We start from the raw sequence: 457,924 nt of genomic DNA on the forward strand, positions 1-457,924 counted from the left end.
TGTTCTCGTCGCCGATCAGTGCGACCCTGCTCAGCCCGTGCGCCCGACAGTAGCGGAGGAGTTGCTCGGCGACGGCACTCGCGGTCGGCGGGGTCATGAACGCATAGGGGCGGACCGGGTCCACCTGACTGTCGGCGGCTCCGGTTGACACGTAAGGCACTCTGGCGTCCTCGGCGACCGGAATGATCGCCAGGCTCGCGTTGGAGAACGACGTGCCCACCACGCCCGCCACCGGCGCGCGCAGCAGCTCGGCGAAAGCGGTCACCGCGTGCGCCGGACTGGTCCGGTCGTCGGCGACCACGAGTTCGACCGGCTGCCCGAGCAGGCCCCCGGCGGCGTTCAGCTCGTCGACGGCCAGGCGCGCGCCCCGCTCGTTGTCCTGCCCGCCCGGGTTGTCGCCGGTGCGCGAGACGACCTGGCCGAGTACCACCGGCATCCGCGATCTCCCTCACGTCATCGAGTACTTCATCAGTTGGTCTGACCAAGTTACCATAGGGTGAGGCATCCTGGAACGGCGACGAAGAGGTGGGCCGATGACTTCCCTGCTTGACGTGAACTACAGCGACTTGCTGGTCGAGGCGCTGACGCGGTATCCGGACCGGACCGCGTTCGTGGCGGGCGACCGGCGCGTGAGCTACGCCGCGGCCTCGGACGGGGTCGGCCGGATCATGCGGATCTTCGCCGAGCGCGGCCTGACCGCGGGCGACGGGATTGCCGTGCTCAGCGGCAACACTCCCGAGGTCTGGCTGGTCCAGGCGGCCGCGACGCTGCTCGGCGTGCACTACAGCGGCCTGCACCCGCTCGGCTCGGCCGAAGATCACGCGTACGTGTGTGACGACGCCGGTGCCGACCTGCTCATCGTCGATCCCGCGCACGCCGAAGCCGGCGCCGCGATCGCCGAGCGGTCCTCGCGGATCAAGCACACCCTGGTTCTCGGCGAATCGGACCTTGCCGAGAACCTGTTGGCATTGCTCGAAACGACGCCGGGCAGCGCCTTGACACGCCTTGCTGCCGGACCGGAGCACGTGCCCTGGATCGCGTACACCGGCGGGACGACGGGACGGCCGAAAGGCGTGAAGCTCCCCGATCGCGCGCTCGTGCACACGGTGTCCACGATCATCGCGTCGCTCGACCTCCCGAGCGCGCCGCGGTATCTGACGGTCGCGCCGCTGTCGCACGCCGGCGTGCTGCCGATCCTGCCGACGCTGCTGCGCGGCGGGACCGTGATCGTGCACCGCGGCTTCGACCCCGAGCACTGGCTGCGCACGGTGCAGGAGGAACGCGTCAACTGGAGTTTCTGCGTGCCGACGATGCTGTACAAGCTGCTGGATTCCGGGCTCGCCGCGAAGTTCGACGTCAGCTCGCTCGATACCTTGATGTACGGCGCGTCCCCGATGTCGCCGTCGCGGATCGCCGAGGCGCACGACGTGCTCGGACCGGTGCTGCTGCAGGCGTACGGGCAGACCGAATGCGTGTCGTGGGCGACGGTGCTGCGCAAGGACGAGCACGTGCCCGAACTGCTCGATTCCTGCGGGCGCGCGGTGCTGGGCCAGCGCGTGGTGCTGCTCGACGAAGACGATCAGGCGGTCTCCCCCGGCGAAGTCGGCGAGATCTGCGTGCGCGGTCGGGGAATCATGAGCGGCTACCACAACCGGCCGGAGGAGACCGAAGCCGCGTTGCGCAACGACTGGCTGCACACCGGCGATCTGGCCGTCCAGGACGAACGCGGGTTCTTCCGGATCGTGGAGCGCAAGAAGGACATGATCATCTCGGGCGGGTTCAACGTGTACTCCCGCGAGATCGAGGACGTCATCGCCGAGGACCTGGCCGTCGCCGCCGTCGCGGTCATCGGGGTGCCGCACGAGCGGTGGGGCGAGGCGGTCACCGCGGTGGTCGTGCCCCGCCCGGGATCCACAGTGGACAGTGCGGCGCTGGTCGAGAAGGTCCGGCTGCGCAAAGGGAAGCACCAGGCTCCGAAGACGGTCGACATCGTCGCCGAGCTGCCGGTGACGGCCATCGGGAAGGTCGACAAGAAGAAGCTGCGGGAGCGTTACTGGGGCGGGACTGCCCGGCAGGTGCACTGACACCCTCGCGGGCGGCGGGATTGTCCCGCCGCCCGCGAGGATTCATTCAGCGAGATTCTCCAGCACTTCGCCGCGCGTTTCCCGGCCGAACAGGAGCACGACGGCGGCTGCGGCGAGGAAACACAGCGACAGCACCAGGAAAGTTCCGGTGAAGCCCCACGCGGCGAGCACCGCGGGCACGGCGAGCGGGCCCACCACGGAGCCGATCCGCCCTGCGGCGGACGCGGTGCCGGCTCCGGTGGCGCGAGCACCGGTCGAGAACAGTTCGGGCGTGTAGGCGTTGATCCCTGCGGTCATGGCGGCGAGGAAGACGTTCATCACGCAGCCGGCGACGAGCGCCCACGTCGAACTGGAAGCCAGCCCGTACCAGAGCGCGGCCGCCGACGTCAGCACGGCACTGCCCGCGTAGACCGGTCGTCTGCCGAGCCGTTCGAGCAGATAGCACGCGACCAGCGTGCCGGGAATGCCCCACGCCAGCATGAACATCGTGGTGCCGATCGATTTCGCGATGCTGGCGCCGTGGTCGACGAGGAGCTTGGCGATCCAGATGTTGATGCCGTACTGCGCCAGCAGCTGAAAGAACCACATCGCCCACGCGGTAGCCGTTCGCCTGCGCTGCGCGCCGGTGAACAGGTCGCGCAGCGGCCCGCGGGAGACGGGAGCCTTGAGCGGGACTGTCGCCGCCGGCGTCCCCGCCGGGGCGAGAGCTTCGAACCGCGCCAGGGTCGCCCGAGCGTCGTCGATGCGGCCGCGCGCGACTTGCCAGCGGACGGATTCCGGCACGCCGCGCCGGACGACGAACGCGAACATCGACAGCACGAACATCAGCACGAAGGCCAACCGCCAGTCGAGCAGCAGCGTCGCGCCGCCGGCGATCAGGAACGAGAGCACCACGAGGATCTGCGCCGAACCGAGATACGCGCCGCGCCGCCGTGCGGGCAGGTACTCCGAGATCAGCGCCACGGCGCACGGCAGTTCGGCCCCCATGCCTATCCCGGTCAGAAACCGGCACGCCAGGAGGGATTCGTAGTTGAAGGCGAACGCGGTGAGCAGGCTTGCCAACCCCCACAACAGCATGCTCATCGTGAAGATCGGCCGCCGTCCGAAACGGTCGGACAGCCAGCCCGCGCCGGCGGAGCCGAGGGCCATGCCGACGAACGCGAGGCTGGCGACGCTGCCGGATTGCAGTGCGGTCAGGCGGAATTCGGAGCTGATCGGCGCGAGCACGAAGGTCAGGATCGCCACGTCGGCGGCGTCGACCAGGTAAGCGGTGGCCACGATGGCCACGATTCGCTTGTGCAGCTTGGTGAACGGCAGTCCTTCGAGGCGGGCGAGCAGTGCCGCGCCATCGGTTCTACCAGTGGTGGACGGGTGCATGGCGGGCTCCTTAGTTCGCGGCGAGAAGTGCGTCCATGCGGTCATAGGAGGCGCGCAGCCGCCCCATGCCTTCCTCGGCGACGTGATCGCGCAACTCGCGCGAGGCGAACTCGCACCGGAGCGTGACCGAGGTGCCCGCCCCCTGCTCGTCGAACTGGATCGTGATCAGACTGTCCCCGCCGGCCCATTCCTTGGTGTAGCTGAACTTCCACGGCGGCTCTATCTCGCGGTACTCGCCGCCGAAAACGACCTCCCCGCCGTCTGGCCCGCGCTGCCCGAAGCGCCACCTCCCGCCGGGCCGCAGATCGATTTCGGTGATGTGGTTGTCGTGCCCCTCGATCCCCCACCACCGGCGCACCTGCTCCGGGTCGTGGTGAGCCGCCCACACCGCGTCCCGCGGCGCGTCGACCTCCCGCGTGACGACGATCGTCGTCTCCCCGCGCTTGCTGATGACAGCGTCGCCCATGCTGGCTCCTTTGTCAGCTGGTCACTTGGTTTGACCAAGTATCCATCTCGCGGCTAGCGTGTCAACGACTCGTCGAAGGGAGATCGACCCATGTCGGCCTATTGGGTGGCCCGTGCCACCGTCCGCGACCCCGAACCCATGGCGGAGTACTCGGCGATCGTCGCCCGGCTCCGCGACCGCTACGGCTTCGAGCCCCTGTCCCGGGGCGTACGGGTGGAGCAACTCGAGGGCGAGCGGCAGTTCAGAGAGCACTTCCTGCACCGGTTCCCGTCGATGGACGCGGCGCTGGCGATGTACCACTCGCCGGACTACCAGCGGGCGGCCGAGCTTCGCCGCGCCGGCTGCGACGGGTGCGAGCTGGTCCTGCTCGACGGCGGAGATTCCGTCGCCGGCTAGCGGACGCTGCCGCACCTCAAACGGGCGGGGTGCGTCCGAGTCATGCTCGGAGGCACCCCGCCCGGAACAACGCCGTGCGACGTCGGCATCGCCCAGATTCCATCGCTCGCTGCCAGGGCTCGCCGGGATACGGAAGAAACCTGCCAAGTGAGCGCGTAGTGCCTGGTCAGCCGTCGCTGCGGCGATGGTTCTGGACCATGCGCAGGAGCTTCCCGGTCCACAGTTCCTGACCTGAAAAGCGGCGCTTGCGGTACTGCTCGGCCAATCCGTCGAGATGCTGCTCGGAGCAGCTGACCAGCCGTTTCCGCCCATCGCTGAGGAACCGGACACGAAGGCATACAGCGCGGTCGGGGCGAGCCGGAACATCAGCCCCGTGCGAGGCGGGCGCTGCGGGTGTCGGATTCGGTGCGCTGCGTTCCCTTGTCACTGGTCCGGGGTGCTGGGTGGCGTCGATCGACCGGACCGCGGTTCAAGCGGGTGGTGTCGGCCCGCGAGCTGGCGGAGGCGTTCACGCCGACGCGGACGAGGCGGGAATTGGGCTCGGGGACGCAGTCAGGCCTGGCCACGGCGTCGTTGTGGCGCTGTGCCGGAGGACCGGGTCGACGCCCGGCCCTCCGACACAGCGTCAACGTTGGTCGATTTGGAAGTCGTTCTGCGCGACCCGGGCGGGAGCGCACTCGCCGTAGACAAACCACGGATTCTCCCGAGCACCGATCCAGCCACCGACGCGGGAGGTACGGTCATCGCAGGTGGTAATCGTGCGGATTTCGCCTGAATACACGTAGCAGCCACCCTCCCAACGATGGTTGTCGTTGACCTTGTGGAAGCCGTAGCAGTCGTAACTCGCCGTGGGACTCGCCGACACGACCTTTACCCCGGCCGGCGCGACTGATGCCAGAGCTGGCGTGATTCCGGCACCAAGCATCACGGCGACGGAACCTGCAGTCAAACCAATTCTCCTGAATGTATTCATGCCATGTTCCCTTCATCTATGAATCTCGATTTATTCGCCGATCCTGAATTGGGGTCCGTAAAGGGGGCAATTTTCTCGGCCGTTACTGCTGAGACGAGCAGGTTGTGGAGCTTGGAGCAACAGTCACGGGGAACCTGTGATCCGGCGGCGAAGAACAGGCCGGCTATGGGGAGCTACCCACCTGCGCCGTCACATACATAGCCGTTCAGGGCGACGGTCTCGTCGTCGGTGATCTTGTACCAGCCCGGGTCGAACCAGGTGATCCAGCGGTTGGTCGTCGCTTTGCAGCCGGGTCCGACGGAGAAGAAGTCCACGTCGATTCCGTCGTTCCAGCGGCCGCCCTTCTTCGTGCCTGGCGCGACCCAGGCGTAGGTGTAGCCCGAACCGTCGTCGGACCACGCCACGTACACCGGGCGGCTGGTGCGGTTGTCCAGCGCTCCGCAGACCAGTCCGAGAAAGCAGCCGCCGTACACGCCTGCCTTCCCCGCCCCGGGTTCGGCGGTGACGGCGGATGCGGAACCCGCGCCCGCCAGGACCATCGCGGTGGTCACGACGAGCGTCTTGGCCAGGAACCTCATGTCTCCCCCTGCGGTGTGTCTCGTGCGCTCGAGCGCACGAGGAGTCGGCGGTCCTTCGCCCCGGTGCTTCTCCGAACCGCGGGCCTGAGTGAGCGATCGCTCGCATCGAGGTGCGGAACCCAGGTTTAGCGCCGCCGGGTTCTTCACGGTCGGCGGACGAGCGGTTAACAAAGACCGGTGAAGAATCGGAAGACCCAGGCGAAAGACGGCCCGGAGGTCCGTCGGGACTGCTGAGAAGGCGTGTCGTGCCTGGGCTGGGGCATCATCGGCACGGCGCGGGCGCGTCGGCGTCGGGGAAGTAGGAGCCGAGCTGGTCGGTCGTGATGGGCGGATGGGCGAGGGCGCATGCCTCGGCCTCCGCGTCGTCCGGGTTGATCCGCCAGAGCAGACCGGCTCCGTCGCGCCCGCCGGTGAGCAGGTTGCGGCCGTCCGGGAAGAAGGCCGCCGTGTGCACTTCGTCGGTGTGGCCGGACAGGGTCGCCCATAGTGTGGGGATGCGGGGGTCGTGCACGTCCCACAGCCGGGCGGTGTGGTCGTACCCGGCGGTGACGATGCGGGAACCGTCGGGCGAATAGGCCACCGCGGGCACCGCACCCTGGTGTCCGGTCAGCGTGGAGACCGGCGAAGGCGTGCGCGGGTCCTGCACGTCCCAGATGCGTGCGGTGCGGTCGAGGCCGGCGGAGACCAGATGCCGGCCGTCGGGGGCGAAGTCCAGCGCGAGCACGCGGTCGGTGTGGCCCTGCAGCGTCGCGACCAGCCGGGGCCTGGCAAGGTTCGACACGTCGGTCAGGCGCACGGTGTTCGACATGGCGGCGGCGAGCAGGCCGCCGCGAGAGGAGAACGCGAGGGCCGGCGCGAAGTCGGTGGCGCCCGTGACTTCCCCGGCGAGGACCGGCGTGGCCGGGTCGTGCAGCGACCACAGCCGGATCACGTGTTCGGGATCGTCGCCGCCGACGGCGAGCAGCGCGCCGTCCGGGCTGAACCTCATCGCCCGGGCGGTGCCCGGATGTTTGATCGTCCGCGGCAGCGGGCGTGCGCGGGCAGGGTCGGAGATGTCCCACAACCGGACCAGCCCGTCGGTGTCCCCGGCTGCCAGCACGTTCCGGTTCAGGGCGAGGGACCGGACCTGGTTCATCGTCGAGGCCGGCAGCGGCAGCCGACGCGGCCGGTCGGGGTCGTGCACGTCCCACAGCCGCACGGTGCCGTCGCGGGAGCCGGTCGCGGCGGTGCGCCCGTCGGCGGAGACGACCGAGGCGCGGACGGTGTCGGTGTGCCCGCCCAGCACCCTGCCGGGCACGTCGACGAGCCGGACCGTGCCGTCGTTGCCTCCGGTGGCGGCCACCCGGCCGTCGGGGCTGAAGTCGGCGGCCCACACGACGTTGGTGTGGCCGGCGATGGTGCCGAGCACGGTGGGTGCGGCCGGGGCCGACACATCCCACAACAGCGCGGTGTAGTCCCATCCGGTCGTGACGACGGTCTTGCCGTCCGGCGAGAACCGCGCCGCTTGCACCGAGTCCCGGTGCTGGCCCAGGCGGCTCACTTCCCGAGGCCCGCCTTCGGCGCGCAGGTCCCACAAGCGGGCGCTGGCGTCGAACCCGGCGGTGAGCAGCAGCGTGCCGTCCGGGCTGAACACCGCGGACGTGACCATGGGCGAGTGTGCCGGGAACCGGGCCGTGCGGGTGGGGTGGGCAAGATCGGCGACGTCCCACAGTCCTACGGTGCCGTCGTCGGACGCGGTGACCGCGCGGCGTCCGCCGGGGTCGAACTCGGCCCACGCCACCGAGTCGCTGTGACCGGTCAGCGTCGAGACGCGGGTGGGCGTGCTCGGGTCCCGGACGTTCCACACCGCGGCGGTGCCGTCGTTGCTCGCGGTGATCAGCGCGGTGCCGCCGGGACTGAAGGCGACGTGGTACACCGCTTCGCTGTGGGCCTGCACCGCGGCGAGCGAGCGGGGCGCGGCGGGGTTCTCCACATTCCACAGTGACACCACGCCGTCGTGCCCGGCGGCAGCCAGCCGCGCCCCGTCAGGGCTGAAGGCCAGCGACTCCACTCGCTCAGACCTGCTCGTGATCTCCGCGGCGGACTCGGGAGCATGGGGCGAACGCAGCCGCCACAACCGCACCGTGCGGCTGTCCCCGGCACTGGCCAGCAGCGTGCCGCCCTGCCCGAACGCCACCGCGCGCCGGGCCGAATTTTCGGTCAAGACCGTGGTGCGAGGCCCGCGCACGGTGCTGAGCAGGCTGCCGCGGGTGTCGGCGGTCGGATCGAGGCGGAAGGCCGCGACGGCGAGTTGTCCCGCCAGCGCCGGGTCGGCGGTGCGCAGCGCCGGCGCCTGCGCGGCCACCTTCTGCGCGAGCGCGGAGTTGCGCTGCGCCGCGGTGATCTGCGCGGCGCGCACGGCGTACCAGGTGGCCCCCACCGCGATCAGCAGCAGAGCGCTCAACAACGCCACCAGCACACGCAGCTGGGACGCCCGCCGCCGTTCGGCTGCCTCGACGCGCGTGTCCTCGGCCATCGAGGCCGCCAGGAAGTCCCGCTCGGACTGGCTCATCGCCCAGCCGTGGCGCTCGGCCCACGACCGGGCCAGCACCAGCCGCACACCCCGGTACAGCGCGCCCGGGTCCTCGTCCAGTGCGCGCCAGGCGGCTGCGGCGTCGGTGAGGTCGCGGTGCACCCGAAGCCCCTCGCGGTCCTCGGCGAGCCATCCGCGCAGGCGCGGCCACGAGCGGATGAGGGCCTCGTGCGCGATCTCCACGCTGTCCTCGCCCAGCACCACCAGCCGCGCGGCCGCCAGGTGTTCCAGCACCGACCGGACATCGCCGCCGAGTTGGTCCAGCTCGTCCCGGCTTGCTCGCCGCTTGGTGTCCTTGATCCCCTCGCCGAGTGCGCACAGCCGCAGGAAGACCTGCCGGGCGGTGCGCTGATGATCGGAGGACAGCGCGGTGAATGCGACCTCGGCGGTGTGCGCGACAGCGTGCTCGATCCCGCCCGCGGCCTCGTAACCCTTCAACGTCAACGTCGTGCCGCGCCGACGCCGCCAGGTCTCCATCAACACGTGGGAAACCAACGGGAGCACACCGTGCTGCCCGGCGGCGTCGGCGACGATCCGGGCCACCAGCGCGGTCTCCACCACACAGCCCTCCCGCGCGGCGGGCCCGACAACGGCCCGGCGCAGCTCGTCGGCCGTCATCGGCTCCACCGTCACCTGCCCTTCGCGCAAGGCCTGTGACAGCGCGGGATGTCCGACGCAGTCCCCGTAGAAGTCCGCGCGCACGCTCAGCAGCACTCGGCAGCCGCTGCGGTCGGCGATGGCCGCCGTGAGCAACTGGTCGATGAACCGGGCCCGCTCGGCGTGGTCGGTGCAGAGCGTGAACAACTCTTCGAACTGGTCGACGACCAACACCAGCTCGCGCCCATCAGGCGCAGCCCGCCGGACGGCATGGTGCAGTCCCCTCGCATCGTCGGTCGGCCGCGCCACGGGCGTGCCCGCCAGGCCCGCCAACCGGATCAGGCACTCCTCCAGCGGGTGCGCACCCGGCGTCAGCACCACAGTCGGGCTGGCCAGCCTCGGCGCCACCCCCGCCCGGAGCAACGACGTCTTGCCGGTGCCGGAAGCGCCGACGACCACCACCACCCGCTGGTCGGCCAGCCGGGCGAGCACCTCATCCACCAGCGTTTCCCGCCCGAAGAACCGCGCCGCGTCCTCAACCCGCAACGGCGCGAGCCCCGCGTAGGGCGACTCCTCCAGGTCCGGCGGATCGGGCGGCCGCAGCGCCACCGATACCTCGCGCCATCGGCTGTCCCACGCTCCGGCGTCCCCGCCGCACGCCCGCACATACGCCAGCGTCACGTCCAGGCTGGGCAGCTTCCGCCCCGCCGCAGCCTGCGACAACGCCGCCTCCGAGTAGTGCGCCCGCGCACTCAGCACCCGATAAGGAGGCTTGCCCGCCTTCTCCCGCAGCAACCGCAAATCGCGTGCGAACTCCACCAGCGGCCCGTCCCCAGCGGCCAACGGGCTTTCTTCACGCGGCATCCAGGCCACCCCCGCCTCACATCGCCCACCATCCCGAACACTCCACACAGGTGCATCGCGATCTCCAGGTGCGGTATGACACCCCAGGCGAGACGGGACGGGCACCCGGGGCGACGCGGAGGGAAAGAGGCAGGTCGGCCGCGCTGGTCCAGCAGAGCCGGCGTCCATGGAACCGCCGGATTGTCGGGCAACGGATCGAGCCGATCCGGCAAGTGCGCCCGCATGGTGTCCCGCATCCGGCACGGTCGTCTCCCGTGGAAGACCGCCCGCAGTCCGGCGAACATCAGACGAAGCCGACATCGCCCCGGCAGCACACCGATCCCGCCGCCTCCCCGGCCGCCGCGCCTTGCCCCGAACAGCCGAAGCGCTTGACCTAGCACCTGGCAGGTTTCCCCTCGCCTGATTCCGATCGGCGCCCCAAGCCCCGTTCCTTGCGGAGAGCGAGCAGGGCTCAGCTGCGGTCGCTCTCGTCCAGCCGCGCCGCCAGCCCGGCCGGATCGTCCGCCAGGACAGTCGCGTCGCCGAGGAACAGCCCGACACAGCGCTCGCTGGACGTAGACCTGGTCGACGGCGTGGCACCGGCCCTCTTCCGCAACGTCCTCGCACCGCTCGATCCTCACTCCGGGAACAACGGCGTTCCGGGGCTGCGCGTCGAGCACCGGAAAGACCGGCTCATGCGCCGATTGCTCGACCACAGCGGAGCTTTGACCGATGCCCAGGTCAGGATCAACGGCGTCGACGAAACGCACTGGAACTCGATCTTGACGCAGATCCGGAACGACGCCTACGACGAGGAGCGGGCCAACCCGTCCCTGAAGCTCGCGCCGGAACTGAGCCCGAGCGAACTGCACGGCATCAGCGTGCACCGACGGGGATGCGGCCCCGCAGGCCTGGGCAACGCGATGCTCCGACGCGTCGGACTGTTCACCGGCGCGGATTCGGTCGAGGCGTGGCCGATGCTGCCAGCCTGCGAGATCCATGTCGAGATGGACGGCGGGCCCTCGGTCCGCGACGTCGCCAACGCCCTCGCGTACCCGATCGTCGGTATCGTCCACGGCGAGACTGCGGTGCGCCGGCTGGACGACTCCGCTGCGGAAATCGTCGACCGCACCGGCGTCGCCATCCATGGAGGCGAGGCTCCCGGAACGCCCGCGTTCGTGATACGCCGCTCCCCCACATCGCATGCCGGACGGCTCCTCGGCGGGGCCTCCGTCAACCTCACCGACCTGCCCGCCGTCTCACTGCCGGTCGGCGTCCAGCTCGTCGACGGCTGATAGGCCGACCACAACCTTCTCGCGCTGGCTGACCGGCTAGAGCCGATCAGCCCGGTCCGCGATCGTCGCCCCAGCCCCCGCTCACCGGAAGTCGGGAGCCAGCACTCGCCACCAGTTCCTCACTAACGCAGGATGTCGCTCATCGCCGATACGACGGTGCTGCCGTCCATGTCGCGCAGGGAAAGGCCGACCGACGCGGCCGCGGCCTCGGAGGTCTGCCACCGGAATCGGGGCGTGTCGCTGGTGGCGGCTTCGACGACGACGGCCGCCGCATCCTCAGGTGATTGCGGTGTCCCGAAACCTTCGGCGACGAAGCGGAGGAACTTCTCGGTCAACGGGCCATATTGCCCGTCCGGATCCGTGCTGAGGCAGCGCATGTCGGTGTTCTGCACGATATTGGTCTGGACCGCGGCGGGCTCGACCACGCTCACCGCGATCCCGAATTGCGCGGCGACGGGCGCCAAGGACTGCATCAAGCCCTCGACGGCGAACTTCGAGGCGCAGTAGGCGTCCAGGAAAGGTTCACCGATGACGCCGCCATTGCTGGTGACGGTGACGATCCGGCCGGAACCGGCTCGCCGCATGGGTCCGAGCGCCTGCCGGGTGAGCGCTGCCACGCCGAGGAAGTTGACCTCGAACTGGGTTCGCAGCGCCGCGTCGTCGAGTTGTTCCAGGCTGCCCGCGACGCTGATCCCGGCGTTGTTGACGAGAATGTCGATCGTCCCGAACTCCGCGACGACCTCGTCGAGGCACCGCAGCCGGGCATCGCGATCGGTCACGTCCAGTTCGCGCACTGCCAGTTCGACGCCGTCCTTCGCAGCGGTGTCGAGCAGTTGCCCTCTCTCCCGGTGTCCCGCATGGTGGCCACTACGCGGATGTCCCGCCGCGCCAGGCCGATGGCCGTGTGCAGGCCGATCCCGCTCGACGTGCCGGTGACGACCGCGACTTTCCGATCAGACAAGGAACTTATCTCCTCACAAGGTGAACTGCATTGACGACTGCGTGAGCGCGATGGGAGCGAAGCCCCGGCGGCGCATGATGTGCGGCATTAGCAACACCACCCGCACATGAGCATCCGCACGTGAATGATTGCTCCGCGTTCACCGTGATTCCGATGACCCCGCGCGGCGACAGGCTGGCACCGCCCACTCACGCTATTCCGGGTGCGATGCGACAGTGTCCGTCGTCGACGCCGTCCAGCTGGCGAGCAGGTTCATGGCTCGCCGGGACGACGATCCTTCCTGGGTCGTGTAGACGAACAGGGTGGTGTCCGGGTCGCCGGGCAGGGTGAGGGTCTCGTATTCGACGGTCAGGTCCCCGACGAGGGGTGGCGCAGCCGTTTCGATCCGTGCGTGCGCTGGTGCACTCGATGCTGCTCCCACCACTCGCCGAATTCACGGCTGTGTGCGCGGAGTTCGGCGACCAGCTCGGCGGTGGCCCGGTCGTCGGGGTCGCGCCCGACTTCGAACCGCAGGTTCTCGACGGCGGCCCTGGCTTGGTCCGGCCAGTCCACGAACAGCGATCGGGCGTCCTCGTCGAGGAACATCCAGCGGGCGTAGTTGCGGTGGGCGGCCGGAAACTGGTCGAAGTCGGCGAACAGTGCCTTGGCCATCCGGTTGGCGGCCAGGATGTCCGCGCGACGGCCGAGGACAAGCGCGGGCTCGCCGTCGAGGGCGTCGAGGAGCTGGTAGAGACCGGGACGGATGCGTTGCGCGCTCCGAGCTTGTCGGCGAGCCGGCGCCGTGGCGTGTCCGATGAGGTCCTCGAGGTGGGCGCGTCCGGCAGCGTCGAGTTCGAGCGCGCGGCCGATCGCCGCTACGACTGCCGCGGACGGGGTGATGCGACGTCCCTGTTCGAGACGGGCGTAGTAGTCGGTCGACACGCCGGCCAGCCGGGCGACTTCCTCGCGGCGCAGGCCCGGCACGCGACGGACGCGTCCGTCCGGCGGCAGCCCGGCCCGCGCGGGGTCGGCCTGGGCACGGGCGCGCCGCAGGAAATCGGCGAGTTCGCGGTTGGTGTCGGCCATGCGGTCCAGTGTCCCCGACGTTGCCGACCGGTGCCTGGACCTGTGCGTCCTAGGTTGCCGGGTCCGAGGTCGCACAGGGCGCGAGATGAGCCGCTGACCAGGGTTTCTGTCCGGCACGCTTGAGCCGTGCCGGAAACGGCGCCGCGGGACGGCAGGTCCCGAGAACCCTCAGCAAAGGATTCCCTTCGTGAGCAAGATCCTCATCGTCATGTCCGCCGCGAGCACCTGGGTGCGCACCGACGGCTCGTCCTATCCGACCGGCTACTGGGCCGAGGAACTCGCGGCACCACACGAGAAGTTCGTCGAAGCCGGATACTCGGTCGACTTCGCCTCTCCTGGCGGGGTGTTGCAGCCGCTCGACCAGCACAGCGCCGATCCGGAGGTCGCCGGCGCGAATTGCGCCGAATACGTGGCGCACGCGGAGAAGGCGCTGCGGGAGTTCGGCCCGCTGCTCACCCTCAGCGAGGTCGACATCGACGACTACGTCGCGGTCGTGCTGCCCGGCGGACACGGCCCGGTGGTGGACCTGTACCAGGACTCCGACCTCGGCCGCCTGCTCGCCCGGGCGGACGCTGCCGGGAAGCTGATCGGCGCCGTCTGCCACGGCCCCGCCGCCCTGCTGTCCGCTGTGGACGAAGAAGGCAAGTGGCTGTTCGCCGGGCGGGAAATGACGGCGTTCACCGACGAGGAGGAGCAGCTGTTCGGCACCGCCGACGGAGCGCCGTGGCTGCTCGCCAGCCGGTTGCGCGAGCAGGGAGCGAAGCACGTCGGCGGACCTGCCTATCAGGCGTTCACCACTCGTGATCGGAATCTGTTCACCGGCCAGAATCCGGCGTCGAGCGCCCCGATGGCCGAGGCCATGATCGCCGCCCTCCGCTAGCGGCGCGTTCGGCGGCACGTCCCGAAAACCCATCGCCATGATCAACCCAGGAAGAACGGTGAATCCCGTGGTCGCCTTCGCTCCCGAACCCGATGTCGTCGGCCGGGTCGAGAAACGTCTGTTCATCGACGGCCAGTGGCGGCAGGCGTCAGGAGGGGGAACCTTCGCGGTCGAGGATCCGGCCACCGGCCGGGCGCTGTGCGAGGTTTCCGACGGGACGCCCGCCGACGCGATGGCCGCCCTCGACGCCGCCGACCGGGCACGAGCGAAGTGGGCGGACGTGCCGCCGCGCCGGCGGGGCGAGATCTTGCGTCGTGCCCACGACTTGCTGATCGCGCGTCAGGACGAGTTCGCGCTGCTGATCACTTCGGAGATGGGCAAGTCGCTCAGCGAGTCGCGGGCCGAGGTCGCCTACGGAGCGAACTACCTGCGGTGGTTCGGCGAGGAAGCCGTCCGGATCGAGGGCAGCTGGAAGGTCAGCGAGGACGGCACGGCCCGAGTTCTGGTCATGCGGCAGCCGGTCGGGCCGTGCCTGTTGATCACACCGTGGAACGCGCCGCTGGCCATGCCCGCCCGCAAGATCGCCCCTGCCGTCGCGGCGGGCTGCACGATGATCGTCAAACCGGCGCCCCAAGCGCCGCTGACGACCGCCGCGCTGGCCGGGGTGCTGGCCGAAGCGGGCCTGCCCGAGGGAGTGCTCAACGTCGTCCCCACCACGAACGCGGCCGCGGTCACTGAGCCGCTGCTGCGGGACGGACGACTGCGCAAGCTGTCCTTCACCGGCTCCACCCCTGTCGGGCGTCTCCTGCTGGGCCAAGCGGCTGGCACCGTCCTGCGCGTTTCGATGGAACTCGGCGGGAACGCCCCCTTCATCGTCTGCCAGGACGCCGACCTCGACGCCGCGGTGGACGGCGCGATGACCGCCAAGCTCCGCAACATCGGCGAGGCGTGCATCGCCGCCAACCGCTTCCTCGTCCACGCCGCCGTCGCCGAGGAGTTCAGCAAGAAACTCGCCGCTCGCATGAACAAGGTCGCCCTCGGGCCGGGGACCGACCCGGCCGCCGATCTCGGCCCCCTCATCGACGAACGCCAACGCCGGAAAGTCGCTGAACTGGTCGACGACGCCGTCGCGGCCGGGGCCCGGGTGCGCACCGGCGGGGTCGTGCCGGCGGGAGCGGGGTACTTCTACCCGCCGACCGTGCTCACCGACGTGCCCGCCGGCTCTCGCATCACCCGGGAAGAGATCTTCGGCCCCGTGGCAGCGATCCAGACGTTCACCACCGAGGCCGAGGTCCTCCGCGCCGCGAACGACACCGAGTTCGGCCTCGTGAGCTACCTCTACACCCGCGACCTGAGCCAGGCACTGCGCATGAGCGAACAACTGGAGACCGGCATGGTCGGCCTCAACCGCGGCTACGTCTCCGACGCCAGCGCCCCCTTCGGCGGTATGAAGCAATCAGGTATCGGCCGCGAGGGCGGCAACACCGGCATCGACGAATACCTCGAGCAGAAGTACGTCGCCATCGACGCGGCGCCAAGCGGTGCGGGGGAATCCCGTTGAGCAGCACGGTGTTCGACTCCTTCCTGTTCCGCGACCTGTTCGGAACGCCCGAGATGCGCGCGATCTTCAACGACGACGCCTACCTGAACACCGTCGTCCGCGTCGAAGTCGAATTGGCCAGGGCACAAGCACGGGTCGGCGTCATCCCCGCCTGGGCCGCTGATGCCATCGCCGCGTCCTGCGCTCATGCCCGCCTCGACCGCGAGCGGCTCCGCCGCGACACCGACAACGTGGGCTACCCGATACTGCCGATCGTCACGCAACTCGCCGAGCAATGCGGCGACGCGGGCGGCTACCTCCACTGGGGCGCCACGACCCAGGACATCATGGACACGGCGACGGTGCTCCAGTGCGCCGAGGCCCTGGCGCTGATTTCCGACGCACTCGACCAGCTGCGGGAACACCTGCGGCAGCTGGCGCGGACCCACATCGGCACGGTCACCGCCGGGCGAACCCACCTCCAGCACGCCCTGCCCGTCACCTTCGGCTACCGGGCGGCCGTCTGGCTGTCGGCGCTGGACCGCCACGCCGACCGGCTGGCCGCGGCCCGGCAGCGGGACCTGATGGTCCAGTTCGGAGGCGCCGCGGGAACCCTCGCCTCCCTCGGGCCCGGCCCGGACGGCCTCCGGGCACGAGCGGCGCTCGCCGAACAACTCGGTCTGCGGGACCCCGAGATCACCTGGCACGTCGCCCGCGACGGTTTCGCCGAGATCGTCGGCCTGCTCGCCGCGATCGGCGCGTCGATCGGCAAGATCGGCGCCGATGTCGCCCTCCTGTGCTCCACCGAGTTCGGAGAACTGGCCGAGCCCTTCGTGACCGGGCGCGGAGCCAGCTCCACCATGCCCCAGAAACGCAACCCCGTCTCCAGCGAACTCATGATCGCCGCGGCCAAACTGCTGCGGGACAAGGCTTCGGCCATGCTGGACGCGATGGTGCAGGACTTCGAACGCGCCACCGGGCCGTGGCAAGTCGAATGGGCCGTCCTCCCCGAAGCGTTCCTCCTGCTGTCCTCCTCGCTCGCCCAGGCCGTACACACGATCGGCGGTCTCCACGTCGACGCGGAGCGGATGCGCGCCAATCTCGGACTCACCAACGGACTCATCGCCGCGGAGGCGGTCATGATGGCCCTCGCCCCCGTCCTCGGCCGCCACCGTGCCCATGAACTCGTCTACGCCGCGTGCGCTGAAGTCATCAACTCCGGCGGCGACCTTGCCACCGAACTGAGCAGGCACCCCGAAGTCACGGCGAGTCTCGACGCGGGTCAGCTCCTTCAGCTCTGCGATCCCGCGGGCTATCTGGGAAGCGCGCAAGCCATGACGCGAGCTGTCGCGCAACGGCGACCTGAGCACGATCGGCCCGCAGAGTGACTATCGGCCGCCGTCCGGACGGCCGGTGCGGTTCGCGAGCATGATGGTGCCGCTGGCCAGGAGCGCGGCGAGGATCGCGCCGACGGTGTTCATCTCCCAATCGTTGGTGTCGCAGGCGCGTCCGATGGCGGGGACCAGGGCCTGAACAGCCTCGATCCCGGCGGACAGGCCCGCACCGGCCGCGAGCATCAGCAACGGTCGCCGCGTGACCAGCGCGGCGAAAAAGACCGGCGGGAAAAACAATGCCACGTTGGCCAACGACTCCACGCTGGTCAACGTAGGCACGGAGAACTGCACCGCGCAGGCGATGTAGTCCACCCGGCTCGAGGTCGGAACAAGGGTCAGAACAACGACCGGCACCACGGACAGCATCACGAGCGTCCAGAGGATCAGGTGCCTGTGCTTGCTGCTCCGGATGCGCAGCAGCAAGTAGCCGGCGCCGACACAGACGACGGCGATCAGGAGCAACACCACCGGCACCAGCGCCGAGTTGTCCAGCAGGAAGTTGGTGATCATCAGGGAGCCGATCGTACGGCCGGCGACACCGGGGCCGCCGTCGCGCCCGCAGTAATGCCAGGAACTTGAGGCGGCGTTACGGGTGCCGTTGAGGAACCTTCACGGACTCTGATTCCCTCGCAGACCTTCAGAGGCAGCCAGGCGAGCACCACTCGGACGATTCGGCGACCCTGGCGTCCTTTGTGGACATTCAGCAGCCTGAGGTCGCCCGGCTTGCGTCCGCGGCATTGCAGGCCGACAGAGCCGCAGGCATCCGTTCTTGCCATCGTATGCAAAGCGGCGCTACCCTCCTTGCACACGATGGCAAAGTGGCCCATCGCGGCACCTGAGTCGTGCCGCCGCGCACTTCGCGCGATCAGGCTCTGTGCCTGGCCGCGCCGAGCCGTCCGCGGGCCATCGCGCCTTCCCGTCCGAGGAGTGAGGTCCATGGCCCCTTTTCGTCACCGCTTCCGTTTCAGACGCAGCGCGCTGGTCGCCGCGACAGTGCTCGGCGCGGCCGTGGTCGCCGCCGCGCCCGGGCAGGCCGCGACCACGTCCGGCGGAGTGCTTTACCGGCCCAGCACCGCGGCCGGTTCCACTGAGGACGCGAGTTATCCGCGGGTCGTCCGCCTCGCGCACAACGGCGCGGCGAACGGCACGCTGCTGGCGACCTTCTCCCACTCCGGCACGGGCGTCGGGAAGGCGAACTTCCCGATCTACCGCTCGACCGACAACGGCGTGACCTGGACGTCCGCGCCGATCAGCACGGTCACCGACACCCAGCACGTCTGGGACCTCGACGGCCCGACGCTCTACGAACTGCCGCGCGCCGAAGGTTCGCTTCCGGCCGGGACGCTGCTCGCCGCGGGCACCGCTTGGAACCACGGCGACTACACGCAGCAGGCAGTCGAGGTTTTCGCGTCCACCGACCAGGGCGCGAGCTGGACCTACCGCAGTTCGTGCGCGGCCGAATCGGGCATGGCCAACACGATCGGCCACGGCATCTGGGAACCGGAGTTCGCGGTCACCGACCACGGGCTCATCTGCTACTTCTCCGACGAGCGCCCGTCGTCGAACGGCTACGCCCAGGTCCTCGCGCACACGGTCTCCACCGACGGCGGCCTGACCTGGGGCAGCGAAATCTACGACGTCGCGCTGCGGAACGGGATCGACCGGCCGGGGATGGCGACCGTCGTCCCGTTGCCCAACGGCTCCTACGCGATGACCTACGAGGACTGCAAGGCCGGTGCCGACCCGGACCAGGCCTGCGACGTCTACTTCAAAACCTCCCCGGACGCCGAATCGTGGAATCCCGGGAGCCTCGGCACGCGGATCGAAACCGCCGATCACCGGTTCCTGCTGCACACGCCGTACCTGACGTGGTCGCCGGCGGGCGGGGCGAACGGGACGCTCGTCGCTTCCGGGCAGCGGGTCGTCGCGGGCACCGACGGGTCGCTGGCGATCCAGCCGGAGGACGGGCACGTGCTGTTCGTGAACCGGAACCTCGGATCCGGGCCGTGGCAGGAGATCACCACGCCGGTGACCACCGCGCCCACCGGCGGTTACAACGCGGGCGAAACGGCCTGCGCCGGATACAGCTCGCCGTTGCTCGGCGCGCCGTCCGGCAACACGTTCCTGATGCTCGCGGGCACTCATCTGTCGACCGGCAAATGCGAGACGGACTTCGGCACCGCGACGCTGCCCAACGCGCAGGGCCAGATCACCGGCCCCGGCACCACCGGCAAATGCGTCGACGTGAACACCAATACGTCGGTCAACGGCAACGCGGTCCAGCTCTACACCTGCGGCATCGCGACCGGCCAGCAGTGGTCGCTGGAAACCGACGGAACCATCCGGGCCTTCGACAAGTGCCTGAATGTCGTCGGCGGAGCGACCGCGAACTCGTCCAAAGTGGAGCTTCGCGACTGTCTCGGCACGCCCGCACAGCAGTGGCAGGCGCGGGCGGACGGATCGATCTACCACCCGCAGTCGGGTCGGTGCCTCGACGACCCGGCGGCCCAGACCGCGGACGGCACGCAGTTGCAGATCTACGACTGCAACGGCCTGTTCACCCAGGTCTGGCACGTTCCGGCCTGACCCGGAAGGGCGGCCAGCCCACCGGCTGGCCGCCCTCGCGCGGGTCAATCCCGCGCGCCGCGCCGGTTCAGTTCCTCCACGACCGCCGCGTCCACGAAAGTCCGCGCAGTCGGCTCGCCGTCCGTTTCCAGCCACAGGTGCAACCGCGCCGGCCCGCCCGGGGCCGGGACCGTCAGCGGGAACGCTTCGCTAAGCCGGAACGGTTTCGCCTGCGCAGCAAGAGAAACCGACACCGGAGGCAGCTCGCGCGAACTCGGCGCGCAGCGTTCCCTCGATCGGTGCCCGGCCGGTGTGCGAAATGTGCACGTCCAGGGTCAGCGGTCCGGCCGGGACCGGCAGGTCGGCACCCGCGTGCGCACGTTCCGGCCTGAACGGAAAGGGCGGCCAGCCCACCGGCTGGCCGCCCTCGCGCGGGTCAATCCCGCGCGCCGCGCCGGTTCAGTTCCTCCACGACCGCCGCGTCCACAAAGGTCCGCGCAGTCGGCTCGCCGTCCGTTTCCAGCCACAGGTGCAGCCGCGCCGGGCCGCCCGGGGCCGGGACCGTCAGCGGGAACGCTTCGCTAAGCCGGAACGGCTTCGCCTGCGCAGCAAGAGAAACCGACACCGGAGGCAGCTCGCGCGAACTCGGCGCGCAGCGTTCCCTCGATCGGTGCCCGGCCGGTGTGCGAAATGTGCACGTCCAGGGTCAGCGGTCCGGCCGGGACCGGCAGGTCGGCACCCGCGTGCGCTCGTTCCGGCCTGACCAGGAAAGGGCGGCCAGCTCACCGGCTGGCCGCCCTCGCGCGGGTCAATCCCGCGCGCCGCGCCGGTTCAGTTCCTCCACGACCGCCGCGTCCACAAAGGTCCGCGCAGTCGGCTCGCCGTCCGTTTCCAGCCACAGGTGCAACCGCGCCGGCCCGCCCGGGGCCGGGACGGTCAGCGGGAACGCTTCGCTAAGCCGGAACGGTTTCGCCTGCGCAGCAAGAGAAACCGCCACCGAAGGCAGCTCGCGCGAACCCGGCGCACCCCACCCGGCGCGCAGCGTTCCCTCGATCGGTGCCCGGCCGGTGTGCGAGATGTGCACATCCAGGGTCAGCGGTCCGGCCGGAACCGGCAGGTCGGCACCCGCGTGCGCCGGCACCAGGTCGACCACGAGCGTCGTCTCGGCGAAGGCGTCGGCCGGGTCGAGGCCGCCCCAGTCCTTCGGCCGCCGGTGCGCGTCCAGCAGGCCCGCCATCTCGTGTTCCACGTCGGTCAGTTCGGTGTAGACGTAGCCGCAGAACCGGTCGTGCCTGCGGATCTCCTGGGTCTGCCAGCGCACGTGCCACGCCCGCTCCAGGCTGGTGAACCCGGCCCCGTACTCGCTGTTCAGCACCGGGACGCCGGAGCGCGGGAAGGAGGCGGAACCGTAGAAGGATTTGTCCACGAGGAAGTCCGGCCGGAGCCGGACCTCGAAGGACTCCCGTTCGCCGGACGCGAGCGCGGCGACGGTTTCCGCCCAGCGGCGCGGGCTTTCGTCGTAGTAGTGCCAGTCGACGAGGTCCGTTTTCACGTGCGCCCAGCCGGAGTTCTCCACGATCGGCCGGGTGTCGTCGAGCGCGCGCAGGAGGTCGTAGGCGCGCGTGGCCGCGGCGGCCCGCTCGGCGCTGCCGGGGATGTCCCAGTCCAGGCCCCATTCCTCGTTGTACAGCCCCCAGATCACGATCGACGGATGGTTGCCGTCCCGCCGCACGAGGCCGGGCAGCTGCGCCTCGAACGCGGCGGCCGCCGCCGGGCTGAACCGGCTCGGGCCCGGCGGTTCGGCCCAGACCAGCATCCCGATCCGGTCCGCGTGGTCGAGCCATCGCGGCTCCTCGGCCTTGAGATGCTTGCGCACCAGGGAGAACCCGAGTTCTCGCGCCAGGTCGAGGTCGCGGACCAGCGCCGCGTCATCCGGTGCGGTGAGCCCGCTCTCCGGCCAGTAGCCCTGGTCCAGCACGCCCCGCACGTACAGCCGTTCCCCGTTGAGATACAGCGCTTCGCCGCGCGTTTCGATCCGGCGCAGCCCGCCGGTCACGGTCAGCCGGTCGGCGTAGTCCCCTCCCCCACGCGCAGCGCGATGGCGTAGAGGTGCGGCGATTCCGGGCTCCACAGCCGCGGCGACGGAACCTCCAGCCGGCCAGAGAATCGTCCGTCCCGTACCGGAAGGACCGTCTCGCGGCCTTCGAGCGTCGCCACCACGACGGCGGTGTCCGGAGCGTCTCCGGCGAGTTCGCCCGCGATGTCGAAGCCAGTCAGCGAATCACCGCGTACGGAGACCTCGGCGGCGTACGTGCGCCCGCGTGCCTCCAGCCAGACGCTCTGCCAGATCCCGGACGTCGGCGTGAACGAGACGCCGTCGTAGTCGTCGCGCGGGATCGAACGCTGTTTGCCGTGCGGGATTTCGCGTTTGTCCGCCGGAGCTTCGACCTCGACGGTCAGCTCGCCGGATCGGCCCGGCGCCAGCACGTCGGTGACATCGAACTCGAACGAACTGTGCCCGCCGACATGCGAACCGACACGCGTCCCGTCGATCGAGACGACCGCCCGGTGATGCACCGCGCCGAAGCACAGCACCACCCGGTGCCCGGCCCACTCCGCCGGAACCGTGACCGTCCGCGCGTACACCCCGTGCTCCAACCAGGTGCGGTGTACGCCGGAAGCCGCGGTCTCCCAAGCGAACGGGACGGTGATCGACTCGGGCGCACCGTCGTCCGCGGCGAACCGCCAGGGGCCGTTGAGGCTCAGCCAGCGCGCGGACCGGTCCCGGTCGGGACGCGGATAGCCGGGCCGGGGAACCGCCTCCGCGGCGATCGGATCGGCGGCGTTCTCGGCAATCGTCATGTGTGTCAGCCCTTTACGCTTCCGGCGAGGATGCCGTTGATGAAATGCTTCTGCAGCACGATGAACAGGATCAGGAGCGGGACGAGCGCGAGCGACGCGGCGGCGAGCAGCTCGCCGGTGACCGTCGCGTAGTCGGCGTCCACGCGGTTGCCCGAGATGTTCTGGGCGAGCGTCGAAAGGACCACCTGGAGGGTGGCCATCCGGCTGGAGCTGGCCGCGACGACCGGCCACACGAAATCGTTGTAGATGTTCATGATCGTCAGCACGCCGAGCCCGGCGAGGCCCGGCCGGATCGCGGGCACGACCACCCGCCGGAAGATGCCGAACTCGCCGCAGCCGTCGACGCGGGCGGCGTCGAGCAGCTCGTCCGGGACCGCCGCGATCACCTGGCGCATCCAGAAGATCGCGAACGCGTCGACCGAACCCGGCAGGACCAGCGCCTGGTAGGTGTTGACCCAGCCGAGTTCCTTCATTTCCAGCAGCAGCGGGATGATCAGCACGATCGTCGGCAGCATCAGCGTGAGCAGCACCGCGCCGAAGATCAGGTTCCGGCCCGCGAACCGGTACTTCGCGAACGCGTACGCCGCGAGCGGGGCGCAGCACATCGTGATCGCGCCCTTCGCCACGAGCACGACGCCGGTGTTGAGGAATCCGCTGCCGACCGGGACGTCCTGGAACATCCCGCGGAAGTTGGCGAGGGTGAACGTCGCCGGGTCGAAGCCGAGCGGGTCGCGGATGATCTCGCCCGCCGGTTTGAACGACGACAGGATCGCCCACGCCACCGGCGCGAGCAGGGCGACGGTCAGCACGATCAGGAACGCGTGCGAGCCGAGCAGCGGCCGTGGCTTGGGCCGTTGCTCGCGGGCACCGAGGGTGGTCATGTCAGTCCTCCGCTCGCAGCAGCCGCACGAACAGCAGCGACACCGCCATCACCAGGATGACCAGGAGGAACGAGTTCGCCGCCCCGGTCCCGAGATCCGCGCGGGTGATGTGGTTGTACAGGTAGAGCCCGGCAGTGGTGGTCGAGGTGTAGGGCCCGCCTTTGGTCACCACGTACGGCTCGGCGAACATCTGGAACACCGCCAGCGTCTGCAGGACGACGCTGAACATCAGCGACCGGCGCAGCAGCGGAACGGTGATCGACCACAGCTGCCGCACCCGGCCCGCCCCGTCGAGCGAGGCCGCCTCGTACAGGCCGCGGTCGATCTGCTGGAGTCCGGAAAGGACGATCAGCACCACGAACCCGGTGGTCTTCCAGAGAAACAGCAGCGCGAGCGTCGGCTTCGCCCATCCGCTCGTGACGAGCCAGCCGACCGGGGGCAGGCCGACCGTGCCGAGCAGCGCGTTCACCGCGCCGTTGTCCTGGTCGAACAGCACGATCCAGATCTGCGCGACCGCGACCAGCGGCGTCACGAACGGCACGACGAACGCCACCCGGTAGAACCCGCGCAGCCGCTTGATCGCGTTGAGCAGCACCGCCACCAGCACCGCCAGCACGAGCTGCACCGGGACGATGAGCAGCCACAGCACCCCGGAGTTGCCCAGCGACGACCAGAAGCCGGTGTTGGTCAGCAGATAGCGGTAGTTGTCGAGGCCGACCCAGTGCGCGGCGCCGGATCCGTGCCAGTCGGTGAAGCTCAGGCGCAGCGTGAAGAACAGCGGGTAGACGCTGAACGCCAGGAACACCAGCACGAACGGCAGCACGAAGACGTACGGCGCGAAGCGGCGGCGCCAGGGCAGGCTGCTCCCCCGCCGACGGGGCACCCGGGCTCGGGGTGCGGCGGGCGGCTCCCGGAACACCTTCGTCGCGGCGGCAACGGAACGAGTCGTCATTTGCGGTCGATCAGGTTGGTCTGGATGTCCTTGCCCGCCTTGTCGATCACCTGGTCCGGGGTGAGCGCGCCGTCCAGCATCTTCTGCAGGCCGGTGCCGAGGTAGTCGACCGCGCCGGACCACCAGGCCGGGATCGGCGCGCCGCCGGGGATTTCCCGGCTCGCTTCGACCGCGGTCTTCCACAGGTCCTGCCCGCCCATCGCGTCGATCGGGCGGAACAGCGGCTTCGCCGGATCGGCGGCGGGCCGGTAGGCCGGGATCGACGTGTTCAGGCCGCCCGGGTAGACCGCGTTCGGGCCGTAGACGCCGCTGTAGCCCGCCGCTTCGAAGGTCAGGAAGCGGTACAGCTGCCAGGCCAGCTTCGGGTTCTTGGCGTCCTTCGGGATGACGAACGAGGAGCCGCCCATCGCGCCGCTGCGCGCGCCGCCGGCGGACCACGCGGGCAGCGGCATCGCCCGCCAGTCGCCCTTCGTGGCGGTCAGCTGCTGCTGCGGGGCGAAATCGAACCAGATCGCCCAGGGGTAGAACACCTCGTTGCCGGAGTCCAGGGCGGCGACGTCGCTGGGTTTGAGGTACTCGGCGCGGGTGCCGAGCCCGTCCTTGCGCACGGTGTCGAGCCAGGTCAGGATCTGGCGGTACTGCGGGGAGTCCAGCCGCAGCGCGCCGTCCGGGCCGGCGAGGCTGGTGCCGAGCTGGCTGGCGAACATCTCGAGCTGGAGCTGGCTGTTGAACGCGTTCTGCTCCAGGTGGATCGGCTTCGCTCCCGGCTTGTACTGCTGGTATTTCTTCGCCGCGGCGAGCAGATCGTCGTAGGTCTTGATGCCGTTCGGGTCGATCCCGGCCGCGCTCAGCGCCTTCGCGTTGTAGAACAGCAGCCCGGGGTCGAGGTCGAAGGGCACGCCGTAGATCCCGCCCTTGACCGTGTTGACGTCGACCTTCTGCTTGGCGATGTCCTTGGTGTAGGGCGCGAGCACGTCCTTGAGGTTCCACAGGTGGCTGACGTAGCCGCCGACCTTCGCGTCGTCGAGGAAGACGCCGTCGGGCACGTCGGTGCCGGTGATCAGCGTGTTCTGCAGTTTGGAATCGATGTCGACGGCTTCGTGCTTGACCGTGACGCCGGGGTATTTCGCGGTGAACTTCTTGATCGCGGCGTCGAAGACCTTGTACAGGTCGCCGGAGCGGTCCCAGATCGTGATCTCGCCCTTCGGCGCTTCGTCGGCCGGCGCCTGCAGGACGGCGTTGTCCGCCGCGGAGTCGCCGGAGCCGATGTCCGGGCCGCAGCCGGTCAGCCCGGCGACGAGCAGGACCGCCGCCGCGGCCGTTCCGCCGCGGCGCGCGAGGAGGCGGGCGGGCCGGCCGCTCCGTCCGAGAGTGGATTTCATGGCACTCCTTTGTGCGGGACGGTGGCAAGGGGGCGCGCGGAGGGGGACGCGCCGCTGCGTTTGCCATCGTAGGCAAACTGTACGACATGCTTGCACACGTTGCAAAAGGTAGGGTGGGCTTCCCGGCGGAAGGAGTTTCATGGCGGCGACGTTGCGGGACGTGGCGGACCGAGCGCAGGTTTCCGTGCGCACGGTGTCGAACGTCGTCAGCGGCTACGAGCACGTGAGCGACAAGATGCGCCAGCGCGTGCTGCGCGCCATCGACGAACTCGGCTACATCCCGAACCCGGTCGCGCGCACGCTGCGCACCGGCAAGACCGGCCTGCTCTCGCTGGTGGTGCCGGAGATCGACGTGCCGTACTTCAGCCAGCTCGCCCGGGAGGTCATCGACGCGGCCGCGGGCCTCGGCTTCCAGGTGATGATCGACCAGACCGGCCACGACCACGAGCGGGAACGCCAGCTGCTGCGCGGCGGCGGCAGGCGCAACCTGTTCGACGGCATGCTGTTCGCGCCGCTCGCCACGACCGAGGAGCTGCGCGACGTCGACCCGGCTCGTTCGTCGCCGCTGATCCTGCTCGGCGAGCACGTCTTCGACCACCGCTTCGACCACGTGGCGATCGACAACGTCCTCGCGGCCCACGACGCGACGAAGCACCTGCTCGACCGCGGCCGCACCCGCATCGCGGCGATCGGAGCCCAGCCGAAGCAGACCTATTCCACCCCGCTGCAACGCACCGAAGGCTTCCGGAAAGCACTGGAGGAACGCGGGCTGAAACCGGCGAACGCGTTACAGCGCACGGCCGCCCACTACGGCCGCGCCGACGGTTACGCCGCCGCGACGTCCCTGCTGCGCCAGTCACCGCGTCCGGACGCGATCTTCTGCTACTCCGACCTCCTCGCGATGGGCGCGATGCGCGCGGTGTTCGACGCCGGGCTGCGCGTCCCGGAGGACGTGGCGATCATCGGGATCGACGACATCGAGGAAGGGCGGTACTCGCGCCCTTCGCTGAGCACGGTTTCCCTCGACACGCCGTTCATCGCCAGAACGGCCGTGGCCCGGCTCGCCGCGCGGATCGAGGATCCCGGGCTGCCGGCGGAGGAATTCATCGCGCCGCACACGCTGCTGGCCCGGGAAAGCACCGAAGGCGGCTGAACCGCAGTGCCCTCGGTAGCGCACCCCAGCAAAGCGCACTGCGGGCCAGCGTTCAGACGCGGGCCGTCCGCCCGGCTCGGCGCGCCCGATAAACCGTGACCGCGACCAGAACGAGCACTGCGGTTTCCGCCAGCACGCTCAGCAAAGCCTCCGGCGCAGGCTGGAAACCCCGTTCGGAAAAGCCAAACAACCCGGTCGTCCGCGAAAGCACGAAACCCGCCAAGGCACCCGCTGCGAGCGCGGCCGCTGCGAATCGCAGCAGGAAAGGACCGCCCAGAGCCACCAGTACGGCCACCGCGAACGCCGCGGACGCCTGGACGAGGAACGACGGCCCGATCACCGGGATCACGCGATAGCCGCCGATGTACAGCTGCGCGTGGAGATAGCCGCTCCCCGCGAGGCATATCGCCGTCGCGAGGCGGAGGACGGTGTTCATGCCAGCTTCACGTCCTTCACCGCCAGGCCCGGCCCGCCCGGGCGGTAGGACACCTCGCGGATGCCGAGCGCGTCCTTGAGCTTGCCCGCGGGCAGTGTCACCGGCGTCGGCGCCGGCCGGGATCCCGGCTGGGGCAACGGGTACGCGGTCGTCGTCGCGCTGTGGAAGGTGATGTTTCCTTCCGTCTTCGTGAAAAGCTGGTGCACGTGCCCGTTGAGGCAGGTCACCGACGAGAACCGGCGCAGGTACGAGAGCGCCTGGGCCGCGTCGTCGGTCCCCCAGCCCCACGCCGGGTACATCGCGAACAGCGGGATGTGGCTGAACACCACGATCGGCGTGTCCGAACCGAGTTTCGCGACGTCCTTGCGCACGAACTCCAGCTGGTCCGGGCCCAAGTGGCCGAGTTTCTCCAGGCTCAGCGTGTTGACCAGCGCGATGAAGTGGACGCCCTTGACGTCGAAGCTGTACCAGCCGTCGCCCGCCGTGCCCGCGCCGAACGCCTTGCGGTACTTCTGGCCGGCGTCGTCGATCGAGTCGTGCTCGCCAGGCACCGTCGACACGTGCCCGGTGTCGAGGGCGCTCATCATCTGTTTGACCTGGTCGAACTGGGCGGCCGTCGAAAGGTGCGTCAGGTCGCCGGTGTGCATGACGAAGTCCGGGCGGCGGCCGAGCGCGTTGATCTGCGTGATGGCCTCGGAAAACGATGCCTCGACGGCGGTGTTCGCGGGTCCGGTGAAGCCGAGGTGGCTGTCGCTGATCTGGACGAACCGCAGCGCGTTCGGGTCGCCGTCGGCGACCGCGTCGTCCGGCGCGGCGATCCGGCTGATGACTTCGCCGCCAGTGACGGTCAGGACCACCGCGGCGCCGAACCATGCCGTGTGGCGCAGAAGCTGGCGCCGGGTCATGCCCTCGGGGCCGTGGTCGTCTTCGGTCACGGGGTCACCGTCACGGTCGCCGTCATGAACGGATGGATGGTGCACAGGTACTCGAAGGTGCCGGGCGTGCCGAAGGTGTACTGATAGGACTGTCCAGTTTGGAGGGTCGGCGACCGCAGCGGGCCACCGGATCCCGTGCTGGTGACCGTGTGCGCGTCCTGGTCCTGGTTGGTCCAGGTGACGGTGGTGCCCTTCTTCACCGTCGTCGCGGCGGGTGCGAACGCGAAGTCCTTGATGGCCACGGCATTTGCCGTCGAGCTGGCGGCCACAGTCGACGACGGCGGCATCCCGGGCATCGACGCCATCAGCGCGGCGGGAGGCGACGCGGTGCAGGCTGTCAACGCCAGCGCGGCCGCGGTGATGAGCAAGAAGTGTTTCACCCCAACGGATTTCCTCATACCAGGAATACGTGCGGGGGTTACGCTCCCTCCGCAGGCACCAGGACCTCGACGACGCCGCCGGACTCGCGCACCACCAGGTGCGGCAGCGGCGGCGGGGTCACCGGCAGCTGATGCGTGAGGACCGCGCCGTCGACGGCGAACGACGTCCGGTGGCACGGGCAGTTCAGCCGCCGGGCCGGCGCGTCCAGGTTCAGCCGGCAGCCGAGGTGCGTGCACGTCGCCGAAACCGCGCGCACCTGCCCGCCGGAGCGCTGCACGAACCCGGCGACGGCCCCGAGGTCGAACGGCAGCACGCTGCCTTCGGGCAGGTCGCGGGCCGCGGCAACAGCTCGCCACTGGCCGTTCTCCGGCCGCAGGGTCTTCTCTTCCGGCGGTGCGGCGGCCGGTTCGGCCCCGGACGTCACCAGGTACTCGACGCCCGCGCCCGCCGCGGCCGCCACCGCGGCAGCCGAGGACACCTGGATGAACCGGCGCCGGTTGCCGCCCCGCACGGGCTCGGGTTCGCGCAGTTCCTGGGCGAGCCGGCGGTGCAGCGCGGCGACGAACTCCTCGCTCGCCGCCGCACCGCCGGGCCGGGCAGCGCGCAGCAGCACCGCGGTCCGCAGCTCAGCCTCGTCGCCGGGACCGGCCTCGAACGGGCGCGGGCGGCGCCGGCGCAGGAGGTCCTTGACGAACCGGCGGACGCCTCGAGTGCTCACGTGTCCATCCCTTCCGCCAGCTGGGCCGCCTGGCGCAACGCACGGTGCTGCAACACCTTCGCGTTGCCGACGGTGGTGCCCAGCTCGGCCGCTGCCTCCTTCAACGAGCAGGCCTGCAGGAACCGCAGGCGCAGGATCCGGCCGTAACGCTCGGGCAGCTGCGCGAGGATCGCCTCGGCGCGGGCGAGCACGCCCGGGTCCACGGTGTCCGCTTCGAACGCGGCGATGTCGCGTTCCTCGTCCAGTGCGGTGATCTCCCGGCCGAGCGTGCGCCGCCAATGCCCGGCCAGCACCGTCCGCGCGGTGGCCAGCAGGTACGCCCGGACCTCGCCCACGCTCGCGGAGACCCGCAGCGGCCGCAACGCCGTCAGGAAGACCTCCGTGGTGAGGTCCTCCGCGTCGGGCCGGTTGCCGACCTTCGAGAACATCAGCCGGAACACGCGGTCGACGTTGTCGCGGTAGACCGCCTCCCAGTCCGGATAGACGTCCGCGCCGACCGCGTGCAGCCGCGCGCGGGGTGCAGCGCCCGCTTCGTCCTGTTCGGCGCGTCTGCGCCGGAACCGCTGTGCCACCGGCACCGCCCGCCTTCTCCCCCACCGGTTTCTTCCCGCCACCAGAGGGATACGGACCGGGGTTACGCCGTAACCGGGAACCGTATCTGTCAGCGGAGTTTCCGACGACCCTGGGAGCGAAATGACCACCTCGATGTCACGCCGGCAACTGCTCGTCACCAGCGGGGCGGCCGCCGCTGTGCTCGCCACCACCGGACTGCCGGGGCCCGCCGCCGCGGCGACGCCGATCCGGCCGGGCGGCGCGGACGTCGTCCTCGCCTGGAACCGCGAACTGCTGGCGATCGTGCGCACGCCCGGCCTCCAGCCTGCGACCGTGCACCCGACGCGCAGCTTCGCGCTGCTGCACGCGGCAATGCACGACGCCGTCGTCGCCACGACCGGCAACGGGCATCCGTACCTGTTCACACTCGATGTCCGGGGCCTCGCGGCACCGGAAGCGGCGGCGGCGCAAGCCGCGCACGACGTTCTGGCCGCCCTCTACCCCACCCGGTCCGCGGAACTCGCGAGCCTGCTGACCGGGCAGCTGACCGGCCTGCCGCCAGCCGCGCGCGACCGCGGCGTGCGAGCCGGGCGGCTGGTGGCCCGGTTGCTGCTCGGCCTGCGCGCGGACGACGGCTCCGCGGCCGTCCCGCCGGTGCTGACGCCGGGCACGGCCCCCGGGCAGTACCGGCCGACGCCGCCCGCGTTCGCGCCCGCAGTGTTCACCCACTGGCCCGCCGTGACGCCGTTCGTGCTCGACCGGGCAGGGCAGTTCCGGCCCGATCCATACCCCGCGCTGGACAGCGCCCGGTACGCGAGAGCGCTGAACGAGGTCGCCGCGACGGGCCGGGACACGAGCACTACCCGCACCGCGGACCAGACCGTGCAGGCGCGGTTCTGGGCGGCCCCGATCTGGAACTACTGGAACGAGATCGCACAGTCGGTCGTCCGCGGTTCGCGCAGCAATCTGCTCGTCGCGGCCCGGGTCTTCGCACGACTGAACCTGACCTTCGCCGACGCCGTGATCGCCTTCTACGAAGCGAAGTACCACTACCGGATCTGGCGGCCGATCACCGCGGTCCGCCTCGCCGACGGAGACGGAAACCCGGCGACGAACGCGATCCCGGACTGGTCGAGCCTCGCCACCACCCCGGCGGATCCGGCGTACCCCGGCGCGCACAGCGTCATCGCACAGGCGGGCGCACTGGTCCTGCGCCAGGAGTACGGTCCGCGATGGGCGCTGGAGGTCACGTCCGAGGCGCTGCCGAACGTGGTCCGGCGGTTCAGCACGTTCCAGGATGCCGCCGACGAAGCGGGGTTGAGCCGCATCGTCGCGGGCGTGCACACCCGGCTCGACCACGACGCCGGCCGCCAGCTCGGCCACGACGTCGCCGCGTTCGTCCTGCGCTGCTGAACGCGGTGGAGCGGGGCCACACAGGCGGCGACGCTCACGTCCGGCGCTGGTACACCTGTATCCGGGCACCGGAGTTGGTGGTCGTGCCGAGGACGGCCACGTTTCCGCCGACGTAGTCAGGCAGTTGAACATCGGGCGAAGGGCTGACCTGCCCGGTGCGCAGTGAGACGCTGGCATGCTCGCCTCGGACTGTGCCGTAGGCGGTCCCGGACGTGTCGACAGCGGCAAGGTCGGCCTCGCCGGGCGAAGCGGGGTCCGCGAAGCAAAAACCGCGACGAGCCAGCAAATCGAAACCCGCCCCCGCGGAGACGACGTACCTGCCGTCCGAGGAAGCCGAGTAGTCGAGCGTACCGTCGCCGTCCGTCTTCGGCGGCCGGCAGGTCGCGCTTGCCTGGACCTGACCGGTGCGCCCGTCGAGAAGCGTCCATTGCGCGCTGGCGGAACCGGCCGCCGACGACGCCGCCAGCACTTGGCCAGTCGGCAGGCCGGTCACGGCGAGGTCCGCGTCCGCGCCGGCGAACCAGGCCCCCGGAACCCAGAACGCGCGAGTGCCTTTGACCAGCGGCCCGCTCGCCGTCATGCCAACTGCCCGGTCCTGGTCCGCGCACCCGCCACACGGCCGCGGCGGCCGCAAGCCGGCGCTCTGGTCGGGATAGGTCGTGCTCTGTCCGGTGGTCACGTCCACCACCGTGGTGGCCTTGTCCTGCCTTCCGACAAGCAGGCCGTCACGGTGCCCGGAGGAGACGTGCTGTGCTCCGGAAACGACGATCTCCCGAGCGGGCGCCACCCGGTCGCCCCGGCTCGCGGCGTCGTACACGTACAGCCGGGTCTGAGCGGTCTTCGGGTCCGCGACGCTCAGGCCGGTGTACTCCTTGCCGTCCTTTTCGGTGAACAAGGCCGACCGGCGGGTGAACGCGCCCGAGGGATAGGGAATCGGAGCAGTCTTCCAGCGGACCGCGCCGGTCTTCTCGTCCCGCGCGACGAGATACGAGTTGGAACCTTGGAGAGCGAGAGCGTGGAACACCACGACCCCCGCACGCGGAGCAGCCACCGAACCCATCACCCCCGCACGACCGGAGGAGTCCTGAAGCGCCCACCCCGCACTGCCGTCGAACTCGGCCGGCACCGACGCCCGCCCCGCCGGAACCGGCCCCGCCGACAACGCCTCCTCGACGGAGGGCGACGGGTCCGACTCCCACAGACGCCTTACCCCTGGCAGGAACGCCAGCGCCAGCGCCACAATCCCCAACCCCGCCACCGCTGTCTTCGCCTTCATCGACCCACCCAGTCCCCGAAACCTCGCCGACACGCTCGGGACCGTACCAATCGCCTCGCCCGGCCACCGGCTGGCTGGCCCCTTGCGGCGACGTCGGCGGCCCGGTCCGCGCCTGAATCCTTACTGAGCACGGTTGAAAGAACTCCCGCCGCTGCCGTGGGAAATGCCGGTGCTGCAGGCTTGACCGGAACAAATCAAGCGCGCAGGCGATTTAACTCGCCTCACCGCACATAAATATGCGGCGCCGATACGTGGATCGTCGCGCATCGGCTATTCTCTTCGCGTCCGCGCGCATGTGCTCGATTCCTTGAGCAACGGGGAGAATCACCACCGTCGCAGCGCTTAGGCGTCGCCCCGACGTCGGCTTTCCATTGGGACGGCCGGAATCTGCGCATCGGCACGAGCCCGCCGCGCGCCCGGACGCCGCCGCCTGCCGGTTCGGATTCGAGCCCAAGCGCCCATGCCCGGCCCCAGGCTGCGGAATCTACGGCGCCGCGGTGACCAAGCCGACCACCTCCAACGCGTCCCCTACGGCAGCCCGGACCACACAACCCATGGCAAAGAAAAGACCGGGCCCGCGAAGACCCGGCCTGGCCCGGCAAACCCGGCGCCGGCCTCGCACCGTAGGCCTACTACCGCGAAGACCGCATCCTCTTCTACGATCTCGACTTCTTCTACGTCCAGATCCACGACCGCTGACCCGAGGAACCGCCGACGACGATGACAGCCAAGGCACACCGGACCGGCACCGTGCACGCCGACGTCATCCCCGACCACACCCTGATCACCATCCTGGGCACCGGGTTCGACACCGTCGTGCAGCCCGACTTCCGCGGACACCCGTTGTGCCACGGCGTCACCGACCTGCTGTACCTGATCAGTTCCTCCAGCAGCATGCACTACACCACCGTCACCCTCGAAGCCTGGACCGGCGAACCCGCGCCAAGCGACGGCTGGGACGAACACGACGAGACCCGGCTGCGGCTCACCCGCGGCCGGGTCTACGTCTCCGCCATGTTCGAAGGCCCGCTCAGCCCCGAACTCGACCTCGGCGGCCCCGGCGACTACCACGTGCGCGTACACGCCACCGGCCGCGAACGCCTGCTGCAACTCGAACGCGACGGCGACACCGACCCCGAGGACATGCACTGCGGCGTCGAACGCTTCACCGCCCAGATCTGGCCTGCGGCAAACGGTTGAGCCGCGGACTGCGCGTCCGTGGCTCGTGATCGCGGTCGGGCTCGGGGTGATGCCCGATCGGGCGTCAGGACCTGACCGACCGGTCCACGGATGCCGAAGGCAACACACGCGAACTCACCGAACAAGACATCCGCGAGGCGTACACCGCAAAACACTGCCCCCAGCGAAAGAACGTCGACGGGACACCAGCAGCAGACGACGAGAGGGCAGCAGCCCGGCCGTACGCATCCCTCGGAGACGCAGGACCCGCCCCGTTGAGTAGCACCTCGGCCTCAGAAGGCAGTCCCTGTCGGACACATCGGACGTACTGCCGCGATAACGTCGGCCGTGCCGCTTCGCCAGGACTGCCGGACGGATTCTGTCAGCACCCGCCGGATCCCCTCGCCTGGGCGGGCTTACGCCGTCATCGGCCGCGGCGGGGAAACCGAGCGGGTGCGGCTCGGTTCCCCCGTCGCTTCAGACCCGGCCGCACATTTCCGAGCCACCCGGCGGAGCCCGGCCAACGGCTCCGCCCGGGCCGCCGATCAGCTGTGCAGGTAGTGCGCGTCCCAGCCCTGCAGTGGCGCGAGGTTGTTGCACTGGGCGACAAACGTGTAGACGCCCTTCTTGTTGACCTGGTCCAAACCGAACTGGATACAGGTGCCCAGCAGGCGGTTGCGGATCGTGCCGTCGTCGTAGAAGACCCACTGCTGTTCGGCTCGGCCGTTGCAGCCCCACGCTTCCAGGCGCGGAGCGGGGTCGCCCAGGCCGGTCGCGGAGGGAGACAGGCAGCGTCCGTCGTTGGTGCTGTGGATGGAACCGTCGGGGGCGATGGCCCACTGCTGGTTGTAGCTGCCGTTGCAGTTGTAGGTCCAGACCTTGCGGCCGTCGCCTCTGCTGTCGTCGGAGTCTTCGTCGATGCACTTCGTGCCGTTGAAGTAGTACGACCCGAAGGCGTAGTAGCCGACCGGCTGCACCGGCTTGGGCGCGGTGGCGGGCGCCGCGTCCGCGGGGGCCGCGGTGAACATCGCGCCGGCGAGCGCGAGTGCGCCTGCCGCGCCGGCGAGGAACTTCCGCTTCGTCATGTCTTCTCCTTGGTTCGGGGTGACAGCTGACATGAGTGCTAGTTATCCGTTCATTCATCTCAGCTGATAGCCGATCCTGGATGACGAGACGGCCGCTGTCAACTAAGATGAATCCAGAAGCCGGACATGTTCACGCCAGCAGAGGAAGACTGACGATGGCCTCGCTCGCCGAGAAGATCGAGAAGCTGTTCGACGTCGTGCGCAAGCCGGGCCGCGATCAGTACTCCAACGAGGAGGTCGCCAGCGCGTGCCGGGAGGCGACGGGCGAGACCTTCTCGGCCACCTACCTGTGGCAGCTGCGCACGGGCCGCCGGGACAATCCCACCAAACGGCACCTCGAGGCGCTGGCCGGGTTTTTCCAGGTCCCGCCCGCGTATTTCTTCGACGACGAGCAGAGCGCCAAGATCGCCGAGGAACTGGAACTGCTCGGCGCGCTGCGCGACGCGGGGGTACGGGACGTGGCGCTGCGCGCGGTGAACCTGTCCAGGGCCGGGCTGGGCACCATCAGCGACATGATCGATGCGATCGCGCGAAGAGAAGCAGGCGAGTAGGGCGGGACTGGGGGGTCGGTTCGTGGATCGCAAGCTGTGGCGAAGATGCAGAAAACTGGCCGACGACCTGGAGCTGCCAGAGCCTTTCGACCCGGCCGAGTTCGTGCGCGGAGTCGCCGCGGCCCGGGGCCGGCCGATCGAGCTGCTGCCGGCCAGGACGATCGCCGGCGGGCCGTGCGGACTGGTGATGTCCACCGCCCGCGCCGACTACATCCTGTTGCCCGCCAACACTTCCGCGCTGCACCGCCAGCACATCCTGCTGCACGAAATCGGGCACCTCGTGTGCGGGCATTCCGGGGGCGGAGCCGTGGACGTCGGCGCGCTGCTGCCGACCCTCTCCCCGAACTGGTCCAGCGGGTGCTCGGCCGCTCGGCGTACACCGAGGTGCAGGAGCAGGAGGCGGAATTGCTGGCCACCCTGGTCGCGCACCGCGCGGCCCGCGGGCACGACCCGGCGCCGCCCGCCGGGGACGCGCTCGTCTCGCGCGGGCTCGCTTTGGTGGAGCGGTGGTTCGGGTGATCGAGGCGATCGGGTACTCCGGCTGCCTGTGCGCACTGCTCGCGGTGGCCGCGAAGGTGGAGTCCCGCCGCCCGGCTCCGCCGCCCGGGATCAGGTACCTGTGCATGTTCATCGGCTGCCTGGCCGCCGGGATGACCCTGCTCGCCGTCCGGGGCGGCAATGCGGCGGGATTGCTCGGCGACGAGCTGAAGCTCGCGTCGCTCGCGTTCCTCGTCCTGTTCGCGCGATCGCTGTCGCCGGGGGAACCGACGCGGAGACAGGTCCGTTGCTCCCTGCTCGTGACCGGCGAGGTGCTCGCGGTCAACGCTGTTCTGTTCGCCGCCGCCGACGCCCGCGAGGCCGACGGGAACACCGTGGTGGACGGAGCCGGTGTCGTGCCGCTGCTGATCTACTACGTGATCTACACCCTGGCCGCCGCGTCGGCGTTGTCGCTGTTCATCGTCCTGATCTGGAGGTATGCCAGGCGCACGGCCCCAGGTTCGCTGCGGCGCGGGCTCCAGCTGATCATCGCTGGGGCCTCGGCCGGCCTGTTGTGGACCGGGTGGGCCGTCGACGACATGTACAGCCTGCTGGCCGCCGGCCGGGTCAGTGCCGCCGAGGACACCCCGTCGGTGCTGCTCGGCGCGGTGGCCGTGACCCTCGCCGCCGCCGGCGCGACGCTCTCCGCGTGGGGACCGCGGCTGAGCGCGCCCGTGCGGTGGCTGCGAGCCTACCTGGGGTACCGACGGCTCGGTCCTCTGTGGACGGTGATGCGGAAGGCGGTGCCGGGCATCGTCCTGAACACCGGCGGCGGGGTGCACCTTGCCCTCTACCGCCGGATCATCGAGATCCGCGACGGGCACCTGGCGCTGCGGGAGCACTTCGATCCCGCGGTGGCCGTCCGGGCCGCGTCGGCCGCCCGGCGCGCGGGCATCGCCCCGGAGCGGATACCCGCCGCGATCGAAGCCGCCTCGATCGTCGCCGCGCTGGCCGCCCACCGCGAAGGCCGCCGCTTCCGCGCCGCGGCGGACTACCGGCCGCCCGGCCTCGCCCCGACCATCGCGGCCGAGACCGCTTGGCTGACCGCGGTCTCCCGGGAACTCCGCCGGCCGCAAGCGGGCCCGTTCTGCCGCCAGGGACTGAAAGCCGCTCAACGCCAGCAGTAATCCCGGACGAGACAGCCGCGAAATGCCGCTCAGCCGCGTCGTGGTGTCCGCTTGAGGCGCAGGAGCAGCGAAGGAATATTCCCGCTGTCCTCCCGCAAACCCTAAATGCCGCTCAAGTGCGCCTAAATAATCCTCAAGTTTCCCCGCCGGCCGGCCCGCATCGTCCTAGTGTGGCGAGACGCACACGAGGAAGAACAGCTGACCGTCAGGGGGAGTCATGGTGGAGGCATTGGTCATTTTGGGTGGGGCCGTCATCGTTCTGCTCGCGGTGGGACTGATCGTGGCCTCGAAGGACGTCGGCCGCAAAGGGCAGCCGGACGGTTTCGGCCGGGCCAAGCAGGACGCGCGCCGCCCAAGGCAGCAAGCCGGCTACTTGTTCATCAGCCAGCCGTGGAGCTGACGGCGTAACGCAGAGCCGGTCCGGACGCGTGGTGCCGCGCGCGTTCGACCAGCCCGGGCCGGCTCAGTCCCTCCCGGCGTGGACGAGTTTTTCGGCGAGCAGCCGGGGATTGGTGAAGAGGACCTCGTGGCTGCCGGGCAACTGCACCAGCCGGTGCAGGCCGAGCCGTCCCGACATCCGCGGGTGCCAACCCCATTCGCCGGGCGGGAGCGCGGTGTCGTCGGTGCCGTTCAGGTAGCTCTTGGCGATCTCCAGCCGGAAGAACCTCGAGAGGTCGAGCCGGTCCAGGAAGGGCTGATAGGGCGTCGGCGACAACCGCTGGTAGGCGGCCGTCGCGTGGTCGAGGTCGGCGTCCTGGATGAACGCCTCCCGCCAGATCGGGAAGGGCAACGTCACCGTGTTGTCGGCCGATTCGCCGGCCAGCTGCGCGAACAGGTCGCGGTAGCTGGGCGGGAAATCGTCCTCGACGCTCGTGCCCGGCCGCGGCACGAACGCGTTCCAGAACACCAGCCGACGCAGCCGCGCCGGGATCTCCTCGGCGACCCGTGCGATCACCGACCCGGCGAAGCTGTGGCCGACCAGCACCACGTCCGTGAGGGCATTGCCCACGATGTACCGCTGGATCGACCGCACGCAGTCGTCATGGCTGACGGCTTTGTCCGCGCCCTTGCCGTGGCCGGCCAACGTCGGGCTGTGGGTGACGTGACCGAGTTCGCGCAACCGGGGAACGACTGCGTCCCAGGCCGAACCGTCGTGCCAGGAACCGTGCACGAGAACGAACGTGATCATGATCGTGCCTCCGCTTGTCGGTGTTCCCGAGACTCGCGCGGCGAGGGTACGACCGGCTCCCGGGGAGCGGTCCCGATTGCCGGGAGCCGGTCCTCCCCCGCTACAGCCACTCGAATAGGCGAGTGCCTGTGCGAAGGGAAAGACGTCGCTAAGGTTGACCCATGACGCAGCGAACGCTCGAGCAACGGCAACAGGACGCGCGCCACAAACTCGAAACCGAAGACGATGTCTGGCTGGCTTCCGCCGATTCCGACGGAAATCCCGCACTGGTGCCGTTTTCCCTGGCCTGGGACGGCGAGCGCATCATTCTCGCCACGGACGGGAAGAACACGACGGCCAAGAATCTCACCGGCAATCCGAAGGCGAAACTCTTTGTCGGCGACAGTCGTGACGTCGTCCTCGTCTCCGCCACCGCGCAGGTGTTCGCACAGGCGGAGGCTCCGGCCGGCGCGCTGGACCTGTTCGCCGAACGAACGGGCTGGGATCCGAGGGGCTCGGCGAGAGCTGGGTGGTGATGGTGCTGACCCCGGATCGCGTCCAGGTCTGGCGCGGGCCCGACGAGATCAAGGGGCGGACGGTCATGCGCGACGGGAAGTGGCTCGAAAGCGCGTGATCGGCGGGTCCGGCGAGGGAAGCCGTCCCGATTCCCCAGCTCTCGCCGGATCAACCGCGACGCGCTCGGACAGTCCACAGTGGATTGTCCGGCGAGCGGTTCACGCTGTCGGGCTCACCAAGCGACCCGGCCTTCGTCGTCGAAGAAGCCGCCGGTTTCGGCGTCCTCCCCCACCGTCGCCCAGTGGACGGATGCTCGTGCTCCTTCCTCAGTGGTGCGGACACCGTTGAAGTTGTTGAGATCCGTCGCGACATAGCCGGGCGTCACGGCGTTGATCTTGATGTGCGCGAGTTCGGGGTCGTCGAGGAATGCGTTGGCGTACTTGACCGTGAGCAGGTTCACCGCGGCCTTCGATGCGGAGTACACAAAGGACTCGTGCGACCGGGCGAACATCGAGCCCTGCTCGGTGGTCTTGGCGAACATCGCTGAATCGCTCGCGACGTTCACGATCCGCGCCGAACGGGAGCGCCGGAGCAGGGGCAGCATCGCGTGGATCACCCGCACCAGCCCGAAAACGTTCGTTTCGAACTCTGGCCGCATGTCGTCGGCCGTCACCTCCACCGCTGGCTTGCGGATCAGCATTCCGGCGTTGTTGACCAGTACGTCCAGACGGCCGTAGTCCTGCTCCACCACAGCGGCGGCGGCGTTCACCGACGCATCGTCGGCGATGTCGATGCGCAGGGGGCGCACGGTCAGCCCGGCCGAGGCCAGTTCCTTCGCCGCGCTCGTCCCCTTTTCGAGGTCGCGGGCGCCTAGCAGCACCGTCAGGCCGCGTTCGGCCAGCTGGCGGGCCGTGGCGAGGCCGACTCCCTTGTTCGCGCCGGTGACCAGCGCGATGGTTTCCGCGGACATGTTCTCCGCCCTTCCGTGCCCTAGGCACGTACGATGAGAAGTGAAAGTACCCCTACACTTTAACCGTAGGGCTCCTACGGTTGTCAACGAAGGAGGCGGGATGGAGCTGCCGAGCCGGCGGCCCAAGCGCGCGGACGCCCGGCGCAACTTCGACGCGCTGGTCAGCGCCGCCAGGGAAGCCTTCGAGGAACAGCGGGCGCAGACCTCGCTGGAAGACGTCGCGCGCCGGGCCGGGGTGAGCATCGCCACGCTCTACCGCAACTTCCCCACTCGCGAGGATCTGGTCGAGGAGGTCAATCGCGAGGCGGTCGAGGCGTTGTGCCGCGCGGCGGAGGAGGTCGCGAGCCTGGAGCCGTGGGAGGCGCTCGCAGCCTGGCTTGGGCGCTTTGTCGAGTACATCGGCACAAAGCTGGCTTTCGCCGAGTCGCTGAACCGCACGACCGACGGGTTTCAGGCTTGCCGGCGCGCGATGCGCGAGGCGGGCGGGCCGTTGCTGGTTCGCGCGCAGGAGGCTGGTGTCGCGCGGCCGGAATCGTCGATCGACGACGTTCTGCGCATGATTTCCGGGATCGCGGCGGTCGAGTACGTCGACGAGGCGCAGCGGGAGCGGGTGTTCCAGTTCGCGCTTGCCGGGCTGCGCAAAACTTAGCCGGCGGACCGGGAAACCCGGCCCGCCGGCTCGGCTCAGAACGGTTTGGTCGGCAGGTATTTGCCGTCCAGGGTGATGACGGCGCGCTCGCCGCCCTCGGGGTCGGGGACCTTCTTCACGTCGAGCTTGAAGTTGATCGCCGAGATGATGCCGTCGCCGAACTGTTCGTGGATCAGGGCTTTCAGGGTCGTTCCGTACACCTGGAGGATCTCGTAGAAGCGGTAGATCGTCGGATCGGTCGGCACCCGGTCCGGGATCGAACCGCGCATCGGGACGGTCTGCAGCTGCAGTGCCGCGTCGTCGCCGAGGTCCAGCAGCGCGGCCACCGCCTTGGCGGATTCGGCGGGCAGCGGGTGCTGGCCGAGGACGGCGGCGGTGGTGAACACCGTCGACAGGCCGGCGGCTTCGGCGATCTCCTCCCAGGTGAGGTTCTTGCGGATTTTGGCCTCCACGGCTCTCGCGGCGAGCGCCGCGCGGGCGGCCGGGTCGAACTGGGCGTGCACCATGCTCAGTGAGTCCTTTCCTCGAAAGGGCTTGGCTGTAATGGATCCCGCGAGATCCACCATGCCCGAACCCGCCGCGCTGTCCAAGCCCCGGGACCTCAGCCGGACAGCACGCGCCCGTGGAGGTGTTTCACCGCCAGCCGCGCGGACTCGAACGCGCCGGCCTGCCAGGCGGTCAGGTGACTGAGCCAATCGCCCGCGAAATACACCCGTCCGGCCGGTTTGCCGAGCAGCTGATAGGCCGGAGTGCCCAGCGGCGGAATCGCCCACGCGCCCTCGATGTGCGGCATGAGGTGCCAGGCGACCGAGAACGCGTTCGCCAGCTCGGTGCGGTGTTTCTCGCCGTGGATCTTCACGCCCTGCGCCACCGCCCGCTCCACCCGCGGGCCCGGGCGCAGTTCCCCGTAGCTCTTGGCGTGCTCGCCGTAGCAGTAGTTCACCAGCAAGCCGCGCGGTCCGTGAAAACCGTGCGACGGGTACCAGATCCGCTCGATGTCCAGGTCGGTGTTGGTGATCCCGCCGTAGATCCGGTAGTCGGTCTCCCACCACCGGCTGCGGTATTCCAGGCCGATCTTCGCGGCCGTGCCCACCTGCCACGCGCCCAGCGCGGCTTGCACGTCCGCGCCGAGGTTGTGCGGAATCCGGGCCAGGATGTTCGGCGGGAGCGCGGCGACGCAGAAATCGGCGGTGAGGCGGCCGGGTTTGCCGGTGCGGTCGAGGAAGTCGACGGTGACGTCGTTCGGCCCGTTGGCGATTCCGGTGACCGCGGTGCGCAGCCGGACGCGGTGCGGGCCGAGCGCGGCGGCCAGCGCGGCCGGGATCAGGTCCATGCCGCCGACCGGCTGGAACATCAGCATCGCCTGGTCGTAGGTGAAATCGAAGGAGAAGTACCGGCCGGTGCCGTCGGCGAACGTCTGCGCCAGCGAGGGCACCGGGCCGAGCGGCACGCCCGCCTGGTCGCCCGCGCCCGGGTCGACCGAGTACCCGCGCCGAGGGGTGCCGATGTAGCGCCTCCCCGCCGCCTTGTCCCCGATCGCGCCCCAGTCCCGCAGGAAATCCAGCAGGCGTTCCTTGTCCGTCGCGGTGAGTTCGCCGTCCAGCGCGCCGCGGTCGGTCGCTTTGGCGAGCAGTTCGCTCACGTATCCGTACATGTCGGCCTTGGCGGTCCGGACGCGCACCGGATTCCGCATTCCCGCCGCTTCGTTGTAGATGAAAGCGCTCGCATTGACATTGGTGAATACCTCGATCGGCACCCCGAGTTCGCGGCAGTAATCGAGGGTGACCATCCATTGCGCGATCCGCGCCGGGCCGGTGTTCAGATAAACGCCGTCGCTGAAAACGGCGGTCTGCGTATCGCCGCGCAGGTCGGTGTGCACGGTGCCGGCGCGCGCGGTGAAGTTGCGCCCGCCCGGCCGGTCCGCCGCCTCGAGCACGGTGCAGTCGTAGCCTCCTTTCGCCAGCTCGTACGCCGCGGCGAGACCGGCGATGCCGCCGCCCAGAACCACCACCTTCGCCGCCGCGCGCCCGGTCAGCGCGAAGTCCGAGCGCCGCGGCGGCTCGTAGCGCGGCGACGAACGGGCGGTCGGCGCGAGCCCGAGCGCCCCCATCGTCGCGAACATCGCGCCCGCTCCGCCCGCGGCCCCGACCGCCGAAAGAAACCGCCGTCTGCTCAATCCCGGCGGCACGGAAAAACCAGCCATCGGATATCTTCCCCTTCCCCTTGGAAGCGCGAACTGATCTGCCCGATACAGAAGACAAGAAGTTCCCCCGAAGAACGCTTCGACGGAGCCTACTGCAGTTTGCGACACGTGCTCAATACAACGTTCCGGGCAACCGTCCTCGGCCGAATCGGGTTATGGCTTTCCTCGCCTTACGAAATCGAAACCTCGGCGGTACCGAATCCGAAAACAGCGGACTCCCCTGCTTTTCCGCACGGAACCGCAGCAGGATAAAGTTCAGCCGGAGCGAGGGAGGGTGATGACGGCAGGCCAGCAGCAGGTGCGATCCGCTGTCCTCGCCCGGGCCTGGCAGCGGATTCCGGGGGTCGAGGTCCTTTCGGCGGGCGACGGCGGGCCGCTGACCCGCACCGTCAAGAAGATCATCGATCCGCTGGTGATCCGCACCGCGGCGCGGCCGAGGCTGGGCCGTCCGCTGCTGGACGCGGCCGCCGCCGCGGAGGTGACCGAGCTGCTCCTGGCCGACGCGGCCCGGCTGCGCGCCACGGCGGCGTGGTTCACCCACTTGAAGCGGCAGCGGCGCGCCCTGCGCATCACGGCGGGCAACGTCCAGGACGTCTGCTTTCCCCTCGCCTACGAACTCGCGACCGGCTTCGGTCTCCCCGACGCCGCCGCGCCGGAGCGGGCCGCGGCGACGCTACGCGAGTGGCACGGCGAAGAAGGCGTGGCCGGGGTCGATCAGTTGAGCGGCTACTTGGCCGACCCTCGCACCATCGCCGACCTGACCGCCGAATTGCGCCGCCGCTGGCACTCCACGCCACATAGCCCGGTGGCAGACGACTTCGTCGCGCTGCTCGCCACGGTCGTCCACGGCTTCACCGACGAGGCTTGGCAAGCGCTCGCCGACACCCCCGCCGGACACGCGTTCGGCCTCGCGCTGCGCCAACCGGGCGGCACCGGCTTGCTCGCCCGGGCCGTCGGCGAGGTTTCCGGCCTGCCCGCCCCGGATCTCGGCCTTCAGCGCGGCGAACGCACCGCTGTGCCGCCGCTGCACCAGCGCGACGAAACCGGCACCGAACTTCTCGAACGCAGCATCGAACGACGCGTACGAGCGACGCTGCGCCGCGCCGGACCGGGCGTCATCGCCGACCTCGTCGACGAGGAACTCAGCCGGACGGCCGCCGGATTCGGACTCGGATCGCCTGTGCTGGCAACGTGTTTCGTGCTCGGTGTCGTCCTGTCCCCCGCGCTTCGCCCGCTAGACGGGCCGGACTCCGGCGACCTTCCGGAGTTCGCGCGGCGGCTCAACTCCCAGGTCTCGCGGGAGGGCTACGTGCTGTACGCACGCCGCGCGCTGGCCGGTTCGACACCGCTCACCGCGCATCCGGACGACGAAATCCTGCGGGAGCTGCGCGAGTTCGCGAAGCGGTTCCTCGCCCGGCTGTGGGTGCGGCTGCACGGCTTCGACGTCAGCGGCGAAGTCCCGTCCGCCGCAGCCGACATCCGGGATCTCCTCACCGGGGTCGTCCGGTCGACCTCGCTGGACCTGCGGACGAAAGTGCGGCGCGCGCTCGTCGCCAGCCAGCCCCGATTGGAGGCCGCCTCGTGACGCATCCGGTGCACACCCCGGCCATCGCCGCGGACGGCGGCCTGATCCGCTTCGCCTTGGCCGACCTGCTCACCGGCTCGCCCCGGTCGATGCGGGTCGAACTCACCGACGCCGGCGCGGCTGAACCGTGGCTGACCAGGTTGGTCGGTACCGAGGCCAGCTTGACCGCGCTCCAGGCGGGGCGCGTCGACGTCGCCGCCCGGCCGGAACTGGCCAGGCTCGCTCTCCTGCTGTGGGCCCGGCGCTGGTGGCCCGCCAGCCCGACGCTCGGCATCCCGGCACTCGACCCGGCACTGCTGGATTTCGAAGCGGCCGTCGCGACAACGGCGGTCGAGGACCTCGCCGAGGGCCTGCTGGACGGCTTCGAGGCCAGCCCGGCGGAGCTGTTCGACCAGGCCGACGCCTCCGGACTGTTCGCGGCCGCGCAGCCGGTAGCCGAGGAGACCCGGCGGCTGTGCGCGCAGCTTTCGGCCTGGTTCGACGGCCAAGACGATCCCGTCCACGCCGAAGCCGCGGCGGAGCTGGCGACGCGCTTGGAGTCCGTCGCGCCTGGTCAGCGTGCGTACGCCTTGGCCGCGGGCTCCGGTCCTGCCGGGTCCAGCGAGGGCGTGCTGGCCGAGGGACGCGCGAGTGTCGACTGGGCCCGGGTGCCGCCGGGCATCCTGGACGCCGCCGAGGACACCGTGACCTGGCGGATCGTCGCGACCCGGACCGCCGCCCGGCTTGAGGTCGAGGTCGCCGGAGCGCTCAACGACGCGTCCCTCACCGCCGCCGCGACACACGACGGCGAGCCGTTCGCCGAGGTCGCCCTGCAGCTTGGCAGCGAGGGCTTCGCCGGGACCGCTGACCTGGACGACGCTGGGGTCCGGCTGGCGACGACCTCCGCGAGCCTCGGCCTCGTCGTCGGGGTGGCCGGACCGGACGTCGGGGGGACCACGCCGGAGGACCGCGCCGAGGTGGTCTCGCTGGTGCGCGCGACGCGGGAAGCCCGGACTCTCGCGGAGCGAGTCGCGGCCAGAGACGCCGACGAGGAGTTCTGACGTGCTCGTCGGCCTGCCGCCGCCCATCGAGCCGCCGGACCGGCCGCTCCCTCCGGAGATGGCCGACGCCGTTTCGCACGGCTACAACTGTCGTTGCGTCGCAACGCATTTCGGCCTCGACCCGGCCGCTTACCAGGTACTGCCCGCGTGCACCCTGACTGAAGCCGAGTACGACGGCCTGCTCTCCGAAGCCGTCGCCGTCCAAACCGAGGCGAAGCGGCTTGCCGCAGCACGGGACGTCGCCGGTGCGCAGCGCGCTTACGCCCGGATGCGGCAGCTCGCGCAGCAACTCGACCGCACGAGCGTCGAACTCGCCGCCGTCAGCGATCTCGCCACCGTCTGCTACTCCGCGGGCGATCTCCGCAATGCCCGCCAGTGCGCGGAAGCCGTGCTTCAGGTCTTCCAGGTGAGCACCGCCGCCATCGTCCACTTCGGACAGTATGCTGAGCTGCGGATGATCGAGGGCTCGCGTGAAGTAGCGGAACGCGTCCTCATTTCACTGTCCACTGAGGAGGGTGACCTCGGCCGGGCGCGCCAACTCCTCGCTGATCAGCGGCGGCGCGCGGCGTTCCGGAAGGCCGCCGAGCCCGGCCAGTTCCCGCGCGAGCAGCTCGACCCGCATGGTGCCGACGAACTGGAGCTGCGCATCCTCGAAGTGCGCGTACAGGTGGCTGCCGGGGATCCGGCCGGTGCGCGCGACGCGATCGACGAGATCCTGACCGACCTGGCCGGGATCGCGGACGTCGACGAGGTCCGCGCCCAGGTGGCGTCGCTGCAGGCGATGGCGCGGGCCGAACGCGCCCGGATCCGCCAGGCGGGCGGCGAAGAGGCCGACGCGACGGCCGACCTGCTGCGGCTCAACGTCGGCCGCGAGGGACCGACAGCGGCGAAATTCGCCATCACGCTCGCGGAAACCCGGGCGCTCGACGGTGATCTGCCCGGCGCGGTCGCGGCGATCGTCACGGCCAGGGACGAACTCGCCGCCGCAGGAGTGACCGGCGATGTGGCGGAGGCGAGCTACGCGCTGGGCACGTTGCTGCTGTTCGCGGGCGACGTCCGGCAGGCGCGGGATCAGTTCGAGCACGCCGGAAAGCTCTGGGCGGCGAACGGCGACGCTCCGGGCGCGCGCCGGCTGGAAGCGGCGCTCGTCCACTGCGCGGCGGGCGAGGAAGACTGGACGTCCGCGGAGGAGCACGCGGCCCGGCTCCGAACGGCCGCCCGCGAGTCGGGCGAATGGCTGGAATGCCTGCGCGCCGACTACCTCTCGGCGACGCTCCGCCACGCCCGCGGCGACAATCCGCTGGACCTGCTGCTGCCGGTCGTCCTCGCGGCGCAGGAGTACCGGTTCGCGTTCGCGTCGGCCCAGGCGCGCGTCGCGTGGGCGAACAGCGTCGCGGGCCCGGCCACGGAGCTGCTGATGTTCCTGCTGGCTCAGCGCGGGGAAACGCGGCTGCTGGCGGAGCTGATCGAGCGTGCATGCGCGGTCGGCGCGTACCCGGAGGACCGCTCGCTCGACCTGGCCGGTGCGCTCCCCGCGTTGCCGCCGCCGGCCGAGGACGATCAGCTTCCCTTGGCGGCATTGGGTTCGGTCACCGCGTCGCTGCCGCTCCGGCTCGCCCCGCCGCCCGGGCTGCGCTGGTCGCCGTCCTCGCCGATGGAGCTGGACGGCTGGTCTCGGCTGGCCGCCGAACGGTACCGGATGCCGTTGCCGGAGAACGGCATCGTCGAGACCTGGCCCGCCGCCGAACCCGGGCGCGAGACCTTCGTCCTCCGCTACGCCGACGCCGGGCACACCTACCTCAGCTGGCGCACCACCAGCGACCTCGACACGGTGCACACGCACCCGATCGACGCCGACCTCGTCGCCACGGCTCGCGGGCTCCTCGCCGAAGCTTCCCCGACGCCGCAAGAAGGCGAGCGAGTCGCCGACGCCGTCCGTCGTTCGCTCGACGCCTTCGGCAGTTTCGCCGCGGAACAACACCTCGCGCGCGTCCTCGCGCTCAACCTCCTGCCCGCCGACCTCGTCGCCCACCTCCGGCGCGCGGCAGCCGACGGACCGCGTCCGCTGCTGCGCATCCAGCCGTCCCCGTCGCTCGCCGCGGTTCCGTGGGGGTTGCTCGCCCTGCCCGACCGCCGCCCAGACCAGACCCACGGACCCGACAGCTGCTTCGACAGCGATACCCGGATCCTCGACCTCGCCGACGTCTCGCTCCTCGCCCCCGTCGGCATCCCGCGCCGCTCCCCGTCCCCGCCCGGGCCGCCGGTCTACCTGCTCGACCCGCGCATCCCCGGTCAGAGCGCGTTCGGCGAGCTGGGTTCCGTGCTCGGCAAGCAGGACGCGGGCTCCCCGCTGATCCGCCACCTCGACGCGCGCCTCGCCGCCGGTCCCGTCCGGCCCGCCGCGTCCCGGGGCCTGGACCTGGTCCGCCGCACCGACACCGACCGGCGGCTGCTCGCCGAACTGCTGGCCGGACCGTGTTCGCGGCTGGTGTTCGCGGGCCACGTCAGCCGCATCCAGGACCAGCACGGCGCGCAGACCGCGCTGCATCTGTCGTGTGCGGCGGAGCTGCCCGGCACCGCCGCGCCGATCGGGGCGCACCGGCCGTTCACCGCGGCGGACCTGGCACTGTCCGAAGTGGACGCCATGCCGGCGCGGGTCGCGCTGATCGGCTGCGCCAGCGCGAGCGACTTCGGCCTGCCCGAACCGTTCGGCGTGCTGCTCGCCGCCGTGGCGGCCGGGGCGGGGCTGGTCGCCGCGACAGTGTGGGCGCTGCCGACCTCGGCGGCGGTGCCCGGGGCGGATCCGATGGCGGAGCTGATCATCGCCGTCGACACCGCACTCGCCGGGGCGGACCCGGTCACGGAGCTGTGCGCGTGGCAGCGGGACCGCCTCGCGCGCTGGCGCGAACGACCGGAGCCGGCCGGCTCCCCGGTCTTCTGGGCGGCTCTGACCTGCCTCGATGCCACCGACGACGGCAAAACCTGGGTTCGGTAGCAGCCCGCGCCGCCGAAGCTGTGTGCAGCACACCAGCACAGCGAAAGGCGGCACCCGATGTTCAAGAAGATCCGGGACAGGATCACCGAAGCGACCCAGCAGGGCACGCAGGACTTCCAGCAGCACGCCGAGCAGTTCCGGCAGGCGGCCGCGGCGCAGGGGCACGACATCACCCCGCAGCTGCCGACTCCGCAGCTGGCCGCGCAGGCGTTCCGCAACGTCGCGGCCGACCCGGACATGGCGGCGTTCCTCGCGCTGCCGATGCAGGAGCAGTTGCGCCAGCAGCAGGAACTGCAGGCCTACGGCACCGAGCTGCGCCGGCTCTACGACACCGGCGAGAAGGCCACCCTGGTGATCCACGCGCTGGAGCCGACCGGCCGGACGGTCGCCGGGCAGGCGCAGTACACCGCGACGCTGAACGTCACCCGCGCCGACGGCATGATGTACCAGACGGTCCGGCCGCTGATCGCCCCGCAGGCGACGATCCAGCAGTACGCGCCCGGCACCCGGCACGAGGCCCGGCTCGATCCCGCCGACCCGGCCAAGGTCGCCGTGTTCGGCCCGGTCGGCTAGGCGGCCGCGGTGTTCAGTTCATTCGCGTTCGGCCTGCCGGACGAGCCCCGGCAGGTGCGCGGGGCGAACCGGCGGCTGTGGCTCTTCGGGATCCCCACGACGCTCGCCTGGGCGGTGGCCGGCTGGTCCGGCGCGCTCGGGCTGCTGGACAACTTCCGGCTGATGTCGCTGAACCGCGTCGGCGCGTGGGGGCCGACGCGGGACCGACGGCTTCGCTCGTGCTGTTCTTCAGCTTTTCGGTGACCGTAGCGTCGTCGCTGGGCTTCGCGATGCTGTGGGGCGGCGGGGTTTCGTTGCGCCGCATGGGGATCGGCTTCCAAGCCAGCTCGCTCGCCGCAGCGCTCGGGGTGTTGCTCGGCAGCGGCGTCGCGGCCCCGTCGTGGACGCCGCCGGAGTCGGTGGGCGAACGGCTGCCCTCCCCCGGCGGCGGCAAGGCCGAGCCGTGGTCCGAGGTGGACTGGGTGGTCTACTACGAACCGTATCTGGTGCCCGCGGTCGCCGGGCTGATCGCGATGGTCCTGATCGTGGTGCTGCTGCGGGCTTTCCTGCGCGCGGCCGAGGAGGACGACCGCGAGCAGGGGCTGCTCCACTGCGGTCTCCAGGCGACCGGGCTAGTCACCCGGGTGGAGTTCACGAACGTCTGGGTGATGGGGAACCCGCGGTTCACCGTCCACGTGCGGTTCGCCACCGCGACCGGCGAGCGCGAGGTCGTCACGACGATGATCACCTCGCTGTTCCAGGCCCCTTCGGAGGGCACTGAAGTACGCGTCCGCTACGACCCACAGGACCCGAAAGCCGTTCTGGTGGAACCGATTTGACCGTCGAAAGGAATACCGCCATGCGCCTCGTCTTCGGTTTTCTGACCGGCATCGTCATCGGGGCGACCCTGTGCTCGCTCGTCGTCGGGGTGATCGTCGAGAGTGTCCCGTTGTTCGTGGCCGGGCTGGGGATTCCGCTCGGCTACGGCATTCTCGTTTACCTCGGCCGTCTTCCGCGCCGCACCCAGGAAGCGGCGGTCGTGGCGGTCGCCAGGATCGAAAGCCTCCGCGCCGGCGGTACCGAAACCGGCGATCTCCCGCTCGACCTCGTCCTCACGGTGGCACCGGACGGGGCGCCGTCGCATCGCGTGGCGGCGACCCACACCGTCAACCTGGTCGATCTCCCGAGTTACCGCAAGGGGGACGTCCTGGTGGTCTCCTACCCGCCGGACCGGCCGTGGAAGGTCGAGATCCTGTCCGACCCCACGCCGGAATGGCAGCGCCGGGCGGCGAATGCGGTCATCGAACCCGCTCACGAGTCCACTTTGGTCCATCCGCCGCCGGAGGGCTGCGCTACCGGTGTCCTCACGCTGATCGGGCTTCTGCTCGGCGCGGGTGCCGTCCTCGGGCTCTTCCGCGCCGAACTGTTCGCGCCGGAACCCAGGGTGCCGGAACCGCCTGCGTCGTCCACGGTGACCTCCTCCGGCTCCGCGACTGTCGACGTCGATCAATCGTTGCTGGACAACGGAGAGCTGCGCCGAGTCGTCGACACCCTGGCCCAGAGTGCGGACGTCTCGCGAACGCTCACCGCGGTCATCCAGGAACACCGGCTGGCGGTCGTCTTCGCGCCCACCGACGTCCAAGTCCCCCGGTTCGATCTCCGTGCCCTGCCAGTCGACACCATCCCCGGTTTGGTGCGGAAAGCCTTGCGAACACTCGATGTCGGCACCCCGCAGACCTGGCAGGTCACCGTCGTCCAGCTGCCGTCGGGGCTGGCCGTCCGCGTCACCGTGACCGGCCCCAAGGGCAGTGCTTCACTCGCCGGATGATCACCCGGCCAAGCCCAGCGAAGCCCCCAGCAGCAAAAGCCCTTTCGCCGTCCGCGGATCCGCGCCGGTCAGGGCCGCTACGCGGGACAGGCGGTTGTCCACCGTATTCGGGTGCACATGTAGTTTCCGCGCGGTCTCGCGGCGGTTAAAGTCGGTGTCGAAGTACGTCCGGAGCGTCGTCGTCAGGTCCGGCTCGCCGTTCAGCCGCGCCGCGAGCGCACGCAGTTGCGGGGTCGCCGCGCTGTCGTGGTTCAGCTGGTATTCGAAGAGGTGGTCCGAGAGCACCGCGACGGTGCCGGGCACCGAGTTCAGCCGCAGCAGCCGCTCCGCTTCCGCCACTGCCGCCGGGATTCCGCCCAGCGAGGCCGCGTGCGCGAACGCGCCGGTGATCTCCACGCCCGTCGTCTGGCTCGCGCGCGGAACAGCCTGCCGGGCACCGGTCAGCGCTTCCGGATTGTCCGAAGTGGACGGTATCAGCAGGAGGCCGCCGTCTGGATCCAACGCGGCCAGTACGTCTCCGGACAGCTCCCGGCGCAGGTGCTGCAGCAGCAACCGCGCCTTCCGCTGCCCGGCCAGATGGCGCCCGACCGCGTCGCCGATCGAATCAGCCGGGTCCGCGGCGAACCGCAGGGCCAGCACGCCGTACGCGGGGGCGAGGCGGACGTCGGCCGGTTCCGGGATCGGCTCCCCCGCCGCCAGCCGACGGACCAGCGCCCGGGCCGCTTCGCGTTGTTCCTGGTCGGCGGTCTGGAATTCCTTCTGATGCGCCTGCACGGCCGCGTTCAGCACCCGGTGCAGGCAGTTCAGCAGCACCGCGGTCGTCTCGCCGGGCGGCGCGCCTCCGGACAGCTCCTGGATCTCCGCCCACATCTCCTCGGCCGCCAGCAGGTACGCATGCACGAAGTCGCTGACCGGCAGCCCCTCCGCACCCCGTTCCCGGCCCCGCTGGCGGAACAGCTCCAGCTCGTCCTCGCGCGGCTCGCTGTGTTCCCGCACCGCACGCGCGAGCATCCGGCCGAACTCGCGGACCGTGTGCCCCATGTGCAAGTGCAGGTGTGCGGGCACCTGGCCCCGGTAGTGCGTGGACGTTTCGACGTACCGGCGGATCGTCCGCTCGCCCACCTTCGGCAGCCGGTGCTCGAAGCTGCGCCACGACAGTTGTGACATGTCACAGCACAGTAGCCGAAAGCCTGGGCAATGTGCGCTACCACCTGGGCTGACCAGCGGCGACAGTTGGGGTTGTGTCCATGACCGCGATCACAGGAGGCCTGCCGATGCGCTGCGAGCCGCTGTTCCGCCCGAAGTCGGCCGCCGTGGTCGGCGTCTCCGCGACCACGGCGCTGTCCTGGGGACGGATCGCCCTGGAGCGGCTGCTGCGCGGCGGTTACGGCGGCGAGGTGTTCGCGGTCTCGCGCGGTCCGCTCGAACTGCCCGGCGTGCGCACGGTCGGCTCGCTCGCGGAGATCGGGTACGGGCCCGATCTCGTCGTCCTCGCGACCCCGGCGGAAACGGTTCCGACGCTGGTCCGGCAGGCGCGCGAACTCGGTTCCGGCGCGGTCGTCGTCTTCGCGGCGGGCTTCGCCGAAGGCGGCAACACCGCGTTGGAGGACGAACTGCGCGAGGCCGCGGGCGAGCTGCCGGTGCTCGGGCCGAACTGCCTGGGCGTGGTGAGCCACCCGGCCGGCGTGCAGCTGTCGACGACCGTCTTCCTCGACCGCGAACGCGTGCCACCCGGCCCGGTCGCGATCGTCACGCAGAGCGGCGCGATGGGTTTCGTGCTCGCGGACCTGCTCGAACAGGCCGGGATCGGCTACTCCTACTACGCGAGCGTCGGGAACGAAGCCTGCTTGTCCAGCAACGAAATCGGCGGCTATCTGCTCGAGCAGCCCGACGTCGAGGTGCTCGTGCTCTACCTCGAAGGCGTGCGCGACGCGGACGGCCTCCGCGCGCTCGGCCGTCAGGCGCGGGCGGCGGGCAAGACCGTGGTGGCTCTCGCGGTCGGCAGCAGCGCCGCCGGACGGCAGGCCGCGCTGTCGCACACCGCGGCCGTCGCCGGTGATCACTTCCTGCTCGCCGCGTTGTGCCGCCAGGAAGGCATCCACCTGGTCACCGACGACGACCAGCTCGTGGACGCCGTGCTCTGCGCCCGCAAAGGCACGACGCTGCCCCCGGCGCCCCGGCTGGCCGTGCTCACCATGTCCGGCGGCGCGGGCGGCATCCTCGCCGACAACCTGACCGCGCTCGGCGTCCGGATCCCGCCGTTGTCCGCCGCGACGCGCGCGAAGCTCGCCGAGATCGGCGGCGTCGAGGCGGCGGACGAGAACCCCGTTGATCTCGGCGGCAACATCGACCGCTGGATGGACCGGGTCGGCGATCTCCTCGGCGCGCTCGACGAGGATCCGGAGCTGGACGGGGTCGTGCTGTATCTGACGTTCGGCGATCGATTCCCGGAGGCGTACCACCGGCTGGCCGCGGCCGCCGCCGAGATGCGGACCCCGACGTGGTTCGTCTGGGCCTGCGCGCCGCCGGGCGAGCTGGCGAGAGCCGGGCGGCCGGACACCGTGCTGCCCAGCATCGGCGCGCTCGTGCGCCGCCTTCGGGTGCTGGTCCCGGACCGGGTCCCGGAAACCACGCAGCGCCCCGCCGCCGATGACCGTCCAGTGTGGACAGAGCTGCGAGCCATCCCGCTGCTGGAGGACGCTGGCATTCAGCATGTCGACACCGTCGCCGGGGTCGATCTTGCCGAGGCAGTACGGGACTGGCCGGAACCGTATGTGGTCAAGGGCGACGCCGCCGACGTGCCGCACCGGGCACGCGCCGGGCTTGTCCGGGTCGGCGTCACTGCGGCCGAACTCCCTGCCGTGCTGGACACGCTTCAGGCCCGGCTGGACGAGGTGTCCACCGACCCGGACCGCACCCTCGTCGTGCAACCACTCCTGCCGCACACCGCCGAACTCGCCCTGGGTGCGACAAGGGATCCGTTGTACGGCACTGCCATCGTCCTCGGCGCGGGCGGCGACCGCGCGGAAGACCCCACCGCACCACGCCGCGCGCTGCTCCTCCCGGCAACCGCGGCGCAGCGGGCCGAACTGGCCGCCTGGGCCGGAGACGTCCTCGCCGCCCCGGTCCCCGCCGTCGCCGCCGCGATCGACGGGCTCATCCGCATCCTCGAAGACCATCCGGAATTCGCCGAAGCCGACCTCAATCCGCTCTGCGTCACCGGCGACGACCTGGTCGCCGTCGACGCACTGTTCACCGCTCAGGAGGCACCCCGTGACTGACCTGCTCGACTACGCCGACAAAGTCTGGCGAGGCGAGGCCGACACCCGCGTCTACCACACCGGCGTGCTGCGCAAGGACGGTCTGCACGAACTGGCCGAGGGCGTGTGGATGTGGCCGGCGTTCGGCAACGTCTTCCTCTTTCCCACCGACGACGGCCTGTTCTGCTTCGACACCGGCGAACGCCGCACCGCGAAGGACCTCTTCGGCGCGACCCGCGCGCGCACCGACGCCCCGCTGCACACCGCCGTCTACTCGCACGGCCACATCGACCACGTCTTCGGCGTCGGCCCGTTCGATCTCGAAGCCGAGGAGCGCGGCTGGCGGCGCCCGTCCGTGCTGGCCCACGAGAACACCCCGCCCCGGTTCGCGCGGTACGAGCGCACGCGCGGCTACAACACCGTGATCAACCAGCGGCAGTTCCAGTCGCCCGGCTTCCGCTGGCCGGACCGGTACCGGCACCCCGACGTCACCTACCGCGACACCACGACACTGCGGATCGGCGACCTCGATGTCCGGCTCAAGCACGGCCGGGGCGAGACCGACGACGCGACGATCGCGTGGCTGCCCGACCGGAAAATCCTGTGCTGCGGCGACTTTTTCATCTGGTCCTCCCCCAATCCGGGCAACCCGCAGAAGGTCCAGCGCTACGCCGCGGAGTGGGCGCAGGCGCTGCGCTGGATGGCCGGGCTCGGCGCGGAACTGCTGCTGCCCGGCCACGGCGTGCCGATCGCCGGGGCCGACCGGATCCGGACCGCGCTGTCCGACACCGCCGAGTTCCTCGAGACCCTGCACGACCAGACCGTGGACGCGATGAACGCCGGAGCCACGCTCGACGAGGTCGTGCACGGGGTCACCGCCCCGGCGGAACTGCTGGCCAAGCCGTATCTGAAACCGTCTTACGACGAGCCGGAATTCGTCGTCCGCAACGTCTGGCGGCTCTACGGCGGCTGGTACGACGGCAATCCGGCCAACCTCAAACCCGCCCGCCGCGCCGACCTGTCCCGCGAACTCGCCGACCTCTCCGGCGGCGCCGACCGGCTCGCCGCCCGGGCGAAGGAACTGCTCGCGGCGGGCGAACACCGGCTGGCCGGGCACTTCGCCCAGCTCGCCGTGGACGCGGCCCCCGACGACGAGACCGCGCACACCGCCCGCGCGGAAGTGTTCACCGCACTGGAAAAAGCCGCGACCTCGACGATGGCCAAGGGCGTTTACGCCTGGGCCGCCGCCGAATCCCAGGCCGTGCTCGACGGCACCGACCGCGCCGAACAACTGCGCGCCCGCACCGCAGGCCGCACCCGCTGGGCCTTCTGAAGTTCTGAGCCCGTCGCACCACCCCGTCCGACAACGACGTTGAAATGGGGACCCACGATGAACGCTCCCGCCATCCCCGCCGAGGCCACCGCCGGCCGGCGCAGCCGCGGCACCAGCGCCCGCGGCTGGGTCGTCACCGGGCTGCTGCTGGTGTTCATGCTGATCAACTTCGCGGACAAGGCCGTGCTCGGCCTCGCCGCGAAACCGCTGATGCACGATCTGGGCCTGTCGCCCGAGGCGTACGGCCTGATCAGCAGCGGGTTTTACTTCCTGTTCAGCATCTCGGCGATCGTGGTCGGCTTCGTGTCGAACCGGGTGCCGACGAAGTGGATCCTGCTGGCGCTGGGCCTGATCTGGGCGCTGACGCAGGCGCCGATGCTCGGCACCGTCGGGTTCGGCGCGGTGCTGGTCAGCCGGATCGTGCTCGGCGCGGCCGAGGGCCCGGCGAACCCGCTGGCCATGCACGCGGCGTACAAATGGTTCCCCAACGAGAAACGCGGACTGCCCAGCGCGCTGCTGAACGCGGGTTCCGGCATCGGCGTGGCACTGGCGTCTCCGCTGCTCACCGCGCTGATCGTCGGCTACGGGTGGCGGTGGGCGTTCTTCGCGCTGCTCGTCGTCGGGCTGGTGTGGTCGCTGCTGTGGGCGATCTTCGGGCGGGAGGGCAAGGTCGCCGGCACCGCCTCCGTGCACGCGGCCGAGGCCAAGTCCGCGGCCGACGAACCGCGGGTGCCCTACCGGCGGATCCTGCTGAACGGCACGTGGCTGGGCGGATTCCTGGCCGGGTTCGCCGCGTACTGGGCGCTGGCCGTGCTGGTCGCGTGGGTGCCGCATTACCTGGAGACGGCGTTGCACTACAGCACGGTGACCACCGGGACGCTGGTCGCGCTGCCGTGGATCGCGTCGGTGGTGTTCAACCTCGCCCAGGGCACGGTCAGCGACTGGCTGATGCGACGCGGAGTGTCAAGCCGGGTCGCGCGGGGCGTGCTCGGCGGCATCGCGGTGCTGCTGTCGGGTCTCGCGATGCTGGTGTTCCCGCACGTCGGACGGGGCTGGTTCCAGATCGCGCTGCTGACCGTCGCGTTCAGCCTCGGCGGGGTGGTGTTCGCGCTCGGCGTCACGATGAACGCCGAGATCAGCCCGACCCGGCAGCGCGGCGCGGTCCTGTCGATCACCGTCGGCCTGGTCACCACCGCCGGACTGCTCGCCCCGTACCTCACCGGACGGCTCATCCAGGCCGCGTCGTCGCCGGGCAGCGGCTTCACGCTCGCCTTCACGATCAGCGGCCTGCTGTCCATTGTGGGCGGTCTGCTCGCCGTCGTGTTCGTCAACCCGGACCGCACCGCACGGCGGCTCGGACTCCGCACCGAGGTGGTCCGCTGATGCCCTTCCAGGACGGCAAAAACCCGCTCCACGGCACCGGCGAAATCACCGAGGTCGCGCCCGGCGTCCGTTCGATCGGCCTGCAGGGCAACAGTCTCGCCGTGGAAACCCCGTCGGGCCTCGTGGTGGTCGACACCGGCCCGAATCCGGACCTCGTCGCCCCGGTGCTGGACCAGCTTCGCGAACCGGTGCGCTGGATCGTCTACAGCCACGGACATCTCGGCTACAACTACGGCGTCCCCGGCTTCTTCGACTACGCCGCGGCACACGGCCAGCGCCGCCCGACCGTGGTGGCGCACGAGAACGTCATCCGGCGCTACCAGCGCTACCTGGAGACGGCCGGGCTGCAGAACCACATCAACACCCGGCAGTTCCGCCGCCCGATGCCGGACATGACGGCCCCGCCGCCGATCACCTTCCCCGACCAGACGTACCGGGAAGCGATGACCCTGGCTCCCGACGTCCGGCTGCTGTGGGCCCCGTCCGAAACGGACGACGTGACCGCCGTGTGGCTGCCGTCGAAGCGCGTGCTGTACGGCAGCGCCGCGGTGATCAACGGCATCCCCAACATCGGCACGCCCATGCGCACGATGCGCGACACCGTCCGGTGGGCGGACACCCTGGACCGTCTCGCCGTGCTGAACCCGGCCGTGCTGGTACCGGAATTCGGCCCAGTGGTCCGGGAAGACCCGGTCCGGCAGCTCACCATGACCGCCGCCGCCCTCCGCTGGCTGCGCGGCGCGGTCGTGGACCAGCTCAACGAGGGCAAGCGCGCAGACGACATCGTGCACGACCTCCGCTACCCCGCCGAACTGTTCGACGTGCCGTGGATGCGCGAGCACTACGGCCACCGCGAGTACATCGTGCGCGACATCGTCCGCTCGGAAACCGGGTGGTGGGACGGGAATCCGACCACGCTGCACCCGTCCCGCCCATCCGTGGCCGCCGCTGTCCGGGCCGAGGCGATCACGGACAAACAGGCGGTGCTGGACCACGCGGAACGGCTGCGGTCGGATGGGCGGGTGCAGGAGGCGTTGCACGTGATCGACCTGCTGGCCCTCGCACCCGGGGACGACCCGCTGGTCAAGCAGGCACGGGCGGTCAAGGAGGAGTTGTGCGCGGCTCGCGGGGCGGAGGCCAGCAGTTATGTGTCACGGAGTTTCTACCGCAGCGGCTGGTGATCCACCGGCTCTTGCTCCGGCCTCGGGACCCGCTCAACCGCCCGGCCCGGGCGTGAACTCCCGTGCCGCCGCTTGCTTTGGCGCACAGTCAGGTTCGCGCTGCTAGCCCCAGCACGACCTCTTGGCGTCCAGCCAGCCTCGCGCTGCTAGGCCAGCGCGACCTCCCGGCGTCCAGCCCGCCTCGCGCCGCCAACCCACACAACCTCCCGGCCCCGGTCGGCCGGGAATCCGCCGATCGCATCGCCCTCCTCCGCGAGCAACCGCCGGTTCTCGTCCTCCCGCCGATGATTCTCCTTTCCCGTGCCCAAAAAGCTTCCCTTCACCACCTCCGTTCCCTAGGCCAGCGGCACCTCCGTCACCGCCGCCGCTGGTCGGCGCAGCGCCGCGAGTTGCAAGCCGAGCACCACGCCCACGCCGATCGCCGCCGTGGACAGGAGTGCTTCGGCGACCGCGTCCCATGAACCGGGGACACGGGCGAAAACCTGCGACAGGCTCAAATACATCGCCGGTCCCGGGAGCACGGCCCCGGTCAGACCGGGAATCGTGACCGCCGCGGTGGGCACCGCGAGCATCCGCGCCGCCGCGCCGGCCAGGAGGCCCAGCACTGTGGTCGCCAGGAAGATCGACACCGGGGCGGACAAGCCGAGCACCGTCCGGCCCGCCCAGTTCACCAGGGACGTCACCACTCCGGCCCCGCAGGCGACCGCCCACCATCGCACCGGGGTGCCCATCAGGATCGCGTTGCCCAGCGAACCGACCAGCGCCGTCACCGGCACCAGCGCGAGCGGCAGCGCGGCGAGCTGGACCCGGCTGGCCTCGCCGAGGATGTCGAGGTCGTTCGCCACCGACACCACGACCATCACCCCGGTCGCGATCGCCCCGGTCAGCAGCAGCACGGTGACGATCCGCGCGGCCGCCATCAGATGGAAGTCGCCGACCGCGTCCTCGACCAGCGACACCAGTGACAGAATCGGCAGCAGCAGCACGAGGTTCGCCGCCGAAAGGCTCGCCGCTTCGTGCCCGGTGAGCAAACCGAGCGACAGCAACGAGATCGCGACGACCAGCACCGTGCTCGCCTTCGCCGCCACCTGGAAGAACTCCGCGATGCCGACCGTGCTCAGCGCCCAGCCGACCCGGTTGGCGAACACGAACAGCCCGGCGGACACCAGCGCGGCGAGCACCGTCCCGTTCGCCTGCAAGCAGATCATCGCGGCGAGCAGGCTGCCGCCGGGCACGCTGACGTACCACGGCCACGTCGGACCCGCTTTGCTGAGGATTCCGGCTTCCCGCTCCGCATCGACGGGGGAAATCGCACCGGTGCCCGCCCGGACGGCGAGCGCCTCCAACTCCCCGATCCGGCCGATGTCGCGGGCGTCGTTCGCCCGCACGCTGCCGAACAGCACCACCGGCTCGGCAGCAGCACCGTCACCGCCCGGACAGTATTGAAGGTGAATCGCCCGTACTCCCACCGAAATCCGCAGTTCCTCGATACCGCCCGCCCGCGCCAGCGCCCGAACGGTGCGCACGACGACCGCGGTTTCGATGCCCTGCTTGAACATCTGCATCGCCACGTCGAGCGCGAAGCTCAGCACCCGGCGCGCCCGCGCCCGCTCCTCCTCCGCCATGCCCCGCACTTTAAGCAGCAGCCCCGACAAGAACGCGGCCGCGAGCGCGCCGGCCGTTCCGCTTCGCCCGATCGTGGCACGCCACCGGAAAACAACCGGACGGCCGCTTGCGCCGCCAGCCCGCGCGGTCACACTTTGGAGTGAACCGCCGCCATTGCTGTGACGGGGCCCACGTCTGAACCGATACACCTTCTGCCGTGCCTCGCACCGCACCGCGAGCCGAAGAGCAGGACCTTGGGGGAACCGCCCGTGATCACCGCCGCAGAACTGTTTGTCCGGCAAGCATTCTGGCGTCCGGTGGAAGGAACGACGGTACCGGAGCCGGTGGTCGCGCTGCTCGGTCCGAAGGGCTCCGGCAAAAGCACCGCGCTCACCGCGATCGCCGGCGCCTGCGGCGGCACGCTGGTCCACGCCAGGCTGGATTTCCGGGACGCGAAGGTCGCCGACCCGATCCCCGCAGTCGCCTGCGTCGCGTTCATGCTGACCCGGCATTGGGACAACCTGCCGCGCGATCCGACGTTCCACCGCGTCGGGCTTTCCTTGCTGGCGTTGAACGAAACCCTGCCGCAGGACCGGGAATCAGCCCGCGCGCACGTGCTCAAGCTGATCGAAAGCTATCTGCACCGCGACGACGAGCGGGTCGCGGACGTGGCCGGCGCCGCGGCCCAGTTCGCACTGGCGCTATCCGGCATCGGAGCGCAAGTCCCTGGGCCCGCCGTGCAAGTCGTGGTGAGCAGCGGGATCAGCGCGCTGCTGCGGCTCGCCAACCGGCGGCGGCGAAGCGTGCGGCAGGCGCTCAAGTGGTTCAGCGGCCTGCTGGCCGGAGCGGGCACGATCGACTCGCTCATCGAATTGAGCCAGCGCACCGCCGATCCGCTCCCCCACCTGATGAACGCGTTCCTCACCGATCTTTCCCTGAGCGCCGACCAGTGGACGACGCCGGTGCGGCGCTGCCAGTGCCTGCCGCCGAACCGGCAGGAAGGCCCGCACGAGCACGCGTGGGCGCTGCTGGTCGACAATGTGGACGCGACCCCCGCCGGCCGCGAATTCCTCTCCGCACTGGTCCGCGCACGGCAGAAACGGTTGCCCGAGCGCGATCCGCTGCTGGTCGTCGCGGCGATGGACCGCTGGTCGTCCGCGTGGGGAACCTGGTGGCGGGAACCGTGGCGGACGAAGGCGGACAGCCCGAAACGACGGCCGGTCCCGCTGCTGTCCCAAGCCGATTTCAAGCAGTGGACCCAGCACGTCGCCGCCACCGCCGACGCGGGACCCACCCCGACCCGGGCCTGGTATCCGGTCTGGCTCGATCCGCCGGACCCCGCCGTGTTCCGCGAACTCGCCCCCACCACGCCGGACGGCTGGGAGCCCGCCGACTTCGACGCGTTCGTCCGCACGCTGTCGGGCGGGCTGCCGGCGGCCGCGCAGGAGATCGCCCGGCGGGTCGGGGAACTGCCGTCGGACGCGCAACTGCATCCGCAGTCGTTGCTGTTGTTCCAGCCGCCCAACGGAATCGCACTCTGGGAACGCGCGCTGGCGCACTTCCTGCCGAAGTCGCTGCGGGCGGATTCGCTGCGGACCGTCGTCCCGCAGGCGGTCGCCGTGGCGGTCCGGCTCCGCCAGCCCGGGCACGCGGCGGCCGATCTGAATCCGGTCGTCTTCCCCGACGCGAAGGCCATTCTGAGCGCGTTGCGCGAGAACCTGTGGATCAGCACTTTCGCCGCCCGTCCCTCACAGCTGTGGCCGGTCGCCTCTCCCCAGGAGGAGCATCCGGCGGTCCTGCACCCGTGGCTGCTCGCCTCGCTGATGGCGGGCCTGCACGCGCAAAGCGCCGCCACCGACCGGAATCCGGTGACGCTGACCTGGGCCGAGGTGTTCAGCCGGATGGCCGACACCTGCGCCAAGCCGAGCGGCGAGGCGGACCTGGCCCGCCGGCTGTACTACGACCTCGCCTGCGACAAGTTCGAGCAGGTGGTCGCCGAACTGGTGCGGGAGTTCGCCTCGGCCGAGCATCCGGACTGGGTCCGGCTGCTGGACCAGGTCACGGCGGCGCCGTGCCGGTGGCCCGCCGTGGAACCGACCGACGCGATCGCCGCGCGGCTCGCGCCCGACGCCCAGCCCGGGCGCGAATCGGCCACCGCCGCGATCGCCAGCATCACGGCCCTGCTCTGGCTCTGCCACGACGCCCACACCGTGCCGAACCCGTTGCGGGACCAGCGGATCCGCAAGAACTTCACGCGGCTGGCCAACAACGATTCGTCCCATGTGGACACCGATGCCCTCACCGACGCCGCCGCGCGGTTCGGCGACCAGTGAACCACTTCTTCCCGACAGGAGCGTGATGACCTTCCTTCGCCGGACCCCGCACTGGTTCACCCACCGCTTCCCGCGCCTGGTCAACTGGGTGCTGCGGCATCCGGTACTGGCCAGCGGCCTCGCCACGCTGCTGGTGATCGCCGTCGTCGCCGCGGGCGTCCTCGTTCCGGCGCTGTTCGCCCGCTGCGGGGCGGGCATGTCCGCCGACGCCCACGACGCGTGCGTCGGCATCAACCTCGACAGCGCGCCGTTCCGGGCGGACGAACCGGACCGGATGCGGGCGCTGGAAGCCGCGGTCCGGGCGAACAACGACGCGATCACCGACAATTACGTCTCGGTGGTGCTGTTCCAGGACATGTCGCCGGACGAGGGCGTGGACACCCGGACCTACACCGACCTCTACCCGGACATCGAGGGCGCGCTCGCCGGGGTGTGGCGGGCCAACCACACCGCCGCGTTCCAGGGCGGCCAGCCGAAGGTGAAACTGTTCCTGGCCAACATGGGCAGCCAGTACGCGAGCTGGTCCGAGGCGGCGGACCGGATCGCCGAGCACGCGGCCGACCACCACGTCGTCTCGGTCCTCGGGCTCGGCCAGAGCTTCGACAGCACCCGCGCGGCGGCGGCGAAGCTGACCGGCCAGGCCCAGCTGCCGGTGATCGGCGCGACGGTCACCGGCGACACGATGAACCTCACCCCCGACGGCAAGCTCAACACCGGATTCTTCCGCACTTCGCCCACCAACAGCCACTCCGTGCTGACCGCCGCGCAGTACATCAAGAGCATCGAACCGGACATGTCGCGGGTCGCGATCGTGCAGGACAGCATCCCCGGCGACGACTACACCCAGACCCTCGGCGCGACGGCCGTCAAGGAGATGCCCGCCGCGCACCGGTTCCCGTTCACCTCGCCGGACGCGCTGCCCTCCGGCCGCTCCCGCAAGGACCCGCTGCTCACCCAATTCGCCTACCTGAACCAGAACCTCTGCTCCGTCGCGCCGACGGTCGTCTACTTCACCGGCCGCGGCACCGATCTCGGCCCGTTCGTGCAATCGTGGACACAGGGCAATACCCCTTGCGCGAACGGAAAACTGACCGTCGTGACCGGAGACGACGGCGGGGCCGGCATCAACGAGGCCAACCTCCGCGACGCCGTCCGCGGCGGCCACGTCCGGGTCTTGTTCACGTCGCTGGCCAGCCCCGACGAATGGGGACCGTGCGACGGCTCCGCGGAACAGGCCGCCTACAACACTTTCCAGGCAGTCTTCACCGGCCAGCCCGGCGTGTGCAGCGGCCAGCCCGTCCGCGCGGACGACGGCGCCGCACCGCTGTCGTTCTCCGTCGCCGACCTGGGCAGCGGGGAAGGCATCCTCACCCACGACGCCGTGATGGTCGCCGTCACCGCCGCCCGCCGCGCCGCCATCAACGGCCAAGCCGACACGGTCGTGCAAACGCCGATGTCGCAGATCGGCATCATCCAGCAAATGCGGTGCCAGAGCGCCATCCCGGGCGCGAGCGGGACCATCCAGTTCAGCCCGGACCCGGCCCAGCACGGCAATCCGGTGGAGAAACCGTTCCCGGTCGTGGAGATCCGGGCCGACGGATCCACCGCGACGGTGTGGAACAAGGCGGTCACGACTGCGGCGAAACCGCCCTGCTGACCTCCGGCGTGGTGCCGCGGTCCTTCAACCACCCGCGATAACCGCGCAACGCGCGCCGCTGCTGAACCGTCTCCATCGCCAACGCCAGCTTGGCATTCGTCCGCAACCTCGGCGAACGCCCCGCCCCGATCCGGCGCAGCTGACGACGCACCCGGGCCATCCCCGCCGCCGACGCCAGTGCCTTGTCCTTGATCGCCACCGGTTCCACTTCCACCGCAGCATCCTCGCCACGCCGCCACTTGTCCGGCAGCTCCGGGTCCATCGCGAGTGCGGTGCCCATGCCGACCAGGTCGATCCCGCCGGCCAGGACCTGTTCCGCGACCGAGCGCCGGACGATGCCGCCGGTCAGCATCAGCGGCAGCGGGCTCGTCCGGGCGAGTTCCTCGGCCAGGGTCAGGAAGTACGCCTCCCTCGCCACCGTGCGCTCGTCGGCGGAGCGGCCGGACATGGCCGGGCTTTCGTAGCTCCCGCCGGACAGTTCGACGACATCGACGCCGAGCGGGGCCAGCATTTCGATCACACGCCGGGCGTCGTCAGCGTCGAATCCGCCACGCTGGAAGTCGGCCGAATTCAGTTTCACCGCGACCGAGAACGACGGCGACACCGCGTCGCGCACGGCTCGCACGATCTCAAGCAGCAGCCGGGCGCGGTTCTCCAAACTGCCGCCCCACTGATCTTCCCGCTGGTTGACCAGCGGCGAAAGGAACTGCGACAGCAGGTACCCATGGGCCGCGTGGATCTCGACCCCGTCGAAACCGGCTTCCTCGGCGCGGCGCGCGGTTTCGGCGAACCGGGCCACGGTCTGCTCGATCTGCTCGGCGGTCATCTCGGTCGGCTGGGCGAGCCGCTTGCTTTGCTTGCCGACGTCCACCTTGATCGCCGACGGACCCCACGCGACGCCGGGCAGGTTCGCCATCACCTGGCGGCCGGGGTGGTTGATCTGCATCCACACCCGCGCCCCGCCGCTCTTCGCGTCGGCCGCCCACGCGCGGAACGGCTCCAGCGGCGAGAACCGGTCCAGGACGATGCCCGCCGGACCGGTCATCGCCTCCGCGTGCACCATCACGTTGCCGGTGACGAGCAGCCCGGCCCCGCCTTCGCTCCAGCGGCGGTACAGGCGGCGGATCCGCTCGTCGGGCACCTGCCCGCGGCCGGCCATGTTCTCCTCCATGGCCGCCTTGACGAGCCGGTTGGCCAGCGCCGGGCCGCGAGCGGGCGCGAACGGCGCGAACAGGGGCGAGTTCTTCATGATTCCTTCGATCCGTGCGGTATGTTTGCAGTGCTCACATGAGAGTAGGAGGCAATGTAAGCGATGTCAACATCGGCGAAGGACGGCTACCACCACGGCGACCTCAGGGCCGCCCTGCTGACGGCCGCGATGCAGATGCTCGAGCAGGGCGAGCAGTTCTCCCTGCGGGCCGTCGCCCGGAAAGCGGGCGTCTCCCCCACTGCGCCATACCGGCATTTCGCCGACCGCGACGCACTGGAATCCGCCCTTGCCGCTCAAGGCCTGCGAGACCTGAAGGCCGACCTGGCGAAGGATGACGCCCTGCCGACAACCGTGGCCGAACTCGCCGAACTGGGCGTCGCGTACGTCGACTTCGCGCTGCGCCGCCCGGCACTGTTCCGGCTCATGTTCGGCAGCGCCTGCGACGACACGAACGACGACCGGGTCCGCGCCGCAGCCGAGGTGCACGAGGTGCTCGCGCACGCCGTCGCCACCGTGTTCCCCGACGCCGACCTCGCCGCCCTCACCACCGCCGGCTGGGGATTGGTGCACGGGCTGGCCAGCCTGCACCTCGACGGCAAGCTCGCCAGCGCCTCCGCCAAGGACGTCGCGAACCAGGTCCGCGCGTCGTTCACGGCGGTTTTCGCCGCCCGCCCGAAGGAGTGACCGGCTCGGTGTTGACAGTGCTCACATCCGCGCTTACCGTGATGTAAGCACTGCACACATCACGCGATCGGAGCACCCCCATGGCAGCGACGACGACCGGGAAGGTGGAGGTCGACCTCGGCGGCCGCCTCGTCACCGTGCCCGAGGGCGGCCTGTACGACCGCTACCGGATGGACACCGACCTCGACGAGGTCGCCCGCGATCCGCGCGTCAGCGGCGTCGAGTTCTTCCGCGCGCTGCCCAAGACGAGGGCCGACTCGCTGATCGGCCCGACGCTGACGCCGAACTTCTACTACCGCATGTCCTCGGCCCGCCTCACCATGCTCGCCCGCACCCGCGCGATCCGCGCCCGGCTGCCCCGGGAGCTGGCCCCGCTGGAGGTCGCGCCCGGCCTCGGCCTGGTGTCGGTCATGTTCTTCCGCTACGACGTCTGCGACATCGACTTCTACACCGAGGCCGCGGTCGGCGTCGCGGTCCGGCCCGCGCGGCACGGGAAGCTCGGGTTCGTGGACCTGGTCGCCGCGCTGAAGAACGACCACCTCGACACCTACGTGCTGTCGCTCCCGGTCAACACCGACATCGCCCAGGTCCGCGGCCACGACGGCTACGGTTTTCCCAAGTGGGTCACCGAACTCGACGTCGAGATCGACGCCAGCCACACCGCCGCGCGGGTCGCCAACGACGCCGGTGAGACCGACCTGGCGCTGTCCGCCGCCACGCCCGCGCAGACCAGGCATCCCAGCGGCCAACGCGTCTCGGCGCTCACCTCGTACACGCAGATCAACGGCGCGTGGCACTCGACGCTGAGCCAGACCAACGCTCTCTCCTCCGGCAGCGCTTCCTTCCCGCGCGACGTCGACCTGCGGCTCGGCCAAGGACGGATGAGCGACGACCTGCGCTCGCTCAAGCCCACCCGGCCGGTCCGGTTCGACGTGCTCGCCGAAGGCCAGCTCGCCCTCCACCTGCCGGTCCCGTATTCGGTTGCGCCGCAAGGAGGTTCGCGATGAAGGTGTTGCAGGTGCTGTCGGCTGCCCGGGTCTGGACGCTGAAGGACGGCACGGAGCATCCGACCGGGTTCTGGGCCGAGGAGTTCGTCGTCCCCTACACACTGTTCACCGAAGCGGGCTGGGACGTCACCGTCGCCACGCCCGGCGGCAAACAGCCAATCGTGGACAACCTCAGCCTCGGCGTCAAAGGCGGCGTTCTCCCGCGCACCGCCAAGAAACTCAAGGCCGACCTCGACCGCCTCTCCCCCGTGCTCGCGCACCCGGCCGACCTGTCCGAAATGGACCCCTGCGAGTTCGACGTCGTCTTCTACTCCGGCGGTCACGGCCCGATGGAAGACCTCGCCGTCGACCCGGTTTCCGGCGCGCTGCTGACCGAACGGCTCGCCTCGGGCCGTCCGCTCGCGCTGCTGTGCCACGCGCCCGCGGCGGCGCTGGCGGCGAAGAACCCCGACGGCAGCTGGCCGTTCGCGGGCTACCGGATGACCGGGCTCTCCAACGTCGAGGAGCGGTTCAACCCGTTCGCGTGGAAAGCCAAGTGGCTCTTGGAAGACCGGCTCAAGGAGGCGGGCGCGGACTACACCGCCGGGTTGCCGCTGAAGTCGCATGTGGTCGTGGACCGCGCGCTGTACACCGGGCAGAACCCCGGTTCCTCGGCGACGCTCGCGCGGCGGATCATCGCCGACGCCTCGCGCGATTGACGGCGCGCCTTGCGTTGACGAACCGTCACTCCAGGGCGGCGAGAATCAGCGCGGCCATCGATCCCGGGTCGCCGTTTTCCGGCCGCAGCACCACATCCGGCGACACCGGCCGTTCGTACGGCGCGTCCACCCCGGTGAAGCCGGTGATCTCGCCCGACCGGGCCTTGGCGTACATGCCCTTCGGATCGCGGTCCTCGCACACCTCCAGCGAGGTGTCGACGAAAACCTCCGTGAACGGCAGACCCGCGGTTTCGTGCACTTGCCGGGCGAGTTCCCGATCGGCCTGGTACGGGCTGATCAACGACACCACCGCCACCACCCCGGCGTCGGCGAACAGCTTGGCGACCTCCGCGACGCGGCGGATGTTCTCCGCGCGGTCCGCCGGAGCGAACCCGAGGTCGCCGTTGAGGCCGTGCCGGAGGTTGTCGCCGTCCAGCAGGTAGGCGGGGCGGCCCGACGCGACCAGCCTGCGCTCCAGTTCCACCGCCACGCTCGACTTGCCCGAGGCGGACAGCCCGGTGAGCCAGACGGTGCGGCCGCGGGTCGCGCGTTCGTCCCTCGACACCGCCGCCGGATGCCAGACCACGTTCGGCGCGGTCGTGCTCGGGCCGGTGATCATGCCCGCCCCGACGGTGTCGCCGGAGTGTTCGTCGACCAGCAGGAACCCGCCGGTCGGCCGGTTGCGCAAGTACGGGTCGAACAGCAGCGGCTGCCGCGTCCGCAGCCGGATCCGGCCGATCTCGTTGAGCGACAACGACTCCGCGGTCTCGTCGCGGTGCAGGGTGGTGACGTCCAGCCGGTAGTCGAGCGCGCGGACCTCGGCCTTGGTCTCGCGGGTGGTGTGCCGGACGAGGTAGTTCGCGCCCGGGGCGAGCGCGGCCTGTTCGGAGAACCAGCACACCATGGCGTCGACGTCCTGGCCGACGTGCGGCCGGTTGCCCGGACGGCAGATCAGGTCGCCGCGGCTGAGGTCCAGCTCGTCGGCCAGCTCGATCGTGACGGCCAGCGAGGCGAACGCCTCGGTCACTGCGGTCCCGCCGGGGCCCCAGATGGCCCGTACAGTCGTGGTGAAGCCGGAGGGCAGCACGGTCACCTCGTCACCGGGCTTGAACACGCCGCCGGCCACCGTTCCGGCGTATCCCCGGAAATCGCGGCTGTGCTCGCGGATCACGTACTGCACCGGGAAACGCGCGTCGACCAGGTTGCGATCCGAAGCGACGTGCACCTGTTCCAGGTGGTGCAATAGCGAAGTTCCCTCGTACCACGGCATGCTCGCTCCGCGGTGCACCACGTTGTCGCCGTGCAGCGCGGACATCGGCACGAAGGTCAGATCCGGGGTGCGCAATTTCATCGCGAACCGGCTGAAGTCCTCGCGGATTTCCTCGAACCGCTCCTGCGACCAGCCGACGAGGTCCATTTTGTTCACGCACACCACCAGGTGGCGGATGCCGAGCAGGCTGGCGAGGAACGCGTGCCGGCGCGACTGTTCGAGCACGCCCTTGCGCGCGTCGACCAGTATCAGCGCGACGTCCGAAGTGGACGCTCCGGTGACCATGTTCCGGGTGTACTGCACGTGTCCCGGAGTGTCGGCGATGATGAACTTCCGTTTGGGCGTGGCGAAATACCGGTGCGCGACGTCGATCGTGATGCCCTGTTCGCGTTCCGCGCGCAGGCCGTCGGTGAGCAGGGCGAGGTCCGGGTACGCGTCGCCCCTGGCCTGGCTGGTGCGTTCGATCGCTTCGAGCTGGTCGGTGAAGACTGTCTTCGAATCGAACAGCAACCGGCCGATCAGGGTCGATTTGCCGTCGTCCACGCTGCCCGCGGTGGCGAGCCGCACCGTCGTGACCCGGTCCCCGGCGCTCATCAGAAGTAGCCTTCCTTCTTGCGGTCTTCCATTCCGGCCTCGGAAATCCGGTCGTCCGCCCGCGTCGCGCCGCGTTCGGTGACCCGGGTGGCGGCGACCTCGGCCACCACTTCCGCCGGCGTCGAGGCGGTCGATTCGACGCACCCGGTGCAGGTCGCGTCTCCGATCGTGCGGAAGCGAACCGTTGCCGGATAAGGAACTTCGCCCTCGGCGACGGTGAGGAACCGGGTCTCCGCGAGCAGCATCCCGTCCCGCTGGACGACCGGCCGCTGGTGCGCGTAGTACAGCGACGGCAGCGTCACGTCCTCCGCTTCCACGTACTGCCAGATGTCCAGTTCGGTCCAATTCGACAACGGGAACACCCGGATGTGCTCGCCCTTGCGATGCCTGCCGTTGTAGAGATTCCACAATTCCGGACGCTGCCGGCGGGGATCCCATTGCCCGAATTCGTCGCGGAAGCTGAATACGCGTTCCTTGGCCCGGGCTTTCTCCTCGTCGCGGCGCGCACCGCCGAACACGGCGTCGAAGCCGTTCTCGCGGATGCCGCGCAGCAAAGTGGCCGTCTGAAGCCGGTTCCGGCCCGCCTTCGGGTCCTCGACGCTCCGGCCCGCGTCGATGTCGTCCTGGACGCTCGCCACCACGAGCCGCAATCCGTACCGCGCCACGGTTTCGTCCCGGAATCGGATGACCTCGTCGAAATTGTGCCCGGTGTCGACGTGCATCACCGGGAACGGCAGCGGCGCCGGCCAAAACGCCTTCGCCGCGACGTGCAGCATCACCATCGAGTCTTTCCCGCCGGAGAACAGCAGCACCGGCCGCTCGAAGGTCGCCGCCACCTCGCGGAAGACGTGCACGGCTTCGGCTTCGAGCGCGCCGAGGTGGCTCAGTTCGTAGGCAGGGGGTGCCGGGGTCGCCATCGGATCCGCCCTTCCGGGGTTCGAGACCAGAAAAGTAGAACAGGTTCTTGCGCTGGGTCAAGCGCCGGAGGACGCTGGGCGCATGGACCTGGTCGCACTCGAAGAAATCCGCCGCGTGAAATTCCGCTACCTCCGGTGCCTCGACCTGAAGCTGTGGGACGAGATGGCCGAGACCCTCACCGAGGACGCCCGCGTGCACTACGGCACGCCCTCCTACGGCGAACCGCTGAACTTCGACGGCCGCGACGCGCTCATGGAATTCCTGCGCACCACCGTCGGCCCCGGGATCACGACGATGCACTTCGCCGGGCACCCGGAGATCGAGATCGACGGCGACACCGCGACCGGCCGGTGGATGTTCCAGGACAAGGTGATCGTCGCCGAGCACCGGGTGGTGATCGAGGGCGCGGCGTACTACGAGGACACCTACCGGCGCGAGAACGGGGTGTGGCGGATCAGCGGCACCGGGTACGAACGGCTGTACGAAACGCTGGTCACGCTGAAGGACCAGCCGGGCTGGAAGCTGACCGCGAACATGTGGGGCCAGCCCGCTTGACCGCGGCGGTCCGTGAAGGACTCCTTGGGGGAATCTAGGTCCCGCAAGGAGTCCTTCACGCCCAGTTCGGACGGATCCCGCCGGTTTCGGCGGTCACCGCGTCCGCGACCGCCGCCAAAGCCGCTCCCCGGCGCGCGATCTCCGCCCCCGTGATCGGCTCGCCGACGGACAACGTCAGCACCAGCTCCTGCCGCCCCGACGCGTCGAAAGTCGGCGCCGCCAGCAGGCTCACCGCGTGCTTCTTCCGCGGCTCGAGGTCCGCGCCGAGGTACACCCGCTCCCCCAGGCTCGACACCAGTTCGCCGACCAGCCCGCGCACCTCGGGCGGCAGATCGCCGGCCGCGACGCCCGCCATCAGCGTATAGAGCCGACGGCCCGCCGACGTCAGGCTTTCGACCAGATAGCCGTGTTCCCGGCATTCGGCGACCACTCGCCGCAGGTACGCCTCGTCCAGCCGCACCGGCACTGCGGGCGGGGTGGCCAGCCAGGCGTCGAAGGCGGATTCCGCGTCCCACAGCACGTACATTAGCCCGACCGGCGGCGCGAACGGATACGTTTCGCCGAGCCGCACCTTGCCCGGCCCGGCGCTCTGCAGCATCAGGATGCGCCCGTCGACCACCGCTGAGGCAGTGCAGGTCGCCTGGTACCGCGCGCTGAGTTCCTCCAGGTGCGTGCGGGCGATTTCGCTGGCCCCGAACCCTTCCCCGGCCGCGCGGCCGGCCGCGATCATCGCCGGGCCGAGGCGGTAGGTCGTCGACCGGGGATCGCGCACGACGTAGCCGCTCGCGGTCAGCTCGGTCAGGATGCCGAGGCAGGTCGGCTTGCTCAGGCCCAGTTCCCGCGCCAGCGCGGAAAGCCCGAAGCGCCGGCCCGGCCGGGCCGTGAAGTAGTCCAGCAGCCGCACGACCCGTTCGGTCGGCGGGGAGCGCCGAGCAACCGCCATTGACCCGTCCTTAGAACGCGTTCTAGTGTCAACCGACACCGAACGTACCACCCCGGTACAGAGTTGGACCAGCGTGAGGAGTCTCCGGTGCTGACCGAACCGCTCGCCGGCGCGATCGCCGAAGCCGAAAAGATCATCGCCGAGGCGTCGCACATCAAGACCGAACAGGACCTGATCGAGGGCTACGACTACCTCGCGGGCAGCATCCGCGCCTCGGTCCAGACGGCCTGGGCCTACGACCGGGACTTCCCGTACTTCACCCTCTCCACCGGCCCGTACACGAAAATGGGCCTGGACAACCCGGACACGCTGTACTTCAACGCGAACATCCGCGAGGACCGCGAGTACGTCGTCACCGGAACCCGCGGCACCACCGCCGACCTCAGCTTCCAGATCCTCAACGGGGACTACACCCCGGTCGAGGTGCCCGACAGCATGACCGCGTTCGACGACCGCGACATCCCGGTCGCCGCCGACGGCACGTTCGAAATCCGCTTCGGGCCGGCGAAACCCGATCCCGAACCGGGTTATTTCGTGCTCGGCCCGGGTTCGTCGATGCTGGTCGTGCGCGAGGTCTACAGCGACTGGGCGACCGAACGGCGCGGCACGATCCAGCTCCGCTGCGCCGACACCACCGGCCAGGCTCCCCCGCGCTCTCGCGCACCGCGATGGAGAAACGGTACGGCGTCACCGGAAAGATCCTGCTCAGCCGGATCCGGACGTTCCTCGCCTTCCCGAAGTGGTTCTACCTGAACCTGCCGGTGAACACGATGACCGAACCGCGCAGCACGCCCGGCGGCCTGCCCACCCAGTACTCCTCGGCCGGGCACTACGAACTCGCCGACGACGAGGTCATGATCGTCACCGTGCCCCGCTCCGACGCGCCGTACCAAGGCATCCAGCTCGGCAGCCCCTGGTACGTCTCGCTGGACTACGAGAACCACCAGACCAGCCTCACCGCCGACCAGGCGCGCGTCGACCCGGACGGCAAGATGCGGTTCGTGATCAGCGAACGCGATCCCGGCGTCGCGAACTGGCTCGAACGCACCGGGCACGACCGCGGCTACGTCCAGATCCGGTGGCAGCGGCTTTCCCGCGAACTGACCGAAAAGGACGGTCCGGAGGTCGAGGTCGTGCAGTTCGGCGACCTCGCCGACCGGCTGCCCTACCACTCCGAGGCCCGCGTGACCCCCGAGGAATGGGCACAGCGGATCGCCGCTCGACAGGCCGCGGTGGCGGCCAGGATGCTGGGCTGAACCCATGGATCTGTTGAAGGACAAGGTCGTCCTCGTCTCCGGAATCGGCCCCGGACTGGGCCGTTCGATCGCGCTGCGCTCCGCCGCGGCCGGTGCCGACGTGGTCCTCGCGGCCCGCACCGAATCGCGCCTGGCCGAGGTCGCCGCCGAAGTCGAAGCGCTCGGCCGGCGTGCTGTCTCGGTGCCCACCGACATCACCGACGAAGCCTCGGCGACCAAGCTCGTCGAGACCGCGCTGAGCGAGTTCGGCCGCTTGGACACGTTGGTGAACAACGCTTTCGCCGTCCCGCCGATCACCGATCTCGCCGACGTCGACCTCGACGCGGTCCGCGCCGGGTTCGAGACCAACGTGATCGCCGCGCTCCGGCTGACCCGCCTCTGCACCTCCGCGCTCGCCGACTCCACCGGTTCGGTCGTGATGATCAACTCGGCCGTGCTGCGCCATTCCCGGCGGACGTTCGGCGCGTACAAAATGGCGAAGACGAGCCTGCTCGCGCTCGCGCAAAGCCTCGCGTCGGAACTCGGCCCGCGCGGCATCCGGGTCAATACCGTTGCTCCGGGCTACATCTGGGCGGATTCCCTCAAGTGGTACTTCGCCTATCTGGCCAAGGAACGCGGCGTGCCCGCGGAGCAGGTGTACGCCGAAACGGCGGAGACGATCGACCTGCGACGGCTCCCGGAACCGGACGAGATCGCCGACACCGTGGTGTTCCTCGCGTCCGCGCTCGCCCGCTGCGTCACCGGGCAATGCCTCGACGTGAACGCCGGCGAATACCACCACTGAGGGGAACAGCATGCTGCCAGGACGGGACAGCGTCGGCACGGTCGAGGACCTGCACGTGTCCGCCACGAAACTCACCGGCCTCGACGACTTCGGCGGAGACGACCACCTCGAAGGCCTGCGCGTACTTCTCGATTCCTACGCCAACGAAGCGGGATTAACGCCGTACGGCAACAAAGTCCACCGCGCCTTCCTTCGCGGCGCACTGGTCGCGCGGTTGCTGAGCGAAGCTTCGTGGAAGCAGAATCCGCAGTACGCCGACGTGCCCATCGAACGGCCTATCTTCGTCACTGGCCTGCCGCGTACCGGAACCACCGCGCTGCACCGCCTGTTGACCGAAGATCCCGCACATCAGGGCCTCGAAGTGTGGCTGACCGAAATGCCGCAGCCGCGCCCGCCGCGCGAAACGTGGCCGGACAACCCGGTGTTCCAAGCGATCCAGGCCGGGTACGAACAGCACCACGTCGAACATCCCGAGTTCATGGGCCTGCACCACATGTCGGCCGACCAGGTCGAGGAATGCTGGCAGCTGCTGCGGCAATCGCTGAAATCCGTGTCCTACGAATGCCTCGCGCACGTGCCCGGCTACTCGCGCTGGCTCGACGGACAGGACTGGACCGACGCCTACCGCAGGCACCGGCGCAACCTTCAGCTCATCGGCCTCCCCGACGCGGGCCGGCGCTGGGTGCTCAAGAACCCGAGCCACCTGTTCGCCCTCGACGCGCTCCTGGAGGTCTACCCGGACGCGCTGGTCGTGCAGACCCACCGCGCGCCCAGCACGATCATCGCCTCGGTGTGCAGCCTGACCGAGCAGGCGTCGGAAGGCTGGTCGGACACCTTCCGCGGCGAGGTTGTCGGGCGCAGCCAGCTCGATCTGTGGGCGCGAGGCGCGGAACAGTTCGAAGCAGCGCGAGCCCGGCACAATCCCGCGCAGTTCTGCGACGTCCGGTACGAGGACTTCGTCGCTGACCCGATCGGCACCGTCGAAGGCGTCTACCAGCACTTCGGCCTCGACCTCGCCCCGCAGGCGCGCGACGCGATGACCACGCTGCACGAGCGGAGCCGGACCGGAGACGCGAAACCGAGGCACCGCTACGACCTCGCCGACTTCGGCCTGACTGCCGAGGAGGTCGACGAGCGGTTCTCCGGCTACCGCGCCGCACACCAGAGCTGAAGCCGTTTCGAGACCGTGCTTCGCGCCGAACCGCCCACGCTGGACCGGGCCGCCCCCTAGGATCTGCCTGACGTTCCTTGAGCGGAGAGCAGGTATGACGACCTTCACGTACACGATCCTCGAGATCATCCCGCGGGCATTGCTGTTGATCGTGGGGCTGATCGGCCTGATCCTCTCGGCCAGCAGGCGCTCGCGGGGCGGCTCCGGGATGGTGGTGGCCGCCTTCGCGGTCATGCTCGTCACCACGGCGCTGGGCATCGTCTGGCAGTTCATGCTGTCGGACGTGGGGTCCTGGATGGCCTCGGATCACTTGAGCAGCGACGAGATGCAGACGATCTTCATGGCCGTGAGCATCCCGCTCGGCCTTTTCGAGGTGCTGTCCTGGCTGCTGGTCGTGCTCGCGGTCGTGAAGGGCGCCCGGACGCCGCAGCCGGGCTTCTACCCGACCGGTGGGCAGCCGCAGGCGGGGTATGCCCAGCCTGGCTACGCACAGCCCGGGTATCCGCAGGCCGGGTATCCGCAGAGCGGTTACGCCCAGCCCGGTTACGCGCAGCCGGGACAGCCCGGTTACCCGCAGCCCGGTCAGCCGCAGGCCGCTTACCCCCAGCCCGAGCCGCCGCAGCCGGGCCAGCCGCAAGCCGGTTACCCCCAGCCCGAGCCGCCGCAGCCGGGCCAGCCCCAGGCCGGTCAACCGCAGCCCGGTCAGGCCCAGCCCGAGCCGCCGCATCCCAACCCGGGCGAAGGCCCTCAGCAGCCGCCGAACTGACGCCGGTCAGACCGCCGCTTCGGCTTCGGCCCTGGCGAGGATCTCCTCGACTGTCTCCTCCACGGTCAGCTCCGAGGTGTCCAGCCACAGCCCGAGGTGCGGGGTCTCCTCGCGGAGATACGCGTCCAGCCCGGCGATCCCGGTGTCGCCGGGCTGGTACGCGGTCTTCCCCCGCGCCGCCTCGCGCCGCGCCACCACTTCCGGGCTCGGCGCGAGAACCACGACGTAACACGGCCTCGTGCGCAGCGCATCAACCATCTCGGTGAGGTACTCGCCCAGCACGATGTCCTGCAGCACCACGTCGAACCCGGCGTCGGCGTACCCGTCGGCGACCTGGGCCGCGAGCGCGTAGCGGAGCCGCAGCTGGCGGATCGCCTCAGCGGGCGGGTCGGCCGGCCCCATCTCGACCCGGCCGTTGACCACCATCCGCCGGAACGCGTCGCCGCGCACGTGCGCGGATTTCGGCAGCCGTTCGGCGAGTGCCTGCGCCACGGTCGACTTGCCGGCCGCTTGGATGCCGGTCACCAGGAAGATCGTCACGCCGGGAACCCTGCCTTCTTCATGACCGGTTCCGCCAACGATTTTCAGCGCCGCTGCCTCCGCCGCCGTGCCGACACCAGCAGCGCGAAACCGCTGAGCAGGCTGAAAAGCGCGCCAAGCAAGAGTTCGCGGAACGGAGTGCCCGTCGTCGCCAGCGGCGGCGTGCCCGCCGGACCGGCAGGCGGTGTCCCCGGAGTCACCGGAGTGTCCGTGGCACAACCAGGTTCGGTGCCCGTGACACAGTTCGTGCCCGGATTCGGCGAGACCACGACATTGCGCAGATGCCGCCCCGCAGCAGCCTCGGGTTTGACGGTGATCGAGTAGGTGACCGTGACGGTCTGGCCGACCGCCAACGTCCCGTGCCAGGTCAGCCGCGAGCCGGTCTGGTCGACGGTGCCGCTGGTGGCTTGGGCGTCCTGGTTGTAGCTGGCGTCGTCCAGGACGTCGGCGAGGTCGTCGACGAACGCGGCGTCCGGGTAGGCGGCGGTGCCGGTGTTGACGAGGTCGACGGTGTAGGTGACCTTCTCCCCCGGTTTCGCTGTCGCCGCTCCGGCGCGCTTGGTGACAGTCATGGCGCGCACCGGGGTTTCGGTGCCGCAAGCCGGGTCTCGCGTCTCGCAATTCGTGCCGTCCGGGCTGGTGACGGCGTTGCGCAGGATCCGGTCCCCGCGCGGCGGATCCCCGACGGTCACCGAGTACTTGATGGTGACATCCGCACCCGCCGCGACCGCTCCGGTCCACTGTAGACGCGGTCGGGCAAAGTGGACGGTCCCGCTGCTCGCCGTGGCATCCTCGTTGTAGGTGGCGTCGTCCAGGACTCCGGACAGGTCGTCGGTGAACGACGCGTCCGGTTGCGCTGCCTCGCCGACGTTGCGCACGGTCACGGTGTAGGCCACCTTCCCGCCGGGCGTGGCGACCGCCGGATCCGCGGTTTTGGTGATCCGCAGGTGCGGTTTCGGCAGTACGACCCGGCAGTCCGGATCGGCCGAGCCCTCCGGGCAGTTCGACCCGGTTCCAGTGACGGTGTTGACGAGCCGGTGGTCGCCAGCGTTGGTGACGGTGACCGAATACGTGATGGTCGCGGTGGCGCCCTTGGGCAGGTTTCCGGTCCACGTCAGGTTCGGCGGCGCGACCGCGACAGTGCCGATGTCCGCCTTGGCGTCGCCGTTGTAAGTCGCGTCGTCGAGCACGCCCGCGAGGTTGTCGGCGAACGACGCGGACCGGTAGTCGGCCTCGCCGACGTTCTCGACGGTGATCGTGTAGCTGACCCGGTCGCCGGTTTTGATCTCCCCCGGGGTCGCGCTCTTCGTGATCTTCAGCGCGGGCAGCGGCGTGACCGTCCCGCAGTCCGGATCGTGGCCGCCGGGCGGGCAGTTGTCGCCGCCCGTGACCGCGTTGGCGAGCTTCTTGTCGCCGCGTGGCGGGTCGTGCACGGTGACGGTGTAGGTGATCGTCACCGTCGCGCCTGCTTCGACGTCTCCCGTCCAGGTCAGTTTTGGTGCTGCGTAAGCGATGGTGCCGGTGGTCGCGCGTGCGTCGTTGTGGTAGGTCGCGTCGTCGAGGACACCGGTCAGGTCGTCAGTGACGGTTGCGCCGCGGTAAGCGGCCTTGCCGTCGTTGGCCACCAGGACGGTGTAAGTGACGGTGTCGCCGGGGCGCGGGTCGGAGGGGGTCGCGGTCTTCTTGACGTGCAAGCGCGCAACCGGGGTCACCGGATTGCAGTCCGGTTCGGTGTTTCCGGGCGGGCAGCTGGAGTCGGGCGGTCCGGTGATCGCGTTGCGGAGTTCGCTGTCCCCGTTAGGCGCCGCGCTGACGGTGACCGAGTAGGTGATCGTCGCGGTCGCTCCCGCGGGCAGGTCGGCGGTCCAGGTCAGGGCGGGTTCGGCGTAGTTCACCGTGCCGGTGCTGGCGGTGGCATCGTGGTTGTAGGTCGCGTCGTCCAGGACCCGGCTCAGGTCGTCGGTGAAGCTCGCGCCTCGATAGGTTCCGCTACCCGGGTTTCGGGCGGTCACGGTGTAGGTGACCTTGTCGCCGGGCTTCGCGCTCGCAGGCGACGCGGTCTTCGACAGTTCGAGGGCGCCGATGCCGGTATCCGTGGTGCAGGTATCGCAGGTCGAACCGTCCGGTCCGGTGACGGCATTGCGCAGCCGGTGGTCGCCGGCGGGCGGGCTGCCGACGGTGACGGAGTAGCGAACCGTCACAGTCGCACCTGCCGAAACGTCTCCTTCCCAATGCAATCGCGGGGCGGCGAACGACACGGTGCCGGAGGTGGCGGTTGCGTCGTTGTTCCACGTCGCGTCGTCGAGGACGCCGGAAAGGTCGTCGGTGAACGTCGCGCCGGGATAGGCGGCCTCGCCGGTATTCCGCACAGTCACGGTGTAGCTGACTCGCTCGCCGGGCTTGGCGTCGGCCTTATCCACGGTTTTCTTGATTTCGAGCGCGCCGATCGGGGTTTCGGTGGCGCAGTCCGGGTCGGTGCTGTTCGGAGCACAGTTCGAGTCCGCCGGACCAGTGACCGCGTTGCGCAGTTTGCGGTCCCCGCGCGGCGGCGAGTGCACGGTGACGGTGTAGGTGATCGTCACCGTCGCGCCTGCTTCGAGGTCGCCCGTCCAGGTCAATTTCGCCGTGTCCGGGTCGTATACCGGTTGGGTGGACGCCGGGGTGGCCGTGGCATCGCCGTTGTAGGCGGCGTCATCGACCACGCCGGTCAGATCGTCGGACAGGCGGACCGCGGTCGCCGGCGCGCCGCCGATGTTCTGGGCGGTGATCGTGTACGTGACGGTGTCGCCCGGTTTCGCGGTGGCGGGCGAGGCGGATTTCCGGATCACCACACCGGAAATCGGCTCATCCGTGGTGCACTCCGGATCCTCGCCGCAGTTCGAACCGTCCGGGCCCGCTACCCGGTTGGTCAGGCGACGGTTTCCTTGCGGCGGGTCGCCCACCGTCACCGTGTACGTGATGGTGACGGTGGTGCCCGCCGCGACATCGCCGGCCCAGTGCAGCGCACGTCCTGCTTCGTCGTAGCGAACCGTGCCGGATCCCGTTGCCCGGGCGTCGTTGTTGTAGGCGGCGTCGTCGAGCACGTCGCTGAGGTCGTCCGTGACGCTCGCCCCGGCCCAGGCGGCCTGCCCGTCATTGGTCACCTTGACCGTGTAGGTGACGACGCTCCCCGGACTCGGGTCGGCGGGCGACGCGTGTTTGGCGATTTTCAGGGTGGCGATCGGCACCGCCGTCGAACACGCCGGATCCTGCGACGCTGCGGCGCAGTTGCTTTCCGGGACTGTCACGACGTTGGCCAGCTTTTGTCCCCACCAGGCGGTTTTCCCACGGTCACCGAATAAGTCATGGTGACCGTGTCGCCCGGTGCGATCGCACCCGTCCAGGTCAGCTTGCGGCCGTCGTAGGCCGGCTGGGTCGGCGTCGGCGTGCCACCGGTCGTGGTGGCCGCGTCGTTGTTGTATGTGGCGTCGTCGAGAACCGCGGACAGATCGTCGGACAGCTGAGCGGCCGGTGCCGGAGCGTCGCCCTCGTTCGCGACTGTCACGGTGTACCGCACGGTGTCCCCCGGCTTCGCCGTCTGCTCGCTCGCGGTCTTGCGCACGACGAGCTTCGACGTCAGGTTCGGCGCGATCGAGCAGCTGGCCAGGTCGGTGATCGGCCACGAGCCGCCGGATTCGGACGTGATCCGCCCGACCTGGTTGTCCTGCGCGTTGCCGCCAGGCACCAGCGTCGAGGTGCCGGTGCGCGGGTCCACTTTGTACAGTGCGCCGCCGTAGTAGCCGAGATAGATCGAGCCGTGGAAGTACGCCATTCCGTAGTTGTTGAACCCGTTGCCGCTGCCCGGCCCGGTGACCTCGACGGCCCGCGTCGTGGTGCCGGTCGCCGGATCGAGCCGGTACACGTACGTCGAACCGCCGTAGGAAATGCCGTAGTACGCGCCGCCCTCGTCGTCCACGAACAAGTCAGGCACCAGGGATCCGCCCCGGAAGACCGGATCGTCGGACGGCACCGGCGTCAGGTTCGAGCCCCTGGTCCAGACCGTCGTCGCACCGGTCGACAGGTTCATCCCGAACAGTTTCGGCGCACCGCCGTTCTGCGCGCCGAACAGCACCCCGGTGTTCGGATCCGCGGCGAGGCCGCCCCAGTTCACCCCGGCGGGCAGCTGCCGGGTCTCGCCGGCGGCGATCTGGTCGGTGACCTGGTCAGTGCCGGAAACGTGCTTGTACAGCGTGCGGTTCGCGCTCGTGTAACTGGAGTAGAACGCCGCCGGACGTCCGCTGTCGGGGTCCTTGCCGAGCGCCATATTGGTCGACCAGTAATCCGGCAGCCCGCTGCCCGCCCGTTTGCTGATCACCGTGTTCTGGATCTCGGCGTCCCCGGCGGCGTCGGCGCGAAACTGCATGCCCGAGCGGAAATTGCTGTAATAAAGATGGTCGCAGTCGAATGCGGACGGACTCTGCTCGCCTTCGACCGGCCACGTCTGCGCCGCCGCCGGAGCCGCCGTGCCCACCGCCACGCCGGACACCGCGAGCACCGTCACCAGGACCTGTACCGCGAAGCGCCGAACCGCCGACCGCACCATGATCGCATCGAATCAACGCGCCCCGCCGCGGACAACTCGAAAACGCGGCCAGCGCGGATATCTCACCCGCTTGAGTTCCCCGCGAAAAACATTCACCGCGCCGTTTTGCCGCGCTTTTTCCTCAGTTCCGCGCGACCGTCTCCTGGATCAGCTCTTCGGCCAGATCCAGCCGAACGCCGTCGGAGTTGGTGAGCCCCTTCTCCTCGTACCAAGAGGCATCGGCCTCCGGATGCGGCCCGCTGACCCCGACCCGGCCCTTCCCGTACGGCGCGACGACCACCGCTGGCACCCCGTTGGTGTAGGTCGCCAGGACCGTCGCGTCGGCCCCGTCGTCCAGCCGGAACGCGGGCCCGTCCTGGAAGTACATGTGCCTCGGTTTCCCGCGCCAACTGACCTCGATGACGGTGTCGCGCTCGTCCGGAACCGTGGAGCCGGGCGACCCCGCGTAGCCGTGAGTGTCGCCCGGCAGCAGCCCGAACCCGGGATCGCGACCCGCGAGATAGCCGCCGAAGCACAAGCCGAGGTAGCTGCCGCCGTTGCGGACCCAATCGCGGAGCGCGTCCGCGGAACCGCGCAAGTCCTGCCAGGTCCGGTCGAGGTCCTGGCCGCCACCCGGCTGGACGTACAACTGCGCTTCGGCCAGCGTGGCCGCCGTGAGCGGCTTCCCGGTGCCGGGGCCGACGTACTCGACCCGGTAATGCTGCGGTGCCCGCCGCAGCAACTCGGCCACCGCGGGCCCGCATTCGTCGCACCCTTGCGGCCCGTTGTACACCAACGCAAGCGGCGGCTCCGCAACGCGCGGCGGAGCTTCCGCGTCGGCTTTCGGCTGACCACAGCCCGCGGCCAGCAGTGCGGCGGCCGAGAGAAGACTGGCCAGCAACCGCCGCCTGACAACCGAAGGCCGACCGGGCATGGCTTCTCTCCTCTGATCGCCCACCGCACCGCTACCCGCCAAATTACCGTAACGGTTAGCTTTGCGGGGTCAGCCGGGTCACGAGAACCCGGGTCACAACGCCGCCAGCCAGTCGCTGACAACCGCGAAATCCTCCTCCGTCAGGCCGCGGCCCGGCTCGACACGGTGCAGCAGCGCGCATCCGGGATGCCGAGCCAGCACCCACTCCCGGTCGCCGTCGGCGATCTCGTCGTCCACCCAGGCGAACGGACGCCCGTCCGCCCAGGCGACCAAAGTCCGGGTCTTCCAGTGCACGCCGAACCACTGATCTTCGCGATCCTCCGCCAGGGCGGGCTCCGGCCACCGCACGACCAGCAGCGGCGGCAAACCGAGCCGCGGCGCGATCTCGGTGTTGGCTTCGTCTTCCCATGTCGTGGCCCACACCAGTTCGGCAGGCAGCGAGGCGAGCCGTACCCCCAGCCGGGAATCGAGCCGCTCCAGCGAAGAACTCGTCTCGCGCGGTTCGGCACCAGGCCCGAAAGGCAGCAGAGTTCCGTCCACGTCAAGGAAGAGCACCGGGCGGCGACCAAGGGAGGATTCCATTGTGCCGCCAGCTTATCGAGTTGAACAGGCACCACCGCGACAGCTACGTTCACCCGGCGAACGCCCGGAAGGATTCCCGTGCCCGTCATCGACAAAATCGCCTGGATCCGGCTCGACGCGGGCAGGATTCTCAGCACCCGCTCCCGGGGCAAGGACGTCTACTACCTCCCCGGCGGCAAACGCGAGCCCGGCGAGACCGACCTCGAAACCTTGGTCCGCGAAATCACCGAGGAACTCGACGTAGCCATCACGCCCGAGAGCGCGCAGCATTTCGGCACCTTCCAAGCCCAGGCTCACGGCCACGCGGCAGGCACCACCGTCCGGATGACCTGCTACACCGCCGACTACCGCGGCACCTTGACCCCCAGCAGCGAGATCGAGGAAATCGTCTGGCTGACCTACGCCGACCGGAGCCGGGTGTCCCCGGTCGACCAGGTCATCTTCGACCACCTGCGCGAGACCGGCCTGCTAGCTCCACATTAGACAGTCACCCCGCCTTACGCCGCCAGACGACCAGCGCCCACACCAGCAGCACCGCGCCTGCCGCCCCGAGCACCAGGTCCGCCCATTGCGGCACCCCCGCCCACCGCAGCAGGCCCGCCACTCCGAAGCTCGTTCCCCAGCCCGCTTCGGTGATCGCCGAGCCGAAGCCCTGCACGAACAGAATCACTCCCAGCAGCACCCGCGCGCCTTGCGCCTGCTTGACCGCCATCAGGAAAACCCCCGTTTCGATGCGCTTGCATCGGAACCCTAGCATCAATCCGATGCAGACGCATCGGTACCCTGGACCCCATGCCGAAACAGGTCGATCACGACAGCAGGCGACGACACCTCGCCGAAGCGGTGTGTTCGCTGGTCAGCGCGCGCGGGCTAGAGGGCGTGACGTTGCGCGAAGTGGCCACCGAAGCCGGGATGTCGATGGGGGCGGTGCAGCGCTGCTTCCGCACCAAAGCCGAGATGCTGCTGTTCGCGCAGGAGCACGTGAACCGGGAGGTCGCGGCCCGGGCACAGGCCCGGATCGGCGACGGGGCGGCGGCCGTCATGCTGGAACAGGCATTGACCGCGCTGCTCGCGGTGGACGACCCGGGACTCGTCAGCGCGCGGGTGTGGATCGCGTTCACCGCGCAGGCGGTGGTCGATCCAACCTTGGCGGCCGCGCAGGAGCAGCATTACGCCGGGCTGACCGAGATGCTCACCGTCCTGCTGGGGGCAGCTCAGGACAGCGGCGAGGTGCGGACCGGCCTCGATCTCCAGCAGGAGGTCGACGCGGTGCTGACGCTGGCAGACGGGTTGACGCTGCAGGTACTGCTGGGCAGGCACACGCCGGAGTCGGCTGTGGCGGAGCTGCGCAGGCAGACCGGGCATCTCTGGGCTTGAAACCCGGGCAATTACGCCGAAAACGGCTCAGCCCGGTTCCTGCCCCAGCCACCGGGAGACGGCCTGCGCGCGGTTGGCCGCCCCGAGCTTGTGGAAGATGTGCTTGAGGTGCGTTTTGACCGTGCCCTCGGAAACGTGCAGGACACGGGCGATCTCCGCGTTGGTCTGCCCTCGGGCGAGCAGTTCGAGGATTTCCCGTTCACGGTCGCTGACCAGCTGCCGCACCGCACCGGGCTCGAGCTGCTGCGGGGACGGCGGGACGAAGCCCTGGTCCAGCCGCAGCGAGATGCCGGTCAGATGGCGGCCGATGTCCTCGCGCAGCCGCGCGAACCGGCCCAGCATCCGCGCGCGTTCGAGCGCGTACCCGAACCCGGCGCCGAACAGGGCGATCAGTTCCGCGTCGAACTCGTCGACGTCCTCGACGTGGTAATCGCGGTCGGCGTGCAGGAAGCCCACCGGGGCGCCGCCGGCGAAAACCGGGGCGGCGACGAAACTGCGCGAGTGGAAGACCTCGATCACCTGCCGGGGAATCCGCGGATCGTCGGCGACTCCGGTGATCAGCATCCCGGTCCGCCGCCGGATCATGTCGGCCTCGGGATCGGCCGGGCCGACGCGGTGGATCTGGCCGCCGAGGAGCCGGTGGATCTCCGCGGCGAGTCCCGCGTCGCCCTCGACGTGCACGACCTCGCTCATGGTGAGCTGACCGGCGGTGTGCATGCCGGAATAGGACGTCCGGTCGAACCCGAGCGCGGCCAGCACCCGCGGCACCCGCGCGATGAGATCCGCCGCTGAAGCGATAGCGCCGAGCGCACGCAACTGCTCTCCGGCGGCGCGCAAGGTCGCCGAACGGTGTTGTTCGGCCGCGTCGCGCAAGACGTATTCGGCACGGCCGAGCCGAAGCAGCAGATCGGCGAGATCCCGCGCGGACACGAGATGTTCGCCGAGCGCCGGTTCCCCGGTGAGCGCGCGCCGGACCGTCTCCTCCACCATGCGCAGGGCAGTCGAGGTCGCGACGAAATCGTGCCCGCCGTCCAACTGCGGGATCGAGGCCCACGACAGCAGGCGTTCAGCCGCGACGAGCACCTCCGTGATCCCCGCGAGATCGCGTTCGCGCAGCACGGTCCGCATCCTCGACCGCGTCCGCAACGGCGGATCGTCCCTCACCACCGGTTTTCCTCCACTCCCGTCAGGACAAGACCGCGAAGGAGGCGCGGGACGGCTCCAAGAACCCTCCCGCGCCTCCCGGGCGCGCCGGCGCGGAGCTAGCGCTCCCCGCGCGTCTTGCGCCGGCGCGTGATCAGCAGAGCCGCGCCACCGCCGCCGAGCAGCAGCAGAGCGAGCCCGAGAATACTGCCGAGTTGGACGCCGGTGAAGGCAAGATCACCCGGGTCGCCGTTGTCTCCGTTGCCGCTCGGCGCGCCCGGTCCGGCGGGCTGCTTGAGCCCCGCGTCGACGGTCAGGTCGTTGCGGTTGCCCTTGCCCAGCCGGACGCAGCTGGTGGTCCCGTCTGACGCCGCGTCGGAGTCCTTCGCCGCGTCGCCGCCCGCACGCCGGGCGGTAAACGTCCAGTTCGCGAAGTCACCGTCCGCAGTGGACTTGTCGAACTTCACGCGGTAACCGCCGTCAGCGAGGCCGGTGAACCGGTAGCCGCCCTCGGCATCCGTCTTCACGACCGGGCCCAGCGCCTTGCCCGAGCAGTCGAGCAATCGCACGGTTACCCCTGCCACGCCGGATTCGCCCGCGTCCTGGACTCCGTTGCCGTCGGTGTCGGCCCACACGAGGTCGCCGAGCGAGTTCGTCGGCGAGACGAGACCGGCGTCGACCGTCAGGTCGGCCGCGTTGTCCGGGCCGAGCATGACCGGCTGGGAAATCCCGGTCGCCGGGTTCGCGTCCGAGTCCTTCCCTGGGTCGCCCGCGTGCTGGACGGTGAATTCCTTGCCGTCCGGCGCGGCGAACTCGACCTGGTAGCAGCCTTCGCCGAGACCGGCGAAGCGGTAATGACCGTCCGCGTCCGTGCTCGTGGTCAGCGGCTTGCCGTCCGGGCCCTTCACCGGATTGCCGGAGCAGTCCAGCAAGGACACCGGAACATTCGGCACCCCGGGTTCGCCCGCGTCCTGGAGCCCGTTGCCGTCGGTGTCGGACCAGACGGTGTCGCCCAGCGAGTAGGTGACCGGATTCGGCAGCACGAGACCGGCGTCGATCGTCAGGTCTTCACGATGGTTCGCGCCGAGAGTGACCTGCTGCGTGATCCCGGTCGCCGGGTTCGCGTCGGAATCCGCCGCGCTGTCGGTTCCGGCGTGCTGCTGGGTGAACTTCGTCCCGTCCGGAGCGGTGAATTTCACCTGGTAGCAACCGTCTTCGAGACTGTCGAACAGGTACTTGCCGTCCGCGCCGGTGGTGGTGGCCAGCGGCGTGCCGTTGCCCGAACAGTCCAGCAAGGACACTGGAACATTCGGCACGCCTGGCTCACCGTCGTCCTGGATGCCGTTGCCGTTGGTGTCCTGCCAGACGAAATCGCCGAGGCGGTTGAGCGGGGTGACCAGACCGGCGTCGATCGTCTCGTCCTTTGGGTTGTCCGGGCCGAGCACGACGTCACCGGACACGCCGGTGGCGATGTCCGCGTTGGAATCCTTGGCCCGGTCCGTTCCGGCGGACTGCTTGGTGAAGTTCTCGGCGGTGAACTTCACGCGATAGCAGCCCGCTTCCAGTCCGGCGAAGCGGTATTTACCGTCCGCGCCGGTCGTAGTGGCCAGCGGCGTGCTGTTGCCCGAACAGTCCAATAAGGACACTGGGACGTTCGCCACGCCCGGTTCGCCCGCGTCCTGGATTCCGTCGCGATTCGTGTCTTGCCAGACGAAATCGCCCAGCTCGTACGTCGGGTTCACCAGACCGGCGTCGATCGTCAGGTCCTGGCGGTGGTCCGGGCCCAGGGTCACCTGCTGCGTGATCCCGGTCGCCGGGTTCGCGTCGGAATCCTTCGCGGGGTCGCCGCCCGCATGCTGGACAGTGAGCTGCTTCCCCGCCGGAGCGACGAATTCGACCTCGTAGCAGCCGTCTTTGAGACCGTCGAACAGATACTTGCCGTCCGTGTCGGTCGTGGCCGCGTCCGGGGTGCCGTCGCCGTTGCCGTCCACCGGCTGGCCCTGGCAGTCGAGCAGAGTCACCGGCACGCCTGGCACCGGCGGCTCGCCCGCGTCCTGAATGCCGTTCCGATTCGTGTCCTGCCAGACGAAATCGCCGAGGCTGTTCGACGGCTTCTCGATCAGGCCCGCGTCGATCGTCAGGTCCTGACGGTGGTCCGGCCCCAGCGTCACCTGCTGTGTGGTCCCGGTCGCCGGGTTCGCGTCGGAATCCTTCGCAGTGTCGCCCGCGTGCTGTTTGGTGAACGTCGAGCCGTCGGGCGCGGTGAACTTGACCTCGTAGCAACCGTCCTTGAGCCCGTCGAACAGGTACTTGCCGTCCGCGTCGGTCGTGGTCACCTTTCCGTCCACCGGCTGACCGGTGCAATCAAGCAGCTCGGCCTTCACTCCCGCGACCCCTGGCTCGCCCGCGTCCTGCACGCCGTCGGCGTTGGTGTCCTTCCAGACGTAGTCGCCGAGGGAGTTCACTTCGGGCAGCCGCAACGAGATCCGGTGCAGGTCGCCGGTGTAGAGCGCGGTGTCGCCGCGCGGGAGCAGCGCCTTTTCGGTGTTGACGACGTTGAGGCCGTTGGTGCCGTCCGCGTACTGGGTGCCGTCGTTCTTGGTGAACAGCGTGCCGCCGCCCTGGTGCTTCGAGAACGGGCTGACCTCGGTGTCGAGCCGGAAGGTCACCGACGTGAACGTGCCCTTCAGCGTCGCCGAACCGCAGCCTGCCAGGTCTTGCACCGGGAGCTTCCGCAGTGCGATCGGGACCTCGCCCGCGCCGTCGGGCTGCGGGTGGTCGCAGAACGCGCTGGTGTTGTTGTCGACGACATTCAGCGTCGTCCCGCCGACCGCCAGGTTCGTCCGGCCCGCCGACGGGTTCGCGAACGTCGCGCCGGGCGAGGTGATCGTCCAGTGCGTGTTGTCGAACGAGCCGCGGCCGTAGTCGTCGGTGCCGGCCGAATTGGTCTCCGCGTTCATGGCGAGGCCGCCGATGCCGGAAATGTCCAGGATCGGGTCGGTCACTGCCTTGGAGAAGGTCAGGGTCAGCTCACCGGTCTCGTGACAGACGCCCTCGTAATTCTGGTGCGCCGCCGTGCCGAGACCGCCATCACAGGAGGACGCCGTGGTCACGACCCCCAGTGCGGGCAGCCGCGCCGGGTCCGGCGCACCGGTGAACGTCGCCGCCGTCGCGCCGTACGCGGCCTGGTTCGTGCCGTTGGTCAGCACGTTCGTGCCGGGCAGCTGGGCCGGTCCTGCGGTGAAGCTCGCGGTCACGTTCACCGCCCCGCTCGAGAGCGGGATCGACGTCGTCGCCTTGGTCGCCGCGCTCTGCGCGAACGAGCCGTCCGAGTACTGCGACGCGGCCGAGCCCGGGCTCTGCAACTGCCACGCGTCATTGAAGACGTACCCGTTCTGCGCCGTAGCCGAAGCCGGTGGAGCCGCCGCGGTCTGCACCGCGACCGTTCCGGCCATCACCAGCACCACCGACGCGAAAGACGCCAGCCGCGCTCTGGACATACGAATCATCCGAGGTCCTTCCGAATACGCAGGATCGAGCCAATCAGGAGAAGAGCGGGTCTGAGGATCGGCCTGCGCGAAAATTACTGTGCCGGGAAGCGAATCGCCAGATTCCTATCAACCCCGCGATTCCGCGCCGAATCCTGCCCCGCCTGAGGTACCCCGTGGTACCGCCCCGCCGGAACAGCTACGCACAGTGTCATTTTCGGCCTGGGAACCCGCCCGGAACTCCCTCTTCCCGGGTGCCGCCGCCCTCCCGGCGCGACTCAGGCCAGCTGTCGCCTCCCAGCCGGAAAGCCTTCCCGCGCCGGGGATAACCCGGGAGATTCTGAACGGGATAACCCGCGTGAGGGGTGCCGGAAAGAACTGCGTTCAACCATCCGAATCACCGCCGGATCCGGGCATTCCGGAATTCTTTTCCCGGCCGCCGCGCTCGGCTCGCGCGCGGGCGAGAATCCGGCGCAGCTCGCCCGGATCCGTTCCGGTGAGCGTGCCGAGCGCGGGCAAGGACCCGCCGCGCAATTCGCGATAGGGATTCACGTGCTGGTCCACCAGGACCGAAGCCCAGCGCCGCAGCGGTTCCGGCGCATCCGGGTCGCAGCGCACCCGGCGCAGGTCAACGAGCAGCGCCTCGTCGTCGTACGGTCCCCGCTCGCCGACCCGCGCGAGGATCTCGTGCGCGGTCGTGTCCAGCACCGCGCACAGCTGCACCAGGCGCAGCACGGAGCAATGCCGGATTCCGTTCTCGTAAGCGGCCACAGTGGACGGTGCCACGTCCCCGCCGAGCAGCGCCGACATCGCCGCCCGGGTCAGGCCTCTCCGGCGCCGCTGTTCCCGCAGCGCGTCGCCAAGCAGCCGCTGGATCTCGCCGAGATCGACCGGATGCTCGGCGGAAAAGTGCTCGATCTCCATGGCCGTGCAGACCGCTCGCCACTCCGCTCGTGACGGGTGCCACCAGGACCCAGCGAAAGTTTCGCCGTTCGGGATACCCCGTCCGTCGAGATCAGCGACTGGCGGTGCGGTCGATGATCTCCGCCAGCCTCCCGGCGGCCTCCTCGGGAATCCAATGGCTGACGCCCGGCAGGATCTCCAGCCGGTACTCGCCGTCGACGTACTGGCCGGCGAGTTCGGCGCTTCGCCGCGACAGCGCCTGGTCTCCGTCGCTCCACACGTGCGTCGTCGGCACCGGCACGCGGGCGCGCAGGCTCGCCGGGTTCACGAGGAACATCGCGCGGTACCAGTTCAGCCCGCCGGTCAGCGCGCCGCCGAGCACGATTTCCCGGTGTACCGCGACGATCTGGTCCGGGGTCATCCCGGTCGCGGCGAGGGTGCGGTCCAGCAGCCGCGGCCAGCGGCGGAGCACGAACTCGGGCAGCCACGGGAGGTGGAAGAAGAACATGTAGGACGACCGGACGAGCTGGTCGCTGGTCAGCATCGCGCGCGCGAACGCGCCGGAGTGCGGGACCGAGACGGTGGTCAACGACCTGATCAGCTCCGGATGCCGCGCCGCGGTCGCCCACGCGGCGTTGGCGCCCCAGTCGTGGCCGACCAGGTGGACCGGCCCGGCCCCGACCGCGCGGATCAGCGCGGCGGTGTCGGCGACGAGGCGGCTCGACCGGTATGCGAACCGTCCCTTCGGGCGCGCGCGGCGCGAGTAGCCCCGCTGGTCGGGCACGATCGTGCGGTAGCCGCGTTCGTTGAGCAGCGAAGCGGTCTCCGCCCACGAAGCACCGGTCTGCGGAAAACCGTGCAGGAGCACGACGACCGGGCCGTCCAGCGGGCCGGTGTCGCGCACGTCGAAGGTGAGCCCGTCGTGCGCGACCGAGCTGATGCGGCTGCCGGTGGACACAGTCGAGCCTCCTCGCGGGCCGGGACTGACCTCCAGTAAGTTACCGAAGAGTCATATCGCTGTCCAGCCGAACCCGGCCCGGAGGTACTCGAGCCGCTTCCGTTACGCGCCAGCGGCTTCCGGAGTCCCGTATCCCCCGCCGCCGCCGGATTCGCAGCGCAGCACGTCGCCGCGGTGCACGCGGAGGCTGTTCACCTTCAGCATCTCCCGCGCGTCCGGCGTGCCGGGGTTGAGCACCACGCGCGGCGGTGCCCCGGCCGAGCCGCCGAAGAGGCCCCACGCGGGGGTCACCGAGCGTTCCCACCACAGCGACAGGTCCTGGTCCGCTTCCATCACGTACTCGCGGACCACGCCGTCGCCGCCGCGCCAGCGCCCCTCGCCGCCCGAGCCGGTCCGGATGCGGTATTCGTTCACCCGCACCGGATACAGCGTTTCGACGACCTCGACCGGCAGGTCCCGCAGCGAGCCGTTGACGTTGTTGATCAGCGCCGTTTCGCCATCGCCGCCTTCCCAGGCGCCCCAGCCGCCGACTGTCGCTTCCAGGGTCACGAACGGCTCCCCCGTCCGCGGATGGTCCCCGGCGAACTGCACGATCATCGAATCGCCGTAGCTGGCCGCGGCGACGCGGTCCGGCATCGCGGGCGCGAGCGCGGCGACGACGAGGTCGATCAGCATGCCGAGGCTGGAGTAGTAGTACTGGCACGCGGCCGGTTCCCGCGCGCCGAGCATCGACCCGTCGCGCACCTGCACGTCCAGCGGCGCGAACGAACCGCCGTTGAGGCTCACCTGCGGCGAGATCAGCAGCTTGTAGCCGACCCGCGCCGCGGAAACCGCTTGGGAGCGGCCGCAATTCACCGGTCCGGTGGCCTGGTCGGCGCAGTCGGTGAGGTCGATCGTCATCGACTCCCCCTCGACGACGACCCGCACGCGCACCTTCAGCGGCGTATCCGGATCGATCGCGTCGTTGTCGAGGTAGCCGGTGGCCTCGTACTCGCCGTCCGGGATCGCCGCGATCCGCTCGCGTTCCAGCCGTTCGGTCTGGGCGAAGATCTGCTCGCGGGCGGCGTCGACGGTTTCCGCGCCGTAGCGGGCGAACAGCTCGCCGAGCCGCCGCACACCCATCCGGGCGCACGCGATCTGCGCGCGCATGTCGCCGAGGGTCACGTACGGGAACCGCACGTTCGTCTCGATCAGCCGCAGCACGTCGGCGCATTCGACCCCGCCGGCCACGATCCGCGTCGGCCCCATCCGGAGGCCCTCTTGGTAGATGTTCGTGGAATCCATCGAACCGCCGGGATCCTTGGAACCCATGTCGATCCAGTGCGCGCGCGAAGCCGCGAAGCCGACCAGTTCGTCGCTGACGAAGATCGGCGCGTACACCGTGCAGTCGTTGAGGTGCGTGCCGCCGATGTAGGAGTCGTTGAGCACCCACACGTCGCCGGGCTGCCACACGTCCGCGCCGAACCGGTCTTCGGTGTAGCTGGTGCAGATCTCCAGGTTTCCCAGGAAGATCGGCAGCCCGGACGACTGGCCGAGGACGCGGTGGTTCCGGTCCAGCAGCGCGACCGCGCAGTCCTTGCCCTCGTAGATCGTCGGCGTGTACGACGACCGGATCAGGGTCATGTTCATGTCCTCGGCCGCCTGGATCAGCGCCGAGCGGATGATTTCGGTGGTGACGGGGCTGATGCTCACGCGCGCTCCTCCTGCAGGTGTTCGGCGGCCGCGAGGGTGACGACCAGGAAGCCGTGGTCGTCGACGGCGAGTTCGGCGTCCGGCGGGACGACGGTGGTGGCGGTTTCCTCGTGCACGATCGCGGGTCCGGCCAGCCGGGTGCCGGGGGCGAGCGACGCGCGCGCCACGATCGCGGTGGGCACGGGCTGTCCGTCGAAGACGACGTCGCGGACCACCGGATCCGGTCGTTCGGCGATCGCTTCGGCCGCCGCCGCGGCACGGTCGACGACGCCGTGGCCGGTGGTGCGGAGCGCGACGAACTGCACCGGGGCACCGGGCGTCGCGTGGCCGTAGCGCTGGTGGTGGATCTCGGCGAAGCGGGCTTCGACGGCGGGCAGGAACTCCGGGCTCTCGACCGGATCGTCGTCCAGGATCGGCACGGTCAGGGTGTAGTCCTGGCTTTCGTACCGCATGTCGACGCCGTGCGTCACGGACCGGCGGTCCTCGGGGATTCCCTGTTCCCGCAACGCTTCCAGGGCCTGGTCCCGCAGCGAGTCGAGCGCCGTGCGCAGGGCGCGGGTGTCGAGTTCGGCTCCGTTGGCGAAGAACTGCATGGTGAAGTCCCGCCGCACATCCGCTTCGAGCATGCCCCACGCGGAGAACGCGCCCGGGAACCGCGGCACGATCACCTCGGTGATGCCGATTTCCCGCGCGATGAACGCCGCGTGCATCGGTCCCGCGCCACCGAACGCGAGCAGCGCGAACTGGCCCGGCTCGCGGCCGTGTTCGACGGTCAGGGTGCGGATCGCCTGCGCCATCTTGGCGTTGCCGACGTCGCAGATCCCCGACGCCAGTTCGACCGTGTCCAGGCCGAGTTTCCCGGCGAGCGTCGCGACGGCCGTATGCGCGGCGTCGAGATCGAGCGGCATTCCCCCGCCCGCGAACGATTCGGGATCGACCCGGCCGAGCACGCAGTTAGCGTCGGTGACCGTCGCCTGCGTGCCGCCGCGGCCGTAGCACGCCGGACCGGGCACCGCGCCCGCCGATTCGGGCCCGACGCGCAGCGCGTCGCCTTCGGCGTAGGCGAGCGAACCGCCGCCCGCGCCGACCGTGTGCAGATTGACCAGCGGCATCAGCAGCGGGAACCCCTCCGCCTCGCCGTCCGGCGAAACGTCGGCCGCGTAGTCCATCACCAGCGAGACGTCGAACGACGTGCCGCCCATGTCCACGCAGATCAGGTCGGGCCGGCCGAGCAGCTTCGCCGCCGCGACGCCGCCCATCGTGCCCCCGACCGGGCCGGACAGCAGGGTCTGCAACGGATGCCGCCGCGCGAAGCCGGCGTTGACCAGCCCACCGGAGGACTGCATGACGTGCACCGGGACGTGCAGGCCCTTCTCGGTGAACCGCCCCTCGATCCGGTCGAGGTAGCGATGCACCGACGGTCCGGTGTAGGCCTCGAGCACCGCGGTGGACGTGCGCTCGTACTCCCGCCATTCCGGCGCGACCTCGTGGGACAGCACGACCAGCGCGTCGTCGCCGAGTTCGGCGCGCAGGATCTCGCCGGCCCGGCGTTCGTGCCCGGAATCCAGGTAGGAGAACAGGAAACACACCGCGACCGCCTCGAAGCCCTCTTCGCGCACGCGTTTCGCGACCAGCCGCACGGCGTCCTCGTCGAGCGGCTCGAGTTCCGCGCCGGTCGCGTCGAGCCGTCCGGCGACCTCCGCGACCGCTTCCGGCCCGACGAGCGGCTCCGGCTTGCGGTAATGCAGGTCGAACAGCCGGTCCCGGTTGCCGCGCGCGATCCGGTAGACGTCGCCGATCCCCCGCGTGGTCAAGATCAGCACCTTCGCGCCGCGCCGTTCCAGCAGCGCGTTCAGCCCCTGCGTGGTGCCGTGCACGAAGAACTCGATGTCCGCGAACGGCAGGTCGAACCCTTCCAGCGCACCGAAAACGCCGCGCGCGAGGTCGTCGGGAGTGGTGAGCACCTTGCCCGCGCGCAGCCGCTGCGTCGCGCCGTCGTGGACGACCACGTCGGTGAAGGTGCCGCCGATGTCCATGGCGACCCGGTAGGTCATGAGAACTCCTTGTCCGGTAAGGGAAATCAGGTGAGGGCGTGGCCTTCGGTCTCGGGCAGCGGAAGAACGGCGAGAAGCGCGACGACGAGGAAGGCCACGATCGACGCGATGGTCAGCGAGGACGCCACGCCGTAGTCCATCATCGCGCCGATCACCGGCACCGAGACGGTGTTCGCCAGGAGGATCGCCGAGGTGGACCACGAGTAGCCGACGCCGCGCAGCCCGGTCGGCAGCACCTCGGCCGACCAGGTGTTCCAGATGCCCCACGCACCGAGCGAGAAGAACGCGAGGATCAGGTTGCCCGCGTACAGCTGCGCGGAACCGGTGGCGAGGCCGAACAGCACGCCGCCGAGCGCCGAGGCGAGCGCGAAGAGCAGGAAGATCCGCTTGCGGCCGTGGCGGCGGGTCAGCCACGCGGCGAGCAGGTAGCCGGGAACGGACACGACCTGGGTCACCGCGACGAACCACAGCGCCCCGGACACGCTCAGCCCGCGGTTCTGCAGCAGCACCGGCAGCCACGTCTGCAGCCCCCAGTAACCCCAGCTGAAGGTGAACGACGTGAGCAGCAGCGGCAGGAACCGCCGCCGCACCGGCGAACGGAACAGGTTGCGCACCGCACCGGCCTTGCGATCCGCGTCCTCGACGGTAAACGTTGTGCCAGCCGGGATATCCGCGCCGAGACCGCGCAGCACGGTGGCCGCTTCCGCGTGCCGCCCGCGCCGGGCGAGCCAGTACGGCGATTCGGGCACCCAGCGCCGCACGGCGAACGCCCACAGCCCGGCCAACGCGGCGACCACGGCGACGGCCCGCCAGCTGATCGTGCCGAGCGACTGGCTCACGCCGATGCACAAGAGCGTGCCGATGGGAAACCCGATGCTGAGCGCGACGGCCCCCTGGCCGCGCCGGGCAGTGGGCAGCAGTTCGAGGAAGTACGGGAACGTGACCGCGTAGACCCCGCCGAACGCGACGCCGGACAGAAAACGCAGCACCACGAACGGCCAGAACGCCGGGGAAAGCCCTGCGGCCAGCGCGAGCACCGCGTAAATGAGGAGGCTCGCGACCGTCACGCGACGGCGGCCGAGCCGGTCGATCAGCCCGCCCCACAGCAGCGCGCCAGGCACCATGCCGAACGCGACCGCGGACAGCGCCCAGCCCAGTTTCGTGTTGTCCACACCGAATTCGTCGGCGATCCCGTTCGAGACGTAGACCAGCCCGACCTGTTCCCACGCCTCGACGACGAAGGCGAAGAACAGCACCGAACCGGCGAGCCAATGCCGTCGGGTCAGCCGCATCCCGGTGCAGACGTCGCCGACCGTCGGCTCGGCTGCGGTGGGCGGGGCGGGCTCGTGCGGGGCGGCCATGGCGCCTCCTATCATCATCAAAACGTTTTGATGAGCTTTCGCGGCATCAAACCCGCGCGTCGGCGCGGTGTCAAGGCCTTGTCCGCCGGCCGGTGGGCGATACTGGGCCGTCCGGAGGCAGGGCGAAGGGGAACGACGGTGGGCAAACGGCCGGTGACGATCCGGGAGGTAGCCGAGCGCGCCGGGGTCTCGATCAGCACGGTCTCGCACGCGCTTTCCGGACGCAGGCCCATTTCGGCGGCGACGAAGGCGCGGGTGCGCGAGGCCGCCGCGGAACTGGGCTACGACCCGAACCCGAACGCTCGCTCCCTGCGGACCGGCCGGTCCGGACTCGTCGGGCTCATCCTGCGGCCGCGCTACGCGGTGGCCGGCACGCCCGACCGCGCCGAGACGTTCAACCGGCTCGTCGGTTCGATCGCGACGGAGATGCTGCGGCACAAGACCGGCCTCATCCACGTGCCCGACCTGCACGACCCGGCGGTGGCGAGCGTGCCGATGGACGGCTGCATCGTGGCCCACCCCTACGGCGGCGACACCGCGCTGGCCGAACTGCTCAGCCGCGGCCTGCCGGTGGTGACCGTCGAAGAGGACCCGGAGCAGCCGGACCTGCCGTGGGCCGTGCGGCTGGACTACCCGCCAGTGGTCGAGGCGCTGCTGGATCACCTGTACGACCAGGGCGCGCGCGACGTGCTGCTGCTGTCGGGCACCGAGGACAACGCCTGGAACCGGCGTCCGCGCGAAACCTATCTGGCGTGGTGCGAACGGCGCGGATTGCCACCCCGTACCGCGTTGCTCAGCGAAGGCCTGACCCCGCGGGACGTGCCGGAACTGGTGCAGCCGCTGCTGTCCGGCCCGGACCGGCCGGACGCGATCGTGGTGGCGACGAGCGATTTCGCCCCGCTGATCGCGGAAGCCGCCGCCGCGCAGGGCCTGCGCATCCCGGATGATCTGCTGCTGGCCGCGTTGACCGACAGCGAGCACGCCCGCACGAGCACCCCGCCGATCACCGCGATGGACCTGACCCACGAGGCGCTGGCGGAACGCGCGGTGGACCTGATGCTGGCCCGGCTGTCCGGCGCGGAAACGCCTGCGGGGCCGGTGTTCCTGGCACCGGAACTGCGGCTGCGGGGCTCGACTCAGCGCGGCTGACTTCCGGCCAGCCGAACCCGAGCGACATCCGTAGAGCTGCCTTCGCTGACCCAAGCACGCCTGCAGCCAGACCGTTCTCGCGCGTTGGCCGGTATGCCCACTCCCCGTCAAGCCAGTACTTGCCGCAGAGGAAAGTGATGCGGTACTTTCTCCTCAGGCAAGTACTTTCGCAAGGTCAAGGGAGGGCCATCATGGACGAGCGTCCGTCCGCGGAAGAGGCGGCTCGCGCGTTGCGGGAGGTCGACCGCCGCCGGGATCAGGCGCTGGGCGCCCTGCACGGGGCGAAGTGGGTGGACGTCGCCTTCGCGCTCGTCGTCTTCCTGTATCTGGCCTCGTCGGACTTCCTGCCCAGCGCCGCCGAGTGGAAGGGCCTGGTGCTGGCCGTGCTCGTCGTGGGCTACGTCCTGCTGCTGCGCACCCGCCGAGGCGCGGCGTGGCTGGGGCACCGCGTCCGGGCGGACAAGTCGGCGATCCAGCCGAGGTTCGCCCTCGGCGTCGGGCTCGTCTTCGTCCTGATGTGCGTGGCGGCGGCCGTCGCGCTCGCACTGTCGCACGTGCGGATCCCGTACGGGAACACGATCCTGGGCGCGGTGCTGGCGATCGTGCTGATCGCGTTCGGGCCGCACCTGCGGCGAGGCTTGGCCGCGCTGATCCGCCGTGGCCGCTCGGGAGGCGCGCCGCATGGCCACGCCTGACCTGGATCCGCTGCTGCTGGACCCGACCCGGCTGTCCATCGTGGCGTTGTTGTCCGGGACCGAGTGGGCGGAGTTCAGCTGGGTCCGCGATTCGGCCGGGCTGTCGGATTCCGCGCTGTCGAAGCAGATCACGAACCTGGCGAACTCCGGCTACGTGGAAGTCAAAAAGGGATACGTGGGGAAACGGCCGCGAACGTGGCTCAACCTCAGCGATTCCGGGCACCAAGCGCTGCGCGCCCACGTCGCGGCCCTGAACCAGATCGTGGAGCAGTCGCAACGGACGCGCCGCGCGGAGGAACCGAGCGACTGACCGCGGCCGGCCATGTCCACTGTGGACATGGCCGGCCGCCGGTGCACGCGGCTAGTCGACCGGCGTGACCTCGGCCATCTCCGACCAGGCCGCGCCGTCGAGGTTCTGGTAGTTGATCTGCGGCTTCTTCGCCACGACCGTCGACATGAACGGGAAGAACTCCTGCGCGTGCGCGGTGGCCACGTGCGCGTCCCCGGCGGCGCTGTCGGCGAAGACCTCCACCATGACGAACTCGTTCTCGTCGCCGCCGTTCTGGTAGTAGTCGAACGAGACGTTGCCCGGTTCGCTGCGCACGTTCGCGGTGTAGCGCTCGATGCCTTCCAGCCATTCGGCGCGCTTCTCGGGGCGGATCTGTGCTTTGAGGACGATCAAAATCATGCGCCGAGTATCGCAGCAACCACCGACGCTGGAATCGACCCGGGTGGCGCAGCCGCGGCCGCGCGGCTCAAGAAGCTCAAGAAGAAGGACCTCTCGTTCCGCCATCCGGCGGTTCGGCTGATCCGCCCTGCGTACGATACTGCGAATCTAGCTCGAACCAGGGGATGAACGACACCGCACTGCCCGGATTCGATTACCGGCCCCAGTCTCGGCCGCCTCCGGGCAGTCCGCGCGAAGCAGCACGAGGGGGGCGATTCCGGGCAACTGTTTCTCAAACCGACTACACGGAATATTCCACCCGCATCGGCGCGACAGCCGGAATGCGTGTTCCAGCCTGCCGTCGTCGTGCAGAAACGGATCCCGCGACATGAAGGAATGCACTATCGCACTGGCCGTCGGAGAAGGCACCGGACCGGAACTCGCCGACGCCTTCGAACTCACGGTAAACCGCTTCGGGGAAATCTACTCGGTGAAACCGCGGGTGAACCGCTCGCCCCGGGTGTATGGCACCTACTTTTCCGTACCCGACCGCAGCGACCGCGACCGGATCAGCCAGTTGACGCGCGAGGACGCCGCGCATTACGAGGACTTCTGCCGGGAGCAGCACCTCGCCGGAGTGTCCGCCGTCTTCCGCACCGCGATCAACGCGCAGTCCCTTTATCTCGTCCGGCAGCGCCTCCTTTCGGTCAAGATCGACCCGCTCGACAGCGAAAGCCTGTCGATCTTCCTGGTGCGCGACCAGATGCAAGGGTTCTACACCGGGGCCAACAGCCACAACGGGAACCTCGTCGAGCGCACCTTTCAGTTCAGCAAAGACCTTTTCGACCGGATTCTGTCGTTCGCGCTCGAGCGGGCCCGGACGCACTGGGGAAAAGACTGCCCCGACCAGGTGCTGCTCGTGTACAAGTTCCATCTCTTCGACGGGGTGCTGAGCGCGTGGGCCGACCAGCTGGCCGAGAAGCACCAGGTGGACCTCGTGCTGGTGCAGCCCGATACCGCGAACCGCAATCTGCTCGGCGGGAAACTTCCCGCGCGGAGCGTGATCGTCGGCAGCAACGAATGGGCGGACATCATGCACGCCGTTCTCCTCGACCGGCTCGGGCTCGGCCCGCAGGAAGGGCGGTTCAGCGAAAACGTCTATCTGCATCCCGACCTCCGCGGGCTGGCGGAGTACCAGACCGTGCACGGATCGGCCGACGACATCGGCGGGAAGAACCTGGTCAACCCCACCGCGACGGTGCGCGCGGCGGCCGCGATCATGCAGCGGCACGGCGGGTGCCCCGGCGCCGTCGCCTCGATGGAACGCGCGCTGGCGGATCTCGGCGAGCGGGGAATCGCCACCGCGGACCTGGGCGGCACGGCGTCGACGACCGAGGTCGTCGACACGCTGCTCGGGCTCCTCGACCGCGGAAGCGGCCGGCCGTGACCGGTTTGCGCCAGCCGGAGGTGCCCGCGGTGGCGGACGACGCCGCCCGGGCCGGCTCGGCGGGAAAACCGACCGCGCTGCTGGTCATGGACTTTCAGAACGACTTCTGCACCGAGAAGGGCATCGGAGCCGGGTATCGCGGCGACATGGCCAGGATGACGGCGCTCGCCGAGCACATCGGCCGCGTGGCCGGATTCGCCCGGTCCCGCGGCGTCGAGGTGATCTTCGTGCAATTCATCGGCGACGAGAAATACCAGAAGCCGAGCTGGCGCCACCGGGACCAGGCGCTCGGCAAACGCCCGAAATGCCGGTCGGGGACCTGGGGAGCGGAATTCTTCGAGGTCGCTCCCGTGCCGGGCGAACGAGTGTTCCGGAAATACGCGCACTTCGACGCCTTCCTGGCGGACGGATTCGACGACTACCTGGTCAGCCGCGGCATCGAGCACCTGGTGTTCACCGGTGTCTACAGCGATGTCTGCATCGACTCGACGGCGCGGACCGCGTTCCAGAAGGGCTACTTCGTCACCGTGCTCGCCGACTGCACCACCGGCCTGCACTTGCAGGACGCCGATATCATCTACCTCATGCGGCGGCTGTACGGCGCGTGGGTCGTCTCCCACGACACGTTCATCTCCGCCTATGCCTGAGGAAAAACCGGAGCCAGCGGCGCTGTTCACCCAGCTGTACGGGCACCGGCCGCCGAAGATGACCCGCGCGTCCTACGGGAGCAAAGAGACCGCCTGTCTCGAACTGGCCGACGAGGCCGCGGGTCACTTCCTGGCCGGTCATCTCACGGAATTCGACGCGCGGGTCGGCGACAAGAACTGCCACGTTCTCACCGAACTGCTCATCGAATGGTCCGGGCGCGCCGACCTGCGGGCCGGGGTCGAGCGGCTCGTCGAACAGGCGGGCCGCGCGCGCCGGGCGCTGCGGGCGTGGGACGGCCAGGCCAACCATTCCCTCCAAGACCTGGCTTCCGCCGCCGAGCAGGACCAGGCGCTGCTCGACGCCTCGCCCGAGCAGCGGTTGCTCATCAATGCCTTCGTGCTGAAGAAAATCGCCCGCGACGAGAACGAGCGCTACGCGGAACTCCTGCGCGCCATCGGCGGGCGGCGGGCCTACAAACGGGCCCGGATTTTCGTCAACCAGACCACCGACGCCCGGATCGGCGCGCTGGTCCGGGCGACGCGCTCTGGATGGGCCCGGCACGGCGCGCCCGAGCTGGCCGAGGACGTCACCGCGCTCGGCGCGACCCTGTCGCAGCCGTGGAAACTGGACTCGTTCCTGGTCCGGGTGCCCTACTCGAGCCTGGTCCTGCTGCTCGACCGGGCCTGGCAGCGCAACATCCGGATCGCGGTGCGCTCGCACGTCCTACTTCCCGGCGAGCAGCACCTCCTCACCGCGGTCTACGCCCCCGACCCCGGCCGCCCCGGCCGTTTCGTTCCGTTGCCCGCCGCGGACCGGGCCCGGCACTCGGACGAGGCCGCCGTGGTGGTTCTCGGGCTCAGCGACGTGACCGGAGCCTTCGCCGGGCTCGCCGTCGACGAGTTCTACCGCATCCGGCGCACCGCCCCCGTGCACGCCGCGTCCTGCCGATGCGAGGCGGCGGAGCTGATCGCCGAACGGATGTCCGCCCTCGAACTGGGCGATCTGGTGTCCTCCGGCGAGGCAACGCGGGCGGAGAGCGCGACCGCGGTACGCCGCGTGACCTCCGAAGTACCGGACCCGGCACGACGACGATTCGCCGCCACCTTCCAACGCCGCATCGAACTCGCGACGACCGTGGGCATGCACGCGGGCAACGCCGCCACCTACCGCCCCGTCCACGTCTACCCGGACTGGATACGGAACCTCTAGCGCGGTTCCCGGGAACGCTCGGCCCACCGGACCACCCCCGGCACCGCAAGCCCGGCGAGCGCGAACATCGCCCCGGCCGCCCACCAGCCGGGCACGCCCCAGCCGAGACACAGTGCGATCAGCAGTCCGGACCCGGCCATCGTGCCGAGCCCCATGCCCATTCCGAACAGGCCCTGGTACTGCCCCACCGCGTGCTCGGGCGCGAGCGCGAACGAAAGCTCGAACCCTCCGGCCGCCTGCCAGATCTCGCCGACCGTGTGCACCACGACAGCGGCGCCGAGCAAAACCGGCACCAGCCACGCCGGCGCCTCGGCAAGCAGGCTCAAGGCGAGACACGCGCCGAGGAAGGCAAGCCCGGCCCGCCGGAACGCGATCGCGCCAGCCTTCGGCGTGTCCACTCCACGACTAGCGCGGACCTGGAACAGCACGACGATCGCGGTGTTCGCCAGCACGACCGCCGACACCGTCCAGTGCGGCGCGGAGGTGCGCGCGACCAGCCACAGCGGCACGGCCACGGTGAGCACCCGGTACTGCACCGCCATCAGCCCGTCGAGCACGGTCAGCACGAGATAAGGCTTGTCCCGCAAAGCAATCCACCGTGGGCCGGGGCCGGACGCCCGCGGTGCCACCTCGGGCAAGAACAGCACCAGCACCGCACACGCCGCAGCCGACACCGCGCTGCCGGCGATGAGCAGCAGGTAAGCGCCACGCGTGTCCGCCGCGATGCCCCACCCGGCCAGCAGCGCTCCCCGGCGATGCCGAGATTGGTCACCGACCGCAGGTAGCCGCGGAATTCCGCGGGCCGGTCCCCGCCGTACGCGCGCACGAGCGGACTGCGCGCGGCCAGGCCGGCCGTCTGCGCGATCGCGCCGAGCGTCACGAACAGCAGGAAGGTCCAGAACCCGCCTGACAGCAGCAAACCCGCCATCGCGACCGCTGACAGCGCCAGGGTGAGCGCGTAGACCGGGCGCGCGCCGAACCGGTCGGCCAGGTGCCCGGCCGGGATGCCGACGGCCAGTGACACTCCCCCGGCGACGCTCATCCCCAGCCCGACCTGTCCGGCGGGCAGGTGCAGGCCGCGAGTGAAGAAGAGCGCCCCGGCGGTGAGGTAGACGCCGTAACCGGTCATGGCGACCAACGTCGCCGCAGCCAGCAGCCGCGGCGCGCCCTTCCGCGGCAGCAACCCCAAGACAGATCCCTCGACTACGGCAACAGCGCTCGCCCTGTCCGTGATCCTAGGCTGTCCGGCAGGCCCTACCCGGCGACCGCCGCGGCGCGAATCACCCGTGCCCCCGCCACCGCCGTCACCAGCAACGCCACCCCTCCCCCGAAAACCGCGCTTCCGACGAACGGCCAGACGCTGAACGCGGCCGCCGGGCCGCCCGTCTTGACGATCGAGAACGGCAGGACGCACAGCACCGAACCCGCCACCGCGACGACGATCGCCAGCAGCGTCGCGGCGGCGGTCTCGCGCAGGAGCATGCCGCGGACCTGCCGGACGGTCGAGCCGATCAGCGACAGCGTCGCGAACTCCGTGCGGCGGTCGCCGATCGCGGCGACCAGGTTGTTGGTCAGCGCGATCGCCATGAACAGCGAGATCAGGACGACCACCAGGTAGTTGATCGACGCGAGCACGTCCGCGGTGCTGCCGGGGACGCTGCGCTGGTTCTCGATTCCCTGCATCGCCAGCGTTCCCGCGGAGACGCCGACCAGCAGCGTCAGGAACGTGACGATCGGACGGGCGCGATCCGGGGCGGCCCGCAGGTTCACGCCCGCCAGATGGGCTTCCGCGTTCTTCGCCCCGCGCGAAAGGCGGCTGACGATCCGGTTGGCCGCGGAGATCAGTTCCGGAGCCAGGATGGCGAACCCGATCGAGCACAGCACCACGGCCGGTCCGGTCATGCCGGTCGTCGCGATGTTGTCGGCGGGCAGCGCGAGCACGGCGCTCGCCGAGCCGAAACCCGCTGCCAGCACCACGATCGCGGCGATCCGGCGCGGACGCGCGGACCTCGCCCGCCGCGGACCGAGCGACGCTTCGTCCACCGGACTGCGGCGAGCCGGGCCGCGGCTGCCGATCCACGCCGCGAGCACTCCGGCCAGCAGCACCACGGCGACGCCGATCAGCGGAAGGACGATGCCAGGCGCGAAGGAGGTGCTCGACGCGGTGAGCCCGGACGAACGCACGCCGCTCAGCAGCAGAAGCCCGAGCAGGTAGCCGAGCCCCAGACCGGGCAGCGCGGCCACGGCGGTGATCGCGAGCGTCTCCATCGAGACGAGCACCCGGATTTGCCGTGGCGCCGCACCGATCAGCCGCAGCCCGCCGATCTCGCCGGACCGCGCGGCGAGCGTGACGCCGATCGTCGACACCATCGCGAACACGACGATCGCCACGACCCAGCCGCCCAGGATGAGCGGGAACTGGGTCAGGAAGCCGCGGTCGGCCGGGGCGGTGTTTTCGGACAGGCCGGTGCCGAGCAACGCGGTCATCGCGACGACCAGCGCCATCCCGACGAGCGCCACCAAGCCGGTGGCCACGGCGGCGGCGCGGTGGTGGCCGAACAGCCGCAAAGCGAGTCTCAGCATGTCAATTCCCCTCGAATCTTGTTGTCGCCGACGGGTATTCGCTCCCGCTCGACCAGACATAGCCGCGCCGGTTCACCGGGCCCCCACCGCGTTCGCCGCCCGCTCGGCGGATTCGACGAGCACCGCCATCCGGTTCGCCACCGCGGCGGCGGTCGGCCGGGCCAGCTGATCGACCACCAGGCCGTCGGCGAGGAACAGCACCACGTCGGCATAGGACGCGGCGACCGGATCGTGCGTGACCATCACGATCGTCTGGCCGCGATCGGCCAGGCTCCGCAGCAGGCCGAGCACCTCCCGGGCGCTGCGGATGTCCAGCGCGCCGGTCGGTTCGTCCGCGAAGACCACCTCCGGATCCGTGACCAGCGCCCGGGCCACGGCCACTCGCTGCTGCTGCCCGCCGGAAAGCTGCGTCGGCCGATGTCCCCCGCGCTGCGCGAGGCCGACCTGCGCCAGCAGCGCCGCCGTACGGCCCCGGTCCGGGCCGCGCCCGTCCAAGCGCAACGGCAGCTCGATGTTCTCCTCGGCGGTCAGCGCGGGCAGCAGGTTGAACTGCTGGAACACGAACCCGATCCGGCGGCGCCGCAGCTCCGCGAGCCTCGGTTCGTCCAAAGTGGACAGGTCGGTGCCGTCCAGTTCCACGGTGCCCTCGGTCGGGACGCGCAGGCCGGCCGCGCAGTGCAGCAGCGTGGTTTTCCCCGAGCCGGATGGGCCCATGATCGCCGCGAAGGCGCCGCGCGGGACGTCCAGGTCCACTCCGCGCAGTGCGTCGACGGGGCCGCCTTCGCCTTCGAAACGGCAGCGCAGCCGTCTGGTGCGGATCGCGGGTGCGGTCATCTTCAAGTCCTCCCACAGTCATGAACGCTCGTTTAAAACGAACGTTTACATGATACGGTAGCACGCGTGGGACACCGCGAGAACCTGATCACCGCCGCCCGGGAATGCCTCCTCAAAGCCGGCTACGCGCGCACGACGGTGCGCGACCTCGTCGCCGCCTCCGGGGCGAACCAGGCGTCGATCAACTACCACTTCGGGTCCAAGGAACAGCTGCTCACGCAGGCGCTGTTCGACCTCAACGCGGAGTGGGGCGACCTGCTGTTCTCCGTTCTCACCGCCCCGGACGACGAGAAGGCCGGGCCGGAACGGCGCTGGGCGCGGATCATCGAGTCGATCCGCGAACACCGCGAGCTGTGGTTCGTGAACTTCGAGAGCGTCAGCTACCTGCAGCACGACGAGACGATCCGGAAGATCAACGCGCGCGGTCAGCAGCAGGCGCGCGTCGCGCTCGCGAACGCCTTCGGCGGACTGGGACCAGACGCCGATCCGAAGGACGTCCAGGCGGTCGGCGCGCACTACTACTCGCTCCTGGTCGGAACCGCGCTGCAGTGGCTGACCGATCCGGACCACGCGCCGTCGGCCGCGGAGGTCGTCCGCGCCGACCGTCAGCCCCGCTGAACGAGCGCAAGTCACGCTGACGTCACGGATCCTCTTCCCCCGCCGTCGATCCGTTGACACCTCAGCCATCCGGGTGACATGATCCGGCTACCGCTTGGAAACGTTTCCATCCGCTTAGGCCGTAGCTTGGAAACGTTTCCAACCGTGGTATCCGCACTGTTCTCCGACCGGGAGGGACGATGACGTCAACCCGAGCCACGCTGATCCAGGTGGCCGAGCGCGCCGGCGTGTCGCTGGCTTCGACCTCGCGCGCGCTGCACGGGACCGGCGCCAGCAAGGCGATGGTCGAACGGGTGCGGGCGGCCGCGGCGGAACTCGGGTACAGCGCGGACGCGATCGGGCGGTCGTTGCGGCTGAAGAAGACCTCGCAGATCGCGTTCGCGGTGGCCGACATCGGCAATCCGGTCTACGTCGAGATCATGCGCGGCATCCACGAGGTCCTCGCGCCGCACGGCTACCGGGTGGTGGTGATGTCCACCGGGGACACCGCGGCGTCGACCGCCGAGCTGATGCGCAGCCTGCACGGCGGGTTCGTGGACGGCATGATCGTGATCCCGCTGCGCACCGACGACGAGCTGATCGAGCAGATCGGCCGGGCCCCGGTGCCGGTCGTGGTGATCGGCCGCGCGATGAGCGATCGCGGGATCAGCTCGGTCTCCACCGATTCCGCCGCCGGGATCGGCGCGGCGGTGCAGCACGTGGTTTCCCTGGGCCGCCGCCGGATCGGCTTCCTCAACGGGCCGCTCGACACCACGCCGGGCTCCTCGCGGCAACGCGGGTTCGACGAGGCAGTGTCCGCGAAGGACTTTGCCGCCGAGCAGACGGACGTCGAGGTCGCCGCCGATTTCACCGTCGCGGCGGGCATCGAGGCCGCCCGGAAACTGCTGGACCGGCCCCAGCCGCCGGACGCCATCGTCGCCGCCAACGATCTTCTCGCCATCGGAGCCATCCGCGCCGCGCGGGAGCGCGGCCTCCGCGTCCCGCGCGACATCGCCGTGACCGGGATGGACGACACCGAACTCGGGCAGGTATTCCTGCCCCGCTTGACCAGCGTGTCCCTCGGCTCGGCCGAGCGCGGGCGCGCCGCCGCCCGGCTGATGCTCGGGCTCGCCGACGACGCGGACGCCCCGGCACAGCAGATCTCGGTCGGGACCGAGCTGTTCGTCCGGGAATCCACCAGGGACCAGACCGGAGAGACCGCGGAATGACCACTGCGACACAGCCGCGGGTAGCCGCCCCCGCTCCCCCGCCGCGCCCGAAGAAGACCACGCAGGCCCGCACGCGCCGGCGCGAGGCGATCGCGCTGGTGATGCCGTCGCTGATCCCGATCCTCGTGCTTTCGGTGGCCCCGCTGGTGATCGGCATCGTGCTGGCGTTCACCGACACCCGGCTGGTGCGGCATCCGGACTTCGGCTTCGCCGGGATCGACAACTTCGTCCGGCTCGGCGGGAACACGCTGTTCTGGGACTCGCTGCGGATCGGTCTCATTTGGACGGTCGGCGTGACGATCCTGCAGCTGGCCGCCGCCATGGGGCTCGCGCTGCTGCTCAACTCCGGGCTCCGGCTGCAGGGCCTCACCCGGGTGCTCGCGCTCATTCCGTGGGCGATGCCGCCGGTGGTCGTCGCGATTATGTGGCAAATGATCTACTCGGCCAACGGCGGGCCGCTCAACGCATTTCTCGGCAGCATCGGATTGCCGGACGGAATCAACTGGCTCGGCGATTTCAACACCGCTCTGCCCGCGGTGATCGTGGTCGGCGTGTGGGTCGGCATGCCGCAGACTACTGTTACGCTTCTCGCTGGCCTGCAGCAGATCCCGGCCGAACTGCACGAGGCGGCCGCGGTGGACGGAGCCGGGGCGTGGCGGCGGTTCACCGCGGTGACCTGGCCGAGCATGCGGCCGATCGTCAGCTCCATTACCTCCCTTAACTTTATTTGGAATTTCAATTCCTTCTCGCTCGTTTACGTATTGACCGCGGGCGGCCCGGGCGGAAAGACCATGGTTCCGGTGCTGTTCGTCTACCTCGAAGCGTTCAAGAACCGCGAGATCGGCTACGCCGCCGCGATGGGCCTGGTGCTCGTCGTCGTGGTCGTCGCGCTGCTCGCGCTCTATCTGCGGTCGCAGTTCCGCGGCGACCGCCCGGAAAAGGGGCGGTGACCCATGCGCCTGTCCGCGCGCCCCGCGCAGTACCTGGCCCTCGTGCTCTACCTGCTGTTCCTCGGTTTCCCGTTGCTGTGGCTGATTTCCGCGTCGGTGAAGTCGTCGGCGGAGCTGAACTCGCTGTCGGTCAACCTGATCCCGAGCGAATGGCATTGGGACAACTACGGCGAAGCGCTCTCCCGGCAAGGCCTGCTGCACTCGGCACTCAACAGCCTGCTGGTCGCGCTGGCCAGCACCGTGCTCGCGATCCTGATCTCGGTGCCCGCGGCCTACGTGCTGGCCCGGCTCAAGGGCAAGCTGCGCATCGCGGGCGTCACCTGGATCCTGGTCAGCCAGGTGTTCCCGGTGGTGCTGGTGATCCTGCCGCTGTTCCTCGTGCTGCGGACGCTCGGCCTCGCCGACAGCCTGGTCGGGCTGACGCTCGTGCACACCACCTACATCCTCCCGTTCGCGCTGTGGATGCTGCAGGGCTACGTCGCGGCGATCCCGGTGGAACTGGAGGAGGCCGGGGCGATGGACGGGGCGAACCGGTTCACCGTGCTGCGCACCATCGTGTTCCCGCTGCTGGCCCCCGGCGTGGTGGCGACCGCGATGTTCAGCTTCGTGTCGTCGTGGAACGAGTTCTTCTTCGCGCTGGTGCTGCTGCAGACGCCGGAGAACTACACGCTGCCGATCACGCTCACCATGTTCATCGGCGGCGAGGGCAAGGTCGCCCTCGGTCCGCTGGCCGCGGGCGCGGTGCTCGCGGCGATCCCGAGCATCGCCTTCTTCAGCCTGCTGCGGAAGCGGCTCACCGGCGGCCTCATGGCCGGGGCGGTGAAGGGATGAGCCCCAACCCCATCGGAAACAGTTCGAAAGGTCGGTCGATGAAGACACGACGCGCGGCGGTCGCCGCCAGCCTCGCCCTCACCAGCCTGCTCGCCGCCGCGTGCGGCAGCGGCGGGGACAGCGGGGACGGCGGACCGGTCACCCTCACCTTCCAGTCGCTGTCGGACCAGCCCGCCGCGATCGCCGCCACGAACAAGATCGTCGGGGCGTGGAACCAGGCGCATCCCGACACCCAGGTGAAGGTCGTCCAGGCCGGCTGGGACAGCGCCTACGACAAGCTGATCACCCAGTTCAACGCGGGCACCGCGCCGGACATCGTGCACTACGAGGCGGCTGGGATCGGGCCGTTCGCGACCGACGGCTACCTCGCCGACCTCTCCCCGCACCTGTCCGAGCAGAAGCGCGCGGACATCCCGAAGGGCGTGCTCGACTCGGTGACCGTGGACGGCAAGGTCGTCGCCTACCCGACCGAGCTGCAGTCCTATGTGGTCTTCGCGAACAAGAAGCTGCTGCAGCAGTCCGGCGCGCAACTCCCGACCGGCGAGACGATGACCTGGGACCAGCTGCGCCAGCTCGCCAAGACCGCCACGAAGGACGGCAAGTACGGCCTCGGCTGGGGCCTGTCGAGCCCGACCGCGACGTTCGTGGCGATGGCCCCGGCGTTCGGCGGCAAGTACTTCGAGGGCACCGGCGACCAGGCGCAGATCAGCGTCGGGCAGGGCGAAATGGCGCTGCCGCAGCTGGTGCGCGACATGAACGCGACCGACCACTCGATCCTGCCGGTGACGCTGACCCAGTCCGGCGGCAAGGCGCTGGCCCCGTTCTACGCGGGCCAGGTCGCGATGACCGTGCAGGGTTCCTACCAGGCGGCGAACATCGAGAAGGACGCGCCGAAGGATCTCGACTGGGTCGCGCTGCCGCCCATCGCGGGCCCGGCCGGACCGGCGCAGGCGGCGAACCCGCAGACGCTGTCGGTCAACAAGGATTCGAAGCACGTCGAGCAGGCCGCGAAGTTCCTGGACTACTTCACCAGCACCGAGAATCTCGCCGCGCTCAACGAGGCCGACACGCTGATCCCGGCCACCAACTCCGCTCGCGAGGCGCTGGACAAGAAGCTCGGCGGCAAGAACGGCTGGAGCACCATCCTGGCCTCGGGCAAGTACCTGACCTCGGCGCCGTATCTGTTCGCCGGGAAGTACGCGCAGTGGAAGGACACTGTCGCGACGCCCGCCTACCAGCGGTTCCTGGCGAACCAGATCGACGCGAACACGCTGGCGCAGCAGCTGAAGGACGGCTGGAAGAGCGTCGGCAAGTGACCGCCGCGCCGGGGCCCGATGCGGCCCCGGCGCGCACAACAGGCGCGGGCACTGCCCGCGCCGGGGAATGAAGGGACGCAAGCCGGTGACCTGGCTGGAGGACCGCGCGGTGGCAGTGATCACCGGCGCGGCAGTGGGGGACGCGCTCGGCGGCGCGACCGAAGGGTGGACGCCCGAGCAGATCGAGGAGCGCCACGGCGGCCGGGTGACCGGCATCGTTCCGCCCTGGTACCCGAACTGGCGGGACGCGCGCCCGATCGCGCCGTATCACAAGGGCGACGGGCACATCACCGACGACACGTTGATGACCAGGGCGATCGTGGAGGTGTACGCGAAGCGCCGCGCGCACCTCGACGCGTACTCGATGGCCGAGGACCTGGTGCCGCTGATGATCGGCGAACCGCGCTGGGTGCCGGAGCTGGAATCGACGGCGCTGCTGCTGCAGCGGGTGTTCCTCGCCGAGAAGTGGATCGTCGCGAAGCTGCACTACGGGCACGCGGACCCGCGCGAAGCCGGCGTCGGCAACATCGTGAACTGCGGTGCGGCGATGTACATCGCGCCGGTCGGAGTGGTGAACCCGGGCGATCCGCGGGCGGCGTACGCCGAGGCGATCGACCTGACCGCGCCGCATCAGTCGAGCTACGGCCGCGAGGCCGCCGGGGTGCTGGCCGCGATGGTCGCCGCTTCGGTCGCGCCGGGCGCCTCGGTCGACGACGTCGTGCGGGCCGGGCTCGACGTCGCGCATGACGGCACTTTGGCCGCGCTGCAGGCAGTTGTCGATGCCTTCCGGGGGTGGAACGCCGCGCCCAAGACCGATGACGAGGAGCGTGCGCTGGCGCGGAAGATCCGCGAGGTGGTCGCGCCGTTCGATTCGGTCGGGCCGGAGTACCGGCAGATGTCGATGGACGCGCGGCGGCCGTCGCGGACCAAGGCGATCGAGGAACTGCCCGCCGCGCTGGGCTTCGTGCTCGGTCATCAGGGCGACTACCGGGGCGCGGTGCTGGCTTCGGTGAACTACGGCCGGGACGCGGACTCGATCGCGTCGATGGCGGGCGCGCTCTGCGCCGGGCTCGGCGGGGCGGCGTGCGTGCCGGACGAGTGGATCGATCCGATCGGCGAGGCCAGCAAGATGGATCTGCGCGAGACCGGACGGCTGCTCGCAACCGCCGCCGCCGACATCGTCAAGGCCGACCGGGCGCGCACGCAGGCCCGGCTCGCCGCCCTCGACGCGCTGGACGCCGCATGAGGCTCACCTGGGCACAGCCCGAAGACCTGCTCGCGCACGAGTTCGTCCAGTCCACTGTGGAGGGCAAGGACGTCGCCTCGGTGTGGGAGCGCTGGATCGCCGCTGGCGGCGACCCGGCGCCCGCGGTGAGCGGGGCAGGACCGCGGCCGGCGCCCCCAGCGTTGCGGGCGCTGGCCCGGACGCTGCTGGACGAACTGGCCGCGCTCCCCGCCGCCCCGGCCCCCGCCGAACCGGACGACTGGGACGCGATCGCCGCGCTGCTTCCGTCCGCGCCGGTCCTCCCCCAGCCGTCCGGCGACCGCACGCTCGGCGCGTGGACCGGCCGCGCGGCGGGCTGCCTGCTCGGGAAGCCGGTGGAGAAGATCCCGCGCGAGGGCATCGAGGAGATCCTGCGCGCGACCGGACGCTGGCCGCTGGACAGGTGGTTCACCGCGGTCGGGCTGCCGGACGAGGTCGCCGCGCGGTGGCCGTGGAACCGGCGGTCGGCCCCGACTTCCTTGGCGGAGAACATCTCCGGGATGCCGGAGGACGACGACCTCAACTACCCGATCCTCGCGCTCACCCTGCTGGAACGGCACGGCCGCGAGTTCACCACCGACGATGTCGCGCAGCTCTGGCTGGAGCAGCTCCCGGCCGGCCGGGTGTTCACTGCCGAGCGCGCCGCGTACCGGAATCTCCTGGACGCGCGGCCGGTGCCGGAGACCGCGACGCACCTCAACCCGTTCCGCGAGTGGATCGGCGCGCTGATCCGGACCGACGTTTTCGGCTGGGCCTCCCCCGGCGACGTCCGGAGCGCCGCGCGGCTGGCGTGGGTCGACGCGCGGCTCAGCCACACCCACAACGGCATCTACGGCGCGATGTGGGCGGCGGCACTCGCGTCGGCGGCTATGGTGTGCGACTCCGTCCACAGTGTCCTCGACGCGGCGGAAACCGTTCTGCCGCCTTCGAGCCGGCTCGCTACGGCAGTGCGGTTCGGGCGGGAAGCCGCTGCTCACGGTTCCGTGCGGGACGGGCTGGACCGGTTGCATGCGGAATACGGCGACCTGCATTGGGTGCACGTGCTGAACAACGCGGCGGTGATCGCCTACGCGCTGACTCGCGGCGACGGCGACTTCGGGCAGAGCATCTCGCTCGCTGTCACGGCTGGCTGGGACACGGATTCGGCGGCGGCAACGGTCGGCGGGGTCGTCGGTGCGCTGCTGGGCGTGGACGGGATCGGCGAGCAGTGGACGAAGCCGCTCGACAACCGGATCGCGACGTCCTTGCCCGGCGGCGAACAGCGGATCACCGACCTCGCCGCACGCACCGCCGAGGTAACACGATGACCGGGCGGGTCGCCGTCGTCGGATCGGCGAACGTCGATCTGGTGGTCGACGTTCCCCGGCAGCCGGGCGGGGGCGAGACCGTGCTGGGCGGCGATCTCCGGCGCAGCCCCGGCGGCAAGGGAGCCAACCAGGCCGTCGCGGCAGCACTCGCGGGCGGCGCAGACACGACGTTCCTCGGCGCTTTCGGTACCGACGACGGTGCGGACTTTCTGTTGGCCTCGTTGACGAAGGCCGGAGTGCGTACCGATCTGGTGTCGTGTGTGGACAGTGCGACCGGGACCGCGTTCATCATGGTGTCTCCGGACGGCGAGAACTCCATTGTGGTCGCCCCCGGGGCCAACTCGCGGCTCCAGCTCGCCGACGCGCAACTGGAACGGATCGCCGAGGCGGACGTCGTGCTGGCGCAGCTGGAGGTCCCGCTTTCCGCGGTGCAGGCCGCCGCGCACGCTCGGCGGTCCGGCGCGCGGATGGTGCTGAACGCCGCTCCGTCCCGTCCCCTGCCCGACCTTGATCTCGACGTGCTCGTCGTCAACGAGCACGAGGCCGCCGACCTGGCCGGGACGTCGGGCACGCCGGAGGAACTGGCCCGGATCCTCCAGCGGCGCGCACCCGCGGTGGTGATCACGCTCGGCGCGGCCGGATGCGTCGTCGCCGAGCAGGAAACCGTACAGCTGCCCGGATTCCGAGTGTCACCAGTGGACACCACCGGAGCCGGAGACACCTTCTGCGGCGTCCTCGCGGCGGCACTGGCCGAAGACCGTCCGCTCCGCGAAGCCGCCGAACGCGCCGGAGCCGCCGCCGCGCTCGCCGTCACCCGGCCCGGCGCGCAGTCCGCCGTGCCCACCGCCGCAGAGGTCGCCGCGTTCGCGACCGGAGGAAACCCCCGATGACCTACGTGTTCGACCCGCTCGTCCCGCGCCCGATCGACCAGCCGACCGAGGTCCCGCTCGGCGCGCCGCTCTCCCCGAGCAGCTCGTCGCGCTGGACGAGGCCAAGATTTTCGTCGGCCCGGCCAACCCCGCCGACCGCGCGGAATGGCGCGCGCGGCTGGCGCACTGGCGCGCCGACGCCCACCAGCGGCACAGTTACCACGGCCGCGCCTACGACCGGCCGGAAGCCGAGTGGGCCGCCGGATGCCACACCGTCGCGCAGGTCTGGCTGTGGGACGAGCTGCTGTATTCGTTCGAGGACCACCGGTTCACGCCGGAGCGGTTCCTCGCCGACGCGCACCAGCGGTTCGGCGGCCTCGACGCGGTCGTGCTGTGGCACGCGTACCCGGTGATCGGCCTCGACGACCGCAACCAGTGGGATTTCTACCGCGACGTGCCCGGCCTCGGTGCGCTCGTCGACACGTTCCATTCGGCGGGCGTGCGGGTGTTCGTGGACTACAACCCGTGGGACGTCGGCACCCGCCGGGGCGAGGACGACGCGACGGAATTGTCCGCGGTGCTGGCCGATTTCGGCGCGGACGGGGTCTTCCTGGACACGTTGAAGAAGGCCGATCCGGCCCTGGTGGAGCAGCTCGAACGGGCACGGCCTGGGGTCGTGCTGGAGGGCGAGTCGAAGCTGCCGGTCGAGCGGATCGAGGACCATTCGGCGTCGTGGGCGCAGTTCTTCGCCGATTCGCCGGTGCCGGGCGTGCTGCGTTCGCACTGGTACGAGCGCCGGCACATGCAGCACCACGTCCGCCGGTGGCACCGCGATCACACCGAGGAGTTGCAGTCGGCGTGGCTGAACGGCGTCGGCGTGATGGTGTGGGAAGTCGTGTTCGGCGTGTGGGTCGGCTGGTCGCAGCGCGACGCGGCGACCGTGCGGCGGATGGTGACCGTGCAGCGCGCGGCCGGTGACCTGCTGCGCGAGGGCGAATGGACGCCGTTGGCCCCGCTCACGCCGGAAGCGGAGGCGGCCGGGGTTTACGCGTCGCGCTGGGAACTCGGCGACTGGACACTGTGGACAGTCGTCAACCGAGGCGCCGAGGACTACGCCGGTCCGGTCGTGGACGGTCCGGTGATCGATCTCTTCGCCGACGGACGCGTGCCCGCGCGCGGGATCTCGGCGTTGCTGCGGGTCGCGGACGGTGCGCCGGAGCCGTCGTGGCTGTCGCGGGTGGCGACCCTCCCCCACGATCCCGACGCCCGTTTCCCGCACCGGCTCGCCGTCCGACAGCGGCCGGAGCCGTCGCGTGGCCAGCCGGAGACCGATGCAGTCGTGGTGCCTGCCGGGCCGTATGTGCTGACGGTGCGGTACCGCGGCCGCGAGACCGGGATGTACCAGGGCGCGCCGTACGTGGACGAGTGGAAGCCGTTGCCGCCGCGGCTGCACGACGCCCGGACGCTGCAGCGGGACGGTTCGCTGGCGTCGCCGGTCGCGGTCGCGGCCACCGAGGTCACGAACGGCCAGTTCGCGGAATTCCTTGCCGCCACTGGATATCAGCCGGTCGAACCGCACCGTTTTCTCGCGCACTGGGCCGATGGCCGGGCCGACGACGAGCCGGTGACCTTCGTGGACCTCGACGACGCCCGCGCGTACTGCGCGTGGCGCGGCGGCCGGTTGCCGACCGAGGACGAATGGCAGCTCGCCGGCGAGACCGGCGGCCTGCGGCGCGGCACGCCCGCGGTGTGGAACTGGACCGAAAGCGAACACTCCGACGGGAGGACCCGGTTCGTGATGCTCAAGGGCGGCAGCGACTATCGCGCCGAAGGTTCCGAATGGTACGTCGAGGGCGGACGGCAGGCACCGGACTACAGCGTGAAGCTGCTGCTGCCGGGGCTTGGGCTAGCGCGCGCCGCGACCGTCGGATTCCGCTGCGCGTGGGACGTGACGCGATGACCGTGTCGAGGGAAGCGTCCGCCGGAGCGCTGGCCGGGCTGCGGGTGGTGGACGCGTCGACGTTGTTCGCCGGGCCGATGGCCGCGATGCACCTCGGCGACATGGGCGCCGAGGTGATCAAGGTCGAGCACCCGTCGCGGCCGGACCCGTCGCGGACGCACGGGGTGGCCAAGGGCGACGTCAACCTGTGGTGGAAGACGTTGGGGCGCAACAAGCGCACCGTCACCGCGAACCTGAGCAGCGACGGCGGACGCGAGGTGTTCCTGGCGCTCGCCGAGACCGCGGACGTCGTGATCGAGAACTTCCGGCCGGGCACGCTCGAACGCTGGGGCCTCGGTTACGAGGAGCTGTCCGCGCGGAACCCGGGGCTGGTGCTCGCCCGCGTGACCGGGTTCGGCCAGAGCGGGCCGTACTCCGCGCGACCGGGCTTCGGCACGCTCGCCGAGGCCATGAGCGGCTTCGCGGCCGCGACCGGCGAACCGGACGGACCGCCGACCCTGCCGCCGTTCGGCCTCGCCGACGGGGTGGCATCGCTGGCCACCGCGTACGCGATCATGGTCGCACTCACCGGGCGCACCGCCACCGGACGCGGCCAGGTCGTGGACGTCGCGATCATCGAGCCGATTCTCGCCATGCTCGGACCGCAGATCACGCGATGGGACCAGCTCGGCACCGTCCAGCCGCGCACCGGCAACCGCTCCACGAACAACGCGCCGCGCAACACCTACCGCACGAGCGACGGGCAGTGGGTGGCGGTGTCGACGTCCGCACAGTCGATCGCGGAACGCGTGGTGCGGCTGGTCGGCCGCCCCGAACTGGCCGACGAACCGTGGTTCGCGACCGGCGCGGACCGGGCGGCGCACGCCGACGAACTGGACGAGGCCGTCGGCGGCTGGATCGCCCGGCACACGCGCGAGGAGGTCGTGGCGGCGTTCGAGGAGGCGCAGGCCGCGGTCGCGCCGATCTACGACGCGGCCGACATCGTGGCCGACCCGCAGTTCCGCGCACTGGGCACGATCCACGAGATCGAGGACCCGGAACTCGGCCCGACCTTGATGCAGGGCCCGCTGTTCCGGCTGTCGGACAACGACGGCGTCATCGGTTTCACCGGACGGCCGCACGGCGCGGACACCGAGGAGGTGCTCGACTCGCTGGGCTTCTCCCCGCACGAATCGCCGAGCTTCGAGCGGAGGGAGCGGTATGACACCCGCGCTGACCCTGCTCTACGTCCCAGCGGACCGGCCCGACCGGGTGGCCAAAGCACTCGCCTCGGACGCCGACGTCGTGCTGGTCGACCTGGAAGACGCCGTCGCTCCCGCACAAAAGGACGCCGCGCGGGACAACGCGATCCGGCTGCTGTCCGAGGTGCCCGAGTCGCGTCCGGTGCAGGTGCGGATCAACCACCCCGACACGCCGTGGCACGCGGCGGACCTGGCCGCGGTCGCCGCGCTCCCGACGTGGGTGGGCGCGCGGCTGCCGAAGGTCGAAGGATCGCACGACATCCGGTCGCACGCCGATGCCTTGCCCGGACGGGAATTGCACCCGCTGATCGAGTCGGCGCTCGGGGTGGAACGCGCGCTGGAGATCGCGCTCGCCTCGCCGCAGACGGCGTCCCTTGGGCTGGGCGAGGCGGATTTGCGCTCTGACCTGCGGCTCGCCGACGAGGCCGGACTCACCTGGGCGCGCAGCCGGATCGTGAACGCCGCCCGCGCCGCCCGGCTGCCCCCGCCGGCGATGTCGGTGTACGCGAACGTCCGCGATCTGGAGGGATTGGCGGAAAGCTGCCGGGCCGGGCGCGCGCTCGGGTTCCGCGGCCGGACGGCGATCCACCCTGTGCAGCTGCCGACGATCCGCGCGGCGTTCCTGCCGACGCCGGACGAGGTCGCCCGCGCCCGGGAAATACTGTCCCGAATGGACGGTGCCACCGTGGCGGGCGTGGGCGCGATCGCGCTCGCCGACGGGACGTTCCTGGACGTCGCGATGCGCGACCAGGCCCTGGCGGTGCTGGCCCTCGTCGCCGATTAGGCCTTGTCGGCGGAAACCAGCCGCAGCAACGGATCGAACCGGACCGGCCCCTCGTCCGTCAGCTGCACCGGCCCGGCGACCGGCTGATATCCGGTCACGACAACGGTGTACTCGCCGGGGAATAGGTCGTCGACGGCGTAGCGGCCCGCCTCGTCCGTGACCGTCACCCGTTGGACCTGGCCCTCGGCGTCCAGCACCGCGACCTGCGCTCCCGGGAACGGCCCGCGGATCGCGTGCACCGTCCCGGTGAGCCGGACCGACCGCGCCAGCTCGACGTCCTCGCGCACCGGCTCGCCGCCCACCCGCACGTGCCGGGCCACCGGCTCCCGGCCGCCCGCCTGGACCAGCAGCAGATACGTGCCAGCCGGAGCGTCGAGGGCGAAAGCGCCGCCCGCGCCGGTGCTCGTGCGGCGGACTTCGTGGGTTTCCAAGGACGTCAGGCTCACCGACGCGGTTTCGGCGGGACCGAGCCCGCGTACTTCCCCGGAGACCGCGGCCGGTGGGGCGGGCCGCTTTCGGATCCGGGACAGCAGGATGTCGACGACCCCGAAGAGCAAGGCGAGCACGACCAGCGCGGTCGAGCCGATCAGCCCGAGCGCGGTCGCGGAGTGGTAATCCCCGTGCGAACGCCCGAGTTCCCCGAAGAACAGCGACCCGCCGAGCGCAGTGCCGACCGCCGACCCGATCCGCTGGCCGGTCTGCAGGACACCGGCCGCGGTGCCGCCCTCGGCGGGCGGAACCTCTTCCAACGCAAGCGTCGAGTTCGGCGAAATCACCAGCCCGCTGCCGAAACCGCCGACGAACAACGGCGCGGCCAGCACGAACGCGGTGTTCGCGCCGGAGTAGTCCCGGACCAGCCAGGCGGTCGCGGCGAGCCCGAGCGCCACGAGCAGCGTGCCGAGCACGACCATCGGCCGGCCGAACCGGTGCACGAGCCGCCCGCCGATCGTCGGCGAAATGGCGGAGCCGATCGCGAACGCGAGCATCGCCGCGCCCGCCTGCAGGGCCGTGTAGCCGAGACCCTGCTGGAAGAACAGCGTCAGCACCAGGAAAATCCCGGTGAATCCGGCGAAGTACACCATGCCGAGCGCGGAACCCATCGAGTAGCTGCGGACGGTCAGCAGCTTCAGGTTCACCAGCGGCTGCTTGCCACGATTGCCGAGCCAGCGCTCCCACAGGACGAAGAGCACCAGCAGCCCGGCCGCGACGCCCATCAGCCACCAACGCGGCGAGGTCGCCTGTTCCTCTTCCTCGATCAACGGCAGCATCACCAGCACGACCGCCACGCCGAGCAGCACCGACCCCAGCAGGTCCGGCGTCCGCTTCCGGCCGCTGCGCGCGTCCTTCGGCAGCAGCCGCAGCCCGAAGAGGATGGCGAGAATCCCGATCGGCAGGTTGACGTAAAACACCCACCGCCAGCCCTGATCGACGCCGATGCCCTGGATCAGCAACCCGCCCAGCACCGGCCCGACCGCGGTCGACAACCCGACCGTCGCCCCGAACGCGCCGAACGCCTTGCCTCGCTCGCGTCCGGAGAACAGCTGCTGCATCAGCCCGATGATCTGCGGATTCAGCAACCCGCCCGCGACACCCTGCCCCAGCCGCGCGACGACGAGCCAGGTCGCGTTCGGCGCCGCGCCGCACAGCACGCTGGTCGCCACGAACAACGCCAGCCCGAGCAGGAACATCCGACGCCGCCCGTAGTCGTCGCCGAGCCGCCCCGAGGGCACCAGCGCGAGCCCGAACGTGAGCGCGTAGCCGGACACGACCCACGAAACGTCCGCGGGCGTCGCGCCGATCCCGTGCTCCATCGAGGGCAGCGCGACGTTGACGATGCTGACGTCCAGCAGCGTCATGAACCCCGCGATGAGGCACACCCACAAGGCCCGCCACCGCTGCGGATCGGGCTCGGGCTGAGGAGAAGCTTGCACGAAACGTCCTGATTCGAGACCGGTAAGATAATTACTGGTGTTAGAATACTCGCCCATGCCAGCGGAGCGGGACCACGTCGACGGAGTCATGGCGCAGATCACCGGCGTGCGCGCGGAAGACCGGGTCAGCAAGGCGCTGAGCTTCCGATTGCTGCGCGCCGCCCGCCTGCTGGAAACCGAACTGCGCCGCGAGTTCGACGCCTTCGGGGTCGGCCTGTGGGAGGTCGAGCTGCTGGGCGCGCTCAAACGAGCGGGCCCGCCGTACCGCCTCTCGGCCGGTCAGTTGCTGGACAGCATGCGCCTGACGTCCGGCGGAGTGACCAAACGCGTCGCCGGCCTGGAACGCAAAGGCTGGGTCCGCCGCGACATCGACCCGGACGACCGGCGGCAGATCCTGGTCAGCCTCACCGAGGAGGGACTGGCCCGGGCACACGAGGTGTTCGGGATGAAGACCCAGACGGAAGCGCGGCTGCTGGGGGTTTTGTCGCACGCGGAGCAGGACCGGATGAACGACGACCTGCGGGAACTGCTGCTGGATTGGGAGGGACCGGACGGCCGCGCTTGATTGGCGGCGGGTTCTGCCGCTTGGACTCGACGCCTGCCGGGACGACTGGCCCCGGCGAGTGGCAGCGTCCGGGAGCGCATCCCGCGCAAGCGCCTGGCGGACAGTTGCTCGACCGTGGCCGCCTCGCCGCGACCTCCGGCACCGTGGCGGTGGCAGCATGCGGTTTCAGCCACAGCGATTCCCGCTCTGGGCCGGGCAGCCGCACGACGTCCGGTGGGCTCGCCCGACCACAGTCCGGCCCGCGCTCAACGCCCGACGTGCGGTGTTCGGCACCAGGCGTTTGGCACCCGGCATTCGGCGGACCCACACGACCACAGTCCGGCCTGCGTCGGCGTTCGGCGTTCGATTCCACTGCAGACCGCACCCAGCAACCAAGCCGCGCCCGCAAAGCAGCGACATCCACCGCCGCGCCCGCCACGCGACTCCAACGCAGAACCCACCCACTAGCCAGCATGCGCCCGGCGAGCAGCGGTGCCTGGTCCTGCCGTGGCCACCCCGCGACGGAAGCGGTCAGCCGCGCCGAATCACGGCGAACAGCGGCATCAACCCACGACAGAACCAAGCCACCGCCCCCACCCGGCGAACAGCGGCATCCACCCACGGCAGGACCAGCCCGCTGCCTCAATCCCCAGCGAACTCCCAGCACGTCGCGCCATGCGGCTCCCCCGTCGCCACCCCCACTGCCCGGCGCAAGGTGAGCCGGTACAGGTGCCACGGGGGCGGACCGGCGCTCGGGGCGCTGAACGGGGCCGTCAACGTGTCTCCCTCGGCGGTCGCTGGCCAGCCGCCGGAGCGGTAGACCTCGGCGAGACGGGACACCACCTCGGTGTCCGTGACTCGATGGGCCTCGCCCTCCAGCACCAAGTCGACACCGCGTAGCCGCACTGAAATGCTGCATGCCGGGTTCGCCGCGAGGTTCCGCGAGCGGCGCGTGCCCGGTCCTCCGACGAAGTACAGGACATCGTCTACCCAGACCGCGCCTACGCCCGCCGAGTGGGGGCGGCCGTCTGGGCGGACGGTGGACACGAAGAACGTCAGGTCGGCGGTCGGGGTGTCGGCGGTCAGGACATCGCGGGCGCGGCTCCACGGCAGGGGGCCGTTTCCGTAGCGGTCTAGGTTGCGGGTTGAAGTGGGTTCGTAGTTAGTCATGTCTCTGCGTCGAATGGGGCTCCTTCGGATCGACACGTCTCCCCAGAACGGTCAGGGAGAATCTGGGGTGTAGCGGAAACCGTCGCCGTCGCGGCTGATTCGGCCGACTGGGAAATGGGCGGGAAGCAGCAGCGCGTCCCGCTCGACGGCCAGTTCGCACAGGGTTCGCCGGGACTCAGCGGCGGCGGCTGGGTCGGCGTCGCCGCCTTGGGGCAGGGTCAGGTTCGCGAACTGGAACGGGTGGTGCAGCACGTCCCCGCTTGCCAGGGCGTGCTGGCCGCCTCCGTTGAGTTCGGCGATCAGGTGCGCTGCGGTATGGCCCGGGAAGGAACGCAGGGTGATGCCGTCGGCTACCTCGTACGGGAGGTCGATCAGCTCGACCAGGCCTGCTTCGACCACCGGCAGCACGCTGTCCTCGAACGTCCGGGCCAGGTCTCCCGCTACGCCGCCGTCGGGCGCCGACGCGTGCAGTTGTTGCAGCCAGTCGTATTCCTCGCTCGGGATCAGGTACCGGGCGCGCGGAAACGTCGGATCCCAGGAACCGTCGACCAGCGTGGTGAAGCCGCCGCAGTGGTCTGGGTGCAGGTGGGTGGCCACGACGACGTCGACGTCCTCCGGCGCGACGCCCGTCGCGGCCAGACGCTCGAGGTACGGGGTGTCGAACTGGTGGTGTGCCAGCAGGACCGGGCGTTCCTTGGCGTTGCCGTTCCCGGCGTCGAGGAGCACGGTCTGGTCCGGAGTGCGCACCAGGTACGTGGTGATCGACAAATCCAGGTCGCCGTGGTGCTCGCCGAGCTGTTCCGGGGTGACCTCGGGAAACAGGTCGGCCGGGGCGAAGCGCCAGTGGTCCAGTTCGGCCACCCGGTCGATGCGCAATGGTCCTAGTGTGATGGTCATCGGGGCACCGCCGCCATCGCCTCGATTTCCACGGCCAGCTCCGGTTTCGCGAGCGCCGACACGACGATCAGCGACTGCGTCGGCCAATCGCCTTCCGGGAACCACCGGCTGAACACGTCGCCGGTCGCCGCGCGGAAACCGGGCAGATGCTCGGCGCCGGCGACCATGCTGAACACCTTCACCAGATGCTCCGGCCCGGCTCCCGCGGCCGCGAGCACGCGTTCGATGTTCGCCAGCACCTCGCGCGTCTGCGCCTCCGCGTCCGGTCCGGCGAGCGTGCCGTCCGGCCGCGCGCCGATCTGCCCGGCCACCACGACCAGTTCGTGGCCGGCCGGAATCTGCGCGAGATGGCTGTAGCGGCCTACGGGCGCCGCGACGGTCTCGGGATTCCAGCGGTTGCTCATCGGGTGTTCCCCTCCCTCGGTTCGTACTGTGACCAGTTGATCACGAGGCACCGACAAAAACTCGCCGCCTGGGTCAGCCGACGGTCACGACCAGCTTGCCGAACTGGTCCCCGGACGCGAGTTCGGCCAGCGCACGAGGCCCGTCCGCCAGGTCGTAGACGTGGTGCACCACCGGCTGAACACGATGCTCCGCGACCAGCTCGACCATCCGCGAGAACTCCCGCGCGCTGCCCATCGACGTGCCCAGCAGGCTGATCTGCCGGAAGAACAGATTGCGCAGCGACAGCTCGACATCCGGGCCGGTGGTCGCGCCGAGCGTCACCATCCGGCCGCCGGAGCGGAGCACGGACAGGCAGGCGTCGAAGGTCGCCGAGCCGATGCTGTCCACCACCAGGTCGACCGGTGCGCCGAGTTCGGCCGCCCAGTCCCCGCTGCTGCTGATCGCGCGGTCCGCGCCCAATTCCCGGGCGCGGGCAAGCTTTTCGGCGCTGCGCGAAGTGACGCTGACGGTCGCGCCCACGGCCTTCGCCATCGAGAGCGCGAACGTCGCGACTCCGCTGCCGATGCCGGGCAGCAGCACGTGTTCCCCGGCGACCAGCCCGCCGCGGGTGAACAGCGCCCGGTACGCGGTGAGCGCGGCCAGCGGCAGCGCGGCGGCTTCGGTCCAGCTCAGATGCTCGGGTTTCGGCACGACATTGCCCGCCGGGACGACGACGTACTCGGCCAGTGTGCCGTTCGTCGGCACGCCCAGGATCGCGGGCACCTCCGGCACCGCGTCCGGCTCGGCCCAGTCCAGGGACGGGTTGATGACGACCTCGGCGCCAACCTCGGCAGCGCCCGCCACGACCACTCCGGCGCCGTCCGAGCCCAGCACGGTCGCCGGAGCGGCCGGATCGCGACTGTCCACGATGAACAGGTCGCGGTGGTTCAGCCCGGCCGCCTTCAGCCGGACCAGCACCTCGCCCGGTCCGGGGCGCGGCACCGGAACCTCCGCGACCCGCACCCCGCCGACTCCCGCCGCGCCTTCGTGAACCACTGCCCGCATCAGGTTTGTTGTCACGTCTACAAACCTAACACCCCGCACTTCGCCGTCGCCGACCCCGGACCATGCCGTTTCGGCACAGTTCATTTCGGGCATTCGGCACCGCATTCAAGGGCAATCCCCATTGCCGGAAATACCCGGCGCTGACACGGTGGGAAATGCGACACCGAAACCCGGGCGGACCTTTTCCGCCCCTATCCCAAGGAGTATTTCCGCATGACTCTTTCCCGCCGGATCGCCGCCGCCGCGCTCGCCGGGGCCGCCTCGGTCGCCATCGCCGTGTCGGCGGCCGGTCCCGCCGCCGCTTCCGGCCACGGCCTGCTGTTCCCAACCGCCGCCGGCTGCCAGGCGCACGGCAACAAGCTGGCGCAGCAGGGCAAAATCCACAACTTCTACTGCAGCAAGAACATCGAGGCGGGCACCGGCCGCGTTTCCTACGAACTGCACATCACCGGCTGACCGGCAAGCACCGGTTCAGGCCAGCGGAATAGCGTGGAAAACGCCGTCCGGATCGTACCGGTGCTTGATATCGCGGAGCCGGGAAGCATTATGGCCGAAAGCGTCCGTTGACTGTTCCGGCACATCCGTTCCGAGCAGATTCGCGTAGCCGCCGGGCAGCGCGTGCGCCGCCAGCGCCGCCGACGTCGCGTCTGCCCACACCCGGTCGTCGTTCCCCTCCCCCAGCCCGAGCACCTCGACCATCAGATGGTCCTCGCGCAGCGGGAACGGCGTGTCCGTCGGGGACACCCGCGCGGCCCGTCCGTGGAAGTGGTGGATCGACAGCCCGGACAACGGCGACGTGCGGGTTTCCGCCTGCGCCGCCAGCACCTCGACGACGGCCGGGGTGAACGCCGGGAGCGACCGCGTGCGGATGGTCACCGAGCGGCCGGCCGGGAACATCGCGTCCCGGCCGGCGATCTCCGCCGCGTACGACGAGACCGGCGCGATCTGCGCGGCCAGCGGCGTGCCGAGCCGCGCTAGGAAGCCGTCGGGGTCAGCCGCGCCGCACCAGGTCGGCCAGACCAGCACGCACAGCGCGCCGTCCGGCGTGGCGAGCACGCCGGTCTGCACGGTGAGTTCGTCCGGCGCGCTCGCCTGGATTTCGGCTACCTCGGCGAAAACCCGGGCGGCGTCGGCGATCGGGTACCAGACCGGGCCGGTCGTGATCTGCGGTGCCTCGTGCAATCGCAGCCCGAGCGACGTCACCACGCCGAAATTCCCGCCGCCGCCCCGCAGCGCCCACCACAGGTCCGGCAGCCGCGAAGCGTTGGCCAGCACCACCTCGCCGTCCGCCAGGACGATCTCGGCACCGAGCAGATTGTCCGCGGCCAGCCCGAATTTCCCGGCGAACGGACCGTATCCGCCGCCGAGCGAAAGCCCCGCGAACCCGACCGAGCCGATCGTGCCGGACGCGGCGATCAAGCCGTGCGGTTCAGCGGCAGCAAGCACGTCGTTCACCAGGGCACCGCCGCCGACGACCGCGGCCCGCCGCCCGGCATCGACCACCACCCGGTTCATCGGCCGCAGATCGAGCGTGATCCCGCCGTCCGCCACCGCCCGTCCGGCCCAGTCGTGGCCGCCGCTGCGCACGGACAACGGCAAGCCCAATTCGCGCGCGGCCCGGACCGCGGCCTGGACATCCGCCGTGCTCCGGCACTCCACCACCACGGCCGGACGCGCGGCGACGGCGCCGTTCCACACCGCCGCCGCCGAGTCGTAGCCGGGTCCGGACGTGTGCACTTGCCCGGCAGACAGTCGCGCCCGCAACACACGGGCGGCCTCCTCGGCAGTCATTCGCGGCTCCCCTCCTCGTCGGGTTCGACTCTAGGGCCGGACCGACCGCAAAGGACTGCTGCGAAAGCACCATTCAGGCGTGCGAAGGCAGGTTGCCGTCCTCATCGTGCACCGGCGAAGCCGCGCCGGACCTCAGTGGTTGACATACGCCGCCGACGCCTCGCCGAGCGCGTCCAGCGCCGCCCGGACCCCGCCGTGCGACTCCTCGCCGGACCGGCACGCGGCGATGATCGTGCGGTTCAGCACCGGCCGGGTGGCCAGCATCCGGACGCCGTCCGGCACCGGGCCGCGAGCCAGCCGCGGCACGAGCGCGGCCCCGACGTTGCCCGCGACGAGCGCCAGCTGCGTCACGTAACTCCCGATGGTGCAGCTGATCCGCGGCTCCAGATCCTGCGAGCGGAGCACGTGCACGAGCCATTCGTAGCAGCCGGACCGGCCGGTCCAGCTGATCCACGACACGTCGTCCACCTCGCCGAGATCGACCGTGCGCCGGTGCGCGAGCCGGTGCCCGGCGGGCAGCGCCAGATCGGCGACGTCGGAGAACAGCGTGACCTGCGTGATGCCCGGCGGCACCACCGTCGGCCGCGCCGCCCAGCTTTCGAACACCGCCAGATCGAGGTCGCCGGCGACCACCTTCGGCAGCGTCTGCTCGGCCTCGCCCTCGCCGAGCGTCACGTCCAGCCGCGGGTGCTGCTCGGTGAGCGTGGCCAGCGCGGGCGGCAGCAGGGCGTGCACACACGTCGCGATCGCCCCGATCCGCAACGGCCCGAACACGTCCTCGCGCAGCCGTTCGAGATCCGTGCGCGCCTCGGCCAGCTGAGCCAGCACTCGTTCGGCGTGCCCGACCAGCACCTGCCCGGCGCGCGTGAGCCGCACCGTCCGGCCGCGCGGCTCCAGCAGGGCCAAGCCCGCTTCCCGCTCGAGTTTCGCCAGCTGCTGCGACACCCCGGACGGCGTGACGTGCAGCGCGGCCGCCGCGCGGGCGACCGATCCGTGCTGCGCGACCGCGTGCAGGGCGCGCATCCGATCCACACTGAACACGGTAGTGATGCTACCGGATTTTCCGCAGGAACATTCACTTGTCCTTGATAGTTAGCGACCCCACCATAGAAGGCATGACCACCCCCTCCGCCCCGTTGCCGACCGCCGGTCCGATCGCCGCGCTCACCGGCCGCGCCGACCCTCGGCTGCTGGCCGCCGCCGGCTGCCTGTGCGTCGCGCTGACCTCGGTGCTCATCAAGGTTTCCGGGGCGAGCGGGGCGACCAGCGCGTTCTGGCGCTGCGCCCTCGCGCTGCCGCTGCTCGCGGTGCTGGCCGTCAGCGAGGCGCGGCGGACCGGCGTGCGCGCGAAGATCCTGCTGCCGCTGCTGGCCGGGCTCGGCCTCGGGCTCGACTTCGTCCTGTGGGGCGAGGCGATCCCGCGCGTCGGGGCCGGGGTCGCGACCATGCTGCTGTCGGTGCAGGTGGTGATCGTGCCGCTGCTGGCGTTCGTCTTCCTCAAGGAACGGCCCGACCCGCGGTTCAAGTTCGTCGCGCCGACGCTGATCGTCGGGATCGTGCTCGCCGGCGGCGTGTTCGGTTCGTCGATGACCGGCTCGGACCCGGTGCTGGGCCTGGTTTTCGCGCTCGCCGCCGGGGCGGGCTACTCGGGGTACCTGCTGCTGCTCCGGCTCAGCAGCAGCCCCGCGACCCAGGTTCGCTCGCTTTCGCTGGCCACCGTGTCGGCGGGCTTCGTGTCAGTCGTGCTCGGACTGCCCTTCGGCCGCCTCGATCTCGCGCCCAGCCTGCCGTCGCTCGGCTGGTTCGCGGCGCTGGCCATCATCGGCCAGGTCGTCGGATGGCTGCTGATCGCCGGAGCGCTGCCCCGGCTGGCGGCCTCGACCGGCGCGACGATGATGCTGCTGCAGCCGGTCGGCGCGGTCGCGTTCGGGTTCCTGCTGCTGAGCGAACGGCCGGGCGCGCTGCAGCTCGTCGGCTGCGTGATCGTGCTCGCCGCGGTCTGTTTCGCCGGTCGCGGCGCGGCGAAGAAGCCCGCGGTTCAGCCGTCGGCCAAGCTCAGCCCGACCGCGTCGAGCAGCCCGCGCGCCATGTCCCTGAACTCGTCGCGGCGGTGATCGACCAGGCCGTCCCCGCCGAGCAGTTCCGCCGCCAGCTCGTCGACCGGCCAGCAGACCAGCTTGCCGTGCCGCCCGAGCAGCAGCCCGACGTCGCGGATCCGGTACAGGTCGGCGACGTCGAGCCAGGCGTACAGCAGGATCTGCCACAGCCAGCGCCCGGCCCGGTCCGGATCGCCGACGGTCAGCACGGTCTTCACGTCCAGCAGCGTCCCCTCGTCGATCCCCGCTTCCGGATCGAGCCGACCGAGCAGGAGGTCGCCGTCCGCCCAGCCGGGCACGATGGTCGGACCGGCGATCCCGAGCGGATGTCCGTCCGGCGGCGCACCGGCGAGGCGGCGCAGTTCCCACAGGGCGCCGTTGTCGTGTAAGCGTTTCGCGAGGTCTGCCAGTTCGGCGACCTGTGCGTCCGTGGGCAGGGCGCGCAGGTCCGCGACCGTGCCGCCGCCGTCGACGACCCGGGCGAGCCGAGGGTCGATCCGGCCGGAGCGGTAGATGTCCTCGCACGCCGACAGCACCCAGTTCGTCCGCGCCAGCCCGGCTTCGGCGCCCGGTCCGCCGAGCGTGCCGGGCGGGGCGTGCTGCGCCTGGTAACGGCGGGCGCGTTCCAGCAGATCGCCCCACAGCTCCTGCGCGCCCGGCAGCGCGTCGCCGTCCGGCATTCCGTCGCCGAGATCGAGCCAGGTCACCGCCGCCGGACGGATGCCGAGCGCCCGCGCCCGGTACTCCGGCGGGAGTTCGTCGTGCGTCGGGTACTCGGCGGCTTGCGCGTGCGCCCACGGGCCGTTGCCCCATTGCGCGCGGACCATCCCGAGCAGCGCGTAGTACGGCGGCGCGGGCTGGACGAGGTCGGCGATCCGCTGGCCGAACGCGCCGCCGATCTCCGCCCAGTGCTGGCGCGGCGGACGGGCGAGCGCCGGCCGGATCGGACGGACGCCGTTCGTCGCCTCCTCGACTCGGCGCGCGGCCGCGGCCGTGCCGGTGAAGACCCGCGCGCACCAGCGCGCGAGTTTCCCTCCCGGGTCAGCCAGCTCGGACGTCAACGACACCCGGTCAGTATCTCCCGGGACAGGAACGGCAGCAGGAGATCGAGAAACTCGCGCGGACGGTCCAGCGGGATCAGGTGCCCGCAGTCCGGCAGCACGTGCCCGGTCAGGTCGTCGGCGATCGGGCTCAGCTGCTGCTCCAGCGCGTCTCCCAGCGGGTTCGCGCCGATCGCCATGGTCGGCACGGTGAGCCGCTTCTCCGCCGCTTCGGTCAGCTGGCGGGCGCTTTCCGGCAACGCCCGGTAGTACTCGAAGGCGCAGCGAAGCGCCTCAGTGCCGGTGTACGCCTCGGCAAAGGCCGCGTGGATCTCCGCCGGAACACCGCGGCCGAGCGTGCCCTGATCGAGGAACCAGCCGACGTACTCCGTCTCGTGTCCACTAAGGACAGTCTCGGCGAGGCCCGGCACCGCGTGGAAACCGAACCACCACGGCGGGCTGCCCGCGCGGAAACCCCAGGGCAGCCCCTCCATCAGCACGAGGCGGCGCACGCGCTCGGGCTGCCGCAACGCCAGCAGCAACGCACCCGCCACGGACAGGTCGGTAGCCACGACGTCGGCGTCCGGCTCCCCCAGCGCGTCGAGCAGGGCCGCGACATCAGCGGCGACTGCCTCCGCGTCGAAGCCGTTCTCCGGACGGCTGCTCCCGCCCAGCCCGCGCAGGTCCGGCGCGATCACCCGGTACCGCTCGGCGAGCGCCGGGATGACCTCACGCCACAGCTGCCAGGTGTGCGGGAACCCGTGCAGCAGCACCAGCGCCGGACCGCTGCCCTCGACCGCGACGTTCAGCCGCACCCCGTTCGCTTCGACCCGCATCCCGCCTCCTGTGGTTACCATTGGTTACCAGCACACGGTAGGTAACTCCAGCAGTGCCGCCAAGACGGCACTTTCCCGACAGGTGGTGAGCCCGAGGTGACCCCCTCCGCCCGTGGCGATCTGTTCGACCCGGCCTGCCCGACGCGGCGGCTGCTCGACCGGATCGGCACGAAGTGGACGTCGATGACGGTGAAGATCCTCGCCGAGGCCGCGCCGGACGAGGTGCGGTTCGCCGACCTCCGCCGGCGCATCCCCGGGGTGTCGCAGAAAATGCTCTCGGTGACCCTGCAAAGCCTCGTCCGCGACGGTCTCGTCTCGCGCCGGGTCGAAGCGACGGTGCCGCCGAAGGTGCATTACCGGCTCACCGGGCTGGGCGCGTCGCTGGAATCCGCGCTCGCGGTATTGCGGACGTGGGCGGAGGAACACATGGCCGAGGTCGACCGGGCCAATCAGGAATCCGGGCGATAAATTTCCGGACGCGGGCGAGTCGGTCGGCCACCTCGAAGCGAATACGGCACACACTCCGCGCTGTGGAGTCGCCAACCGAACCGGACCGCGAACCCGCCCGGCACGCGATCGGCCGGTTTTTCGCGCATCCGCTCGCCTCGTTCCGGATCATCGTCGCGATCTGGGCGCTGCTGACGCTGCTCGGCGCGGTGATGGCGCTGTCGTCGTCGGCCGCCGCGGCCAATCCCGCCGCCGGGACCGGGGTGTACCAAGACTTTCTCCGGCACCTGACCTTCGTCGCACTCGGAGCGGTCGCTTTCGCGCTCGGCCTGCGCATCCCGTTTTCCTTGCTGCGCAAGGCCGCCACCCCGGCGCTCGCCGCCGCGTTCGCACTGCTGCTTCTCGTGCTCACACCCTTGGGCTCCGACCACGGCGGCGCCCAGCGCTGGCTCGCCGCCGGGCCGATCACCTTGCAGCCAGTGGAGATCGCCAAGGTCGCGCTGGTGCTGTGGGGCGCGCATCTGCTGGTGTCGAAGCAGAAGGTGCTGCACCATTGGCGGCATCTGCTCGTGCCGCTGCTGCCGGTGACGCTCGCGTTGTGCGCGTTGCTGCTGGCCCAGCCGAATCTGAGCGGCACGGTCACGCTCGCGCTGATCACCATGGGATTGCTGTGGTTCGCCGGTGCGCCGAAGCGGTTGTTCGCCGCGATCCTCGCCGGCGGCGTCGCCGGAATCGTCGGGCTCGCCCTTTTCGCCAGTTATCGACTCGAACGCATCCTTTCTTTTCTTTCGCCGAATCCCGATTCGAGCGGCAACGGCTACCAAGCGCAGCAGGCGCAGTACGCCCTCGCCGACGGCGGCTGGTTCGGCGTCGGGTTCGGCCAGGGCGCGGCGAAGTGGAGCTACCTGCCGGACGTGCAGAACGATTTCGTCTTCGCGCTCGTCGGCGAGGAACTCGGCTTCGCCGGCTGCCTCGTGGTGCTGGGGCTCTTCGGCCTCCTCGCGGCGACCGGGCTGCGCACCGCGGCACGGGTCGCCGATCCGTGGGTGCGACTGGTCGCCGCGACCACCACGTTGCTGCTGGTCGCGCAGGCGCTCATCAACATCGGGTACGTCGCGGGCGCGCTGCCGGTGACCGGCGTGACGCTGCCGCTGGTGTCCGCGGGCGGGACGTCGCTCGTGGTCACGATGCTGCAGTTCGGGATCCTCGCCCGGGCCGCGCGGGAGGAACCGACCGCGCGGACGTTCCTCGCCGGGCTGCGGAACAGCGGCTCCGGTACAGTCCGAGCGTGATCAAGAAGGCACTCTCCGCTACTTTCGCGGCGGTCGCGCTCGCCGGACTCGCCGCGTGTTCCAATCCGACCGGCAAGTCGTGGGCGATCACCTACGAGGTCACCGCCGACCAGCAGACCACCGCCACCGGCGTCTCCTACGGCGAATCGGGCAACCGGTACGAGAACAAGGTCGCCCAGCACCAGCTCACCGGCCCGCTCGGGCTGCCGTGGAAGCAGGACGTCGTGGTCAGCGCCGGGCAGGACGCGTCGGTCACCGCGACGCCGTCCACCGCCGCGACGCTCAGCTGCCGGATCCTGCTAGACAAGAAGAAGGAACTCGCCAAGGCGAGCGCCCCCGGTCCCGGACAGCCGGTGACCTGCAAGCACACCACCGACTCCTGATCCGCTCCCTAGATCCACAAGGGGATCGCGGACCTCTCTCCGCTTCTCGGTACGCTGGTGACCTTCGGGTGAACGCGAGATGGCCGCCTGGCGAACCGGCGGACCGGAGAGGGGCGGTATGCCGAGCACGGACGGAGCTTCGGGCAGCGAGACGTACGACGCGATCACCCACTTCGGCCTCGCGATGCCCGGCTGGGTGCAGGCACTCGTGCTGGCGTACACGTCCTACGGCCTGGTCCTCGTCGCCCCGTTCTTCGCCTGGCTCTGGTGGCGGGCCCGCCAGACCGGCTCGGCCGAGCGGATGGCCGCCGCGCTGCTGGTCCCCACGGGCACGATAGCGGCGTACGTGCTGAGCGAGATCATCAAGGCCTTCGTCCACGAACAACGGCCGTGCCGGGGGCTTCCGCCGTCGGCGATCGTCGGCACGTGCCCGCCGGCGGGCGACTGGTCGTTTCCCAGCAACCACTCGACGATCGCGGCGGCCGTCGCGCTCGGCGGGGCTTTCGCCTGGCGCAAGGGCGCGCCGTGGCTCGCGGTGTTCGCCGCGTCGATGGGGTTCTCGCGGGTGTTCGTGGGGGCGCATTACCCGCACGACGTACTGATCGGGCTCGCGCTCGGCGCCGGGGTGGCGTTGGTGTTGCAGCGGTACGCGCTCGGTCTGGCGACCGGGGTCGTGCAGCGGTTCGCCGGGAAGGTGCCGTTCGGGTTGCTGGGTGTGGTGCCGGAGGAAGCCGCTCCGGCGGAGGAAGAGTCTCGTGTGGACGGTGCGCCGGGTCGAGTCGCCGGTACCCGGCCGCCGCAGGGTCCGCCGCCGCGGCGGCAGAATTCGCAGCCGATGCGCACCGCCAATGCCCCGCAGAAGTCGCAACCCACCCGCATTGCCGCCCCGCCGCAGAACCCGCAGCCCACGCGTACCGCCGCGCCTCAGCCGCGTTCCGCCCGGCCTCAGAACTCGCAGCCCCTGCGCGCCGCCGCACCCCAGCCGCGGTCAGCGGAAGCCCCGCCGCGTCCGCCCGCACCGCCTCAGGCCCGCGCGGCCAACCAGCCGCCGGCCCGCCCGGTCCGGCCGCAGCAGCCCCGTCCGGCGGGCCCGCCCCAGGCGCGCGCCGCGGGGTCGCCGCCGCCGCGTCCGTCGAATCAGGCTCCGGCCGGTCCGCCGCCGGAGGTCAGCCCGGGAGATCGCCCGTCGCGGCGAACTCCAGGCGCTTCGCGACCGACACCGCCTGGTCGGCGAAACGCTCGTAGAAACGGGTGAGCAGGGTCAGCCCGACCGCGATCCGCTGGTCGTGCGCCCATTCCGGCGAGGTGACCGTCGCCATCACCCGGGCGTGCAGCGCGTCCACGCGCTCGTCGGCGCGGCTCAGCTCGGCGTAGCCGCCGCGGGCCTCGCCGTGCACGAGGTCGGCGAGCCGGTCGGCCATCGCCGAGGTGACCTCGCCGAGTTCGGCGAACACCGGTTCCAGGTCGGCGGGCACGGCCGGTTCGGGGTGGCCGCGCCGGGCGGTGCCCGCGACGTGCGCCGCCAGGTCGCCCATCCGCTCCAGCTTCTCCGCGCAGTACACCGCGGCCAGCACCGCGCGCAGGTCGCCCGCCACCGGGGCCTGCAGGGCGAGCAGCGAGTACGCCTCGTCCTCGCAGGCGGCGCGCTGGTCGTCGAGGTCAGCGTCGCCGCTGAGCACCTGCTCGGCCAGCGGCAGGTCCATGGCCAGCAGCGCCCGGGTGGCCCGGCGCATCGCCTCCGCCGCCGCCTCGGCCATCGCCGCCAGACGCCCGTCGAGCTGTTTCAGGTCGTCCTGGAAGCCTTCGCGCATGTCGAGCGACTTTACCGGCGGCCGCCGGACAGGCCCGCGTCGGCCAGCGGCCAGGCCTCCTCGGGCTCGGCCAGCTCGTAGCTGTGGCTGCCCTCGTGCCCGCCGGGAACGCGGCAGAACACGCCTTCGTCGGACTCCGCGCCGCACGCCGCCCGGGTCTCCAGGACCCGGCGGCCGGGCCACCAGCGCAGCCACATCAGCGGCTCCTCGCCGCGTCCGCCGACGGGGGTCGCGTGCTCGTGGCCGTGCCCGGCCTCCAGCTCGCAGAACAGCTCGGGCTCCGTCCCGCGGACCGCGACGCTCCGCAGGACCGAGCGCTCGCGCCCGGTCAGCTCCACCGGTTCGCGGCACAGCGCACCTTCGGCCATGCGGCCAGCGTAAACGGCCGCCGCCGATTCCGCGCGCAGGGCCCGGCCGCGAGCGCGTCCCGCGAGCCAGGCCCTGGTCAGGCGCGGGTCAGCGCACCCGCTCGAGCAGCGCGAACAGGTTCTCCCAGTGCCGCTTCTCCCCTCTTCGTGGTACGCCGCCGTGTCCGACATCGTGAAGCCGTGCGACGCGCCCTCGTAGACCTCCGACCGGTAGGTCACCCCGGCCTCGTCGAGGGCGTTTTCCAGCGTCTTGATCTGCTCGGCGGTGGCCGACGGGTCCTGGTCGGCGTGCCCGAAGTACACCTCCCCGGTGATCGAGCCGACCCGCAGGTGCGGGCTGTCCGGCTGGTCGGTGGCGAGCCGTCCGCCGTGGAACGACGCGATCGCCTTGACCCGGTCCGGGAACGCCTCGATCACGCGCAGCGCGTTCGTGCCGCCCATGCAGTAGCCGGTGATCACGACCGGACCCTCGGCGACGCCGTCCTGCGCGGCGAACCAGTCGAGGTACTTCTCCGCGTCCCGGGTCATCGCCTCGGTGTCCAGGGCTTCGATCAGCGGCATCAGCTTGCCGAAGACCTCGCCGCGCCGCTCCGGGTCTTCCAGCGCGGCGAAGTCCACCAGCGGCGTCCGGCCGCCGCGGTAGAGCAGATTCGGGGCCAGCACGGCATAACCCGCCTCCGCGATGCGGTCGGCCATCTCCTCGATCCGCGGCCGCAGCCCGAACGCGTCCGGGAAGAGCAGCACCCCGGGATGCGGCCCGCCGTCCGGCACGACCAGGTACGCGTCCGCGGGCCCGTCGGCGGCGGGAACGTCCGGCTTTTCCTTGCGCATCCGCTTTGTCCTCCATTGCTTGCAGTCCGTACGCAATCAATCTATCCCCGTTCGCGATTCCGCCGCTGTCCCGTTTCCTGTCCCGTCAATGGACTGAACCACTGCGGTCGGCGGATTGACGGGTCCGGTTTGCCCGGTCAGGATCACGAGGCCCGATCCGGGCCGCCCTCCGCAGAACGGACTGTCGATGGCCAGACCTCCTCGCTCCCCGCGCGCCCGGAACCGGGTCGCCCTCGCCGCACTCGTCCTCCTTGGCGGGCTCGTTCCCGCGCAAACCGCGCAAGCCGCTCCCCCGGGCCAGCCGGAAATCGGCCGTCCCGCGCTCGACCGGAATGGCTGTGCCCGCATCGAAAACTCGCTGCCCACGCTGCCGGACTGGCCGAAGGTGCGCAGCGCGATGCCGAAGAACCCGGTCGACGAATGGCGGATCAAGCAGATCGTCTCCGGCATGTCGCTGGAGGAAAAAGTCGGGCAGATGACCCAGCCGGAGATCGCCGCGATCACCCCGGCCGAGGTGACCCAGTACGCGATCGGGTCCGTGCTCAACGGCGGCGGATCGTGGCCCGGCGGGAACAAGCACGCGAGCCGGCAGGACTGGCTGAAGCTCGCGGATTCCTATTGGGACGCGGCCAAGGCCACCCGGGCAAAGATCCCGGTAATTTGGGGCATAGATGCCGTGCACGGCAACAACAATGTGTACGGCTCCACCGTCTTCCCGCAGAACATCGCGCTCGGCGCGGCACACGACCCGTGCCTGGTGCGCGACGTCGAGAACTCCACCGCGCGGCAGATCCGGGCGACCGGCCAGGACTGGGCGTTCGCGCCGACGCTCGCCGTCGTCCAGGACGACCGCTGGGGCCGCACGTACGAAGGCTTCTCCGAGGATCCGCGCATCACGCGCGCCTACGGATACGAGGCCATGAACGGCCTGCAGGACGGCGCGCGGCTGCGCATCGGGCCGGGCGGCGTGATCGGCACCGCCAAGCACTTCATCGGCGACGGCGGCACCACCGGCGGCCAGGACCAGGGCGTCAACGCGTCGTCCGAAGCAGACATGATCAACCTCCACGGCCAGGGCTACTACGGCGCGCTCGCCGCGGGCGCGCAGACGGTCATGGCGTCGTTCAACAGCTGGACCAATCCCGACCTCGGCATCAACGAGGGCAAGATCCACGGCAGCGACAAGGTCCTCAACCAGATCCTCAAGGGCAAGATGGGCTTCGACGGCCTGGTCGTGTCCGACTGGAACGGCATCGGCCAGGTGTCCGGCTGCACCAACGCGAGCTGCCCGCGCGCGATCAACGCGGGCATCGACGTGGTGATGGTCCCGAACGACTGGAAGGCCTTCATCGCCAACACCGTCGCCCAGGTGCGCGGCGGCGAGATCCCGATGTCGCGCATCGACGACGCGGTCACCCGGATCCTGCGGGTCAAGATGCGCGCCGGGCTGTTCGAGGAGCGCAAGCCTTCTGCAGCGCTGGTACGCAGGTTCGGCGGACGCGCTCACGGACAAGGCGCTCGCCCGCGAAGCGGTGCGCAAGTCGCAGACGCTGCTGAAGAACAACGGCAACGTGCTTCCCTTGGCGCGCAACGCGAAGGTGCTCGTGGTCGGCAAGAGCGCGGACAGCATCCAGAACCAGACCGGCGGCTGGACGCTGACCTGGCAGGGCACCGGGAACACCAACGCGGACTTCCCCGGCGCCACCTCGATTCTCGCCGGGCTCAAGGAAGATCTCGCCAACGTCACCTTCGACCCGACAGGCACCGTCGATCCGAAGGGTTACGACGCCGTCATCGCCGTGATCGGCGAGACTCCGTACGCGGAAGGCGTCGGCGATCTGCAGCGCAAGAGCCTTGAAGCGGCGAAGCTGTATCCGGAAGACCTTGCGGTGCTGGACAAAGTCAGCGGCAAGGGCACTCCGGTGGTGACCGTGTACGTCAGCGGCCGTCCGCTGTACGTCAACAAGGAACTCAACCGTTCCGACGCGTTCGTCGCCGCTTGGCTGCCCGGCACCGAGGGCGGTGGCGTCGCGGACATGCTGGTGCGCGGCAAGGACCGCGGCGGATACCACGGCAAACTGCCTTACTCCTGGCCGAAGAGTGCGTGCCAGACGCCGCTCAACCCGTGGAGTCCCGGCTACGACCCGCTGTTCGCGCTCGGCTACGGCCTCATCTCGAACCAGCGGACCACCGTCGGCAAGCTCGACGAGACGGAAGGCCCGGTGCGCTGCGGATCGACCGGAGGCGGCGGCACCGCGACCGAGGACCTGCCGATCTACGACCGCACGGATGTCGCGCCGTACAAGAGTTTCATCGGTTCGGCGGCGAACTGGGGCGGCACCGAGATCGGCTCCGACGGCACCGCCGCGCATCCGGAGATCAGCGTGGCGCCGGCCGACGTCAACGTCCAGGGAGACGGCCTGAAAGCGACGTGGACCGGCACCGGCGCGGCACAGCTGTACTCGCAGCATCCCGGCGGCACCGACGACCTGCGCGGCTACCTCAACGCCGACGGCGCGCTCGAGTTCGACGTGATCGTGCATTCCCCGCCGGTGAACCGGACGGTCGTCAGCCTGCACTGCGTCTACCCGTGCTCGTCCGAGGTCAACGCCACGAAGCTGTTCGGCGATCTGCCCGCCGGGCAGAAGTCGACGGTGAAGATCCCGTTGTCCTGCTTCGCGAGCGGGCTGGACTTCGAGAGCGTCGACACGCCGTTCCTGGTCTACACCGACGGCGCGTTCTCCGCGTCGTTCGCGAACGTGCGGTGGTCGCCGGGCGGGGCGAAGGATCCGGACGCGCGGAAGTGCTCTGACCTCACCGGATGAGCCGTCGGGCGGTTTCGACGACCCGGGACCTGGCCGCCGTGCGCGACGCGGCGGCCAGGTCTTCGAGCCCGTCCAGCGCCGGGACGTCGCCGACACGGGTGAACTCCTGGGACGCGAACGTCAGCCGCTCGACGCCTTTGTCGCTGAGGTAGGCGCGCAGATACGACTCCTGGAACTCGAACCTCTCCCGTGGCGTGCCCGGGCCGTATCCGCCGCCGCGGGCGTTGACGATCACAAAGTCCTTGTCCGCCAGCAGTTTCCGGCCGGTCTCCGGGTCGGCGAACACGCCCGGGAAGCTGATCCGGTCGATCCACGCCTTGAGCGTCGCCGGGATACCGAAGTTGTACATCGGCACCCCGAGCAGCACAGCGCGGGCTTCGCGCACCTCGGTGACCAGCGGCAGCGTCAGATCCCATTCGCGCTGTTCGTCGGCGTCCGCGATCAGCGTCGCGATGTCTTCCAGCGACAGCACTCCCTTGCGTTCGACCCGGCGGCCGAGCCGCGCGTACGCCTCGCGCAGCGGCGGCACCGGTTCGGCGGAAACGTCGCGGTGGCGCACCGTCCCGCCGCCTCTCCGCCACTCGTCGGCGAACAGCGCGCCCAGCTGCCTGCTCACCGACGCCTCGCGGTCGGCGCTCGAATCCACGTGCAGCAGGGGCGCTAGCATGACGGTCATCCGGTTCCTCTTCCTCGTCCTTGGTCCTCGGGCCGGCACCCTCATGACGGATCGAGACGGGAAAAGGTGACCGATGGACGACGCACTGGCACGGCGCTTCGAAGACGAGCGCCCGCGGCTGCACGCGCTGGCCTACCGCATGCTGGGCTCCGCGGCCGAGGCCGAGGACGTCGTGCAGGAAGCGTGGCTGCGGCTGGGCCGCACGTCCGGCGTCGACAACCTCGGCGGCTGGCTGACGACCGTGGTGTCGCGGCTGTGCCTGGACGCACTGCGAGCCCGCCGGGAAACGCCGGTCTCTTCATTGCCTGATGCCGCCGGCGGCACGGTTCCCGAGGACGAGGTCGTGCTGGCCGGGGAGGTCGGCCGGGCGCTGCTGGTGGTCCTGGACCGGCTGGCCCCGCCGGAGCGGGTGGCGTTCGTGCTGCACGACCTGTTCGCGGTGCCGTTCGACGCGGTCGGCCCGATCCTCGACCGCACCCCGGCGACCGCGAAGAAACTCGCCAGCCGGGCGCGGTCGCGGGTGCGCGGGGAACCGGCGGTCCCGGCCGCGGAACTGGCTGAGCACCGGGAGGTCGTGACGGCGTTCCTGTCCGCGGCGCGGGGCGGGGACATCGCGACGCTGCTGACCGTGCTGGCCCCGGACGTCGTCCGGCACACCGATCCCGCGATGCTGCCGCCGGGCGCCGCCGCGGTGCTGCGCGGGGCGGACGAGGTCGCGCAGGGCACGAAGCTGTTCGCGGGCAACGCCCGGCTGGCCGAACTCGCCCTCGTCGACGGGGATGTCGGGCTGGTGCTCGCTCCGGCCGGCCAGCTGGTCGGGGTGCTCAAGATCGAGGTTTCGGGTGGTCTGCTCCAGGCGTATGAAGTGGTGGTGAGCCCCGAGCGGCTGGCGGCCATGGAGATCGCGACGGTTCCCTGCCCGGCCGTATAGGTCATTATACGGATTGAGGCCTGCCCCAGCCCAGGGGAGGTGGCGTGCCGCGCCAGGCTGGGGCAGGCATAACGGTGCGGTGAGCGATGGGCGGGACGCTCCTAACCGCACCGAGTCTTGCGAGGTTTCTCCCTTTTCCGGCAGTTCGGGAAGACGACGGTGTCCCCGTCGTCTTCCTCGTCCTCGATTTTCGGGATGATCTCGGTGTCCTCGGTGTCGCTCTTCGAGCGTTCGGCGGCGGCCTCCTCGGCCGTCCGGCGGAATTCGGCGAGCCGGGCCTCTTCGATCTCGGCCTGGACTTCGTAGTCCAGCCGCGCCTGGAGGTCGCGCACGGTCGGCCGTCCGCGCGGCGGCGGGATCGGCCGCCGGGCCCGCCAGAGCCAGATCGAGGCCAGGATCAGCAGCAGGAGCAGGCAACACACGACGATCACCGCGGGACGGCTGGTGCGGGCCGCTTCGTCGAGCGCCTCTGCTGCTTTCATGCGACGCACCCCTCGGCTTCGGAAGTGTCTTCGCTGTGCCCCACCACCATGGAGCCGGGCAATGGCCTGGACCAGCCAGCAAACCGGGCGAAAAGCGGGCGGCAACCGAGCGAATCGCCTTGCCCCGCGCACGGTGACCTGCGGTAATCTGACGACCCCGGGTTGTGGCGAAGGGGTGCCGAGCATGGCCGAACGCCGAGTGGGACTCGTCCGGGCGCGCAAGGCGGCGAACCTGACGCAGGAAAAGCTCGCCGCACTGCTCCCGGCCGACGCGAAAAGCGTCCGTGCCTGGGAATCCGGACGTTCCGAACCGCGCCCGCACCGGCGCGACCGGCTGGCCCGGCTCCTGCGCATCAGCCCCGCCCGGCTCGAGGAATTGCTCCGGGAAGGCACCGCGGCGGACCTCAGGAGACCGCCGGACGCGTCCAGCATCCTGCTGCCGGTCGTCGTGGACGGACGGCCGGTGGCGCTGCCGCTGGACGGGGCCACTGTCGCGGCCAGCGTCCTCGGCCGGATCGTGTCCGCGGCCAGCGAGGCGGCCCCGTCAGCGGTTCCGATCACAGAATGGGACGCCATGAGCCCGCTCAGCCGTCGCTCGCTGCTCAGGAACGGACTTCCGGTCGCGGCTCTGCCCGCACTGGGAATCGGTTCGGCCGAACACGTCGCCCGGGCACTGGAGAATCCCCGGCGATACATGGACAAATCCGTCACGCATTATTTCCGGCGGCAGCTCGACCAGTACAAATACGAGGACGGCGAAAGGGGGCCGGCCAAAACCCTTCCGATGACGCTCGGCGTCCTGGACATCATCACCCGGATCGCCCGCGAGGCGACCGCCGACGATCAGCGGGACCTGCTGCAAATCGGGTCGGAGGGCGCGGAGTTCGCCGGCTGGCTCTACCGGGACCGCCGGGAAAGCCAGGATTCGCTGTACTGGCACGACCGCGCGATGGAATGGGCGCAGGCAGCCGGCGACAGCACGATGCAGGGCTACATTCTGCTCAAGAAAGCCCAGGTCGCCTACGACGAACGCGATCCGCAGCGCATGCTCGTGCTCACCAAGGCGGTGCGCACCGGCCCCTGGTCGCTCCCGCAGCGGCTGCAAGCCGAAGCCGCGCAACAGGAAGCCCGCGCCGAGGCGATGCTCGGCGCGTCGGCGGACCAGGTGAACCGCAAACTCGACGTCGCGTGGAAACTGCTGAGCGACGCCGGTCCGGTCGAATCGCCGCTGGGCGCGCATTTCAACGCGACTCTCCTGAACATGCAGACCGCCATCTGCTACGCCGAAGCGGGCGAACCGCGCCGGTCGGTGGAACTGTACGAGAAAACGTTGAAGGAAACCCAGTTCTCCCGTCGCGACTACGGATTCTTCCTGTCTCTCATGGCAAACTCTCTAGCGCTTTCCGGAGAACCGGACCAGGCGGCGAGAACCGGCCTCGCCTCCGCCCACCGTGCGGCGGAAACGAACTCCCGCCGCACGAAAGAAGAACTCCGGCGGGTCGTCGGAGTGCTCAAGCCGTGGCACAACCGCCCGTATGTCCGGGAATTGCGCGAGGCACTGCATGCGTGAGCGCTAGCGGAGCCATTCCCGTACTTCGTGGATCACCTGACGCTGCCAGGCTTGCGTCTGCGGATCCGCGTACTTCGGATCGTCGTGCACCGCGAACCCGTGCTGCGCCCCTTCGAGCTGAACCAGCCGGTGTTCGCAGGTCAGCTCCCGATCCGCGGCCCGCGAAGACTCGATCGGCACGAAGGTGTCCTCGGTGCCGTGCACGATGAGCGTCGGGGCGGTGATGCGCGGCAGATTCTGGCGGGTCTCGAACCAGAACGCCTCGTTGAGCAAAGCGCGGCCGAGCCGGAAGCCGGGCCCGTGCCCGAGATAGCCCTGCTCGTTGAGGTTCGCGGCCCCGTTGGCATCGAGGTAACCGTCCGCCGACCACGCGGACTTCTCGTCGATGAACCGCCCGCGGTAATCGAGAAGCGGATTGAACAAAACCAGCCGCTCGACGTCGTTCGGCTGTTTCGCCGCGTAGTAGGCCGCGACACCGCCGGAAAAACTGGCTGCGGCGAGCGACGTCCCAACGCCCGGCACGGCGGTGGCCAGGTGCTCAATGCTGCCGCGAATCACGTTGAGCAGCGCGGAAAGCGAGAGATCCTCCTGGCGGCCTTCGCTCTCGCCGTGCCCGGGAAGATCGACTCTGAGCGACGCGACGTCCGCCTCCGCCAGCCCGGCGGCGAGGCGAGTGAAGAAGCCGCCTTCCTCCCGCGTGACGCTCGCCCCTTGCACGAGCAGCACAGCCCGCCGAGGTCTGCCGTCCGGCTCGGTGAGGGTCCCGGCCAGGTGGAGGCCGTCCGGTGTACGAACTGTCCGATAGCTGTCGCGCGACATGGACACTCCCGGAGTTGTCGTCAACTCCAGTGTGGCAGGTTCATGACGTTGGGGAGGCGGGAAATCGCTGGTGGAGTAACGCATGCCACAGTCGCCGAGCCGAGTACTACTTCATAGCCGACGACCGCTCAATCGCACGAGCCGATGCACGAGCAGCCTCGAACCTACTTCTTCAGCCTCCGGCTCCCGCCGTGCCAATCCTGTTCCCGCCCGGTCTCCCCCGCCGCCACCCCGAACGACGGCAGCTGCGGCATCTCCCGCAAACTCCGCTTCAGCTCGGCGAAACCCCCGAACGAAGCCAGTCCGACCACGTGATCCCACAGCTCCACCGCCTCCGCATCGGACGGCAACCGGCTGATCACCGGGCCGAAGAACGCCACCCCGGCGGGAGGCTGGAAGTGCAGGATCGGCGTCCCGACGTCTTTTCCGGTCAGCGAAAGGGCTTCGTCCGTCTCGCGCTGGATCTCCGCGTCCCAGCCAGAGTCGTCCACCGCGTCGGCAAGGTCCGTCGGCAAACCGGCACGCGACAAAGCCGACGAAGCCGCCTCACGAGTGCCGTGCGCGGCCCGGGCAGCGGCGGTGTCCTCGACCAGACCGCTCTCGAAGTTCTGCTCCCCCAGCGCTTCGTACAGCGGACCGACCGCCTCGCGACCATGTGCGGCGCGCACCGCGGCCGCCAAGCGGAGCAGGCGGAGGCCGGACGTGTGCGAAGCGTCGTACTCCGGCGGGAAGTGCGTCGCGTAGTCCAGGTGCGCGTTCAGCAGCCGCAGCGAGATGAACCGCCAGTCCACCGTGTACTCGCGCTGGCGGGCTACCTGCCGGACCCACTTGCTGGTCATCCATGCGAACGGGCACACCGGATCGAAATAGAAGTTCAGCTCGGCCATGGCCGCCAGCCTACGTCGCGAATGCTGGCATCGGCCCAGTCAGAGCCGCGGGTCAGGCGCCCTTGCTCCGTCGCCCGGTCCCGTCCGCCAGTTCCTGCCGGTGCTGCACGGCCAGCTGGACGATGTCCCGCACGTGCGGATCCTCCAGGACGTAGACCTGCCGCTTCCCCTCGCGGCGGGCGCGGACGAGGCCGGCGAGTTTCAGTTTGCCCAGGTGGTGGCTCGCGGTCGGCACGGTCTGGCCGGTCTCCTCGGCGAGCGTGCCGACGTCCCGTTCCCCGTGCGACAGCAGCCAGAGCAGGTGCAGCCGCACGGTCGCGGACAGCAGGCCGAACGTCGCGGCGGCGTCCTGCAGCAGGTCGGCGGGAAGCGGTTCCAGCGGGGCCTCGGATGGGGTGGGCACGGGGGACATCCTCTCGGGTGGGGTTCCAGGGTGACTTAGCCCCCATCAGTTGCACAAGTGTTTGACTGTTTCCGTGATCTGCGCTCTACTGGTCCCCGGGCCGGCGCGCACGCCGGCCGATGAGTCTTGCGGAGGAGGTGAGCCGGGTGACCGGCGAAGGAAGTAGTCGGCACGACCGTGCGGGAACCCGGCCAGTCGCCTAGGTCGGAACAACCCCGCGCGGTCCGCTGACGTCCAGCTGACCTCGAGGGGGACGACCCATGACCCGCTTTCCCGCCCTGCGCGCCCACGGCGACGCGCCGGTGCTCACTGTTTTCCGCAATCTCGACAGCTCGCCTAAAGGCCTCACTGAGGACGAAGCGGACGACCGCCTGCGTCGCTTCGGCGACAACCGCATCGACGGAACACCCCGCACCACCGCCCGCGTCTGGGACGCCGCGCGCAGCCCGTTCGTCGCGCTGCTGACCACGCTCGGGGTGGTGTTCGCGGGCGTCGGCGACATTCGCGGAGCGGTGACCGTCGGTGTGATGGTCGTGCTCAGCATCGGCCTCCGCTACTGGCAGCACGCGCGGTCCGAGCGCGCGATCAGCGCGGTTCGCGACCAGATCACCACCACCGTCACGGTGCGCCGGCGCGCGGCGGCAGATTTCCCCGCCACCGAGCGTGAAGTGCCGACTTCCGACCTCGTGCCCGGCGACGTCGTGCTGCTCGGGCCCGGCGACGTGATCCCGGCTGACGTTCGCATCGTCGCCGCCAAAGACTTCGTGGTCGACCAGTCGGCGTTGTCCGGAGAGGCGATGCCGGTCGCGAAGCGGGCGCCCCAGCTCGGGCAGCACGAGGAGCACGAGCTGGTCGAGACGCCCGCGCTCGCGTTCGCGGGGACGTCGGTGGTCGGCGGGACCGCCACCGCGGTCGTCGCCGCGACCGGCAGCGAGACCTACTTCGGCGAGCTGGCCCGGCAATCCGCTGAGCCGCGCGCGGAATCCAGCTTCGACGCCGGAGTGCGCCGCGTCGGCTGGACGCTCGTGCGGTTCATGCTCGTGATGGTGCCGATCGTGCTCGTCGTCAACGGCACGGTCACCGGGGACTGGGCGCAGGCCGGGATGTTCGCGGTCGCCGTCGCGGTCGGTCTCACGCCGGAGATGCTGCCGGTCATCGTCACGACGAACCTGGCTCGCGGCGCGGCGGCGCTGTCCCGGCGGCAGGTGATTGTCAAGCGGCTCAACGCGATTCAGGACCTCGCCGCGATGGACGTGCTCTGCGTCGACAAGACCGGCACGCTCACCGAGGACCGGATCGCCTACGCGCACAGCGTCGACTACTCCGGCAGCCCGGACGGCGAGGCCGCCGAGTACGCCGGTCTCGCGGTGCGGTTTCAGACCGACCGGCACGACCGGCTCGACGAAGCGATCGAGACCCTCTTCGACGGCGAAGACGACCTGGTCGCCGACGCGCTGTTCACCGGCGTCGCCGAGATCGGCTTCGACCACGCGCGCCGCCGGGCCAGCGTCGTGGTCCGGCGCGGCAGCGAGCACGTGCTGATCAGCAAAGGCGACCCGGACGAGATCCTGCCGCGCTGCAGCCACGCGCGCCGCGACGGTGTGGTCGCCGAATTCGACGACGCCGCCCGGATCGGCGCGGAAGAACTGGTGCGCGCGTACGCCGAGCACGGCATGCGGGTGCTCGCCGTCGCCGCTCGTGAAGTCAACGCCCGGCTCGACGGATTTGACGAAACTGACGAGAACGAGATGATCCTCGTCGGTTTCGTGGGATTCGTCGACCCGGTCCGCGACGGCGTCGTCAACGCGGTGAAAACCCTTGGCGAGCAAGGCGTCACGCTGAAAGTGCTGACTGGCGACAACCGGCACGTCGCCGCCCGTGTCGCGGAGTCGGCGGGTATCCCGGTCGGCGAAGTCGTGCTCGGCCAGCAGGTCGAAGCGGCGGGCGACGCTGAGTTGCGCGAGATTGTCAAGGACACCACCGTTTTCGCGAAGCTCACGCCGGCGCACAAGGCACGCGTCGTCACGGCGTTGCGGGAGAACGGCCGCGCGGTCGGCTTTGTCGGCGACGGCGTCAACGACGTCACTGCCCTGCGCACCGCCGACGTCGGGATCGCCCCGGACACCGCCACCGACGCGGCCAAGGACGCGGCGGATCTGGTGCTGCTGGAACGCGACCTCGGCGTGCTCGCCCGCGGCGTGGCCGAAGGACGGCGGACGCTCGGCAACACGCTGAAGTACGTCAACATCACCGCCGCGTCGAACTTCGGCAACGTGCTGTCGGTGCTCGCGGCCAGTGCGTTCCTGCCGTTCCTGCCCATCCTGCCGATCCAGCTCGTGGTGTCGAACCTGCTCTACGACCTGGCGCAGCTCGCGCTGGCCTGGGACCGGGTCGACGACGAGTACCTCGGCAAACCGCGCCGCTGGGACGCGCGCGGCCTGACCGGCTTCATGCTCGTGTTCGGACCGCTGTCGTCGCTGTTCGACCTCGCGACGTTCGCGGTGCTGTGGAACGTCTTCGGCGCGGGTGCCGACCCGTTGCTGTTCCAGACCGGCTGGTTCGTCGAGGGTTTGCTCTCGCAGCTGCTGGTGGTGCTCGTCCTGCGCGGGCGCGGCACTCCCCTGCGTGCCAGCCGCCCGGTCGTCCTGGCCGCGGCAGTTGCCGCGCTGGCCGGCCTGCTGCTGCCGCTGTCGCCGCTCGCCGGACCGTTGCGGATGCAGGCGCTGCCCGCCGGCTACCTGGTGTGGCTGGTGCTCGTGCTGGTCGCGTACGGGCTGGCCGCGCAAATCGCGAAACGCGGCTACGCCCGCCGCCGCACGTGGTGGTAACCGTCCTTTTTCGAGCCTTTCCAACCCTTTTCTGAACTTTTCGCGCCAAACACAGTGGGAGCACAGATGACGACTGTGGAGATGTTGCTGCGCCTTGGCACCGGAGTCGGCCTCGGCACCGTGATCGGATTTGAACGCCAATACCGCGCCCGGATGGCCGGATTGCGCACAAACGCCCTGGTCGCGGCCGGTGCGACGCTGTTCGTGCTGCTGTCCGCGCACGGATTTCACGGAGCGAGCGCCGACCCCACCCGGGTCGCCGCGCAAATCGTGTCCGGAATCGGTTTTCTCGGCGCGGGTGTGATTCTGCGCGAAGGATTGACCGTGCGCGGACTCAATACCGCGGCGACGCTGTGGTGTTCCGCCGCGGTCGGCGCGCTGGCCGGAGCCGGGCTGTACCCGGCCGCCTGCGCGGGCACCGCCGTGGTGATGGCGGTGAACATCGCGCTGCGCCCGCTCGGCCGCGTGGTCGACCGCCGTCCGGCAACCGGCCGCGAAACCCCGACGTCGTACACCTTCCTGGCGGTGACCAAGGACGATTCCGAGGCGCACGTCCGCGCGTTGCTCGTGCAAGCACTGGCCCGCACCGATTTCGCCCTGCAGTCGGTCACCAGCACCAATACCGAGACCGACGGACAGGTGCAGGTGCTCGCCGAACTGTCCGCCGACCAGCGCGACGACAAGCAGATGGAGTCGGCGGTGAGCCGGCTGTCCATGGAGCCTTCGGTGACCAGCGTGCGCTGGCAAGCCGAACTCACCTACTCCGAGCGAGACAGCGAGAACTAGACCATGCTGCGTACCTTCCCCACCCGCGGCGCGCTCGTCCGGCCCCGCCGCACGATCGCCGACGTGGCGGTGTTCCTCGGCGCCGCCGCGGCGCTGTGGCTGACCGTGCGGCTCGCGCACGGTGCCGCCGCCGCGTGGACTCCGGCGACCGCACCGTCCACAGTGTCCACTGACCCCGCCGAACTTCCTTACTACGCTGGACGTTCCCTGCTGCGGATGTTCGTCGCGCTCGGGTTGTCGGTCGGCTTCACCTTCGTCTACGCGACGGCCGCCGCGCGCTTGCGGCGTACCGAGAAGATCCTGTTGCCCGCGCTCGACATCCTCCAGTCCGTGCCGGTGCTCGGGTTCCTGTCGGTGACGATCACCGGGTTCATCGCGCTGTTCCCCGGTTCGCAGCTCGGCCTGGAATGCGCGTCGATCTTCGCGATCTTCACCTCGCAAGCCTGGAACATGACGTTCGCGTTCCACCACTCGCTGGTGTCGCAGCCGCGCGACCTCGACGAGGCGTCGCGGCTGCTGCGGCTGTCGCGCTGGCAGCGGTTCTGGCGCGTCGACGTGCCGAGCGGGATGATCCCGCTGGTCTGGAACGGGATGATGAGCTTCGGCGGCGGCTGGTTCTTCCTCACCGCGTCCGAGGCGCTGAGCGTGAACAACCAGAAGTTCGCCTTGCCCGGCATCGGCTCCTACGTCGCGACCGCCTCCGAAGCGGGCGATCTCGGCAAGGTGCTGCTGGCGGTCGCGGTGATGATCGTCCTGGTCGTCGGGGTGAACGTGCTGTTCTGGCGGCCGCTCACGGCGTGGTCGGAGCGGTTCCGGATCGAGAACTCCGAAGCCGCCGAAGCACCCCGCAGCCTGGTGCTCGACCTCCTGCGCCGTTCCCGGATCCCGGCGCTGCTCGGCCGGGTGCTCGGCAAGCTGGTGTTCCCGCTCGACCGCGCGCTGGCGGTCTTCGGGCTGGCCGAGTACCCGCTGCGGTTCTCCCCTGCCCGCAGGCGCGCCGCGGACATCGTGTTCAGCGTCGTGGTGTTCGGGCTGATCAGCTACGGTGCCGTGCGCGCGGTGCTGTTCATCGGCGAAACCACCGGCTACGGCGAGATCGGCCACGTGCTCTGGCTCGGGCTGATCACGTTCGCCCGGGTGGTGACGCTGGTGGTCGTCGGCACGCTGGTGTGGGTGCCGATCGGGGTGTGGATCGGGATGAACCCGCGGGTGTCGCGGCTGGCCCAGCCGGTCGTGCAGGTGCTCGCGTCGTTCCCGGCGAACTTCCTGTTCCCGCTGATCACCGCGGTGCTCGTGGCGACCGGGATTTCCCTTGACTGGGGCGGCATCCTGCTGATGAGCCTCGGCGCGCAGTGGTACATCCTGTTCAACGTCATCGCGGGTGCCTCGGCCATCCCGCACGACCTGCGCGAGGCCGCCGCGAACCTGCGGCTGCCGCGCGCGCTGTGGTGGCGGCGGCTCGTGCTGCCCGCGATCTTCCCGAGCTACGTCACCGGCGGGATCACCGCGGCGGGCGGCGCGTGGAACGCCTCCATCGTCGCGGAAATCGTGTCGTACAACGGGGTCACGCTCACCGCGACCGGCCTCGGCGCGTACATCGCCGACGCGACCGGCTCCGGCGACTCCGGGCGGATCCTGCTCGGCGTCGCGGTGATGAGCCTGTACGTCGTCGGCCTCAACCGGCTCTTCTGGCGGCGGCTGTACCGCCTCGCCGAACGCCGCTTCTCCCTGTCCTGAAAGGCATCCGCATGTCCGAAGTCCTCGTTTCCGTCGAGCACGTCAGCAAAAGCTTCCCCGGTTCGGCGGGGGACGAACTGCGTGTCCTCGACGACATCACCCTCGACCTGCGCGCGGGCGAGATCGTCGCGCTGCTGGGCCGTTCCGGTTCCGGGAAATCGACGCTGCTGCGCACGATCGCCGGTCTGATCGGCCCGACCCGCGGGACCGTGCGCTACCGCGGCAAAGAACTCGACGGAGCCAATCCGGGCACCGCGATGGTGTTCCAGACCTTCGCGCTGATGCCGTGGCTGACCGTCCAGGACAACGTCGAACTCGGCCTCGCCGCGCGCGGAATCCCGCCGAAGGCCCGCCGGGACCAGGCGTTGCAGGCGATCGACCTGATCGGCCTCGACGGCTTCGAATCCGCCTACCCCAAGGAACTTTCCGGCGGAATGCGGCAGCGCGTCGGGTTCGCCCGCGCGCTCGTGCTCGAACCGGACGTGCTGCTGATGGATGAACCGTTCTCCGCACTCGACGTGCTGACCGCGGAAAACCTCCGCACCGAGCTGATGAGCCTGTGGCAGCGCGACGATTTCCCTACCAAGGCAGTCTGCATCGTGACGCACAACATCGAGGAGGCCGTCCTGCTCGCCGACCGCGTGCTCGTCCTCGGCGCCAACCCGGGGAACCTGCGCGCGGAAGTCGAGATCGACCTCGCCCGGCCGCGCGACCGCAAATCCCCCGCGTTCGCCGCGCTGGTGGAGCGGCTCTACGACCTGCTGACCGGACGCGACCCGGCGGCCGTCGAACCCGCGCAGGCCACGCCGACCGCGCGGCCGCTGCCGCAGGCGTCGGTCGGCGGGCTCGCCGGTCTCGTGGAACTGGTGCACGCCCGCGGCGGGCACGCCGACCTGCCGGACCTCGCCGCCGAACTCACCTTCGAGGTCGACGACCTGCTGCCCCTCGTGGACGCCGCCGCCCTGCTCGACCTCCTCTTCGTGGCAGGCGGCGACCTGCACCTGACCCCGGTCGGCACGTCGTTCACCACCGCGGACATCCAGACCAGCAAGAAGATCTTCGCCGGTCAGGTCCGCGACCGGGCGCCGCTGGTGCGCACGATCGTCAACGCGCTGGCCGCCAGCTCGGACGGCACGCTGCGCGCGGAGTTCTTCCTCGACCTCCTCCGCCGCGGCTTCTCCGCCGCCGACGCCCGGCAGCAACTGGACACGGCGATCGACTGGGGCCGGTACGCGGAACTCTTCGACTACGACACCGACAGCGACCGGATCACCCTCGCCTCGTGAGCGTTCCCGCCGGTTCTCGGCTTGTCGTTGAACCCGTGCTCGCCGGTCGTGAGGACTCGTCCCGCCTCGTGGCGGATGGCCGGGCAGTCGTCCTGGGCCGGGACGGTTTCGGCGCGGCTGCTGGTGCCGATCACTGCGGCCCTTGCGCCCGGACTTCCTTCCGTGGCAGGAGAAATCATCGGCCACCGGCAGGTTCATGATCGAACGGGGCGAGCGTTCACCAGTCCGAGCCGGGGCCGCCAGGGTCAGGCCTGCCTGCCCATCCGGTCAGCGACCTCCGCCGACCTGCGCCGGAACTCGTCCACCAATGCTGCGGGGACCACCCGGAGGCGATCGGTGCGGCCGCGCAGGAAGGTCCGCATGCCGGCGGCGAGGACGTTCCGGACCTGAGCGGTGTCGTGCTCGGGATGTGCCGCCAGAAAGGCGAGGATGCGCTCGAACTGGTCGAACACCTCCAGGTGCCGCGGGCTCACCGCGCCGCTGATGCTGGTGGCCCGGCAGCGCCGGTAGCGCACGCCGACCCGCCTGGACACGGCGATCCTGCCCGCGGCGAGCACGGCGGGGATCGACCAGGCGAAGTCCTCGTAGTACCCGGGCGGGAACCACAGGCCGGCGGCAGCAACGAAGTCCCGGCGGCAGGCCTTGTTCCAACACACCCACGACGCGCGCAACACGCCGGGGTGCCCGGCAGCAGACACCGTGCGAGGCTCATCGGGCACAGTGCCGTGGTCCATGCCGATGCGCCGGGCCATCCCGCAAGGCCGCCGCTCCTCGTAGTCGAACAGCAGCACGTCGGGGTCGCCGGCGGCCGCCAGATCGGCGTCGAGGCCCGCGAGGACGTCGGCACCGCGATACGTGTCGTCGGCGTCCAGGAACAGGAGGTATTCGCCGCGCGCCAGGGCGATTCCCGCGTTGCGTGCGGGCCCGGTTCCGTGGGTGCGTGCCAGGTGCACGGCAGTGACACGGCCGTCCTCGCGGGCGTGCCGGTCGACGATCGCCCCGCACGCGTCCGAGGAGTTGTCGTCGACGGCGATGATCTCCAGGTCGGCGCCTGCCTGGCGCCGCACCGACCACAGGCATTCGTCGAGGAAGTCCTCGGCCGACCGGATCGGCACGATCACGCTGAACCGGGTCACGAGACCGGCTCGCGCAGGTCGTCATACCTGACCCCGAGCATGACGGACCCGCCGCGCAGCCCGATCAGCCGGTGATGGCGGCGAATCCACGGGTCATCGTCCCGTGCTCGCGCGCAAGCTCTTCGAACCAACCTAGGACAGCTCCTCTCCTTCAGTCCGAGGTTAAACCGGCCTCGCCGCTCACGACGTCCTTGGGAGCCGCCGCCGGAGCGTCCGGGGCCGGCTCCCGGTTCACCACCGCGATCGCGAGCGCGGCGATCACCGCTACCGCCGCGAACAGGTAGAAGCCCCACGGATACGCCAGCCCCGCCGACAGCAGCAGCCCGGTCACCAGCGGGCCGGAGATCGCGCCGAACCGGCCGATCCCGCTCGCCGCGCCGAGTCCGGTGCCGCGCGCGTCGGCGGGGTACACGCGGGCGACGTACACGTAGACCAGCACCTGAGAACTGAAGGTGAAGACCCCCGCCAGCAGCACCCCGACGTACACGCTCGCGCCGGGCAGCTTGATGCTCAGCAGCGCCAGGAACACCGCCGACGCGGCGAACCACACGATGGTGGACCGGCGATGGCCGATCCGGTCCGCCACCCGGCCGCCGATCAGCAGGCCGATGACCGCGCCGACGTTCAGCACCAGCAGCAGCGCGAGCGCCGCGCCGAGTTCGTAGCCCGCCGCGCGCATGATCTGCGGCAGCCAGGTGTTCAGGCCGTACACCAGCAGCAGCCCCATGAACGACGTCACCCAGAACGCGATCGTCGCGCGGCCGTAGCCGTGCCGGAACAGGACGCCGACCGGATTGCGGCTCGGCCGGGCCTCCTTCACCCGCTCCAGCACCTTCGATTCGGGCAGGAACTTCGCCATCAGCGGCACCAGGACCAGCGCGGGCGCGGCCCCGATCACGAACATCCACTGCCAGCCGAACCGTTGCAGCACCACGATTCCCAGCAGCGCGGTGAGCACCGCGCCGACGTGGTAGCCGGTCATCAGCACGGTGGTCGCGCTGCCGCCGCGGCCGACCCGCGCGTACTCGGTGATCAGCGCCAGCGCGGTCGGCAGCACGCCGCCGAGGCCGAGGCCGGCCAGGAACCGCAAGACCCCGAACAGCCACGGCCCGGTCGCGAACGCGCACAGCAGCGTGCAGACCGAGAAGCTGATCACGGTCAGCAGCATCATCTTGCGGCGGCCGAACAGGTCGCTGAGCGGACCGGTCGCGAACGCGCCGACGGCCACGCCGAGCAGCCCGACCGCCGAGATCAGCGACGCCGTGTTGGGGTCGAGCCCCCAGGATTTGTCCTTGAGCAGCGCGGGCAGCACGACGCCCAGCACCACCAGGTCGAACCCTTCCATCGCCACCGCCGTCCAGCACAGCGGGGCCACCCAGCGGGCGTGCCGGGCCCGGGGATCGGTCGAGACCGTCATGTCATCACCTGCGTCGTCGGAGGGGACCTGGTCGGGTACTGCGGTTAGAACGGGTACTGCTTAAAACGGGTACTGCGGGAGGTCGCCGCGCACGGTGACCCACTGCGTTTCGGTGAACGCCTCCAGGTTGGCCTGCGCGCCGCCGTGCCGGGAGCCGGTTCCCGAATCCCCCACCCCGCCGAACGGCGCGAGGGCCTCGTCGTTCACCGTCTGGTCGTTGACGTGCACCAGACCGGACGGGATCCGCTCGGCGAGCGCGAGTCCCCGTGCGGCGTCCCGCGTCAGGATGCCCAGCGAAAGGCCGTACTCGGTACCGCCGGCCAGACGCACTGCTTCGTCCACTGTGGAGAACGGCACGACCGGCGCGACCGGGCCGAACACCTCCTGGGCGTAGGCGGGCGCGGTGAGCGGGACGTCGGTGAGGACGGTCGGGCGGTAGAACAGGTCCTCGTAGGTGCCGCCGGTGGCGATCTTCGCGCCGGCCTCGGCGCTGCCGGTGACCACCGAGTGCACGCGGTCGCGCTGTCCCGCGTCGATCAGCGGACCGAGCGCGACGTCGCCGTCCGCCGGATTGCCGACGGTCAGCTTGGCCGCGTGCTCGGCGAGCGCGGCCGCGTAGTCGTCGGCGATTTCGGCGGCGACCAGATGCCGTCCGGTCGCCATGCAGATCTGCCCGGAGTGGTTGAACGACCCGAACGCGCCGACCGACGCGGCCTGCTCGACGTCCGCGTCCGCGAGCACGACCAGCGCCGAGTTGCCGCCGAGTTCGAGGTGCACGCGCTTGAGCCGCTCCCCGCCGCCGCGGCGATCCGGCGGCCCGCGTTCGTCGAACCGGTGAACGCGATCACGCGCACCAGCGGGTCTTCGACCAGCGCCGCCCCGACGTCCGCGCCGCCGGGCAGGAGGTGGAACAGCCCGTCGGGCAGCCCGGCCTCCTCGAAGATCCGGGCCAGCACGACCCCGCCGCACACCGCGGTGCGCGGATCCGGCTTCGCCAGCACCGCGTTGCCGAGCGCCAAGGCGGGCGCGATCGCGCGGATGGACAGGATCACCGGCGCGTTGAACGGCGAGATCACGCCGACCACGCCGGCCGGAACCCGGCGGGCCATCGACAGCCGAGGCTGGCTGGAACGCAACAGTTCCCCGTACGGATGCGCGGCGAGCGCAGCGGCTTCGTGGCATTCCTCCGCCGCGACCGCGCGGGTCTGGAACTGCGCGAACGCCCGCGTGGCCCCGGATTCCCGCACGAGCCATTCGTCGATCTCGTCGCCGTGGTCCTCGAAAAGCCGCGCCGCCCGGCGCAATACCCGCGCTCGCTGGTCGTACGGCCGCGCGGCCCACTCCCGCTGCGCTTCCCGCGCCGCCGCGGCGGCCTTGGCCACGTCCGCCGGAGCCGCCGCGCCGACCTTGGCCAGCGCGTTCCCGGTGGCGGGCTCGACCGCGTCGTATTCCCCGCCGGAGCCGGGGATCCAGCCGCCGGAGAAGATCCGGCCCTGCCATCCGGTGCCGAGCAACGTCATGCCGTCACCGCCACTTCCAGCACCAACGGCTCCGTGCGCGCGGCCAACGTTGGCAGCACCTCGTTCAACACCGACTCCAGTTCTTCGTAGGTTTCCGCCCGCCGCGCCGGGCAGCCGAGCGACTTCGCCAGACCGCTCACGCTGACCTCGTCAAAGCCGGGCCACGGCGCTTTCCCGCCGGCTGCCGTCCGCTCGCCGTGCCGGGCGGCGAGCTTGTCCATGATCGCGTAGCCGCCGTTGGCCAGCACGATCACGAGAACGCCGACGCCGTAATGCGCGGCGCTCCACAACGCCTGGATCGAGTACAGCGACGAGCCGTCCCCGATCACCGCCACCACCGGCCGCTTCAGCCCGCCCATCCGCAGCCCGATCCCCGCCGGCACGCCGAAGCCCAGACCGCCCATGGCCGCGCTGAGGAACCCGAGCGGCTCGCGCGCCGGGACGAGCGCGTGCAGCAGCGGACGGCTCGACGGCGATTCCTCAACCAGCACAGTGTCCTTCGGCAACTGACGCGCGAGCAGCCCGAACACGTACTCCGGCGCGAGCGGCGCGCCGGGCTCCGGTGTCCCCGGCAGTTCGACCGTCCGGCCGATCCGCTCCGAACCCGCCTCGCGCGCCGGAATCAGCTCAGCCAGCGGACCGCACACCACCGACGGCCGCGCGAGCACGGCGAGATCGACCGGGCTGCGGTGCGCTTCGTTCGGATCGTCAGTGACCACCGCGATCCGCGTGCCGGGCTCGGTCAACTGTCCCGGTTCCCGGGGATACTGGCGGAAAACCGGCGCGCCGACCGAGAGCACCGCGTCGTGCCCGGACAACGCTTTCCGCAGTTCTTCGCGCCCCGGCGGCAGATGTCCGGCGAACTGCGGGTGATCCTGCGGGAATCCCGCACGGGCCCCGAACGCCTCCTGCCACACCGGGCACGCGAGCCTCTCCGCGAGCGCGGTCAGCCCCCGCCACGATTCGGCGTCGTCCGCGCCCGCGCCCGCCACGAGCACCGGATTGCTCGCGGCACCAAGGAATTCCGCCAGTTCGGCCAGCACCGCGGACTCCGCGGCAGTCGCCCGGACCAGCCTGGCAGGCGCGGGCAGCGGCTCGTCCGTCGCGGCCGGCTCCGACCAGTCGTCCATCGGCACGATCACGAGCGCCGGTCCGCGATGCTCGCGCGCCTCGTGCCAAGCCCGGGCGAGCGCACCCGGAACATCCTGCGGACGCGGCGGTTCCGCGATCCACACCGGCGCAGGCCGCGCCAAGTCGTCCAGCCGATGACCGGTCAGAAACGGCTCCAGCGCAAGATGCCGACGGTCCTGTTGCCCGACCAGCACTACCAGCGGCGCCCGGTTCACCCGCGCCGTCGCCAACGCCCCCACGGCATTCCCCAGCCCCGCAGTCGTGTGCAAGATCGCCACCGCAGGCCGGTCGTTCGCCAGCGCCCACCCGGTCGCCATGCCGACCACCGACCCCTCGTGCAGCGCCAGCACGAACTCGAGGTCGTCCGGCAGGTCGGTGAGCAGCGCGATCTCGGTCGACCCGGGATTGGCGAACACCGTCGTGGCGCCGAACCGGCGGAGCACGTCGAACGCGGCGTCGCGGACGGTCGGGGCAGGGCTCACGGACTTCTCCTCGGGCAGTGCGAGCGGGTGGGTCCGGAGTGTCCCGGTCCCGTTCGCGGCCGCCCAGCCCTTCTTCCACTCAGCGGAAAAGTTCTTCAGCCCTGCAACGCCCTCGTGACCCCGAGCGCCGCCATCCGCACGACCGGCACGAGCGGCGACAAATTCGGCGTGCAACTGGGCACCACCACGGAAATCGCCGCCACGACCTGATCGCCGGGCCCGCGCACCGGAGCCGCGACCGACGACGCGCCCTCGGTCATCTCGTTGCGGGAGATGCAGAACCCCTGCAACCGGACCTCGGCGAGCACCTGCCGCAACCGCGCCGGATCGGTGATCGTCCCGCTGGCCCGCCGCTCCAGCCCCCGGGCGAGAATGCTGTCGAGACACTCCGGCGGCGCATGCGCGAGCAGCACCTTGCCGGGCCCCGCCGCGTGCAACGGAAGCCGCAGCCCGACCCGCGAGGTGACCACGACATCCGGATGCGCCTCGAGCTTTTCGAGATAAAGCGCCCGGTCCCCGTCGAGCACCACCAGGTGGACGACCTCGTGCGTCACCTGGAGGAGATCCTGGAGAAAGGGAAGCGCGACGTCCCGCAACTCCCGCCCGCCCGGCGCCTGCGCCCCGAGCTGCCACAACCGCAGCCCGATCCGGTACCGCCCGCGCCCGGTGCGCTCGAGCGCGCCCCAGCCGGTCAGCTCGGCCAGCAGCCGGTGCACAGTAGCGGGGGCGAGCCCGGTCGCCCGGGTAATCTCGCCATGAGTCTGCTCGGGTCGGCCGGACAAAAATGAATCCAGCACCGCGAACGCGCGGCTGAGAACCGTGCGCCCGGGTTCGGCGGCGTTGCCGGCGATCGGTGCCTCCGGGGCTGCGGTGGAACGGGACGGGGACTGGCCGCCCATCATCCGCCAGTCCCGCGAACACGGCAACCCGCCATGCGCCCGACTGTCCACACGGGACACCTGACGCCCGCCCTGTTCCTCGCGCCCTCTCTGCCGCTCCTGGTCCGTGAGGGGAACCCTCACCGCCCCAGATTCCCCCAGGGTTCCCCTCACGACCCACTGCCAACCAGCCCGCGAGGGCCCTCAAGCCCCCAGCCGGTCCGTGATGGGCCCCTTCACGGACCCAGATTCCCTCAAGGAGTCCTTCACGCCCCACCCCGCCCCCGCCCGCCAATGCGCCCCAATGTGGCATTGGGTGCGTCACATGCACCCAACGCCGCATTGGGGCGCAAGCCCCACCCCACCAAGAACCGCCACCGATGCACCCACCCATCGAGGCACCCAGCCCCTCCCCCGCACCCCGATACGAAGCCTCCCTGCGGTTCGGGGGTGCTTGTCAAGGCATCTTTCCCGCCTTGACAAGCACCCCCGAACCGTCAGCACACTTGGGCTTCGGGGTGCCCCACGCAACCAAAGCCAAGCAAACCCGCACCTCACCGCCCAAACGTACTAACCCCCGGCCACACCCCCAACGCCTCCCGATTAAACGTCACAGCCACCCCGTCCCCCCGCAACCGAGACCCCTCCTGATCAATCCTCCACCCATCCACCCGAACCCCAACCCCTCGCCGAACAAACTCCCGCCCCACCCGAACCCGAACAGAAACCGCCTCCCCACCCACCAAATTCAGATAATTATCACTAAAAACACCAGGCAAAACCCGCTCCCCAGTCCGAGGGTCATAAACCTGCAAATGCACCATCAACGCCACCACTCGCCCCACATTCCGAACCTCGACCACCACCTCCTCCCCCTCAACCCGCCCAGCCACCGAAACCGCCGCCCCAGCCATCCGATCCAGCCCGGCAAACCCCACCGCCCGAGCAGGGTTCTCCACCCAGTAAAAGTTCCGAACCACCCCACCAGTCCCCCGGAACACCAGCCGCACAAAGACAACCTCAGCCGACGCCCCCTTAACCAGCGAAGCAACACTCCCCACCACAGCCCGATCAGCCCCCGCCACCCCACTCACCGGCAACGAAGCACGAGCGAACTCCACCCCGTCCAGCCCATAAAGCCCGACCTCAACCACCCCGCGCACCACCGCCGCAGTGTGATTGGCCACCACAACATCCAACCGACGCCCGTCGAGAATCACATTAACCCGCCGACAAGCGTGCTGAACCGCATAAAACGAAGAATGCGCCTCAAGATCATGACTGTACATCTGCCAGACAAAACTAGGCTGCGCAGGATTAGTCATCCACATGATCACCCCGGTACGCGGATAAGGCCGAACACTCCCCATAAACGCAACCGGAGCCTCATAAATAGCCTTAATACACTCATAATTCATCATCTGCGACTTGCGCGCGAAGTCCGGAAGATTCCGGATCTCCCCATACCGCTCCGCAGTCAGCCGAAGATAGCCCGCCCCGCCCCCATTCCCGCCATTGCCGTTCACATCGCGGTCGGCCCAGAAATCATCCGGCCGCTCCCACGAGGACTCCGGCAGCATCTTCCGCATGAACTCCAGGGTCGGAATGGAATAAGACCCGACCTCATTGTGGAACGGCGGCCACTGCGTCCCGTCGCTCAACTCGAAGTGCCGGGCAGGCGGCACCCAGTGATACGGCCCGCCAGACCGATACCCGTCCACCGCATGCGGGCCGGTGTCCCCGGCCGAACTCGTCAGCACCACCCGCTGCGGATCCAGCTCCGCCACCAGCGCATCCAGCCCGTCCACCAGCGGCTGCGGCGGCGGCCCCTCGTTCCCGCCGCACCACAGCAAGATCGACGGATGATTGCGGAACCGCACGATGCAATCACGAATATTGGCGAGATCCCGGTCGACATTCTCCGCCGCGGGACCCTCCGTGGAACAAAAGAAGTCCTGCCACACCAAAATCCCGTACTCATCGCAAGCAGCGAAGAACTCCTCAGTGCTGCTCTGCCCATTCCAGTTCCGGATCAAGTTGAGATTCGCGTCCCGGTGCAACCGCACCTGCGCCCGCAACCGCTCCCGGGGAATCCGCTTGAGCGCCTCGTCCAGCCCCCAGTTGCCGCCCATCACCAGGATCGGCTGATTGTTCACCGTAATCGCCAGACAGTCGCTCACCTCCCCGGACGGCGACTGAATCGGCCGCGTGTACTCGATCCGCCGGACTCCGAACTCCACCGTCCGCTCGTCGTGCACCTGCCCACCGGACTCCACGCCGACGGTCAGCTGATACCGATAAGGCTCGCCGTACCCGTTGGGCCACCACAACTTCGGCCGATCCAGCCGCAAACAGCCGATCTCCTTCGAGGTCAGCACCACCGACGACGCACCGGCAGGCACCACGACCTCCCGATGAAACCCCCGTCCGTCAAGAGAGCCCTTCACCGTCACGGACTTCCCAGCCGCACTGTCCAGAGCAAGCTCGACCGCGACCTCCGCCGTCCGCAAGTCCGCTGACAGCGTCGAAGTGACGTGCACGTCGGCCAGCCGAACCGGTCCCGTGGTACGCCAGGTGACCGGCCGCCAGATGCCGAGGTCCCGGTCCGGGATAGTCGGCAGCCAGTCCCACCCAGCGGTGCAAAAGAACGTCGGGCCGTTCTTCAGCGTGATGCCGGTCGGTCCGCCGTTGCGCCCGCCTCGCGTCACCCCGCTGGCGTAACTCGGCAGCGCCGGCGGATCGGTGTAGTCGAGTTTCCCGACCAGCACCGCGAGCCACGCCACCCCGTCCGCCTTCGCGACGATGTCCGTGACCTCGAAGACCGCGCGCTTGAACGCCCCTTCGACCGTCCCCACCTCGACCCCGTTGAGCCAGACCGTCCCGAGGTAGTTGATCCCGTCGAACTGCAGCCAGAACCGCTGTCCCGGAACCAGCTTCGGCACGCGGAACGCGACGCGGTACCAGTAGCCGGTGTCCTTGAGCGTGTCCGGAACGGTGTCGGTCACGATGTGCCCGTACAGCGGATCGGGATACTCGCCGTTGGCGATCATGCTGGTGAGCGGCGTCCCCGGGACGACAGCAGGCTTCAGCCCGGCGACCTCCGCGGCGCTGGACAGCGTCTTCCCGGACATCGCCGTGCCGTCCGCCGCGACGAAGGTCCAGCCGCGGGAAATCTCCCCGCCGCCCGGACGCGCTTCCGACGCCGCCCCGGCGGTGCCGGACAATCCGAAAGCACCGAGCACACCACCGCCCGCGACAGCAATCCCGCCGGACAGGAAACGCCTGCGATTCACCTCGGTCACGTCGCTCCCCAAGCCTCTTCTGACATCGTTGTCAACTGTGCGCGAACTCCATTATTCGGCTGTGCGCAGCCTGGATGTCAAGCGGCATCAGGAGGTTTCCGCGCGCCCGCGGAAACCTGTCGGGCGGACAAGCGGCGCCGGACACCCGAGAGTAGTCGCCGCTGCGCCATAGGAAGGAACCTTTACGAATTCGGCGGGAAATCGGTCCGCGCCCCTGGCGACCGGCCGCCTTGCGCTTTTAGGGTGACGGCGTCCGAGGCGGGGCTCCCGCCCCGCGCACCGGTGCACCACCTGAAGGAAAGCGAGTTTCCTCATGCACGAACCCGTCGAGATGTGGACCGCGCCCGACTTCGTCGAGTACGAAACGCCCATGGAGGTCACCGCCTACGCGGCCCGCATGGAGGGCTGACCGCCGGGACGGGACCGGTCCGCCGCGGTCCCGTCCTTCCCGGAAAACCGTTCCGCTCAGCGAGAATCCCGGAGTACGCGAATGTCCACTGTGCACCCGATGAGTCCGGCGGAGTTCACCGGAGCCCTGCGCGCCCTCGACCGGCGTTACTGGGGCAGCCACCCGTTCCACCAGCGGATGCACGCCGGCGAACTGACCCAGCGCGAGCTGAAACTGTGGGCCGCCAACCGCTGGTACTACCAATGCGTGCTGCCGAGGAAAGACGCGGCGATCATCAGCAACTGCCCGATTCCGGAAATCCGGCGGACGTGGCTCGACCGGATCGTTTACCACGACGGAGCCGCCGAAGGAGAAGGCGGAGCCGAACGCTGGCTGCGGCTGTGCGCGGCGGTCGGCCTCGAGCGCGCCGAGGTTCTCGACGAGCGGCACGTCGCCCCGGGCGTCCGGTTCGCCGTCGACGCCTACGTCACTTTCGCGCGCACCAAACCGTGGGTCGAGGGCGTCGCCTCCGGGCTGACCGAGATGTTCGCCGGGCACCTGATGCAGCAGCGGGTGGCCGACGTACTGGCGAACTACTCGTGGATCTCCCGCGACGACCTGGCGTATTTCACGAATCGGATCGACAAGGTCTCCGGCGAGGGCAAGGACACTTTGGACATTGTCGTGCGGTACTGCGTCACCCGTGAGCAGCAAGAGAAAGCGGTGGCCGCGTTGTCGTTCAAGTGCGACGTCCTGTGGTCGATGCTCGACGCCATCGAACGCGCCGCGGCCGAGGAGTGAGCCGATGGACACCATCACCACCTCGTCGGTGCCGAAGCTGCGCGTCGGCGTGCGACTGACGTTCGATCACGTGCGCGGGGTGCACGTGCTGTTGTTCCCGGAAGGCGTGCTGGTGCCGAATTCCACTGCCACCGCGGTGCTGGAACTGTGCGACGGCGTCACCCCGGTCTCCGGCATCGTCACGAGCTTGAGCCACCGGTACCAAGGCGTGCGGGAGGACGACGTCCTGGCAGTGCTGGCCAGGTTCGGGCAACGGCGGGTGATCGAATGGACGTGACCGCGCCGCTTGGACTGCTCGCGGAACTGACACACCGGTGCCCCTTGCACTGTGCGTACTGCTCGAATCCCCTGGAACTCGTGACCCGGTCAGCGGAAATGTCCACCGCGGAATGGACGGACGCGCTGTCCCAGGCCCGCGACCTCGGCGTGCTGCAGGTCCATCTCTCCGGCGGCGAACCGCTGGCACGCCCGGATCTTCCGGAGCTGGTCACGCACGCGAGCGACCTCGGCTGCTACGTCAACCTCGTCACCTCCGGCCTGGGCCTCACCGAGCAGCGCCTGACGGACCTGGCCGAGCGGGGCCTGGCCCACGTCCAGCTCTCCGCACAGGCCGCCACTGCGGACCGCGCGAACCTGCTCGCCGGCGCGAAAGCCTTCGACCGCAAACTGGCCGCCGCCGAACTGGTGAAGGCTTCGGGCCTGCCACTGACCGTCAACGTCGTGCTGCACCGGCAAAATCACGACCAGCTAGCCGCGATCATCGACCTCGCCGAGCAGATGGGCGCGGACCGCCTGGAGCTGGCCAACACCCAGTACTACGGCTGGGCCCTGCGCAACCGCGACGCGCTGATGCCCACCCGCGCGCAGCTCGCCGCCGCAGAACCCGTGGTGCGCGCGGCCGTCGAACGCCTCCGCGGCACCATGGAGATCATCTACGTCGTCGCCGACTACTACGAGCCGTTCCCCAAACCGTGCATGCACGGCTGGGGCGCGCGCCAGCTCACCATCGCTCCCGACGGCACCGTCTTGCCCTGCCCCGCCGCGAGCGCGATCACCACGCTCACCCTCGACAACGTCCGCGATACCGCACTGGCCGACATCTGGTACCGCTCGGAGTCCTTCAACGCCTACCGCGGCGAAGACTGGATGAGCGAACCGTGCCGCACCTGCGACCGCCGCACCACCGACTTCGGCGGCTGCCGCTGCCAGGCCTTCCAGCTGACCGGCGACGCGACCAACGCCGATCCCGTGTGCTCCCGCTCCCCGCACCGCGGCACCGTCGACCTGATCCTCGCCGCACCGTCCACTTCGGACCTGGTGATGCGCGGTCCAGCCCGATGAAAGTCATCCTCCTAGGCACCGCAGCCGGCGGCGGTTTTCCTCAGTGGAACTGCGCCTGTGCCCAGTGCACCTCCACCGCTCCGCCGCGTACGCAGGACAGCGTCGCCTTCAGCGCCGACGGCCGCACCTGGCACCTGCTCAACGCCTCGCCCGACATCCGCGCCCAAATCCTGGCGACCCCGCCGTTGCGAGCCGGCCCCGGCCCACGCGAGACGCCACTGCGCAGCATCCTGCTGACCGACGCCGAACTCGACCACACCCTCGGCCTGCTGATGCTCCGCGAGGCGGCTGACCTCACCGTCCACGCACCCGCCGCCGCCCTGCACGCACTGACCGACCACTTCCCGGCCCGCACGATCATCGGCGACTACCACGACTGGACCTGGCTCCCCACCACGGAAACCACCCTCGACGGCTTGCACATCACCTCCCTTCCCATCAGCGACAAACAACCGAAATACGCCCGCACCTCCGCCCACCCCGGCCCGTGGGTGGTGGCGTACCGCATCCACGACCCATCCACCGGCGGCACCCTCGTCTACGCGCCGTGCCTACGCACCTGGCCACCCGGCTTCGACGCGTTCGCCGAAGGCGCGAGCCTGGTCCTCCTGGACGGCACCTTCCACAGCGGCACGGAGTTCACCCACGCCACCGAGAACGCCAACCCAGCCGTCCAGCAGGCAATGGGCCACCTGCCGATCACCACCACGCTAGCGACGATCACGAACCGGCCAGGCGCGACGCGGTGGGCCTACACCCACCTGAACAACACCAATCCGGTCGTCGCACCGACCAGCAGCGAGCACGCCGCGGTGCTGGACGCAGGTGCGGAACTGCCTTCGGACGGCACCGAGTTCGCCCTCTGAACGCACCCCGCCGATCTGAACAACACCAATCCGGCCGTCGCACCGACCAGCGGCGAACACGCCGCGGTGCTGGACACGGGCGCAGAACTCCCCTGGACAGCACCAAGGTCACCCTCCGAACGCGCCCTTCGACACGGGCTCGGCCGCGGCTCGTTCGGCGACGCCCGGTTCAGCAGACGTGGAACGGTGGTCTCGGCCATCACCGACTAAGGCTGCGATGTATTCCTGTCAACGGTTCCTCCTCCCTCAACACACTCCTCTTCACCCGATCAACTCAGCTGCCGCGCATCTCTGGCGTACGCCAGCCAGGTCCGGGGACCCCGGTCGGCGACGACCGCTCAACCACCTCCCGCGCAGACACCGCACCAACCCGACTGCGCCACTCCCAACAACCACCGCCAATCACGTTTCTCACTGGGACGTCCGAACAACGCCACCAGCTATGGACACCGGCCAGGCTCGAACAACCCACCGGCAGCACCTACCGGCCAAGTCCGGATATCTCCCGCCAGCGGGTGAACACCACCCAGGTCCGAACCACCCGCCAACGGCACCTACCGGCCAAATCCAGATACCCCACCGCCGGGGTAAACACCAGCCAGGCCCAAACCACCCGCCGACAGCACCCACCGGCCAAGTCCAGGTACACCATCGCCAGGTGAACACCAGCCAGGCCCGACCAACCCGCCAGCAGCAACCAGGCCCGACAACTCACCGGCTAAGTCCGGATATCTCCCACCAGCAACGGCCGCTCCAGCAACTCCGGCGTGAACACCACCCCGGTCATCCGTGCCGCCACCGCGAACGCCGCGGCGATCGGGTTCGGCGGCCGCTCCGACTCCTGGTCCGGATCCAGCCCCACCTCCCGCATCAACGGCGTCAGCCGCTCTGATTCACTGCCGTACCGCTGGCTCGGCAGCCTCGGCAGAAATCCCGCGACGACCGTGCCGTCTACCGCGTGGACGAAGTGCGCCTCGGCGTAGTCGTGCCGGTTTATGCCCACCACTTCGCTCGACTTCGACAGCCGGGCGATGACGTCCGGCAGGTTTCCCAGCCAGCCCCACGGCTCGACGGCCACGCTCCATTCGCCGCACGAGACCACGCCGACGTATCCGCCTCCACTTCCTCCTTGGGTCTGTGCAACGTATTCCGCGGTCAGGCTGTTCATCTCCTCGAACGTCATCCGCTCTCCTCCGGCCGCGCCGAACCGGCGCACCACCTCCGGCGGATCGAGCCCGCGCACGAACGACACACAGAAGATGTCGTTCAGCGGCCCGCGACTGTCCAGCCAAGCCAACTCCGTCAGGTACTCCGTCATCATTCCTCCCCTAGATCGACTCAGCCCATGATGGCAGCCACCACCGACAAAAACCGGGGCCCAGGACCAAGACACCGCCCCCATCGGGTGAAGACGGGGAGCTCACCACGAGCCACCGTGGAAGCTGCCGCCTGTCTCCGGAGGATTCGCATGGTGCGAGTGTCGTTCACCGATTTCCCGGCCCGCCGATCCGGCAAGACCCGAACCTCGAACCACCAGGCACACCACGCCTTTCGCAAGCTCGCCAACAGGATCAGAGCAAGCGCAAGCACGCACCAACCACCACTGCCGCCGGAAAGCGAAGCAAGCAACACCCCACTCCCCCGGGCCCTCATCGTGCTGCTGGGCGCTGCCGCAGCGACGGTCGTGCTCGCGGGCGTGCAAGCCATCGCCTGGTTCGCCGCACCGACGTTCCTCGCCTTCGTCGTCGTGCTCACCCTCGATCCAGTGCGGAGCTGGTTGCGGCGCAAGGGATTGCCGCGCTGGCTGACCATCGCCGTACTGACCGGAGCCGTCTACGCCGTGCTGCTGGTCTTCTTCCTCGTTGTCGTGGTGTCCGTCGCGCAACTGTCCGCAGTGGTCCCCCGGTACGCTGGACGGGTCGACGAGCTGCTGCACAACGGGCTGGCCGCGCTCGGGATCGGCGAACCGCAGGTGCGCGGCATGCTGTCCTCCGTCGACGCCCGGAAACTCGTGCAACTGGCCGGTTCTCTGCTCGCGAGCGTCGGCAAGCTGGTCACGAACCTCGCGTTCCTCTTCGGCCTTTTGCTGTTCCTCAGCGCCGAAACAGCCTGGGCGGGCCAGCGGCTCAGCCGGATCGCCCACGACCGGCCCTGGATTTCCGCCGCATTGCGCGGTTTCGTCTTGAACACCCGGCGGTACCTGCTCGTGACGACGGTGTTCGGCGGGCTTGTCGCGGCGCTCGACACCGCAGCGCTCGCGCTCCTCGGGGTTCCCGGGGTGGTACTGTGGGGGCTGCTTTCCTTCGTCACCAACTATATCCCCAACGTGGGCTTCGTCATCGGTGTCGCCCCGCCCGCGGTGATCGCGCTCCTCGACCACGGCTGGCGCGGTATGCTGGTGGTGCTCGTCGTCTACCTCCTGCTGAATTTCGTGGTGCAGTCGCTGATCCAGCCGCAGTTCGTGGCCGGATCGGTCGGACTGTCCACTGTGGTCACCGTGCTGGCGCTGGTGTTCTGGACCTGGCTGCTCGGCCCGCTCGGCGCGATCCTCGCCGTGCCGGCGACGCTGCTGGCCAAGGCGCTGCTGGTGGACGTCGACCCGCGCGCCCGCTGGGCCGACGCGCTGGTGTCCACCCCGAAGCGCGATGAAAGCGGCCTCAGGTAAAGGCGGGCGACCACGACCCCGGAGCACCGGGTGTCCACGCTCACGTAAGACCGTGCAGCCGGGCGACCACGACCGCCGAACACCGGTTCCCCACGCTCACGTAAGACCATGCTGGCAGGCGACCACGACCGCAGAACACCGGCTGTCCACGCTCAAGTAAGACCATGCTGCCGGGCGACCACCACAGCTGAGCGCCGGTTGTTCACGCCGAGCTTGCCGTAGATCGCCCGCACGTGTGTCTTGACCGTGTTGACCGAGACGGTGAGGTCGGACGCGATCTCGTCCAGCGAACGCTGGGAAGGCAGGCGCTGCAGCACCACCTGTTCGCGGTCGGTCAGGTCGCTGGGCGGGGCTTGCGGGACGAGCCTGCCGCGGACCGTCTGGGCGAACCGGTCGAGCGAGCCGAAGCCGCCGGAATGGCCGATCAGCAGGTGCCGGACCGCGGGCTCGGCGAGCGCGAACGGCCGCACCAGTCCGTTCGGCCGGGCGAGTGCGAGGGCCTGGTCGAGGGCCTGGAGTGCCTTTGTCCGGCGGTGCGAGCGCAGGCCGAGCGCGGTTTCGGCCAGGTACCGGTCGACCGGGGTGGCCGGCAGCAGCGCGGCCGCCGACGCTGTTTCCCGCAGCACGGCTTCGGCCTCGCCAGTCTCGTCGGCGGCGAGGTGGGCGCGGACCCGCAGGACAGTCAGCTCGCCGCTGCCGGGCAGCTGATCCTGGGCCCAGGCAAGGACTTCCGCGGCGTGCAACGCTTCGCCGAGGGCAAGCGCCGCGTGCTGCTCGGCGACCGCGCACACCCCGACGAGTTCGCGGGGCGGCTCCAAGCCCGCGAGCCCGCGTCTCCCCGCGCGCATCAGCTGGGAGCCCGCCGTCCGGTCGCCCTCGTCGAAGCGCACCATTCCCTCGAAGAACTCGCGCAGCGGCACCAGCAACGGCATTCCCCCAGGCACCTCGGCTGCGGCCGCCGCACCCAGTTCTCGCGCCGCCGCAGGCGGTTCGGCGCGCATCAGGTCGTCGTAGGCGAGCAGTAACCGGCATTCGGCCACCCCGGGGTTCGCCGCCAGCCGTGCCTGCGCGCGACCGCGAGCGCCCCGGTGCACGCGCGACGCATCGCCGGGTGCTTCCCGCCGACGGCGTTCGCGACCGCCAGCGTCAGCCTGCTGTGCAGCACGAGGTGGTCCAGCAACTCGCCGCTCGCCAGGCGCAGCGCCTCCTGTGCCTGCGCGCTCGCGTGCCTGCGGGCTCCTCGGTGCAGCGACCGCCAAGCGCGGTCGAGGTGGGCCCAGGCGTCGAACTCCGGATGCCGCGCGGTCGGCGGTTCCGCTCCGGCCAGGCGCTTTCCGGTCACCGCGGCCAGATGCCGGACGGCGAGCGGCCACCAGTCGCCAGCGCCCTCGGCACCGAGGTCGGACTCCGCTTCGGCAAGCCGGCCGCCTTGGATGTGCTCGAGCGCGGACGCCAACCTCAGCGGCGCGTTCGCGGCGACGGTCGCGCCGCCGAGGCACTCGAGCGCGGCGCGCACTGGCTCCCCGTCCCCGGCCAGCACCTCGCGCACGGCTCGATCCCGGGCCAGGGCCAAGACGTAATCCCGGTCGTGCGCGGCCACCGCGTGCCGGAGCGCTTCCCCGGACCGCCCTTCGCCAGCGTGCCACCGCGCGGCGATCCCGTGCAGCCGCGGCACGCGCTCCGGGTCCCGCCGGGCCAGTTCGGCACGCAGGAAACCGCGCAGCAGCGGGAAAAACCGGTAGTTTTCCGCCGGTGTGCGCGTGACCAGGCCTCTCGCGCGCTCGAGTTCGTCCAGCCGCGCGCCCGCGTCCCGGCGGCCGGACAAGCGGACCGCGAGTGTCGCCGAGACCGCGTCGCAGATGCTGAGGCACAACAACAGCTCCGTGGTGGCCGCAGGCAGGTGCGCGAGCACTTCGTCGGCGAAAAACCGCGCCACTGCACGGTCGTCGCCCGTCACCGAGGCGACGACCGCGTCCGCGTCCTCCGCTTCGCGTACCGAAACCGCCGTCCAGCCGAGTGCCGCGGCCCAGCCTGCGGTGCGCTCGGTCAGGTCCCGGACGCGCTCCTCCCCCACCGCGGCCCCAGCGGCCCGCAGCAGGTTCGCGGTTTCCTTCGCGGTGAACCGGAGTTCGGCCGCGTCCACCCGGGACAGCACGTCTTCGAACTGCAAGCGGGCCAGCCGCAGCGGCGGCTCGACCCGGGTGGCCAGCACCAGCCGCAGCCCCGGCGGCAGGTGCCGGGCCAGTGCCGCGAGCGCTTCCAGGGGTTCCGGGCGGCTGATCTCCTGCAGGTCGTCCAGGATCAGCCGCACCGGAGCGGCCTGGCAAGCGAGCGCGTCGTCGAGGTCGGCCAGGAACGCCCGCCGCCGTCCGGGCGGCGGCGGGCGCAACCGGTGCAGCACGCCGCCCTCCCCGGCGGTGCGCCGCAACGCCCCGAGAATCGCCTCCCACAAGCGGGTTTCGTCGTTGTCGTCCTCGTCGAGGGACACCCAGGCGACCGCGCGGCCGCCACGGGCCCACCCGGCCAGCGCCGTGGTCTTGCCCGCCCCGGCGGGCGCCCGGACCACGGTGACCGGGCGGGCGGCGGCGCGGTCGAACAGCGCGCGCAGCCGCGGACGGGGGACGAAAATCCCCGGCAGGCGCGGCACCGCGACCTTCGCGCCGGGGACCGGCCGGAACCGGGTCGTCGTTCGAGCGGGCACGGCAAACCTCTCGGCTGTCGGGAGATTTCGCCCCCGGCTCCCGCGGTCGACGCCGGGCGGAGGCCACGACTGTACTGAGCGCCGCCGGGTCACCAGATTTCGTAGGCGGCTTCGTCCCCGTGCACGATGACGGCCCAGATCACGAGGACGTCGAGAGCGATCACGATCGCGCCCCAGATCGGGTACGCGGACAGGAAGGCCAGCTGCGCCAAGGCGTTGAAGCCGGCGAGCGCGACCGTGCAGACGCGCGCCCACTGCGCGCCGGTGAACAGCGCGATCCCGGTCAGCACGGCGAGCACGCCCACGATCAGGTGGAGCCAGCCCCAGCCGGTCAGGGAGAAGACCAGCAGGCCGGACGGGCCGACGACGTAGTAGTGCCGGTCCACCAGCGCGACCAGGCCTTCGATCACGGTGAACAGTCCGGCGAGGACGGTGACGGCCCCGGCGAACCAGATCCAGCCGGTCCGGCGCGTCCTGGCGACAGGCCGCCGCGGCTGCTGGACGCCCGCCGTTCCGGGCCGGGGGTGCATGCGTTCGGTCATGGTCTCTCTTCCTCGTTCGTCGACGGGCTGCGGACCCGGGCGATCATGGTCGGGCTCCGGGCCGCCGGGCCTCGCCCGCCTCAGGTGAGATCAGGGACCGCGGCGGCGCGGGCTTTCACCCGGCGCGGGCGAAGCCGTGCTCGGCCGGACGGGAAACAGTGCGGCGGACCACCGATCCCGGACCGAGGAGAAGTCATGGCCACGTTGACCGTGTGGAGGTTCCCGACCGTCGACGGCGCGGAAAACGCACTGGATCTGCTGCAGCGGCTGCAGAAACAGCAGCTGATCTCGATCGCCGACGCGGCGCGCGTGAGCTGGCCGGAGGGCCGGAAGAAGCCGAAGACCAAGGAACTCGGCTCGCTGACCGGCGCCGGCGCGCTGGGCGGGACGTTCTGGGGCCTGCTGTTCGGGCTGATCTTCCTCGTGCCCCTGCTGGGCGCGGCCGTCGGCGCGGCGATCGGGGCGCTGACCGGATCGCTGCGGCACGTCGGAATCGACGAGGAGTTCATCGACACCGTCCGGACCCAGGTCACCCCCGGCACGTCCGCGCTGTTCGTCATGTCGGACAACGCCGTGCTGGACCGGGTCGCCGAACCGTTCAAGGAAACCGGCGCTTCGCTGCTGACCACCAACCTCTCCGCGGAGGAGGAAGCCCGGCTGCGCGCCGCCTTCGGCGAACCGGACCAGCTCTAGCACCCCTCGCCACCGGGCCCTCGCCGAATCGCTCGGCGAGGGCCCGTTCGCGGCGGCGCCCCCGAGCGTCGCCGCGACCACCCGCGAGTCCACCCTGCGCACTCGCCCGCGTTCCGTCGTCACCCGCCGCGGATGACCCCGCTTCACCCCCGGCGGGCGACGCCCCGGCCGGTTCCGCCGCCGACGATCCGTCCCATGCCCTTCACCGACAAGGACACCAGCCTCCGGACCGCCCGCGCCGCGCGCGCCGCCGTGCCCGCCGCCCGCCACGCGGAGTTCCCCAGCGCCGTCCAGCGCGCCGATCCCCTCTCCCTGCTGGCCCGCCAGGATTCCGGCCGGGTGCCCGAACTGCTGCCCCTGCGCTACACCCGGCTGGCCGCCTCGCCGCTGGCGTACTTCCGCGGCACTGCGCTGCCCGCCGCCGCAGACCTCGCCGCCACGCCGCGCACCGGATTCCCGGTCCAGGCCTGCGGAGACGCCCAGCTGGCCAACTTCGGCCTGTTCGCCGCGCCCGGCCGACGGCTGGTCTTCGACTTCGCCGACTTCGACGAAACCCTGCGCGCGCCCTGGGAATGGGATGTCAAACGCTTGGCCGCGAGCTTCGAGGTCACCAGCCGCGAGAGCGGGCACCCCACCGGGCAACGCCGACGCACGGTGCTCGCCGCAGTCGAGTCATACCGGCTGGCCATGCACGATTTCGCGCGCCGGACCCCGCTGGAGATCTTCTTCGCTCCTCCAGACGCCAGGACTTTGCGCACGGTCGCGGCGCACCGCCTCGGCCGCCGACGCACCGCGGAGGCGTTCCGGCACACCGAAATCCGCGACGGCCAGTTACAGCTGGCCGCACGCGCGCCGTGGGCCGTCGCGACCGGACGGCTCGGCGGGGACGGAGATCCGGCGACGCTCGCTGATCGCCTCGGCGCCGTGCTCAGGCGGTACCGGCGCTCGCTCGGCCCCGCGCGCCGGGCCGTGCTGGACCGCTACCGGCTGGCCGACGTCGCCCGCGCCGTGCCCGGGCCGACCGGATCGGGCGCCCGGTGCTGGGTCGCGCTGCTCGTCCGGACGGACACCGGCGACCCGCTTCTGCTGCAGGTGAAGGAAGCCCGGCCGTCAGTTCTGCAGGAGTGCACCGGCGCCTCCGCACTGGACAGCCCCGGCAGGCGAGTAGTCACCGGGCAACGGCTGATCCAGGCCGCGGGCGACGTCTTCCTCGGCTGGGCCCGCTCCCCCGGATTCGACGGCCCCGCCCGCGATTTCCACGTCCGCAGGCTGCGCGACGACCGGGGTTCCGCCGACGCCACGACGATGACCCCGGACGTCCTGCGCGCCAACGCCCGGCTGTGCGGATGGACTCTGGCCAAGGCGCACGCGCGCACCGGCGACGCCCTCGCGATCGCCGCGTACCTCGGCTCCGGGCCGGGTTTCGCCGAAGCCGTGCGGGAATTCGCGATGGCCTGCGCCGACCAGAACGAACGCGACTACGCCGCGCTGCGGCAGGCGATCCGGCTCGGCCGCGTCGCGGCGGCCGGTTCGTGACGGACCGCCCCGGCTTCACACGAGCGCGCGGTGCTCCGTCCGGGGGAGTTCGCGGACCCGGTGGACGGATTCGACGTGCATCCCGAGCGATTCGAGCCTGCCCAGGATTCGCGCGAGATCGCCGGGACCGGCCACCGCGGCGAACACAATCGTTTCCGGCGGAACGGGAACGACCAGCACGTCGCGGAAATCGGCGGCGCTTTCGGCAACCCCTCCCGGAATGGCGCCGCAGCCGCGGAAAACGTAATTCGCGCGGCCGCGCGGACCCAGGGTCATCGACGGCCCCCGTCCCGCCCCGCCGAGTACCAGGCGAAGCCCGCGACCGCCAGATCGAGCAGCACCACGAACGCCGACCAGCCGTGCGTCGGCAGCAGGACCAGCCGCGCGACCAGGTCCGCGGCGGCGCGGATGCCCATCCGGAGCCGGGCGGGCGAGGCCAGCCCGGCGAGCGCGACGGTCAGCCCGAGGATCGCCGCCCCGGCGCCGATCGAGCCCGTGCGCACCAGGTCGAGCACCACGATTTCGCCCGGCCCGAGCCAGCCGAACGGCGCGCGGGCGAATCGTCCGCGACCGCCCGCCGAGGAATTGCCGCGTATTTTCACCCGCCCCACGATTCCGCCGCCGGACGCGGTTTTCCTCGCCCGGAGCGGATGAGCCGCGCGCATTGCCTGGCAAGATCCGCCGGAATCGCCCCGAGCCGACCGCGAAGGAGAATTGCGCATGTGCCGACGCCGCGACATCTCGCTCCGGAGACAAGTGCCGAGAACGAAAATCGCCGTTCCCGGGCCGCCTGCGGATCTCGTGTCGCGGCCGCGGCTGCTCTCCGTCCTCGATCGCGCGCACGAGGCCGCCGTCGTGTTCGTCGGGGCCCCCGCCGGATTCGGCAAGACCGTGCTCCTCGCCGAATGGGCCCGCCGCCGCGGTGCGGTCGCCTGGCTGTCCGCGGACGCCGACGACAACGACGACCGGCTCTTCTGGTCCGCGGTCCTCGAAGCGCTCAGCCGCTGCGGCCGGTTCCCGGACGGCGATCCGGTGCGGTTCCTGGCCGTTCCCGACTCCCCGAGCACCGATCTCGCGTTCCTCGCCGAACTCGCCGACGCACTCGACGCGTTGCCGGAGCCCGTCGTGCTCGTGCTCGACAGCGCGCACGAGATCACCGCGCCGGAACCGTGGCACGGCTTGCGGGCGCTGGTGCGCCACCAGCCCGCGGGCCTGCGCCTCGCGGTCTCGAGCCGACGGGAACCGCCCTTGCCGCTGGGCCGGGCCCGGCTCGCGGGACGGCTCGTCGAAATCGGCGCCGAGCGGCTGCGGTTCACCGCGACGGAAGCGGAGGCCTTGTTCGCCGCGGCCGGACCGGCGATCCCGCCGGATCAGGTCGCGCCGCTGGTCGACCGGACCGGGGGCTGGCCAGCCGGGCTGCGCCTCGCCGCCGCGTCCGCGTCCCGGCACGGCAGCCTGTGGGACTTCGACACCGGACGCGACAGTGCTGTGCTCGCCTACCTGACCGACGAAGTCCTCGCCCCGCTCACACCGGCGCAGCGGGAACTGCTGCGCACGATCAGTGTCTGCGACGAGATCCCGGCCGGGCTCGCACCGGTGCTGAGCGGCCGGGCCGACGCGGAGGCGCTGCTGCACGAGCTGAGCGGGCCAGCCGTTCGCGCGGTCGGCCCTAGCGGCGTCACCCCTTTGCTGCGCACTTATCTGCGTGCGGAACTCCATCGCCGGGCACCGGACCGCGCGCGGACGCTGCACGCGACGGCCGCGCGCTGGTTCGCCGAGCAGGGCCAGTCCGCGCCGGCTTTGCTGCACAGCGTCCGCGCGGGCACTCCCGGCCGGGTGAGCGAACTGCTGCGCGCACATGCCGTTCCGCTGTTCCTCGCCGGCGAACACCGGATCCTCCGCTCGGCACTCGCCTCGATCGAAGACCGGCGGGTCGCGGCCGATCCGTTGGCAGCGTTGATCTCGGCCGCGCTGAGCCTGGAAGCCGCTGAAACCTCGGCGGCCTCCCTTCAACTCGCCTGGGCGGACGCTGCGTGGCCGGACCAGCCGACCGCTGAGCTGACCGTCCTGCAGCAGCTCGCACGCTCCCGGCTCGCCCAGCTCGACCGCACCCCGGCGCACGCCCGGCGAGCGGCTGAAGACGTCGACGAGAAACTCGCGGCCGAGACCGGTCTCGCCGGACTGGCGGCTCTGCACCGGGCCGAACTCCTCAGCGATCGCGAAGAAGCCCGGCGGACTCTGGAACGATGCCTCGCCACCGCAGAAGAACTCGGACAGCACTTCACCGTCGCCCGCTGCCTCGCCGCGCTCGCCGAGATCGCATGCCACGAAGGCGATTACCCGGCGATGGACCGGCTCGCCCGCCGCGGTCGGACGAACCCGTTCCAGAACGCACAGGCCGCGGCCCTGCTGGCGTACGGGGCGTTGATCCGCGGCGAGCCAGCCGACTGCGTCGACCACGCGAAACGGGTCGAGCAGCTGCTCCGCGACGCCCCCGCGCGAGCGGCCCGCACCCTGCGGCTGTTCGCGGAAACCCTGCGCGGGGCCGCCGAATTCGAACTCGGCGGCTGGCACGCCGCGCTCCGGCGGATGCGCCGGGCTCGCCGCCGCCTCGGGACCGGCCGGACCTGCCCTGCCGCGCACACCACCCTGTGCGCCGTGCTGGAACAGCGCGCGGCCCTGCGGCTGGGCGCGGCGGGCCAGGCCAAGGAAGCCGTTCGCTGGGCCGCGCCCGCGCTCGCCGGTTCGGGCGAGGAACTGCTCGTGCGCGCGAGGACCCAGCTGCGGCTCGGCCGCCACCACGCGGCCAGTTCCGTATTGCGGTCACTGGACGAAGTCCCGATGACGCTCCCCTGGGCCGCGGTCGAGGCAACGCTGGTCGGGGTGCAGGCCGCGCTGGCCGGCGGCGCGCGGGAACGGGCGGCCCGGCTGCTCGACGACGCCCTGCGCGCGGCCGGGCCCGCCGGGATCCGGTTCCCGTTCGTTTTCGCCCCGCCCGACCTCGTCCGGTTCCTGACCAGCCGGCTCGGCACGCTCGGCGCCGGCGAGCGGTTCGCCGGGGAAATCCTCGCGGTGCGGCGGCGGCTGCGCACCCCGCCGATGCCCGAGCCGCTGACCGAACGCGAACGCGGCGTCCTGCGGCTGCTGCCGACCCAGCGGTCCATCGACGAGATCGCCGAGGACCTGACCGTCTCGCCCAACACGGTCAAGACCCACGTCCGCGGGATCTACGCGAAGCTCGCCGTCCGCAGCCGCCGCGAGGCGGTCGCGGTCGCACGGGAGCGCGGGCTGCTCGAACACGAGATCCCGGACTTCACGGCTTGACCGCCCGCCTCTCCGCAGCGGTGGTCGTCTGTGAGGGGAACACCGAGGGAGTCTGATTCCCTCAGAAGGTGTTGTGGAACCTGGCTTTGGTGCGGTGACCGCGCCACCAGGCTCCCGCCTCGCCCCCGGCGGGCGAGGCGGGCGCGCCCGGGATCCGGTCGGGTGGGCCGGGAACGGGCCGGCGCTCGGCCGGCCCCGGACCCCGGCGAGGAGAGGTCATGACCCTGGCGAGCGCGGAGTACCCGTTCTTCGACGTGATGGCGACGATGCTGGTGTTCTTCTGCTGGGTCGCCTGGTTCGGCCTGCTGTTCGTGGCCGTCGGCGATCTTTTCCGCCGCCCCGGCGTCTCCGGCTGGGCCAAGGCGGGCTGGATCCTGCTGATGCTCGTGCTGCCGGTCCTCGGCGTCCTGCTCTACCTCGGCATCGAAGGCAGGCACATGCGCGAGCGGGAAGCCGCCGTGCAGCGCCGGTTCGACGACTACGTGCGTTCAGTGTCCACATCGGACACCACGAGCGCGGCCCAGATCGCCGAGGCCAGGCGACTGCTGGACGACGGCGTCATCAACGACGCCGAATACCAGACCCTGATGCGGAAGGCACTCGCGCCGTGACCCCGTCGCTGCGGTGGCGGTTCGTCCGTCTCGCGGTGCTCCGGCCGCTGCTCACCGTCACCGCGCTGGTCTGCGTCTACTACCTGCTCCCAGTCGGCCGGCCGCTGGGACCGTGGACGCTGGCCGTCCTCGTCGCCGGGCTCGCCGTCGTGGTGCTGCTGGTCGTCGGCGAGGTGCGGATGATCCTGCGCTCGCCGTTCCCGGCCGGACAGGGCGTCCAGGCGCTGGCGCTCGTCGTCCCGTTGTTCCTGCTGCTGTTCGCGAACGGCTACTACGTGCTCGGCCACGCCCGTCCCGGATCCTTCAGCACGGGCCTCACGCGCACCGACGCGCTGTACTTCACGGTCACGGTGTTCAGCTCGGTCGGTTTCGGGGACATCGCCCCGGTTTCCGCCTCCGCCCGGGTGCTCGTGCTGCTCCAGATGGTCGCGGACCTGGTCGTGCTGGGCGTGGTGCTGCGGGTCGTCGTGGCCGCGGTGCGCCGCCGCCGACCGTCTGCAAGGGACAGATCACTCCGGAGCGGGCAGCAGCAGGGCGGCGACGAGGCCGGCGGCCGCCGCGACAACCAACGTCGTGAGGGCGAGCGCGAAGGACCGGTCCCCGAGATGCGGCGTCCCCGCCAGGACGGACCCGGCCAGCGCGGTCCCGACCGACGAGCCGAGGTTGGACACACTGCGCGACACCCCCGAAATGTCGCCCTGCGCCGAATCCGGGAAGCGGGACTGCACCAGGTTCGCCGACGCCGTCAGCATGATCCCGACCCCGGCCCCGAGCAGGAACAGCCCGGGAACCAAGCTCGAATCGACGCGCACCAGCAGAAGCACGAGGACCAATCCGGCGACAGCGAGGACGAACCCGCCGCGGATCAGCCGCCGCTGGGAATGCCGTCGCGCCATCCGGCCCGCGGCGGCCGAAGCGGCGAGGATGCCGACCGTCGCGGGCGTCAGCAGCAACCCGGTCTCGATTGCGTTGAAGCCGCGAACCTCCTGCAGGAAGACCGCCACCACGAAGAACGCGCCCTGCAGGACGAGCCATTGCACGTGCTGAGTCGCCAAGCCGAGTCCCGTGATTCGGTCGCGGAACAGCCCCGGCGGTACCAACGGCTCCCGGCCAGCCCGTTCCCGCGCGCGGAGGTGGGCGAAGAACACCGCTAGCAGCGCGGCACCGAGCACGGCGAACAGCCATACCGGCGAGATGCTTCCGGCCGGAATCAGCACCACCCCGCCGACGGCGAAGTCCGCCCGGGAAACGAGCCAGCCGTATTCGCCGGATTGCAGGACCCCGAAGACGACGAAGAACAGGCCCGCCGCCGAAAGGATCGCCCCGCCGACGTCGAAACCCTTGCCGCGGGGCGGCGCGGGCGGTTCGGCGACCCGCAGTGCCAGCAGGACGATCAGGCCGACCAGCAGCACCTGCAGCAGGAACGACGCGCGCCAGCCGAGCCACGCCGTGACCAGGCCGCCGAGCAGCGGACCGGCCGCCGCACCGAGCGCGCCCGCCCCGCTGACCACGCCGAGAGCCCGCGCCCGAGCCGTCAGGTCCCTGCTGGTCACGGTGACCAGGATGTAGATCGGCGGGATCATCAGCGCCGAACCGATCCCCTCCAGCAGCGAGTAGCCCAGGATCAGCATCCCGGGCCCGCGCGCGAGCGAAGCCAGCAGCGCGCCGGTGCCGTAGACGGCCAGCCCGGCCAGGAAACATCGCTTGCGGCCCAGCACATCGCTCAGCTTGCTGCCCGGCACCATCAGCGACGCCATGGTCAGCGTGAACACGGTGATCGCCGTCTGCACGCCGAGCACGGTGGTGCCCAGATCCGCGGCGACGGCGCTGACCGCGACGGTCATGGTGGTCGCCGCGTAGCTCGCGACGAACTGGGCGAGGGCAAGGGGCAGCACGATCATCGGCGGGCCTTCCAGCTCGGGTCCCGCACACGGTGGCCGGACCGCGTCCCGGCCACCTCACCCCGCGCGGATGAGGCGGCCCCGGCCCGCTCCGGCGACGGTGCGGACAAGAAAACCCTTGCCGCTACGGAGGAATCATGACCGAGACCACGATCGCCGAGCACGCCCTGATCGGCGACCTGCAGACCGCCGCCCTGGTGACGACCGACGGTTCGATCGACTGGTTCTGCTCGCCGCGGTTCGATTCGGCGTCGGTCTTCGGCGCGCTGCTCGACGACGAGCGCGGCGGCCGGTTCCGCATCCGCCCGGCCGGGGCCTGCGCGAGTTCGCAGATGTACCACCCGGACACCGCGGTGCTGATCACCCGGTTCTCCGGCCCGGACGGGATCGGCGAGGTGGTCGACTTCATGCCGCCGTGCGACGAGGCACCGGCCCGGCGGCACCGGATCGCCCGGCTCGTGCGCTGCGTCCGCGGCCGGATGGCCTTCGACGTGGTGGTCGCGCCCCGCTTCGACTACGGCCGCCGTCCGCACCGGGCGATGCTGGTCAAGAACGGGGCCGTGTTCACCGCGCCCGGGATGTCGATGGTGCTGCACGCGGTCCGCGAGCCGGGCGACGAGCACCTCGCCGAGGCGCGCGTCGAAGGCGAGGACGTGCATCTGCGGCTCGAACTCGACGCGGGCGAGGTCCGCGGGGTCGTGCTGGAGACCGGGGCCGACGCGCCGCCGAGGGAGATCGGCGTCGGCGAGTTCACCGCGCTGTTCGAGTCCACTGTGGACTGGTGGCGCGGCTGGCTCGCCCGCTCCGCCTACCGCGGCCGCTGGCGCGAAATCGTGTCCCGTTCGGCGATCACCCTCAAACTGCTCACCTACGCGCCGACCGGCGGGCTGGTCGCCGCGCCCACCCTCGGGCTGCCCGAGCGGATCGGCGGGGAACGCAACTGGGACTACCGCTACACCTGGGTCCGCGACGCTTCGTTCTCCGTTTCCGCGCTGCTGGCGCTCGGCTTCGCCGAGGAGGCCGCCCGGTTCGGGAGCTGGCTCGGCGACCGCATCCGCGACGGCGACGGCGGGGCCAGCGGGCCGCTCGCCGTCCTGTACCGGGTCGACGGCACGTCGGACCTGCGGGAGGAACGCCTCGCGCACTGGTCAGGCCACCGCGGGTCGAGCCCGGTCCGGATCGGCAACGCCGCGGCCGGGCAGCTGCAGCTCGACATCTACGGCGAGGCCATCGACAGCGTCTTCGCCGCCGACCGCGCCGGATTCGAGCTGCCGCACCAGGGCTGGACCGCGCTCCGCGCCGCCCTCGACTGGCTCGGCGACCACTGGGACCAGCCCGAGGAGGGCATCTGGGAAACCCGCGGCGACCGGAAACGCTTCACCTACGGCCGCCTGATGAGCTGGGTCGCGTTCGACCGCGCCATCCGGCTGGCGGACGCGCACGGCCGTCCCGCACCGGTCGAGGACTGGACCTGGCAGCGCGACAGCATCCACAGCCAGATCCTCAGCCGCGGCTGGCACCGCACGCGCAACGCCTTCGTCCAGCACGACACCGGCGACGAACTGGACGCGGCCCTGCTTCGCATGCCCCGCACCGGTTTCCTCCCGGCCAAGGACCCGCTCTGGCTCTCGACGCTCGACGCGATCAAGGACGGCCTGGTGACCGACAGCCTCGTCTACCGCTACGACCCGGTCGCGTCCCCGGACGGGCTGGCCGGCGGCGAAGGCACGTTCTCGTTGTGCAGCTTCGACTACGTCGACGCGCTGACCCGCGCGGGCCGGCTGGACGAGGCCCGCACCGCGTTCGAGAAGATGCTGACCTACGCCAACCACGTCGGCCTGTACGCCGAAGAAATCGCGCCGACCGGCGAGCAGCTCGGCAACTTCCCGCAGGCCTTCACGCACCTGGCTCTCATCGACGCCGCGGTCACGCTCGACGCCGCGCTCGGCTGACGCGGGTCAACCCTGAGGAGGCTCCGCCTGCAACGTCCCGGCGGGCAGCCGGTCCGCTCCCCAGCTCCGCTCGAGATACCCGATGATCCGCGCGACGTCCTCGTCGGGCACCTTCTCCGGCTCCCCGTGCTCCCTCGGGTCGACGTGGAAGATGTAGAGCCGGGACGCGAACTGGTCGAACGGCAGCGAAGCCTCGCCGAACCGTTCGCCGTGGCCCGCAGTGGAGACCACGACGCCGTCGCCCCAGTCCTGCCCGCTGTCGTTGTTCGGGTTGTAGAAGTACACCCGCATGACGTCCTCGGGATCCGGGGCCGTGCGCAGGATCGTGATCGCGTGCCAGCCGACGTAGCGCGCCGCGCTGTCGGTGACCGCGATCCCGGCGGGCTGCGGGTGGATCAGCGGCTGGTCGCCGTTGTAGGACGGGTGGTAGCTCGCGTGGAACTGCCGCAGGAAATCGTCGGGGTCGACCAGCTTGCCGGTGGCGACGTCGACGTTGATCCGGAATCCCCGGGACGCCCACCAGCCGTGGAACTCCGGGTTGACCCAGCGGTGCGGATCGCCCGGCCGGTCGGCGCAGCGGCGGCCCATCTCGGCGTAGATCCGGTCCAGGTGCGGCACCACGAGCGACGACACCGGGTCCAGGTCGACCGGCAGCTCGGCCGAGAGCCCGGCGCCGGCTTCCTTCGACGAGACCGGCTGTCCCTCGAAGTGCATGACGACCTCGTCGTCGCGAGCCGCCCACACCACGACCTGCAGCAGGTAGTCCGGGTCGTTGTAGGCCCACATCGACAACGCGCGCGCCGACTGGCACGTCGGGTTGTCGCCCTGCCCGACGCCGAGCGGCTGGCCCAGCATCGACAGCACGCCCGCGAGCAGCCGCGCCTCAGGCCCCGGCTGGTCGCCGAACACCAGCGTCAGCCGTTCCCGCGCGGCGGCGGACAGCTCCAGCGCCAGCTGCCGCCACAGCGCGGGCACGACCGGCGGTTCGTAGAGGATGCCGCGGTCGAGCAGCAGCGCGAGCCCGTAGACGCACTGCGCGGTCTGCGGGTGCACGGCTTCCTCGATCAGCCGGTGGACCAGGTCGTGGTAACGCATGAGACAGTTCCGGCCCACGTCGGACAGGCCGAGCGCCTCGCCGAGCAGGTAGTCGCTTTCGTGCGCCAGGTACCGCAGCAGTTCGGCGTGGTACGGCGACACCAGCCCGGTGTCGTGCATCGCCCTGGCGAACCCGTTCGCCTCGTACTGCAGGGTGGTCGCGTCCATCGCCTCGAGCCGGGTGCGGAAGACGTCGACGCCCGGGTCCTCCCGGCACGCCTCGGTGGTCCCGAACAGGCTGGTGATGAGCCGGTCGAGCCCCTGCACCGACGAACCGCCCAGGTCGACGTCCGGGTCGCCGCGGTAGATCGAGATCCGGGTGATCAGCGATCTCACCTGGTCGACCTGGATCGGGCGCTGGCGCAGGATCCGCCAGATCTCCTCGACCACCTTGTCCAGGATGCTGTCGTAGCCGATCTGGTCGGCGAGATACCGCAGCAGGTCCCGGATCAGCTGCGCGGTCCGGCCCTGCCTCGTCCGCTCGGCCTCGCTGGGCGGGGTGAACAGCAGTTCGAGGTTCGCCCCGAGCACCTGCGACAGGAACACCCGGGCGTCCTCGGCGGGCAGCGTCGGATGCTCGTAGTCGCCGCACGCGACCGCGAGCATCCGCAGCTCGCTGGTCGCCTCGATCACCACGGTGTCGGAGTTCTCGCTGTGCAGGCCGGGGCCGACCAGCGCGGGGATGAGGATCTCCGGCGTGTCCCAGTCCGTGTCCTGGAAGACCCCCGCCTCCTCCAGCGCCCGCGCCCTGGCCCGGACCGCCGCCGCGCCGTCCGGCTGGAGCAGCACCCGGCGCAGCGCCTCCAGCACCCGCCGCAGCTTCGTGTGCTTGCCGAAGTCGCGGGTCGCGGCCATCGCCGCGACCGCGTCGTCGAGCGATGCCACGCGTTTGGCCAGCGTCGCAGTCGTGCCGGTGACGTCGGCGTTCGGCTTCAAAAGCGTCCTTCGGTCGGGGTGGCGGACTCGTCCGTGCTCAGACGTAGAAGTCCAGTTCTTCCTGCTCCTTCAGCAGGTCGCGCATCCGGTAGGGGTCGTCCCCGAAGAAGTACAGCAGACCCCAGTGCGTGCCGAACGCGGTCCTCTTCGTGACCGTCTCCTCCAGCGGCGCGGTCAGGTCGTGTGACTCGTAGTAGTCGTCGTCCTCGGTCTGCTGCGGGATCCGCAACTCGCTGACCACGCGGCGGCGCGGGTAAACGCCGAAGCAGCCGGCGACGCCGGTCGCGTCGACGACCTCCCTCGGGAAGAACGCGTCGATCTCCTCCTCGGTCGTCTTCGGGTCGAAGGACAGCACCAGCGCCTGGTAGGCGTTGAAGCCGTAGGCCCGTTCGAGCAGTTCGAAGACCTTGAACCCCGGCGGGCGGTAGGCGACCTCGCCGAAGTACATCTCGCCGTCGCTGGTGACGAAGTACTCCGGGTGCACGAAGCCGAACTCGATGTCGAAGGTCTTGACGAGCTTCTCGATCTGCGCGGTGATCTGCGGCCGGTACCGCTCCAGCTCCGGCGTCGCCGGGACGAACACCGAGTACCCGAGCGTGACGTACTCCGAGATGTTCAGGAACTTGACCTTGCCGTGGTGGATCCACGCCTCGACGGCGAACTCCCAGCCGTCCAGATGCGACTCCATCAGGACCGGGAACTCCTCCTCCGGGATCGAGTCGATCTCGTCCGGCGTGCGGATGACGCGGTGCCCGAGGCAGCCCGCCTTGTCGAACGCCTTGAGGTGGATGGGGTCGTTCGGATCGCCGTCGAGCTTGAGCAGCGTCTGGTTGACCCGCTTGAGGAACCGGACGACGTCTTCGCGGTCGTGCGCCTCCTCGAAGATGCCCACCCGGATGCCGCCGAGCTGCGCGCGCCGCTTCATCAGCGCTTTGTCCCGCAGCAGCATGGCCTGCCCGAACAGGCGCGGATTGTCCAGCAGCACGGAGTTGATCGCCCCGGCCCATTCGACGGTCTCCTCGAACAGCGGGATGGCGACGTCGACGCCTTCCTCGTGCAGGATCTCGGCGATCTCCATCGAACGGTCGTTGAGCCGCTCGAAATTCCAGGACAGATAAGGGATGTCGTGCTCGGCGCAGTACTTCTCCGCCCAGTCCGGGGCGACCACGACGTAGCGCCGGTCGAACCGGTCGAGCGCCTCGACCGCGTTGAGCGACCAGCCGAGCAGCGCTACGTATCCCTTGTCCGGGTCCTTCGCGATCGGCTCGGACTCCTGCATAAAGCGTTCCTCCGTTCAGCACGGGCGGCTCGCCACGGCGCGGCGGCCGCGGCCGTGCTGAAGGGAGGTACCCGAAACCCGCCAAATGAAACGGATCTTTCCCGCCCGGCCCGGGATCACGGGCGGGATCCGTTGCGCCATAACGGTTTACTCCGCCCCGGCGGCCCTGCCGAGCAGTGCGGACGCCGTCGCGAACGCACCGGCCAGATCGTGCCCCATCCCCGCCACGACGTCGTCCAGCCCGCGCAACTCAGCCCGTTCCAGCAGGGTCTTCTCGTTCGTCACCCACTCCCCTCGCGCGGCCAGCACCGCGTGCGCGGTCTGCATCGCCGCCACCCCGACCGAAGCCGCCGCCTCCGAAAGCCGCCCGTGCTTGACGTACGCGCTCTCGGCATACTGCAACGTCTGCGCCGCCGAAGCGCGCCAGAACTTGGGCGCGTTCTCCCGCAACAGCTCCGGGTACTCCGGCCGCGGCAGCTCCCCGCGCAGCACCCGGTTCAGCGCCAGCTCCGCCACCACCAGATAGCTCGGGATCCCGGCCAGGTGGAAGGCCAGCGGCTCCCAGTGGAACCGGCCCTTCTCCGCCTCGGCCAGCTCGTGCTCGACCACGTCCAGGTCGCGGTAGTGCACGTCCACCGGCCGTCCCTCGACGGTCAGCCAGGCCCCGCCGTTGAAGACCCCGCCGCCCCATTCGCCGAGGCCGGACACTTCGCCGGGCAGGTTGAGCGCGCGCAGGTCGTCCGGGTCGAACGCGCCGCGGTAGTACACCGCGTAGTCCCAGTCGCTGTCCGGGCGATGAGTTCCGCGCGCTCGCGAGCCGCCCAGCGCGACCGCCTCGGCTCCGGGCAAACCGGACAGCAGATCGGCCACGCGCCCGGCGAACGTTTCCTCGTCGTTTTCCTGCATCCTCCGAACATGCCATGAATCTCTGCCAAGATCGCTACGATTTTTCACCGGTTGTCCCGCAAGCCTGGGGGTCTGCATGCACCGTTTCCGCACAGCCGCGGTCGCCGCCGTCGCTGTCACCGCGCTCGGCACCGCTCCCGCGATCGCCGCGCAACCCTTCTCCAGCACCATCTTCGCCGCCACGCACAACAGCTACTCCGGCAACGTCGACGGCGCGAAGGGATCCATCTCCCACCAGCTCGACCAGGGCGTCCGGTTCGTCGAATTCGACGTCCACGACAACGGTTACGCCACCCGCCACGACTACGGCATCGGCCACAGCAGCCCGGGCGATCTGGTCGACCACGCGGGCAATCCGGCCTCGGACCGCCTCCGCGACTGGCTCGCCGTGGTGAACACCTGGTCCGCCGCGCATCCGGACGCCGCGCCGATCGTCGTCATGCTCGACCTGAAGGACGACCTCACCGACAACGAGTCGTTCGCCGCCGGAAACCTGGCCGCGGTCAACGCCGAGCTGAGCGCGGCCTTCGGGCCCCGGCTGCTCTCCCCCGCCGCTTACCGCACCGGCGCGACCACGGATTCCTTGCGCGGCAAGGTGCTCCCGCTGCTATCCGGAGACGGCGGCACCCGCGCCGCGTATCGCCGGGACGTCGGATATCACCCGGCGGTCGCGGTCAACAGCCGCGGCCAGGTCGTGGAAGTGCACGACTCCGGCGGCGGCGCACTGTGGTACTGGACCGGGCAACTCGGCGCCGACGGCCGCATCACCTGGCAGCGGCACGGCCGCTACGACAGCGGCCAGACCCCGGCGGTCGCCCTCGACGACTCCGGCCGGATCGTGGAGGTGCACCAGTCGCAGACCGCCGCCACGCTCTGGTACCACACCGGACAGCTCGGCGCGGACGGCGAAATCACCTGGTCGGCGAGCCGGCAGTACGACAACGGGGTGCTGCCGACGGTCGCGTTCACCGGCACCGGCGTCCGCGAAATCCACCGCAGCCAGGCAACCGACCAGAACTGGCAGTGGCGCGGCACGCTCTCCGGCAACACGGTGATCTGGACCGGCAACGCGAAAACGTCCGACCCGCGCTACGACAAGGCGAACGCGGGCCGGATCAGCGTGACCACGGGTGCCGACGGCTCCACGCCCGCGCAAACCCTGCGCTACACCACCGATCGCGTCACCGGCGGCCGCGTGCAGTACCAGCAGGTCGCGTTCGACGAATACCAGAAGGGCGATCCCGCCGAACTGCAGGACGGGCTGTTCTACGGAGCGCCGGCGAAGGAATCAGCGTTCCTGGTCGCCGCCCGCAAGAGCGGCCACGTGGTGCGCGGCTGGGACTTCGACAACGCCGGCCTCGCCACCGATCCGCTGGTCAACTACCCGGCCACCAACCACCCGTACGACGACTGGTACCGGCAGGTCACCAAGGACGCCGCGCGCTAGCGGACCGGCGGACGATCAGGACACGCGGCTTATCCGAATGCTCGCAGAATAGCCATTGCCTCCGCATCTCCGTCTCGGGCGTGATACTCAGCGCTTTCCACCACTTCGAGCAGATCGATTTCAACGCATAAATCCGATTCGGTCAGCCGGCCGTACTTGCGATGCGCGGCCTGGCGGCTGATCCCCAGTGACGCACCGACCGCCGCCCACGAGCACCCCCGCGCCGACGCCTCCGCCGCCAGCGTGTCCACTTCGCTGCGCAACGTAATTTCGGGTATTTCATAGTTGCCGGACAGGCTGAAAACAAGATCCAGAACTTCATCGCCGAACGGACCCGCCAGAAGGTCTTCAGCTTCTTTCCTGATGCGCGCCGGGGGCCGGTGGAAATGCTGGCGGACATCCTGCCGCCGCAGACTTTTCAGCCGGATCGGGGCGTCCGCGTACGTCAGCTCGCCGGCGATCCGCTCCCAGGACCGCCCCGATGCGCGCCGGCCAGCGATCTCGTTGTACCAGGCCAACCGGCTGGCCTGGAGGAGCAGGTCCATCTGGGTCAGCGCGTCGAGAACCGTCGCCGGCGCCGGCCCGGGATCGGCGCGCACGCGGTCAAGCACGAACTCTCTGATCCGACCATTCGTCGAGGCCCACGTCCACCCGGGGAGCGTCGGCGAGAGCCATCGCCATGCCGTCGGCCGCGCCGCGGGTCCGCTCATGTCAACAAACTATTTCACAAGTGTCCCTCTCACCTCTGTGCGGGGCCACTTTCAGCGCTCCGGCTGACCAGCAGGAGACATTCGTGATGAGCAAACCGCCCGCCTCGGGGCCGGGGCGGGCGCCTGAGCGGCAGTCGCTGTGCGCGCGCCTCGTGGGGACGGACGCCAGCACCGCGGCGGGCCTGCGGCGCCTGGTCGTCCTGATCCGATGCCTGGCCGTCTACGGGACAGTGTTGCTGACGGGAACGGTCGGCCTCGGGGTCGCCGCGGCGCTGGCGCTTGCCCACTTCGGCGGGGCGAAATCGGCGCTGGGGAACGTCCTCGCCGGTGCCGGGGCTTCCGCCGCGGTTTCTCTGGCCGCGCGCGGGCTCCGACGCCGGGCCGCCCGGAAAGACCAGTGATCGGATCCTTCAGCGCCGTTCCTGAAACGCAACGCGGCGGCCGGCGTGCCGGAGCCGTGACGCAGAGAAGAGGCCCGCACTTCCACCCCGACGGGAAGTGCGGGCCCTCGCCCACCGGCTGGAGGGTCGGTGTTCCTCCCAAGAACACCGGCCCCTCCGGCCCGCAGGCGCTCAGGCGGTCCGCTGCCTGAGCCGAGCCGCCCCGACGGCTACGACCGGCATCGACGCTTCCCGCAGCGCCGCCCGTTCGACCGGCCGCCGGACCGCCCCGCTCGGAGTCCGGACGCAATATCGCTCCACGGATTCCATCAGCACGGCGGCGACCATCACGACCACGGGCGTAGCCAGCGCGAACCACATGGTGCCTTTGGTACCCAAGCGGACGGCAGTCCAATCGCCCGATCCCCGACCGGGTGGCGATTAGACTGGCGGCGTGCGCACTCGACCGACGCTGACCTGGGCCGGACCTGGCGATCCGCTGCCGCGCACGGGCACGGTCGCCGACGTGGCGGAGATCGTCGCCGGGCGGCGGGTGCTCGTGCTGAGCGGCGCGGGCCTCTCCACCGAATCCGGCATTCCCGACTACCGCGGCGAAACCGGCAGTCTCCGCAGGCACACGCCCATGACGTACGGCGAATTCGTCGCCAGCGAAGCGGGCCGCCAGCGGTACTGGGCGCGCAGCCACCTCGGCTGGCGCACCATCGCGCGGGCCGCGCCGAACGACGGGCACCGGGCCGTTTCGGCGCTGCGGGCGGGCGGCTGGCTGTCGGGCGTCATCACGCAGAACGTCGACGGCCTGCACCGCGCGGCAGGCACGCCCGGCGTGGTCGAACTGCACGGCAACCTCGACCGCGTCGTGTGCCTCGGCTGCGGCCGCGTCACCGCCCGCGAGGATCTCGACGCCCGGCTTCGCGCGGCCAACCCGGAGTTCGGCGGCACGGCGACGCGGATCAACCCGGACGGCGACGTCGAGCTGGCCGAGGACGTCGTCCGCACCTTTCGCACGGTGCCCTGCACGAGCTGCTCCGGCGTGCTGAAACCGGACGTGGTGTTCTTCGGCGAGAACGTGCCGCGCGCCCGCGTCGAACGCTGCTATCGGCTGGTCGACGAGGCGTCCGCGGTGCTGGTGCTCGGCTCCTCGCTCACCGTCATGTCCGGGCTGCGGTTCGTCCGGCGCGCCGCGAAATCCGGCAAGCCCGTCGTGATCGTCAACCGCGGCCAGACGCGCGGCGACGAGCACGCCTCCGTCCGCGCCGACCTGCCGCTCGGCCCCGCGCTCACCGAACTGCTGGCGGTGCTGGAAACCTCGTTGCCCGACCCGGCGGCGGCTCGGTAGGCTGGCGGCACTCCGATGCGAACGGTCCCCGGAAACACGCCGCAGAGCGGACCGGCCAGCCTGAAGACATCCAGGTCCAGGAGCGGGCGGCAACCCCTGTAGTTGTCGACCCGTTTTACCGGAGGTTCCCCGATGTCCATCGGCATTGGCCTGCCCGTCAGCGACCCCGCCGCCCTGCTCGAATGGGCGCGGCGCGCGGACGCCGGCCCGTTCAGCACGCTCGGGCTGCTCGACCGGCTCGTGTACCACAACCCCGAACCGCTCGCCGCGCTCGCCGTGCTGGCCGGCGCGACCACCCGCGTCCGGCTGCAGACCGAGGTCCTGCTCGCTCCCCTGCGCGAAACCGCGCTGCTCGCCAAGCAGGCCGCCACGCTCGACCTGATGAGCGGCGGCCGGTTCGTGCTCGGCCTCGGCATCGGCGGCCGCGAGGACGACCACCACGCCGCGGGCACCCCGCTGCGCGACCGCGGCCGCCGCTTCGACCAGCAGCTCGCCGACCTGCGCTCGTTGTGGTCCGGCAAACCGCACAGCGCCGAAGCCGGTCCGATCGGCCCCGCGCCGTACCGCGAAGGCGGCCCGGAAGTCCTGATCGGCGCGTTCAAACCCAAGGCGCTGGCCCGCGTCGCCCGCTGGGGCGACGGGCTGCTCGCCGCCGCCCCGCCGTCGTGGGCGGGCGGCCTGTTCGAGACCGTGCGCCGCGATTGGCAGGAGCACGGCCGCGCGGGCCAGCCGCGGATCGTCGCGCAGGCGAACGTCGCGCTCGGCCCCGATTCCGTCGTGGACGACGCGAAAACGGCCATGCGGACGTACTACGCGTTCACCGAAATGGCGGATCAGATGGTGAGCGGAATGCTCACCACGGCCGCCGACATCCGCGCCACGATCCGCGCCTACCGCGATCTCGGCGCGGACGAGGTGATGCTGTACTGCTGGGGCCGCGATCCCGGCCAGGTCGACCGGCTCGCTGGCCTCTGCTGAACACCGGCGGTCGTAAGCTCGCGCCATGCGGGCATCGACGCTGACCGCCCTCCGGCGGGAATGACGAGCGAGCCTTCCGCGCGGGCCCACTGGCTCGCCGCGCACCCCCGGCGGACGTTCCTGCTGGGAGCGGGCGCGGCGATCGCCGGTTCGGGCGCGCTCGCGGCCGCGCTTTCCCGTCCCGCGCCCCCGGCGGCGCGGGACGGGTTCGGCGCGGACTGGCTTTTCGGGCGGTACACGGCGGGCAGCACCGATCCGGACTTCGACGACAGCGGGATGGCGCTCGTTTCGGTGCCGCACTGCGTCGTCCCGCTGTCCTGGCAGGACTGGGATCCCTCGGACTGGCAGCACGTCTGGGTGTACCGGCAGCACTTCCTCGCCGACGCACAACTGCGCCGCAACCGGGCGTTCCTGCAGTTCGACGGCGTGCTCAGCGCCGCGACCGTGTACCTCAACGGGCGCCTCGTCTCCGCGCGCAGCGGCGGTTACCTGCCGCTGCGCTGCGAGGTCACCGGTCTGCTGACGCCGAAGGACAACGTGCTCGCGGTCGTGGTCGACGGCCGCTGGCAGCAGAACACCCCGCCGGATCTGCCGGAATTCCCGCACCCCACGGCGATCGACTTCTACCAGCCCGCCGGGATGTACCGCGAAGTCCGGCTCACCGGGGCGCCGCAGACCTATCTGTCCGATGTGTACGCCCAGCAGGTCGCCGTGCTGACGCCGAACCGCGAGGTGCTGCTGCACTGCACGGTGGACTCGGCGAAGGCGGTGAAGGGCCCGATCCGGGTTACCGCCGCGCTCAGCCAGAAGGGCGCGGAGATCGCGTCGTCCTACACCGACCTCACCGGGCTGCCGAAGGGAAACACCCAGGTCTCGGTGTCCTTGCAGGGCCTCGAAGCGGTGCAGCTGTGGGATCTCGACGCCCCGGCGTTGTGCGACATCCTCGTCACGCTCTCGGTCGACGGCCGGAAAGTGCACACTTATCCGGTGCGCACCGGATTGCGCGACGCTCAGTTCACTGTGGACGGTTTCCGGCTGAACGGGAAGCCGCTCAAGCTGTTCGGGCTCAACCGGCATCAGTGGTACCCGTTCGTCGGCGGCGCGATGCCGGAGCGGGTGCAGCGCCGTGACGCACAGTTGCTGAAAGACGAGCTGAACTGCACGATGGTGCGCTGTTCGCATTACCCGCAGGCCACGGCGTTTCTCGATGCCTGCGACGAACTCGGCATCCTGGTGTGGGAGGAACTGCCCGGCTGGGACCACGTCGGCGACACCGCGTGGCAGGAGCTGGCGGTGCGCGACGTGCACGACATGATCGTGCGCGACCGCAACCATCCGTCGATCATCGTGTGGGGCACCCGGGTGAACGAAACGCTCGGCCAATACGCGCTGTACGGGCGGACCGACCAGCTCGCCGCGGAACTCGACCCGACGCGGCCGTGCACCGGTGCCGTCGCCGGCGAACGCGGCTACGTTTCGCCGCTGTACCCGGTGAAAGCGGGCGGCGGAGTGTTCTCGTTCAACGACTACAGCCGCCCGCATCCGCCGGGTTCGCCTCCCCCGCTGCGGCCGCCGCGACGCGGAGTTCCTTACCTGGTCAGCGAAGCCATCGGCACCCTGGTCGGCTCGCCGTACTTCCGGCGGACGGATTCGCCCGCGGTGCAACGGGAACAGAGCCTGCTGCACGCCTGGGTGCACGACCACGCCGCGGCCGATCCGCGCTACAGCGGCCTGATCGGCTGGTGCGGTTTCGACTATCCCTCCGGCTGGTACCACAATTATCGCGGCGTGAAGTACCCCGGCGTGATGGATTTCTTCCGCATCCCCAAACTCGGCGCGGGGTTCTACCGCGCCCAGCGCGATCCGTCGCGCGGCGCGGTGATCGAACCGGCTTTCTACTGGGACTTCGGCCCGGGCTCACCGCCGGGCGGGCCGGGCCGCGACGCAATCATCTGGTCGAACTGCGAGGTGCTGGTGGTGACTGTCGCGGGCAAGCGCCCGGTCACCGTGCGGCCGGATCGCGCGCGGTTCCCGCATCTGGCGTACCCGCCGTTCGTGGTCGATTTGCGCGTGAACGGCCGGTCGCGTCCCGAGCTGGCCATCGAGGGCCGGATCGGCGGGCACACCGTGCTGCGCAGGCGATTCAGCGCGGATCCGACGTACGACGTCATCTCGGTGACCGCCGACGACAGCCAGCTCATCGCCGACGGTGCGGACACGACACGAGTCGCGCTGCGCTCGCTCGACCGTTATGGCGCTCCGCGTCCGCGCGGCCGCGGGGTGCTGGCCGTCGCGGTGAACGGCCCTGGCGTGCTGATCGGCGATCCCTACCTGGATTTCGGCGCGCTCGGCGGTGCGGCCGCGGTGTGGGTGCGGTCGATGCGCGGCACTCCCGGCACGATCACCGTGAGCGCCACGCATCCGTTCGTTAACACCGGGACCGCGACCATCGCGTCAGTCTGACGTCACCACACGACCGGAACCTGCGAAACCCCGCCGGTCAACCGGTTCGACCGCACTTCCAGCTCGTCGGCGGGCACCGCCAGCCGCAGGTTCGGGAAGCGGCGGAACAACGTCGTGAACACCACGCGCAGCTCCGTACGCGCGAGGCTGGCCCCGATGCAGAAGTACCCGCCGTAGCCGAAAGCGATGTGGGAGTTGGGTTTCCGGTCCGCGTCGAACTCGTCCGCGTCCGCGAACACCGCCGGGTCGCGGTTGGCCGAGGCGGTCGAGATCATCACCGCGTCGCCGCGCGGGATGCGGACGCCGCCGATCTCCACGTCCTCGTGCGCGTACCGGAGCAGACCGAGCCCGCCCGGCGCGGACATCCGCAGGATCTCCTCGACGGTGGCGTGCACGCGCGCTTCGGGATCGGCGGCCAGCGCGTCGCGGCGGGCGAGGTCGGTGAGCAGGAACAGCACGCCGAGGTCGATCCGGTTCGACGTGGTCTCGTGGCCGGCGAACAGCAGCCCGGCGGCGAGCCGGCCGAGGTCGTCGTCGGTGAACGTCGGGTCGTCGGCCTGCGCGGCGACCAGGTCCGACACCACGTCCTGGCCCGGGTTCGCGCGTTTCGCGTCGGCGAGGCCGGACATGTAGGCGGTGAACTCGGTCATCGCGACCTCGGCGTCGCCGCCGCTGTCGAGCACGCCGATCCGGTCGGACAGGTCGCGGAACTTCTCGCGGTCGCCGTACGGAACGCCGAGGAGTTCGCAGATCACCAGCACCGGCAAGGGAAACGACAGATGCTCGTGCAGATTCGCCGGCGAACCGGCGGCCTCCATCCCGTCGAGGCACCGGTCGGCGAGTTCCTGGATCCGGCTGCCGAGCCTGCGCATCCGGTTCGCCGAGAAGGCCGGGACCAGCAGGCGGCGCAGCCGGGCGTGTTCCTCCTGCTCGGTCTCGAAATCGCCCTGCGGGCCGTTCAGCACCGCCGCGTCGGAGACCGTCGAGGCGTCCTCAGGATGCGGGTGCGACCGGCCGAACCGGTTGTCGGCGAACACTTCCCGCGCTTGGTCGTAGGCCGTGACGAGCCAGGCGGGGTCGCCGGCCGGGGTCGTCACCGGGACGATCGGGCCTTCGCGGCGCAATACTTCGTACAGCGGCGCGATGTCCAGCACGTTCGGCCGGGCGAACGGCAGCTGGGCGGTGGTCGGCATTCGGGGTCCTCCTCGGGTCAGCCCGCCCGCGTGCGCAACGACGCGAGCCAGTCCTGTTCGTTCTCGGCGCGCCGCTGGACCTCGGCCAGCACGAGGCGGCTCCACGGGTCGGTCTGCCCCGCGCCGAGCTTCGCCAGCCGGTCCCGCTGCGCCGAAACGGCGGCTTGGCGAGCGTCCAGCACGCGCAGCCGTTCCTCCGGGGCGAGCCTGCCGAACCCGGCCAGCCGCGCCAGGAACTCGGCCGGATCCCCGGCCAGCTCCGGCGGCAGCTCGGCGAGCAGATCGTGCAGCAGCTCCCGCCCGACGTCGGTGATCGTGTAAACATGCCGCGGCGGACGCCCCTCCTGCGGCTCGGCGGTCCGCGTCACCGCGCCCGCCTCGGCGAACCGGCGCAGCGCCGGGTAGAGCGAATTGTTCGACAGCGCCCGTCCGCTCGATTCCTCGACCTGCTTGCGCAGTTCGTACCCGTGCCACGGCCGCTCGGCGAGCTTCGCGAGCAGGAGCACGTCGATCCACATATAGGTCACCGTAACCTAGGGTCCAGTTACCCGGCAACGTCCGAACGGCGGAGGGCGGGAGAAGATCTCCGTTTTTTGTCGGTCCCTCCCGATACGGTTCTTTCGCACCGATCCAGAGGGGGATCTCCATGACCGACCACGTGCGCTACGGCCTCTACCTGCCGCCCTTCGGCCCTTTCGGCGACCCAGCAGACCTAGTCGACCTGGCCGTCCGAGCCGAAGCCGCCGGATGGGACGGCGTGTTCCTGTGGGACCACGTCGTGCCCGCGATGCCGCCCATCGCCGACACCTGGACCACCCTGGCCGCCATCGCCCAGGCCACCGAGCGGGTGGCGTTAGGCCCGATGGTCACCCCGCCGAGCCGCCGTCGCCCGTGGGTGCTGGCTCGCGAAGCCTCCACCGTCGCCCGCCTGTCCCGCGGCAGGCTGATCCTGGGCACCGGCATCGGCTCGGACGAAACCGGTGACTTCAGCCGCTTCGCCGACCCGTCCTCCCCCGCTGTCTTGTCGGCCCGCACCGACGAGGCTTTGGAGATCGTCCGCGCGATGTGGGCCGGAAAAGCCGTGCAGCACGAGGGCCCGCACTACCGCGTGACGCTCGACGCCACCGAACCAGAGCCCTACCCGATTCCCGTGTGGACGGCCAGCACCACCGCCCACGAGCAAGTCCTGCGCCGCGCGGCCAGCAGCGACGGCATCTTCCCGAACACCGGCCCGCAACCGCCGTCGCCCGAGGCACTGGCGAACCTGGTCGCCCAGGTCCGGCCGCCGGACCGCCCATACGCCGTCGCGGTCACCGGCAACGCCAGCCCAGCGTGGGAGGACCCAGTCACGGTGGACCTCGCCGCACTAGCCGAAGCGGGGATGACCTGGTGGATGGAATCGCTCATCCACTTCGACCCACTGGACCTCTCGCTGACCATCGTGGACGCCGGCCCGCCTCGGATCGGAGGCTGAGGGGACGGAATCCGGGCACGAGACAGGCACCCGAACCTGACCCGCGACGGCTTCTCCCTCGGCGCGTTCCCGCCCTTGCTCGACCCGACTGGGCCGGTCCTTCGACTCAGGCAGCGGTGAGCGGGAATTCCGCGGAAGCCCTCGCCGACTGCCGCAGAATCCGAACGAGAAACCCGAAACTGAGGCCCGCACCCATCGAACCCGATCGAGTCAGCCGCCCAACCCCATCAGGCGACCAGCCACCACACGACGAGCATTCCGGCTATCGGCAGCCTCCATCCCGCCGAAACACCTTGCCGCCCAACGACATCCTGACCGCCCGCCAATTCCCGCCATCTCGCCGGACCGCGCCACCCGCCCGCGAATCCGCCGCCGCCGCACCAAACCCGCCGCCCCGGCTGCTAATCCCCGTCACCGCACCAAACCCGACACCGGCCGCCGATCCCCGAGGCATCACCGATGCCGGGCCACTTGACCGCTAACCCCCTCGCATCATCAACTCCGCCGCTCGCCTGCCAATCCCCCGTCTCCTCGCCAGACCACGCCACCGACCCGCGAATCCCCCGCCTCTTTACCGAACCCGCCTGCCTCAACTGCCAGTTCCCCGCGACCTCGCCCAACCGCGAATTCGCCGCTGCACCAGGCCGCACCACCCGCCCGCCAATCCCGCGCCACCGCACCAAACCTCGCCACACCCCGCCGCCTCATCGAACCTCTCCACCCGCCTGCCAAACCCCGCAACCTCACCAACCCCGCCGCCCACCCGCCAATCCCGCGCCACCCCGCCAAAGCCCCAACACCCGTCCAGCGCCATCCCGCTCCCCACAGCACCGGGTCGCCAGCCGTCCCACCACCGCCCACGACCAGCCCCCGCTGGCTCCTTCTCCAGAACCGGAAACCGATTCAGAGCCGGATTCGTCCCCCTTCGGCGGGCTTCCCTGTGCGGCGCGGGAGGGTTACCGTGGAGGGTGGTTGAGCCTCCAGCCGCCGTGATCCGTTCCGCGCGCCGGTATGCCCGGTGCCCGGCTGGTCCGGTATTTCTCCGGCAGCCTGGTGCGCGACTCAGAGAAAGTGCCGTGATGATCACCGCACACAGCGCCCGATTGCCCGCTCCGCCGTGGCCGGACCCGACGGGGCTGCTTCGCTTGCGCGTCCGCCACCCCGCGCCGGGGACGGCCGTCGTCGAGGTCGCCGGGGAGGTCGACCTGGCCACCGCGCCGCGGCTGGCCGAGGTGGTCGAGTCCCGGCTGCGCAGCACGGTCAGCCTGGTGATCGTCGACCTGCGCCAGACGACCTTCCTCGGCGTCGCCGGGCTGCGCACCCTCATCCGGCTGAGCCTGCTGGCCGCCGGGGCGGACACGGACTTCTACGTCGACCCCGGCACCGCCCCCACGGTCCGGCGGCTGCTCGCGCTCTTCCCGCTGTCCTGCGCACGGCCCGGCGCCGCCGAGGGGCTCACCGAGATCCCGCTGCCCCGGCCCGCCGAACGGCCTTGACCGTCCATTAAGGACACTGAAGACACCGCGGAAACCGCGGACGCCGCTGCCGCTTCGTAAAGCAGCACGGCCCGGCGCGGGTTGGCTGCTGAGCGGCGCGGAGGCACGCTTTCCGGCGGCGCCTTCGGCCGGGGCGCCGTGCGGCGATGCCGAGGGCAAGTGGCGGAGCTGGGGTGTCACGCGGGCGGGCTGTGCGCGCTCCGCGCACAAGAGGCCTTCCCGGCGGCTTCGGCCGGGGCGCCGAGCGGCGATGCTGGGGGCGAGTGGCGGAGCTGGGGTGTCGTGCGGGCGGGCTGCTCCGCGCACAAGAGGACTTCCCGGCACCTTTGGCCGGATGTCGCACTCGACGAGTCGTGCGGCTCGATCAAACGGCGGGGTCAAACCACCAACCCGCGCCGACCCACACCGGACCAGCCAACCCCCTCAGGCGTCCGGATCGCGGAAGTCCTCCGGGCTCACGTCGTCGAGCAGATCCCGGAACCGCCGGATCTCGTCCTCCGCAGCCTCAGCCGGTTCCTCCAAATCCCCCGCCGCCTCGAGCGCGGACCCGAGAGACGCTTCATCACCCGCCGCCACCGTCACGTCCACCGCTGCCTCGTCCAGGACCGCCTCCGCGACTTCCAGCGGGGCGTGCGTCCGCAGGCCGATCGCGATCGCGTCGCTCGGGCGGGCCGATACCCGGAGCCCGCCGGACAGCACCAGGTCGGCGTGGAAAATGCTGTCCAGCAGCTGGGTGATCTCGATCCGCTCGACCTGCTGGCCCAGCGCCGCCAGCACCTCGATGATCAGCTCGACCGTCCCCGGCCGCGCGGACACGACGTGTTCCTGCGCGGCGGCCAGTTCCTGCGCTTCCGGCGCGCCGATGGTGATCGCGAGCCACCGGCGCGAGCCGGATTCCTCGCGCAGCAGCACGACCGGCGCCGACTCCTGCGCCACCACGGCCAGTCCCTGCACCCGCACCTGCACCATGGGGGTCACCCCGCTTCCGAAAAGGTTCTCCCCTGCTGACTACCCAACCTCCGGCGGTTTGTCACGCGAAATCGCCGCGCGCCTCACGCCGGATTCACCCGGCGGGCCGGCGAACCGTGAGCCGGCGCACGTGTCGATCGCGGCTCGCCTGGGTATGCGGCATCCATGAACGACGAGGGACCCGGCGGCCGCGCCAGCGGCGGCATGCCAGCCGTGGACCGGCTGCTCGACGAGGTGATCGAGCTGCGGCTGCCGGCTGAGACCTACCAGATCCCGCTTGTCCGCATGCTCGCCCAGGCCGTCGCGGCGCGGGCCGACTACGGGCTCGACGCGATCGCCGACGCGAAGATGGCCGTCGACGAGGCGTGCGCGCAGGTGGTGTCGACGGCCGCCCCCGGCGCGGCGATGACCTGCCGGTTCACCGTCTCGCCGGACGGGATCCGGTTCGGCGTCCAGACCCGCACCCAGCACGCGCAGCCGCCGAGCGAGCGCAGCTTCGGCTGGCACGTGCTCACCACGCTGGCCGCGAACGTGTCGGCGCGCTGCGTGCCGGACCCGGCGGAAGACGGGTACGCGCTCACGCTCGACCTCGACCTGCACCGGGAGGCGAGCGGGTGAACCAGCAGCCGGTCATCCGCCACCGGGACGAGTACGCACACACCGCGCCGTTGTTCGAGGAGCTGGCCGCCCTGCCCGAAGGGGACGAACGGCGCCCGCGGCTGCGCGAACGGCTCGTCACCGAATTCCTGCCGGTCGCCGAGCACATCGCGACCCGCTTCACCGGACGCGGCGAACCCCGCGAGGACCTGGTCCAGGTCGCCCGGATCGGGCTGATCAACGCGATCGACCGGTTCACCCCGGACCGCGGCCCGGACTTCCTGTCCTTCGCGGTGCCGACGATCATGGGCGAGATCCGCCGGTACTTCCGCGACACCGGCTGGTCGGTCCGCGTCCCGCGCCGGCTCAAGGAACTGCACCTCGCGCTCAGCCGCGGTTCGAGCACGCTGTCGCAGACGCTCGGCCGCGCGCCGACGCCCACCGAACTCGCCGAGCACCTCGGCCTCGAACTCTCCGAGGTGCACGAGGGGCTCGTCGCGGGCCACGCCTACCAGACGCTGTCGGTGGACAAGCCGGTGCACGACGACGCCGAGCCGCTCCTGCTCGCCGACACGCTCGGCAGCGACGACCCGGAGATCGAGCACATCGAGAACCACGAGGCCCTGCAGCCGCTGCTGCGCGAACTGCCCAAACGGGAACGCGCGATCCTCGTGATGCGGTTCTTCGGCGGCCTCACCCAGACGCAGATCGCCGAGCAGATCGGGATCTCCCAGATGCACGTGTCGCGGCTGCTTTCCCAGACGCTCGAACAGCTTCGCGACAAGCTCACCGGCGACCCCTGAGGACGCCGCGACCGGGGGTCGCCCGACCGGGCCTGATCCCGTTGTCGCACCCCGGCCGATCTGCGACGATGCGAGCCCGTCCATCAGCTGAGGAGGGCCCGATGGCCTCGAGACTCAACCCCTACATCAGCTTCGCGGGCAACGCGCGCGAAGCGATGGAGTACTACCACAGCGTGTTCGGCGGCGACCTCGCGCTGAACTCCTACGGCGATTCCGGCGCGCCCGCGGAAGCCGGCAACGCGGACAACATCATGCACGCGCTGTTGGAAGGCGACAACGGCTTCACGCTCATGGCGTCGGACGTGCCGCCCGGCATGGAGCACAATCCGGGCACGAACATCTCGGTCAGTCTCAGCGGCGACGACGGCGACCTCCTGCGCCGCTGCTGGGAAAAGCTGTCCGACGGCGGCACCGTCACGGTTCCGCTCGAAAAGCAGGTGTGGGGCGACGAATTCGGCGCCTGCATCGACCGGTTCGGCATCTCCTGGATGGTCAACATCGGCCAGCCGGGCTGACCCGGGAGTCCGCGGCCGGCCGGAGGTCAGCCGCGGACCTCCACCTCGGCCCCCACCGGCAGCCGGTCGAAGAACAGCGCGGAATCCTCCTCGGTCAGGTGGATGCAGCCGTGCGAGGGACGGTCGAGCGGCCCGGAAGGTTGCGGACGATGACGCGTCAACAACCGGGTATCGTCGGCGGGCAGCGAGGAGGTGACGGCGCATGGAACTCGGCGTCTACAGTTTCGGCGACCGGCCGGCCGATCCGGTGACCGGCGACCAGGTCCCGGTCGCGCAGCGGCTGGCCGAAACGCTCGAGCGGATCCGGCTCGCCGACGAACTCGGCCTCGGGTTCTACGGCCTCGGCGAGCACCACCTGGAGCAGTTCGCGATCTCGAACCCGGCGACCGTGCTGGCCGCCGCCGCGAGCGTCACCGAGCGGATCACGCTGTCCAGCGCGGTCACCGTGCTCTCCACAGAGGACCCGGTGCGGGTGTACCAGCAGTTCACGACGCTGGACCAGCTCAGCCGCGGCCGCGCGGAACTGCTCGCCGGACGGGGTTCGTTCACCGAATCGTTCCCGCTGTTCGGGGCCGATCTCGCCGAGTACGACGCGCTGTTCGAGGAGAAGCTCGCGCTGCTGCTGCGGCTCGACCGCGAGGACCCGATCACCTGGTCCGGCCGGTTCCGCCCGCCGCTGACCGACGCGCACGTCTACCCGCGCCCGTACGGCAGGCGGCTGCGGATCTCGATCGGCACCGGCGGGCATCCGGAGTCGTCGGTGCGCGCCGGACTGCTCGGCCTGCCCGTGGTGTACGCGGTGATCGGCGGCGAGCCGGAGCGGTTCGCGCCGCTGGTGGACCTCTACCGCCGGGCGGGCGAAGCGGGCGAGCACTCCCCGGCGACCTGCACGTCACGATGAGCGCGATCGGCCTCGTCGCGGAGAATTCGCAGGACGCCAAGGAGATTTTCTACCCGTACTGGCTGGAAACCATGAAGTACGGCGCGCGGGCCCGCGGCTGGCAGATCCCGACCCGCGCGGAGTACGACGAGTACACCCGCGACGCCGCGGCGCTGTTCGTCGGCAGCCCCGACGAGGTGGCCGACCGGCTGATCACCGTCGGGAAACTCACCGGGGCCGACCGCTACGCCATGCAGATGGACTGGTCCGGCGTGCCGCATCGCAAGGTCATGAAGGCGATCGAACTGCTCGGCACCGAGGTCCTGCCGCGGATCCGGAAGGAATTCGGCACCGACTCCTGACTGTCCATTCAGGACGCTTTACCGCCGAGAAGCTCGTGCAGCGCGGCACCGTCGGGCACGCCGAGCCCAGTGCACGCGTCCCATCCGGCGGCGGCCGAGTACGCGCCGTTGCTGCCTTCGGTGATGTCGCGGAACCCCGGCTGTGCCTTGCCGGCGCCCACCCCCGCGTACAGCTTGCTGTGCACCAGCCCGAATCCGTGCCCCGCCAGCTGCGCCAGCCTGGCCAGCAATGCCGACCACAACGGCGAAACCGCGCTCGTGCCGCCGACGACGATCTGCTGTCCGTCGACCAGCACCTGGTACCCGGTCGCCGGATCCGCGTTGCCTGCCACGTCCGGGACGCCGCGGCCGGGCTTCCCGTCGCCCGCTCGCGTCGGCACGCCCGCGGCCTGCTGGTAGTCCGGCACCGGGAACGCGTCGCTCACGCCGCCGCCGGTCGCCCCGCCGCCGGAGGTGCCCCACACCGTTTCGGAGTTCACTGTGGACGGTGGGGTGCCGTCGAGTTTCGTACCGCCGCAGGCGAGCGCGTGCGGGCTCGACGCGGGGAAGTCGACGTGCTGTGCCCCGTCGTTCTGGCCGTCGGTGCTGCCGTTGTCGCCGGACGCGCAGCACACCGTCACGCCGAGCGCGGCCGCGTCGGCGAACGCCTGGTCCATCGCGGAACGGGCCTGCGGCGTCCATTGGTCCTCGGATTGGCCCCAGCTGATGCTGACCGCGACCGGCGTCGGCGTCGCGTGCACCGCGGTGCTGACCGCGTCCAGGAAGCCCTGGTCGGTGTTCGGCGCGAAGTAGACGATTTGTGCGGCTCCGGGCGCGAGCGCGCCGATGACCTCGACGTCCAGCAGCACCTCGCCGTCCGCCGAGTTCGGGTCGCCGGTCGGTGCGTTCTTGCCGCCGTCGACTCCGGCCGCGGTCACCTTCGGTTCGGTGATCTTCAAGTCCGCGAAGTACTTCTTGAGGTCCTCGGGCTTGTAGCCGCCGCCGAGTTCGATCACCGCGACGGTCTGCCCGGCGCCGTCGGCGTCGGCCGGAAATCCGTACAGCTGCCCGACCTTGTCCGGCGAATAGCCCTGTGCGGCGGCTTCCTTGTGCAGCCGGAACTGTGCCCGTGCCTGCGGCCGTTCGTCGAGACCGAGCACGGCGACCACGACATCGCCGAGCGCGGCCGGCACTCCCAGTTCCCCGGTGCGCGCGGAGAATTCGCCGTGCTCGCCGTGGCGGACCAGGTTCAGTTCGGTCTGGAACGCGGCCGTCATCGCGCGGGCCGGGCCCCGGACCGCGACGCGGCGCGACCCGGGATGCTCTTCGGTGACGGTGAGCCCGGCGTCGGTGAGGACGGTCCGCACCAGGTCGAGATCGTCGGCGGTGGCCCCGTACTGCTCGGCGAACGCCCCCGGGGCGAGGGGCTCGCTCAGCGCGGCCACGTCCAGATCGGCGCGCCGCCGCAGCACGACGGTCGCGGTGACGGTGGCGTCCGCGTCGAGAGGACCGAGCACCTCGGCCTCGGCGAGCGCGGGACGCAGGCTTCCGGATAGCGATACCCACTGTGATTCTGTCATCACTCAATGGTGAACCTGTTCGCGCCGGTCCACCATCGTCGCATCCCCCGTCCGGCGGCAAAACCTGTCCGGTTTTCTGTCGACCCGATGACCGGGACCGCCGCTGCCGAGCAGCGCGGGCGCGCGCACAGTATTTCCATGAGACGGATCCTGACTCTGAGCACGGCCGCCGTGCTCACGCTGGGCGCGGTCACCGCGTCCGGCAGTGCCGAGGGCGATCTGGCCGCGCACGGCTGGGTCGGCACGTGGGCGGCGTCGCCCGCGGCCGCGGTGGCGAACACGCCGCAGGGGTATCCGAACTACTCGATCCGCAACGTCGTGCACACCAGCGCGGGCGGAAATCAGGCCAGGGTAAGGCTTTCCAACACCTTTGGCACCGCGCCGCTGACCTTCGGCCACGTGACCCTCGCCGTCGCCGCCGACGGCCCGCGCGCGGCCGGCGGCACCATGCGCACGCTGACGTTCGGCGGCCAGTCCACAGTGGTGGTGCCGCCGGGCGGCGAGGTGCTGAGCGACCCGGCGTGGCTGCGCGTTCCGGCCGACGCCGACCTCCTCGTGACCACCTACGTGCCCACGCCGTCCGGCCCGGTCACCTACCATCCGCTCGCGCAGCAGACGTCCTTCTTCACCCGCGCCGGCGATTTCGCGACCGAGGAATCCGGCTCCTCGTTCACCGAGCGAACCTCCGTGTGGCACTACGTCAGCGAGGTCGACGTCCGCGGCCCCGCGCACGGCACCGTCGTGACCCTCGGCGATTCGATCACCGACGGCGCGCTCTCCACGCCCGGCGCGAACCACCGCTGGCCGGACCGGTTGAGCGACCGCCTGCACGGACGGCTCGGCGTGCTCAACTCCGGCATCAGCGGCAACCGCCTGCTGCTCGACGGGGCCACCGCCGGCCGCAACGCACTCGCCCGGCTCGCCGACGACGTGCTGACCAGCGGCGACGTCCGCACGCTGATCGTGCTCGAAGGCATCAACGACATCCAGCAGAACCCGCACCAGACCGATCCGGCGATGATCGTCTCCGCACTGCGCCAGATCGTCGCGCAGGCCAAGGCGCAGGGCATCCGGGTCATCGGCGGCACGCTGACGCCGTTCAAGGGCTGGAAGATCTACGACCCGACGCTGGAAAAGACCCGCCAGTCGGTGAACACCTTCATCCGGACCAGCGGGATCTACGACGGCGTCGTCGACTTCGACGCCGCCATCCGCGATCCCGCCGACCCGCTCGCGATGCTGCCCGCCTACGACTCCGGCGACCACCTGCACCCGAACGACGCCGGATACCAGCGGATGGCCGACGCCGTGCCGCTCACTCTCCTGTGACCGGCACGAGCGGCTTGCGCGGGAACGCCAGCACCGCGAGCAGGCTGAGCACGCCGACCCCCACCATGTAGAGCGAGACGGACAACGACGTCCCGGTCGAACTCTGCAACGCGGTCGCGATCAACGGCGCGAACCCGCCGCCCAGCACCGCGCCCACCGCGTACGCGAACGACGATCCGCTGTAGCGGAACCGGGACTCGAACAGCTCCGAGAACAACGCCGACTGCGGCCCGTACGTCGCGCCGAGGCCCATGTTCAAAACGACCACGGCGACGATCAGCAACCACGGCTGCGCGGTGTCCACGAGCAGGAAGAACGGAATCGACCAGACCACCAGCAGCACGGAACCCGCGAGATAGACCGGTTTCCGCCCGACCGAATCCGACCAGATCGCCGCCGCGACGATGCTCGCCAGCCACACCACGCTGCCGACGATCACCACGACCAGCATCGTCGTGCTGGACAGCTTCAGCACCGCAGTGCCGTACGACAGCAGGTACGCGAAGAAGATGTACCCCATCGCGGTGTTCGCGATGAAGCTGACCGCCGCCGCCAGCACCTGCTTCGGCCGCGCGCGCAAGACTTCCACGATCGGCAGCTTGCTGCGCGCACCGGTGCTGCGCAGCTTCGCGAACACCGGGCTTTCCTCGACCCGCAACCGGATCACCAGCCCGACCGCCACCAGCACGAGACTGACCAGGAACGGGATCCGCCAGCCCCACGACCGGAACTGATCCGGCGACAGCGAACTGTTCACCACGAAGAACACCAGCTGCGCGAGGATCAGCCCCGCCGGGACCCCGATCTGGGAGAACGATCCGTATCGCCCGCGCTTGCCCTCCGGAGCGTGCTCGACCGCCATCAGGGCCGCGCCGCCCCACTCGCCGCCGGCCGAAATCCCTTGCAGCACCCGGAGAAAGACGAGCAGCACCGGCGCGATCACGCCCGCCTGATGAAAGGTCGGCAACACCCCGACCCCCGCGGTCGCGAGCCCCATCAGCACCAGCGAGGCGACCAGCATCGCCTTGCGCCCCACGCGATCGCCGAAGTGCCCCCAGACGATCCCGCCCAGCGGCCGCGCGACGAAGCCGACCCCAAGCGTCGCGAACGCGGCGAGCGTCCCGGACGCCGGGGACAGCGACGGGAAGAAGAGCTTGTTGAACACCAGCGCGGTCGCCGTGCTGTACGCGAAGTAGTCGTACCACTCGATGGTCGTCCCGATCGCGCTGGCGAGCGCCACCCGCCGGACCCGCCCCGCCGCGTTCACATCCTGCTCAAGCACCACTGCCGAGCCCCCTTCTCGTTCAGGCGCGTCATCTTGGCACGGCGGCTCCCCTCCGGTCGACCACCGGAAGGCGGGGGCACGGAAACCCGGTTCCCGCCGCGCCCGTCGGTGTGCCAGGGTCGGCCGGTGCCCGATTCCTTCCTCGAACTGCAGCGCTGGCAGTTCGACCTCACCTGGTCGCTGTTCGAGTACCACCTGGAGCGGCTGGAACCCGAGGACTTCCTCTGGGAGCCCGCCGCACTGCACTGGACGATGCACCAGGCCGAGGACGGGACCTGGACGCCGGACTGGGCCGAAAGCGAGCCCGATCCCGTTCCAGCGCCCACGGCCGCCTGGCTGAGCTGGCACCTCGGCTGGTGGTGGAGCGCCGCCCTCGACCAGGTCCGCGGCCGGGCGCCGCGGGAGCGGACCGCCGTCTCCTGGCCGGGCCCCGGCGAACCGGCCGTCGCCTGGCTCCGCGGCCTGCGCGCGGAGTGGCTCTCCGCACTGGACCAGCTCACCGACGCCGACCTGGCCGCCGCCGTCCCGTCCCTGCCCGACGGCGATCCCCGCCGCACCATCGGGCACCTGATCGCCTGGGCGAACGCCGAACTGATGAAGAACGTCGCGGAGATCGGCCAGCTCCGCCTGCAGCGAGCCGCCCGCTGAGCGCGCCTAACCCGCCTTGGCGATCAGCTCGTCCGCGACCCACCGCGCAACCCCGGCCGGATACGGCGCGGGCAGCCCGAGCACGACGTGGCCGAACCCGGCTTCCAGCGCTTCCCCGATCGCCGCCCGGGTGAGCGCGGGCTGGTCGTACGACACCGGCAGATGGATCGAGCGCACGATCTCCGCCGGGTCGCGGCCGATTTCCGCGCAGTACCCGTCCAGCATCGCACCGCGTTCGACGGCGTCCGCGATGTCCCCGCCGGGGATGTTCCAAACGTCGGCGTGCTCGGCGGCCGCGCGCAGCGTCGCACGGGCCCGGCCGCCGATCACGAACGGCGGATGCGGGCGCTGCACCGGCTTCGGATTGCCGAACGCGCCGCTGAGCTGAACGTGCTCGCCCGCGAAATCGAACGGCTTGTCCTCCGTCCACAGCTTGCGGATCACCGTGCACGCCTCGGCGAACCGGCCCACCGCGTCGGCGGTTTCCAGATACGGCAGGCCGTGCGCTTCGTACTCCCGGCGAGCCAGCGGGTGCCCCGGCCGGGAGCCGACGCCGAGGCCGAAGTCGAGCCGTCCGCCGGACACGACGTCGACGGTCGCGGCGATCTTCGCGAGCACCGCGGGCGGGCGGAACCGGTTGCTGGTCACCAAAAGCCCGAGCCGCAGCCGCTCGGTTTGCCCGGCAAGGGCCGAAAGCAGGGTCCAGCCCTCGAAGATCGGCCCGTCCGGTTCGCCCGCGATCGGCAGGAGATGGTCGAACAGCCAGGCGTGCTCGATGGCCGGGATTTCGTCCGCCTCAAGCCAGACCCGCCGCAGCGAGGCGTAATCCACCTGCATCGGCGCGGTCATGATCCCGAACCGCGGCTCACTCATGCGACTCGACCCGCCCGGCAAGACCGCCCTCGATCCCGGCCCAGCTCTCGTCCCCGGGCACCAGCACCTTGCGGAGATAAGCCGTGCTCACCCGCTGCTGCAAAGCGACCGCCTCCGGATTCTCGTCAGTGGTCTCCCGAGCCTCGTACCCCGGAATGCCTCCCAGCGAATGCTCCGCGCCGAACACCGTCAGCAGGCTCTTCTCCCCCGGACTGAGCCGGTACGCGTCGGTGAACCAGTCCGGCCCCCGCACCGACAGCATCGAATCGTCCCGATCCCCCGCGACAATCAGCGCGGGCGTCTTCATCTCCTCGAAACCAGGGCTCATGAACGGAAAATGCTCGGCGGCGAACGGAGACAGGTCCGCCCCGCCGGTCCCGGTGATCGCGAACAAAACCCCGGCGCTCACCCGGGAATCGGACCAATCCTCCTCGGCCCCGGCCACCCGGGCCCCCAGCAGCATGCTCGCCGACTGCGCTCCCCAGGAATGCCCGGCCACGGCGATCCGGCCGGGATCGACTCGCCCGCCCAACCCCGGCACCGCCCCCGCGACGGTGTCCAGCTGGTCGATAGCGTGCCGAAGGTCCTCGGCCCGCAACCGCCAGATGTCCGGCGTGCGCGGATCCTCCGCGGGCAACGCGCGAACCCGCGAATCGAGATGCGTCGGCTGCACGACGACAAACCCGTGCGCGGCCCAGTAATCGACCAGCGGCCCGTAACCGTCGGCCGACGAGCCGAACCCGTGCGAGAACACGATCACCGGAAGATCCCGCCCGGTCGCCGGAGCGGACACGCGCACCAGCAGGTCCTCGCCCCGCCCCGGCGCGTCGAGCCGCACCGGTTTGACGGAAACGACCGGAGCCGCGAACTGTACTGCGGACATAGGAGTACCTTCTTTCGCCGTCGGGCGCGAGGTGTGGTGGCCGGCGGCCCGATCTGGCATCATGAGCAAACGGAACGTTGCTCCGGTAACTATACGGAACACGGTTCCGATTGTCTACCGGCGGCACGCGGAGGGAGTGGCACGTGGGTGAGAACGCGGGGGCCCGCGCGAAACGGGCGGACGCCCGGCGCAACGAGAAGACCCTGCTCGACGCGGCGTCGGCGGTCTTCGTCGAGTCCGGAGTGGACGCCCCGGTCCGCGACATCGCGACCCGGGCGGGCGTCGGCGTGGGGACGATCTACCGGCACTTCCCGACCCGCGCCGACCTGATCATCGCGGTGTACCGGCACCAGGTCGAAGCGTGCGCCGACGCGGGCCCGAAACTGCTGGCGGACAACGCTTCCCCGCACGCCGCGCTCGCGCAGTGGATCGACCTGTTCGTCGACTTCCTCGTCACGAAGCACGGACTGGCCGGGATCATGCAGTCCGACCACAGCGGCTTCGAGGCACTGCACACGTACTTCCTCGACCGGCTCGTCCCGGTGTGCACCGAACTGCTCGACGCCGCCGCCAAGGCCGGGGAAATCCACACGGACCTGGAAGCGGTCCACCTGATGCGCGGGGTCGGAAACCTGTGCATCGGCGCGGAAGCCGACGACAGCTACGACGCACGCCGCCTCGCCGCGCTGCTGATCACCGGGTTGCGACAGAGCGGCTAACGCGCTCCGGCAATGCCCTTCACCGGGCAGCCGGAACCTCGACCTCGTCCGGACGCCGTTCCGGACGCAGCCCGCGCCAAGCGGTATGCCGCAGCCGCCCGTCGCCCGGGGTCAGCCGCCGGTACACGACCTCCCCCACCACCTCCGGCTTCAGCCAGTGCGCGCCGCGCGCCCGGTCCCGGGGCACCTCGTCGGCGAACGGGCTTGTCTTGCGCTCCAACGGAACCAGCTGAGCCAGCAGGTCCTGGAGCATCGCGTCGGTGAAGCCGGTGCCGACGTCGCCCAGGTACCGCAGCTGTCCCGAAACCGGGTCGTGCGCGCCTAGCAGCAGTGCGCCGATCGTGCCCTCCCGGCGGCCCTGGCCGGGACGCCAGCCGCCGAGCACCACCTCGGTCGTCTGCACCAGCGGGTGCTTGAGCCATTCCGGGCTGCGCCGTCCCGGGTGGTACCGCGACGCGCGGGCCTTCACCATCAGGCCCTCGAGCATCATTTTCCGCGCCACGTCGAGCAGTCCGGCCGGGGTCAGGCCGTCCTCGGCGAGGTCGCTGTGCCGGTACCAGGGCGTGATCGCGACCAGCTGGCGGTCCGGCGGTTCGATTCCGGCGAGGATCTCGCGGCGCTCCTCGTACGGCGCGTCGAGCAGGCTTTCGCCGGCCAGGCTCAGGATGTCGAAGGCGAAGTACGCGACCGCCTGCCAGGTGCGGTTCTGCAGGAGCCCGAAGTCGGGACGGCCGTGCTCGTCGAGTGCGACGATCTCGCCGTCGAGCACCGCCGGGCGGCCGCCCAGCGCGTCGCCGAGCGCGCCGGACAGTTGCGGGAACCTCGCGGTGAAGTCGTTGTCGTTGCGGCTGGTCAGCAACGTGGCACCGTCCGGAGCGACACGCATCGTCGCCCGGTAACCGTCCCATTTGAACTCGTAGGCGTACGCCGGGTCGTCGCGCAGCGTCCCGCCGTCGGGCGAGGCCAGCATCGGCTCGATCGCGGGCGGCATGCCGCGGGCGGGTTCGGACATTCGGGCACCTCCGGGCACCACCGTAAGGCGAACCCGCCGGATCCGCCGCCGTAAGATGGCCGGGTCCACGATGGAGGGGGCCAGGACCGGTGCCGAGCAAGGATTTCGAACGGATCGTCCGCAAGCTGCGGGAGGTCGAACGCGGCAGCGGCCGCGACTACACGTCGTTCAGCGTGCGCGGCAAGCGATTCGGCTACCACTGGCCGCGCACCGACACCGTCGGGCTCAAGCAGACCATCGCGGAGCAGCAGGCGCTAGTCTCCGAACGCCCGGACGTCTTCGAGGAGCAGTTCACGTCCGGCGGATTCGGCTGGGTGGTGGTCCAGCTGAGCGGCATCGAGGCCGACGAACTGGTCGAACTCGTGTACGAGGCGTGGCGGCTTTCCGCCCCCGAGGACCTCGCGGCCGAGGTTCCGCTGCCGCAGCTCTGACAATCCGGCATACCGGGTAACAACGCAGCGGGTCCTGGCGATCTTCTCCGTGTTTCCGGCGGAGGGGAATCTGCGGTGTCGCGGCGATCTGTACAGGTACTGGCGGCGTTCGGGGTGCTGGTCGTGGGGGTGTTCCTCGTGTACCACTCCCTCGGGACCGGCTCGTCCTGCGTCTCGCGCCTGGACACGCCCGGCTCATGCGGCCCGGCCTACGCCGACCCGGCGGAGTGGGGCGTGGCCCTCGTCTACGGCGCGCTCCTGGCGCTGATCTACCTGCGCTACCTCGCCGACCGCAAACCCGTCCACTGAGTCCACATCGGACCGTCCACACACGACAGTGCGCCCCGGCCGGAAAGCCGGGGCGCACCGAGGTTCACCAGGGGTTGTTGTCCTGCTCGTCCGGGTCGATCCCGCCCGGACGGCGGCCCTGCGGCGGCGCGGCGGGCCCGCCCGGCGCGGGCGGCGAAGCGGGCGGACGGGCCGCACCTCCGGCCGGGGGCGGCGTCGCCGGCGGCTCCGGCTGCTCCTCCGGGCCGTCCTGCTGGCCGTCCGGGTCCGGGTCGGGGTCCGGGAAGCGGTTGCGCAGCGAGTCGAGCATGACCGCGCGGGTGTCCGGGTCCTCGTCGCCGAGGCTGCGGCCCATGACCTCGGCCACGCGGTCGGTGATGCCCGACTGCGCCTTCCGCATGGTCTCGAGCACCATCCTGGAGAGTTCCTCCGGCGGGATGGTGCGCGTGCGGGAACTGAACACCAGGTCCGACACGACCCCGTCGGCCCCGACGGTGACCTTCACGGTCCCGTCCGGGCTCGTCGCGGTCAGCCGCAGCTGCTCGGTTTCCTGCTGGGCCGCCGCGTAGCGCTCCGCCTTGCGGGCGAACCCGGCCGCCCATTCGTCCATTCGCCGGATTGCGTCGTCGGGGTCCCTGATCAGGTCGCCCAGCCCACCCGCGCTGGTCATGCTTTTCGTTCTCCTCGAATCCCGTCGCCCGCGCCGCTGCGGGCGGGTCTGGTCCTGCCCGCGACGGGCACCGTCATTCCGCCGACGGTACCCGCCCGCCGCCGGGCCGCGCGGGTGCCACCTCGCTACGCCTCGTTGGGCGAAACGTCCCGGTCCGGGTTCGTCCGGACCTCCACCCGCTCCTTCGGCTGCAAGGGCGTTTCGCCGTCGTACCGGGCCTCGGCGGGCACGCCGTCCCTGGCGAGCGGGGCCTGCACCCCGCCGACCCGGAACCGGTCCTTCAGTTCCGCGGCGTTCTCCTTGCTGAGCGGCCCTTCGGTGGCCACCTTCTTGAACGGCTTCGACTGGCCCTCGTCGCCCTCCTGGTAGGACTTCGCGGCGGTCCGCACGTTGTCCGCGGTCGCCTGGACGCCCTCGATCGCGCCGCCGATCGCCTCCTTGGCCTTCTCGCCGGTCGGGTTGATGATCGGCGGGAGGAACGCGCACAGCAGCCCGTACGCGTCGTCGGACATCGCGTAGTCGGCCGCCTGCGACGCGGTGTTCAGCCGGTCCACCAGCCCGTCCAGGTGGCTCGCGTGCGCCACGAGGTCGTCCGGTTCGACGCGGAACCCTTGTGCTCCTCCGCTCATCGCGGCCTCACTTCCAGTCCTTGTTCTTCCAGTCGCCGATCACCGGCGGGGCGACGACCTCGTCCGGCGCGAAGAACGACGGATCGTCCGACTCGACGAAGCTCGCGACCTTGTGTTCCTTGTCCTCCGGGCCCTTGCCGCCCTTGCCGCCGCCCATCGCTCCCATGCCGGGAGCGCCGGCCGCGCCCTTGCCGCCCGCGCCGCCGGAGCCCGGTCCGCCGCGCCCGGCGACGCCTTCCTCGGCCGGGCCGGAACCGCCCGCGCCGCTGAACGCGCCCCCGCCGGAGCCGCCCTTGGCACCGCCGAGGCCGCCCGCACCGCCGCCGCCGAGCCTGCTGCTGATGCTCTCGCCGTTGACGCCGCCGACCTTGCCGATGCCGCCGAGCTTCTCCCCGCTCGGCCCGGTGCCGCCGCCTGGGAACAGCGGCTTGCCGTCCGGGCCGATCTTGCCGGGGTTGAACGGCTTCGGCTCGTACGGCTTGATCCCGCCGGGACCCTCGGGGATCGAGGGCTTGAACGGCTGCGGCTTGTACGGGTTCGACTTGATCGGGTCCCCGTCCTTGAACGTCGGCGGGGTGAACGTCGGCGGGTTGAAGCTCGGGTTGCCGCCGCCGGGGTTGCCGCCACCGGGGATCGGCGGGATGTTCGGGGGTTGAAGCCCGGATTCCCGCCACCAGGGTTGCCGCCGCCCGGGATGGGCGGGATGTTCGGCGGGGTGAAGCCCTGTGCCTTCGTCGAACCCGGGTCGGAGTCCGAACCCGGGACGGTCGGGAACGAGCCGCCGGGGCCTCCCCCGCCCGGACCGCCGCCGGGACCGCCCTCGGGGATCTTCAGCGACGCCGGGTCGAACCTGCGGTCGGGATTCTGTCCGCCGGGACCGCCGTTGCCGCCGCCGTACCCGCCGCCGCCCGGCCCGCCGAGCGGCTTGCCGTCGGGTCCGATCGGTTGCCCGTCCGGGCCCACCGTCGTCCCCGGCGGGCCGATCGGCTTGCCGTCGGGGCCCAGCGGTCGCCCGTCGGGTCCGATGGGCTGGCCGTTCGGGCCGAGCGTCGTCCCGGGCGGGCCGATCGGCTTGCCGTCCGGGCCGATCGGGCGGCCGTCGGGCCCGACCCGCAGCCCGCCCGGCGCGCCCGCGCCTCCGCCGCCCAGCGGGGTGCCCTGCTGCGTCGCCGAATACCGGGCGGTGGGCAGCTTCGGCGGCTCGGCGAACTTCGGCGTCGCCACCGCGCCGCCGATGGTCTGGTCGTAGCGCGTCATGATCTGCGCGGCCTGGTCCCGGGCGGCCTGCTGGTCGTTGAAGGTCTTCATCGCCGAGGAGTAGGCCACGACGTACGCGGCCGGATCCTTGATCGTCATCAGGACCTTGTTCGCGTCCTGCGCCGAGAACTTCACCGGCGGGTTGGCGTTCATCGCCTTCTGCGTCTCGTTGAGCGCCTGCGAGTGGATCTCCTGCTGGCGCCCGGTCAGCGACGCGCCCTGCGCGGTGGTGCCGAGCCACTTGCCGACGTTGGCGAGGTGCACGCGCGCCGCGTCGCCGCCCTCGCCCTTCCAGTCCGAGGTGCTCGCGTTGATCGCGTCGCCGAGATTCTTCTGGTGCGTCGCCAGCTCGTTGCCGATGCGCACCCACTCCTCCGACGACTCGGCCACCGCGGCCGGGTCCGCGTCCGAGGTGATGGCCTCGACCATCTGCTCGTGCGTCGCGTTCTTCCAGTCGGTGTGCGGAGCGGCGCCCGGATCGCGCATTTCCAGGTCTTTGCCGAGGTTCTTCTTCGACTCTTCCAGGTTCCGCTGGTACATCGCCTGGATCAGCTGGTCGCGCGCCTTCCCCTGGACGTTCGGGAGCAGCCAGCCGTTGAAGATGGAGTCGATCTTCGTCGTCGCGTCCTCGCGCAGCTTGTCGCCCGAGGCCACGTCGTCCGGCCGCACCGGGCCGATGTAGTACTTCGACGACGGGTCCAGCGTCGGGTTGTACAAGTCCTTGTTGCGCGGGTCGTAGTCCGTCGAGGACGGATCGGAGACGGACTCGGCGGTCGGTTGCTTCTTGTCGTCGGCCACTGGTCTCCCCTTCAGCCCTGCTCTTGCGCGGTGCGGTGGATGCGCTCGAAGGTCTCCCGCGAGCTGTGCTCCCGCTCCTTGTAGTTCTTCTTCGCGAGCTTGATCGCCTCGACGTAGGTCGGGAACTCGTCGCGCGCCGCCTGCAGTTGGGTGAGCAGGCCCTGCTGGTCGCGCGCGGTCTCGGTCATGTGCTTGCTGACGAACTGCCCGGCCGGGCTCTTCGACATCGCCGGCACCTCGCCGACCTTCTCCAGCGCGTTCCAGCGCGCCTGCAGGGCGTCGACCACGCCTTCGAGCGCGGCGATCATCTTGTCGCCGGTGCTGTCGTCCACCGCGAACGATCCGCGCTCGGCCAGCGTCTTCAGCTGGCGCGCGGGCAGCAGGTCCCTCGTGGCGGCCATGGGGGCCACCCTCGCCTGCATCGCCATCGGTGCCTCGTCGGTCATCGGGACCTCGTTCTCCTCGTGAACTGTCGCCGCTTGTCGGGGGAATGCTCAGTAAACGTCAGAAATCGCCTGCTGCACTGCGCGCTTCAGCTCGCGGGGCCCGGCGGGCAGGTACTCGGCGGTCAGGTCGCCCGCGTCGCTGACGGCCGACTTGATCAGGTAGCGGCCGTCGGCCGTGTCGAGCCAGCCGACCGGGGACCCGGCGCGCCGCTCGCCGTGGCGGCCCCAGCCGCTCGCGACGAGGTGCCCGCCGCCGAGCCGGGGCTGGGCCAGCACGCGTTCGAGGACCTCGGTCCCGCCGGGGGCGGCGCGGGAGACCCGCGGGTCCGGGCGGCGCGGCTGCACGCGCCCGCTGACCTCGATCATCCCGAACGCGTCGGTCTCTTCCTCGTCCTCGGCCGCCTCGGCCCGGCGGCGCGCGGTCATCGCGGACACCTCCTGCGAGGCCGCCTGGCGGATGGTGTGCGCCCCGGTGCTGGCCGGGCGGGCCCTCGGCAGCACGCCGGCGACGACGTCGACCAGTTCCTCGTCGTCGAAGAGCGAGAACAGCAGTTCGTCGGTCTTCGGGTCCTGGGTGATCCCGAGCGCCTGCCTGCCGTCGCTGAGCGCGACCACCGCGATGTCCGCGCCGAGCCCGTCGATCCCGCTGACCGCGACCGACACCCGCGGCTTCGCGAGCAGTTCGAAGGCGGTGCGCACGTACGGGCTCAGCTCGTCGCCGACCGACAGCCTGCGCTCCTCGATCGCGTCGTTCACGACCTTCGCGACCTGCACGTACCGGTCCGGCTCCGCGGGCACGGTGCCGATCCGGAGCGGGAACTGGCGGATGTTCCCGCCGGTCGCCTCCCCGACCACCAAAGCTTCGACGACGTCGAGAACGAACTCGAACCTGTCCGCCATCCCGAGTGCATCCTTCCCACAACCGGGTCATGCACGGCTGCCTCGGCCCCGTGTGAGTGACGCCGGATTGCGTTGCCGTACCAGGGATTCGCAATGGGGAAAGAGTATCAGTCCGGCGGGGGAAGGTGATCACCACGGGGACGGCTGCCCCAATGTACCCGTGGACGGTGTCCGAACAGACATGACCTGCGGTTTCGGCGCGCGCGTCCCTTGACGCGCGCCCGGGAAGCGACGGAAATTCCTGCTTGCCGGAAAGCGAACAAAGGCCGCCGCGAGATCGCGGCGGCCCTTGCCGTGCCCGGTTTTACCGAGTTGTTCGCCTGTCCTTCGCCCCCGTTTCGGCTGGTTGTCGCTCCACAATGGACCGGAGCGGTCAGCGGACCCCGCGCGCCCGTTCGATGTCCGGTGAGCGGTACATCCGCTCCGGGATCCGGGCCAGCGTCGACTCGTGCACCTGCGGCCCGAGCCCGTACAGCTTCTGGAAGCTCATGATCAGCGGCCGCCACGCGTCCGGGTCGACGCGGTCGTCGGTGCCGGGCAGCCGGATGTCGTCGTGCACGAACACCCGCTGCACCCGCACCTCCAGCCCGACGATGCCGCCGCGCTGCGCCTCGTCGTCCTCCGCGAAGGGATGCACGGACTCCAGCACCGCCTCCATCGCGACCGGGCATTCGGCGACCCGGGGCGGAGCCACCGTCTCCGACGGCACCGGCGTGAGCCCGGCGCGGCCGAATTTGTCCGCGACGTGGAAGTACCCGCGGTCCTCCTTGAACGGCGGCACCGGATCGGACCCGGTGGTCAGCGCGAGCCGGTCCACCGCGGCGGCCATCGCCGACGACGGCAGGTTCAGCACGCATTCTCGCGTGCGCAGCAGGTTGAGCGTGGTCTTCGAACGCGCGCCGAGGCCGAGCATCGCGCGCCAGCCGAGCCAGAACGCCGACGACATCGGGGCCAGGTTGGCCGAACCGTCCTCATTGGACGTGGAGACCAGCACCACCGGGGTGCCGAAGTACAGGATGCCGGGCTCGATCGCCGTGTGCGTGGGAAAAGTCGTGTTCACACCGCTCAGTCTGGCTACCGCCGCCGGTGTCCCGCTGGCGGAAATCAGCCGTCGCTTTCCCCGGGGCGGCAAGCCGTGAAGGCGCGCGCGGCTTTCGACCGTCCACAAAGGATGGCAGCAGGTCCGTGAAGGACTCCCTGGGGGAATCAGATTCCCTCAGGGAGTCCTTCACGGACAACTAGGCGATGCCCGCGGAAGCCAGCGCGCGGCCGGTGAGGACCCGGGCGAGGTGCTGGCGGTACTCGGCGGTGGCGTGCGGTTCTTCCGGCGGCGAAGTGTCCTCCGCGGCCAGTTTCGCCGCTTCCGCCGCGGTCGCCCCGTCCGCGAGTGCGCGTTCGGTGGCCGAAGCCCGCAGCGGCGTGCCGCCCATGTTGATCAGCCCGACCGAACGCCCGGTGACCGCGACGCCCACGATCGCCCAGTCGATGGCCCGGCGGGTGAACTTCTCGAAGCCCCAGCCGAGCCCCGCCTGGCTCGGCAGCCGGATCTCGGTGAGCAGTTCGTCCGGTTCCAGCGGCGTCGTGAACGGGCCGAGGAAGAACTCCGCGGCCGGGATCCGCCGCTCCCCTCGCGGCCCGCGCGCGACGAGCGTGCCGTCCGCCGCGAGCACGGCGGCGGGGAGGTCCGCGGCCGAGTCGGCGTGCACCAGCGAGCCGCCGATCGTGCCGCGGTGGCGCACCTGCGGGTCGCCGACCGAGCCGGACACGTGCGCGAGCAGCGGCGCGTGCTCGGCGAGCACCGGGTCGTGTTCGAGATCGTGGTACCGCGACAGCGCCCCGATCACCACCTCGTCGCCCTCGGTCCGGACGAACTTCAGCTCCCGCAACGGCGCGATGTCCACCACGACCTCGGGCGCGGCGAACCGGAGCTTCATCAGCGGCAGCAGCGAATGCCCGCCGGCGAGCAGCTTCGCGTCCTCCCCGTGCTCGGCGAGCAAGGCGAGCGCTTCGTCCACAGTGGACGCGCGCCGGTAGGAGAACTCGGCCGGGATCACTGCGCCACCTCCTGTCCGGACGCGTCGATGACAGCGCTGACGATGTTGTGGTAGCCGGTGCAGCGGCAGAGGTTGCCCTCCAGCGCCGCGCGGGCCTCGTCGCGGGTCGGCTTCGGGTTCTCCTTCAGCAGCGACACCGTCGCCATCATCATGCCGGGCGTGCAGAACCCGCACTGCAGGCCGTGCTGCTCGCGGAACGCACGCTGCACCGGGTGCAGGCCGTCTTCTGAGGCCAGACCCTCCACTGTGGTCACTTCGCGCCCGTCCGCCTGCGCGGCCAGCACCGTGCAGGACTTCACCGATTCGCCGTCGAGCAGCACCGTGCACGCCCCGCAGGACGTGGTGTCGCAGCCGATGTTCGTGCCGGTGAGGCCCGCGGTGTCCCGCAGGTAGTGCACGAGCAGGGTGCGGTCGGGCACCTCCCCGGCGATCGTCTTCCCGTTCACCTCGATCGAGACCCGCACGTCAGTTCGCCTTCCTAGCGTCGTTCAGGGCCGTCCACACCCGCAGCGGGGTGGTCGGCATGTCCAGGTGCGTCACGCCGAGGTGGGCGAGCGCGTCCACCACCGCGTTGTGCACCGCGGGCGTCGACCCGATGGTCGCCGCCTCGCCGATTCCCTTGACCCCCAGCAGGTTCCGGGTCGTCGGCGTTTCCATGTCCACCAGTTCGAAATCGGGCAGCTCGGGCGCGGTGACGAACGAGTAGTCGGCCAGCGTCGCGGTGGTCGGGTTGCCGTCCGCGTCGTAGCTCATCACCTCGAGCAGCGCCTGCGCGATGCCCTGGCCGAGCCCGCCGTGCCGCTGGCCGCGGAAGGTCAGCGGGTTCACGATCGGGCCCGCGTCGTCGAGCGCGACCAGCCTGCGCACCTCGACCTTGCCGGTTTCGGTGTCGACCTCGACCACCGCGAGGTGCGCGCCGAACGGGAACGTCGGCGCGCCGTCGCCGAACCAGACGTCCGCGGTGAACCCGTCCGCCTCGGCGGCCACCCGGGCCCAGTCGAGCGTCGTGCTGGACGGGGCGCCGCGGACCTGCCAGACGCCGCGTTCCGCGTCCAGCTCCAGGTCGTCCGGCGCGGCTTCGAGCAGTTCCGCCGCGACCTGGCGGGCCTGCGCCACGACCTCCTCGGCGGCCTGCCGGATCGCGGAACCGCCGAGCTGCAGCGACCGCGAGCCGAACGTCCCGATCGCGCGCGGGACCTCGTCGGTGTCGCCGTGCCGCACGGTGATCTTGCCCAGCGGCACGCCCAGCTGGTCCGACAGCAGCATCGCCAGCGACGTCCCGAGCCCCTGCCCGTGCGGGGAGCTTCCGGTCCACGCGGTGACCGAACCGTCCGGGTGCACGTCGACCCGGCCGCTCTCGCCTCCCGCGTCGCCGCCGGTGATCTCCACATAGGACGCGATGCCGAGACCGAGCGCCACCGGATCCCCGGCTTCGCGGCGCTTCCGCTGTTCCTCGCGCAGCTGCGCGTATCCCGCCGCGTCGAGCACCTTGTCGAGCGCCGCGGCGTACTCGCCGGTGTCGTAGGAGCCGCCAGTCGGTGTCTGGTAAGGAAACTCTTCGGGCCGGATGAAGTTGACCCGCCGGACGTCCGCCGGATCCATGCCGATTTCCGCGGCGAACAGGTCCATCGCGCGCTCGACCGCCGCCGTCGCCTCGGGACGGCCCGCGCCTCGGTAGGCCGCGATCGGCGTCGTGGTGGTGACCACGCCGCGGCTGCGCGTCTGCACCACCGGGAAGCGGTACACGCCCGGCGCCATCAGCTCGGTGAGCGTGGGCAGGAACAGTGCCCGCGGGTACGCGCCGGCGTCCTGGAGGACGTCGAGCCGGTACACGAGCACAGTTCCGTCGCGCTTGCCGCCGATGGTCACGGTGTTGCGCTGCGCGCGGCCGTGCGTCATCGAGGTGAGGTTCTCGCTGCGCGACTCGGCCCACCGCACCGCCCGTCCGGCTTGCTTCGAAGCCCAGGCGAGCAGGACGGCTTCCGGATCCGCGCCGATCTTCGCGCCGAACCCGCCGCCGACGTCCGGCGTGATCACCCGCACCCGGTCCTCGTCCACGCCGAGCCCGCCGGCCACGATGCTGCGGCCGATCTGCGCGTTCTGAGTGGAAAGCCACAGCGTGACCCGTCCGTCCTCGCCCCACGCGACGGACGCGCCGCGCGGTTCGACCGGAGCCGGGGCCACGCGCTGGTTGAGGATCTCCTCGGTGACGACGACCTCGCAGTCCTCGAACACCGAATCGTCGAACTCCTCGGGACCGTTCGTGTGGACCACGTTGCTGCCGTGGTCCGGGAACACCAGCGTCTCGCCGGCCAGCGCGGTGTCGAAGTCCGCGACCGCGTCCAGCGGGTCGTAGTCCACATCGACCAGCTCGGCCGCGTCGGCGAGCTGGTACCGCTCCTCGGCGAGCACCAGCGCGACCGGCTCGCCGACGTAGCGCACGACGTCGCCGGCCAGGAACGGCTCGGGCACCGGCCCGGCCTTGCCCGGCGCGAGATCCAGGTCGGCCGCGGTGTACACGCCGACCACGCCCGGCGCGCTGCGTGCTTCTTCCACGTCGATGCCGACGATCCGCGCGTGCGCGATCGGGCTGCGCACGAAAACCGCGTGCACCGCGCCGGCGAGCGCTTCTTCCTTGAGGTCGTCGACGTACGTTCCGCCCGCGGTGATCAGCTTCTCGTCCTCGACGCGCACCACCCGGGTGCCGACAATGCTCATCTGTCCTCCTGCTCGGGTACCCCGCCGACTATGCCCGCTTCCGCCGTTCCGCGTCAGCCCGAACGGGCCTGCCACGCCGAAACCGCCGCCAAAGCGAGCTTGCCGAGGCGTCGCGGAACATAGCGCACCGGTTCCCCGGGGCGGGCGAATGACTCGGTTCGATCGTCGGCAACTCAGGGCGGGGTTGCTTCAAGCGAGCAATCGGTACTTCGTCGTCACCGCGAGCCCGCCGCCGGGATCTCCTCCTCGAACCAAGCCCGGAGCGACTCCAGCGTCTCCGCGATGTTCTGGCCGGCGAGGTGCTCCAGATACGCCTTGCGCAGCGGGAGCTGGTGCCGCAGCTCGCCGTCCTCGGAAGGAAGGAACTGCTCGCCTACCCAGCGGACCTCGGCGAAGGTGTTGAAGATGCCGCTCTTGCCAAGCCGTGACGGAAGCGCATCGAGCCAGCCACCTCTGCGGAATCCAGCAGTTGGTGGATCGACCGGTTCACCACGTAGCGGGCACCGTCGAACACGGCCACGTCCTGAAGCCACGGTCGTGTGCGCGCTGGAGCAGGCGGAGCGCCTTAGCGGCAGCGGCATAGTCAAAGTCGGTTTGCTGGGTCATGTCGGAGTCCCGTCCGTTATGCCCAGCAGTCGCAAGCCGGTCGCCACGCGTTACCGACCCGCGTCAGCCCGCATAGGCCTGCCATGCCAAAACCGCCGCCAACGCGAGCCCGCCGAGGCCGATCGCGATGCGCAGCGGGGTCGCGGGCAGGTAGCGCACCAGGATCGAGCCCAGCCACGAACCCGCGACCGAACCCAGGCACACCGCGATCGCCGCGGGCCAGAAGACCTTGCCGGTGAAGGCGAACACGAGCGCCGCGATCAGGTTCGCGGTGCCGGTGGCGATGTTCTTCGCCGCGTTCGTGCGGGCCAGCGACTGGCTCCAGGCCGTGGTCAGCAGCGCGAGCATCAGCACCCCGGCCGCGGCCCCGAAGTACCCGCCGTACACCCCGACGAGGAACGCGGCGATCCCGGTCAGCGGGCCGATTCCGCGGTGTTCGCGGTGCTCGGCCATCCGCCGCAGCCGCGGACCGGCCATGAGCACGATCGACGCGCCGCCGATCAGCCACGGCACGACGACGGTGAACGCGTCCGCCGAGCTGACCAGCAGCACCAGCCCGCCGCACGCGCCGCCCGCCGTGGTGATCAGGCACAGCGGCAGCAGGCGGCGGCCCTGGCCCTTCAGCTCCGGCCGCGCGCCGACGGCCGCTCCGGCGGTGGTCCCCAGCATCGCGACGGTGTTGGTGACGTTCGCTGTCACCGGCGGCAGCCCGGCGGCGAGCAGCGCCGGGTACGACACCAGCGACGCGAGGCCCGCGGTCGCGCCGGTGAGCCCGGCCCCGACCCCGGCCAGCACGAGAAGCAGGAATCCGCCGGGGCCAGTGATCACGTTGTCATCTCAGCACGACGGTTCCGGCGTCCTCCATCCGGACCAGTGCTCCCCCGGCGAAACGTATAGGCCGTTATACAGAGTTGTCCGAAACCGGACGGGATCGGCCGGGAGGGTTGCCCGGTCGCGCGGCCGCCGCACAGAATCCGCGTTGACAAGGTTGTCAGCATTCGGGAGGACACGGGATGGACGGGTTCACCCGGCGGCAGGCGCTCGGTTTCGCGGGCGCGGGAGCCGCGGTCCTCCTGGCCTCGGGCACGTCTCTCGCGCAGGCGGCGCCCCGGCCCGCCTCGCCGGATCCGGTCGCCGCGACGTACCTGCGCGTCCTCCTCCGGCACACCCGCTGGGCGGAGCAGCAGTTCGACGCGGCCGCCGGGATCTATCCGGCCCGCGACTTCACGTTCGCGGTCGTCCTCGGCAACGCGCTCCTGCTGACCCGCGACGGCTACGACGCGACCGTCGCCGGTGTCAGCCGCGAAACCCTCCGCGCGCACACGCTGGCCACCATCAAGCACTTCGCCGCCTCGAACCGGCTCACCGGCGGCTCCGAATGGGGCCGGAAGCTGTTCTTCGACACCACTTTCCAGTCCTACTTCCAGCTCGCCGCGCGTCTCTTGTGGACAGAGCTGGACGCGGCGACGCAACGGAACGTCGAGCGCATCGCCACCGAACAGGCCGCCTACACGACCAGCCTCGGCACCGGCAACGACCCCGCCTCCGGCGATTGGACGCCCAACGGCCTGCACGGCGGCTACGTCGGCGACACGAAGCTCGAAGAGATGGGCGTCTACGCACAGTCGCTCGCCCCCGCGCTCGCCTGGGCGGCGAAGGATCCGCGCGCACCGGAATGGCGGGCGGCCTTCGGCGCGTGGAGCCGCAACGAGGGCGGCCTGCCCGCCGCGGATCTGGCGAATCCCCGCCTGGTCGACGGAAAGCCGGTCAACGCCAACACCGCCACCAACCTGTACGACACGTTCCTCGTCGAGAACCACGGCTCGTTCGGCCCGCACTACCAGGAAGAACTCTGGCGCACGTCCGGCCGCAACGCGATGCACTTCCTCGCCGCCGGCGTCCCGCTGCCCGAGGTGCTCACCGCGCAGCCGAACGGCGAACTCCTGTGGCGCACCATGCTCCTGATGACCAGCGACGCGGGCGAACCGCTCATGCCGATGGTCGCCGACCGCGAACACCTCTACGGCCGGGACGTCATCCCGCTGGCCTTCCGCGCACAAGTCCTCGGCGACCGCTTCGCCGCCTACGCCGAGGCACAACTGGCCGCGCGGCTTGAGCCGTACCAGGCTTATCCGCCGGTCGACCGGATCACGAAGTTCTCCGGCGAACCGAAGTACGAGCCGGAAGCCCGCGCCGAACTCGCCATCAGCTACCTCCTGCACGAATGGCGCGCCAGCCATGGCGGCCCGATCAACCCGGTGCGCAAGGAGGAATTCGACGCCCACGCCGCGCGCGCCGCCGATTTCGGCTCCGGGCCCGGTCTGCTGGCTCACCGCTCCCCCGGCGCGTGGGCCGCGACCGTCAGCAAGCCCGGCTTCGTGAAGTTCGCCTGGCAGCCGAACCACGACGACTGGCTGTTCGTCCTCGGCGGCGCCAATCCGATGCTGCTGCCGGCCACGAAGCTCGCGGTACGCGAACGTCACACCACGACGTACCGCAAGGTGCGCGACGGATTCGACGGCACCGTCGGCATCCTGCGCTTCCACACCGGATACGCCGCACTCGCCACTCTCCCGACCGGCACCGCGGTCTACGCCAGCACCGGCGTCGCGTCCGACGAAGGCGTGCTCAACGTCTACAACCTTGCCATGCCAGGCGTTCCCGGCCTCGACGGCAACCGCACCTACACCGCCGCCGAGGGCTCGGTGACTCTCCCCGCGCAGTCCGGCTTCCGCACCGACGACCTGACCTTCGCCCCGGTGACCGCGCGGCACGTGCGCATGCTCGGCGTCCAGCCGGATCCGCAGTACGGCTACTCGCTCTGGTCCTTCGAGGTCCACGACGGCACCGGCCCCGACCTGGCTTTGGCGGGAACCGCGACCGCGTCGTCCGCCGCGCCGGGCAGGGATGCGAAGTATGCCACCGACGGCGATTCCGCCACCCGCTGGGCAGTGTCCACATCGGACCGTCCGCGCGCGGACAGCTGGCTGGCCGTCGATCTCGGCAAGCCGCAGAAGTTCGACCGCGTCCGCTTGAGCTGGGAGGCGGCCGCCGGGCGGAAGTACCGGATCGAAACCTCGCCCGACGGCGTCACCTGGACCTCGGTCGCGACCTACCCGGCACCCGCGCTGCGCAGCACCGGCGGCTGGCTGGACATCGACGGCCGGGCCGGGATCGTCGTCACCAGCCCGAATCCGCTCACCGTCACGAACGACCACGTGACGCTCTCCGCCGGTCCGCCCGCGCCGCTGCTGGCCGAGCTGTATCCCGGCCGCGTGAATCTGTCCAAACTCGCCGGTCGCGCACGCGCCACCGCTAACGGAGCCCACGCCAGTGTCACGGACGATTTCCTAGTGCTGGCAAACCTTTCCGACACCGCGGTGACCGGAACCGTTTCCCTGCCACAGGATCGCACGGCGCTGCTGCTGTACCGTGGCACGCAGAAAGTCACCACGTCCGGCAGCGCGGTCACCTTCGAACTGGCCCCGGCCGAAGGCCGGATCGAGCCGCCGCGATTCACCGTGCGCGGAACGTTCGGCGCCGCCGTGCCGCCCGGTCTGACTGCGGTAGTGCACGACGCCAGCCGACTCGACCTCACCGCACCGTCCGGGTTGCTCCCGGCCGTCGTGACCGTGACCCCGGCTGGTGGTCAGCCGCGCACAGTCACGCTGCCGCCGCGCCGCACCGTGCCCGTGGTCTTCGGCGAGATCCGCCCGTACCCGCTGGCCGACCGCGCGCTCGGAGCCGTGACCTTCCCGGCCGAACCGCTGCCGCCCGGGATGACCAGCCCGGACGCCGCGGTGGACGACAACCCGTCGACAGCGTGGAAACCCGGCCCCGGCGGCCGTCTGGTGGTGGACCTCGGCACCCCGCTGCAACTCGCGACCGCCGAACTGGCCTGGACCGCCGGACACGTACCCGCCACCGTCGTCGAGACCAGCACCGACGGCATCACCTACACCGAAGCTGGCCGCCCCGACCGGAAACGCACCGCTTCCGTCGCCGTGCCCACACCGGTCCGGTACCTCGCCGTCCTCACCCTGGACTGGCGGGACGGCGACGCGAGCCTCACCCGGGTCTCGGCCCGCACCTCGCCGAGCTAGCCACTCACGGCCTACCCAGCGTTCCGTGCCGCGGCAGCGGCTGGCAGGTCGCCCAGCGGCAGCGCGAGCGTGTGCCCGGTCTGCTCGGCCTTCGCCCGCAGATACCGGACGTTGTCCTCGTTCGCGAAAACCCCGGTGCGCAGCCGTTCTCGCACGTCGATGCCGTGCCGCGCCAGCTGAGCCGCCTTGTCCGGGTTGTTCGACAGCAGATCCAGCTGCCGCACGCCGAGCACGGTGAGCATTTGCGCGGCCGCGGTGTAGTCGCGCGCGTCTTCCGGAAGGCCCAGCGCGGAGTTCGCCGCGTAGGTGTCCAAACCGGAATCCTGCAGCGCATACGCGTCGAGCTTGTTGTACAGCCCGATTCCGCGGCCCTCCTGGCGCAGGTAGAGCAGGTACCCGCCGGCCTCGGAAATCCGCTCGACCGCCTCCGCCAGCTGCGGGCCGCAATCGCAGCGCGCGGACCCGAAGACGTCGCCGGTGAGGCATTCCGAATGCAGCCGCACCACCGGCACCGGACCGGGTTTGCCCAGCACGAAGGCAAGATGCTCGAGCCCGTCGGACAGCCCCGTGAACGTGACCGCCTCCGAGGCGACCGCGGGCCTGCCGGGGAGCCGCAGCGGAATCCGCACGCGGGTGCGCACCTGTGGAACCGTCGTCATCGGGCAACTCCTTTCCCCCTCAGCCATTCCGACCCTACCCAGAACCACCGACAGAAACGCGTTCCCGGAGTGCGGCCGAGATCACGTAGGCTCGCGGGCATGGCCGACGCCCCGGAATTGTTCGCCCCGGAAACCGATCCCGCGCAGCTCGCCGACCTGCGCGCCCGGCTGCGCGCCACCCGCTTCCCGGACTCCCCAGAGGACGGCTGGGCGCTCGGCTCCGACGTCGCTTACCTGCGCGAACTGATCGCCTACTGGGCCGACGAGTTCGACTGGACCAAGCAGGAAGCCGCCCTCTCGCGGCTGCCCCGCTACCGCGTCCGGCTCGGCGGGTCCCGGATCCACTTCGTCCACGCCCGCGCGGCCGCGCCGGCCGGGCGCGCGCTGCCGCTCGTGCTGACCCACGGCTGGCCGGATTCGTTCTGGCGCTACTCGAAGGTCATCCCGCTGCTCACCGACCCCGGCGCGCACGGCGGCGACCCGGCGGACGCGTTCGACGTCGTCGTCCCGGACCTGCCGGGCTACGGCTATTCGGACCGCCCGGCCGGACCGGCCCCCGATTCAGTCGCCGTCGCCGGGCTGTGGGCCGAGCTGATGACCGTGCTCGGCTACCCGCGCTTCGCCGCCGCGGGCGGGGACATCGGCAGCAGCGTCAGCCGGTTCCTCGCCCTCGACCACCCGGACCGGGTCGTCGCCGTGCACCGGATGGACGGCGGCCTGCCCGCGTTCCCGCCGGACGACCTGACGCCCGAGGAACGCACCTGGCTCCAGGACGTCGCCGCCTGGGGCGCGGCCGAAGGCGCGTACGCCGCCATGCACCGCACCAAACCGCAGACCGCGGCCGTCGGGCTCACCGATTCGCCCGCCGGCCTGGCTGCCTGGATCGTCGAGAAACTCCGCGCCTGGAGCGATTGCGGCGGCGACGTCGAACGCGCCTTCACGAAGGACGAGATCCTCACGAACGTCACCATCTACTGGCTCACCGGCACCATCGGATCGGCGATGCGGATGTACCGGGCGAACGCCGCGATCCCGCCCGAACAGCACGCCCGCCGGGTCGAGGTGCCGTCCGGCTTCTCGCTCTTCCCGGCCGACCTCGCCCGTGCGCCCCGCGCCTGGCTGGACCGCGTGGCGAACACGGTCCGGGTCACCGAACCGGAGCGCGGCGGGCACTTCGCCCCGTTCGAGGAGCCCGAGCTGTACGCGCGGGAGCTGCGCGAGTTCTTCCGCCCGTTCCGGGAGGGCTAGCTCCCCCAGGTAGAAGACATCCACTCCACCCCGCCGTCCGGCATCAGCACCGGCGACAGCAACGCCAGGTCCGGCGGCACCAGCACCGCCGCCGCGACCAGCCCCGCCACCAGATCCTCGTCCCCCGCCCCCGGCCGGAACCGGTCCCGGACCGCGTCCAGCACCCCGGCCACCGCCTCCGCCGTCCAGCCGCCCGCGGGGTCGAGCGCCGACAACCGGCGGGCGGCCAGCGGGACCGGCACCGCGCGCGGCCGTTCCTCCCACCGCAGGAACCCCCGCGCGACCATCGCGAGCACCAGCCGCTCGTCCGCCCGCAGCCGCGCGGCCGGGACCGGCGACGACGTTCCGTCCGCGATGCGCACCTCCAGCACGTGCTCGCGGTCGCCCGAACCCCGCGCGTAGACCGGGAGATAGCCCGTCGACAGCGGCACCGGCGCGGCTCCGGCGAACAGCAGCCGGGACCGGGGCAGCCGCAGCGGCACCTTGCCGGTCGCCCGCACCCACCACCGGCCCGCGTGCCGTTCCAGCACGCCGTGGCAGCGGCTGACCCGCCGGTCGTCCTCGCCGAGCGGCACGGTCACCTCGGCGGTGTTCCGTCCGAAGGTCACCGGCCCGCGCAGCGCCGGCGGCACCAGGACTCCCCCCGCGCGTCCCAGCACCACCAGCGTGCCCGGCGGCGACGCGAATCCGAGCGCGAGGCTCGGATGTCCCGCGGGCAGCGTCCGCATCGCCTCCCCTGCCACGGACACCCCCCGCGGAGCCGCTGCCGGCCCCGGCCGGGCCGACCGCGACGGCCCGCCGGGGGCGCGGAGCCGGATCCGCCGCGCACCCCGAGTCAAGCAGGAGGAGCCGGGACCCCTCCCGGATCGTCCTCGCCCTCGGGTTCGAGCAGCGCGAGGTCCGGCGGGACCAGCGACGTCGAGAGCAGCAGTTCCTTGATCAGGTTGTCGTTGAGCGCGTTCCCGACCGGTTCGCCGACCTCTTCCCTGGTCAGCCCGGCCACCCCGGCCCGGGCCAGCCGGGCGCGCACGGCGCCGACGAGGTGTTCGACCCGCTTGCCGCTCCAGCGCGCTTCCGGCTTCAGCTCGGACAGCTGCTGCGCCACCTGCCGCCACGCGAGCGGCTGCGGATACGGGTCCTGCAGCAGGTACCGCTGCGCGAGCGAAACGAGCACGAGCCGTTCGTCCGGGGTGAGCCGCCACATCCGCGGCGGCTCGGTCACGTCCTGCGGCCGAGAGTCCGGGCGGCGGCCGTCCGCGCCGGCGACGTACACCTCCAGCAGATGCTCGCGCCCGGCCGAACCGCGCACGAACGCCGCGGTGTAGCCCTCGGCCAGCGGCACCGGTTCCTCCTCCGGGAACAGCAGCCGCGAACCGGGCAGCCGGATGGGCAGCTTGCCGGTGTTGTGGATCCACCACGAATTCCGGCGGCGCACCAGGAATCCCTGCTTCCGGCTGACCTTCCGGTCGTCCTCGCCGACGCACACGTGCACGTCGTCGCGGTTGCGCCCGAAGAGCACCTGCCTGCCGTCGCGCGGCGGCATCCGCACGCCGCCGGTGACGGCGAGCGCGAAAATCGTGCCGGGCGGGGAGGGCGGGACGCCGTGCGCGAGGCTGCCGTGGTCCGGGCCAAGCTCTTCGGGGCCGCCGCCGGGGAACACGGTCATGTCTTCGGCAGCTTTCCGGCCAGCGCACCGGCCAAAGTGGACACTGGCGCGCACAGCCGGTCCGAGGGCTGGGGTCCGTGCACCACGACCCGCAGCCGCTCCACCCGCTTGTCCCCGTGCGCGTCGGTGTAGGGACGGTAGACGAGGACCGCCTGGCAGGTCCCCTCGGCGAAGTCGTCGGTCTTGAGATACGCGTCGCGGCCGCCGATCTGGACGAGCTGGCCGGTGTCGGCTCCCGGCGGCTGGTCCCGGTCGAACATGATCGTGACCGAGCGGTCGCTCGCCGGGCTCTTCCAGTCGCACCACCACCGGCCGAAACCGGGCTGGATCTGGACCGGCGCGGCGACCCCGGCCACCGTGGTGACCGCGCCCGGGTCGAGCAGGGAGCACGCGTCCACGTAGGCCAGCGAACCCGCCGGGAGCGGCGTCGCGCGCGCCGGGACCCCGGCCGCCGCCATGGCTTTCGTCGCCGAAGCGACCGCGAGGTCGGCGGCCTTGCACACGTCCAGCTGGTAGCCGTCGTCCTGTTTGGCCGTCACTTGCACCGCGAACCGGTCCGGCAGCTGGATCAGCCGCTCGCACTTCTTCGTCGCCGGAGGCGCGAACACCGTGAACGGCCCGGATTTCGACTGCGGGCCCTCCGGCGCGGCGGCGGGCGGATCGTTCAGCTCCACCAGGACGTCCGCCTGAAGGTCGCCGCGGTGCAGGATCACGTCGCAGCGGTTGAAGTTGCCGTAGTCCGGCACCACTTCCGGATCCCCGAACTGCTTGAGCGGCGCGGAATCGACCAGCCGACAGGGGTCTGCCGCCCGCGGATCCGGGCCGATCCCGAGCTTCGCCGGCGCCGCCGACGCGACGGGCGGAGCGGAGGGGTTTTCGGCTGGGCGCGCCACGAAGTACACGGCGACCACGACCGCGACCGCCGCGACCGCCACCCCGGCGATCAGCGGCTCGCGCCGGACGCGGCGGCGGCGCGGCACCTCGACCGGCAGCGTGTCGATCCCCTCGGCCAGCAGCTCCCCGGCGGCGACCGCGGTGGGCCGTTCCCCGGGGTCGCGCCGCATCAGCTGTCCCAGCGCCGGCGCGAGACCGTCCGCGTGCCGGGCGGGCGGGACGCTGCCCTCGGCGACCCGGCGGATGGTCGCGTACTCGTTGCCGCCGGAGAACGGCGGCGCGCCCTCGACGGCGGCGAAAAGCGTTGCCCCCAGGGAAAAAACATCCGACGCCGCGGTGGGCGGATGCCCTTGCGCGACCTCCGGGGCGAGATAGTCCGGCGTGCCGCCGATGAGCGGGGAATCGGTCACCGTCTCGTCCGTGCGGACCGAACGGGAGATGCCGAAGTCGGTGAGCTTCGCGCGGCCGTCCCCGGCGATCAGGACGTTGCCCGGCTTGACGTCGCGGTGCACGATGCCGTGCGCGTGCACCGCGGCGAGCGCCGCCGCGATCTGCACCCCGATCTCGGCGACCGTGCGCGCGGGCAGCCGTCCGTCCGCGGCGAGGATTTCGGCGAGGCTGCGCGACGGGACGTACTCCATCACCAGCCACAGCTCGTCGCCGTCGGCGGCGACGTCGAAAAAGGTGACCACGTTCGGATGCAGCACCCCGGCCGCCAGCCGGGCCTCGCGGCGCAGCGTCCGCCCGCTCACCACGTCGGAGAGCCGGGCCTGCTTGAGCGCCACCTCGCGGTCGAGCCGGTCGTCGTGCGCCCGCCAGACGACGCCCATGCCGCCGCTGCCGACGCGTTCCAGCAGCCGGTACCGGTCCGCGATGAGCTGGTCCGCGTGCACCGACGCTCCCCTCGGCGTGGTCCGACCCCTGTGAGGTAACTCGCAGTAACGTTACTGCATCGCCGTCGTCGGCAGAAAGCGGCCCGGGACCCCTCCCGCCGTTCGGCCGTACCTTTCGCCGCGCCCCCTGTCCGCGATCGAAGGAGACCGATGCGCGCCCCCACCGCCTTCCCCGTCCTGCTCGCCGTCGCCGCCGTTCTGACCGCCGCCGCCCCGGCCGCGCACGCCGCCGGCTCGCGGCTGCACATCACCGCGGGCGGCACCCCGAACCATCCGCGCGTGTACTCCGGCGGCGGGAAGCACGTCCCGGGCATCGACGTCGACGCCGATTGGGTCGTCGTCGAAGGCTTCATCCTCGACAGACCGTCCGCGCCCGGCGTCGAAATCCGCGGCAACCACGTGACGCTGCGGGACACCACCATCACCGCCCCGCAGGGCGGCGACGGCGACGGCATCCGGTTCTTCGGCGACTACATCGCCATCCAGCACAACAGGATCAGCCGCACGTCGAACCGCGGCGACGCGCACGCCGACTGCATGCAAACCTTCTCCAGCGACAGCCCGCCGAGCAATCACGTCCGGATCGAAGGGAATCGCTGCGAGAAAATCGACAACATGTGCCTCATGGCGGAAGGCCCGAACGACGGCGAGGGCGACGGCAAAGGCCACACCACGGACTTCCTCATCAAGGACAACTTCTGCGAAACCCTCGTCGCTTCGCAGACGCTGATGTTCGAGGACGTCCAGCGGGCCACCATCACCGGCAACACCTTCGCCGCGGGCCCGGACCACGCGATCGGACTGGCGATCCACTCCACCGGCGCGCGCGTCGAGGGCAACCGCGTGGACCCGTCGATCCCGTGCGAGGTCGGCATCGACGACTCCTCGCGCGAGGGCTACTCCGGACCGGAACCAGCCTGCGCCCCCTGAGCTTTCGCGGACCCGTGTGGACGGTCCGGCCCGACGGCACGCACGGTGACCGGGACTTCCGGAATCCGCGCGAGATTCCAGCAGCCGGGTGAATCGAAGGTGACGCGATTCACCGCGGCGCGGGCCGGGTACTTCTCCCGAGACGGCAGGCGGGCCGCCGAAGGAGACCTCCATGCTCAGTCACCACGAACGCCTCGAGCTGGACAAGATCGAGCGCTGGTTCGAAACCAGCGACCCGGAACTGGCCGACGCCCTGCGCCGGGGCAAACCGGCCCGCTCCGCCGCGCTCCTCACCGCCTTCGCGATCCTGCTGGACCTCGCCGCGTGCGGCCTCCTGGTCGCCGGTCTCGTGACGGCGAACCCGGCGTTGACGGTGTGCTCCCTGTTCGCCGCGGCGGGCGGCGTGGCGGCGCACATCGCCCGCTGCCGCGGCTGACCCCGCGCCCGCACCCTGGTCCTCGCCGCACGCGGTCTCCTTGTCACGGCAAATCCGCCACCGCAGCTGCCCCGCCCCGCGTCCCCCCGCGCTGTCTCCTTGTCGCGGCAATTCCGCCACCGCTGCTGCCCCGCCCCCGCATCCGCTGCGGAGTCTCCTCGGCACGGCAAACCCGCCTCCGCAACTGGCCCGCCACTGCATCCCCCGCGCAGTCCCCTCGCTACAGCAACCCCACCACCGCAACCCGACCCACCCCACATCCGCCGCGCAGCCTCCTCGCCACCGAAAACCCACCACCGCACCTGCCCCGTCCCCGCGTCCACCCCGGACCGCGGAACCCCACCCCGTCCCCTCCGGATGCGCCGCCACCCGTCGGCACCGCACACTGGTCCGGTGTCCGAGTGGGTACTGCACGTCGATCTCGACCAGTTCATCGCCGCCGTGGAAGTCGCCCGGCGGCCGGAGCTGCGCGGGCGGCCGGTGATCGTCGGCGGCAACGGCGATCCCGCCGAACGCGCCGTCGTGGCCACCGCGTCCTACGAGGCGCGCGAGTTCGGCGTCGACTCCGGCATGCCGCTGCGGCTGGCCGTCAAACGCTGTCCGGACGCCGTTCTCCTGCCCGTCGACGCCCCGGCGTACCAGGAAGTCTCCGACCGCGTGATGGCCCGGTTGCGGGAATTCCCGGTGGTCGTCGAGGTGCTCGGCTGGGACGAAGCGTTCCTCGGCGCGACCGCCGACGATCCGGAAGCCCTCGCCGGGGAAATCCGCCGCGGCGTCGAGGAGGAAACCGGCCTCTCGTCCTCGGTCGGGATCGGCGACAACAAGCTCCGCGCCAAACTCGCCACCGGTTTCGCGAAACCGGCCGGAATCTACCGGCTCACCCAGGAAAACTGGTGGGACGTCATGGCCGAAAAACCCACCGACGCATTGTGGGGAATCGGCCGGAAAACCGCGAAGAAACTCACCGAGGCCGGTTATCCCACGATTCTCGATCTCGCCGCCGCCGACCCGGCCGCGCTCGCCGCGAGGTTCGGGCCGAAACTGGGCCCGTGGTACCGCCTGCTGGCTGGCGGCATCGGCGACGCCGAGGTGAGCGCGACCCCGTACGTCGCACGTTCCCGAAGCAGGGAAACAACATTCCAGCAAAACCTCACCGACCTCGAGGCCATCTCGCGCGAGATCGCGACACTGGCCGAACGCGTCGCGCGGGACGTCGCCGACGAAGGCCGCCCCGCCGCTCGCGTCGCGGTGAAGGTGCGGTTCGCGCCGTTCCTCACCCACACGCACAGCGTGACGCTGCCCGCACCGTCGCCGGATCCGACAGTAATCGCCGCGGCGGCTCAAGAACTGCTGGGCCGCTTCGCTTTCGGCAAACCGGTGCGGCTGCTCGGCGTCCGCGCGGAGTTCCCGCGCGCTTGACAGGTCCGGACCCGCCTTGCCAAGGTGGAACGGACGCGCCCGCCAGGGCGCGGCTCCGGGCCGAGAGGCGCTGCGACGGGGTTTCCCCGCCACGCTCGGCCCGGGGACTTCGAGTGAAGGGCGCCTCCTGGTTCAGGAGGTGTCCCGTGCCACTGGCGATTCCGGCCCGGTCAACGCCGTCGTGCGACGTGGACCGTGTGGTCGGCGGCCAGCTCGACCGTATCCGGCAAAACCTGCCGAATCCGCTGAAAAACCTGCTCACGCACCGAAATCGGCAGCATGACGTACGCCGAGACGGTGGACAGCAGACCGATGAACTCGTCCGCGGTGAGCGTCAGCCGCTGCGGCACCACGAACTGCCGGACGTCGGCGAACAGCGCGGACCGTTCGAGTTCCGTGCCCGGCCACTGCATCTCGTTCTCCGGCGGCGTGCCGTCCGGCGACGGGATCTCGTCGGACTCCATCAACGGTGCCTTCGCCTCGTCGACCGCTTGCCGCACAACGGGATCGGCGATCCGGGCAGGCCCGCCGAACGACGCGAACACCCCGCCGGGGACGAGCAGCGCGGCGACGCGCGGCCACCGCCCGTCGGGGTCGGTCCAGTGCAGCGCCGCGGCGGCGTAAACCAATCCGTACTGCCGGTCCGGCCGCAGGTCTTCCAGCGCGCCGCGGCGGGTCTCGACGTCCGCGGGCAGTTGCTCGCGCAGTTCGGCCAGCATCGCCGGATCCGGATCGGTCGCGGTGACCGCGATCCCCCGCCCGGCGAACAGGCGGGTCGCTTTCCCTGTGCCCGCCCCGATTTCGAGCGCGGTCCGCACCGGCTCGCCCGCGTAGTCCAGCACCCGCTCGGCCAGTCCGGCGGGATAGCCCGGCCGGTACCGCTCGTACGCCTGCACCACTGATCCGAAACTCAACGCGCGCTTTGCCATGTCCGGCATTCTCGCGCGCCCCGCCCCGCGCGCGCCTCCCTTTTTGACGCGCCGGTGCTCGAATCTGCCCAAAAACCCGGAAAGGACCGGAAAATGTCGCCCACCCTGCGTACCGAAGGCGGACTGGAGTTCGCCGTCGCCGACCTGTCGCTCGCCGCGGCCGGACGCATCCAGCTCGACCTCGCCGAGCACGAAATGCCCGGCCTGATGGCCCTCCGGCGCGAGTTCGCCGGTTCCCAGCCGCTCAAGGGCGCGCGCATCGCCGGCTCGCTGCACATGACCGTGCAGACCGCGGTGCTGATCGAAACGCTCGTCGCGCTCGGCGCCGAGGTGCGCTGGGTGTCCTGCAACATCTTCTCGGCCCAGGACGAGGCGGCCGCGGCCGTCGTCGTCGGTCCGAACGGGACCGTCGACCGTCCCCAGGGCTCGTCGGTGTTCGCGTGGAAGGGCGAAACCCTCGACGAGTACTGGTGGTGCACCGACCAGCTGTTCCGCTTCCCCGGCGGCGAACCGGCGAACATGATCCTCGACGACGGCGGCGACGCCACCCTGTTCGTCCACAAGGGAGCCGAGTTCGAGAAGGCGGGCACGGTGCCCGCCGCGCACGAGGACGACCCGGAGGACTACCGGATCCTGCTGCGCACCCTGTCGGCCAGCCTGGCCGAGGACCCGCGGCGGTTCACCCGGATCGCCGGCGCGATGCGCGGGGTCACCGAGGAGACCACGGCGGGCGTGAACCGGCTCTACCAGCTCGCGGCCGCCGGCGAGCTGCTGTTCCCGGCGATGAACGTGAACGACTCGGTCACCAAGTCGAAGTTCGACAACAAGTACGGGATCCGCCATTCGCTCCCCGACGGGCTCAACCGCGGCACCGACGTGATGATCGGCGGCAAGTACGCCGTCGTGTGCGGCTACGGCGACGTCGGCAAGGGCGCGGTCGAGGCGCTGCGCGGACAGGGCGCGCGGGTCGTGGTCACCGAGGTCGACCCGATCTGCGCGCTGCAGGCCGCGATGGACGGGCTCGACGTGGTGGAACTCGACGACGTCGTGGAGCGCGCCGACATTTTCCTCACCACCACCGGCAACTTCGGCATCGTCTCCGCCGCGCAGATGGCGCGGATGAAGCACCAGGCGATCGTCGCGAACGTCGGCCACTTCGACAACGAGATCGACATGGCCGGGCTGGCGAAGATCCCGGGCATCGTGAAGACCGAGGTCAAACCTCAGGTGCACACCTGGCGGTTCCCGGACGGGCACGCGATCATCGTGCTGTCCGAGGGCAGGCTGATGAACCTCGGCAACGCGACCGGGCATCCGTCGTTCGTGATGTCCGCGTCGTTCGCGAACCAGGTGCTCGCGCAGATCGAGCTGTTCGGCAAACCGGGCGAGTACGCGACCGACGTGCACCGGCTGCCGAAGCAGCTGGACGAGAAGGTCGCGCGGCTGCACCTGGACGCGCTCGGCGTGCGGCTGACGAAGCTGAGCAAGGAACAGGCGGAGTACATCGGGGTGGACGTGGACGGTCCGTACAAACTGGACCATTACCGCTACTGACGCAAGCGCGGGTTCCGCCGGGCGGAACACGGGATTCCGCTCGGCGGCTCCGCGCGAAGAGGGGTCCTCCGGCTCCGAGGGGAGGGAGAGCCGAAGGACCCCCGGTAGTGTTAGCACACCGCCAAGCAGCTTGTATACGGCCAGGTACCCGATCGGGTAAGCGATCGCCGCCGCGCGCGGCCCGCGCCGAAGCTCAGGAAGCCTGCCGCAGCAGGGGTTTCGCCGCTCCGGTGCACGCGCAGGCGGCGTCGAGGGTGTGGCAGTCGATGATGAGACCGTGCCGGACCCGGTCAAGGTCCGCGCAGGCAGGATCGGTGCACTCGGCGAACCCCCGGTCCGGGTGGACCACCAGGGTTCCGTGACAGTGGTCGATGCCGCTCGTGCAGAACGCGCACTCCATGCTCAGCCGCCTTCCGCTCAGGTATTCGCTTCCCCGGCGCCAGGTGCTCCGGGGCCGGACTCCCCCTTGGTACCACTGGAAAACTCGCCGCGCCGGGATGCCCGCGGCGTGTCGGTCCACCCGGTCCGGTGAAGTCGGCGACATTCGTTCACACCGCGTGACGAGCGGTATTTTCCGGACGGCAGCGGCGAAAGCGCTCAGGCGCTCTTCGGCCGCCGGGCCCGCGAGGCCGGTTTCTTCGCCGCCGCCTTGCCGTCGTCGGCTTTCTTCGTCTCCTTGGCGGGCCCGCGGCTCTTCTTCGCCGCCGACACGCTCGCCTCCAGCGCCGCCATCAGGTCGACGACCTCGGCCTTCTCCCCCTGCTTCGGCGCGCCGACCGTCTCGCCGCCGCCCGCCTTCGCCTCGATCATCGCTTCGAGCGCTTCGCGGTAGGAGTCGGTGTATTTCTCCGGTTCGAACACCGGCTCGGACAGCGAGTCGATCAGCGAACCCGCCATCGTCACCTCCTGCGCGCGGACCTGCGGCGGATCCTCGTGCAGGAACGGGAAATCCGGGACCCGGACCTCGTCGGCCCACAGCATCGTCGTCATCACGAGCACGTCGTCCACGACGCGCAGCAGCGCGAGGCTCTCCCGCTGGCGCACCGCGACCTTCGCGATCGCCACGTGGCTCGCCTTCTGCAGCGCGTCGCGCAGCACCACGTACGGCTTCACCGCGTTCTTCTGCGGCTCCAGGTAGTAGGTGCGGTCGAACCGGATCGGGTCGATCGACTCGAGCGGCACGAATTCGAGCACGTCGATCGAGTGCTGGGTGGGCAGCGGCAGTTCGGCGAGGTCGGCGTCGGTGATCACGACCATCTCGCCGTCGGGCAGCTCGTACCCCTTGGCGATGTCGGAGTAGGGCACCTCCTCGCCGTCGATCGAGCAGAACCGCTTGTACTGGATCCGCCCGCCGTCGGCGACGTGCACCTGGCGCAGCGACACGTTCTTGTTCTCGGTCGCCGCGTACAGCTGGATCGGGATGCTGACCAGCCCGAAGGACACCGAGCCCTTCCACATCGACCGCATGCCGCGCACCTCCGCCGAGTTCGCCGGTACGTATTCACGCTCGGTGACCACCGTAGCCGCGATCGTCCGAATCCGACAGTCCTCGCACGTAGGGGGCCTACGCGCAGCCACCGCGCGTGCGCAGCCACCGTCCGGCGGCGGCCTCCGGATCCGCTGCCGGGAAGTCGGGCGCGATCGGCTCGACGCCGTAGATCCGCCCGGCGCGGTCGGCGTCGAACGTGGTGGTGACGCGCAGTTGCGCCCCGTCCGCGAGAGCGAACGCCTCGTTGCTGGTAGCGAATCCCGCGGTAGGCCCGCCGAACGTGGCGACCCGGCCGAGCCCGCGAAAGGCGACCAGCGTCGCTTCGCCCGAACTGGCGGTCCGGGGCGAGGTCAGCACCGCGACCGGCGGCTCCGGCCGGGTCAGCCGGACCGGATTGGCCTCTGCCGTCTCCGGGTGCTCGCCCGCCCAAGCCCGGCCGCCGCGGATCGACCAGGCTTCCGGCGCGAGACCCGGCCCGACGAACGAACCGGCGACCCCGTCCCCCAGCAACGGGGCCAGCACGGTCAGCATCGGCCACATGTTCCCGCCGCTGTTGCCGCGGAGATCCACGATCCATCCGCACGAGGCCCGCGCCTCGACCGCCTGAAGCGCCGCCACCCCCGCCGCGACGTAACGCCGCTCCCCTCCGGGTCGGCAGCGAAACCGGGAACCTTCAGCACCGCGATGCCGCCCGCCGCGCGGCTCGACGGCACCTCGATCGTCTCCGCCGAAGGCGCCTTCGCTTGCGGCGGGACTGAGCAGGCTGGTGTGCGGATTGCCCAGCTCGGCTATCACGGCCTGGATCATCGGATAGGTCCCGGACAGGGTCGAAACCCCTTCCACCGCACGCAACGCCTCCGCCTCCGCGCGCGGCCAGTCCACCCGGTCCCGGTCGATCGAACGCGTCCGCAGGAGGTTCAGCGCGCCGAGCAGATACGTCCGCGGCGTCGGCGCCGAAGACCCGGCCGCGACCAGCCCGGCGCCGAGCAGCACCAGCACGACGACCGCGGCCAGCGCTCTTCTCAAGCCGGGGTCCCCGGGAAATGCGGGTTCTCGATCACCCCGACCAGGTTCCCGTCCGGCGCGCGCACGAGCGCGGTCCGGATCCCGCCGCCGAAGTCGGTCACCGCTGAGTGCTCGGCCGCGCCTTCCCCGACCAGCTTCGCCACCGCGGCGTCCACATCGGACACTCCCCAGTAGGTCACCGGCCCATCGCCGTTCTCCGCGCGGCCGTTGGGGTCGAGGGCCAGCTCGTAGCCGTGCACGCTGTAGCCGACGTAGAACGGCTCGTCGAAGTACGGCGGCACGCCGAGCACCCGGGTCCACCACTCCTTGGCGGCCGCCAGGTCGTCGGCCGGATACACGATCGTACGCAGTCCATCGAACATGCGTTCTGTATACCGTTGCCGACCGTCACAACTCCGTCCACCCTGCCGTTACAGCGGCACGATCCCGCCATTGCCGCTCACCGTCGCCGCCGGGCTCCCATTGGCGGCAGAAGTCCTCCAACATCTGGCATTTCGCGAGCATGGCCTCCTGCCGCATCGGCCAAGGCGGTGCTGGACGGCCATAAGTCGCGTAGAAGCCTTCGAGCCGGCCAACGTGGTCCGGGTGGTGCATCCGCACGATCCATTCGCACCACGCGAGGTCCTCCAGCGGGTCGCCCAGATGGGCGAATTCCCAGTCCAGGACCGCGGTGACCGCGAAGGTCGCCTCGTCGAACAGGACGTTGTTCGGGCCGAAGTCGCCGTGGACCAGCACCCGTCCGACGCGGATACGGGGGCCCAGGGCGTGAATCCGCCGGAGCGTGCTTCCGCACGCGCGCAGTACGGAATCAGCGTGCCCCGCCTCGATGAGGTCCTGCCCGTGCGCTCCGCCCACGAATCCGAGCCGGAGTGCGCCGCCTCCGCCGCCGAGAACCGGCGGCACCGGCACACGGCCCTGAAGCCGGGTGAGGACCAGCTTCTCGCGCGCAAGCCGTCGCCGGGCATGCGGCCCCGCGTAGGTCTTGGTGACCACGACTCCGTCGGTGACCGTGTCGTTCGTGTAGCCGTGCGGCAACGGGCGCATCGCTCAGCCATCACCCCATCCCGGCACAAACCGGACTTACGGGAACGCAACTTTTCGCGGTCCGCATAATTTTTCGCGCCACGCAACTTTCGCTGCTACTCTCGTCCCAGTGACCTCCACTGCACCTCTGGGCCTGCGCGAGCGCAAGAAGCGAGCCGCGCGAAGGGCGCTCGCCGAAGCCGCGTTGCGGATCGCTCTCGAGCGGGGCGTCGACCAGTTGCGGGTGGAGGACATCGCGAACGAGGTGGGCGTTTCCCCGCGCACCTTCAACAACTACTTCTCGAGCAAGGAGGAAGCTGTCTGCTCGTTCATCGTCGAACGGCAGGAACGCGTCCGCGAGGCGCTGCTGGCGAGGCCCGCCGACGAGCCGTTGTGGGACGCGGTCGTCAACGCCGCGATCACCCGGTTCGGCGAGGACGACCGTCCGATCCGCGAGAACGTGCGGCGGGTGCGCGCGATGATGGAAAACGGGGGCCTGTTCGGCGAGATGCTGCGCGCGTACGCCACCGTCGAGCGCGTGCTGGCCGACGCCATCGCCGAACGGGCGGGCGAGCACGCAAATCCGTTGCACGCCCGGCTGATGGCGAGCATTGTGCAGAACGCTTCGCGCATCGCCTTCGACACCTGGCTCAACTCGGACTCCGACGACAAAGAGTTCGTAACGGCCTTCACCGGCCTCCTGCGGGAGGCCGCCGCCGGGATGCCGGCACTCGCCGCGCCGCGCGCGGCGAGCTGAACCCGAACCGACGCCATTTCACCTGGGGGAGTACCCGACCGTGCTGGTCAAACTGTTGCGCAGCTACCTGCGCCCGTACCGGGCCGCGCTGTGGCTCGTCGTCGCGCTGCAACTGGTGCAGACGATCGCGGCGCTGTACCTGCCCACGCTCAACGCCGACATCATCGACGGCGGCCTCGTCAAGGGCGACACCGGCTACATCATGAAGATCGGCGGCGTGATGCTGCTGGTCACGCTGGTGCAGATCGCCGGGTCGATCGGGGCCGTCTACTACGGTTCCCGCGTTTCCTCGGCCGTCAGCCGCGACATCCGCGCCGGAGTCTTCCATCGCGTGCAGGATTTCTCCGCCCGCGAGATCGGGAAATTCGGCACGCCGTCGCTGATCACCCGCACCACCAACGACGTCCAGCAGATCCAGCTGCTCGCCGCGCTCACCTTCACGCTGATGGTGTCCGCGCCGATCATGTGCGTCGGCGGGATCCTGCTCGCGCTGCAGCAGGACGTGCCGCTGTCGTCCCTGCTCGTCGTCATCGTGCCGGTGCTCGGCGTCGCGGTCGGCCTCATCATCATGCGGATGCGCTCGGCGTTCCGGCTCATGCAGGAGCGCCTCGACAAGATCAACCAGGTGCTGCGCGAGCAGATCATGGGCATCCGGGTGATCCGCGCGTTCGTGCGGGACAAGCACGAGCGGGAGCGCTTCGGCCGCGCCAACGACGAGTTGTTCACCGTGTCGCTGCGGGTCGGCAGGCTGATGTCGCTGATGTTCCCCACCGTGATGCTGGTGGTGAACGTGTCGAGCGTCGCCGTGCTGTGGTTCGGCGGGCAGCGGGTCGACAGCGGCGCGATGCAGATCGGCGCGCTCACCGCGTTCCTGGCCTATCTGCTGCAGATCCTGATGGCGGTCATGATGGCCACCTTCATGTTCATGATGGTGCCGCGCGCGGAGGTCAGCGCGGAGCGGATCACCGAGGTGCTGGACACCGAGTCGAGCGTGCGCCCGCCGTCCGAACCGCTCCCGGCCGGAGCCGAGCGCGGGCGCCTCGACCTCTCGGGCGTCGAATTCCGGTACCCCGGCGCGGAAAAGCCGGTGCTGCAGGACGTTTCGCTGGTCGCCCGCCCCGGCGAGACCACCGCGATCATCGGCAGCACGGGCAGCGGCAAGACCACGCTGCTCAACCTGATCCCGCGGCTGATGGACGCGACCGAGGGCAGCGTCCGGGTGGACGGCGTCGACGTGCGCCGGCTCGACCCGGCGGCGCTCTCGGCCATCGTCGGCATGGTGCCGCAGAAGCCGTACCTGTTCGCGGGCACGGTCGCCAGCAACCTCCGCTACGGCAATCCGGACGCGACGGACGAACAGCTGTGGCACGCGCTGGAAGTCGCGCAGGGCAAGGACTTCGTGGAACGGATGGAACAGGGCCTCGACTCCCCCATCGCCCAGGGCGGCACGAACGTCTCGGGCGGGCAGCGGCAGCGGCTCGCGATCGCGCGGATGCTGGTGCACCGGCCGGAGATCTACCTGTTCGACGACTCGTTCAGCGCACTCGACTACGCCACCGACGCCGCGCTGCGCCGCGCGCTCGCCGACGAAACCCGCGACGCCACCGTCGTCATCGTCGCGCAGCGGGTCAGCACGATCCGCGGCGCGGACCGGATCATCGTGCTCGACGACGGCCGCGTCGTCGGCACCGGAACCCACCACGAGCTGATGGACACCAACGAAACCTACCGGGAAATCGTGCTTTCGCAGCTGACTGAGCAGGAGGCGGCGTGAGTACACAATTGCGCCAGCCGACTCACGACGCCGACCGGGTGCGGGTGTCCCGCAAGACACAGGAGGCGGCGTGAGCGAGGAAACGAAAACCGCCACCGCGCCGGACGCCGACGAACCAGCCGCCGCCGCGCGCGACAAGACCCGTCCGGAACCGACCGCGGGACCCGCCGCCCGGATGATGTCCGCCGGGGCTCCCGCCGAAAAGGCGCTCGACTTCAAGGGCTCGCTCGCCCGGCTGCTGCGGCTGCTGCGCCCGCAACGCGCGGCGCTGGCCGGGGTGCTGGTGCTCGGCGCGATCGGCGTCGCGCTGACCGTGGTCGGGCCGAAGGTGCTCGCCCGGGCGACGGACCTGATCTTCGCCGGCGTGATCAGCCGGAACCTGCCGCTGGGCGCGACCAAGGAGCAGGTGATCGCCGGCCTGCGGGCCCGCGGGGAGACCACCCTCGCCGACATGTTCACCAGGGTCGACCTCATGCCCGGCCACGGCGTCGACTTCACCGCGGTCGGCCAGGTGCTGATGATCGTGCTGGCGCTGTACGTCTTCGCGTCGTTCCTGGGCGTCATCCAGGCGCGGCTCACCACGAGCCTGGTGCAGGGCGCGGTGTTCCGGCTGCGCCAGGACATCGAGGAGAAGTTCGCGCGGCTGCCGCTGCGGTACTTCGACCGCCAGCCGCGCGGCGAGGTGCTGAGCCGGGTCACCAACGACATCGACAACCTGGCGCAGTCGCTGCAGCAGACGCTGTCGCAGATCGTCACGTCGCTGTTCACCGTGCTGGGCGTGCTGGTGATGATGTTCCTCATCTCGCCGCTGCTGGGCGTGATCGTGCTGCTGACCGTGCCGGTGTCGGTGTACGTCGCGGCGAAGATCGGCAAGCGCGCGCAACCGCAGTTCATCCGGCAGTGGGGCACGACCGGGAAGCTCAACGCGCACATCGAGGAGATGTACTCGGGCCACTCGCTGGTGCACGTCTTCGGCCGCCGCAAGGAGGCCGAGGAGGTCTTCCGGCAGCAGAACGAGGCCCTGTACGAGGCGAGCTTCAAGGCGTCGTTCATCTCCGGCACGATCCAGCCGGCGATGATGTTCATCGGCAACCTGAGCTACGTGCTGGTCGCCGTCGTCGGCGCGCTGCGGGTCGCCTCGGGCACCCTGACGCTGGGCGACGTGCAAGCCTTCATCCAGTACTCGCGCCAGTTCAGCCAGCCGGTCACGCAGATCGCGAGCATGGCGAACCTGCTGCAGTCCGGGGTAGCGTCGGCCGAGCGGGTGTTCGCGCTGCTGGACGCCAAGGAGCAGGAGCCCGAGCCGGAGCACCCGCAACGCCCGGAGGTCGTGCACGGCCAGGTCGAGTTCGAGCACGTGTCCTTCCGCTATCTGGAGGACACCCCGCTCATCGAAGACCTGTCGCTCTCGGTGGAGCCGGGCCACACGGTCGCGATCGTCGGCCCGACCGGCGCGGGCAAAACGACGCTGGTCAACCTGCTGATGCGCTTCTACGAAATCGACGGCGGCCGCATCACCCTGGACGGCGTCGACATCAAGGCAATGGACCGCGAGGAGTTGCGCTCGAAGACGGGCATGGTCCTGCAAGACGCCTGGCTGTTCGGCGGCACGATCGCGGACAACATCGCCTACGGCGCGGACAACGTCACCCGCGAACAGGTCATCGAAGCCGCGAAGGCAACCTACGTAGACCGCTTCGTCCGCACACTGCCCGACGGCTACGACACCGTCCTGGACGACGAGGGCGGCACCGTCAGCGCAGGCGAAAAGCAGCTGATCACCGTCGCCCGAGCCTTCCTGGCCAAGCCCGCGATCCTCATCCTGGACGAGGCCACCAGCTCGGTGGACACCCGCACGGAGGTGCTGATCCAGCACGCGATGAACTCCCTGCGCACCGGCCGCACGAGCTTCGTGATCGCCCACCGCCTCTCCACCATCCGCGACGCGGACGTAATCCTGGTAATGGAAAACGGCAACATAGTCGAGCAAGGAAACCACGAAACCCTAATCAACGCAGGCGGCGCCTACTCCCGCCTCTACGCAGCACAATTCGCCGAGGCAATGGCAGAAACCGAATAAAGTCCATGAGGGGAACCCTGAGGGAATCAGATTCCCTCAGGGTTCCCCTCACGACCAGCCGCACCAACGCACCCAACCCAACCAGGCACCCACACCACCCCCGCACCCCGATACGAAGCCAAAAACACGCGCGGAACGGCTTGTCAAGGCATCTTTCCCGCCTTGACAAGCCGTTCCGCGCGTAGTCACACTCAGCTTCGGGGTGCCCCCACCGAGAACCAGGCGCAATGTCGCCCCCAGGCGACGAGCCGACTCAAGGCCGAGGAATATTCCGCAAATTAGACTTAGCCAACTCCAACATCTTCCCCACCCCGCCACTCAACACAGTCTTACTAGCCGCCAACGCAAACCCTTTAACCTGCACCGCGGTAATATTAGGCGGAATAGACAACGCATTAGGATCAGTAACCACATCCAACACCGCCGGCCCGTCGTGCGCGAGAATATCCCGAATCCCCTCCCGCACCTCCCCCGGCTTCTCCACCCGCCGCGAATACAACCCAGCCGCCCGAGCAATCCCGGCAAAGTCAACCTGATCGTGGTCAGTGCCGAACTCCGGCAACCCGTCCACGAGCATCTCCAGCTTCACCATCCCCAGCGAAGAGTTGTTGAACACCACAGCCTTGACCGGCAAGGCATGCGTCTTAAGCGTCAACAACTCCCCCATCAACATCGCCAACCCGCCATCCCCGCACATAGCCACCACCTGCCGCCGGGGATCCGCAGCCTGCGCCCCAATCGCATGCGGCAACGCGTTAGCCATACTCCCGTGCACAAACGACCCGAGAATCCGCCGCCGCCCATTAGGCGTGACATACCGAGCCGCCCACACATTGCACATCCCAGTGTCCACAGTGAACACCGCATCGTCGGCAGCTTCTTCATCGAGCACATCAGCGACATACTCCGGATGCAGCGGAACATGCCGAGAAACCTCAGTGGTGTAAGCATCCACCACCCGCTGCAACCCACGCTCGTGCTTACGCAGCATGGCATGCAGGAACGACCGATCCTCCCGCTCGCGAAGCCGGGGCAGCACCGCCCGGATCGTCGCCCCGACGTCCCCCTGCACCCCGAACTCCAGCACCGACCGCCGCCCCATCCGCGACGGATCGATGTCCACCTGCACGGTATTCCGCTGCGGCAGGAAGTTGTCATACGGGAAGTCCGTACCAAGCAACAGCACCAGATCAGCCTCGTGCATAGCCTCGTAGCAGGCCCCGTATCCGAGCAGCCCGCTCATCCCCACATCGAACGGGTTGTCGTACTGCACGAACTCCTTGCCCCGCAACGAATGCCCCACCGGCGCCCCGACCGCCTCCGCGAGCGCGAGCACCTCGTCATGCGCGTCACGGCACCCCGCACCCGCCATGATCATCACCTTCTCCGCCCGATCGATCCGATCGGCGAGACGGGCGATGTCGGCCTCGGCAGGCACCACCGCGGGCGGGCTGCCCAGCGACGCCGACTCCCCGGTGGCGTGCGCGGCAGGCTCGTGCGACACGTCGCCGGGCAGCACCAGCACCGCCGCTCCGCGCCGGCCGACCGCGTTCTGCACCGCGATCCGCGCGAGCCGCGGCATCTGCTCGGGCGAACTCACCATCTCGCAGTAGTGCGAGCACTCGGCGAACAGGTGCTGGGGATGCGTTTCCTGGAAGAACCCGGTGCCAATCTGCGTCGACGGGATGTGCGAGGCGATCGCGAGCACCGGCGCTCCCGAGCGGTGCGCGTCGTAAACGCCTTGCAGCAGATGGAGATTGCCCGGTCCGCAGCTGCCCGCGCACACCGCGAGCCGCCCGGTGAGCTGTGCCTCGGCCGCGGCGGCGAACGCACCGGCCTCCTCGTTGCGCACGTGCACCCAGTCGATCCCGCCGCGCGCGGAACCGCCGGTGCGGCGCACCGCGTCCACGACCGGGTTGAGGCTGTCGCCCACCACCCCGTAGATCCGGCGCACCCCGGATTGCACCAGAACGTCGATCAGCTGGTCGGCCACCGTCGCCATGCTTGCGTGTCCCTTCGTGAGAGTCCCTTCGCAGTCTGGCATCGATCGGGCGATCCGCCACCGCATTGACAAGTAATGTTGTCAATGGCACGGTGATCAGGACCGACCCGAGGAGGAACACCGCCCATGCCCCGCGAGTTCGAGGTGCGCAAGGAAATTCAGCTGCCCGCGCGGCCCGAGGCCGTGTGGGAGGCGGTCGCGACCGGGCCCGGCATCGACTCGTGGTTCATGGGCCGCCACGAGGTCGACGCCGCCGCCAAGCGGATCCGGTTCAGCCTCGGCGAAATGCGCACCGAGGCGGAGATCACCGCGTGGGACCCGCCGCGCCGGTTCGCCTATCGCGGCGAGGCGGCCGAGGACGGCACGTTCGACGCGATGGAATTCCTCGTGGAAGCGGCCGAAGGCGGCACTTCTGTACTGCGATTCGTGCACCGCGGGTTCGCCGAGGACGGCTGGGACGACGAGTACCACGAGTCCTACGCCGTCGGCTGGGAGATGTACCTGCACACGCTCGCCGAACTGCTGGCCCACTTCCCCGGCCGCTTCGCGACGTACGTGACCGCGGACGGCCCGGAGTCGTCAGCGAGCCGGGACGCCTGGCCCAAGCTGCTGGCCGCGCTCGGCCTGCCCGCCGAACCGGCCGTCGGACAGGCGGTCCGGTTCACCCTCAACGGTGAACCGGTAGAGGGCGTCCTCGACTACTCGACCCCGAACTACGCCGGGGTCCGCACCTCGGACGCCCTCTACCGGTTCCACGAACGGTCGCTGCTCGGCATGCCGATCGGGGTCGGGCACCACCTGTTCCGGCCGGACGTCGACGAGAAGGCCGAAATCGCGACCTGGAGCCGCTGGCTGGCCGACACGCTCAGCTGACGAGTCACCGGCGGCGCAGCAGCAACGCCGCGCCGCCGGCCGCCACCAGGGCGCCGGCGATCACGTTGCCGGTCACCGCACCGGCCGAGGGCACTGTTTCGTCGCCGTACCGCAGCAGGAACGGCGATACGGCGGCCCACGCACCGAGCACCGGCAACACCCAGGTCAACGCCTGAGCGCCGGAATCCCTCGCGCGCATGGCCGCGAAAATGACGATCGCCAGCCCGGCGACCGTGTTGCTCACCGCGAGTTCCGCCGCGCCGCCGAAGCGCATCAGCCACGGCGCGGCGATCAGGTACAGGCCGGCCAGCACAGCGAGGCCCGCTGCGCCGCCGACGACCGCGGTCTTGCCGGACATCGTGCTGGTGGACATCTCGGATCACCTCAGCAGATCTCGGTTCCACCCGTCGGGTACCCAGATTCCGGCCGGGGATTCACGCCCCCGCGGCGGCGCACGCCTCGCGCAGGCCGCTGCGCACGGGTGCCTCGATGCCGGACACCGCGAACGCGCGCAGGACGAGCGGCCTGGTGGCCACGATCGAAAGCGCCGGCCGGGCGCGCCTCGCTTCTTCCAGCGCGCGAAGCCCGGCGCAGCTCAGATAGCCGACCCGGGACAGGTCCACGACCAGCTTCCCGCCCGCCCCGGAGGCGGCGCTGAGCGCGGTGCGGAACTGCCCCACCGAGGCGACGTCGATCTCGCCCGCCGCCGTGACCAGCACGATGTCGCCGTCCCGCCTGCTGGTGAAGACGGTGAGGCCGGCGCCCCCGCGAAAACCCATTCGCGGAAGGGTACGCGCCCGCGCCGCCCTGGCAAACCGTTCAGCCGCGGCCAGGTGGGGCAATTCACCAGAACGTCACTGCTGGGCGAGCAGCTTTTCGCGCAGCTCCGGCAGGTCCGCCAGACCCTCCCGGACGGCGAAGTCGACAAACGGCCGCATCTGCTCGCGCGGCGCGAGCGACCAGTCGAGCGGACCCAGCGGCGGCTGCGGGTCGTATTCGATGCCGAACTGGACCAGCCGCGCGGCGTCCGGCCCGCTCATGCGCTCGACCAGGTGCAACGCCAGGTCGATGCCCGCCGACACCCCGGCCGCGGTGATCACCGCGCCGGTGTCCGCCCAGCGCTGCCGGACCGGCTCGGCGCCGAACGCGCGCAGGGTCTCCAGGAAGGTCCAGTGCGTCGTCGCCTCGCGTCCTTCGAGCAGTCCAGCTTGGCCGAGCAGCAGCGAGCCGGTGCACACGGACGACATCAGCTCAGCGGTCTTCGCGGCCTGGCGGAGATAGCCGATGAGCGTCTCGTCGCCGAGCGCGCGCATGGTCGGCGCGCCGCCGCCGGGGACCAGCACCCACGACGGGTCCGGAACTTGTGCGAAAGTGTGGCTCGGCGCGATGCGCAGCGGCGTGTCAGAGTCGAGGGTGTCCAGGGTTTCGCCCACGACCGCGACCCGCACCGAGGGTTCGGCCGCGGCGTAGGCGGTGAGCACCTGCAGCGGCCCTACCAGGTCCAGGACGGTCAGGCCGGGGTAAACGACGAATGCGAACGTCTTCTGGGTCATGCCGCTACCCTCCCGCCGCCGGGACCCGGCCGGGACACGCGTGTCCGAAATCCTGCGAAGCCGGTTGATTCGGCCGGGCGAGCTGCTACCGTGCGGCCATGCCGAGTACCGCCCGGCAGGTCGTGATCCTCGGGTACCCCGACGCCGAACTGCTCGACATCGCCTGCGTATCCGACGTTTTCGACGCCGCCACCCGGCTCGGCGCGGCCCGGCCGTACGAGGTCCGGCTCGCCACCGTCGACGGGCTCCCGTTCGCCTGCCAGTCCGGGCTCACGCTCGCCCCGCACGCCCGGATCGACCAGATCCGCGGCCCGCTCGACACGTTCGTCGTCGCGGGCGGGCTCGGCCACCACACCGCGGCCAAGGACGAACGGCTGCTCGCGCACGTACGGCGGCTGTCGCAGCAGAGCCGGCGCACGGCGTCGGTCTGCACCGGGGCGACCGTGCTGGCCGCAGCGGGGCTGCTGAGCGGCCGTCGCGCGACCACGCACTGGTCGCACGCTTCGCGGCTGGCCGAGCAGTACCCGTCGGTGACAGTGGATCCGGTGCCGCTTTTCGTGCGCCACGGCGACGTCTACACCTCGGCCGGCGTGACCAGCGGACTCGACCTCACCCTCGCCTTCGTCGAGGAGGACCACGGCCCGACGCTCGCCCGCGAAGCCGCCCGCACGCTGGTCACCTACCTGCAGCGGCCCGGAAACCAGGCGCAGGTGAGCATGTTCCTCGCCGGCCCGCCGCCGGAGCACCGGCAGGTCCGCGACCTCACCGCGTACGTCGCCGAGCATCTCGCCGACGACCTCGGCACCCCCGCGCTGGCGAGCCAGGCCGGCATCAGCACCCGCCAGCTGACCCGGCTGTTCGACGCCCATCTCGGCACCACGCCGGGGAAATACGTGCGGACGGTGCGTGCCGAACACGCCGCCCGCCTGCTGTCCGGCACCGATCTGCCGCTCACCGCGATCGCGCGCCGCTGCGGTTTCGGTTCCACCGAGACGCTCCGGCAAGCGTTTCTGGACCATTTCGACACTCCGCCCTCGGCATACCGCCGCGTGCACCTCCGTTCTGCGCACGCCTGAACGAAACGCCCGCTTCCTCCCCCACCCGGGACGGGTGAACCCCGAGCCGGGAAGGCAGGATGTCCGCCGTGGCACCGCACGACTACCCCGATCAGGACCCCGACGACACCGGCCCGCTGCCGCGAGTGCCGGGCGAGCCGCCCGCGTCCTCCCCCGTGCCGCCAGCCACCCCGCCGCGCGCCCGCCCGGACGGCCCGCGCCGCCCGCGCCGCGAACCCGGCCGCCCGCCCGAGCGCACGCGGCCGCCGGAGCGCACCGGCGAGCCGACCGAACGCCCACGTCCGGCCGACCGCACCGGCGACCCGGGGCGGCGTCCCGAGCGATCCGGCGAACCCCGGCGTCCGCGCGCCGCCGCACCACGTCCCGCCCAGCCCGGCACCCCGCGCAGCGGCACGCAATCCGGCGAACTGCGCGTACCCCGCCGCCCCGGCGACACCCCGCCGCCCGGCACCCGCCGCCGTCCCCCCGCCCGTCCGCCACAGTCCGAAAAGGACACTCCGAAACCCCCAGCCGCCAAGGAAACCGGCCACGGTCACGGTCATGGACACGGCCCGGCCGCCCCCGCGTCGCAACGCGTCCGCAAACTCCTGATCTGGCTTCTGTCCCCGCTGGCACTGGCCACCGTCGTCGGCATGATCGTGCTGTACCCGTGGGGCAGCTCGCTGCCGAAAAGCGCGGTACCGCAAGGCACCCCGGTGCAAGCGGCGATCACGACCGCGACGTCCGGCCCGTGCCTGCAACCCGGCCAAGTCCAGGTCGGCTCGCAACCAGATCCGGACGCGAAACCCTGCCTCACCGTCGACCTGCAGATGAGCGACGGCCCAGCAGCCGGTAAACCGCTCCGGCTCACCGTGCCGATCGAACCGAGCACGCCGCGCTTCACCGCGGGCGACAAGGTCGTGCTGGCCTACAACGGCGGCAACCCGCTAGACCCGCAGTCCTTCACGCTGGTCGACTTCCAGCGCGGCACGCCGCTAGTACTGCTGGCCGCGCTGTTCGCGGTCGCCGTGCTCGTCCTCGGCCGCTGGCAGGGCCTGGCGGCGCTGGTCGCGCTGGTGCTGAGCTTCGTGGTGATCGTCCTCTTCGTACTGCCCGCGATCCTCGCCGGAGAAAACCCGCTCGTAGTGGCGATCGCCGGGGCAGGCGCGATCATGTTCCTCGCGTTGTACCTGACGCACGGCCTGTCCGCGAGAACCTCAGTCGCCGTGCTGGGCACCTTGGTCAGCCTCGCCCTGATCGGCATCCTGTCCGCGATCTTCTCCTCCGCCGCGTCCCTCACCGGCCTGGACGACAGCACCACGACCCTCATCGCCTCGCTAGGCCACGGCATCGACGCCCGCGGCCTGCTCCTGGCCGGCATCGTGATCGGCGCACTAGGCGTCCTGGACGACGTAACGATCACCCAGACCAGCGCAGTCTGGGAACTACGCCGCGCCAACCCGTCCCTCAGCTGGCGCGAGCTGTACAGCTCAGGCCTGCGAATCGGCCGCGACCACGTCGGCTCCGCCGTAAACACCCTGGTCATGGCGTACGCAGGCGCCGCACTCCCGGTAATGCTCTACTCGGCGATCTCCGGCGTGGGCCTAGGCGCCCTGCTAGGCAGCGAAGACATCGCCGCGGAAATCATCCGCACCTTGGCCGGTTCAGTAGGCATCGTCGCCGCGGTCCCGGTGACAACGGTCCTGGCCGCCCTGATCGCCGCCCGCGAACCGGTAGAACACCTCATCAACACCACTACGCCACACCAGTAACACCAGCCCGCCCCGGCAGAACGCGGACGTCGCGAATGAGGTACGAAGACCGCGACCCCCGCACCCGAGGAGGGCCCGTGTTCTCAGCCGCCCTGGCCTGCCCCAGAGTCACCGTGCACCTGATCCGCAGACTGTTCGCCTCGGTGCTCGAAGCGGCCGAAACAGTCCCCCGGATAGCCACCGCCCTGGACGAGGTCCGAGCAACCCTGCGCCACCTGGAACGCCTGCTCACCTACGTAGCCGAAGAACTCCCAGAACTAACCGACCACCTCGACCACATCCGCGCCCGAGTAGCCGCGTTGGAAGAACACACCCGAGAACCAGCCGGACACGAGTAACCCAGCCACACCGGCGGCGGCGAATTACAGAGTCGCCACAAAGCGGCTAACCGCTTCCATAGGAAACCGCTGCAAATACTTCCCGCTAGGAGCAGCCGAAGCCAGCCGGTACAACGGCCTCTCCGCCACCCCGTCCCCCCGAGCCTCGGACCGCAATTCCGCCACCAGCAGCTCCGAAAACACCAGCCCGTTAGCCTCGGTATTGTTCAAAACCGCATCAGCCAGCCGCCGCAACTGAAGCGCCCCCAGCTCCCTGCCCCCAGTCCCGGAAAACACCGCCAGATCCAGCTTCACCGCCCGCCGCCGATGCCCGGCGTTCACCAGCAGCGCCACCGTCCGGCTGCCCCGGACGTCGCTGATCACCACGTCCAGCCGGGGCGCCTCCAGCAAATCCACCCGCCGGATCCCCCAGGTGCGCACGATCAGCGTCGTGCCCTCCAGCCAAATCCGGCGGCGATAAGCGAACACCACGACATACAGCAACGGCAACGCGACAACCGCCGCGACGATCAGCCCCGGCACCTGCCCGGCGATCAGCCCGACAATCCCGCCGAAAGCCGCGGCGAGGATCAGCACCCCGAAGATCCCCGACCAGGCACGCCGACGGCGCAGTTTCGGCTCGTCCGCGAACAGCGGCAGCCGCTCGGCAGGCTTCTCGTCGTTCCCGCTCACTTCACGTCTCCTGGCACAAAGGGGTTGGCGGCGCGCTCGCGCCCGATACTGGTGGCCGGTCCGTGGCCGGGCAGCACGACGGTGTCGTCGGCGAGCGTGAGCAGTGTGCGCAACGAATTCTCCAGGTCGGAGCCGGCTCCGCCGGTGCGCCCGACCGAACCGGCGAACAGCGTGTCCCCCGTGAACACCAGCCTGCCACCCTCGCCGGTCTCGACGGTGAACGCCACCGAACCCGGCGTGTGCCCGGGAAGCGGGACGACGCCGACGGCCAGCCCGGCCGCCTCGACCTCGTTCCCGGTGAGCGGTTCGTACTGCCCGTCGTACCATTCGGCGTCGCCCGGGTGCAGCCAGACCGGCGCGCGATACGCTCGCGACAGCTCGGCCGCCGCGCCGACGTGGTCCGGATGGCCGTGCGTGGCGAGCAGCGCGACGGGCGTCAGGCTGTGCTCCGCCAGCGCCTCGGCCAGGGGTTCGGCAGCCCCCTCGCCCGGGTCGACGACGAGGCACGGGCCCCCGGCGGCGGGGGCCAGCAGATAGCAGTTCGAGCGCAGCGGACCCGCGGCGAACCCGGCGACGAGCACCTAACCCTCCTCCCCGGAAGCGGCCTTGATCACGACCCGGTGAAGACTAGCCGCCCCTGTACGGAGTCCTAACAGGCTGTGCCCATACACTGCCGCTACCTCAGACGTGTGACTTCGAGCGGAAACTGGAGGGCGGGTGGCGACCAACCAGCAGCGCCGAGAAGCCGCAAAGCGCAAACTCGAGCGGCAGCTCGTGCGCCGGGCGGAACAGGCGAAGCGACGCAAGATCGTGGGCGCTGGAGTGGTCGGCGGTGTCGTCCTCATCGTCGCCGGTCTCGTGGTGTGGATCGTGAACAGCGGCGGCAGCGGGGACGAGCAGTCCGCGACGCCGCCGCCGTCCAGTTCCGCGCCGCCGGTCCCGAGCGTCACGAACATCCCCACCGAGCGCACCGCGCTGCCCAAGCGGCCGAAGGCGCTGCCGAACCCGACGACGTGCTCGTACCCGGCCGACGCCTCGGGCAAGCCGCCGTCGGGCAAGAAGGCGACCGCGCCGGACGGCAAGAACGTGTCCTCGAGCGGGACCGTGAACATCACGATGAAGACCACCCAGGGCGACATCCCGATGACGCTCGACCGCGCGCTCGCCCCGTGCACCGTGCAGGCGTTCGAGGCGCTGGCGAAGCAGGGCTTCTTCACCGACACGATCTGCCACCGCCTCGGCGTCACCGACCTGCAGATGCTGCAGTGCGGCGACCCGGACGCGAAGGGCGACGTGCTGAAGGACGGCCGCGGCGGCCCGGGCTTCACCGTGCCGGACGAGTTCATCGACACCGCGAAGTACGGCCGCGGCATCCTCGCGATGGCCAACACCGGCCAGCCGAACAGCGGCGGCAGCCAGTTCTTCATGGTCTACGGCAACGCGCCGCTGCAGCCGCAGTACACGATCTTCGGCAGCATCTCCGACGAGGGCTTGAAGGTGCTCGACAAGATCGCGAAGAACGGCATCGGCGCGATCGGCCAGGACGGCTCGACCGGCGAGCCCAAGCAGCCGGTCAAGTTCACCGCGGTCACGGTTTCCTGAGTTGACGGTCCGAGTCGAGATCGGCGGCGCCGCACCCGGCGCCGCCGATCTCGCCGCCGCGGCGACCAGCTACGGCCACTTCACCGCGATGCAGGTCCGCGACGGGCGCGTGCGCGGCCTCCGCTACCACCTCGACCGGCTCGCGACGAGCACCCGGGAGGTGTTCGGCAGCGAACTGGACACCGACCTGGTCCGGAGCTATGTCCGGCGGCTCGTGGCCGGACAGGGCGCGCTGTCGGTGCGAGTGATCATTTTCTCCCGATCGTCGCCGCACGACGCCGCGATGACGCCCGAAATCCTCGTGCGCACCGCGCCGCCCAGCGAGCACGTGGCGACCCCGATGAGGCTGCGCTCCGTTGCCTACCAACGGGATCTGCCGCACGTGAAGCATCTCGGCGGCTTCGGTCTCACGCACCATTCGCGCGCCGCCGCCCTCGCCGGGTACGACGACGCGGTCTTCCTCGCCGGCGACGGCCGGATCAGCGAGGCGACGATCTGGAACGTCGGCTTCCTGCGCGGCGGGACGATCGTGTGGCCGGAGGCCGAGGTCCTGCCGGGGATCACGTACCTGGTGCTCGCGGAGCAGCTGCGCGCGACCGGCGTGCCGCAGGAGACGCGTCCGGTGTACCCGGCGGAACTCCCGGAGTTCGACGCGATGTTCCTGACGAACTCCGCGACCATCGGCCGTCCGGTCGCCTCCGTGGACGACGTGCCGCTGCGCACCTCGCCCGTCGCGGCGAAGCTGCTGACGGCGGCTTACGAAGCCGCGCCGTGGGACGAGATCTGACGCCGGTGCTCGACCCAGACATTGGGCTCGACGTAGACCGCAGAGTCCTGCGCCACTGACACCAGCACGGGGCTCAGCGCGCCTTCCACGACCACCGGGCCGTCGGTGTCGAACGGCAGCCCGGTCCATTCCCGCCACTGCGCGAGCGTGCCGGGGATGGTCATCGACACCGGGCAGACCTTCAGGATCCGCCCGCCCGCGCGCACATGGACCCGCAACCACGGGTCGTACGGCAGGCCGTCGTCGCGCGTCCGGAACGCGTACTCGCCCATCGGGGTCTCGGGCTCGTCGGCCTTGCGCGACGGCCGCACCGGGGCGTAGAGCACCTCATGGCCGAGACGGAAAGCGTTGTCCCGCAAAGCTTTCACCATCACGGACGCGAGTCCGGTGCCTTGCTGTTCCTTGCGGACGACGATCTCCAGCGCGGTCGCCGCGTTGCGTTCCCGGCCGGCCAGCCGGTCGGCGTGCTGCCACCTGATCACCTCGTCCCAGCCGGCGTCGGGCAGCTCCTCGCGCCCGGGGCCGCCGAACGCGAAGGGCGTCGAGTAGGCCTTCGCGACCGGCTCGTCCCCGTCCGTCGCGAGCAGCACGTAGTCGGCGACGGTGTCGAGTTCGCCGTAGTACAGGTGCCCGGTCGGGTTGTGCTGCATGAAAACCGGCCACGACCGGTCGAAGTCGGCGTGGTCGGTGGTCCGGAAGATCTCCGGGTTCCGGCTGCGGTGGTGGATCGTCAGCGCCACAGGCCCAGTCTTACCAGGCCGTCAACCGTTTATCTCGCCGGTCAGTGCCGGTCAGCGGTAGGTGAACTTCGGCGCGCGCCGGTTCAGGAACGCGTCCACGCCCTCCGCGTAGTCCTCCCCGTGCAGCGCGGCGAGCCGGATCTCCTCCACCTCGTCGTCGGTCTTCTCCTGCCCCGCCACGATCTTCTCGATGATCCGGTTCATCCCGCGGATCGACGCCTGCGACCGCCCGCACAGCGTTTCGGCGAACCGTGTCGTCTCCGCTTCCAGCTCCGCGGCCGGGAAGACGTCGTTGACCAAGCCGATCTCGCGGGCCCGGGGCGCGTCGACGAGTTCGCCGGACAGCAGGAAGTACTTGGCGTGCGCCGGGCCGACCAGCGACACCAGCTGCCGCGTCGAGGCGAAGTGGTAGACGATGCCGAGTTTGGCCGGGGTGATGCCGAAACGCGCGTCGTCCGCGGCGAAGCGGAAGTCGCAGGCGACTGAGATCTGGCAGCCGCCGCCGATGCAGTTGCCCTGGACCATTGCGATCGTCGGCTTGCGCATCGCGGTCAGCGCCGCCACCGCGCTGTCCACGGCCTCGTCGTACTTCGCGGCGGCGTCCGCGGTGGAGCGCAGCTCGCGGAACTCGCCGATGTCCGCGCCCGCGGAGAAATGCCGGCCCGCCCCGGTCAGCACGAGCACCTTCAGCTCGGGATCGGCCTCGACCTCGGCCGCCACGCCCGGGATCGCCGCCCACATGCCGTGGGCGATCGCGTTCATCTTCTCCGGGCGCGAGAACGTCAGCCGGGCCACGGCGCCTTCGCGGGTGAACTCGAGTCCGTCCGTCATGTCCAGCACCCTAATGCGCCTTAGCGGCGATCCCGCTGTGGGACAGGTCACCGGCCTAACCGGACAGCCGCGCCGTCAGCTCGCCCCTGCTGCGCACCCCGACCTTGCCGAACACCGACTTCAGGTGGTCCTGCACGGTGTTCGCCGAGATCCCCAGCCGGGCCGCGATGTCCGAAGTGGACAGTCCAGACAGGACTTCCCGGCACACGTCGCGTTCGCGCGCGGTCAGCCGGTAGGCCGCGAGCAGCACGTCCAGCAGCTCGCCGCCGGAGGCGCGGCGGAGCGTCACCACGACGTCGCGGGCGTCGTCGTCCGAGACCAATCTGCTGGCCTGCAACACAATCCAGCCGCCGTGGGCGTCGCGGACCCGCGCCCGGAACGTCCCGCTCGCTGCCGACTGCGCGCCGACCGCGACCGCCCGCACCAGCACCGCGAACCGGCCGTCGGCGATCGCGTCCAATTCGGACTCCCACGCGCCGACGCCCTCGGTCGCCCCTCGGCGGCGGCCGTCCGGGCCGACCACGACGATCGCCGGTTCGACCGCCGAAACCGCGCCCCGCGCGAGCGCCGCGACCCGGGTGGCGGCGGCGAGCGTCGGCCCGATCGAGGTCAGGAACTCCACCTCGCGGTCGCTGAACTCGCCGCGGCGCACCAGCCCGGCCGCGGCCCAGCAGACGCCGTCCGCGCGAAACCCGACCCGCAGTTCGCTCTCCAGCCCGAGCGGCCGCCACACCCGCGCCCACCGGCCGCTGCGCTCGCGTTCGCGCCGAGGCAGGTCGGAAAGCCGGGCCACCGGCACCGGACGCCGGGCCAGCTGGGCGAAAGTGTGCGGTTCCGCGCCGTCGTACTCATACGTCGCCAGCAGCGGCTCGTACTCCCCCGGGATCCGCGCGCGGCCGCTGGTCATCGAGCTGATCACCGCGGTGTCCGGGTCCAGCGACGCCCAGCAGGTCAGTTCCGTCGGCACGATCCGGTCGACCAGGTCGATGGCCGCCGCGTGCAGTTCGGCGACACCGCATCCGGTCGCGGCGAGAGCCGCCAGCTCCCGCCGTACGCTCCGCGCCCGGCCTTCCCACACCGACGCAGTATGCGCGCGCCGCTCCCGCGCGGACATCCCTGATTTCCGGGATGGTCCGGCCACCAGGGCCTTTCTAGCTTCGAGGGCATGACCATTCATCTCAGCACCGCGGGCGAAGGCCCTGAACTCGACACCAAAGACGCGACCGTGACGGTGAAAGCGGCCGCCGAGGACACCGGCGGCTACGAACTGTTCGAGGTCGACGCACCACGCGGCCCGGCCGTCCCGCCGCACGCCGACCCATGGGCGAAGGCGTTCTACGTCCTGCACGGCCGGCTCACCGTCTGTCTCGACGGCGAACTGCACGACCTCGGCCCCGGCTCCTGCGTGCACATCCCGGCGGGCACTCCCAACACCTTCACCGTCCACTCGCCGCACGCGAAATTCCTGGTGTTCACCCCGGACGACGCGATGGGCCGGTTCTTCCGCGAAATCGACCGCACCGTGCCGTCCGACGCCCCGTGGCCGGACGCGGTGCCGCTGCTCGGCGACATCGCCGCCCGGCACGGGGTCGCGTTCGGGGAGCTGGTGCCGTGAACGCCCGCCGGACCTCGCCGGAATCGCAGACCCGCTGCACCTGCTGGCGTTCCCGGGAGAAATGCTCCTGTTCGACCGCCCAGCCGAGCACCCGGGGATACCCCCGGGCCCGGCCGAGAAGCTGCCAGCCGTCCGCCTGTACGCCGCCGGACCGGCTATGAAGCCGACGTCACCCGGTACACGTCGTACACGCCTTCGACGCCGCGCACGACCTTCAGCACGTGCCCGAGGTGCTTCGGATCGCCCATCTCGAACGAGAACCGGCTCACCGCCACCCGGTCCCGCGAGGTCGTGACCGAGGCCGACAGGATGTTCACCTTCTCGTCCGCGAGCACCTTCGTGACGTCCGACAGCAGCCGGTGCCGGTCGAGCGCCTCGACCTGGATCGCCACCAGGAACACCGAGGACGACGACGGCGCCCACTCCACCTCGACCAGCCGCTCCGGCTGGGTCCGCAGGTCGTCGGCGTTCGTGCAGTCCGTCCGGTGCACGCTCACGCCGCCGCCGCGCGTCACGAAGCCGAGGATCTCGTCGCCCGGCACCGGCGTGCAGCAGCGCGCCAGCTTCGCCCAGACGTCGCTCGCGCCCTTGACGATGACGCCGACGTCGTTCGAACCCCGGCGGCGCGTGACCGTGGACGGCGTGGCCCGTTCGGCCAGCTCCTCCTCGGCCTCCTCGACCCCGCCGATGAGCGCGACCAGCCGCTGCACCACGTGCTTCGCGCTGGTGTGCCCCTCGCCGACAGCCGCGTACAGCGACGAAATGTCGCCGTGCCGCAGCTCGGTGGCGACCGAGCCCATCGACTCCGCCGAGACGAGCCGCTGGATCGGCAGCCCGACCTTGCGGATCTCCTTGGTGATCGCTTCCTTGCCCGCGTCGATCGCCTCGTCGCGGCGCTCCTTCGCGAACCACTGCCGGATCTTCGCGCGCGCCTTCGGCGAACCGGCGAACTGCAGCCAGTCGCGGCTCGGCCCGGCGCTTTCCGCCTTGGACGTGAAGATCTCGACGACCTCGCCGTTCTCGAGCTTCCGCTCGAGCGCGACCAGCCTGCCGTTCACGCGGGCGCCGATGCAGCGGTGGCCGACCTCGGTGTGCACCGCGTACGCGAAGTCCACCGGCGTCGAATCCGCGGGCAGCGTGATCACGTCGCCCTTCGGCGTGAACACGAAGATCTCGCGCGCGGCCAGCTCGTAGCGCAGCGATTCGAGGAAATCGCCCGGGTCCGCGGCCTCGCGCTGCCAGTCGAGCAGCTGCCGCATCCACGCGATCTCGTCCAGCTCCATCGCGTTGTTGCTGGCGTGCGTGCCCTTGGTTTCCTTGTACCGCCAGTGCGCGGCGATGCCGTACTCGGCGGTGCGGTGCATGTCGTAGGTGCGGATCTGCACCTCGAGCGGCTTGCCGTCCGGCCCGATCACCGTGGTGTGCAGCGACTGGTACACGCCGAACCGCGGCTGCGCGATGTAGTCCTTGAACCGTCCCGGAACCGGCTGCCACAGCGCGTGCACCACGCCCATCGCGGCGTAGCAGTCGCGCACGTCCTCGACCAGGATCCGCACGCCGACCAGGTCGTGGATGTCGTCCAGGTCGCGGCCGCGGACGATCATCTTCTGGTGGATCGAGTAGTAGTGCTTCGGGCGGCCCTCGACCTTCGCGGTGATCCGCGACGACACCAGGTTGTTCGTCAGGTCCGCGATCACCTTGCGCAGGTAGGTGTCGCGCGAGGGCGCGCGGTCGGCGACCAGCCGCACGATCTCGTCGTACTTCTTCGGCTGCAGGATCGCGAACGCGAGGTCCTCCAGCTCCCATTTGACCGTGGCCATGCCGAGCCGGTGCGCCAGCGGGGCGAGCACCTCGAGCGTCTCGCGCGCCTTGCGGGCCTGCTTCTCCGGCGGCAGGAAGCGCATCGTGCGCATGTTGTGCAGCCGGTCGGCGAGCTTGATGACCAGGACGCGCGGGTCCTTCGCCATCGCGATCACCATTTTGCGGATCGTCTCCGCTTCGGCTGAGGTGCCGAGCTTGACCTTGTCCAGCTTCGTGACGCCGTCGACCAGCTCGCCGACCTTGTCGCCGAAATCGGCCTTCAGCTGCTCCAGGGAGTAGCCGGTGTCTTCCACCGTGTCGTGCAGGAGGGCTGCTACGAGAGTGGTGGTGTCCATGCCCAGCTCGGCGAGGATGGTGGCTACCGCGAGGGGGTGGGTGATGTACGGGTCGCCGGACTTGCGGCGTTGTTCGCGGTGGAGTTCTTCGGCGACGTCGTAGGCGCGTTGCAGCTGGCCCAGGTCGGAGTTCGGGTGCAGTTCGCGGTGGATGACCGCCAGGGGTTCGAGGACCTGTTTGACCGGGGCGGCGCGTTGGGCGGTGATGCGCCGGGCCAGGCGGGCGCGGACGCGGCGGGTCGCGGACGGGTTCGGGGCGGCCCCGTTGGCCCGGGGACCGGTGTCCGCGGCGGTGACGCCTCCCTTGGCGGGGACTCCGCCTTTGGCGGGGACGTCGGCGTCAAGCTCTTGGCTCACCCGCACCTCCAGCTGCTTCGTGCGGCTTCGAACCTTCAGGGTAACTGGTTGGTCTGACCGGGAGTCTGGTGACGTGCCGTTGCGCTGTGTTGCCGAGGGGCTCGTCGCCTGGCGGCGACATTGCTGTGGTGCTTGCGTGGGGGCACCCCGAAGCCTGATTGTGCTGACGGTCTGGTGGTGCTTGTCAAGGCGGGAAAGATGCCTTGACAAGCACCACCAGACCGCAGGGAGGCTTCGTATCGGGGTGCAGGGCGGGGGCTGGCTGCTGCGCTGGGGTTAGACGGTGCGGAGGGTGTGGACCTGGCGGCCGCCCAAGGCGGCGCGGCCGCCTAGTGCTGCTAGTTCCAGAACTACCGATACGCCGGTCACCGTTGCGCCTGCGTCTTCCAGGAGTTTCGCGGTTGCGGCGACGGTGCCGCCCGTCGCCAGTACGTCGTCCAGGACTGCGATTCGTTGTCCGGGTTTGACCACTCCGGCGGGCAGTTCGACGCTGGCGGTGCCGTACTCCAGGGAGTAGTCCACCCTGCCCGCCACCGACGGGAGCTTGCCCGGTTTCCGGACCAGGACTACGCCCATACCTCGGGAGTAGCCGACCGCTGCTGCCAGGAGGAAGCCGCGGGCCTCGACGCCGGCGACCAAGTCGGCCGCCGGGTCGAGGGTTTCCGCTAGTGCGTCGGCGACTGCGGCGAAGCCATCGGCGTCGGCGAACAGCGGGCTGAGATCGCGGAACAGGACGCCGGGTTCCGGGAAGTCCGGTACCTCGGCGATCAGGTCCAGAGCCTCGTCGAGCTTCATCCCGTCAGCGCTTCTTCTTTCCGGACGGACGCTGCTTCGGGTGCCGCGCGGGAACGCCGGCGGCAGCGGCCATCGCCTTTTCCTTGCGGAGTTCGGCGGCCAGCTGGTCGTCGTCGTTGGCGTCGAAGTCGTCCGCGTCCGCTTCGCGCTTCGCGGCCTTCGCCCGGCGGGCGGCGACCCGGTCGGCCTGCTGCTTGTACTGCGGGTCGCGCATCTTGAAGTCGACCAGCAGCGGCGTCGCCAGCGCGACCGACGACAGGACGCCGACCAAGGTACCGGTGAGCTGCACCAGCGCCAGGTCCTGCAGCGTGCCCGAGCCGAGCAGGATGTAGCCGACGATCAGCAGGCCCAGGATCGGCAGCAGCGCGATGAACGCCGTGTTGAACGAGCGCATCAGCGTCTGGTTCAGCGCGAGGTTCGCCGCTTCCGCGTACGTCCGCCGCGACAGGCCGAGCAGGCCGCGGGTGTTCTCGCGAACCTTGTCGAACACCACCACGGTGTCGTACAGCGAGAACCCGAGAATCGTCAGCAGGCCGATCACCGTCGCGGGCGTGACCTCGAAGCCGACGAGCGAGTACACGCCCGCCGTGACCACGATGTCGTGCAGCAGCGAGACGAGCGCCGCCAGCGCCATCCTCGTGTCGAAGTAGATCGCCAGGAAGATCACGACCGCGACCAGGAACACCGCGAGCGCGATCAGGGCCTGGCGCGAGATCTCGTCGCCCCACGACGCGCTCACCGCGCTGTCGCTGATCGCCTGCACGCTCGACTGGCCGTTGCTGCCGACCGGGCCCAGGTCCTCGAAGATCTGCTTCTTGACCTTCGCCACCTGGTCGGCGGTGAGGGTCTCGGAGCGGGTCTGGATGGTCGACGCGTTGCCGGTGCCGACCGTCTGGGTCTCCGCCGGGGCCTCGCCGAGGGCGGTATTGAACGACTTGATCACCTGGTCCTGGGTGATCTGGCCGTGCGTGCCGTGCGCGGGCAGCTGGATCTGCGTGCCGCCCTCGAACTCGATGCCCACGTTGAAGCCGCGGAAGACCATCGAGCCGATGCAGACCAGCAGCAGCAGCGCGAAGAACGTGTACCAGCGCTTGCGCGAGCCGACGATGTCGACCGCGCCGGTGCCGACGTAGAGCCGGTGGAAGAAGCTTTCCTTCTTGCCGGGCTTGGCCGCGGCGCCCTCAGCGCTGTTCGAGCTGTTCGAGCCTTCCGGGCTCTCCGAGGTGACGCCCGAGGTTTCGTCGCTCACGTCAGGCCTCCTTCACGTTCGCGCGGCGGCCGGGAGCGGGGCGCGTGGACTTGCGCGCCGCGCCGAGCTTCTGGACGGCGCCGAGGCCGAGATGCCGGGGATTGGACAGGAACTTCGACTTCGAGGTGGACACCATGGCCACGAGCGGATGCGTGACCAGGTAGACGACCACGAGGTCGAGCACCGTCGACATGCCGAGGGTGAACGCGAAGCCCTGCACGTCGCCGACCGCGATGATGTACAGGATCGCCGCGGCGAGGAAGCTGACCGCGTCCGAGGCCAGAATCGTGCGCCGCGCCCTCGTCCAGCCGCGCGGCACCGCGGACCGGAAGGTCCGGCCCTCCCGGATCTCGTCTTTCAGCCGTTCGAAGTAGATGACGAACGAGTCCGCCGTGATGCCGATCGCGATGATCAGGCCGGCGACGCCCGCGAGGTCGAGCGTGTACCCGATCCACCGGCCGAGCAGCACCAGCACCGCGTACACGAGCAGGCCGGACAGCACCAGCGACCAGATCGTGAGGATGCCGAGCAGCCGGTAGTAGAACAGGCAGTAGACGAACACGACGGCGAGGCCGATCGCGCCGGCGATGAGGCCGGCCTGCAGCGAGGCGTAGCCCAGCGTCGCGGACACCGTGGTGGCGTCGGACGAGTCGAACGACAGCGGCAGCGAACCGTACTTGAGGATGTCCGCCAGGTTCTTCGCGTCGGTCTGGGTGAACTTGCCGGTGATCTGCGTGTTGCCGCCGAGGATCGCGTTCTGCACGGTCGGCGCGGACACCACGTTCGTGTCCAGCACGAACGCCGCCTGCTTGCCGATGTTGGCCGACGTGAAGTCGCCCCAGGTCTTGCCGCCCGCGCCGTTGAAGCTCAGGTCGACGATCCACTGGCCGCGCGTCTGGTCGTAGCCGGAGTTCGCGTTGGAGATCTCGGTGCCGGGGATGAACTCCGGGCCGAGCACGTACTTGTTCGCGCCCTTGTCCCCGCAGGTGACCAGCGGCTTGTCCGGAAGGTCGTTGCCCTCCAGCGGGTCGTGGGCGTTGGGCGCGCAGTTGAGCGCGGCGAGCGCCTTCTGCTGCGCGGCCTGCGCGGCGGCGGCCTCCTGCTGGTTCTTCGGGTCCTTCGGCATCAGCGCGGGAGCCTGGCGCACCTCGCGGGCCTGTTCGATCGGGTTCTTGCCCGCGTCGCCGCTGCCCGAGGCCGGAGCCGACGGCGTCGTGCTCGGCGGCTGCTGCGCCGGGGCGCCTTCCGCTCCCCCGCCGCCGGCCGGCTGGCTCGGCGGCGCGCTCGGCGCGCCGGACGGCGGGGCCGCGGGCGGCGCGCCCGGGGTGTTCGGGACCGAGGTGATCACCTGGCGGATGCCGAGCTTGGCGGTCCTGGCGAGGTTCTTCGCCTGGTCGCCCTGCTCGCCCGGCACGGTGATCACGATGTTGTTGCCGTCGAGCACCACCTCGGCGCCGCTGACGCCGATCCCGTTCACCCGGGTCTCCAGGATCTGGCGCGCCTGGTTCAGCGACTCGCGGGTGGGCTGGCTGCCGTCGGGCGTGCGCGCGGTGAGCGTGACCCGAGTGCCGCCCTGCAGGTCGATGCCGAGTTTCGGCGTCGGTTTGCCGCCGCCGGTGAAGAACACCAAGGCGTACAGCGCGACCACGATCAGGGCGAAGAAGGCGAGATAGCGTCCCGGGCGGAGATGCCCGGCCGATGGTGCCACGGTGCTTCGGTCTCCTCGAACTGGCACGGACTGGATGGACCCCAAGTGGTTCGGGTGCGCGAGCCGGAAGGGGGTCCCCCGGACGCGGCTGGGCGTGAACTATGACGGCGGACACGCACGCAGCACCGAGACAGTACTCGGTGCTGCGTGAGCCCGGCGTTCGCCCGTACCGACTTTCGTCGGCTGTGGGCGGATCACTGCCCGGTGAAGCGCGAAGGCTACTTCTTCCCGTGCTCGAGCGGGGGCGCCACCTGCGCACCGGAGGTCTGCTTCTCCTCGGCGGAGATCGACTCCTGGGCCGGCGCCTCCGAAGAAGTCGCCGGGGCCGCCGCAGTCTCCTTGGCCGACTCGACGCCCGCGGCCTCGGTCTCGGCCGAGTCCTCGTTCTCCTCGCCCTCGACGACCGGCTCGACCTTCTCGCGCACCGCGAGCCGCAGCCAGGTGGTGACGACGCCCGGCGCGATCTCGATGTCGATCGTCGTGTCGCTGCTCGTGTCGGCGACCGTGCCGTACAGGCCCGACGTGGTCATCACGCGGTCGCCCGGGGCGATGCTGTTCTGCATCTCCTGCTGAGCCGCCTGCTGCTTCTTCTGCTTGCGGGTGCCCATGACGAGCGGCACGGCCACCACGAGCAGCAGCAGCAACGGCAGCAGTAACTGGTTCATGACTCTCCTCGACGGACGCCTCGCTCGGCTGCCCGCGTCCGGTTTCGACGGATGTGCTGTATTCGAGTGTGCCAGGTACCGGCGGAAACGCCACCACCCGGGCCGCTGTCCGCCCTTGTCAGGCCTGGTCGAACAGCGTCGGACCGCCCGGATCGGGCCGCCCGGCCTCAGGGGGCGGCACCAGTCCGAGGTGCTGCCACGCGGCCGCGGTCGCGACCCGGCCGCGCGGAGTGCGGGCGAGCATACCGGCCCGGACCAGGTACGGTTCGCACACCTCCTCGACCGTAGTGGCCTCCTCGCCGACCGCGACCGCGAGCGTCGAGATGCCCACCGGTCCCCCGCCGAACGAGCGGGTCAGCGCGCCGAGCACGGCCCGGTCCAGCCGGTCCAGCCCCAGCTCGTCGACGTCGTAGACCTTCAGCGCGGCCTGCGCGACCTCCAGGGTCACCTTGCCGTCGGCGCGCACCTCGGCGTAGTCGCGGACCCGGCGCAGCAGCCGGTTCGCGATCCGGGGGTGCCCCGCGAGCGGCCGGCGATCTCGGCGCAGCCGTCGCGGTCGATCTCGATGCCGAGGATCGTGGCGGCGCGGCGGACGACCAGCTCCAGTTCGGCCGCCGAGTAGAACTCCATCTGGCCGGTGAAGCCGAACCGGTCGCGCAGCGGCCCGGTGAGCGAGCCGGACCGGGTGGTGGCCCCGACCAGCGTGAACGGCGCGATCTCCAGCGGGATGCTGGTCGCCCCCGGTCCCTTGCCGACCACGACGTCGACCCGGAAGTCCTCCATCGCGAGGTACAGCATTTCCTCGGCGGGCCGGGCGATGCGGTGGATCTCGTCGATGAACAGGACGTCGCCGGGCGCGAGGTTGGACAGCATCGCGGCCAGGTCGCCCGCGCGTTCGAGGGCGGGCCCGGAGGTGATCCGGATGGCCGCGCCCAGTTCGGCCGCGACGATCATCGCCATGCTCGTCTTGCCGAGGCCGGGCGGGCCGGACAGCAGCACGTGGTCCGGCGGCACGTCGCGCCGCCGCGCGCTCTCCAGCACCAGTTCCAGCTGTTCGCGGACGCGTTCCTGCCCGACGAACTCGTCCAGTTTCCGGGGCCGGAGCGAGGTTTCCAGGTCGCGTTCGCCGGTCTGGGCGAGCGCGGACAGCGTTTCGTCGTCCGCCTCGTACCCGCCGGTGTCGAACTCGGTCACTTCGTGGTTCATCGGCGGCTACCGCTTGCGGCCCAGTGCGGCCAGCGCCGCGCGCAGCACCGAGGACGTGGTGTGCCCGTCCCCTTCGGCCAGCACCCGGTCCACCGCCTGTTCGGCTTGTTTGGCCGGGAAACCCAGCCCGGCCAGCGCTTCGACGACCTCGCCGCGCAGCGCGCCGGGCGCGGCCACGACCGGGGCGTCGGCGGTGCCGCCGAGCGCGGTGACCTTGTCCCGCAGTTCGAGGCTGAGCCGCTCGGCTCCCTTGCGGCCGATGCCGGGCACCTGGGTGAGCACGGTGATGTTGCCTTCGACGAGCGCCGCGCGCAGTTTGTCCGGCTCCAGCACGGCCAGCGTCGCCAGCGCGAGCCGCGGCCCGATCCCGGACACCGTCTGGAGCAGGCCGAACAGCTCGCGCGCGTCCTCGTCGGCGAACCCGAAGAGGGTCAGCGAGTCCTCGCGCACGACCAGCGCGGTGTGCAGCCGCGTCTGCTCGCCGCGGCGCAGCGTGGCCAGCGTCGCCGGGGTGGCCTGCACGGCGAGGCCGACGCCGCCGACCTCGACCACCACGTGGTCGAGCCCGACGGACAGCACTTCGCCGCGTACCGAGGAGATCATCGTCGTGCTCCTGTTTCGTTCTGCTTCTTGGTGGTTCCGGCCGCCTTGGCCGCGGCCGCCAGCCGGGCCTTGTGGGCGCGGACCAGCTCGGCCGCGCGGGCCTCGGCCTCGGCGAGCCGGACCCGCATCGGCTCGCGCCACAGGTGGCAGATGGCGAGCGCGAGCGCGTCGGCCGCGTCCGCCGGATGCGGTTTGACCTCGAGCCCGAGCAGCCGCATCACCATGGTGGTGACCTGCGCCTTGTCCGCCCGGCCGGACCCGGTGACGGCGGCCTTGACCTCGCTGGGCGTGTGGAAGACGACCGGCAGCCCGCGCCGCGCCGCCGACAATGCCACGACCCCGCCTGCCTGCGCGGTGCCCATCGCGGTGCGGACGTTGTGCTGCGCGAACACCCGCTCGACGGCGACCGCCTCCGGCCGGTACCGGTCGAGCCAGCGCTCCACCTCGTCGGCGACGCCGAGCAGCCGCTGCGCGAGATCCTGGTCCGCGGGCGTGCGCACGACCCCGACCGCGACCGGGCGCACCGAGCGGCCCTTGCCGCCGTCGACCACGCCGAGGCCGCACCTGGTCAGACCGGGGTCGACCCCGAGCACCCGCACCGTTTCTCCTTCGCCCGCGCGAACATTAGTTCGAGATGCAGGCTAACGGTCGCGGCGCGCGGTCCGGCGGCGGACACGCGCTAACACATGTGCACACATGTGCGCACATGTGATGCCATGACCGGTTTGCCTGCCGGGCCCGCCCGCAAGCACGCTGGGGGCATGCCGGGACCAGAGGACTACGTCGCGCACCTGGGGCTGGAGCCGCTGCCGGTGGAGGGCGGCCGGTTCGCGGAGAGCTGGCGCGCGGCCGAGGGTTCGGCGATCTATTACCTCCTCACCGCGCCCGAGTTCTCCGCACCGCACCGGCTCGACCGCGTCGAAGTGTTCGTGCACCACGCCGGTTCGCCCGCGCGGATGCTCCTGCTGCATCCCGACGGGAAGGTGACCCGCCCGGTGCTGGGCAGCGACGTGGCCGCCGGAGAACGTCCGCAGGTCGTGGTGCCTGCCGGGACCTGGCAGGCCACGGTGCCGCTGGGCGCGTGGAGCCTGCTCGGCACCGTGGTGGTGCCGCCTTACACCGACGACTGCGTGGAGTTCGCGGATCCGGCGACGCTGGCCGCGCGATTCCCGGACGCCGCCGCCGACCTGGCCGCGTTCGGCCCCGGCTAGCCGGGTCAGGGCCCGTCGACGCCGGGCGTCCAGCTTTCCGGGTCTCCGCTCTCGGTGAGCACCGGCTGCCATTCGGCGAAGCCCTCGGGCGCGTCGGCGTGCCACGGGAAGTGCCCGTCCGGCGTCGCGACGATCATCTGCAGCGCCGGGAAGTCGCCGTCCGGGTAGACGAGGAACGCGGACCCGAAGTACTCCGGGTAGTGGCCTTTCGCGACGCGTTCGAAGATCACCGGCGCGCCCTCGAAGAAATCGTCGTAGCGTTTGCCGACCTCGAAGATCTCGCCGTTGGCGGAACGGTCGACGTACGCGTCGAGCAGCACCGGGGCCATGTGGTCGGGCAGCCCGATCACGACCGCCTCGGGCACGTTGTGCAGCGCCCACGCGCACGCGGTGAAGCAGTAGCCCGCGCCCTGGTCGTCGGCGGCCACGGCGATGACCGCGTTCCCTCGTTCCCTCGCCTGCGTTTCGATCCAGGCGATGAGGCTCTGCTCTTCTTCGGTGAGGGAGGTCGTCACGGCGGACATTCTGCCCCACCCGCGCGCCCGAGCCCAGTCCCCGCGCCGGTCATTTTCCGGACGCCCCAAGGATTTTCCCGGTTTCCCTTGCGCGCCAACGGAAATCGAAACGAACACGGCCGCGCCCCGGGAGTGCCGGGGGCGCGGCCGTGTCGCGGCGATTGGATCAGTCCACCGCGGCCATGACCTCGTCGGACACGTCGAAGTTCGCGTACACGTTCTGCACGTCGTCGCAGTCCTCGAGCGCGTCGATCAGCTTGAAGACCTTCTTCGCGCCCTCGACGTCGAGCGGCACGCTCACCGACGGCAGGAAGGTCAGCTCGGCCGATTCGTACTCGAAACCGGCCTCCTGCAGCGCCTTGCGCACCGGCACCAGGTCGCCGCCCTCGGAGACGATCTCGAAGCTCTCGTCGAGGTCGTTGACCTCCTCGGCGCCCGCGTCGAGGACCGCCATGAGGACGTCGTCCTCGGTCGCGTCCGCCTTGGGCATGATCACGACGCCCTTGCGGTTGAACATGTAGGCGACCGAACCCGGGTCGGCGAGCGAGCCGTTGTTGCGCGTGAGCGCGGTCCGGACCTCCATCGCGGCGCGGTTCTTGTTGTCGGTGAGACACTCGATCAGCACCGCCACGCCGTTCGGGCCGTAGCCCTCGTACGTGATGTTCTGCCAGTCCGCCCCGCCCGCTTCCTCGCCGGCGCCGCGCTTGCGCGCGCGCTCGATGTTGTCCTGCGGGACCGAGTTCTTCTTCGCCTTCTGGATGGCGTCGTACAGCGTGGGGTTGCCGTCCGGGTCCCCTCCGCCGGTCCCGGTGCGGGCGGCGACCTCGATGTTCTTGATCAGCCGCGCGAAGAGCTTGCCCCGCTTGGCGTCGAGGTTCGCCTTCTTGTGCTTCGTCGTGGCCCACTTGGAGTGGCCGCTCATCTTTCCTCCATCTGTTCCGCGGCCGCGGGCCTCCCGGCGCGGCCGCCGCAATCCTTGCTCAGGCTTTCCGCACAAGCTCGACGAACAGCCGGTGCACGCGCTCGTCCCGGGTGATCTCCGGGTGGAACGCGGTCGCCATCACCGCCCCCTGCCGGACGGCGACGATCCTATCCGCCCGCGGCCCGTCCGGCGGATCGTCCGGGTCGGGCACGGTGGCCAGCACCTCGACCCCGTCGCCCGCCTTCTCGACCCACGGGGCCCGGATGAACACCGCGTGCAGCGGCCCGCCGGACAGGCCGGCGAACGGGAGGTCGGCCTCGAAGGAGTCGACCTGCCTGCCGAACGCGTTGCGCCGCACGACCACGTCGAGCCCGCCGAGCTGCTGCTGGTCCGGGCGCCCGTCGAGCACCTGGCGGGCCAGCAGGATCATCCCGGCGCACGAGCCGAACGCGGGCAGGCCGCCCGCGATCGCCTCGCGCAGCGGTTCGAGCAGCTCGAAGGTCTCGAGCAGCCGCGACATCGTGGTGGACTCCCCGCCGGGGAGCACCAGGCCGTCCACCTGTGCCAGCTCGGCGGGGCGGCGCACCGGAACCGCGCGGGCGCCCGCGCCCTCCAGCATCGCGACGTGCTCGCGCACGGCGCCTTGCAAGGCGAGCACGCCGACCGCCGGCCGTGCTCCCGTAGCTGTCGCCACCCGACCTCCCGTGAGACGTTCACTCCAGCTTAGGGGGGCCGCCCGGAGCGCAACCGGGCAGGTCAGGCGGGCGGCGCGGGGGCCGCCGCCCGCCCGGACGGCGCTCCGGGCGCCGGTCCCGCGCCGGCGTGAAGTGGACTGCTGAAATCTGTCGCCAGTGGCCACCTCGAAGGTGGTCTCCACCGGTGCCGGTCCGGGCTGGCCTTCCCGGCCCGGACCCGTCTTCCATGGTAGGCCGTTCCGGAAGGCCCAGGTCAACGCTTCCGGCCGGAAAAGTGACCGAGCCGAAGTGGATCTTTCCGCGCGAAAAGTGGCCTTCCGAGATAGCCGCGCAATGGCCTGCCTCAGCGGTCCACCGCCGTCCTACGCTGGACGGGAAGACCACTTCCGCTCCCCCGAGAAAGGCCCCCGAGGTGTCGCAGCAGCAGAACGCCGAACCCCAGACCGTCACCGGCACCGCGAAGGTGAAGCGCGGCATGGCGGAGATGCTCAAGGGCGGCGTGATCATGGACGTCGTGACCGCCGACCAGGCCAAGATCGCCGAGGACGCGGGCGCGGTCGCCGTCATGGCGCTGGAGCGCGTCCCCGCGGACATCCGCGCGCAGGGCGGCGTCGCCCGGATGAGCGACCCGGACCTCATCGACGGCATCATCGAGGCGGTTTCGATCCCGGTGATGGCGAAGGCGCGGATCGGGCACTTCGTCGAGGCGCAGGTGCTGCAGTCGCTCGGCGTCGACTACATCGACGAGTCCGAGGTGCTGACCCCCGCCGACTACGCGAACCACATCGACAAGTGGGCGTTCACCGTGCCGTTCGTGTGCGGCGCGACCAACCTCGGCGAGGCGCTGCGCCGGATCACCGAGGGCGCGGCGATGATCCGCTCGAAGGGCGAGGCCGGCACCGGCGACGTCTCGAACGCGACCACGCACATGCGCAAGATCCGCGGCGAGATCCGCCGCCTGCAGTCGCTGCCGGAGGACGAGCTGTTCGTCGCCGCCAAGGAGCTGCAGGCCCCGTACGAGCTGGTCCGCGAGGTGGCCGAGGCGGGCAAGCTGCCGGTGGTCCTGTTCACCGCGGGCGGCATCGCGACCCCGGCCGACGCGGCGATGATGATGCAGCTGGGCGCGGAGGGCGTGTTCGTCGGCTCGGGCATCTTCAAGTCCGGCAACCCGGCACAGCGCGCCGAGGCGATCGTGAAGGCGACGACGTTCCACGACGACCCGGACGTGCTGGCGAAGGTGTCGCGCGGACTCGGGGAAGCGATGGTCGGGATCAACGTGGAGGACGTGCCGGAACCGCACCGGCTCGCTGAGCGCGGCTGGTAACGGCTCTTAACGAAGACCGCTCTGGACGGTGAGGGACTTCGGTCTCTCACCGTCCTGTCGTTTCCGGCCCGGCCCGGCGCGGTCAGCGGTCGCGTTCGTCCAGCTGGGCGCGGAGGCCAGTGATGACGTCGCGGGCGTCGGCGAGTTCGTCCTGCAGGCCGATGATCCGCGCGGCCGAGGCGAGGGAATGGCCCTCGTCCAGTTGTTCGCGCAGCCGCACCACGAGGGTCAGCTGGCGGCGCGAATAGCGGCGGTGCCCGCCGCCGGAGCGTTCGGGCCGCACCACGGCCGCGGCGTCCAGGCTGCGCAGGAACGCCTGCTGCACGCCGAGCAGCTCGGCGGCCTGCCCGGTCGTGTAAGCCGGGTAGTCCTGGTCGTCGAGGCTGTCCAGTCCGGCCACGCGCACCTCCTCTCCTGCTGGCTCAAGATTATCTCGGCCCGCTTCTTGACACAATCTCCAGTCCGCGCTATAGAAATTAGCAGACGCGAGAGCTGACCTGGGTGCCGCGAGACCGTAGCCGGGGGGTGATCGACGATGCCGGACACCATCAGCCGCCAGGGCCCGACGGCCCGCGAATTCGCCGATCTGATCTGCGCCGATCCCGTCTGGCTGCGCGCCGAGTTCGACGCGATCGTGGCCGCCAGCTTCGGCGGCATCCCGATGCTCCCGCCGCCGAGCGACGACTTCCGCCCGCGGAACCCGCGCCCCGCCCCTGGCGAGCGGCGAGCCGCGGCCCGCCGGTGGCGAGCGTGGCCGCCGGAACGCCGGGAGCGGTCTCCTCCGCCGCGGCGGAGCCCGAACACGCCAGCGTGACCTCGCCAGGGAGGTGATACCGCGCAGAGATCGTCACGGTTGCTTTCACCCGAACTGGTTCCGGCCCCGCCACCGCATCCGGCGGCGGGGCCGGATCTCCGCGGGAAAACCCCGCGGTCACGAGAACAGCGAGACCAGCCAAGGGAAGGAGAAAGGGAGGCGCATGGTCATGTTGATGCGAACCGACCCGTTCCGGGAACTCGATCGACTGACCCAGCAGTTTTTCGGCGGCAATGGCACCACGACCCGTCCGGCGGTGATGCCGATGGACGCCTACCGGTCCGGCAACGACTACGTGGTGCAGTTCGACCTGCCCGGGGTCGCGCCGGAATCGATCGACCTCGACGTCGAACGCAACGTGCTGACGGTGAAAGCCGAACGCAGGCCCGACTACGGCGAGGACGCCGAGGTCCAGGTCTCCGAGCGGCCGCGCGGGGTGTTCTCCCGGCAGCTGTTCCTCGGCGACACCCTCGACACCGACAGCATCAAAGCCGATTACGAGGCGGGCGTGCTCACCCTGCGGGTGCCGATCGCCGAACAAGCCAAACCGCGCAAGATCGCCATCGGCGGCAGCCGCGAAGCCAAGCAGATCAACGCCTGACCGCTTTGAGACGCCCCTGCTCGCACGCGGGCCGGGGCGTCCGGCCAGCCCGTTCGGCTGTGCCGGAGGGACTAGTACCTTCGCGGCTTCCCGGGCCGCTCCCCCGTCGGCAAGCTCGCCGCATGATCCGCTTTTCCCTCTCCAGACGGGCTCGTCGCTGGCTGATCGCTGTGGCCGTCGTGGTGGTGCTGCTTCTCGTCGGCGGTTACGTACTGCTCCGGATCGCGAGTTCCCGGACGTTCCAGTTCTTCGGCGGCCTCACCGCTCGCGTGGAAACGTCGGAGAAAGTGGTCGCCCTGACCTTCGACGACGGTCCCGATCCCGCTGGGGTGCAACCTGTCCTGGACACACTGGCCTCGCGGAGAATCCACGCGACCTTCTACCTCATCGGATCGGACCTGGCGGCTCATCCGGATCTCGGCCGCGCCATCGCGGCGGCGGGCCACGAGATCGGCAACCACACCTACTCGCACGAACGCATGCTGCTGATCACGCCCGGCTACGCGGCGAGCGAGATCGAGCGCACCGACGCGCTGATCCGCGGCACCGGCTATACCGGCGAGATCACCGTCCGCCCGCCGAACGGCAAGAAGCTGTTCGCGCTGCCCTATTACCTGCACGAGCACAACCGCAAGACGATCACCTGGGACGTCGAACCGAATTCCTTCCCCGAAATCGACCGCAGCGCAACGGCGATCGCTGACTACACCGTGCAGAACGTGCGCCCCGGATCGATCGTGTTGTTCCACCCCATGTACGCGGGACGCGAGCAGACGCGCGAGGCCATCGGCCCGACCATCGACCGGCTGCGGGCGCTCGGCTACCGGTTCGTCACCATGTCGCAGTTGCTGGCTCGGCAAGGCAAGGGATGACCGCCACGACCGTCCAGCCTCCGCCCTCGGGACCCGCGTCGAGTGAACCGCCTCGGGCGGCGAGCTGGGCGCGCAAGCTGTCCAATCCGTACCCGGCACCGGCGGTCGGCTGTCCGCTCTGGTCGTTGCGCAGCACGATCCGGACGGCTTCCGCCGACGCCTCGACGCCGACGCGCAGCCGGACGCCTGGACCGTTGTGCCGCAAGGCATTGATGGCCGCCTCCGAGACAATCCGGTCGGCGAGGTCCCGCACCTCGTCCGGAATCCGGTGCAGGGCGGGCTCTTCCTCGATGACGAGGCCCGCCGCGGACAGTTCGGCGAGAACGGCGGCGAGCGCCGGCCCCGGCGGCTGCTCGCCGTCGTCCCGCAATTCCTGGAGGGTTTCGCGAACCTGGCTCAGCGCGTCCCGTCCGGCAGCGAGCATCGCGTCCACCCTGGCGCGGTCCGCGGCGGTCAGCTCGCCGACGGCCAGGAGCGCCTCCGCCTGCACAAGCATCACCGTGGTGGTGCGCGCGAGCGTGTCGTGCAGCCGCCGCGCGGTTCGTTCCCGCCGTTCGGCGGCCAGGCGTTCCAACCGGAATCGCGCGAACTCCGCGCGCTCGGCCGCGTGCCGCTGTCGCTCGGTGCCGAGCAGCCACGCCATGACGCAGACCGCGAGCGAGAGCAGCGCGCCGTCGATCGGGCCCTTCCACACGGTCATGGCGGCGCTGACAGCGGCGGCGGAAAGCCCGCCGAGTCCCCAGCGCACCCAAGCCCGGCGCGCGCTCGGCACGGTGTACAACGCGATCAGCACCGGCACGTAGTCGATGTTGTGCGGCTGGGTCGTCAGCAGCCGGGCCAGGGTGGCCGCGGTGACGACGGCGAGCACCCATCCCGGGAACCGGCGGCGGAAGGCCAGCGGCAGGACCTGCGCGGTCACGAGCGCGAGGCCGCCCCACCCCCACGCCCCGCCGAACCCGAGCAAGACGGCGACGAGCACGGTCGTTCCGAGGTCTGACAACGACTTCCGGTCGCGGAACCAGCGCACGAATCGAGCGTAGACTGCCGTGGTGATCAGGGTCCGCGTCGTCGACGACCACGCGCTGGTGCGGGAGGGCCTCGCGCTGATCCTCGGCGCTCAGCCGGACATCGACGTGCTCGGCGCGCACGCGGACGGCGCCGAACTGCTCGCCGCGCTCGACGCCGATACCGACGTCGTCCTGCTGGACCTTTATCTCCCGGGAATGGACGGAATCGAAGTCCTGCAGCGGATCCAGCGGGAATGGGCGGCGAAGGTCGTCATGCTCACCACGATCGGCCGCGCGGGGAAATCCGGCGCGCGCTGGCCGCGGGCGCGAGCGGATTCGTGCTCAAGGACAGCACCGGCACCGAACTCGCGGCCGCGGTCCGCGCGGCGCACGAAGGCATCACCGCGATGAGCCCGGCGGTCGCGGCGACACTCCGCACGCCGACCGGCGACGCGTTGACCCCGCGCGAACGCGACGTGCTGCTCCTGCTCGGCCGCGGACTGTCCAATCGCGACATCGCCGCCGAGCTGGGGCTGGCCGAGCGCACGGTGAAGGTCCACGTCGGCAACGTGCTCGCGAAGCTCCAGGTGGACAGCCGGACGCAGGCCGCGCTGCTCGCCGACGAGCACCTCCGGTCGGCGGTAGCGCGCCCAGCCCGGTCTCCGTCACGCTGAGCGTTCGAGGACAAGGGGGTTGCCGTGAAGGTCATCATCGTCGGGGCGGGCATCGGCGGGCTGACCGCGGCGCTGCGGCTGCACCGCAGAAGGCATCGAGTGCGCGGTGTACGAGCAGAGCGCACGGATCGGCGAACTCGGCGTCGGGATCAACGCGTTGCCGCACGCCGTCAAGGAACTCGCCGCGCTCGGTCTGCTCGACGCGTTGGACGAGATCGGCATCCGGACCCGCGAGCTGTTCTACACCCACCGGCTCGGGCAGGTGATCCTGCGCAGGCCGTGCGGGCTGGACGCCGGGTTCACGCTCCCCCAGTACTGCCTGCACCGAGGCAGGCTGCAGGGCATGCTGCTGCAAGCAGTCCAGGACCGGCTGGGTCCCGACGCGGTGCGGATCGGACATCGGCTGACCGGGTTCGAGCAGGACACACAAGGAGTCCAGGCGCGCTTCGCCGAGCGGGACAGCGACGCCCCGGTCACCGTGACCGGCGACGTTCTGGTGGCGGCCGACGGAATCCACTCGGCCGTGCGGTCCCAGCTGTTCCCCGACGAAGGACCGCCGCGCTGGAACGGGGTCCTGATGTGGCGCGGGGCGACCGACTGGCCGGAGTTCGGCGGCGGCCGTTCGATGATCGTCTCCGGCGGCACCGCGGCCAAACTGGTGATCTACCCGATCGGACCAGGCCGTTCCGCGGGCACCCGGCTCACGAACTGGGCAGTCTGCATTCAGACCGGGCAGCCCTGCACCCCTCCCCCGGACCGCCAGGACTGGGCCAAACCCGGCGACCGGGCGGAGCTGGCCCGGCACCTCGGACGCTTCCGCTGCCCGGAGGTCGACCACATCGCGCTGGCCGAGGCCACCGAAGAGATCTTCGAGTTCCCGATGTGCGACCGGGATCCGCTGCCCGCGTGGTCCCACGGACGCGTGACGCTGCTGGGCGACGCCGCGCATCCGATGTACCCGATGGGCTCGAACGGCGCTGGCCAGGCGATTCTCGACGCGACCAGCCTCGCGTCGCACCTGAGCCAGCACGCCGATCCCGCCGAGGCGCTCCGGGCGTACGAGGCCGACCGGCTGGCGGCCACCGGCGAGATCGTGCTGCGCAACCGCCGGGGCGGCCCGGAGAACGTCATCGACGAGGTCGAACGGCGCGCTCCGGACGGCTTCTCCCGGCTCGAGGACGTGATCGACGCGGCCACGCTGGAGGAGATCGTCGCCGGCTACGCCCAGGCGTCCGGAGCGTCCCAGCAGCAGGTGAACCGCGCCTGAGCCCCATGCCAGGAACTTGAGGCGGGCTGCCCCGGGCCGCAAGGGCTGGCGGGACCGCGGTGGTTCGACGGGGAGGGCTAGCGCCCCCCATGCGGCGTTGGGTGCGTGGCAGGCACGGTCATGCCGGATGTGCGGGTCCGTGAGGGACCCCTTGAGGGAATCTGATTCCCATGCCAGGGAGTTGGGCCGGATGGTCTCAGCCGCTAACCGTCCATAAAGGACACCCACATCGGTGAAATGCCGGATTAATGCCGTTACGCCCGTTTCTATAAGGCTGTGAGGGACTCCCTGAGGGAATCAGATTCCCTCAGGGAGTCCCTCACGGACGACACACCCGGCTCCCGTCGCCCGCGTCGGCCCCGACGCAAGCCAGCCCGGTCCGTCAGCCGATTCGGCCTGGGCGGACACACCTCAGCCGCACCCATCACGCCGCCCTCAGTCCCTGGCATCGGAACCTGATTCCCTCAAGGGGTCCCTCACAGACGACAATCCTGCCGCGGCTGGACCTGGCGGTCAGGCGCCTTCCACCGCACCGGGCGGCAGGAAGTCGACGTCGTGCAGCGCCGACACCCGGACCACCTCGGCCGGGTCGGTCAGGTTGTGCAGCTTGTCGAACAGCGTCGCCAGCTGACCGGCCGGGCTGACCCAGAACAGTCCCCGGGTCACGCTCTCGCTGCGGTTGTAATAGGCGTGCGGGAGCCCCTTCGGCATCCGGACGGTGTCGCCGGGTCCCGCGGTCTCCCACTTGCCGTCGAGGTAGAGGGTGAAGACGCCTTCCAGGATGTAGATGTGCTCGTCCTGGGTCGGATGGACGTGCGGCGGCACGCCGGTGCCGGGCGGGTCGAGGGTCTCGAACGCGAAGCTCGACTCGCTGGCCGCCTTCATCGAGTAGGTGTGGCCGAGCACGTTCCACACCTTGTTCCGCATGCCCTCGCGGGCGGGCGTGATCCCCTTGGGCAGGGGACCGAGCACGATTTCCTCGCCGGTCATCACACCTCCTGGCCGATGTTTCGTCCGACTCTGCGCTATCGGGCCTCCCGTGTACAGCCGCCAGTCACGAGAACGTGAGGAGGCCGTCCGCCAAAACCGGTGTCCCGTCCGCCGCACGCACGTCGAACGCGATGGCGTCGGGACCTGTCCGTCCCGCGTGGACCGACAGCGTCATCCCCGGGAAGACCGGGTTGGTGAAGCGGCATTCGACCCCGGTGAGATCGGTCCGGCCCGGGGTCGCGGCGGACACTGCCCGCGCGAGCATTTCTGTACCGTGCAGGACCGTGTCGGCCAGGCCCGCCGCCCGCGCGACGCGAATGTCGGTGTGGATGGGATTCCAGATCCTCGCGCATTCGCTGTAGACGACCGCGTTGGTCCCGTCGGTCTCGAACGTCGCGATCCGGGCGAGGTCAGCACCGGACGGCCGGGGTTTTTCCGCTGGGGCAGTGATTTCGCCGCCTTCGAGCCGGACACCTCGGTACAGCGTGCTCACCTGCGTGGTGACGAGCGGCGTTCCGTCGAGCGTGGTGGTGCGGAACTCCGTGACGATGAGCGCCGAGTTGGTCCGCGCCTCGGCCCGGTGCAGCCGTGCTTCGGTCCGCACTTCCTCGCCGGGCCGCAACGGCGCGCGCATCCGGATCCGGTGTCCGACATGCAGGCCCAGCCGCAGCGTTTCGGTGGACAGCTCGATCCCCGGCGCGCCCTGCTCGATGAGCGGCCATTCGATGCAGACCGGGAACACCGGGTGGCCGACGATGCCGCGGTCGAGATCGAAGAACTCCTCGCGGGTGTCGCCGACCGCCGCCGCGAAGGCGCGCAGCCAGCGGTCGTCGACGCGGTGGCCGGCGGTCCGGACCAGTCCGGGGCTGTCGGTCGGCAGTACTCGGATCACGTGCTCGGTCGCCATCGGCCATCCGTCCTCGCTTGCCAAAAACTGAACAGTCGGTACAGTAACAGAACCTCGCCGAGCCCGGTCCGCCCTTGCCCGGACCGGCCGGCCCGTTTTCCGATTTGAGGGAGCACAGTGCGCGCGATCCAGATTTCCTCGCTCGACGGACCCGCCGCGGTGGAGCTGGTCGAGGTGGCCGAGCCCGAGGCCGCCGACGGCGACATCGTCATCGACGTGAAGGCCGTCGGCGTCAGCTTCGTCGACGCCCTCATGACCCGTGGCCAGTACCAGGTGCGGCCCGAACTCCCGTTCGTTCCCGGGGTCGAGGTGGCCGGGATCGTCCGGTCGGCTCCCGCGGGCGCGGCGGTCAAGGCAGGCGACCGTTGCGCCGCCTACGTCCCGCGCGGCGGGTATGCCGAGGTGGTCGCCGCCAAGCCCGCGGTGACGTTCCCGCTGCCCGACGAGCTGTCGTTCCAGCAGGGCGCGGCGTTCGCGATGAACTTCCAGACCGTCCACTTCGCCCTGGTCCGGCGCGGGCGGCTGCGCGCGGGCGAGCACGTGCTGGTGCACGGAGCCGCCGGCGGAGTCGGCACGGCCGCGATCCAGGTCGCCAAGGGCCTCGGCGCGGTCGTCACCGCGGTGGTCGACTCGGCGAGCACGGTCGCCGTCGCCGAAACCGCGGGCGCGGATCACGTCGTGGTCGCCGAGGAAGGCTGGGCCGACGCGGTGCGCGCCGCCGCCCCGCACGGGATCGACGTGACGGTGGATCCGGTCGGCGGCGAGTACTTCGCGAACTCCATCCGGCTGCTGCGCCCGGAGGGACGGCACCTGGTGATCGGCTTCGCGGCGGGCGGCATCCCGGAGATCGCGGTGAACCGGTTGCTGCTCAAGAACATCGAGGTCGTCGGGGTGTACTGGGGCGGTTTCGTCGAACGGGACGACAGCATCGCGGCCGCCTCCGCCGCGGAACTCTCCCGGCTCGCCCGCGAGGGCTTCGTGCGGCCGGTGGTGGGCGGCGTCTACCCGCTCGCCGACGCCGCGAAGGCGCTGCAGGCCATCGAAGACCGCGCCACGTCCGGGAAGGTCGTTCTCGACGTCGCGGCGATCGGCTAGCCTCGTCTCCGCCCGTCGACCAGCGAAGGAAGCGTTCTATGCCCGTGAAGCCCGGCAGCACCGCACGACGCTCGAACCGGGCGGGGGCGGAAGCCAGGCAGCGCATCATGACGTCCGCTGTCCGGCTGTTCGCCGAGAACGGCTACCACGCCACCGGGATCGAGATGATCTCCCACGACACGGGGATCGGCCGGGGCGCGCTGTACCACCACATCGGCAGCAAAGAGACGCTGCTGTTCGAAATCTGCCACACCCGGCTGTCGGACCTGCTCACGCAGTCGGGCCGGATCGTCGCGACGGAGGCGACGCATCAGGAGCGGTTCCGGCAGCTGATGCGGTCCACGATGCGCAACCTCGCCGAGCACGCTCTGGAGTGGACAGTCGCGTTCCAGGAGTTCAAGGCCCTCACCGGGCAACGGCGCGCGGTCATCCAGGACGCGCGCGACCGGTACGAGGCGATGGTGGCCGGGATCCTGCGCGACGGGGCGGAAGCGGGCGAGTTCCGCGAGCTGGATCCGCTGGTGGTCAAGGGCATTCTCGGGCACTACAACTACTCGTACGCGTGGATCCGGCCGGACGGCGAGCGTACTCCGGAGGAGATCGCCGACCTGTTCACCGACACGGTGCTCAACGGGGTCCGGCAAGACCCGCGGTAGCGAACGGAAAAAGCGGGGCCGGTCGATCCCGGCCCCGCTTTTTCCGTGCTCCGCTTACCAGACCGCTTCGAGCAGCTCGCGGATCACCGTCTCGTCGACCGTCCGCGGCGATTCGCGGACCACGATGTCGCCCAGCGCGGCCCGCGCGACGCCGTTCAGCTTCTCGCGCCCGACGCCGAACTCCGACACCCGCCGCGGCACCCCCAGCTCGTCGAGGATGCGCTCCAGGCGGTCCGCCGCGGGAAGGTCCTCGGTGTCGCCCTGCACCCGCTGCAGCGACCGTGCCATCCGCGCCTGCTCGGCCGACGTCACCGGCTCGAGGAAGCGCATCACGTGCGGCAGCATGATGCAGGAGGTGACCCCGTGCGGGATCCCGACCGCGCCGAGCTGATGGCCGATCGCGTGGGAGAGGCCGAGCGAAACGTTGTGCACGCCGATGATGGACATCCACGCCGCCTGCAGGCACTTGAGCGCGGCCTCGTGGTCGTGCGGATCGCGGACCGACCGCGGAAGGTACTCGGCGAGCATGGTCAGCGCGCCGTCGGCCAGCGCCGTGGTGAAGGGGTGGGCGTTCTTCGCGTAGGCGGTCTCGACGGCGTGGTCCAGCGCCCGGACGCCGGTGGTGGCCCACAGGCCGCGTGGGGTGCTCGCGCAGAACTCGGGGTCGAGGAAGACCACCCTCGGTGTGGCTTCGAGGTAGACCGTCAGGTCCTTCGTGTCGCGCGATTCGTCGACGGATCCGGCGAAACCGTCCCATTCGGCCGCCGACAACGTCGTCGGGACCGCGAAGACGGGCATCGGCGTGCCGGTCAGGGGCGCTGCCGGATCGTGCTCGGGTACTCGAACTCGAGGTAGTTGCGGGCGAGATCCTCGACCGAATCCGAACCCTCGCAGAGGCCGATCGCGGCCAGTTTCGCGGCGTCGCACGGCGAACCGCCGCCGACCGCGACGAACGCGTCGGCCTTCGCCGCGCGCGCCTGCCCGATCAGCTCCACGATCAACTCGACCGGATTGTGCGCCTTGACCCGGGAGAACGTCCCGGCGACGCGGTCGCCGAGGTCGGCGGCCAGCTTCGCGAACGCCTCGCTTCCGCCGACCGACCTGCCGGTCACGAGGAACACCCGCCGCAGCCCCCTTCGGTCGAGTTCCGCGCCGATCTCGCGCACCGCTCCGGCGCCTTGGACGACCGTTTCGACCCGCGGCATCTCGAACGTCAGCACTTCGGGCATGGGGAACCTCCGGGTTTCGCACGTCATTGTGGCTGGCTGGCGGCCTGGCCGGCCGGGCAGCGGCCAGAACTGTACCGGTCATCCGGTATTTAGTCGAGCGACCTCCCGAGCGTTTCCGCACTTGACGCGCCGCGCTGGGCATGAAACTGTACCGACCGTTCGAGAAATGATCCGAAGGGAGCCCGCCGTGCCTGTGGATCCGAGGGTCCCGCCCCGCGAGGAGCTGGTGCTGAGGTACCTGCTCGAACGCCGCGCGGCCGAAGACCCGGACAAGGTTTTCGCGGTCTTCGACGGAGGGCCGACCTGGACGCGGGCCGATCTGCTGGGCGAGGTCCGCCAGACCGCCGCGGCGCTGGAAGCGTTGGGCGTGCGGCAGTTCGACAACGTCGTGTGCTGGCTGCCCAACGGACCGGACGTGCTGCGGTTCTGGTTCGCGATCAACTATCTCGGCGCGGTGTTCGTGCCGATCAACACGGCGTACCGCGGCGGTCTTCTCGCCCACGTGCTGGACAACTCCGAGGCCGAGATCATCATCGCGGACGCGGACCTGCTGCCCCGCCTCGCCGAGATCGGCCAGCGCGGCGGCCTCCGCGTCGCGATCCAGGTCGGCGACGGCGATCCCGGCCTCGACGGGCTCCAGGTAATCCGGGCATCGGCACTTCCGAACCTCGACGGCGAGGTGCCCGAACCCGGCACCCCCATCGAGCCCTGGCACACCCAGGCGATCCTCTACACCTCGGGCACGACCGGCCCCTCCAAGGGCGTTCTGACGTCGTACATGCAGGCGTGGTCCGCCTTCGGCCCGGTGTCGATGCCGATCATGACCGCCGACGACCGGTTCCTGATCAACATGCCGGCCTTTCACGCGGGCGGTTCGACCCTGCTCTACGCGATGCTGCTGAACGGCGGTTCGGTCGCGGTGGTCGAACGGTTCAGCGGCGAGCAGTTCTGGCGGCAGATCCGGGAGACCGGATCCACCATGGTGTTCCTGCTCGGCGTAATGGCCAATTTCGTGAACCGGCGCCCGCCGGAACCCGGCGACGCGGACAATCCGCTCACCAAGATTTTCGTCGTCCCGCTCCTCGACGACATCGCGGCGTTCTCGAAACGGTTCGGCGTGGACGTCTACACGATCTACAACATGACGGAATTGTCCGCGCCGATCGTGTCCGGGCCGAATCCGGCCGAAAAAGGGACCTGCGGCAAGGCCCGGCCCGGCGTCGAAATCCGGCTGGTCGACGAGGCCGACCGCGAGGTGCCGACCGGTTCGGTCGGCGAGATCGTCCTCCGCACCGACGCGCCGTGGGCGTTGTCCCACGGGTACTTCCGGATGCCGGAGGCGACCGCGAAAGCCTGGCGCAACGGCTGGTTCCACACCGGGGACACCGCGCGCAAGGACGCGGACGGCAACTACTACTTCGCCGACCGGCTCAAGGACTCGATCCGCCGGCGCGGCGAGAACATTTCGTCGATGGAAGTCGAAGCGGAAATCATGGCGCATCCGAGCGTGCGCGAGGCGGCCGTCGTCCCGGTTCCGAGCGAGATTTCCGAGGACGAGGTGCTCGCGGTGATCGCGACCGTTCCCGGAACGGATCTTGATCCAGTGGAGCTGATCCGTTTCCTCGAACCGCGGATGGCGTACTACATGGTCCCCCGCTATATCCGGTTCGTTCCGGAATTGCCCAAGACCCCCACGGCGAAAATCCAGAAAGCGGTCCTGCGGGAATCGGCGGTCACCGCCGACACCTGGGATCGCGAGGCCGCCGGGGTCAAGCTCGCGCGCTGAAGAACGATGCTCGGAAAGGTTGATTCGTGAAGGCAGTGGTCTACCGCAGCACCGGCGGCCCGGAGGTGCTCCAGCTCGTCGAGCGGGAGATTCCCGCCGTCGCACCGGGCGAGGTCCGGGTCCGCGTCGTCGTGTCCGGGGTGAATCCGACGGACTGGCGCAGCCGCTCGGGCCAGTCGTCCGGACTGCGGTTCGCGGAGCAAGTCCCGCATCAGGACGGTGCCGGAGTGGTGGACGCGGTCGGCGACGGCGTCCAGGATTTCGCGCCCGGCCAACGGGTGTGGCTGTGGGACGTCGCGTTCGACAGCCCGGCAGGCACCGCGCAGGAGTTCGTCTCGGTGCCCGCGCGCCACGTCGTGCCGCTGCCGGACAGCGCGAGCTTCGACGTCGGTGCCAGCCTCGGCATTCCGGCTCTCACCGCGCACCGCACCCTGACCACGTCAGCGCGCGGACCGCACCGCCTCGGCCCCGGCACCATGGCCGGGCGAACCGTATTGGTCCAAGGCGGCGCCGGAGCGGTCGGCCACGCCGCGATCCAACTGGCGGCCTGGTCGGACGCGACCGTCCTGGCGACCGTCAGCAGCCCGGAAAAGGCGGAACTCGCCCGCAAAGCCGGTGCCCACCAGGTCATCGACTACCGCACCGAGGACGTCGCCGCGCGCGTCTCGCAGCTGTCGCCGGCCGGGGTGCACCACATCGTCGAGGTCGACCTGGGCAGCAATCTGGCAGTCGATCTGGCCGCGCTCGCGCACGGCGGCAACATCAACGTCTACAGCTACGGCAACGGCGACCGCCTCCCGATCCCGTCGCGGGAAATGCTGGTCAAGAACGTGCAGCTGGATTTCACCTTCACCTACACGACCGACCCGGACAGCAAAGCGAACGCCCTGGCCGACGTACGCGCCGCCGCCGCGGACGGCGCGATGGAGGTCGGCGCCGAACACGGGCTGCCGATCCACCGGTACTCCCTCGACCGCGTCGCGGAAGCCCACCGGGCGGTCGAGGGCGGCCTGCTGGGAAAGGTCCTGGTCGACGTGGCATCGGCGTAAGCCGCCGGTCAGTTGTATTCGGAGATCTCCACCCCGAACGTCCCCGGCTCCAGCGCCTCGAAGATGTGCGGAACGTCCCCGGGGTAACAGATGTAGTCGCCCGGCAGCATCTCCACCGGGTCGTCCATGATGCCGATCCGCGCGCGGCCGGCGCACAGCACGGTGTGCTCGACCACGCCGCTCATGTGCGGATCCGACCGCCGCGGGATGCCCGGTTCCGCGCTCACCAGGTAGATGTCCCGGCGCGCCGCGGACGGGCAGGCCGACAGCAGCGTGCACGCGTAGTCGGCGTGTTCGGCGAACACCGTCGGGCCCTTGCCCGCGCGGATCACCTTCACCTCCTGCCGTTCCGGTTCGACCAGGCGCGAGAACGGCACGTCCAGCGCGACGCCGAGTGCCCACAGCGTCTCCACGCTCGGATTGCCGGACCCGGATTCCAGCTGGGACAACGTGGATTTCGCCAGGCCGGCGCGGCGCGCGACCTCGGTCAGCGAGAGGCCGGCGCGGGCCCGCTCGCGGCGAAGGGACGCCGCGATGATGTCCAGCGGCGCGCCGGTGCTCTCGTTCGGCATGTGTGTTCGCTCCATCAGTCTTGTCGTTCGCCTTGACGAACAGGGCCAGTCGTGTTCAGCATAGGACACTATGCGTTCGATTTGGCGAACACTCGATCGCGGCCTCGCCCGCGACATCGGCCTAGTCTGCCTGGCCGACGCCCTCGTAGGCGTGTCCTACGGTGCCATCGCGGTGGGCTCCGGCCTCCCGCTGTGGGCACCGATGCTGCTGTCCCTGCTGGTCTTCGCCGGCGCGTCGCAGTTCATGTTCGTCGGCATCGTCGCCTCGGGCGGCAATCCGCTCGCCGCGGTCGCCGCCGGGCTGCTGGTGAACGCGCGGCACGTGCCGTTCGGGTTCGCGGTCGGCGACGCGCTCGGCCGCGGGCTGCTCGGGCGGCTGGCCGGAAGCCATCTGATGATCGACGAATCGGTGGCGTTCGCGCTGGCCCAGCGCGAAGCGGACCGTCGCCGGGCGGCGTACTGGGCGTGCGGCATCGGGCTGTTCGTGTGCTGGAACCTCGGAGTGGTGGTCGGCGCGTTCGCCGGGTCCGCGATCAGCGACACCGACGCGTTCGGCCTGGACGCCGCCTTCCCGGCGGTGCTGCTGGCCCTGGTGCTGCCGTCGCTGAAGGACCGGGCGTCGCGACTGCCGGTGCTGATCGGCGTGGTGGTCGCGCTCGCCGCCACTCCCCTGCTCCCGGCCGGTCTGCCGGTGCTCCTCGCGCTGGTCGGAGTGGTTGCCGGCGCGGCGGCGAAGGAGCCGAAGTCGCTGGAAGGAGCGCACTGATGGACGGCGCGGAACTGATCGTCGCGACACTCGTGCTGGCCGCGGGAACCTTCGCGTTCCGGCTCGCCGGGCCGATGCTGCGCACGCGGGTGCGGCTGTCGCCGCGGGCCGAGCGGCTGATGACGCTCTCCGCGGTGGTGCTGCTCGCCGCGCTGGTGGCGACCAGCGCGTTGACCCAGGGGCATGAATTCGCCGGGATCGCGCGTCCGGCCGGAGTGCTGGTGGGCGGGGTGCTGGCTTGGCGGAAGGCGCCATTCGTGCTGGTGGTCATCGCCGCCGCGGCGACCGCCGCGTTATTGCGGCTCGCCGGGGTGCCGTAAATAACCGCGAGCGCGGAAAAAATGACCGGGAGGGGAAGACGAAGTGCTCGTCTCCCCCTCCCGCCGGTGGGGAAATCAATTTCCGTTCATCGAGCGGCGACCGCTCCGCACGTCGGGTCTTCCGGCTGCGCGGGCACGCTCACCGCGTCCCACGCCGCCTTCACCGTGTTGAATTCGGTGCAGCTATTCGGGAAGAGGCTCTTCGCCGCGGTCAGCGTCCAGGTGCGGTAGCTCTGGTAGGAGCTGCCGCTGTTCTTCAGCAGCATCGCGTTGTAGAAGATCTTCACCGCGGTCTCCACGCCGAGCCCGGTGACCGACGAGTTGTCGCAGGTCGGGCTGGCCGGCTGGCCGTTGGTCGGGCTCGAACCCTCGGCGAGCAGGTAGAACCAGTGGTTGCCGGGGCCCGCCGCGGCGTGCACCTCGGTGCCGGGAATCGAGTCGTCGTAGCAGTTCGCGTGGCCGAGCTGGGACGGGTCGTACATGTTGCGGATCGGCCCGCTGCCGACGAGGTTCACCTGGTTGCCGACGAGGAAGTCCGGGACCGCGTACGGCGCGGGCTCGTTGGCGAACCATTCGGACGCGGCCCCGTAGACGTCCGCGACGAATTCCTGGGTGCCGCCGCCGGACATGCTGCCGGGCGTGTGGTCGTCGATGCCGTGGCCGAACTCGTGCGCGATCACGTCGATCGAGCCGATCCACTGCCCGGCGGTGTTGTTCCCGACCTGGACCTGGGTGCCGTCGTAGTAGGCGTTCTGCTCGTTGAGGCCGACGCGGATCGGCCAGCCGCCGCCGTTGCCGTCGAAGCTGTTGCGGCCCAGCCATTGCGACAGCATCTTGTTCTCTTGCTGGATGCCGTAGAGGGCGTCGGCGCAGCCGGTTTCCTTGTCGGTCTCGTCGCCGTTGCCCCAGGTGTCGGTCGATTTGGTGAAGGTCTGCTGGGTGTCGGCGTCCTGACAGGCGACGTTCCCGATGGTCGGGTCAGTCATCGAGTAGCCGCCAGCACCGTCTGACGAGGTGTCGATGTGCAGCGGCTCCGGGCCGTTCCACACCGCCTGCGCGTCGCCGTAGGCCACGTGCTCCTTGGTTTTCAGCACCTTGCCGGTCAGGGCGTCGACAACGACGTCCAGCTTGCTCGGGCCTTCCGCGTTCCGCCCGGTCACCTGGGTCGTCCAGGCGAGTTTCGGGCTGCCGAGGGCATAAGCGGCCAGCTGCGCCGGGCGCACACTGTCCACAGTGGGCACTTGAGTGCGCGCGATCGCTTCAGCTTGGCTCGCGGTCAGCTTCGGCGTGGTGCTGGGCAGGTCGATCGCGGCCTTCTGCGCGACCGAGGTGGCGAGGACCGCTCCGGCGGAGTTCGTGGCCACGACGAAGTCGCCGCCCACGACCGGCAGGCCCTTGTAGGTGCGGTCGTAGGGCACGTACTTCAGCCCGTTGGTGGACGAGATCACCTTGTGCTGCTGGAAAACGTCGTCCTTGCTGGCGTGCAGCGCGGCGGGCCGGGCGGCCACCAGCGCCTGCGCGGCGCTGGCCGCCAGCGCTTCGGCGGCTTGCGGACTCCGCGGTTCGAGGGGCTGCGCGTGGGCGGCGGTGGCCGTGGTGACGGCCCCGGCCAGCACCCCGGCTGCGAGCAGCACGAGCGGTCGGCGCGATTTCATCGGCGGTGTTCTCCTCCGGACAGGCCGGATCAGGCCCGGGGGTGGGGGCCGGATTCGGAAGTGGAATGGGATCGAACCCCGCCAAGAGTCGGGTTTTTCCCAACTCCCGGCAACCGACGAAGGTCGTTAAGTTATCAACTTCGCCACCATTCGCCCTGATTTCCCGCGTGCGTTTTCCGGAATATCCGCTTTCCGCCCAAGAAACGCGAGACGCCCACCTCGGCAGCAGTCCGGCTTACCGGATGAATCCGGCGTAAATTCGCCGACTAATCCTTTGTGGACAGTGGATCGCCTGGCCGTCCACAGTGGAATCGAGCGGGCCGGTACTCCCGGAGCCCGCGATGAGCGAACGGCTGGCCCCAGGCCGCCTGCCTTGCCTCCTGGCGGGTCGCGGGTGTGTGATCGGGGACACAGTTTTTTCATCCGCCGTCGCTGAGGAGGCCGCTATGGCCGACAAGCAGAACAGGAGTACCGACACCGGGGCCGCCGTCGCTGTGGACGACCCCGCCAAGGTGCGCAACGTCGTCCTCGTCGGGCCTTCCGGTTCCGGGAAGACCACGCTCACCGAGGCACTGCTCGCCGCGTCCGGCACCGTGCCGCGCGCCGGTTCGGTCGTCGAGGGCACCACGGTGTGCGACCACGACCCGGCGGCGGTGCGCCAGCAGCGCTCGGTCGGGCTTTCCGTCGCCCCGGTGCTGCACGCCGGGCACAAAATCAACCTCATCGACACGCCGGGGTACGCCGATTTCGTGGGCGAGCTGCGCGCCGGGCTGCGCGCCGCGGACGCCGCGCTGTTCGTCGTCTGCGCCGCCGAGGGCGTGGACGCCGCCACCGTCGCGGTGTGGGAGGAGTGCGCGTCGGTGGGAATGCCGCGCGCCGTCGTGGTGTCGCGGCTCGACCACCACCGCGCCGACGCGCTCGCCGAGATCGCCGCCTGCCAGGCCGCCTTCGGCGCCGGCGTGCTCCCGCTGTACCTGCCCGCGCCGGACGGACTGGTCGGGCTCATCACGCAGCGCCAGTACGACTATTCCGCCGGATATCCGCCGCGCGTGGGCGATCCGGACCCGGCGGCCCTGGACGGGCTCGCCGACGCCCGCAACGAGCTGATCGAGGGCATCATCGCCGAGAGCGAGGACGAGACCCTCATGGACCGCTACCTCGGCGGCGAGGAGATCGCCGAGGACGTGCTGATCGCCGACCTCGAAACCGCCGTCGCGCGCGGTTCGTTCCATCCGGTCATCCCCGTGTGCGCGACCACCGGCGTCGGGCTCGCCGAGGTGCTCGACGGCATCGTGCGCGCGTTCCCCTCCCCGCTGGAGCACCAGCCACCCGGCGTGACCAGCCCCGACGGCACCGCGCACGACGAGCTGTCCGCCGACCCGGCCGGCCCCCTCGCGGCCGAGGTCGTGCGCACCGCGGTGGACTCGTACGTGGGACGCGTTTCGCTCGTCCGGGTGTTTTCCGGAACGCTCCGCCCGGAGAACGCCGTGCACGTGTCGGGCCACGGCCTCGCCGAGCGCGGCCACGAAGACCACGACGCCGACGAACGCGTGGCCCACCTGTACTCGCCGCTCGGCGCGAACCTGCGCGAAGTGCCGTACTGCGTGGCGGGCGATCTGTGCGCCCTCACCAAGGTGGGCTCGGCGGAAACCGGCGACACCGTGTCGTCGCCGGACGATCCGCTGCTGATGAAACCGTGGCGGATGCCCGAACCGCTGCTGCCGGTCGCCGTCGTCGCGAAGTCCCGCAGCGACGAGGACACCTTGTCCCGCAACCTTTCCCGGCTGGTCGCGGGCGATCCGACGCTGCGCCTGGAACGCAACGCGGAAACCGGCCAGCTCGTGCTGTGGTGCATGGGCGAAGCACACGCGGACGTCGTCCTGTCGCGGCTGCGCGCGGGCGGCGCGGACGTCGGCACCGAGCCGGTGCGGATCAGCCTGCGCTCCACTTTCGCGAAACCCGCCCGCGGACACGGCCGGCATGTGAAGCAGTCCGGCGGGCACGGGCAGTTCGCGGTGTGCGACATCGAAGTGGAGCCGCTGCCGCGCGGCGGCGGGTTCGAGTTCGTGGACAAGGTGGTCGGCGGTGCCGTGCCGCACCAGTTCATCCCGAGCGTCGAGAAGGGCGTGCGAGCGCAGTTGCAACGCGGCGTCCAGGACGGCTACCCGGTGGTGGACGTGCGCGTGACGCTGACCGACGGGAAGGCGCACAGCGTCGACTCTTCGGACGCCGCGTTCCAGACCGCGGGCGCGCTGGCCCTGCGGGAAGCGGCGGCGGCCAGCCGGATCTCGCTGCTGGAGCCGCTGGACACGGTGGAGGTCACCCTGCCGGACGAACACCTGGGCACCGTGCTGGGCGACCTCTCGTCCCGCCGCGGCCGGGTGCTGGGCACGGAATCCGGGGAGGGCGGGCACACGGTGGTGCACGCGGAGGTACCCGCGGCGGAACTGCTGCGATACGCGGTGGACCTGCGCTCGCTGACCTCGGGGACGGCGACGTTCACGCGGCGGCATGCCCGGTTCGAGCCGATGCCGGAGGGGGCGGTAGCGCCGACGTGACCCGCGCGGGGAGACGGGCGGCGGTCCGTCTCCCCGGTTCCGGGTCACGACTCGGCGGCGGATCGGATTGCCGACGGTTACAGAGAGCAACATTTGCCGGATAGTCCGCGACCTTCCCGATGAATGCCCGACGACAATGCCGGGCCGGGAAGAGGGGCGGACGGAAATGCCTTACGAATTGACCGATCGGCTTGTCCTGGGCGTGGCGTCCAGCGCTCTGTTCGATCTGCGGGAATCGCATGCGGTGTTCGTGGCCGAGGGAGAAGACGGATACCGGTCGTACCAGGAAAGCAAACTCGACGACCCGTTGAGACCGGGTGACGCTTTCCCCTTCATCAGACGGCTGCTCTCGCTCAACGACCTCGCAGACGAAAACGATCCCCCGGTCGAGGTCATCGTCCTTTCCCGCAACACCCCGGACACCGGTCTCCGGGTGATGCGATCAATCCAGCATCACCAGTTGAAGATCACGCGGGCCATCTTCACGCAGGGCCGGTCTCCGTACACTTACATGCAGGTGCTCACCATGTCGCTTTTCCTCTCCGCCAACGAAAAAGACGTCCGGGAGGCCCTCGGGAAAGGCCTCCCCGCAGGCCAGGTGATGAAATCGTCGTTCGTGGACGACCATGACGACGAACTGCGGGTCGCGTTCGACTTCGACGGCGTGCTCTGCGACGACCAGTCGGAACGGATCATGCAAAACGGCGGCCTTCAGGAGTTCCACACCTACGAGACCGCCAATAGCGTGGTACCGCATCCGCCCGGCCCGCTGAAGGATTTCCTCGCGGGTCTCAACCGGCTGCAGGAACTCGAGCGGAAGCGCCTCCGGGACGATCCCAGCTACCAGCGACGCCTTCTGCATTTCCCTCGTCACGGCACGGAACGCGCCGTCCCACGAGAGGCCAGTCCTCAGTCCCAAGCAATGGGGCGCCACCGTGAACGAAGCATTCTTCCTCGGCGGAATCCCGAAAGGCACCGTCATCGACGTGCTGAAGCCGCACATCTTCTTCGACGACCAGAAGCAGCACCTCGACACGACCACCCGGGTACCGAGCGTGCACATCCCCTTCGGAGTCGTGAACGAGCAGCCCTGACCGAACGGAGTCAGAACTCGAACCCGCCCGGCCGCCCGTTCCGATCCGCCACCAACCCCGCCAGCGTCGCGATCGCGATCTCCGCCGGCGTCCGCGAACCGATGTTCAGCCCGACCGGCCGATGCACCCGCGCAATGTCCGATTCCGCCACTCCCAGCGCCCGCAGCGCTTCCACGTGCGGGCCCGGATGCCGCGGGTTGCCCAGCACGCCCACCCACCGCGTCGGCGTCGCCAGTGCGGCCTGCAAAACCGTCCCCAGCTCCGGCCGGTGGTGGTCCGTCACGACGACATCCGCGTCCGGCCCCGGGGAGGGCACGGTCGTGCGGACCTCGACGCCGTCGGGAGCGTCGCTCGCCCGCGCCTCGTCCGGCTCGAACAGCACCGCGCGGTAACCCAGATCGGCCGCGTAGCGCAGCAGGTACCGGGCCACCGGCGAGGCGAACACGGCCACCAGCGTCCGTTCGGCGGGCGCCTCCTCGGCTTCGCCGTGGGCGACGGCGCAGGCATCGGGTTCGGTCGTCATGCGCCCAGTCTGCCTCAGAGGTCCGGCTCGGCGAACTCGAAGTACTCCGGCAGCGGCGCGGTCCCGGCCAGCTTGAAGTAGCGCACTTTCCGGCGCCGCCGCAACGCCAGCGTGTCCCGCACCGCGTCGTTGTGGACGCGGCGCGCGATGACGACCCGGTGTTCGGCGTCGGTCAGTTCCTCGGCGAGCACCACCGGCAGCCGGGATCGGTCGATCCGGGCCAGTGCCAGGGTCAGTTCGTTTTCCGCCGCTTCGCGGTCCGGCCGCGCGGCGCCCTCCGCCCGCGCGGCGGCGGTGTGCAGATCGGTGCCGTCGTGCAGTACTGCGGCCACCGCCCGCGCCACGACCGCCCGGCGCGCGAGGGCGGCCTCCAGCGCGGCCCAGCCCGCGTCGGTCCGGACGTGCAGGCGGTCGAGCCGGTTCGCGGTCGCGACCAGGAACAGCCCGCCGAGCACCACGATCGCGGCCACCGCCACGAGCAGCCACACCAGGACCGTCACGCCGGCTCCCGCTCCCCCGCCGCGACCAGCCGGGGATCCGCCGCGATGGCCGTTTCGTACACCCGCAGCACCTGCGTGACCACGACTCCCCAGTCATAGGCCGTCACCCGCTCGCCCGCCGCGGCGGCGAGCGACGCCCGGTGCGCCGGGTCGCCCAGAAGTTCGCGCAGGCCGTCGGCCAGGGAGGCCGGGTCGCCGGTCGTGGTGAGCATTCCGGCGCGGCCGTCGTCGAGGACGCGGCGGAACGAGTCGAGGCCGCTGGCCAGCACCGGAGTGCCCGCGGCCATCGCCTCGGTGAGGATCATCCCGAAGCTCTCGCCGCCGGTGTTGGGCGCGCAGTAGACGTCCACGCTGCGCAGCGCGCGCGCCTTCGTCTCGTCGTCGACCTGGCCCAGCAGCTCGATGTGCGGCCACAGCTCCGGCCCGGCCATCCGCCGCAGCTGGTCCGGCTCGCCGCGGCCGACCACCAGCAGCCGCAGGTCCTCGAACTCCGGCAGCAGCCGCCGCGCGGCCTCCAGCAGCACGTCCATGCCCTTGCGCGGTTCGGTGAACCGACCGACGAACCCGATCGTCCCGCCCGCCCTCGGGTAGCCGTCCAGCGGCAGGGCGCGGGAGAAGAACTCGACGTCCACCCCGTTCGGGATCTCCACCGCGTCGCCGCCCGCGTGCTCCACCTGCACCCGCCGGGCCAGCGCGGACACCGCGATCCGCGCGGTGATCTTCTCCAGCAGCGGACGCAGCACCGGCTGGAACGCCGCCAGCGTCCGCGAGCGCGTCGTCGCGGTGTGGAAGGTGGCCACGATCGGCCCGTCGGCGACCTTCAGCGCCAGCAGCGACAGGCTCGGCGCGGCCGGTTCGTGCAGGTGCAGCACGTCGAAGCCGTTGTCCCGGATCCAGCGCCGCACCCGGGCGTAGGACACCGGCCCGAACTGCAGCCGCGCGACCGAGCCGTTGTACGGGATCCCCAGCGCCTTGCCCGCCGGGTGCACGAAGTCCGGCAGCTGCGCGTCCTCGTCCGCCGGGGCCAGCACCGACACCCGGTGCCCCCGTTCGAGCAGTGCCTTCGCCAGGTCGATCACGTGCCCCTGGACGCCGCCGGGCACGTCGAACGAGTACGGGCACACGATCCCGATCTTCAACCCGCGCGCCACCCGGGTCAGCTCGCTTCTTCCAGCGCCGCCGCCGCCGAATCGGCGGGCCAGAACGGCTGCAGCATGTGCCAGTCGGCCGGATGCGCGGCGATGTCGCCGGCGAACACGTCGGCCAGCGCCTGCGTCGCGGCGGGCACCTCGGCCCGCGCGGTGACGCGGATGCGCGGATGGATCCGGATCTCCCAGCCGTCCTCGGTGAACCAGCAGCCGGTCGGCAGCAGCGCGGCTCCGGTGGTGGCGGCCAGCCGCGCCGGACCGGGCGGCAGGTGCGTTTTCTCGCCGAAGAACCGCACCGGGATCCCGGACGTCGTCAGGTCGCGGTCCCCCAGCAGGACCACCAGCTTGTTCTCGCGCAACCGCCGCAGCAGCAGCCGCATCGCCGCGCTGTCGCCGGTCAGCGGCACGATCTCGAAGCCGAGCGATTCGCGGAACTCCACGAACCGGCGGAACAGCGATTCGGGCTTGAGCCGCTCCGCGACGGTCGTGAAGGTGCCCGCGTAGCTGGCCAGCCAGACGCCCGCGATGTCCCAGTTCCCGCTGTGCGGCAGCGTCATCACCGCCCCGTTGCCCTCGGCGAGCGCCGCGTCGATGTTCTCCGCCCCGGTCACCGTCACCTGCTTCGCGACCGCCGCGTGGTCCATCGCCGGGAGCCGGAACGTCTCGAACCAGTACCGGGCGTACGACCGCATCGCGCGCCGCACCAGCTCGTCCAGCTCCGCTTCCCCGGCCTGCGGCACCACGCGGGCGAGGTTGGCGCGCAGCTGCCGCACTCCCCCGCCGCCGCGCCGGGCGGCCATGTCGGCGCCGAAGGCGAACGTCGCCGACCCGAACGACTTCGGCAGCCGCCGCGTGAGCCGCCAGCCCGTCGCGTAGCCGAACTCGCTGAGCCGCTGGGACAGTGTGCTCACGGTTGCTTCCCGCCCGCCGACGAGTCGGCCTGTTTCGCCGCGGCCGCCCGCGCCGCGCTCGCCACCGCCGCCGCCCGCTGCAGCAGCGTGATCACCGACAGCACGGCGAGCAGCCACAGCGTGATCTCCACGGTGTAGGGCACCCCCAGGCCGTGCAGCCCGGTGCCGACCAGCGCGATGATCAGCCGCTCCGCGCGTTCCACCAGCCCGCCGTCGGCTTCGAGGCCGGACGCTTCGGCGCGCGCCTTCACGTAGGAAATGACCTGGGCCAGCACGAGGCAGATCAGCGCGGCGGCCGCGGCCCGGTTGTTGTGGTCCTGGACGAAGCACCACCACGCGATAGCGGCGAACAGCGCGCCGTCGACCAGCCGGTCGCAGGTCGCGTCGAGGACCGCGCCGAAGGGCGTGCCGTACCCGCGGGCGCGCGCCATCGCGCCGTCGAGCAGGTCGAGCATCGCGAAGCCCCACACGGTGAACGTGCCCCACAGCAGCATGCCCTGCGGGAAGAACGCCAGCGCGCACGCGACGGCTCCCGCGGTGCCGAGCACGGTCATCGCGTTCGGGGTCAGTCCGGCGCGGACCAGGGTGGCGCCGATCGGGTCCGTCACGCGGGAGACCGAGGCACGGGCGAAAATGTTGAGCATCTTCCTCGTCTGTGCACCTGATTCGGGGGCGGGTGGGCGACGAAAGCCTATCGACCCCGCTGTCCGAACCGGACCCGCCCGCCCGCGACCCGCCGGAACGTCAGCCGGATTTCGGCAGTTCGGCGACCGGCGCGGCGAATTCCGCCGCCTCCTCGGCCTCGCGCACGGCCTGGCACCGAGGGCGCAGCCCGGCCAGGATCGCCTCGGAAATCTCGCCGAGCTGGCCCACCTGCTCGGGGGTCAGCTGGTCGAACAGCGTCTCCCGGACCGCCTCGACGTGCCCGGGCGCGGCCTCCTTCAGCGCGGCGAACCCGGCCTCGGTGAGCACGGCCCACGAGCCGCGCTTGTCCGTCGGACACGATTCGCGCTGGACCCAGCCCTTGGCCTCCAGCCGCGCGACCGCGTGCGACAGCCGGCTGCGCGACGAACCGCGCACCGACGCGAGTTCGCTCATCCGCAGCCGCCAGCCGTCCGCCTCGGACAGCGCGACGAGCACCTCGTAGTACGTGTGCGGCATGCCCGACTCGTGCTGCAGCTGTCCTTCGAGGTGTGCGTGCAGCAGCGAGCTGGCCTGGGCGTAGGCGCGCCAGACCCGCTGCTCTTCGTCGGTCAGCCAGCGTGGTTCGGACATATCGTCATCATACGCTGGTTGAGCACTCAATTACCGAGGCGCGACGGGCCTCACCACGCGCCCGCCAGCAGGTCCCGGGTTTCGCCGAGCAGCTGCGGCAGCACCTTCGTGTGCCCGATCACCGGCATGAAGTTCGCGTCGCCGCCCCAGCGCGGGACCAGGTGCTGGTGCAGATGCGCGGCGATGCCCGCCCCGGCGATCACACCCTGGTTCATCCCGATGTTGAACCCGTGCGCCGCCGACACCGCCCGGATCACGCCCATCGCGTGCTGGGTGAACTCCGCCAGCTCGCGCGTCTCCTCGGGCGTGAGGTCCGGGTAGTCCGCGACGTGCCGGTACGGAACCACCATCAGGTGCCCCGGGTTGTACGGGTACAGGTTCAGCACCGCGAACACCGTCTCGCCGCGGGCGATGATCAGCGCGCGCTTGTCGTCGCCGAGTCCGGGCAGGCGGCAGAACGGGCAGCCGTCGGACTCGTCGCCGTCCGGCTTGTCCTGGCCCCGGATGTAGGCCATCCGGTGCGGGGTCCACAGCCGCTGCAGCGCGTCCGGGACCCCGACGCCGTCCTGTTCGACGAGTTCCGGCTCGGTCACTTCAGGATCTTCTCCACGGCCTCGGCCGACGGAGACGCGTTCTCCCGCCGCTGCACCCATTCGGCGATCGCCTCGACCGCCTGGTCCACCGGGACGCCGTTGATCTGGCCGCCGTCGCGGAACCGGAACGACACCGCGCCCGCCTCCGCGTCCTTCGCGCCGGCCAGCAGCAGGAACGGCACCTTCTGCGTGGTGTGCGTGCGGATCTTCTTCTGCATCCGGTCGTCGCTCGCGTCGACCTCGACGCGGATCCCCTTGGCGCGCAACGCCTTCTCGACGTCGCGGAGGTACTCGACCTGGTCCGCGGTGATCGGGATGGCGACCGTCTGCACCGGCGAGAGCCACGCCGGGAACGCGCCCGCGTAGTGCTCGGTCAGCACGCCGAAGAACCGCTCGATCGAGCCGAACAGCGCGCGGTGGATCATGATCGGCCGCTGGCGGCTGCCGTCGGAGGCGGTGTACTCCAGGCCGAACCGCTTGTTCTGGTTGAAGTCCAGCTGGATGGTCGACATCTGCCAGGTGCGGCCGATGGCGTCCTTCGCCTGCACCGAGATCTTCGGGCCGTAGAAGGCCGCGCCGCCCGGGTCCGGCACCAGTTCGAGGCCGGAGTCGACGGCGGCCTGGCGCAGCGTCTCGGTGGCCTCCTCCCACTCCCAGTCCTCGCCGATGAACTTGTCCGAGTCCCCTCGCGTGGACAGTTCGAGGTAGAAGTCGGACAGGCCGTAGTCGGCCAGCAGGTCCAGCACGAACTTGAGCAGCGACCGCAGTTCGGACGGCATCTGCTCCTTGGTGCAGTAGATGTGCGAATCGTCCATCGTCAGGCCGCGCACGCGGGTGAGGCCGTGCACGACGCCGGACTTCTCGTAGCGGTAGACGGTGCCGAACTCGAACAGCCGCAGCGGCAGTTCGCGGTAGGACCGCCCGCGCGAGCGGAAGATCAGGTTGTGCATCGGGCAGTTCATCGCCTTGAGGTAGTAGTCCTCTTCCTCGAACTGCACCGGCGGGAACATGGTGTCCGCGTAGTACGGGAGGTGCCCGGAGGTGTGGAACAGGTCGCCCTTGGAGATGTGCGGCGTGTTCACGAACTCATAGCCGGCTTCCTCGTGCCTGCGGCGCGAGTAGTTCTCCAGCTCGCGGCGGATGATGCCGCCCTTGGGGTGGAACACCGGCAGCCCGGAGCCGATCTCCTCGGGGAAGGAGAACAGGTCCAGCTCGGCGCCGAGCTTGCGGTGGTCGCGGCGCTCGGCCTCGGCGAGGCGCTCGAGGTGCGCGTCCTGCGCCTCGGCCGATTCCCAGGCGGTGCCGTAGATCCGTTGCAGCTGCGGGTTTTTCTCGTTGCCGCGCCAGTACGCGGCGGCCACCCGGGTGAGCTTGAAGGCCGGGATGAACTTGGTGGTGGGCACGTGCGGGCCGCGGCAGAGGTCGCTCCACACGCGTTCCTTGGTGCGCGGGTCGAGGTTGTCGTAGATGGTCAGCTCTCCCCCGCCGACCTCCATCACCTCGGTGGTGTCCACATCGGACTTGAGGTCCACCAGCTCGAGCTTGAACGGCTCGTCCTTCAGCTCTTCCTTGGCCTCGTCCGTCGAAGCGAAGACGCGGCGCGAGAACTGCTGCGCGCCCTTGACGATCTGCTTCATCCGCTTCTCGAGCTTCTGCAGATCCTCGGGCGTGAACGGCTTTTCGACGGCGAAGTCGTAGTAGAAGCCGTCGCGCACCGGCGGGCCGATGCCGAGCTTGGCGTCCGGGAATTCCTGCTGCACGGCCTGGGCGAGCACGTGGGCGGCAGAGTGCCGGATCACGCTGCGGCCGTCCTCGGTGTTCGCCGCGACTGCTTCGACCTGCGCCTCGGCCTCGGGGGCCCACGCGAGGTCGCGCAGCTTCCCGTCGGCGTCGCGGACGACGACGATCGTGTCCGGGCCCTTGGTGGGCAGCCCGGCTTCGCGCACCGCGGCGCCCGCCGTAGTGCCCGCCGGCACCACCACGCGCGGGGCGGGTACGGCGGCAGCTGACGACGGTTGGGACACGATCGGACTCCTTTGGGAGAAGTAAGTGAAACGACTCCCGCTGATGCTAGTCGGCGGCGGGATCGCCGATTCGACCGCCGTCGCCCGGGACGCCGAGAGGCCGCCCCGGGCGTGCGGGGCGGCCTCTCGGCGACAGCGATGGGGTCAGAGGGTCTCGACGACCTGGTCGAAGTCGAGCCGCGGCAGGCGGTCGAACCACGGGTTCTCGCCCGGCTTGCCGACGTTCACCACAACGAGCGAACGCCAGTTGTTGCCGGAGAAGAACTCCTTGTCCACGCCCGCGGCGTCGAAGCCGGTCATCGGGCCCGCGGCCAGTCCGGCGGCGCGCACGCCGATGATGAAGTAGCCGACCTGCAGCAGCGAGTTCAGCTTGGAGAACTCGACGCGGCCCGCCTCGTCGGCGAAGTTGTCCTTCACGCCCGGGTTGTGCGGGAAGGTCTGCGGGATGTTCTCGTGGAAGTCGACGTCCGCGGCCAGGATCACGGTCAGCGGCGCGGTCTCGGTCTTGGCGCGGTTGCCCTCGGCCAGGTGCGGCAGCAGGCGCTGCTTGGCCTCGTCGCTGCGGATCACCAGCGCGCGCAGCGGCTGGGTGTTCATCGACGTCGGGGCCCACTTGACGAGGTCGTAGATCGCCCGGACCTGCTCGTCGGTCACCGGCTCGGAGCTGAAGCTGTTGGCGGTGCGCGCCTCGCGGAAGAGCAGGTCCTGCACCTCGGCGGGCACCTGCAGCTGCTGCTCGGATTCTGCGAAAGTAGTCATCGGAGTCCCTCGTTCCTTCCCATGCTGTCGCCTACGCAGGGCACCAACATGGTTGAACGCTTGACTATTTCGCCTCCGGGCCGGATGTGACCCAGCGCACCGCCGGAGCGGTCAGTAGGCCCCCTGCCCGGCGAGCACGGCACGGAAAGTCTTCCACAGGATCACCAGGTCCAGCGCCAGCGACCAGTCCTCGACATAGCGCAGGTCGAGCCGGATGCTCTCGTCCCAGGACAGATCGCTGCGCCCGCTCACCTGCCACAGCCCGGTCAGCCCCGGCTTCACCAGCAGCCTGCGGCGCGCGGCCGGGGCATACGTCGCGGTCTCCTCCGGCAGCGGAGGCCGGGGCCCCACCAGCGACATCCGCCCGGCGACGACGTTGAACAGCTGCGGCAGCTCGTCGAGCGAGTACCGCCGCAGCAGCCCGCCGACCTTCGTCACCCGGGGGTCCTTCTTCATCTTGAACAGCGGCCCCGCGCCCTCGTTGGCGGTCTCCAGGTCGCTGCGGATCAGATGCGCGTTGACGACCATGGTGCGGAATTTGAGCATGGTGAACGCTTCGCCGTCCTTGCCGATGCGCCGCTGCCGGTAAATCACCGGACCCCGGTCGCCCGCCTTCACCGCCACCGCGATCGCCAGCAGGATCGGCGAGAACAGCGCGAGCAGCACCGCCGCCCCGCACCGGTCGACGACCTCCTTGACCAGCCGGCGGCCGCCGGTGAACGCGGGCGCGGTGACGCGCAGCAGCGGCATGCCCAGCACCCCGCTGACGTTCAGCCGCGGCCCGGCGACCTCCATCAGCACCGGCGCGACGACCATCTCCGACGACGTGCCTTCGAGATCCCAGGCCAGCCGCTGCAACCGCTCCGGATTCCAGTACTGGTCGCCCGTGATGGCCACGACCCGGTACCCGCCGCGGCGCACGTGCCGGGAAAGCTCCTCGAGCCGCCCGACCACCGGCACCCCCTCGATCTCCCCGGTGCCGGTGGACGTGCACACCGCCTCGACCCGCCATCCGACGTGCGCTTCGGTCCGCGTCCGCCGGATCAGGTCGGCGACGGTTTCCGCGCTGCCCGCCGCCATCACCGGCAGCAGGCACAGCCCGCGCCGCCGTCTCCGGTGCAGAATCTGCCTCAGCACGTATCGCTGGGGAAACAGCACCAATGCGACGGCGGGCACCACGAAAAACACCCACGGCTGCACTTCGAGCGCACCGAACAGCAATCCGCCGAACGCGACCAGAACCGCGGCGGTGATCAATGCCCGCCCCAGCGTGCGGTATTCCTCCGGGCCTTCGCCCAGCACCCGCGGGCTCCAGGCGCGGCTGACCGGAAGGGCGCACAGAATCGCGAACGCGGTGCCGAACGCGTGCATGTCGTGCGGCGCGAGCCGGTCGATGACGAACGCGCTGATCGCGATCACCAGGCAGGCCGCGACGAGATCCGACGCGATCACCGTCCGGCGGTACCGCTTTTCCCATTCCGCGGCGTGCGTTTTCGGCGGATCGCCCTCGGCCGGGCAGACCCCGGCCGGGTCGAGCGGCGCGGCCGCCGCGTCGGCCGGCGGCGCGGGGACCGCCCTCAGGTCGACCCGCGGCAGCGCGACGCCGTCCGCGGGCCATGACCGCACCGGTTCTTCCATCAGTCCTCCCGCGCTGCGCAAGCTCCCCGGACCTGATCGCCGCCGGCACGCTGAGTCAGGACCGGCAATCACCGTCAGTGATCATGATCCGGTCCGGCCCGCTGTCGCCGAAGGTGTGACGCTCGCCAAGGTATCGGGCGGTCAGCGAGCGGCGTTACAGAGATTTTCCAGCCACAGCCTGCAAGTCTTCCCCGTCAAGAAGCACCGGGAAGATAACGGGAATGTCACGATGGGTCACGCTGGCCCGGCAACCGGAATTACCCGCAGTAGTCAAGTTTCCCACTACCTACACCGATCGGCCCAGCGGGCCCGCAGCCGATTCAGCTCCCCCGGGCGGGGCATCCGCCGTTCCCTCGCCCGGGCGCACCGCCGTTCGGGCACATGCCTTCCGCCGACCCGCCGATTCCCCTTGCCCGCGAGGCAATCCGCGCCGGAACGCGCGGACTGCCCCGCCTGCGGCCATTCGAGTGGTCCGAACCATTCCCGCTCCCGGCAGGTATGCGTGCCGTGCATTTCTGCCGGACTAGCCGTCCACAACGGACATACCCCGGTGTCAGGCGGTCGGCGGCGCCGCGGCCGTCGCGTTGAGCGCGGTCACCACGGCCTGCTCCTCGAAGTCGAAGTGCGCCTCCAGTTCTCCGGCCAGCCGCTCCAATTCGGCCCGCAGCCGGGCCGGGTCGGATTCGCCGTCGACCAGCTCCTGGATCGAGCCCTGCAACCGCGCCACCGTCTGATGCTGTTCGGCAAGCTGCGCGAGGGCGGGCGCGAGCGCCGGGAACTGCTCGGCCAGCGAGGGAAACACCGCCGAATCCTCGCCGACGTGATGCCGGCGCAAGGCGGTGCAGAAGCTGAGGCAATGGGTGCGCATCTCCTGCGCCAGATCGGGTTTCGGCCGGACGACGGCCGTCGCGGCGCCGTTGACGACGTTGTCCGCCTGCTCGCGCAACATCCGCAACTCAGCGCGGAACCATTCGTGCACCTCGACGAGCCAATCGCCCATGCCTTTGACCCGCTCTTCCCCGGCCCGCGCTTCGATCCGGTGCAATACGACCACCGGAATCCGCCGCGTCGTCTGTGCTTGGTAATCGCCGTATCCCGGAGCTTCGGCGACGACTCGCGCGAACAGTTTCTCGTACGCCGCTCCTTGCGGAATAGCGGCGATCGCGCGATAAGCGCCGTCGCGGGTTTCCACCGTGACAATCGGATTCCGCCGGATGTTGTGGTACCAGCCGGGATGGCGGTCCGCCCCGTTCGCGGAGGCGACGACCAAGCCGTCGCCGTCGATCTCCAGATAGCCGAGCAGCACTTCCCGGCGCAGCCCGGTTTTCGCGCCGGTCGTCGTCAGCACCGCCAGCGACCAGCCCTCGAACATGCCGCCCAGCGCACCGCGGTTCGCGCGGAACTCCTCGATGAGACGGCGGTGAAAATCGTTGCTCACACAATTCCTTTCGGTATTTCCCGGAAAGGAGGCATCGAGCACAGGAAGGGACGCCAAAAGACCCCGCAGGCGTAAGCATGGCGCAGCGATCCCAGGGAAGGATCCGCGAAACTGCGAGAGACGGAGAACCCGATCTCTGTGCTGGCTGGTTAGCCGCTACCTCCATGCGTAGGCCCATACGGGGCGCACAGCTAAGTTAGCAGAGCCGCGGAACCTCGCGCGACCCAGGCTGAATCCTTTCGCCGGGCCGGTCGCTCTTATGGACGTGCGGCCACGAGGCCGACGCGGTGAAGGAGGTTCGATGACTGTAGTCATTGTCGCGGCAGTGGTCGTGGCGGTTCTGGTGTGCAGCTGCGTGGTGTTCCTGCGAGCGCGCGGCAGGTCGAAGCGTGGCTGAGCCCTGGCCGGCCGACCAGCTCGTGCTGGCGGCGCAGCGCGGCGACGAGGCGTCGATCGCGGTACTGGTCTCCGGCGCGTACCCGCATGTCCGGCGGTTCGCGTTCTCGCTGTGCGCGAGCAGCCAGGACGCGGAGGACGCGGCACAGGAAGCGATGATCGTCCTGTTCCGCAAGATCGGGACCCTGCGGGCGACGGCCGCGCTCGCGTCGTGGATGTTCCGCATCGTGCGCAACGAGTGCCTGCGCCGGGCGCGCACCCTCGTGCAGCGCGACGACCCGCTCCCGGAGGCCGCGGGCCCGTCCGCCGAGGACGACGTGCTGAGCAGGCTGGAGGTCGAACGCCTGTCCGCCGCCATCGCGGCACTGCCCGCCGACCAGCGCGGCGTACTGATCATGCGCGACATCCAGGGCCTGCCGGGCAAGACCGTCGCCGCCGCGCTGGGCCTGAGCACGGCGGCGATGAAGTCGCGGCTGCACCGCGCCCGCGCCGCTGTCCGCTCCTGCCTGGATCTCCCGGAGGAAACCCGATGAGCACGTCGTTCGCCAGCAAATCCCTTTCGGCCCATCTGACGCGCGGAGTGGTCGGATTCGGCCTGATCGCCGCGTCGATCGCGCTGGCTCCGGTGGTCGGGTGGGCCAGCCTGCTGGCGCTCCCGGCCGGCGTGCTGGCCCTGCGCGGCTGCCCAACGTGCTGGGCGATCGGGCTGGTGCAGACCCTGTCGCGCGGCCGCCTGGAGCGGACCTGCGAGGACGGGCAATGCCGGCTGGAACCGTCTCGGGAAGCACCAGTGGACCCTGTTGCACCCCGGTAAGGGTATTTGTACACTCTCATAGGTGGAGATCGTTCACCTTGACGAGAGCAACTGGGTCCTCAGCGAGGAGGACGTGGCCACCCTCGAAAGCGTGGGGAACACCCTGCGCCGCGAGGACGGCCACGTCTTCATGCGCGAGGGGAAGCCAGCGACTTCCTGCTGCTGATCAAGAAAGGCCACGTCAAGGTCCTCACCGGCCAGCCGCCGCGCATCGTGGCGTTCCGGGGCCCGCGCGAGACGGTCGGCGAACTCGGCGTGCTCGACGACGAGCCGCGGTCGGCCACCGTGATCGCCTGGGGCGACGTCGAGGTGCTGCACGTTCCGGCGGCCGAGCTGAAGAACTTCCTCGACCAGCACCGCGACGCGGAGCGAGCGCTGCACACGGCAGTCCGCAAACGGCTCGCCCAAGCGACGCGGAAGATCTCCGACTCCGACCTGGCCACCGAGCGGCGCATCGCCAAGGCGCTCACCGACCTGGTCCGGAACGGTCTCTGCGAGATCGTCGACGGCACGCCGACGATCCGCTTGAGCCAGAAGGATCTCGCGTCGCTGACCGGGGCTTCGCTCGAAGCGGCCAAGAAAGTCGTCCGCGTCTTCAAGGGAATCGGCCTCATCGACACCGGCCGGTTCCAGATCCGCGTGACGGACGCCGCCGCGCTGGCGCACATAGCCGACGGCAAGCCCGCCTCGTCGTGGTGACCCGCCGTGCCGCCCCTCTACGAGCACCTGACGAACGCCTGGGTCCTCCTCGCCCTGACCGCCGGCCTGATCGTCCGCCAGCTGGTCAAGCTGCTGATGTTCCGCGCCGCCCTCAAAAACAGCAGACCGTCCGAGCGCGCCAAGATCATCCACGCCATGCGCGGCCTGATCGGCAAACCCCCGCCCCCGGACGACAAGGACCCCCCGTGACAGCCACCCAAGAACACCAGGTCACAGACAACCCCCTGGTCCGGGAACTAGCCGCCCTGAACCTGGATCCGGACCACTTCGTCATCTTCGGCAGCGCCCCGTTACTGGCCCATGGACTCCGCACCACAGTCCACGACTTGGACGTAGTCGCCCGCGGCGACGTCCTGACCTGGGCGCAGCAAACGGGAACCCCCGCCATCGGCACCCACAGCGGCGACCCCGTCTGGCACCTGTGCGAGGGCCGCATCCAGGTCTCCGCAGGCTGGATCACCCCGCAGTGGAACCCCACCGCCCTCATCGACAACGCAGACCTCATCGAGGGCCTGCGCTTCGCCCGCCTGCTCGACGTCCTGCACTACAAACAAGAACTACGCCGCCCCAAAGACCTGGCAGACATCAAAAAAATCCAAGCCCACCTACGCCCCTGAGCAGCACCTAGCAACGCGACCACGGCCGGGGGTCCAGGGGGCTCGCCCCCTGGCGGGGGTTTGGGGGTTCGACCCCCAAGGCACACAACGAAGGTCCCTTGTCCGCGCTTTTTGCGGACAAGGGACCTTCGGAACTTCGGTGGGCGATACTGGGATCGAACCAGTGACCTCTTCGGTGTGAACGAAGCGCTCTCCCGCTGAGCTAATCGCCCGCTCGCGGTGCGAAGTCAGAGTACCGCACGACTTTCGGGGGCCTGCAAACGGGTGGTTTGGCCTGACTACAGCGCGTCTGCCTGCGAATACCGTCCGAACAATCCCGAGCTAGCCGAGGCTCTGTTCGGGAGGGGGCGCGTGCGGGCGTCCGCGACATCCGTGCGACGGTGCTATCGCACAGCGGCCGAACCGCGCAAGATGTACTGGTGGCTCCCCACCGGGCGCCCGCTGAAGGCTGCGCGGCACGGACGGCGACGGACCGGACGGACCTCGGGGCAGACGGTCTCGAACGGGTGATCTCGAGCGCACTCGCGACGGATCCGGGCCCCTGGTGCGTCTCACCGTTGTCCTCGGTCGTCCGGGCCGGGAAGGGAGACGAAGGGTAGGACGATGCGCAACGATCACGTGACGCTCCGCTCGACGGCGGTCTTCGACCTGCTGGCGCCGCGGACCCCGGCGGTTCCGGTGAAGGTGGAGCTGCGCTACGACACCCGCGACCCCTACGCCGTCGTCGCCGCTTTCCGCACCGGGCGGGCCGGCTGGGTCGAATGGGTTTACGCGCGCGACCTGCTCGCCGACGGCCTGCTCGCCGACGCGGGCGACGGGGACGTCCGCATCCGGCCTTCGGTCGAGGATCCGGAGTCGGTCCTGATCGAGCTGAACTCGCCGTCCGGGCACGCCATGTTCGAGGCGTCCGCGCAGGAGCTGGCCGATTTCCTCGACCGCACCTACGACGTCGTGCTGCCGGGCAACGAGCATCTGTGGGTCGACGTCGACGACGCGCTCACCCACCTGATCCCGAACGATCTGGCCTGATCACCGGCCCGCGAGCGGGTCAGCAACCCCCGGTGGCACGGCGGTCGCCGGGGTCGGATATGGTTCTTTCACACCACGGCGACGGGGTGCGGGCCGGAATCGAGAGATTCCCGGCACGTCTCGGAGCCGCAGGTAACGCGGACGTAGCGCAGCTGGTAGCGCATCACCTTGCCAAGGTGAGGGTCGCGGGTTCGAATCCCGTCGTCCGCTCGGAGGGCTCAAGCCCCATGCGGTGGAGTGGCCGAGAGGCGAGGCAACGGCCTGCAAAGCCGTGTACACGGGTTCGAATCCCGTCTCCACCTCGCGCGATTAGCTCAGCGGGAGAGCGCTTCCCTGACACGGAAGAGGTCACTGGTTCAATCCCAGTATCGCGCACCATCGTGATCCGGAAGCCCTGCTTCTCTTCGGAGGAGCAGGGCTTCCGTCGTGTGCGGGTCAGGTCAGCGGCAGTTCGGCCATGGCGTCCGCCAGCTGACCCGCGGTGTCTCCGGCGGCCCAGACGTGCCCGTCCGGGCGCAGCAGCACGGCGGCCGCGGGCCAGGGCAGTTCGGTCTCGTACAGCTGGAGGTCCGCGCTCGCGGCCAGGTCCTTCATTGCCGGGCTGACTTCCTTGGCCAGCAGCACCGGGCGGCCCTCGCGCAGCAGGTGCAGCTGCTCGCGGGTGGCCGGGAAGCGCTGGCCCGCCAGCGGATGCGTGCCCGGGTAGCGCACGTCCAGCGCGGTCACCGTGTTGGCCAGCGCGGTCGCGACGCCGGGATGGGTGCGCAGGAGATCCGCCATGAAGCGGCGCAGGGACTGGCCTTCCTCGGTGGTGGCGGTGATCAGGGCGGTCTGGGCTTTGGTGTGTTCCCCCAGCGCCGCGCCGACGGGGTGGCGTTCCCGGTGGTAGGTGTCCAGCAGGGCCTCGTCCGCCCGGCCCTGCTGGACCGCGGCGAGCTTCCAGCCCAGGTTCATCGCGTCCTGCAGTCCCACGTTCAGCCCGACGCCGCCCGCCGGGAAATGCATGTGCGCGGCGTCTCCGGCCAGGAACACCCGGCCCTTCCGGTACTCCCCCGCGAGCCGGGTCGCGTTGCCGAAGCGGGACAGCCACACCGGCGAGTGCGGGCCGAAGTCGGTGCCCGCGATGAGTTTCGCTGTCTGCCGCAGGGAATCCAGGGTCGGCGCGATGTCCGCAGCGGCGTACCCGGTGACGCGGTAGCGCCCGCCGGGCATCGGGGCGACGAGCAGCGCGCCGTGTTCGTTGTGCCACATGCCCGGTCGTTCCGGCGGGTCGGTCAGCTCGACGTCACCGAGGAAGCCGAAGACAGTCGAGTCGGTGCCGGGGAAGGCGATGCCCGCCGCGTGGCGCACGGTGCTGCCCGCGCCGTCCGCCCCGACCACGTGGTCCGCGGTGATCTCGTACTCGCCGTCCGGCCCGTTGACTCGCAGCGTCACGCCCTCGTCGTCCTGGCTCAGCCCGGAAACCTGGTGCCCGCGCCGGATCACCGCCCCGAGGGCCAGGGCGTGCTGTTCGAGCAGTTCCTCGGTGCGCACCTGCGGATGCGCGAGCAGGAACGGGAACGGCGTGTCCAGCTCCCGGAAGTCGAGACGCGCGGGCAGCATGCCGAAGTGCCCGTCCGGTACGGGAATCCCGCCGTCGAGGAAGGCCTGTTCCCTCCCCCGCATCGCCAGCACCTCGACCGTGCGCGGGTGGATCGCCAGCGCCTTCGAATGCGGGCTGCGCCGCGCGGCCCGTTCCAGGACCAGCGGCCGCCCGCCGCCGAGTGCCAGCTCAGCCGCCGTCCACAGCCCGACCGGGCCGGCGCCGACGACGATGGTGTCGTGTGCGTTCACAGTAATCGCTCTCCGATACATACTGGTAGTGCGGTTGCACTCGGATGAGAGGTAATGAAGATGGCGCGACAAATTAGCGGCCCGTGCCAGGAATGGCCGGAGGACAGCGCCTTCGTCCGGGAGGTGCTCGACCGCATTGGCGACAAGTGGACGGTGCTGACGATCAGCACGCTGAGCGCCGGTTCGCTGCGCTATTCCGACTTGCAGGCGAGCATCGTGGGGATTTCCCAGCGGATGCTGACCCAGACGCTGAAGCACCTCGAACGCGACGGCCTGCTCACGCGGACCGCGTACGCCGAGGTCCCGCCGCGAGTGGAGTACGCGCTGACGGACCTGGGCCGGTCATTGATCGACGCGGTGCGGGCGATGGCCGATTGGGCCGTCGCCCATAACGGCGAGATCGCGGGCAACCGGGCCGCCAGCGAACGGACCGGAGTGGGCCGGGCGAAGGCTCGCGCGTCGGCGGGCTGAGACACGTCCTTCGCTTCGCTCATGCCACTCGCTCCAGCAACTGGGCGTAGGCGGCGACTTTCCGCGCGCCCGGGGCGGCCACCCGGCGGTCGAGGACGACGAACGGAACGCCGGTCACGCCCAACTCCGTACCTTCGCGACGGTCGGCGCGCACCCGGTCGGCGTATTCGTCGCTCGCCAGGATTTCGCGTACTCGCCGCCCGTCCAGCCCGGACGACTCCGCGACGCCTGTCAGCGCGTCCGGGTCGAAGGGGTTGAGGGTTCCCGCGAAGAAACCGTCCTGCACGGCGGAGAAAAACTCGAACCCGCGGTCCTGATCGTTGGCGTACTGCACCACGCGGTGCAGATCGAACGTGTTGGCATTCAAGCGGTCCGGAGAGTACTCGAGCCCCTCTTCGCGAGCCATGGCTTGCATCTGGCGTTCCGCCCGGAGGACGTGGGCGGCCGTGCCGCCGTGGGTCCGGACGAAGCTCTCCGCGTTCCCTTCCGGCTCGCGCGGCGCTTCCGGGTCCAGTTCGAAGGACCGCGGCACGATCTTGAACCGTTCCGCGTCCGGGCGCTGCGCGATCGCGGCCCGGAGCCGGTGCTTTCCGAGGTAGCACCAAGGGCAGCCCAGGTCGGCCCACATCTCGATGACGACTTGCGACCCCTCGGGTCTTGCGGCCATCTCCCTCACCTCACTAGTAGTGCGTAACCCCATCATGGGTGAGTATTGGAGGGCTTACAAAAGGCACTTTCCTGTGCGTTACAGCGGAAACAGGGTCGACCCGAGCGGACGGCGCTCGTCGAAGCCGGGGAGGATCAGGAAGGTTCCGCTCGCGGTGGTGGTCGTGAACGGCAGCAGCGCGTCCGCGGTCTCCATGCTTGCCAGGGTGGCGGTGAACGTGTGCAGATCGTTCTGGAAGCTCACGAACAGCAGGCCGGGAGCGGGCGTGTCCATGCTGTAGCTGCGGCGCAGCATCAGCCCGGCCCCGACGACGTTCGCGTGCGCGCGGCGGATGTGCGCGCTGGCGGGGACGAGGTAGCGGCCGTCCGGGGTTTTCGCGCCCAGGTCCGGGCCGTCCGCGATCACGCCGCCGGACAGCGGGATCCCGGTGTCGCGGCGGCGGCCGAAGACGGCTTCCTGCGCGGCGACCGGCAATGCGGCGAAGCGGGCGACGTCCAGCGTCATCCGCCTTACGACGGCGATCGTGCCACCCGCCACTGGGGCCGGGCCGGGGAGCCATAGATCCCGTTGCTGCTCGGCGGGAGTGTGCGGGCCGATGATGCCGTCGACGAAGCCCAGCAGATTCCGCGGCGCGGTGAGTCCGTCTGACACGGGGAGATGCGGTCCGCGTCCGCCGGACTGGCGCCAGCGCTCGCGTATTCCGGGCTGAGCCAATAGTGCGGCCGCGGCGATCGGTGGGACGAGCGGGTCGCTCGCGCAGAGTTGCAGGAGAAGATCTCCGCCGCGGTCGGCCGGTGCGATGGTTTCGTGGGCGGCCGGTGGGAGGTCTTTCGCGCCGGGCAACTGCGGGTCCAGGGTCTGGACCAGCCGGGGCCCGACTCCGACCGTCACGGTCAGGTCTCCCGGAGGCAAGCCCAGCAGACGGTCGTCGGTGCCCGCGGTCAAGGTCATGATGCGACGGCCCAATTCGGCCAGGACGAAGCCTGGGGCGACGGAAACGTCTGCGACGACGACCAAAAGCTGCGATTGCGGTTGTTGCGGCAGGGTGATCCCGGCTTGGTGGACGCCGGTGGGCGGGACCGGGGCGGGCTTCGTCTCCTGGGACGCCGCGTGACAGCCAGCGACGAGACCGGCGGCCGCGGCCGCCCCGAGAAAAGCGCGGCGGGAAGGGCGGCGCTCAGCGGAATTCACGACGGGCAGCGTGACAGATTCCGGCGCCGCAGGCGAATTCGGCTCGCGGTCGCCTCCGCAGCCGTCCGTGAGGGGAACCCTCACGGACTTCCGGAGCACCGCACCCAACCAAGCGCCCGGCCGACAATCACCCCAACGGATTCCAGCCCGCGTGCCAGACTAGGCGCATGCGTTTTCCCGCCATGGTGGCGATCCTGGGGCTGTCCGCCGCACTGGTCAGCGGTTGCGGTTCTTCCTCCGCCGAGGGGCACCGGCCGGACGGAGCGGGCGTGACGATCCGCGTCCCGGCCGACGCGCCGACCATCTCCGCGGCCGTTTCCCTTGCCCAGTCCGGGGATCTGGTGCTCGTCGCGCCTGGCGAGTACCACGAGACGGTGAAGCTCGCGACGCCGCGGGTCACGCTGCGCGGCGAAGTGCGGGAGCAGGTGGTCATCGACGGGCAGCTGAAGCGGGACAACGGGGTCGTTGTGTCCGCACCGGGGGTCGCCGTGGGGAACCTGACTGTCCGGAACCACACGCAGAACGGCGTGCTCGTCACGGGTTCGGTGAAGGCCGCGGCGGGGCTGCCGGGGCGCGGCGGCGGGTACGACACCGGCGACGAGCCGATCCGGTTCCTCAGTTCGTACCTGGTCTCGCACGTGACCGCCACCCGCAATGGGCTCTACGGAATCTATGCGTTTTCCGCACAGAACGGCGTGATCGAGCAGTCGTACACCTCCGGTGGCGCGGATTCCGGGATCTACGTCGGGCAATGCAAACCGTGCCGGACGGTGGTGCGCGGCAACGTCGCGGAACTCAACGCGGTCGGCTACGAGGGCACGAACGCCAGCGGCGAGATGTACGTCGCCGGCAACCGGTTCAGCGGGAACCGGGTCGGGCTCACCACCAACTCCGACCATCAGGAGAAGCTGCTGCCGCAGCAGGATTCCGTCATCGCCGGCAATCTGGTCGCGGCCAACGGGCAGGCGGCGACGCCGGAGCAGGCCGACGGCGGCTGGGGCATCGGGATCGGCATCGACGGCGGCAGCGGCAACCAGGTGCTGCGCAACCGGATCTCCGGGAACCCGAACGCCGGGCTCGTGCTCACCGCGACCCAGGACGTGCCACCGAAGGGCAACCAGATCGTCGGCGACGTCTTCGCGGCGAACGGCGTCGACGTCGGCTGGACTTTCCCCGGCGCGACGAAGGGCAGCGGAAACTGTCTTGATTCCGGGGCGCAGCACACGATTCCGGAGGAATTGACGACGAGCGCCGCTTGTCCCGCGACCGCGGCCGCCTCGCCCTCGGGTGCGTGGACGAGGGCGAAACCGCCTGCGGGGATTCCGTTCAGCGAGGTCGCGGCACCTCCGCCGCAGCCCCAGTTCCCGAACGCGCGCACGGCCGGGCCCACGGTCGTCCCGGCGGTGCCGGCGTTTCCGGACGTCGCGAAGATCCAGGTACCGGCGGCGTCATTGCTGGCGGACCGGGCGTCGGTCGCCGTTTCCTGAGGAATACGTCAGCGGACGGGCGGCACCGCGATGTATTCGTGCGTGTCGAAGGTAATGACGACCGGATTCTTTTCTCCCGGAACCGACGCCTGCACCCGGTGCATCAGGCCGTCCGCGTCGAGCCAGTACCGGACGAATTCCGCGCTGCCGGGGCGGTCCCGGGAATCCGGGCCGACGAAAACGTCGACCGGATGCCCGTTCACCTGATCGGCCGCTACCCATTCGGCGCCGTTCTGCGGCAGCAATTGCGCGTTGTCCGGCCGGTCGCTCCCGAGCCCGAGCAGAATCGCCAATGCCCGGTCCAGCGCGCCCGCCGCCGGATCGAGCGGACGGCCGAACCAGCCGTCGCCCGGCGGGTGTGCGGGCGGCAGAGCGGGGACGGCGGGCAGCGGGCGCAGTTCGACCCGCCGGTCGGTCCACCGGATCAGACCATTGCCGGAGTCGTTGCGTCCCTTGCCTTTCACCACTCCGTAACCGGTCTTGGCGCGGTAATCGGCCGAACCGGTGATCACGAGTTCGCCGGCCGCGCCGGGCACGCTGATCGTCACCGCGCGGCCGCGCGCCTGGTAATTGCGGAATCGCGCGATCGCGAGACGGCTCGCCTCGTCCTCGGTGACCGGGCGCGGGCCGGAATCGGCGGAACCGGCGGCGGAGTACCAGACAATTGCCGCGCCGAGGGCGACTGTCACTGCCGCCGCGACAGCGATCCAGCGGCGCGCGATCCGTTGGGCAAGCACAGCGAGTCACCGTAGCAGGGTTTTCGATTCACCCGTTCCGTTTATCCGGATGCCGTATCCGGCAAGTCCGTTTTCTGGTTCACTGTTACAGCTTTGCGGCACGCCGCGCGAATATTCCGCGCAGAGAACGGAGATCCGCAGTCATGAACCGAGGTGGCAGAAGAACGAGCGGCAGATCCAGGCTGGCCCGGGTGGCCGCCGTCGCGTTTTTGCTGGGCGGCAGCGCGATGACGGTCACCGGCACGGCCGGGGCCGCCGAGGACGGGACATTGACCGTTCAGGTGCTCCGGGATTTCTTCGGCACCGGCATCGTCAACGCCACGATGGACACGCCGCAGCCGGGTATGTCCGTGCTGGTCACGGACTCCGCCGGGCACCAGGTGCGCGGCCGGACGGACGCGTCGGGCAAGGTCGTGGTGGATCCGGCCGCTCCGCTCGCCGGCGGACAGTATCGCGTCGACGTCTCCGTTCCGGAACCGTATCGCGCGTATTTGCGGGCCGCGCCCGCGTCGACGGAGAAAAACCACTTCGACAGTTTCACGACATTCGTGGATCTGCGGGAGGGCAAGGACGTCTCGGTGGTCACCGGGGTCTGGAATCCGGCGGACCACACCCCGCCGGACGCCCGTTATTACGTGCCGGTGCAAAGCCCTGCGGTGAACAGCGACGGCAGCGCGCCCGATCCGAACAGCCGCGCGCTGGTCGCGTTCGACCGCACGTTCCGCGGCACCTGCCCCGCCGACTCGGAGTGCCCGAGCGCGCTGAACACCCAGGCACAAGTCGGCACCACGTGGGGATTGGCGTACGACAAACACCGCGGCCGCATTTTCCAGTCGGCGTTCGCGAAACGGTTCACCGTCTACGGCCCCGAAGGCGGCGGCGCGATTTACACGACCCCGCTCGGCGGCGGCGCGCCCGCGCTGTTCGCGAAGGTGCCGGACACCACGGTCACCGAGCACGGCGCCGTCGACATGCGCAAGGACGAGCATTTCGTCGACGTGCCCGGAAAGGAAAGCCTCGGCGGGATCGCGCTCACCGAGGACGGCAAAACGCTGTACGCGGTGAACCTCCGCAACCGGAGCCTGGTCAGCTTCGACGCCACCGGGGCCGCCGCGAAGCCGGACCAGACGGTGCCCATCCCCTCGCCGGATTGCGTGACGCCCGGCGACTGGCGGCCGTTCGCGGTCGCCGCGCACGACGCGAAGCTGTACGTCGGCGGCGTCTGCTCGGCGGAAAGCACGAAGCGGCGCGAGGATCTGAAAGCCGTGGTCTACACCTATGCCGACGGGAAGTTCACGCCGGTGCTCGAGCACGGCCTCGACTTCCGGCGCGGCTACGTCATCACCGTGCCGGACCCGGACGACACCATGGATCATTGGAATCCCTGGGACACCTCGTTCTCTTCGTGGGACAAGTTCACCAGGAAGGGCCCGGGAATCAACCCGCAGCCGGAACTGGCGAGCCTGGCCTTCGCCCGCGACGGCTCGATGATCCTCGGCTTCCGCGACCGGTTCATGGACGTCTTCGGCTCCGGCATCGACCCGAGGCCGGGCCGTACCGGCGTCGCGACCGGCATGTCCGGCGGCGACATCACCATGGCGTGCGCGGCTCCCGGCGGCGGTTACGACTGGGAAGGCACCGGCGTCTGCCCGAACCACGGCAAGCCCGAGACGAACGGCCACGAAACGGCCGGAGTCGTCGAGTACTTCCCCGGCGACTTCTACGATCCGAACCGGTCCGGCAACGGTGTCCACCAGGAGTCCGCGCAGGGCTCCGTCGCCTACATCCCGCAGCAGCCGTGGGTGATCAGCACCCAGATGGACCCGGCGCAGCACGTCAGCTCCGACGGCGTCGGCTACTACGACGTCAGCACCGGAATCGGGCCGGGGCAGGACAATCCGAAGCACGGATACGCGTTCGTGGGCCCGGTCAACAGCTTCGGCAAGGCAGGCGGGCTCGGCGACATCGCCTACCAGGCGGCGAACGCGCCGATCCAGATCGGCAACCTGGTGTGGTTCGACGGCGACCACAACGGCATCCAGGACCCGAACCGCACCGACGAGGTCCCGCTCGCCGAGGCGACAGTGAACCTGCTCGACCCGGACGGCAAGAAGGTCGCCACCACGCGCACCGACAAGGCGGGCGAGTACTACTTCGGCGGCGTCGGCGCGGAGTACCAGCTGAAGCCGGGCGAGAAGTACACCGTGCAGTTCGACGTCTGCACCGCGGCGACGGACAACGTCCCCGGGACGCCGCCCGCCACCGATCTCCGGTTCACGCTCCCGGTCGCCGGTCCGGACCGGGCGCACGACTCGAACGTCGAACCGCCCAAGACCGGCCGACTCTGCAACGGCTACGCGCCGGTGACCGCTCCGGCCCAGGCGGGCGGGGTCGACCACACCATCGACGCCGGCGTCTACCTTCCGCTGCCGCCGGGCCCGCCCACGACGTCCGCTCCCCCGCCGACGAGCCCGAACCCGATTCCCCCGGCGGCCCATCCGCCCGCCCCGGGCGCGACCGACACCGATTCGCTGGCCTCGACCGGCACCCCGCTGCTGCCGATGCTCCTGATCCTCGCCGGAGCCCTGCTCGCCGGCGGCACAGCCTTCCTCGTGGCGAGCCGGAGAAGGCGATTCACGAAGCAGTGACAGCGGCCGAGGTCCGCACGGCCTGTGCGGACCTCGGTCACTGCCGCGCCACCCAGTCCGCGAGATCGGCGACGACCACCGGGTCCACGTGCTGCGGCGCCCGATAACTGTCCGGAGTGGACGGACCAGCACCGGGGAAGAACAGATGGTCGTCCGCCGGGTAGACGCGGACCTCGGCGTCCGGCAGCCCGTCCCGCCACCGGGCGAGGTCGTGCTCGACGGTGACCTGGTAGTCCCGGCCGCCCTGCAGCAGCAGCATCGGGACGTCCAGCGCCGCGGCGGTCCCGACGGCGTCGTACTCGCGCAGCTCCAGCCAATACGACCCGGGATAGCCGAACAGCAAGCCCTCCCCGGCGCCGATCGCGACAACGCCGGATCGGCAACCGCCTCGGCCTGCCGGGTGATCGGCTCCACGAGCGCCTCGACCTTGGCGTCCGCGGCGGCGAGATGCCGCACTACGCGCACGGCAGCCCGGTGCATCGGCTCGGCGTCCGCTGCGAGAAGAACCAGCCCCGCGACCGACGGCTCGGCAGCCGCCACCAACGGCGCCACCTTCCCGCCCATGCTGTGCCCGGCCACGAACACCCGCGCGACACTGTCCTGCGCCTGCAGAAGACGGACCGCCGCCACGGCATGCGGCACGTACTCCGCCGACATCGTGAAGCCAGGCGCGGCGGCCAGCTCGGGATGGGCGTACGTCACTTTGTCAAACCGCAGTACCGCTACGCCTCGGGAAGCCAGGCCCCACGCGAGATCCTTGAGCGGCTTGTTCGGCCCGGCCGTCTCGTCGCGGTCGAAGATTCCGCCGCCGCTGAGCAGAACCACGCCCGGCCACGGCCCCTCCCCGCGCGGCAGGGTCAGCGTTCCCGGCACCGGATGGGGTTCAGCGGAAAGCACGACGTCCTGTTCGGCGAACGCTGATTCGTCCACATAGGACGGTTTGGTCCACACCTCGGCGGAGGCGAGCCGAAGGCCCGCGACGATTCCCGCCGAATCCACCCCCAGCACCACCAGGAATCCGCCCTCGGCGCACATGACCGGGACCTGAACCCGCGTCAGCCCAGGCCCGGCGGGCTCGGCGACCGGTTCGCCCAGCGCGGTCACCGGGCCGTGCTCGCCAATCTGCGCGGCCCACGCGGCTTCCAGCGCCGGACCGGGCACCGCCGCCCGCAACTCCGGCGAGAACCGCGTCGCGATCTCGTCGAACCGCCCGTCCCGCGCCCCCTCGACGACAGCCACCGCCAACTCGTTCGGCCTCATGTCCCCCCACCTTTCTCATGTTATGCGAACGGTAGCACTCTATGAGAACATTGGGGAGTGGACGTGTTGACTCTGCTAGGACATCCGGTACGGCTGCGGATCGTGCACGCGCTGCGCGGCGACCGGACGCTCACCACCGCGCAGCTCGGCGCGCTGCTCCCGGACGTCTCCAAGGCGACGGTCTACCGGCACGTCGACCTTCTCGCCGACGGCGGGATCCTCGAAGTGGCCGACGAGCAACGCGTGCGCGGCGCGGTCGAGCGCACTTACCGGCTGCGCAAGGAACGCGCGTCCCTCGACCAGGACGCGATAGCCCAGCTGACCCCGGACGACCACCGGCGCGGATTCGCCGCCGCGACCGCCGCGCTGGTCGCCGAGTTCGACGCCTACCTCAGCCGGGACCACGCGAACCCGGTCGAGGATCTGGTCGGCTACCGGCAGCACGCCGTCTGGCTGGACCGCGACGAACTGCTCGCGATGATCGAGGGCATGCGGAAAGCCATCGCGCCGATGCTCGCCAACCCGCCCGCGCCGGGACGCACGCGGTACCTGCTCAGCCCGATCCTCTTCCCCAGCGAAGACTGAAAACCCCCGCCCAGCCGAAGCCGGACGGGGGTTTCCGCGCGTGTTTCTCAGGCCAGCGCGCGCAGCCGCGGCAGCACGTCCTCGGCGAACTGGCCGAGGTAGCGCTCCTGGTCGTGGCCGGGGCCGTGGAAGACCAGGTGGTTCAGCCCCGCGTCGAGGTACGGCTTGATCTGCGCGACCGCCTCGTCCGGATCCGACGCCACGATCCACCGCTTCGCGACCTGCTCGATCGGCAGCTCGTCGGCCAGCCGCTCCATCTCCTCCGCCGAGGACACGGTGTGCTTCTGCTCCGCGCTCAGCGACAGCGGGGCCCAGAACCGGGTGTTGGCCAGCGCCTTCTCCGGATCCCGGTCGTAGGACATCTTGATCTCGATCATCCGGTCCACACCGGACGCATCGCGCTCAGCCGCGGCCGCGCCGTCCGCCATCGCCGGCATCAGCTTCTCGGTGTACAGCTCCATGCCCTTGCCGGACGTGCAGATCATCCCGTCGCCCGCGCGGCCCGCGTACTTCGCCACGACCGGTCCGCCCGCCGCGATGTACACCGGCACCGGACGCTCCGGCCGGTCGTAGATCTTCGCGTTGACCAGCTGGTAGTAGTCGCCCTCGAAGTCGACGTTGTCCTTGGTCCACAGCTCGCGCATCAGCCGCACCGACTCGCGCAGCCGCGCGAACCGCTCCTTGAACTCCGGCCATTCCCGGCCCGACACCGCGATCTCGTTCAACGCCTCGCCGGTGCCCGCGCCGAGGATCACGCGATCGCCCGACAGCAATGCCATCGTCGCGAACGCCTGCGCGATCACCGCCGGGTTGTACCGGAACGTCGGCGTCAGCACGCTGGTCCCGATCAGCACGCGGCTGGTCCGCTCGGCCACCGCCGGCATCCACGCCAGCGCCCACGGCGCGTGCCCGCCCTCGTGCCGCCACGGCAGGAAATGGTCCGACACCCACACCGAGTCCAGCCCCAGCTCCTCGGCCCGCACCGCGAACTCCACCAGCTCGCGAGGCCCGAACTGTTCCGCCGACGCCTTGTACCCGACCTTCAGCTCCACGATCGCCCTTCCCCGTCCGCATGTGCCACGCAGGTTTCCGTGGCACCGTCAACCGTACCCGGATGGGCCTTGCGGAGACGGGTGTGCCGTCGATCACTAACGGGCTAGTACGTCGCGTTCGTCAAGGCGAGCCCGGCGGCCTGGCAGCCCGGCCCCTTGCCCCCGCTGCCGGACCACGAACGCGAGTACTGGTCGAAGTCGTTGCGGGAGTGCGCATAGGCCGAATCCGCTTGCCTGGCCAGGAAATCCCGATACGGCGCGTCCGGCGTCGCGGCGTCCAGTTCGGACAGACCGCGGACGAGCCCGGCTTTGAAGTACGACCCGTCGTCGGTGCAGCTGCTGCCCTCGCCGGGGTCGTGGACGATGCCGTCGGAACCGGTGAAGTACGACCCGGTCCGCGTCGTCGAGTCGGCGACCGAGCGGGCGATGCCGAGCAGGCCCTGGTCGCCGGTCACCTTGGACAGCGCGGTGAGGCCGGAGACGAACACGCCCTGGTTGTAGGTGTAGCGCTGGCCGACCGCCGCGCAGCTGGTGCCGTCGACGCCGTCCACCACCAGGCCGTCCGATCCGATGAGTCCCTTGCCGCGGAACCACTCCCAGCCCTGCTGCGCCCGTGTCCGGTAGGTCGCGTCGCCGGTGCGGTCCGCGATGGCGGCGTTGACCTGGATGTACAGGCTGTTGGAGATGGACGCCTTGTACGTCAGGCCTTCCTTCCAGCGGAGACCGCCGCCGCAGTCGCCGGTCCAGAAGGTCTGCATGTGGTCGGCGTCGGCCTTCGCGGTGGCGAGGTAGCGCTGCTGGCCGGTGCGGTCGTAGGCGTCGAGCCACGCCATCGCCCACCAGCCGGTGTCGTCGGAGAACTCATTGCGGAACTGGCCGCGGCCCGCGTTGACGTTCTTGTCGTACGTCGTGGCCATCGCGTAGTCGTAGCTGGCCATCCGGCTGACCGAGGCGTTGCGGATCACCGCAGCCAGCGACACCGCGGTCCCCCAGCCGCCGCCGTCGCGGAAGTAGCCGGTGTCGTTGTCGTAGAGCGCCATCATCGCGGTCGCCGCCGCTTGCGCGCGGTTCGCCGCGTTCCACCGAGTGCGAGCCCAAGGCGTGCAAGCGATCCGGCCGGTGTCGACCGCGCTGCCGCACGCGCGCAGGGCGCCGACGCCGCGGTTGTTCCAGTCGTCGTTGTTGTACATCTGGGTGCGCCAGCCGCCGACCCCGGACGGCGCGGTGGTGCGGCCGAGCTGCGCGCCGCCGTCCCAGGTCGCGCCGCCGTCGAACGACCGGTCGAGCCACACCTGGTCGCCCGGACGCGAATGGTCGATGACCGCCCAGCCCATCGGGTCGCCGTCGGCGAAGTGCAGCTGAAGGACCCGGCTGTCGAACGGCGCGGTGACCGCGATCCGGTCGCTGGACGCCTGATCGGCGGCGCGGTCGTCGCAGTATTTGTTGCACACCACGAGGTTCGCGGCCGGCTGGGGTGCCTTCGCGTGGATCGGCACCAGCGCCGACATCGTTGTCAGGACCGCCGTGAGAATGACCCGCACCGCTGCCTCCTCGGATCCCCGCCCTGCCCTCGGAACGAAGATCCCCGCGCGGCGCGGTGCGGGTCAACGAATGACAAAGACCTGGCGCGCGAATACGCCGGATGCGCCGGGTTACTCCGCCGTCAGGTCCGGGAGGTCGTCGAACTCCACGACCTGGCGGACCTCGACCTCGATCTCGTCGAACAGGTCCGCGTACTGCCGCGCGTACTCGACCGCCTGGGCCCGGTCCGCGGCGTTGACCAGCGCGAACCCGCCGATCACCTCCTTGGCCTCGGTGAACGGCCCGTCCGTGGCGGTCGGGGTCGCACCGCGCGGCTTGCGGACGATCGCGCCCTTCGCCGACGGGTGCACGCCCTCGGCGGTGATCAGGATGCCGCGTTCGGTCCAGTCCTGGATGAAGGCGCCCATTTTCTCCATGAACTCGGGGCTGGGGTTCCAGGCCTCGGGGGCGCTTTCGTCAAGCCGGTGCATCATCAGGAAACGCATGTGACCGCTCCTCGGGTTGGGGCTGGTTGCTGATCCCAGCCCGTCACATCCTCGTCGAACGGCCCCGAGCGGAATCGACACGGCCTCAACAACGATGCGAGGGCGACTTCCGCGGCCGGGCCACCCACGCGGCGACACCCGCGGCAACCATCACGGACGTGACGGCGACGCCCGCGATCGGACTGTCCATCAGCACGAGCCCGGCGAGGAACGCCGTCCCGGCCAGGAGAAGCAACGCCATCCGGATGGTCGGTGCCCAGGTGACGACGAAATCCGCGGCGCGCGAGGCCCAGGGTTCGCGGGTGTCGGGCTTGCGGTGCCGGCCGTGCTCGCGGCGGGCGAGCACCCGGTGCGCGGAGGCGAGCATCTCGTCCCGGGTGGCGACCCGGCGGGGCGGACGGGTGAAGAGATCCCAGTCGACGACTACGCGGACCCGGGTGGGGTGTTCGGGGTCGGGGTGGACGGAGTCCGGGGGTTCGGGATCTGCCGGGCGGCTCGGGTCGGGTTCCGCCGCGACGGCTGGGCGGGGCGGGTCAGCCGACGCGGCCACGTCGGCGAAGCGGCTTAGATCGGCTGAGTCCGCCACGTCGGCCGGGCGGCTCAAGCCAGTCGAGCCCGCCGAGCGGCTCGGGCCAGCGGACTCCGCCGCCTCCGCTGGGCAGCTCGAGTCGGCCGATTCCGCCTCGTCGGTTGTGCCGGGTTTCGCCGCGTTGCTGACGGCTTCGGCAGTCGAGGCGGCTGTGGTCGCCGCGGCAGCCGTGCCAGTCGCGGCCACGGCCGAGCGCGGCTCGGCTTCGCCGAGGTCAACCACGCGCGCCGCTCCGGACGGCTGGGCGGTCTCGCGCTCCGGACCGTCTTCGCGGCGGCCCGGACGGCCGCACTGATGCGCCCGGACCAGCACCGCGCTCTCCTGGGGGTCGGGCAGTGCGCCGGTCTGGCGCGGCTGCCCGGTGTGGCGCGACTGGTCGGCGAGGCAGGGAACCACCGTCATGAGGTCGTCGTCCCTTTCCCTTCCGGCCGGCGGACCGGCTCCGACAGCTGTCCGGCTCCCGGCTGTCGTGCGGCGCGGGCCCCGGATGCGCTCATCCTGGCGAAGACGGTGCGTTACCGGCCAGTTCTACTGGCAGTGTCGCGGCGAACGGTCCCCCAGCGTCGCCCAGCGGTTCGAGTGACGGCTTTCGCTACTCTTCGCGGTCACCGATTCGGGCCCCTCAAGCCGCGGCCGCGACGTCTTGTCCAGACCTCTTGACACGTCCGCGAACAGCGGCGAACCGGTCCTGACACGGGAATATGCACGTTCATTCGCACATCCTTGACACGGGAGGACCTCGGCCCGCGACAGGAGGCCAGAGCGCGGTGATACACAGAGTGTTACACCCGGGCAGATTATTGAGCAGTCAACCGTCACCCACATGAGTGATACGGAGCGTGATCACCGGGCGGAGCCGACGGTCGGCGAGAGCGCCCGGACGGACGCATCCGTTCGGGGCACCGCGCACGGACGGGTGCATTCCCGGAAATCCGCCGATCCTTGCCGTCCCGGCCGGCCCGCGGCTAGGTTGAAAAGGCAAGCCTTACCTAACTGAATCGGGACCACCATGCCGACCCTCCCCCAGCGCCGCACGCCCGAGAGCAGACGGCTGCTCCGGACCTCCGTTCTCCGCGCCGAACGGACCTCCCCGCATTTCGTGACCCTCACTGTCGGCGGCGAGGACCTCGAAGACTTCGTGCCGCTCGGGTTCGATCAATGGTGCCGCCTGTTCTTCCCGCGCGAGGGCCAGCCGGGGCTGCGGCTTCCCACCGCGTCGAGCAACCGCTGGCTCGCCCAGCACATGCTCATGAGCGCCGCGTCGCGGCCGTGGGTGCGGAACTACACGATCCGGGCGAGCAGGCCCGGGGAGGTTGACATCGAGTTCGCGGTCCACGGCGACGGCGGGCCCGCGTCGCGGTTCGCGGAGAACGCGCGGCCTGGCGACGAGGTCGGGATTCTCGACGAGGGCATCACTTTCCTGCCGCCGGAGGGCGTGCGGCAGCTGCTGCTCGCCGACGAGAGCGCGATTCCCGCGGCGTTGGCGATCCTCGAATCGTCGCCGGCGGATCTGCGGGCCACCGTGTTGCTGGAGGTCGGGGCGCGGGACGACGTCCGGAAGGTCGACGCGCCGCTCGGGGCCGACGTCCAGTGGCTGGTCCGCGAGGACGATCGGCTGCCGGGGCGGCTCGCGCTCGACGTCCTCGCCCAGCTCGATCTTTCCGATCCGCCCGGCTACACGTGGGTCGCGGGCGAGAGCGGGCTCGCGACCGGCGCGCGGCGGTTTCTCACGCGGGAGCGCGGGGTGCCGAAGCAGGCGATCGCGTTCCAGGGGTACTGGAAGCACGGGCGCGCTTCGCTGGGATGAGCCGTCAGAACAAGCGTCCGGCGTCGTGTGCTGGCGGCTCTTCGAGCTGCAGCAGGAACCGTTTCCGGTCGACGCCGCCCGCGTAGCCGGTCAGGCCGCCGCTGCTGCCGACCACGCGGTGGCACGGCACGACGATGCTCAGCGGGTTCCAGCCGTTGGCGTTGCCGACTGCTTGCGCGGCGCCGGGTTCGCCCAGTTCGACGGCCAGGTCGCGGTAGGTGCGCGTCTCGCCGTAGGGGATGCGGGTCAGCAGCTGCCACACGCGCCGTTCGAACTCGGAGCCGCGCAGGTCCAGTTCGAGGTCGAAGGTCTGCCGCTGGCCGGTGAAGTACTCGTCGAGCTGGCGGGTCGCGTCGGCGAATCCGTCGTCGGTGCGCGGGCCAGAAGTCCGGGAAGCGCGGGGTCCGGCTGTGGCCGTCGAAGTAGACGGCGACCAGCGCGCTGCCGTCGGCGACCAGGGTGAGGTCGCCGACCGGCGAGGCGGCGACGGTGTGCCGGAAAGCCATCTGTCCTCCGTGATCGGTGCCACGGAACGGTATCCGGCCGGGCCGCGCGTGAGAGCATCGCCGTCCATGGACGACGGTTTCGCCGACATCCCGACCACGACGCTCGCCGACCTGCTCGGCCGCGGCCAGGTGCTCGATTTTCGCGTACGCCCGTTGTGGGGCCCGGTGCCGCGGATCGCCGGGCCCGCGTACCCGGTGCGCTGCCCGCCGGGCGACAACCTGATGCTGCACGCGGCGATCCACCGCGCACCCGCCGGAGCGGTGGTCGTGGCGGAGTCCGGCGACGTCGACTACGCGCTGGCCGGCGGCAACGTCTGCGCGACCGCCCAGCGACGCGGCATCGCGGGCTTCGTTCTGGACGGCGTGATCCGCGACCTGGCGGAGGTCCGCGAGGCACGGTTCCCGGTGTTCGCGCGCGGCGTGATTCCCATTCCTGGCACAGAAGTCCGCGGTGACGCCGCTGGGCGAGCCCGCTCGATGCGGCGGAGTGACGGTGCACGCCGGGGACATCGTGGTGGCGGACGAGGAGGGCGTGGTCGTGGTGCCCGCGGCCGACGCCCCGCAGGTGCTGGCCGACGCGCGGGCGAAGCTGGCCAAGGAGGAGGCGCAGACGCTCGGCGAGTGGGCGGAAGCGCACCGGGCCCGCGTGGACGCGGCGCTGGCGGCGGGCGGGTTCACCGGCTGAGGCTTCCCCAGGTCAGCGGGCGGTTACTCCGGCTCGACCGTCCACAACGGACCCGCGGCCGCCAGTTCCGGCCCTGGTTCCGATTCGGGCGGCAGGGGTTCGGGGTCGGGCAGCGGACGCTCCGGAGCCGGCGACTCCGGGTCGGGCTCCAGCGGGCCGGGCGTGACCGGCTCGGGCGGGGCGGGCGGCGCGGTCGAGCGGGGACGAAGCATCGAGGACTCCTTTCCGTCCTTGATGGGCTACCGCAGACCGGCGGCGGCGAAACATCCGCCCCCGTGCGCGCGAGGTCGGCTAGGGTCAGAAGGCGGAGCCGACGACCGAGAAGAGGCGAGACGATGAGCGCGGACAAGCCCGGCGAGCAGCAGCCGCTCGACGCGGAGATCGTGGAGAGCCCCGGCACGCCGCCCGCCGCTCTGCCCGAACCCGACTACAGCGAGGGCGGCGCGCCGTCGTTCGACTTCGTGCGGGACCGGATCGAGAAGCGGTACAACACCTCCGTCGGCGCGCAGGAACTCGCCGGGATCGGCGGTCCGGAGGATCTGCAGTCGCTGGACAAGAAGATCGCCGACCGCAAGGAGGCGGCGAAGGACAAGCTGGCCGAGATCCGGCGGTCGATGGGCAAGGAGTAGCGAAGGCGGGAACGGCCATCGTCAGGGGACGAGTCGCCGGGCACGCTCCCGCGCTACAGCCCGGTGCGCACGCCGTCACCAGGCACCTCCCGCGCTGAGAGCACCCGTCGTTCCCGCCAGGGCCGCTGAGTCCACAATGGACTCCCAAGGTCGATTTTCCGTGGCCTCCCCGACGCCCGTTCTGGTTGAATCGCCCGTATGGCAACCACCGTGCGCATTCCCGGCCTGGTGCTCACCGAGCACGAGTTCTCCGTTCCCCTCGACCATTCCCGTCCCAGAAGGCGCGAAGATCACCGTCTTCGCTCGGGAGGTCGCCGATCCGGACGGGCTCGACCGGCCGTTTCTCGTGTACCTCCAAGGCGGGCCCGGGCACGAAGCGCCGCGGCCGTCGAGCGGGGCGCCGAGCTGGTTGCCGCGGGCGTTGCGGGAGTACCGGGTGCTGATGCTCGACCAGCGCGGCACGGGGCGGTCCACGCCGGTGGGCACGTTGCCGGGCACGCCGGCCGAGCAGGCCGAGTACCTCACCCACTTCCGGGCCGACTCGATTGTCCGCGACGCGGAGTTCGTGCGACAGCAGCTGGGTGTCGAGAAGTGGAGCGTGCTCGGGCAGTCGTTCGGCGGATTCTGCACGCTCGCGTATCTTTCCCACGCGCCCGAAGGCCTGGCCGAGGCCTTCTTCACCGGCGGGCTGCCGCCGATCGCGCGGCATCCGGACGAGGTCTACACCGCCACGTTCGCCAACCTGATCGAGCGCAACCGCCGGTACTACCTGCGTTATCCGGGCGATCGCGCGCGGGTCGAGGCGCTGCTGCCGATGCTCGACGACGGGGCCGTCGTCCTGCCCGACGGCAGTCCGCTCACCGCGCGGCTGTTCCAGCAGCTCGGGTACCTCCTCGGTGCCAGCGGCGGCGAAGAAGCGCTGCACTACCTGATCGAACGCGACCCGAAGTCCCCTGCCTTCGCCCACGACGTCGCCAGCTCGCTGCCGTTCAGCGCGCGCAATCCGCTGTACTCGGTGATCCACGAGTCGTCCTACTCCGACGGGTTCGCCACCCGCTGGTCCGCCGAACGCGTGCTGCCGGACGAGTTCCGCACTGACCGGACGCTGTTCACCGGCGAGCACGTGTTCCCCTGGCTCTTCGACGACTTCCACGGTCTCCGGCCGATGAAGGAGACCGCCGAGCTGCTCGCCGCGCACGAGTGGCCGCGGCTGTACGACGCCGATGCGCTGCGCGAGTGCACGGTCCCGGCGGCGGCCGCGATCTACGCCAACGACATGTACGTCGAGCGGGTGTTTTCCGAGGAGACCGCCCGGCTGATCCCGACGCTGCGGCCGTGGATCACCAGCGAGTACGAGCACAACGGCCTGCGCGCGTCCGGCGATCACGTGCTCGGGCGGTTGATCGACCTCGTGCGGGGCCGCGTCTGACGTGCCGTGAAGGACTCCTTGCGGGAATCTGATTCCCTCAAGGAGTCCTTCACGGACGGGCGAGGATCACGGCGCGGGCGGCCAAGTGCAGGGCCAGGCGCTCGTCGGGGCGGGACAGGTCGACGTGCAGCAGCTGCTCGATCCGGCTGACCCGCGCGGCGACCGTGTTCCGGTGGATCCCCAGCACGGTCGCGGTTTCCGCGAGCGAGGACTCGGCGTCGAGGTAGGCGGCGAGGGTGCGGATCAGGTCTCCGGGCACGTCGGCCAGCGGGGCGAGCAGTGCGCGGGCGGCGGGTTCGAACGTGTCCGTCCGGGTCCATTCCAGCAGCAGCTGGGCCATTCCCAGCTGGTCGACGTGCAGGAAGTGCCCGGTCTCCGGGCGGGTCGCGGCTAGGCGGGCGGCGTCGGTGGCTTCGGCGACGGTCGCGGTGAGGCCGTCGGCGTGCGGGCGGCCGACGCCCAGGTGCGCGTCCAGGGTCCGGCGCAGGCTGCGGTGCACGGCGCGCAGCCGCGCGGACAGGGCGCGCACCCGTTCCGCGGTCGGTTCCTGGTCGAAGGTGACCCAGCCGGTCCAGCCCTCGCCGTGTTCGACGGTGACGGCCTCGATCGACTCGGCCCGCAAGGCGCGGACTACTTCCTGCGTGCGCGCGACGGTGTCGACGTCCGCGGGCACGCCGATGCGCAGGCCGACGTGCCAGCCGCCGAGTCGCCAGCCCGCGTCGGCGGCGCGGCGGCGCAGGTCAGCGCCCGGTTCGGTGTCTTGGCGCAGCAGGTCGCCGAGCAGCGCGGACCGCGAACGGGCGTCGCGTTCCAGCTCCAGGCGGTGGGCCAGCAGCCAGCGCTGCAGCGCGCCAGCGGCGACGGCAAGGGTCGCGGCGACGACGTCCGCGCGCGGAGCCTTCGTGCCGGTCAGCTCGGCGGCCAGCCACACCGACGCGGCGGGATGCGCGAGCAGCACGCCGTCCGGGAGCACCACCCGTTGCGGGACCGGCTCATGGACGCGTACGCGAGCGGCCTCGGCGAGTTCGCCGGCGAGCACCTCGCCACGGTCGTCGAGGACGGCGACGGGTGCGTCCAGCAGCCGGCGCAACACGGTCACGATCTCTTCCGGCGGACGCAACCGCTCACCTAGCGCGCGATGAGCGGCCAGCACTGCTTCAGCCCGGTCGACGTCCGGGGCGGCCAAAGCGAGGCGGGCGTCCACGAGCAGATCGAGCGGGTCGGCGGACGTGACCAGCAGCGGCACCGAGAGGCGTTCGGCCAGAAGCCGGGAAGCGGCAAGCGGTTCCGCGCCGGGAAGCAGGACTCCGGCGGCGTGGGTGTCCGCGCATCGGCGCAGGAGGGCGTCGATCTGCCAGTCCGAGCCCAGCGGCCGGACGAGCACCACGAGTTCGCCCGGGGCGGGCGTGCCGGAGGCGTCCAGCGCGGCTTTGACCGTCCGCAATGGACGGTCCAAACCGGACTCGCCGGAGCACACCCGCACCGGACCGGCCCACGAGGGCAGCGCGAGCAGCTGTCGGAGAATCACTGTGCCACCACCGGATCGCAGTCGATCCCGTACGCGCGCGGCTCCAGCAGCGGGCGGCGGCGCGGGTCGGTCCAGAACGGGGAGGCGGCGAGGCACACGACGTCGACCTCCACCCCGGCGCGGATCGTGTCGCACTGCAGCGGGACACCGGTGCGGCGGTCGAGCACCGACAATACGTCCGGAGTGGACGCCACCGGCAGCCCGTCCCGCAACGCCAGCAGGTACTCGTTCTCCATTTCCAGCCGCAGCAACGCGCCGTCGCGGTGGTCGGTCAGCGTCGCCGAGCCGCGGCCGAAGCCGGGGTGCCCGTGCTGGCCGGGGCCGATGTGCCGGGACACCTCCAGCACCCGGCCGCGGGCGAGAACCCGGCCGTCGAGTGCGGTTTCCAGCGTCGCGAGATCCGGGCTCTCCCCCGCCGCGAGCACGCGGGAGCCGAGGGCGAGCGCCTCGCTGGTCGTGCCGGGCACGGTGTGCCCGGCCAGTTCCCCGGCCGGGATCGGGGCCAGCGCGATCGCGGCCCAGCCGCCGGAGCTGGACAGGAAGGCGCGGACCCCGTTCTCGACCACGGCGTCGGCCGCGGCGGCCAGCACCACGACCCGGCCGCCGGGTTCGGCCATCGCCGCCGGGGCGACGCCGCGGCCGGTCGCGGCGACGGAGAACTGGTCGAGCCGCGGCAGCCCGCGCCCGGACAGGTCCGCGTCCACATAGGACAGCCCCAGTTCCTCGGCGACCACCAGCGGCAGCAGGCCGTTGAGCCCGCCGATCTCGATCGTCATCAGCGCCTGCGCGCGCTGCCCGGTCCAGCGTTCGATCGCGGCGATCGCCGAGGCGAATTCGTCGCCGCTGGGCAGCTTCTCGGCGAACGCGGCGGTCGCGCCGACGATCCCGGCCGGCACCACCAGGGTGTCCGGCGGCAGATCGGCGATCCGGTGCACGACGGGTTCGCGGCCGGATTCGGTCAGCCGCCGCAGCAGCACCGCCGCGGTGACGGTGTCCCCGCCCCCGCCGGACCCGAGCAGCGCGACCCCGCGTTCGAGGGCGGGCACGTCCGCGGCGGTGATGCGCATGGCTGGTCAGCGTATCAGCGGAGGCTGTAACCGCCGTCCGGATACAGCGTCGAGCCGGTGGTGTAGCTGCTGGTGAACAGGTACAGCACGGCATCGGCCACTTCGGACTCCCGGCCGACCCGGTGCAGCAGCGTGTCCGCGCGGTACTGCGCGAAACTCGCCTCCCGCGCGGCGGCCGGACGCCCGGCCCACAGGTTCCCGTCGATCGTGCCCGGCGACACGACGTTCACCCGGACCGGCGCCAGCTCCACCGCGAGCCCTCGGCCGAGGCCCTCGATCGCCGCGTTGCACGCCACGTACGCCGGGGCCGCGGCAGGCGGGCGCACGCTCGCCACACCGGACATCAGCACCACCGAAGCGTCGTCCGACAGCTTCGGCGCGGCGTGCTTCACCGCGTGGTACTGACCCCAGAACTTGGTGACGAACGGGCTTTCCGCCTCCTCGTCGGACAACGCCCGCATCGGGCCGACGGTGTAGGACGCGGCGGGCGTGAACAGGTGGTCGACCCGGTCCAACGCGCCGAAGAACTCCGCCAGCGACGCCTGGTCGGTGCTGTCCACTGCCTGCCAGGTCGCGGTCGGGCCCAGCTCCGCCGCGGCCGCCCGCAGCTTGTCGCCGGTGCGGCCGCCGAGGTGCACGAGCGCGCCGGCCGCGGTCGCGCGCCGGGCCACCTCCAGCCCGATCCCGGAACCGCCGCCGAGCACCACGACCACCCGGCCGTCGAGCGAAGTCACGAAGCCACCTCCACCGGGACGAACTCGTGCGCCAGCCCGAACGCCGCCGGGCCGAACGTGGCCAGCGCCTCCGGGGTGCGCATGAGCGGCGGCGTCGAGATCCCGACCACGGTGACCCGCTGGCCGTAGCGCAGCGTTTCGGTGGTGATCGGCTCGGCGGACTCCGCCTCCAGCACGCAGATCAGGTCGGGGACGAGGCAGCGCACGTCGCCGTCGACGAGCGCCACCAGATTTTCGTTCTGGAAAAGGATTTCCAGCTTGTGCTCGCCGTCGAAGGACACCACGGCGGCGCGGCCGCGGGCGAACCCTTCCTCGGTCCGACGCTCCACATCGGACACTTTGCCGCGGAACAGCACACGCAGATGCGAGTACAACGTGTCGCTGAGCGCCTTCGCCAGCGCAGCCACCGGGTCGGCATTCTCTTCGCGCGCAAGGCGAATCGCCCGGCCGACGCTCAGCGCGAGCGACAATGTCCGCGGCACCGCGGTGCGTTTGACGTCCGCGCCGCTCATCGAGTACTCGGCGATGTGCGCGACGCCGCCGAGCCGGATGGTGATCCCGCGCGCGAGCCATTCCATCCGCTGGTTGTCCGCGCCGGTGTCGATCACCGTGGTTTCGCCGCGCTCCCCGGCGATCCCCATCGGCGAACCCGGGACGCCGTACACGCCGAACGTCTCCATCTGCAGTTCCGGGAACGCCCGTCCCATGCCGTCGGCGTCGACCACCGGCAGCCCGAGCCGCGCGCCCACCACCAGCGGGATCATCGAGTTGATCCCGCCGCATTCGATCGGCATCGTCGCGTCGGCCTTCGCGCCGAGGCGTTTTTCCAGCGCTCGCAAGGCAAGCTCGGGTTCGGCGCCGTTCGGTAGCTTCTCGTGCACGACAGTCGGCGCGCCCATTTGCGCGGTCGGGATCACGAGCGCGTCGTCGTCCAGGTCGTCCGGGTCGAGCACGGTGACGGGTCCGTGCTCGCGGATCGCCTCGCGCACCAGCAGCCGCCCGACGTACGGGTCGCCGCCACCACCGGTGCCGAGGACAGCCGCGCCTCGGGCGAGGTCTTCGAGGTGCTCTTCGGTCAGTGTCCAGCTCATCCCGCGACCCCGATCGGGTCGAGGTCGTAGCCGAAGTAGCGCGGACCGGCCAGCGCGATGCCTTCCGGGGTGTGCCAGCGCGGGTCCGCCGGAGCCGCGATCACCGTCACCCGCTGGCCGTAGCGCAGGCCTTCGGTGGTGACGGCTTCGCCGGACTCGCGGTCGAGGGTGCAGATGAGGTCCGGCACCGAAGCGCGCACCTCACCGTCCACTTCGGCCACCAGGTGCTCGTTCTGGAACCGCAGCAGCATTTCCGACCCGGTGTCACCGTCCATTCCGGACAGACGGGCCTCGCCGCGAGCGAACCCGGTGACAGTGCGGCGGGCGACGTCGACGACCTTGCCGCTGAACAGCGTCCGGCCGCGCAGCCGCGCCACGACGCGATCCACCGGGTTCTCGTGCGCCTCTCGCGCCTGCCGCACCAGCGCGCCGAGTTCCGCGCACAGGGTCAGCGTGCCGGGCACCATCGACTCGCGGGCCTGCGCGCCGGACATCGCGTAGTTGCTGATCATCGCCGAGCAACCCATGTCGATGGTCGCCGACCGGGCCAGCCGCTCCGCCCAGTGATTGTCCACAGTGTCCAGTACGCCGCGGTTGCCCTTCTCGTCCGCAATGGACATCGGGGTCGCGCGGATTCCGTACAGCGTGGGCAAAACCATCTGCAGTTCCGGGAACGCGCGGCCCATGCCGTCCGCGTCCACCAACGGCAGACCGAGCTGTGCCGCCGCGACGACGGGGATCAGCGAGTTCACGCCGCCCGCTTCGGCGCACGCGATGTGCGTGAGTTCCTTGCCGAGGTAGGTGGCCAGCGTCCGGGCGGCGAGCCCGACCTGTTCGGCGGACGGCAGCTTCTCCACCATCACGGTCGGCGCGCCCATCATCGCGACCGGCAGCACTACCGCGTCGTCGTCCAATTCGGACAGTTGCACCAGCGGCACCGCACCGTGCTCGCGGACCGCGGCGTGCGCCAGCAGACGGCCGATGTACGGGTCTCCCCCGCCGCCGGTGCCGAGGATCGCCGCGCCGCGCGCGATGTCGTCCAGGTCGTTCGCAGTGATCTCAGCCATCGTTCAGGCCCCCAGCTGCAGGTCGCCGACCGCCTTGACCCGGATCCGGGTGGCGTTGCCGGGCAGGTACGGGATCGGCACCTCGTCGAAGTCGACGATGCCGACGGACGCCGGGCTTGCCCCTGCGGCCACCGCGCGGTCGACCGCCTCCTGCTTCGCCTCGTCCACCACGGCTTCGCGGCGGCCGGGCTCGATCACGTACACCCGGTCGACCTCGCCGCCGATCTGCGCGATCGCCGCGCCGATCGCGTTGGCCACCGCGTAGTGGTCCGGGCGGCGGACCTCGCCGGAGCCGGCGAGTTCGTCCGGCAGCAGCACCGAACCGCCGCCGACGGCGACCACCGGAAGCGGCTCGGACGACGTGCGCATCCGGTCCACGACGTCGGAAACGTCCGCCGCGATCCGGTCCAGCGCCGCCTTTACGAAGTCCCGGTCGAGGTGCGCGACCAGCGCCGGGTCGCCGATCTCGGCCCGCCCGGCGGCGACCGCGATGTCCGTGGCGGTCAAGGTGTCTCCGCCGAACACGAGCGCCTTCGAGGTCAGCTCGTAACCGACGGAATCCGGTCCGACAGTCACGCCGGACGCGTCGCCGCGAACCCGACTGCCGCCGCCGATGCCGATCGAAAGGACGTCCGGCATCCGGAAGTTCGTGCGGATCCCGGCCACGCTCACGTCCGTGGTCGCCTCGCGCGGGAAGCCCTGCCGCAGCACGCCGACGTCGCTGGTGGTGCCGCCGACGTCGACCACCGCGCACGTGTCCAAACCGGACAGCACCGCGGCACCGCGCATCGAGTTCGTCGGGCCGGACGCGAAAGTCGCCACCGGGTAGCGGCGGGCGAAGTCGACGTCCATCAGCGTGCCGTCGTTCTGGCTCAGGTACAGCGGCGCGGTGATGCCCGCGCCGGTCACCGACGCGGCCAGACCGTCCACGATGTGCGCCGCCAGCTCGCGCAGCGCCGCGTTGATGACCGTCGCGTTTTCCCGCTCCAGCAAGCCGATCCGGCCGATTTCGTGCGACAGCGAGATCGCGACGCCCGGCAGCTGCGCGCCGATGATCTCCGCCGCGCGCGCCTCGAACTCCGCGTTCACCGGCGAGAACACCGACGTGATGGCGACGCTGCGGACCCCGGCCTCGCCCATGTCCTCGGCGGCCTTGCGCAGTTCGCTCTCGTCCAGTTCGGCGATGTGCCGTCCGTCGAACTCGTGGCCGCCGTGCACCAGATAGCTGCGCCCGGACACCGCGTCGACCAGCCGCTGCGGCCAGTCCACCATCGGCGGCAGCGACGCGCCGGCGGGCAGACTGAGCCGCACCGCCGCGGTCGGGGCGAGCCGGTGCGCCTCGACGAGCGCGTTGATGAAGTGCGTCGTGCCGATCATGACCGCCCGCACCGCGGCCGGGTCGAACGCCCGCTGCCGCTGCAGCCCGTCGATCGCGGCGACGATGCCCGAGGTGACGTCCTCGGTGGTGCTGGTCTTGATCGAGGCGAGCACCTCGCGGCCGTCCAGCAGGACCGCGTCGGTGTTGGTGCCGCCGACGTCGATGCCGATGCGCACGAAAACTCCTTCCAGGTTCAGGCGGCCGGGGCGGGTTCGGCGTCCGCGGTACGGCTCTTGCCGACCCCGCGGACCAGGCCGAGCTTCCCGGCGGCCACGTACAGAACGAAAGCGACGACAAGCGAGTTGATGCTGGGCAGGCCCCAGTCGACGAACTCGCCGAAGAGCGCGGCGGCGACCCAGACGACGATCGTCGCGGGCACCCACACCGGTGCCTCCGACGGCACCGCGCCGCGGGCCCTCGCCGCCGCCAGTTCGCCGCGCCACTGCTTCACCACGAAGTACTCGGCGACCATGATCCCGGCGATGGGCGGGAACGCGACCCCGAGCACGGTCAGGAAATCGGTGAACTTCGAGAGGATCCCGGCCGCCGCGAGGACGCTGCCCACCACGCCGAGCACGGCGGTGACCAGGCCGCGGTGCGCCCGTTTCCCGGACACGGTGCCGATGAAGTTCACGACGCCGAGCCCGGAGCTGTACAGGTTCCAGTCGTTGATCTTCATCGTGCCGGCGATGACGATGAGCAGCCCGACCCAGCCGACCGACGACGTGACGATCGTGGTGATCTGCTCCGTGCCGACCGCGTGCGCGAGCAGCACGCCGGCCAGGCCGATCACGTACTCGCCGAGGGTGACGCCGACGAGCGTCTGCTTCACGACGTCGCCGGTGGTGCGGTTGAACCGGGTCATGTCCGGCGTGATCACCGCGCCGACGATGAACCCGCCCGCGACCAGCGTCGTGCCCTGCAGGAGGCTCAGCTGCGGTCCCGGCGGCGCGGACGCCACGAGGTCGCCGAGGTCGTGCCGGGTCAGCTCGGAGATCACCGACCAGCCCACCAGGATCAGGAACGCGGGCACCATCAGGTAGGCCGTCCACGCCATCGAGTGGAAGCCGCGCACCACGATCGCGGTCACCACCAGGCCGAACACCAGCGCCCATCCCCATTCCGGCAGGCCGCCGACCAGCGCGGCGAGGCCTTGGGCGGACACCGCGGACTGGATGCCGAACCACCCGATCAGGCTGATCCCGATGGCCAGCCCGATGAGCGCGGAGCCGCCGCGGCCGAAGCCGGTCCAGCGCGCGATCATCGACGTGGTCAGCCCCTCGCGGACGCCGATCACGCCGACGAGGATGGTGATCAGCTCGAGGATGACCGAGCCGAGCGTGAACGCCAGCACGGCGTTCCAGAAGCTCATCCCGAAGCCGATCGTGGCGCCGAGCAGGAACTGCGACAGCGCGGAGACCTGGCCGAACCGCTGCACAGCGACCGACCACCACGAGTAACGGGCGGAATCGGGCACCCTGGTCAGCGCGTAATCGTCGACACCGACAGCCGAGGCCATGGCGACTCCTCATCCGGGAGGGGAACGGTTCCCAGCACGGTAAGCAGCGGCTCCGGCGAGGTCACCGTGCGATCCGCACAGTCCGGATGGCGAGCCTGTGCAAGTCGCACTTTTACCCGACCAGGGCGTGGACCGCCTCGTACGCGAACGCCGCCGCGCCGACCCCTGCCGCGATGCTGACGACGACGTTCGCCGCCGCGGCGAAGTAGGAGCGGCGCTCGACCAGCCGGACGGTTTCGTAGCTGAACGTGCTGTACGTCGTCAGCGCACCGCAGAATCCGGTGCCGAGCAGCGAGTAGACCGCCGCGGGCAGCGCGGTCCCGGCGCCGGCGAGCCCGCCGAGCAGGACGCAGCCGAGCAGGTTGACGGTGAAGGTGCCCCAGGGGAACAGGCTCTGGTGCCGGGACTGGACGGCCCGGTCAGTGAGGTACCGCATCGGCGCGCCGACCGCGGCGCCCAGGAAAACGAGGAGCACGGTCATCAGACAGCCACCTTCACCGGAACCAGCTTGCGGGTGACCGCGTGTCCCAAGAGGACAGCGAGCAACGCGGCGGCGAGCGTTCCGCCGAGATAGCCGAAGGCGAGCGGCACAGTGTCGGGCTGGAGGAGGTTGCGCGCTTCGACCGCGTACGTGGAGAACGTGGTGAAGCCGCCGAGGACGCCGACGCCCAGGAACGGCCGCACCAGCCGGTGTGCCGACCACGCCTCGGTGACCAGCACCATGAGCACGCCGATGAGGAAACAGCCGGCGATGTTCGTCCAGAACGTCGCCCACGGGAAGCCGCCTGGCTCGGCGGGAAGAGCCTGCGCGAGACCGTAGCGGGCCAGTGCGCCCAGGCCGCCGCCGAGCGCGATCACGCCGAGCACCGACACGTGGTGCCGGACGAGTTCGCGCTGCTGCACGGGATCCCGGAGGTCGACATCGGGGTCGAGGGGTTCTTCGGGCACAGTCTTCTCCTACTCCACGGACACGGGGTCACGGTTCGAGTAGGGACTGTTGGCGGCCTCGGCCGCGGTTGTCCGGGAGATTCCCGGAGCGGCGAGCCCCACCGCCGCGTACGCGAGCCTACCTGATCAGTTCCCCGCCTCCCGCAACGCAGTCAGCGCTGGACCGAACATAGTGGACTTGATCGCTTCGAGCGTGCCGCGGTCCTTGCCCGCCAGCGGCGCGACCCGTTCGATCGCCGCGGCCCGCAGGTCGTCCAGCGCGGCGGTCGCGTCGACCAGGCCGAGCGCTTTCGCTTGCGGACCGCCGAAACGGCTCCCGGTGGTCATCGACGCGACGGCGGCGGCCGGGGTCAGCTTGGCCTGGACGAGCGCGGCCATGCCCGGGGTGAACGGGAGGTTGATGTCGGCCTCGGGGAAGCAGAAGTAGCCGCGATCCTCCCGCATGATGCGGAAATCGTGGGCCATCGCGAGCATCGCGCCGCCGCCGAAGGCGTGCCCGTTGACCGCGGCGATGGTCGGGACGGGCAGCGCGAGCACGCGAGCGAACAGTTCGTGGATGCTGGTGACGTACTTGCCGGCGTCGTCCGGGTGGCTGGTGAGCCAGTCGAGGTCGAGGCCGTTGGAGTAGTACTTGCCGCTGCCGATCGTGACGAGCGCGGCGGGTTCCTTCCCTGCGGTGACCGTGTCGAGATGCGTGTGGACCTCGTCCAGCCAGGTTGGAGCGAACCGGTTTTCGTCGGTGCCGAAGTCGAGGACGTGGACGGGGCCGGTGGTGGTGAGAGTGGGCATTTCAGTCCTTTCTGGACGGTGGTGGGAGGGCAAGGATCGCGCGGACCGCCGCGGCCAGCCGTGCACGACTGTCCGCGCTGGCGGGTCCCGTGGCGAGTTCGCGACGGAGCAGGGCGGTCGGGAGGTCGACCACGCAGGCGGTGATCACCTCGACGGCCTGCCCGTCGCCGCGATCCCAGAGCTGGCGGGCGAGGCGGACGAGGAGGCGGACGAGGCGTTTGTCCAAGGCGTGCAAGGCTTCCGCGAGTTCGTCGGGAAGCTGCGGACCCAATACGCGCTTCGACGGGACGGCGATCATCATGCGCGCGGCGTCCGGACGTGCGTCGGCGACCACGGCGGAGGTGTCGGCGGCCGCAACCACTGCCTCGATCGGGTCGGCCGCTTCGTTCACGAGCCGTTCCTGCTCGTCGAGGAAGAAAGTGGCGGCGCGCAGCCAGGTCCGGCCGATCAGGGCGGGGAGGTTGGTGAAGGCGTGGTAGATCGTGCTGTTCGGCACGCCCGCTTCCTGAGCCAGCCGCCGGACGGTGAGCGCCTCGGGACCCGCGTCGGCGATGAGGCGCTCGGCGGTGTCGAGGATCAGCTCGGGGTCGTGGATCCGGGGGCGGGGCATGGGGTGATGGTAATGGAGCGGGTGCTCCAAAACTAGGGCGGGGTGATGCACGGCTCAGGGGTCGCGAGTGGTCGTGCCCGGCCGTCCCCAGCCGGGCAACCGTCAGGACCGGGGTTCGGGCGTTCCGTTGGGCCAGACGCACGGCGAACTGGCCCCGACGCTCAGGCGGCCGAGGACCGTTCCGGTCACCGTGCCCGTCAGGCTCATCAGGTAGCCGTCTCCGTTACGGGCGTTGACGAATTGATCGCCCGCCCAGGTGTCGGTTCCGATCGTCCAGCCCTTGTCGTGCCACCATTGTTTGAGTTTCTCGTAGTAGCTGTTGTTCTGCGCGCGATCCGGACCGTCGACCCAGTAGGTGACGCCAACCCTCACCTGACCGGTCTCCTGATCCGACGAGTCCGTGCAGGACTCGTCGGGAAAGACGATTTCAGTCAGCTTGTACCCAGGAGGGAAAGAGGCCGCCACAGCGGCGTGAACTGCATCCACTGTTACTTGCTTGGCCTGCTTGGACGAGGGGGTTTGCTGCATGGGTGCACCTCCGCACGCGGTCATGGCGATGGAGACGGCGGCCAATACCGTGAGCATCAGGGGTCGTGCCGGGTTTTTCCGGGAGTGACGGATCATGGTTTGCTTCCGGCGATGATCTTGCCCATCGACTTGAGCGAGGGAGAGTCCTTGTTCCAGTAGTCGCTGTGGGAAGTGAGCGGGTTTCCGGCGTCCCCTGCATGGGGGAACCTACTCAGTCCTGGGCCGAGTAGCCCTGCACAGGGCGCGAGACCTGTGTTCCCGACGTCGCTGAGCGGGAGGTCCGCGCTGCCGGGCATCCCAGCCGCCTCCGCAAGCGCGTCGCGCGCAGTTCGCCTGATCCACGATGCCCCGGCACCGCACCAGCCATTCGGCGGGCAAGGCGGAACAGCCCCAACCATGTGGTCCGAACTGCTTCCCGCGCAACCGGGCTGGTCAGTCCGCGATGTAAAGGCAGTCCCGCCCGTCGCGGGCCGGGGCGTCCGGGTCGTCCAGCCAGTGGCCGCCTTCGGCCAGGTAGCGGAAGCGGAGCCGGGCGCCCGGCGGGACTTCCACCGCGGCCGAGCGCGTGCCGTTCGAGCGTTTGCGGAGTTCGTGACGGCCGGGCTGCCAGTCGTTGAAGTCGCCGACCACGCTCACCGGGCCGGGCGGGGTGTCGAGCGGGAGCACGAAGGTCACCCGCCGGGCCCCGGTGTCGCTCCTCCGGCTGGTCTTGATCACGGCGTTTCCCTTTCCGGTTCCGGCGAATCGGTCTTTCTGAATCGTTTCATGACCGGTGCCGGAAGCCCGGACGCGGCAGGTGCCGCGTCCGGGTGAAAGTCACGTCGTGGACACGTCGTCCAGCTGCTCGGCCGCCGGGCGCACCGGGAACAGGTCGCCGCCGGGCGGGACCGGGATGCGGCTGATCGCGGCTCGCGCCTTCCAGTCGCCCGCGTCGGCCGCGGCGTGCACGCTGTCGAGGGCGGCGTACTGGATGAAGTGGATGTCCGGCAGCGGCCATGGCGCAGCACCGGTGGCCGCCGGGAGCAGGTGGTCGACGGCGGCGAAAATGCTGCCGCCCTTGGGGTTCCGGTACGACCACAGGTCGACGCCGAGGTGCCGGCCCAGCTGCGCGAGCCGCGTCAGCGCGACGAGGTTGAACGTGTGGTAGTGGTACGTCCGGGTGCGGGTCGACTCCTCGGGCTGGCCGCCGTCCGCGTCGATCTGGTGGTCGATGCGGGCTTTGCCGGAGTCGCGGACGATCCGGCGGGCGAGGTCGCGCTGCCCGACGTAGCTCGCGGTCGCCGCGGTGAGCAGGTCGTAGAACGTGCCGTGGTTGTTGGTCGCCTTGGCCTCGTCGGTGCCGTTCTTGCTGGTGCGCAGCCAGGTCAGGAAGTCCGCCGACCAGCCGCGGAACGCCTTGCCGTCGGCCTTCGACCAGCCGGGCGCGCCCGCGTCCAGGATCCGGGCGGCGTCGAGGACCTGGGTGAAGGTGTAGGAGAACTCGATGATGCCGATCCCGCGCCCGTCGGTCTTGCACGGGATGCCCTGCGCGAAGTTCAGGTTCGGGTTCATTTTCGTGGCCGCGTCGAGGAACCAGGTGCGCAGGTCGAGCGCGGCGCGCTGGGCGTACTCCGCTTTGCCGGTGTAGTACCAGGCGAGCGACAGCTGGTAGATCGAGTTGAACGCGACGAGCCGTTCGGCCTTGTCCGGCACGTTCTTCATCTCGGGGTTGACCTGGCCGTCGCGGTCGACGTACGGGCAGCCCTGCGGGTTTTCCGGCGTCTTCGGCTGGCTGGGCCAGTAGTACGGGGCGAGGCTCAGGTAGTCGTGCTTGTCGCCGCTCGGCGGGACGCGCTCCTTGTCGACGACCGTCCACGGGCCCTTGGTCAGCGCGTCGTCAGCCTGCTTCAGGAGATTGGACAGCGACGTGCGCAGCGTCGAATTCCCGGCCATCAGGCCGATCTTGTTGCCCGCCAGGTGCAGGCCGTCGAGCACCACCGGGTCCGGCACGCACACGAACGAGCACGACCTCGGCGCGGGCGCGGCGGTGGCCGCTCCGGCGGTGGCCGCGAGCAGTCCGGCGACCGTCGCGAGGACCGCCGCGATACGACGCGGGCGAGATAACCGTGAAGGAGGCAGCACCGCAACTCCGTTCAAGAATATGAATACTCCACAGATATGTGAACTGAGATTGAATAGCCGAATGCGCTTGGCCGCGTCAAGGGGAGGTCAGGCGGAACGGCCGCGCCGGACCGGGTTGCGGAGGGTGCCGATGCCCTCGATCACGATGGTGACCTCGTCGTCTGCCCCGAGGGTGACGTCCGGGCCGGGAACCGCGGATGTACCGGTGGCCAGGACGGCGCCGCGCGGGAAAACGTCGCCGCGATAGAGCCACGACACCAGATCGGCGAGCCGGCGATGCAGCCTCGCGGTGGTCGTCTCCCCCGCCCACCGCAGTTCTCCGGCGTGATGGATCATCACGGTGATGCCGAGCGCGTACGGGTCTTCGATCGCCGCCGCGGGCACGATCCACGGCCCGGCCGCGCACGAACCGCGGTACGTCTTGGCCTGCGGCAAGTACAGCGGGTTCTCGCCTTCGATGCTGCGCGAACTCACGTCGTTGACGATCGTGTAGCCGACGATCTCCCCGTTCGCGTTGCACACCAACGCCAATTCCGGTTCCGGAACGTCCCAAGTGGAATCTTCGCGCACGCCGATCGGTTCGCCCGGCCCGCGCACACGGTGCCCGACGCTCTTGAAGAACAGCTCCGGCCGCTCCGCGTCGTACACCCGCGCGTAGACGTCGGCGTCGCCGCTTTCCTCCATCCGCGCCTCGCGCGACACCTCGTAGGTGACTCCGGCGGCCCACACCTCGGTGTCGTCGTCGACTGGCGCACGCAGCTCGCCCAGTTCTCCTGGCGACAACTCGACGGCCAGCGCTTCGGCGAAAGCTTCGGCGGACAGGGCGAGCAGGGAGCCGAGCGTTGTTCCCGGCGGGAGCGCGCCGACGGACTCGCCGTCGGTGACCTGCCAGCCCGCTTGGGTTTTCACGAGGCGGCGCATCAGTGCGAGTCCCTCGGCACGGCGGAACCGCGGGTGCCATGCAGGAAATCGAAGTCCGCACCCAGGTGGGCCTGGGTGACGTGCTCGCGGTAGAGCCAGGTGTATCCGCTGCGGTACGGGCTTTCCGGCGGCGTCCATTCCGCGCGGCGGGTGGCCAGTTCGTCGTCGGAAACGTGCAGGGTCAGCTCGCGCGTCGGGGTGTCGAGCGTGATCCGGTCGCCGGTGCGGACGAACGCGAGCGGGCCGCCGACCGCCGATTCCGGGCTCACGTGCAGTACGACCGTGCCGTAGCCGGTGCCGGACATCCGGCCGTCGCAGATCCGCACCACGTCGGTGATTCCCTGGTCCAGCAGCTTCTTCGGCACCGGGACGTTCGCGACCTCCGGCATGCCCGGGTACCCCTTCGGGCCCGCGCCGCGGATCACCAGGACCGTGTCCGGGGTGACCTCGAGATCCGGGTCGTCGGCGACGCGGTGGTAGTCCTCCGCGGTGTCGAAGACCAGCGCCGGGCCGGTGTGGACGAGCAGTTCCGGCGACGCGGCCGACTGTTTGAGCACCGCGCCTTCCGGGGCGAGATTCCCGGTCAGCACAGCGGTTCCGGTGCCCGGCGGCTGGAACGGCGCTTCGACCGTCGTGATCACCTCGTCGTTCCAGCATTCCGCGGCTTCCCTGGCCTCGCCGGTGACTGTGGTGACGTCGGCGTGCAGGAGCCCGGCTTCGGCGAGCCTGCTCAGCACCACCGGAACGCCGCCCGCGTAACAGAAATCCTCCATGAGGAAGCGCCCGGACGGCATCAGGTCCACCAGCGTCGGAACGGCGCGGCCCAGCTCGTCGAAATCGCTCATCGCGAGCGGAACGCCGACGCGACCGGCCAGCGCGAGAAGGTGCACGATCGCGTTCGTCGACCCGCCGATCGCCGCGTTGACGCGGATCGCGTTCTCGAACGCCTCGCGCGTCAGGATCGCCGACGGCCGCAGGTCCTCCTCCACCATCGCGACGATCCGCTGCCCGGCCGCCTGCGCGGTCTCGAACCGGCGCGCGTCGACCGCGGGCCAAGTCGCCGAACCGGGCAACTGCATGCCGAGCGCTTCGGCGAGACAGGCCATCGTCGAGGCGGTGCCCATGGTCATGCAGTGGCCGTTCGAGCGGGCCATGCAACCTTCGGCGAAGAAGCATTCCTCCTCGGTCATCCGGCCGGCTTTCAGTTCTTCCTCGAACTTCCAGACGTGCGTGCCCGAGCCGACGTCACTGCCGCGGAATTTGCCGTTGAGCATCGGACCGCCGGTGACCATCACCGCGGGCAGATCGACGCTCGCCGCGCCCATCAGCATCGCCGGAGTCGTCTTGTCGCAGCCGGAAAGCAGGACGACGCCGTCGAGCGGATTGGCGCGGATCAGCTCCTCGACCTCCATCGCCATGAGGTTGCGGTAGAGCATCGCGGTGGGGCGCATGAGCGTCTCGCCGGTCGCCATCGTGGGGAACGCGAGCGGGAGGCCGCCGGCCTGCCAGACTCCGCGTTTGACCGCCTCGGCGACGCGGTCGAGATGGACGTTGCACGGGGCCAGCTCGGACGCGCTCACCGCGATGCCGATCACCGGCCTGCCGTCGAAGACCTCCGGGCCGAAGCCCTGGGACCGCATCCACGACCGGTGGATCATCCCCGCCCGTCCGGACGCGCCGAACCACGCCGCGCTGCGCCGCTCTCCCACGCTGCCTCCCTTCGGCGTTTCCTCGATACCCGATCGGGCGGCTCCTGGCAATCGGCTGAGAATTCCCGCGAACCGGACACTTCGCGGGGACGGCGGACGTTGGACCTGGTGAAGACGTTGCCGGAGACGCGAGGTGTGCGATGAGCCTGATCGGGACCCTGGTCGGGTATGTCCTGACCGTGTTCATCCTGGTGCTGGTGGTGCGGATGGTGCTGGACTGGACCCGCGTGGTGGCCACCGGGCCCGCGTGGCTCGGCCAGGCGCGCCGGATCAGCCACCGGGTGACCGAACCGGTGATCGCCCCCGTGCGCCGGGTGCTGCGGCCCGTGCGGGCTGGAGGGGTGGCGTTCGACCTGGCGTTCACGGCGGTGTTCGTCGCGGCGCTGGTGGTGCGGTCGATCGCGTTCGCGTTGTGAGGCCGGGTGGTCCAGCGTCGGGGACGGTGGCGGGCGTGAGCGTGCCGGGAGAAGGTTGAACGGGCCTGCGGGGTGCGTCGGTGGCCTGGGCTGATCGTCGGTGGCCTGTCGCTAGCGCTGTTGCTGGGCTTTTTCGCTGAGTGAGTGCGAGGCTCCCGCTCCTGCCGAGCTTCCCGCCAGGCGAGCACGAGTCACCCGCACCCGCCGAGCGAACGCGAGTCCCCTGGCGTGCCGAGCTTTCTGCCCCAAGCCTCCGACCAACGAGTGCGAGTCCCCCGAGCCCGCCGCGCTTACCGCCGAGCGAACGCGAGTCACCCGCACCCACCGAGCTTCCGCCGGGCGAGCACGAGTCCCCGACCTGTGGCGCCTCTGCCCGGCGAGCACAAAGTCACCCGCGCCCGGCGGGCTTCCTGCCGGGCGAGCACGAATCCCCCGACCTGCCGCACCCCACCCGGCGAGCACAAAGCCCCCGCGGCCGCCGGAGTGTCGACAGTAGAGCGACGCGACCGGGTCAATGGGAGTCGAGCCGGATTTCCCCGGCTGAGGAGCTGACGTCGATGCGGTGGGCGCCGTTCTGCCGGTCGGGCAGGGTGCCGCTCCGGTCGCCGACCGCGGTTTTCGCTGATACCGCGTAGTCCGTGCCGGGGACGTTGAGGGAAATGGCGCCCACGTTGGTCTTGACGGTGGCGTCGGCCGGCGCGCTCATGGTGATGTCGACTTCGCCGACGGTGGTCACCGCCTTGACTGGCCCCGAGCAGTCCTGAACGGCGAGCCTGCCCGCGGACATCGTCAGGTCCAGCGAACTCACCTTGTCCGCCTCGAATTCACCGGCGCCCATCTTCCCGGTCGCCGCCATCCGGTCGGGCGCGGTGACCGTGTAGGAGACGATGCACTGGGATCCGCAGTTGCCGTCGAGTTCGAGCGTCGAGCCGGTCAGGCGGTGCCAGGCTCCCTCCGGTTTCGTGCCCTGGTAGCGGATCTCGCGCTCGATGGTGATCGTTCCGGCGGAGCCGCCGGACCGCAGCCGCACGTAGCCGGCGGAGCTGTCGATCTTGACTGCCGTCGCCGAGCCGGAGAGCGTCGACGTGTCCCGGGCCGTGCCCGGCCAGCCCACGGCGAGCGTGCCGCTGTCCTGCTCTCCATCGCCCCGCACATCAGGGAGCTGGCACGCGGAGACGCTCACCACTACGACGCCGACAGCGACCAACCAGCCGATTCGCACTTGTCTCGCCCCTCTTTTCCCTCAAGCCGGACTGCCACGCTATGGCAGCGACCGGCTTTCCGGCATCAGGGATGACCCGGACATCGAGGGGCGGAGCCGGATGCCGATCAGCCGGGCTTGCCCGCGGCGACCGGGACCGGTTCGTCGCCGGGGCGTCTGCGGGCGGTCCAGGAGTCGTAGCCGCGCATGAGGAAGCGGTGCGCGGGGCGTTCGACCAGACGGGTGAGGGCCCAGCCGAGGACGACGCCGGTCGCGAGCATCCCGGCGGTCTGCAGCAGCGAGCCTGCGCCCAGGCCGGACAGCCAGTGCAGCACGAGGTAGCCGATGGCCTGGTGGATGAGGAAGACGCCGTAGGAGATGCCGGCGAACCAGGTGATCGCGCGCTGGGCGAACGCCGGGACGAACCGGTTCCAGTCCGGGCCGGCCGCGGCGAGCGAGATCACCGCGATCCCGATCGCGATGCCGATCGTCGAGCCCCATTCGACCTTGATGCCGGACGGGGTGACGGCCGCTCCGTGCAGCGCGTGCGCCGCGACGCAGAGGACTTCCAGCAGCACGAATTCCGCCGTGGACACGCGTTTCGTGGTCCAGAGCCGGACCGCGATGCCCGCGACGAACAGATGCCAGCGGTGGAACCCGAAGCCGTCGACGATGACCCGGTACCACTCGGGCGGACCGGCGACGCGCAGCGGCCACTGCGCGAGCGGGACGAGCAGTGCGGTCCACATGACGACGCGGAACTTCCGGCCGTGGCCCCAGCTGCCGCGGTAGAGCAGCGCGGCGACGGTGAACGCCATGAGCTGGAGGGGAATCGTCCAGTGGGAGCCGTCGAGGAAGGGGAAGTCGGCGGGCTTCCAGTTCCAGAGCATCAGGAGGTTGCCGGCGAGATCGCCGAAGCGCGGGCTGAACCAGCCGGGCGGCGAGAGGTACCGCAGCGCGAAGTAGATCACGACGACGGCCGCGAGAAACGGCGGCAGCAACCGCGCGATCCGCCCCCACCAGTACCGCCCGAGCGCCCCGCGCCCGATCGTGACGGCGGCGAAGTACGCGGAAATCACCAGCAGCAGGCTCGCCCCGACCTGATGCGGGAACGAGAACCGCCGGGGTCCCAGCTCGGGATGCACGACGACGCTCATGTAGGTCGCGTGGTACAGCAGCACCAGCACGACGCACCCACCGCGCACGAGGTCCCAGCTGATCCGCCGGTTCCCCGAAGACACGCTCACCGGACGGAACGAGGACACGCGAGCAACCGTAACTGGTGGGCTTCGCCGGACGAGGAGGGACCCTGTGCTGCGCGGCGGCGGGTATTTCCGGTACGGGGAAGGGGGTTCGCGTTCCGGACGGCCGAGTTTCCCGGGGAAAGCCGTGGTAGCAGAGGGATTTCCGGCCGAGCCCGGTCCGCCGGACGCGGCGGGCGGGCTTGGTCGCTCGCTGGTGCGGGTTTCCGGTGAGTGAGAGGGTTTAGGTTGGGGGCAATCAGGATTCACCCGTTGGATGTGACGGACGAATGCTTGCTTGGTGCCCTCGTCGGGGCACCGGGAACGGGTTTCGCGGCGCGGCTGAATCGGTCTTGTGGGTGGCCTTGGCCCGGCTGCTGAGGTCGGTCGGGAGCGGGGCTCTCGGGCTCGCGACTGTTCGGGGCGGTGCTGGATTGGGTTCGGTTGAGGTACCCGCTGGGGTCGCCGTGGTTGCTGCTCGGACTCTCTCAACTCGGTCAAACTGGGCGGTTTCGCGCGCTGCTGCGGGCAGGGGCGTGATTCGGAGCCACGGCCTCGCCAGCTTTTCCGTTGTGCCGTAACGGGCTGCTGCTAGTCCCTGAGCTTGCAGGCCTCCAGTGCCCATGCCTGGCGGCCGTACTCGTCGCGGAAGATTCGGTAGCAGTCCAGCAGGCTGCCCTGGGTACAGGCCGGGAACGCGATGTCCAGGTCCGCTTCCCCTTCGGCGACCGCGTACTCGACACAGTCCGGCACGGAACGCGGGGCGACCGGAACGCTCGCGGCCGTCGCGACCGGTGCGGCTGCCATCAGGCCTGCCAGTGCCAGTGCCGCCACGGACAGCCCGCCCGTCATTTTGCCCATTTTTCGCTCCGTCTCGCTCGATGCCCGGATAGTGCGGCCGGGCTCCAGCAAAGTCGGGGGCATCGAGCGGCGACAAGACCGATCCGGCCGAACCACTCCGGCGAGAGCAGCGCTTCACCGGTCCGGGTAGGCGAGCTTGAGCCCGCCGTGACCACGGTGGGTGCGTCGCTCGCCGACCTGAGCCTGCCCAGTTCGCCGCGAAACCGTGGGGTGCCTCGGGACGACCGTGGTCGGGCGTGAACGTGGTCGGCCACGAGCCCGCTCAGGTCGCGGCCGCACGTCACTGCCTTGCCCATCCACGTCGCGACGGGCGAGCGGGCGGCGGGCAAGCGGCGGAGGGCGGAGGGCTGGGAGGCGAGCGGCAGAGGGCGGGGGCGGAGGGCGAGTGGTCGGCGGGCATGCGCGCAGGCGAGCAGACGGCGGGCGGGCGGGTGGCAGGCGAGCGGTGGGGGCGGAGGGCAAGTGGGCGACGGGTGGGCAGGCAGGCGAGCAGCGGGCGAGCGCAGGGCAAGTGGGCGGGCGGAGGGCGAGTGGGCGGGCGACGGGCGACGGGCGACGGGCGACGGGCGACGGGCGACGGGCGACGGGCGACGGGCGACGGGCGACGGGCGACGGGCGAGCGTCGCGGTCAAGGTGCGAACCTGGCCATCGACGGTGGCGGCACGCCAGCTCCGCCGGGGAGGCGAAAGCCGGAGCAGGTTCGGCGCACGCCCGCTCCCCCTCGCCCGCACCGCAGACACCCCGCACCACAGACACCCGTGCTGCGGACACCCGCACCACAGACACCCGTGCCGCAGACACCCGCGCTCCGGAACACCGGTGCCGCGCACACCGGCACCGCGGCCGTCCGTGCCGCAGCCGTCCAGTGCCGCGGCCGTCCGCGTTGCGCACGGCCGCGTTGCGCACGGCCGCGCTGTGGACGGCCGCTCGCGAAGCTCCGGCGCTCGCTCACGATCCAGAAGCGAAGGCGACCTCCTCCGTGGACACCGTCCCGGCCGTTCGGCCCGGTGCCGTCTGGTGGCTCCAGTACAGGTTGGTGTGTGCGATGACCTGCGCCGGCGGCGGGGCGCCCCAGTTCGAGAGGTCTTCGGTGGTGTGGGCGTCGCTCACCAGGGTCGCGTCGTAGCCGCGGGTCAGGGCGCCGTGCAGGGTTGAGCGGATGCAGGCATCTGTCTGGGCTCCGCTGACCACCAGGTGTCCTACCCCTCGCTCAGCCAGGACTGACTCCAGCGTGGTGTCTTCGAACGAGTCGCCGTAGCGCTTCTCCACCAGCGGTTCGGCGGGTGCGGGCTTCAGCTCCGGGGCCAGGTCCCACTGGGGGCTGCCCTTTTCCAGCTCCTCGCTCTCGTGCTGGACCCACACGACCGGGATCTCGGCCTGCCTGGCCTTCTCCACCAGTGCGGCGATGTTCGCCACGACCTTGTCCCGTTCGTGCGAGCCGTCGACGACGCCGTTTTGTACGTCGACGACCAAGAGGGCGGTGTTCGGGCGGTCGTTGAGAGTGGTCATCGGGAATCTCCTCCATCAGGTTCGCGCCAACGCTAGCGCCCGCCACCGACAAAAAACTCACTCTTGGCGGAGAGCATCGTGCGGGGAGGAGGGGCCGAACTCGGATTCGAAGCGGGTCAGGAGGCGGGCTAGCAGGGAGTTCAGGTCGGCGAGGCCGTCCTGACCAAGGGCTGAGGTGAACAGCGCCTGCTCTCGTTCGGTGCGCTTTTTCGTGGCGGCGGCCCAGCGGGCGCGGCCTTTCCGGGTCAGGCGGATCGGGCGGCTGCGGCCGTCTGACGTTGCCGCGACGCGTTCTACCAGGCCTGCGCGTGCTAGGCGGTCGATTCGGACGGTGACGGTGCCGGAGGTGACGCCAAGGCGGTCGCCCAGTTCCTTCGGGGTCAGGACGGCGGCTCGGCCGGAGCGGTGCAGGGCGGACAGTGCTTGCCAGTCCCCCGTGCTGAAGCCGTATTCCTCCGCGACGTCGCGCAGCACCTGTTCGAACTGCCGCGACAGGCGGCCGATTCGCTGCCGGGCCGACTCGACCGGTCCGTCGACGCCGTCCGGCATCACGGCCAGCCATTCGGCGAGGCCCGCCCCCACTGAGTCCAACTGGACACTCCCTCGATGATCAAGGTAGTTTGATTTGAGTATCAAGGTACCTGGTCCTGGGGAGGTCCGCATGTCCGGACGCGTCTGGTTCATCACGGGAGCGAGCAGCGGGTTCGGCCGCGTGCTCGCGGAAACCGTGCTGGCGCGCGGGGAAAAGGTCGTGGCGACGGCTCGCGACACGTCGGTGCTCGGCGAGCTGGACACGTTCACGGCACGGTTGGACGTCACTGATCCGGCGTCGGTGGAAGCGGCGGTGAAAGCGGCGATCGCCGAGTTCGGGCAGATTGACGTGCTGGTCAACAACGCTGGGCACGGGCTCGTCGGCGCGCTTGAGGAACTGACGGACGAGCAGGCGCGGCGGGTGCTCGAGGCCAACGTGTTCGGCGTCCTCAACGTCACACGCGCGGTGTTGCCGCATCTGCGGGCGCGGCGCAGCGGGCACATCGTGCAGTTGTCGTCGGTGGGCGGCGTGGTCGGGAATCCGGGGCACGCGTTGTACGCGACGTCGAAGTTCGCGCTGGAGGGGATGTCCGAGGCGCTCGCCGGGGAGGTCGGGCCGCTGGGGATCCGGGTGAGCCTCGTGGAGCCGGGGCCGTTCCGGACGGACTTCTGCCGGGCGGTCGATGACGTTCTCCGAGCCGATCGACGATTACCGCGAGACTCCGGCCGGCGTGATGCGCCGTAAGTTTTCGGAGCAGGACGGGGTGCAGCCGAACGATCCGGTCAAGGCCGCCGAGGCGATTCTGAAGCTGGTCGACACGCCGGACGCGCCGTTGCGGCTGCCGCTCGGACCCGAGGCGGTGCACCGGATCCGGGCGAAGCTGGAGCAGCAGCTCGCGGATCTCGCGGCGTGGGAGGAAGTTTCGCTGGACACGCGTTATCCGGACGACTGAAGCAGCCGTCCGGACAAGCGCGGGAAAGGTCAGCCGACAGGGCCCTCAGCGGGCACGACCGTCACGTCTCGTTGCTGGCCGGACTGGCCGACGACGGTGACGGTGAGCTTGTCGCCGGGGTGGTGCTGGTCCATCAGGGTGGTCAGCGCGGTGGGCGAGTCGACGGCCTTGCCGTCCACGGCGGTGATCACGTCGCCCGCGGCGAGGCCCGCTTTCGCGGCCGGGCCGTCGGCGACGAGCTGCTGGATCGCAGCGCCCGCGCCGGTTTCGCCCTGCTGCCCCTGTCCGGTGCCGCTCACTGTCACGCCGAGGAACGCGCTCTTTCCGATGTGGACAGTGTCGGAACCGGTGCCGCCGACGATCTGGTGCGCGATGGAGATCGCCTGGTTGATCGGGATCGCGTAGCCCTCGTGGCCGCTCGATCCGGTGCCGTCCGTGCCCTGAGAGCCCTCGGAGCCGTCGGAGTTGTCGCCGGGGAAGCCGTTGCCGAGACCGCCGTGCCCGCGCCGTCCGCCGCCGTTGAACTGGTAGCCGGCCGAAGCCGCGGTGTCCACGCCGATGACCTGACCCTGCGCGTTCACCAGCGGGCCGCCGGAATCGCCGGACTGGATGTTGGCGTCGACCTGGATCAGGTTGGTGAGCCGCTCGGACGAGTTGTTCGATTCGTCGGACGCGGTGATCGACTGGTTCAGCGCGGTCACCCGCCCGGGAGCGGGAACCGGCGCTCCCCCGGCCCCGCCCGCGTTGCCGAGGCCGACGACCGCGTCGCCGACCTTGACCGACGACGAGTCGGCGAGTTCCTCCGTGGCCAGCCCGGACGCGCCGGCGAGCTTGAGCACCGCGACGTCGTGGCTGCGATCGTAGCCGAGCACGGACGCGGTGTAGGTCTGGCCGTTGCCGACGTCGGTGACCTTGATGCTGGTCGCGCCCTCGACGACGTGGTTGTTCGTGAGCACCTCGCCGTCGGGGGTGAGCACGATGCCGGTGCCCGCCGCGGCCGCGCCCTGGTAGCCGAGTTCGGTGTTGATGTTGACGATGCCCGGGCTGACCTTCTTAGCGATCGCCTGCGGGTCGATCGCGGTGTTCGACGGGTTGGTCTGGTTGCCGATCGAGCCGAAGTTCTGGTTCCCGGACACGCCGAACGGCGCGGACGGCGTCCACACGAAGTGCCCGACCCCGAGCCCGACGGCGGCCGCCACCACGATCGCCCCGACCGTGATCGCCGCGGTCCGCAGCGGGTGGCTGGGACGCGGCTGAGGATGAGGCGCGGCGAACTGCTGGCCCGGGTATGGCTGGCCGTAACCGCCGGGAGGCGGCGCGGCCCAGGCCTGCTGCTGGGCCCAGCCCTGCTGGTGCGGCTGCCCGGTTCCCGGCTGATACGGGTAGCCGGACTGTCCCTGGTCCTGCTCGTTCATGCTGCGCTCCCGCGTCTCGTGACGACCCTCCGCCCGCTCAGCAAACACCCGGTACCTGAGATTTTCCTTGCCGTGGTCCGTGGAGAAGCTGTGGACCCGCTCGGCGATACGGGAAAGCCCCGTCCGGCCCGGAATGGGCTGGGCCGGACGGGGCCGCGGAGACCGCGCCTTCTCCGCTCGCCGCCGAGGTTCCGGCGGCGGCGAGGGTGGTCAGCTCACGTGCACGTAGTCGACCACCAGTTGCTGCGGGAACTGGGTGCTGCCGTCCGGGTCGCCCGGCCAGTCGCCGCCCACCGCGAGGTTGAGGATCAGGTAGAACGGGTGGTCATACACCCACTTCTTGCCGTTCAGATCCGCTGGCGTACGGGTTTGGTAGGCCTGCCCGTCGACCAGCCACACGATCTTCTCCGGCGACCAGTCGACGGCGTAGGTGTGGAAGTCGTCGGAGAAGTTCGGGCCGTTGAACGCCGCGCCGATGCCGCCGGCTCCCGAGTAGCCGGGGCCGTGGATGGTGCCGTGCACGGTGTTCGGCTCCTTGCCGATGTTCTCCATGACGTCGATCTCGCCGTCGTCCGGCCACTGGCCGCCGCCGAGCATCCAGAACGCGGGCCACATGCCCTGGCCGCGCGGCAGCTTCATGCGCACTTCCATGTGCCCGTACGCCTGGCTGAACTTGCCCGCGGTGTTCAGCCGCGCGGAGGTGTACTGGCACGCGCCGTACCAGCAGTTGTTGCCGGAGTTCTCTTTCTTCGCGGTGATCACGAGGTGGCCCTGGCCGTCGAGCGCGCCGTTCGCCGCGCCCGAGGTGTACCACTGCCGTTCGTGGTTGTTGCCGTTGTTGTCACCGGTTTCGTAGGTCCACTTGCCCCCGTCGGCGGGCGAACCCGCCGGGCCGTCGAAGTCGTCGGAGAACCCGGCGGCCGGAGCGGCGGCGGGGGCGGCGTTCCCCGCGGGCGCCGTCGCGACCGCGCCCGCCACGACGAGCGCCGCGGGAAGCGCGAGCAGCCGCCACCGGGATTTTCTGGACGTCTGTGAAGTCACTGGTCATCCCTCAATCACTCGAGGGCGGCCTGGCGGCGCCACCCGGGTTTGTTGTGGATGGCAACAAAGTATGCCGACCGGTTCCCGCACCGGCAAGGCATTCCGTGGGTCATTTTCCGACCGAAGGTCCGCGCGGCTGGTTCCCCGGGGAATTCCGGGCAACGCCGGATGACCGGACGGGCAAGCGGCCCGGTCATCCGGCCCGGCGTCAGTACCGGAACTGCTGCAGCTGCCGCCCGTCCGCGGAGGGCGCCCAGCCGGTGCGGCTGGCCGGGTCGAGCTGTGCCGAACGCTCGGTCAGCTGGTCGTACTCGCCGCCGAACGGGCCGGTCACGAAGTTCAGGCCGGGCACCACCGCGACCGGTTTCCCGGCGGCGAGGTCGACGACCGCGAACTGGCTCGTCGCGTTGTTGTCGGTGACCACGCCGCCGACCTTGCCGAACTGCGACAGCACCGGCGGGGTCCGGAACGCCTCCAGGCCCAGGTGGTGCATGCCGTCGACGGCCAGGAACCCGCCCCGCTGCTTGCGCACGCCGATCGTGCCCGCCGACGCCAGCGTCGTCTCGTCCACCGACGCCAGCGACGTCGTGCCGACGATGTTGAGGCTGATCGCGCGATACTCCGGTTGGTAGACCTTGCCGGCTCCGGAGTCGACCGCCACGCCGGTGGCGCAGCCGCTGCCGCCGTCCGCTCGCCGGACCTCGCCCGAGTTCAGATCGACGCGAGCCAGCGGACCCGCGCCGCCGCTGAAGCAGATCATGCTCTCGTTGGCCCGGCTCAGGTAGACGAAACCGTTCGCCGGATCGAGGTCGAGCATCCGGTACGCGCCGGGTGCCACGCCGGGCGGATCGGCGGGTAACGGCTTGCCGAACGCGCCCGTGGCGAGGTCGAGCGGCAGCACCGCGTCGGCGTTGTCGCCGTCGTGGTGGGCCAGCAGTGCGGCGCGGTGCCGCACTGGATCGACGCGGCCGCCGTTGAGCGAGTACCCGGCCGCGGAAGCGCTGGCGACGAGCTTGCCCGACGCCGTGTCGTAAGTATCCACAGTGGACGGATCGCCGCCGAAGTGCAGTAGCGCCAGGCGATGCGCGTCCGGATCCGCGCCGAGGACTTGGTAGCCGCGGTTCGGTGACGCGTCGCTGGCGAGGGCTCGGCCGTAGGTGCCCTTGGCGGCGTCGTACTCCCGCACCGACTCCCCCGCGCCGGGTTCGCGCAGCGCGACGTACGACGTGCCGGTGGCCGAAGCCGCGAAGCTCGTCACCACGGTGTCCCCTGGCGCGAGGCCGTCGTCCACGGTGAGGAACGACGTCGGCGAGGCCTGGCCGAGGATGTGTCCGTGCGCGTCGGTGGCGAAGACGCGGACGTTGTACGACAGCGAACCGCCAAGCCCGAGCTTGCCCGCGTCCAGCTTCGCGGTGCCGTTGCGGCCGGGAAGCTGTTGGTACGCAACCGATCCGGCGCTTGGGCCGCCTGCGTCCCGACTGTCGCCGTTCGCGTTCGTCACGGTGTTGAGCGACTTGAACAGCGTCGGCGCGGGTGCGGAGAACTCGACAGCCGCACCTGCTGCACCGCGGATGCCGCGGACGTCGTAGCCGACCGAGAACCCGGGCGCGGCGCGAGTGATTTCCGCGTGGTGTTCGGAATTGAGAAGCGGCGCGTCCGGCCGCTGTCCGGCATCGCCGCCGACGCGAACCGCGGTGAACTCGCCGTACACCGGGTCGCCGACGCTGCCAGCGACCGAGCGCTGCACGATTCCGATGCCGTAGATCCCGCTGCCGGAGGCGAACGCCGTGGCCGGCACCAACACGTCTCCGGACGTCGCGGTCAGCGGCGCGGTGAACGTGGTCCCGAACAGCGGGGCGCTGACCGGGCTCCAGTGGCCGAGCGTCGACACGACGAGCTGCGGGTTCGACAGGTTCCGCACGCCGGTGAGGTCGTAGTGCACGCGGGTCGACTGTCCGGTGTGGACAGTCGCGGGCGCGACCGGGGCCTGCGCTTCGGCGTAGGTGCCGTCGGTCGGGCCGACCGTCAGGGTGCGGCTGGCGGACGCGATCGGCCAGCCGGCGATGCGGACCTCGAAGGTGACCGGCACGGTCCGGTCGGTCGTGGCGAGCACCGGAAGCCCTGCGGCAGTCAGGAGTTCGGTCGGGCTCAGCCGGACCGCGGGCACCGCTGAGCGGAACTCCTTGCCGCCGACCTTCAGCGCGTACGACGCACCAGGCGGCGCGTCCACGACGTCGGCTCCGATCGTCACCGGGCCGACGAGTCCCTCGCCGGTGCCCTGGGTGGCGAGGTCGATCCGGCCGTCCGGGGCGTCTTCCACGAAGGCTGCGCCGAGCCCGCCCGTGGTCACCCGGTGTGCGACCGACAGCCGCGCGATCGACGGAGGGGTGTGAATGCCAAGCACCGATTGGAGGGCGGCGGTCACGTCGAGCTGCGGTCCGACGGTCACCGGCTGGTCTGCCTGCGGTGGAGTCGCCACTGGCCGCGCGGAACGCGTCAGCACGTTCCGGACGTCGAGCGGGTTCATCGGGCGGCCGCTGAGTTTCGCGGCTTGAAGCACGACGGCGGCCGCGGCGGCGGTCATGGGCGCGGACGCCGAGGTGCCGCCGTTGAGCACGGGAGTCACGTCCTGGGCGGAGCCTCGTTCGGTGTGCTGGTAGACGAGAATTCCGTCGCTGGGCGCGGAGATGTTCACCCGCGAGCCGAAACCGGACGAGTAGGCCGCGCCGCCGTTGAAGCGGGTCGTGGCGAAGGTCGGGTTGTGTGCGGCCGGGGTGCCGGAGCGCTGCGGCACCGACAGGGTGTCGTCCAGCGTCGTGCCGCCGACGGCGATCGCGCCGCTGTCGAGGACCTTGGTCGGCGTCGTGGAGTACGCGTCGTCGTCGATGTCGGTGGTGTCATTGGCATTGCGGGCGACGTCGGTCGGTGTGCTGCCGCCGTCCGGGCCGACCGCGGTGGGCGTGTAGAGCCGGGTTCCGTCGTTGGCCGAGATGGTGACGACGATGTGGTACTGGTGCACGATCGTGCTGACCACGGACTGCAGCACCGGATCGTCTTCGAGGTACCGGCTGGGGAAACCGACCGTGTCGGTGCCTTCGCCGAGGCTCGCCGTGATCACGTTCGGCCGCGGCGTCTGCCGGGCGGCGGCCAGCAGCGAGACCGCGATCTGGTCGACGGTCGGCTCCTGCGGCACGACGAGCCGGTACTGCGCGCCCGGTGCGATGCCGAGCAGATCCGTGTAGCCGGACCCGGTCGCGTCCGGCCGCTGCGCGTCGTGCGGGAGCGGGGCCATCACGCCGAAGTCGAGCAGCACCTCGCCGAGCGCCGGGTCCTGGCCTTCCGCCGAACCGAGCGGGTCCAGGCGACCGGACGGGCTCGCTGTGTAGGTCGGGATCAGCGGCATGGACGGCAGATCGAGATACCGCTGGCCGTCGCGGACGATCGTGGTCGGGCCGTAGGTGCGGACGTACTGATCGCCCGCGTCGGCCATGCTCTGGTCGGTCAGGTCGCCGATGGAGACGTTGGTGATGATCTGGCCGGTGCCGGGAAGCTGGCCGTACTTCGACTTCAGCAGGCTGTACGCGCCGAGCGCGTTGGTGCCGCCCGCGTTGAGGTAGCTCTGCGCAGACGAGCTGACGCCGTAGTTGTCCGGCAGCGGCGCGGGCGGTTTGGCGTGTGCCTGCTGGTGTTGCGCGGGGTGTGGCACGGGGACTGGGCCGGTGGACATCGCCGAGACGCGGCGGTTCACACTGGCGCTCACCACGCCGGGTGTCTTCGACAGCTTCTGCGCGGCCTCTGCCGCGTCGGAGCCGCGCAGGTGCACCAGGACGGTCTTCGACAGCGCGGGAACCTCGGTGGCGTCGGGGAAAACGGGCTCGACCGAGGTTGCGCCGACTTCGGCCAACGCCGTGTTGACAACGTTGTCGGAAGTGCGAGCGGCCCGCTTGCCCGCCGCGATCGGCGGGCCCGTCACGGAGGTCGACGGCGCTAGCTGCAGGACGACGTCGGCGGGTTGCTGGCGGGTGAAAGCAGCGCGTACGGCGTCGTCGGTCGGGGCGAAACCACCGAGCGCGGACGTGCCTTGGGCAAGGGGCAGCACGGTTTTCGCGACGGTCTTGCCGCGGGCGTCGGTGCGGGTCGCGGTGCCGTCGGCGGCGAGCGTGATCGCTCCCCCGTCCGGCATCGCGACGTGTCTGGACGAGGGCTGATCCGGTGGCGGCGCGGCCAAAGCCGGGGCCGCGGCGAGGCCGCACAACGTCACGGCGGTGACGAGGATGCGCAGCGAGGACGTGCGGGCGCGAGACACAGCGCCCCCTTTCGCGTCGGGGGGACGGGGGTCAGTGATCGGATCAATTTCCCAGCCCGCGACGGCGTGGCGCAAGATAGCCACCATGACCAATAGTCGCCAGGCGGCCGATTCACGCCAGACCGCGCCGGATTTGTCCGCGCTCGGACTGCCGCTTTCGGACACCCGGGTCTACACCGCACTCGTCGGACATCCGCGCACCCGCGCCGCGGACGTCGCCGAGCAGTGCGGGCTGTCGGCACAACAGGTGTCGCGCGCGCTTTCCCGTCTCACCGCAGCCGGATTGGCCAGCCGCGTACCCGGACGGCCCGCGCGCTACCTCGCCGCGCCGCCCGAACTCGCGCTCGGCGCACTGGCCGCCGAGCGGGCCGCGGAACTGCGCGAGGCGCGGGCGAAAATCGAGGATCTGATGGAGGTGCACCGCGAGGCGAGCCGGTTCACGCACCCGGCGGAACTGGTCGAAGTCGTCACCGGGGCGGACAACATCGACAGCCGCGTGCGGCGGGTGCAGGAGGAAGCTCGGACACAGATCCGAGGTTTCGACCGGCCGCCGTACGTCAAACCGCCCGGGGCGAACCTCGGCGAGGAACAGCGGCGGCTCAAAGCGGGCATCACGTACCGGGTCATCTACGCGCAAGCCGCCGTCGCGGTGCCCGGCCGGTTGCGCGGCGACATCCTGGCCAGCCGCGGTGAACGATCGCGGGTGCGGCCGACGCTGCCGATCAAGATGGTGATGGCGGACGAGAAGGTCGCGGTGATCCCGATCAGCTCGTCGCCGCGGGTGGTGGACGCGGCGTACATCATCCACGCGTCGGCGTTGCTGGACGCGTTGGTCACGCTCTTCGAAGCCGAGTGGGAGCGGGCGGTGCCGATCAGCGGTGCGCTTGCTGGTGTGGATCCGGATGCCGCTGCCTTGCTGACGTTGCTGGCGTCGGGGCAGACGGATGCGGGGATCGCGCGGGCGTTGGGGTGGAGTGCGCGGACGACGCAGCGAAGGGTGCGGCGGTTGATGTCGGAGTTGAACGCGACTACGCGGTTTCAGGCTGGGATGAATGCTATGGCGCGGGGGTTGTTGTGACGGAGTTCGTGAGGGTTCCCCTCACGGGCGGTGGTGCGTGGGGCACCCCGAAGCCTAATTGTGCTGACGGTCTGGTGGTGCTTGTCAAGGCGGGAAAGATGCCTTGACAAGCACCACCAGACCGCAGGGAGGCTTCGTATCGGGGTGCAGGGCGGGGGCTGGGTGCCTCGATGGGTGGGTGCATCGGCGGCGAGTTGGTCCGTGAAGGACTCCTTGAGGGAATCAGGTTCCCTCAAGGAGTCCTTCACGGACTGCAGTGGCGGTGGCGGGTTAAGCCTCGGTGTTGGTGGAGGGTTGGTCCTCCAGCAGCCATAGCACTCCGCTCGGCGGTAGTTGCAGGACCGCCGATGCTGGTTGGCCGTGCCATGGTTCCTCGGTTGCCTCGACTGCGCCTAGGTTTCCGACTCCTGAACCGCCGAAGGATTCCGCGTCGGTGTTCAGCACCTCGGTCCAGCGGCCTGCGGACGGGAGGCCTACCCGGTAGTCGTGGTGCGGGATTCCGGCGAAGTTCGCGATGCACGCCAGCCGTGAGCCGTCCGTGCCCAGGCGGAGGAAGCTCAGTACGTTTCCCGCTGAGTCGTTCGCGTCGATCCAGCGGAAGCCGTCGGGCCGGACGTCGCCGCTGAACAGCGCGGCTGTCCCCCGGTAGAGCGCGTTCAGCTGGCGGATCAGGTCGCGGACGCCGCGGTGCAGCGGGGTTTCCAGCAGGTGCCAGTCCAGCGATCGCGACTCCGACCATTCGCGCGGCTGGCCGAATTCGCCGCCCATGAACAGCAGCTGCTTGCCTGGATGCGCCCACATGAACGCCAGCAGGGCCCGTAGTCCGGCGGCCTTGTTCCAGTCGTCGCCCGGCATCCGCTCCCACAGGGAACCCTTGCCGTGCACCACTTCGTCGTGCGACAGCGGCAGGACGAAGTTCTCGCTCCACGCGTACACGAGCGAGAAGGTCATCTCGTTGTGGTGGTACGCCCGGTGGATCGGCTCGTGCGACAGGTAGCGGAGCGTGTCGTGCATCCAGCCCATGTTCCACTTGAAGCCGAAACCCAGGCCGCCCAGATGCGTCGGACGGGTGACGCCCGGCCACGCGGTCGATTCCTCGGCCACCATGACCACGCCGGGGTGTCGCTTGTAGACAGTCGCGTTCAGCTCCTGCAGAAACCGCACCGCGTCGAGGTTTTCCCGGCCGCCGTACTCGTTCGGCAGCCACTCGCCGTCCTTGCGCGAGTAGTCGAGGTACAGCATCGAGGCGACCGCGTCGACGCGCAGGCCGTCGAGGTGGAACTCCTCCAGCCAGAACAGCGCGTTCGCGACCAGGAAGTTGCGCACCTCGTTGCGGCCGAAGTTGAACACGAGCGTGCCCCAGTCCGGCTGTTCGCCGCGGCGCGGGTCCTCGTGCTCGTACAGCGGGCTGCCGTCGAACCGCGCCAAAGCCCAGATGTCGCGCGGGAAATGCGCGGGCACCCAGTCCACGAGCACGCCGATGCCGCGCTGGTGCAGGTGGTCGACCAGGTACCGGAAGTCGTCCGGCGAGCCGAAGCGGGACGTCGGCGCGTAGTACGAGGTGACCTGGTAGCCCCACGAACCGCCGAACGGATGCTCGGCCACCGGCAGGAATTCGACGTGCGTGAAGCCGGTTTCCTCGACGTAGTCGGCCAATTGGTCGGCCAGCTCGCGGTAGCCGAGCCCGGGCCGCCACGAGCCGAGGTGCACCTCGTACACGCTCATCGGCGCGTCCGCCCAGTCGGTCGCCTCGCGCCGGGCGACCCAGGCGTCGTCGCCCCAGGCGTACGACGATTCGGTGACCTTCGACGCGGTCGCGGGCGGTACCTCGGTGGCGAACGCCATCGGGTCGGCCTTCTCGTGCCAGTGCCTGTCCGCGCCGAGGATGCGGAATTTGTAGCAGCTGCCGACCGGAACGCCGGGGACGAACAGCTCCCATACGCCCGAGGACCCGAGCGAGCGCATCGGGTGGCCGCGGCCCTCCCACGCGTTGAAGTCGCCGATCACCCGCACGCCGCGCGCGGTCGGCGCCCACACCGCGAAGGACACGCCTTCGACGACGCCGTGCGGGGTGTCGTACCGGCGCACGTGCGCGCCGAGCACGTCCCACAGCCGCTCGTGCCGTCCTTCGCCGATCAGGTGCTGGTCCAGCTCCCCCACCGTCGGCAGCCAGCGGTACGGGTCGTCGGTGACCACGGTGCGGTTGTCGTAGCCGACCTCGATCCGGTAGTCGCCCGGATGCTCCGGCAGCACCGCGGCGAACAGCGCGTCCGCCACGCGTTCCAGCGGGACACGGCGGTCGCCGGCGACGACCGACACCGACGTCGCGCCCGGGCGCAGCGCGCGCACGACGATGTCGCTGCCGTCGGTGTGCACGCCGAGCACCGCGTGCGGGTCGTGGTGCTCGCCCGCCAGCAACCGGTCGATGTCGAGCGGGGACGGCGCCGCCGAGGGCAGATCCGCGGGGACAGCGTTCACGGGGTCACTCGCTTCCGTCGGTGCTGCGGGCGATCGCCGCCAGCGGCACGCTCAGCCAGTCCGGCCGGTTCGCGTGCTCGTAGGCGACCTCGTACACCGCTTTGTCCAGTTCAAAGGCGCGGAGCAGGCCCGCGTGCGCCTGCGGGTCGCCGACCGGGCCGCCGGCGCGGGCGTACCCGGTGCAGAACGCGGCGCGGTTGCGCCGGGCCCATTCCATCGCGTGCCGGGTCACGTCCGCGTTTTCCGGCTGTCCGATCAGCCGCTGGTGCGCCGCGTAGTCGAACGACCGGAGCATGCCAGCCACGTCGCGCAGCGGCGAGCGCAGCGCGTGCCGTTCCGCGACCGGGGCGGCCGGTTCGCCTTCGAAGTCCAGCAACAGCCATCCGCTGACGGTACGCAGCACTTGGCCCAAGTGCAGATCGCCGTGGATGTACTGCATGACTATCGGCGACTCGTGCGCGCGCACCGCTTCGAACGCTTCGCGCAGCGCGGGCGCGTACACCGCCAGCTCGGGGACGACACTGGACACCTGGTCGAGCCGCTCGGTCATCGCGCGCACGGTGCGGTCCAGCTCGTCGTCGTCCGCGGGCTCGGTGCCGAGCGCGGTCGCGAGGTCCGCGTGCACCTCGGCCACCGCGGCGCCGAGCCGCTCGGACTCGCCCGCGAAGTCGCCGCCCGCCTCGGCGGCGGGCTGGTCCGGGTCGGCCAGCAGGTCCCGCACGCTCGTGGTCGCCATCGCCCAGCCGTCGACCGCGTCCGCCAGGAACTCCTGCAGCATCCCCATCGTCGCGGGCTCGCCGTGCAGTTCGCCGGAGATCGAGCCGACCACGCGGGCGATGTGCTTGCAGCCCGCGTCCTGCAGCGCGCGGTGCAGCAGCAGGTCTTTGTTCATGCCGGGGCTGAGCTTGCGGAACAGCTTGAGGATGTACTGCCCGCCGTACACCAGCGAAGTGTTGCTCTGCTCCGCGGTGATCGGCCGCGACCGCAGCCCGGGGTCGAGCGTCGTGTCCGGCTCCGCCGAGAACCGCAGCGGGCCGGCGGATTCGCCCGCCGCCATCCGGTCCAGCAGCCCGGCGGTGAGGTCCGCGTCGCCGCTCGCCTCGTAGAACCCGTCGCCGAGCACCGCCGCCGAAGCCACCTCGGGAACCCCGGACCGGCGGCCGATCAGCATCTGGTACGGCTCGACGCGGTCTCCCTGCACCACGTCGACGACCGCGTGCACCAGCAGCGGATCCGGCCCGGCCAGCACGGTGAGCCCGGCCGGGCGGACCTCGTCGACCGGCCGGTCCTTGCCGGCGAACCAGCGCTGCGCGGGCAGCCAGCCGGGCAGCAGGGCGGCCAGCGCCCCGGACACCTCGGACGTTTCGGGCGGGAAATCGTGCTGCGGCAGCGGACTCACCTCATTCTTCCGGCTCGAGCAGCTGGAACCAGTAGAACCCGTGCCCGGGCAGGGTGAGCAGGTAAGGCAGCTCGCCGATGTCCGGGAACCGCACGCCGCCGGTCAGCTCGACCGGCGTCGCGCCCTGGTGCGCGGACAGGTCCAGTTCCACCGGCTGCGGGAAACGGGACAGGTTGTTGACGCACAGCACGACGTCCTCGCGGCCGTCCGGGCGCCGCCACCGGCGCTGGTAGGCGAGCACGCTCGGGTTCGACCCTCCGAGGTCGGTGAAATCGCCCTGGCCGAACGCGTGGTGCTGTTTGCGCACCTCGATCATCCGGCGCGTCCAGTTCAGCAGCGACGCCGCGTTGTCCGCCTGCGCCTCGACGTTGAGCGCCTGGTGCCCGTACACCGGGTCCATGATCACCGGCAGGTAGATGCGGCCGGGGTCGCAGGTGGAGAACCCGGCGTTGCGGTCCGGCGTCCACTGCATCGGCGTGCGGACCGCGTCCCGGTCGCCGAGCCAGATGTTGTCGCCCATGCCGATCTCGTCGCCGTAGTACAGCACCGGCGACCCGGGCAGCGACAGCAGCAGCGCGGTGAACAGCTCCTGCTGGTTGCGGTCGTTGTCCAGCAGCGGGGCGAGCCTGCGGCGGATGCCGATGTTGGCCTTCATCCGCGGGTCCTTGGCGTACTCGGAGTACATGTAGTCGCGCTCTTCGTCGCTCACCATCTCGAGCGTCAACTCGTCGTGGTTGCGCAGGAAGATGCCCCACTGCGTGCCGGACGGGATCTGCGGCGTCTGCAGCAGGATCTCCGAGATCGGGAACCGCGACTCCCGGCGCACCGCCATGAAGATCCGCGGCATCAGCGGGAAGTGGAAGGCCATGTGGCATTCGTCGCCGCCGGACTCGGCGTCGCCGAAGTACTCGACCACGTCGGTGGGCCACTGGTTCGCCTCGGCCAGCAGGATCCGGCCGGGGTACTCGTCGTCGACGACCTTGCGGCAGCGCTTGAGGAAATCGTGCGTGCGCGGCAGGTTCTCGCAGTTGGTGCCCTCCTGTTCGAACAGGTAGGGCACGGCGTCGAGGCGGAAGCCGTCGATGCCGATGTCGAGCCAGAACCGCAGCACGTCGATCATCGCGTCCTGCACGACCGGGTTCTCGTAGTTGAGGTCCGGCTGGTGGGAGAAGAACCGGTGCCAGTAGAACTGGCCGCGCACCGGGTCGTAGGTCCAGTTCGACGTCTCGGTGTCGACGAAGATGATCCGCGCGTCGGCGTAGCGGGAGTCGTCGTCGCTCCACACGTAGTAGTCGCCGTACGGGCCGTCCGGGTCCGAGCGCGACTGCTGGAACCACGGATGCGCGTCCGAGGTGTGGTTGAGCACGAGGTCGGTGATCACCCGGATGCCGCGCCGGTGCGCCTCGTCGAGCAGGTACACGAAATCCTCGACGCTGCCGAATTCCGGGAGCACGGCACGGAAATCGCTGATGTCGTAGCCGCCGTCGCGCAGCGGCGAGGCGTAGAACGGCGGCAGCCACAGGCAGTCCACCCCGAGCCATTCGAGGTAGTCCAGCCGCTCGGCCAGCCCGCGCAGGTCGCCGGTGCCGTCGCCGTTCGAATCGGCGAACGCGCGCACCAGCACCTCGTAGAACACCGCGCTCTTGAACCATTCCGGGTCCTTCGGCGCCGCGTGCGCGTGCCCGAAGTCGTCCGCCTGCGGCTCGACCAGCAGGCCGTCGGCGGTCACCGCCTCCCCGGTGTGCGGCACGCCCGCCAGTCCCGCGGCGGCGCCGGGCCGGCTGTCCTCGTCCATCCGTTCCACCTTGTCGTGAGTGCTGCTCGGAAGCGGTTATCCCGGTTCCGGCCGGGATAACCGCTCGCGAGGGTTTTTCTGGTCAGGCCGCGAGCCGGCGGCGCAGCGCCACGATGTGCGCGACCGCCCGCCACGGTTCGAGCCGGACGAAGTTCGCCTGGCCCCAGTCCCACGTCTCGCCGGTGACCTCGTCGTGCGCGATGAGCCGCTCGGACCAGTCGAAGCCGAGCGCGGGCAGGTCGAGCCAGAGCGTGCCCTCCCGCGCGTTGTGCGGGTCGAGGTTGATCACCGCGACGACCGTGTCTCCGGTCGCCGGATCCTGTTTGGAGTAAGCGAGCAGCGCGTCGTTGTCGACGTGGTGGAAGCGCAGCGACCGCATGCCCTGCAGCGCCGGATGCGCGCGGCGGATCGCGTTGAGCCGGGTCAGCCACGGTTCCAGCGAACGGCCTTCGGCGAGCGCGCGGGCGAAATCGCGCGGGCGCAGCTGGTACTTCTCCGAGTCGAGGTACTCCTCGCTGCCCGGCCGCACCGCCTCGGATTCGAACAGCTCGTAGCCGGAGTACACGCCCCAGGTCGGCGACATCGTCGCGGCCAGCGCGGCGCGCAGCGCGAACATGCCGGGACCGCCGTGCTGCAGCGACTCGTGGAGGATGTCCGGGGTGTTCACGAACAGGTTCGGCCTGCCGTGGTCCCAGTGCGCGACGAGGTCCGTGCCGAACTCGGTCAGCTCTTCTTTCGTGGTGCGCCAGGTGAAATAGGTGTAGCTCTGGGTGAAGCCGAGCTTCGCGAGCCCCCACAGCCGGGCCGGGCGGGTGAACGCCTCGGCGAGGAACAGCACGTCCGGATGCGCGTCCTTGACCGACTGGATCAGCCACGCCCAGAAGTCCGGCGGCTTGGTGTGCGGGTTGTCGACCCGGAAGATCCGCACCCCGTGCGACACCCAGTGCAGCACGACGCGGAGCACCTCGTCGTAGATGCCGCGCGGGTCGTTGTCGAAGTTGACCGGGTAGATGTCCTGGTACTTCTTCGGCGGGTTCTCCGCGTACGCGATGGTGCCGTCCGGGCGGGTGGTGAAGAACTCCGGGTACTTGACCACCCACGGGTGATCGGGCGCGGCCTGCAGCGCGAGGTCGAGCGCGACCTCGAGGCCGAGTTCCTCCGCGCGCGCGGCGAACGCGTCGAAGTCCTCGATCGTGCCCAGCTCCGGGTGGATCGCGTCGTGCCCGCCCTCGTCCGCGCCGATCGCCCACGGCGAGCCGACGTCCTCGGGCGTCGCGTCGAGAGTGTTGTTGGGGCCCTTGCGGTTCACCCGGCCGATGGGATGCACCGGCGGCAGGTAGACGACGTCGAAGCCCATGCCCGCGACGCGGTCCAGCTCGCGCGCGGCGGTGGCGAAGGTGCCGTGCACCGCGCGGCCGTGCGCGTCGACCCCGCCGGTGGAACGGGGGAAGAATTCGTACCAGGAACCGAAAGCGGCGCGTTTGCGGTCGACCCACAGCTTCAGCGCGCGGCCCTTGGTGATCAGCTCGCGCACCGGGTAGTCGTGCATCAGCTGGCGGACCTCGGGCGACAGCGCGGGCCCGACGCGCTCGGCGAGATCGCGCTCGTCGTCGCGCAGCGCGGCGGCGGCCCCGGCGAGCAGCGGGCGCTCGGCCCGGCGCTCCGGGCGGCGCGACACGCGGTCGAGCAGCAGCGCGCCGCTCTCCAGGTCGTTGGCCAGCTCCCCCGGCCCCTGCCCGGCGGCGATCTTCACCTCCACCGCGTGCTCCCAGGTGGCCCACGGATCGCTCCACGCGTCCACGCGGTAGGTCCACATGCCCTCGGCGTCGGGCACGATCACCGCGCCGAACCGGTCGAGCCCCCGGCCCTGTTCGGCCATCCGCGTCTGGCGCGCGGCCCGGTCGCCGGGGCCGCGCCAGGCGACCGTCGCGGCGACCGCGTCGTGGCCCTCGCGCCAGACCGTCGCGGTGACCGGGAAATGTTCGCCTGCGACGGCCTTGGCCGGATATCGGCCGCAGCTGACAATGGGTGCGACGTCGTCGATCCCGAGCCTGCCGGTCATGGCAATGCCCCTTTTTCACCGTGGGTGGGAGGGTGGGCGGAGTGTGCTTCCGCGAGCACGGTCAGTGTGCCTGATTCCTCCAAAGCCGTTGACAGCGGGGCCTTTTTCGGAAATTCCCGCCACCCGGTCGGGCGAAACGGGCCCATTCGGCGGAACTCTCGGACGCATTCCCGTCTCCCGCCCGCAACACGCGCGCCGAATTGCGTTAACAATCGGCGGCGCGTTCCGGTGATTACCCGCGAGTACCAGTCTCCAGTCGTGGAATCTCCCGGTTTCGCGAGCACCGCCTACAGCTGCGGGATCTCGACGGTGTCCCGCGGCGCGCGCAGCAACAGCAGCGAACGCGCCCCGACCGTGATCCGCGCTTTCGGTTCCAGCACGCCCGGATTCGCCGGAGTGCCGTCGGCGGTGCTGGTGTCCAAGGTGGGTTTGAAGGTCTCGCCGTACTCCGGGCCGGGCAGGACCACCTCGGCCGGTTCCGCGCCGGCGTGCAGCACCAGCAGCCACGAGTGATCGGTGACGAGCGCGCCCTCGCGGTTGCGCGCCTGGCTGTTCGAGCCGTCGATCCACATGCAGAGCGTGCGGCGGTCCTCGTCGAACCAGTCGATCTCGTCGAACTCCTCGCCGTCCGGACGGAACCACACGAGGTCGGGTTTGCCGGTGACCGTCGTGCGGCCCTCGAAGAACTCCGGCTGCCGCAGCGCCGGGCTGTGCGCGCGCAGCCGGACCACGCGACGGGCGAAGTCGAGCATCGGCTCGGACGACTCGGTCGGCGTCCAGTCGAGCCACGACGTTTCGTCGTCGAGGCAGTAGGCGTTGTTGTTGCCCTGCTGGGTCCGCCACATCTCGTCGCCCGCGGTGAACATCGGGGTCCCGGTGGACAGCAGCAGCGTCGCGAAGAGGTTGCGGGCCTGGCGGGTGCGCAGCGCGACGATCGCCGCGTCGTCGGTCTCGCCCTCCGCGCCGTGGTTCCACGAGCGGTTGTCGTTCGTGCCGTCGCGGTTGTCCTCGCCGTTGGCCTCGTTGTGCTTTTCGTTGTAGGACACCAGGTCCCGCAGCGTGAAGCCGTCGTGCGCGGTGACGAAGTTGATCGACTGCCACGGCCGGCGCAGGTTGTGGTCGTACAGGTCGGACGAGCCGGACAGCCGGTACGCGAGGTCGCGGACGCCGGTCGCGCCGCGCCAGAAGTCGCGGACGGTGTCGCGGTAGCGGCCGTTCCATTCGGCCCACTGCGCGCCGAAATCGCCGACGCGGTAGCCCTCGCCGGTCGCGTCCCACGGTTCGGCGATCAGCTTGCAGCGCGACAGCACCGGGTCGGTGGTGATCGCGGTGAGCATCGTCGACTCGCGGTCGAACATCTCGCCGCGCGGGCGGCCGAGCGTGCTCGCCAGGTCGAAGCGGAACCCGTCGACGCCCATCTCCTGCGTCCAGTACCGCAGCGAATCGGTGACCAGCCGGACGACCGTCGGCGAACCGGCGTCGAGGGTGTTGCCGCAGCCGGTGAGGTCGGCCATGTGCCCGCGGCGGGTGTGCAGGTAGTACGCCGGGGCGTCGAGGCCGCGCAGCGAGAGCGTCGGACCGTCCGGGCCGCCCTCGCAGGTGTGGTTGAAGACGACGTCGAGCAGGACCTCGATGCCGGCCGCGTGCAGGGCCGCCACCATCGTGCGGAACTCCTCGACCTCGCGGCCGGGCTCGCTCGCGTACCCGGCGTGCGGCGCGAAGTAGCCCAGCGGCGAGTAGCCCCAGTAGTTGTGCCGTCCGGAGCGCATGAGCGCGGGCTCGTCGGCGAACGCGTGCACCGGCAGCAGTTCGACGGTCGTCACGCCGAGCCGGGTCAGGTGCTCGATCGCCACCGGATGCGCGAGGCCGAGGTACGTGCCGCGCAGCGCCTCCGGGATGAACGGATGCTGCTGGGTGAACCCCTTCACGTGCAGTTCGCAGATCACCGACTCCTCGAACGGCACCTCCGGTTTGACCCCGGTGTCCTGTCCGCCCGGCGACGTGACGACCGACAGCGGCACCGCACCCAGAGAGTCCACAGTGGACATCGGACCGCGGTCAGGGTCGCCGGTGAAGCCCTGCGCGGCGGGCAGGCTGGCGAGCGTCCCGGCGATCCGGCGGGCATACGGGTCGACGAGGAGCTTGGCCGGATTGCACCGGTAGCCGCGGCCAGGATCGTACGGGCCGTGCACGCGGTAGCCGTAGCGCTGGCCGACCGTGACGCCCGGGACGAGGCCGTGCCAGACGCCGAACGTGCGTTCGGTCAGCTCGATCCGGCGCTCGGAGCCGTCGTCGCCGATGAGGCACACCTCGACCGCGTCGGCGACGGCGGACGTCACCGCGAACCGGACACCGCCCGCCTCCGGGTGTGCGCCGAGCGGAAACGGCCGTCCGGCGAGGACCTGGTTGTCGGATGCGGGTCGTTGTGCCATGCGCCGATCTTTGCAAACCCGGGGCGGCGCCGGGCTCCGGCGCTTGGCTGAACTTGGCCAGGATAGGGGTGGTGACCTGGGCAGACGGCGCCGCGAACCGGGGTCAGGCCGGGCGCGCCCGGAAGGCCGCCTCGACGGCGAGGCTGTCCTCGTACATGTGGTGCCGCGAGATCAGGCCGTCGCGGACCGTGAGCCGGAGCGCGAAGGTCATCGCGAAGCGCTTGCCGGTGGGCTTGACCTGCTGGAAGCTGGCTCCGAAGAGGACCGCGTCGGCACCGTCGACGATGATCTGGTCGAGCCGCACTTCGCCCGCTTCGGGCACGCAGACGCGCGCGAAGGTCCGGTAGTGGTCGGCGACCTCGGCCCGGGTGGACCGGGGGCGGATCCACGGCACCTCGGGATGCTCCGGCTCCGGCCAGCTGACCCGCCAGTCGACGGTCTCGGCGTAAAGCTCGGCGATCCGCTCCGGGGTGTCCCCCGCGGTCCGGCGCAGGAACTCTTCGACGACGGCCTGGGTGTTTTCGCTCATGGCCCGGACGCTAACCGGGGTCTGCTGACATCTTTTGTCAGTGGACCGAGGCATGCTTGCTCCATGCGCGCGAGCCGGCTCGTCTCGATCCTGTTGCTGCTGCAAGCCCGCCAGCCGCTGACCGCGGACGACCTCGCGGCTCAGCTGGAGGTCTCGCCGCGCACGATCTACCGCGACATCGAGTCGTTGAGCGCGGCCGGGATCCCGGTGTACGGCGAGCCCGGCCACGACGGCGGGTATCGCCTGGTCGACGGCTACCGCACCCAGCTGACCGGCCTGACCCGGCAGGAGGCCGAGGCGCTCTTCCTGACCGGCCTGCCCGTCGCCGCTTCCGGGCTCGGCCTCGGGCCGGTCGTGGCGAACACGGAACGCAAACTGCTGGCCGCGCTGCCCGCAGACTTGCGCGCCCACGCGGACCTCCTGCGCGCGCGGTTTCACCTGGACGCGTCGTCCTGGTACCACGGTGCTGAGGTCACGCCGCAGCTGCCGACTGTCTCGGACGCGGTGTGGCAGCAGCGCCGCGTCCGGATCCGGTATGAGCGCTGGGCCGCGCCGCACGAGGTGACCCGGACGGTTGAGCCGTACGGGGTGGTGCTCAAGGCCGGGCAGTGGTACTTGGTCGCACGTTCCGGGGAGTTCCGGACTTACCGGGTGGCGCGGATCGTCTCAGCGGAGGTGCTGGAGGAGTCCTTCGAGCGGGTCGAGGACTTCGAGCTGAGTGGGTATTGGCAGCGGTACCTGGACGACTTCGACGCCCGGCGGCATCGAGGCGAGGCGGTGCTGCGGGTGTCTCCGGAGGGGATGCGGCTTTTGCCTCAGCTCGCCGAGCCAGCTTTCGCTCAGTCGAGCGGGGTGGTCGAGGCGGACGGGTGGACTCGGGTGGTCGTACCGGTCGAGGAGGACTCGCAGGCCGTGCATGACCTTTTGCGGCTGGGGCCGCTGGTGGAAGTGGTTGCGCCGCAACAGCTTCGGGAGAGGTTGACCGAAGCGCTGACCGCGACGCTCCGCCATTACGCCGAGTTCAGCGAGTAGCGACCAGCACGAACGACTCCGCGGGCAGCACCGTCGCATCCTCGCCGACCTCGGGATTCCCCCACGAGGCCAGCACCTCCCCCGCCACCGGGACCTCGGCAGGTTTCGCTCCGAAGTTGCACGCCAGCCGCAGTCCGCCCCGGTGCAGGACCAGCCACGAATCGTCCTCGGCAGTCCGCACCACGACCCGGTCCAGCCGCGGGTCGGTCAGCTCCGGCCGTTCCCGGCGGAGGCGGATCAGCGTCCGGTACAGGCCGAGGATCTCCCGGTGGCCCGGTTTGCCCGGTTCGGTCCAGTCGAGCCGCGAGCGGGCGACGGTGGCCGGGTCCATCGGGTCCGGGACGTCCGCCTCGCCCCAGCCGTGCCGGGCGAACTCGCGGCGGCGGCCGGTGCGGACGGCCTCGGCCAGTTCCGGGTCCGGGAACGACGCGAAGAACTGCCACGGCGTCTCCGCGGCCCATTCCTCGCCCATGAACAGCATCGGCGTGAACGGCGAGCAGAACACCACCGCGGCGCCGCAGGCCAGCAGGCCGGGCGAAACGGTTGCGGACAGCCGGTCGCCCGCCGCGCGGTTGCCGATCTGGTCGTGGTCCTGCAGGTAAGCCAGGAACCGGTGGCCGGGGGCGACGCGCCGGTCGAGCGGGCGGCCGTGGATCCGGGAGCGGAACGACGACCAGGTGCCGGCGTGGAAGAACGCCTCCCGCAGGGTCTTGGCCAGCGCGCCGGGCTGGGCGAAATCCGTGTAGTAGCCGGTGGTTTCGCCGGTGAGCCGGACGTGCAGCGCGTGGTGCAGGTCGTCGGACCACTGCGCGTGCAGGCCGTAGCCGCCGGCGTCCCTTGACGTGACAAGCTTGGGGTCGTTCTGGTCGGATTCGGCGATCAGCGTCAGCGGCCGGTTCAGGGCGGCGGACAGCGCTTCGACCTCGGTGGCGAGTTCCTCCAGCAGGTGCACGGCGCGCTTGTCGACTAGGGCGTGCACCGCGTCCAGGCGCAGTCCGTCGAGGTGGAAGTCGCGAAGCCAGCCGAGGGCGTTGTCGATGACGTAGCGGCGGACTTCGTCGGAGCCGGGGCCGTCGAGGTTCAGGCCGGCGCCCCAGTCGGTGCGGCCGGCGAAGTACGGGCCGAAGCGGTCGAGGTAGGCGCCGGACGGGCCGAGGTGGTTGTAGACGACGTCCAGCACCACCGCGAGACCGCGTGCGTGACAGGCGTCGACCAGGCGTTTCAGGCCGTCGGGGCCGCCGTACGGCTCGTGTACCGCACCCCACAGCACACCGTCGTAACCCCAGCCCGCGGTGCCGTCGAAGGAGTTCACCGGGAGCAGTTCGACGTGCGTGACGCCGAGGTCGACCAGGTGACCGAGCCGGTCGATGACCGCGTCGAACGTGCCTGCCTCGGTGAACGTGCCGACGTGCAGTTCGTAGACCACGCCGCCGGGCAGCTGCCGTCCGGTCCACGACTGGTCGGTCCACTCGAACGCCGCGTGGTCGTAGACGCGGGAGGCTTCGTGGACACCGTGCGGCTGACGGAGCGAGCGCGGGTCGGGAAGCGGGCTGTCGTCGTCGAGCAGGAAGGCGTAGTCGGTGCCGGTGACGTCGGCCTGCCACCAGCCGTCGGCGGCGGGGGTCATGTCGTGGTCGGTGCCGTCTACGCGGACGCGGACGCGCTCGGCGGACGGGGCCCACACGGTGAACATCAGGAGTCCTCCCGCACGAGAAGCGCGACTGGGTACTGGTCGAACAACGCCGAGGCCAGCGGTGCGTCGCCGACCCCGCGTCCGGTCAGGACGTCGGTCCATTCGCCGGCGCGCAGCGGGAGGACGGTGTCCCGCCAGCCGCCCGCGCGGTCCAGCCCCATCGGCAGCCGGGTGACCGCCACGGCCAGGCCGGCACCGCGCTCGAAGGCCAGAAGGTGTTCCGCCGCAACGCCTTCCGCGTGCAACGGCCGGTAGCCGGTGAACAGCTCCGGCCGGTCTCGCCGCAGGGTCAGCGCGCGGTGCACCACCAGGAGTTTCGCCGCGCCGGTCTCGTCGATCTCCGGCTGTTCGCCGGCCTGGATCCGTTCGAGCAGGGAGCGCCGGAGGCGGTAGTCGACCGCGCGGCGGTTGTCCGGGTCGACCAGCGAGTAGTCCCACAGCTCGGTGCCCTGGTAGACGTCCGGCACGCCGGGTCCGGCCAGCTGCACCAGCTTCTGGCCCAGCGAGTTCGCCCAGCCCGCGCCGCGCACCCGCTTGACGAACGATTCGACGTCCGCCGCCAGTGACGCGTCGCCCAGCACCGCGGACGGCCACTCGGCGACCGCGCGCTCGAAGTCCTCGTCGTGGTCCGTCCACGAGGTGCGGAGTTTCGCTTCCTTCGCGGCCTTGTCGAGGTAATCCCGCAACCGCTCCGGCGAGATCGGCCACGCGCCGACAAGCGTTTGCCAGGCCAGAAGATTCAGCGCTGGCTCGTCGATCCCGCGCGCGGCGGTCCAGCGGCGGACCGCGACGGCGAACTCGTCCGCGACCTCCGCCAGCGCGGCCATCCGGGCCCGCGTGTCCTCGGACCGTTTCGTGTCGTGCGTGGTCAGGGTGGTCATCGTGGCCGGGCACGCGGCGGCCCGGCCCGCGGCCAGGGTGTGGAATTCCCCGTGCTCAAGCCGAATCGGTCCGGGTTGCCGCCGACCTCGTTCAGCGCGGCGAACCGGGTGAACCGGTAGAACGTGGTGTCCTCGGTGCCTTTCGCGACGACCATGCCGGACGTCTGCTGGATCCGGGTCGCCAGCTCGCCGTCCGGAGCGCCGCGCACCTGGCTGTCCAGCGCGTCGAGCGCCGGGGCCAGTTCGGGACGCCGCTTGCGCGCCCGCGCGACGGCGGTCGTCCAGTGCCCAGACCCCTCGGGGAGATACGAACGGTAGACCGGGAACGCGATCATCACCTCGGCGACGGCGGCGCGGGCGGCGTCGGCGTCCACGCCCTGGAGCAGCGCGGCGATCCGGTGTACTTCGGCGACCAGGATGCCGTCGGTCACCAAGCGCCGTGCGCGTTCCTCGACCGCGTGATAGTCGGTGCGCACGCCCTGTTCGGCCGCGAGCCGGGTGAACACCGACGCGGCGGCCGGATCGACGAACACGCCGGTGATCTCGCGCAGCGCGTCGTACCCGGTGGTCCCGTCGACCGGCCAGCTCTGCGGCAGCGCCTCGCCCGGGTGCAGGATCTTCTCCGCCACCAGCCACGCCCCGGGCGCGCCCGCGCGCAGCCGCCGGAAGTAGCCGCCGGGGTCGGCGAGGCCGTCCGGATGGTCCACGCGCAGGCCGGTGACGTCGCCGTCGGACACCCAGCGCAGCACCTCGCCGTGCGTCTCGGCGAACACCTCGGGCCGCTCGACGGTGACCGCGGCCAGGTTCGTGATGTCGAAGAACCGCCGGTAGTTCAGCTCCCGGTTGCCGCGCCGCCAGCCGACCAGCTCGTAGTGCTGGCGCGCGTGCACCTCCTGCGGCCTGCCGTCACCGGTGCCGGGCGCGATCGGGAACCGGTGGTCGTAGTAGACGAGTTCGTCCCCCTCGACGGTAAGCTCGTCGTTGTCGTCGCCGAGCACCGGCAGCAGCAGGCGTCCCCGGTGCCAGTCGATGTCGAAGAACGGCGCGTACGGCGATTCCTGGCCGTTCCGCAGCACGTCCCACCACCACGGGTTCGCCTTCGGCACCTCGACGGACATGTGGTTCGGCACGATGTCCACGACGAACCCGAGCCCGGCGTCCTTCAGCCGCGCCGACAACGCTTTCCGCGCTTCCTCGCCGCCGAGTTCGCCCCGGGCGCGGGTCGGATCGGTGACGTCGTAACCGTGCGTGGACCCAGGCGTCGCGTCGAGCATCGGCGAACCGTAGAGAGCGCCGACGCCCAACTCGCGCAAGTAATCCACGATCCCGGCGGCGTCGGCGAAGGCGAACTCCGGCCGCAGCTGCACCCGGTACGTCGAGGACGGCGTGCTCATTCGCCCTCCTTGGCGGTGCGCTGGAGAACCACGAGCGACCGCGCGGCGAGCGTGAACTTGCCGCCGCCTTCGACCGGATCGACGTCGGTTTTCCCGACGCTGCCGGTCTCGGTGTCGACCACGACTGTCCACTCGCGACCGTAGCCGTTGCCGGGCAGGGTCATCGCGATGTCCTCCCAGTGCGCGTTGAACGCGAGCAGGAACGAATCGTCCTCGACCGGCATCCCGCGCGGGTCGAGGTCCGGAATCCCTTCCCCGTTCAGGAAAATCACCACCGACTTGCCGAACGCGTCGTCCCAGTTCTGCTCGGTCATCTCCTCGCCGGCCGGGGTGAACCAGGCGATGTCGCCCAGCTCCTCCCCCTTGCGCACCGGTTTGCCCTGGAAGAACCGCCGCCGCCGGAACACCGGGTGCGCCTTGCGAAACGCCGTCAGCGCGGCCGTGAACTCGACCAGGTCGGCGTTCTCCGTGGCGAGTTCCCAGTCCATCCAGGACAGTTCGGTGTCCTGGCAGTAGGCGTTGTTGTTGCCCTGCTGGGTGCGGCCGAGTTCGTCGCCGTGCAGCAGCATCGGCACGCCTTGCGACAGCAGCAGCGTGGCGAGCAGGTTCCGCCGCTGCTGGGCGCGCAGCGCGAGGACCTCCTCGTCGTCGGTCGGACCCTCGACGCCGCAGTTCCACGACCGGTTGTCGTCCGCGCCGTCGCGGTTGTCCTCGCCGTTGGCCTCGTTGTGCTTTTCGTTGTAGGACACCAGATCGGTGAGCGTGAAGCCGTCGTGCGCGGTGACGAAGTTGATCGACGCGAACGGGCGGCGGCCGTCGTCCTGGTACAGATCCGACGAACCGGTGATGCGCGAGGCGAACTCGCCCAGCGTGGACGGTTCGCCGCGCCAGAAATCGCGGACGGTGTCGCGGTACTGCCCGTTCCATTCGGTCCACAGCGGCGGGAAGTTGCCGACCTGGTAGCCGCCCGGCCCGACGTCCCACGGTTCGGCGATCAGCTTCACCTGGCTCACGATCGGGTCCTGCTGCACGAGGTCGAAGAACGTCGACAGCCGGTCCACGTCGTAGAACTCGCGGGCCAGCGCCGAGGCGAGGTCGAACCGGAAGCCGTCCACGTGCATCTCGGTCACCCAGTACCGCAGCGAATCCATGATCAGCTGCAGCGTGTGCGGGCTGCGCACGTTGAGCGAGTTCCCGGTGCCGGTGTAGTCCATGTAGTACCGCGGATCGTCCTCGACCAGGCGGTAGTACGCCTCGTTGTCGATGCCGCGCATGGACAGCGTCGGGCCGAGGTGGTTGCCCTCGGCGGTGTGGTTGTAGACCACGTCGAGGATCACCTCGATGCCCGCCTCGTGCAGGGCGCGGACCATGCCCTTGAACTCCTGCACCTGCCCGCCCTGGCCCTGCATCGCCGCGTAGCCGTCGTGCGGCGCGAAGTACCCGATCGTGTTGTAACCCCAGTAATTGCGCAGGCCTTTTTCGTCGAGGCCGTGGTCGGTGACGAACTGGTGCACCGGCATCAGCTCCACCGTGGTCACGCCGAGCTTCTGCAGGTGCTCCACCACCGCCGGGTGCGCGAGCCCGGCGTACGTCCCGCGCAGCCGCTCCGGCACGAACGGATGCGTCATCGTCATGCCGCGCACGTGCGTCTCGTAGATGACCGTCTCATGGTAGGGCACCCGCGGCGCGCGGTCGTTGGCCCAGTCGAAGAACGGGCTGACCACCAGCGAATACGGCACGTGCCCGGCCGAATCGTCCTCGTTGAACTGTTCCGGGTCTTCGAAGCGGTAGCTGAACAGCGCCTCGCTCCAGTCGACGCCGCGCGACAACGCCTTGGCGTACGGGTCGATCAGCAGTTTGCTCGGGTTGCAGCGCTGGCCGCGGCTCGGGTCGTACGGCCCGTGCACGCGGAATCCGTAGCGCTGCCCCGGCCCGACGCCGAGCAGGTACCCGTGGTGGACGAAGCCGTCGACCTCCTCCAGCCGCGCGCGGGTCTCGTTGCCCTCGTCGTCGAACAGGCAGAGATCGACGTGCTCGGCGACCTCGGAGAACAGTGCGAAGTTCGTCCCCACGCCGTCGTAGGTCGCGCCGAGCGGGTAGGGCTTTCCGGGCCAGGGCCGCACTGGGCTCTCCTTGGGCGTCGGTTTTCGGTGTCCGGACGGGGTTTTCAGCGGGTCAGCGCAACGGACGGGCTGCGGCCAGCGGGGCGGTCGCCGCCCGCACGCGCGGGTCCGCGAAGAACCCGTCGACAGTGACGGGAAGCGGGATGCGCCAGTTAGGGTACTCATCCACGGTTCCCGGCAAATTCGGCTGGCGCCGTTCGCCGGTCACGTCCGCCGGTGCGGTGAGCACCAGCCGCGACGCCGCCGAAGCGAGCAGCGTGTGCAAGGCGACCACCAAGTCGTCAGCCGGAATTCCTTCGCTGGCAACCACTTCGAGCAACGCCTGGCGTTCGGCCGCGGCGTCGGCGTACTCCTGGTCCACCGGACGGTCCAGCAGCCCGAGGCCGGCGCGGACGCGGACGTGCTCGGCGGCGAGCCAGCCGGACACGGTCGGCAGGTCGTGCGTTGAAATACTGGCCATCGCGTCCGGATCCCAGCTGTCCGGGCGGACGAACGGCTGGCCGGGTGCCTCCCAATCCCGCTGGAACCACAGCACTGCGGAGCTGAGCAGACCGCGTTCGTGCATGGTTTCGGTGACGGTGTCCTCGACCGTGCCGAGGTCCTCCCCCACGACGACCGCGCCCGCGCGATGCGCTTCCAGCGCGAGCACCCCGAGCATCGCTTCCGCGTCGTAGTGCACGTACGTGCCGCGACCGGCCGGTTCGCCCGGCGGGATCCACCACAGCCGCCACATCCCGGCGACGTGGTCCACGCGGATGCCGTCGGCGTGCCGCAACACCCCGCGCACGACGTCGCGGAACGGCGCGTACCCGGCTTCAGCGAGCCGATCCGGCCGCCACGGCGGCAGATTCCAGTCCTGGCCCTGCTGGTTGAACGCGTCCGGCGGCGCGCCGACCCGCACCCGCGCGGCGAACACGTTCCGCAGCGCCCAGGTGTCCGCGCCGCCGGGATGCACCCCGACCGGCAGGTCGTGCACCACGCCGACCGGCATGCCCGCTTCCCGCGCGGCTCGGCGGACGTTGTCCAACTGCTCGTGACAGAGCTGCTGGAGCCAGCCGTGGAACTCGATCCGCTCGGCCAGTTCCTCGCGCGCGGCGGCCACCTCGGCGCTGCCGGGATCGCGCAACGGCTCGGGCCACTCTCGCCAGTCGCCGCCGTGCACCTCGGCGAGCGCGCCGAACGCGGCGAAATCGCGAAGGTCGTCGTCCCATTCGATCGGACCCGGATGAAACGGGCGCAACAGTTCCAGAGCCGCGCTTTTGGCGGTCCACACGGCGTCGTAATCGATCAGCTCGCCGATCGGATCCGGCGCGAGCGCCCGCACCTTCCGCTGGGTGTCTTCGTCGGCGCGGGCGAACGCCTCGGTGTCGGTGACCCGCAGGTACAACGGGTTCGCGAAACGGCGGCTGGACGGCGAATACGGCGACCGCTCGACCGGAAGCGCCGGGCTGATCGCCTGCACCGGATTGACGAGCAGCACTCCCGCACCCAGTTCGGCGGCCGACCGGGACGCCATTTCGGCGAGGTCGCCGAAATCGCCCATTCCCCACGACTGGCCGGAATGCAGCGCGTAGAGCTGCAGCATCCAGCCCCACGCGGGCGGCACCTCGGGCAGCCGGTCCGGGACGACGGCCAGCACGACGCGCTGCCCGGCTGTCACGATCCGGTGCCAGCCCAGCGGAAGGTCCGCCGGAAGTGTGGCGCCGACGTCACGGACAGTGCCGTCTTCGAGTTCGACTGTCGCGGCTTGGCCTAGCTCGCGTTCTTGCCCGGCGCGCACCACCACGGTGGGCGGCAGCGCTTGCGACGCACGGGCTTCGCGCACCGCGGCCAATTCTCGCTGAATCGCTTGTGGAGTACCGGCATCGACGTCTAGCTGCGCCAACACGGCTACCACGACATCGGGGTCAACGCTTACTTCGATGCGGTCGGCGTTTTCGTAGCGGGTGGCGACCCCGTGAGCAGCGGCCAGTTCGGCCAGTTCGGGGGTCACGTTTCGGTCCGGGGAACGGGAATGCGCACCGGCACAGTGTCCCGGGCGCCGCCGCGCGACGCCATTCGCCCCGCCGCCGCAGACGGGCGAAGCGGTGACCGGCCGGTCGGGGGGCGTGCCGGCCGGTCACCGCCACACCAACCAAGAGCGAAGCCGCTCCCGGGAATGACGCGCGGCGGCCGAGTTCACCCGTTCAGGCGCTTTTCGCGGTTTCACCGAGCAGGTCCATACCAACGGAGGTAGTGCCATCCGAAGCAGCTCGGTGCGGGTTTGCTGTCCGTGAGGTGACCTCGCCAAAGGCCATGCGGCCACAGTCCGAGGCAGCGCCGTCCGAAGTGGACGCCGGTCAGGCCCCGGCCAGCTGCCCGAGCTTCCCGGCGAGCCGGTCCAGCCACGCTTCGACCTCGCCCGGCGAACGGTCCGGCAGCCCGAACACGACCTCGGTCACGCCCGCGTCGGCGAGCCGCGCCAGCCCGTCGGGATCCGGACGCGGCCCGAGCGCGATCACCTCCGGTTCGCCCTCGCGGCCTTCCTCGCGCCAGATTTCCCGCAGCTGCGCGACTTTATCCGTGATGTCGCCTTCGCCGGGCGTGGTCAGCCAGCCGTCGCTGTGGCGGGCGATCCAGCGGAACGTGCGCTCGTTCCCGCCCGCGCCGACGACCACCGGCACCTTGGGCTGCACCGGTTTCGGCCACGCCCAGCTCGGCCCGAACTCCACGAACTCGCCCGCGTAGCTCGCCTCCTCCTCGGTCCACAGCGCGCGCATCGCCTCGAGGTACTCGCGCAGCGCCGTGCGCCGCCGCTTGCCGGGCACGCCGTGGTCGGCGAGTTCGTCGGTGTTCCAGCCGAAGCCGACGCCGAGCGTGACCCGGCCGCCGGAGAGGTGGTCCAGCGTCGCGACCGTTTTGGCGAGCGTGATCGGATCGCTCTCCACCGGCAGCGCCACCGCGGTCGCCAGCCGGATCGTCGAGGTCACCGGGACCGCGCTGGCCAGCGCGACCCACGGGTCGAGCGTGCGCAGATAGCGATCGTCGGGAAGCGAGGAGTCGCCGGTCCGGGGATGCGGGGCGTCCCGCCGGATCGGGATGTGGGTGTGCTCGGGCACGTAGAACGTCGCGAAGCCGGCCTCTTCCGCGGCCTGCGCGGCCGCCGCCGGGGAGATGCCCCGGTCGCTGGTGAACAGCACGATCCCGTATCTCACCCCCGGCACGTTATTAGAACGTGTTTCAGTTTGCAACGGCCTCCGGGCGAGCGCGATTATTCCTGGTGAAACCCGGGCTTGACGGCGCCGTGGGGCGGGTACTCCACTAGTACCTGCGGATCACCGGCCCGTCCTGCCCGAGGAGGGGATCATGCTGCCCCATCGCGACCGCAGCGCCCTGCGGAAGATCGAAGAGGAACTCGCCGCGAGCGACCCCGTGTTCGCCGCGAAGCTGAGCGAAGGCGGCCCTCCCCTGCAGTCCCGGCGGTGGCAGGCCATTCTCGTCGCCGCCGAGGTCACCGCCCTGCTGATGCTGGTTTTCGGCCTGATGGCAGGCGAAACGGGCTGGTTCCTGTGGGGCCTGCTCGCCGTGCCGCTGCTGGTCTGGGCGCACCGGAGCCTGCTGCTCCGGCGCCGTCAGCGCGCGGCCGACGACCAGACGTGACCGTCAGCGGCGCGCGGCGCGTTCGAGCAGCGGAGTGAGCCGGTACGGGACCATCTCGCGCATCACGAGCGCGTTGTTGGTGCGCTCGACGCCGGGGATTTCCAGCATTTCCCCGGCGATCCGGTAGAGGTCGTCGGCGTCGGTCGCGACCACGTGCACCAGCAGGTCCTGCGAGCCGGTCAATCCGCGCACCTGCAGCACCTCCGGCACCGCCGCGAGCGCCCGGCCGACCTCGTCCAGCAGCCGCTGCCGCACCTGCACGGTCACGAACGCGGTGAGCGGGTAGCCGAGCGCGGCCGGATCGATCCGGTGTTCGGCCGAGCGCAGCGCGTCGCCTTGTTCGAGGCGGGCGAGCCGGCTTTGCACGGTGTTGCGGGACAGGCCCAGTTCGTCGGCGAGCGCGACGGCGGTGGCGCGCGGGGTGCGGCCGAGCGCGAGCAGGATCCGGGCGTCGGTGGCGTCGAGCCGCTGAGTGCTGGGCATGCTGCGCAGTCCTCTCCGCACCGCGAGGTGCTGTTCTGGGCGTTCTGCTCAATGTCGCGCGCGCTTGTTGTGCATCCTACCCAGCTCTGCTGGACTGGCCTGAACTTTCCGCCCAAGAAAGGTCCGATCCGTCGTGAGCAGCGCCGCCCCCGAACGCCTTCCGGACAACGACACGGTGACCGTCCTGCGCGAAGTGCAGGACCGGGTGCTGTGGCTGTCGACCGCGATCATCGACCACGCGAACCGGGTGCGGCCCAACCCGACCGGGCTCAAGGTCGGCGGGCACCAGGCGTCCAGCGCCTCGATGGTGTCGATCATGACCGCGCTGTGGTTCGCCCGGCTGCGCGCCGAGGACCGCGTTTCGGTGAAGCCGCACGCCTCCCCCGTGCTGCACGCGATCAACTACCTGCTCGGCGACCTCGACGAGAAGTACCTGACGACGCTGCGCGAGTTCGGCGGGCTGCAGAGCTACCCGTCGCGGTCGAAGGACCCGGACCGCGTCGACTACTCGACCGGTTCGGTCGGCATCGGCGCGACCGCCCCGATCTGGGGCGCGCTGGCCCGGCGCTACGTCGAATCGCACGGCGGCGGCGCGGGCACCGGACGGCAGTACTCGCTGGTCGGCGACGCGGAACTGGACGAGGGCGCGTGCTGGGAGGCGATCCTCGACCCGAACGTGGCCGAACTGGGCGAGGTCGTGTGGATCGTCGACCTGAACCGGCAGTCGCTCGACCGCGTCGTGCCGAACATCGGCGCGACCCGGCTGCAGGGCATGTTCGAGGCGGCCGGCTGGCAGGTGCTGACCGTGAAGTACGGCCGCCTGCTGCAGGAGCTGTTCGAGCGGCCGGGCGGTGCGGCGCTGCGCCGGCGCATCGACGAGATGCCGAACCCGGAGTACCAGCGGCTGCTCCGGTGCACCCCGGCCCAGCTGCGCGAACGCCTCACGACCCCGGAACTGGCTCCGCTGCTGGACACCCTCGACGACGACACGCTGCACGCCGCCATCCGCAACCTCGGCGGCCACGACCTGTCCGCGCTGCTGGACACGTTCGACGCCATCGACGACCACCGTCCGACGGTCGTTTTCGCTTACACCGTCAAGGGATTCGGTCTCGCCAGCGAGGGACATCCGCAGAACCACTCGTCGCTGCTGACCGCCGACCAGCTGGGCTCGCTGGCCTCGCGGGTCGGAATCTCGCCCGACGACCCGTGGCAGAAGTTCCCCGACGGCTCCGCGGCCGCCGAACTGTGCGCTTCGACGGCCGCCCGGCTGGAGCGTGAACCCGTTACGCCGCAAGCGGTTCCGGCACTTCCGTCCGACATCGGCCGCACGCCGTCCGGCCGCACCACCACGCAGGCCGCGCTCGGCCGCGCGCTGCTCGACCTGACCCGCGAAGCGCCCGAGGCGGCGGAACTCGTGGTGACGCTGTGCCCGGACGTCTCGTCCAGCACCAACCTCGGCGGCTGGGTCAACAAGGTCGGCGTGTGGTCGCCGCAGGAACGCGTCGACTGGTTCGCCGACGACCCGGAAACGATCCTGCACTGGCGCGAGCGGCCCAGCGGACAGCATCTGGAACTGGGCATCGCCGAGGTGAACCTGGTGAGCGCGCTCGGCGAACTGGGCACGACATGGTCGCGCTGGGGCCGTCCGCTGCTCCCGATCGGGGTGCTGTACGACCCGTTCGTGGAGCGCGCGCTGGAGCCGTGGTCGTTCGGCATCTACGGCGGCGGACAGTCCATTTTGGTCGGTACGCCGTCCGGCGTCACGCTCGCCCCCGAGGGCGGCGCGCACCAATCGGTGACCACGCCGTCGGTCGGGCTCGAACAGCCGGGCTGCGTGACGTACGAACCGGCCTTCGCGCTGGATGTCGAGTGGACCCTGCTGGCGTCGCTCGCCCGGCTCGGCCGCCCCGACGGAACCTCCGCTTACCTGCGGCTTTCGACCCGTCCGGTGGACCAAAGCCTGGCCGCGGTGCCCGCCGATCCGGCGGCCCGGGAACGTCGCCGCCGCCAGGTCGTGGCCGGCGCGTACCCGATCCGCACCGCCGCGGTGGCGCGCCCGGACGTCACGCTGGTGACGATGGGCGCGATGGTCACCGAAGCGCTGGAGGCCGCCGACCGGCTGGACGCGCTGGGCAAACACGCCGACGTCGTGTGCGTGACGAGCGCCGGCCTGCTGTTCCGCGCGGTGCAGGCGCGAGCGGGACAGGACACGGCCGACACGTGGATCCTGGAGTCGGCCCTGCCGTCCGAACGCTCCGCCCCGATGGTGACGGTCCTCGACGGGCACCCGCACACCCTGGCGTTCCTGGCGAACGTCCACCGCGTGCGGGCCGCGCATCTCGGCGTGACGCGGTTCGGCCAGTCGGGCGATCTCGAAAGCGTGTACCGGCACCACGGGATCGACACCGACAGCATCATCCAGGCCGCGCTGGACGTGGCCGACTGACCGAGGTTGTTGTCCGTGAAGGACTCCTTCCGGGAATCAGATTCCCGGAAGGAGTCCTTCACGGACCTTCGTCGCCGGTCTCAGTCTCCGATGCGGATCAGCGACCGGGCGCCTTCCCCGCGCCGCATCCGGTCGAACGCCTCGCCGACCTCGTCGAGTGAAATCCGGTGCGTCACCAGGGTTTCCAGGTCCAGCTCGCCCGAACGGACCTCGTCCGCGAGCACCGGGATGTCCCGGTCCGGGTCGGACGCGCCGTAGACCGTGCTGGTGAGCGTGCGGGCGAAGTGGAAGATCTCCAGCGGGTTCAGCACCACCTGCTGGTCCTTCCGCCCGACGCCGACCACCGTGCAGTGCCCGCCGCGGCGCACCGAACTCCACGCCGCGCGGATCGTGGCCGCCGCGCCGACGCATTCGAACGCGTAGTCCGCGCCGCGGCCGTCGGTCAGCCCGCGCACCTGCTTGGCGAGTTTGTCGTCGCTGAGCAGGAAATCCGTCGCACCGGCCGCCCTCGCGAGCGCTTCTTTCTCCTGCGACAAATCGGCCGCGATGATCTGCCCGGCGCCGGCGAGCTTCGCCCCGAGCACCACGCACAGCCCGATCCCGCCGAGCCCGAGCACCAGCACGCTCTGTCCTTTTCGGACCTTCGCGGTATTGCGCACCGCGCCGACCCCGGTGAGCACCGCGCATCCCATCAACGCGGCAAGGTCGAGCGGAACGCCGTTCGGCAGCGGCACGACGGATCGCCCCGGCAGCACGGTTTCCTCGGCGAACCCGCCGACGCCGAGCAGCACGTTGAGCGGCTGCCCGGCCAGTTCGCCGCGCGGCAGCGTCGTGACGCCCTCGATCGCCGAGCACAGCCAGGGTTCTCCGGCCAGGCAGAACCAGCATTCCCGGCACGCGGCGGCCCAGTTGAGCACGACCCGGTCGCCCGGCTGGACGTGTTCGACGTCCGCACCGACCTCGGCCACCACGCCGGACGCCTCGTGCCCCGGCACGAACGGGTACTGCGGGCGCAGCGTTCCGTCCACCATGGACAGATCGGAATGGCACACCCCGGCGGCCGCGATCCGGACCCGGACGTCCCCCGGGCCGACCGGCGGCAGGTCGATGTCGCAGACCTCGGGACGGCCGCCCTGCTCGCGCACGACCACGGCTTTGACCACGGTGTCTTCTCCTTCGGATCGTGCTAGAGCTGGATGGATTTGAGTTCGGTGAACTCGTCGAGCGCGGCCCGGCCCATCTCGCGGCCGAGTCCGGACTGCTTGTACCCGCCGAACGGGGCGAGCGGGTTGAAAGCGCCGCCGTTCACGTCGATCTGCCCGGTCCGGACCTTGCGCGCGAAGGCAAGCGCCCGGTCCTGGTCGGCCGACCACACGGCGCCGTGCAGGCCGTAGCGCGAGTTGTTCGCGATTCGGAGCGCGTCCTCCTCGTCGTCGAACGGGATGATCGACAGCACCGGGCCGAAGATCTCCTCCTGCGCGATGGTCGAATCCGGGTCGACGCCGGCGAAAACTGTCGGTGCGACGAAGTACCCTGTGTCCGCAGGAGCTTCGGTCCCACCAGTCACCAAAGTCGCGCCCTCGGCGATGCCCTTTTCGATGTAGCCGCGCACGCGGTCCCGTTGCGCTGCCGAGACCAACGGTCCCAGCTTGGTCTTGGCGTCCAGCGGATCGCCCGTCGTGAACCCCTCGGCGAACGTCTTCGCGAGCGCCACCGCTTCGTCGTGTTTCTCGCGCGGGACCAGCATGCGCGTCCACGCCGTGCACGTCTGGCCGCCGTTGAGGAATGCGTTGGAGACGCCGACCTTCACGGCGGTCGCCAGGTCCGCGTCGTCGAGGATCACGTTGGCGGACTTGCCGCCCAGCTCCAGCGTCACGCGCTTGACCGTGCGCGCCGCCAGCTCCGCCACCCGGGTGCCCGCGCGCACCGAACCGGTGAACGACACCACGTCCACTTCCGGATGCGTCGCGAGCGCCTCGCCGACCACCGGCCCGAACCCGGTGACGAGATTGACCACGCCAGGCGGAAAACCGGCCTCGTGGATCGCGTCGAACAGCTGGTACGCGCTCAGCGGCGCGACCTCGCTCGGCTTCACCACCACCGTGCAGCCGGCCGCCAGCGCCGGCGCGATCTTGCAGGTGATCTGGTGCAGCGGGTAATTCCACGGCGTGATCGCCGCGACGACGCCCGCCGGTTCGCGCACGATCAGCGAGTTGCCGACCTTCTCCTCCGGCTCCTCCTGGCCGAGCAGGTCGACATACGTCCGCACGTCGGTCTGCGGCAGCGCGGCCTGGATCCGGGTCGCGATCCGCAGCGGCGTGCCGACGTCCTTCGCGATCGTCTCGCCGATCTCCTCGGCCCGCTTCGCCAGCCCGTCGAGGAGCTTCTGCAGCAACTCGGCTCGCTCTGCCCGGGTCGTGGCCGCCCACGCCGGAAACGCCTCGCGCGCGGCCCGCACCGCCCGGTCGACGTCGGCCGCGGTGCCGTCGGGAATGTGCGCTTGGACCTGCTCGGTAGCGGGGTTTTCCACCGGGATCCGGGCTTCGCTCTCCGAGCGGACCCATTCGCCGCCGATGTACAGCACGTCGCGCTCAGCCACCGAGTCTCCTCCGACCTAGGGTCCTCTTCCCTCGCCGGATTCTATAGAAAACGTCCCCCGTGTCTAGTGCGGCGCGAGCACGCCCTGCGCCGCGAGGAAATCGACCAGCAGATCGCCCGCCTCGCGAATGTGCGCCGCCATCGCCTCCCGCGCCGCCTCCGGCTTGCGCTCGTTCAACGCGGCGAGCACCCGATCGTGGTCGTCGCGGGCGAGCAGCGGCCAGCCCGGGATGTCCGCATACGCCGAAAACGGGACATACCTGAGCGTCAAGGACAGCATCCAGGTGAACTTGGGCGCGGCGGCGGCGCGATTGACCATGCGATGCAACGCGAAATCGGCCCGCTCGGTCGCGTCGAGATCACCGTCGCGGACGGTTTTCTCGATCTCCCGCTGGAGATCGTCGAGCTGCGCCAGCCCGGACGGCTCCAGCCGCTCCGCCGCCCGCGCCGCCAACTCACCGGAGACGTACGCCTGCATCGCATACACGTCGACAACGTCCCGACGCGTCACCGGAATGACCCGGAATCCGCGCCCTGGACGGAAATCCACCATCCCCTCGCCCGCGAGCGCCATCAACGCCTCGCGGACCGGAGTGGCGCTGACGCCGAGCCTTTCGGCCAGATGCTCGGTGCGCAGCCGCTCGCCGCCGCGGACCGCGCCGGTCAGGATCAGATCGCGCACCTGCTTGGCGACCCGCGGACTCAGCCGCTCGCGCGCTTCTCCCGCCACCGTCACGAAAACTCCCCGCCAGCGTCGATTTCCCGCCATCGTAGCCGCTCGCCGCCGATGTGACCCGCATCACTTTTCGGCTTGGGGAGAACCTGAGGAGGGGGTCGCATCGACTATCCGGACGAACCCGTGCACGGGTGAACCGCACAGTGTCCATTGAGGACACTTCGAGGGAGGGAAACGGAATGTCAGTAAAGTCTTCGGTTCTGCGCCACGGCCGCCTGGTCGCCGGAACGGCGGTCGCCGCCGCCGTCATCGCGGGCGGAACGATCGGAGTCGCCGCCGCGTCGACCGGCGACCGCCCCGCCGCACCGGTGGCCGCCGCTCAGCCGCCCGCCACCGAACAGCCCCCGGAAGGCGCCCGGGCGACCGTGAAGGTCGACCCGAACCCGGCCGTCCCCGGCGGGGACGTCACGATCACCGGCAACTGCGGCGGAGGCAAGGGCCTGAAGAAGGTGATCGGCGGCTACCCCGGCCACGAGATCCTCAAGGACCTCAAGATCGTCGACGCGAACCCGGAAGCCTTCAAGGCCACGGCGAAACTGAGCAAGAAGATCGGCAACGGAGTAGGCCCGGTCCTGGTCGACTGCGACGGCGAAGCAGGCGTGACCCTGCTGGTGACACACGGCCCCGAGGAAGGCAAGTAGGAATGGGCATCGCGAAACGGCCCCGCGGCTCGAGGGTGACGCGGTCTGGTTCGGAGGTGGTACTGGCCGGGTAGGGCTGGTGCCGTCAGGGTTCGTCGGCTCGGTGGCGTCCGGACGCCACCGAGCGGCGACGCTGCCGCCTCCACGCGAAGGCGGTGGATCACGGTGACATTGCCTGCGTAAGGCCGAAACGCCGCCTCTGGCCAAGAGGATCGCCCCGCCAAGGCGACCATCGCCAGCGGCAGAGGCGACGCTGACCGCGAAGGCAATGGCCCGGCGCTGAACCTCGCCGACTCGGCTCGCCGAGCACGGCAGCCGGGCGGGCCACGCGCCTAACGCTTGCCGCCTCAGCCTGCTGATCTCAGCAACCGACGAGGCTGCGCAGCCAACACGGCCATCGCTGACTCGGCTCGCCCGGCGCCTGGCAGGCCAAGTGCCCAGTGCTGGCCGCGGTCCACTCAGCCCGGTGGCCTCAGCAACCGGCGTGACCCGCGCACCCAGCTCTGGCCACCGCCGAACCGGCTCACCGATCCCGGCACCGGCAGACCACGTGCCCAGCTCTAGCCATGCCCGACCCGGCCCGGCGATCCCAGCAACCGGCGAGACCGCGCAGCCAGCACTGCCATCGCCGATCTGGCTCGTCGATCCCGGAACTGGGCAGACCACGTGCCCAGCGCTGGCCACAGCCCACTCGCCGGCTCGACCAGTAACCCCAGCCCCGTGCCCGGCACTGAGAGCCAACCTCGCCGGGAAACAACGCCCCGGCTGAGCAGACCGTCCCGCCATACAGCCGGTCACCGCTCGACCGGACGCGTCCCGAGGGCTGCCTGCACAAGCAGGCACGTGCCCGGCCGGTCCCCCAGGCCGGCCGGTCACGCCCGCAGGTTCGCCCGAACGCGCGCCGAGACGCGCTGCGAGCGCCCGGCGCGCCCGCCGGCCAGCCAGGCACCCACCCCCGCGAGGGTGGAAAACCAGGGCCCGCCGAACGGCACCCGCCCTGCTGTGCGGCGGTATGCGGGCGCTGTGAGGTTGCTGTGCATCCGGCCGCACGGGATGCTCGCCGGGCATTGGCATGGTCATCTTGAGGCGTGAGAGTCACCGTTTCCCGGACAGCGCTGATCATCTGCGCGGCGGCCGCGATCGTCGCGACCGGCGGTGCCAACGCCGTCGTCGACACCGCTGACGTCACCTACTCGGCCGCTCCCGCGACCAGCAGCGCTCCGGCAAGCACCGCCGCCGACACAGCGAGCAAGGCCAGCCCGGCAGTCGGCGCGTTGTTCTCCGGCGGCAACCACTTCTGCACGGCCAGCGTGGTGCACAGCCCGACCGGCGATCTGCTCCTCACCGCCGCGCATTGCGTCAGCGGCGACGTCTCCGGCGTCACCTTCAAGCCGGGCTACCACGACGGCCTCGCTCCTTACGGCACCTGGCAGGTCACCGCGGCGGTGGTCGCGGACGGGTGGAAATCCTCGTCCGATCCGGACCTCGACTTCGCGTTCCTGAAGGTCGCCCAGCCCGGTCCGGCGAGCCTCGAAAGCCGCACCGGCGCCAACCAGCTCGGCACGAATCAGGGCTTCTCGCACACGATCACCCTCACCGGATACCCCAACGGCGCCGAACAACCGGTCGTCTGCACCGGTACGACCACTCAGTCCGACACCTACCAGCAACGCGTCGCCTGCCCCGGTTTCCCCGACGGCACCAGCGGCGGCCCCTGGGTCATCGACCAGGACCCGAACACCGGCACGGGCACCGTCATCGGAGCGATCGGCGGCTATCAAACCGGCGGCGACACCCCGGACGTCTCCTACAGCGCCTACTTCGACGACGACATCGCGCAGCTCTACAACTCCGCCGTCAGCTGACCAGCGAACGGGGACCGGCCATCCCACGTAGGGTTTTCGCCACCGAAACAGCTGGCTTGGGGAGGGCTGCGGTGAGTTCCGGATCGGCGGCGGGCTTCGACGAGTGGTACTCGAACATGCGCGGCAGCGAAGCCCACGACGACCTCCACCAGCGGCATCTGGGGCTGCCGCCGCGACTGCTGTCGAGCAGCCTGCTCACCTGGGACGGCCTCGCGGAAGTCGTCGAAGCGCTGCGGCTCGCGCCCGGCGACCGGCTGCTCGATCTGGCCTGCGGGCGCGGCGGGTACGGCCTGGAGATCGCTTCCCGGACCGGGGCGCGGCTGATCGGCGTCGACTTCGCGCCGGAGGCGATCGACCAGGCGCGGACGCTGGCTCAGCAGTTCGCGTCCGTGGACGCCGAATTCCGGCTGGGCGATCTTGCCGACACGGCCCTGCCCGCTGGGTCGGTCGATGCCGTCGTGTGCGTCGACGCGATCCAGTTCCAGGCGACCGCCGAGTCGTTCGAGGAGATACGGCGGGTGCTCCGTCCGGGCGGGCGCGTCGCGCTGACGACTTGGGAGGCCCTCGATTCCGCGGACGAGCGGGTTCTGGCGCGGATTCGGGCGGTCGACGCCGAAACCGGCCTCACCGCGGCGGGCTTTGCGAACGTGGTCGTTCAGGACCGTCCGCAGTGGAGGGCCGCAGAGCGTGCGATGTGGGAGGAAGCCGCGGCGCTCGACCCGGGGGACGATCCGGCCCTGCGGTCCATGCACGACGAAGGCGTCAAGGTGCTGCGGACCTTCGACCTCACGCGCCGAATCCTCGCCACCGCGACCGCGGGCTGACCGAGGCGACTGGCGCGTCGAAGCGCTCGTTCGCCGGTCAGCCAGAGCTGGGCGGAGCGGCGGGAGCCTGATGCAGCGAAAGATTCTGCCCGGCCTTCTCGTCCGCGGCCCACGCACCGGACTCCGCCGTCCACGTCTGGCCGGCGAAGCTCACCCGGTCGATCCCCAGTTTGGCCGCGCGGGCCACCAGCCAGCTCGCGATCCGCCAGCCCTCCGCGGCCGGGTGCGCGCCGCTCAGGCGGGCCGTGCCCAGTTCGGCGTTGGCGACCGTCACCAGGTTCGCCGGCGGGTTCAGCGTCAGGTTCCGGCAGGTCAGCGACGCCGGGTACTGGCCGGTCAGCGCACCGGTCAGCGCGGTGGCTTCGTCCTCCCACTGGGCGTACGCGCCGGGAGCGCCGGAGCGCTGCACCGCCTGCGCCGCCTCGGTGACGGGAATCGTCTGCCAGTTGTCGAGTTTCGCCAGCTTCTTGTAGAACTCCGTCGCGGAGTAGACCGGGTCCTGGAGCTGGTCGGGCGTGCCCCAGCCCTGGCTCGGGCGCTGCTGGAACAGGCCGACCGAATCCCGGTCGCCGCCGCTCAGGTTGCGGAGTTTCGACTCCTGCAGGGCGGTCGCCAAGGCAACCGTCACCGCGTGCGACGGCAGCCCTTGCTTGATGCCGACGGCGGCGATGATCGCGGCGTTGTTCATCGGCTCCGGCTGCAGCGTGTACTGCGGCGCGGAGGCGTCGTTCGCGCCCTTCGGCAGCGCCACCGTGCAGCCAGGGGTCTTCACCTCGTCGCTGCGCGAGAACATGACCACCACGACGACCACGGCCGCGAGGGCCACGACGACCGCTGCGATCGCCGCTCGCATGCCACACCCGCGCACCCGTTCCCGCCCTTCCCCACTGCCCACTTTAAGTGCACAGTCTGCCCGGGCGTCCCGGCCGCGAGACGCTCGGGTCAGGTCAGCCAGCGTTGGGAGCGCCCAGGAAGATCGGGTTGGACATGGCGACCATGGCGTTCGGAGTCGTCGTCTTCGGGCCGCCCGACGGGCGCCGCACCTCGACCCGCACCCAGCGGCTGTAGCGCGGGTACGTCGTCCACGTGACCGTCGCGCTGCCGGACTCGGGGACGGTCTCGCTGTGCTCCGGGCCGAGCTGGTCGAGAAACGTCACGGTCGTGCCCGGCACTCCGCGAACGACAGCCCGCACCTCGACCGGTGTGCCCGTGCCCGCGGCGAGCCGCCCGCCGATGCCCGCGGTGCGGCCCGCGCCGGAGACCGAGAAGTCGAGCTGCACGTCCTTCGATTCGGCGAGCCAGGACCGGCCCGCCTTCAGCCCGGCGAGCAGCTCCGCCCTCCCGAGCCGGTCCGCCTGGACAACGGTGTGCGGGAGCGCGACGGTGTGGTCCGGGTTGTGCGCGTCGGAATCGCCGATCGCCGGGATCCAGCGTCCGCCGCGCAGCAGGCCGTCCCAGTGCGTGACGCTCGCTTCGTCCTCCGCGGTCCACGGGCCGTTCCACACCTCGACGAGGTCGGCGATCTCGTAGGCGAATTCGTAAGTGCAGCCGAAACAGTTCGCGAACGGGTGCGCGGCGGTGACCAGGCCGCCCGCCCGGTGCACCTGGTCGGTGAACCGCCGGAAGTCGGCCGGGTCGGACGCGCGGTAGCGCCAGTCGATCCACGTGCCCGCCGGGACGCCGATCGCGGGCCAGTGGCCGGACCGCGTGGTGACCTCTTCGCCGTTCAGGATCAGCAGGTCGTCGGTGGCGTAGTTGCCCCACACCAGCTGCGAACTCGACGTGTTGTGGTCGGTGGACACGATGAAGTCCAGCCCGGCCGCGCGCGCGTCCGCGACGAGCTGCTCGGGCGTGCGCCTGCCGTCGGAGTAGACGGTGTGCAGGTGGGAGTCGCCGCGGTACCAGGACCGGCCGCGATCGCGCGCGGGCGCGGTCTCGGGGGCCGGGTTCGGCTGGAACGGCTTCGAGGTGTCCCGGCCGAACGTCAGCGTGATGTCGACGCGGTAGTTCATGCCCTGCGGCGCGACCGTGTACGGGCCGAGGATGACGTGCCAGCGCCCAGGCGTGATCGGCCCGGCGAGGTACCCGGGCGTCGCCTCGGCGGCGCTGATCGAGAACCGGTCGCGGAACCCGCCGGACCAGCCGCGGAAGCCGCGGCGGGTGCCGAGTTCGTGCCCTTCCGGGCCGAACATCCCGATGTCGCAAGCATTTCCGCGGGTTCCGGCGGGCACCGAGGGCTTGTCGTAGGAGTAGACGACGTCGATCTGCTTCACGCCGCGCGGCACGTCGACCGGGAGGTAGTACCAGTCGGGCACGTCCGGGCGGAAGGTGCCGGTGACGGTCTTCGTCTGCTGCCCGGCGCCGGGCGCGGGCGCCGCGAACGAAACGCCCGGAAGCATGCCCATCGCCGCCCCGGCCGCGACGACGCCGCCGGCCCGGAACAGGTTGCGCCGGTTGAGTTCCCCAGTGGACATGGCTACCTCCGCAGCAAAGAAGTCGCGCCGACGCTAACCGCCGGGACCACCCCCTTCAACGACGCTGCGGTGAACACTCGGCGACTCGACTGGCATGGACCACTCCGCGCACCGGCGCGCGCAGGCGACTCTCAGCGCACCGGAGCACGCTCTGCGTAGAGCGGCCGTCAGCCCCAGATCGGTTGGGGCGCGCGGGATCGCGGCACGCACAGTGCGCCTGCCGGTTCGCGCCGCCGCCGAACCGCGAGCCACGGTCGACGCGTTCAGCGGCGACCCGAACACGCTTGGATCACCGCGCGCCGGAACGAGACGCCACGACCGCAGCGCTGCGTTGCCCAAAGCGACAACCCGGGTGCAGCCGGCTCACCCCATCGCAGCACTCCCCTCCACGACCCGGTCCAGCCACTCCTCCATCAACGCCTCGAACAACACCGGCTGCTCGAACTGCAGGTTGTGCCCCGCCCGGTCCAGCACCGCGAAACTCGCCCGCGGATAGTGCCCCAGCAATCCGTACTGCTCCGCGAATCCGGTGGACGAATCCTGCCTCCCGCACACGATCAGCGCCGGTTTCCGGTACGCCGGACCGCTTTCCGGGTCGACCGAGAGCGGCCAGCCCGCCAGCATCCGCCGCAGCGCGGCGCGATCGGCCACCGCGAGCCCAGGCGCGACGTCCGCGCGGAAACGCGCCAGCGTCTCCGCGGACTGGACCACCGCGACCTCGCCGTACTCCGCCGCCTCCGCCGGGTCGAGGCTCGCCATCAGCTCCGGATCGGCGCGCAGCACCTCGTGCTCCGGAACGTCCCGTTCCAGCACCAGCACCGGGCGGCCGACCGGGCACAGCAGCGCCAGCCCGGCGACCTGTGCCGGCCGGGCACGCACCAGCCCGCGCGCCAGGTAACCCCCGTACGACTCCCCGACCAGCAGAAACGGCTCGTCGCCGATCAGATCGTCCACCAGGTCCCCGAGCGCGGCGACGAGGTCGTCCGACCCGCGCGCGGACCCGGCGGGCGATTCGCCCATCCCGGGCAGATCCGGGTAGATCCGCCGGAATCCGGGCCGCCGCGCGAAGACCGGCTCGAGACAGCCGGTCATCAGGCGGTGGTCCGGCGTCCAGCCGTGGACGGCCAGCACCGGCGTGCCGGAACCGTGCTCGACGTAATGCATCGTTCCCTCCCTGTTCGCCGGTCACCGTTGTACCGCACGGCACCGACAATTCCGGGACGCCAGCGGCCGGGAGGAGGACCGGACGCCCGCCGGGCGGCAATTTCCGGGGAATTCCCCGGAAAGTCAGCCGCGCGAGCTGATCAATTCTCTTTCCGGAGCCGGCCGCCCCGCGGCCGGACGGCTCGGAACACAAGCCAGCAGAAGGAAACCTGCCACGACGCCCAGGAGCACGTGGCCAGTGAAGGCACACAATCCGCACAATGCGGTCCATAGGACGATCTTCATCCACCGAGTGTAGGACCGAGCGGAATCGACGACGGCGGACTTGGGAAAGACTTAGGGTTAGGTTTAGCGGAATTCCCCGAAAGCAGCAAAAAGAAAGGGTTGCCTTTCCTCTCCGGCTGGCCGAGGGGTCCCTCCGGAGCCGCGAGGGCGGTCCGGCAGGATCGGGGCCGTGCCCACGCCCGGAACCAGCGCGCTCGTCGTCACGCTCCCGTCCGCCGCCGTCCTGCTCGACACCGCCGCGGCCGTCGATCCCGGACTCGTCCGTCCCGGCCTTCCGCCGCACGTCACGGCTCTGTATCCGTTCCTCCCCGCCAGCCAGCTCACCGACGAAACCGACGCCGACGTCCGGCAGCTCGCGGCGAGCTTCCCCGCCACCGAAGTGCAGCTGACCGATCTGGTCACCGCTCCCGGATTCGTCGCCGCGGCCGCACCCGCGCTCCAGCCCCTCGCCGATGCCGTATGCGATCGCTGGCCCGACGTGCCCCCGTACGGCGGCCGCTTCGGCGCGCACCCGCCAGCGCATTTGACGATCGCTCTCGGCGGCACCGACGACCAGCGCGCCGAGGTCGCCGAACGAGCGCGCGCCGCGCTCCCGATCACCGCACGGGCGGAGACGCTGCACCTCGTCGCGCTCACCGAGGAGGGTTGGCAGCTCCGGCTGTCGGCTCCGCTCGGAACCCCTGCGCGATAGCCCGCAGCCGGGCGACGTCGGCCTCGAAAGCAGTCCGCCCGGACGGTGTCGCGGGCTCGTCCGGGACAGCCCCGGCAGAGCTGCGCAGCACCTGCACAGCCGCGCTCGGCGACAGCTCCGGGCCGACCCCGGACAGCAGCAGGCCGTCGTTGATCTCGCTCATCATCGTCAGCAGCCGCTCCCGGCCGGTCCCCGACGAGCCGTCCAGCCGGACGACATCCGGATACCGCGACACCAGGTGCTGCCGAAGCGGCCGCAACACCGCCCGCGTCCGCGCGTCGCGCACGGCCCGTCCCAGCGCGGGCACCGCCGGCACCGTCAGCCCCACCACGATCAGCAGCACCGAAATCGCCGGGAACCCGACCGCGAGCGAGCACCGGACCGTCGAAAACGCGCCGCGGCACAGCTTCGTGGCCGGATGCTCCGCGGTCAGATCGCTGATCAGATCGACGATCTTGCCGACCAGATAAGCGAAAGCGAACACACAGGCCACGAGCACGATGCCCAGTCCGGCCCGCAGCGCACCCGTACCCGCGCGCACCGCACCGGCCGACACCACGGCGATGTCCGCCACCGCCAAACCCAGGTACAGCGTGTACACGACGATGTACACGACCAGTGTCGGGTTCGACCGGTACAGCTCGTCGAAGAGCCCTACGCCCCTCGGCAGCCCGCGCGTCGCGAAGAACGACGCAGTAAGCACCACGAGCGCAACAATCAGCGCTCCGAGCCGCGCGCGCCGCCGACGCTCCGCTACGCCACCGATCTCCGCGACAGTCACTTCGATGCCGTACGCGGCCACCATCGTCGCGAGATTCGACAGCAATCGCCCCAGGCTCGGGTACAGCTGGCTTTCGATCGCCTGCGCACTGTCGGCGAGAAGGCAGAAGGCGACGCCGAGAGCGATCAGGCTGGTCGCCAGCCCCACGCCCGCGCCAGTCCGCCGCGCGCGGACCGCGCGCCAGATCCCGACCGCGAGGGAGAACAGGCCGACCCCGAAGAAAAGAACGTCGATCATCCGCGCGCTACCCGAGCAGCGACGCGAAGCGCCGCGCGCGATCCGCGGCCGGACCGGAAGCGCCCGGCCGCAACTGGGCGCTGTCCTCCGTGGCGGCGCTCATGAGAAACACGGCGATAAGCTCCGCTTCGTACTCGTCGGAATTCGTCGTGACGCGCGTGAGCAGATGCGACAGCAGGTGCGCACTGAGATCAGGCGCGACCGTCGCCGCTTCGGCGTCCGTGAGCACGCATTCGCCTCGGTGCTCGCACAGCAGGTGGGCGATCTCGTGGGCGATGATGTGGTCCTGGTGCAGCGACGACGTGCCCGCCGCGTACGCGATCAGGTCGAAGTCGTCGTGCTGCTGCCACGCGCCGGAGGGCTGGCCGGGCGCGTAGTCGACCGCGAGCAGGTCGATGTCGCGGCCGCGATGCCGCTCCAGCCGGTCGATCCACGCGTTCATCGACCACGGCCGCGGGGCGGGCACGAGCCGCAGCAGGTCGCGCACCCGGTTGCGGGCGCGCACGCGCACGGTCGGGTCGATGTCCCCTCCCGAGGCGATCGGCGGCTGGACCAGCCTGGTGCACCACGGCGTCCCCGGTGCTCCGGCAGTGGCCAGCATAGCCGCCCGGGTCACTCCGGCTTGCGCCCGCGCCGGGTGCGCTCGCGGCCCGCGGTGTAGCTGTCGAGCTGGTCCATCAGCGCGGAAACCGTCTGCCGGTCGCGCTCGGACAACCGCATCGCGCGCTGGGCCAGGTCACGGGCCTGGGTGTCGCGCCAGGCGACGACGTCGGCGACCTGTTCGTCGACCCGGCCGGCGACCTCCTCGTCGAAGAAGTAGGTGACCGGCACGCCGAAGAACCGCGCGAGCGCCTGGATGTGCGACCGCTTCGGGTCGCGCCGGGCGCCGACGGCGAGCTGCTGCACGTGCGTCGCCGACATGCTGACGCCGGTGACGTCCGCGACGCCCTGGGCGATCTCGCGGTAGGAGTAGGGCTTGCGGTCGGGCGGGTGCACCGTCGCGATCAGGTGTGCCAGCCGCTGCGCGAAGCTGCGCTCCTCAGCCTGCTCGGCCATGCCGCCCCCACCACCGTTCCGTCTCCGTAACAGCGTCCAGCATAACCGTCTCGAAAACTTGACACCAGCCGTCCCGTTCCGGCTACACTCCCCCCGCGCATCGTTTAGAAAACTAAACACCGGGATCCGCGTGCGGTCGCTGGGGGTGCCCGCACGCGGTCCCGCGCTTGCCCCTGCCGGTCCGGGGAGAAGGACGCACAAGTGCCGCACAGGCCGCGGAGGTAGGTTGTGCGCCATGACACTCCCCCACAGTCCGGAAAGGACACCCGTCGTCGTCACCGGCGGCAGCGGCTTCATCGGCCGCGCTGTCGTGCGCGCGTTCCGTGAGCGCCACTATCCGGTCACTGTCGTGGACCGCGTGCGCTATGAGACGACGGACGAGGGAGTGCGCGTTGTCGTAGGAGATCTGCGAGACGCCGAAACCCGCGAAGCCGCTGTCGCAGCGGGCGTAGGCGGGATCGTGCACCTGGCCGCGCTGACGTCCGTCTTGAAGTCAGTGGAGCTGCCGCGCGACACGTACGCGGAGAACGTGGCGGTGACACAAGAACTTCTCGAACTGTGCCGCGTACGCGAAGTGCCACGGTTCCTTCTCGCGTCTACGAACGCCGTGGTCGGCGATGTCGGCACCAGCACCATCACGGTCGACCTGCCCACGAAGCCGCTTACGCCATACGGTGCGACGAAGGCAGCCTGCGAGATGCTGCTGTCGGGCTACGCCGGCGCGTACGGCATCACGACGTGCGCGTTGCGCTTCACCAACGTGTACGGGCCCGGCATGTCGCACAAAGACAGCTTCGTCCCGCGCATGATGCGTGCAGCGTTGAATAATGAAGGCGTGCGTGTGTACGGCACCGGAGAGCAGCGTCGCGACCTCGTGCACGTCGACGACGTCGTACGCGCGATCGTGCTCGCGTACGAGAGCGGCTACACCGGCCGCGCGATCGTCGGCGCCGGACATTCCGTGTCAGTGCTGGAAATGGTCGAGACCGTGCGCGCGGTGACCGGGGCCGAGCTGCCGGTCGAGCACGTGCCCGCGCCGTCCGGCGAGATGCCCGCGGTGGTCGTCGATGTGTCGGCGAGCGCGGAAACCATCGGCTACCGGCCGGAAATCGCCCTGGCCGACGGACTCGCCAGCGCGTGGAAGTACTTCTCCGGACTGGACCGGGCCGAGGCGCCGTGACCGGGTTCCTCCGCCGCCACGCGTTCCTGCTGGTGCTGCTCGCCGCGGGAACCACGCTGCGGGTGCTGTCCTGGATCGCCTACCGGCCGGCGCTGCTGTACATCGATTCCTTCCGCTACCTGGACAATCTGCACGCCCTGCGCGCCGACGGGATCAACCCGATCGGCTACGACCTGTTCCTGCGGCCGCTGCTCGCGGTCGGCGGGCTGTCGTTCGTCGCCGCGGTGCAGCATCTCGGCGGGCTGGCGATCGCGGTCGGGATCTACGCGCTGGCCCGGCGGCTCGGCGCGCGCAACTGGGTGAGCGCGCTGGCCGCCGCGCCGCTGCTGCTCGACGGCTACCAGGTGCAGATCGAGCAGAACATCATGGCCGAGGTGCTGTTCGAAGCCCTGCTGCTCGGGCTGCTGTGGCTGGTGCTGGCCAAGGGAAAACCGAACTGGCGGCGGATCGCGCTGGCCGGCCTGGTGGTCGGGTTCGGCGTGCTGGTGCGGCTGATCGGCATCACGATCGCCGCGCCGTTCCTGCTGTACGTGCTCGCTGCGGGCAGCGCGTGGCGGTCGTGGCGCGGCTGGCGCGACGCCGCCATCGGGTTGCTCGGGATTCTCGTCGTCGTGGTCCCGTACGCGGCGCAAGTCAAGGCGGAGACCGGAAAATGGGGGCTGAGCGGGCCGTCCGGCAGCATGCTCTACGGACGCACCGCCGCGGTCGCGGACTGCGCGAAACTCCAGCTGGACCCGGTCGTGCGGCAATTCTGCCCCACCGAACCGGTCGAGAACCGGCTGGTCGACAACTACACGCACGCCGATCTCGACCCGGCGTGGCCCGGTCCGCTGCCGCCCGGCGCGGACAAAGGCGCGCTGGCCCACGAATTCGCCGTCACCACGCTGAAAGCGCAGTGGTGGGACGTCACGACGTCGATCCTCGGCGACTTCGCGAAGAGCTTCCAGTTCACCCGGGACACCGCAGTCACCGACGTGCCGATCGACCGATGGCAGTTCCAGCTGACCTATCCGGAGTTCGCCGATCCCGCCGCGGTCAAGGCGGTCACGCAGCAGTACGACGGCACGGATCCCGAGGTCAACGAGCCGATCGCGGCGTTCCTGCGCGACTATCAGCTCAACGGCGGCTTCGTGCCCGGCGCGGTGCTCGGGTTCTTCGCGCTGCTCGGCCTGCTGACCGTGCTGCGCCGCAAGAAACCCCGGCACGTCGCTCGCGGCGGCGCGCTCTTCGCTGCTGGCACTGGGTTGTTCCTGCTGTTCGCGTCCGCGATGTTCGAGTTTTCCTGGCGCTATCAGCTTCCCGCGCTCGTGCTGCTGCCGGTCGCCGGGGCGCTCGGGTTCACGACGCTCACCGTGGCCAGCCGCCGTCGGCTCGGCAGTTATCCGGACGCTGTCGACGAAGGCGCGATCGCGGACTTCCACGAGCGGCATCCCGACGCGAAGCTGTCCGAGCTGACCGTGGTGATCGCCGCGTACAACGAGGCTGGCGGCATCGGCCAGGTACTGGAGAAGATGCCGGACGAGTGTCTCGGGTTGTCCGTCGATGTCCTGGTAGTCGTAGACGGCGGTACGGACAACACTGCGGTCATCGCGGAAGACCATGGCGCGTACGTGTGCGTCGCGCCCACTAACCGTGGCCAGGGCGCCGCGCTGCGCCTCGGGTACCACCTTGCCGCCGAGAACGGCGCGAAGTACATCGTCACGACCGACGGCGACGGTCAGTACGACAACAGCGAAATGGCCGAACTCGTCGCGCCGCTCCTGGACGGCACCGCGGACTTCGTGACGGGCTCTCGCCGCCTGGGGCACGAAGAGGCCGACAGCCGGATGCGCTGGGTCGGCGTACGCGTGTTCGCATGGCTCGCGTCGGTGCTGACCTGGCGGCGGATCACCGACACGTCATTCGGATTCCGTTCGCTGCGCGCGGAACTCGCGTGCGCGATCCCGCTGAACGAACCGCAGTACCAGTCATCGGAACTGCTGCTGGGCGCGACCGCGCGAGGCGCGCGTGTGCTCGAACGGCCGATGAGCATGCGGCTGCGCAAGGCGGGTAAGAGCAAGAAGGGCGGCAGTGTCGTGTACGGCGCGAACTACGCGCGGGTCATGACTGGGACGTGGTGGCGGGGCTACGTGCTGCGCCGCGGTCGAAAACGAACCGGTCGAGCATCGTGAACTTCGCGACGAACACCAGCGCGTAGCTGAACACGTACGCCGCGTCGAGCAGCACGACCCACCAGAAGTGCGGCAGCCGCAGCGGCGCGAGCAGGTGGCCGGCGAGCGTGGTCAGCCCGACCGAGGCGAGGCCGCCGAGCGAGATGACGAGGACGTAGGGCAGCAGCTCGCGGCCCACTTCGGGACGGCCGCGACGGCCCCACACCCAGCGCCGGGTGAGGAAGAAGTTCAGCACCGCGCCGGCCGCGAACGCGCACGCGCTGGCGAGCCACGGGGCCCCGTCCGCGGCGAGCACCGCGATCAGCGCGGCCTGGCTGAGCAGGGTCGCGGCCACCGAACTCGCGGCCGCGCGCACGAACCGGATCGCGCCGCGGCGGCGCGGGCCCGGCGTTTCGTCCGTCGTGCGGGGGTTCGCCGGGTTGGTTACCGTCGTCATGTCCCCAGTTTCCCCTCGGGCCGCCGGTTCCGCCGCACGGCCCCCGGCCCACAGCGGATTCACAGCTGGCTGCCAGGCGAACATCAGCGGCCCGCGCTTAGGTTCGGATCTGCCACCGCGACACCGGGTTGCGACGAAGGAACCTGTCTGTCGCGACGACGAAAGGAAGGGTGCTCTGGATGCGAGTACTGGTTCTCGGCGGTGACGGTTACCTGGGCTGGCCCACTGCGCTCCATCTGTCGGACAAAGGCCACGAAGTGGCGGTTCTGGACAATTTCGCGCGGCGGCAGTACGACGTGGAACTCGGCGCCGAGAGCCTGGTCCCGATCGAAGACCTGAGCACCCGCACCGACGCGTGGCACGCGGTGTCCGGCAAACGGATCGCGCGCTACGAAGGCGACCTGCTCGACGCGGAGTTCCTCTTCGAGACGGTGCGCGAATTCCGGCCCGCCGCGATCGTGCATTTCGCTGAGCAGCGGTCCGCGCCGTATTCGATGATCGACCGCGAGCACGCCGTCTACACACAGCACAACAACGTGGTCGGCAACCTCAACCTGCTGTACGCGATCGCAGAGATCGACCCGGACATCCACCTGGTCAAACTGGGCACGATGGGCGAGTACGGCACCCCGAACATCGACATCGAGGAAGGCTGGCTCGAGATCGAGCACAACGGCCGCCGCGACCGGATGCTGTACCCGAAGAAACCGGGCTCGTTCTACCACCTGTCGAAGGTGCACGACTCGCACAACATCGAGTTCGCCTGCCGGATCTGGGACCTGCGCGCGACCGACCTCAACCAGGGCGTCGTGTACGGCCAGCAGACCCCGCAGACCGCGCTCGACCCGCGGCTGGCCACACGGTTCGACTACGACGCGGTGTTCGGCACGGTGCTCAACCGGTTCGTCATCCAGGCGGTGCTGGGCCAGCCGCTCACGGTGTACGGCAAGGGCGGGCAGACGCGCGGCCTGATCGACATCCGCGACACCGTCGAGTGCATCCGGCTGGCCGTGGAGAACCCCGCCGAGCGCGGCGAGTTCCGGGTGTTCAACCAGATGACCGAGAGCATGTCGGTGCGCCGGATCGCCGAGGTCGTCGCCGACCGCTTCCCCGGGCCGGTGCAGATCGAGAACCTGGACAATCCCCGGGTGGAGCAGCCCGAGCACTACTACAACGTCAAGCACACCGGGCTGGTCGGGCTGGGACTGGAGCCGCACCTGCTGTCGGACACGCTGATCGAGTCGATGTTCGACATCGTGGGGGCGAACAAGCACCGGGTGAACGACGAGCGGCTGCGCCCGACGGTGCGCTGGCGCGGGGCTGTCGAAGCTTCCTGAGCCGTCTGGTTCGCGGTCCGGTTCCCGAAGAGGCGGCACCGCGGGCCGAGTTGTCCGTTGCCGGGCCCGGACGGGGCCCCTGGTCCGTGAAGGGGCCCTCACGAGTAGCCCCATCCCGCCGTCCGCCGGTCCGCCAAGAGCCGCACCGCCCTGGCCAGCCCCTTCGGCCTGGGCAGGCGAACCCGAGCTGCATCTTGACTCTCCGGCAGGGGCCGCGGAATCCCCCACGGACGCCGAACCCGGCCCGCCCCGCGAAGGCAGGCGTGCCGAAATTGTCGGTGCCGGGTGGGATGCTCTTCCGGTCAGCCCCGGAGGGGGACGGAACCGGAAGAGCGGCAAGGAAACGTGGGGGACGAAGGAGCGGCGCGGTGGAGCCCGGAGCGGGTGCTCGAACTCGCGCCGGACGCCGCGTCGGCGAAAGCCGGGCGCGGGCAGGCGGCGCCGGCGAAGTGGTCGGACGCGGGCGCGTCGGCCCGTGCCGTCTGGGGCGCGTGCCAGGGCAGCGGGAAGCGGCCGTATCAGACGGCGGTGGAGGTGGCCGGGCCCGCGTTCCGGTGCACCTGCCCGAGCCGGAAGTTCCCGTGCAAGCACGCGCTGGGGTTGCTGCTGCGCTGGTCGGAGGGCCAGCTCCCCCGCGCGGAGGAGCCCGGATGGGTGCACACGTGGCTGCACGAGCGAGCCGCGCGGGCGGAACGGGCCGAGAAGAAGACGGACGCGCCGAAGGACCTCGAAGCGGCGGCGAAGCGGGCCCAGGAGCGGCTCGCGCGCGTCACCGCGGGGGCCGCTGAGCTGCGCGGATGGCTCGCGGACCGGGTGTCCGCCGGGTTCGCGACGTTCGAACGCGGGGGCACCGAGGAGTTGTACACGGTCGCGTCGCGGATGGTCGACGCGCAAGCGCCCGGGCTGGCGAACGGCCTGCGCCGGGCGGCGGCGCTGGTCGGCCGGGGCCGGGATTGGCCGGATCGGCTGCTGGCCGAGTTGTCGCTGGTCTACGTGCTCGCGGACGCGGCGAACCGGCTGGAATCGCTGCCGGGCGCGCTCGCCGACACGGTCCGGTCCCGGCTCGGGTTCTCCGTGGGCAACGCGCAGGTGCTGGAGTCCGGCGAACGGGTGCCGGACCAGTGGCTGGTCACCGGCGCGATCGACGAGGAACAGGATTCGCTGCGCAGCAGGCGCACGTGGCTGCGGGGCAAACGCAGCGGCCGGGACGCGCTGGTGCTGTCGTACGCGCCGCCAGGACGTCCGCTGGACAGTTCGCTGCCGCCGGGGTTCGTGGTCGCGGGAGAGCTGGTGTTCTACCCGGGCGCGGTGCCGCTGCGCGCGGTGTTCGATCATCGCGAGGAACCGGTGGCACCGGAAACGGCCCCAGCCGGCGGCACGTTCGCTTCGGCGCTCGCCGGGCACGCCGCCGCGCTCGCGGCCGATCCGTGGCTGGACCGGTGGCCGGTGCTGGTGAGCGATCTCCGTCCGGCTCGGCACGGCGAGGGCTGGGCACTGTCCGATGTAGACGGTGCGGCGCTGCCGCTGGCTCCGGCCATGGATCCGTGGCCGCTGCTGGCGCTCTCGGCCGAGCAGCCGGTCACGGTGGCCGCGGAGTGGACGACCGCGGGGTTGCGGCCGTTGAGCTGCTGGCATCAGAACGGGATGGTGCGACTGTGACTGCCTGGGACGACCTCGTCGGCACCGTTCTGCTCGGCACCCGCCGCAGGGCCGTCGACCTCGCCAGTTTGCCTTCCGGGGTAACGGAAATCGCCGGCCAGCGCGCCGAACCCGCCGACCAGGCGCTCGTCGCCGCGGCGGCGTTCACCGGGTACCGGCGCGCCGGGCAGCGGCCGCTCACCGGCATCGAACCCGAACCGGCCGCGGCGCCGGACAGCCGGCCGTTCGTCCCCGCTGTGGCGCGGGCGCGGCTCGGACATCTGCTGGGGGCCAACCGGCCCGAACTGGTGGAGGAATGGCTCACCACGGTGGCGGACAAGGGATTCCGGGTGCCCGCCGAGCGGCTGCCCGCGCTGGCCGACGCCGCGCGCACCCGGGTATCGCTGCGGGCGCCGCTCGCCACGGTCGCCGGTCCGGTCGGCGCGTGGCTCGGCGAGCGGAACCCGGAGTGGGCGTTTCTGGTCGCCGCCGACGACGACACCAGCGACAACGCCTGGGAGTTCGGCACCGCCGCGCGTCGGCAGGCCTGGCTGGAACGCGTGCTCAGCACCGATCCCGCTCGCGCGCGGGAGACCCTCGCGGCGGCCTGGAGCAACGAGCCGGCCGACCTGCGAGCGACGTTCCTCTCCCTGCTCGGCGAGCATCTCGCCGACGAGGACGAGCCGTTCATCGAAGCCGCGCTCGGGGACCGGGCGGCCGGGGTGCGCGACATCGCGCTGCGGCTGATCGGCCGGTACCCCCACTCGCCGTCGGGCGAGCGGATGATCGAGCGGCTGCGGTCCTGTGTCACCGTGCGCAGCCGCGCGCTCCGGGCCGACGTCCTCGAATTCACCCCGCCGGAGCCGGACGACAGCCTGCAGCGCGACGGCATCCGCGTCCCGGCCGGTCCCGGTCAGGGCACCGCCCGGTTGCGCGCGATCATCGCCGCCACTCCCCTGCGGTTCTGGGCCGAGTACGGCACGCCGGGCGAACTGGCCGGGATGCTCGTCGAAGGCCCGCCGCTGAACGTGGTGCGCGAAAGCTGGGCCACCGCCGCGCTCCGGCAACGCAATGAAGAGTGGGCGCAAGCCCTCGTGGAGGCCGAACCGGGCGGACGCAGCACCGCGGCGCTCATCGGCGTGCTGTCGCCCGAACAGCAGGCCGCCACGGTCGCGAAGCTGACTCGCGGGCTGCCGGTCGAGGCCCTCACCCGGCTCATCCTCGACCTGCCGCAGCCGTGGCCCGCCGCGCTCGGCACGGTGCTGCTCGACTGGGTCGCCGGCCAGCGCGACCACCGGCTGGTCGCGCACGCGGCCGCGCTGATCGCGAAAGCCGTGCCGGTCCCGTGCCTCGACCACCCGCTGGCCGAGATCCCGCTTCCCGGCGAGGCCGCCCCGTGGCGGCGCGCGGTCGCCGAAACCCTGTCCTTCCGCCGTGAAATGCACAAGGAGCTAGCATGACCTCCCCGTCCTCCGGCCGCACGCCGAACAGGAATACGCCGGCGAACTGGCCGCCCTCGCCGCGGCCGACGACCGGGCGAAACCGCCGTCGTGGCGGCTTTCGCCGTGGGCGGTGGTCACCTACCTGCTCGGCGGGAAACTCGACGACGGCACGGAAATCAGCCCGAAGTACGTCGGCCCGCGGCGGCTGATCGAGGTCGCGGTCGCCACCCTCGCCACCGACCGCGCGCTGCTGCTGCTCGGCGTGCCGGGCACGGCGAAAACCTGGGTGTCCGAACACCTCGCGGCGGCGATCAGCGGAGACTCCACGCTGCTCGTCCAGGGCACCGCGGGCACCTCCGAGGAGCAGATCCGCTACGGCTGGAACTACGCGCGGCTCATCGCCGAGGGGCCGAGCGACCAGGCGCTGGTCGAAAGCCCGATCCTGCGCGCGATGCGCGACGGCAAGGTCGCCCGGCTCGAGGAACTCACCCGCATCCCGGCCGAGGTGCAGGACTCGCTGATCACCATTCTGTCGGAGAAAACGCTGCCGATCCCCGAGCTGGGCACCGAGGTGCAGGCCCGGCCCGGGTTCACGCTGGTCGCCACGGCGAACAACCGGGACAAGGGCGTCAACGAGCTGTCGAGCGCGCTGCGGCGGCGGTTCAACACCGTCGTGCTGCCGCTGCCGGACACCGCCGAGGCCGAGGTGGAGATCGTCCGGCGGCGGGTCGGTCAGCTGGGCGCCGCGCTGTCGCTGCCCGCCGAAGCCGCGGATCTCGCCGAAATCCGCCGCGTGGTCACGGTTTTCCGCGAGTTGCGGGCTGGCCGCACCGAAGACGGCCGCACCGCGGTGAAAACCCCGTCAGGCACGCTTTCGACGGCGGAAGCCATCAGCGTGCTCACCGGCGGCCTCGCGCTGGCCGCGCATTTCGGCGACGGGGTGCTGCGCGCGCACGACGTCGCGGCCGGGATTCACGGTGCGGTCGTGAAGGATCCGGTGGCCGACAGCGCGATCTGGAGCGAGTACCTGGAGACCGTGGTGCGCGAGCGGGAGGGCTGGGCCGACTTCTACCGGGCAGGCCAGGAGATCTCCGGATGACCACGCATCTCCTCGGCATCCGGCACCACGGCCCCGGTTCGGCGCGGGCGGTGGCCGCCCGGCTCGCCGAACTGGAACCGGACGTGGTGCTGATCGAGGGACCGCCGGAGGCGGACCAGCTCGTCGACCTCGCCGCGGACGACGACATGCGGCCGCCGGTGGCGTTGCTGGCGTACGCCTCCGACGACGTGTCGCGGGCGGCGTTCTGGCCGTTCGCGGTGTTCAGCCCGGAGTGGCAGGCCCTGCGGTACGCCGCCGCGGCCGGAGTGCCGGTGAAGTTCTGCGATCTTCCGGCTGCACACCAGTTCGCGCTCGGCGAGGAGCGGACCGCGCCCCGCACCGATCCGCTCGCCGAACTCGCCGCGGCGGGCGGGTACGACGATCCGGAACGCTGGTGGGACGACTTCGTCGAGTCCCGCCGGGGCGAGGAATCGCCGTTCGAGGTGATCGCCGACGCGATGACCGCGCTGCGCGAAGGCGACCGTCCGGACGATCAGCACGAGCAGCGGCGCGAGGCGTACATGCGCACCGTGCTGCGCAAAACGCGGAAGGAAGGCTACGAACGGATCGCCGTGGTCTGCGGGGCCTGGCACGTGCCCGCGCTGGCCGATCCGCTGCCGCCCGCTTCCAAGGACCAGACTGTCCTCAAAGGACTCCCGAAGCGGAAGGTCGTGTGCACGTGGGTGCCGTGGACGCACGGCAGGCTCGCGTCGGTCACCGGGTACGGCGCGGGCGTCCGCTCCCCCGGCTGGTACCACCATCTGTTCAGCACCGCCGACGACGTCACCGCCCGGTGGCTCACCGCCGTCGCCGGGGTGCTGCGCGAGGAGGACCTGCCCGTTTCCACCGCGCACGTGATCGAAGCCGTGCGGCTGGCCGACACGCTGGCCGCGCTGCGCGGCCGGTCGTCCGCCGGGCTGGCCGAGGTCGACGCCGCCACGCGGGCGGTCCTGTGCGGAGGCGACGACGTCCAGGCCGACCTGGTCACCCGGCGGCTGGTGGTCGGCGAACTGCTCGGCGAGGTCCCGGACCGCGTCCCGCAGGCCCCGCTGGCCGCCGACCTCACCGCGACCGCGCGGCGGCTCCGGCTGAAACGCGAGCCCCAGGCCAAGGAACTGGACCTGGACCTGCGCACGCCGGGCGGCCTGGACCGGTCGCGCCTGCTGCACCGGCTGCAGATCCTCGGCATCCCCTGGGGCGAGCCGGAACTGTCGTCGGTCCGGAGCAAGGGGACCTTCCGCGAAACCTGGACCCTGTGCTGGGAGCCCGGTTTCGAGGTCGACCTGGTCGCGGCCGCCGTGCACGGAACCACCGTGCCCGCGGCCGCCACCGCGGTCGTGCGCGAAACCGTCGCCGAATCGCCCTCTCTCGCCGACATCACCACCGCGGTAGAACGCTGCCTCTTGGCCGATCTGGGCGACGCGCTGCCCGAAACCCTCGCCGCACTGGACACTCGCGCCGCCGCCGACGCGGACGTCGCGCACCTCATGACGGCCCTGTCTCCGCTGGCGCGGGCGACCCGCTACGGCGACGTCCGCGGCACGGACACCGCGCGGCTGCGCGAGGTCGCCGACCGGATCCTCACCCGGGTCTGCGCCGGGCTTCCTCCCGCGGTGCACGGCATCGACGAGGACGCCGCCGCACAGTTCTGCGAACTGGTCGACGACGTCCACGAGGCCACCGACCTCCTGGGCGACGCCGCCCGAGACCGCTGGTTCACCGCCCTCGCCCGCTTGTCCGCCCGCGATTCCCTGCCTCCGCTGCTGGCCGGCCGCATCGTGCGCCTGCTGCACGACGCCGACCTGCTCGACGGCGCCGAAGTGGAGATTCGCCTCGGCCGCATGCTCACCCCCGGCATCACCCCGGCCGACGGCGCGGCCTACGTCGAGGGCTTCTTCTCCGGCGGCGCGCTCCTGCTGGTCCACGACGAACGCATGCTGCGCGTCGTCGACACCTGGCTGACCTCGATCCCGCCCGAGGTCTTCACCGAGGTGCTTCCCTTGCTGCGCCGCACTTTCGGCGCCTTCGCCGGCCCCGAAAAACGCGCGATCGGCGAACGCGCCGCCACCCTGTCCGGGGCCCAGCGAGCCGCCCCCGCGCTCGCCGAGGACCTGGACGAGGTCCGCGCCGCGGCCGCCCTGCCGGTATTCGCCACCCTCCTGGGAGCCACGTCATGACCGATCCCGAACGCCTCCGCCGCTGGCGCCTGGTGCTGGGCGGAGACTCCGACGGCACCGGCCACGCACTGTCCGAAGGAGACACCGGCGTCGACAACGTGCTGGCCGCCCTCTACGACGAGGGCCCCAAGAACCGGCGCGGCGGCGGCCAGCGCAGCGGCGGCTTGCAAGCCTCCGCACCCCGCGTCGCACGCTGGCTGGGCGACATCCGGCAGTACTTCCCGGGCTCGGTGGTCCAGGTAATGCAGCGCGACGCCGTCGACCGGCTCGGCATCACCCGGATGCTGCTGGAACCGGAACTGCTGAGCGCGGTGGAACCGGACGTCCACCTGGTCGGCACCCTGTTGTCCCTCAACAACGTCCTGCCCGAGGAGACCAAGGAAACCGCACGCACCGTCGTGCGCAAAGTCGTCACGGAACTGGAGGAACGCCTCGCCGAACGCACCCGAGCAGCAGTCCGCGGCGCACTCGACCGCGCGGCCCGCACCCAACGCCCCCGAGGCGCGGACATCGACTGGGACCGCACCGTCCGCCGGAACCTGAAACACTACTCCCCTGAGCTGAAAACCATTGTGCCCGAACAGCTTTTCGGCTTCGGCCGCCGAGAACAAAGCGTCCGCCGGGACGTGATCCTGGCCGTGGACCAGTCCGGCTCGATGGCGGAATCCGTGGTGTACTCAGGGGTTTTCGGTGCCGCACTCGCCTCTATGCGCGCGCTGAGCACGAAATTCGTCGCATTCGACACCGCGGTAGCCGACCTGTCCGACCACCTGGACGACCCCGTCGACGTCCTCTTCGGCACCCAACTGGGCGGCGGCACCGACATCAACCGCGCGTTGGCCTACTGCCAAGGACTGGTGGAGCGTCCCGAACAGACCCTCCTGGTGCTGATCAGCGACCTGTACGAAGGCGGAGTACGCGACGACCTGCTGCGCCGGGTGGCGGACCTGGTCGGCTCCGGGGTGCAGGTGGTGACCCTGCTGGCGCTGTCGGACTCCGGTGCGCCGTTCTACGACCGCGAGAACGCCGCGGCGCTGAGCGAGCTAGGGGTGCCTGCTTTCGCTTGCACACCGGATCTGTTTCCGGACCTGATGGCCGCCGCGCTCCGAAGGGAGGATTTGAGCCGCTGGGCCGCCTCGGCAACGGCCGAGTGACCGCCCGCCGGTGAACCGGCCGGCGGTGCCGGAGAACGTTCCCGGCCGGGCCGCCGGAGACGACGGCATCCCAGCGCATTCCGGCGCGGCGCGGCGAGAGTCCCCGCCCGACACTGCACGAGTCCCGGCGCGACGCGGCAGGAATTTGGCCCAACGCGGCAAGAATTCGGCCCGACACGGCGAGAGTTCCGGCGCGGCGCAGCACGAGTCCCGGCCCGACACGACACGAGTCCCGGCCCGGCGCGACAGGAGTCCCGGCCCGGCGCGACAGGAGTTCGGCCCGACACGGCGCGAGTCCCGGCCCGGCGCGGCACGAGTCCCGGCCCGACACGGCGCGACACGGCAAGAGTTCCGACCCGACGCGGCAGGAGTTCGGCCCGACACGGCACGAGTTGGCCCAACGCGGCAGAGCTTGACCCGACGCGGCCAGAATTCCGGCGCGACATGAGCAAGAGCCCGGCCCGACGCGGCAAGAACGGCGAACCCGTCCCGCGCGAGTCAACCCGCGAAATCGCCCGGGCTCAGCACCGGCAACCGGGATCTCCCGCCCGGCCCGAAGCCACTGCCGTGCCGGTCATCCCGCCAGCGGGCTCAGTGCGGGCAGCGCGCGGGACGGACCCACCCGCGCCAAAACCGCCACCGCACCGGATATGTCACCATCAGGCGCATGGCACCCACCCCGGCCCAGCTCTCCCAGTTGCGGCAGCTGCGCATGGCCAAGGACGCCATGGACCGGGACTGGGCCAGTCCCCTCGACCTGGACGCGATCGCCGCCCACGCCGGGTACTCGCGGTATCACTTCGTGCGGCTCTTCCGGGCCGTCTACGGGCAGACGCCCGGGCAGTACCTCAGCCGCCGCCGGATCGAGCGGGCCGAGGATCTGTTGCGGACCGCCGATCTGTCCGTTACCGAAATCTGCGCACTGGTCGGGTTCAGCAGCCTCGGCTCCTTCTCGGCGAGCTTCAAGAAACACACCGGCCTCACCCCGAGCGACTACCGCACCCGCAATGTCCGGCCGAGCCAAGGGCTGGTCCCCGGGTGTTACGCGTTGCTGTGGCACGGCGGCTTCAAGGGACTCGGCGAAGAGCGCAATTCTTGAGAAGCCCAGTGACCGCTCCCGCGACTACGGTGGGTCACAGGAAGCAGGCGAAAGGCGCCTGCCAGTACTGAGGAGCTGTCCGTGATCAAGGGCATGTCCATCACCAACGTCTGGGTCCTCGACCACGACCGCGCCAAGGAGTTCTACACCGAGAAGCTGGGCCTGGAGGTCCGCACCGATATGACGATGGGTGACGGCGGGATGCGCTGGCTGACCGTCGGAGCCAAGGACCAGCCGGATCTCGAGATCACCCTGATGGTCCCCGGCTCGCCCGCGCTCGATCCGGAGTCCGCCGAGGCGTTGAAGAAGCTCGTCGCCAAGGGAGTGCTGGGCGCGGGCGTTTTCAGCACCGACGACGTTCACGGCGACTACCAGACCCTGAAGGCACGCGGCGTCGAGTTCGTGCAGGAGCCGCAGGAGCGGCCCTACGGCACCGAGGCCATTTTCCGGGACGATTCCGGCAACTGGTTCTCCTTTACCCAGCGTCGCGAGAATCTGGATCTCACCAAGGATTGGAGTTGCTGACGAAACCTCGGGCAACGCGGAACCCGGCAGCGCGAGTGTCACCACCGAACTCACCGCAGGCGGCCCGGCTTCCCGCCCAGGCTCAGGCAGCTCGGTCGAATCGCAACACGCCATCGTTCAAACGACGCAGTCGCAGGTCGGCCGCGTCCAGCACGTAGTTCTGCCGCATCAGCCACGGACGCCGGTTCCCCTGGCGCGGCAACACCGAGGAGGCGCGAGTGAGATAGCCCGAGGTCAGGTTCATCAGCGGCCGCCGCTGTGCCGCCGGGATCGCGGGCGGGCGGGGCACGCAGGTGTCGAAACCGTTGCGGGACAGGTGATTCAGCAACCGGCACACGTACTGGGCCACGAGGTCCGACCGGAGCGTCCACGACGCGTTCACGTAGCCGACGCACCACGCGAGGTTCGGCACCCCGGCGAGCATCATGCCCTTGTACACCAGCTGGTCCGAAGGCTCGATCACCCGATCGTCCACGGTCAGTTCGATTCCGCCGAACGCGATCACCCGCAGGCCGGTCGCGGTGACGACCACGTCCGCGGGCAGTCGCGAGCCGGATTCCAGTGCGATGCCGTCCGGGGTGAACCGGTCGATCCGGTCGGTGACGACGTCTGCTTTGCCGCTGCGGAGCGCCCGGAAGAAATCCGCCCCGGGTGTCAGGCACAGGCGCTGGTCCCACGGCTGGTACTGCGGCGAGAAATGCGGGTCGACCGGGATCGAGGCGGGCAGCTGCTTCGCCGCCGCGTCCCGCAGGAAGCGCGCCGCGCGTTCGGGCTGGCGTCGGGAGAACTGGTACAGCAACGTCGTCACCAGCACGTTCTTCGCGCGCACCACGTGGTACGCCAGCCGGGAAGGCAGGATGCCCCGCAAGCGGCGGGAGAGCGAGTCCGTCCACGGCCGCGACAGGACGTAGCTCGGCGAGCGCTGCAGCATCGTCACCGACTCCGCTCGCGAAGCCAGCTCGGGCACCAGCGTCACCGCGGTGGCCCCGCTGCCGATGACCACGACTCGTTTGCCCGCGCAGTCCAGGTCCTCCGGCCAGAACTGCGGGTGCACGATCTCGCCGCGGAATTCGTCGCGGCCGGGGAAATCGACGACGTGCCCGTTCTCGTAGCTGTAGTAGCCGCTGCACAAAAACAGGAAAGAGCAGGTGAAGGTCACGGTCTCGCCGTCGTGCTCGGCCTCCACCGTCCAGCGGGCCTCCGCCGACGACCACGCCGCCCGCACCACCCGGTGGCCGAAGCGGATGTGCCGGGTAACCCCATGGTGCGCGGCGGTCTCCCGGATGTACTCCAGGATCTCCGCGCCGGACGCGATCGCCTCCGGCTTGCGCCACGGCCGGAACGGGTAGCCGAGCGTGAACATGTCCGAATCCGAGCGCACGCCCGGGTACCGGAAAAGGTCCCAGGTTCCGCCGATCGTGTCCCGGGCCTCGAGGACGGCGTACGTCCGGCCTGGAGACTGCTGCCGCAGCCGGCAGGCCGCGCCGACACCGGACAGCCCCGCTCCCACGATCAGGACATCGAAATGCGCCAAGATTCCTCCCGGTCCGACAGACGATACCCAGCCTAAGGCCAAGGCCGCGCCGAAGTGGGGCCCCGCCGGGCCAGGCCGGGAACCACCGGCCCGGCGGGGAAAACCGTGCTCACCGCAGGGGAACGATCTTGGTGGCGCCGAAGGTGTCCTTGAGCGGAACCTCCACAGTGCGCCGCCGCACCGTCACGCGGACGCTGTCCTGCCGCTGCGTCGGGTCGGAAACAGCGAGGCTGTTCCGGCCGAGCGCCACCGAAGCCGGTCCTGAGACGGATACCTCGTCTACGGTACCCGCACTGTAGAAGTTTGCCAGCAGTGTGTTATCCCACAGCCGCAAGGCCTGGACATCCGCCGTATTGGCCCGAACGCGCCACGCGAGCACCGAAGCGACTGTCCCCACCACCGACGCGCCAGGCAGAACCGCGTACGCGTACTTCGCGTCCACAGGCTTCGCGCCGTGCTCTATCACCAGTTTCTGGTACCGCCGCGTGTTCGGCGTCGTGGTGCCCTTCGTGTTGGCACCGGTGTCGACGTCGCGCCACGCGCCGGTCCGGTCTTCGCGCAACGCGGTGACCTCGGCGTTGTCGAGCAAGACATACCCGCCGACGTGGTCGAGGTGCAGCCAGCGCGGCCGGTGCAGCGTGGCCGAATCGCCGACGATGCGTGCGTCGGCCAGCAGCGTGCCGCGTCCGTTTTCGCCGAGGTTGCGGTTTTCGATCGTCGTCCGGACCGCCTGCCCGGACGTGTCGGTGATCCCCGCGCCGAGACAGACAATCCCCGCCGGAGTGAAGAACCACGACTTTTTCGCTGATAAAGAACCGTCTTCGGACACGAAATCCATCGCGTATGCACCATGCCGGGCATCCCAGCGAACCCCGCCGACATGCGCCTTCGTCGTCAACGGCGTGCCCGCCAGCGGCCCCGGCGGACCTGCCTTCGAGGTGGTGCCAGGCAACAAAGCCGGATCGACGGTCGGCCAATAGGCGTCCGAGTAGTGGCCTTTCGCGTTGGGAAGGAACAGGTACAGGACGCCGTCGCCGACGTGCCAGCCGTGCAGGTTCATCCCGTTGATCGACTCGTAGCGCGAGATCCGCGTGGAGCCCACGCCGAGCGACGCGGACCAGCCCTCGGTCACGTGCACCATCCGGTCCTGCTGGCCGAAGATCCGGTGCGTCGCGACGATCGGCGCGGGCCGCACCCGGCCGGCCAGCATCTCCTGGGCGAACTCGATGCCCGGCGTCGCGACGAGGTCCGGGCCCGGCGCGAACCGCTCGGGGTCGGGGATCTCCAGGAACGGCGCGTACGTGCCTTCCTTGATCCACTTGGCGGCGAGCCCGGACAGCTCGGACTTCGCCGAGCCGGTCGCCGACCGCGCGAGGACCAGAGTCGCGACCGTCAGCTGGTGTCCGATGTCGTGCGCCGTTTCGCCCTGGCGCGACAGCATCCGCCCGCGCACCGGCTCCATCAGCGCGCCCGCGTAGACGAACGGCGCGAACGTGTCGCCGACCAGCGCGTATACCTGCTGCTTGAGGTCGTCCGGCAGCGCGTACTCGGTGCCTTCGGTGACGTGGATCGTCCCGGCGAGCGCGGTCAGCAGGACGATGCCGTAGTGCCCGGGGTAGGGAATGGTGTCGTGCTGGATGAACGAGCCGTCGGCGTGGAAACCGTCGCCCGCCGCGCGGTTCAGCTTCGCCAGGACGCTCGCCGCTCCCCCGCCAGCGACGTCGGTGATCGCGTCGATGCCGGTGCGGATCCACGCGGTGTCGCCGGTGAGCGCGCCGGACACGATCGAGATCAGCGCCTTGTCCGCGCGGTTCGCACCGGTTTCGACGATCTTCGGGTTGTTCGCGCGCAGATTCGGGTTGCCGACGAACCGCTTGACCGGGCTGACGTACCGCGCCAGCTCCTCGGCGGTCAGCTGGTCCGCGACCGTGACGAGGGTGTGCAGCAGGTAGTACGGCACGCCGATCTCGTAGGTGTACCAGTTGCCGATCTCGCCGACCTGCGGGTTGTACTGGCTGGCGTAGATCAGCTCCAGCGCCTTCTTGATCCCGTCGAGCACCTTCGGATCGCCCGACAGCGTGCCGCCCGGCGTGCCCCAGTCGACCGCGATCGCGCGCAGCCGGGCATACATCGACGTGGTGTAGTCGCTGCCCGGGCCGAGCGGGAGGTCAGTCCACAGTGGACCGTTCCCGGAGACTGTCATGCTGTCGTAGTACGACTTCGCGACCCGGCCGAGGTTCTTCAGCGCGGCCGTGCGTTCCGGCGACGGACGGTTGATGCCCGTCTGCAGCTCGCGGTAGCCAGCCACGATGGCCTTCAACGGATCAGCCGAGGCCCGTGATGAAGGCGCGGCGAAGGCTGGGCGCGCAGTGGCGACGAGTGCGGCGGCGATGGCACCGCCACGCAAAGCGGTTCTGCGGTTCACGGGCATGACGGTGCCTCCCAGTGGGGTTGGTCGTGAGTGGCAATCCCGGCTAGAACTGGGATTGCCACTCACGAGGGGATCTGCTCAGCGCGCTCCGTCGACACGGCGCGGCAGCTGCCACGGGTTCGCCTCCTGCAGGGCCTCCGGCAGCAGCGCGTCCGGGAAGCTCTGCCACGCCACCGGGCGCAGGAAGCGTTCGATGGCGGCGGTGCCGACCGAGGTCGTGGTCGGCGCGGTCGTCGCCGGGTACGGGCCGCCGTGCTGCTGCGCCCAGCTGACCGTGACGCCGGTCGGCCAGTCGTTCCACAGCAGCCGTCCGGCCAGGCGGGTGAGGGAAGGCAGCAGCGGACGCACGAAGTCGGCGTCTCCCTCCTCGCCCTGCACCGTCGCGGTGAGGCCGGGTTCGAGGCTGTCCAGCACCTCGATCAGCTCGGCCTGGTCCGAGTAGGTGACGATCAGCGACGCCGGGCCGAAGTGCTCCTCGCGCACGGCCTCGCCGCCGGCCAGGAACTCCTTCGCGGTGGTCGCCAGCAGCGAAGGCGTGAACGCGTCGCCGTCCTGCGCGCCTTCCACCACTGACTCGACGCCCGACACCGCGCGCAGGTCCGCCAGCTTACGCGCGAACCCGGCCGCGATGCGGTCGTTCAGCATCTCCTGCTGAGCCACCGCGCCGACCGCCTCGCGCAGAGTGTCGGCCAAACCGTGGCCTTCGGGCAGGAACAGCAGACCCGGCTTGGTGCAGAACTGGCCCGCGCCGAGGCTGAACGACCCCGCGTAACCCTTCGCCACCGCCTCGCCGCGCGCGGCCACCGCACCCGGCGTGACGACGACCGGGTTGACGCTGCCCAGCTCGCCGTAGAACGGAATCGGCGTCGGCCGCGAGACCGCGATGTCGAACAACGCGCGCCCGCCCGGCACGGAACCGGTGAACGCGGCGGCGGAAATCCGCGGGTCCTTGAGCGCCGTGACGCCCTGTTCGACCCCGTGGATCACCGCGAACGCCCCCTCCGGCGCACCCGCGGCGGTCAACGCCCGCGCGACGATCTCGCCGGTCCGCGTCGAAAGCCCTTCGTGGCCCGGGTGCGCCTTGAGCACCACCGGACAGCCAGCGGCCAGCGCGGACGCGGTGTCGCCGCCCGCGACGCTGAACGCGAACGGGAAGTTGCTCGCGGCGAACACCAGCACCGGCCCGATCGGCACGAGCACCCGGCGCAGGTCCGGCCGCGCGCCCATCGGCCAGTCCGGATCGGCGTGGTCGACGGTCGCGCCCAGGAATTCGCCGTCCCGCAGCACTTCGCCGAACAGCCGCAGCTGGAACGTCGTGCGCGCGAGTTCGCCCTTCAACCGCGGCGCGGCGGGGAGATGGGTTTCCTGGTGCGCCAACGGGATCAGCTCTTCAGCGGCGGCGTCGAGCGCGTCCGCGGCGGCGGCCAGCCAGCTCGCCCGCTCGGCCGGGGTGCTCTCGGCGAACGGCCGGGCGGCCGCCGCGGCTGCGGCCAGCACGCTTTCCAGTTCGGGGGCGGAAGTTTCGCGGCTCAATGGATCTCCTCGTCAAACAAGTTCACTGGTGCCGAGTGCGCGGCGGCAGGCAGCCAGCTCGCCCGCTCAGCAAACGGCCGACCAGCCACCACCAACACACCCTCCCATTCCCCAACGGAAGTTCCGCGACTCAACGAACCCCCTCCGTCAGCTTCACCACCGCCGAGTGCGCAGCGGCCGTGGCAGCGTGCAAGTCCGGCCAGCGTGCAGGCCCGGCGAGGCCCAAGTGGTACAGGTGCAGTTCGGTCGCGCCGGCCTTGGCCAGCTCGGCCACGTACGCCTCGATGTCCGGCACCGCGCTCGCCGCGACCGCTGTGATGTAGCTGCCGATCGCGACTCGTTCCGGCAACGCCCGTCGCGCGGCCGTCACCGCGTCGACGCTGCCCTGGCCCGGGGCCCAGTTCTGCAGCACCACCGTCTCGGCGTCGTCGGCTGCCGTCGGGGTCAGACCGGGCAGTGCGCCGGTGACCCACGGGTCGAGCGCGCCGTGCAGCACGATCCGCGTGCCCGGTTCCAGCACCGCCAGAACCGCGGCGCGCAACGCGTCGGTCGCCTGCTGCCGTCCGGAAAGCAATTTCTCTTTCAACTCAGCCGGAAGTCTATCCTCGACCACCGACAAATCCGCGGTCGCGATCAGCCGCTGCACCTCAGCGCGCAAAGTTTCCCGAACGTCCGCGGGGTCGAGGCCGGTCCAGCCGTCCGCACATGCGTCGCAGCAGCAGATCGACAACAGCCGCGCTGTAGCCGGGGCCCATACCCCGTCGGTCTTCTCGTGCTGATGCTGATGCACCCCGCCAAGCGGACCGCACGCCTCCAGCAGCACCGACGAAAGCTTCAGCCCGGCAACGGATTCCGCCGTCAGCGTCGCCGCGTACTCGCGCACCGCGGGCTGCGCCGGGCACAGCGCCCACGGGTACGTCTCGCCGAAGCAGTTGCGCACGGCGTACTGCGGGAATTCGGTGCCCAGCTGCGAGTTGTGCGTGAGCACGATCCACGCGGCGGCCGGGATTCCGGCCTCGTTGAGCCGCCGGACCGCGTCGCCGCCGCTGTCCTCCTCCGAAACCCAGTCCGGCGTCGCCGGCACGAGATCGCGGCCTGCCCACGCCTCCGCGCGCACCGGCCGGTAGAGCGCGGCGGTCCGCGCGACCACCGACGTTCGGTCCGTCGACCACGGCGTCGCGGCCCTTGCGCTGTGGTAGGCCAAGGCCACCGCGACCTCGTCGACACCGAGATCCTGCACCCGCTCGACGAACGCCGTTTCGCCGAGCACGTCCCACGGATACGCGTATCCGGTCACCTTCACCGGCTCACCACCTCGCCGTGTTCGGCTCGAAGCCGGGCGTGTACTTGCGCATGTACGTCACATCGTCCCGTTTGGTCAGTCCACATCGGACATAGTCCTCGTGCGCCCTGGCGAGCGCGTCCTGGTCCAGCGTGATCCCGAGCCCGGGCCGGTCCGGCACCGCCACCGCTCCTTCGACGAAATTCAGCACGCCCGGCTCGATCACGTCGGCAGTCTTCCACGGCCAGTGCGTGTCGCAGGCATACGTCAGGTGCGGGGTCGCCGCCGCGACGTGCACCATCGCGGCGAGGCTGATGCCGAGGTGGCTGTTGGAGTGCATGGACAGTCCGACGCCGAAGCTTTCGCAGGCCACCGACAGCGCCTGGGTGTCGCGCATCCCGCCCCAGAAGTGGTGGTCGGACAGCAGCACGCCGATCGCGCGCGCCCGGAACGCCGGCTCGAGGTCGCCGAAATTCACCACGCACATGTTGGTGGCCAACGGCATGCTCGCCTCGCCCGCAACGCGTGCCATGCCCTCGATGCCCGGCGTCGGGTCTTCCAGATACTCCAGCACGCCGTCGAGTTCGGCAGCCACGCGGATGCTCGTCTCGGGCGTCCACGCCGCGTTCGGGTCGATGCGCAGCGGGTGCCCGGGGAACGCTTCGGCCAGCGCGCGAATGCCCTCGATCTCCTGCTCGGGCGCGAAAACCCCACCCTTGAGCTTGATCGAGCGGAACCCGTACTCGTCGACCATCCGCTTCGCCGAGCCGACCAGTGCTTCCGGCGTCAGGATGTCGCCCCAGCTGTCTTCTTCGGCACCGATGTGCGCACCGTACTTGTAGAACAAGTACGCGGAGAAGTCGACGGCGTCGCGAGCCTTCCCGCCGAGCAGGTCCGCGACCGGACGGCCGAGGAAGTGCCCTTGCGCGTCCAGGCAGGCGACTTCGAACAGCGAGTACACGCTGGCGATCGTCTTGCGGATGGAGAACCCGCCGATCAGCCCGTGCTCGTCGGTCAGCACCGTGCCGGCGAGCGTGCGCGCGACGATCCGCTTGAGGCCCGGCAGGTCGAACACGTCGTGTCCGGCCAGTTCCGGCAGCACCTTGCGCACCTCGCCGAGGAACGCCGCGTCGCCGTACGACTCGCCGAGGCCGACCACGCCGTCGTCGCACACCACTTGGACCACGCTGCGCAACGCGAACGGCTCGTGCACGCCCATCACGTTGAGCAGCGGCGGGTCCGCGAAGGCGACCGGGGTCAGCACCACGTCCCGGATTTTCATCAGAGGCCTTTCAGCGTGGCGAAACCGTTTTCGACGACCTTGCCCAGCCGGTCGATCTGCTCGGGCGTCGGCTCGATCAGCGGCGGCCGGACGCTGCCGACCTTGTCGCCGCGCAACCGGGCGGCGGCCTTCACCAGCGACACCGCGAAGCCGGGCGTCTCGTCGCGCAAGGCCACCAGCGGCAGGTAGAACCCGGCGAGCAGCGCGTCCATCGTCGCGTTGTCTTCCTCCGCGAGCGCGCGGTGGAAGCGGTGCGCGATCTCCGGCGCGAAGCAGTGCACCGCCGAGGAGTAGCGCGCGACGCCAGCCGCCGCGTACGCCTTCGCGGACACCTCGGCGGTCGGCAAACCGTTGAAGAACAAGAAGTCCGCGGACCGCTGCGTGCCGAGCGCGCGGATCGTGGTGACGATCCGGGTCATCGCCTCGACGTCGCCGTAGCCGTCCTTGATCCCGACCACCGACGGGATGTCCAGCAGCTTCGCCGCGGCCGGCGCGGTGAAGACGCCCGTGCTGCGGTGGTAGACGATCACCGGCACGGAGGTGTCGCCGATCGCGTAGCGCACGTAGTCGACCAGGCCGTCCTGCGGCCCGGTGACCAGGTACGGCGGAAGTAGCAACACGCCGTCAGCGTTCCCCGCCTGCGCGGCCGCGACACCCGCGCGCGCACCCGCGGCGCCGCCGCCCGCGCCGACCCACACCGGCACTCGCCCACCAGCGACCTCACGCGCCTTCGCCAGCAGCGCGGCGACCTCGTCGACCGACAGCGAGCTGAACTCCCCGGTGCCGCACGCGACGAACAGCGCGCCCGCACCGGCGGCGATGTGGCTCTCCACGTTCTCCGCGAACCCGTCGAGGTTGATCTCGAGGGCTTCGGTGAAGGGGGTGAGCGGGAACGCCAGCAAGCCGTCCAGCTCGATCTCGGTCTGTGCCATCAGTTTCTGCTCCAATGTTCACATTCTTGAATGGAGTCTGTTATCGTGACTATGTTCACCCACAAGAACGCTGTTCGGGACGCTAATATGGCCGGACTCACAAGTCAACGGCCCGGTTGGAGGACGCGCATGGCGCAGAAGACAGACCCCGCCGCCGCTCCCGCTCCCGCGGAGTCGGCGGGCGTGAAGTCGGCGCGGCGCGCCATCGACCTGATCGAGACGTTCGCCGCGAACGACGTGTGGCTGTCGCTGTCGGATCTCCATGCGCGCACCGGGTTCCCTCGCTCCAGTCTGCACGGACTGCTGCGCACCCTGCTGGACGCGGGCTGGCTGGAGGCCGACGCGAACTCCGCGCGCTACCGGCTCGGCGTGCGCGCGCTGATCTGCGGCACCGCGTACCTCGACCGCGACGCGATCGTCCCCTACGCCACCGAAGCTTTAGAGCGCATCCGCGAGAAGACCGGCTTCACCGCGCATTTCGCGCGCCGCAACGGCACCGAGGTCGTGTACCTGGAGACGCGCGAGTCGCAGCACTCCACGCACCTGATCTCGCGCGTCGGGCGCACCCTGCCGACGCACGCGACCGCGCTGGGCAAGGCCCTGCTCGCCGAGCTGACCCACGAAGAGGTCGAGGCGCTGATGCCGGAAGAGCTGGTCGCGCTCACCCCGAACACCATCACCACGCTCGACGCGCTGCACGCCGACCTCGCGCGCACCCGGGAACGCGGGTACGCCGCCGAGATCGAAGAGGGCACCCTCGGCGTGCGCTGCGTGGCCGCGGTGATCCCGTACCGCATTCCCGGCACCGACGCGATGAGCTGCTCGATGCCGCTGGGCAAGGTCACCGACGCCGACGTCGAACGCGTCGGCGAGCTGCTGGCCGAAACCACCGCCGAGCTTGGCCAGCAGCTGCGCCGGGCCGGAATCCGCTGACCGCCGCCGTCCGTGTCGCCCGCTCGCGGGCTTTCGTGAGAGGAAATCCATGCCAGACCAGCGTGTGCTGATCACCGGATCGGCCGGCGTCGTCGGCACCCTGATGCGGCCGCGGCTGCGCCGTCCCGGCCGGGTGCTGCGCCTGCTCGACCTCGCCGAGCAGCCCGCCGCCGAGGACGGCGAAGCGGTCGAGATCGTGACCGGCTCGGTCACCGACCCCGAGGCGATGGCCGCGGCCTGCGCGGGCGCGGACGCGCTGATCCACCTGGGCGGGCTCAGCCGCGAAGCGTCGTGGGACGCCACGCTCGACGTCAACATCAACGGCACCCACACCGTCCTCGAAGCCGCCCGCGAAGCCGGGATCCGCCGGGTCGTGCTCGCGTCGAGCAACCACGCCGTCGGCTTCCGCCGGAACGACGAGGCAGGCGAGAACGGCCACCCGGCCGACTCCAGCACCCGGCCAGACACTTATTACGGCGTAAGCAAAGCTGCGATCGAAGCGCTGGGCAGCCTGTACGCGTCGCGCTTCGACATGGACGTGATCGTCATCCGCATCGGCTCGTGCTTCGAGACGCCGCTGCCGCTCGGCCCGCGCGGGCTGTCCACGTGGCTGTCGCCGGACGACGGCGCACGGCTGTTCGAGGCGTGCTTGAGCGCGCCGTCGCCGGGCTACCGGATGATCTGGGGCGTCTCGGACAACACCCGCCGCGTCTACTCGCTCGCCGAGGCCGAGGCGCTGGGCTACAAGTCCCACGACAACGCCGAGGTCTACGCCGAGCAACTGGCCGACAAGCCTGCGCCGACTGGTGCGGCCGCGGAGTACCTGGGCGGGCCGTTCTGCACGGCGCCGCTGGGAGTGTTCAACCCGCTCTGAGGGGCACAGGTCCGCGAGGGCCTCCCCGAGGGAATCAGATTCCGGCATCCGGGACTTAAGCCGTCGTCGCGGGTGCGATTGAGGCATGCCAGCGCGGCTCCGTCCGGACTAGCGCGAGCGCCTGCAGCGGAGTTTGCCGTCTGTGAGGGGTCCTCTGAGGGAATCTGATTCCCGCAGGGGACCCCTCACAGACCGACCAACACGGTCATGCGGACATAAACCGGGCATTTCGCCGAGATTCGCGTCCTTTGTGGACGGCTGGCAGGCTGGGACCGCCCAGATGACAATCCCGCCATCCGCGCTAGCCCCGGCAAGAGCAGCACTGAAGTTCGCGGCACGAGAGGTACCCTCGCCCACGGAACCCTCGAAGAGGAGGACGCCGTGGGCGAGCTGGGGCCTGCCGACACCAACGGCATCCTTTCCCTGCCCTGGATCCGCCCGGAACGCACCAGCGCGGGCCTCGGCTGGGACCGGATCTACCTGTCCAAACAGCGCGAACGGCCCTACCGCGCGGAGTTCGGGCCCGCCCGCACGCATCAGCTGATCCTGCATCTCGCCGGTCCGGTCACGGTCCGCCGCGGGGTCGGGTCGCCCGGCGAGCGCAGCCGCCGGATCCCGGCGGGCGGGCTCTTTCTCCAGCCCTCGCACCAGGAACTGTCGGTGGAACTCGGCGGCGAACTGGACACGCTGCACGTCTACCTGCCCGATTCGGCGGTGCAGGAGGCCGCCGGTTCGGACGCACCGGTGCGGCTGGCCGACGAACTCGGCAGTATCGATCCTCTGCTGGAGCAACTGGTGCTCGCGCTCGACAGCGTCGTGCGGGAGTGGGAGCCCGGCGCTCGCGCCTACGCGGATCAGCTCAGCATGCTCGTCGCCGCGCAGCTCGCGCGTCAGCATCGAGCTGGCCGGAGCGCTCCGGCGGCGGCGAGGCCTGCGGAGGCGCTGACTGACCGGCAGTTCGCCCAGGTGCGCGAGCTGATGGACGAACGGCTCGCCGAACCGCTCGGGCTGGCCGAGCTGGCCGCGGCGGCCGGGTTGAGCGTCAGCCGGTTCGCCCGGCGGTTCAAGGCGCGGACCGGGCTGCCGCCGCACCGGTACCTGCTGCGGCTGCGCGTCGATCAAGCCGGGTTGCTGCTGCGCACCGGCACCGAACCGATCGCGGACATCGCTGTGCGCTGCGGGTTCTCCCATCAGGAACACCTCACTCGGGTCCTGCGCGCCCACCTGGGCACCACGCCTGCCGCGCTTCGCCGGGACGGCTGACGCGCGCGTTTCGTGCAGCCTGCGCAGCACGTCTGTGCAGGCGCTCGCCCCGTGGTGCCCGGATACTCGACGTACCCGCGTGGAAGGACCGTCGATGTTCACCTACACCGCCAACCCGGCCCGGGTCGTGTTCGGCCGCGGCACGCTCTCCGTCGTCCCCGACGAGGTGCAGCGGCTCGGTGCGCGCCGGGTGCTTCTGGTGGCCGGAAAGTCCGCGGCCAAGGCGGCCGACCAGACCGCGGAGGCGCTCGGCCCGCTGCTCGCTGCCCGCTTCGGCGAGCCGACCATGCACACCCCGGTCGAGGTCACCGAACGCGCGCTCGCGCTGGTCACCGAGCATTCCGTGGACTGCGTGGTCGCGATCGGCGGCGGGTCCGCGACCGGGCTGGCCAAGGCGCTCGCGCTGCGTACCGATATCCCGCAGATCATCGTGCCGACGACGTACGCCGGGTCCGAGATGACGTCGGCGGTCGGCCAGACCGAGAACGGCCGCAAGACCGTCCAGTCCTCGCCGAAGGTGCTGCCCGAGGTGGTCGTCTACGACGTCGACCTCACCTTGGGCCTGCCCGTGCCGACCTCGCTGACCAGCGGTGTCAACGCGATGGCGCACGCGGTCGAGGCGCTGTATTCGGCGCAGGCCAACCCGATCGTCGACCAGTTCGCGCTGGAAGCGATCCGGCTGCTCGCCGGTGCGCTGCCGAGGATCGCCGCGGATCCGTCCGATGTGGACGCCCGGACGGACGCGTTGCGCGCCGCGTGGCTGTCCGGTTCGTGCCTCGGTTCGGTCGGCATGGGCCTGCACCACAAGCTCTGTCACACTCTCGGCGGCAGTTTCGGCTTGCCGCACGCGGAAACGCACACGATCGTCCTCCCGCACGCCATGGCGTACAACGCGCCGAACGCCCCGGAGGCGATGCGGCGGATCGCCGACGCGCTCGGTGCGCCGGACGCGCCGACCGCGGTGTTCGATCTGGTCGCCGGTCTCCCGGTGCCGCATTCGCTGGCCGAAATCGGTCTCGCGGAGGGCGATCTCGCCAAGGCCGCCGAGCTGGCCACTGCCGCGCCGTACCCGAATCCTCGCGAACTCACCCGCGACGGCATCGAAGACCTGCTGCGGCACGCGTGGTCCGGCACCCGCCCGGCCCCGGCGGAAGGCACGCCGCCGGACCTGCGCGGGCTCACCCAGGAGGTCGTGGACAGCTTCGCCAGCACGCCCGATCCTCGGTTGCGCGAACTGCTGTCCGAGTTGGTCCGCACGCTGCATGCGTACGTCGTGCGCACCGATCTCACTCAGGAGGAGTGGGAGTACGCGATCGGCTTCCTTACTCGTACCGGGCAAATCAGCTCGGACACGCGGCAGGAGTTCATCCTGCTGTCGGACACCCTCGGCGTTTCGAGCGTGGTCGATGTGCTTACGAACTCACGCACGCCGGACACCACGCCGTCGGCCGTACTGGGACCGTTCTATGTGGAGGGACCGCCGGAAACCGAGCAGGGCGCGAATCTCGCCGAAGGGTTGCCGGGCACTCCACTGTGGACCGATGTCCAGGTGACCGAACCGGACGGAACCCCGGTGCCGGACGCGGTAGTGGACGTGTGGCAGTCCAATGAGGACGGCTTCTACGACGTCCAGCTGCCCGATGTGGACGGTCCGGTGCTGCGCGCCCGGTTCCGCACCGACGCCGAAGGACGGCTGCGGTTCTGGACGATCGTGCCCTCGGCGTACCCGATCCCGGACGACGGCCCGGTCGGCGGCATGCTGGCGGCCACCGAACGACATCCGTACCGCGCGCCGCACGTGCACTTCATGATCGCCAAACCGGGCTACCGCACGCTCGTGACCCAGCTGTTCGTGCGCGGCGGCGATTACCTCGACTCGGACACCGTCTTCGGCGTGAAGGACGGCCTGATCGTCGACTTCGCCGAGCAGACCGGCCCCGCGCCGGACGGGCGCGAACCCTGGCGCCGCCTCGATTTCACCTTCCGCATCTCCCCCGGGAACCGCTAATGACCAGCTATGACACCGATGTCCTCGTGGTCGGCAGCGGCCCGGCGGGCGGTTCGGCCGCGCTGCTGCTCGCGACCTACGGCGTCCGCACCGTGCTCGCGACCAAGTACAGCTGGATGGCGCACACGCCTCGCGCGCACATCACCAATCAGCGGACCATGGAAGTCCTGCGCGACCTCGGCATCGAAGACCAGGCGCTCGCGCAAGGCACTCCCCCGGAGCTGATGGGCGACACCGTGCTCTGCACGTCGCTCACCGGCGACGAGATCGGCCGGATCGCCAGCTGGGGCACCGCGGACCGCTCGGCCACCGAGTACGCCTCGGCGAGCCCGTGCCACATGATCGACCTGCCGCAGACCTACCTGGAACCGATCCTCGCCACGAACGCCGCCGCTCGCGGGGCGAAACTCCGCCTGGACACGGAATTCCTCGACTTCACCCAGGACGCCGACGGCGTCACCGCGCGGCTGCGCGACCGGGTCCGCGGCGACGAGTTCACGCTCCGCGCCCGCTACCTGATCGGCGCGGACGGTGCCCGAAGCCGCGTCGCAGAACAGGCCGGGCTGCCGATCGACGGCCAGTCCGGCAAAGCCGGCAGCATGAACATCACCTTCACCGCCGATCTTTCCGAGTACGTCGCGCACCGGCCGAGCGTGCTGTACTGGGTGATGCGGCCGGGTGCGCACCTCGGCGGCATCGGGATGGGCCTGGTGCGGATGGTCCGGCCGTGGAATGAATGGCTGCTGACCTGGGGGTACGACATCGCGCAGCCACCGCCCGAAGTGGACGGCGAAGAGGCTACGCGGATCGTGCGGGACCTCGTCGGCGACCCGGACCTGCCGGTGGAGATCACCTCGACTTCACTGTGGACGGTCAACCACAGCTACGCCACGCAGTACTCGTCCGGCCGCGTTTTCTGCGCGGGCGACGCGGTGCACCGGCATCCGCCGTCCAACGGGCTCGGGTCCAACACGTCGGTGCAGGACGCGTACAACCTGGCGTGGAAGCTCGCGATGGTCGTCCGCGGCGAGGCGGGCGAAGGACTTCTCGACAGCTACAGCGCCGAGCGCGCGCCCGTCGGCAAGCAGATCGTGGACCGGGCGAACCTCAGCCGCGACCAGTTCGGGCCGATCTTCGCCGCACTCGGCATCGACGGAGACAGCGATTCGGACGCCATCACTGCCGGTCTCGCTGCCTGCACTGCGGCCACTGAGGACGGAACACTGCGGCGGAAGCGGTTGCGGGAAGCCATCGAGCTGAAGAACTACGAATTCAACGCGCACGGCGTCGAAATGGACCAGCGTTATGTCTCGGCCGCAGTGCTGCCGGACGGCGTAGAACCAGACGCCGCAAGGGATCTCGAGCTGTACCACCGGCCGACGACGACGCCGGGCGCGAAACTGCCGCACGTCTGGCTCGTCGGCCCGCACGGCCGCCGAGTGTCCACACTGGACCTAGTCGGCCACGGCCGGTGGACTGTCCTCACTGGACTTACTGGTGCCTGGCGCGAAGCCGCCGAGAAAGCCGGTGCGGACCTCGGGCTGGACCTAAGGGTGGTCACCATCGGTTCGCCCGAGGCCCGCGACTCCTACGGCGACTGGGCACGCATCAGCGGCATCGAGGAAGACGGCTGCCTCCTGATCCGGCCGGACGGCTACGTCGCCTGGCGACACGCCGCCGCCGGAACCGGGCTGACGGAAGCACTCCACCGCCTCCTCGACCGTTAGCTCACGGCATCCCCCACGGATCGCTCGCCCCGCCCGGCGCCACCGGCCGGACCGTAAAGTCCGGCCGGTCACCACGGCGGTAAACATACGCGTCCTGACCGCGTCCGAGATCGACCTGGACATCACCGTTCGCCAACCGCCGCCACCGCCGCGGACGACCATGCGCGTCCGTCACCGTCAGATCGCCGTCGATCCCCGGCCGCAGCACACACGGCGCGCCCGCTTCGCTATGTACCTTGAGCCAGCGCGTTTTCCCACCAGCACGGGAAGCGCTGAGCAAGAACGCGCCTTCGGTCCGGAAGTCGCGCAGCGCGATGTCGCCCCACGCGGCCGGTACCGCCGGGAACAGCCGGAGCACGCCGCCCCAGCTCTGCACCAGCATGTCCTGCATGGATTTCGCCGCCGACAACGGCGTTTCGATGACCGGCCCGGATTCCTTGTACATTGTGTTCGGCTGGATATAACGCTTTTGCAGTTCGCCGAGGTAATACGCGGCCTTCTCGCCGCGCAGCATCTGCGCGGAGATCGACGCGGCTCCGGTGAACGTGTAGCCTTGCAACGCTCCCTCGAAGCCGACCCAGTGGTTGAGCGAGGTTTCGATGATCTTGCGATGCTCCGGCTGTTCCCAGGTGATCTCGTAAAGCGGGTAGATCTGCAGCAGATGCGAGTAATGCCGGTGCGATTTCGCGAACGGGACGCCCGCACCGATCATGTAGCCGTTCTCGTCCGCCGGATAATCGGTGAGGGTGGCGAGCACCTGCTGCCACTTCCCCGCCAGCGGATCGGCGATGCGCAGCTCGCGCGCGGTGTCCAGCAACGTCTTGCAGCCCCAGCGGATCAGCGCGAGGTCGTAGTTGGTGTCCGGCGCGTTCACGCCGTACTCGGGCGAGAAGGTCGCCGGGAGATGCAGCCGTCCGTCCGGGCCCGGGGCGAGGAAATGGAGGTAGTAGTTGATTGCCTTGCGCAGCAACGGGAACAGGGTGTCGCGCAGCAGGCGCCGGTCCATGGTGTGCCGGTAGGTCAGCCAGACGTTGTGCAGCGCCCAGGTCAGGTTGCCGACCTCGGGCGTCGGCGTGTCCTTGCCGGGGATGCCGACCGGGTAGCCGCTGGTCGAGTCGGCGAGGCCGTTGAGCAGCGTCATGTCGGTGGTGCGCGGGATGCCCGCGGAATCGTCCTGGTACGGCTTGGCGACCTGGCTGGTGAGCCGGTCGCGGTACTTGCCGAGCGCGTAGCTGACCGCGTCGAGTTCGAGGTGGTTGGAACCCTGGATGAGCCAGTACTCCAGCTGCACGTTGAGGTTCCACCACGTCGCGGGCCACGGCGTGTTTTCCAGCCACGGCCCGGAAGTCGCCATCACCGGCGCTTCCCGGCGCGCGGCCGACGCGACCTTATACAGCTGGATCCAGTAGAAGCTCTGCAGCCGAGTGTCCGGAATGGACAGGAAGCTGCGCCGGTAATAGTCGTGCCACCAGCGTCGGTGATCCCAGGTCAGCACGTCCAGCGCGGTCGCCCGCCGCACCGTGTGCAAGGCCCGGGCCACTGAGGTCTTCTCCGGATGCGACCACGCGACCGACGTGTACAACGTCCGCGCGCTGCCCCGCGTGACCTCGCGCCATGCCGTCACGTGCTCACCGCCGGCCAGCAACGGCTGCACCGCGAGATGTGCGTCGCCAGCCTGCTGAAGCTGCACTGGCGGATTCTCCACGTACCCGGCCGGCGGCTGCTTGTTCCACGCTGGGTCGGCCCGCGGGCTTACCGCCTTCGCGGGATGGAACACCCACTGGAACCCGCGTTCGCCCTCGGACGGCCGCACCTCCACCGCCAGCAGCGGCTGTCCAGTGTGGACGATCGCGCGCAGCTCGAGACTGCCCGCCGCGGTGGTGATCGTGCCGGTGAGTTCGGCGTTCCAGACGTCGAGCCGCCAGTCGAGACCGGTGATCGCGCCGACCGGTTCGAGCGTGAAGTACCCGATCGGCAGCCGGGCGAGGCCGAACAGCGACCCGAACTGCGGCCGGTGGTCCTGCACCTGGCTGTGCTGGACGTTGAACCGCACCGCGTTGCGGCCGGGTTCGGCGTAGATCCCGGACCCGAGGAAACCGTTGCCCAGGAACGGTCCCTCGTACCAGGTCTTCGGCATCCGCCGCCAGCGCAGGTCCGCCGTCGCCAGGAACTCCGCCCAGTCGACACCGTCCCCGCCCAGCTCCGCGGCCCCGGCCGAAGACAGTCCGACTGCTCCGGCGGCGATCCCGGCGAGCGCGCCGCCGAGCACTGTCCGGCGCGAGATGTCCATGTCCGCCAACCTCCTTCTAGTCAGGCAAACCCCACGCCGGAACGCTGCCGAGCGAAGGAACGTCACGTGGCCCGAAGTCCGGCCGGGCACCGCGCGGGGTGACCGTGACCGTGCTGCCCCGCCGCAACGCCAGCGAGATCCGTCGCGGCCCGACCGGCCGCCAAGGCAACCACCGCCCCCATTGATCACGCACGTCGATGTCCCCGTCGATCCCGTGGTCCAGCACCAACGGCGCGCCGGCTTCGCTGTGCACCCGGACGAATTCCGTCGCTCCCCGCCGCCGCGACGCGTCCACCAGGAACGCGCCCTCGGTGCGCAACCCCGCGATCGACGCGTCCGGCCACTGCGCCGACACCGACGGGAACGCCTTCACCACTCCCCCGGAACCCTGCAGCAGCATGTCCACAACGGACTGTGCGGCGGTGATCGGGCTTTCGATGGCGAAGTTCGAGCCCTCCCGGTACATCGTGTTCGCGGTCAGCTCGGTGTCCGCGACGACGTTCCGGTCGAGGAAGAACTTCAAGTACCGCAACGCTTCCTCGGGCTGGTCCATCACCGAGTTCATCGACGACGCGGCCGCGTAGCTGTAGCCGTGCCAGGCCGACTGGTCCGCCGCCCAATGCCGGAACGTGCGCGTCATGACGTCCCGGTCGGCTGGCCGTTCCCAGTTCCGCTCGCGCAGCGGATACAGCCAGAGCAGATGCGAGAAGTGCCGGTGCGAAGCGGCGAGCGGGACACCGTCGCCAATCAGCACCCCGTCGGCCGGATCCTCGTGGTACGGAACGAGTTTCGTCGCGATCTCCTGCCACATCGGCACGCGCGGTTCGTTGAGCCGCAGGATCCGCGCCGAGTCGACCAGCGTGGTCGCGGCCCAGCGGATCAGCGAAAGGTCATAGGTGCAGTCGGCCGCGTCGGCGTACTCCGGCGACCGTGTGAGCGGCAGATGCAACCGCCCGTCGGGGCCGGTGAAGAGGAAGTGGCGGTAGAAGTTGAGCGCCTTCGCCAGCGTCGGATACAGCACGTCGCGCAGCACCGACTGGTCGAGGTGATGCCTGTACGCGAGCCACACATTGTGCAAGCCCCACAACAGGTTCCCGGTTTGGTCCGTTTTGGACGTCGTCCCCGGAACCCCGACCGTCCGGACGCCGCCCGGCCGCAGCCGCCAGTCCCCCGGATGCGACAGCGCGTATGTGTCGCCGTCCCGATAAGCAGGCGGAACCGACACCTCCAGGTTCGCGTGGTCGCGGCGGAACGTCTCGGTGACCGCGTCCAGCTCGGGATGGTTGGTGCTGTTCACGATCGGATACGTCACCTGGACGTTCAGGTTCCACCACACCGCGGTCCAGCTGTTGCCGACCTCCGGGAACCACGGCCCCCATTCGGCGGTCACCGGGCCGTCGGCGCGGGTCGCCGAGGCGATCTTGTACAGCTGGATCCAGTAGAAGCTCTGGACCCGCTTGTCCGGCACGGAGACGAAACTGCGCTGATGGAAGCCGTTCCACCAGCGGCGATGCCGGGCGAGCAGCAGATCCGGGCTCATCGCGAGCGTCCGCCCGACCAGCGACACGGCGTCGCGGGTGTGCGTGGAACGCGGGAACGAGTACGCGACCGCCGCCGCGAACAACCGCTTCGTCCCGACCCGCTTCTCCCGCCACGCCGTCGTGTACCCGCCGCCGGCGAGCAACGGTTGCGCGCAATACCCGTTGGCCCGCTCAGGTTCCGGATTCGCGGTGTACTCCGGCGGCTTGCGCACCGTGCGAGTCGTCGCCGACACCAGCGGCGCGAAATCCCATGCCGCTCCGGCTTCGCCCGCACTCGGATCCAGCGAGACGAGCAGTACGCCAAGATCGTTGTGCACCACGGCGGAGAACGCGACCTGCCCGCGCGTGGTGGTGATCGTGCCGCCGAGTTCGGCGTTGTACAGGTCCAGCGTCCAGTCGACCCCGGTGATCGCCCCCGCGAAGGCGAGCGTGATCGCGCCGATCGGCAACCGCGACAGCCCGATCCCCGCTTCCCACTGAATCCGCTGGTCCTGGACCTGGGTGTGGCTGAGCATGAACTTGAGCACCTGCGGCTGTTCCCCGGCGTAGGCCTGCACGCCGAGGTAGCCGTTGGCCAGGAACGGCGCTTCCTGCCAGTTCTTCGGCAACCGCCGCCACCGCATCCGCGCGTCCATGGCGACGTCCCGATGCGGACTGCGCTGGCTGGCCAGCCCCGGCGGCGCCCCTGCGCCCACAGCCCGCCGAACGCCGCCGCCCCAGCGGCGACGGACACCGATCGAAGCACCGTCCGCCGCGACACCCCGACCATGACGCCCTCCGGATTCATATTACGTTTCGCGCTCGTTGACGCGAGGTGAGCGGAATATATCCAGACGGAGCAGGCAAAAGCCAGAGTTGTTCACCCGGAAAGCCGCACAGACATCCGATGGCTGGGATCTGACTGGCCCGCGTTCACGTATGTGACCTCACGGCGGCGACGAGCCCGCCGGTCGCGCAGGCGGAGTCTCCAGCCATCACTTGACGGATAGCATCCCGATGTCGGGCAAGGCGCGCCGCGCGTCGAGAAGGCGGTCGAAGAGTTCGTCAATCGCCTGAACGGCCAGATCTTCGACCGAAGCAACCCGGTCATCAGGTCCTGGTTCCGACAGATGCGAACGTCACCTCGACCATGAGATCGAATCTGGCACCGGTTTTAAGCTCGCTGTCGCCCTATTCCAACGCGGTGCTCAGAATTGGCGCGCTGCTCATCCTCAAGGAGATTCGCGCCGAGAGCGAGGAACCGGATTCCGCGCTTCCCGCCGCCAGCGAAAACACCCGCTAGCCGAGCCAGCCGCCGACGCCGTCCCAGGAAACTTCCAGTTCCTGGGCGAGTCCCGGCCCCAGCGCCTGCCGGACCGTCGCGTGCGCGCGCAGCATCAGCGGCGCGCCGCCGGCCTTGTTCAGCGCCGAGCCGATCGACTTGACCCGCTCCCGCAGTTCCGACCCCCGCTCCGCCAGCAGCACGCCCTCCGCGCGGCCGATCGCGATCAGCTGCTCGGTCAGTGCGGACGAGTCCCCGCCGCTCGCATCCCTGGCCCGGTAGAGCGAAGCATGCCCGTACAAGGAGAACTGGCCGTCCTCGCGCTTCACGATCCGGTACGGCCGGAACGTCTCGGCACCGTGTGTGGTGAGCTGCACGTCGAAGGCGCTGGTGGTCACGCTGGACCGGCTGAAGCCCTCCGCCGCGTCGCTGGACAGCACGGCGCGAAGCAGCGCACGGGCGTCCGCCGCGTCCAGCACGATGATCTCCGCACAGCCCCAGCGCGGCGACACGTCCGCGAAGTCGTCCTCGATCTGGTCCTGGTCGCTGTCCGGAAGCTCAGTGGCCGCCGCGATCGCCGCGTCCGCCTCGGGGAAATTCTCCACAGTCCCGCCTTCCTCAAGGTCCGACGTGCACGAAAGGAGCCCAGCCGCTCGGCCTCCGGCGGTTGCGCTGCCGAAACCCGCGCACGGCATGGTGCAGGGCTTCCGCCGCGGCGGACGGGTCGAGGCTGCCGCCCGCGGCCAGCCGGGCGTACGTGTCCCGGGAGATGTCGGCGGCCGCGGTGTCCCAGACTGACCAGAGGGTGCCGACGACGTGCCGCCATCCGGCGTGGTGCAGCGCCGCGGTCAGCGTGATCGCCTCGTCGAGCATCGCGATCCCGCCGACGGCGCTCTTGCACGCGGAGAGGAACACGAACTCGCCGCCGCCGTGCCGGGCCGCAGCCAAGTCGAGCACCTGGACCAAGCCCGCGGTGCGCCAGTTGTACGGAAGCAGGCCGCCGGTCGCCGGATCGGCTAGGTCCTGATAGCCGTGGCACGCCGCGTGCACCCAGGTGTGGGCGCCGAGCTGGTCGAGAATGGCGGTCCGTGTGGCGGCGCTGCCCGCGAGCACGGTGCGGCGGTCGGGCTCGATCAGCCCGCTCAGGTGCTCGAGTTCCTGCTCGGCTCCGGGCAGCGGTTCGGCACCGGGCGTCTCCGCCAAGGCGACGAGCAGCAGTTTGCCCTCCTCGGCCGGACGGGACCGGGCCGCGGACAGCGCGCGCAGGCTCGGCGTGTACGACGAGACGACGTGATCGAGCACGCTCTCGCCCGGTTCGCTGTGCTGTCCGGCAGCGTGCAGCGGCACCAGCGTCAGCGCGCCGGTCGGGCACCACCACAGCCGCGGCCCGTTCTCCGAGGGAACGTGGCCGAGCGCGCGCAGGACTGGCCGGGCGATCGTCTCCCAGAGCCAGCCGAGGGTGCGGGTGATCGTCTCTTCCGTCGCGGCCCCGCCCGCGTCGGGTTCGTGCAGCGCGTCGAGGTAGGCGCCCACTCGCGCAGCCACCTCGTCCTCGGTGAGGCTGGGCAGGGGCAGCGGCTCGATGGCGGACTCGGTGATCAGCAGTGCGTCGCAACGCCATTTGCTCACATTGACCACGACGACCGTGCCCCCGGACGCGGCCGTTTGAAGCTGCCGTGCGGAGGGAAGCCGGGCGAAGTCGCCGAACCCGGGCAGCGTGCGGATTTCGCCGAGCAGCGCGTTCCAGTCGCGGGCCGCCGCCATCCGGGCGTCGGCTTCCCGCGCGGGCAACGCCGACGACAGGTCGGCCCCGGTCCCCTCCATCACCGCGCGGACCGCGTCCAGCCTGGCCGCCAAGCCGGGATGCGCTTGGCGCAGCACGGTCAGATCGGAGCGGGTTTCCAGCGCCTGCGACCACAGCACGCCGCGACCGGCTTCCAGCAGTTCGAGCGCGCGGCCGGGCTGGCCCGCGGCGATCGCGCACGCTGCCGCGTCGGCGGCGAGACCGCGCCAGTCGGCCAGCCACCGCTCCCGGCTGCGCCGGCTCGCGCCGAGCCAGGCCCGCAGCGGCAGCAGCTCCACCACCTGCGTGTATCCCTCGGCCGCCACTGCCCATCGGCCTTGCGCGGCAGCCAGTTCCGCCCGCTCCCGGCCTGCCTGCATCCGCACCGCGACCGGCGCGGCGAGCACCGCGCTCGCTTCCCGGTAGGAATCCAGCGCCGCTTCGGCGTCCGCCGGCTCGCCGGACGTCTCGAACCGGGTGCGCAGCGCGCGGCCGAGGATGAGCCGGAATCGCGCCCGGTAAGGATGATCGGGCGAAACCGCCGCGGTCGCGTTCCGCGCCGCTTCGACCGCGTCGTCCAGGTCGGCGGGATCGCCGGAACGGTCGAAGCGGGCGCGCAGCGCGGAGCCGAGGTTGGCCGAGTAGATCGCCCAGTTCGGGCGCTGCTCCGGAAGTGCTTCGAGGGCCTGGCGATTCGCGGCGATTCCGGCGTCGAGGTCGGCGAGATCGCCCGACCGGTCGAACCGGGCCCGCGCCACCAAGGCGTACATCGCCAGGCACAACGGCCGGTCGGCGTGCTCGGCGGGCACTGTCTCGACCGCCTCCCGCGCGGCGTCGAACGCCGAGTCGAGATCGGCGGGCCGGTTGAACCGTTCGGACCGGGTGCGCAGGACAGTGCCGAGCTGCGTCAGGTAGATCGGCCGTTCGTGGTCGGTCGCCGCGACGCCCGCGACCGCTTCCCGCGCGGCGGCGACCGCGGTGTCCACATCGGACAGTTCGCCGTAGCGTTCGAAGCGCGCCATCGCCGCCAAGCCGAGGTTGTGTAGTACCGCAGGCCGTCCGGTGCTGCCTGCCGGAAACCCGTCCGCAGCGGTTCTCACGGTCGCCAGCGCGGTGTCCAGGTCAGCCTCGTCCCCGAACCGTTCGAAGCGGGTCAGCAACGCCGAAGCCAGGCTGTCGAGCCGGGACGCCCGTTCGCGGTCGTCCGGCGGAGTGGACTCGATCGCCGCCCGGCCGACGGAGACCGCGTCGTCCAAGTCGGCCCGTTCCCCCGTCTGCTCGAACCGGGCCACCAGCGCGACGCTCAGGCTGGAAAGCCGACGCGGCAGCTCAGGATCGTCGACGGACGTTCCGGCGAGCGCCTGCCGCCCGGCGGCGATCGCGTCGTCGATGTCGGATCGCCGTCCGAGACGGTCGTACCGGGTGCGCAACGCGATGGCCAGGTTGGCCAAACCGCGCCCGTGCTCCGGGCTGCCGGGATACGCGGTCGCCGCCGACTCCCGCAGCACCGACACCGCGAAGTCGAGATCGGCCTGCTCCCCGGAGCGCTCGAACCGCTGCCGCACCCAGTCACCTAGATTCAGCAGGAAAGCCGGGCGGGCGGCGTCGGTCTCCGCCACTGCCTCGACCGCGTCCTGACCGGCCGCGACCGCGGCGTCCAGGTCCGCCGGATCGCCGCGGTCCGCGTAGCGCAACGCCAGCGCGATGCCGAGATGGGAGCGGCAGACAGCGAAGGACGGATGGCCGGGCGGGGCGTGCTCGGCCGCGCGCCGGCACCACTCGACCCCCGCGTCGACATCGGCGGGACGGCCGAGCCTGCGGTACCGGGCGGCGAAGGCGGTGCCCAACCCGGTCAGCCGGTCAGCGAGGGCCGGGTCGTCGGAGAACGTGGCCTCGACCGCGGAAGTGAACGCGCTGACGGCGGCGTCGATGTCCGGCACCTCGCCCAGCAGGTCGAACCGTTCGAACCGGAGCCGGCCCAGCCGGTCGAGGAAGGGCACGGCATACAGGGGGTCGCCAGCGGCGAGGGCCTCTTCGATAGCGGCGATGGACGCGTCCAGATCGGTTGTCTCGCGGGACTTTCCGAAGCGCACGTGGAGCATGACGGAGAGATCGGCCAGGCAGATCGCCCGCTCGGGATGTCCGGCCGCGACCGCGGCGCGCAGCAGGCGGACCGGCTCGTCGAGGGCCTGCGGATCGGCACGGTCACGGGCGCGTTCGAGCATCGCGGACGCCTGCTGGGCCCAGATCTCCGGCCCGTCCGGCAACACGCCCGACTCGCGCACCTCGCCGGGCACCAGGCTCGGATCAACCCGCTGCAGTGAATCGAACAACCCGATCGCGAGCCGCAGGTCGTGGTCGCCGGCCCCCGCGCGATACCGGGCCCAGTGCAGCCTCGCCACCGCCGCCACCGCGGCCCATTGCGCCTGCTCGCCGACGGTGCCGAGCCCGTCCAGCACCCGCTGGGCCTCGCTCAGCGCCTGCCCGTCGAGGACAGGCGACACGTCGCCGCGGTCGAACGCGGCGAGACGGAAGTGCAAGGCTGCCAACGATTCCCGCATACGCTCCCCCAAGCCCGGCACAGACCGTTTCTAAAGCGGCGGCAACTCCACTCGCTCCAGCCAAGCAGCGAAAAACTCCCGCAAGGACCGCCCAGCATAGGACTCCGCCAGCGACACGAACTCCTCCGTCGTCACCGCGGCATGCCGGTTCTCCACCGCCCAAGCCTTCACCAGCGCGAAAAACGCCGGATCCCCCATCTCCCCGCGCAGCGCGTGCAGCGTCAGCCCGCCGCGCTTGTACACCCGCTCGTCGAACATCCGCGCCACGCCGGGGTCACCGATCGTCACGTCCGCCGGCTTCGCCCGCATCCGCGCGTGCCACGTCCGGGCCAGCGCCTCCGTCGATTCGCCCCCGGCCAGCGGCGACCACAACCACTCGGTGTAAGTGGCGAACCCTTCGTTGAGCCAGATGTGACGCCAGTCGGCGACCGTCAGGCTGTTGCCGAACCACTGGTGCGCCAGCTCGTGCACCACCAGCCGCTCGTGGGTGCGCTTGCCGTCCACGTGGTTGGCCCCGAAGATCGCCATCCCCTGCGCCTCGATCGGATCGTCGAGGTCGTCATCGGTCACCACGACCACGTACTCGCCGAACGGATACGGCCCGAACCAGTCCTCCAGCGCGTCCATCATCCGCCCCTGGCGGCCGAAGTCCCGTTCGAACGACCGCCGCAGCCGAGGCGGCACCGCGGCCCGCTGCACGACCCCGCCGGGCCGGTCGACCACGATCTCCGGAACCCAAGCGCCCTCGGACAATTCGAGGTCCTCGTACCGCCCGATCTGGACGCTCACCAGATACGTCGAGGTCGGCTCCGGCCGCTCGAACACCCACTTGGTCGTGCTCGCCGACTGATACCGCGACACAAGATTCCCTGTCGCCGCAACGAGATACGGCGACGACGTCGCGACCGCGATCCGGTAGCTCGCCTTGTCCGCCGGATGATCGTTGCACGGGAACCACGACGGCGCGCCCACCGGCTGGCTCGCCACCAGCGCGCCGTCGGTCAGCTCGTCCCAGCCGATGTCGCCCCACCGGCTGCCGACCGGCTTCGGGTTGCCCGCGTAGCGGATCTCCACCTCGAACACGGTCCCGGACGGCACCGACCTGGCCGGCTTCACCTGCAGCTTCAGCCCGCGCCGCACGTACTTCGCCGGTTTGCCCTCGACCAGCACGCGCGACACCCGGAACTCGCCGAAGTCGAGCGTCAGCCGCGAAAGCGCCTGGGTGGCCTCGCAGGTGAGCACCGCCGTGGCGGACAACCTGTTCGGCCCGATGCGGTAGTCGAGATCGAGGTCGTAGTGCCGGACCCGGTAGCCGCCGTTCCCGTGCGCGGGCAGGTACCCGTCGCCCGAGGTGTCCGCTCCGGGCGCGGCCGCTTTCCCGTTCACCCGCACCGAAACCCGCTTTCGCCCGCCGCCGAGATCTTTTCCAGCATGAGGCGCCGACGCGGGGTCCGCAACGCTTCCGACCTCACCGCCGCCAGGCCGAGATCGGATTGCCGAGCCAGCGCGAGTCCGCAGGCACCGCGTCGCCGCGGGTCACCAGCGAGCCGGGGCCTACCGTGGTGCGCGCGCCGATGCTCGCGCCCGGCAGCACGATCCCGTGCGGGCCGAGCGTCGCGCCCTCGTCGAGCGTCACCCGCGACATGGTCATGATCCGGTCGTGGAACAGGTGCGTCTGGACCACGCAGCCGCGGTTGATCGTCGCGCCGTCGCCCAGCGACACCAGATCCGATTCGGGCAGCCAGTAGGTGTCGAGCCACACGCCCCGGCCGATCTTGACGCCCATCGTGCGCAGCCACGCGGGCAGCAGCGGCGTGCCGCCGAGCGACCCGATCAGCCACGGCACCGCGAGCGCCTCGACGAACGTGTCGGCCAGCTCGTTGCGCCACACGAACGAACTCCACAGCGGATGGTCGATCTCGCGGAACTTCCCCACCAGCAGCCACTTCGCCGCGGTCGCGGTGAGCGCCGCGACGATCCCGGCGGCCAGCAGCACCGGCCCGGACAGCAGCGCCGCGACCCAGAAACCGCCCCACGACGCCAGCGCGAACAGCGCGCCCGCCACGCCGACGGTCAGCGCCACCGCGCACATCACCGGCAGGATCCGGCACAGCTCGACCAGCGCCCGCGCCGCCTTCAGGTGCAGCGGCGGCGTGTACGTGCGGCTGGTGTCGCTCTCCTCCACCGCGCGGCGCACCGGCAGCGGCGGCATGCCCAGATACGACGAGCCCTTCTTCGCCTTCGCCGGCGTCGAGGACAGCACCCCGACCAGCCCGCGCTTCGGCACCGAACGGCCCGGCGCGGTCATCCCCGAGTTGCCGAGGAACGCCTGCTTGCCGATCCGCGCCGGGGCGGCGTGCAGCCAGCCGTGGCCCAGTTCGTACGTGGCCACCATGGTGTCGTCGGCCAGGAACGCGCCACTGTCCACTTTGGTCATCTTCGGCAGCGCGAGCACGGTGGACGCCTCGACGTTGCGGCCGACCTTCGCGCCGAGCAGCCGCAGCCACACCGGCGTGAACAGGCTGGCGTACAACGGGAACAGGCCTTCGCGGGCCATCCCCATCAGCCGTTCGGTGGCCCAGACCTGCCACGCGACGCGGCCGTGCACCGGGTGGTAGCCCTCGACCATGCCGACGCCCAGCGCGCGGACGCCGATCAGCACCAGCAGCGCGTACGTCAGGAAGTACGCCACGGTGGCGACCGGCACGAACAGCAGCGCCTGGCCCAGCGCGGCGCCCAAATCAGAGGTGCCAGCGACCGCGTAGCCGATCACCGCAACGCCGGGCAGCGCGGCGATCCCGGGCAGCAGCCCGAGGAACACCGAGGTCGCGCCGTACACCGAAGCCCAGAACCGCGACCGCGGCGGACGGCTCGACGGCCACTTCAGCGCGTCCTTCACGTCCGAGCGCACCGCGGGCGAACCCGCCCAGCGCTGGCCCGCCGGAACCGCGCCGCGCACGGTCGAACCGGCGGCGATCTCCGCGCCCTTGCCGACCCGCGCGCCGGGGAACAGCGTGCTGCGCGCGCCGACCCGGGCCTCGGCCCCGATCCGCATCTTGCCGATGTGCACGACGTCGCCGTCGACCCAGTGGCCGGACAGATCGACCTCGGGCTCCACCGCGGCGCCGCGGCCCAGCTTCAGGAAACCGGTGACCGGCGGCGGCGAGTGCAGGTCGACGTCCTTGCCGATGCGCGCGCCCAGCGCCTTCGCGTACGTCGTCATCCACGACGCGCCCGCCACGCTGTCCGCGCCGCTGAACTCGGCCAGCTTCTCGGCGGTCCACAGTCGCAAGTGGACACTGCCGCCGCGCGGATAGGTGCCCGGGCGCACGCCGGACAGCAGCACGCGCGCGCCGCCCGCGGCGATGGCGATCCGCCCCGCCGGGGTGAACAGCACGAGCCAGGCGAGCACGAGCCACGCCCAGCTGATCGTCGGCGCCCAGGAAACGCCCAGCAGCCCCAGCACGTTCGAGCAGGCGGCGGCGAGCGTGGTCCAGCGGAGCCCGACCAGGCCCATCAGCGGGACCATCAGCAGGGACTGCACGAGCCCGGCGCGGCGCGGGGTCGGCGCGATCTCGCGGCGCTCGGTCTCCTCGCCGCTCAGCGCGTCCAGCTTCGCGGCCAGCGCGCCGAGCTTCGGGTTCTGGTAGATGTCGCTGACCGACACCTCGGGGTGGCGGGTGCGGATGCGCGCGATCAGCTGCGCCGCGGTGAGGCTGCCGCCGCCGTTGGTGAAGAAGTCGGCACCGGCGTTGCTCACCGACACGCCGAGGATCTCGCTCCAGCCTTCGGCGAGCCACGCCTCGGTCGGCGACAGCCCGGCCGCGCTCGCGTCCACAGTGGACAGCGGCCACGGCAGCGCGGCGCGGTCGACCTTGCCGGACGTGCGGGTGGGCAGGTCGTCGATCGTCGCGAGCAGCGGCACCAGCGCGGCGGGCAGCTGCGCGCGCAGCCGGGTCGCGGCGTCGTCGGTGTCGAGCGTCGCGCCGTCCTCGGGCACGACGTAGCCGACCAGGACCTGGTTGCCCGCCTTGGTGCGGCGGACCGCGGCGGCCGCGCCGCGCACGCCGGGCAGCGCCTGCAGCGCCGCGTCGACCTCGCCCAGTTCGATCCGGCGGCCGCCGAGCTTGATCTGCTCGTCCATCCGGCCGAGGAACAGCAGGCCTTCCGGCTCCGCGCGGACCATGTCGCCGCTGCGGTAGGCGCGCTCCCAGCCCATCGAGGGCAGCGGCGCGTACTTCTCCGCGTCCTTTTCGGCGTCGAGGTACCGGGCGAGCCCGACCCCGCCGATGACCAGCTCGCCGGTCTCGCCCATGGCGACCGGTTCGCCCGCCTCGTTCACCACGACCAGCTGCCAGCCGAGCAGCGGCAGGCCGATCCGCACCGGGCCCTCGCCGGTCATCTGCGCGGCGCAGGCGACGACGGTCGCCTCGGTGGGGCCGTAGGTGTTCCACACTTCGCGGCCTTCGACGGCCACGCGCTCGGCCAGCTCCGGCGGGCAGGCTTCGCCGCCGAAGATGAGCAGACGCACGTCTTCGAGCGCGTCCGCAGGCCACAGCGCGGCCAGCGTCGGCACCGTCGACACGACGGTGATGCCCTGCGCGACCAGCCACGGGCCGAGGTCGACACCGGTGCGCACCAGCGCGCGCGGTGCCGGCACCAGGCAGGCGCCGTGCCGCCAGGCCAGCCACATCTCTTCGCAGGAAGCGTCGAACGCGACGCTCAGCCCGGCCAGCACCCGGTCTCCCGGGCCGACCGGTTCGTCGGTGAGGAAAAGCTGTGCTTCGGCGTCCACGAAAGCCGCCGCCGAGGCGTGCGTGACCGCGACGCCCTTCGGCTTGCCGGTGGAGCCGGAGGTGAAGATGATCCACGCGTCGTCGGCCGGGCCGGGCGTGCCGGCGGCCCCGCTCGGCGTGCCCGCGACAGTGATCTCGCCGTCGGTGGCGATCGCGGCGACGCCGGCCTCGCCGAACACCAGCTCGGCGCGCTCGTCGGGGTCGTCCGCGTCGACCGGCACGTACGCCGCGCCGACCGACAGCGTCGCCAGGATCGCGACGTACAGCTCGGCGCTGCCCGAGGAGATCCGGATGCCGACGCGGTCGCCGAGGCCGACGCCGTGCTCGCGCAGCCTGCGGGCGTACGCCTCGATCTCCTCCATCAGCCTGCGGTAGCTCAGCGGGCCGGTGCCGTCGTCGAGCGCGGCGGCGTTCGGGTGCCGCTCCGCGGTGGCGGTGAGGATGTCCAGGAGGGTGCGCTCGGCCGTCGCCGCTTCGGTCTCGAACAGCGCGGGCGAGAGGGCGGCCTCGACAGCGAGGGTCAGGGCTTCGGTGCTGCCGGAATCGGCGGTCAGCGTCACCGGGCCACCCCGGTATTCCGGGAGGACAGGAACAGGATCGGACTCTGGGCGCGCAAGCCCATCACTCACCTTTCGCGAGCGTCATTCGGGCTGGCCATCCGAATGAGGCGCCCGTAGCGACCGTCCACTTTACGCGGCAATCAAGGTCAGGTCGCGTCAGGGTAACGGCCGCGTGTCGGACGTCACCCGAGCGCAGGTCCGGCCAGGGAATCCCGGGGAATCGGATTCGCCGGGAATTCCCTTGCCGGGACCGGAATCAGCGGTTGCGCGCGGCTTTTCCGCCCGCCTTCGGCTTCTGCTTCTTTTCGCGGACGCGCACATTCACCCGGACGGGACTGCCCGCGAAGCCGAACTGCTCGCGGAATTTCCGCTCGATGAACCGGCGGTACCCGGCCTCGAGGAATCCGGTGGTGAACAGCACCAGCGTCGGCGGCCGGATGCCCGCCTGCGTCGCGAACAGCACCTTCGGCTGCTTGCCGCCGCGCACCGGCGGCGGCGTGGCCGCGATGAGGTCGGACAGCCAGCCGTTGAGCTGGCCGGTCGACACTCGCTGGTCCCACGACGACAGCGCGGTGCGCAGCGCGGGCGCGAGCTTGCGCACCGCGCGCCCGGTGAGCGCGGAGACGTTGACCTTCTCCGCCCACGGCACCCGGACGAGGCCGCGGTCCAGCTCGCGCACCATGGCGTGCCGGCGGTCCTCGTCGACCAGGTCCCACTTGTTGAACACGAGCACGCACGCGCGGCCCGCCTCGACCACCATCGTCAGCACCCGCAGGTCCTGTTCGGTCAGCGGTTCCGAGGCGTCCAGCAGCACGAGCGCGACCTCGGCCGCGTCGATCGCGGTCTTGGTGCGCAGCGACGCGTAGTACTCCGCGCCGTCGGCGAAGTTGACGCGTTTGCGCAGGCCCGCGGTGTCCACGAACCGCCAGACCTCGCCGTCCAGCTCGACCAGCGAGTCGACCGGGTCGACCGTGGTGCCCGCGACCGAGTCGACCACCGAGCGCTGCTCGCCGGAAAGCCGGTTGAGCAGGCTGGACTTGCCGACGTTCGGCTTGCCGACCAGCGCGACGCGGCGCGGCCCGGCGGTCACCGTGCCCGCTTCGCGCGGCGCTTCGGGCAGCGCGGCCATGATGGCGTCGAGCAGGTCGCCCGAGCTGCGCCCGTGCAGCGCGCTGACCGGGTACGGCTCGCCGAGGCCGAGCGACCACAGCGACGCGGTGTCGGCCAGCAGCCGGTCGTCGTCCACCTTGTTCGCGGCCAGCAGGACCGGCTTCTTCGACCGGCGCAGCACGCGCGCGACCGCCTCGTCGGTGGCGGTGGCCCCGACCGTCGCGTCGACGACCAGCAGCACCGCGTCCGCGGTCTGCATGGCCATCTCGGCCTGCACCGCGACCGAGGCCTGCAGGCCGGTGGCGTCGGGCTCCCAGCCGCCGGTGTCGACGAGCGTGAACCGGCGCCCGGCCCAGAACGCGTCGTAGGCGACGCGGTCGCGCGTCACGCCCGGCACGTCCTGCACCACCGCTTCGCGGCGGCCGAGGATGCGGTTGACCAGCGTGGACTTGCCCACGTTCGGCCGACCGACCACGGCGAGCACCGGCTGCGCGGCGGCCGCCCGGCCGTCCGCCTCCTCGGCCTCGATCTTCGCGTCGAGCGCGGCGAACTCGGACTCGTCCGACCAGCTTCCGTCGACCTCGCCGAGACCGTCCACCGCACTGTCCGCGGCGGCGTCAAACCCTGTCATCGTTTCCCAACTTCACCTACGGCGTGGCGAACCCGTGTTCGCCGCGCCAGTCGTCCAAAGCCTGCACGAGCGCCGCGAGCTGCGTGCGCAGCTCTTCGGTGCCCTGGTCAAGGCCCTTGCGGCCCGGACCGACCTTCAGCGCGAACGGCTCCCCGAACAGGAGGTCCACGCGCGGGCGCCAGCGGCGCTTGCCGTCGGCCGGCTTGCGCGTCCCGCGGATCGCGATCGGCAGCACGGTGGCTCCCGAAGCGCGCACGAGCCACGCCGCGCCGCGTTCGGCCGCGCCGACGTCGCCCTCGCCCCGGGTGCCCTCCGGGAAGATGCCGACCGCCCCGCCCGCTTTCAGCACTCCGACCGCCGTGGTCAGCGGCGTCCGGTCGATCTCGCCCCGGCGGACCGGGATCTGGCCGATCGCCCGCAGCAGCCGCCCGGCGACTCCCTTGAACAGTTCGGCCTTGGCCAGGAACGCGCTGCGCCGCGGAAGCATTCCGATCACGAGCTGCGGATCGACGTTCGAGCTGTGGTTCGAGATCACCAGCAGCGGCCCGTCGGCGGGCACCCGGTCGCGCCCGTGCACCCGGATCCGGAACGCCGGACGCAGATAATACCGGCCCGCCGTCCGCCCGATGTCGAGCAGGAGGCCGTTCGCCCCCTCGGGGAGGGCGCCGCTCACCGGCTGACCCCGGCCTCGGCGGCGGCCGGTTCGGCCGGGCAGTCGCCGAGCAGGCCCCGGCCGCGGGCGAGTTCGGCCAGCGCGACGATCACCTGGTCGATCGTCAGCTCCGACGTGTCCACCTGGACCGCGTCGCCGGCCGCGCGCAGCGGCGAGGCGGCGCGGGTGGAGTCGATCCGGTCGCGGCGCTCCACCGATTCGCGGGCGGACTCGACGCTGGAAGCCCGGCCCGCCGCGGAGTCCTGGGTGTTCCGCCGCGCGGCGCGGACCTCGGCCGACGCGGTGAGGTAGATCTTGAGCGGCGAGTCCGGGGCGACGGTGGTGCCGATGTCGCGGCCCTCCACCACGATCCCGCCGTCGTCCTCGATCGCGTCGGCGATGATCCGGCGCTGGCGGGCGACCAGCACCTCGCGCACCTGCGGCACCGCCGAGACCGGCGACACCGCGCCGGTCACCTCGGGGCCGCGGATCTCGGCGGCCACGTCCTCGCCCGCCAGGCGCACGTCCGGCCGCTCCGGGTCGGTGCCGAGCGCGAAGTCGACGTCGTGCGCGAGGGCGCCGACGGCGTGTTCGTCGGCGAGGTCGATCCCGGCCCGCAGCACGGCCAGCGTGACCACGCGGTACATCGCGCCGGTGTCGAGGTAGCGGGCGCTCAGCCGGCCGGCGAGCTTGCGCGCCACCGTGGTCTTGCCGGTTCCCGACGGGCCGTCCAGCGCGACCACCCCACGTAGGGCTCCCGTCACCGATGTTCTCCTCACGTTCGTCCCGCACACCCGGTCCGGTTCATTCTGCCCGGAGCCCGTCGCGGCACCTCAGGCGGCGTCCGTCGCGGTCCCGCCCAGGCGATGCTAGACAATCTAGCGCCGCTATATTAGCGTTGCACTCGTTCCTAGCACTGCTAACTCACTGGGGTTCCCATGCTCGTCGCCGCTTACGTCCTCGCCTGCGTGCCCGCGCTCGGCATCATCTACATCGGGTTCGGCTACCTGTTCGCCCCGGCGAAGAGCGCCGCCACGTTCGGCCTGCGCACGATCCCGACCGGATCGACCGCGTTCTTCGAGATCAAGGGCAACCGCGACCTCGGCACCGGGCTGATGCTCTGCGTCGCGATGCTCGCGGGCAGCCCGCACCTGGTCGGCTGGCTGCTGCTCGCCGCGACCGTGATGCCGCTCTGCGACATGCTGATCATCTTGCGGCACAAGGGAAAGAAGGCGATGGCCTACGGCGTCCACGGCGCGACCGCCGCGCTGATGGCCGCCACCGCGATCTTGTTCCTGCTGGGCTAACTCCGCGAATCGGACAATGAGTTACCGTGGCTGACGTGAACGTCGAAGTCACCCCTCTTCCCGGAATCGGTGTCCGCAAGGACTTCGCCACCCGCGCGGGACGCCGCATCGGCGTCGTCACCCAGCGGGACGGCAAGATCGAGCTGATCGTCTCCAAATCGGATGATCCGGACGCCTGCCTCGCGTCGCTGCCGCTGACCGCGGACGAGGCGGGCGCCCTCTCGAACCTGCTGGGCGCGCCCCAGCTGGTGGCGCAGCTGAACGAGGAGCACCGCGAGCTGCCGGGCATCAACACCAAGCAGCTGCCGATCACCGCGGACAGCCCGTTCGACGGCCGTTCGCTCGGCGACACCGCGATGCGCACGCGCACCAGCGTCTCGATCGTCGCGGTGATGCGGGCCGGCCAGGTGCACCCGTCGCCGACGCCGGACTTCCTCTTCACCGCGGGCGACCTGCTCGTCGTGGTCGGCACGTCCGAGGGGCTCGAAGCCGCCGCGAAGATCCTCAAGCACGGCTGATGGACCACACCGCACTCTCCCTGGTCGAACTCGGCGCGGTCTTCTTCGTGCTCGGCGTGCTGGGCAGGCTCGCCGGCCGGATCGGCCTCTCCCCATCCCCCTGTACCTGCTCGGCGGCCTGTGCTTCGGCTCCGGCGGCCTGATCCCGCTCGCCGACATCGGCGATTTCGCCCACCTCGCCAGCGAAATCGGCGTGGTGCTGCTGCTCCTGCTGCTCGGCCTGGAGTACTCCGCGGCCGAACTGTTCACCGGCATGCGGCGGTCCTGGACCGCGGGCCTGGTGGACATCGTGCTCAACGCGGCCCCGGGCGCGATCGTCGCGCTGATCCTGGGCTGGGGCCCGATCGGCGCCATCGTCATGGCGGGCGTCACGTACATCTCGTCGTCCGGCATCATCGCGAAGGTCCTCGGCGACCTCGGCCGGCTGGGCAACCGCGAGACGCCGGTGGTGCTGTCGATCCTCGTGTTCGAGGACCTCGTGATGGCGCTGTACCTGCCGATCCTCACCGCGATCCTGGGCGGGGTGAGCCTGCTCGGCGGACTGGAAGCGGTCGGCATCTCGCTGCTGGTGATCACCGTGGTGCTGGTGATCGCGCTCAAGTTCGGCCGCTACGTCTCGGCGCTGGTGGACAGCGACGACCGGGAAGTGTTCCTGCTCAAGATCCTCGGCGCGGCGCTGCTGGTGGCCGGGATCGCCTCGGCCCTGCAGGTGTCGGCGGCGGTCGGCGCGTTCCTGCTGGGCATCGCGGTGTCCGGCTCGACCGCGCACAACGCGACCCGGCTTCTGGAGCCGTTGCGGGATCTGTTCGCGGCGATGTTCTTCGTGGTGTTCGGACTGAACACGAACCCGGCGTCGATTCCGCCGGTGCTCGGCTGGGCCGCGGTGCTCGCCGTGGTGACGACACTGACGAAGGTGGCCACCGGATGGTGGGCCGCCCGGCGGCAGAAGATCGGCCGGTTGGGCCGGGCCCGCGCTGGAGCGGCTTTGGTCGCCCGCGGGGAGTTTTCGATCGTCATCGCTGGTCTGGCGGTCACCGCGGGCGCGGTGGATGGCGAGCTGGCCGCGTTGGCTACCGCTTACGTGCTGCTGATGGCGATCCTCGGGCCGACCGCGGCGCGAGTGGTGGAGCCGGTCGCGAAAGCGTTGCAGCGCAAGGCGGCCGCGAAGGAAACCGTCACCGCCAACTGACGTCCGTGAGGGGAACCCTGAAGGAAATCAGGGTTCCCCTCACGGCTTTTAGCGCAGGTCGAAGCGCGCGGCCGCAGGTACGTGCGCCAGGTCGCCCGACGGTGCGGACTCCGTCCACGGGCGAGCCGGGACCGTGCCCACCAGCGGAACCCGGACCGACGTCTTGGCCAGGTCGATCGCCAGCTTCGGCGGATTCGCGGGCGCGGTCACGAAACCGTTGTCCGTCCCGCCGATCACCAGCGCCAGCCGGTGCCCCGCCGGAACGACGTGGTCCGTGCTCGCGAGCCGGAACGTCATCGTGTACGCCTTGCCCGGCGTCAGCCGCGCTTCCCGGCTCAGCGACTGGTAGTTCGCCAGATCCGCCCAGCCTCGGCTGATGATCGTGTAGTCCACCTTCGTCGTGTCCGCGCTGGTCACCTTGTAGCAAGCGCTGTCGGCATCCGTGCTCGAACCCCAGCAGGTGCGGTCCGTGCCGGTGACGATTCCTTCGCCGGAGCCGGAGAAGTTGCGGATCGTCGCCGGGCCGTAGTCCACCAGGATCGCCGACAGACGCGCGGTGGAGGTGCTCGGCGTGGCGGTCACGGTGATCGACGAGGTGCCCGAAACCTGCACCGGCGAAGTGAGCGCGCCAGTGCTGTACAGGACGCGATTCGCCGACGTGGCCGACGGTTTCGCCGCCCACTCGTTCTCCCCCACCTTCGGGTTGTCGGTGAAGGACGCGGTACCCTGGCTGCCCGCGGTCCCGAGCGTGCCGACGCCCGGGGTGCGGCTCGGTTGCGGGCGCAGGACCGTCGCCTTCGTGCCCGGCGCCGGGTAGGTCGCTTCGTTCGCCCACTGGTCCGGCTGGCGTTCGACGGTCGCCATCGGTTCCTTCTCGATGCCGTTGTCGATGCCCATCAGGTAGTGGTCGAACCACCGGTGCAGGGTGTCGACCCACTCGGTGCGGCGGTAGTCGAACGGGTCGACGTGCCCGGTCTGCGCGAGCCAGATCTTGCGTTGCACGCCCTTCGCGGCGAGCGCGTCCCACCACTGGCCGTAGTTGATCGGCATGACGTTCAGGTCGTTGACGCCGTGCGACACGAACACGCTGGCGCGCACGTTCTTCGCGTTCGCCACGTAGTCGCGGTCCGCCCACAGGGGCCCGTAGTCGCCGTTCGCGGTCGCGCCCTGGGCGAGTTTCTGGTGCTGCGCCGTGCAGTCCTGGCCGCCGTTGCGGCGCTCGACGGTCTGCGCGAGCCCGTCCGGGTTGAAGCCGAACGACGCGCCGTCCGAGCGGTAGTAGTCGTACCAGGAGCTGATCGCGGAGATCGGCACGATGGTCTTGAGGCCTTCGACGCCGGTCGAGGCGACGCCGTTGGCGATGGTGCCGTCGTAGGACTTGCCGATCATCCCGACGCCGCCGTCGCTCCAGCCCGCCGACGTCTTCGTGCCGCCGGTCTTCGCGGTGTAGCCGGTCGCGCGGCCGTTCAGCCAGTCGACGACCTTCTTCGCCGACTGCACGTCCGACGGGCCCCCGACGTCCACGCACCCGGTCGACCGGTTGGTGCCCGCCAGGTCCACGAGCACCACGGCGTACCCGCGCGGGACGAAGTAGTTGTCGTAGAACAGCGGGAAGCCGGCCGGGCGGCCCTGGTCGTCGTACGTCTTGAACTGGGTTTCGTTGCCGCGCCCCACCGAGGAGTAGTACGGGCTGGCGTCCATGATCACCGGGATCTTCTTGCCCGCCTCGGCCGGTTCCTTCGGCCGCACGATGTCCGCGGCGACCCGGTCGGAGACGCCGTCCCCGTCGCCGTCCCGGCCGAGGTCGACCCACACTGTCTCGCGGATCGCCCCGGCGTAGTCGTACCGCGGTTCGGTCCCGGTTCTCGCCGGCGCGGCCGTCGCGGCCGCCGGCACCACCACTCCCGCGGCCAGCACCGCGGCGGCGCACAGCCCTGTCAGCACACGCATTCCCGTCGCCCTCCAGAGTCGTCGTCGGGTACCGACAACTCAACCGGGGCGGCGGTGCCCGGCATCAGGGCCGAAAGTGGGGAACCGGTCAGAGTCCCACGGTGCGGTACAGCGTGCCGACCTCGCCGCGGTTCAGCCTGCGGATCGTGCCCTGGCGCTGGTTGCCCAGCTGCACGTCGCCGACCGCGGTGCGCACCAGCTTGCGCACCGGATGCCCGGTGGCCGCCATCAGCCTGCGCACGATGTGCTTGCGCCCCTCGTGGATCACCAGCTCGATCATGCTGCGCCCGGAGTGCATGTCCTTGACCCGGAACTGGTCGACCTTCACGATCCCGTCCGGCAGCTCCCAGCCCGCGCGCAGCTCCTTGCCGAGCCCGCGCGGCACCAGGCCCTCGACCTCCGCGAAGTACGTCTTGAGCACCCGGTACGACGGGTGCATCAGCCGGTGCCCGAGGTCGCCGTCGTTGGTGAGCAGCAGCAGGCCCTCGGTGTTCTCGTCGAGCCGCCCGACGTGCACGACGCCCGGGGTCTCCTCCCACCGGCCGCGCAGGTAGTCGCCGACGCACGGGCGGCCCCGGTCGTCCGACATCGTCGAGTGCACGCCCTTGGGCTTGTTGAACGCGAGGTACACGAGGTCGTCGCGGAGGTTGACCCGGGTGCCGTCGACGTGGATCACGGCCTCGGCCGGGTGCACGCGGCGGCCGAGTTCGGTGACGACCTCGCCGTCCACCTCCACCCGGCCTGCCGCGATCAGGTCCTCGGCCGCCCGGCGCGACGCCACGCCGGCCTGCGACAGGACCTTCTGCAGGCGGATGCCGTCGGGGTGTTCGTCAGATGTCATCGATGGTGTCCACTTCGGGTAGCAGCGGAGCGATCGGGGGAAGGTCGTTCAGCGACGACAGCCCCAGTCGCTCCAGGAACAGCTCGGTCGTCACGTACAGCGTGCCCGTGGTCTCCGGGTCGGTGCCCATCTCCTCGATGAGCCCCCGCGCCAGCAGGGTCCGGATCACGCCGTCCACGTTCACCCCGCGCACCGCGGCGACCCGGGCCCGGGTGACCGGCTGCCGGTACGCGATCACGGCGAGGCTCTCCAGCGCGGCCCTGGTCAGCTTCGACCGCTGGCCGTCCAGCAGGAGCTTCTCCACGAACGGGGCGTAGGTGTCCCTAGTGTAGAACCGCCACCCTTCGCCGACGCGCCGCAGGTCGATCCCGCTGGCCCGCTCGGTGAACTTCTGCGCCATCGTCCGCAGCGCGACGGTCACCCTGGCGACCGGCTGGTCCAGCGTCTCGGCGAGGGAATCCTCGGCGATCGGCGAATCCACGACCAGCAGCAGCGCTTCGAGGGCGGCCTCCAGCGCCTCGTCGTCCTCGACGCTGGGCAGGCCGCTGTCCACGGCGACCAGCCCTTCGTCGTCGGAGGGCTCCGGCTCCGCTTCCGGGGCGGCGTCGGGTTCCGGCTCGGCAGGCTCCGCCGCTTCGGCTTCCGGCTCGGCTTCAGTGGTCTCCTGCTCGGCAGGCTCCGCGGCATCGGCTTCCGGCTCGGCTACGGCGTTCTCCGGCTCGGCCGCTTCGGCTTCCGGCTCGGCGGTCTCGGCCTCGTTTTCCGGCCGCGGCGCGGTTTCCGGCTCCGTCTCCTCGGCCTCCCCGGCCGGCTCGGCGGCCTGCTCGGCCTCGACCTGGGCCTCTTCCGCCGGAGTCTCCTCGGCCGCCGCGCGGTCGTCTTCGGTGCTCACCCGTATTCCTCCTCCTCGGCCGCCGCGCGGTCCTGCTCGGCGGCGGCGGACGCCTCGGCCACGCTGCCGCCGGTCCAGCGGACGTGCAGTTCCGCCAGTGCCTCCAGCTGGTCGAACTGCACCGACGATTCGCGGTACAGCTCCAGCAGCGCGAGGAACCGGGCCACGACCTCCACCGTGTGCTCGCAGTCCGAGGTCAGTTCCTTGAACGTCGCCTGCCCGGCCTCGGCGAGCTTCACCCGCAGCAGCGCGGCGTGCTCGCGCACGGACACCCGCCCCATGTGGATGTGCGCGATCGACACCTGCGGCGGCGGTTTCGGCCGGAACACCGCGACCGCGATCTCCGCGAACCGCTCCGGCGTGACGCCCAGCATCACCTCCGGCAGCAGCCCGAGGTACCGCTCCTCCAGCGCCACCGAACGCGGGTACCGGCGCAGCGCGCCTTCCTCCAGCTCGCCGAACAGCGCCGCCACCTGCTTGTACGCGCGGTACTGCAGCATCCGCGCGAACAGCACGTCGCGGGCTTCCAGCAGGGCGAGATCGTCCTCGTTCTCGACCTCGGCCGCGGGCAGCAGCCGGGCCGCCTTGAGGTCGAGCAGGGTCGCCGCGATCACCAGGAACTCGGTGGTCTCGTCGAGGTTCCAGTCCGGACCGAGCGCGCGGGTGTAGGCGATGAAGTCGTCGGTGACGGTGTGCAGGGCGACCTCGGTGACGTCCAGCTGGTGCTGCGAGATCAGCTGCAGCAGCAGGTCGAACGGGCCCTCGAAGTTCTGCAGCCGCACCTTGAACTTCGACGAGTTCTCCTCGGCGGCGGCGTATCCCTCGGGGATGGTGCCGCCGTGGACCGTCTCGTGCTCCGCCGGAACCGCTGGGCTGTCCGTGCTGGCAGAACTGTCTGTGCCGTCGGTGCTGTCTGTGCCGTCGGTGCTGTCCGGGGCCGCCGGGCTGTCCGCCGGTTCCGCGGCCGCCGCTTCCGGCTCCGGCAGCTCGGCCGATGCCGGTTCGTCCATCAGCCCTCGGTTCCGCCGTCCTCGCCGCTCGCCCGCAATCGCTGGACCAGCACGGACTCCTCGCCGCGCTGGTCGAAGTCGGCGAGCAGCACGGCGACCGCCTCGCGGACCAGCCTGCCGCGGTCGACCACCAGCTCGTGCTTGGCGCGGAGGTTCAGCCGGGCCTGCTCCATCGCGAGCAGTTCCTCGCCGGAGACGTACACGGTGATCTTCGCGTCGTGCTTGGTGCGCCCGGACCCGCTGCGCGCCGCGTTGCGGGCCAGCTGGTCGGTGTCCGCGGGCGCGCCCGGCTTGGCGCGCGGCGGGGCCACCGGTTCCGCCGGGGCGGGCACGGCGGGACGTTCGAGCGCGGGAGTCGCCGGGCTGGAGGTGAGGCGGAAGAGTTCCGACGCTCCGGGCAGGGAAGCGCGCCTGCTCACCGAGCGATCACCTCGCGGGCCAGCGCACGGTAAGCCGCGGCGCCGGCGGATTTGGGGGCCCAGGTCGTGATGGGCTCTCCCGCGACCGTCGTCTCGGGGAACCGCACGGTGCGGTTGATCACCGTGTCGAACACGGTGTCGCCGAATGCCTCGACCACGCGAGCCATGACCTCCTTCGAGTGCAGGGTTCTCGGGTCGTACATCGTGGCGAGAATCCCCGTGATGTCCAGTTTGGGGTTGAGGCGTTCCTGCACCTTCTCGATCGTGTCGATCAGGAGCGCGACGCCTCGCAGACTGAAGAACTCGCACTCCAGGGGGATGATCACACCGTCCGCGGCGGTCAATGCGTTCACCGTCAACAGGCCGAGCGAGGGCTGGCAGTCGACAAGAACATAGTCGTAGTCGTTCATCACCGGACGAAGGACCCGTAACAACGTGTGCTCGCGCCCTACCTCTGCGACGAGCTGGACCTCCGCCGCCGACAGGTCGATGTTGCTCGGCAGCAGGTCAACGCCGTCGACGCGGGTTTTGCGGAGCACGTCCTCGATCTGCACCGAGCGCTCCATGATGACGTTGTAGACCGTCTGGTCCAGTTCGTGCGGCTGAATGCCGAGCCCGACCGACAGGGCACCCTGGGGGTCGAAGTCGACCAGCAGCACGCGGCGGCCGCATTCGGCGAGCGCGGCCCCGAGGTTGATCGTGGACGTGGTCTTGCCGACCCCGCCCTTCTGGTTGCACATGGCGAGCACCTTCGCCGGGCCGTGCCGCTCCAGCGGCGGCGGCTCGGGGATCTCGCGCAGCAGGCGCCCGGTCGGCCCGATCCCGCTCTCCGCGCGCTCCTTCGCCCGCATCCGGGCGCGTTCGGCGCGGGTGAGCGGCCGTTCCGGTTCGTCGCCCTCGTGCTCCGCCGGGGTGGCGATCTGCGCGTGCTCGAGGTTCGCCGCGGCCGAACCGGCGGACGCGTTCGGGTCCTCCGGCTGGTTCGGTGTCGGTGTCGACATGGCGCGAAAGCTCCTTGCTCGGCGGGGTCCCGGGCAGCCTATGCGGGATTCCGGAGCACCGGCAAAGCGCCGCGCCGGGCCGCACCGGCCGAGTCACCGCAGCGTGGGAAGGCTGTCGACCGCCGTGGGTGATCAGCCGAGCGCACGCGGATGCGCGGTGGCGTAGACCTCGCGCAGCGTCGTGACCGTCACGAGCGTGTAGACCTGGGTCGTGGTCACCGACGCGTGGCCGAGCAGCTCCTGCACCACGCGGACGTCCGCGCCGCCCTCGAGCAGGTGGGTCGCGAACGAGTGGCGCAGCGTGTGCGGCGAGACCGCGGCGGTGATCCCGGCGCGCTCGGCGGTGTCCTTGAGCACCTGCCACGCGCTCTGCCGGGAAAGCCGGCTGCCGCGGGCGTTGAGGAAGATCGCCGACGTGCCCCTGCCGTTCGCGGCGAGCGCGGGGCGGGCGCGGACCAGGTACGCGTCGAGCGCTTCCAACGCGGGACGGCCGATCGGCACCAGCCGTTGTTTGCCGCCCTTGCCGTCGAGCAGGACGGTGCGCTCGGTCTCGTCCACATCGTCCACGTCGAGCCCGACCGCCTCGGAAATCCGGGCTCCGGTCGAGTAGAGCAGCTCCAGCAGCGCGCGATCGCGCAAGGAGCGTTCCCCGTCCGGCGGCGGGGTGTCGAGCAGCTTCAGGACGTCCGCGACCGGCAACGCCTTGGGCAGCCGTTTCGCCGCGGCCGGCGGGCGGACGTCGCGGGCCGGGTCGTGTTCGGTGAGCCCGTCGGCGTGCGCGAACTTGTGCAGCCCGCGCACGGCGACCAGCGCCCGCGCGGCCGACGACGCGGCCAGCGGCTGGTGTTCTTCGTCGCCCTCGCGCAGCGCGGCGCCGAACGACGTGACGTGCGCGGGCGTGACCTCGGTCAGCCGCCCGACCCCCGCCGCTTCCAGATGGGCGGCGTAACGGCGGAGGTCGCGGGAGTAGCTGTCGAGGGTGTTGCGAGCGGTGCCGCGTTCGACGACGAGGTGATCGAGGTACGTGGCGATCGCGCCTCGCACCTCGACACCCGCTTCATTCACGCCGCCACTCTAGGACGGCGCACCGACAGAACCGAGAATTCAGCCCTCGGCCAGTCGGAGAGCGAACCGCGAGGGCCGGTCCTGCCACGGCGCGTCGGCCGGGCGCGTCTCCGCTGCCCCGGCCAGCACCGCGTGCGCCGACAGCACCCCGGAGACCGTCGCCCCGTTGACCAGCTCGCCCGCCAGTGCCATCCGGACCGCCTCGGCGAGCGGGAATTTCCGCACCACCAGGTCGGCCTCCTCCTCGCCGAGCACCTCGCGGTCCACTTCGGACAGATCGCGCGCGAGGAACACGCGCACCACCTCGTCGGTGAACCCGGGCGAGGCCGCGACGTCGACCAGCGTCTCCCAGCGGCCCGCGGCGAGCCCGGCCTCCTCGGCCAGCTCGCGCCGGGCCGCGTCGACCGGGTCCTCCCCGGTTTGTCGATCAGCCCGGCGGGCAGCTCCCACAGCCTGCGCCCGAGCGGATGCCGGTACTGGTGCACGAGCGTGACGTTGTCCTCGCTGTCCAGCGCCGCGATCACCACCGCGCCGAGGTGTTCGACCACCTCGCGCTTGGCGGTGCCCCCGCCGGGCATCACGACGTCGTCGACCCGGAGGCCGACGACGCGTCCCACGTGGACGACCGTGCTGCCGGCCACGGAGAACTCGTGCGTGCCGGGCGCGGTCACCGGGCCGCCACGGGCGTCTCGGGCAGTTCGACCGGGAGCCGCTCGGCGACCTTGCGGTCCACGACCGCCTTCACGAACGCGCTGAACAGCGGGTGCGGCCGGGTCGGGCGGCTCTTCAGCTCGGGGTGCGCCTGGGTGCCCACGAAGAACGGGTGCACGTCCGCGGGCAGCTCGACGAATTCGACGAGCCGGTCGTCCGGCGAGGTGCCGGAGAACACCAGGCCCGCGTCGCCGATCTGCTTGCGGTAGGCGTTGTTCACCTCGTAGCGGTGCCGGTGGCGCTCGGACACCTCGGTGGTGCCGTACGCCTTGGCGACCTGCGAACCGGCCTTGAGCTTCGCCGGGTACGCGCCGAGCCGCATCGTGCCGCCCATGTCGCGTTCGCCCGCGACGACGTCGCGCTGGTCGGCCATGGTCGAGATCACCGCGTGCTTGGTGCCCTCGTCGAACTCGGCCGAGTTCGCGCCCTCGATGCCCGCGAGGTTCCGGGCGCTTTCGATGACCATGCACTGCAGGCCGAGGCACAGCCCGAGCAGCGGCACGCCGTGCGTGCGCGCGTAGTGGATCGCGCCGACCTTGCCCTCGATGCCGCGGATGCCGAATCCGCCGGGGATCAGCACACCGTCCACATCGGACAGCACGGAGGCCGCGCCGGATTCGGTCTGCGCGTCGTCCGAGGCGACCCACACGATCTCGACCTTGGCGCGGTGCGCGAACCCGCCCGCGCGCAGCGCCTCGGTGACCGAGAGGTACGCGTCCGGCAGGTCGATGTACTTGCCCACCACCGCGACCCGGACGATCTCGCTCGGGTTGTGCACGCGGTCGAGCAGGTCGCCCCACACCGTCCAGTCGACGTCGCGGAACGGCAGGCCCAGCCGGCGCACCACGTACGCGTCGAGCGCCTCGCCGTGCAGCACCTTCGGGATGTCGTAGATCGAACGCGCGTCCGGGCAGGCGATGACCGCCTCCGTGTCGACGTCGCACATCAGGCCGATCTTGCGCTTGAGGTCGTCCGGGATCTCCCGGTCCGCGCGGCACACCAGCGCGTCCGGCTGGATGCCGATGTTGCGCAGCGCGGCGACCGAGTGCTGGGTCGGCTTGGTCTTCAGCTCGCCCGACGGGGCGAGGTACGGGACCAGCGACACGTGCAGGAAGAAGCACTGGTCGCGGCCGACGTCGTGGCGCACCTGGCGGCACGCCTCGAGGAACGGCAGCGACTCGATGTCGCCGACCGTGCCGCCGACCTCGGTGATCACCACGTCCGGCGACACGCCGTTCTCGTCCGGCCCGGCCGCGGCGGTGATCCGCGCCTTGATCTCGTCGGTGATGTGCGGAATCACCTGGACGGTGTCGCCGAGGTACTCGCCGCGGCGTTCCTTGGCGATCACCTCCGAGTACACCTGCCCGGTGGTGACGTTCGCCTTCCCGTCGAGAGAGCGGTCGAGGAAGCGCTCGTAGTGCCCGATGTCGAGGTCGGTCTCGGCGCCGTCGTCGGTGACGAACACCTCGCCGTGCTGGAACGGGTTCATCGTCCCGGGGTCGACATTGAGGTACGGGTCGAGCTTCTGCATCGTGACGCGAAGTCCGCGTGCGGTGAGCAGCTGTCCGAGGCTGGACGCCGTCAGACCCTTACCCAGAGAGGAGGCAACGCCTCCGGTGACAAAGACATATTTGGTAGCCCGCGACTGAAGTCCCACGGGCCGCCAGCATATCCCACTCTCGCGGGTTCGCTCGCCGACGCCTCTTCCCGGCGCGGCGGAATCGGTTCACCCCGGCCGCGCTAGGCTGCGCGGCGTGCCGAACCTCCGCGATGACCACTGGACCGCCCCGGTCGCGGGCGCCTCTCTGGACGCCGCGGTGCGCGTCCCCGGATCGAAGTCCATCACCAACCGGGCCTACGTGCTCGCCGCGCTCGCGAGCGCGCCCACCCGGGTGCGCCATCCGCTCGATTCGCGCGACACCCGGCTGATGCTCGGCGCGCTCGCCTCGCTGGGCGCGCGGTCGGAAGAGACCATCGACGGCTTCCTCGTGCACCCGCTCGGCACCATCAGCGGCCGCGGCGACGAAACGACCGTCACCCTCGGCAACGCCGGCACCGTCGCCCGGTTCACGCCCGCGCTCGCGACTTTGGGCGACGCCTCGGTCCAGTTCGACGGCGACGAGGCGATCCGCCGCCGTCCGATCGACCCGCTGCTGGCCGCGCTGCGCAAGCTCGGCGCGCGGATCGACGACGGCGGACGCGGCGCGCCGCCGTTCACCGTGCACGGCACCGGCGGGCTGCGCGGCGGCCGGGTGGACCTCGATTCGTCGGCGTCGAGCCAGTTCCTGTCCGCGCTGCTGCTCGCCGGTCCGGCGTTCGAGCAGGGCGTGACCGTGCGGCTGGTCGGCGGAGCCCCGCCGAGCGAACCGCACATCGCGATGACGCTGGACATGCTGCGCCGGTTCGGGGCCACTGTGGAGCGTTCCGGCGCGGAATTCCACGTGGAGCCGGCGAAACTGTCGTGCCCGGAGTACGTCGTGGAGCCGGATCTGTCCACCGCGGCCCCGTTCGTGGCCGCCGCGGTGGTCGGCGGCGGGACGGTCCGGGTGCACGGCTGGCCGAAGCAGACGACGCAGCCGGGCGACTGGCTGCGCGGCCTGGTGACCGAACTGGGCGCGAAGGTCACGCTGGACGACGACGGGCTGTCGGTCACCGGCGGCGGCGCGTTCCCCGGCATCGACCTCGACCTGCACGAGGTCGGCGAGCTGACCCCGGTCATCGCGGCGATGCTGTGCTTCGCCGAGAGCCCGTCGAGCATCACCGGCGTCGCGCACCTGCGCGGCCACGAGACGGACCGGCTCACCGCGCTGGCCACCGAACTGTCCGGCCTCGGCGCGGGCGTCACCGAACTCGAGGACGGACTGGAAATCACTCCCGCCCCGATGCACGGCGGCGTTTTCCACACCTACGAGGACCACCGGCTGGTGATGGCCGCGGCGGTGCTGGGCCTGCGCGTGCCCGGCGTGCTGGTCGAGAACCCGGAGACGGTCGGCAAGACGTTCCCGAAGTTCGTCGAGACGTGGAGCGACCTCGTCAGCTGAGCACCCGGCGGATCTCCTCGGCCACCACTTCGGGTTCGGTGACCGGCACCAGGTGCCCGGATTTCTCCGCGATCCGGTGCCGCCCGCCCGGCGAAACCCGTTGCGCGTGCGCGGCATTCGCCTCCGCGCGCACCGCGTCGTTCATCCCGTCGCCGGCGCGCCCGCCGGACACCACCGTCACCGGATAATCGCCTCGCGCGGGCGGGTTCACCCGCCATTCCGCCAACTCGTCAAGGAAGGTCCGCGCCTGCTCGGTCTGGGTGCGTAACACTTGGGGCGTAAAGCCTTCCCTGAGAAGGTCGCGCCGGACGTCCTCCGGAGCAGCGCGCACCATGGGGCGGTACAAGAACTTCAGCAATCCGGTCGCCGCCAGGATCCGGCCAATGCGCAGGAGTTTTCGTTCGGTACTGCGGAATCGGGGCGAGAACAGCACATCCGCGGCCTCGTCGGTCGGATCGACCAGGACGAGCCCCGCGATTTCCGCCGCGGTCCGGGACGCGGCGAGCCGCACGATCGGTCCCCCGGCGCTGTGCCCGGCGAGCACGTACGGCCCCGGCCCGAAGTGGCTCAGCAGGTCCACGAGATCGTCGGCCATCCGGTCCAGCGTGCGCCCGGACGGATCCGGCGCACTGCGCCCGAGCCCGGACCGGTCGTACACCACCGCCCGCGCGAACTCGCCGACCAGCGGCTGCACGAGCCCCCACGACGACCGGCTCGCCGCCGCTCCCGCCTCGAACACGACGGTCGGCCCGGACCCGGGACCGGGCAGCACCATCGCGTACAGCCGCCGTCCGTCCCTTGCGGACACCCACTCCGGCTCGCCCTGCACGTGCGCCACCAGCGACCCCCTCCGCTCGAAGTTAGGGTCACCTTACTAGAGATCAGCCCGCCGGACGCTCGCCCTGCTCGTCGTCCCCGAACAGATCGCGCAACGTCACCGCCCGGTTGACCCGCACATGCTCCGCCGCGTACTCGCGCGCCCGCTCCACGTCGCCGGACCCGATCGCGTCCACCAGCCGCCGGTGCTCGTCGAGCAGTTCGGCCCAGTGCTCGTTCTGGCTGGTCAGCCAGCGCAGCTGACCTTCGAGCGGGTGCAGCATCGTGGTGAGCAGGCGGTTGCCCGCGATGGCGATGATCTCGTCGTGCAGCCTGCTGTTGACCTCGGCGATCCGCGCCCCGTCACCACCCTGAGTGACCCGCGCGGACTCCGCGAGCAGCCGCTCCAGCCGGCGCATCTCCGGCTTCCCGGCGCGTTCCGCGGCGCGCGCGGCGGCGAGGCTCTCCAGCGCCTCCCGGACGTCGAACAGCTCCTCGACGTCCACCCGGGCCAGCTGCCGCACCACCACCCGCCGGGGCGAGGGCACGACCACGAACCCCTCGGACTCCAGGCTCCGGATCGCCTCGCGCACCGGCACCCGCGACACTCCGAGATCGTCGGCCAATTCGCGCTCGACCAGCCGGTCCCCCGGCTTCAGTCGTCCGGTCAGGATCCGCTCCCGCAGTTCGTCGAGCACCCGGGCGCGCGTCGCCGCGAGCGGCTGCCGCTCCTCCGTGCCGCCCACCCGTCCCCCTCTCGCCGACACTGGACAGGCGCCGAGTTTATCGGGAAGAGGGTTGACGCAGCAGCCGCGCGGCGCGATATTTGGGATCCCAAGTTTGGGATCCCAAAGCTGCCGGCACGTCGACCGGAGGTCTGCAATGACGCAAGCCCCGTCCACCGAAACCAGCGCGACCGTCCAGCCCGAACCCGATCCGCGGCTGTGGAACGAGGACCTCGCCCCCGCGAAGGAGCGGCGCTGGAAGGTCTACGACATCTTCGCGCTCTGGATGTCGGACGTGCACAACCTCGGCAACTACACCTTCGCCGCCGGGCTGTTCGTGCTCGGCCTGTCGGCCTGGCAGGTGTTCACCGCGCTGCTGTTCGGGTTCGTGATCATCTTCTTCGGGATGAACCTGATGGGCCGGATCGGGCAGCGCACCGGTGTCCCGTTCCCGGTGGTCGCGCGGATCAGCTTCGGCACCTACGGCGCGAACCTGCCCGCGCTGATCCGCGCCGTGATCGCGATCTTCTGGTACGGCATCCAGACCTACCTCGCGAGCGTCGCCATCACGCTGCTCGTACTGGCGATCGATCCCGGCCTGAAACCGTTGACCGAACACAGTTTCCTCGGCCTGCACGCGCTCGGCTGGATGTGTTTCGTGGCACTGTGGCTCGTGCAGGCGCTGGTGCTGACCCGCGGCATGGAGGCGGTGCGGAAGTTCCAGGACTGGTGCGGCCCGCTGATCTGGGTCGTGATGATCGCGCTCGCGGTCTGGATCCTCGCGGCGAGCGATTGGCACATCTCGTTCACCAGCAGCCCGCGTCACCTGTCCGGCGGCGAGCAGGTGCGGCAGTGGTTCGGCGCGGCCGGGCTGATCCTGTCCACCTACGGCACGCTGATGCTCAACTTCTGCGATTTCTCGCGCAACGCCCCGGACCAGAAAACGGTGCGGCGCGGCAACTTCTGGGGCCTTCCGGTGAACTCGACGGCGTTCGCGCTGCTGTCGGTGATCGTCACCGCGGGCAGCCTGCAGGTGTTCGGCGAGGCGATCACCGACCCCGCCGAACTGCTCGCCCGGGTGCACAACACGCCGGTGCTGATCGTCGGCGCGCTGACTTTCGCCATCGCCACCATGGGCGTCAACATCGTCGCGAACTTCGTCTCCCCCGCCTACGACCTCGCCAACATCTGGCCGAAGCGGATCTCGTTCACCATCGGCGGGATGATCAGCGCCGTCGCCGCGCTGTGCGTGCTGCCGTGGAAGCTGTACTCGTCGCCGGTGGTGGTCAACTACTTCCTCGGCGGGCTCGGCGCGTTCCTCGGCCCGCTGTTCGGGATCATGATCGTCGACTACTACCTGATCCGCCGCGGCAAGGTCGACGTCGAGCAACTGTTCGTGCGCGACGGCAAGTACCCCAAGGTAAACCCGCGCGCGATGGTCACCTTCGTGCCGTGCGCCGTGCTGTCCGCGGTGATCGCGCTCGTGCCGTTCTTCGCGCCCGCCGCGCCCTACTCCTGGTTCCTCGGCACCGCCAGCGCCGGATTGCTCTACTACGCCGTTTCGTACCGCCAGCGGAGGGCTTGATGCGGATCCTCGTCACCAACTGCAACACCACCGAGGCCATGACGAAGGAGATCGAGGCCGGGGCGCGGGCGGCAGCCGGCCCCGGCACCGAAATCCTCGCCCTGACCCCGAAGTGGGGCCCGGAATCCGCGGAGGGCTGGCTCGACAGCTTCCTGTCCGCCGCGGCCGTGCTGGACCTGTTGCGCACCACCGAGGAACCCTTCGACGCGGTCGTGCTCGCCGGTTTCGGCGAACACGGCCGCGAGGGCGCGCGGGAGCTGCTGGACGTCCCGGTCGTCGACATCACCGAAGCCGCCGCGCATCTCGCCGGGCTGCTCGGGCGCCGGTACGGAGTGGTGACGACACTGGACCGCACGTGCGGCCTGATCGAGGACAGCCTGCACTCGGCCGGGGTGGACCGGAACTGCGTCGCGGTCGTCGGGACCGGGCTGAGCGTGCTGGAGCTGCGCGACGAAGAGCGCACCGAGTCAGCGCTGCTCACCGCCGGGCTGCGCGCCCGCGACGCTGGCGCCGAGGTGCTCGTGCTCGGCTGCGCCGGGATGACCGGACTGGACCGCAAGATGTCCGCGATGCTCGACGTCCCGGTGGTCGACGGCGTCGCCGCCGCGGTCCGGCTCGCGGAATCCCTGGTGGCGCTGGGATTGCGCACCAGCCGCGCCGGGTCCTACGCCCGCCCGCTCGACAAGCACCGGACCTGGCCCGGCGCGTGACCGCTCAGGCCCGGACCGGAACTCGGGCCCGGCCGGTCAGCGCCTTGCTCCACGGCAGCCGCCGCAGCACCTCGACGATCGCGAAGGTCAGCGCCACCGTCGCCGGATACGCCACCAGCGTCGTCCACGGCGCGCCGTACCGGTCGCCGACGAAGACGAACAGCGGGTCCAGCAACGCGATCGCGATCGGGTGGGTGAGGAACACCGCGAACGACCGGTTCACCGCCCAGGACACGAACCGCCCGCCGCGCTGCCTGCCCGCCGCCCAGCGCGCGCCCGCCAGGTAGATCCCGGCGATCGCCGCGATGAACCACGGGATCAGGTACGGGCGGAAGGCGTCCGAAGCCATCTCCGGCCACTCGCCGAAACGGACGCTCACGAAGTAGCCGGTCTCCGCGACGACCAGCCCGCCCGCCATCGCCAGCAGGACCCACCGCGAATGCGCGCGCAGCCAGGCGTGCACCGCCTCGAAATGCAGCGCCGCCGCGGTGCCGAGCACCATGTAGAACTGGTACACGACGAAAGTCGCGAAAAACTGGCTCACGAAGCCGTAGCCCAGCGCAGCGGGCGGATAGCTCATGAAGATCGCCACCGCGATCTGCACCGCGCCGGACACCGCGAGCACCGTCCACGGACGGCGGCGGATCAGGCCGAACAGCTTCGCCAGCACCGGGAACAGCAGGTACACCTGCAGCGTCACCAGCATGAAGTACATGTGGTACCAGGCGTTCCCGGTGAGCAGGTCAAGCCCGAGCGTGCGCAGCTGCGCGCTGATCGATCCGAACGGCTGGTCCGAGGTGAGGACCGAATAGCCCCGGTAGATCACCGTCCAGACCACGTACGGCACCGCGACCAGCGGGAACCGCCTGCGCCAGAACTTCCCCGCGGGCACCGGCCGGTCCCGGTACTGGAACACGAGCACGAACGCGGTCAGCGCGAAGAACGCCTCGCGGGTCAGGTGCAGCGGCGTCTGGAACGCGTCGGCGACGACGTCCTGCTGGATCGTCGTGGAGCCGATCACGTGGATGAGGATGACCAGGGCGAAGGTGATGACCCGGTACGCGTCGAGCTGACGCAGGTGCGGCGATCGGGCGGGCGCCGGCTCGTCCGCGCGGACGAGCGGGATCTCGGTAGTGGTCATCGTTCGGCCGTGCTCCCGGGGTCGTTGGCGCTCATCGTGCCAGGCTCTCGTGCGCAGCTGTGAGCCACCCATGATCTTCCTGAGACCCGGCTGATGCCGCACGGAACGGGTGTCGGGTCAGCCACACCCGTACGGGTGAACCGGCGCCGCCCGGCGGTCCGGACCACTCGCCCCGCTTGGAACAGGCCGTTCGTCGGGCCTTTCCGGACACTTCACCACAAAACGCCCACGCCTGAAAATTGGTCTAGTCCACAGTATTGACTCCGGCTGTGCCCTGGTTCACATTCGAATGCGGGCCGGCCCCCGCTCCTGCAGTGATCACCCGATGTCCGACGCTTGCCGCGCATTCCGGTGCGGCGAGCGGACTTCGCTTGTGCGAGGGAGAACCCTTATGCCCCACCGGACCCTGAGACCGCTGGCCGTGGCCTGCGCCGCCGTGGCCGCCGTGGTCGTGGCCGGTCTCACCATCCTGGCCCGGCCCGCCCCGGCGACCGCGACGCCCGCGCCTTCCTCAGGAGGCCTGCGCATCGCCTACTTCGACCAATGGAGCATCTACCAGAACGCCTACTACCTCAAGAACGTCGACAAGATCGCCGACAACATCGACTACCTGCTCTACGACTTCGAGAACATCCACCCGACCGACCTCACCTGCTTCGAGACGACCAAGGCCACGACCCCGGACCCGGAGGGCGAGGACGACCCGAACGCGGGCGACGGCGCGGGCGACCAGTTCGCCGACTACCAGAAGTCGTTCGGCGCGGACATCAGCGTCGACGGCACGGCCGACACCTACAACATGCCGATCGTCGGCAACTTCCACCAGCTGCAGGAACTCAAGGCGCGGCACCCGAACCTGAAGGTGCTGCTGTCGCTCGGCGGCTGGACGTACTCGAAGTACTTCTCCGACGCCGCGGCCACCGACGCCTCGCGCAAGAAGTTCGTCAGCTCCTGCGTGGACATGTTCATCAAGGGCAACATCCCCGCCGCGGGCGGTTTCGGCGGCCCCGGCACCGCCGCGAACATCTTCGACGGGTTCGACATCGACTGGGAGTACCCGGCGCACCCCGGCGGGCACAAGGGCAACCACTACAGCCCGAACGACACGCAGAACTTCACCAAGCTGCTCGCCGAGTTCCGCGGCCAGCTGGACGCGCTGGGCGGCAAGCACTACGCGCTCTCGGCCGCCCTGCCCGGCGGCCAGGACAAGGTCGCGAAGATCGAGACCGACAAGATCCACCAGTACATGGACTTCGCCGACCCGATGACCTACGACATGCACGGCGCGTGGGACAAGACCGGCCCGACGAACTTCCAGGACCCGCTCTACCCCTCGCCGAACGACCCGTCCCCGACCATCCCGCCGGGCACGGAGAAATACGACACCGACTCGGTGATCAAGGCGTACACGCAAGGAGATCCGGCGTACGGCATCCCCGGCGGATTCCCCGCGTCGAAGCTGACCCTGGGCATCCCGTTCTACTACCGCGGCTGGACCGGCGTGCCGGCCGGCTCGAACCACGGGCTGTACCAGACCGCGACCGGTCCGTCCGCGCCGCATCCGTTGAGCGGCAACGTGCCCGGCGTCGCGATGTACAAGGAACTCCTGGGAGTGGTCGACAACCCGTCGACTACGTTCTGGGACCCCACAACGCAATCCGCGTGGTTCTACGACGGGACGAGCTTCTACGGCGGCTCGTCGAAGCAGTCGATCAAGGCGCGCACCGACTACATCCATTGCAACGGCCTCGGCGGCGCGATGATGTTCTCGCTGTACGACCTCGATCCGTCCTCAACGCTGTTCCACGCGGTCGTGGACGGGCTCGCCGCGCCGACGGAGAACTGCTCCGGCCCGCCGACGACCACCCCGACCACGCCCACCAAACCGACGACCCCCACCACCCCGACTACGCCGACCACTCCGACGACCCCGACCACGCCCACTACGCCGACCACTCCCACGACTCCGCCGAACCAGTGCACGGCGCCGGCTTGGGACTCCGGGAAGGTGTACAACGGCGGCGCGGTCGTGTCGTACAACAACCACACCTGGACGGCGAAGTGGTGGACGCAGGGCGAAACGCCCGGCACCTCGGACGTCTGGTCGGACAACGGAGCCTGTTCCGGCGGAGGCGGTCCCACGACCGCGTGTCCGGCGGCGTGGAGCAGCTCCCAGTCCTACAACGCGGGTGCGGTGGTGTCCTACAACGGGCACCGGTGGTCCGCCAAGTGGTGGACGCGGGGCGAAACACCCGGCAGCGCGTCGGTCTGGGCCGACAACGGCACCTGCTGACCCGCGGTAACGCATGAGCCGGCGGCGGTACCGGGTTTCCTCACCCTCGAAGGGAACCCGGTGCCGCCGCCGGCTGTTGTGCGGGAGGCGGAAAGCCAGTCAGTTGCCCGAAGTCGCGACGCCCGGCGCGATCGCCTGCGCGTTGCCCGCGATCCCGTAGCGGCCCGAGCCGCCGTTGAGCTGTTCCTGCAGCGCCAGCACGGTCGCGACCCGGCCTGCCGCCGAGTCCGCGTTGTCCACAGTGGACAGGATCGACGTCGCCGAGGTGTCCGCGCGGACCACGCCGATCGGGCCGGTGCCCTCGGCCGAACCCGGGTCGCCGGCGAGCACGGCTCCCGCGCCGGAGCGGTCCATCTGCGTCGCGAACCGCGCGATCGTCGCCGCCCGGTCGCCCGCGCCGTCGCCGGTCTGCTGCGAGCCGGTCAGCACGATCGCCAGCTGCGCGGGCTGCACGCCCTGGCTCGGCTTCACGAAACCGCCGTCGGTCAGGCCGCCGAGCGCGGCGGCCAGCTCGTCGCCGCTCGACTGCGGCTTCGCGCTCGCCTTGTCCAGCAGCAGCGTCGAACCGAGCAGCGCGCCGGCGAGCGTGCCGGAGTCG

Annotated in this window: 405 protein-coding genes, 4 tRNA genes, 18 pseudogenes and 1 riboswitch (2 of these 428 only partly in view); of the genes and pseudogenes, 183 read left to right on the forward strand and 244 right to left on the reverse strand. The window is 70.5% G+C overall.

The features are described from left to right. Window positions 1-436, reverse strand: the 5' end (the start) of a protein-coding gene (locus tag RPX00_RS39295; protein WP_406633192.1) for an ABC transporter substrate-binding protein. Its footprint begins 668 nt before the window's first position; 436 of the gene's 1,104 nt are visible here — the first part of the coding sequence; it begins with the start codon at window positions 434-436; its stop codon lies beyond the left edge, outside the window. A gap of 97 nt (window positions 437-533) precedes the next feature. On the opposite strand from RPX00_RS39295, the gene RPX00_RS39300 reads away from it, so the two are divergent. Continuing rightward, complete coding sequence (locus tag RPX00_RS39300) at window positions 534-2,084, forward strand: AMP-binding protein (RefSeq protein ID WP_406633195.1); 1,551 nt, start codon at window positions 534-536, stop codon at window positions 2,082-2,084. Between the two features lie 42 nt (window positions 2,085-2,126). On the opposite strand, the gene RPX00_RS39305 is transcribed toward RPX00_RS39300, so the two are convergent. Next, window positions 2,127-3,461 carry an MFS transporter gene (locus tag RPX00_RS39305; RefSeq protein ID WP_406633197.1) on the reverse strand — a complete coding sequence of 445 codons (1,335 nt, stop codon included), beginning with the start codon at window positions 3,459-3,461 and terminating at the stop codon, window positions 2,127-2,129. A 10-nt stretch (window positions 3,462-3,471) separates the two neighbouring features. Further along, window positions 3,472-3,927: an SRPBCC domain-containing protein gene (locus RPX00_RS39310; RefSeq protein ID WP_406633199.1), complete on the reverse strand. Its 456-nt coding sequence runs from the start codon at window positions 3,925-3,927 to the stop codon at window positions 3,472-3,474. Between the two features lie 90 nt (window positions 3,928-4,017). Here RPX00_RS39310 and RPX00_RS39315 point away from each other — a divergent pair, with 90 nt between their 5' ends. Continuing rightward, on the forward strand, window positions 4,018-4,323 hold the full coding sequence (locus RPX00_RS39315; RefSeq protein WP_406633201.1) for a DUF1330 domain-containing protein: 306 nt from the start codon (window positions 4,018-4,020) through the stop codon (window positions 4,321-4,323). A gap of 625 nt (window positions 4,324-4,948) precedes the next feature. Here RPX00_RS39315 and RPX00_RS39320 read toward each other — a convergent pair. The 4 genes from RPX00_RS39320 to RPX00_RS39335 all read right to left on the reverse strand — a co-directional run bounded on the left by RPX00_RS39320 (window position 4,949) and on the right by RPX00_RS39335 (window position 10,502). Continuing rightward, a complete protein-coding gene (locus tag RPX00_RS39320; protein WP_406633203.1) occupies window positions 4,949-5,296 on the reverse strand; it encodes a hypothetical protein in 348 nt (115 codons plus the stop codon). A 173-nt stretch (window positions 5,297-5,469) separates the two neighbouring features. Then, window positions 5,470-5,874: a hypothetical protein gene (locus tag RPX00_RS39325; RefSeq protein WP_406633205.1), complete on the reverse strand. Its 405-nt coding sequence runs from the start codon at window positions 5,872-5,874 to the stop codon at window positions 5,470-5,472. Between the two features lie 262 nt (window positions 5,875-6,136). Beyond that, a complete protein-coding gene (locus RPX00_RS39330) occupies window positions 6,137-9,907 on the reverse strand; it encodes a hypothetical protein (protein ID WP_406633207.1) in 3,771 nt (1,256 codons plus the stop codon). 451 nt (window positions 9,908-10,358) lie between these two features. Further along, window positions 10,359-10,502: a hypothetical protein gene (locus RPX00_RS39335; RefSeq protein WP_406633209.1), complete on the reverse strand. Its 144-nt coding sequence runs from the start codon at window positions 10,500-10,502 to the stop codon at window positions 10,359-10,361. 79 nt (window positions 10,503-10,581) lie between these two features. Between RPX00_RS39335 and RPX00_RS39340 the strand changes: the two genes are divergently transcribed. Beyond that, window positions 10,582-11,181, forward strand: coding sequence for a hypothetical protein (locus RPX00_RS39340; RefSeq protein ID WP_406633211.1), 600 nt, complete (start codon window positions 10,582-10,584; stop codon window positions 11,179-11,181). 122 nt (window positions 11,182-11,303) lie between these two features. Here RPX00_RS39340 and RPX00_RS39345 read toward each other — a convergent pair whose 3' ends face one another. The 3 genes and pseudogenes from RPX00_RS39345 to RPX00_RS39355 all read right to left on the reverse strand — a co-directional run bounded on the left by RPX00_RS39345 (window position 11,304) and on the right by RPX00_RS39355 (window position 13,207). Next, window positions 11,304-11,975 (reverse strand): SDR family NAD(P)-dependent oxidoreductase, encoded by a 672-nt coding sequence (locus RPX00_RS39345; RefSeq protein ID WP_406633213.1) that lies wholly within the window; start codon window positions 11,973-11,975, stop codon window positions 11,304-11,306. Then, window positions 11,957-12,142 carry an SDR family NAD(P)-dependent oxidoreductase gene (locus RPX00_RS39350; protein ID WP_406633215.1) on the reverse strand — a complete coding sequence of 62 codons (186 nt, stop codon included), beginning with the start codon at window positions 12,140-12,142 and terminating at the stop codon, window positions 11,957-11,959. Before RPX00_RS39350 ends, RPX00_RS39345 begins: the two co-directional genes overlap by 19 nt. Before the next feature lie 193 nt (window positions 12,143-12,335). Beyond that, window positions 12,336-13,207, reverse strand: a pseudogene (locus tag RPX00_RS39355) (helix-turn-helix domain-containing protein). A 187-nt stretch (window positions 13,208-13,394) separates the two neighbouring features. Here RPX00_RS39355 and RPX00_RS39360 point away from each other — a divergent pair. The 3 genes from RPX00_RS39360 to RPX00_RS39370 are packed head-to-tail and all read left to right on the forward strand — an operon-like array spanning window position 13,395 to window position 17,015. After that, the gene (locus RPX00_RS39360) at window positions 13,395-14,087 is read left to right on the forward strand and encodes a type 1 glutamine amidotransferase domain-containing protein (RefSeq protein ID WP_406633217.1); all 693 of its coding nucleotides are present in this window, start codon (window positions 13,395-13,397) and stop codon (window positions 14,085-14,087) included. 58 nt (window positions 14,088-14,145) lie between these two features. Further along, a complete protein-coding gene (locus RPX00_RS39365) occupies window positions 14,146-15,648 on the forward strand; it encodes an NAD-dependent succinate-semialdehyde dehydrogenase (protein WP_406633219.1) in 1,503 nt (500 codons plus the stop codon). Then, complete coding sequence (locus tag RPX00_RS39370; RefSeq protein WP_406633221.1) at window positions 15,645-17,015, forward strand: adenylosuccinate lyase family protein; 1,371 nt, start codon at window positions 15,645-15,647, stop codon at window positions 17,013-17,015. Before RPX00_RS39365 ends, RPX00_RS39370 begins: the two co-directional genes overlap by 4 nt. Here the strand turns inward: RPX00_RS39370 and RPX00_RS39375 are convergent, their stop codons facing one another. Beyond that, window positions 17,016-17,531, reverse strand: coding sequence for a VanZ family protein (locus RPX00_RS39375; protein WP_406633223.1), 516 nt, complete (start codon window positions 17,529-17,531; stop codon window positions 17,016-17,018). A gap of 426 nt (window positions 17,532-17,957) precedes the next feature. Between RPX00_RS39375 and RPX00_RS39380 the strand changes: the two genes are divergently transcribed. Then, the gene (locus tag RPX00_RS39380; RefSeq protein WP_406633225.1) at window positions 17,958-19,607 is read left to right on the forward strand and encodes a ricin-type beta-trefoil lectin domain protein; all 1,650 of its coding nucleotides are present in this window, start codon (window positions 17,958-17,960) and stop codon (window positions 19,605-19,607) included. 44 nt (window positions 19,608-19,651) lie between these two features. Here RPX00_RS39380 and RPX00_RS39385 read toward each other — a convergent pair whose 3' ends face one another. From RPX00_RS39385 to RPX00_RS39415, 7 genes are all read right to left on the reverse strand, one after another. Continuing rightward, the gene (locus RPX00_RS39385; protein WP_406633227.1) at window positions 19,652-19,840 is read right to left on the reverse strand and encodes a hypothetical protein; all 189 of its coding nucleotides are present in this window, start codon (window positions 19,838-19,840) and stop codon (window positions 19,652-19,654) included. 182 nt (window positions 19,841-20,022) lie between these two features. Then, complete coding sequence (locus tag RPX00_RS39390; RefSeq protein WP_406633227.1) at window positions 20,023-20,211, reverse strand: hypothetical protein; 189 nt, start codon at window positions 20,209-20,211, stop codon at window positions 20,023-20,025. Window positions 20,212-20,394: 183 nt separating this feature from the next. Beyond that, window positions 20,395-21,642: a glycoside hydrolase family 2 TIM barrel-domain containing protein gene (locus tag RPX00_RS39395; RefSeq protein ID WP_406633229.1), complete on the reverse strand. Its 1,248-nt coding sequence runs from the start codon at window positions 21,640-21,642 to the stop codon at window positions 20,395-20,397. Window positions 21,643-21,644: 2 nt separating this feature from the next. Beyond that, the gene (locus tag RPX00_RS39400; RefSeq protein WP_406633231.1) at window positions 21,645-22,448 is read right to left on the reverse strand and encodes a sugar-binding domain-containing protein; all 804 of its coding nucleotides are present in this window, start codon (window positions 22,446-22,448) and stop codon (window positions 21,645-21,647) included. A 5-nt stretch (window positions 22,449-22,453) separates the two neighbouring features. Beyond that, window positions 22,454-23,329 (reverse strand): carbohydrate ABC transporter permease, encoded by an 876-nt coding sequence (locus tag RPX00_RS39405; protein WP_406633233.1) that lies wholly within the window; start codon window positions 23,327-23,329, stop codon window positions 22,454-22,456. 1 nt (window position 23,330) lies between these two features. Continuing rightward, window positions 23,331-24,281, reverse strand: coding sequence for a carbohydrate ABC transporter permease (locus RPX00_RS39410; RefSeq protein WP_406633235.1), 951 nt, complete (start codon window positions 24,279-24,281; stop codon window positions 23,331-23,333). Beyond that, window positions 24,278-25,663 carry an ABC transporter substrate-binding protein gene (locus tag RPX00_RS39415; protein WP_406633237.1) on the reverse strand — a complete coding sequence of 462 codons (1,386 nt, stop codon included), beginning with the start codon at window positions 25,661-25,663 and terminating at the stop codon, window positions 24,278-24,280. Before RPX00_RS39415 ends, RPX00_RS39410 begins: the two co-directional genes overlap by 4 nt. Window positions 25,664-25,802: 139 nt before the next feature. On the opposite strand from RPX00_RS39415, the gene RPX00_RS39420 reads away from it, so the two are divergent. Beyond that, window positions 25,803-26,816, forward strand: coding sequence for a LacI family DNA-binding transcriptional regulator (locus tag RPX00_RS39420; RefSeq protein WP_406633239.1), 1,014 nt, complete (start codon window positions 25,803-25,805; stop codon window positions 26,814-26,816). Window positions 26,817-26,868: 52 nt separating this feature from the next. Here RPX00_RS39420 and RPX00_RS39425 read toward each other — a convergent pair whose 3' ends face one another. Genes RPX00_RS39425 through RPX00_RS39445 form a run of 5 tightly spaced genes read right to left on the reverse strand, consistent with a single transcriptional unit; the run spans window position 26,869 to window position 29,864 of the window. Continuing rightward, complete coding sequence (locus tag RPX00_RS39425; RefSeq protein WP_406633241.1) at window positions 26,869-27,252, reverse strand: hypothetical protein; 384 nt, start codon at window positions 27,250-27,252, stop codon at window positions 26,869-26,871. Continuing rightward, window positions 27,249-28,187 carry a metallophosphoesterase family protein gene (locus tag RPX00_RS39430; protein WP_406633243.1) on the reverse strand — a complete coding sequence of 313 codons (939 nt, stop codon included), beginning with the start codon at window positions 28,185-28,187 and terminating at the stop codon, window positions 27,249-27,251. The genes RPX00_RS39425 and RPX00_RS39430 overlap by 4 nt, the downstream gene beginning before the upstream one ends. Next, complete coding sequence (locus RPX00_RS39435; RefSeq protein ID WP_406633245.1) at window positions 28,184-28,567, reverse strand: cupredoxin domain-containing protein; 384 nt, start codon at window positions 28,565-28,567, stop codon at window positions 28,184-28,186. Before RPX00_RS39435 ends, RPX00_RS39430 begins: the two co-directional genes overlap by 4 nt. A gap of 38 nt (window positions 28,568-28,605) precedes the next feature. Continuing rightward, entirely contained in the window at window positions 28,606-29,286 is a 681-nt protein-coding gene (locus RPX00_RS39440) for a ubiquinol-cytochrome c reductase iron-sulfur subunit (protein WP_406633247.1), read from the reverse strand. After that, on the reverse strand, window positions 29,283-29,864 hold the full coding sequence (locus RPX00_RS39445) for an RNA polymerase sigma factor (RefSeq protein WP_406633249.1): 582 nt from the start codon (window positions 29,862-29,864) through the stop codon (window positions 29,283-29,285). Before RPX00_RS39445 ends, RPX00_RS39440 begins: the two co-directional genes overlap by 4 nt. Window positions 29,865-29,979: 115 nt before the next feature. Here RPX00_RS39445 and RPX00_RS39450 point away from each other — a divergent pair, with 115 nt between their 5' ends. Next, a complete protein-coding gene (locus RPX00_RS39450) occupies window positions 29,980-31,251 on the forward strand; it encodes a vanadium-dependent haloperoxidase (protein WP_406633251.1) in 1,272 nt (423 codons plus the stop codon). A 34-nt stretch (window positions 31,252-31,285) separates the two neighbouring features. Here the strand turns inward: RPX00_RS39450 and RPX00_RS39455 are convergent, their stop codons facing one another. Continuing rightward, window positions 31,286-32,527, reverse strand: coding sequence for a hypothetical protein (locus RPX00_RS39455; protein WP_406633253.1), 1,242 nt, complete (start codon window positions 32,525-32,527; stop codon window positions 31,286-31,288). A gap of 720 nt (window positions 32,528-33,247) precedes the next feature. Between RPX00_RS39455 and RPX00_RS39460 the strand changes: the two genes are divergently transcribed. Further along, window positions 33,248-33,727: a hypothetical protein gene (locus tag RPX00_RS39460; protein WP_406633255.1), complete on the forward strand. Its 480-nt coding sequence runs from the start codon at window positions 33,248-33,250 to the stop codon at window positions 33,725-33,727. A gap of 524 nt (window positions 33,728-34,251) precedes the next feature. Here RPX00_RS39460 and RPX00_RS39465 read toward each other — a convergent pair. After that, on the reverse strand, window positions 34,252-34,791 hold the full coding sequence (locus RPX00_RS39465) for a ricin-type beta-trefoil lectin domain protein (protein WP_406633257.1): 540 nt from the start codon (window positions 34,789-34,791) through the stop codon (window positions 34,252-34,254). A 155-nt stretch (window positions 34,792-34,946) separates the two neighbouring features. Here RPX00_RS39465 and RPX00_RS39470 point away from each other — a divergent pair, with 155 nt between their 5' ends. The 4 genes from RPX00_RS39470 to RPX00_RS39485 all read left to right on the forward strand — a co-directional run bounded on the left by RPX00_RS39470 (window position 34,947) and on the right by RPX00_RS39485 (window position 37,406). Continuing rightward, window positions 34,947-35,342: an XRE family transcriptional regulator gene (locus RPX00_RS39470; protein ID WP_406633259.1), complete on the forward strand. Its 396-nt coding sequence runs from the start codon at window positions 34,947-34,949 to the stop codon at window positions 35,340-35,342. Between the two features lie 357 nt (window positions 35,343-35,699). Continuing rightward, window positions 35,700-35,861 (forward strand): hypothetical protein, encoded by a 162-nt coding sequence (locus RPX00_RS39475; RefSeq protein WP_406633261.1) that lies wholly within the window; start codon window positions 35,700-35,702, stop codon window positions 35,859-35,861. Then, window positions 35,858-37,006 carry an MAB_1171c family putative transporter gene (locus RPX00_RS39480; protein ID WP_406633263.1) on the forward strand — a complete coding sequence of 383 codons (1,149 nt, stop codon included), beginning with the start codon at window positions 35,858-35,860 and terminating at the stop codon, window positions 37,004-37,006. Before RPX00_RS39475 ends, RPX00_RS39480 begins: the two co-directional genes overlap by 4 nt. 217 nt (window positions 37,007-37,223) lie before the next feature. Further along, complete coding sequence (locus RPX00_RS39485; RefSeq protein WP_406633265.1) at window positions 37,224-37,406, forward strand: hypothetical protein; 183 nt, start codon at window positions 37,224-37,226, stop codon at window positions 37,404-37,406. 63 nt (window positions 37,407-37,469) lie between these two features. Here RPX00_RS39485 and RPX00_RS39490 read toward each other — a convergent pair whose 3' ends face one another. Next, window positions 37,470-38,195 (reverse strand): alpha/beta fold hydrolase, encoded by a 726-nt coding sequence (locus RPX00_RS39490; protein WP_406633267.1) that lies wholly within the window; start codon window positions 38,193-38,195, stop codon window positions 37,470-37,472. A gap of 161 nt (window positions 38,196-38,356) precedes the next feature. Between RPX00_RS39490 and RPX00_RS39495 the strand changes: the two genes are divergently transcribed. After that, window positions 38,357-38,710: a pyridoxamine 5'-phosphate oxidase family protein gene (locus tag RPX00_RS39495; RefSeq protein WP_406633268.1), complete on the forward strand. Its 354-nt coding sequence runs from the start codon at window positions 38,357-38,359 to the stop codon at window positions 38,708-38,710. Window positions 38,711-38,922: 212 nt separating this feature from the next. Here the strand turns inward: RPX00_RS39495 and RPX00_RS39500 are convergent, their stop codons facing one another. Further along, a complete protein-coding gene (locus tag RPX00_RS39500; protein ID WP_406633270.1) occupies window positions 38,923-39,660 on the reverse strand; it encodes an SDR family NAD(P)-dependent oxidoreductase in 738 nt (245 codons plus the stop codon). A 100-nt stretch (window positions 39,661-39,760) separates the two neighbouring features. Between RPX00_RS39500 and RPX00_RS39505 the strand changes: the two genes are divergently transcribed. Further along, window positions 39,761-40,309 carry a TetR/AcrR family transcriptional regulator gene (locus tag RPX00_RS39505; protein ID WP_406633272.1) on the forward strand — a complete coding sequence of 183 codons (549 nt, stop codon included), beginning with the start codon at window positions 39,761-39,763 and terminating at the stop codon, window positions 40,307-40,309. A gap of 35 nt (window positions 40,310-40,344) precedes the next feature. Here RPX00_RS39505 and cynS read toward each other — a convergent pair whose 3' ends face one another. Continuing rightward, on the reverse strand, window positions 40,345-40,812 hold the full coding sequence (gene cynS, locus RPX00_RS39510) for a cyanase (RefSeq protein WP_406643240.1): 468 nt from the start codon (window positions 40,810-40,812) through the stop codon (window positions 40,345-40,347). Window positions 40,813-40,910: 98 nt separating this feature from the next. After that, a complete protein-coding gene (locus RPX00_RS39515; protein ID WP_406633274.1) occupies window positions 40,911-42,512 on the reverse strand; it encodes a flavin monoamine oxidase family protein in 1,602 nt (533 codons plus the stop codon). A gap of 277 nt (window positions 42,513-42,789) precedes the next feature. Between RPX00_RS39515 and RPX00_RS39520 the strand changes: the two genes are divergently transcribed. Genes RPX00_RS39520 through RPX00_RS39550 form a run of 7 tightly spaced genes read left to right on the forward strand, consistent with a single transcriptional unit; the run spans window position 42,790 to window position 50,512 of the window. Next, window positions 42,790-44,097, forward strand: coding sequence for a hypothetical protein (locus RPX00_RS39520; protein ID WP_406633276.1), 1,308 nt, complete (start codon window positions 42,790-42,792; stop codon window positions 44,095-44,097). Beyond that, the gene (locus tag RPX00_RS39525) at window positions 44,094-45,137 is read left to right on the forward strand and encodes a hypothetical protein (protein WP_406633278.1); all 1,044 of its coding nucleotides are present in this window, start codon (window positions 44,094-44,096) and stop codon (window positions 45,135-45,137) included. Before RPX00_RS39520 ends, RPX00_RS39525 begins: the two co-directional genes overlap by 4 nt. A gap of 1 nt (window position 45,138) precedes the next feature. Continuing rightward, the gene (locus RPX00_RS39530; protein WP_406633280.1) at window positions 45,139-48,132 is read left to right on the forward strand and encodes a hypothetical protein; all 2,994 of its coding nucleotides are present in this window, start codon (window positions 45,139-45,141) and stop codon (window positions 48,130-48,132) included. A gap of 57 nt (window positions 48,133-48,189) precedes the next feature. Then, window positions 48,190-48,705: a hypothetical protein gene (locus RPX00_RS39535; RefSeq protein WP_406633282.1), complete on the forward strand. Its 516-nt coding sequence runs from the start codon at window positions 48,190-48,192 to the stop codon at window positions 48,703-48,705. Between the two features lie 9 nt (window positions 48,706-48,714). After that, entirely contained in the window at window positions 48,715-48,948 is a 234-nt protein-coding gene (locus tag RPX00_RS39540; protein WP_406633284.1) for a hypothetical protein, read from the forward strand. Further along, window positions 48,945-49,523, forward strand: coding sequence for a DUF3592 domain-containing protein (locus tag RPX00_RS39545; RefSeq protein WP_406633286.1), 579 nt, complete (start codon window positions 48,945-48,947; stop codon window positions 49,521-49,523). The genes RPX00_RS39540 and RPX00_RS39545 overlap by 4 nt, the downstream gene beginning before the upstream one ends. 20 nt (window positions 49,524-49,543) lie before the next feature. Further along, entirely contained in the window at window positions 49,544-50,512 is a 969-nt protein-coding gene (locus tag RPX00_RS39550; RefSeq protein WP_406633287.1) for a hypothetical protein, read from the forward strand. Here the strand turns inward: RPX00_RS39550 and RPX00_RS39555 are convergent, their stop codons facing one another. Beyond that, window positions 50,513-51,679, reverse strand: a complete 1,167-nt coding sequence (locus RPX00_RS39555) for a PucR family transcriptional regulator (RefSeq protein ID WP_406633289.1) — start codon at window positions 51,677-51,679, stop codon at window positions 50,513-50,515. An 80-nt stretch (window positions 51,680-51,759) separates the two neighbouring features. Here RPX00_RS39555 and RPX00_RS39560 point away from each other — a divergent pair, with 80 nt between their 5' ends. Genes RPX00_RS39560 through RPX00_RS39575 form a run of 4 tightly spaced genes read left to right on the forward strand, consistent with a single transcriptional unit; the run spans window position 51,760 to window position 57,669 of the window. After that, on the forward strand, window positions 51,760-53,793 hold the full coding sequence (locus RPX00_RS39560; protein WP_406633291.1) for an acetate--CoA ligase family protein: 2,034 nt from the start codon (window positions 51,760-51,762) through the stop codon (window positions 53,791-53,793). Continuing rightward, window positions 53,786-55,105: an alkyl sulfatase dimerization domain-containing protein gene (locus RPX00_RS39565; RefSeq protein ID WP_406633293.1), complete on the forward strand. Its 1,320-nt coding sequence runs from the start codon at window positions 53,786-53,788 to the stop codon at window positions 55,103-55,105. The genes RPX00_RS39560 and RPX00_RS39565 overlap by 8 nt, the downstream gene beginning before the upstream one ends. A gap of 57 nt (window positions 55,106-55,162) precedes the next feature. Continuing rightward, complete coding sequence (locus RPX00_RS39570) at window positions 55,163-56,488, forward strand: MFS transporter (RefSeq protein ID WP_406633295.1); 1,326 nt, start codon at window positions 55,163-55,165, stop codon at window positions 56,486-56,488. Beyond that, window positions 56,488-57,669: an alkyl sulfatase dimerization domain-containing protein gene (locus RPX00_RS39575; protein WP_406633297.1), complete on the forward strand. Its 1,182-nt coding sequence runs from the start codon at window positions 56,488-56,490 to the stop codon at window positions 57,667-57,669. Before RPX00_RS39570 ends, RPX00_RS39575 begins: the two co-directional genes overlap by 1 nt. Before the next feature lie 335 nt (window positions 57,670-58,004). Here the strand turns inward: RPX00_RS39575 and RPX00_RS39580 are convergent, their stop codons facing one another. Beyond that, window positions 58,005-59,294, reverse strand: a complete 1,290-nt coding sequence (locus RPX00_RS39580; RefSeq protein ID WP_406633299.1) for a threonine/serine exporter family protein — start codon at window positions 59,292-59,294, stop codon at window positions 58,005-58,007. Window positions 59,295-59,543: 249 nt separating this feature from the next. Here RPX00_RS39580 and RPX00_RS39585 point away from each other — a divergent pair, with 249 nt between their 5' ends. Beyond that, window positions 59,544-61,607, forward strand: a complete 2,064-nt coding sequence (locus tag RPX00_RS39585; protein WP_406633301.1) for a hypothetical protein — start codon at window positions 59,544-59,546, stop codon at window positions 61,605-61,607. 25 nt (window positions 61,608-61,632) lie between these two features. Then, window positions 61,633-63,264 carry an ABC transporter substrate-binding protein gene (locus RPX00_RS39590; protein ID WP_406633303.1) on the forward strand — a complete coding sequence of 544 codons (1,632 nt, stop codon included), beginning with the start codon at window positions 61,633-61,635 and terminating at the stop codon, window positions 63,262-63,264. Here the strand turns inward: RPX00_RS39590 and RPX00_RS39595 are convergent. Further along, on the reverse strand, window positions 63,236-64,513 hold the full coding sequence (locus tag RPX00_RS39595; protein ID WP_406633304.1) for an NADH:flavin oxidoreductase/NADH oxidase family protein: 1,278 nt from the start codon (window positions 64,511-64,513) through the stop codon (window positions 63,236-63,238). The two genes, RPX00_RS39590 and RPX00_RS39595, sit on opposite strands and share 29 nt — an antisense overlap. A gap of 63 nt (window positions 64,514-64,576) precedes the next feature. Here RPX00_RS39595 and RPX00_RS39600 point away from each other — a divergent pair, with 63 nt between their 5' ends. The 3 genes from RPX00_RS39600 (at window position 64,577) to RPX00_RS39610 (ending at window position 66,863) form a co-directional block, all read left to right on the forward strand. Next, complete coding sequence (locus tag RPX00_RS39600; protein ID WP_406633306.1) at window positions 64,577-65,158, forward strand: TetR/AcrR family transcriptional regulator; 582 nt, start codon at window positions 64,577-64,579, stop codon at window positions 65,156-65,158. 80 nt (window positions 65,159-65,238) lie between these two features. Further along, a complete protein-coding gene (locus tag RPX00_RS39605; protein WP_406633308.1) occupies window positions 65,239-66,165 on the forward strand; it encodes an acetoacetate decarboxylase family protein in 927 nt (308 codons plus the stop codon). Beyond that, window positions 66,162-66,863 (forward strand): type 1 glutamine amidotransferase domain-containing protein, encoded by a 702-nt coding sequence (locus tag RPX00_RS39610; protein ID WP_406633310.1) that lies wholly within the window; start codon window positions 66,162-66,164, stop codon window positions 66,861-66,863. Before RPX00_RS39605 ends, RPX00_RS39610 begins: the two co-directional genes overlap by 4 nt. A 25-nt stretch (window positions 66,864-66,888) precedes the next feature. Here RPX00_RS39610 and cysC read toward each other — a convergent pair whose 3' ends face one another. Together cysC and cysD are read right to left on the reverse strand one after the other, a co-directional pair. Then, window positions 66,889-68,727 (reverse strand): adenylyl-sulfate kinase, encoded by a 1,839-nt coding sequence (cysC, locus tag RPX00_RS39615; RefSeq protein ID WP_406633311.1) that lies wholly within the window; start codon window positions 68,725-68,727, stop codon window positions 66,889-66,891. Beyond that, window positions 68,727-69,644, reverse strand: coding sequence for a sulfate adenylyltransferase subunit CysD (cysD, locus tag RPX00_RS39620; RefSeq protein ID WP_406633313.1), 918 nt, complete (start codon window positions 69,642-69,644; stop codon window positions 68,727-68,729). Before cysD ends, cysC begins: the two co-directional genes overlap by 1 nt. Window positions 69,645-69,726: 82 nt before the next feature. Between cysD and RPX00_RS39625 the strand changes: the two genes are divergently transcribed. Continuing rightward, window positions 69,727-70,200, forward strand: a complete 474-nt coding sequence (locus RPX00_RS39625) for a nuclear transport factor 2 family protein (RefSeq protein WP_406633315.1) — start codon at window positions 69,727-69,729, stop codon at window positions 70,198-70,200. Window positions 70,201-70,255: 55 nt separating this feature from the next. On the opposite strand, the gene RPX00_RS39630 is transcribed toward RPX00_RS39625, so the two are convergent. Beyond that, entirely contained in the window at window positions 70,256-71,143 is an 888-nt protein-coding gene (locus RPX00_RS39630; protein ID WP_406633317.1) for a helix-turn-helix domain-containing protein, read from the reverse strand. Between the two features lie 87 nt (window positions 71,144-71,230). On the opposite strand from RPX00_RS39630, the pseudogene RPX00_RS39635 reads away from it, so the two are divergent. From RPX00_RS39635 to RPX00_RS39650, 4 genes and pseudogenes are all read left to right on the forward strand, one after another. Further along, window positions 71,231-72,399 (forward strand): annotated as a pseudogene (locus RPX00_RS39635) (hypothetical protein). Window positions 72,400-72,403: 4 nt separating this feature from the next. Continuing rightward, the gene (locus RPX00_RS39640) at window positions 72,404-73,183 is read left to right on the forward strand and encodes an SDR family oxidoreductase (RefSeq protein WP_406633318.1); all 780 of its coding nucleotides are present in this window, start codon (window positions 72,404-72,406) and stop codon (window positions 73,181-73,183) included. A 10-nt stretch (window positions 73,184-73,193) separates the two neighbouring features. Next, window positions 73,194-74,354 (forward strand): sulfotransferase family protein, encoded by a 1,161-nt coding sequence (locus RPX00_RS39645; RefSeq protein ID WP_406633320.1) that lies wholly within the window; start codon window positions 73,194-73,196, stop codon window positions 74,352-74,354. Between the two features lie 94 nt (window positions 74,355-74,448). After that, window positions 74,449-75,120, forward strand: coding sequence for a hypothetical protein (locus tag RPX00_RS39650; protein WP_406633322.1), 672 nt, complete (start codon window positions 74,449-74,451; stop codon window positions 75,118-75,120). 6 nt (window positions 75,121-75,126) lie between these two features. Here the strand turns inward: RPX00_RS39650 and RPX00_RS39655 are convergent, their stop codons facing one another. The 5 genes from RPX00_RS39655 to RPX00_RS39675 all read right to left on the reverse strand — a co-directional run bounded on the left by RPX00_RS39655 (window position 75,127) and on the right by RPX00_RS39675 (window position 81,737). After that, window positions 75,127-75,660, reverse strand: a complete 534-nt coding sequence (locus RPX00_RS39655; protein ID WP_406633324.1) for an AAA family ATPase — start codon at window positions 75,658-75,660, stop codon at window positions 75,127-75,129. Window positions 75,661-75,704: 44 nt separating this feature from the next. Next, complete coding sequence (locus tag RPX00_RS39660) at window positions 75,705-78,947, reverse strand: internalin (RefSeq protein ID WP_406633326.1); 3,243 nt, start codon at window positions 78,945-78,947, stop codon at window positions 75,705-75,707. Next, window positions 78,944-80,242, reverse strand: a complete 1,299-nt coding sequence (locus RPX00_RS39665) for a hypothetical protein (protein WP_406633328.1) — start codon at window positions 80,240-80,242, stop codon at window positions 78,944-78,946. Before RPX00_RS39665 ends, RPX00_RS39660 begins: the two co-directional genes overlap by 4 nt. Before the next feature lie 121 nt (window positions 80,243-80,363). After that, a complete protein-coding gene (locus RPX00_RS39670) occupies window positions 80,364-81,155 on the reverse strand; it encodes a BPL-N domain-containing protein (protein ID WP_406633330.1) in 792 nt (263 codons plus the stop codon). Between the two features lie 93 nt (window positions 81,156-81,248). Continuing rightward, window positions 81,249-81,737: an HAD domain-containing protein gene (locus tag RPX00_RS39675; protein ID WP_406633332.1), complete on the reverse strand. Its 489-nt coding sequence runs from the start codon at window positions 81,735-81,737 to the stop codon at window positions 81,249-81,251. A 78-nt stretch (window positions 81,738-81,815) separates the two neighbouring features. On the opposite strand from RPX00_RS39675, the gene RPX00_RS39680 reads away from it, so the two are divergent. Then, a complete protein-coding gene (locus RPX00_RS39680) occupies window positions 81,816-82,220 on the forward strand; it encodes an NUDIX domain-containing protein (RefSeq protein WP_406633334.1) in 405 nt (134 codons plus the stop codon). 4 nt (window positions 82,221-82,224) lie between these two features. On the opposite strand, the gene RPX00_RS39685 is transcribed toward RPX00_RS39680, so the two are convergent. Beyond that, window positions 82,225-82,449 carry a hypothetical protein gene (locus RPX00_RS39685; RefSeq protein WP_406633336.1) on the reverse strand — a complete coding sequence of 75 codons (225 nt, stop codon included), beginning with the start codon at window positions 82,447-82,449 and terminating at the stop codon, window positions 82,225-82,227. Between the two features lie 80 nt (window positions 82,450-82,529). On the opposite strand from RPX00_RS39685, the gene RPX00_RS39690 reads away from it, so the two are divergent. Continuing rightward, complete coding sequence (locus tag RPX00_RS39690) at window positions 82,530-83,114, forward strand: TetR/AcrR family transcriptional regulator (protein WP_406633338.1); 585 nt, start codon at window positions 82,530-82,532, stop codon at window positions 83,112-83,114. Window positions 83,115-83,141: 27 nt separating this feature from the next. On the opposite strand, the gene RPX00_RS39695 is transcribed toward RPX00_RS39690, so the two are convergent. The 7 genes from RPX00_RS39695 to RPX00_RS39725 form a co-directional block, all read right to left on the reverse strand. After that, window positions 83,142-84,281 (reverse strand): response regulator transcription factor, encoded by a 1,140-nt coding sequence (locus RPX00_RS39695; protein ID WP_406633340.1) that lies wholly within the window; start codon window positions 84,279-84,281, stop codon window positions 83,142-83,144. Window positions 84,282-84,376: 95 nt separating this feature from the next. Then, the gene (locus RPX00_RS39700) at window positions 84,377-87,757 is read right to left on the reverse strand and encodes an SdrD B-like domain-containing protein (protein ID WP_406633342.1); all 3,381 of its coding nucleotides are present in this window, start codon (window positions 87,755-87,757) and stop codon (window positions 84,377-84,379) included. A 372-nt stretch (window positions 87,758-88,129) separates the two neighbouring features. After that, the gene (locus RPX00_RS39705) at window positions 88,130-88,669 is read right to left on the reverse strand and encodes a helix-turn-helix domain-containing protein (RefSeq protein WP_406633344.1); all 540 of its coding nucleotides are present in this window, start codon (window positions 88,667-88,669) and stop codon (window positions 88,130-88,132) included. 91 nt (window positions 88,670-88,760) lie between these two features. Continuing rightward, a complete protein-coding gene (locus RPX00_RS39710; RefSeq protein ID WP_406633346.1) occupies window positions 88,761-89,606 on the reverse strand; it encodes an alpha/beta fold hydrolase in 846 nt (281 codons plus the stop codon). Window positions 89,607-89,708: 102 nt separating this feature from the next. Continuing rightward, a complete protein-coding gene (locus RPX00_RS39715) occupies window positions 89,709-91,298 on the reverse strand; it encodes a hydantoinase B/oxoprolinase family protein (protein ID WP_406633348.1) in 1,590 nt (529 codons plus the stop codon). After that, window positions 91,295-93,352 (reverse strand): hydantoinase/oxoprolinase family protein, encoded by a 2,058-nt coding sequence (locus RPX00_RS39720; protein ID WP_406633350.1) that lies wholly within the window; start codon window positions 93,350-93,352, stop codon window positions 91,295-91,297. Before RPX00_RS39720 ends, RPX00_RS39715 begins: the two co-directional genes overlap by 4 nt. A gap of 26 nt (window positions 93,353-93,378) precedes the next feature. After that, complete coding sequence (locus RPX00_RS39725) at window positions 93,379-94,713, reverse strand: MFS transporter (protein WP_406633352.1); 1,335 nt, start codon at window positions 94,711-94,713, stop codon at window positions 93,379-93,381. A gap of 138 nt (window positions 94,714-94,851) precedes the next feature. Here RPX00_RS39725 and RPX00_RS39730 point away from each other — a divergent pair, with 138 nt between their 5' ends. The 3 genes from RPX00_RS39730 to RPX00_RS39740 all read left to right on the forward strand — a co-directional run bounded on the left by RPX00_RS39730 (window position 94,852) and on the right by RPX00_RS39740 (window position 96,867). Continuing rightward, window positions 94,852-95,862 (forward strand): LacI family DNA-binding transcriptional regulator, encoded by a 1,011-nt coding sequence (locus RPX00_RS39730; protein ID WP_406633354.1) that lies wholly within the window; start codon window positions 94,852-94,854, stop codon window positions 95,860-95,862. A gap of 191 nt (window positions 95,863-96,053) precedes the next feature. Next, complete coding sequence (locus RPX00_RS39735) at window positions 96,054-96,557, forward strand: hypothetical protein (RefSeq protein ID WP_406633356.1); 504 nt, start codon at window positions 96,054-96,056, stop codon at window positions 96,555-96,557. Continuing rightward, window positions 96,544-96,867 carry a winged helix-turn-helix domain-containing protein gene (locus RPX00_RS39740; RefSeq protein ID WP_406633358.1) on the forward strand — a complete coding sequence of 108 codons (324 nt, stop codon included), beginning with the start codon at window positions 96,544-96,546 and terminating at the stop codon, window positions 96,865-96,867. Before RPX00_RS39735 ends, RPX00_RS39740 begins: the two co-directional genes overlap by 14 nt. A gap of 51 nt (window positions 96,868-96,918) precedes the next feature. Here RPX00_RS39740 and RPX00_RS39745 read toward each other — a convergent pair whose 3' ends face one another. Then, the gene (locus tag RPX00_RS39745) at window positions 96,919-97,245 is read right to left on the reverse strand and encodes a putative quinol monooxygenase (RefSeq protein ID WP_378307886.1); all 327 of its coding nucleotides are present in this window, start codon (window positions 97,243-97,245) and stop codon (window positions 96,919-96,921) included. Window positions 97,246-97,612: 367 nt separating this feature from the next. Here RPX00_RS39745 and RPX00_RS39750 point away from each other — a divergent pair, with 367 nt between their 5' ends. Genes RPX00_RS39750 through RPX00_RS39760 form a run of 3 tightly spaced genes read left to right on the forward strand, consistent with a single transcriptional unit; the run spans window position 97,613 to window position 100,528 of the window. Continuing rightward, complete coding sequence (locus RPX00_RS39750; RefSeq protein WP_406633359.1) at window positions 97,613-98,671, forward strand: isocitrate/isopropylmalate family dehydrogenase; 1,059 nt, start codon at window positions 97,613-97,615, stop codon at window positions 98,669-98,671. Next, a complete protein-coding gene (locus RPX00_RS39755) occupies window positions 98,668-99,318 on the forward strand; it encodes a cysteine hydrolase family protein (RefSeq protein ID WP_406633361.1) in 651 nt (216 codons plus the stop codon). The genes RPX00_RS39750 and RPX00_RS39755 overlap by 4 nt, the downstream gene beginning before the upstream one ends. Next, window positions 99,311-100,528: a hypothetical protein gene (locus RPX00_RS39760; protein ID WP_406633362.1), complete on the forward strand. Its 1,218-nt coding sequence runs from the start codon at window positions 99,311-99,313 to the stop codon at window positions 100,526-100,528. The genes RPX00_RS39755 and RPX00_RS39760 overlap by 8 nt, the downstream gene beginning before the upstream one ends. Here RPX00_RS39760 and RPX00_RS39765 read toward each other — a convergent pair. The 4 genes from RPX00_RS39765 to RPX00_RS39780 form a co-directional block, all read right to left on the reverse strand. Then, entirely contained in the window at window positions 100,525-101,115 is a 591-nt protein-coding gene (locus RPX00_RS39765) for a hypothetical protein (protein WP_406633364.1), read from the reverse strand. The genes RPX00_RS39760 and RPX00_RS39765 overlap by 4 nt on opposite strands. Then, window positions 101,088-101,717 (reverse strand): MFS transporter, encoded by a 630-nt coding sequence (locus RPX00_RS39770; RefSeq protein WP_406633366.1) that lies wholly within the window; start codon window positions 101,715-101,717, stop codon window positions 101,088-101,090. The genes RPX00_RS39765 and RPX00_RS39770 overlap by 28 nt, the downstream gene beginning before the upstream one ends. Window positions 101,718-101,782: 65 nt before the next feature. After that, entirely contained in the window at window positions 101,783-103,111 is a 1,329-nt protein-coding gene (locus RPX00_RS39775) for an FtsX-like permease family protein (protein ID WP_406633368.1), read from the reverse strand. Window positions 103,112-103,183: 72 nt separating this feature from the next. Next, window positions 103,184-103,945, reverse strand: a complete 762-nt coding sequence (locus RPX00_RS39780; RefSeq protein WP_406633370.1) for an ABC transporter ATP-binding protein — start codon at window positions 103,943-103,945, stop codon at window positions 103,184-103,186. Between the two features lie 66 nt (window positions 103,946-104,011). Between RPX00_RS39780 and RPX00_RS39785 the strand changes: the two genes are divergently transcribed. The 8 genes from RPX00_RS39785 to RPX00_RS39820 all read left to right on the forward strand — a co-directional run bounded on the left by RPX00_RS39785 (window position 104,012) and on the right by RPX00_RS39820 (window position 112,329). Continuing rightward, window positions 104,012-104,563 (forward strand): TetR/AcrR family transcriptional regulator, encoded by a 552-nt coding sequence (locus RPX00_RS39785; protein ID WP_406633372.1) that lies wholly within the window; start codon window positions 104,012-104,014, stop codon window positions 104,561-104,563. Between the two features lie 179 nt (window positions 104,564-104,742). After that, complete coding sequence (locus RPX00_RS39790) at window positions 104,743-105,771, forward strand: LacI family DNA-binding transcriptional regulator (RefSeq protein ID WP_406633374.1); 1,029 nt, start codon at window positions 104,743-104,745, stop codon at window positions 105,769-105,771. Continuing rightward, a complete protein-coding gene (locus RPX00_RS39795) occupies window positions 105,768-106,721 on the forward strand; it encodes a carbohydrate ABC transporter permease (protein ID WP_378307881.1) in 954 nt (317 codons plus the stop codon). The genes RPX00_RS39790 and RPX00_RS39795 overlap by 4 nt, the downstream gene beginning before the upstream one ends. A 3-nt stretch (window positions 106,722-106,724) precedes the next feature. Next, complete coding sequence (locus RPX00_RS39800; protein ID WP_406633376.1) at window positions 106,725-107,552, forward strand: carbohydrate ABC transporter permease; 828 nt, start codon at window positions 106,725-106,727, stop codon at window positions 107,550-107,552. A 38-nt stretch (window positions 107,553-107,590) separates the two neighbouring features. Beyond that, window positions 107,591-108,868, forward strand: coding sequence for an ABC transporter substrate-binding protein (locus RPX00_RS39805; protein WP_406633378.1), 1,278 nt, complete (start codon window positions 107,591-107,593; stop codon window positions 108,866-108,868). An 85-nt stretch (window positions 108,869-108,953) separates the two neighbouring features. Beyond that, window positions 108,954-110,114, forward strand: coding sequence for an ADP-ribosylglycohydrolase family protein (locus tag RPX00_RS39810; RefSeq protein WP_406633380.1), 1,161 nt, complete (start codon window positions 108,954-108,956; stop codon window positions 110,112-110,114). After that, the gene (locus RPX00_RS39815; RefSeq protein ID WP_406633383.1) at window positions 110,111-111,439 is read left to right on the forward strand and encodes an ADP-ribosylglycohydrolase family protein; all 1,329 of its coding nucleotides are present in this window, start codon (window positions 110,111-110,113) and stop codon (window positions 111,437-111,439) included. Before RPX00_RS39810 ends, RPX00_RS39815 begins: the two co-directional genes overlap by 4 nt. After that, window positions 111,436-112,329 carry a ribokinase gene (locus tag RPX00_RS39820; protein WP_406633385.1) on the forward strand — a complete coding sequence of 298 codons (894 nt, stop codon included), beginning with the start codon at window positions 111,436-111,438 and terminating at the stop codon, window positions 112,327-112,329. The genes RPX00_RS39815 and RPX00_RS39820 overlap by 4 nt, the downstream gene beginning before the upstream one ends. Window position 112,330: 1 nt before the next feature. Here the strand turns inward: RPX00_RS39820 and RPX00_RS39825 are convergent, their stop codons facing one another. After that, window positions 112,331-112,708: a hypothetical protein gene (locus RPX00_RS39825; protein ID WP_406633387.1), complete on the reverse strand. Its 378-nt coding sequence runs from the start codon at window positions 112,706-112,708 to the stop codon at window positions 112,331-112,333. On the opposite strand from RPX00_RS39825, the gene RPX00_RS39830 reads away from it, so the two are divergent. The 3 genes and pseudogenes from RPX00_RS39830 to RPX00_RS39840 all read left to right on the forward strand — a co-directional run bounded on the left by RPX00_RS39830 (window position 112,697) and on the right by RPX00_RS39840 (window position 116,293). Further along, window positions 112,697-114,268 (forward strand): SUMF1/EgtB/PvdO family nonheme iron enzyme, encoded by a 1,572-nt coding sequence (locus RPX00_RS39830; protein WP_406633389.1) that lies wholly within the window; start codon window positions 112,697-112,699, stop codon window positions 114,266-114,268. The genes RPX00_RS39825 and RPX00_RS39830 overlap by 12 nt on opposite strands. Beyond that, a pseudogene (locus RPX00_RS39835) lies at window positions 114,265-115,472 on the forward strand (CaiB/BaiF CoA transferase family protein). The gene RPX00_RS39830 and the pseudogene RPX00_RS39835 overlap by 4 nt, the downstream one beginning before the upstream one ends. After that, a complete protein-coding gene (locus tag RPX00_RS39840; RefSeq protein ID WP_406633391.1) occupies window positions 115,469-116,293 on the forward strand; it encodes an HpcH/HpaI aldolase/citrate lyase family protein in 825 nt (274 codons plus the stop codon). The pseudogene RPX00_RS39835 and the gene RPX00_RS39840 overlap by 4 nt, the downstream one beginning before the upstream one ends. Here RPX00_RS39840 and RPX00_RS39845 read toward each other — a convergent pair. Further along, a complete protein-coding gene (locus tag RPX00_RS39845; protein WP_406633393.1) occupies window positions 116,290-118,224 on the reverse strand; it encodes a DHA2 family efflux MFS transporter permease subunit in 1,935 nt (644 codons plus the stop codon). The two genes, RPX00_RS39840 and RPX00_RS39845, sit on opposite strands and share 4 nt — an antisense overlap. A gap of 55 nt (window positions 118,225-118,279) precedes the next feature. Here RPX00_RS39845 and RPX00_RS39850 point away from each other — a divergent pair, with 55 nt between their 5' ends. Continuing rightward, window positions 118,280-118,789, forward strand: coding sequence for a MarR family winged helix-turn-helix transcriptional regulator (locus tag RPX00_RS39850; RefSeq protein ID WP_406633395.1), 510 nt, complete (start codon window positions 118,280-118,282; stop codon window positions 118,787-118,789). A 621-nt stretch (window positions 118,790-119,410) separates the two neighbouring features. On the opposite strand, the gene RPX00_RS39855 is transcribed toward RPX00_RS39850, so the two are convergent. The 4 genes from RPX00_RS39855 to RPX00_RS39870 form a co-directional block, all read right to left on the reverse strand. Next, a complete protein-coding gene (locus tag RPX00_RS39855; RefSeq protein WP_406633397.1) occupies window positions 119,411-119,938 on the reverse strand; it encodes a pyridoxamine 5'-phosphate oxidase family protein in 528 nt (175 codons plus the stop codon). Between the two features lie 51 nt (window positions 119,939-119,989). Next, entirely contained in the window at window positions 119,990-120,835 is an 846-nt protein-coding gene (locus RPX00_RS39860) for an MBL fold metallo-hydrolase (RefSeq protein ID WP_406633398.1), read from the reverse strand. After that, window positions 120,832-121,239, reverse strand: a complete 408-nt coding sequence (locus tag RPX00_RS39865) for a RidA family protein (protein ID WP_406633400.1) — start codon at window positions 121,237-121,239, stop codon at window positions 120,832-120,834. The genes RPX00_RS39860 and RPX00_RS39865 overlap by 4 nt, the downstream gene beginning before the upstream one ends. A gap of 73 nt (window positions 121,240-121,312) precedes the next feature. After that, on the reverse strand, window positions 121,313-122,299 hold the full coding sequence (locus RPX00_RS39870; protein ID WP_406633402.1) for a zinc-binding dehydrogenase: 987 nt from the start codon (window positions 122,297-122,299) through the stop codon (window positions 121,313-121,315). Window positions 122,300-122,497: 198 nt separating this feature from the next. Here RPX00_RS39870 and RPX00_RS39875 point away from each other — a divergent pair, with 198 nt between their 5' ends. After that, window positions 122,498-122,740: a hypothetical protein gene (locus RPX00_RS39875; RefSeq protein WP_406633403.1), complete on the forward strand. Its 243-nt coding sequence runs from the start codon at window positions 122,498-122,500 to the stop codon at window positions 122,738-122,740. Window positions 122,741-122,755: 15 nt separating this feature from the next. Here RPX00_RS39875 and RPX00_RS39880 read toward each other — a convergent pair whose 3' ends face one another. Together RPX00_RS39880 and RPX00_RS39885 are read right to left on the reverse strand one after the other, a co-directional pair. Then, window positions 122,756-124,075 (reverse strand): FAD-binding oxidoreductase, encoded by a 1,320-nt coding sequence (locus tag RPX00_RS39880; protein WP_406633405.1) that lies wholly within the window; start codon window positions 124,073-124,075, stop codon window positions 122,756-122,758. Between the two features lie 132 nt (window positions 124,076-124,207). Continuing rightward, window positions 124,208-125,098 carry a LysR substrate-binding domain-containing protein gene (locus RPX00_RS39885; RefSeq protein WP_406643242.1) on the reverse strand — a complete coding sequence of 297 codons (891 nt, stop codon included), beginning with the start codon at window positions 125,096-125,098 and terminating at the stop codon, window positions 124,208-124,210. Between the two features lie 92 nt (window positions 125,099-125,190). On the opposite strand from RPX00_RS39885, the gene RPX00_RS39890 reads away from it, so the two are divergent. Next, window positions 125,191-126,189 (forward strand): DMT family transporter, encoded by a 999-nt coding sequence (locus tag RPX00_RS39890; RefSeq protein ID WP_406633407.1) that lies wholly within the window; start codon window positions 125,191-125,193, stop codon window positions 126,187-126,189. Here the strand turns inward: RPX00_RS39890 and RPX00_RS39895 are convergent. Together RPX00_RS39895 and RPX00_RS39900 are read right to left on the reverse strand one after the other, a co-directional pair. After that, a complete protein-coding gene (locus RPX00_RS39895; RefSeq protein WP_406633409.1) occupies window positions 126,114-127,238 on the reverse strand; it encodes a hypothetical protein in 1,125 nt (374 codons plus the stop codon). The genes RPX00_RS39890 and RPX00_RS39895 overlap by 76 nt on opposite strands. Next, window positions 127,229-128,047 carry an alpha/beta fold hydrolase gene (locus tag RPX00_RS39900; protein ID WP_406633411.1) on the reverse strand — a complete coding sequence of 273 codons (819 nt, stop codon included), beginning with the start codon at window positions 128,045-128,047 and terminating at the stop codon, window positions 127,229-127,231. The genes RPX00_RS39895 and RPX00_RS39900 overlap by 10 nt, the downstream gene beginning before the upstream one ends. Window positions 128,048-128,143: 96 nt before the next feature. Here RPX00_RS39900 and RPX00_RS39905 point away from each other — a divergent pair, with 96 nt between their 5' ends. The 4 genes from RPX00_RS39905 to RPX00_RS39920 all read left to right on the forward strand — a co-directional run bounded on the left by RPX00_RS39905 (window position 128,144) and on the right by RPX00_RS39920 (window position 131,424). Continuing rightward, the gene (locus tag RPX00_RS39905) at window positions 128,144-128,515 is read left to right on the forward strand and encodes a winged helix-turn-helix transcriptional regulator (protein WP_406633413.1); all 372 of its coding nucleotides are present in this window, start codon (window positions 128,144-128,146) and stop codon (window positions 128,513-128,515) included. A 62-nt stretch (window positions 128,516-128,577) separates the two neighbouring features. Beyond that, the gene (gene ftsW / locus RPX00_RS39910) at window positions 128,578-129,786 is read left to right on the forward strand and encodes a putative lipid II flippase FtsW (protein WP_406633415.1); all 1,209 of its coding nucleotides are present in this window, start codon (window positions 128,578-128,580) and stop codon (window positions 129,784-129,786) included. Continuing rightward, entirely contained in the window at window positions 129,783-130,169 is a 387-nt protein-coding gene (locus tag RPX00_RS39915) for a hypothetical protein (RefSeq protein WP_406633417.1), read from the forward strand. Before ftsW ends, RPX00_RS39915 begins: the two co-directional genes overlap by 4 nt. 118 nt (window positions 130,170-130,287) lie before the next feature. Then, a complete protein-coding gene (locus RPX00_RS39920; RefSeq protein ID WP_406633419.1) occupies window positions 130,288-131,424 on the forward strand; it encodes a phosphatase PAP2 family protein in 1,137 nt (378 codons plus the stop codon). Here the strand turns inward: RPX00_RS39920 and RPX00_RS39925 are convergent. Both RPX00_RS39925 and RPX00_RS39930 read right to left on the reverse strand, forming a co-directional pair. Next, window positions 131,336-131,980 carry a phosphate signaling complex PhoU family protein gene (locus RPX00_RS39925; protein WP_406633421.1) on the reverse strand — a complete coding sequence of 215 codons (645 nt, stop codon included), beginning with the start codon at window positions 131,978-131,980 and terminating at the stop codon, window positions 131,336-131,338. The two genes, RPX00_RS39920 and RPX00_RS39925, sit on opposite strands and share 89 nt — an antisense overlap. An 11-nt stretch (window positions 131,981-131,991) precedes the next feature. Beyond that, complete coding sequence (locus RPX00_RS39930) at window positions 131,992-133,179, reverse strand: dienelactone hydrolase family protein (RefSeq protein WP_406633423.1); 1,188 nt, start codon at window positions 133,177-133,179, stop codon at window positions 131,992-131,994. Between the two features lie 187 nt (window positions 133,180-133,366). Between RPX00_RS39930 and RPX00_RS39935 the strand changes: the two are divergent. After that, window positions 133,367-136,004, forward strand: a pseudogene (locus RPX00_RS39935) (glycoside hydrolase family 3 protein). Here the strand turns inward: RPX00_RS39935 and RPX00_RS39940 are convergent. Further along, window positions 135,994-136,680 carry an FMN-dependent NADH-azoreductase gene (locus RPX00_RS39940; protein WP_406633425.1) on the reverse strand — a complete coding sequence of 229 codons (687 nt, stop codon included), beginning with the start codon at window positions 136,678-136,680 and terminating at the stop codon, window positions 135,994-135,996. The pseudogene RPX00_RS39935 and the gene RPX00_RS39940 overlap by 11 nt on opposite strands. A 73-nt stretch (window positions 136,681-136,753) precedes the next feature. Between RPX00_RS39940 and RPX00_RS39945 the strand changes: the two genes are divergently transcribed. Then, window positions 136,754-137,611: a sigma-70 family RNA polymerase sigma factor gene (locus tag RPX00_RS39945; protein WP_406633427.1), complete on the forward strand. Its 858-nt coding sequence runs from the start codon at window positions 136,754-136,756 to the stop codon at window positions 137,609-137,611. A 101-nt stretch (window positions 137,612-137,712) separates the two neighbouring features. On the opposite strand, the gene RPX00_RS39950 is transcribed toward RPX00_RS39945, so the two are convergent. Continuing rightward, a complete protein-coding gene (locus RPX00_RS39950) occupies window positions 137,713-138,093 on the reverse strand; it encodes a hypothetical protein (RefSeq protein ID WP_406633429.1) in 381 nt (126 codons plus the stop codon). Window positions 138,094-138,277: 184 nt separating this feature from the next. Between RPX00_RS39950 and RPX00_RS39955 the strand changes: the two genes are divergently transcribed. Next, the gene (locus RPX00_RS39955) at window positions 138,278-139,663 is read left to right on the forward strand and encodes a multiprotein-bridging factor 1 family protein (protein WP_406633431.1); all 1,386 of its coding nucleotides are present in this window, start codon (window positions 138,278-138,280) and stop codon (window positions 139,661-139,663) included. Between the two features lie 3 nt (window positions 139,664-139,666). On the opposite strand, the gene RPX00_RS39960 is transcribed toward RPX00_RS39955, so the two are convergent. From RPX00_RS39960 to RPX00_RS39970, 3 genes are all read right to left on the reverse strand, one after another. Further along, the gene (locus RPX00_RS39960) at window positions 139,667-140,482 is read right to left on the reverse strand and encodes an alpha/beta hydrolase (RefSeq protein ID WP_406633433.1); all 816 of its coding nucleotides are present in this window, start codon (window positions 140,480-140,482) and stop codon (window positions 139,667-139,669) included. 164 nt (window positions 140,483-140,646) lie between these two features. Beyond that, the gene (locus RPX00_RS39965; RefSeq protein WP_406633434.1) at window positions 140,647-141,369 is read right to left on the reverse strand and encodes a hypothetical protein; all 723 of its coding nucleotides are present in this window, start codon (window positions 141,367-141,369) and stop codon (window positions 140,647-140,649) included. A 52-nt stretch (window positions 141,370-141,421) separates the two neighbouring features. Then, window positions 141,422-141,781, reverse strand: coding sequence for an ArsR/SmtB family transcription factor (locus RPX00_RS39970; RefSeq protein WP_406633436.1), 360 nt, complete (start codon window positions 141,779-141,781; stop codon window positions 141,422-141,424). Between the two features lie 251 nt (window positions 141,782-142,032). Here RPX00_RS39970 and mgtA point away from each other — a divergent pair, with 251 nt between their 5' ends. From mgtA to RPX00_RS39990, 4 genes are all read left to right on the forward strand, one after another. After that, window positions 142,033-144,600, forward strand: a complete 2,568-nt coding sequence (mgtA, locus tag RPX00_RS39975) for a magnesium-translocating P-type ATPase (RefSeq protein WP_406633438.1) — start codon at window positions 142,033-142,035, stop codon at window positions 144,598-144,600. A gap of 66 nt (window positions 144,601-144,666) precedes the next feature. Beyond that, a complete protein-coding gene (locus RPX00_RS39980; RefSeq protein ID WP_406633440.1) occupies window positions 144,667-145,386 on the forward strand; it encodes an MgtC/SapB family protein in 720 nt (239 codons plus the stop codon). A gap of 3 nt (window positions 145,387-145,389) precedes the next feature. Further along, window positions 145,390-147,123, forward strand: a complete 1,734-nt coding sequence (locus RPX00_RS39985) for an ABC transporter permease (protein ID WP_406633442.1) — start codon at window positions 145,390-145,392, stop codon at window positions 147,121-147,123. Window positions 147,124-147,134: 11 nt separating this feature from the next. Continuing rightward, window positions 147,135-148,409 carry a nitrate/sulfonate/bicarbonate ABC transporter ATP-binding protein gene (locus tag RPX00_RS39990; RefSeq protein WP_406633444.1) on the forward strand — a complete coding sequence of 425 codons (1,275 nt, stop codon included), beginning with the start codon at window positions 147,135-147,137 and terminating at the stop codon, window positions 148,407-148,409. Window positions 148,410-148,654: 245 nt separating this feature from the next. Here RPX00_RS39990 and RPX00_RS39995 read toward each other — a convergent pair whose 3' ends face one another. The 6 genes and pseudogenes from RPX00_RS39995 to RPX00_RS40020 all read right to left on the reverse strand — a co-directional run bounded on the left by RPX00_RS39995 (window position 148,655) and on the right by RPX00_RS40020 (window position 158,275). Further along, the gene (locus RPX00_RS39995; protein ID WP_406633446.1) at window positions 148,655-149,545 is read right to left on the reverse strand and encodes a glycosyltransferase family 2 protein; all 891 of its coding nucleotides are present in this window, start codon (window positions 149,543-149,545) and stop codon (window positions 148,655-148,657) included. 151 nt (window positions 149,546-149,696) lie between these two features. Then, window positions 149,697-150,962 (reverse strand): MFS transporter, encoded by a 1,266-nt coding sequence (locus RPX00_RS40000; RefSeq protein WP_406633448.1) that lies wholly within the window; start codon window positions 150,960-150,962, stop codon window positions 149,697-149,699. A gap of 60 nt (window positions 150,963-151,022) precedes the next feature. Then, window positions 151,023-152,482 (reverse strand): annotated as a pseudogene (locus tag RPX00_RS40005) (aldehyde dehydrogenase family protein). Next, the gene (locus tag RPX00_RS40010) at window positions 152,479-154,095 is read right to left on the reverse strand and encodes a thiamine pyrophosphate-dependent enzyme (protein ID WP_406633450.1); all 1,617 of its coding nucleotides are present in this window, start codon (window positions 154,093-154,095) and stop codon (window positions 152,479-152,481) included. The pseudogene RPX00_RS40005 and the gene RPX00_RS40010 overlap by 4 nt, the downstream one beginning before the upstream one ends. Before the next feature lie 95 nt (window positions 154,096-154,190). Further along, a complete protein-coding gene (locus RPX00_RS40015; RefSeq protein ID WP_406633452.1) occupies window positions 154,191-155,045 on the reverse strand; it encodes an IclR family transcriptional regulator in 855 nt (284 codons plus the stop codon). Between the two features lie 482 nt (window positions 155,046-155,527). Next, on the reverse strand, window positions 155,528-158,275 hold the full coding sequence (locus RPX00_RS40020; protein ID WP_406633454.1) for a glycosyl hydrolase 2 galactose-binding domain-containing protein: 2,748 nt from the start codon (window positions 158,273-158,275) through the stop codon (window positions 155,528-155,530). Between the two features lie 313 nt (window positions 158,276-158,588). Here RPX00_RS40020 and pqqA point away from each other — a divergent pair, with 313 nt between their 5' ends. The 5 genes from pqqA (at window position 158,589) to pqqB (ending at window position 161,671) form a co-directional block, all read left to right on the forward strand. Continuing rightward, the gene (pqqA, locus tag RPX00_RS40025; protein WP_406633456.1) at window positions 158,589-158,684 is read left to right on the forward strand and encodes a pyrroloquinoline quinone precursor peptide PqqA; all 96 of its coding nucleotides are present in this window, start codon (window positions 158,589-158,591) and stop codon (window positions 158,682-158,684) included. A gap of 81 nt (window positions 158,685-158,765) precedes the next feature. Beyond that, on the forward strand, window positions 158,766-159,464 hold the full coding sequence (gene pqqC, locus RPX00_RS40030; protein ID WP_406633458.1) for a pyrroloquinoline-quinone synthase PqqC: 699 nt from the start codon (window positions 158,766-158,768) through the stop codon (window positions 159,462-159,464). A 4-nt stretch (window positions 159,465-159,468) separates the two neighbouring features. Next, the gene (pqqD, locus tag RPX00_RS40035) at window positions 159,469-159,741 is read left to right on the forward strand and encodes a pyrroloquinoline quinone biosynthesis peptide chaperone PqqD (RefSeq protein ID WP_406633460.1); all 273 of its coding nucleotides are present in this window, start codon (window positions 159,469-159,471) and stop codon (window positions 159,739-159,741) included. Next, window positions 159,732-160,805, forward strand: coding sequence for a pyrroloquinoline quinone biosynthesis protein PqqE (pqqE, locus tag RPX00_RS40040; protein WP_406633462.1), 1,074 nt, complete (start codon window positions 159,732-159,734; stop codon window positions 160,803-160,805). The genes pqqD and pqqE overlap by 10 nt, the downstream gene beginning before the upstream one ends. Continuing rightward, window positions 160,802-161,671, forward strand: a complete 870-nt coding sequence (gene pqqB, locus RPX00_RS40045; RefSeq protein ID WP_406633464.1) for a pyrroloquinoline quinone biosynthesis protein PqqB — start codon at window positions 160,802-160,804, stop codon at window positions 161,669-161,671. Before pqqE ends, pqqB begins: the two co-directional genes overlap by 4 nt. A gap of 718 nt (window positions 161,672-162,389) precedes the next feature. Here the strand turns inward: pqqB and RPX00_RS40050 are convergent. Further along, window positions 162,390-162,989, reverse strand: coding sequence for a DUF6461 domain-containing protein (locus RPX00_RS40050; protein ID WP_406633466.1), 600 nt, complete (start codon window positions 162,987-162,989; stop codon window positions 162,390-162,392). 150 nt (window positions 162,990-163,139) lie between these two features. Here RPX00_RS40050 and RPX00_RS40055 point away from each other — a divergent pair, with 150 nt between their 5' ends. Continuing rightward, the gene (locus tag RPX00_RS40055; RefSeq protein WP_406633468.1) at window positions 163,140-164,336 is read left to right on the forward strand and encodes an AI-2E family transporter; all 1,197 of its coding nucleotides are present in this window, start codon (window positions 163,140-163,142) and stop codon (window positions 164,334-164,336) included. Between the two features lie 152 nt (window positions 164,337-164,488). Here RPX00_RS40055 and RPX00_RS40060 read toward each other — a convergent pair whose 3' ends face one another. From RPX00_RS40060 to RPX00_RS40070, 3 genes are all read right to left on the reverse strand, one after another. Further along, window positions 164,489-165,337, reverse strand: a complete 849-nt coding sequence (locus tag RPX00_RS40060; RefSeq protein WP_406633470.1) for a LuxR C-terminal-related transcriptional regulator — start codon at window positions 165,335-165,337, stop codon at window positions 164,489-164,491. Continuing rightward, window positions 165,337-167,037: a hypothetical protein gene (locus RPX00_RS40065; RefSeq protein ID WP_406633472.1), complete on the reverse strand. Its 1,701-nt coding sequence runs from the start codon at window positions 167,035-167,037 to the stop codon at window positions 165,337-165,339. The genes RPX00_RS40060 and RPX00_RS40065 overlap by 1 nt, the downstream gene beginning before the upstream one ends. An 89-nt stretch (window positions 167,038-167,126) precedes the next feature. After that, window positions 167,127-167,579: a hypothetical protein gene (locus tag RPX00_RS40070; protein ID WP_406633474.1), complete on the reverse strand. Its 453-nt coding sequence runs from the start codon at window positions 167,577-167,579 to the stop codon at window positions 167,127-167,129. A 195-nt stretch (window positions 167,580-167,774) separates the two neighbouring features. Here RPX00_RS40070 and RPX00_RS40075 point away from each other — a divergent pair, with 195 nt between their 5' ends. After that, window positions 167,775-168,272, forward strand: coding sequence for a DUF1269 domain-containing protein (locus RPX00_RS40075; RefSeq protein WP_406633476.1), 498 nt, complete (start codon window positions 167,775-167,777; stop codon window positions 168,270-168,272). Between the two features lie 195 nt (window positions 168,273-168,467). Then, complete coding sequence (locus tag RPX00_RS40080; RefSeq protein ID WP_406633478.1) at window positions 168,468-169,808, forward strand: DUF2252 domain-containing protein; 1,341 nt, start codon at window positions 168,468-168,470, stop codon at window positions 169,806-169,808. 15 nt (window positions 169,809-169,823) lie between these two features. Here RPX00_RS40080 and RPX00_RS40085 read toward each other — a convergent pair whose 3' ends face one another. Beyond that, window positions 169,824-170,084, reverse strand: a complete 261-nt coding sequence (locus RPX00_RS40085) for a hypothetical protein (RefSeq protein ID WP_406633480.1) — start codon at window positions 170,082-170,084, stop codon at window positions 169,824-169,826. After that, on the reverse strand, window positions 170,081-170,410 hold the full coding sequence (locus RPX00_RS40090; protein WP_406633482.1) for a hypothetical protein: 330 nt from the start codon (window positions 170,408-170,410) through the stop codon (window positions 170,081-170,083). Before RPX00_RS40090 ends, RPX00_RS40085 begins: the two co-directional genes overlap by 4 nt. 118 nt (window positions 170,411-170,528) lie before the next feature. Here RPX00_RS40090 and RPX00_RS40095 point away from each other — a divergent pair, with 118 nt between their 5' ends. The 3 genes and pseudogenes from RPX00_RS40095 to RPX00_RS40105 form a co-directional block, all read left to right on the forward strand. Next, complete coding sequence (locus RPX00_RS40095; protein ID WP_406633484.1) at window positions 170,529-173,132, forward strand: LuxR C-terminal-related transcriptional regulator; 2,604 nt, start codon at window positions 170,529-170,531, stop codon at window positions 173,130-173,132. Window positions 173,133-173,350: 218 nt separating this feature from the next. Then, a complete protein-coding gene (locus RPX00_RS40100) occupies window positions 173,351-173,743 on the forward strand; it encodes an SHOCT domain-containing protein (RefSeq protein WP_406633486.1) in 393 nt (130 codons plus the stop codon). A 179-nt stretch (window positions 173,744-173,922) separates the two neighbouring features. Beyond that, a pseudogene (locus tag RPX00_RS40105) lies at window positions 173,923-174,165 on the forward strand (ion channel); the annotation flags it as partial. 87 nt (window positions 174,166-174,252) lie between these two features. On the opposite strand, the gene RPX00_RS40110 reads toward RPX00_RS40105, so the two are convergent. Next, window positions 174,253-175,644: an MFS transporter gene (locus RPX00_RS40110; RefSeq protein WP_406633488.1), complete on the reverse strand. Its 1,392-nt coding sequence runs from the start codon at window positions 175,642-175,644 to the stop codon at window positions 174,253-174,255. Window positions 175,645-175,781: 137 nt separating this feature from the next. Here RPX00_RS40110 and RPX00_RS40115 point away from each other — a divergent pair, with 137 nt between their 5' ends. Then, window positions 175,782-177,596, forward strand: a complete 1,815-nt coding sequence (locus RPX00_RS40115; RefSeq protein ID WP_406633490.1) for a glycoside hydrolase family 15 protein — start codon at window positions 175,782-175,784, stop codon at window positions 177,594-177,596. 6 nt (window positions 177,597-177,602) lie between these two features. Here the strand turns inward: RPX00_RS40115 and RPX00_RS40120 are convergent, their stop codons facing one another. The 3 genes from RPX00_RS40120 to RPX00_RS40130 form a co-directional block, all read right to left on the reverse strand. Continuing rightward, complete coding sequence (locus RPX00_RS40120; protein WP_406633492.1) at window positions 177,603-179,627, reverse strand: hypothetical protein; 2,025 nt, start codon at window positions 179,625-179,627, stop codon at window positions 177,603-177,605. A gap of 37 nt (window positions 179,628-179,664) precedes the next feature. Beyond that, complete coding sequence (locus RPX00_RS40125; RefSeq protein WP_406633494.1) at window positions 179,665-180,906, reverse strand: acetyl-CoA carboxylase biotin carboxylase subunit family protein; 1,242 nt, start codon at window positions 180,904-180,906, stop codon at window positions 179,665-179,667. Window positions 180,907-181,053: 147 nt separating this feature from the next. Beyond that, a complete protein-coding gene (locus tag RPX00_RS40130) occupies window positions 181,054-181,812 on the reverse strand; it encodes a nucleotidyltransferase domain-containing protein (RefSeq protein WP_406633496.1) in 759 nt (252 codons plus the stop codon). Window positions 181,813-181,888: 76 nt separating this feature from the next. On the opposite strand from RPX00_RS40130, the gene RPX00_RS40135 reads away from it, so the two are divergent. Further along, window positions 181,889-183,259 (forward strand): hypothetical protein, encoded by a 1,371-nt coding sequence (locus tag RPX00_RS40135; protein ID WP_406633498.1) that lies wholly within the window; start codon window positions 181,889-181,891, stop codon window positions 183,257-183,259. 29 nt (window positions 183,260-183,288) lie between these two features. Here the strand turns inward: RPX00_RS40135 and RPX00_RS40140 are convergent, their stop codons facing one another. Next, window positions 183,289-183,969, reverse strand: coding sequence for a hypothetical protein (locus RPX00_RS40140; protein ID WP_406633500.1), 681 nt, complete (start codon window positions 183,967-183,969; stop codon window positions 183,289-183,291). Between the two features lie 86 nt (window positions 183,970-184,055). On the opposite strand from RPX00_RS40140, the gene RPX00_RS40145 reads away from it, so the two are divergent. Beyond that, window positions 184,056-184,370, forward strand: a complete 315-nt coding sequence (locus RPX00_RS40145) for a hypothetical protein (RefSeq protein ID WP_406633502.1) — start codon at window positions 184,056-184,058, stop codon at window positions 184,368-184,370. Window positions 184,371-184,541: 171 nt separating this feature from the next. Here RPX00_RS40145 and RPX00_RS40150 read toward each other — a convergent pair whose 3' ends face one another. Beyond that, window positions 184,542-184,730 (reverse strand): hypothetical protein, encoded by a 189-nt coding sequence (locus tag RPX00_RS40150; RefSeq protein WP_182888851.1) that lies wholly within the window; start codon window positions 184,728-184,730, stop codon window positions 184,542-184,544. A 73-nt stretch (window positions 184,731-184,803) separates the two neighbouring features. Here RPX00_RS40150 and RPX00_RS40155 point away from each other — a divergent pair, with 73 nt between their 5' ends. From RPX00_RS40155 to RPX00_RS40165, 3 genes are all read left to right on the forward strand, one after another. Then, window positions 184,804-185,706, forward strand: a complete 903-nt coding sequence (locus RPX00_RS40155; protein ID WP_406633504.1) for an NAD-dependent protein deacetylase — start codon at window positions 184,804-184,806, stop codon at window positions 185,704-185,706. 132 nt (window positions 185,707-185,838) lie between these two features. After that, window positions 185,839-186,684, forward strand: coding sequence for an LLM class flavin-dependent oxidoreductase (locus RPX00_RS40160; RefSeq protein ID WP_406633506.1), 846 nt, complete (start codon window positions 185,839-185,841; stop codon window positions 186,682-186,684). Window positions 186,685-186,744: 60 nt separating this feature from the next. Further along, complete coding sequence (locus RPX00_RS40165; protein ID WP_406633508.1) at window positions 186,745-189,147, forward strand: glycoside hydrolase family 2 protein; 2,403 nt, start codon at window positions 186,745-186,747, stop codon at window positions 189,145-189,147. 2 nt (window positions 189,148-189,149) lie between these two features. On the opposite strand, the gene RPX00_RS40170 is transcribed toward RPX00_RS40165, so the two are convergent. Continuing rightward, window positions 189,150-190,340 carry a cytochrome P450 gene (locus RPX00_RS40170; protein WP_406633510.1) on the reverse strand — a complete coding sequence of 397 codons (1,191 nt, stop codon included), beginning with the start codon at window positions 190,338-190,340 and terminating at the stop codon, window positions 189,150-189,152. A 17-nt stretch (window positions 190,341-190,357) separates the two neighbouring features. Beyond that, on the reverse strand, window positions 190,358-190,858 hold the full coding sequence (locus RPX00_RS40175) for a PadR family transcriptional regulator (RefSeq protein ID WP_406633511.1): 501 nt from the start codon (window positions 190,856-190,858) through the stop codon (window positions 190,358-190,360). A gap of 128 nt (window positions 190,859-190,986) precedes the next feature. On the opposite strand from RPX00_RS40175, the gene RPX00_RS40180 reads away from it, so the two are divergent. Beyond that, window positions 190,987-191,814 (forward strand): LLM class flavin-dependent oxidoreductase, encoded by an 828-nt coding sequence (locus RPX00_RS40180; protein WP_406633513.1) that lies wholly within the window; start codon window positions 190,987-190,989, stop codon window positions 191,812-191,814. Between the two features lie 1,079 nt (window positions 191,815-192,893). Continuing rightward, window positions 192,894-193,310 carry an STAS domain-containing protein gene (locus RPX00_RS40185; protein WP_406633515.1) on the forward strand — a complete coding sequence of 139 codons (417 nt, stop codon included), beginning with the start codon at window positions 192,894-192,896 and terminating at the stop codon, window positions 193,308-193,310. Window positions 193,311-193,733: 423 nt separating this feature from the next. Here RPX00_RS40185 and RPX00_RS40190 read toward each other — a convergent pair whose 3' ends face one another. Then, complete coding sequence (locus RPX00_RS40190; protein ID WP_406633517.1) at window positions 193,734-194,279, reverse strand: bifunctional nuclease family protein; 546 nt, start codon at window positions 194,277-194,279, stop codon at window positions 193,734-193,736. A gap of 165 nt (window positions 194,280-194,444) precedes the next feature. On the opposite strand from RPX00_RS40190, the gene RPX00_RS40195 reads away from it, so the two are divergent. The 3 genes from RPX00_RS40195 (at window position 194,445) to RPX00_RS40205 (ending at window position 196,194) form a co-directional block, all read left to right on the forward strand. Beyond that, entirely contained in the window at window positions 194,445-194,897 is a 453-nt protein-coding gene (locus RPX00_RS40195) for an ATP-binding protein (RefSeq protein ID WP_406633519.1), read from the forward strand. Further along, window positions 194,894-195,679 carry a SigB/SigF/SigG family RNA polymerase sigma factor gene (locus tag RPX00_RS40200; RefSeq protein WP_406633521.1) on the forward strand — a complete coding sequence of 262 codons (786 nt, stop codon included), beginning with the start codon at window positions 194,894-194,896 and terminating at the stop codon, window positions 195,677-195,679. Before RPX00_RS40195 ends, RPX00_RS40200 begins: the two co-directional genes overlap by 4 nt. 101 nt (window positions 195,680-195,780) lie before the next feature. Beyond that, a complete protein-coding gene (locus tag RPX00_RS40205) occupies window positions 195,781-196,194 on the forward strand; it encodes a VOC family protein (protein WP_406633523.1) in 414 nt (137 codons plus the stop codon). Window positions 196,195-196,220: 26 nt separating this feature from the next. On the opposite strand, the gene RPX00_RS40210 is transcribed toward RPX00_RS40205, so the two are convergent. Beyond that, window positions 196,221-196,358, reverse strand: a complete 138-nt coding sequence (locus RPX00_RS40210) for a L,D-transpeptidase family protein (RefSeq protein WP_406633525.1) — start codon at window positions 196,356-196,358, stop codon at window positions 196,221-196,223. Window positions 196,359-196,396: 38 nt separating this feature from the next. Between RPX00_RS40210 and RPX00_RS40215 the strand changes: the two are divergent. After that, a pseudogene (locus RPX00_RS40215) lies at window positions 196,397-197,436 on the forward strand (LLM class flavin-dependent oxidoreductase). A gap of 8 nt (window positions 197,437-197,444) precedes the next feature. On the opposite strand, the gene RPX00_RS40220 reads toward RPX00_RS40215, so the two are convergent. Beyond that, the gene (locus RPX00_RS40220) at window positions 197,445-198,995 is read right to left on the reverse strand and encodes a protease pro-enzyme activation domain-containing protein (RefSeq protein WP_406633527.1); all 1,551 of its coding nucleotides are present in this window, start codon (window positions 198,993-198,995) and stop codon (window positions 197,445-197,447) included. 138 nt (window positions 198,996-199,133) lie between these two features. On the opposite strand from RPX00_RS40220, the gene RPX00_RS40225 reads away from it, so the two are divergent. Continuing rightward, complete coding sequence (locus RPX00_RS40225; RefSeq protein ID WP_406633529.1) at window positions 199,134-200,324, forward strand: SGNH/GDSL hydrolase family protein; 1,191 nt, start codon at window positions 199,134-199,136, stop codon at window positions 200,322-200,324. Here RPX00_RS40225 and RPX00_RS40230 read toward each other — a convergent pair. Further along, window positions 200,311-201,609, reverse strand: a complete 1,299-nt coding sequence (locus RPX00_RS40230; RefSeq protein WP_406633531.1) for an MFS transporter — start codon at window positions 201,607-201,609, stop codon at window positions 200,311-200,313. The genes RPX00_RS40225 and RPX00_RS40230 overlap by 14 nt on opposite strands. A gap of 126 nt (window positions 201,610-201,735) precedes the next feature. Here RPX00_RS40230 and RPX00_RS40235 point away from each other — a divergent pair, with 126 nt between their 5' ends. Next, entirely contained in the window at window positions 201,736-202,257 is a 522-nt protein-coding gene (locus tag RPX00_RS40235) for a DinB family protein (RefSeq protein WP_406633533.1), read from the forward strand. A 6-nt stretch (window positions 202,258-202,263) separates the two neighbouring features. On the opposite strand, the gene RPX00_RS40240 is transcribed toward RPX00_RS40235, so the two are convergent. Both RPX00_RS40240 and RPX00_RS40245 read right to left on the reverse strand, forming a co-directional pair. Continuing rightward, window positions 202,264-203,130 (reverse strand): LLM class flavin-dependent oxidoreductase, encoded by an 867-nt coding sequence (locus RPX00_RS40240; RefSeq protein ID WP_406633535.1) that lies wholly within the window; start codon window positions 203,128-203,130, stop codon window positions 202,264-202,266. Continuing rightward, complete coding sequence (locus RPX00_RS40245) at window positions 203,123-204,013, reverse strand: alpha/beta hydrolase family protein (RefSeq protein WP_406633537.1); 891 nt, start codon at window positions 204,011-204,013, stop codon at window positions 203,123-203,125. Before RPX00_RS40245 ends, RPX00_RS40240 begins: the two co-directional genes overlap by 8 nt. Before the next feature lie 143 nt (window positions 204,014-204,156). Here RPX00_RS40245 and RPX00_RS40250 point away from each other — a divergent pair, with 143 nt between their 5' ends. After that, on the forward strand, window positions 204,157-204,732 hold the full coding sequence (locus tag RPX00_RS40250) for a TetR/AcrR family transcriptional regulator (RefSeq protein ID WP_406633539.1): 576 nt from the start codon (window positions 204,157-204,159) through the stop codon (window positions 204,730-204,732). A 19-nt stretch (window positions 204,733-204,751) separates the two neighbouring features. Here the strand turns inward: RPX00_RS40250 and ligD are convergent, their stop codons facing one another. Then, window positions 204,752-205,744, reverse strand: a complete 993-nt coding sequence (gene ligD / locus RPX00_RS40255) for a non-homologous end-joining DNA ligase (RefSeq protein ID WP_406633541.1) — start codon at window positions 205,742-205,744, stop codon at window positions 204,752-204,754. A gap of 89 nt (window positions 205,745-205,833) precedes the next feature. On the opposite strand from ligD, the gene RPX00_RS40260 reads away from it, so the two are divergent. Continuing rightward, window positions 205,834-206,175 (forward strand): MmcQ/YjbR family DNA-binding protein, encoded by a 342-nt coding sequence (locus RPX00_RS40260; RefSeq protein ID WP_406633543.1) that lies wholly within the window; start codon window positions 205,834-205,836, stop codon window positions 206,173-206,175. A gap of 75 nt (window positions 206,176-206,250) precedes the next feature. Beyond that, a complete protein-coding gene (locus tag RPX00_RS40265; protein ID WP_406633545.1) occupies window positions 206,251-206,484 on the forward strand; it encodes a hypothetical protein in 234 nt (77 codons plus the stop codon). 64 nt (window positions 206,485-206,548) lie between these two features. Here RPX00_RS40265 and RPX00_RS40270 read toward each other — a convergent pair whose 3' ends face one another. From RPX00_RS40270 to RPX00_RS40320, 11 genes and pseudogenes are all read right to left on the reverse strand, one after another. Continuing rightward, entirely contained in the window at window positions 206,549-207,133 is a 585-nt protein-coding gene (locus RPX00_RS40270) for a YbaB/EbfC family nucleoid-associated protein (RefSeq protein WP_406633547.1), read from the reverse strand. A 329-nt stretch (window positions 207,134-207,462) separates the two neighbouring features. Next, window positions 207,463-207,762, reverse strand: a pseudogene (locus RPX00_RS40275) (type VII secretion target); the annotation flags it as partial. Between the two features lie 39 nt (window positions 207,763-207,801). Beyond that, on the reverse strand, window positions 207,802-209,817 hold the full coding sequence (locus tag RPX00_RS40280; RefSeq protein ID WP_406633549.1) for a hypothetical protein: 2,016 nt from the start codon (window positions 209,815-209,817) through the stop codon (window positions 207,802-207,804). A gap of 11 nt (window positions 209,818-209,828) precedes the next feature. Beyond that, window positions 209,829-210,263 carry a hypothetical protein gene (locus RPX00_RS40285; RefSeq protein ID WP_406633551.1) on the reverse strand — a complete coding sequence of 145 codons (435 nt, stop codon included), beginning with the start codon at window positions 210,261-210,263 and terminating at the stop codon, window positions 209,829-209,831. A gap of 48 nt (window positions 210,264-210,311) precedes the next feature. Next, window positions 210,312-211,163, reverse strand: a complete 852-nt coding sequence (locus RPX00_RS40290; protein ID WP_406633552.1) for an ESX secretion-associated protein EspG — start codon at window positions 211,161-211,163, stop codon at window positions 210,312-210,314. A gap of 373 nt (window positions 211,164-211,536) precedes the next feature. Continuing rightward, window positions 211,537-212,223: a flavin reductase family protein gene (locus RPX00_RS40295; protein WP_406633554.1), complete on the reverse strand. Its 687-nt coding sequence runs from the start codon at window positions 212,221-212,223 to the stop codon at window positions 211,537-211,539. Between the two features lie 178 nt (window positions 212,224-212,401). Further along, the gene (locus tag RPX00_RS40300) at window positions 212,402-213,217 is read right to left on the reverse strand and encodes an FAD binding domain-containing protein (RefSeq protein WP_406633556.1); all 816 of its coding nucleotides are present in this window, start codon (window positions 213,215-213,217) and stop codon (window positions 212,402-212,404) included. Continuing rightward, window positions 213,214-213,681 (reverse strand): (2Fe-2S)-binding protein, encoded by a 468-nt coding sequence (locus RPX00_RS40305; protein ID WP_406633557.1) that lies wholly within the window; start codon window positions 213,679-213,681, stop codon window positions 213,214-213,216. The genes RPX00_RS40300 and RPX00_RS40305 overlap by 4 nt, the downstream gene beginning before the upstream one ends. Window position 213,682: 1 nt before the next feature. Then, window positions 213,683-215,935: a xanthine dehydrogenase family protein molybdopterin-binding subunit gene (locus tag RPX00_RS40310; RefSeq protein ID WP_406633559.1), complete on the reverse strand. Its 2,253-nt coding sequence runs from the start codon at window positions 215,933-215,935 to the stop codon at window positions 213,683-213,685. 215 nt (window positions 215,936-216,150) lie between these two features. Further along, a complete protein-coding gene (locus RPX00_RS40315; RefSeq protein ID WP_406633561.1) occupies window positions 216,151-216,468 on the reverse strand; it encodes a hypothetical protein in 318 nt (105 codons plus the stop codon). A gap of 136 nt (window positions 216,469-216,604) precedes the next feature. Next, complete coding sequence (locus RPX00_RS40320; RefSeq protein WP_406633563.1) at window positions 216,605-217,369, reverse strand: sulfite exporter TauE/SafE family protein; 765 nt, start codon at window positions 217,367-217,369, stop codon at window positions 216,605-216,607. Between the two features lie 185 nt (window positions 217,370-217,554). Between RPX00_RS40320 and RPX00_RS40325 the strand changes: the two genes are divergently transcribed. After that, on the forward strand, window positions 217,555-220,644 hold the full coding sequence (locus RPX00_RS40325) for a discoidin domain-containing protein (protein WP_406633565.1): 3,090 nt from the start codon (window positions 217,555-217,557) through the stop codon (window positions 220,642-220,644). Window positions 220,645-220,655: 11 nt separating this feature from the next. Here RPX00_RS40325 and ribA read toward each other — a convergent pair whose 3' ends face one another. Continuing rightward, window positions 220,656-221,303 (reverse strand): GTP cyclohydrolase II, encoded by a 648-nt coding sequence (gene ribA, locus RPX00_RS40330; RefSeq protein ID WP_406633566.1) that lies wholly within the window; start codon window positions 221,301-221,303, stop codon window positions 220,656-220,658. Between the two features lie 99 nt (window positions 221,304-221,402). On the opposite strand from ribA, the gene RPX00_RS40335 reads away from it, so the two are divergent. After that, a complete protein-coding gene (locus RPX00_RS40335) occupies window positions 221,403-222,551 on the forward strand; it encodes an epoxide hydrolase family protein (protein WP_406633568.1) in 1,149 nt (382 codons plus the stop codon). Here the strand turns inward: RPX00_RS40335 and RPX00_RS40340 are convergent. The 3 genes from RPX00_RS40340 to RPX00_RS40350 form a co-directional block, all read right to left on the reverse strand. Next, complete coding sequence (locus tag RPX00_RS40340; protein ID WP_406633570.1) at window positions 222,548-223,279, reverse strand: FHA domain-containing protein; 732 nt, start codon at window positions 223,277-223,279, stop codon at window positions 222,548-222,550. The two genes, RPX00_RS40335 and RPX00_RS40340, sit on opposite strands and share 4 nt — an antisense overlap. A 107-nt stretch (window positions 223,280-223,386) precedes the next feature. Continuing rightward, a complete protein-coding gene (locus RPX00_RS40345; protein WP_406633572.1) occupies window positions 223,387-224,217 on the reverse strand; it encodes an FHA domain-containing protein in 831 nt (276 codons plus the stop codon). After that, window positions 224,214-226,004, reverse strand: coding sequence for a serine/threonine-protein kinase (locus RPX00_RS40350; RefSeq protein WP_406633574.1), 1,791 nt, complete (start codon window positions 226,002-226,004; stop codon window positions 224,214-224,216). Before RPX00_RS40350 ends, RPX00_RS40345 begins: the two co-directional genes overlap by 4 nt. 150 nt (window positions 226,005-226,154) lie before the next feature. On the opposite strand from RPX00_RS40350, the gene RPX00_RS40355 reads away from it, so the two are divergent. From RPX00_RS40355 to RPX00_RS40365, 3 genes are all read left to right on the forward strand, one after another. Next, the gene (locus RPX00_RS40355; protein WP_406633576.1) at window positions 226,155-226,934 is read left to right on the forward strand and encodes a right-handed parallel beta-helix repeat-containing protein; all 780 of its coding nucleotides are present in this window, start codon (window positions 226,155-226,157) and stop codon (window positions 226,932-226,934) included. A 172-nt stretch (window positions 226,935-227,106) separates the two neighbouring features. After that, window positions 227,107-227,370 (forward strand): DUF3040 domain-containing protein, encoded by a 264-nt coding sequence (locus RPX00_RS40360; protein WP_406633578.1) that lies wholly within the window; start codon window positions 227,107-227,109, stop codon window positions 227,368-227,370. Between the two features lie 357 nt (window positions 227,371-227,727). Next, window positions 227,728-228,789 (forward strand): DNA polymerase IV, encoded by a 1,062-nt coding sequence (locus RPX00_RS40365; protein ID WP_406633579.1) that lies wholly within the window; start codon window positions 227,728-227,730, stop codon window positions 228,787-228,789. A gap of 56 nt (window positions 228,790-228,845) precedes the next feature. Beyond that, window positions 228,846-228,922, forward strand: a riboswitch (S-adenosyl-L-homocysteine riboswitch). Window positions 228,923-228,959: 37 nt separating this feature from the next. Here the strand turns inward: RPX00_RS40365 and RPX00_RS40370 are convergent. Beyond that, window positions 228,960-229,718, reverse strand: a complete 759-nt coding sequence (locus tag RPX00_RS40370; protein ID WP_406633581.1) for a class I SAM-dependent methyltransferase — start codon at window positions 229,716-229,718, stop codon at window positions 228,960-228,962. Window positions 229,719-229,811: 93 nt separating this feature from the next. Here RPX00_RS40370 and ahcY point away from each other — a divergent pair, with 93 nt between their 5' ends. After that, complete coding sequence (gene ahcY / locus RPX00_RS40375) at window positions 229,812-231,272, forward strand: adenosylhomocysteinase (RefSeq protein ID WP_406633583.1); 1,461 nt, start codon at window positions 229,812-229,814, stop codon at window positions 231,270-231,272. Window positions 231,273-231,465: 193 nt separating this feature from the next. On the opposite strand, the gene RPX00_RS40380 is transcribed toward ahcY, so the two are convergent. The 5 genes from RPX00_RS40380 to RPX00_RS40400 all read right to left on the reverse strand — a co-directional run bounded on the left by RPX00_RS40380 (window position 231,466) and on the right by RPX00_RS40400 (window position 234,831). Continuing rightward, a complete protein-coding gene (locus RPX00_RS40380; RefSeq protein ID WP_378305743.1) occupies window positions 231,466-231,672 on the reverse strand; it encodes a hypothetical protein in 207 nt (68 codons plus the stop codon). Window positions 231,673-231,869: 197 nt separating this feature from the next. After that, the gene (locus RPX00_RS40385) at window positions 231,870-232,739 is read right to left on the reverse strand and encodes a Ku protein (RefSeq protein WP_406643244.1); all 870 of its coding nucleotides are present in this window, start codon (window positions 232,737-232,739) and stop codon (window positions 231,870-231,872) included. A 97-nt stretch (window positions 232,740-232,836) separates the two neighbouring features. Continuing rightward, window positions 232,837-233,787, reverse strand: coding sequence for a S41 family peptidase (locus tag RPX00_RS40390; protein ID WP_406633585.1), 951 nt, complete (start codon window positions 233,785-233,787; stop codon window positions 232,837-232,839). Continuing rightward, complete coding sequence (locus tag RPX00_RS40395; protein ID WP_406633587.1) at window positions 233,784-234,149, reverse strand: VOC family protein; 366 nt, start codon at window positions 234,147-234,149, stop codon at window positions 233,784-233,786. Before RPX00_RS40395 ends, RPX00_RS40390 begins: the two co-directional genes overlap by 4 nt. 25 nt (window positions 234,150-234,174) lie before the next feature. Beyond that, on the reverse strand, window positions 234,175-234,831 hold the full coding sequence (locus RPX00_RS40400) for an aminoglycoside phosphotransferase family protein (RefSeq protein WP_406633589.1): 657 nt from the start codon (window positions 234,829-234,831) through the stop codon (window positions 234,175-234,177). A gap of 109 nt (window positions 234,832-234,940) precedes the next feature. Between RPX00_RS40400 and RPX00_RS40405 the strand changes: the two genes are divergently transcribed. The 3 genes from RPX00_RS40405 (at window position 234,941) to RPX00_RS40415 (ending at window position 239,421) form a co-directional block, all read left to right on the forward strand. After that, window positions 234,941-235,567 carry a TetR/AcrR family transcriptional regulator gene (locus RPX00_RS40405; RefSeq protein WP_406633590.1) on the forward strand — a complete coding sequence of 209 codons (627 nt, stop codon included), beginning with the start codon at window positions 234,941-234,943 and terminating at the stop codon, window positions 235,565-235,567. 40 nt (window positions 235,568-235,607) lie between these two features. Continuing rightward, window positions 235,608-237,341, forward strand: a complete 1,734-nt coding sequence (locus tag RPX00_RS40410) for an ABC transporter ATP-binding protein (protein WP_406633592.1) — start codon at window positions 235,608-235,610, stop codon at window positions 237,339-237,341. Between the two features lie 178 nt (window positions 237,342-237,519). Continuing rightward, entirely contained in the window at window positions 237,520-239,421 is a 1,902-nt protein-coding gene (locus tag RPX00_RS40415; RefSeq protein ID WP_406643246.1) for an ABC transporter ATP-binding protein, read from the forward strand. Window positions 239,422-239,674: 253 nt separating this feature from the next. On the opposite strand, the gene RPX00_RS40420 is transcribed toward RPX00_RS40415, so the two are convergent. Further along, a complete protein-coding gene (locus RPX00_RS40420) occupies window positions 239,675-241,423 on the reverse strand; it encodes a pyruvate dehydrogenase (protein WP_406633594.1) in 1,749 nt (582 codons plus the stop codon). A gap of 126 nt (window positions 241,424-241,549) precedes the next feature. Here RPX00_RS40420 and RPX00_RS40425 point away from each other — a divergent pair, with 126 nt between their 5' ends. Then, on the forward strand, window positions 241,550-242,296 hold the full coding sequence (locus RPX00_RS40425; RefSeq protein ID WP_406633596.1) for an SRPBCC domain-containing protein: 747 nt from the start codon (window positions 241,550-241,552) through the stop codon (window positions 242,294-242,296). 4 nt (window positions 242,297-242,300) lie between these two features. On the opposite strand, the gene RPX00_RS40430 is transcribed toward RPX00_RS40425, so the two are convergent. The 3 genes from RPX00_RS40430 to RPX00_RS40440 form a co-directional block, all read right to left on the reverse strand. Continuing rightward, complete coding sequence (locus RPX00_RS40430) at window positions 242,301-242,669, reverse strand: SPW repeat protein (RefSeq protein ID WP_406633598.1); 369 nt, start codon at window positions 242,667-242,669, stop codon at window positions 242,301-242,303. 61 nt (window positions 242,670-242,730) lie between these two features. Next, complete coding sequence (locus RPX00_RS40435) at window positions 242,731-243,075, reverse strand: STAS domain-containing protein (protein ID WP_406633600.1); 345 nt, start codon at window positions 243,073-243,075, stop codon at window positions 242,731-242,733. 75 nt (window positions 243,076-243,150) lie between these two features. Then, window positions 243,151-243,849 carry a DJ-1/PfpI family protein gene (locus tag RPX00_RS40440; RefSeq protein ID WP_406633602.1) on the reverse strand — a complete coding sequence of 233 codons (699 nt, stop codon included), beginning with the start codon at window positions 243,847-243,849 and terminating at the stop codon, window positions 243,151-243,153. Between the two features lie 98 nt (window positions 243,850-243,947). Between RPX00_RS40440 and RPX00_RS40445 the strand changes: the two genes are divergently transcribed. The 3 genes from RPX00_RS40445 (at window position 243,948) to RPX00_RS40455 (ending at window position 247,014) form a co-directional block, all read left to right on the forward strand. Beyond that, entirely contained in the window at window positions 243,948-244,925 is a 978-nt protein-coding gene (locus RPX00_RS40445) for a GlxA family transcriptional regulator (RefSeq protein ID WP_406633604.1), read from the forward strand. Between the two features lie 59 nt (window positions 244,926-244,984). Continuing rightward, the gene (locus RPX00_RS40450) at window positions 244,985-246,676 is read left to right on the forward strand and encodes a YibE/F family protein (RefSeq protein WP_406633606.1); all 1,692 of its coding nucleotides are present in this window, start codon (window positions 244,985-244,987) and stop codon (window positions 246,674-246,676) included. Window positions 246,677-246,753: 77 nt separating this feature from the next. Further along, window positions 246,754-247,014, forward strand: coding sequence for a hypothetical protein (locus RPX00_RS40455; protein ID WP_406633608.1), 261 nt, complete (start codon window positions 246,754-246,756; stop codon window positions 247,012-247,014). 24 nt (window positions 247,015-247,038) lie between these two features. On the opposite strand, the gene RPX00_RS40460 is transcribed toward RPX00_RS40455, so the two are convergent. Both RPX00_RS40460 and RPX00_RS40465 read right to left on the reverse strand, forming a co-directional pair. Then, a complete protein-coding gene (locus RPX00_RS40460; RefSeq protein ID WP_406633610.1) occupies window positions 247,039-247,686 on the reverse strand; it encodes a hypothetical protein in 648 nt (215 codons plus the stop codon). Continuing rightward, window positions 247,683-248,267: an MBL fold metallo-hydrolase gene (locus RPX00_RS40465; protein ID WP_406633612.1), complete on the reverse strand. Its 585-nt coding sequence runs from the start codon at window positions 248,265-248,267 to the stop codon at window positions 247,683-247,685. Before RPX00_RS40465 ends, RPX00_RS40460 begins: the two co-directional genes overlap by 4 nt. A gap of 136 nt (window positions 248,268-248,403) precedes the next feature. Here RPX00_RS40465 and RPX00_RS40470 point away from each other — a divergent pair, with 136 nt between their 5' ends. Further along, entirely contained in the window at window positions 248,404-249,288 is an 885-nt protein-coding gene (locus RPX00_RS40470; RefSeq protein ID WP_406633614.1) for a peptidylprolyl isomerase, read from the forward strand. 1 nt (window position 249,289) lies between these two features. Further along, entirely contained in the window at window positions 249,290-250,075 is a 786-nt protein-coding gene (locus RPX00_RS40475; RefSeq protein ID WP_406633616.1) for an aminotransferase class IV, read from the forward strand. On the opposite strand, the gene RPX00_RS40480 is transcribed toward RPX00_RS40475, so the two are convergent. Genes RPX00_RS40480 through RPX00_RS40490 form a run of 3 tightly spaced genes read right to left on the reverse strand, consistent with a single transcriptional unit; the run spans window position 250,045 to window position 252,760 of the window. Continuing rightward, window positions 250,045-250,815 (reverse strand): N-acetyltransferase, encoded by a 771-nt coding sequence (locus RPX00_RS40480; RefSeq protein WP_406633618.1) that lies wholly within the window; start codon window positions 250,813-250,815, stop codon window positions 250,045-250,047. The two genes, RPX00_RS40475 and RPX00_RS40480, sit on opposite strands and share 31 nt — an antisense overlap. A gap of 51 nt (window positions 250,816-250,866) precedes the next feature. Next, entirely contained in the window at window positions 250,867-251,646 is a 780-nt protein-coding gene (locus RPX00_RS40485; protein ID WP_406633620.1) for an enoyl-CoA hydratase/isomerase family protein, read from the reverse strand. A 55-nt stretch (window positions 251,647-251,701) separates the two neighbouring features. Further along, entirely contained in the window at window positions 251,702-252,760 is a 1,059-nt protein-coding gene (locus tag RPX00_RS40490) for a LuxR C-terminal-related transcriptional regulator (protein ID WP_406633622.1), read from the reverse strand. A 51-nt stretch (window positions 252,761-252,811) separates the two neighbouring features. Here RPX00_RS40490 and RPX00_RS40495 point away from each other — a divergent pair, with 51 nt between their 5' ends. Continuing rightward, on the forward strand, window positions 252,812-253,261 hold the full coding sequence (locus tag RPX00_RS40495) for a cupin domain-containing protein (protein WP_406633624.1): 450 nt from the start codon (window positions 252,812-252,814) through the stop codon (window positions 253,259-253,261). A gap of 155 nt (window positions 253,262-253,416) precedes the next feature. On the opposite strand, the gene RPX00_RS40500 is transcribed toward RPX00_RS40495, so the two are convergent. From RPX00_RS40500 to ruvC, 8 genes and pseudogenes are all read right to left on the reverse strand, one after another. Next, window positions 253,417-255,774, reverse strand: coding sequence for a RelA/SpoT family protein (locus tag RPX00_RS40500; protein WP_406633626.1), 2,358 nt, complete (start codon window positions 255,772-255,774; stop codon window positions 253,417-253,419). Window positions 255,775-256,050: 276 nt separating this feature from the next. After that, the gene (locus tag RPX00_RS40505; protein WP_406633628.1) at window positions 256,051-256,569 is read right to left on the reverse strand and encodes an adenine phosphoribosyltransferase; all 519 of its coding nucleotides are present in this window, start codon (window positions 256,567-256,569) and stop codon (window positions 256,051-256,053) included. Window positions 256,570-256,573: 4 nt separating this feature from the next. Beyond that, window positions 256,574-257,818, reverse strand: a complete 1,245-nt coding sequence (secF, locus tag RPX00_RS40510; protein WP_406633630.1) for a protein translocase subunit SecF — start codon at window positions 257,816-257,818, stop codon at window positions 256,574-256,576. Between the two features lies 1 nt (window position 257,819). Next, a complete protein-coding gene (gene secD, locus RPX00_RS40515) occupies window positions 257,820-259,526 on the reverse strand; it encodes a protein translocase subunit SecD (protein ID WP_406633632.1) in 1,707 nt (568 codons plus the stop codon). Between the two features lie 218 nt (window positions 259,527-259,744). Then, a complete protein-coding gene (gene yajC, locus RPX00_RS40520; RefSeq protein ID WP_406633634.1) occupies window positions 259,745-260,191 on the reverse strand; it encodes a preprotein translocase subunit YajC in 447 nt (148 codons plus the stop codon). A 118-nt stretch (window positions 260,192-260,309) separates the two neighbouring features. Further along, window positions 260,310-261,397 (reverse strand): annotated as a pseudogene (ruvB, locus tag RPX00_RS40525) (Holliday junction branch migration DNA helicase RuvB). Window positions 261,398-261,403: 6 nt separating this feature from the next. After that, on the reverse strand, window positions 261,404-262,000 hold the full coding sequence (ruvA, locus tag RPX00_RS40530) for a Holliday junction branch migration protein RuvA (RefSeq protein WP_406633636.1): 597 nt from the start codon (window positions 261,998-262,000) through the stop codon (window positions 261,404-261,406). Further along, entirely contained in the window at window positions 261,997-262,599 is a 603-nt protein-coding gene (ruvC, locus tag RPX00_RS40535; RefSeq protein WP_406633638.1) for a crossover junction endodeoxyribonuclease RuvC, read from the reverse strand. Before ruvC ends, ruvA begins: the two co-directional genes overlap by 4 nt. A 162-nt stretch (window positions 262,600-262,761) precedes the next feature. Here ruvC and RPX00_RS40540 point away from each other — a divergent pair, with 162 nt between their 5' ends. Then, on the forward strand, window positions 262,762-263,211 hold the full coding sequence (locus RPX00_RS40540) for a cupin domain-containing protein (RefSeq protein WP_406633640.1): 450 nt from the start codon (window positions 262,762-262,764) through the stop codon (window positions 263,209-263,211). Between the two features lie 5 nt (window positions 263,212-263,216). Here the strand turns inward: RPX00_RS40540 and RPX00_RS40545 are convergent, their stop codons facing one another. From RPX00_RS40545 to pdxT, 3 genes are all read right to left on the reverse strand, one after another. Further along, window positions 263,217-263,735 carry a DUF4262 domain-containing protein gene (locus RPX00_RS40545; protein WP_406633642.1) on the reverse strand — a complete coding sequence of 173 codons (519 nt, stop codon included), beginning with the start codon at window positions 263,733-263,735 and terminating at the stop codon, window positions 263,217-263,219. 157 nt (window positions 263,736-263,892) lie between these two features. After that, window positions 263,893-264,648: a YebC/PmpR family DNA-binding transcriptional regulator gene (locus tag RPX00_RS40550; protein WP_406633644.1), complete on the reverse strand. Its 756-nt coding sequence runs from the start codon at window positions 264,646-264,648 to the stop codon at window positions 263,893-263,895. Window positions 264,649-264,706: 58 nt separating this feature from the next. Then, window positions 264,707-265,342, reverse strand: coding sequence for a pyridoxal 5'-phosphate synthase glutaminase subunit PdxT (gene pdxT, locus RPX00_RS40555; RefSeq protein ID WP_406633646.1), 636 nt, complete (start codon window positions 265,340-265,342; stop codon window positions 264,707-264,709). Between the two features lie 413 nt (window positions 265,343-265,755). On the opposite strand from pdxT, the gene pdxS reads away from it, so the two are divergent. Next, window positions 265,756-266,667 (forward strand): pyridoxal 5'-phosphate synthase lyase subunit PdxS, encoded by a 912-nt coding sequence (pdxS, locus tag RPX00_RS40560; RefSeq protein WP_037811282.1) that lies wholly within the window; start codon window positions 265,756-265,758, stop codon window positions 266,665-266,667. A gap of 82 nt (window positions 266,668-266,749) precedes the next feature. Here pdxS and RPX00_RS40565 read toward each other — a convergent pair whose 3' ends face one another. Then, window positions 266,750-267,067 carry a helix-turn-helix domain-containing protein gene (locus RPX00_RS40565; protein WP_406633648.1) on the reverse strand — a complete coding sequence of 106 codons (318 nt, stop codon included), beginning with the start codon at window positions 267,065-267,067 and terminating at the stop codon, window positions 266,750-266,752. 135 nt (window positions 267,068-267,202) lie between these two features. Between RPX00_RS40565 and RPX00_RS40570 the strand changes: the two genes are divergently transcribed. From RPX00_RS40570 to RPX00_RS40580, 3 genes are all read left to right on the forward strand, one after another. After that, window positions 267,203-267,481 (forward strand): hypothetical protein, encoded by a 279-nt coding sequence (locus RPX00_RS40570; RefSeq protein WP_406633650.1) that lies wholly within the window; start codon window positions 267,203-267,205, stop codon window positions 267,479-267,481. Window positions 267,482-267,650: 169 nt separating this feature from the next. Next, entirely contained in the window at window positions 267,651-268,082 is a 432-nt protein-coding gene (locus tag RPX00_RS40575; protein WP_406633652.1) for an Hsp20/alpha crystallin family protein, read from the forward strand. A gap of 122 nt (window positions 268,083-268,204) precedes the next feature. Then, window positions 268,205-268,954, forward strand: coding sequence for a polysaccharide deacetylase family protein (locus tag RPX00_RS40580; RefSeq protein WP_406633654.1), 750 nt, complete (start codon window positions 268,205-268,207; stop codon window positions 268,952-268,954). On the opposite strand, the gene RPX00_RS40585 is transcribed toward RPX00_RS40580, so the two are convergent. After that, window positions 268,914-269,981, reverse strand: coding sequence for a sensor histidine kinase (locus RPX00_RS40585; RefSeq protein WP_406633656.1), 1,068 nt, complete (start codon window positions 269,979-269,981; stop codon window positions 268,914-268,916). The genes RPX00_RS40580 and RPX00_RS40585 overlap by 41 nt on opposite strands. A 22-nt stretch (window positions 269,982-270,003) precedes the next feature. Between RPX00_RS40585 and RPX00_RS40590 the strand changes: the two genes are divergently transcribed. The 3 genes from RPX00_RS40590 (at window position 270,004) to RPX00_RS40600 (ending at window position 271,902) form a co-directional block, all read left to right on the forward strand. Continuing rightward, window positions 270,004-270,372 (forward strand): response regulator transcription factor, encoded by a 369-nt coding sequence (locus tag RPX00_RS40590; RefSeq protein ID WP_406633658.1) that lies wholly within the window; start codon window positions 270,004-270,006, stop codon window positions 270,370-270,372. Continuing rightward, window positions 270,369-270,635, forward strand: coding sequence for a response regulator transcription factor (locus tag RPX00_RS40595; protein ID WP_406633660.1), 267 nt, complete (start codon window positions 270,369-270,371; stop codon window positions 270,633-270,635). Before RPX00_RS40590 ends, RPX00_RS40595 begins: the two co-directional genes overlap by 4 nt. Window positions 270,636-270,741: 106 nt before the next feature. Beyond that, window positions 270,742-271,902 carry a flavin-dependent oxidoreductase gene (locus RPX00_RS40600; RefSeq protein WP_406633661.1) on the forward strand — a complete coding sequence of 387 codons (1,161 nt, stop codon included), beginning with the start codon at window positions 270,742-270,744 and terminating at the stop codon, window positions 271,900-271,902. Between the two features lie 513 nt (window positions 271,903-272,415). Here RPX00_RS40600 and RPX00_RS40605 read toward each other — a convergent pair. Both RPX00_RS40605 and RPX00_RS40610 read right to left on the reverse strand, forming a co-directional pair. Continuing rightward, window positions 272,416-272,892 carry a cupin domain-containing protein gene (locus RPX00_RS40605; RefSeq protein ID WP_406633663.1) on the reverse strand — a complete coding sequence of 159 codons (477 nt, stop codon included), beginning with the start codon at window positions 272,890-272,892 and terminating at the stop codon, window positions 272,416-272,418. Between the two features lie 64 nt (window positions 272,893-272,956). After that, a complete protein-coding gene (locus RPX00_RS40610; protein WP_406633665.1) occupies window positions 272,957-273,799 on the reverse strand; it encodes a MaoC/PaaZ C-terminal domain-containing protein in 843 nt (280 codons plus the stop codon). A gap of 117 nt (window positions 273,800-273,916) precedes the next feature. Between RPX00_RS40610 and RPX00_RS40615 the strand changes: the two genes are divergently transcribed. Next, complete coding sequence (locus RPX00_RS40615; protein ID WP_406633667.1) at window positions 273,917-274,894, forward strand: NADPH:quinone oxidoreductase family protein; 978 nt, start codon at window positions 273,917-273,919, stop codon at window positions 274,892-274,894. A gap of 107 nt (window positions 274,895-275,001) precedes the next feature. Further along, window positions 275,002-275,550 carry a TetR/AcrR family transcriptional regulator gene (locus RPX00_RS40620; protein ID WP_406633669.1) on the forward strand — a complete coding sequence of 183 codons (549 nt, stop codon included), beginning with the start codon at window positions 275,002-275,004 and terminating at the stop codon, window positions 275,548-275,550. A gap of 54 nt (window positions 275,551-275,604) precedes the next feature. Here the strand turns inward: RPX00_RS40620 and RPX00_RS40625 are convergent, their stop codons facing one another. After that, on the reverse strand, window positions 275,605-276,348 hold the full coding sequence (locus tag RPX00_RS40625; RefSeq protein ID WP_406633670.1) for an iron-containing alcohol dehydrogenase: 744 nt from the start codon (window positions 276,346-276,348) through the stop codon (window positions 275,605-275,607). Window positions 276,349-276,359: 11 nt separating this feature from the next. Continuing rightward, window positions 276,360-276,779: an iron-containing alcohol dehydrogenase gene (locus RPX00_RS40630; RefSeq protein WP_406633672.1), complete on the reverse strand. Its 420-nt coding sequence runs from the start codon at window positions 276,777-276,779 to the stop codon at window positions 276,360-276,362. A 187-nt stretch (window positions 276,780-276,966) separates the two neighbouring features. Here RPX00_RS40630 and RPX00_RS40635 point away from each other — a divergent pair, with 187 nt between their 5' ends. After that, on the forward strand, window positions 276,967-278,565 hold the full coding sequence (locus RPX00_RS40635) for an AMP-binding protein (protein WP_406633674.1): 1,599 nt from the start codon (window positions 276,967-276,969) through the stop codon (window positions 278,563-278,565). A gap of 26 nt (window positions 278,566-278,591) precedes the next feature. After that, window positions 278,592-279,614 carry an NADPH:quinone reductase gene (locus tag RPX00_RS40640; RefSeq protein WP_406633676.1) on the forward strand — a complete coding sequence of 341 codons (1,023 nt, stop codon included), beginning with the start codon at window positions 278,592-278,594 and terminating at the stop codon, window positions 279,612-279,614. Between the two features lie 8 nt (window positions 279,615-279,622). Here RPX00_RS40640 and RPX00_RS40645 read toward each other — a convergent pair whose 3' ends face one another. Then, window positions 279,623-280,186, reverse strand: coding sequence for a helix-turn-helix domain-containing protein (locus tag RPX00_RS40645; protein ID WP_354745274.1), 564 nt, complete (start codon window positions 280,184-280,186; stop codon window positions 279,623-279,625). A gap of 70 nt (window positions 280,187-280,256) precedes the next feature. On the opposite strand from RPX00_RS40645, the gene RPX00_RS40650 reads away from it, so the two are divergent. Together RPX00_RS40650 and RPX00_RS40655 are read left to right on the forward strand one after the other, a co-directional pair. Beyond that, window positions 280,257-280,952: an AzlC family ABC transporter permease gene (locus RPX00_RS40650; protein WP_406633678.1), complete on the forward strand. Its 696-nt coding sequence runs from the start codon at window positions 280,257-280,259 to the stop codon at window positions 280,950-280,952. Beyond that, window positions 280,952-281,272, forward strand: a complete 321-nt coding sequence (locus tag RPX00_RS40655) for an AzlD domain-containing protein (RefSeq protein WP_406633680.1) — start codon at window positions 280,952-280,954, stop codon at window positions 281,270-281,272. Before RPX00_RS40650 ends, RPX00_RS40655 begins: the two co-directional genes overlap by 1 nt. Window positions 281,273-281,358: 86 nt before the next feature. Here RPX00_RS40655 and RPX00_RS40660 read toward each other — a convergent pair whose 3' ends face one another. After that, window positions 281,359-282,927, reverse strand: coding sequence for a M4 family metallopeptidase (locus RPX00_RS40660; protein ID WP_406633682.1), 1,569 nt, complete (start codon window positions 282,925-282,927; stop codon window positions 281,359-281,361). Between the two features lie 446 nt (window positions 282,928-283,373). Here RPX00_RS40660 and RPX00_RS40665 point away from each other — a divergent pair, with 446 nt between their 5' ends. The 3 genes and pseudogenes from RPX00_RS40665 to RPX00_RS40675 all read left to right on the forward strand — a co-directional run bounded on the left by RPX00_RS40665 (window position 283,374) and on the right by RPX00_RS40675 (window position 286,579). Then, window positions 283,374-285,485, forward strand: coding sequence for an elongation factor G-like protein EF-G2 (locus RPX00_RS40665; RefSeq protein WP_406633684.1), 2,112 nt, complete (start codon window positions 283,374-283,376; stop codon window positions 285,483-285,485). A 166-nt stretch (window positions 285,486-285,651) separates the two neighbouring features. Continuing rightward, window positions 285,652-286,248 (forward strand): annotated as a pseudogene (locus tag RPX00_RS40670) (5'-nucleotidase); the annotation flags it as partial. Window positions 286,249-286,345: 97 nt separating this feature from the next. Beyond that, window positions 286,346-286,579: a 5'-nucleotidase gene (locus tag RPX00_RS40675; RefSeq protein ID WP_406643248.1), complete on the forward strand. Its 234-nt coding sequence runs from the start codon at window positions 286,346-286,348 to the stop codon at window positions 286,577-286,579. Between the two features lie 10 nt (window positions 286,580-286,589). Here the strand turns inward: RPX00_RS40675 and RPX00_RS40680 are convergent, their stop codons facing one another. The 11 genes from RPX00_RS40680 to RPX00_RS40730 all read right to left on the reverse strand — a co-directional run bounded on the left by RPX00_RS40680 (window position 286,590) and on the right by RPX00_RS40730 (window position 297,388). Next, window positions 286,590-287,102, reverse strand: a complete 513-nt coding sequence (locus tag RPX00_RS40680) for an XdhC family protein (RefSeq protein ID WP_406633686.1) — start codon at window positions 287,100-287,102, stop codon at window positions 286,590-286,592. A gap of 14 nt (window positions 287,103-287,116) precedes the next feature. Further along, window positions 287,117-287,602 (reverse strand): NUDIX hydrolase, encoded by a 486-nt coding sequence (locus tag RPX00_RS40685; protein WP_406633688.1) that lies wholly within the window; start codon window positions 287,600-287,602, stop codon window positions 287,117-287,119. Then, window positions 287,599-288,741 (reverse strand): glycosyltransferase family 4 protein, encoded by a 1,143-nt coding sequence (locus tag RPX00_RS40690; protein ID WP_406643251.1) that lies wholly within the window; start codon window positions 288,739-288,741, stop codon window positions 287,599-287,601. The genes RPX00_RS40685 and RPX00_RS40690 overlap by 4 nt, the downstream gene beginning before the upstream one ends. Before the next feature lie 17 nt (window positions 288,742-288,758). After that, window positions 288,759-289,661, reverse strand: coding sequence for a phosphatidylinositol mannoside acyltransferase (locus tag RPX00_RS40695; RefSeq protein WP_406633690.1), 903 nt, complete (start codon window positions 289,659-289,661; stop codon window positions 288,759-288,761). Further along, window positions 289,658-290,305 (reverse strand): phosphatidylinositol phosphate synthase, encoded by a 648-nt coding sequence (pgsA, locus tag RPX00_RS40700; protein ID WP_406633692.1) that lies wholly within the window; start codon window positions 290,303-290,305, stop codon window positions 289,658-289,660. Before pgsA ends, RPX00_RS40695 begins: the two co-directional genes overlap by 4 nt. Before the next feature lie 100 nt (window positions 290,306-290,405). Beyond that, on the reverse strand, window positions 290,406-290,936 hold the full coding sequence (locus RPX00_RS40705) for a MarR family winged helix-turn-helix transcriptional regulator (protein ID WP_406633694.1): 531 nt from the start codon (window positions 290,934-290,936) through the stop codon (window positions 290,406-290,408). A gap of 50 nt (window positions 290,937-290,986) precedes the next feature. Further along, window positions 290,987-291,529, reverse strand: coding sequence for an HIT family protein (locus tag RPX00_RS40710; RefSeq protein ID WP_406633696.1), 543 nt, complete (start codon window positions 291,527-291,529; stop codon window positions 290,987-290,989). Further along, on the reverse strand, window positions 291,526-293,553 hold the full coding sequence (thrS, locus tag RPX00_RS40715; RefSeq protein WP_406633698.1) for a threonine--tRNA ligase: 2,028 nt from the start codon (window positions 293,551-293,553) through the stop codon (window positions 291,526-291,528). Before thrS ends, RPX00_RS40710 begins: the two co-directional genes overlap by 4 nt. Window positions 293,554-293,697: 144 nt before the next feature. After that, on the reverse strand, window positions 293,698-294,312 hold the full coding sequence (locus tag RPX00_RS40720) for a malonic semialdehyde reductase (RefSeq protein ID WP_406633700.1): 615 nt from the start codon (window positions 294,310-294,312) through the stop codon (window positions 293,698-293,700). 111 nt (window positions 294,313-294,423) lie between these two features. Next, entirely contained in the window at window positions 294,424-295,950 is a 1,527-nt protein-coding gene (locus RPX00_RS40725; protein ID WP_406633701.1) for a sugar transferase, read from the reverse strand. 553 nt (window positions 295,951-296,503) lie between these two features. Next, a complete protein-coding gene (locus RPX00_RS40730; protein ID WP_406633703.1) occupies window positions 296,504-297,388 on the reverse strand; it encodes a nitroreductase/quinone reductase family protein in 885 nt (294 codons plus the stop codon). Between the two features lie 389 nt (window positions 297,389-297,777). On the opposite strand from RPX00_RS40730, the gene RPX00_RS40735 reads away from it, so the two are divergent. The 6 genes from RPX00_RS40735 to RPX00_RS40760 are packed head-to-tail and all read left to right on the forward strand — an operon-like array spanning window position 297,778 to window position 299,935. Then, the gene (locus RPX00_RS40735) at window positions 297,778-298,317 is read left to right on the forward strand and encodes an RNA polymerase sigma factor (protein WP_406633705.1); all 540 of its coding nucleotides are present in this window, start codon (window positions 297,778-297,780) and stop codon (window positions 298,315-298,317) included. Beyond that, window positions 298,314-298,598 carry a hypothetical protein gene (locus RPX00_RS40740; protein WP_406633707.1) on the forward strand — a complete coding sequence of 95 codons (285 nt, stop codon included), beginning with the start codon at window positions 298,314-298,316 and terminating at the stop codon, window positions 298,596-298,598. The genes RPX00_RS40735 and RPX00_RS40740 overlap by 4 nt, the downstream gene beginning before the upstream one ends. A gap of 22 nt (window positions 298,599-298,620) precedes the next feature. After that, a complete protein-coding gene (locus RPX00_RS40745) occupies window positions 298,621-298,764 on the forward strand; it encodes a hypothetical protein (RefSeq protein WP_406633709.1) in 144 nt (47 codons plus the stop codon). After that, window positions 298,764-299,297 carry a Crp/Fnr family transcriptional regulator gene (locus tag RPX00_RS40750; RefSeq protein ID WP_406643253.1) on the forward strand — a complete coding sequence of 178 codons (534 nt, stop codon included), beginning with the start codon at window positions 298,764-298,766 and terminating at the stop codon, window positions 299,295-299,297. Before RPX00_RS40745 ends, RPX00_RS40750 begins: the two co-directional genes overlap by 1 nt. Window positions 299,298-299,303: 6 nt before the next feature. Then, window positions 299,304-299,507 carry a hypothetical protein gene (locus tag RPX00_RS40755; RefSeq protein ID WP_406633711.1) on the forward strand — a complete coding sequence of 68 codons (204 nt, stop codon included), beginning with the start codon at window positions 299,304-299,306 and terminating at the stop codon, window positions 299,505-299,507. Beyond that, the gene (locus RPX00_RS40760) at window positions 299,504-299,935 is read left to right on the forward strand and encodes a hypothetical protein (RefSeq protein WP_406633713.1); all 432 of its coding nucleotides are present in this window, start codon (window positions 299,504-299,506) and stop codon (window positions 299,933-299,935) included. Before RPX00_RS40755 ends, RPX00_RS40760 begins: the two co-directional genes overlap by 4 nt. Before the next feature lie 140 nt (window positions 299,936-300,075). Here RPX00_RS40760 and RPX00_RS40765 read toward each other — a convergent pair. Continuing rightward, window positions 300,076-300,147 (reverse strand) — tRNA-Val (locus RPX00_RS40765). A 391-nt stretch (window positions 300,148-300,538) separates the two neighbouring features. On the opposite strand from RPX00_RS40765, the gene RPX00_RS40770 reads away from it, so the two are divergent. The 4 genes from RPX00_RS40770 to RPX00_RS40785 all read left to right on the forward strand — a co-directional run bounded on the left by RPX00_RS40770 (window position 300,539) and on the right by RPX00_RS40785 (window position 301,342). Then, window positions 300,539-300,964, forward strand: coding sequence for an SsgA family sporulation/cell division regulator (locus tag RPX00_RS40770; RefSeq protein ID WP_005159130.1), 426 nt, complete (start codon window positions 300,539-300,541; stop codon window positions 300,962-300,964). Window positions 300,965-301,101: 137 nt separating this feature from the next. After that, a tRNA-Gly gene (locus RPX00_RS40775) sits at window positions 301,102-301,174 on the forward strand. Window positions 301,175-301,195: 21 nt separating this feature from the next. After that, window positions 301,196-301,266: transfer RNA gene (locus RPX00_RS40780), tRNA-Cys, on the forward strand. A gap of 1 nt (window position 301,267) precedes the next feature. Further along, a tRNA-Val gene (locus tag RPX00_RS40785) sits at window positions 301,268-301,342 on the forward strand. 57 nt (window positions 301,343-301,399) lie between these two features. Here RPX00_RS40785 and RPX00_RS40790 read toward each other — a convergent pair. Beyond that, on the reverse strand, window positions 301,400-302,797 hold the full coding sequence (locus tag RPX00_RS40790) for an FAD-dependent monooxygenase (protein ID WP_406633716.1): 1,398 nt from the start codon (window positions 302,795-302,797) through the stop codon (window positions 301,400-301,402). Window positions 302,798-302,857: 60 nt separating this feature from the next. Here RPX00_RS40790 and RPX00_RS40795 point away from each other — a divergent pair, with 60 nt between their 5' ends. Beyond that, window positions 302,858-303,268 carry a winged helix-turn-helix transcriptional regulator gene (locus RPX00_RS40795; RefSeq protein WP_406633718.1) on the forward strand — a complete coding sequence of 137 codons (411 nt, stop codon included), beginning with the start codon at window positions 302,858-302,860 and terminating at the stop codon, window positions 303,266-303,268. Window positions 303,269-303,287: 19 nt separating this feature from the next. Here the strand turns inward: RPX00_RS40795 and RPX00_RS40800 are convergent, their stop codons facing one another. Both RPX00_RS40800 and RPX00_RS40805 read right to left on the reverse strand, forming a co-directional pair. Next, entirely contained in the window at window positions 303,288-303,935 is a 648-nt protein-coding gene (locus tag RPX00_RS40800) for a DsbA family oxidoreductase (protein WP_406633720.1), read from the reverse strand. A gap of 78 nt (window positions 303,936-304,013) precedes the next feature. Further along, on the reverse strand, window positions 304,014-305,126 hold the full coding sequence (locus RPX00_RS40805) for a Dyp-type peroxidase (protein ID WP_406633722.1): 1,113 nt from the start codon (window positions 305,124-305,126) through the stop codon (window positions 304,014-304,016). Window positions 305,127-305,293: 167 nt separating this feature from the next. On the opposite strand from RPX00_RS40805, the gene RPX00_RS40810 reads away from it, so the two are divergent. Further along, on the forward strand, window positions 305,294-306,613 hold the full coding sequence (locus tag RPX00_RS40810; RefSeq protein WP_406633724.1) for a nitrous oxide reductase family maturation protein NosD: 1,320 nt from the start codon (window positions 305,294-305,296) through the stop codon (window positions 306,611-306,613). Window positions 306,614-306,621: 8 nt separating this feature from the next. Here RPX00_RS40810 and RPX00_RS40815 read toward each other — a convergent pair whose 3' ends face one another. Continuing rightward, window positions 306,622-307,350, reverse strand: coding sequence for a hypothetical protein (locus RPX00_RS40815; protein ID WP_406633726.1), 729 nt, complete (start codon window positions 307,348-307,350; stop codon window positions 306,622-306,624). A 191-nt stretch (window positions 307,351-307,541) separates the two neighbouring features. Here RPX00_RS40815 and RPX00_RS40820 point away from each other — a divergent pair, with 191 nt between their 5' ends. Continuing rightward, window positions 307,542-309,998, forward strand: coding sequence for an SdrD B-like domain-containing protein (locus RPX00_RS40820; RefSeq protein WP_406633728.1), 2,457 nt, complete (start codon window positions 307,542-307,544; stop codon window positions 309,996-309,998). 37 nt (window positions 309,999-310,035) lie between these two features. Here the strand turns inward: RPX00_RS40820 and RPX00_RS40825 are convergent, their stop codons facing one another. Together RPX00_RS40825 and RPX00_RS40830 are read right to left on the reverse strand one after the other, a co-directional pair. Then, entirely contained in the window at window positions 310,036-310,341 is a 306-nt protein-coding gene (locus RPX00_RS40825; protein WP_406633730.1) for a hypothetical protein, read from the reverse strand. A gap of 167 nt (window positions 310,342-310,508) precedes the next feature. Then, a pseudogene (locus RPX00_RS40830) lies at window positions 310,509-311,258 on the reverse strand (hypothetical protein); the annotation flags it as partial. A gap of 57 nt (window positions 311,259-311,315) precedes the next feature. Here RPX00_RS40830 and RPX00_RS40835 point away from each other — a divergent pair. Beyond that, window positions 311,316-311,843 carry a helix-turn-helix domain-containing protein gene (locus tag RPX00_RS40835; protein ID WP_406633732.1) on the forward strand — a complete coding sequence of 176 codons (528 nt, stop codon included), beginning with the start codon at window positions 311,316-311,318 and terminating at the stop codon, window positions 311,841-311,843. Window positions 311,844-311,890: 47 nt separating this feature from the next. On the opposite strand, the gene fgd is transcribed toward RPX00_RS40835, so the two are convergent. From fgd to RPX00_RS40855, 4 genes are all read right to left on the reverse strand, one after another. Continuing rightward, complete coding sequence (gene fgd, locus RPX00_RS40840) at window positions 311,891-312,895, reverse strand: glucose-6-phosphate dehydrogenase (coenzyme-F420) (RefSeq protein ID WP_406633734.1); 1,005 nt, start codon at window positions 312,893-312,895, stop codon at window positions 311,891-311,893. Window positions 312,896-312,999: 104 nt separating this feature from the next. After that, the gene (locus tag RPX00_RS40845; RefSeq protein ID WP_406633736.1) at window positions 313,000-314,436 is read right to left on the reverse strand and encodes a glycoside hydrolase family 76 protein; all 1,437 of its coding nucleotides are present in this window, start codon (window positions 314,434-314,436) and stop codon (window positions 313,000-313,002) included. Between the two features lie 111 nt (window positions 314,437-314,547). Next, entirely contained in the window at window positions 314,548-314,922 is a 375-nt protein-coding gene (locus tag RPX00_RS40850; RefSeq protein ID WP_406633738.1) for a YciI family protein, read from the reverse strand. Window positions 314,923-315,007: 85 nt separating this feature from the next. Beyond that, window positions 315,008-315,913 carry a hypothetical protein gene (locus RPX00_RS40855; RefSeq protein WP_406633740.1) on the reverse strand — a complete coding sequence of 302 codons (906 nt, stop codon included), beginning with the start codon at window positions 315,911-315,913 and terminating at the stop codon, window positions 315,008-315,010. A 607-nt stretch (window positions 315,914-316,520) separates the two neighbouring features. Between RPX00_RS40855 and RPX00_RS40860 the strand changes: the two genes are divergently transcribed. Continuing rightward, a complete protein-coding gene (locus tag RPX00_RS40860; protein ID WP_406633742.1) occupies window positions 316,521-317,318 on the forward strand; it encodes a siderophore-interacting protein in 798 nt (265 codons plus the stop codon). Between the two features lie 4 nt (window positions 317,319-317,322). Here RPX00_RS40860 and RPX00_RS40865 read toward each other — a convergent pair whose 3' ends face one another. Further along, entirely contained in the window at window positions 317,323-317,847 is a 525-nt protein-coding gene (locus RPX00_RS40865; RefSeq protein WP_406633744.1) for a methylated-DNA--[protein]-cysteine S-methyltransferase, read from the reverse strand. A 43-nt stretch (window positions 317,848-317,890) separates the two neighbouring features. On the opposite strand from RPX00_RS40865, the pseudogene RPX00_RS40870 reads away from it, so the two are divergent. Together RPX00_RS40870 and RPX00_RS40875 are read left to right on the forward strand one after the other, a co-directional pair. Continuing rightward, window positions 317,891-318,205 (forward strand): annotated as a pseudogene (locus RPX00_RS40870) (RraA family protein); the annotation flags it as partial. A 70-nt stretch (window positions 318,206-318,275) separates the two neighbouring features. After that, on the forward strand, window positions 318,276-318,509 hold the full coding sequence (locus RPX00_RS40875; RefSeq protein WP_406633746.1) for a hypothetical protein: 234 nt from the start codon (window positions 318,276-318,278) through the stop codon (window positions 318,507-318,509). A gap of 23 nt (window positions 318,510-318,532) precedes the next feature. Here the strand turns inward: RPX00_RS40875 and RPX00_RS40880 are convergent, their stop codons facing one another. Further along, window positions 318,533-318,721 carry a hypothetical protein gene (locus RPX00_RS40880; RefSeq protein ID WP_406633748.1) on the reverse strand — a complete coding sequence of 63 codons (189 nt, stop codon included), beginning with the start codon at window positions 318,719-318,721 and terminating at the stop codon, window positions 318,533-318,535. Between the two features lie 123 nt (window positions 318,722-318,844). On the opposite strand from RPX00_RS40880, the gene RPX00_RS40885 reads away from it, so the two are divergent. Both RPX00_RS40885 and RPX00_RS40890 read left to right on the forward strand, forming a co-directional pair. Further along, window positions 318,845-319,138 carry a hypothetical protein gene (locus RPX00_RS40885; RefSeq protein WP_378305584.1) on the forward strand — a complete coding sequence of 98 codons (294 nt, stop codon included), beginning with the start codon at window positions 318,845-318,847 and terminating at the stop codon, window positions 319,136-319,138. Between the two features lie 160 nt (window positions 319,139-319,298). Continuing rightward, window positions 319,299-320,567, forward strand: a complete 1,269-nt coding sequence (locus tag RPX00_RS40890) for an alpha/beta fold hydrolase (RefSeq protein WP_406633750.1) — start codon at window positions 319,299-319,301, stop codon at window positions 320,565-320,567. A gap of 49 nt (window positions 320,568-320,616) precedes the next feature. Here the strand turns inward: RPX00_RS40890 and RPX00_RS40895 are convergent, their stop codons facing one another. The 16 genes from RPX00_RS40895 to RPX00_RS40970 form a co-directional block, all read right to left on the reverse strand. Beyond that, window positions 320,617-322,095, reverse strand: a complete 1,479-nt coding sequence (locus tag RPX00_RS40895; protein WP_406633752.1) for a PucR family transcriptional regulator — start codon at window positions 322,093-322,095, stop codon at window positions 320,617-320,619. Further along, window positions 322,092-323,162: a DUF917 domain-containing protein gene (locus RPX00_RS40900; protein WP_406633754.1), complete on the reverse strand. Its 1,071-nt coding sequence runs from the start codon at window positions 323,160-323,162 to the stop codon at window positions 322,092-322,094. The genes RPX00_RS40895 and RPX00_RS40900 overlap by 4 nt, the downstream gene beginning before the upstream one ends. A gap of 14 nt (window positions 323,163-323,176) precedes the next feature. Further along, the gene (locus RPX00_RS40905; protein ID WP_406633756.1) at window positions 323,177-323,896 is read right to left on the reverse strand and encodes an SDR family oxidoreductase; all 720 of its coding nucleotides are present in this window, start codon (window positions 323,894-323,896) and stop codon (window positions 323,177-323,179) included. Then, the gene (locus tag RPX00_RS40910; RefSeq protein ID WP_406633758.1) at window positions 323,893-324,987 is read right to left on the reverse strand and encodes a DUF917 domain-containing protein; all 1,095 of its coding nucleotides are present in this window, start codon (window positions 324,985-324,987) and stop codon (window positions 323,893-323,895) included. Before RPX00_RS40910 ends, RPX00_RS40905 begins: the two co-directional genes overlap by 4 nt. Continuing rightward, window positions 324,984-326,054 carry a DUF917 domain-containing protein gene (locus RPX00_RS40915; protein WP_406633760.1) on the reverse strand — a complete coding sequence of 357 codons (1,071 nt, stop codon included), beginning with the start codon at window positions 326,052-326,054 and terminating at the stop codon, window positions 324,984-324,986. Before RPX00_RS40915 ends, RPX00_RS40910 begins: the two co-directional genes overlap by 4 nt. Window positions 326,055-326,057: 3 nt before the next feature. Beyond that, a complete protein-coding gene (locus RPX00_RS40920) occupies window positions 326,058-327,608 on the reverse strand; it encodes a hydantoinase/oxoprolinase N-terminal domain-containing protein (protein WP_378305571.1) in 1,551 nt (516 codons plus the stop codon). Between the two features lie 17 nt (window positions 327,609-327,625). Then, a complete protein-coding gene (locus tag RPX00_RS40925) occupies window positions 327,626-328,951 on the reverse strand; it encodes a purine-cytosine permease family protein (protein WP_406633762.1) in 1,326 nt (441 codons plus the stop codon). Between the two features lie 112 nt (window positions 328,952-329,063). Further along, the gene (gene crcB, locus RPX00_RS40930) at window positions 329,064-329,432 is read right to left on the reverse strand and encodes a fluoride efflux transporter CrcB (protein ID WP_406633764.1); all 369 of its coding nucleotides are present in this window, start codon (window positions 329,430-329,432) and stop codon (window positions 329,064-329,066) included. Next, window positions 329,432-329,899: a fluoride efflux transporter CrcB gene (gene crcB / locus RPX00_RS40935; protein ID WP_406633766.1), complete on the reverse strand. Its 468-nt coding sequence runs from the start codon at window positions 329,897-329,899 to the stop codon at window positions 329,432-329,434. Before crcB (RPX00_RS40935) ends, crcB (RPX00_RS40930) begins: the two co-directional genes overlap by 1 nt. A 126-nt stretch (window positions 329,900-330,025) precedes the next feature. Next, window positions 330,026-330,688 (reverse strand): enoyl-CoA hydratase-related protein, encoded by a 663-nt coding sequence (locus RPX00_RS40940; RefSeq protein WP_406633768.1) that lies wholly within the window; start codon window positions 330,686-330,688, stop codon window positions 330,026-330,028. Window position 330,689: 1 nt separating this feature from the next. Continuing rightward, the gene (locus tag RPX00_RS40945) at window positions 330,690-331,298 is read right to left on the reverse strand and encodes a TetR/AcrR family transcriptional regulator (protein ID WP_406633770.1); all 609 of its coding nucleotides are present in this window, start codon (window positions 331,296-331,298) and stop codon (window positions 330,690-330,692) included. A 102-nt stretch (window positions 331,299-331,400) separates the two neighbouring features. Then, complete coding sequence (locus RPX00_RS40950) at window positions 331,401-331,826, reverse strand: hypothetical protein (RefSeq protein ID WP_406633771.1); 426 nt, start codon at window positions 331,824-331,826, stop codon at window positions 331,401-331,403. Between the two features lie 432 nt (window positions 331,827-332,258). After that, entirely contained in the window at window positions 332,259-332,543 is a 285-nt protein-coding gene (locus RPX00_RS40955; protein WP_406633773.1) for an isoamylase early set domain-containing protein, read from the reverse strand. A 99-nt stretch (window positions 332,544-332,642) separates the two neighbouring features. Next, entirely contained in the window at window positions 332,643-333,947 is a 1,305-nt protein-coding gene (locus tag RPX00_RS40960; protein WP_406633775.1) for an alginate lyase family protein, read from the reverse strand. Window positions 333,948-334,034: 87 nt separating this feature from the next. Continuing rightward, window positions 334,035-334,868, reverse strand: a complete 834-nt coding sequence (locus RPX00_RS40965; protein WP_406633777.1) for a fumarylacetoacetate hydrolase family protein — start codon at window positions 334,866-334,868, stop codon at window positions 334,035-334,037. Beyond that, entirely contained in the window at window positions 334,868-336,577 is a 1,710-nt protein-coding gene (locus RPX00_RS40970; protein WP_406633779.1) for an IlvD/Edd family dehydratase, read from the reverse strand. The genes RPX00_RS40965 and RPX00_RS40970 overlap by 1 nt, the downstream gene beginning before the upstream one ends. A 140-nt stretch (window positions 336,578-336,717) precedes the next feature. Between RPX00_RS40970 and RPX00_RS40975 the strand changes: the two genes are divergently transcribed. Beyond that, window positions 336,718-336,993 carry a YggT family protein gene (locus tag RPX00_RS40975; RefSeq protein WP_406633781.1) on the forward strand — a complete coding sequence of 92 codons (276 nt, stop codon included), beginning with the start codon at window positions 336,718-336,720 and terminating at the stop codon, window positions 336,991-336,993. A 511-nt stretch (window positions 336,994-337,504) separates the two neighbouring features. On the opposite strand, the gene RPX00_RS40980 is transcribed toward RPX00_RS40975, so the two are convergent. The 5 genes from RPX00_RS40980 to RPX00_RS41000 form a co-directional block, all read right to left on the reverse strand. After that, window positions 337,505-338,215, reverse strand: a complete 711-nt coding sequence (locus RPX00_RS40980; RefSeq protein WP_406633783.1) for a hypothetical protein — start codon at window positions 338,213-338,215, stop codon at window positions 337,505-337,507. Between the two features lie 107 nt (window positions 338,216-338,322). Beyond that, complete coding sequence (locus RPX00_RS40985) at window positions 338,323-339,459, reverse strand: acyltransferase family protein (protein ID WP_406633785.1); 1,137 nt, start codon at window positions 339,457-339,459, stop codon at window positions 338,323-338,325. Between the two features lie 567 nt (window positions 339,460-340,026). Beyond that, a complete protein-coding gene (locus RPX00_RS40990) occupies window positions 340,027-340,296 on the reverse strand; it encodes a hypothetical protein (RefSeq protein ID WP_406633787.1) in 270 nt (89 codons plus the stop codon). A gap of 948 nt (window positions 340,297-341,244) precedes the next feature. Further along, window positions 341,245-341,805: a cysteine hydrolase family protein gene (locus RPX00_RS40995; protein WP_406633789.1), complete on the reverse strand. Its 561-nt coding sequence runs from the start codon at window positions 341,803-341,805 to the stop codon at window positions 341,245-341,247. A 57-nt stretch (window positions 341,806-341,862) separates the two neighbouring features. Further along, window positions 341,863-342,387: a MarR family winged helix-turn-helix transcriptional regulator gene (locus RPX00_RS41000; RefSeq protein WP_406643255.1), complete on the reverse strand. Its 525-nt coding sequence runs from the start codon at window positions 342,385-342,387 to the stop codon at window positions 341,863-341,865. 79 nt (window positions 342,388-342,466) lie between these two features. Between RPX00_RS41000 and RPX00_RS41005 the strand changes: the two are divergent. Further along, a pseudogene (locus tag RPX00_RS41005) lies at window positions 342,467-343,289 on the forward strand (oxidoreductase). A gap of 29 nt (window positions 343,290-343,318) precedes the next feature. Here RPX00_RS41005 and RPX00_RS41010 read toward each other — a convergent pair. The 3 genes and pseudogenes from RPX00_RS41010 to RPX00_RS41020 form a co-directional block, all read right to left on the reverse strand. Further along, window positions 343,319-344,704, reverse strand: a complete 1,386-nt coding sequence (locus tag RPX00_RS41010; protein WP_406633790.1) for a S1C family serine protease — start codon at window positions 344,702-344,704, stop codon at window positions 343,319-343,321. A gap of 213 nt (window positions 344,705-344,917) precedes the next feature. After that, window positions 344,918-345,745 (reverse strand): annotated as a pseudogene (locus tag RPX00_RS41015) (family 16 glycosylhydrolase); the annotation flags it as partial. A gap of 208 nt (window positions 345,746-345,953) precedes the next feature. Next, entirely contained in the window at window positions 345,954-350,051 is a 4,098-nt protein-coding gene (locus RPX00_RS41020; protein ID WP_406633792.1) for a S8 family serine peptidase, read from the reverse strand. A gap of 85 nt (window positions 350,052-350,136) precedes the next feature. Here RPX00_RS41020 and RPX00_RS41025 point away from each other — a divergent pair, with 85 nt between their 5' ends. Then, window positions 350,137-351,129 carry a helix-turn-helix domain-containing protein gene (locus RPX00_RS41025; protein ID WP_406633794.1) on the forward strand — a complete coding sequence of 331 codons (993 nt, stop codon included), beginning with the start codon at window positions 350,137-350,139 and terminating at the stop codon, window positions 351,127-351,129. A gap of 270 nt (window positions 351,130-351,399) precedes the next feature. Here RPX00_RS41025 and glgB read toward each other — a convergent pair whose 3' ends face one another. From glgB to RPX00_RS41055, 6 genes are all read right to left on the reverse strand, one after another. Beyond that, a complete protein-coding gene (gene glgB / locus RPX00_RS41030) occupies window positions 351,400-353,607 on the reverse strand; it encodes a 1,4-alpha-glucan branching protein GlgB (RefSeq protein WP_406633796.1) in 2,208 nt (735 codons plus the stop codon). Window positions 353,608-353,611: 4 nt separating this feature from the next. Then, complete coding sequence (locus RPX00_RS41035; protein WP_406633798.1) at window positions 353,612-355,006, reverse strand: maltokinase N-terminal cap-like domain-containing protein; 1,395 nt, start codon at window positions 355,004-355,006, stop codon at window positions 353,612-353,614. Between the two features lies 1 nt (window position 355,007). Next, a complete protein-coding gene (gene treS, locus RPX00_RS41040; RefSeq protein ID WP_406633800.1) occupies window positions 355,008-356,801 on the reverse strand; it encodes a maltose alpha-D-glucosyltransferase in 1,794 nt (597 codons plus the stop codon). Between the two features lie 82 nt (window positions 356,802-356,883). Next, entirely contained in the window at window positions 356,884-358,863 is a 1,980-nt protein-coding gene (locus RPX00_RS41045; protein WP_406633802.1) for an alpha-1,4-glucan--maltose-1-phosphate maltosyltransferase, read from the reverse strand. 287 nt (window positions 358,864-359,150) lie between these two features. Then, window positions 359,151-361,295, reverse strand: a complete 2,145-nt coding sequence (gene glgX, locus RPX00_RS41050) for a glycogen debranching protein GlgX (protein WP_406633804.1) — start codon at window positions 361,293-361,295, stop codon at window positions 359,151-359,153. Between the two features lie 103 nt (window positions 361,296-361,398). After that, window positions 361,399-361,824, reverse strand: coding sequence for a nuclear transport factor 2 family protein (locus tag RPX00_RS41055; protein ID WP_406633806.1), 426 nt, complete (start codon window positions 361,822-361,824; stop codon window positions 361,399-361,401). Window positions 361,825-361,887: 63 nt separating this feature from the next. Here RPX00_RS41055 and RPX00_RS41060 point away from each other — a divergent pair, with 63 nt between their 5' ends. Next, complete coding sequence (locus RPX00_RS41060; protein ID WP_406633808.1) at window positions 361,888-362,856, forward strand: helix-turn-helix transcriptional regulator; 969 nt, start codon at window positions 361,888-361,890, stop codon at window positions 362,854-362,856. Here RPX00_RS41060 and treZ read toward each other — a convergent pair. From treZ to RPX00_RS41085, 5 genes and pseudogenes are all read right to left on the reverse strand, one after another. Then, window positions 362,846-364,552: a malto-oligosyltrehalose trehalohydrolase gene (gene treZ, locus RPX00_RS41065; protein WP_406643256.1), complete on the reverse strand. Its 1,707-nt coding sequence runs from the start codon at window positions 364,550-364,552 to the stop codon at window positions 362,846-362,848. The genes RPX00_RS41060 and treZ overlap by 11 nt on opposite strands. Then, a pseudogene (gene treY / locus RPX00_RS41070) lies at window positions 364,549-366,824 on the reverse strand (malto-oligosyltrehalose synthase). The gene treZ and the pseudogene treY overlap by 4 nt, the downstream one beginning before the upstream one ends. Then, the gene (gene glgX, locus RPX00_RS41075; protein ID WP_406633810.1) at window positions 366,821-368,947 is read right to left on the reverse strand and encodes a glycogen debranching protein GlgX; all 2,127 of its coding nucleotides are present in this window, start codon (window positions 368,945-368,947) and stop codon (window positions 366,821-366,823) included. The pseudogene treY and the gene glgX (RPX00_RS41075) overlap by 4 nt, the downstream one beginning before the upstream one ends. Before the next feature lie 52 nt (window positions 368,948-368,999). Continuing rightward, entirely contained in the window at window positions 369,000-370,940 is a 1,941-nt protein-coding gene (gene malQ / locus RPX00_RS41080) for a 4-alpha-glucanotransferase (protein ID WP_406633812.1), read from the reverse strand. 346 nt (window positions 370,941-371,286) lie between these two features. Next, entirely contained in the window at window positions 371,287-372,141 is an 855-nt protein-coding gene (locus tag RPX00_RS41085; RefSeq protein WP_406633814.1) for a TIGR03619 family F420-dependent LLM class oxidoreductase, read from the reverse strand. 151 nt (window positions 372,142-372,292) lie between these two features. Here RPX00_RS41085 and RPX00_RS41090 point away from each other — a divergent pair, with 151 nt between their 5' ends. Continuing rightward, on the forward strand, window positions 372,293-372,586 hold the full coding sequence (locus RPX00_RS41090; protein ID WP_406633816.1) for a DUF3040 domain-containing protein: 294 nt from the start codon (window positions 372,293-372,295) through the stop codon (window positions 372,584-372,586). Between the two features lie 3 nt (window positions 372,587-372,589). On the opposite strand, the gene RPX00_RS41095 is transcribed toward RPX00_RS41090, so the two are convergent. After that, window positions 372,590-373,069: an Lrp/AsnC family transcriptional regulator gene (locus RPX00_RS41095; RefSeq protein WP_406633818.1), complete on the reverse strand. Its 480-nt coding sequence runs from the start codon at window positions 373,067-373,069 to the stop codon at window positions 372,590-372,592. A 133-nt stretch (window positions 373,070-373,202) separates the two neighbouring features. On the opposite strand from RPX00_RS41095, the gene RPX00_RS41100 reads away from it, so the two are divergent. Further along, a complete protein-coding gene (locus tag RPX00_RS41100; RefSeq protein WP_406633820.1) occupies window positions 373,203-375,518 on the forward strand; it encodes a transketolase-like TK C-terminal-containing protein in 2,316 nt (771 codons plus the stop codon). Window positions 375,519-375,598: 80 nt separating this feature from the next. On the opposite strand, the gene RPX00_RS41105 is transcribed toward RPX00_RS41100, so the two are convergent. From RPX00_RS41105 to RPX00_RS41115, 3 genes are all read right to left on the reverse strand, one after another. Continuing rightward, complete coding sequence (locus RPX00_RS41105; RefSeq protein ID WP_406633822.1) at window positions 375,599-376,681, reverse strand: alcohol dehydrogenase catalytic domain-containing protein; 1,083 nt, start codon at window positions 376,679-376,681, stop codon at window positions 375,599-375,601. A gap of 23 nt (window positions 376,682-376,704) precedes the next feature. Next, window positions 376,705-378,117 carry an aldehyde dehydrogenase family protein gene (locus RPX00_RS41110; RefSeq protein ID WP_406633824.1) on the reverse strand — a complete coding sequence of 471 codons (1,413 nt, stop codon included), beginning with the start codon at window positions 378,115-378,117 and terminating at the stop codon, window positions 376,705-376,707. A gap of 63 nt (window positions 378,118-378,180) precedes the next feature. After that, a complete protein-coding gene (locus RPX00_RS41115; protein WP_406633825.1) occupies window positions 378,181-378,852 on the reverse strand; it encodes a GntR family transcriptional regulator in 672 nt (223 codons plus the stop codon). 179 nt (window positions 378,853-379,031) lie between these two features. On the opposite strand from RPX00_RS41115, the gene RPX00_RS41120 reads away from it, so the two are divergent. The 3 genes from RPX00_RS41120 (at window position 379,032) to RPX00_RS41130 (ending at window position 382,182) form a co-directional block, all read left to right on the forward strand. Further along, window positions 379,032-379,493 carry a hypothetical protein gene (locus tag RPX00_RS41120; protein ID WP_406633827.1) on the forward strand — a complete coding sequence of 154 codons (462 nt, stop codon included), beginning with the start codon at window positions 379,032-379,034 and terminating at the stop codon, window positions 379,491-379,493. A gap of 1,088 nt (window positions 379,494-380,581) precedes the next feature. Further along, window positions 380,582-381,358 (forward strand): trypsin-like serine peptidase, encoded by a 777-nt coding sequence (locus RPX00_RS41125; RefSeq protein ID WP_406633829.1) that lies wholly within the window; start codon window positions 380,582-380,584, stop codon window positions 381,356-381,358. Window positions 381,359-381,429: 71 nt separating this feature from the next. Next, complete coding sequence (locus RPX00_RS41130) at window positions 381,430-382,182, forward strand: class I SAM-dependent methyltransferase (RefSeq protein WP_406633831.1); 753 nt, start codon at window positions 381,430-381,432, stop codon at window positions 382,180-382,182. Window positions 382,183-382,219: 37 nt separating this feature from the next. On the opposite strand, the gene RPX00_RS41135 is transcribed toward RPX00_RS41130, so the two are convergent. The 3 genes from RPX00_RS41135 to RPX00_RS41145 all read right to left on the reverse strand — a co-directional run bounded on the left by RPX00_RS41135 (window position 382,220) and on the right by RPX00_RS41145 (window position 385,820). Further along, window positions 382,220-383,035 carry a hypothetical protein gene (locus tag RPX00_RS41135; protein ID WP_406633833.1) on the reverse strand — a complete coding sequence of 272 codons (816 nt, stop codon included), beginning with the start codon at window positions 383,033-383,035 and terminating at the stop codon, window positions 382,220-382,222. A gap of 94 nt (window positions 383,036-383,129) precedes the next feature. Continuing rightward, window positions 383,130-384,656, reverse strand: a complete 1,527-nt coding sequence (locus tag RPX00_RS41140; RefSeq protein ID WP_406633835.1) for a CehA/McbA family metallohydrolase — start codon at window positions 384,654-384,656, stop codon at window positions 383,130-383,132. Window positions 384,657-385,019: 363 nt separating this feature from the next. Beyond that, on the reverse strand, window positions 385,020-385,820 hold the full coding sequence (locus RPX00_RS41145; protein ID WP_406633837.1) for an alpha/beta fold hydrolase: 801 nt from the start codon (window positions 385,818-385,820) through the stop codon (window positions 385,020-385,022). Between the two features lie 454 nt (window positions 385,821-386,274). On the opposite strand from RPX00_RS41145, the gene RPX00_RS41150 reads away from it, so the two are divergent. Beyond that, window positions 386,275-386,796: a 2'-5' RNA ligase family protein gene (locus tag RPX00_RS41150; protein ID WP_406633839.1), complete on the forward strand. Its 522-nt coding sequence runs from the start codon at window positions 386,275-386,277 to the stop codon at window positions 386,794-386,796. On the opposite strand, the gene RPX00_RS41155 is transcribed toward RPX00_RS41150, so the two are convergent. From RPX00_RS41155 to RPX00_RS41165, 3 genes are read right to left on the reverse strand one after another with little or no spacing between them, the layout of a single operon-like run. Beyond that, window positions 386,738-387,814, reverse strand: a complete 1,077-nt coding sequence (locus tag RPX00_RS41155; protein WP_406633841.1) for an MAB_1171c family putative transporter — start codon at window positions 387,812-387,814, stop codon at window positions 386,738-386,740. The genes RPX00_RS41150 and RPX00_RS41155 overlap by 59 nt on opposite strands. A gap of 7 nt (window positions 387,815-387,821) precedes the next feature. Then, window positions 387,822-388,415 (reverse strand): hypothetical protein, encoded by a 594-nt coding sequence (locus tag RPX00_RS41160; RefSeq protein ID WP_406633843.1) that lies wholly within the window; start codon window positions 388,413-388,415, stop codon window positions 387,822-387,824. A gap of 11 nt (window positions 388,416-388,426) precedes the next feature. Continuing rightward, window positions 388,427-388,870, reverse strand: a complete 444-nt coding sequence (locus RPX00_RS41165) for an XRE family transcriptional regulator (protein ID WP_406633844.1) — start codon at window positions 388,868-388,870, stop codon at window positions 388,427-388,429. Between the two features lie 235 nt (window positions 388,871-389,105). Here RPX00_RS41165 and RPX00_RS41170 point away from each other — a divergent pair, with 235 nt between their 5' ends. Then, entirely contained in the window at window positions 389,106-390,050 is a 945-nt protein-coding gene (locus RPX00_RS41170) for an NAD-dependent epimerase/dehydratase family protein (RefSeq protein WP_406633846.1), read from the forward strand. Further along, complete coding sequence (locus tag RPX00_RS41175; protein ID WP_406633848.1) at window positions 390,047-392,221, forward strand: glycosyltransferase family 2 protein; 2,175 nt, start codon at window positions 390,047-390,049, stop codon at window positions 392,219-392,221. The genes RPX00_RS41170 and RPX00_RS41175 overlap by 4 nt, the downstream gene beginning before the upstream one ends. On the opposite strand, the gene RPX00_RS41180 is transcribed toward RPX00_RS41175, so the two are convergent. Then, on the reverse strand, window positions 392,151-392,657 hold the full coding sequence (locus RPX00_RS41180; RefSeq protein WP_406633850.1) for a GtrA family protein: 507 nt from the start codon (window positions 392,655-392,657) through the stop codon (window positions 392,151-392,153). The genes RPX00_RS41175 and RPX00_RS41180 overlap by 71 nt on opposite strands. Window positions 392,658-392,836: 179 nt before the next feature. Between RPX00_RS41180 and RPX00_RS41185 the strand changes: the two genes are divergently transcribed. The 8 genes from RPX00_RS41185 to RPX00_RS41220 all read left to right on the forward strand — a co-directional run bounded on the left by RPX00_RS41185 (window position 392,837) and on the right by RPX00_RS41220 (window position 403,128). Beyond that, the gene (locus RPX00_RS41185) at window positions 392,837-393,994 is read left to right on the forward strand and encodes an NAD-dependent epimerase/dehydratase family protein (RefSeq protein WP_406633852.1); all 1,158 of its coding nucleotides are present in this window, start codon (window positions 392,837-392,839) and stop codon (window positions 393,992-393,994) included. Window positions 393,995-394,339: 345 nt separating this feature from the next. Next, a complete protein-coding gene (locus tag RPX00_RS41190) occupies window positions 394,340-395,653 on the forward strand; it encodes an SWIM zinc finger family protein (RefSeq protein ID WP_406633854.1) in 1,314 nt (437 codons plus the stop codon). Beyond that, window positions 395,650-397,092 carry a DUF5691 domain-containing protein gene (locus tag RPX00_RS41195; protein ID WP_406633856.1) on the forward strand — a complete coding sequence of 481 codons (1,443 nt, stop codon included), beginning with the start codon at window positions 395,650-395,652 and terminating at the stop codon, window positions 397,090-397,092. The genes RPX00_RS41190 and RPX00_RS41195 overlap by 4 nt, the downstream gene beginning before the upstream one ends. A 46-nt stretch (window positions 397,093-397,138) precedes the next feature. Continuing rightward, window positions 397,139-398,173 (forward strand): AAA family ATPase, encoded by a 1,035-nt coding sequence (locus RPX00_RS41200; protein ID WP_406643257.1) that lies wholly within the window; start codon window positions 397,139-397,141, stop codon window positions 398,171-398,173. Next, window positions 398,170-400,350, forward strand: coding sequence for a DUF5682 family protein (locus RPX00_RS41205; RefSeq protein WP_406633857.1), 2,181 nt, complete (start codon window positions 398,170-398,172; stop codon window positions 400,348-400,350). The genes RPX00_RS41200 and RPX00_RS41205 overlap by 4 nt, the downstream gene beginning before the upstream one ends. Next, window positions 400,347-401,504: a VWA domain-containing protein gene (locus RPX00_RS41210; RefSeq protein WP_406633859.1), complete on the forward strand. Its 1,158-nt coding sequence runs from the start codon at window positions 400,347-400,349 to the stop codon at window positions 401,502-401,504. Before RPX00_RS41205 ends, RPX00_RS41210 begins: the two co-directional genes overlap by 4 nt. A 667-nt stretch (window positions 401,505-402,171) precedes the next feature. Further along, complete coding sequence (locus RPX00_RS41215) at window positions 402,172-402,603, forward strand: helix-turn-helix transcriptional regulator (RefSeq protein WP_406633861.1); 432 nt, start codon at window positions 402,172-402,174, stop codon at window positions 402,601-402,603. An 81-nt stretch (window positions 402,604-402,684) separates the two neighbouring features. Continuing rightward, window positions 402,685-403,128 (forward strand): VOC family protein, encoded by a 444-nt coding sequence (locus RPX00_RS41220; protein WP_406633862.1) that lies wholly within the window; start codon window positions 402,685-402,687, stop codon window positions 403,126-403,128. Window positions 403,129-403,210: 82 nt separating this feature from the next. Here RPX00_RS41220 and RPX00_RS41225 read toward each other — a convergent pair whose 3' ends face one another. The 6 genes from RPX00_RS41225 to RPX00_RS41250 all read right to left on the reverse strand — a co-directional run bounded on the left by RPX00_RS41225 (window position 403,211) and on the right by RPX00_RS41250 (window position 412,122). Next, entirely contained in the window at window positions 403,211-404,665 is a 1,455-nt protein-coding gene (locus RPX00_RS41225) for a flavin-containing monooxygenase (RefSeq protein WP_406643259.1), read from the reverse strand. Between the two features lie 106 nt (window positions 404,666-404,771). Next, complete coding sequence (locus tag RPX00_RS41230; protein ID WP_406633864.1) at window positions 404,772-407,093, reverse strand: polysaccharide lyase 8 family protein; 2,322 nt, start codon at window positions 407,091-407,093, stop codon at window positions 404,772-404,774. A gap of 78 nt (window positions 407,094-407,171) precedes the next feature. Then, window positions 407,172-408,626, reverse strand: a complete 1,455-nt coding sequence (locus RPX00_RS41235) for an aldehyde dehydrogenase (NADP(+)) (RefSeq protein ID WP_406633866.1) — start codon at window positions 408,624-408,626, stop codon at window positions 407,172-407,174. 130 nt (window positions 408,627-408,756) lie between these two features. Then, window positions 408,757-409,929: a hypothetical protein gene (locus RPX00_RS41240; protein WP_406633868.1), complete on the reverse strand. Its 1,173-nt coding sequence runs from the start codon at window positions 409,927-409,929 to the stop codon at window positions 408,757-408,759. A 4-nt stretch (window positions 409,930-409,933) separates the two neighbouring features. Beyond that, a complete protein-coding gene (locus tag RPX00_RS41245; RefSeq protein ID WP_406633870.1) occupies window positions 409,934-411,190 on the reverse strand; it encodes a glucarate dehydratase family protein in 1,257 nt (418 codons plus the stop codon). Next, complete coding sequence (locus tag RPX00_RS41250; RefSeq protein WP_406633872.1) at window positions 411,190-412,122, reverse strand: 5-dehydro-4-deoxyglucarate dehydratase; 933 nt, start codon at window positions 412,120-412,122, stop codon at window positions 411,190-411,192. Before RPX00_RS41250 ends, RPX00_RS41245 begins: the two co-directional genes overlap by 1 nt. Before the next feature lie 129 nt (window positions 412,123-412,251). On the opposite strand from RPX00_RS41250, the gene RPX00_RS41255 reads away from it, so the two are divergent. From RPX00_RS41255 to RPX00_RS41275, 5 genes are all read left to right on the forward strand, one after another. Continuing rightward, entirely contained in the window at window positions 412,252-413,055 is an 804-nt protein-coding gene (locus tag RPX00_RS41255) for an IclR family transcriptional regulator (protein WP_406633874.1), read from the forward strand. A 49-nt stretch (window positions 413,056-413,104) separates the two neighbouring features. Beyond that, entirely contained in the window at window positions 413,105-413,929 is an 825-nt protein-coding gene (locus RPX00_RS41260) for an NAD-dependent epimerase/dehydratase family protein (RefSeq protein WP_406633876.1), read from the forward strand. 381 nt (window positions 413,930-414,310) lie between these two features. After that, window positions 414,311-415,192, forward strand: coding sequence for a helix-turn-helix domain-containing protein (locus RPX00_RS41265; protein WP_406633878.1), 882 nt, complete (start codon window positions 414,311-414,313; stop codon window positions 415,190-415,192). A 94-nt stretch (window positions 415,193-415,286) separates the two neighbouring features. Continuing rightward, on the forward strand, window positions 415,287-417,200 hold the full coding sequence (locus tag RPX00_RS41270) for a maleylacetate reductase and hydroxyquinol 1,2-dioxygenase domain-containing protein (protein WP_406633880.1): 1,914 nt from the start codon (window positions 415,287-415,289) through the stop codon (window positions 417,198-417,200). Continuing rightward, window positions 417,200-418,927 (forward strand): FAD-dependent oxidoreductase, encoded by a 1,728-nt coding sequence (locus RPX00_RS41275; protein ID WP_406633882.1) that lies wholly within the window; start codon window positions 417,200-417,202, stop codon window positions 418,925-418,927. Before RPX00_RS41270 ends, RPX00_RS41275 begins: the two co-directional genes overlap by 1 nt. Window position 418,928: 1 nt before the next feature. On the opposite strand, the gene RPX00_RS41280 is transcribed toward RPX00_RS41275, so the two are convergent. Together RPX00_RS41280 and RPX00_RS41285 are read right to left on the reverse strand one after the other, a co-directional pair. Beyond that, window positions 418,929-421,217 carry a glycosyl hydrolase family 95 catalytic domain-containing protein gene (locus tag RPX00_RS41280; protein WP_406633884.1) on the reverse strand — a complete coding sequence of 763 codons (2,289 nt, stop codon included), beginning with the start codon at window positions 421,215-421,217 and terminating at the stop codon, window positions 418,929-418,931. 16 nt (window positions 421,218-421,233) lie between these two features. Continuing rightward, window positions 421,234-423,527: pseudogene (locus RPX00_RS41285) on the reverse strand (glycosyl hydrolase family 95 catalytic domain-containing protein). Window positions 423,528-423,887: 360 nt separating this feature from the next. Here RPX00_RS41285 and RPX00_RS41290 point away from each other — a divergent pair. Beyond that, window positions 423,888-424,040 carry a hypothetical protein gene (locus RPX00_RS41290; RefSeq protein ID WP_406633886.1) on the forward strand — a complete coding sequence of 51 codons (153 nt, stop codon included), beginning with the start codon at window positions 423,888-423,890 and terminating at the stop codon, window positions 424,038-424,040. Here the strand turns inward: RPX00_RS41290 and RPX00_RS41295 are convergent. From RPX00_RS41295 to cmk, 7 genes are all read right to left on the reverse strand, one after another. After that, complete coding sequence (locus RPX00_RS41295) at window positions 424,037-424,624, reverse strand: hypothetical protein (protein WP_406633888.1); 588 nt, start codon at window positions 424,622-424,624, stop codon at window positions 424,037-424,039. The genes RPX00_RS41290 and RPX00_RS41295 overlap by 4 nt on opposite strands. A 13-nt stretch (window positions 424,625-424,637) precedes the next feature. Beyond that, window positions 424,638-428,363 (reverse strand): CHAT domain-containing protein, encoded by a 3,726-nt coding sequence (locus tag RPX00_RS41300; RefSeq protein ID WP_406633890.1) that lies wholly within the window; start codon window positions 428,361-428,363, stop codon window positions 424,638-424,640. Window positions 428,364-428,393: 30 nt separating this feature from the next. Continuing rightward, complete coding sequence (locus tag RPX00_RS41305) at window positions 428,394-429,749, reverse strand: M1 family metallopeptidase (protein WP_406643260.1); 1,356 nt, start codon at window positions 429,747-429,749, stop codon at window positions 428,394-428,396. Window positions 429,750-429,831: 82 nt separating this feature from the next. Beyond that, window positions 429,832-433,719 carry a Pls/PosA family non-ribosomal peptide synthetase gene (locus tag RPX00_RS41310; protein ID WP_406633892.1) on the reverse strand — a complete coding sequence of 1,296 codons (3,888 nt, stop codon included), beginning with the start codon at window positions 433,717-433,719 and terminating at the stop codon, window positions 429,832-429,834. Between the two features lie 256 nt (window positions 433,720-433,975). Next, window positions 433,976-435,460, reverse strand: a complete 1,485-nt coding sequence (gene der / locus RPX00_RS41315) for a ribosome biogenesis GTPase Der (RefSeq protein ID WP_406633894.1) — start codon at window positions 435,458-435,460, stop codon at window positions 433,976-433,978. A gap of 16 nt (window positions 435,461-435,476) precedes the next feature. Next, window positions 435,477-436,133: a lysophospholipid acyltransferase family protein gene (locus tag RPX00_RS41320; protein WP_406633896.1), complete on the reverse strand. Its 657-nt coding sequence runs from the start codon at window positions 436,131-436,133 to the stop codon at window positions 435,477-435,479. Further along, the gene (cmk, locus tag RPX00_RS41325) at window positions 436,130-436,855 is read right to left on the reverse strand and encodes a (d)CMP kinase (protein ID WP_406643262.1); all 726 of its coding nucleotides are present in this window, start codon (window positions 436,853-436,855) and stop codon (window positions 436,130-436,132) included. The genes RPX00_RS41320 and cmk overlap by 4 nt, the downstream gene beginning before the upstream one ends. 195 nt (window positions 436,856-437,050) lie before the next feature. On the opposite strand from cmk, the gene RPX00_RS41330 reads away from it, so the two are divergent. The 3 genes and pseudogenes from RPX00_RS41330 to RPX00_RS41340 all read left to right on the forward strand — a co-directional run bounded on the left by RPX00_RS41330 (window position 437,051) and on the right by RPX00_RS41340 (window position 439,126). Next, window positions 437,051-437,419 (forward strand): DUF4267 domain-containing protein, encoded by a 369-nt coding sequence (locus tag RPX00_RS41330; RefSeq protein WP_406633898.1) that lies wholly within the window; start codon window positions 437,051-437,053, stop codon window positions 437,417-437,419. Window positions 437,420-437,454: 35 nt separating this feature from the next. Continuing rightward, window positions 437,455-437,937, forward strand: a complete 483-nt coding sequence (locus RPX00_RS41335) for a cation:proton antiporter regulatory subunit (RefSeq protein WP_009079551.1) — start codon at window positions 437,455-437,457, stop codon at window positions 437,935-437,937. Next, window positions 437,937-439,126, forward strand: a pseudogene (locus RPX00_RS41340) (cation:proton antiporter). The gene RPX00_RS41335 and the pseudogene RPX00_RS41340 overlap by 1 nt, the downstream one beginning before the upstream one ends. A 48-nt stretch (window positions 439,127-439,174) precedes the next feature. Here RPX00_RS41340 and RPX00_RS41345 read toward each other — a convergent pair. The 9 genes and pseudogenes from RPX00_RS41345 to RPX00_RS41385 all read right to left on the reverse strand — a co-directional run bounded on the left by RPX00_RS41345 (window position 439,175) and on the right by RPX00_RS41385 (window position 448,672). Continuing rightward, complete coding sequence (locus RPX00_RS41345) at window positions 439,175-441,076, reverse strand: Xaa-Pro dipeptidyl-peptidase (protein WP_406633901.1); 1,902 nt, start codon at window positions 441,074-441,076, stop codon at window positions 439,175-439,177. Between the two features lie 88 nt (window positions 441,077-441,164). Next, entirely contained in the window at window positions 441,165-441,917 is a 753-nt protein-coding gene (locus RPX00_RS41350) for a pseudouridine synthase (RefSeq protein WP_406633903.1), read from the reverse strand. Next, window positions 441,907-442,809, reverse strand: a complete 903-nt coding sequence (gene scpB, locus RPX00_RS41355) for an SMC-Scp complex subunit ScpB (protein ID WP_406633905.1) — start codon at window positions 442,807-442,809, stop codon at window positions 441,907-441,909. The genes RPX00_RS41350 and scpB overlap by 11 nt, the downstream gene beginning before the upstream one ends. After that, window positions 442,806-443,819, reverse strand: a complete 1,014-nt coding sequence (locus RPX00_RS41360) for a segregation and condensation protein A (RefSeq protein WP_406633907.1) — start codon at window positions 443,817-443,819, stop codon at window positions 442,806-442,808. Before RPX00_RS41360 ends, scpB begins: the two co-directional genes overlap by 4 nt. Further along, a complete protein-coding gene (locus RPX00_RS41365) occupies window positions 443,819-444,238 on the reverse strand; it encodes a cobyrinic acid a,c-diamide synthase (protein WP_378305428.1) in 420 nt (139 codons plus the stop codon). Before RPX00_RS41365 ends, RPX00_RS41360 begins: the two co-directional genes overlap by 1 nt. Then, window positions 444,235-445,239 (reverse strand): ParA family protein, encoded by a 1,005-nt coding sequence (locus RPX00_RS41370; protein ID WP_406633909.1) that lies wholly within the window; start codon window positions 445,237-445,239, stop codon window positions 444,235-444,237. The genes RPX00_RS41365 and RPX00_RS41370 overlap by 4 nt, the downstream gene beginning before the upstream one ends. Window positions 445,240-445,371: 132 nt before the next feature. Continuing rightward, the gene (xerD, locus tag RPX00_RS41375) at window positions 445,372-446,304 is read right to left on the reverse strand and encodes a site-specific tyrosine recombinase XerD (RefSeq protein WP_406633911.1); all 933 of its coding nucleotides are present in this window, start codon (window positions 446,302-446,304) and stop codon (window positions 445,372-445,374) included. Between the two features lie 39 nt (window positions 446,305-446,343). Next, window positions 446,344-446,975: pseudogene (locus tag RPX00_RS41380) on the reverse strand (NUDIX domain-containing protein). Beyond that, on the reverse strand, window positions 446,972-448,672 hold the full coding sequence (locus tag RPX00_RS41385) for a CTP synthase (protein ID WP_406633913.1): 1,701 nt from the start codon (window positions 448,670-448,672) through the stop codon (window positions 446,972-446,974). The pseudogene RPX00_RS41380 and the gene RPX00_RS41385 overlap by 4 nt, the downstream one beginning before the upstream one ends. 97 nt (window positions 448,673-448,769) lie before the next feature. Between RPX00_RS41385 and aroA the strand changes: the two genes are divergently transcribed. Then, the gene (aroA, locus tag RPX00_RS41390; RefSeq protein WP_406633915.1) at window positions 448,770-450,056 is read left to right on the forward strand and encodes a 3-phosphoshikimate 1-carboxyvinyltransferase; all 1,287 of its coding nucleotides are present in this window, start codon (window positions 448,770-448,772) and stop codon (window positions 450,054-450,056) included. On the opposite strand, the gene RPX00_RS41395 is transcribed toward aroA, so the two are convergent. Together RPX00_RS41395 and RPX00_RS41400 are read right to left on the reverse strand one after the other, a co-directional pair. Continuing rightward, window positions 450,049-450,894, reverse strand: a complete 846-nt coding sequence (locus RPX00_RS41395; protein WP_406633917.1) for an alpha/beta fold hydrolase — start codon at window positions 450,892-450,894, stop codon at window positions 450,049-450,051. The two genes, aroA and RPX00_RS41395, sit on opposite strands and share 8 nt — an antisense overlap. 43 nt (window positions 450,895-450,937) lie before the next feature. Further along, window positions 450,938-451,618: a GntR family transcriptional regulator gene (locus RPX00_RS41400; protein ID WP_406633919.1), complete on the reverse strand. Its 681-nt coding sequence runs from the start codon at window positions 451,616-451,618 to the stop codon at window positions 450,938-450,940. Window positions 451,619-451,754: 136 nt separating this feature from the next. Between RPX00_RS41400 and RPX00_RS41405 the strand changes: the two genes are divergently transcribed. Together RPX00_RS41405 and RPX00_RS41410 are read left to right on the forward strand one after the other, a co-directional pair. Next, complete coding sequence (locus RPX00_RS41405; RefSeq protein ID WP_406633921.1) at window positions 451,755-453,182, forward strand: NCS1 family nucleobase:cation symporter-1; 1,428 nt, start codon at window positions 451,755-451,757, stop codon at window positions 453,180-453,182. Further along, a complete protein-coding gene (locus RPX00_RS41410) occupies window positions 453,182-453,892 on the forward strand; it encodes an aspartate/glutamate racemase family protein (protein WP_406633923.1) in 711 nt (236 codons plus the stop codon). The genes RPX00_RS41405 and RPX00_RS41410 overlap by 1 nt, the downstream gene beginning before the upstream one ends. Window positions 453,893-453,896: 4 nt before the next feature. Here RPX00_RS41410 and RPX00_RS41415 read toward each other — a convergent pair whose 3' ends face one another. Beyond that, complete coding sequence (locus RPX00_RS41415) at window positions 453,897-455,033, reverse strand: acyltransferase (RefSeq protein WP_406633925.1); 1,137 nt, start codon at window positions 455,031-455,033, stop codon at window positions 453,897-453,899. A 391-nt stretch (window positions 455,034-455,424) separates the two neighbouring features. Between RPX00_RS41415 and RPX00_RS41420 the strand changes: the two genes are divergently transcribed. Next, window positions 455,425-457,326 (forward strand): glycosyl hydrolase family 18 protein, encoded by a 1,902-nt coding sequence (locus RPX00_RS41420; protein WP_406633927.1) that lies wholly within the window; start codon window positions 455,425-455,427, stop codon window positions 457,324-457,326. Window positions 457,327-457,425: 99 nt separating this feature from the next. Here the strand turns inward: RPX00_RS41420 and RPX00_RS41425 are convergent, their stop codons facing one another. Next, window positions 457,426-457,924, reverse strand: partial view of a copper transporter gene (locus RPX00_RS41425; RefSeq protein ID WP_406633929.1) — the 3' portion only. 449 nt of this gene lie beyond the right edge of the window; 499 of the gene's 948 nt are visible here — the last part of the coding sequence; its start codon lies off the right edge, out of view; the stop codon is at window positions 457,426-457,428.

It is taken from the genome of Amycolatopsis sp. WGS_07, assembly GCF_045278895.1.
Taxonomy (GTDB): domain Bacteria; phylum Actinomycetota; class Actinomycetes; order Mycobacteriales; family Pseudonocardiaceae; genus Amycolatopsis.

Coding starts and splice junctions, on each gene's coding strand:
- RPX00_RS39300 (WP_406633195.1), top strand. CDS start 534: ATGACTTCCCTGCTTGACGTGAACTACAGCGACTTGCTGGTCGAGGCG.
- RPX00_RS39305 (WP_406633197.1), bottom strand. CDS start 3,461: ATGCACCCGTCCACCACTGGTAGAACCGATGGCGCGGCACTGCTCGCC.
- RPX00_RS39310 (WP_406633199.1), bottom strand. CDS start 3,927: ATGGGCGACGCTGTCATCAGCAAGCGCGGGGAGACGACGATCGTCGTC.
- RPX00_RS39315 (WP_406633201.1), top strand. CDS start 4,018: ATGTCGGCCTATTGGGTGGCCCGTGCCACCGTCCGCGACCCCGAACCC.
- RPX00_RS39320 (WP_406633203.1), bottom strand. CDS start 5,296: ATGAATACATTCAGGAGAATTGGTTTGACTGCAGGTTCCGTCGCCGTG.
- RPX00_RS39325 (WP_406633205.1), bottom strand. CDS start 5,874: ATGAGGTTCCTGGCCAAGACGCTCGTCGTGACCACCGCGATGGTCCTG.
- RPX00_RS39330 (WP_406633207.1), bottom strand. CDS start 9,907: ATGCCGCGTGAAGAAAGCCCGTTGGCCGCTGGGGACGGGCCGCTGGTG.
- RPX00_RS39340 (WP_406633211.1), top strand. CDS start 10,582: ATGCGCCGATTGCTCGACCACAGCGGAGCTTTGACCGATGCCCAGGTC.
- RPX00_RS39375 (WP_406633223.1), bottom strand. CDS start 17,531: ATGATCACCAACTTCCTGCTGGACAACTCGGCGCTGGTGCCGGTGGTG.
- RPX00_RS39380 (WP_406633225.1), top strand. CDS start 17,958: ATGGCCCCTTTTCGTCACCGCTTCCGTTTCAGACGCAGCGCGCTGGTC.
- RPX00_RS39400 (WP_406633231.1), bottom strand. CDS start 22,448: ATGACGATTGCCGAGAACGCCGCCGATCCGATCGCCGCGGAGGCGGTT.
- RPX00_RS39405 (WP_406633233.1), bottom strand. CDS start 23,329: ATGACCACCCTCGGTGCCCGCGAGCAACGGCCCAAGCCACGGCCGCTG.
- RPX00_RS39410 (WP_406633235.1), bottom strand. CDS start 24,281: ATGACGACTCGTTCCGTTGCCGCCGCGACGAAGGTGTTCCGGGAGCCG.
- RPX00_RS39415 (WP_406633237.1), bottom strand. CDS start 25,663: ATGAAATCCACTCTCGGACGGAGCGGCCGGCCCGCCCGCCTCCTCGCG.
- RPX00_RS39420 (WP_406633239.1), top strand. CDS start 25,803: ATGGCGGCGACGTTGCGGGACGTGGCGGACCGAGCGCAGGTTTCCGTG.
- RPX00_RS39425 (WP_406633241.1), bottom strand. CDS start 27,252: ATGAACACCGTCCTCCGCCTCGCGACGGCGATATGCCTCGCGGGGAGC.
- RPX00_RS39450 (WP_406633251.1), top strand. CDS start 29,980: ATGACCACCTCGATGTCACGCCGGCAACTGCTCGTCACCAGCGGGGCG.
- RPX00_RS39455 (WP_406633253.1), bottom strand. CDS start 32,527: ATGAAGGCGAAGACAGCGGTGGCGGGGTTGGGGATTGTGGCGCTGGCG.
- RPX00_RS39460 (WP_406633255.1), top strand. CDS start 33,248: ATGACAGCCAAGGCACACCGGACCGGCACCGTGCACGCCGACGTCATC.
- RPX00_RS39465 (WP_406633257.1), bottom strand. CDS start 34,791: ATGACGAAGCGGAAGTTCCTCGCCGGCGCGGCAGGCGCACTCGCGCTC.
- RPX00_RS39470 (WP_406633259.1), top strand. CDS start 34,947: ATGGCCTCGCTCGCCGAGAAGATCGAGAAGCTGTTCGACGTCGTGCGC.
- RPX00_RS39485 (WP_406633265.1), top strand. CDS start 37,224: ATGGTGGAGGCATTGGTCATTTTGGGTGGGGCCGTCATCGTTCTGCTC.
- RPX00_RS39490 (WP_406633267.1), bottom strand. CDS start 38,195: ATGATCACGTTCGTTCTCGTGCACGGTTCCTGGCACGACGGTTCGGCC.
- RPX00_RS39495 (WP_406633268.1), top strand. CDS start 38,357: ATGACGCAGCGAACGCTCGAGCAACGGCAACAGGACGCGCGCCACAAA.
- RPX00_RS39500 (WP_406633270.1), bottom strand. CDS start 39,660: ATGTCCGCGGAAACCATCGCGCTGGTCACCGGCGCGAACAAGGGAGTC.
- RPX00_RS39505 (WP_406633272.1), top strand. CDS start 39,761: ATGGAGCTGCCGAGCCGGCGGCCCAAGCGCGCGGACGCCCGGCGCAAC.
- RPX00_RS39515 (WP_406633274.1), bottom strand. CDS start 42,512: ATGGCTGGTTTTTCCGTGCCGCCGGGATTGAGCAGACGGCGGTTTCTT.
- RPX00_RS39520 (WP_406633276.1), top strand. CDS start 42,790: ATGACGGCAGGCCAGCAGCAGGTGCGATCCGCTGTCCTCGCCCGGGCC.
- RPX00_RS39535 (WP_406633282.1), top strand. CDS start 48,190: ATGTTCAAGAAGATCCGGGACAGGATCACCGAAGCGACCCAGCAGGGC.
- RPX00_RS39550 (WP_406633287.1), top strand. CDS start 49,544: ATGCGCCTCGTCTTCGGTTTTCTGACCGGCATCGTCATCGGGGCGACC.
- RPX00_RS39555 (WP_406633289.1), bottom strand. CDS start 51,679: ATGTCACAACTGTCGTGGCGCAGCTTCGAGCACCGGCTGCCGAAGGTG.
- RPX00_RS39560 (WP_406633291.1), top strand. CDS start 51,760: ATGACCGCGATCACAGGAGGCCTGCCGATGCGCTGCGAGCCGCTGTTC.
- RPX00_RS39570 (WP_406633295.1), top strand. CDS start 55,163: ATGAACGCTCCCGCCATCCCCGCCGAGGCCACCGCCGGCCGGCGCAGC.
- RPX00_RS39575 (WP_406633297.1), top strand. CDS start 56,488: ATGCCCTTCCAGGACGGCAAAAACCCGCTCCACGGCACCGGCGAAATC.
- RPX00_RS39580 (WP_406633299.1), bottom strand. CDS start 59,294: ATGGCGGAGGAGGAGCGGGCGCGGGCGCGCCGGGTGCTGAGCTTCGCG.
- RPX00_RS39590 (WP_406633303.1), top strand. CDS start 61,633: ATGACCTTCCTTCGCCGGACCCCGCACTGGTTCACCCACCGCTTCCCG.
- RPX00_RS39595 (WP_406633304.1), bottom strand. CDS start 64,513: ATGAAGAACTCGCCCCTGTTCGCGCCGTTCGCGCCCGCTCGCGGCCCG.
- RPX00_RS39600 (WP_406633306.1), top strand. CDS start 64,577: ATGTCAACATCGGCGAAGGACGGCTACCACCACGGCGACCTCAGGGCC.
- RPX00_RS39605 (WP_406633308.1), top strand. CDS start 65,239: ATGGCAGCGACGACGACCGGGAAGGTGGAGGTCGACCTCGGCGGCCGC.
- RPX00_RS39610 (WP_406633310.1), top strand. CDS start 66,162: ATGAAGGTGTTGCAGGTGCTGTCGGCTGCCCGGGTCTGGACGCTGAAG.
- cysC (WP_406633311.1), bottom strand. CDS start 68,727: ATGAGCGCCGGGGACCGGGTCACGACGGTGCGGCTCGCCACCGCGGGC.
- cysD (WP_406633313.1), bottom strand. CDS start 69,644: ATGGCGACCCCGGCACCCCCTGCCTACGAACTGAGCCACCTCGGCGCG.
- RPX00_RS39625 (WP_406633315.1), top strand. CDS start 69,727: ATGGACCTGGTCGCACTCGAAGAAATCCGCCGCGTGAAATTCCGCTAC.
- RPX00_RS39630 (WP_406633317.1), bottom strand. CDS start 71,143: ATGGCGGTTGCTCGGCGCTCCCCGCCGACCGAACGGGTCGTGCGGCTG.
- RPX00_RS39640 (WP_406633318.1), top strand. CDS start 72,404: ATGGATCTGTTGAAGGACAAGGTCGTCCTCGTCTCCGGAATCGGCCCC.
- RPX00_RS39645 (WP_406633320.1), top strand. CDS start 73,194: ATGCTGCCAGGACGGGACAGCGTCGGCACGGTCGAGGACCTGCACGTG.
- RPX00_RS39650 (WP_406633322.1), top strand. CDS start 74,449: ATGACGACCTTCACGTACACGATCCTCGAGATCATCCCGCGGGCATTG.
- RPX00_RS39665 (WP_406633328.1), bottom strand. CDS start 80,242: ATGGTGCGGTCGGCGGTTCGGCGCTTCGCGGTACAGGTCCTGGTGACG.
- RPX00_RS39670 (WP_406633330.1), bottom strand. CDS start 81,155: ATGCCCGGTCGGCCTTCGGTTGTCAGGCGGCGGTTGCTGGCCAGTCTT.
- RPX00_RS39675 (WP_406633332.1), bottom strand. CDS start 81,737: ATGGAATCCTCCCTTGGTCGCCGCCCGGTGCTCTTCCTTGACGTGGAC.
- RPX00_RS39685 (WP_406633336.1), bottom strand. CDS start 82,449: ATGGCGGTCAAGCAGGCGCAAGGCGCGCGGGTGCTGCTGGGAGTGATT.
- RPX00_RS39690 (WP_406633338.1), top strand. CDS start 82,530: ATGCCGAAACAGGTCGATCACGACAGCAGGCGACGACACCTCGCCGAA.
- RPX00_RS39700 (WP_406633342.1), bottom strand. CDS start 87,757: ATGTCCAGAGCGCGGCTGGCGTCTTTCGCGTCGGTGGTGCTGGTGATG.
- RPX00_RS39705 (WP_406633344.1), bottom strand. CDS start 88,669: ATGGAGATCGAGCACTTTTCCGCCGAGCATCCGGTCGATCTCGGCGAG.
- RPX00_RS39720 (WP_406633350.1), bottom strand. CDS start 93,352: ATGACCTACCGGGTCGCCATGGACATCGGCGGCACCTTCACCGACGTG.
- RPX00_RS39725 (WP_406633352.1), bottom strand. CDS start 94,713: ATGGCCGCCCCGCACGAGCCCGCCCCGCCCACCGCAGCCGAGCCGACG.
- RPX00_RS39735 (WP_406633356.1), top strand. CDS start 96,054: ATGGACGAGCGTCCGTCCGCGGAAGAGGCGGCTCGCGCGTTGCGGGAG.
- RPX00_RS39740 (WP_406633358.1), top strand. CDS start 96,544: ATGGCCACGCCTGACCTGGATCCGCTGCTGCTGGACCCGACCCGGCTG.
- RPX00_RS39745 (WP_378307886.1), bottom strand. CDS start 97,245: ATGATTTTGATCGTCCTCAAAGCACAGATCCGCCCCGAGAAGCGCGCC.
- RPX00_RS39750 (WP_406633359.1), top strand. CDS start 97,613: ATGAAGGAATGCACTATCGCACTGGCCGTCGGAGAAGGCACCGGACCG.
- RPX00_RS39760 (WP_406633362.1), top strand. CDS start 99,311: ATGCCTGAGGAAAAACCGGAGCCAGCGGCGCTGTTCACCCAGCTGTAC.
- RPX00_RS39775 (WP_406633368.1), bottom strand. CDS start 103,111: ATGCTGAGACTCGCTTTGCGGCTGTTCGGCCACCACCGCGCCGCCGCC.
- RPX00_RS39780 (WP_406633370.1), bottom strand. CDS start 103,945: ATGACCGCACCCGCGATCCGCACCAGACGGCTGCGCTGCCGTTTCGAA.
- RPX00_RS39790 (WP_406633374.1), top strand. CDS start 104,743: ATGACGTCAACCCGAGCCACGCTGATCCAGGTGGCCGAGCGCGCCGGC.
- RPX00_RS39795 (WP_378307881.1), top strand. CDS start 105,768: ATGACCACTGCGACACAGCCGCGGGTAGCCGCCCCCGCTCCCCCGCCG.
- RPX00_RS39800 (WP_406633376.1), top strand. CDS start 106,725: ATGCGCCTGTCCGCGCGCCCCGCGCAGTACCTGGCCCTCGTGCTCTAC.
- RPX00_RS39805 (WP_406633378.1), top strand. CDS start 107,591: ATGAAGACACGACGCGCGGCGGTCGCCGCCAGCCTCGCCCTCACCAGC.
- RPX00_RS39815 (WP_406633383.1), top strand. CDS start 110,111: ATGAGGCTCACCTGGGCACAGCCCGAAGACCTGCTCGCGCACGAGTTC.
- RPX00_RS39820 (WP_406633385.1), top strand. CDS start 111,436: ATGACCGGGCGGGTCGCCGTCGTCGGATCGGCGAACGTCGATCTGGTG.
- RPX00_RS39840 (WP_406633391.1), top strand. CDS start 115,469: ATGACACCCGCGCTGACCCTGCTCTACGTCCCAGCGGACCGGCCCGAC.
- RPX00_RS39850 (WP_406633395.1), top strand. CDS start 118,280: ATGCCAGCGGAGCGGGACCACGTCGACGGAGTCATGGCGCAGATCACC.
- RPX00_RS39855 (WP_406633397.1), bottom strand. CDS start 119,938: ATGACTAACTACGAACCCACTTCAACCCGCAACCTAGACCGCTACGGA.
- RPX00_RS39860 (WP_406633398.1), bottom strand. CDS start 120,835: ATGACCATCACACTAGGACCATTGCGCATCGACCGGGTGGCCGAACTG.
- RPX00_RS39865 (WP_406633400.1), bottom strand. CDS start 121,239: ATGAGCAACCGCTGGAATCCCGAGACCGTCGCGGCGCCCGTAGGCCGC.
- RPX00_RS39875 (WP_406633403.1), top strand. CDS start 122,498: ATGACTCTTTCCCGCCGGATCGCCGCCGCCGCGCTCGCCGGGGCCGCC.
- RPX00_RS39880 (WP_406633405.1), bottom strand. CDS start 124,075: ATGACTGCCGAGGAGGCCGCCCGTGTGTTGCGGGCGCGACTGTCTGCC.
- RPX00_RS39885 (WP_406643242.1), bottom strand. CDS start 125,098: ATGCGCGCCCTGCACGCGGTCGCGCAGCACGGATCGGTCGCCCGCGCG.
- RPX00_RS39890 (WP_406633407.1), top strand. CDS start 125,191: ATGACCACCCCCTCCGCCCCGTTGCCGACCGCCGGTCCGATCGCCGCG.
- RPX00_RS39900 (WP_406633411.1), bottom strand. CDS start 128,047: ATGCGGGTCGAAGCGAACGGGGTGCGGCTGAACGTCGCGGTCGAGGGC.
- RPX00_RS39920 (WP_406633419.1), top strand. CDS start 130,288: ATGCCGAGCACGGACGGAGCTTCGGGCAGCGAGACGTACGACGCGATC.
- RPX00_RS39925 (WP_406633421.1), bottom strand. CDS start 131,980: ATGCGCGAAGGCTTCCAGGACGACCTGAAACAGCTCGACGGGCGTCTG.
- RPX00_RS39930 (WP_406633423.1), bottom strand. CDS start 133,179: ATGCGCAAGGAAAAGCCGGACGTTCCCGCCGCCGACGGGCCCGCGGAC.
- RPX00_RS39940 (WP_406633425.1), bottom strand. CDS start 136,680: ATGACCGTCATGCTAGCGCCCCTGCTGCACGTGGATTCGAGCGCCGAC.
- RPX00_RS39945 (WP_406633427.1), top strand. CDS start 136,754: ATGGACGACGCACTGGCACGGCGCTTCGAAGACGAGCGCCCGCGGCTG.
- RPX00_RS39950 (WP_406633429.1), bottom strand. CDS start 138,093: ATGAAAGCAGCAGAGGCGCTCGACGAAGCGGCCCGCACCAGCCGTCCC.
- RPX00_RS39955 (WP_406633431.1), top strand. CDS start 138,278: ATGGCCGAACGCCGAGTGGGACTCGTCCGGGCGCGCAAGGCGGCGAAC.
- RPX00_RS39960 (WP_406633433.1), bottom strand. CDS start 140,482: ATGTCGCGCGACAGCTATCGGACAGTTCGTACACCGGACGGCCTCCAC.
- RPX00_RS39965 (WP_406633434.1), bottom strand. CDS start 141,369: ATGGCCGAGCTGAACTTCTATTTCGATCCGGTGTGCCCGTTCGCATGG.
- RPX00_RS39970 (WP_406633436.1), bottom strand. CDS start 141,781: ATGTCCCCCGTGCCCACCCCATCCGAGGCCCCGCTGGAACCGCTTCCC.
- mgtA (WP_406633438.1), top strand. CDS start 142,033: ATGACCCGCTTTCCCGCCCTGCGCGCCCACGGCGACGCGCCGGTGCTC.
- RPX00_RS39980 (WP_406633440.1), top strand. CDS start 144,667: ATGACGACTGTGGAGATGTTGCTGCGCCTTGGCACCGGAGTCGGCCTC.
- RPX00_RS39985 (WP_406633442.1), top strand. CDS start 145,390: ATGCTGCGTACCTTCCCCACCCGCGGCGCGCTCGTCCGGCCCCGCCGC.
- RPX00_RS39990 (WP_406633444.1), top strand. CDS start 147,135: ATGTCCGAAGTCCTCGTTTCCGTCGAGCACGTCAGCAAAAGCTTCCCC.
- RPX00_RS40000 (WP_406633448.1), bottom strand. CDS start 150,962: ATGACGGTCTCGACCGATCCCCGGGCCCGGCACGCCCGCTGGGTGGCC.
- pqqA (WP_406633456.1), top strand. CDS start 158,589: ATGCACGAACCCGTCGAGATGTGGACCGCGCCCGACTTCGTCGAGTAC.
- pqqC (WP_406633458.1), top strand. CDS start 158,766: ATGTCCACTGTGCACCCGATGAGTCCGGCGGAGTTCACCGGAGCCCTG.
- pqqD (WP_406633460.1), top strand. CDS start 159,469: ATGGACACCATCACCACCTCGTCGGTGCCGAAGCTGCGCGTCGGCGTG.
- pqqE (WP_406633462.1), top strand. CDS start 159,732: ATGGACGTGACCGCGCCGCTTGGACTGCTCGCGGAACTGACACACCGG.
- pqqB (WP_406633464.1), top strand. CDS start 160,802: ATGAAAGTCATCCTCCTAGGCACCGCAGCCGGCGGCGGTTTTCCTCAG.
- RPX00_RS40050 (WP_406633466.1), bottom strand. CDS start 162,989: ATGACGGAGTACCTGACGGAGTTGGCTTGGCTGGACAGTCGCGGGCCG.
- RPX00_RS40055 (WP_406633468.1), top strand. CDS start 163,140: ATGGTGCGAGTGTCGTTCACCGATTTCCCGGCCCGCCGATCCGGCAAG.
- RPX00_RS40060 (WP_406633470.1), bottom strand. CDS start 165,337: ATGCGCGCCGAACCGCCTGCGGCGGCGCGAGAACTGGGTGCGGCGGCC.
- RPX00_RS40070 (WP_406633474.1), bottom strand. CDS start 167,579: ATGACCGAACGCATGCACCCCCGGCCCGGAACGGCGGGCGTCCAGCAG.
- RPX00_RS40075 (WP_406633476.1), top strand. CDS start 167,775: ATGGCCACGTTGACCGTGTGGAGGTTCCCGACCGTCGACGGCGCGGAA.
- RPX00_RS40080 (WP_406633478.1), top strand. CDS start 168,468: ATGCCCTTCACCGACAAGGACACCAGCCTCCGGACCGCCCGCGCCGCG.
- RPX00_RS40085 (WP_406633480.1), bottom strand. CDS start 170,084: ATGACCCTGGGTCCGCGCGGCCGCGCGAATTACGTTTTCCGCGGCTGC.
- RPX00_RS40095 (WP_406633484.1), top strand. CDS start 170,529: ATGTGCCGACGCCGCGACATCTCGCTCCGGAGACAAGTGCCGAGAACG.
- RPX00_RS40100 (WP_406633486.1), top strand. CDS start 173,351: ATGACCCTGGCGAGCGCGGAGTACCCGTTCTTCGACGTGATGGCGACG.
- RPX00_RS40110 (WP_406633488.1), bottom strand. CDS start 175,644: ATGATCGTGCTGCCCCTTGCCCTCGCCCAGTTCGTCGCGAGCTACGCG.
- RPX00_RS40115 (WP_406633490.1), top strand. CDS start 175,782: ATGACCGAGACCACGATCGCCGAGCACGCCCTGATCGGCGACCTGCAG.
- RPX00_RS40125 (WP_406633494.1), bottom strand. CDS start 180,906: ATGCAGGAGTCCGAGCCGATCGCGAAGGACCCGGACAAGGGATACGTA.
- RPX00_RS40130 (WP_406633496.1), bottom strand. CDS start 181,812: ATGCAGGAAAACGACGAGGAAACGTTCGCCGGGCGCGTGGCCGATCTG.
- RPX00_RS40135 (WP_406633498.1), top strand. CDS start 181,889: ATGCACCGTTTCCGCACAGCCGCGGTCGCCGCCGTCGCTGTCACCGCG.
- RPX00_RS40140 (WP_406633500.1), bottom strand. CDS start 183,969: ATGAGCGGACCCGCGGCGCGGCCGACGGCATGGCGATGGCTCTCGCCG.
- RPX00_RS40145 (WP_406633502.1), top strand. CDS start 184,056: ATGAGCAAACCGCCCGCCTCGGGGCCGGGGCGGGCGCCTGAGCGGCAG.
- RPX00_RS40150 (WP_182888851.1), bottom strand. CDS start 184,730: ATGTGGTTCGCGCTGGCTACGCCCGTGGTCGTGATGGTCGCCGCCGTG.
- RPX00_RS40160 (WP_406633506.1), top strand. CDS start 185,839: ATGTCCATCGGCATTGGCCTGCCCGTCAGCGACCCCGCCGCCCTGCTC.
- RPX00_RS40165 (WP_406633508.1), top strand. CDS start 186,745: ATGACGAGCGAGCCTTCCGCGCGGGCCCACTGGCTCGCCGCGCACCCC.
- RPX00_RS40170 (WP_406633510.1), bottom strand. CDS start 190,340: ATGCCGACCACCGCCCAGCTGCCGTTCGCCCGGCCGAACGTGCTGGAC.
- RPX00_RS40175 (WP_406633511.1), bottom strand. CDS start 190,858: ATGTGGATCGACGTGCTCCTGCTCGCGAAGCTCGCCGAGCGGCCGTGG.
- RPX00_RS40180 (WP_406633513.1), top strand. CDS start 190,987: ATGACCGACCACGTGCGCTACGGCCTCTACCTGCCGCCCTTCGGCCCT.
- RPX00_RS40185 (WP_406633515.1), top strand. CDS start 192,894: ATGATCACCGCACACAGCGCCCGATTGCCCGCTCCGCCGTGGCCGGAC.
- RPX00_RS40190 (WP_406633517.1), bottom strand. CDS start 194,279: ATGGTGCAGGTGCGGGTGCAGGGACTGGCCGTGGTGGCGCAGGAGTCG.
- RPX00_RS40195 (WP_406633519.1), top strand. CDS start 194,445: ATGAACGACGAGGGACCCGGCGGCCGCGCCAGCGGCGGCATGCCAGCC.
- RPX00_RS40205 (WP_406633523.1), top strand. CDS start 195,781: ATGGCCTCGAGACTCAACCCCTACATCAGCTTCGCGGGCAACGCGCGC.
- RPX00_RS40220 (WP_406633527.1), bottom strand. CDS start 198,995: ATGACAGAATCACAGTGGGTATCGCTATCCGGAAGCCTGCGTCCCGCG.
- RPX00_RS40225 (WP_406633529.1), top strand. CDS start 199,134: ATGAGACGGATCCTGACTCTGAGCACGGCCGCCGTGCTCACGCTGGGC.
- RPX00_RS40240 (WP_406633535.1), bottom strand. CDS start 203,130: ATGAGTGAGCCGCGGTTCGGGATCATGACCGCGCCGATGCAGGTGGAT.
- RPX00_RS40245 (WP_406633537.1), bottom strand. CDS start 204,013: ATGTCCGCAGTACAGTTCGCGGCTCCGGTCGTTTCCGTCAAACCGGTG.
- ligD (WP_406633541.1), bottom strand. CDS start 205,744: ATGTCCGAACCCGCCCGCGGCATGCCGCCCGCGATCGAGCCGATGCTG.
- RPX00_RS40270 (WP_406633547.1), bottom strand. CDS start 207,133: ATGACCAGCGCGGGTGGGCTGGGCGACCTGATCAGGGACCCCGACGAC.
- RPX00_RS40285 (WP_406633551.1), bottom strand. CDS start 210,263: ATGACCGACGAGGCACCGATGGCGATGCAGGCGAGGGTGGCCCCCATG.
- RPX00_RS40290 (WP_406633552.1), bottom strand. CDS start 211,163: ATGGCGGACAGGTTCGAGTTCGTTCTCGACGTCGTCGAAGCTTTGGTG.
- RPX00_RS40310 (WP_406633559.1), bottom strand. CDS start 215,935: ATGAGCATTGTCGGCACCCGGGTGGTGCGCGTCGAGGACGAGAAGCTG.
- RPX00_RS40325 (WP_406633565.1), top strand. CDS start 217,555: ATGGACGGGTTCACCCGGCGGCAGGCGCTCGGTTTCGCGGGCGCGGGA.
- ribA (WP_406633566.1), bottom strand. CDS start 221,303: ATGACGACGGTTCCACAGGTGCGCACCCGCGTGCGGATTCCGCTGCGG.
- RPX00_RS40335 (WP_406633568.1), top strand. CDS start 221,403: ATGGCCGACGCCCCGGAATTGTTCGCCCCGGAAACCGATCCCGCGCAG.
- RPX00_RS40340 (WP_406633570.1), bottom strand. CDS start 223,279: ATGCGGACGCTGCCCGCGGGACATCCGAGCCTCGCGCTCGGATTCGCG.
- RPX00_RS40345 (WP_406633572.1), bottom strand. CDS start 224,217: ATGACCGTGTTCCCCGGCGGCGGCCCCGAAGAGCTTGGCCCGGACCAC.
- RPX00_RS40355 (WP_406633576.1), top strand. CDS start 226,155: ATGCGCGCCCCCACCGCCTTCCCCGTCCTGCTCGCCGTCGCCGCCGTT.
- RPX00_RS40360 (WP_406633578.1), top strand. CDS start 227,107: ATGCTCAGTCACCACGAACGCCTCGAGCTGGACAAGATCGAGCGCTGG.
- RPX00_RS40365 (WP_406633579.1), top strand. CDS start 227,728: ATGCGCCGCCACCCGTCGGCACCGCACACTGGTCCGGTGTCCGAGTGG.
- RPX00_RS40370 (WP_406633581.1), bottom strand. CDS start 229,718: ATGGCAAAGCGCGCGTTGAGTTTCGGATCAGTGGTGCAGGCGTACGAG.
- ahcY (WP_406633583.1), top strand. CDS start 229,812: ATGTCGCCCACCCTGCGTACCGAAGGCGGACTGGAGTTCGCCGTCGCC.
- RPX00_RS40380 (WP_378305743.1), bottom strand. CDS start 231,672: ATGGAGTGCGCGTTCTGCACGAGCGGCATCGACCACTGTCACGGAACC.
- RPX00_RS40385 (WP_406643244.1), bottom strand. CDS start 232,739: ATGCGGTCGATGTGGAAGGGCTCGGTGTCCTTCGGGCTGGTCAGCATC.
- RPX00_RS40395 (WP_406633587.1), bottom strand. CDS start 234,149: ATGTTCGATGGACTGCGTACGATCGTGTATCCGGCCGACGACCTGGCG.
- RPX00_RS40400 (WP_406633589.1), bottom strand. CDS start 234,831: ATGCGCCCGTTGCCGCACGGCTACACGAACGACACGGTCACCGACGGA.
- RPX00_RS40415 (WP_406643246.1), top strand. CDS start 237,520: ATGTCCGCCGGGGCTCCCGCCGAAAAGGCGCTCGACTTCAAGGGCTCG.
- RPX00_RS40420 (WP_406633594.1), bottom strand. CDS start 241,423: ATGGCGACGGTGGCCGACCAGCTGATCGACGTTCTGGTGCAATCCGGG.
- RPX00_RS40425 (WP_406633596.1), top strand. CDS start 241,550: ATGCCCCGCGAGTTCGAGGTGCGCAAGGAAATTCAGCTGCCCGCGCGG.
- RPX00_RS40430 (WP_406633598.1), bottom strand. CDS start 242,669: ATGTCCACCAGCACGATGTCCGGCAAGACCGCGGTCGTCGGCGGCGCA.
- RPX00_RS40435 (WP_406633600.1), bottom strand. CDS start 243,075: ATGGGTTTTCGCGGGGGCGCCGGCCTCACCGTCTTCACCAGCAGGCGG.
- RPX00_RS40440 (WP_406633602.1), bottom strand. CDS start 243,849: ATGACCCAGAAGACGTTCGCATTCGTCGTTTACCCCGGCCTGACCGTC.
- RPX00_RS40445 (WP_406633604.1), top strand. CDS start 243,948: ATGCCGAGTACCGCCCGGCAGGTCGTGATCCTCGGGTACCCCGACGCC.
- RPX00_RS40450 (WP_406633606.1), top strand. CDS start 244,985: ATGTCCGCCGTGGCACCGCACGACTACCCCGATCAGGACCCCGACGAC.
- RPX00_RS40485 (WP_406633620.1), bottom strand. CDS start 251,646: ATGACGGACGGACTCGAGTTCACCCGCGAAGGCGCCGTGGCCCGGCTG.
- RPX00_RS40490 (WP_406633622.1), bottom strand. CDS start 252,760: ATGTCCGCGCGGGAGCGGCGCGCGCATACTGCGTCGGTGTGGGAAGGC.
- RPX00_RS40495 (WP_406633624.1), top strand. CDS start 252,812: ATGACCATTCATCTCAGCACCGCGGGCGAAGGCCCTGAACTCGACACC.
- RPX00_RS40505 (WP_406633628.1), bottom strand. CDS start 256,569: ATGAAGCTCGACGAGGCTCTGGACCTGATCGCCGAGGTACCGGACTTC.
- yajC (WP_406633634.1), bottom strand. CDS start 260,191: ATGAACCAGTTACTGCTGCCGTTGCTGCTGCTGCTCGTGGTGGCCGTG.
- ruvA (WP_406633636.1), bottom strand. CDS start 262,000: ATGATCTCCTCGGTACGCGGCGAAGTGCTGTCCGTCGGGCTCGACCAC.
- RPX00_RS40540 (WP_406633640.1), top strand. CDS start 262,762: ATGCCGGGACCAGAGGACTACGTCGCGCACCTGGGGCTGGAGCCGCTG.
- RPX00_RS40545 (WP_406633642.1), bottom strand. CDS start 263,735: ATGTCCGCCGTGACGACCTCCCTCACCGAAGAAGAGCAGAGCCTCATC.
- RPX00_RS40550 (WP_406633644.1), bottom strand. CDS start 264,648: ATGAGCGGCCACTCCAAGTGGGCCACGACGAAGCACAAGAAGGCGAAC.
- RPX00_RS40570 (WP_406633650.1), top strand. CDS start 267,203: ATGCCGGACACCATCAGCCGCCAGGGCCCGACGGCCCGCGAATTCGCC.
- RPX00_RS40575 (WP_406633652.1), top strand. CDS start 267,651: ATGTTGATGCGAACCGACCCGTTCCGGGAACTCGATCGACTGACCCAG.
- RPX00_RS40580 (WP_406633654.1), top strand. CDS start 268,205: ATGATCCGCTTTTCCCTCTCCAGACGGGCTCGTCGCTGGCTGATCGCT.
- RPX00_RS40595 (WP_406633660.1), top strand. CDS start 270,369: ATGAGCCCGGCGGTCGCGGCGACACTCCGCACGCCGACCGGCGACGCG.
- RPX00_RS40605 (WP_406633663.1), bottom strand. CDS start 272,892: ATGACCGGCGAGGAAATCGTGCTCGGTCCCCTGCCCAAGGGGATCACG.
- RPX00_RS40610 (WP_406633665.1), bottom strand. CDS start 273,799: ATGGCGACCGAGCACGTGATCCGAGTACTGCCGACCGACAGCCCCGGA.
- RPX00_RS40620 (WP_406633669.1), top strand. CDS start 275,002: ATGACGTCCGCTGTCCGGCTGTTCGCCGAGAACGGCTACCACGCCACC.
- RPX00_RS40625 (WP_406633670.1), bottom strand. CDS start 276,348: ATGCCCGTCTTCGCGGTCCCGACGACGTTGTCGGCGGCCGAATGGGAC.
- RPX00_RS40630 (WP_406633672.1), bottom strand. CDS start 276,779: ATGCCCGAAGTGCTGACGTTCGAGATGCCGCGGGTCGAAACGGTCGTC.
- RPX00_RS40645 (WP_354745274.1), bottom strand. CDS start 280,186: ATGCCGAACGAGAGCACCGGCGCGCCGCTGGACATCATCGCGGCGTCC.
- RPX00_RS40650 (WP_406633678.1), top strand. CDS start 280,257: ATGCGTTCGATTTGGCGAACACTCGATCGCGGCCTCGCCCGCGACATC.
- RPX00_RS40655 (WP_406633680.1), top strand. CDS start 280,952: ATGGACGGCGCGGAACTGATCGTCGCGACACTCGTGCTGGCCGCGGGA.
- RPX00_RS40660 (WP_406633682.1), bottom strand. CDS start 282,927: ATGAAATCGCGCCGACCGCTCGTGCTGCTCGCAGCCGGGGTGCTGGCC.
- RPX00_RS40665 (WP_406633684.1), top strand. CDS start 283,374: ATGGCCGACAAGCAGAACAGGAGTACCGACACCGGGGCCGCCGTCGCT.
- RPX00_RS40680 (WP_406633686.1), bottom strand. CDS start 287,102: ATGACGACCGAACCCGATGCCTGCGCCGTCGCCCACGGCGAAGCCGAG.
- pgsA (WP_406633692.1), bottom strand. CDS start 290,305: ATGCTCAACATTTTCGCCCGTGCCTCGGTCTCCCGCGTGACGGACCCG.
- RPX00_RS40705 (WP_406633694.1), bottom strand. CDS start 290,936: ATGTCCGAACCACGCTGGCTGACCGACGAAGAGCAGCGGGTCTGGCGC.
- RPX00_RS40720 (WP_406633700.1), bottom strand. CDS start 294,312: ATGACTACTTTCGCAGAATCCGAGCAGCAGCTGCAGGTGCCCGCCGAG.
- RPX00_RS40725 (WP_406633701.1), bottom strand. CDS start 295,950: ATGGAAGAACCGGTGCGGTCATGGCCCGCGGACGGCGTCGCGCTGCCG.
- RPX00_RS40740 (WP_406633707.1), top strand. CDS start 298,314: ATGAGCACGTCGTTCGCCAGCAAATCCCTTTCGGCCCATCTGACGCGC.
- RPX00_RS40770 (WP_005159130.1), top strand. CDS start 300,539: ATGCGCAACGATCACGTGACGCTCCGCTCGACGGCGGTCTTCGACCTG.
- RPX00_RS40795 (WP_406633718.1), top strand. CDS start 302,858: ATGGCGCGACAAATTAGCGGCCCGTGCCAGGAATGGCCGGAGGACAGC.
- RPX00_RS40800 (WP_406633720.1), bottom strand. CDS start 303,935: ATGGCCGCAAGACCCGAGGGGTCGCAAGTCGTCATCGAGATGTGGGCC.
- RPX00_RS40810 (WP_406633724.1), top strand. CDS start 305,294: ATGCGTTTTCCCGCCATGGTGGCGATCCTGGGGCTGTCCGCCGCACTG.
- RPX00_RS40850 (WP_406633738.1), bottom strand. CDS start 314,922: ATGCGTTTCCTGATGATGCACCGGCTTGACGAAAGCGCCCCCGAGGCC.
- RPX00_RS40855 (WP_406633740.1), bottom strand. CDS start 315,913: ATGACGGTGGTTCCCTGCCTCGCCGACCAGTCGCGCCACACCGGGCAG.
- RPX00_RS40860 (WP_406633742.1), top strand. CDS start 316,521: ATGCCGACCCTCCCCCAGCGCCGCACGCCCGAGAGCAGACGGCTGCTC.
- RPX00_RS40880 (WP_406633748.1), bottom strand. CDS start 318,721: ATGCTTCGTCCCCGCTCGACCGCGCCGCCCGCCCCGCCCGAGCCGGTC.
- RPX00_RS40885 (WP_378305584.1), top strand. CDS start 318,845: ATGAGCGCGGACAAGCCCGGCGAGCAGCAGCCGCTCGACGCGGAGATC.
- RPX00_RS40900 (WP_406633754.1), bottom strand. CDS start 323,162: ATGCGCATCACCGCCGCGGACGTGCCCGCCCTCGAACGCGGGGTCGCG.
- RPX00_RS40910 (WP_406633758.1), bottom strand. CDS start 324,987: ATGAGCTGGACACTGACCGAAGAGCACCTCGAAGACCTCGCCCGAGGC.
- RPX00_RS40915 (WP_406633760.1), bottom strand. CDS start 326,054: ATGGCTGAGATCACTGCGAACGACCTGGACGACATCGCGCGCGGCGCG.
- RPX00_RS40925 (WP_406633762.1), bottom strand. CDS start 328,951: ATGGCCTCGGCTGTCGGTGTCGACGATTACGCGCTGACCAGGGTGCCC.
- crcB (WP_406633764.1), bottom strand. CDS start 329,432: ATGACCGTGCTCCTCGTTTTCCTGGGCGCCGCGGTCGGCGCGCCGATG.
- RPX00_RS40940 (WP_406633768.1), bottom strand. CDS start 330,688: ATGCCCACTCTCACCACCACCGGCCCCGTCCACGTCCTCGACTTCGGC.
- RPX00_RS40945 (WP_406633770.1), bottom strand. CDS start 331,298: ATGCCCCGCCCCCGGATCCACGACCCCGAGCTGATCCTCGACACCGCC.
- RPX00_RS40950 (WP_406633771.1), bottom strand. CDS start 331,826: ATGCAGCAAACCCCCTCGTCCAAGCAGGCCAAGCAAGTAACAGTGGAT.
- RPX00_RS40965 (WP_406633777.1), bottom strand. CDS start 334,868: ATGCGCCGCCTCGTGAAAACCCAAGCGGGCTGGCAGGTCACCGACGGC.
- RPX00_RS40975 (WP_406633781.1), top strand. CDS start 336,718: ATGAGCCTGATCGGGACCCTGGTCGGGTATGTCCTGACCGTGTTCATC.
- RPX00_RS40990 (WP_406633787.1), bottom strand. CDS start 340,296: ATGGGCAAAATGACGGGCGGGCTGTCCGTGGCGGCACTGGCACTGGCA.
- RPX00_RS40995 (WP_406633789.1), bottom strand. CDS start 341,805: ATGACCACTCTCAACGACCGCCCGAACACCGCCCTCTTGGTCGTCGAC.
- RPX00_RS41010 (WP_406633790.1), bottom strand. CDS start 344,704: ATGAACGAGCAGGACCAGGGACAGTCCGGCTACCCGTATCAGCCGGGA.
- RPX00_RS41025 (WP_406633794.1), top strand. CDS start 350,137: ATGACCAATAGTCGCCAGGCGGCCGATTCACGCCAGACCGCGCCGGAT.
- treS (WP_406633800.1), bottom strand. CDS start 356,801: ATGGACGAGGACAGCCGGCCCGGCGCCGCCGCGGGACTGGCGGGCGTG.
- RPX00_RS41045 (WP_406633802.1), bottom strand. CDS start 358,863: ATGACCGGCAGGCTCGGGATCGACGACGTCGCACCCATTGTCAGCTGC.
- glgX (WP_406633804.1), bottom strand. CDS start 361,295: ATGGCACAACGACCCGCATCCGACAACCAGGTCCTCGCCGGACGGCCG.
- RPX00_RS41055 (WP_406633806.1), bottom strand. CDS start 361,824: ATGAGCGAAAACACCCAGGCCGTCGTCGAAGAGTTCCTGCGCCGGACC.
- RPX00_RS41060 (WP_406633808.1), top strand. CDS start 361,888: ATGCGCGCGAGCCGGCTCGTCTCGATCCTGTTGCTGCTGCAAGCCCGC.
- RPX00_RS41090 (WP_406633816.1), top strand. CDS start 372,293: ATGCTGCCCCATCGCGACCGCAGCGCCCTGCGGAAGATCGAAGAGGAA.
- RPX00_RS41095 (WP_406633818.1), bottom strand. CDS start 373,069: ATGCCCAGCACTCAGCGGCTCGACGCCACCGACGCCCGGATCCTGCTC.
- RPX00_RS41120 (WP_406633827.1), top strand. CDS start 379,032: ATGTCAGTAAAGTCTTCGGTTCTGCGCCACGGCCGCCTGGTCGCCGGA.
- RPX00_RS41135 (WP_406633833.1), bottom strand. CDS start 383,035: ATGCGAGCGGCGATCGCAGCGGTCGTCGTGGCCCTCGCGGCCGTGGTC.
- RPX00_RS41140 (WP_406633835.1), bottom strand. CDS start 384,656: ATGTCCACTGGGGAACTCAACCGGCGCAACCTGTTCCGGGCCGGCGGC.
- RPX00_RS41145 (WP_406633837.1), bottom strand. CDS start 385,820: ATGCATTACGTCGAGCACGGTTCCGGCACGCCGGTGCTGGCCGTCCAC.
- RPX00_RS41155 (WP_406633841.1), bottom strand. CDS start 387,814: ATGATCGACGTTCTTTTCTTCGGGGTCGGCCTGTTCTCCCTCGCGGTC.
- RPX00_RS41160 (WP_406633843.1), bottom strand. CDS start 388,415: ATGCTGGCCACTGCCGGAGCACCGGGGACGCCGTGGTGCACCAGGCTG.
- RPX00_RS41165 (WP_406633844.1), bottom strand. CDS start 388,870: ATGGCCGAGCAGGCTGAGGAGCGCAGCTTCGCGCAGCGGCTGGCACAC.
- RPX00_RS41170 (WP_406633846.1), top strand. CDS start 389,106: ATGACACTCCCCCACAGTCCGGAAAGGACACCCGTCGTCGTCACCGGC.
- RPX00_RS41180 (WP_406633850.1), bottom strand. CDS start 392,657: ATGACGACGGTAACCAACCCGGCGAACCCCCGCACGACGGACGAAACG.
- RPX00_RS41185 (WP_406633852.1), top strand. CDS start 392,837: ATGCGAGTACTGGTTCTCGGCGGTGACGGTTACCTGGGCTGGCCCACT.
- RPX00_RS41205 (WP_406633857.1), top strand. CDS start 398,170: ATGACCACGCATCTCCTCGGCATCCGGCACCACGGCCCCGGTTCGGCG.
- RPX00_RS41210 (WP_406633859.1), top strand. CDS start 400,347: ATGACCGATCCCGAACGCCTCCGCCGCTGGCGCCTGGTGCTGGGCGGA.
- RPX00_RS41215 (WP_406633861.1), top strand. CDS start 402,172: ATGGCACCCACCCCGGCCCAGCTCTCCCAGTTGCGGCAGCTGCGCATG.
- RPX00_RS41230 (WP_406633864.1), bottom strand. CDS start 407,093: ATGCCCGTGAACCGCAGAACCGCTTTGCGTGGCGGTGCCATCGCCGCC.
- RPX00_RS41245 (WP_406633870.1), bottom strand. CDS start 411,190: ATGAAAATCCGGGACGTGGTGCTGACCCCGGTCGCCTTCGCGGACCCG.
- RPX00_RS41250 (WP_406633872.1), bottom strand. CDS start 412,122: ATGGCACAGACCGAGATCGAGCTGGACGGCTTGCTGGCGTTCCCGCTC.
- RPX00_RS41255 (WP_406633874.1), top strand. CDS start 412,252: ATGGCGCAGAAGACAGACCCCGCCGCCGCTCCCGCTCCCGCGGAGTCG.
- RPX00_RS41260 (WP_406633876.1), top strand. CDS start 413,105: ATGCCAGACCAGCGTGTGCTGATCACCGGATCGGCCGGCGTCGTCGGC.
- RPX00_RS41270 (WP_406633880.1), top strand. CDS start 415,287: ATGTTCACCTACACCGCCAACCCGGCCCGGGTCGTGTTCGGCCGCGGC.
- RPX00_RS41275 (WP_406633882.1), top strand. CDS start 417,200: ATGACCAGCTATGACACCGATGTCCTCGTGGTCGGCAGCGGCCCGGCG.
- RPX00_RS41280 (WP_406633884.1), bottom strand. CDS start 421,217: ATGGACATCTCGCGCCGGACAGTGCTCGGCGGCGCGCTCGCCGGGATC.
- RPX00_RS41290 (WP_406633886.1), top strand. CDS start 423,888: ATGAGATCGAATCTGGCACCGGTTTTAAGCTCGCTGTCGCCCTATTCC.
- RPX00_RS41300 (WP_406633890.1), bottom strand. CDS start 428,363: ATGCGGGAATCGTTGGCAGCCTTGCACTTCCGTCTCGCCGCGTTCGAC.
- der (WP_406633894.1), bottom strand. CDS start 435,460: ATGACAGGGTTTGACGCCGCCGCGGACAGTGCGGTGGACGGTCTCGGC.
- RPX00_RS41330 (WP_406633898.1), top strand. CDS start 437,051: ATGCTCGTCGCCGCTTACGTCCTCGCCTGCGTGCCCGCGCTCGGCATC.
- RPX00_RS41345 (WP_406633901.1), bottom strand. CDS start 441,076: ATGCGTGTGCTGACAGGGCTGTGCGCCGCCGCGGTGCTGGCCGCGGGA.
- RPX00_RS41350 (WP_406633903.1), bottom strand. CDS start 441,917: ATGACATCTGACGAACACCCCGACGGCATCCGCCTGCAGAAGGTCCTG.
- RPX00_RS41360 (WP_406633907.1), bottom strand. CDS start 443,819: ATGGACGAACCGGCATCGGCCGAGCTGCCGGAGCCGGAAGCGGCGGCC.
- RPX00_RS41370 (WP_406633909.1), bottom strand. CDS start 445,239: ATGTCGACACCGACACCGAACCAGCCGGAGGACCCGAACGCGTCCGCC.
- RPX00_RS41405 (WP_406633921.1), top strand. CDS start 451,755: ATGACGCAAGCCCCGTCCACCGAAACCAGCGCGACCGTCCAGCCCGAA.
- RPX00_RS41410 (WP_406633923.1), top strand. CDS start 453,182: ATGCGGATCCTCGTCACCAACTGCAACACCACCGAGGCCATGACGAAG.
- RPX00_RS41415 (WP_406633925.1), bottom strand. CDS start 455,033: ATGACCACTACCGAGATCCCGCTCGTCCGCGCGGACGAGCCGGCGCCC.
- RPX00_RS41420 (WP_406633927.1), top strand. CDS start 455,425: ATGCCCCACCGGACCCTGAGACCGCTGGCCGTGGCCTGCGCCGCCGTG.